Source organism: Roseicyclus sediminis (genome assembly GCF_025515305.1).
Lineage (GTDB): Bacteria > Pseudomonadota > Alphaproteobacteria > Rhodobacterales > Rhodobacteraceae > Roseibacterium > Roseibacterium sediminis.
In genome coordinates this window covers 1-431007 of the sequence record NZ_JAOPHT010000003.1, presented here as the reverse complement: position 1 = coordinate 431007, position 431007 = coordinate 1, and the positions used below count along the sequence as shown (strand labels likewise).

General features: G+C 67.6%; 426 protein-coding genes, 1 tRNA gene and 1 riboswitch. Of the genes, 176 read left to right on the top strand and 251 right to left on the bottom strand.

What is annotated here, in order from left to right:
* Positions 1 to 21: 21 nt before the first annotated feature.
* The 10 genes from rnc to folK all read right to left on the bottom strand — a co-directional run bounded on the left by rnc (position 22) and on the right by folK (position 7947).
* Positions 22 to 705, bottom strand: coding sequence for a ribonuclease III (gene rnc, locus N8I71_RS07025; RefSeq protein WP_262877230.1), 684 nt, complete (start codon positions 703 to 705; stop codon positions 22 to 24).
* A 5-nt stretch (positions 706 to 710) separates the two neighbouring features.
* Positions 711 to 1496 (bottom strand): signal peptidase I, encoded by a 786-nt coding sequence (gene lepB / locus N8I71_RS07020; RefSeq protein WP_262877229.1) that lies wholly within the window; start codon positions 1494 to 1496, stop codon positions 711 to 713.
* A 111-nt stretch (positions 1497 to 1607) separates the two neighbouring features.
* Positions 1608 to 2060 carry a holo-ACP synthase gene (gene acpS / locus N8I71_RS07015; RefSeq protein ID WP_262877228.1) on the bottom strand — a complete coding sequence of 151 codons (453 nt, stop codon included), beginning with the start codon at positions 2058 to 2060 and terminating at the stop codon, positions 1608 to 1610.
* Positions 2061 to 2076: 16 nt separating this feature from the next.
* The gene (locus N8I71_RS07010) at positions 2077 to 2523 is read right to left on the bottom strand and encodes a hypothetical protein (protein WP_262877227.1); all 447 of its coding nucleotides are present in this window, start codon (positions 2521 to 2523) and stop codon (positions 2077 to 2079) included.
* Positions 2524 to 2616: 93 nt separating this feature from the next.
* Positions 2617 to 3240 (bottom strand): LysE family translocator, encoded by a 624-nt coding sequence (locus N8I71_RS07005; protein WP_262877226.1) that lies wholly within the window; start codon positions 3238 to 3240, stop codon positions 2617 to 2619.
* Positions 3237 to 3980 carry a pyridoxine 5'-phosphate synthase gene (locus N8I71_RS07000; protein ID WP_262877225.1) on the bottom strand — a complete coding sequence of 248 codons (744 nt, stop codon included), beginning with the start codon at positions 3978 to 3980 and terminating at the stop codon, positions 3237 to 3239. Before N8I71_RS07000 ends, N8I71_RS07005 begins: the two co-directional genes overlap by 4 nt.
* Before the next feature lie 19 nt (positions 3981 to 3999).
* Positions 4000 to 4641: a DUF2062 domain-containing protein gene (locus tag N8I71_RS06995; RefSeq protein WP_262877224.1), complete on the bottom strand. Its 642-nt coding sequence runs from the start codon at positions 4639 to 4641 to the stop codon at positions 4000 to 4002.
* A gap of 74 nt (positions 4642 to 4715) precedes the next feature.
* Positions 4716 to 6839, bottom strand: coding sequence for a RelA/SpoT family protein (locus tag N8I71_RS06990; RefSeq protein ID WP_262877223.1), 2124 nt, complete (start codon positions 6837 to 6839; stop codon positions 4716 to 4718).
* A 44-nt stretch (positions 6840 to 6883) separates the two neighbouring features.
* On the bottom strand, positions 6884 to 7237 hold the full coding sequence (rpoZ, locus tag N8I71_RS06985; RefSeq protein WP_262877222.1) for a DNA-directed RNA polymerase subunit omega: 354 nt from the start codon (positions 7235 to 7237) through the stop codon (positions 6884 to 6886).
* A gap of 98 nt (positions 7238 to 7335) precedes the next feature.
* Positions 7336 to 7947 (bottom strand): 2-amino-4-hydroxy-6-hydroxymethyldihydropteridine diphosphokinase, encoded by a 612-nt coding sequence (folK, locus tag N8I71_RS06980; RefSeq protein WP_262877221.1) that lies wholly within the window; start codon positions 7945 to 7947, stop codon positions 7336 to 7338.
* Positions 7948 to 8037: 90 nt separating this feature from the next.
* Between folK and N8I71_RS06975 the strand changes: the two genes are divergently transcribed.
* Positions 8038 to 8613, top strand: coding sequence for a LabA-like NYN domain-containing protein (locus N8I71_RS06975; RefSeq protein WP_262877220.1), 576 nt, complete (start codon positions 8038 to 8040; stop codon positions 8611 to 8613).
* A 164-nt stretch (positions 8614 to 8777) separates the two neighbouring features.
* Here N8I71_RS06975 and N8I71_RS06970 read toward each other — a convergent pair whose 3' ends face one another.
* Positions 8778 to 9401, bottom strand: coding sequence for a class I SAM-dependent methyltransferase (locus N8I71_RS06970; protein ID WP_262877219.1), 624 nt, complete (start codon positions 9399 to 9401; stop codon positions 8778 to 8780).
* Positions 9398 to 9865, bottom strand: coding sequence for a c-type cytochrome (locus N8I71_RS06965; RefSeq protein ID WP_406676078.1), 468 nt, complete (start codon positions 9863 to 9865; stop codon positions 9398 to 9400). The genes N8I71_RS06970 and N8I71_RS06965 overlap by 4 nt, the downstream gene beginning before the upstream one ends.
* A gap of 141 nt (positions 9866 to 10006) precedes the next feature.
* Here N8I71_RS06965 and ispH point away from each other — a divergent pair, with 141 nt between their 5' ends.
* Genes ispH through N8I71_RS06930 form a run of 7 tightly spaced genes read left to right on the top strand, consistent with a single transcriptional unit; the run spans position 10007 to position 14193 of the window.
* Complete coding sequence (gene ispH / locus N8I71_RS06960) at positions 10007 to 10957, top strand: 4-hydroxy-3-methylbut-2-enyl diphosphate reductase (protein ID WP_262877248.1); 951 nt, start codon at positions 10007 to 10009, stop codon at positions 10955 to 10957.
* Between the two features lie 40 nt (positions 10958 to 10997).
* On the top strand, positions 10998 to 11423 hold the full coding sequence (locus N8I71_RS06955; RefSeq protein ID WP_262877218.1) for a YdeI/OmpD-associated family protein: 426 nt from the start codon (positions 10998 to 11000) through the stop codon (positions 11421 to 11423).
* Between the two features lie 4 nt (positions 11424 to 11427).
* Positions 11428 to 12042 (top strand): LysE family translocator, encoded by a 615-nt coding sequence (locus N8I71_RS06950; RefSeq protein WP_262877217.1) that lies wholly within the window; start codon positions 11428 to 11430, stop codon positions 12040 to 12042.
* A 40-nt stretch (positions 12043 to 12082) separates the two neighbouring features.
* Positions 12083 to 12541, top strand: a complete 459-nt coding sequence (locus N8I71_RS06945; RefSeq protein WP_262877216.1) for a DUF3429 domain-containing protein — start codon at positions 12083 to 12085, stop codon at positions 12539 to 12541.
* Complete coding sequence (locus N8I71_RS06940; protein WP_262877215.1) at positions 12538 to 13131, top strand: class I SAM-dependent DNA methyltransferase; 594 nt, start codon at positions 12538 to 12540, stop codon at positions 13129 to 13131. The genes N8I71_RS06945 and N8I71_RS06940 overlap by 4 nt, the downstream gene beginning before the upstream one ends.
* Positions 13124 to 13573 carry a ribonuclease HI gene (rnhA, locus tag N8I71_RS06935; protein WP_262877214.1) on the top strand — a complete coding sequence of 150 codons (450 nt, stop codon included), beginning with the start codon at positions 13124 to 13126 and terminating at the stop codon, positions 13571 to 13573. The genes N8I71_RS06940 and rnhA overlap by 8 nt, the downstream gene beginning before the upstream one ends.
* Positions 13570 to 14193, top strand: coding sequence for a trimeric intracellular cation channel family protein (locus N8I71_RS06930; protein ID WP_262877213.1), 624 nt, complete (start codon positions 13570 to 13572; stop codon positions 14191 to 14193). Before rnhA ends, N8I71_RS06930 begins: the two co-directional genes overlap by 4 nt.
* 10 nt (positions 14194 to 14203) lie before the next feature.
* Here N8I71_RS06930 and N8I71_RS06925 read toward each other — a convergent pair whose 3' ends face one another.
* The 4 genes from N8I71_RS06925 to argH all read right to left on the bottom strand — a co-directional run bounded on the left by N8I71_RS06925 (position 14204) and on the right by argH (position 17421).
* The gene (locus N8I71_RS06925; protein ID WP_262877212.1) at positions 14204 to 15214 is read right to left on the bottom strand and encodes a hypothetical protein; all 1011 of its coding nucleotides are present in this window, start codon (positions 15212 to 15214) and stop codon (positions 14204 to 14206) included.
* Between the two features lie 54 nt (positions 15215 to 15268).
* Complete coding sequence (greA, locus tag N8I71_RS06920; protein WP_262877211.1) at positions 15269 to 15736, bottom strand: transcription elongation factor GreA; 468 nt, start codon at positions 15734 to 15736, stop codon at positions 15269 to 15271.
* Positions 15737 to 15862: 126 nt separating this feature from the next.
* Entirely contained in the window at positions 15863 to 16030 is a 168-nt protein-coding gene (locus N8I71_RS06915; protein WP_262877210.1) for a hypothetical protein, read from the bottom strand.
* Complete coding sequence (gene argH / locus N8I71_RS06910) at positions 16027 to 17421, bottom strand: argininosuccinate lyase (RefSeq protein WP_262877209.1); 1395 nt, start codon at positions 17419 to 17421, stop codon at positions 16027 to 16029. Before argH ends, N8I71_RS06915 begins: the two co-directional genes overlap by 4 nt.
* Before the next feature lie 24 nt (positions 17422 to 17445).
* On the opposite strand from argH, the gene N8I71_RS06905 reads away from it, so the two are divergent.
* Positions 17446 to 17994 carry a TlpA family protein disulfide reductase gene (locus N8I71_RS06905; RefSeq protein ID WP_262877208.1) on the top strand — a complete coding sequence of 183 codons (549 nt, stop codon included), beginning with the start codon at positions 17446 to 17448 and terminating at the stop codon, positions 17992 to 17994.
* Positions 17995 to 18023: 29 nt separating this feature from the next.
* Here N8I71_RS06905 and N8I71_RS06900 read toward each other — a convergent pair whose 3' ends face one another.
* A complete protein-coding gene (locus tag N8I71_RS06900; protein WP_262877207.1) occupies positions 18024 to 18599 on the bottom strand; it encodes a DNA-3-methyladenine glycosylase I in 576 nt (191 codons plus the stop codon).
* 110 nt (positions 18600 to 18709) lie between these two features.
* On the opposite strand from N8I71_RS06900, the gene N8I71_RS06895 reads away from it, so the two are divergent.
* From N8I71_RS06895 to phbB, 3 genes are all read left to right on the top strand, one after another.
* Positions 18710 to 19573, top strand: coding sequence for an EAL domain-containing protein (locus N8I71_RS06895; protein WP_262877206.1), 864 nt, complete (start codon positions 18710 to 18712; stop codon positions 19571 to 19573).
* A gap of 179 nt (positions 19574 to 19752) precedes the next feature.
* Positions 19753 to 20928 (top strand): acetyl-CoA C-acetyltransferase, encoded by a 1176-nt coding sequence (locus tag N8I71_RS06890; RefSeq protein WP_262877205.1) that lies wholly within the window; start codon positions 19753 to 19755, stop codon positions 20926 to 20928.
* A 139-nt stretch (positions 20929 to 21067) separates the two neighbouring features.
* Positions 21068 to 21790: an acetoacetyl-CoA reductase gene (phbB, locus tag N8I71_RS06885; protein WP_262877204.1), complete on the top strand. Its 723-nt coding sequence runs from the start codon at positions 21068 to 21070 to the stop codon at positions 21788 to 21790.
* A gap of 74 nt (positions 21791 to 21864) precedes the next feature.
* On the opposite strand, the gene N8I71_RS06880 is transcribed toward phbB, so the two are convergent.
* The gene (locus N8I71_RS06880; RefSeq protein ID WP_262877203.1) at positions 21865 to 21990 is read right to left on the bottom strand and encodes a hypothetical protein; all 126 of its coding nucleotides are present in this window, start codon (positions 21988 to 21990) and stop codon (positions 21865 to 21867) included.
* Between the two features lie 323 nt (positions 21991 to 22313).
* On the opposite strand from N8I71_RS06880, the gene gcvA reads away from it, so the two are divergent.
* Positions 22314 to 23261: a transcriptional regulator GcvA gene (gene gcvA, locus N8I71_RS06875; protein WP_262877202.1), complete on the top strand. Its 948-nt coding sequence runs from the start codon at positions 22314 to 22316 to the stop codon at positions 23259 to 23261.
* 21 nt (positions 23262 to 23282) lie between these two features.
* Here gcvA and N8I71_RS06870 read toward each other — a convergent pair whose 3' ends face one another.
* The 3 genes from N8I71_RS06870 to N8I71_RS06860 all read right to left on the bottom strand — a co-directional run bounded on the left by N8I71_RS06870 (position 23283) and on the right by N8I71_RS06860 (position 24518).
* A complete protein-coding gene (locus N8I71_RS06870; protein WP_262877201.1) occupies positions 23283 to 23447 on the bottom strand; it encodes a YdcH family protein in 165 nt (54 codons plus the stop codon).
* 109 nt (positions 23448 to 23556) lie between these two features.
* The gene (locus N8I71_RS06865) at positions 23557 to 24306 is read right to left on the bottom strand and encodes a tRNA1(Val) (adenine(37)-N6)-methyltransferase (protein WP_262877200.1); all 750 of its coding nucleotides are present in this window, start codon (positions 24304 to 24306) and stop codon (positions 23557 to 23559) included.
* The gene (locus N8I71_RS06860; protein ID WP_262877199.1) at positions 24303 to 24518 is read right to left on the bottom strand and encodes a putative signal transducing protein; all 216 of its coding nucleotides are present in this window, start codon (positions 24516 to 24518) and stop codon (positions 24303 to 24305) included. The genes N8I71_RS06865 and N8I71_RS06860 overlap by 4 nt, the downstream gene beginning before the upstream one ends.
* A gap of 55 nt (positions 24519 to 24573) precedes the next feature.
* On the opposite strand from N8I71_RS06860, the gene N8I71_RS06855 reads away from it, so the two are divergent.
* Complete coding sequence (locus N8I71_RS06855) at positions 24574 to 25575, top strand: polyprenyl synthetase family protein (RefSeq protein ID WP_262877198.1); 1002 nt, start codon at positions 24574 to 24576, stop codon at positions 25573 to 25575.
* Between the two features lie 53 nt (positions 25576 to 25628).
* Here the strand turns inward: N8I71_RS06855 and N8I71_RS06850 are convergent, their stop codons facing one another.
* From N8I71_RS06850 to N8I71_RS06840, 3 genes are all read right to left on the bottom strand, one after another.
* On the bottom strand, positions 25629 to 26465 hold the full coding sequence (locus tag N8I71_RS06850; protein ID WP_262877197.1) for a 4-(cytidine 5'-diphospho)-2-C-methyl-D-erythritol kinase: 837 nt from the start codon (positions 26463 to 26465) through the stop codon (positions 25629 to 25631).
* A complete protein-coding gene (locus tag N8I71_RS06845; RefSeq protein WP_262877196.1) occupies positions 26462 to 28162 on the bottom strand; it encodes a tetratricopeptide repeat protein in 1701 nt (566 codons plus the stop codon). Before N8I71_RS06845 ends, N8I71_RS06850 begins: the two co-directional genes overlap by 4 nt.
* A gap of 107 nt (positions 28163 to 28269) precedes the next feature.
* Positions 28270 to 29925, bottom strand: coding sequence for an electron transfer flavoprotein-ubiquinone oxidoreductase (locus N8I71_RS06840; protein ID WP_262877195.1), 1656 nt, complete (start codon positions 29923 to 29925; stop codon positions 28270 to 28272).
* 211 nt (positions 29926 to 30136) lie between these two features.
* Between N8I71_RS06840 and N8I71_RS06835 the strand changes: the two genes are divergently transcribed.
* Entirely contained in the window at positions 30137 to 30445 is a 309-nt protein-coding gene (locus N8I71_RS06835; protein ID WP_262877194.1) for a DUF2834 domain-containing protein, read from the top strand.
* 50 nt (positions 30446 to 30495) lie between these two features.
* Here the strand turns inward: N8I71_RS06835 and N8I71_RS06830 are convergent, their stop codons facing one another.
* A complete protein-coding gene (locus N8I71_RS06830) occupies positions 30496 to 31470 on the bottom strand; it encodes a quinone oxidoreductase family protein (protein WP_262877193.1) in 975 nt (324 codons plus the stop codon).
* Positions 31471 to 31587: 117 nt separating this feature from the next.
* Between N8I71_RS06830 and lysA the strand changes: the two genes are divergently transcribed.
* Positions 31588 to 32853: a diaminopimelate decarboxylase gene (gene lysA / locus N8I71_RS06825; RefSeq protein WP_262877192.1), complete on the top strand. Its 1266-nt coding sequence runs from the start codon at positions 31588 to 31590 to the stop codon at positions 32851 to 32853.
* A 49-nt stretch (positions 32854 to 32902) separates the two neighbouring features.
* Positions 32903 to 35506, top strand: coding sequence for a DUF4175 domain-containing protein (locus N8I71_RS06820; protein WP_262877191.1), 2604 nt, complete (start codon positions 32903 to 32905; stop codon positions 35504 to 35506).
* Between the two features lie 12 nt (positions 35507 to 35518).
* On the opposite strand, the gene N8I71_RS06815 is transcribed toward N8I71_RS06820, so the two are convergent.
* Positions 35519 to 36463 (bottom strand): zinc-ribbon domain-containing protein, encoded by a 945-nt coding sequence (locus tag N8I71_RS06815; RefSeq protein WP_262877190.1) that lies wholly within the window; start codon positions 36461 to 36463, stop codon positions 35519 to 35521.
* Between the two features lie 198 nt (positions 36464 to 36661).
* On the opposite strand from N8I71_RS06815, the gene N8I71_RS06810 reads away from it, so the two are divergent.
* The 4 genes from N8I71_RS06810 to N8I71_RS06795 are packed head-to-tail and all read left to right on the top strand — an operon-like array spanning position 36662 to position 39546.
* A complete protein-coding gene (locus N8I71_RS06810) occupies positions 36662 to 37339 on the top strand; it encodes a cell division ATP-binding protein FtsE (RefSeq protein WP_262877189.1) in 678 nt (225 codons plus the stop codon).
* Positions 37336 to 38238, top strand: coding sequence for a cell division protein FtsX (locus N8I71_RS06805; RefSeq protein WP_262877188.1), 903 nt, complete (start codon positions 37336 to 37338; stop codon positions 38236 to 38238). Before N8I71_RS06810 ends, N8I71_RS06805 begins: the two co-directional genes overlap by 4 nt.
* Positions 38235 to 38960, top strand: a complete 726-nt coding sequence (locus N8I71_RS06800) for a lysophospholipid acyltransferase family protein (RefSeq protein ID WP_262877187.1) — start codon at positions 38235 to 38237, stop codon at positions 38958 to 38960. The genes N8I71_RS06805 and N8I71_RS06800 overlap by 4 nt, the downstream gene beginning before the upstream one ends.
* Positions 38947 to 39546: a pyridoxamine 5'-phosphate oxidase family protein gene (locus tag N8I71_RS06795; protein ID WP_262877186.1), complete on the top strand. Its 600-nt coding sequence runs from the start codon at positions 38947 to 38949 to the stop codon at positions 39544 to 39546. Before N8I71_RS06800 ends, N8I71_RS06795 begins: the two co-directional genes overlap by 14 nt.
* Before the next feature lie 28 nt (positions 39547 to 39574).
* On the opposite strand, the gene N8I71_RS06790 is transcribed toward N8I71_RS06795, so the two are convergent.
* The 8 genes from N8I71_RS06790 to def (N8I71_RS06755) form a co-directional block, all read right to left on the bottom strand.
* Entirely contained in the window at positions 39575 to 40021 is a 447-nt protein-coding gene (locus tag N8I71_RS06790; protein ID WP_262877185.1) for a hypothetical protein, read from the bottom strand.
* A 239-nt stretch (positions 40022 to 40260) separates the two neighbouring features.
* On the bottom strand, positions 40261 to 40713 hold the full coding sequence (locus N8I71_RS06785) for a CIA30 family protein (protein ID WP_262877184.1): 453 nt from the start codon (positions 40711 to 40713) through the stop codon (positions 40261 to 40263).
* 80 nt (positions 40714 to 40793) lie between these two features.
* A complete protein-coding gene (locus N8I71_RS06780) occupies positions 40794 to 41756 on the bottom strand; it encodes an acetyl-CoA carboxylase carboxyltransferase subunit alpha (RefSeq protein WP_262877247.1) in 963 nt (320 codons plus the stop codon).
* Positions 41757 to 41837: 81 nt separating this feature from the next.
* The gene (locus N8I71_RS06775) at positions 41838 to 42797 is read right to left on the bottom strand and encodes an L-malyl-CoA/beta-methylmalyl-CoA lyase (RefSeq protein ID WP_262877183.1); all 960 of its coding nucleotides are present in this window, start codon (positions 42795 to 42797) and stop codon (positions 41838 to 41840) included.
* 107 nt (positions 42798 to 42904) lie between these two features.
* Positions 42905 to 43171 (bottom strand): hypothetical protein, encoded by a 267-nt coding sequence (locus tag N8I71_RS06770; RefSeq protein ID WP_262877182.1) that lies wholly within the window; start codon positions 43169 to 43171, stop codon positions 42905 to 42907.
* On the bottom strand, positions 43168 to 44082 hold the full coding sequence (fmt, locus tag N8I71_RS06765) for a methionyl-tRNA formyltransferase (RefSeq protein WP_262877181.1): 915 nt from the start codon (positions 44080 to 44082) through the stop codon (positions 43168 to 43170). The genes N8I71_RS06770 and fmt overlap by 4 nt, the downstream gene beginning before the upstream one ends.
* A complete protein-coding gene (gene def / locus N8I71_RS06760) occupies positions 44082 to 44576 on the bottom strand; it encodes a peptide deformylase (RefSeq protein WP_262877180.1) in 495 nt (164 codons plus the stop codon). Before def (N8I71_RS06760) ends, fmt begins: the two co-directional genes overlap by 1 nt.
* A 24-nt stretch (positions 44577 to 44600) precedes the next feature.
* Complete coding sequence (gene def / locus N8I71_RS06755; protein ID WP_262877179.1) at positions 44601 to 45131, bottom strand: peptide deformylase; 531 nt, start codon at positions 45129 to 45131, stop codon at positions 44601 to 44603.
* Between the two features lie 114 nt (positions 45132 to 45245).
* On the opposite strand from def (N8I71_RS06755), the gene N8I71_RS06750 reads away from it, so the two are divergent.
* Positions 45246 to 46418 (top strand): MalY/PatB family protein, encoded by a 1173-nt coding sequence (locus tag N8I71_RS06750; RefSeq protein WP_262877178.1) that lies wholly within the window; start codon positions 45246 to 45248, stop codon positions 46416 to 46418.
* On the opposite strand, the gene N8I71_RS06745 is transcribed toward N8I71_RS06750, so the two are convergent.
* Both N8I71_RS06745 and mobA read right to left on the bottom strand, forming a co-directional pair.
* The gene (locus N8I71_RS06745; protein ID WP_262877177.1) at positions 46419 to 47273 is read right to left on the bottom strand and encodes a molybdopterin guanine dinucleotide synthesis; all 855 of its coding nucleotides are present in this window, start codon (positions 47271 to 47273) and stop codon (positions 46419 to 46421) included.
* A complete protein-coding gene (gene mobA / locus N8I71_RS06740; protein WP_262877176.1) occupies positions 47260 to 47850 on the bottom strand; it encodes a molybdenum cofactor guanylyltransferase MobA in 591 nt (196 codons plus the stop codon). The genes N8I71_RS06745 and mobA overlap by 14 nt, the downstream gene beginning before the upstream one ends.
* Before the next feature lie 132 nt (positions 47851 to 47982).
* On the opposite strand from mobA, the gene N8I71_RS06735 reads away from it, so the two are divergent.
* Together N8I71_RS06735 and N8I71_RS06730 are read left to right on the top strand one after the other, a co-directional pair.
* Positions 47983 to 48708, top strand: coding sequence for an AzlC family ABC transporter permease (locus tag N8I71_RS06735; protein WP_262877175.1), 726 nt, complete (start codon positions 47983 to 47985; stop codon positions 48706 to 48708).
* On the top strand, positions 48705 to 49031 hold the full coding sequence (locus N8I71_RS06730; protein WP_262877174.1) for an AzlD domain-containing protein: 327 nt from the start codon (positions 48705 to 48707) through the stop codon (positions 49029 to 49031). The genes N8I71_RS06735 and N8I71_RS06730 overlap by 4 nt, the downstream gene beginning before the upstream one ends.
* 3 nt (positions 49032 to 49034) lie before the next feature.
* On the opposite strand, the gene N8I71_RS06725 is transcribed toward N8I71_RS06730, so the two are convergent.
* Positions 49035 to 49514 carry an Lrp/AsnC family transcriptional regulator gene (locus tag N8I71_RS06725; RefSeq protein WP_262877173.1) on the bottom strand — a complete coding sequence of 160 codons (480 nt, stop codon included), beginning with the start codon at positions 49512 to 49514 and terminating at the stop codon, positions 49035 to 49037.
* A gap of 122 nt (positions 49515 to 49636) precedes the next feature.
* On the opposite strand from N8I71_RS06725, the gene ald reads away from it, so the two are divergent.
* Together ald and N8I71_RS06715 are read left to right on the top strand one after the other, a co-directional pair.
* The gene (gene ald, locus N8I71_RS06720; protein ID WP_262877172.1) at positions 49637 to 50755 is read left to right on the top strand and encodes an alanine dehydrogenase; all 1119 of its coding nucleotides are present in this window, start codon (positions 49637 to 49639) and stop codon (positions 50753 to 50755) included.
* 64 nt (positions 50756 to 50819) lie between these two features.
* Entirely contained in the window at positions 50820 to 51434 is a 615-nt protein-coding gene (locus N8I71_RS06715) for a protein-methionine-sulfoxide reductase heme-binding subunit MsrQ (protein WP_262877171.1), read from the top strand.
* Between the two features lie 232 nt (positions 51435 to 51666).
* Here N8I71_RS06715 and mscL read toward each other — a convergent pair whose 3' ends face one another.
* From mscL to pyk, 10 genes are all read right to left on the bottom strand, one after another.
* Positions 51667 to 52092 carry a large conductance mechanosensitive channel protein MscL gene (gene mscL / locus N8I71_RS06710; RefSeq protein ID WP_262877170.1) on the bottom strand — a complete coding sequence of 142 codons (426 nt, stop codon included), beginning with the start codon at positions 52090 to 52092 and terminating at the stop codon, positions 51667 to 51669.
* Positions 52089 to 52499, bottom strand: a complete 411-nt coding sequence (locus tag N8I71_RS06705) for a GMC oxidoreductase (protein ID WP_262877169.1) — start codon at positions 52497 to 52499, stop codon at positions 52089 to 52091. Before N8I71_RS06705 ends, mscL begins: the two co-directional genes overlap by 4 nt.
* Before the next feature lie 102 nt (positions 52500 to 52601).
* Entirely contained in the window at positions 52602 to 53051 is a 450-nt protein-coding gene (locus tag N8I71_RS06700; RefSeq protein ID WP_262877168.1) for a YtoQ family protein, read from the bottom strand.
* Between the two features lie 65 nt (positions 53052 to 53116).
* Positions 53117 to 53746 carry a phosphoribosyltransferase gene (locus N8I71_RS06695; protein WP_262877167.1) on the bottom strand — a complete coding sequence of 210 codons (630 nt, stop codon included), beginning with the start codon at positions 53744 to 53746 and terminating at the stop codon, positions 53117 to 53119.
* 75 nt (positions 53747 to 53821) lie between these two features.
* Entirely contained in the window at positions 53822 to 56230 is a 2409-nt protein-coding gene (gene pheT, locus N8I71_RS06690; RefSeq protein ID WP_262877166.1) for a phenylalanine--tRNA ligase subunit beta, read from the bottom strand.
* A gap of 493 nt (positions 56231 to 56723) precedes the next feature.
* Positions 56724 to 57797 carry a phenylalanine--tRNA ligase subunit alpha gene (pheS, locus tag N8I71_RS06685; protein ID WP_406676077.1) on the bottom strand — a complete coding sequence of 358 codons (1074 nt, stop codon included), beginning with the start codon at positions 57795 to 57797 and terminating at the stop codon, positions 56724 to 56726.
* 128 nt (positions 57798 to 57925) lie between these two features.
* A complete protein-coding gene (rplT, locus tag N8I71_RS06680) occupies positions 57926 to 58285 on the bottom strand; it encodes a 50S ribosomal protein L20 (RefSeq protein ID WP_262877165.1) in 360 nt (119 codons plus the stop codon).
* Between the two features lie 12 nt (positions 58286 to 58297).
* Positions 58298 to 58498, bottom strand: a complete 201-nt coding sequence (gene rpmI, locus N8I71_RS06675) for a 50S ribosomal protein L35 (protein ID WP_262877164.1) — start codon at positions 58496 to 58498, stop codon at positions 58298 to 58300.
* A gap of 124 nt (positions 58499 to 58622) precedes the next feature.
* A complete protein-coding gene (locus N8I71_RS06670) occupies positions 58623 to 58853 on the bottom strand; it encodes a hypothetical protein (RefSeq protein WP_262877163.1) in 231 nt (76 codons plus the stop codon).
* A gap of 7 nt (positions 58854 to 58860) precedes the next feature.
* Positions 58861 to 60309: a pyruvate kinase gene (gene pyk, locus N8I71_RS06665; RefSeq protein WP_262877162.1), complete on the bottom strand. Its 1449-nt coding sequence runs from the start codon at positions 60307 to 60309 to the stop codon at positions 58861 to 58863.
* A 237-nt stretch (positions 60310 to 60546) separates the two neighbouring features.
* Here pyk and N8I71_RS06660 point away from each other — a divergent pair, with 237 nt between their 5' ends.
* Together N8I71_RS06660 and N8I71_RS06655 are read left to right on the top strand one after the other, a co-directional pair.
* Positions 60547 to 61284 carry an N-formylglutamate amidohydrolase gene (locus tag N8I71_RS06660; protein ID WP_262877161.1) on the top strand — a complete coding sequence of 246 codons (738 nt, stop codon included), beginning with the start codon at positions 60547 to 60549 and terminating at the stop codon, positions 61282 to 61284.
* 25 nt (positions 61285 to 61309) lie between these two features.
* Positions 61310 to 61606: a DUF1244 domain-containing protein gene (locus N8I71_RS06655; RefSeq protein ID WP_262877160.1), complete on the top strand. Its 297-nt coding sequence runs from the start codon at positions 61310 to 61312 to the stop codon at positions 61604 to 61606.
* Positions 61607 to 61708: 102 nt separating this feature from the next.
* Here N8I71_RS06655 and yaaA read toward each other — a convergent pair whose 3' ends face one another.
* From yaaA to N8I71_RS06630, 5 genes are all read right to left on the bottom strand, one after another.
* Positions 61709 to 62482 (bottom strand): peroxide stress protein YaaA, encoded by a 774-nt coding sequence (yaaA, locus tag N8I71_RS06650; protein ID WP_262877245.1) that lies wholly within the window; start codon positions 62480 to 62482, stop codon positions 61709 to 61711.
* 52 nt (positions 62483 to 62534) lie between these two features.
* A complete protein-coding gene (gene recQ, locus N8I71_RS06645) occupies positions 62535 to 64589 on the bottom strand; it encodes a DNA helicase RecQ (RefSeq protein WP_262877159.1) in 2055 nt (684 codons plus the stop codon).
* 206 nt (positions 64590 to 64795) lie between these two features.
* Positions 64796 to 65101 carry a hypothetical protein gene (locus N8I71_RS06640; RefSeq protein WP_262877158.1) on the bottom strand — a complete coding sequence of 102 codons (306 nt, stop codon included), beginning with the start codon at positions 65099 to 65101 and terminating at the stop codon, positions 64796 to 64798.
* 123 nt (positions 65102 to 65224) lie between these two features.
* Positions 65225 to 65785: a 16S rRNA (guanine(966)-N(2))-methyltransferase RsmD gene (gene rsmD, locus N8I71_RS06635; protein ID WP_262877157.1), complete on the bottom strand. Its 561-nt coding sequence runs from the start codon at positions 65783 to 65785 to the stop codon at positions 65225 to 65227.
* A gap of 7 nt (positions 65786 to 65792) precedes the next feature.
* A complete protein-coding gene (locus tag N8I71_RS06630) occupies positions 65793 to 67001 on the bottom strand; it encodes an NAD(P)/FAD-dependent oxidoreductase (protein ID WP_262877156.1) in 1209 nt (402 codons plus the stop codon).
* A gap of 82 nt (positions 67002 to 67083) precedes the next feature.
* Between N8I71_RS06630 and N8I71_RS06625 the strand changes: the two genes are divergently transcribed.
* Both N8I71_RS06625 and N8I71_RS06620 read left to right on the top strand, forming a co-directional pair.
* Positions 67084 to 67569 (top strand): peroxiredoxin, encoded by a 486-nt coding sequence (locus tag N8I71_RS06625; RefSeq protein WP_262877155.1) that lies wholly within the window; start codon positions 67084 to 67086, stop codon positions 67567 to 67569.
* Positions 67570 to 67581: 12 nt separating this feature from the next.
* A complete protein-coding gene (locus N8I71_RS06620) occupies positions 67582 to 68067 on the top strand; it encodes a peroxiredoxin (protein WP_262877244.1) in 486 nt (161 codons plus the stop codon).
* A 60-nt stretch (positions 68068 to 68127) separates the two neighbouring features.
* Here the strand turns inward: N8I71_RS06620 and N8I71_RS06615 are convergent, their stop codons facing one another.
* The 6 genes from N8I71_RS06615 to N8I71_RS06590 form a co-directional block, all read right to left on the bottom strand.
* Entirely contained in the window at positions 68128 to 68430 is a 303-nt protein-coding gene (locus tag N8I71_RS06615; protein WP_262877154.1) for a 4a-hydroxytetrahydrobiopterin dehydratase, read from the bottom strand.
* On the bottom strand, positions 68427 to 69617 hold the full coding sequence (locus tag N8I71_RS06610) for a GNAT family N-acetyltransferase (RefSeq protein ID WP_262877153.1): 1191 nt from the start codon (positions 69615 to 69617) through the stop codon (positions 68427 to 68429). Before N8I71_RS06610 ends, N8I71_RS06615 begins: the two co-directional genes overlap by 4 nt.
* A 65-nt stretch (positions 69618 to 69682) precedes the next feature.
* Positions 69683 to 70465 (bottom strand): glycerophosphodiester phosphodiesterase family protein, encoded by a 783-nt coding sequence (locus tag N8I71_RS06605; RefSeq protein ID WP_262877152.1) that lies wholly within the window; start codon positions 70463 to 70465, stop codon positions 69683 to 69685.
* Positions 70466 to 70486: 21 nt separating this feature from the next.
* Positions 70487 to 70954, bottom strand: a complete 468-nt coding sequence (locus tag N8I71_RS06600) for a RidA family protein (RefSeq protein WP_262877151.1) — start codon at positions 70952 to 70954, stop codon at positions 70487 to 70489.
* 135 nt (positions 70955 to 71089) lie between these two features.
* The gene (locus N8I71_RS06595) at positions 71090 to 72358 is read right to left on the bottom strand and encodes an HlyD family type I secretion periplasmic adaptor subunit (protein ID WP_262877150.1); all 1269 of its coding nucleotides are present in this window, start codon (positions 72356 to 72358) and stop codon (positions 71090 to 71092) included.
* Between the two features lie 41 nt (positions 72359 to 72399).
* Positions 72400 to 74133, bottom strand: coding sequence for a type I secretion system permease/ATPase (locus N8I71_RS06590; protein WP_262877149.1), 1734 nt, complete (start codon positions 74131 to 74133; stop codon positions 72400 to 72402).
* Positions 74134 to 74333: 200 nt separating this feature from the next.
* Between N8I71_RS06590 and N8I71_RS06585 the strand changes: the two genes are divergently transcribed.
* On the top strand, positions 74334 to 75212 hold the full coding sequence (locus N8I71_RS06585; protein ID WP_262877148.1) for an MlaA family lipoprotein: 879 nt from the start codon (positions 74334 to 74336) through the stop codon (positions 75210 to 75212).
* Between the two features lie 60 nt (positions 75213 to 75272).
* Positions 75273 to 75917 (top strand): MlaC/ttg2D family ABC transporter substrate-binding protein, encoded by a 645-nt coding sequence (locus N8I71_RS06580; protein WP_262877147.1) that lies wholly within the window; start codon positions 75273 to 75275, stop codon positions 75915 to 75917.
* 12 nt (positions 75918 to 75929) lie between these two features.
* On the opposite strand, the gene N8I71_RS06575 is transcribed toward N8I71_RS06580, so the two are convergent.
* Positions 75930 to 78152 (bottom strand): transglycosylase domain-containing protein, encoded by a 2223-nt coding sequence (locus N8I71_RS06575; RefSeq protein ID WP_262877146.1) that lies wholly within the window; start codon positions 78150 to 78152, stop codon positions 75930 to 75932.
* Positions 78153 to 78467: 315 nt separating this feature from the next.
* Between N8I71_RS06575 and N8I71_RS06570 the strand changes: the two genes are divergently transcribed.
* The 4 genes from N8I71_RS06570 to N8I71_RS06555 all read left to right on the top strand — a co-directional run bounded on the left by N8I71_RS06570 (position 78468) and on the right by N8I71_RS06555 (position 80925).
* Positions 78468 to 78806 (top strand): P-II family nitrogen regulator, encoded by a 339-nt coding sequence (locus N8I71_RS06570; RefSeq protein WP_262877145.1) that lies wholly within the window; start codon positions 78468 to 78470, stop codon positions 78804 to 78806.
* 32 nt (positions 78807 to 78838) lie between these two features.
* Positions 78839 to 80197, top strand: a complete 1359-nt coding sequence (amt, locus tag N8I71_RS06565) for an ammonium transporter (RefSeq protein ID WP_262877144.1) — start codon at positions 78839 to 78841, stop codon at positions 80195 to 80197.
* 192 nt (positions 80198 to 80389) lie between these two features.
* On the top strand, positions 80390 to 80557 hold the full coding sequence (locus N8I71_RS06560) for a hypothetical protein (protein WP_262877143.1): 168 nt from the start codon (positions 80390 to 80392) through the stop codon (positions 80555 to 80557).
* A 14-nt stretch (positions 80558 to 80571) separates the two neighbouring features.
* Positions 80572 to 80925, top strand: coding sequence for a hypothetical protein (locus tag N8I71_RS06555; RefSeq protein WP_262877142.1), 354 nt, complete (start codon positions 80572 to 80574; stop codon positions 80923 to 80925).
* A 71-nt stretch (positions 80926 to 80996) separates the two neighbouring features.
* Here N8I71_RS06555 and trxA read toward each other — a convergent pair whose 3' ends face one another.
* The 8 genes from trxA to regB form a co-directional block, all read right to left on the bottom strand.
* Entirely contained in the window at positions 80997 to 81317 is a 321-nt protein-coding gene (gene trxA / locus N8I71_RS06550; RefSeq protein WP_262877141.1) for a thioredoxin, read from the bottom strand.
* A gap of 60 nt (positions 81318 to 81377) precedes the next feature.
* Positions 81378 to 84782, bottom strand: a complete 3405-nt coding sequence (addA, locus tag N8I71_RS06545; RefSeq protein WP_262877243.1) for a double-strand break repair helicase AddA — start codon at positions 84780 to 84782, stop codon at positions 81378 to 81380.
* A gap of 5 nt (positions 84783 to 84787) precedes the next feature.
* Complete coding sequence (addB, locus tag N8I71_RS06540) at positions 84788 to 87778, bottom strand: double-strand break repair protein AddB (RefSeq protein ID WP_262877140.1); 2991 nt, start codon at positions 87776 to 87778, stop codon at positions 84788 to 84790.
* A complete protein-coding gene (locus N8I71_RS06535; protein WP_262877139.1) occupies positions 87762 to 88463 on the bottom strand; it encodes an NTP transferase domain-containing protein in 702 nt (233 codons plus the stop codon). Before N8I71_RS06535 ends, addB begins: the two co-directional genes overlap by 17 nt.
* Positions 88460 to 89434 carry an aminoglycoside phosphotransferase family protein gene (locus N8I71_RS06530; RefSeq protein WP_262877138.1) on the bottom strand — a complete coding sequence of 325 codons (975 nt, stop codon included), beginning with the start codon at positions 89432 to 89434 and terminating at the stop codon, positions 88460 to 88462. The genes N8I71_RS06535 and N8I71_RS06530 overlap by 4 nt, the downstream gene beginning before the upstream one ends.
* Positions 89431 to 89991 (bottom strand): tRNA (adenosine(37)-N6)-threonylcarbamoyltransferase complex ATPase subunit type 1 TsaE, encoded by a 561-nt coding sequence (gene tsaE / locus N8I71_RS06525; protein ID WP_262877137.1) that lies wholly within the window; start codon positions 89989 to 89991, stop codon positions 89431 to 89433. Before tsaE ends, N8I71_RS06530 begins: the two co-directional genes overlap by 4 nt.
* Before the next feature lie 41 nt (positions 89992 to 90032).
* Positions 90033 to 91721 carry a PAS-domain containing protein gene (locus tag N8I71_RS06520; RefSeq protein WP_262877136.1) on the bottom strand — a complete coding sequence of 563 codons (1689 nt, stop codon included), beginning with the start codon at positions 91719 to 91721 and terminating at the stop codon, positions 90033 to 90035.
* 125 nt (positions 91722 to 91846) lie between these two features.
* Positions 91847 to 93250: a sensor histidine kinase RegB gene (regB, locus tag N8I71_RS06515; protein ID WP_262877135.1), complete on the bottom strand. Its 1404-nt coding sequence runs from the start codon at positions 93248 to 93250 to the stop codon at positions 91847 to 91849.
* Between the two features lie 95 nt (positions 93251 to 93345).
* On the opposite strand from regB, the gene N8I71_RS06510 reads away from it, so the two are divergent.
* From N8I71_RS06510 to N8I71_RS06500, 3 genes are all read left to right on the top strand, one after another.
* Positions 93346 to 93990 carry an SCO family protein gene (locus tag N8I71_RS06510; protein ID WP_262877134.1) on the top strand — a complete coding sequence of 215 codons (645 nt, stop codon included), beginning with the start codon at positions 93346 to 93348 and terminating at the stop codon, positions 93988 to 93990.
* 132 nt (positions 93991 to 94122) lie between these two features.
* On the top strand, positions 94123 to 94680 hold the full coding sequence (locus N8I71_RS06505; RefSeq protein ID WP_262877133.1) for an ActR/PrrA/RegA family redox response regulator transcription factor: 558 nt from the start codon (positions 94123 to 94125) through the stop codon (positions 94678 to 94680).
* A 62-nt stretch (positions 94681 to 94742) separates the two neighbouring features.
* The gene (locus N8I71_RS06500) at positions 94743 to 95240 is read left to right on the top strand and encodes a hypothetical protein (RefSeq protein WP_262877132.1); all 498 of its coding nucleotides are present in this window, start codon (positions 94743 to 94745) and stop codon (positions 95238 to 95240) included.
* 281 nt (positions 95241 to 95521) lie between these two features.
* Here the strand turns inward: N8I71_RS06500 and N8I71_RS06495 are convergent, their stop codons facing one another.
* Both N8I71_RS06495 and N8I71_RS06490 read right to left on the bottom strand, forming a co-directional pair.
* A complete protein-coding gene (locus N8I71_RS06495; RefSeq protein WP_262877131.1) occupies positions 95522 to 95962 on the bottom strand; it encodes a GNAT family N-acetyltransferase in 441 nt (146 codons plus the stop codon).
* Positions 95962 to 96558 carry an HD family hydrolase gene (locus tag N8I71_RS06490; RefSeq protein WP_262877130.1) on the bottom strand — a complete coding sequence of 199 codons (597 nt, stop codon included), beginning with the start codon at positions 96556 to 96558 and terminating at the stop codon, positions 95962 to 95964. Before N8I71_RS06490 ends, N8I71_RS06495 begins: the two co-directional genes overlap by 1 nt.
* 691 nt (positions 96559 to 97249) lie before the next feature.
* Between N8I71_RS06490 and ahcY the strand changes: the two genes are divergently transcribed.
* The 3 genes from ahcY to N8I71_RS06475 all read left to right on the top strand — a co-directional run bounded on the left by ahcY (position 97250) and on the right by N8I71_RS06475 (position 100345).
* Positions 97250 to 98641: an adenosylhomocysteinase gene (gene ahcY / locus N8I71_RS06485; RefSeq protein ID WP_262877129.1), complete on the top strand. Its 1392-nt coding sequence runs from the start codon at positions 97250 to 97252 to the stop codon at positions 98639 to 98641.
* On the top strand, positions 98641 to 99642 hold the full coding sequence (locus N8I71_RS06480; RefSeq protein WP_262877128.1) for a ketopantoate reductase family protein: 1002 nt from the start codon (positions 98641 to 98643) through the stop codon (positions 99640 to 99642). The genes ahcY and N8I71_RS06480 overlap by 1 nt, the downstream gene beginning before the upstream one ends.
* Before the next feature lie 103 nt (positions 99643 to 99745).
* The gene (locus N8I71_RS06475) at positions 99746 to 100345 is read left to right on the top strand and encodes an HD domain-containing protein (RefSeq protein WP_262877127.1); all 600 of its coding nucleotides are present in this window, start codon (positions 99746 to 99748) and stop codon (positions 100343 to 100345) included.
* A 6-nt stretch (positions 100346 to 100351) separates the two neighbouring features.
* Here N8I71_RS06475 and N8I71_RS06470 read toward each other — a convergent pair whose 3' ends face one another.
* Positions 100352 to 100804, bottom strand: coding sequence for a GAF domain-containing protein (locus tag N8I71_RS06470; protein ID WP_262877126.1), 453 nt, complete (start codon positions 100802 to 100804; stop codon positions 100352 to 100354).
* 84 nt (positions 100805 to 100888) lie between these two features.
* Entirely contained in the window at positions 100889 to 102067 is a 1179-nt protein-coding gene (locus N8I71_RS06465) for an acetyl-CoA C-acyltransferase (RefSeq protein WP_262877125.1), read from the bottom strand.
* A gap of 78 nt (positions 102068 to 102145) precedes the next feature.
* On the opposite strand from N8I71_RS06465, the gene N8I71_RS06460 reads away from it, so the two are divergent.
* The 3 genes from N8I71_RS06460 to N8I71_RS06450 all read left to right on the top strand — a co-directional run bounded on the left by N8I71_RS06460 (position 102146) and on the right by N8I71_RS06450 (position 105054).
* Positions 102146 to 102508 (top strand): STAS domain-containing protein, encoded by a 363-nt coding sequence (locus tag N8I71_RS06460; RefSeq protein WP_262877124.1) that lies wholly within the window; start codon positions 102146 to 102148, stop codon positions 102506 to 102508.
* 9 nt (positions 102509 to 102517) lie between these two features.
* Positions 102518 to 103009, top strand: a complete 492-nt coding sequence (locus N8I71_RS06455; protein ID WP_262877123.1) for an ATP-binding protein — start codon at positions 102518 to 102520, stop codon at positions 103007 to 103009.
* A 464-nt stretch (positions 103010 to 103473) separates the two neighbouring features.
* Positions 103474 to 105054 carry a gamma-glutamyltransferase family protein gene (locus N8I71_RS06450; RefSeq protein WP_262877122.1) on the top strand — a complete coding sequence of 527 codons (1581 nt, stop codon included), beginning with the start codon at positions 103474 to 103476 and terminating at the stop codon, positions 105052 to 105054.
* A 24-nt stretch (positions 105055 to 105078) separates the two neighbouring features.
* Here N8I71_RS06450 and hspQ read toward each other — a convergent pair whose 3' ends face one another.
* Positions 105079 to 105405, bottom strand: a complete 327-nt coding sequence (hspQ, locus tag N8I71_RS06445) for a heat shock protein HspQ (RefSeq protein WP_262877121.1) — start codon at positions 105403 to 105405, stop codon at positions 105079 to 105081.
* Positions 105406 to 105680: 275 nt separating this feature from the next.
* Between hspQ and N8I71_RS06440 the strand changes: the two genes are divergently transcribed.
* Positions 105681 to 106268 carry a transglycosylase SLT domain-containing protein gene (locus N8I71_RS06440; protein ID WP_262877120.1) on the top strand — a complete coding sequence of 196 codons (588 nt, stop codon included), beginning with the start codon at positions 105681 to 105683 and terminating at the stop codon, positions 106266 to 106268.
* 6 nt (positions 106269 to 106274) lie between these two features.
* Here N8I71_RS06440 and N8I71_RS06435 read toward each other — a convergent pair whose 3' ends face one another.
* The 4 genes from N8I71_RS06435 to N8I71_RS06420 all read right to left on the bottom strand — a co-directional run bounded on the left by N8I71_RS06435 (position 106275) and on the right by N8I71_RS06420 (position 112493).
* Positions 106275 to 106871, bottom strand: coding sequence for a LolA family protein (locus N8I71_RS06435; protein ID WP_262877119.1), 597 nt, complete (start codon positions 106869 to 106871; stop codon positions 106275 to 106277).
* Between the two features lie 88 nt (positions 106872 to 106959).
* Positions 106960 to 109836: a DNA translocase FtsK gene (locus N8I71_RS06430; RefSeq protein WP_262877118.1), complete on the bottom strand. Its 2877-nt coding sequence runs from the start codon at positions 109834 to 109836 to the stop codon at positions 106960 to 106962.
* 13 nt (positions 109837 to 109849) lie between these two features.
* Positions 109850 to 111031, bottom strand: a complete 1182-nt coding sequence (locus N8I71_RS06425) for an aminotransferase class I/II-fold pyridoxal phosphate-dependent enzyme (protein ID WP_262877117.1) — start codon at positions 111029 to 111031, stop codon at positions 109850 to 109852.
* Positions 111032 to 111149: 118 nt separating this feature from the next.
* Positions 111150 to 112493, bottom strand: coding sequence for an amidase (locus N8I71_RS06420; protein WP_262877116.1), 1344 nt, complete (start codon positions 112491 to 112493; stop codon positions 111150 to 111152).
* Between the two features lie 60 nt (positions 112494 to 112553).
* On the opposite strand from N8I71_RS06420, the gene N8I71_RS06415 reads away from it, so the two are divergent.
* A complete protein-coding gene (locus N8I71_RS06415) occupies positions 112554 to 113816 on the top strand; it encodes an FAD-dependent monooxygenase (RefSeq protein ID WP_262877115.1) in 1263 nt (420 codons plus the stop codon).
* A gap of 89 nt (positions 113817 to 113905) precedes the next feature.
* Here N8I71_RS06415 and N8I71_RS06410 read toward each other — a convergent pair whose 3' ends face one another.
* The 5 genes from N8I71_RS06410 to N8I71_RS06390 form a co-directional block, all read right to left on the bottom strand.
* Positions 113906 to 114058 (bottom strand): Trm112 family protein, encoded by a 153-nt coding sequence (locus tag N8I71_RS06410; protein ID WP_262877242.1) that lies wholly within the window; start codon positions 114056 to 114058, stop codon positions 113906 to 113908.
* A 68-nt stretch (positions 114059 to 114126) separates the two neighbouring features.
* Positions 114127 to 114771, bottom strand: coding sequence for an LON peptidase substrate-binding domain-containing protein (locus N8I71_RS06405; RefSeq protein ID WP_262877114.1), 645 nt, complete (start codon positions 114769 to 114771; stop codon positions 114127 to 114129).
* 27 nt (positions 114772 to 114798) lie between these two features.
* Entirely contained in the window at positions 114799 to 115725 is a 927-nt protein-coding gene (locus N8I71_RS06400; protein WP_262877113.1) for a tetratricopeptide repeat protein, read from the bottom strand.
* A 70-nt stretch (positions 115726 to 115795) separates the two neighbouring features.
* Positions 115796 to 116584, bottom strand: a complete 789-nt coding sequence (locus N8I71_RS06395) for an exodeoxyribonuclease III (protein ID WP_262877112.1) — start codon at positions 116582 to 116584, stop codon at positions 115796 to 115798.
* Between the two features lie 220 nt (positions 116585 to 116804).
* Positions 116805 to 117491 (bottom strand): response regulator transcription factor, encoded by a 687-nt coding sequence (locus N8I71_RS06390; RefSeq protein ID WP_262877111.1) that lies wholly within the window; start codon positions 117489 to 117491, stop codon positions 116805 to 116807.
* Positions 117492 to 117656: 165 nt separating this feature from the next.
* Between N8I71_RS06390 and ribA the strand changes: the two genes are divergently transcribed.
* The 3 genes from ribA (at position 117657) to N8I71_RS06375 (ending at position 119632) form a co-directional block, all read left to right on the top strand.
* The gene (gene ribA / locus N8I71_RS06385; RefSeq protein ID WP_262877110.1) at positions 117657 to 118748 is read left to right on the top strand and encodes a GTP cyclohydrolase II; all 1092 of its coding nucleotides are present in this window, start codon (positions 117657 to 117659) and stop codon (positions 118746 to 118748) included.
* A 67-nt stretch (positions 118749 to 118815) separates the two neighbouring features.
* Positions 118816 to 119103 carry a DUF1330 domain-containing protein gene (locus N8I71_RS06380; protein WP_262877109.1) on the top strand — a complete coding sequence of 96 codons (288 nt, stop codon included), beginning with the start codon at positions 118816 to 118818 and terminating at the stop codon, positions 119101 to 119103.
* Positions 119104 to 119119: 16 nt separating this feature from the next.
* Entirely contained in the window at positions 119120 to 119632 is a 513-nt protein-coding gene (locus tag N8I71_RS06375; RefSeq protein WP_262877108.1) for a L,D-transpeptidase family protein, read from the top strand.
* Here N8I71_RS06375 and N8I71_RS06370 read toward each other — a convergent pair.
* From N8I71_RS06370 to N8I71_RS06355, 4 genes are all read right to left on the bottom strand, one after another.
* Positions 119629 to 120285: a YggS family pyridoxal phosphate-dependent enzyme gene (locus N8I71_RS06370; protein ID WP_262877107.1), complete on the bottom strand. Its 657-nt coding sequence runs from the start codon at positions 120283 to 120285 to the stop codon at positions 119629 to 119631. The genes N8I71_RS06375 and N8I71_RS06370 overlap by 4 nt on opposite strands.
* A 40-nt stretch (positions 120286 to 120325) precedes the next feature.
* Positions 120326 to 120826: an acyloxyacyl hydrolase gene (locus N8I71_RS06365; RefSeq protein WP_262877106.1), complete on the bottom strand. Its 501-nt coding sequence runs from the start codon at positions 120824 to 120826 to the stop codon at positions 120326 to 120328.
* Positions 120827 to 120936: 110 nt separating this feature from the next.
* Positions 120937 to 121968, bottom strand: coding sequence for a porin (locus tag N8I71_RS06360; RefSeq protein ID WP_262877105.1), 1032 nt, complete (start codon positions 121966 to 121968; stop codon positions 120937 to 120939).
* Between the two features lie 191 nt (positions 121969 to 122159).
* Positions 122160 to 123206, bottom strand: coding sequence for a porin (locus N8I71_RS06355; protein ID WP_262877104.1), 1047 nt, complete (start codon positions 123204 to 123206; stop codon positions 122160 to 122162).
* Positions 123207 to 123913: 707 nt separating this feature from the next.
* On the opposite strand from N8I71_RS06355, the gene N8I71_RS06350 reads away from it, so the two are divergent.
* From N8I71_RS06350 to N8I71_RS06330, 5 genes are all read left to right on the top strand, one after another.
* On the top strand, positions 123914 to 124414 hold the full coding sequence (locus N8I71_RS06350) for a DUF3576 domain-containing protein (protein WP_262877103.1): 501 nt from the start codon (positions 123914 to 123916) through the stop codon (positions 124412 to 124414).
* Positions 124415 to 124492: 78 nt separating this feature from the next.
* The gene (gene leuS, locus N8I71_RS06345; RefSeq protein ID WP_262877102.1) at positions 124493 to 127060 is read left to right on the top strand and encodes a leucine--tRNA ligase; all 2568 of its coding nucleotides are present in this window, start codon (positions 124493 to 124495) and stop codon (positions 127058 to 127060) included.
* The gene (lptE, locus tag N8I71_RS06340; RefSeq protein WP_262877101.1) at positions 127047 to 127538 is read left to right on the top strand and encodes an LPS assembly lipoprotein LptE; all 492 of its coding nucleotides are present in this window, start codon (positions 127047 to 127049) and stop codon (positions 127536 to 127538) included. The genes leuS and lptE overlap by 14 nt, the downstream gene beginning before the upstream one ends.
* On the top strand, positions 127535 to 128566 hold the full coding sequence (gene holA / locus N8I71_RS06335) for a DNA polymerase III subunit delta (RefSeq protein WP_262877100.1): 1032 nt from the start codon (positions 127535 to 127537) through the stop codon (positions 128564 to 128566). Before lptE ends, holA begins: the two co-directional genes overlap by 4 nt.
* Before the next feature lie 70 nt (positions 128567 to 128636).
* Positions 128637 to 129224: a glutathione S-transferase family protein gene (locus N8I71_RS06330; RefSeq protein ID WP_262877099.1), complete on the top strand. Its 588-nt coding sequence runs from the start codon at positions 128637 to 128639 to the stop codon at positions 129222 to 129224.
* Between the two features lie 3 nt (positions 129225 to 129227).
* Here N8I71_RS06330 and N8I71_RS06325 read toward each other — a convergent pair whose 3' ends face one another.
* Entirely contained in the window at positions 129228 to 130436 is a 1209-nt protein-coding gene (locus tag N8I71_RS06325; RefSeq protein WP_262877098.1) for a TIGR03862 family flavoprotein, read from the bottom strand.
* Between N8I71_RS06325 and N8I71_RS06320 the strand changes: the two genes are divergently transcribed.
* Entirely contained in the window at positions 130435 to 130740 is a 306-nt protein-coding gene (locus N8I71_RS06320) for an HNH endonuclease (protein ID WP_262877097.1), read from the top strand. The genes N8I71_RS06325 and N8I71_RS06320 overlap by 2 nt on opposite strands.
* 8 nt (positions 130741 to 130748) lie before the next feature.
* On the opposite strand, the gene N8I71_RS06315 is transcribed toward N8I71_RS06320, so the two are convergent.
* Positions 130749 to 131372 carry an enoyl-CoA hydratase/isomerase family protein gene (locus N8I71_RS06315; RefSeq protein ID WP_262877096.1) on the bottom strand — a complete coding sequence of 208 codons (624 nt, stop codon included), beginning with the start codon at positions 131370 to 131372 and terminating at the stop codon, positions 130749 to 130751.
* Positions 131369 to 132130: an SDR family oxidoreductase gene (locus N8I71_RS06310; protein ID WP_262877095.1), complete on the bottom strand. Its 762-nt coding sequence runs from the start codon at positions 132128 to 132130 to the stop codon at positions 131369 to 131371. The genes N8I71_RS06315 and N8I71_RS06310 overlap by 4 nt, the downstream gene beginning before the upstream one ends.
* A gap of 187 nt (positions 132131 to 132317) precedes the next feature.
* On the opposite strand from N8I71_RS06310, the gene N8I71_RS06305 reads away from it, so the two are divergent.
* The 3 genes from N8I71_RS06305 (at position 132318) to N8I71_RS06295 (ending at position 136022) form a co-directional block, all read left to right on the top strand.
* Entirely contained in the window at positions 132318 to 133811 is a 1494-nt protein-coding gene (locus tag N8I71_RS06305; RefSeq protein ID WP_262877094.1) for a DUF2125 domain-containing protein, read from the top strand.
* Between the two features lie 86 nt (positions 133812 to 133897).
* Positions 133898 to 135253 (top strand): TldD/PmbA family protein, encoded by a 1356-nt coding sequence (locus N8I71_RS06300; RefSeq protein ID WP_262877093.1) that lies wholly within the window; start codon positions 133898 to 133900, stop codon positions 135251 to 135253.
* Positions 135240 to 136022 (top strand): inositol monophosphatase family protein, encoded by a 783-nt coding sequence (locus tag N8I71_RS06295; RefSeq protein ID WP_262877092.1) that lies wholly within the window; start codon positions 135240 to 135242, stop codon positions 136020 to 136022. The genes N8I71_RS06300 and N8I71_RS06295 overlap by 14 nt, the downstream gene beginning before the upstream one ends.
* On the opposite strand, the gene N8I71_RS06290 is transcribed toward N8I71_RS06295, so the two are convergent.
* Complete coding sequence (locus N8I71_RS06290; RefSeq protein WP_262877091.1) at positions 136019 to 136174, bottom strand: hypothetical protein; 156 nt, start codon at positions 136172 to 136174, stop codon at positions 136019 to 136021. The genes N8I71_RS06295 and N8I71_RS06290 overlap by 4 nt on opposite strands.
* Positions 136175 to 136372: 198 nt before the next feature.
* Here N8I71_RS06290 and N8I71_RS06285 point away from each other — a divergent pair, with 198 nt between their 5' ends.
* Positions 136373 to 137674: a 3-deoxy-D-manno-octulosonic acid transferase gene (locus N8I71_RS06285; RefSeq protein WP_262877090.1), complete on the top strand. Its 1302-nt coding sequence runs from the start codon at positions 136373 to 136375 to the stop codon at positions 137672 to 137674.
* A 1-nt stretch (position 137675) separates the two neighbouring features.
* Positions 137676 to 138656, top strand: a complete 981-nt coding sequence (lpxK, locus tag N8I71_RS06280) for a tetraacyldisaccharide 4'-kinase (protein ID WP_262877089.1) — start codon at positions 137676 to 137678, stop codon at positions 138654 to 138656.
* Positions 138657 to 138674: 18 nt separating this feature from the next.
* On the opposite strand, the gene N8I71_RS06275 is transcribed toward lpxK, so the two are convergent.
* Genes N8I71_RS06275 through N8I71_RS06265 form a run of 3 tightly spaced genes read right to left on the bottom strand, consistent with a single transcriptional unit; the run spans position 138675 to position 141044 of the window.
* Entirely contained in the window at positions 138675 to 139805 is a 1131-nt protein-coding gene (locus tag N8I71_RS06275) for a CaiB/BaiF CoA transferase family protein (protein ID WP_262877088.1), read from the bottom strand.
* Entirely contained in the window at positions 139802 to 140485 is a 684-nt protein-coding gene (locus N8I71_RS06270) for a DsbA family protein (protein WP_262877087.1), read from the bottom strand. Before N8I71_RS06270 ends, N8I71_RS06275 begins: the two co-directional genes overlap by 4 nt.
* A 40-nt stretch (positions 140486 to 140525) precedes the next feature.
* Positions 140526 to 141044, bottom strand: a complete 519-nt coding sequence (locus tag N8I71_RS06265; RefSeq protein WP_262877086.1) for a DUF721 domain-containing protein — start codon at positions 141042 to 141044, stop codon at positions 140526 to 140528.
* Between the two features lie 125 nt (positions 141045 to 141169).
* Between N8I71_RS06265 and mutY the strand changes: the two genes are divergently transcribed.
* Positions 141170 to 142225, top strand: a complete 1056-nt coding sequence (gene mutY / locus N8I71_RS06260) for an A/G-specific adenine glycosylase (protein WP_262877241.1) — start codon at positions 141170 to 141172, stop codon at positions 142223 to 142225.
* 61 nt (positions 142226 to 142286) lie between these two features.
* Positions 142287 to 143420: an alkane 1-monooxygenase gene (locus tag N8I71_RS06255; RefSeq protein WP_262877085.1), complete on the top strand. Its 1134-nt coding sequence runs from the start codon at positions 142287 to 142289 to the stop codon at positions 143418 to 143420.
* Between the two features lie 264 nt (positions 143421 to 143684).
* Here N8I71_RS06255 and N8I71_RS06250 read toward each other — a convergent pair whose 3' ends face one another.
* From N8I71_RS06250 to N8I71_RS06230, 5 genes are all read right to left on the bottom strand, one after another.
* Positions 143685 to 144320 (bottom strand): NAD(P)-dependent oxidoreductase, encoded by a 636-nt coding sequence (locus N8I71_RS06250; RefSeq protein ID WP_262877084.1) that lies wholly within the window; start codon positions 144318 to 144320, stop codon positions 143685 to 143687.
* 58 nt (positions 144321 to 144378) lie between these two features.
* Positions 144379 to 145053 carry a cupin domain-containing protein gene (locus N8I71_RS06245; protein ID WP_262877083.1) on the bottom strand — a complete coding sequence of 225 codons (675 nt, stop codon included), beginning with the start codon at positions 145051 to 145053 and terminating at the stop codon, positions 144379 to 144381.
* A 60-nt stretch (positions 145054 to 145113) separates the two neighbouring features.
* Entirely contained in the window at positions 145114 to 146214 is a 1101-nt protein-coding gene (locus N8I71_RS06240) for a site-specific DNA-methyltransferase (protein ID WP_262877082.1), read from the bottom strand.
* 105 nt (positions 146215 to 146319) lie between these two features.
* Positions 146320 to 146949, bottom strand: a complete 630-nt coding sequence (locus N8I71_RS06235) for a ribonuclease HII (protein ID WP_262877081.1) — start codon at positions 146947 to 146949, stop codon at positions 146320 to 146322.
* A gap of 104 nt (positions 146950 to 147053) precedes the next feature.
* Positions 147054 to 147521 carry a hypothetical protein gene (locus N8I71_RS06230; protein ID WP_262877080.1) on the bottom strand — a complete coding sequence of 156 codons (468 nt, stop codon included), beginning with the start codon at positions 147519 to 147521 and terminating at the stop codon, positions 147054 to 147056.
* Between the two features lie 208 nt (positions 147522 to 147729).
* On the opposite strand from N8I71_RS06230, the gene N8I71_RS06225 reads away from it, so the two are divergent.
* The gene (locus N8I71_RS06225) at positions 147730 to 148023 is read left to right on the top strand and encodes a hypothetical protein (RefSeq protein WP_262877079.1); all 294 of its coding nucleotides are present in this window, start codon (positions 147730 to 147732) and stop codon (positions 148021 to 148023) included.
* A complete protein-coding gene (locus N8I71_RS06220; protein ID WP_262877078.1) occupies positions 147995 to 148696 on the top strand; it encodes a winged helix-turn-helix domain-containing protein in 702 nt (233 codons plus the stop codon). The genes N8I71_RS06225 and N8I71_RS06220 overlap by 29 nt, the downstream gene beginning before the upstream one ends.
* Here N8I71_RS06220 and uxuA read toward each other — a convergent pair.
* Genes uxuA through N8I71_RS06200 form a run of 4 tightly spaced genes read right to left on the bottom strand, consistent with a single transcriptional unit; the run spans position 148691 to position 153016 of the window.
* Positions 148691 to 149887, bottom strand: coding sequence for a mannonate dehydratase (uxuA, locus tag N8I71_RS06215; protein WP_262877077.1), 1197 nt, complete (start codon positions 149885 to 149887; stop codon positions 148691 to 148693). The two genes, N8I71_RS06220 and uxuA, sit on opposite strands and share 6 nt — an antisense overlap.
* Entirely contained in the window at positions 149884 to 150948 is a 1065-nt protein-coding gene (locus N8I71_RS06210) for a Gfo/Idh/MocA family protein (RefSeq protein WP_262877076.1), read from the bottom strand. The genes uxuA and N8I71_RS06210 overlap by 4 nt, the downstream gene beginning before the upstream one ends.
* Complete coding sequence (locus N8I71_RS06205; protein WP_262877075.1) at positions 150945 to 151952, bottom strand: Gfo/Idh/MocA family protein; 1008 nt, start codon at positions 151950 to 151952, stop codon at positions 150945 to 150947. Before N8I71_RS06205 ends, N8I71_RS06210 begins: the two co-directional genes overlap by 4 nt.
* Positions 151949 to 153016: a Gfo/Idh/MocA family protein gene (locus N8I71_RS06200; protein ID WP_262877074.1), complete on the bottom strand. Its 1068-nt coding sequence runs from the start codon at positions 153014 to 153016 to the stop codon at positions 151949 to 151951. Before N8I71_RS06200 ends, N8I71_RS06205 begins: the two co-directional genes overlap by 4 nt.
* A 104-nt stretch (positions 153017 to 153120) precedes the next feature.
* On the opposite strand from N8I71_RS06200, the gene N8I71_RS06195 reads away from it, so the two are divergent.
* Positions 153121 to 153849, top strand: a complete 729-nt coding sequence (locus tag N8I71_RS06195; protein WP_262877073.1) for a GntR family transcriptional regulator — start codon at positions 153121 to 153123, stop codon at positions 153847 to 153849.
* Between the two features lie 79 nt (positions 153850 to 153928).
* The gene (locus N8I71_RS06190; protein ID WP_262877072.1) at positions 153929 to 155656 is read left to right on the top strand and encodes an ABC transporter permease; all 1728 of its coding nucleotides are present in this window, start codon (positions 153929 to 153931) and stop codon (positions 155654 to 155656) included.
* A 52-nt stretch (positions 155657 to 155708) separates the two neighbouring features.
* Here the strand turns inward: N8I71_RS06190 and N8I71_RS06185 are convergent, their stop codons facing one another.
* The gene (locus N8I71_RS06185; protein WP_262877071.1) at positions 155709 to 156728 is read right to left on the bottom strand and encodes an extracellular solute-binding protein; all 1020 of its coding nucleotides are present in this window, start codon (positions 156726 to 156728) and stop codon (positions 155709 to 155711) included.
* Positions 156729 to 156908: 180 nt separating this feature from the next.
* On the opposite strand from N8I71_RS06185, the gene N8I71_RS06180 reads away from it, so the two are divergent.
* The 3 genes from N8I71_RS06180 (at position 156909) to N8I71_RS06170 (ending at position 161057) form a co-directional block, all read left to right on the top strand.
* Positions 156909 to 158084: an MFS transporter gene (locus N8I71_RS06180; protein WP_262877070.1), complete on the top strand. Its 1176-nt coding sequence runs from the start codon at positions 156909 to 156911 to the stop codon at positions 158082 to 158084.
* 105 nt (positions 158085 to 158189) lie between these two features.
* On the top strand, positions 158190 to 159212 hold the full coding sequence (locus N8I71_RS06175; protein WP_262877069.1) for an aspartate-semialdehyde dehydrogenase: 1023 nt from the start codon (positions 158190 to 158192) through the stop codon (positions 159210 to 159212).
* 195 nt (positions 159213 to 159407) lie between these two features.
* Positions 159408 to 161057, top strand: a complete 1650-nt coding sequence (locus N8I71_RS06170; protein ID WP_262877068.1) for a DUF4139 domain-containing protein — start codon at positions 159408 to 159410, stop codon at positions 161055 to 161057.
* 78 nt (positions 161058 to 161135) lie between these two features.
* Here N8I71_RS06170 and N8I71_RS06165 read toward each other — a convergent pair whose 3' ends face one another.
* The 3 genes from N8I71_RS06165 to N8I71_RS06155 form a co-directional block, all read right to left on the bottom strand.
* Entirely contained in the window at positions 161136 to 161447 is a 312-nt protein-coding gene (locus N8I71_RS06165; RefSeq protein ID WP_262877067.1) for a P-II family nitrogen regulator, read from the bottom strand.
* Between the two features lie 5 nt (positions 161448 to 161452).
* Positions 161453 to 162433 carry a sodium-dependent bicarbonate transport family permease gene (locus N8I71_RS06160; RefSeq protein ID WP_262877066.1) on the bottom strand — a complete coding sequence of 327 codons (981 nt, stop codon included), beginning with the start codon at positions 162431 to 162433 and terminating at the stop codon, positions 161453 to 161455.
* Positions 162434 to 162499: 66 nt separating this feature from the next.
* Positions 162500 to 163150 (bottom strand): carbonic anhydrase, encoded by a 651-nt coding sequence (locus N8I71_RS06155; RefSeq protein ID WP_262877065.1) that lies wholly within the window; start codon positions 163148 to 163150, stop codon positions 162500 to 162502.
* Between the two features lie 143 nt (positions 163151 to 163293).
* Here N8I71_RS06155 and N8I71_RS06150 point away from each other — a divergent pair, with 143 nt between their 5' ends.
* From N8I71_RS06150 to N8I71_RS06140, 3 genes are all read left to right on the top strand, one after another.
* Positions 163294 to 163737 carry a hypothetical protein gene (locus N8I71_RS06150; RefSeq protein ID WP_262877064.1) on the top strand — a complete coding sequence of 148 codons (444 nt, stop codon included), beginning with the start codon at positions 163294 to 163296 and terminating at the stop codon, positions 163735 to 163737.
* 66 nt (positions 163738 to 163803) lie between these two features.
* Positions 163804 to 165189, top strand: coding sequence for a leucyl aminopeptidase family protein (locus tag N8I71_RS06145; protein WP_262877063.1), 1386 nt, complete (start codon positions 163804 to 163806; stop codon positions 165187 to 165189).
* Positions 165186 to 166025 carry a C40 family peptidase gene (locus tag N8I71_RS06140; protein ID WP_262877062.1) on the top strand — a complete coding sequence of 280 codons (840 nt, stop codon included), beginning with the start codon at positions 165186 to 165188 and terminating at the stop codon, positions 166023 to 166025. The genes N8I71_RS06145 and N8I71_RS06140 overlap by 4 nt, the downstream gene beginning before the upstream one ends.
* A 5-nt stretch (positions 166026 to 166030) precedes the next feature.
* Here N8I71_RS06140 and N8I71_RS06135 read toward each other — a convergent pair whose 3' ends face one another.
* Both N8I71_RS06135 and N8I71_RS06130 read right to left on the bottom strand, forming a co-directional pair.
* Positions 166031 to 166360: a DUF2794 domain-containing protein gene (locus tag N8I71_RS06135; RefSeq protein ID WP_262877061.1), complete on the bottom strand. Its 330-nt coding sequence runs from the start codon at positions 166358 to 166360 to the stop codon at positions 166031 to 166033.
* A gap of 66 nt (positions 166361 to 166426) precedes the next feature.
* Positions 166427 to 167296 carry a branched-chain amino acid aminotransferase gene (locus N8I71_RS06130; protein WP_262877060.1) on the bottom strand — a complete coding sequence of 290 codons (870 nt, stop codon included), beginning with the start codon at positions 167294 to 167296 and terminating at the stop codon, positions 166427 to 166429.
* Positions 167297 to 167486: 190 nt separating this feature from the next.
* Here N8I71_RS06130 and N8I71_RS06125 point away from each other — a divergent pair, with 190 nt between their 5' ends.
* Genes N8I71_RS06125 through dxs (N8I71_RS06100) form a run of 6 tightly spaced genes read left to right on the top strand, consistent with a single transcriptional unit; the run spans position 167487 to position 172744 of the window.
* Entirely contained in the window at positions 167487 to 168011 is a 525-nt protein-coding gene (locus N8I71_RS06125) for a MarR family winged helix-turn-helix transcriptional regulator (protein WP_262877059.1), read from the top strand.
* A complete protein-coding gene (locus tag N8I71_RS06120) occupies positions 168008 to 168721 on the top strand; it encodes a response regulator (protein ID WP_262877058.1) in 714 nt (237 codons plus the stop codon). Before N8I71_RS06125 ends, N8I71_RS06120 begins: the two co-directional genes overlap by 4 nt.
* Positions 168722 to 168733: 12 nt before the next feature.
* Entirely contained in the window at positions 168734 to 169669 is a 936-nt protein-coding gene (locus N8I71_RS06115; RefSeq protein ID WP_262877057.1) for a histone deacetylase family protein, read from the top strand.
* Positions 169666 to 169911: an exodeoxyribonuclease VII small subunit gene (locus N8I71_RS06110; RefSeq protein ID WP_262877056.1), complete on the top strand. Its 246-nt coding sequence runs from the start codon at positions 169666 to 169668 to the stop codon at positions 169909 to 169911. Before N8I71_RS06115 ends, N8I71_RS06110 begins: the two co-directional genes overlap by 4 nt.
* Positions 169912 to 169915: 4 nt before the next feature.
* Positions 169916 to 170782 (top strand): polyprenyl synthetase family protein, encoded by an 867-nt coding sequence (locus N8I71_RS06105; RefSeq protein WP_262877055.1) that lies wholly within the window; start codon positions 169916 to 169918, stop codon positions 170780 to 170782.
* A 42-nt stretch (positions 170783 to 170824) separates the two neighbouring features.
* On the top strand, positions 170825 to 172744 hold the full coding sequence (dxs, locus tag N8I71_RS06100) for a 1-deoxy-D-xylulose-5-phosphate synthase (protein WP_262877054.1): 1920 nt from the start codon (positions 170825 to 170827) through the stop codon (positions 172742 to 172744).
* On the opposite strand, the gene arsB is transcribed toward dxs (N8I71_RS06100), so the two are convergent.
* The 10 genes from arsB to hslO all read right to left on the bottom strand — a co-directional run bounded on the left by arsB (position 172741) and on the right by hslO (position 183655).
* Positions 172741 to 173760 carry an ACR3 family arsenite efflux transporter gene (arsB, locus tag N8I71_RS06095; protein WP_262877053.1) on the bottom strand — a complete coding sequence of 340 codons (1020 nt, stop codon included), beginning with the start codon at positions 173758 to 173760 and terminating at the stop codon, positions 172741 to 172743. The genes dxs (N8I71_RS06100) and arsB overlap by 4 nt on opposite strands.
* Before the next feature lie 73 nt (positions 173761 to 173833).
* Complete coding sequence (locus N8I71_RS06090) at positions 173834 to 174631, bottom strand: ion transporter (protein ID WP_262877052.1); 798 nt, start codon at positions 174629 to 174631, stop codon at positions 173834 to 173836.
* Positions 174632 to 174646: 15 nt separating this feature from the next.
* Complete coding sequence (locus tag N8I71_RS06085; RefSeq protein ID WP_262877051.1) at positions 174647 to 175870, bottom strand: class I SAM-dependent RNA methyltransferase; 1224 nt, start codon at positions 175868 to 175870, stop codon at positions 174647 to 174649.
* A 6-nt stretch (positions 175871 to 175876) separates the two neighbouring features.
* Positions 175877 to 176296, bottom strand: coding sequence for a VOC family protein (locus N8I71_RS06080; protein WP_262877050.1), 420 nt, complete (start codon positions 176294 to 176296; stop codon positions 175877 to 175879).
* Between the two features lie 57 nt (positions 176297 to 176353).
* Positions 176354 to 178207 carry an ABC transporter ATP-binding protein gene (locus tag N8I71_RS06075; RefSeq protein ID WP_262877049.1) on the bottom strand — a complete coding sequence of 618 codons (1854 nt, stop codon included), beginning with the start codon at positions 178205 to 178207 and terminating at the stop codon, positions 176354 to 176356.
* Positions 178204 to 180051: an ABC transporter ATP-binding protein gene (locus tag N8I71_RS06070; protein ID WP_262877240.1), complete on the bottom strand. Its 1848-nt coding sequence runs from the start codon at positions 180049 to 180051 to the stop codon at positions 178204 to 178206. Before N8I71_RS06070 ends, N8I71_RS06075 begins: the two co-directional genes overlap by 4 nt.
* A gap of 47 nt (positions 180052 to 180098) precedes the next feature.
* The gene (locus tag N8I71_RS06065) at positions 180099 to 180680 is read right to left on the bottom strand and encodes a LysE family translocator (RefSeq protein WP_262877048.1); all 582 of its coding nucleotides are present in this window, start codon (positions 180678 to 180680) and stop codon (positions 180099 to 180101) included.
* A gap of 233 nt (positions 180681 to 180913) precedes the next feature.
* Positions 180914 to 182059: a CCA tRNA nucleotidyltransferase gene (locus N8I71_RS06060; protein ID WP_262877047.1), complete on the bottom strand. Its 1146-nt coding sequence runs from the start codon at positions 182057 to 182059 to the stop codon at positions 180914 to 180916.
* A complete protein-coding gene (locus tag N8I71_RS06055; RefSeq protein ID WP_262877046.1) occupies positions 182056 to 182649 on the bottom strand; it encodes a CoA pyrophosphatase in 594 nt (197 codons plus the stop codon). Before N8I71_RS06055 ends, N8I71_RS06060 begins: the two co-directional genes overlap by 4 nt.
* Positions 182633 to 183655 (bottom strand): Hsp33 family molecular chaperone HslO, encoded by a 1023-nt coding sequence (gene hslO / locus N8I71_RS06050; RefSeq protein WP_262877045.1) that lies wholly within the window; start codon positions 183653 to 183655, stop codon positions 182633 to 182635. Before hslO ends, N8I71_RS06055 begins: the two co-directional genes overlap by 17 nt.
* A gap of 171 nt (positions 183656 to 183826) precedes the next feature.
* On the opposite strand from hslO, the gene N8I71_RS06045 reads away from it, so the two are divergent.
* From N8I71_RS06045 to N8I71_RS06030, 4 genes are all read left to right on the top strand, one after another.
* Positions 183827 to 185074, top strand: coding sequence for a glycosyltransferase family 4 protein (locus N8I71_RS06045; protein ID WP_262877044.1), 1248 nt, complete (start codon positions 183827 to 183829; stop codon positions 185072 to 185074).
* A 139-nt stretch (positions 185075 to 185213) separates the two neighbouring features.
* On the top strand, positions 185214 to 186236 hold the full coding sequence (galE, locus tag N8I71_RS06040; RefSeq protein WP_262877043.1) for a UDP-glucose 4-epimerase GalE: 1023 nt from the start codon (positions 185214 to 185216) through the stop codon (positions 186234 to 186236).
* Positions 186233 to 187249: an NAD-dependent epimerase/dehydratase family protein gene (locus N8I71_RS06035; protein WP_262877042.1), complete on the top strand. Its 1017-nt coding sequence runs from the start codon at positions 186233 to 186235 to the stop codon at positions 187247 to 187249. Before galE ends, N8I71_RS06035 begins: the two co-directional genes overlap by 4 nt.
* 278 nt (positions 187250 to 187527) lie before the next feature.
* Entirely contained in the window at positions 187528 to 187860 is a 333-nt protein-coding gene (locus N8I71_RS06030; RefSeq protein WP_262877041.1) for a hypothetical protein, read from the top strand.
* 66 nt (positions 187861 to 187926) lie between these two features.
* On the opposite strand, the gene N8I71_RS06025 is transcribed toward N8I71_RS06030, so the two are convergent.
* Positions 187927 to 188904 carry a KpsF/GutQ family sugar-phosphate isomerase gene (locus N8I71_RS06025; RefSeq protein ID WP_262877040.1) on the bottom strand — a complete coding sequence of 326 codons (978 nt, stop codon included), beginning with the start codon at positions 188902 to 188904 and terminating at the stop codon, positions 187927 to 187929.
* Between the two features lie 82 nt (positions 188905 to 188986).
* Here N8I71_RS06025 and N8I71_RS06020 point away from each other — a divergent pair, with 82 nt between their 5' ends.
* Positions 188987 to 189451, top strand: coding sequence for an NUDIX hydrolase (locus N8I71_RS06020; RefSeq protein WP_262877039.1), 465 nt, complete (start codon positions 188987 to 188989; stop codon positions 189449 to 189451).
* Here N8I71_RS06020 and N8I71_RS06015 read toward each other — a convergent pair.
* On the bottom strand, positions 189436 to 190719 hold the full coding sequence (locus N8I71_RS06015) for a PP2C family protein-serine/threonine phosphatase (protein WP_262877038.1): 1284 nt from the start codon (positions 190717 to 190719) through the stop codon (positions 189436 to 189438). The two genes, N8I71_RS06020 and N8I71_RS06015, sit on opposite strands and share 16 nt — an antisense overlap.
* Positions 190720 to 190871: 152 nt before the next feature.
* Here N8I71_RS06015 and N8I71_RS06010 point away from each other — a divergent pair, with 152 nt between their 5' ends.
* Positions 190872 to 191201, top strand: coding sequence for an Hpt domain-containing protein (locus N8I71_RS06010; RefSeq protein ID WP_262877037.1), 330 nt, complete (start codon positions 190872 to 190874; stop codon positions 191199 to 191201).
* Positions 191202 to 191212: 11 nt separating this feature from the next.
* Here the strand turns inward: N8I71_RS06010 and ilvA are convergent, their stop codons facing one another.
* Positions 191213 to 192460 (bottom strand): threonine ammonia-lyase IlvA, encoded by a 1248-nt coding sequence (gene ilvA, locus N8I71_RS06005; protein ID WP_262877036.1) that lies wholly within the window; start codon positions 192458 to 192460, stop codon positions 191213 to 191215.
* A 39-nt stretch (positions 192461 to 192499) separates the two neighbouring features.
* Positions 192500 to 193297 carry a hypothetical protein gene (locus N8I71_RS06000; protein WP_262877035.1) on the bottom strand — a complete coding sequence of 266 codons (798 nt, stop codon included), beginning with the start codon at positions 193295 to 193297 and terminating at the stop codon, positions 192500 to 192502.
* A 78-nt stretch (positions 193298 to 193375) separates the two neighbouring features.
* Between N8I71_RS06000 and N8I71_RS05995 the strand changes: the two genes are divergently transcribed.
* Positions 193376 to 194593 carry an argininosuccinate synthase gene (locus tag N8I71_RS05995; protein ID WP_262877034.1) on the top strand — a complete coding sequence of 406 codons (1218 nt, stop codon included), beginning with the start codon at positions 193376 to 193378 and terminating at the stop codon, positions 194591 to 194593.
* Between the two features lie 52 nt (positions 194594 to 194645).
* On the opposite strand, the gene N8I71_RS05990 is transcribed toward N8I71_RS05995, so the two are convergent.
* The 4 genes from N8I71_RS05990 to ilvD all read right to left on the bottom strand — a co-directional run bounded on the left by N8I71_RS05990 (position 194646) and on the right by ilvD (position 198320).
* Complete coding sequence (locus tag N8I71_RS05990; protein ID WP_262877033.1) at positions 194646 to 195017, bottom strand: hypothetical protein; 372 nt, start codon at positions 195015 to 195017, stop codon at positions 194646 to 194648.
* A gap of 16 nt (positions 195018 to 195033) precedes the next feature.
* Entirely contained in the window at positions 195034 to 195807 is a 774-nt protein-coding gene (locus tag N8I71_RS05985; protein WP_262877032.1) for a DUF6478 family protein, read from the bottom strand.
* A gap of 64 nt (positions 195808 to 195871) precedes the next feature.
* Complete coding sequence (locus N8I71_RS05980; protein ID WP_262877031.1) at positions 195872 to 196606, bottom strand: hypothetical protein; 735 nt, start codon at positions 196604 to 196606, stop codon at positions 195872 to 195874.
* Positions 196587 to 198320: a dihydroxy-acid dehydratase gene (ilvD, locus tag N8I71_RS05975; RefSeq protein ID WP_262877030.1), complete on the bottom strand. Its 1734-nt coding sequence runs from the start codon at positions 198318 to 198320 to the stop codon at positions 196587 to 196589. The genes N8I71_RS05980 and ilvD overlap by 20 nt, the downstream gene beginning before the upstream one ends.
* 191 nt (positions 198321 to 198511) lie before the next feature.
* Between ilvD and N8I71_RS05970 the strand changes: the two genes are divergently transcribed.
* The 4 genes from N8I71_RS05970 to N8I71_RS05955 all read left to right on the top strand — a co-directional run bounded on the left by N8I71_RS05970 (position 198512) and on the right by N8I71_RS05955 (position 202291).
* Positions 198512 to 199402 carry a CPBP family intramembrane glutamic endopeptidase gene (locus N8I71_RS05970; RefSeq protein WP_262877029.1) on the top strand — a complete coding sequence of 297 codons (891 nt, stop codon included), beginning with the start codon at positions 198512 to 198514 and terminating at the stop codon, positions 199400 to 199402.
* A gap of 81 nt (positions 199403 to 199483) precedes the next feature.
* The gene (accD, locus tag N8I71_RS05965; protein WP_262877028.1) at positions 199484 to 200398 is read left to right on the top strand and encodes an acetyl-CoA carboxylase, carboxyltransferase subunit beta; all 915 of its coding nucleotides are present in this window, start codon (positions 199484 to 199486) and stop codon (positions 200396 to 200398) included.
* Positions 200399 to 200434: 36 nt separating this feature from the next.
* A complete protein-coding gene (locus N8I71_RS05960) occupies positions 200435 to 201709 on the top strand; it encodes a bifunctional folylpolyglutamate synthase/dihydrofolate synthase (protein ID WP_262877027.1) in 1275 nt (424 codons plus the stop codon).
* 60 nt (positions 201710 to 201769) lie between these two features.
* Positions 201770 to 202291: a hypothetical protein gene (locus N8I71_RS05955; protein ID WP_262877026.1), complete on the top strand. Its 522-nt coding sequence runs from the start codon at positions 201770 to 201772 to the stop codon at positions 202289 to 202291.
* Here N8I71_RS05955 and N8I71_RS05950 read toward each other — a convergent pair.
* Together N8I71_RS05950 and N8I71_RS05945 are read right to left on the bottom strand one after the other, a co-directional pair.
* Positions 202284 to 202892: a hypothetical protein gene (locus tag N8I71_RS05950; protein ID WP_262877025.1), complete on the bottom strand. Its 609-nt coding sequence runs from the start codon at positions 202890 to 202892 to the stop codon at positions 202284 to 202286. The genes N8I71_RS05955 and N8I71_RS05950 overlap by 8 nt on opposite strands.
* Positions 202893 to 202894: 2 nt before the next feature.
* A complete protein-coding gene (locus N8I71_RS05945; RefSeq protein WP_262877024.1) occupies positions 202895 to 203494 on the bottom strand; it encodes a HupE/UreJ family protein in 600 nt (199 codons plus the stop codon).
* Positions 203495 to 203672: 178 nt separating this feature from the next.
* Between N8I71_RS05945 and N8I71_RS05940 the strand changes: the two genes are divergently transcribed.
* Positions 203673 to 204530, top strand: a complete 858-nt coding sequence (locus N8I71_RS05940) for a DUF4394 domain-containing protein (protein WP_262877023.1) — start codon at positions 203673 to 203675, stop codon at positions 204528 to 204530.
* 48 nt (positions 204531 to 204578) lie between these two features.
* Here the strand turns inward: N8I71_RS05940 and zapE are convergent, their stop codons facing one another.
* Positions 204579 to 205670: a cell division protein ZapE gene (zapE, locus tag N8I71_RS05935; protein WP_262877022.1), complete on the bottom strand. Its 1092-nt coding sequence runs from the start codon at positions 205668 to 205670 to the stop codon at positions 204579 to 204581.
* Positions 205671 to 205816: 146 nt separating this feature from the next.
* Between zapE and N8I71_RS05930 the strand changes: the two genes are divergently transcribed.
* Entirely contained in the window at positions 205817 to 207067 is a 1251-nt protein-coding gene (locus N8I71_RS05930; protein WP_262877021.1) for an MFS transporter, read from the top strand.
* A 22-nt stretch (positions 207068 to 207089) separates the two neighbouring features.
* Here the strand turns inward: N8I71_RS05930 and N8I71_RS05925 are convergent, their stop codons facing one another.
* The 4 genes from N8I71_RS05925 to N8I71_RS05910 are packed head-to-tail and all read right to left on the bottom strand — an operon-like array spanning position 207090 to position 210504.
* A complete protein-coding gene (locus N8I71_RS05925) occupies positions 207090 to 208007 on the bottom strand; it encodes an ornithine cyclodeaminase family protein (protein ID WP_262877020.1) in 918 nt (305 codons plus the stop codon).
* Positions 208004 to 208657 (bottom strand): HAD family hydrolase, encoded by a 654-nt coding sequence (locus N8I71_RS05920; RefSeq protein ID WP_262877019.1) that lies wholly within the window; start codon positions 208655 to 208657, stop codon positions 208004 to 208006. The genes N8I71_RS05925 and N8I71_RS05920 overlap by 4 nt, the downstream gene beginning before the upstream one ends.
* On the bottom strand, positions 208654 to 209493 hold the full coding sequence (fghA, locus tag N8I71_RS05915; protein WP_262877018.1) for an S-formylglutathione hydrolase: 840 nt from the start codon (positions 209491 to 209493) through the stop codon (positions 208654 to 208656). Before fghA ends, N8I71_RS05920 begins: the two co-directional genes overlap by 4 nt.
* A 60-nt stretch (positions 209494 to 209553) precedes the next feature.
* The gene (locus tag N8I71_RS05910; protein ID WP_262877017.1) at positions 209554 to 210504 is read right to left on the bottom strand and encodes an AEC family transporter; all 951 of its coding nucleotides are present in this window, start codon (positions 210502 to 210504) and stop codon (positions 209554 to 209556) included.
* A 137-nt stretch (positions 210505 to 210641) separates the two neighbouring features.
* Here N8I71_RS05910 and N8I71_RS05905 point away from each other — a divergent pair, with 137 nt between their 5' ends.
* Positions 210642 to 211259, top strand: a complete 618-nt coding sequence (locus N8I71_RS05905) for a TetR/AcrR family transcriptional regulator (RefSeq protein WP_262877016.1) — start codon at positions 210642 to 210644, stop codon at positions 211257 to 211259.
* A 580-nt stretch (positions 211260 to 211839) separates the two neighbouring features.
* Here N8I71_RS05905 and N8I71_RS05900 read toward each other — a convergent pair.
* The 5 genes from N8I71_RS05900 to N8I71_RS05880 form a co-directional block, all read right to left on the bottom strand.
* The gene (locus tag N8I71_RS05900) at positions 211840 to 212559 is read right to left on the bottom strand and encodes an NYN domain-containing protein (protein WP_262877015.1); all 720 of its coding nucleotides are present in this window, start codon (positions 212557 to 212559) and stop codon (positions 211840 to 211842) included.
* Entirely contained in the window at positions 212549 to 212884 is a 336-nt protein-coding gene (locus N8I71_RS05895) for a hypothetical protein (protein ID WP_262877014.1), read from the bottom strand. Before N8I71_RS05895 ends, N8I71_RS05900 begins: the two co-directional genes overlap by 11 nt.
* Positions 212885 to 213030: 146 nt before the next feature.
* Positions 213031 to 213549, bottom strand: coding sequence for a GNAT family N-acetyltransferase (locus tag N8I71_RS05890; protein WP_262877013.1), 519 nt, complete (start codon positions 213547 to 213549; stop codon positions 213031 to 213033).
* Positions 213546 to 213959 carry a hypothetical protein gene (locus tag N8I71_RS05885; protein WP_262877012.1) on the bottom strand — a complete coding sequence of 138 codons (414 nt, stop codon included), beginning with the start codon at positions 213957 to 213959 and terminating at the stop codon, positions 213546 to 213548. The genes N8I71_RS05890 and N8I71_RS05885 overlap by 4 nt, the downstream gene beginning before the upstream one ends.
* Positions 213960 to 214022: 63 nt before the next feature.
* The gene (locus N8I71_RS05880; protein ID WP_262877011.1) at positions 214023 to 215135 is read right to left on the bottom strand and encodes an S-(hydroxymethyl)glutathione dehydrogenase/class III alcohol dehydrogenase; all 1113 of its coding nucleotides are present in this window, start codon (positions 215133 to 215135) and stop codon (positions 214023 to 214025) included.
* A 73-nt stretch (positions 215136 to 215208) separates the two neighbouring features.
* On the opposite strand from N8I71_RS05880, the gene N8I71_RS05875 reads away from it, so the two are divergent.
* From N8I71_RS05875 to infB, 5 genes are all read left to right on the top strand, one after another.
* A complete protein-coding gene (locus N8I71_RS05875) occupies positions 215209 to 215475 on the top strand; it encodes an I78 family peptidase inhibitor (protein WP_262877010.1) in 267 nt (88 codons plus the stop codon).
* A 162-nt stretch (positions 215476 to 215637) separates the two neighbouring features.
* Positions 215638 to 216210 (top strand): ribosome maturation factor RimP, encoded by a 573-nt coding sequence (gene rimP / locus N8I71_RS05870; RefSeq protein WP_262877009.1) that lies wholly within the window; start codon positions 215638 to 215640, stop codon positions 216208 to 216210.
* Between the two features lie 3 nt (positions 216211 to 216213).
* Positions 216214 to 217839 (top strand): transcription termination factor NusA, encoded by a 1626-nt coding sequence (nusA, locus tag N8I71_RS05865; protein ID WP_262877008.1) that lies wholly within the window; start codon positions 216214 to 216216, stop codon positions 217837 to 217839.
* Between the two features lie 24 nt (positions 217840 to 217863).
* Positions 217864 to 218496, top strand: coding sequence for an RNA-binding protein (locus tag N8I71_RS05860; protein WP_262877007.1), 633 nt, complete (start codon positions 217864 to 217866; stop codon positions 218494 to 218496).
* Complete coding sequence (gene infB / locus N8I71_RS05855) at positions 218493 to 220985, top strand: translation initiation factor IF-2 (protein WP_262877006.1); 2493 nt, start codon at positions 218493 to 218495, stop codon at positions 220983 to 220985. Before N8I71_RS05860 ends, infB begins: the two co-directional genes overlap by 4 nt.
* Positions 220986 to 221049: 64 nt before the next feature.
* On the opposite strand, the gene tspO is transcribed toward infB, so the two are convergent.
* From tspO to N8I71_RS05840, 3 genes are read right to left on the bottom strand one after another with little or no spacing between them, the layout of a single operon-like run.
* Positions 221050 to 221523, bottom strand: coding sequence for a tryptophan-rich sensory protein TspO (gene tspO, locus N8I71_RS05850; protein ID WP_262877005.1), 474 nt, complete (start codon positions 221521 to 221523; stop codon positions 221050 to 221052).
* A 17-nt stretch (positions 221524 to 221540) separates the two neighbouring features.
* Complete coding sequence (gene crtB, locus N8I71_RS05845; RefSeq protein WP_262877004.1) at positions 221541 to 222566, bottom strand: 15-cis-phytoene synthase; 1026 nt, start codon at positions 222564 to 222566, stop codon at positions 221541 to 221543.
* Positions 222563 to 224113: a phytoene desaturase gene (locus N8I71_RS05840; protein WP_262877003.1), complete on the bottom strand. Its 1551-nt coding sequence runs from the start codon at positions 224111 to 224113 to the stop codon at positions 222563 to 222565. Before N8I71_RS05840 ends, crtB begins: the two co-directional genes overlap by 4 nt.
* A gap of 134 nt (positions 224114 to 224247) precedes the next feature.
* On the opposite strand from N8I71_RS05840, the gene crtA reads away from it, so the two are divergent.
* From crtA to bchO, 4 genes are read left to right on the top strand one after another with little or no spacing between them, the layout of a single operon-like run.
* The gene (gene crtA / locus N8I71_RS05835) at positions 224248 to 224988 is read left to right on the top strand and encodes a spheroidene monooxygenase (protein ID WP_406676076.1); all 741 of its coding nucleotides are present in this window, start codon (positions 224248 to 224250) and stop codon (positions 224986 to 224988) included.
* The gene (gene bchI, locus N8I71_RS05830) at positions 224985 to 226004 is read left to right on the top strand and encodes a magnesium chelatase ATPase subunit I (protein ID WP_262877001.1); all 1020 of its coding nucleotides are present in this window, start codon (positions 224985 to 224987) and stop codon (positions 226002 to 226004) included. The genes crtA and bchI overlap by 4 nt, the downstream gene beginning before the upstream one ends.
* A complete protein-coding gene (locus N8I71_RS05825; protein ID WP_262877000.1) occupies positions 226001 to 227701 on the top strand; it encodes a magnesium chelatase subunit D in 1701 nt (566 codons plus the stop codon). The genes bchI and N8I71_RS05825 overlap by 4 nt, the downstream gene beginning before the upstream one ends.
* Positions 227698 to 228573 (top strand): alpha/beta fold hydrolase BchO, encoded by an 876-nt coding sequence (gene bchO, locus N8I71_RS05820; protein WP_262876999.1) that lies wholly within the window; start codon positions 227698 to 227700, stop codon positions 228571 to 228573. The genes N8I71_RS05825 and bchO overlap by 4 nt, the downstream gene beginning before the upstream one ends.
* A 64-nt stretch (positions 228574 to 228637) precedes the next feature.
* On the opposite strand, the gene N8I71_RS05815 is transcribed toward bchO, so the two are convergent.
* From N8I71_RS05815 to bchF, 15 genes are all read right to left on the bottom strand, one after another.
* On the bottom strand, positions 228638 to 229087 hold the full coding sequence (locus tag N8I71_RS05815) for a c-type cytochrome (RefSeq protein ID WP_262876998.1): 450 nt from the start codon (positions 229085 to 229087) through the stop codon (positions 228638 to 228640).
* 99 nt (positions 229088 to 229186) lie between these two features.
* Entirely contained in the window at positions 229187 to 230398 is a 1212-nt protein-coding gene (hemA, locus tag N8I71_RS05810; RefSeq protein ID WP_262876997.1) for a 5-aminolevulinate synthase, read from the bottom strand.
* Positions 230395 to 231207 carry a putative photosynthetic complex assembly protein PuhE gene (gene puhE / locus N8I71_RS05805; protein WP_262876996.1) on the bottom strand — a complete coding sequence of 271 codons (813 nt, stop codon included), beginning with the start codon at positions 231205 to 231207 and terminating at the stop codon, positions 230395 to 230397. Before puhE ends, hemA begins: the two co-directional genes overlap by 4 nt.
* Positions 231207 to 232325, bottom strand: coding sequence for a magnesium-protoporphyrin IX monomethyl ester (oxidative) cyclase (gene acsF / locus N8I71_RS05800; RefSeq protein WP_262876995.1), 1119 nt, complete (start codon positions 232323 to 232325; stop codon positions 231207 to 231209). Before acsF ends, puhE begins: the two co-directional genes overlap by 1 nt.
* The gene (locus N8I71_RS05795; RefSeq protein ID WP_262876994.1) at positions 232322 to 232618 is read right to left on the bottom strand and encodes a hypothetical protein; all 297 of its coding nucleotides are present in this window, start codon (positions 232616 to 232618) and stop codon (positions 232322 to 232324) included. Before N8I71_RS05795 ends, acsF begins: the two co-directional genes overlap by 4 nt.
* A gap of 3 nt (positions 232619 to 232621) precedes the next feature.
* Positions 232622 to 233098 (bottom strand): photosynthetic complex assembly protein PuhC, encoded by a 477-nt coding sequence (gene puhC / locus N8I71_RS05790; protein WP_262876993.1) that lies wholly within the window; start codon positions 233096 to 233098, stop codon positions 232622 to 232624.
* A 13-nt stretch (positions 233099 to 233111) separates the two neighbouring features.
* Positions 233112 to 233759 (bottom strand): photosynthetic complex putative assembly protein PuhB, encoded by a 648-nt coding sequence (gene puhB / locus N8I71_RS05785; RefSeq protein ID WP_262876992.1) that lies wholly within the window; start codon positions 233757 to 233759, stop codon positions 233112 to 233114.
* 44 nt (positions 233760 to 233803) lie between these two features.
* Positions 233804 to 234589 (bottom strand): photosynthetic reaction center subunit H, encoded by a 786-nt coding sequence (gene puhA, locus N8I71_RS05780; protein WP_262876991.1) that lies wholly within the window; start codon positions 234587 to 234589, stop codon positions 233804 to 233806.
* A gap of 24 nt (positions 234590 to 234613) precedes the next feature.
* On the bottom strand, positions 234614 to 236047 hold the full coding sequence (locus N8I71_RS05775; RefSeq protein WP_262876990.1) for a PucC family protein: 1434 nt from the start codon (positions 236045 to 236047) through the stop codon (positions 234614 to 234616).
* A complete protein-coding gene (gene bchM, locus N8I71_RS05770) occupies positions 236044 to 236736 on the bottom strand; it encodes a magnesium protoporphyrin IX methyltransferase (protein WP_262876989.1) in 693 nt (230 codons plus the stop codon). Before bchM ends, N8I71_RS05775 begins: the two co-directional genes overlap by 4 nt.
* Positions 236736 to 237659 carry a ferredoxin:protochlorophyllide reductase (ATP-dependent) iron-sulfur ATP-binding protein gene (bchL, locus tag N8I71_RS05765; protein ID WP_262877239.1) on the bottom strand — a complete coding sequence of 308 codons (924 nt, stop codon included), beginning with the start codon at positions 237657 to 237659 and terminating at the stop codon, positions 236736 to 236738. Before bchL ends, bchM begins: the two co-directional genes overlap by 1 nt.
* A gap of 52 nt (positions 237660 to 237711) precedes the next feature.
* The gene (locus N8I71_RS05760) at positions 237712 to 241293 is read right to left on the bottom strand and encodes a magnesium chelatase subunit H (RefSeq protein ID WP_262876988.1); all 3582 of its coding nucleotides are present in this window, start codon (positions 241291 to 241293) and stop codon (positions 237712 to 237714) included.
* Entirely contained in the window at positions 241283 to 242878 is a 1596-nt protein-coding gene (bchB, locus tag N8I71_RS05755) for a ferredoxin:protochlorophyllide reductase (ATP-dependent) subunit B (protein ID WP_262876987.1), read from the bottom strand. Before bchB ends, N8I71_RS05760 begins: the two co-directional genes overlap by 11 nt.
* A 64-nt stretch (positions 242879 to 242942) precedes the next feature.
* Positions 242943 to 244226 (bottom strand): ferredoxin:protochlorophyllide reductase (ATP-dependent) subunit N, encoded by a 1284-nt coding sequence (locus N8I71_RS05750; protein ID WP_262876986.1) that lies wholly within the window; start codon positions 244224 to 244226, stop codon positions 242943 to 242945.
* Positions 244223 to 244708: a 2-vinyl bacteriochlorophyllide hydratase gene (bchF, locus tag N8I71_RS05745; RefSeq protein ID WP_262876985.1), complete on the bottom strand. Its 486-nt coding sequence runs from the start codon at positions 244706 to 244708 to the stop codon at positions 244223 to 244225. Before bchF ends, N8I71_RS05750 begins: the two co-directional genes overlap by 4 nt.
* A gap of 316 nt (positions 244709 to 245024) precedes the next feature.
* Between bchF and N8I71_RS05740 the strand changes: the two genes are divergently transcribed.
* The 7 genes from N8I71_RS05740 to N8I71_RS05710 all read left to right on the top strand — a co-directional run bounded on the left by N8I71_RS05740 (position 245025) and on the right by N8I71_RS05710 (position 251844).
* Entirely contained in the window at positions 245025 to 245843 is an 819-nt protein-coding gene (locus N8I71_RS05740; RefSeq protein ID WP_262876984.1) for a cobalamin B12-binding domain-containing protein, read from the top strand.
* Positions 245844 to 245888: 45 nt separating this feature from the next.
* Complete coding sequence (gene ppsR / locus N8I71_RS05735; RefSeq protein WP_262876983.1) at positions 245889 to 247328, top strand: transcriptional regulator PpsR; 1440 nt, start codon at positions 245889 to 245891, stop codon at positions 247326 to 247328.
* Positions 247329 to 247439: 111 nt separating this feature from the next.
* Entirely contained in the window at positions 247440 to 248360 is a 921-nt protein-coding gene (gene chlG / locus N8I71_RS05730; protein ID WP_262876982.1) for a chlorophyll synthase ChlG, read from the top strand.
* Positions 248357 to 249670, top strand: a complete 1314-nt coding sequence (locus N8I71_RS05725) for a BCD family MFS transporter (RefSeq protein WP_262876981.1) — start codon at positions 248357 to 248359, stop codon at positions 249668 to 249670. Before chlG ends, N8I71_RS05725 begins: the two co-directional genes overlap by 4 nt.
* A gap of 2 nt (positions 249671 to 249672) precedes the next feature.
* On the top strand, positions 249673 to 250854 hold the full coding sequence (locus N8I71_RS05720; RefSeq protein ID WP_262876980.1) for a geranylgeranyl diphosphate reductase: 1182 nt from the start codon (positions 249673 to 249675) through the stop codon (positions 250852 to 250854).
* Positions 250851 to 251378, top strand: a complete 528-nt coding sequence (gene idi, locus N8I71_RS05715; RefSeq protein WP_262876979.1) for an isopentenyl-diphosphate Delta-isomerase — start codon at positions 250851 to 250853, stop codon at positions 251376 to 251378. Before N8I71_RS05720 ends, idi begins: the two co-directional genes overlap by 4 nt.
* Before the next feature lie 73 nt (positions 251379 to 251451).
* Positions 251452 to 251844, top strand: a complete 393-nt coding sequence (locus N8I71_RS05710) for a hypothetical protein (protein WP_262876978.1) — start codon at positions 251452 to 251454, stop codon at positions 251842 to 251844.
* On the opposite strand, the gene dxs (N8I71_RS05705) is transcribed toward N8I71_RS05710, so the two are convergent.
* The 13 genes from dxs (N8I71_RS05705) to N8I71_RS05645 all read right to left on the bottom strand — a co-directional run bounded on the left by dxs (N8I71_RS05705) (position 251841) and on the right by N8I71_RS05645 (position 265007).
* Positions 251841 to 253760, bottom strand: coding sequence for a 1-deoxy-D-xylulose-5-phosphate synthase (dxs, locus tag N8I71_RS05705; RefSeq protein ID WP_262876977.1), 1920 nt, complete (start codon positions 253758 to 253760; stop codon positions 251841 to 251843). The genes N8I71_RS05710 and dxs (N8I71_RS05705) overlap by 4 nt on opposite strands.
* Positions 253761 to 253928: 168 nt before the next feature.
* Positions 253929 to 255053, bottom strand: coding sequence for a photosynthetic reaction center cytochrome PufC (pufC, locus tag N8I71_RS05700; RefSeq protein WP_262876976.1), 1125 nt, complete (start codon positions 255051 to 255053; stop codon positions 253929 to 253931).
* 3 nt (positions 255054 to 255056) lie between these two features.
* The gene (gene pufM / locus N8I71_RS05695; RefSeq protein ID WP_262876975.1) at positions 255057 to 256064 is read right to left on the bottom strand and encodes a photosynthetic reaction center subunit M; all 1008 of its coding nucleotides are present in this window, start codon (positions 256062 to 256064) and stop codon (positions 255057 to 255059) included.
* A 3-nt stretch (positions 256065 to 256067) separates the two neighbouring features.
* Entirely contained in the window at positions 256068 to 256967 is a 900-nt protein-coding gene (gene pufL, locus N8I71_RS05690) for a photosynthetic reaction center subunit L (protein ID WP_262876974.1), read from the bottom strand.
* Positions 256968 to 257104: 137 nt separating this feature from the next.
* Entirely contained in the window at positions 257105 to 257269 is a 165-nt protein-coding gene (gene pufA, locus N8I71_RS05685) for a light-harvesting antenna LH1, alpha subunit (protein ID WP_109666569.1), read from the bottom strand.
* Positions 257270 to 257283: 14 nt separating this feature from the next.
* Positions 257284 to 257433, bottom strand: coding sequence for a light-harvesting antenna LH1, beta subunit (gene pufB, locus N8I71_RS05680; RefSeq protein WP_109666570.1), 150 nt, complete (start codon positions 257431 to 257433; stop codon positions 257284 to 257286).
* A gap of 215 nt (positions 257434 to 257648) precedes the next feature.
* On the bottom strand, positions 257649 to 257867 hold the full coding sequence (gene pufQ, locus N8I71_RS05675) for a cytochrome PufQ (RefSeq protein WP_262876973.1): 219 nt from the start codon (positions 257865 to 257867) through the stop codon (positions 257649 to 257651).
* Between the two features lies 1 nt (position 257868).
* Positions 257869 to 259341 (bottom strand): chlorophyllide a reductase subunit Z, encoded by a 1473-nt coding sequence (gene bchZ, locus N8I71_RS05670; RefSeq protein WP_262876972.1) that lies wholly within the window; start codon positions 259339 to 259341, stop codon positions 257869 to 257871.
* On the bottom strand, positions 259335 to 260924 hold the full coding sequence (gene bchY, locus N8I71_RS05665; RefSeq protein ID WP_262876971.1) for a chlorophyllide a reductase subunit Y: 1590 nt from the start codon (positions 260922 to 260924) through the stop codon (positions 259335 to 259337). Before bchY ends, bchZ begins: the two co-directional genes overlap by 7 nt.
* Positions 260925 to 260928: 4 nt before the next feature.
* Positions 260929 to 261933: a chlorophyllide a reductase iron protein subunit X gene (locus tag N8I71_RS05660; RefSeq protein ID WP_262876970.1), complete on the bottom strand. Its 1005-nt coding sequence runs from the start codon at positions 261931 to 261933 to the stop codon at positions 260929 to 260931.
* Positions 261930 to 262871, bottom strand: coding sequence for a chlorophyll synthesis pathway protein BchC (gene bchC, locus N8I71_RS05655; RefSeq protein WP_262876969.1), 942 nt, complete (start codon positions 262869 to 262871; stop codon positions 261930 to 261932). The genes N8I71_RS05660 and bchC overlap by 4 nt, the downstream gene beginning before the upstream one ends.
* A 123-nt stretch (positions 262872 to 262994) precedes the next feature.
* Positions 262995 to 264107 carry a methyltransferase gene (locus N8I71_RS05650; RefSeq protein ID WP_406676079.1) on the bottom strand — a complete coding sequence of 371 codons (1113 nt, stop codon included), beginning with the start codon at positions 264105 to 264107 and terminating at the stop codon, positions 262995 to 262997.
* 30 nt (positions 264108 to 264137) lie between these two features.
* Entirely contained in the window at positions 264138 to 265007 is an 870-nt protein-coding gene (locus tag N8I71_RS05645; RefSeq protein ID WP_262876967.1) for a polyprenyl synthetase family protein, read from the bottom strand.
* 113 nt (positions 265008 to 265120) lie between these two features.
* On the opposite strand from N8I71_RS05645, the gene crtD reads away from it, so the two are divergent.
* Both crtD and crtC read left to right on the top strand, forming a co-directional pair.
* The gene (crtD, locus tag N8I71_RS05640) at positions 265121 to 266731 is read left to right on the top strand and encodes a 1-hydroxycarotenoid 3,4-desaturase CrtD (protein ID WP_262876966.1); all 1611 of its coding nucleotides are present in this window, start codon (positions 265121 to 265123) and stop codon (positions 266729 to 266731) included.
* Positions 266686 to 267558, top strand: coding sequence for a carotenoid 1,2-hydratase (gene crtC / locus N8I71_RS05635; RefSeq protein WP_316249169.1), 873 nt, complete (start codon positions 266686 to 266688; stop codon positions 267556 to 267558). The genes crtD and crtC overlap by 46 nt, the downstream gene beginning before the upstream one ends.
* 1 nt (position 267559) lies before the next feature.
* Here crtC and N8I71_RS05630 read toward each other — a convergent pair whose 3' ends face one another.
* Genes N8I71_RS05630 through nthA form a run of 3 tightly spaced genes read right to left on the bottom strand, consistent with a single transcriptional unit; the run spans position 267560 to position 269110 of the window.
* Positions 267560 to 267859 (bottom strand): nitrile hydratase accessory protein, encoded by a 300-nt coding sequence (locus N8I71_RS05630; RefSeq protein ID WP_262876965.1) that lies wholly within the window; start codon positions 267857 to 267859, stop codon positions 267560 to 267562.
* The gene (gene nthB / locus N8I71_RS05625; RefSeq protein ID WP_262876964.1) at positions 267846 to 268502 is read right to left on the bottom strand and encodes a nitrile hydratase subunit beta; all 657 of its coding nucleotides are present in this window, start codon (positions 268500 to 268502) and stop codon (positions 267846 to 267848) included. Before nthB ends, N8I71_RS05630 begins: the two co-directional genes overlap by 14 nt.
* Positions 268499 to 269110, bottom strand: coding sequence for a nitrile hydratase subunit alpha (gene nthA / locus N8I71_RS05620; protein WP_262876963.1), 612 nt, complete (start codon positions 269108 to 269110; stop codon positions 268499 to 268501). The genes nthB and nthA overlap by 4 nt, the downstream gene beginning before the upstream one ends.
* A 117-nt stretch (positions 269111 to 269227) precedes the next feature.
* Here nthA and hslV point away from each other — a divergent pair, with 117 nt between their 5' ends.
* The 3 genes from hslV to hslU are packed head-to-tail and all read left to right on the top strand — an operon-like array spanning position 269228 to position 272168.
* Complete coding sequence (hslV, locus tag N8I71_RS05615; protein ID WP_262876962.1) at positions 269228 to 269785, top strand: ATP-dependent protease subunit HslV; 558 nt, start codon at positions 269228 to 269230, stop codon at positions 269783 to 269785.
* Positions 269782 to 270861, top strand: coding sequence for a hypothetical protein (locus tag N8I71_RS05610; protein WP_262876961.1), 1080 nt, complete (start codon positions 269782 to 269784; stop codon positions 270859 to 270861). The genes hslV and N8I71_RS05610 overlap by 4 nt, the downstream gene beginning before the upstream one ends.
* Entirely contained in the window at positions 270858 to 272168 is a 1311-nt protein-coding gene (gene hslU, locus N8I71_RS05605) for an ATP-dependent protease ATPase subunit HslU (protein WP_262876960.1), read from the top strand. Before N8I71_RS05610 ends, hslU begins: the two co-directional genes overlap by 4 nt.
* Here the strand turns inward: hslU and N8I71_RS05600 are convergent.
* The 3 genes from N8I71_RS05600 to N8I71_RS05590 are packed head-to-tail and all read right to left on the bottom strand — an operon-like array spanning position 272165 to position 274475.
* A complete protein-coding gene (locus N8I71_RS05600; protein WP_262876959.1) occupies positions 272165 to 272755 on the bottom strand; it encodes a Smr/MutS family protein in 591 nt (196 codons plus the stop codon). The genes hslU and N8I71_RS05600 overlap by 4 nt on opposite strands.
* Before the next feature lie 4 nt (positions 272756 to 272759).
* Positions 272760 to 273812: a murein transglycosylase A gene (mltA, locus tag N8I71_RS05595; protein WP_406676075.1), complete on the bottom strand. Its 1053-nt coding sequence runs from the start codon at positions 273810 to 273812 to the stop codon at positions 272760 to 272762.
* Positions 273813 to 273815: 3 nt separating this feature from the next.
* Complete coding sequence (locus tag N8I71_RS05590; RefSeq protein WP_262876958.1) at positions 273816 to 274475, bottom strand: Tim44/TimA family putative adaptor protein; 660 nt, start codon at positions 274473 to 274475, stop codon at positions 273816 to 273818.
* Positions 274476 to 274626: 151 nt separating this feature from the next.
* Between N8I71_RS05590 and N8I71_RS05585 the strand changes: the two genes are divergently transcribed.
* A complete protein-coding gene (locus N8I71_RS05585; RefSeq protein WP_262876957.1) occupies positions 274627 to 275115 on the top strand; it encodes an FxsA family protein in 489 nt (162 codons plus the stop codon).
* A 54-nt stretch (positions 275116 to 275169) separates the two neighbouring features.
* Entirely contained in the window at positions 275170 to 275688 is a 519-nt protein-coding gene (gene secB / locus N8I71_RS05580; RefSeq protein WP_262876956.1) for a protein-export chaperone SecB, read from the top strand.
* On the opposite strand, the gene dnaQ is transcribed toward secB, so the two are convergent.
* The 4 genes from dnaQ to N8I71_RS05560 are packed head-to-tail and all read right to left on the bottom strand — an operon-like array spanning position 275685 to position 278422.
* Positions 275685 to 276377, bottom strand: coding sequence for a DNA polymerase III subunit epsilon (gene dnaQ / locus N8I71_RS05575; RefSeq protein WP_262876955.1), 693 nt, complete (start codon positions 276375 to 276377; stop codon positions 275685 to 275687). The two genes, secB and dnaQ, sit on opposite strands and share 4 nt — an antisense overlap.
* Complete coding sequence (coaE, locus tag N8I71_RS05570; RefSeq protein ID WP_262876954.1) at positions 276370 to 276975, bottom strand: dephospho-CoA kinase; 606 nt, start codon at positions 276973 to 276975, stop codon at positions 276370 to 276372. The genes dnaQ and coaE overlap by 8 nt, the downstream gene beginning before the upstream one ends.
* Positions 276972 to 277805 (bottom strand): shikimate dehydrogenase, encoded by an 834-nt coding sequence (locus N8I71_RS05565; RefSeq protein ID WP_262876953.1) that lies wholly within the window; start codon positions 277803 to 277805, stop codon positions 276972 to 276974. Before N8I71_RS05565 ends, coaE begins: the two co-directional genes overlap by 4 nt.
* The gene (locus tag N8I71_RS05560; protein WP_262876952.1) at positions 277805 to 278422 is read right to left on the bottom strand and encodes a Maf family protein; all 618 of its coding nucleotides are present in this window, start codon (positions 278420 to 278422) and stop codon (positions 277805 to 277807) included. The genes N8I71_RS05565 and N8I71_RS05560 overlap by 1 nt, the downstream gene beginning before the upstream one ends.
* Before the next feature lie 525 nt (positions 278423 to 278947).
* Here N8I71_RS05560 and rho point away from each other — a divergent pair.
* Genes rho through N8I71_RS05530 form a run of 6 tightly spaced genes read left to right on the top strand, consistent with a single transcriptional unit; the run spans position 278948 to position 285690 of the window.
* Positions 278948 to 280219, top strand: coding sequence for a transcription termination factor Rho (gene rho / locus N8I71_RS05555; RefSeq protein ID WP_262876951.1), 1272 nt, complete (start codon positions 278948 to 278950; stop codon positions 280217 to 280219).
* Positions 280220 to 280238: 19 nt separating this feature from the next.
* On the top strand, positions 280239 to 281519 hold the full coding sequence (gene mnmE / locus N8I71_RS05550; protein ID WP_262876950.1) for a tRNA uridine-5-carboxymethylaminomethyl(34) synthesis GTPase MnmE: 1281 nt from the start codon (positions 280239 to 280241) through the stop codon (positions 281517 to 281519).
* A gap of 2 nt (positions 281520 to 281521) precedes the next feature.
* Complete coding sequence (mnmG, locus tag N8I71_RS05545) at positions 281522 to 283396, top strand: tRNA uridine-5-carboxymethylaminomethyl(34) synthesis enzyme MnmG (RefSeq protein ID WP_262876949.1); 1875 nt, start codon at positions 281522 to 281524, stop codon at positions 283394 to 283396.
* Positions 283393 to 284022, top strand: coding sequence for a 16S rRNA (guanine(527)-N(7))-methyltransferase RsmG (rsmG, locus tag N8I71_RS05540; RefSeq protein WP_262876948.1), 630 nt, complete (start codon positions 283393 to 283395; stop codon positions 284020 to 284022). The genes mnmG and rsmG overlap by 4 nt, the downstream gene beginning before the upstream one ends.
* Entirely contained in the window at positions 284012 to 284806 is a 795-nt protein-coding gene (locus N8I71_RS05535) for a ParA family protein (protein ID WP_262876947.1), read from the top strand. The genes rsmG and N8I71_RS05535 overlap by 11 nt, the downstream gene beginning before the upstream one ends.
* A 44-nt stretch (positions 284807 to 284850) precedes the next feature.
* Positions 284851 to 285690 (top strand): ParB/RepB/Spo0J family partition protein, encoded by an 840-nt coding sequence (locus tag N8I71_RS05530; protein WP_406676074.1) that lies wholly within the window; start codon positions 284851 to 284853, stop codon positions 285688 to 285690.
* Here N8I71_RS05530 and hemW read toward each other — a convergent pair whose 3' ends face one another.
* From hemW to rph, 3 genes are read right to left on the bottom strand one after another with little or no spacing between them, the layout of a single operon-like run.
* Positions 285691 to 286842 carry a radical SAM family heme chaperone HemW gene (gene hemW, locus N8I71_RS05525; protein WP_262876945.1) on the bottom strand — a complete coding sequence of 384 codons (1152 nt, stop codon included), beginning with the start codon at positions 286840 to 286842 and terminating at the stop codon, positions 285691 to 285693.
* The gene (gene rdgB / locus N8I71_RS05520; RefSeq protein WP_262876944.1) at positions 286835 to 287446 is read right to left on the bottom strand and encodes an RdgB/HAM1 family non-canonical purine NTP pyrophosphatase; all 612 of its coding nucleotides are present in this window, start codon (positions 287444 to 287446) and stop codon (positions 286835 to 286837) included. The genes hemW and rdgB overlap by 8 nt, the downstream gene beginning before the upstream one ends.
* Before the next feature lies 1 nt (position 287447).
* Entirely contained in the window at positions 287448 to 288161 is a 714-nt protein-coding gene (rph, locus tag N8I71_RS05515) for a ribonuclease PH (RefSeq protein ID WP_262876943.1), read from the bottom strand.
* Positions 288162 to 288278: 117 nt separating this feature from the next.
* Between rph and hrcA the strand changes: the two genes are divergently transcribed.
* Positions 288279 to 289343: a heat-inducible transcriptional repressor HrcA gene (gene hrcA / locus N8I71_RS05510; RefSeq protein ID WP_262876942.1), complete on the top strand. Its 1065-nt coding sequence runs from the start codon at positions 288279 to 288281 to the stop codon at positions 289341 to 289343.
* Positions 289344 to 289352: 9 nt separating this feature from the next.
* The gene (locus N8I71_RS05505; protein ID WP_262876941.1) at positions 289353 to 289901 is read left to right on the top strand and encodes a nucleotide exchange factor GrpE; all 549 of its coding nucleotides are present in this window, start codon (positions 289353 to 289355) and stop codon (positions 289899 to 289901) included.
* Here the strand turns inward: N8I71_RS05505 and mutS are convergent, their stop codons facing one another.
* From mutS to dnaK, 3 genes are all read right to left on the bottom strand, one after another.
* Entirely contained in the window at positions 289902 to 292541 is a 2640-nt protein-coding gene (mutS, locus tag N8I71_RS05500; RefSeq protein ID WP_262876940.1) for a DNA mismatch repair protein MutS, read from the bottom strand.
* A gap of 101 nt (positions 292542 to 292642) precedes the next feature.
* A complete protein-coding gene (gene dnaJ / locus N8I71_RS05495) occupies positions 292643 to 293803 on the bottom strand; it encodes a molecular chaperone DnaJ (RefSeq protein ID WP_262876939.1) in 1161 nt (386 codons plus the stop codon).
* A gap of 73 nt (positions 293804 to 293876) precedes the next feature.
* Positions 293877 to 295790: a molecular chaperone DnaK gene (dnaK, locus tag N8I71_RS05490; RefSeq protein ID WP_262876938.1), complete on the bottom strand. Its 1914-nt coding sequence runs from the start codon at positions 295788 to 295790 to the stop codon at positions 293877 to 293879.
* A gap of 183 nt (positions 295791 to 295973) precedes the next feature.
* On the opposite strand from dnaK, the gene N8I71_RS05485 reads away from it, so the two are divergent.
* Positions 295974 to 296576 carry an alpha-ketoglutarate-dependent dioxygenase AlkB family protein gene (locus N8I71_RS05485; RefSeq protein WP_262876937.1) on the top strand — a complete coding sequence of 201 codons (603 nt, stop codon included), beginning with the start codon at positions 295974 to 295976 and terminating at the stop codon, positions 296574 to 296576.
* Positions 296577 to 296582: 6 nt separating this feature from the next.
* Here N8I71_RS05485 and N8I71_RS05480 read toward each other — a convergent pair whose 3' ends face one another.
* Positions 296583 to 297404 (bottom strand): ABC transporter permease, encoded by an 822-nt coding sequence (locus N8I71_RS05480; protein WP_262876936.1) that lies wholly within the window; start codon positions 297402 to 297404, stop codon positions 296583 to 296585.
* Positions 297405 to 297557: 153 nt separating this feature from the next.
* On the opposite strand from N8I71_RS05480, the gene cysQ reads away from it, so the two are divergent.
* From cysQ to N8I71_RS05440, 8 genes are all read left to right on the top strand, one after another.
* Positions 297558 to 298355 carry a 3'(2'),5'-bisphosphate nucleotidase CysQ gene (gene cysQ / locus N8I71_RS05475; protein ID WP_262876935.1) on the top strand — a complete coding sequence of 266 codons (798 nt, stop codon included), beginning with the start codon at positions 297558 to 297560 and terminating at the stop codon, positions 298353 to 298355.
* A gap of 7 nt (positions 298356 to 298362) precedes the next feature.
* Positions 298363 to 299163, top strand: a complete 801-nt coding sequence (locus tag N8I71_RS05470) for a 3-deoxy-manno-octulosonate cytidylyltransferase (protein ID WP_262876934.1) — start codon at positions 298363 to 298365, stop codon at positions 299161 to 299163.
* Complete coding sequence (locus N8I71_RS05465; protein ID WP_262876933.1) at positions 299160 to 300404, top strand: glycosyltransferase family 2 protein; 1245 nt, start codon at positions 299160 to 299162, stop codon at positions 300402 to 300404. The genes N8I71_RS05470 and N8I71_RS05465 overlap by 4 nt, the downstream gene beginning before the upstream one ends.
* A 77-nt stretch (positions 300405 to 300481) precedes the next feature.
* The gene (gene galU / locus N8I71_RS05460; RefSeq protein WP_262876932.1) at positions 300482 to 301375 is read left to right on the top strand and encodes a UTP--glucose-1-phosphate uridylyltransferase GalU; all 894 of its coding nucleotides are present in this window, start codon (positions 300482 to 300484) and stop codon (positions 301373 to 301375) included.
* A 10-nt stretch (positions 301376 to 301385) separates the two neighbouring features.
* Positions 301386 to 302636, top strand: a complete 1251-nt coding sequence (locus N8I71_RS05455; RefSeq protein WP_262876931.1) for a glycosyltransferase — start codon at positions 301386 to 301388, stop codon at positions 302634 to 302636.
* Positions 302637 to 303647 (top strand): glycosyltransferase family 2 protein, encoded by a 1011-nt coding sequence (locus tag N8I71_RS05450; protein WP_262876930.1) that lies wholly within the window; start codon positions 302637 to 302639, stop codon positions 303645 to 303647. It abuts the gene before it with no gap.
* A complete protein-coding gene (locus N8I71_RS05445; RefSeq protein WP_262876929.1) occupies positions 303644 to 305347 on the top strand; it encodes a beta-1,6-N-acetylglucosaminyltransferase in 1704 nt (567 codons plus the stop codon). Before N8I71_RS05450 ends, N8I71_RS05445 begins: the two co-directional genes overlap by 4 nt.
* Before the next feature lie 3 nt (positions 305348 to 305350).
* On the top strand, positions 305351 to 306751 hold the full coding sequence (locus N8I71_RS05440; RefSeq protein ID WP_262876928.1) for a sulfotransferase domain-containing protein: 1401 nt from the start codon (positions 305351 to 305353) through the stop codon (positions 306749 to 306751).
* On the opposite strand, the gene N8I71_RS05435 is transcribed toward N8I71_RS05440, so the two are convergent.
* The 6 genes from N8I71_RS05435 to N8I71_RS05410 all read right to left on the bottom strand — a co-directional run bounded on the left by N8I71_RS05435 (position 306748) and on the right by N8I71_RS05410 (position 310583).
* On the bottom strand, positions 306748 to 307212 hold the full coding sequence (locus tag N8I71_RS05435; protein WP_262876927.1) for a PTS sugar transporter subunit IIA: 465 nt from the start codon (positions 307210 to 307212) through the stop codon (positions 306748 to 306750). The genes N8I71_RS05440 and N8I71_RS05435 overlap by 4 nt on opposite strands.
* Before the next feature lie 88 nt (positions 307213 to 307300).
* Entirely contained in the window at positions 307301 to 307876 is a 576-nt protein-coding gene (hpf, locus tag N8I71_RS05430) for a ribosome hibernation-promoting factor, HPF/YfiA family (protein WP_262876926.1), read from the bottom strand.
* Positions 307877 to 308094: 218 nt separating this feature from the next.
* Positions 308095 to 308856 (bottom strand): LPS export ABC transporter ATP-binding protein, encoded by a 762-nt coding sequence (gene lptB, locus N8I71_RS05425; RefSeq protein ID WP_262876925.1) that lies wholly within the window; start codon positions 308854 to 308856, stop codon positions 308095 to 308097.
* Positions 308853 to 309356: an LptA/OstA family protein gene (locus N8I71_RS05420; protein ID WP_262876924.1), complete on the bottom strand. Its 504-nt coding sequence runs from the start codon at positions 309354 to 309356 to the stop codon at positions 308853 to 308855. Before N8I71_RS05420 ends, lptB begins: the two co-directional genes overlap by 4 nt.
* A 9-nt stretch (positions 309357 to 309365) precedes the next feature.
* The gene (locus N8I71_RS05415; RefSeq protein ID WP_262876923.1) at positions 309366 to 309962 is read right to left on the bottom strand and encodes a hypothetical protein; all 597 of its coding nucleotides are present in this window, start codon (positions 309960 to 309962) and stop codon (positions 309366 to 309368) included.
* Between the two features lie 9 nt (positions 309963 to 309971).
* Positions 309972 to 310583: a ribonuclease D gene (locus N8I71_RS05410; protein ID WP_262876922.1), complete on the bottom strand. Its 612-nt coding sequence runs from the start codon at positions 310581 to 310583 to the stop codon at positions 309972 to 309974.
* 243 nt (positions 310584 to 310826) lie between these two features.
* Here N8I71_RS05410 and N8I71_RS05405 point away from each other — a divergent pair, with 243 nt between their 5' ends.
* The 4 genes from N8I71_RS05405 to N8I71_RS05390 are packed head-to-tail and all read left to right on the top strand — an operon-like array spanning position 310827 to position 316082.
* Positions 310827 to 312968 carry a DEAD/DEAH box helicase family protein gene (locus N8I71_RS05405; RefSeq protein ID WP_262876921.1) on the top strand — a complete coding sequence of 714 codons (2142 nt, stop codon included), beginning with the start codon at positions 310827 to 310829 and terminating at the stop codon, positions 312966 to 312968.
* 18 nt (positions 312969 to 312986) lie between these two features.
* Positions 312987 to 314618 carry an HsdM family class I SAM-dependent methyltransferase gene (locus N8I71_RS05400; protein WP_262876920.1) on the top strand — a complete coding sequence of 544 codons (1632 nt, stop codon included), beginning with the start codon at positions 312987 to 312989 and terminating at the stop codon, positions 314616 to 314618.
* The gene (locus N8I71_RS05395) at positions 314615 to 315832 is read left to right on the top strand and encodes a restriction endonuclease subunit S (protein WP_262876919.1); all 1218 of its coding nucleotides are present in this window, start codon (positions 314615 to 314617) and stop codon (positions 315830 to 315832) included. Before N8I71_RS05400 ends, N8I71_RS05395 begins: the two co-directional genes overlap by 4 nt.
* Positions 315833 to 315848: 16 nt before the next feature.
* Positions 315849 to 316082, top strand: a complete 234-nt coding sequence (locus tag N8I71_RS05390) for a hypothetical protein (protein WP_262876918.1) — start codon at positions 315849 to 315851, stop codon at positions 316080 to 316082.
* 366 nt (positions 316083 to 316448) lie between these two features.
* Here N8I71_RS05390 and N8I71_RS05385 read toward each other — a convergent pair whose 3' ends face one another.
* Positions 316449 to 317042, bottom strand: a complete 594-nt coding sequence (locus N8I71_RS05385) for an HNH endonuclease (RefSeq protein ID WP_262876917.1) — start codon at positions 317040 to 317042, stop codon at positions 316449 to 316451.
* A gap of 71 nt (positions 317043 to 317113) precedes the next feature.
* The gene (locus N8I71_RS05380) at positions 317114 to 317599 is read right to left on the bottom strand and encodes a BRO-N domain-containing protein (RefSeq protein WP_262876916.1); all 486 of its coding nucleotides are present in this window, start codon (positions 317597 to 317599) and stop codon (positions 317114 to 317116) included.
* Positions 317600 to 317913: 314 nt separating this feature from the next.
* On the opposite strand from N8I71_RS05380, the gene N8I71_RS05375 reads away from it, so the two are divergent.
* On the top strand, positions 317914 to 318471 hold the full coding sequence (locus N8I71_RS05375) for a recombinase family protein (RefSeq protein WP_262876915.1): 558 nt from the start codon (positions 317914 to 317916) through the stop codon (positions 318469 to 318471).
* Positions 318472 to 318934: 463 nt separating this feature from the next.
* On the opposite strand, the gene N8I71_RS05370 is transcribed toward N8I71_RS05375, so the two are convergent.
* From N8I71_RS05370 to N8I71_RS05350, 5 genes are all read right to left on the bottom strand, one after another.
* Complete coding sequence (locus N8I71_RS05370) at positions 318935 to 320197, bottom strand: hypothetical protein (RefSeq protein ID WP_262876914.1); 1263 nt, start codon at positions 320195 to 320197, stop codon at positions 318935 to 318937.
* Between the two features lie 160 nt (positions 320198 to 320357).
* On the bottom strand, positions 320358 to 321716 hold the full coding sequence (locus tag N8I71_RS05365; RefSeq protein ID WP_262876913.1) for a DUF6538 domain-containing protein: 1359 nt from the start codon (positions 321714 to 321716) through the stop codon (positions 320358 to 320360).
* Positions 321717 to 321800: 84 nt separating this feature from the next.
* Positions 321801 to 321887: transfer RNA gene (locus tag N8I71_RS05360), tRNA-Leu, on the bottom strand.
* Between the two features lie 83 nt (positions 321888 to 321970).
* Positions 321971 to 325216: a translocation/assembly module TamB domain-containing protein gene (locus tag N8I71_RS05355; protein WP_262876912.1), complete on the bottom strand. Its 3246-nt coding sequence runs from the start codon at positions 325214 to 325216 to the stop codon at positions 321971 to 321973.
* Positions 325213 to 327027, bottom strand: a complete 1815-nt coding sequence (locus tag N8I71_RS05350) for an autotransporter assembly complex protein TamA (RefSeq protein ID WP_262876911.1) — start codon at positions 327025 to 327027, stop codon at positions 325213 to 325215. The genes N8I71_RS05355 and N8I71_RS05350 overlap by 4 nt, the downstream gene beginning before the upstream one ends.
* Before the next feature lie 138 nt (positions 327028 to 327165).
* Between N8I71_RS05350 and N8I71_RS05345 the strand changes: the two genes are divergently transcribed.
* Positions 327166 to 328152, top strand: a complete 987-nt coding sequence (locus N8I71_RS05345) for a complex I NDUFA9 subunit family protein (RefSeq protein ID WP_262876910.1) — start codon at positions 327166 to 327168, stop codon at positions 328150 to 328152.
* Here the strand turns inward: N8I71_RS05345 and N8I71_RS05340 are convergent.
* On the bottom strand, positions 328139 to 328960 hold the full coding sequence (locus N8I71_RS05340; RefSeq protein ID WP_262876909.1) for an undecaprenyl-diphosphate phosphatase: 822 nt from the start codon (positions 328958 to 328960) through the stop codon (positions 328139 to 328141). The genes N8I71_RS05345 and N8I71_RS05340 overlap by 14 nt on opposite strands.
* Positions 328961 to 329163: 203 nt before the next feature.
* Here N8I71_RS05340 and N8I71_RS05335 point away from each other — a divergent pair, with 203 nt between their 5' ends.
* From N8I71_RS05335 to N8I71_RS05305, 7 genes are all read left to right on the top strand, one after another.
* Positions 329164 to 330600 (top strand): NAD(P)-dependent oxidoreductase, encoded by a 1437-nt coding sequence (locus tag N8I71_RS05335; RefSeq protein WP_262876908.1) that lies wholly within the window; start codon positions 329164 to 329166, stop codon positions 330598 to 330600.
* 2 nt (positions 330601 to 330602) lie between these two features.
* Positions 330603 to 331328 carry a hypothetical protein gene (locus N8I71_RS05330; RefSeq protein ID WP_262876907.1) on the top strand — a complete coding sequence of 242 codons (726 nt, stop codon included), beginning with the start codon at positions 330603 to 330605 and terminating at the stop codon, positions 331326 to 331328.
* Positions 331325 to 331780, top strand: coding sequence for a GFA family protein (locus N8I71_RS05325; RefSeq protein WP_262876906.1), 456 nt, complete (start codon positions 331325 to 331327; stop codon positions 331778 to 331780). Before N8I71_RS05330 ends, N8I71_RS05325 begins: the two co-directional genes overlap by 4 nt.
* Positions 331777 to 336315, top strand: coding sequence for a glutamate synthase large subunit (gene gltB, locus N8I71_RS05320; protein ID WP_262876905.1), 4539 nt, complete (start codon positions 331777 to 331779; stop codon positions 336313 to 336315). Before N8I71_RS05325 ends, gltB begins: the two co-directional genes overlap by 4 nt.
* Before the next feature lie 115 nt (positions 336316 to 336430).
* Positions 336431 to 336937 (top strand): hydrolase, encoded by a 507-nt coding sequence (locus tag N8I71_RS05315; RefSeq protein WP_262876904.1) that lies wholly within the window; start codon positions 336431 to 336433, stop codon positions 336935 to 336937.
* Between the two features lie 12 nt (positions 336938 to 336949).
* Positions 336950 to 337411: a pyridoxamine 5'-phosphate oxidase family protein gene (locus tag N8I71_RS05310; RefSeq protein ID WP_262876903.1), complete on the top strand. Its 462-nt coding sequence runs from the start codon at positions 336950 to 336952 to the stop codon at positions 337409 to 337411.
* Between the two features lie 120 nt (positions 337412 to 337531).
* A complete protein-coding gene (locus N8I71_RS05305) occupies positions 337532 to 338440 on the top strand; it encodes a Hint domain-containing protein (RefSeq protein WP_262876902.1) in 909 nt (302 codons plus the stop codon).
* Here the strand turns inward: N8I71_RS05305 and serB are convergent.
* Positions 338437 to 339312 carry a phosphoserine phosphatase SerB gene (serB, locus tag N8I71_RS05300; protein WP_262876901.1) on the bottom strand — a complete coding sequence of 292 codons (876 nt, stop codon included), beginning with the start codon at positions 339310 to 339312 and terminating at the stop codon, positions 338437 to 338439. The genes N8I71_RS05305 and serB overlap by 4 nt on opposite strands.
* A 127-nt stretch (positions 339313 to 339439) precedes the next feature.
* On the opposite strand from serB, the gene N8I71_RS05295 reads away from it, so the two are divergent.
* Positions 339440 to 340918: an alpha/beta hydrolase gene (locus tag N8I71_RS05295; protein ID WP_262876900.1), complete on the top strand. Its 1479-nt coding sequence runs from the start codon at positions 339440 to 339442 to the stop codon at positions 340916 to 340918.
* Between the two features lie 4 nt (positions 340919 to 340922).
* Here the strand turns inward: N8I71_RS05295 and N8I71_RS05290 are convergent, their stop codons facing one another.
* The 10 genes from N8I71_RS05290 to N8I71_RS05245 form a co-directional block, all read right to left on the bottom strand.
* Positions 340923 to 341978, bottom strand: a complete 1056-nt coding sequence (locus tag N8I71_RS05290; RefSeq protein WP_262876899.1) for a lipocalin-like domain-containing protein — start codon at positions 341976 to 341978, stop codon at positions 340923 to 340925.
* Positions 341978 to 344380 carry an FtsX-like permease family protein gene (locus N8I71_RS05285; RefSeq protein WP_262876898.1) on the bottom strand — a complete coding sequence of 801 codons (2403 nt, stop codon included), beginning with the start codon at positions 344378 to 344380 and terminating at the stop codon, positions 341978 to 341980. The genes N8I71_RS05290 and N8I71_RS05285 overlap by 1 nt, the downstream gene beginning before the upstream one ends.
* A gap of 2 nt (positions 344381 to 344382) precedes the next feature.
* A complete protein-coding gene (locus N8I71_RS05280; protein ID WP_262877236.1) occupies positions 344383 to 345054 on the bottom strand; it encodes an ABC transporter ATP-binding protein in 672 nt (223 codons plus the stop codon).
* Positions 345055 to 345099: 45 nt separating this feature from the next.
* Positions 345100 to 345744, bottom strand: a complete 645-nt coding sequence (locus tag N8I71_RS05275) for an adenosylcobinamide amidohydrolase (RefSeq protein ID WP_262876897.1) — start codon at positions 345742 to 345744, stop codon at positions 345100 to 345102.
* Positions 345741 to 346499, bottom strand: a complete 759-nt coding sequence (locus N8I71_RS05270) for an ABC transporter ATP-binding protein (RefSeq protein WP_262876896.1) — start codon at positions 346497 to 346499, stop codon at positions 345741 to 345743. Before N8I71_RS05270 ends, N8I71_RS05275 begins: the two co-directional genes overlap by 4 nt.
* Positions 346496 to 347485, bottom strand: a complete 990-nt coding sequence (locus tag N8I71_RS05265) for a FecCD family ABC transporter permease (protein ID WP_262876895.1) — start codon at positions 347483 to 347485, stop codon at positions 346496 to 346498. The genes N8I71_RS05270 and N8I71_RS05265 overlap by 4 nt, the downstream gene beginning before the upstream one ends.
* Entirely contained in the window at positions 347482 to 348309 is an 828-nt protein-coding gene (locus tag N8I71_RS05260) for an ABC transporter substrate-binding protein (RefSeq protein WP_262876894.1), read from the bottom strand. The genes N8I71_RS05265 and N8I71_RS05260 overlap by 4 nt, the downstream gene beginning before the upstream one ends.
* Complete coding sequence (locus tag N8I71_RS05255; protein ID WP_262876893.1) at positions 348296 to 350224, bottom strand: TonB-dependent receptor plug domain-containing protein; 1929 nt, start codon at positions 350222 to 350224, stop codon at positions 348296 to 348298. Before N8I71_RS05255 ends, N8I71_RS05260 begins: the two co-directional genes overlap by 14 nt.
* A 129-nt stretch (positions 350225 to 350353) precedes the next feature.
* A riboswitch (cobalamin riboswitch) is annotated at positions 350354 to 350546 on the bottom strand.
* Between the two features lie 74 nt (positions 350547 to 350620).
* Positions 350621 to 354190 (bottom strand): hydantoinase B/oxoprolinase family protein, encoded by a 3570-nt coding sequence (locus N8I71_RS05250; RefSeq protein ID WP_262876892.1) that lies wholly within the window; start codon positions 354188 to 354190, stop codon positions 350621 to 350623.
* A 69-nt stretch (positions 354191 to 354259) separates the two neighbouring features.
* The gene (locus N8I71_RS05245; RefSeq protein WP_262876891.1) at positions 354260 to 354694 is read right to left on the bottom strand and encodes a MarR family winged helix-turn-helix transcriptional regulator; all 435 of its coding nucleotides are present in this window, start codon (positions 354692 to 354694) and stop codon (positions 354260 to 354262) included.
* 373 nt (positions 354695 to 355067) lie between these two features.
* On the opposite strand from N8I71_RS05245, the gene N8I71_RS05240 reads away from it, so the two are divergent.
* From N8I71_RS05240 to N8I71_RS05225, 4 genes are all read left to right on the top strand, one after another.
* A complete protein-coding gene (locus N8I71_RS05240; RefSeq protein ID WP_262876890.1) occupies positions 355068 to 356222 on the top strand; it encodes a phosphoserine transaminase in 1155 nt (384 codons plus the stop codon).
* 135 nt (positions 356223 to 356357) lie between these two features.
* Complete coding sequence (gene serA, locus N8I71_RS05235; RefSeq protein ID WP_262876889.1) at positions 356358 to 357953, top strand: phosphoglycerate dehydrogenase; 1596 nt, start codon at positions 356358 to 356360, stop codon at positions 357951 to 357953.
* An 86-nt stretch (positions 357954 to 358039) separates the two neighbouring features.
* The gene (locus N8I71_RS05230) at positions 358040 to 359221 is read left to right on the top strand and encodes an acetyl-CoA C-acyltransferase family protein (RefSeq protein WP_262876888.1); all 1182 of its coding nucleotides are present in this window, start codon (positions 358040 to 358042) and stop codon (positions 359219 to 359221) included.
* A gap of 71 nt (positions 359222 to 359292) precedes the next feature.
* A complete protein-coding gene (locus N8I71_RS05225) occupies positions 359293 to 361434 on the top strand; it encodes an ATP-binding protein (protein ID WP_262876887.1) in 2142 nt (713 codons plus the stop codon).
* A gap of 7 nt (positions 361435 to 361441) precedes the next feature.
* On the opposite strand, the gene N8I71_RS05220 is transcribed toward N8I71_RS05225, so the two are convergent.
* Positions 361442 to 362458 carry an asparaginase gene (locus N8I71_RS05220; protein WP_262876886.1) on the bottom strand — a complete coding sequence of 339 codons (1017 nt, stop codon included), beginning with the start codon at positions 362456 to 362458 and terminating at the stop codon, positions 361442 to 361444.
* A 180-nt stretch (positions 362459 to 362638) separates the two neighbouring features.
* Here N8I71_RS05220 and N8I71_RS05215 point away from each other — a divergent pair, with 180 nt between their 5' ends.
* Both N8I71_RS05215 and rlmN read left to right on the top strand, forming a co-directional pair.
* On the top strand, positions 362639 to 363199 hold the full coding sequence (locus tag N8I71_RS05215) for an invasion associated locus B family protein (RefSeq protein ID WP_262876885.1): 561 nt from the start codon (positions 362639 to 362641) through the stop codon (positions 363197 to 363199).
* 61 nt (positions 363200 to 363260) lie between these two features.
* Positions 363261 to 364463: a 23S rRNA (adenine(2503)-C(2))-methyltransferase RlmN gene (rlmN, locus tag N8I71_RS05210; RefSeq protein ID WP_262876884.1), complete on the top strand. Its 1203-nt coding sequence runs from the start codon at positions 363261 to 363263 to the stop codon at positions 364461 to 364463.
* Positions 364464 to 364571: 108 nt separating this feature from the next.
* Here the strand turns inward: rlmN and N8I71_RS05205 are convergent, their stop codons facing one another.
* The 6 genes from N8I71_RS05205 to mtgA form a co-directional block, all read right to left on the bottom strand.
* Positions 364572 to 364754: a hypothetical protein gene (locus N8I71_RS05205; RefSeq protein WP_262876883.1), complete on the bottom strand. Its 183-nt coding sequence runs from the start codon at positions 364752 to 364754 to the stop codon at positions 364572 to 364574.
* Positions 364755 to 365123: 369 nt separating this feature from the next.
* Positions 365124 to 365615 (bottom strand): L,D-transpeptidase family protein, encoded by a 492-nt coding sequence (locus tag N8I71_RS05200; RefSeq protein WP_262876882.1) that lies wholly within the window; start codon positions 365613 to 365615, stop codon positions 365124 to 365126.
* Positions 365616 to 365685: 70 nt separating this feature from the next.
* Entirely contained in the window at positions 365686 to 366552 is an 867-nt protein-coding gene (locus N8I71_RS05195) for an SDR family oxidoreductase (RefSeq protein WP_262876881.1), read from the bottom strand.
* Positions 366549 to 367598: a tRNA epoxyqueuosine(34) reductase QueG gene (queG, locus tag N8I71_RS05190; RefSeq protein ID WP_262876880.1), complete on the bottom strand. Its 1050-nt coding sequence runs from the start codon at positions 367596 to 367598 to the stop codon at positions 366549 to 366551. Before queG ends, N8I71_RS05195 begins: the two co-directional genes overlap by 4 nt.
* Positions 367595 to 368260, bottom strand: coding sequence for an FtsZ-binding protein FzlA (gene fzlA, locus N8I71_RS05185; protein ID WP_262876879.1), 666 nt, complete (start codon positions 368258 to 368260; stop codon positions 367595 to 367597). Before fzlA ends, queG begins: the two co-directional genes overlap by 4 nt.
* A gap of 58 nt (positions 368261 to 368318) precedes the next feature.
* Positions 368319 to 369044, bottom strand: a complete 726-nt coding sequence (gene mtgA / locus N8I71_RS05180; RefSeq protein ID WP_262876878.1) for a monofunctional biosynthetic peptidoglycan transglycosylase — start codon at positions 369042 to 369044, stop codon at positions 368319 to 368321.
* 131 nt (positions 369045 to 369175) lie between these two features.
* On the opposite strand from mtgA, the gene N8I71_RS05175 reads away from it, so the two are divergent.
* The gene (locus tag N8I71_RS05175) at positions 369176 to 369649 is read left to right on the top strand and encodes a GNAT family N-acetyltransferase (RefSeq protein WP_262876877.1); all 474 of its coding nucleotides are present in this window, start codon (positions 369176 to 369178) and stop codon (positions 369647 to 369649) included.
* A gap of 15 nt (positions 369650 to 369664) precedes the next feature.
* Here N8I71_RS05175 and N8I71_RS05170 read toward each other — a convergent pair whose 3' ends face one another.
* Genes N8I71_RS05170 through paaI form a run of 3 tightly spaced genes read right to left on the bottom strand, consistent with a single transcriptional unit; the run spans position 369665 to position 372002 of the window.
* Positions 369665 to 370249, bottom strand: coding sequence for a TetR/AcrR family transcriptional regulator (locus N8I71_RS05170; RefSeq protein WP_262876876.1), 585 nt, complete (start codon positions 370247 to 370249; stop codon positions 369665 to 369667).
* 5 nt (positions 370250 to 370254) lie between these two features.
* The gene (gene paaK, locus N8I71_RS05165) at positions 370255 to 371565 is read right to left on the bottom strand and encodes a phenylacetate--CoA ligase PaaK (RefSeq protein WP_262876875.1); all 1311 of its coding nucleotides are present in this window, start codon (positions 371563 to 371565) and stop codon (positions 370255 to 370257) included.
* Entirely contained in the window at positions 371565 to 372002 is a 438-nt protein-coding gene (gene paaI, locus N8I71_RS05160; protein ID WP_262876874.1) for a hydroxyphenylacetyl-CoA thioesterase PaaI, read from the bottom strand. The genes paaK and paaI overlap by 1 nt, the downstream gene beginning before the upstream one ends.
* A 123-nt stretch (positions 372003 to 372125) precedes the next feature.
* Here paaI and N8I71_RS05155 point away from each other — a divergent pair, with 123 nt between their 5' ends.
* The gene (locus N8I71_RS05155; RefSeq protein ID WP_262876873.1) at positions 372126 to 372950 is read left to right on the top strand and encodes a class I SAM-dependent methyltransferase; all 825 of its coding nucleotides are present in this window, start codon (positions 372126 to 372128) and stop codon (positions 372948 to 372950) included.
* Positions 372951 to 373063: 113 nt separating this feature from the next.
* On the opposite strand, the gene N8I71_RS05150 is transcribed toward N8I71_RS05155, so the two are convergent.
* Positions 373064 to 373789: a class II aldolase/adducin family protein gene (locus N8I71_RS05150; RefSeq protein WP_262876872.1), complete on the bottom strand. Its 726-nt coding sequence runs from the start codon at positions 373787 to 373789 to the stop codon at positions 373064 to 373066.
* Between the two features lie 204 nt (positions 373790 to 373993).
* Between N8I71_RS05150 and N8I71_RS05145 the strand changes: the two genes are divergently transcribed.
* Positions 373994 to 374899, top strand: coding sequence for a LysR family transcriptional regulator (locus N8I71_RS05145; RefSeq protein WP_262876871.1), 906 nt, complete (start codon positions 373994 to 373996; stop codon positions 374897 to 374899).
* A gap of 62 nt (positions 374900 to 374961) precedes the next feature.
* Here N8I71_RS05145 and N8I71_RS05140 read toward each other — a convergent pair whose 3' ends face one another.
* Genes N8I71_RS05140 through N8I71_RS05130 form a run of 3 tightly spaced genes read right to left on the bottom strand, consistent with a single transcriptional unit; the run spans position 374962 to position 377442 of the window.
* Entirely contained in the window at positions 374962 to 375966 is a 1005-nt protein-coding gene (locus N8I71_RS05140; RefSeq protein ID WP_262876870.1) for an OmpA family protein, read from the bottom strand.
* A gap of 16 nt (positions 375967 to 375982) precedes the next feature.
* Complete coding sequence (locus N8I71_RS05135; RefSeq protein WP_262876869.1) at positions 375983 to 376714, bottom strand: GNAT family N-acetyltransferase; 732 nt, start codon at positions 376712 to 376714, stop codon at positions 375983 to 375985.
* Entirely contained in the window at positions 376711 to 377442 is a 732-nt protein-coding gene (locus N8I71_RS05130; protein WP_262876868.1) for a competence/damage-inducible protein A, read from the bottom strand. The genes N8I71_RS05135 and N8I71_RS05130 overlap by 4 nt, the downstream gene beginning before the upstream one ends.
* A gap of 53 nt (positions 377443 to 377495) precedes the next feature.
* Between N8I71_RS05130 and sfsA the strand changes: the two genes are divergently transcribed.
* From sfsA to radC, 3 genes are read left to right on the top strand one after another with little or no spacing between them, the layout of a single operon-like run.
* On the top strand, positions 377496 to 378236 hold the full coding sequence (sfsA, locus tag N8I71_RS05125) for a DNA/RNA nuclease SfsA (protein WP_262876867.1): 741 nt from the start codon (positions 377496 to 377498) through the stop codon (positions 378234 to 378236).
* A 30-nt stretch (positions 378237 to 378266) separates the two neighbouring features.
* Complete coding sequence (map, locus tag N8I71_RS05120; protein ID WP_406676072.1) at positions 378267 to 379130, top strand: type I methionyl aminopeptidase; 864 nt, start codon at positions 378267 to 378269, stop codon at positions 379128 to 379130.
* Positions 379131 to 379164: 34 nt separating this feature from the next.
* Positions 379165 to 379938 carry a RadC family protein gene (radC, locus tag N8I71_RS05115; RefSeq protein ID WP_406676071.1) on the top strand — a complete coding sequence of 258 codons (774 nt, stop codon included), beginning with the start codon at positions 379165 to 379167 and terminating at the stop codon, positions 379936 to 379938.
* 11 nt (positions 379939 to 379949) lie between these two features.
* Here radC and N8I71_RS05110 read toward each other — a convergent pair whose 3' ends face one another.
* From N8I71_RS05110 to secA, 3 genes are all read right to left on the bottom strand, one after another.
* Positions 379950 to 381512, bottom strand: a complete 1563-nt coding sequence (locus N8I71_RS05110; RefSeq protein ID WP_262876865.1) for a phosphate ABC transporter substrate-binding/OmpA family protein — start codon at positions 381510 to 381512, stop codon at positions 379950 to 379952.
* Positions 381513 to 381533: 21 nt separating this feature from the next.
* Positions 381534 to 382652, bottom strand: a complete 1119-nt coding sequence (locus N8I71_RS05105) for a hypothetical protein (RefSeq protein WP_262876864.1) — start codon at positions 382650 to 382652, stop codon at positions 381534 to 381536.
* Positions 382653 to 382768: 116 nt separating this feature from the next.
* Entirely contained in the window at positions 382769 to 385486 is a 2718-nt protein-coding gene (gene secA / locus N8I71_RS05100; RefSeq protein ID WP_262876863.1) for a preprotein translocase subunit SecA, read from the bottom strand.
* 231 nt (positions 385487 to 385717) lie between these two features.
* Between secA and N8I71_RS05095 the strand changes: the two genes are divergently transcribed.
* From N8I71_RS05095 to N8I71_RS05080, 4 genes are all read left to right on the top strand, one after another.
* Positions 385718 to 386557 (top strand): peptidylprolyl isomerase, encoded by an 840-nt coding sequence (locus tag N8I71_RS05095; protein WP_262876862.1) that lies wholly within the window; start codon positions 385718 to 385720, stop codon positions 386555 to 386557.
* 17 nt (positions 386558 to 386574) lie between these two features.
* Positions 386575 to 387915 (top strand): bifunctional glutamate N-acetyltransferase/amino-acid acetyltransferase ArgJ, encoded by a 1341-nt coding sequence (argJ, locus tag N8I71_RS05090; protein ID WP_262876861.1) that lies wholly within the window; start codon positions 386575 to 386577, stop codon positions 387913 to 387915.
* A 22-nt stretch (positions 387916 to 387937) separates the two neighbouring features.
* Complete coding sequence (mutT, locus tag N8I71_RS05085; RefSeq protein ID WP_262876860.1) at positions 387938 to 388336, top strand: 8-oxo-dGTP diphosphatase MutT; 399 nt, start codon at positions 387938 to 387940, stop codon at positions 388334 to 388336.
* Positions 388337 to 388510: 174 nt separating this feature from the next.
* Positions 388511 to 388651, top strand: a complete 141-nt coding sequence (locus tag N8I71_RS05080) for a hypothetical protein (RefSeq protein ID WP_262876859.1) — start codon at positions 388511 to 388513, stop codon at positions 388649 to 388651.
* Between the two features lie 7 nt (positions 388652 to 388658).
* Here N8I71_RS05080 and hemH read toward each other — a convergent pair whose 3' ends face one another.
* Positions 388659 to 389741: a ferrochelatase gene (hemH, locus tag N8I71_RS05075; RefSeq protein ID WP_262877234.1), complete on the bottom strand. Its 1083-nt coding sequence runs from the start codon at positions 389739 to 389741 to the stop codon at positions 388659 to 388661.
* A gap of 18 nt (positions 389742 to 389759) precedes the next feature.
* A complete protein-coding gene (locus N8I71_RS05070; RefSeq protein WP_262877233.1) occupies positions 389760 to 390635 on the bottom strand; it encodes a methyltransferase domain-containing protein in 876 nt (291 codons plus the stop codon).
* 56 nt (positions 390636 to 390691) lie between these two features.
* Here N8I71_RS05070 and N8I71_RS05065 point away from each other — a divergent pair, with 56 nt between their 5' ends.
* The 3 genes from N8I71_RS05065 to N8I71_RS05055 all read left to right on the top strand — a co-directional run bounded on the left by N8I71_RS05065 (position 390692) and on the right by N8I71_RS05055 (position 392255).
* Positions 390692 to 391417: a ComF family protein gene (locus N8I71_RS05065; RefSeq protein ID WP_262876858.1), complete on the top strand. Its 726-nt coding sequence runs from the start codon at positions 390692 to 390694 to the stop codon at positions 391415 to 391417.
* 34 nt (positions 391418 to 391451) lie between these two features.
* Positions 391452 to 391712, top strand: a complete 261-nt coding sequence (gene grxC, locus N8I71_RS05060; RefSeq protein ID WP_262876857.1) for a glutaredoxin 3 — start codon at positions 391452 to 391454, stop codon at positions 391710 to 391712.
* 150 nt (positions 391713 to 391862) lie between these two features.
* Positions 391863 to 392255, top strand: coding sequence for a MarR family winged helix-turn-helix transcriptional regulator (locus N8I71_RS05055; RefSeq protein WP_262876856.1), 393 nt, complete (start codon positions 391863 to 391865; stop codon positions 392253 to 392255).
* Here N8I71_RS05055 and ubiG read toward each other — a convergent pair.
* Positions 392252 to 393007, bottom strand: a complete 756-nt coding sequence (gene ubiG, locus N8I71_RS05050) for a bifunctional 2-polyprenyl-6-hydroxyphenol methylase/3-demethylubiquinol 3-O-methyltransferase UbiG (RefSeq protein WP_262877232.1) — start codon at positions 393005 to 393007, stop codon at positions 392252 to 392254. The genes N8I71_RS05055 and ubiG overlap by 4 nt on opposite strands.
* A 69-nt stretch (positions 393008 to 393076) precedes the next feature.
* On the opposite strand from ubiG, the gene pip reads away from it, so the two are divergent.
* Positions 393077 to 394066, top strand: a complete 990-nt coding sequence (gene pip, locus N8I71_RS05045) for a prolyl aminopeptidase (protein ID WP_262876855.1) — start codon at positions 393077 to 393079, stop codon at positions 394064 to 394066.
* Between the two features lie 4 nt (positions 394067 to 394070).
* Here pip and N8I71_RS05040 read toward each other — a convergent pair whose 3' ends face one another.
* Complete coding sequence (locus N8I71_RS05040) at positions 394071 to 396995, bottom strand: error-prone DNA polymerase (RefSeq protein ID WP_262876854.1); 2925 nt, start codon at positions 396993 to 396995, stop codon at positions 394071 to 394073.
* A gap of 212 nt (positions 396996 to 397207) precedes the next feature.
* On the opposite strand from N8I71_RS05040, the gene N8I71_RS05035 reads away from it, so the two are divergent.
* A complete protein-coding gene (locus tag N8I71_RS05035; RefSeq protein ID WP_262876853.1) occupies positions 397208 to 398200 on the top strand; it encodes a sterol desaturase family protein in 993 nt (330 codons plus the stop codon).
* A gap of 63 nt (positions 398201 to 398263) precedes the next feature.
* On the opposite strand, the gene N8I71_RS05030 is transcribed toward N8I71_RS05035, so the two are convergent.
* The 10 genes from N8I71_RS05030 to N8I71_RS04985 form a co-directional block, all read right to left on the bottom strand.
* On the bottom strand, positions 398264 to 398737 hold the full coding sequence (locus N8I71_RS05030) for an RNA pyrophosphohydrolase (RefSeq protein WP_262876852.1): 474 nt from the start codon (positions 398735 to 398737) through the stop codon (positions 398264 to 398266).
* Positions 398738 to 398749: 12 nt separating this feature from the next.
* Positions 398750 to 400084 carry a S41 family peptidase gene (locus N8I71_RS05025; protein ID WP_262876851.1) on the bottom strand — a complete coding sequence of 445 codons (1335 nt, stop codon included), beginning with the start codon at positions 400082 to 400084 and terminating at the stop codon, positions 398750 to 398752.
* 73 nt (positions 400085 to 400157) lie between these two features.
* Positions 400158 to 401288, bottom strand: coding sequence for a murein hydrolase activator EnvC family protein (locus N8I71_RS05020; protein WP_262876850.1), 1131 nt, complete (start codon positions 401286 to 401288; stop codon positions 400158 to 400160).
* Entirely contained in the window at positions 401285 to 402826 is a 1542-nt protein-coding gene (gpmI, locus tag N8I71_RS05015) for a 2,3-bisphosphoglycerate-independent phosphoglycerate mutase (RefSeq protein WP_262876849.1), read from the bottom strand. The genes N8I71_RS05020 and gpmI overlap by 4 nt, the downstream gene beginning before the upstream one ends.
* Before the next feature lie 96 nt (positions 402827 to 402922).
* Positions 402923 to 403648, bottom strand: a complete 726-nt coding sequence (locus N8I71_RS05010; protein WP_262876848.1) for a sulfotransferase family protein — start codon at positions 403646 to 403648, stop codon at positions 402923 to 402925.
* Between the two features lie 197 nt (positions 403649 to 403845).
* Positions 403846 to 406323 (bottom strand): glycosyltransferase, encoded by a 2478-nt coding sequence (locus N8I71_RS05005; RefSeq protein ID WP_262876847.1) that lies wholly within the window; start codon positions 406321 to 406323, stop codon positions 403846 to 403848.
* Entirely contained in the window at positions 406320 to 407231 is a 912-nt protein-coding gene (locus N8I71_RS05000) for a hypothetical protein (protein WP_262876846.1), read from the bottom strand. The genes N8I71_RS05005 and N8I71_RS05000 overlap by 4 nt, the downstream gene beginning before the upstream one ends.
* Positions 407232 to 407335: 104 nt before the next feature.
* Entirely contained in the window at positions 407336 to 410623 is a 3288-nt protein-coding gene (locus N8I71_RS04995) for a calcium-binding protein (protein ID WP_262876845.1), read from the bottom strand.
* A gap of 138 nt (positions 410624 to 410761) precedes the next feature.
* Positions 410762 to 411421, bottom strand: a complete 660-nt coding sequence (locus N8I71_RS04990) for an ABC transporter ATP-binding protein (protein WP_262876844.1) — start codon at positions 411419 to 411421, stop codon at positions 410762 to 410764.
* Between the two features lie 13 nt (positions 411422 to 411434).
* On the bottom strand, positions 411435 to 412817 hold the full coding sequence (locus N8I71_RS04985; protein WP_262876843.1) for a sugar transporter: 1383 nt from the start codon (positions 412815 to 412817) through the stop codon (positions 411435 to 411437).
* 181 nt (positions 412818 to 412998) lie between these two features.
* Here N8I71_RS04985 and N8I71_RS04980 point away from each other — a divergent pair, with 181 nt between their 5' ends.
* Positions 412999 to 413730, top strand: a complete 732-nt coding sequence (locus tag N8I71_RS04980; protein ID WP_262876842.1) for an ABC transporter permease — start codon at positions 412999 to 413001, stop codon at positions 413728 to 413730.
* A 3-nt stretch (positions 413731 to 413733) separates the two neighbouring features.
* Here the strand turns inward: N8I71_RS04980 and rlmH are convergent, their stop codons facing one another.
* The 3 genes from rlmH to N8I71_RS04965 all read right to left on the bottom strand — a co-directional run bounded on the left by rlmH (position 413734) and on the right by N8I71_RS04965 (position 416009).
* Positions 413734 to 414204 carry a 23S rRNA (pseudouridine(1915)-N(3))-methyltransferase RlmH gene (rlmH, locus tag N8I71_RS04975; RefSeq protein ID WP_262876841.1) on the bottom strand — a complete coding sequence of 157 codons (471 nt, stop codon included), beginning with the start codon at positions 414202 to 414204 and terminating at the stop codon, positions 413734 to 413736.
* A gap of 9 nt (positions 414205 to 414213) precedes the next feature.
* Entirely contained in the window at positions 414214 to 414582 is a 369-nt protein-coding gene (gene rsfS / locus N8I71_RS04970; protein ID WP_262877231.1) for a ribosome silencing factor, read from the bottom strand.
* A gap of 230 nt (positions 414583 to 414812) precedes the next feature.
* Positions 414813 to 416009 carry a TsoY family (seleno)protein gene (locus tag N8I71_RS04965; protein ID WP_262876840.1) on the bottom strand — a complete coding sequence of 399 codons (1197 nt, stop codon included), beginning with the start codon at positions 416007 to 416009 and terminating at the stop codon, positions 414813 to 414815.
* 257 nt (positions 416010 to 416266) lie between these two features.
* Here N8I71_RS04965 and smc point away from each other — a divergent pair, with 257 nt between their 5' ends.
* Together smc and N8I71_RS04955 are read left to right on the top strand one after the other, a co-directional pair.
* Positions 416267 to 419722, top strand: coding sequence for a chromosome segregation protein SMC (gene smc / locus N8I71_RS04960; protein WP_262876839.1), 3456 nt, complete (start codon positions 416267 to 416269; stop codon positions 419720 to 419722).
* 67 nt (positions 419723 to 419789) lie between these two features.
* A complete protein-coding gene (locus tag N8I71_RS04955; protein WP_262876838.1) occupies positions 419790 to 420182 on the top strand; it encodes a hypothetical protein in 393 nt (130 codons plus the stop codon).
* A 12-nt stretch (positions 420183 to 420194) separates the two neighbouring features.
* Here the strand turns inward: N8I71_RS04955 and N8I71_RS04950 are convergent, their stop codons facing one another.
* The 5 genes from N8I71_RS04950 to N8I71_RS04930 form a co-directional block, all read right to left on the bottom strand.
* Positions 420195 to 421376 (bottom strand): lytic murein transglycosylase, encoded by a 1182-nt coding sequence (locus N8I71_RS04950; protein ID WP_262876837.1) that lies wholly within the window; start codon positions 421374 to 421376, stop codon positions 420195 to 420197.
* Positions 421377 to 421440: 64 nt separating this feature from the next.
* Positions 421441 to 422358, bottom strand: a complete 918-nt coding sequence (gene cbiB / locus N8I71_RS04945) for an adenosylcobinamide-phosphate synthase CbiB (protein ID WP_262876836.1) — start codon at positions 422356 to 422358, stop codon at positions 421441 to 421443.
* Positions 422355 to 423311 (bottom strand): threonine-phosphate decarboxylase, encoded by a 957-nt coding sequence (locus N8I71_RS04940; RefSeq protein ID WP_262876835.1) that lies wholly within the window; start codon positions 423309 to 423311, stop codon positions 422355 to 422357. Before N8I71_RS04940 ends, cbiB begins: the two co-directional genes overlap by 4 nt.
* 44 nt (positions 423312 to 423355) lie before the next feature.
* Positions 423356 to 424345 (bottom strand): glutathione S-transferase family protein, encoded by a 990-nt coding sequence (locus N8I71_RS04935; protein WP_262876834.1) that lies wholly within the window; start codon positions 424343 to 424345, stop codon positions 423356 to 423358.
* An 88-nt stretch (positions 424346 to 424433) separates the two neighbouring features.
* Positions 424434 to 425039: a CGNR zinc finger domain-containing protein gene (locus tag N8I71_RS04930; protein WP_262876833.1), complete on the bottom strand. Its 606-nt coding sequence runs from the start codon at positions 425037 to 425039 to the stop codon at positions 424434 to 424436.
* A 234-nt stretch (positions 425040 to 425273) separates the two neighbouring features.
* On the opposite strand from N8I71_RS04930, the gene N8I71_RS04925 reads away from it, so the two are divergent.
* The 5 genes from N8I71_RS04925 to N8I71_RS04905 all read left to right on the top strand — a co-directional run bounded on the left by N8I71_RS04925 (position 425274) and on the right by N8I71_RS04905 (position 429262).
* The gene (locus N8I71_RS04925) at positions 425274 to 425624 is read left to right on the top strand and encodes a hypothetical protein (protein WP_262876832.1); all 351 of its coding nucleotides are present in this window, start codon (positions 425274 to 425276) and stop codon (positions 425622 to 425624) included.
* Positions 425625 to 425768: 144 nt separating this feature from the next.
* On the top strand, positions 425769 to 426770 hold the full coding sequence (gene dgcN, locus N8I71_RS04920; RefSeq protein WP_262876831.1) for an N-acetyltransferase DgcN: 1002 nt from the start codon (positions 425769 to 425771) through the stop codon (positions 426768 to 426770).
* Positions 426767 to 427729: an N-acetyl-D-Glu racemase DgcA gene (dgcA, locus tag N8I71_RS04915; protein ID WP_262876830.1), complete on the top strand. Its 963-nt coding sequence runs from the start codon at positions 426767 to 426769 to the stop codon at positions 427727 to 427729. The genes dgcN and dgcA overlap by 4 nt, the downstream gene beginning before the upstream one ends.
* A 3-nt stretch (positions 427730 to 427732) precedes the next feature.
* A complete protein-coding gene (locus N8I71_RS04910; protein WP_262876829.1) occupies positions 427733 to 428350 on the top strand; it encodes a 3'-5' exonuclease family protein in 618 nt (205 codons plus the stop codon).
* Between the two features lie 51 nt (positions 428351 to 428401).
* On the top strand, positions 428402 to 429262 hold the full coding sequence (locus N8I71_RS04905) for a D-amino-acid transaminase (RefSeq protein WP_262876828.1): 861 nt from the start codon (positions 428402 to 428404) through the stop codon (positions 429260 to 429262).
* A gap of 223 nt (positions 429263 to 429485) precedes the next feature.
* Here the strand turns inward: N8I71_RS04905 and N8I71_RS04900 are convergent, their stop codons facing one another.
* Positions 429486 to 429926, bottom strand: coding sequence for a VOC family protein (locus N8I71_RS04900; protein WP_262876827.1), 441 nt, complete (start codon positions 429924 to 429926; stop codon positions 429486 to 429488).
* Positions 429927 to 429933: 7 nt separating this feature from the next.
* Positions 429934 to 431007: Y-family DNA polymerase (locus N8I71_RS04895; RefSeq protein WP_262876826.1), on the bottom strand; the 1074-nt coding region annotated here is incomplete at its 5' end.

Here is a 431007-nt window from a genome sequence, read left to right as displayed (position 1 = left end):
GGCGGCGAAACCCCGGTTCGATCACCCCGCGCCCAGCCGGTCCAGCAGCATCCGCGCCGCCGCCTGCTCGGCCTGCCTCTTGACGCGTGCCTCGGCGCGCGCGCTCTCGCCGGTCGCGAGTTTCGCCTCGACCGTGAAGACCGGGGCGTGATCCGGCCCGGTCCGCGCCACCTCCGTGTAGCTCGGCGGGACCTGGCCGCGGGCCTGCGCCCATTCCTGCAGCGCGGTCTTCGCGTCGCGCGCATCCTCTTCCACCCGCGCCACGCGCCGGCCCCAGAGCCGCAACACCACCTCGCGCGCCGCCTCGAAGCCGGCATCGAGATAGACCGCCGCGATCACCGCCTCCATCGCGTCGCCCAGAAGCGCCTGCTTGCGCCGGCCGCCCGTCGCCATCTCGGATTTGCCCAGCCGCAGCACAGCGCCTATGTCGATCTCCCGGGCCACCTCGGCGCAGGTTTCCTTGCGCACCAGCGCGTTGAACCGGGGGGCGAGCTGACCCTCGCGCGCGGTTTCGTCCTGTGCGAGCAGCGCCTCGGACATGACAAGGCCAAGCACCCGGTCGCCGAGGAATTCGAGACGCTGGTTGTCGGGTCGTGTCGGCGAGGACAGCGAGGAATGCGTCAACGCGCGCCGCAGGAGATCGGGATCGGCGAAGGCGTGGCCCAGCCGGCCGCAGAACTCCTCCAGATCCCGCGCGAGCGCCAAGGCGCCTACTCGATCGCTTCGAAGAACCGGTCGGCGCGCCACGTCCAGAAATAGACCATCCGCCGTCCGGCCGAGGAGAAGATCACCCGGTCCGCACGTCCGAGCAGGTTTTCCATCGGCACGAAGCCCACGCCCCCGATCGACTGCGGGAACCGCGAATCGACCGAGTTGTCACGGTTGTCGCCCATGACGAAGACCGAGCCCTCGGGCACCACGTATTCCGGCGTGTTGTCGCCGCGGCTGCCGTCCTCGATGTTAAGGATCGAGTGGGTCACACCGCCCGGAAGCTCCTCGGTGAAGCGTTCCTTCTCGCAGGTGCCGCCCTCGCCGACCGGCGCGTTGGAACAGCGCGGCAGGTGTCCGGCGGGTCCCTGGCGGCCGTATTCCTCCTCGAAGGGCGCCTCCGGGGTCACGAGCGCGGGCTCGCCGTTGATGTAGAGAAGCCCCTCGCGGACCTGCACCGTATCGCCCGGCAGGCCGATCACCCGCTTGATGAAGTCCTGCCCGTTGACCGGGTGGCGGAACACCACCACATCGCCGCGCTCGGGGTCCGAGCCGAAGATGCGGCCCGAGAAGGGGCACATCGAGAAGGGGCAGGAATGGCGCGAATAGCCGTAGGCCATCTTGTTGACGAACAGGAAGTCACCGATCAGCAGCGTGTCCTTCATCGAGCCCGACGGAATCCAGAAGGGCTGAAAGAACAGGGTCCGGAAGATACCCGCGATCAGAAGCGCGTAGACGACGGTCTTTACCGTCTCCCAGATGCCGTCTTTCTTGGCTTGTGCTGCCATGGGGATTTCTCGCCTTCGCTGCCTGCCTCGTCCGACCCTGCGCGGGGATTGCGCGCCTCGGACCCGATGGGGCGGTTCATGGGCCGGGGCGGTCGGGGTGTCAAGCGACGCTCAGGTCAGCTTGCGCCGCGACACCGGACCGATCTGCGGCCGCGCGCCAGCTTCGGCCTCGGGAACCGCGTCGATCACGACGAAGGCCTGCGCCCAGGGATGGTCGTCCGTGAGGCTGACATGGATCGTGGCGACGAAGCCCTCGGGGGTCATCTGGTCGAGCCGTTCACGCGCCCAGCCCGTGACCTCCATCACCGGTTGACCTGACGGAAGGTTGGTCACGGCCATGTCCTTCCAGGCGATCCCCATCCGCAGCCCGGTCCCCAGTGCCTTTGAGCAGGCTTCCTTCGCGGCCCATCGCTTGGCGTAGGTGGAGGCGGGGTCCTTCATCCGCTCGGCGCGGCCCTGCTCGGTCGGTGTGAAGACCCTGTCGCGGAACCGGTCGCCGAAGCGATCCAGCGCACGCTGGATTCGCTCGATATTCGCGAGGTCGGTACCGATGCCGAGGATCATCTCCCGCCCCGTCGCGTCACTCGTGCCGCGCCGTCACGGTGGCCGTGGCCCGGTTGATCACCACGACGAGGGGCGACATCACGCTGCCTGTGCCGTCGTAGCGCCCGGCCAGCAAGCTCACGACAAGGCCGACCGCCGGATCGTAGGACGCCGTCAGGTCCTCCATGCGCAGGCCGGAAAACCCCATGCCATCCGACGCCGATACCAGCGCACAAATCGGGAAGGGTTCGGACTCGACGAAGAAATCCACCATCAGGTGCGCCGAGCAGCAGGCCGGTTCGGCCGTGTCGAGTCCGATGACGCGGACATCGCCATTGGCGAAACTCCGCACCGAAACCTCGGGCGGCATCATCAGGTTGCGGGCGTTCGCCTCCCAGGTCTCACAATCGCGCACGGTTTGCGCTGCGGCCGGGAACGCCACGGACAGGGCCGCGACTATGGCGGCGAGGACAGATCGCTTCATGGTTCTCCGGGTCTGGTCGGAGCTTCGACTGCCACGACCCTCTCCTATTCCCGTGCGGATCGCAATGGCCGCACTTGCCGCGGCGCTGCGGGGTCAGGCGATGCGGGTGGTGAGGATCTTGAGCGCGGCCGCCCCGAACAAGGCGGCAAAGGCCAGTTCGAACCAGCGGCCGAGACGGCGATACCCCGCCGCCACTCCCGGAGCCGAAAACAGGACGCCGTAACCCAGGAAGATCGCCAGGGAGACCGCGACGAGCGACAGGTAGACCGTCAGGAGATCGTCCATGGCCGCGCCGGGCGGCACAAGCACGGCGAAGACCGCGCCCCAGCCGAAGATCGGCTTGGGGTTCGTCAGATGGATCAGGAGGCCGCGCCAGAAGGGCGGCAGGCCCCGGTTGCGCGCAGCCGCCTCTGTGCGGGCCACCGCCGGACGCAGCGCCGCGCGCAGCGACTTCAGCGCCAGGTACATCAGGTAGGCCGCGCCGAGATAGCGGAGCACTTCCACGATCCAGGCCTGAGAGAGCATCAGCGCGCTCATGCCCAGCATGGCCGCCATCCCCCAGAAGGCAGAGCCGGCCAGAACCCCGGCGCCGGTCAGCACCCCGTTGCGGCGGCCCCCGCCCATCGCGGCGGCGGCGATCGTCACCGTGGCCGGCCCCGGACTTGCCGCTCCGACGGCCCAGGCGAGCAGGACCAGTGCGAACTCCAAGCCTGTCATGCGCGGGCGGCGTCCATCGCGCGCCGCATGCCGGCGATGGCCTCGGGCAGGCCGACGAAGACGGCCTCGCCGATCAGGAAATGTCCGATGTTGAGCTCGGCCACCTCGGGCAGGGCGGCAATGGGGCCGACCGTGTCGTAGGTCAGCCCGTGGCCCATGTGGACCTCGAGCCCAAGGTCGGCGGCCCGCTTCACGCCGTCGACCAGGCGCGCAAGCTCGGCGTCGCGGGCGGCGAAGTCGCCCTCGGCATGCAGGTCGCAATAGGCACCGGTGTGAAGCTCCACCACCGGCGCGCCGATCCGGTGCGAGGCCTCGATCTGCGCGGGATCGGCGGCGATGAACATGGAGACGCGGATCCCGGCCTCGCGCAGGGGGACGATGAAATCGGCGAGGCGGTTCTGGTCGCCGGCGACCTCCAGTCCTCCCTCGGTCGTCCGCTCCTCGCGCCGTTCGGGTACGATGCAGGCGGCGTGGGGCAGGTGATGCAGGGCGATGCCCCGCATCTCTTCGGTGGCGGCCATCTCGAAGTTCAGCGGGATCGTGATCGCCCCCATGATCGCGGCGATATCGGCATCGCGGATATGACGCCGGTCCTCGCGCAAGTGCGCCGTGATGCCGTCGGCGCCCGCCGCCTCGGCCACCTGGGCCGCGCGCACCGGATCGGGGAGCGCGCCACCGCGCGCATTCCTGAGCGTGGCGACATGGTCGATGTTCACGCCGAGCCTCAGCCTGTCCGTCATTGCCGTCTCCATGCGGGCCCTAGCCCCCGTCCGTCGCGCCGGCCTGGCGGCGCAGCTTGTCCATCTTCTTTCGCAGTCTCAACGCGCGCCGCTTCTGGTAGGCGCGGATCACCGGCACGCTGAGGTAGTAGCAGATCAACCCACAGATAACGCCCGGGATGATCCCGCCCACGAGCCACGGAAAGAAAACATCGTGGTAGAAGACGCCGAGCTCATGCCAGTGCGCGCGCTCGGGCGTGAAGATGGCGAGGAAGTTGTGCCACAGGTCGCCGGCGGCTCCGCCGAACTTGGCGAAGACCGATTCGTCCACCTCGCCCCGCGGGCTGGTGCCGAGCAGGAAATGCCCGGTCTGAAGAGAGATCACCGCGATCGGCACATAGGTGAGCGGGTTGCCGATGAACGTCGCCAGAAGCGCGGCCAGGATCGATCCGCGCATGACCTTCGCAAGAAGCGCCGCCACGAGGAAGTGCAGCCCGAAGAGCGGTGTGAAGACGGTGACCGCGCCCGCGAAGATGCCGCGTGCAATCTGTTCGGGGGTGCCGGGCAGACGGCGGAGGCGGTGCTGCACGTACTGGAAGGCACGGCCCCAGCCGCCGCGCGGCCACAAGAACCGCGCGAGCACCTCGATCCACGGTCGTTGGTCTCTTCGCTTGAAGACCACCGCCTGCCCTTCCCTTCGCCCTGTGCCCGGCTTCGTGCCCCCACGACGCCTGCCGTATCAACCACGCCGCCCGATCAGGGGCGCCGGTCCAGGTCGCGGAACCGCTGCACCGCTGCCACGTCGCTGTCTGCCTCGACGGCCATCATGACGGCGTGAAGGTGTTCCGCGTCACGCACATCCACATCAATGAGAATCCGGTAGAAATCCGGTTTCCTGTCCATGAAGTGCAAGTCGGAGATATTGGCGTTCTGCTCACCGATCAATGTGCAGATGCGTCCCAGCACACCCTTTTCGTTCGACATGGTGACATCGACGGTCACGTTGTGAACGGGCGCGTGGCGGCCATCGGTCCAGTGCAGGTCGATCCAGCGCTCGGGCATCGCGTCGAAGGCGGCAAGCGCCTCGCAGTCGATGGCGTGCACCACCGGGCCCTTGCCGGGATAGGTGATGCCGACGATCCGCTCGCCCGGAACGGCCTGACAGCATTGGGCGCGGCGTGTCACGGCACCCGGCGGCAGCCCGATCACGGCGCGCCGGGCCTCGACCTCGCCCTCGTCCTCGACCTGCGCCAGCTCGGGGTAGAGCGCACCGACAACCGCGCGCGCCGACAGTTCGGCCGAGCCGATGCGCGCCAGGACTTCGTCCCCGCCTTCGAGGTTCAGCGTGCGCGCGGCCGTGGCCAGGGCCTTGTCCGTCGACTTCTTGCCGACATGCTCGAAGGCCACGCGCGCAAGCTCGCGACCGAGCTTGATGTAGCGTTCGCGGTCGACCTCGCGCAGGTTGCGGCGGATCGCGGCCTTGGCCCGACCCGTCACCGCGATGTCGAGCCACGTCGCCTGCGGCGTCTGGCCCTCGGCGGTCAGGATCTCGACGGACTGTCCGTTCTTCAGCCGCGTCCAGAGCGGCACGCGCAACCCGTCCAGCCGCGCACCGACGCAGGAATGCCCGATCCGCGTGTGGATCGAATAGGCGAAGTCGATGGGCGTCGCGCCCTTCGGCAGCTTCACCACGTCGCCCTTGGGCGTGAAACAGAAGACCTGGTCGGAATACATCTCGAGCTTGACGTGCTCGAGGAACTCGTCGTGGTCCTCGGCGTTCTCGAAGCGCTCGGTCAGGCTTTCGAGCCATTTCGCCGGATCGACGGCAAAAGGGTTCTGCGTGCGCACGCCGTCGCGGTAGGCCCAGTGCGCCGCGACGCCCGCTTCGGCGACCTCGTGCATCTGGCGGGTGCGGATCTGCACCTCCACCTGTTTGCCGTCGCGGCCCGAGACCGTGGTGTGGATAGAGCGGTAACCGTTCGATTTCGGCTGGCTGATGTAGTCCTTGAACCGCCCCGGAACCGCGCGCCAGCGCTGGTGGATCGCGCCCAGCACGCGGTAGCAGTCATCCTCGCTCGAGGTGATGACGCGGAAACCGTAGATGTCCGAAAGGCGCGAGAAGGCGAGTTGCTTCTCCTGCATCTTGCGCCAGATCGAGAAGGGTTTCTTGGCGCGGCCGAAAACGTCGGCCTTCACGCCGTGCTTCTCCAGCACCGTCTCGATGTCGTCGGTGATCTTCGGGATGACGTCGCCGGTTTCCTTCTGCAGCGTGATGAAGCGGCGGATGATCGAGGCGCGGGCATCGGGGTTCAGGACCCGGAAGGACAGGTCCTCCAATTCCTCGCGCATCCACTGCATGCCCATCCGTCCGGCAAGCGGCGCGAAGATATCCATGGTCTCATGCGCCTTCTTCGCCTGCTTCTCGGGCGGCATGTGGCGGATCGTGCGCATGTTGTGGAGGCGGTCGGCCAGCTTCACCAGGATCACGCGCAGGTCCTTGGACATCGCCATGAACAGCTTGCGGAAGTTCTCGGCCTGCTTGGTCTCGCGGCTGGACAGCTCGAGGTTGGTGAGTTTCGTCACCCCGTCGACCAGTTCGGCGACATCGGTGCCGAATTCCGCCGCGATCTCGGAATAGGTGCCCTTGGTGTCCTCGATCGTGTCGTGCAGAAGCGCGGTCATGATCGTGGCGTCGTCCAGCCGCTGCTCGGTCAGGATGGCGGCAACGGCGACGGGATGCGTGAAATAGGGCTCGCCCGAATGGCGCTTCTGGCCCTCGTGCATGCGGCGGGCATAGTCATAGGCGCCGCGGATCAGCGCCTCGTTCGTTTTCGGATTGTAGTTCCTGACCAGGCTCAGCAGGTCGTCGGCATCGATCATCTACTGGGCCGTCATCCCATGATCGGCCGGACACCCCGGCCGGGTTACTTTTGCGACTGCGCTTCCATCATGGCGCGCAGAAGCTGCTCGTCATCCATGGTGTCATCCACGGGACGGTCGCGCTCCACGCCCTGGAGGAGGGCCATCGCATCCTCTTCGGGCTCGTCCACCTCGATCTGGGTCTGGTGGCTTTCGATCAGGCGCTCGCGCAGGTCCGCGGCGCCCTGGGTCTCCTCGGCGATCTCACGAAGCGCGACGACGGGGTTCTTGTCGTTGTCGCGGTCGATCGTGAGTGGCGACCCCTCGGCGATCTCGCGCGCACGGTGCGCCGCAAGCATTACCAGCTCGAAGCGATTGGGAACCTTGTCGACGCAGTCTTCAACGGTGACGCGGGCCATGGAGATCCTCCGGATCGGGTCGGGTGCACGAAGAAAGCTCCATCTAAGGGGACACGCCCCCGATGACAAGGCGATTCTGCCCAGCGCCCACAGCCGTCTCAGTCCCCGTCAGGTAGCGGGACCACCCCTTCCAGCGCGTCCGGCGCCAGGGCCGCAAGCAACTCCGACGCATCCTTGCCCAGCACCGGGTGCCTCCAGTCGCCAGCCACTTCCGCAAGCGGAGCCAGGACGAAGCCGCGCTCGGCGAGGCGCGGATGCGGCAGGATCAGGCGATCGGGCGTCACGCTCGCCGCCTCCTGCGGTGAAAGGCCGGCCCAGCGGTCGAATTCGGCACGGTCCGGCAGGACCATGTCACCGAGCGCGAGGAGGTCGAGATCCATGATGCGCGCCTCCCATCGGGCCGACCGCGACCGGCCGAAGGCCAACTCGATCCCGTGCAGCAGCGACAGGAGCGCCTCGGCGTCCCCCGACCAGTCGAATGCGACGGCCGAATTGACGAACGCCGGGCCCGCCCCGGGCGGATAGGCGGGAGTTTGCCAAAGGCGACTGCGCGCCAGCGTGACGCCGCTGCGCGCTTCAAGCATGTCCATAGCCGCGGAAACTGCTGTTTTCGGAGGCATTCCGCCGGATGGAAGGTTGGCTCCGAAGGCAACAAGTGCTCGTTTCGCCAATCGGTTGGATTTGTTTCCTTGCACCTTTTTGACAATCATTTATTTTCTGCGCAATTGCGTGGTCGGTCACTAGGCTCACTCCCTAGGTAGTTTTCACCGGCGACGCCAGATTGGTCATGGGAATTATGAATGTTCTACCGGGATGAACGGTTGGCGCTCTTCATCGATGGGTCCAACCTATACGCGGCAGCCAAGGCGCTCGCGTTTGACATCGATTACAAGCTTCTGCGGCAGGAATTCATGCAGCGCGGCAAGCTTCTGCGTGCCTTCTACTACACGGCGCTTCTGGAAAACGACGATTACTCGCCGATCCGGCCGCTGGTGGACTGGCTGCATTACAACGGCTTCACCATGGTTACGAAGCCCGCCAAGGAGTTCACGGACTCAAGCGGGCGCCGCAAGGTGAAGGGCAACATGGACATCGAGCTTACGGTCGATGCCATGGAGATGGCCGAACACGTCGATCATATCGTGCTGTTCTCGGGCGATGGCGACTTCAAGCCGCTGGTCGAGGCGCTTCAGCGTCGCGGCGTGCGCGTCTCGGTCGTGTCCACGATCCGGTCCCAGCCGCCGATGATCGCCGACGACCTCCGCCGTCAGGCCGACAACTTCATCGAGCTCGATGAATTGAAGGACGTCATCGGCCGTCCCCCGCGGGAGCCGCGCTATGACCGGGCTCGCGACGAGGCCACCGTCGAGGAATGATGCGCCATCCGGAGCGGGCTTTTGCCCGCCTCCGGGGCAGTCGCATCGCGCCTTGCCTCAATCATGACTGACCCTGCGGCCACGCGGCCTTCGGGAGCGTGGGTCGTTTCTGTGGGCATCGTGAACACACCGCCTTCCGTGTCGGATCCATCGCCGGCGCGCATTCAGACCCTGCGGAATACCGACACCTGGAAACGCTGGGCGGCCCCCGAGGGCGTGCGATGCACGTGGCGTTCCGAAGCGACTGGCAGGAAGGCGCCCGGCACTTCCGCCGCGACCTCCGCCGCGAGGTCTTCGGATGACCGCCGCTGCACGGGCAGGCCCGAGCAGATTTCAGGGCCATCCTCGGCGAAGGTCGCGACGATGGCATGGCCTCCCGGGATCAGGGCATCCGCCATCGTCCTGAAATAGGCTTGTCGCGCCGTGGCGTCGGTCAGGAAGTGAAACGCCGCCCGGTCGTGCCACACGGCCACCTGGTGATCCGGCGTCCAGTCCGTCACATCGACCTCGATCCAGTGCACCCCCGCGGCGCGGGCGCCCAGCCGTGCCTGACTGGCGGCAAGCGCCGATCCGGCGATGTCCAGCACGCCCAGCGACCTGTACCCGCGCGCCAGAAGGGCATCGACAAGGCGCGATGCGCCGCCGCCCACGTCGAGGATCGCATCCTCGGGCCCGGCGAGCGCCTCGATCAGCCGGAGCGAAAGCGCGGGCTCCGCCTCGAACCAGGAAAGGTCTATCTCGGAGCGCTCGGCGTAGACCCGCTCCCAATGATCCTTGCGCGTGCTCACCGGTCCCGATCCATGGCGTCGCGGGCATTCACTTCGTTGTGGATCTCGACGATCTCGTCGGGCCAGGTGGACTTGATGTAGCTCAGCACCGCGACGAGTTCGTCCGCGCTCAGCCGCTCGCCGAAGCCGCCCATGTCGCTCCGGTAGCCGCCACCCACGATCGCCTCGGTGCCGAGCGCGGTGATGGCCAGCAACAGGCGGTCGGGATGATGCCACGTGTGGCCGGTCTCGTCATGCGGCGGCGCGGGCAGGCGGCCGTTGCTCAGTCGCACCTGCCAGTCGGGTTGCCCCTCAAGCTCCGCGCCGTGGCAGGCGGCGCATTCGGCCTCGTAGACGCCGGCGCCAAGCGCCACCATGTCGGCATCCTGCCAGCGCAGGATCTGCCCCGGCAGCATGTCCTGCGCGGCGGCGGGATGCGCGAGGGCGACCCAGCCCATGCCGACCACGGCAAATATTTTCCGCATCGGATTGTTCCCTCCGTCAGCCTTCTGGATCTTCCTGTCACCTTCCCCCTGCTGGAAGGCAAGACCCGGGGTGGACGCAAAGCTGGGAAAGTCCTACCTCTGGTTGCAATCCACGGACACGCCAGCGCCGAGCGAATGACCATGACCAAGCCGCCTCTCACCGTCTATCTCGCTGCGCCGCGCGGCTTCTGCGCCGGTGTCGACCGGGCCATCAAGATCGTGGAGATGGCGTTGGAGAAGTGGGGGGCGCCCGTTTTCGTCCGCCACGAGATCGTCCACAACAAGTTCGTGGTCGACGATCTCAAGGCCAAGGGAGCGGTCTTCGTCGAGGAACTCGACGACTGCCCGAACGACCGCCCGGTGATCTTCTCGGCCCATGGCGTCCCGAAGGCGGTGCCGGCCGAGGCTGCACGGCGCGAGATGATCTACGTCGACGCGACCTGCCCATTGGTGTCGAAGGTCCATATCGAGGCTGCGCGCCACCACGAGAACGGTCTTCAGATGATCATGATCGGCCATGCGGGCCACCCCGAGACGATCGGGACGATGGGCCAGCTGCCCGAGGGAGAGGTCCTGCTGGTCGAGACCGTGGACGACGTCGCGATCGTCGAGGTCCGCGACCCCGCACGGCTCGCCTTCGTCACCCAGACGACGCTTAGCGTCGACGACACCGCCGACATCGTGGCGGCGTTGCAGGCGCGATTCCCGGCCATCGTCGGCCCGCACAAGGAAGACATCTGTTACGCCACCACCAACCGTCAGGAGGCGGTGAAGGCGATGGCGCCCATGGCCGACGCGATGCTGGTCGTGGGGGCACCGAACTCCTCCAACTCCAGGCGGCTCGTCGAGGTCGGCGCGAAGGCCGGCTGCGCCTATGCGCAACTCGTGCAACGCGCCGCCGATATCGACTGGCGCGCGCTGGAGGGGATCGCGACGCTCGGCATCACCGCCGGCGCCTCGGCGCCGGAAGTCCTGGTGAACGAGGTGATCGACGCCTTCCGCGATCGATACGACGTGACGGTCGAACTGGTCGAAACCGCCAAGGAAGATGTGGAGTTCAAGGTCCCGCGCGTCCTGCGCGTCCCGGCCTGAGTCACCGGCGCTGGACGGCTTCATCACGTTCGACGCGGTCGTGGACCCCCTGGAGTGGGGCCGAACCTACACGATCGTCCGTCTTCCGCCGGAGGTCGCCGACGCGCTTGGCGATGCCCGCCGCGTGGAGGGCGAGTTCGCGGAACATCCCGTCAATCTCGCGATCACCCGCGCGCCCGTAGTGGATGGACCCTTCCTCTGGGCGGGCAAATCGCTGCTCGACCGCGCGGGGCTGATCCCCGGGCAGGTCTTCGAGGCGCGGCTCCGGCCCGCGCCCGACGACGCGGTGGAGACGCCGAAGGACCTCTTCAATGCGCTCCGCTCGGGCGGCGTCCTCGACGTGTGGGAGGCGTTGACACCCGGCAAGCGGCGGGGCCTCATCTACCGCATCGAGACCGCCAAGAAGCCCGAGACACGGGCGAAGCGGATCACCGAGCTCGTTTCCGGGCTCGCCACCGGAGAGTGACCCGATGCTGAGCCTGCAGTTCCTCGTCACCGCCTTCGTGGTGGTCATCGCGCCGGGAACGGGCGTCGTCTACACGCTCGCCATCGGGCTCGGGCGCGGGCGCGCCGCCTCCATCTGGGCCGCGTTCGGCTGCACTGTCGGGATCGTTCCGCACCTTCTGGCCGCGACGCTGGGCCTGGCCGCCGTCCTCCATACCTCGGCCGTGCTTTTCAACGTCGTGAAGATCGCCGGCGTCGCCTACCTCCTCTGGCTCGCCTGGAGCGCGCTCATGTCCGGGGGCGCGATGCGGGTCGAGCCGCGCAACCAGGCGGAGGCGGGATGGGTCACGGCGCGGCGCGGCGCGCTCATCAACATCCTGAATCCGAAGCTCTCGATCTTCTTCCTCTCGCTCCTGACGCCCTTCCTGTCGGGGAACCCCGAAACCGCGACGGCGGAGATCCTGCTTCTGGGCGGCGTCTTCATGGCGATGACCTTCGCGGTCTTCGTCCTCTACGGCCTTTTCGCCGCGACCGCGCGCGATTGGCTGCTGGCCAGCGAGCGCGCGATGCGCTGGCTGAACCGTGGCTTCGCGCTGGCCTTCGCGGCGCTGGCGGGCCGCCTCGCGCTGGAACGGGCCTGAGGGCCTTGCCGCCCCGGTCGCTCCGGGGCAGATAGGGCGCATGACGCGCATACCCGCATCGCCGCTCCTGCTTGGGCTTGCCGGCCTTCTGCCCTTCGCATGGGGGGCGGCGACGACACTCTGGCCGGGCCTCGCCACGCCGCTGGCGGGCGTCCTTCCGGGGCGTTTCTTCGGCCCGGCGGTGATGCAGATCTACGGCATCGTCATCCTGTCCTTCATGGCCGGCGTGATCTGGGGCGTCGGCACACGGGCGGAGGGCAGCCGGGCGGGCCTTTTCTATGCCCTGTCCGTGCTTCCTCCGATCTGGGCCTTCTTCACTGCGACCGGGGCGACAGGCCCGGCGCTGATCGCGCTGATCGGCGGGTTCGTGGCACTCCTGCCGATCGACTGGACGGCTGCGCGTGCGGGTCTGGCACCCGGCTGGTGGATGTCGCTGCGTCTTCTGCTGACCACCATCGTGGTCCTTTGCCTCGCCGTCGGGCTCGGGACGGCGCCGTGAGTACCGACGCCGAAACGCTGAAGGTCTACGCCGCCAACGCCGACCGCTACGGTGCGCTGGCGGCCTCGGAGTCCGAGGCACGGAGCCTTGCGGCCTTCCTCGACCGCCTTGCAGACGGGGCGCATATCCTCGATCTCGGCTGCGGCCCCGGACATCATGCGGCCGCCATGATGGCGCGGGGGTTCCGGGTCAGCGCGTGGGACGCCTGCCCCGAATTCGTGGCCGATGCCCGCGCCCGTGGTGTCGAGGCCGAACTCAGGAGCTTCGACGACCTTACCGGTCAGGCTGTCTACGACGCGGTCTGGGCAAGCTTCAGCCTCCTGCACGCGCGGCGCGCGGACCTGCCCCGCCATCTTTCCGCCATCGGCCTTTCCCTGCGGCCCGGTGGTCACCTTTTCCTCGGGATGAAAACCGGGACCGGCGAGGGGCGCGACCGGCTTGGCCGGTTCTACACCTACGTCACCCGCCCCGAACTGGAGGGGCTCGTGGCCGATGCCGGTTTCCGTGTTCTCGACGTGTCCGAGGATGCCGCGCCGGGGCTTGCGGGAACGACCGATCCCTACATCCTCATGACGGCCCGCAATGCCTGAGCTTTTCGCCTATACCGACGGAGCGTGCTCCGGAAACCCCGGCCCCGGAGGCTGGGGCGCGCTCTTGCAGGCGAAGGACGGGGAGACCGTGCTGAAGGAACGCGAACTGAACGGCGGCGAGGCGGACACCACGAACAACCGGATGGAGCTTCTGGCCGCCATCGCCGCGCTCGAGGCGCTGGAGCGGCCCTCGAAGATCACCGTCGTCACCGACAGCGCCTATGTGAAGGGCGGGATCACGGCCTGGCTGCATTCGTGGAAGCGGAACGGCTGGAAGACGATGTCGAGAAAGCCGGTGAAAAACGAGGACCTCTGGCGCCGCCTGGAAGAGGCCGCCGCGCGCCACGACGTGACCTGGGAATGGGTGAAGGGCCATGCCGGCCATCCCGAGAACGAGCGCGCGGACGAACTGGCGCGCGCAGGCATGAAACCGTTCAAGTGAGCACGCTGGTCGCCCTCGACTACGCCGCCGCGCTGATCTTCGCGCTGTCGGGCGCGCTTGCGGCCAGCCGGGCGCAGCTCGACCTCGTGGGCTTCGCCTTTCTCGCAAGCCTCACCGCGCTCGGCGGCGGGACGGTGCGCGACCTCCTCCTCGACCGCAACCCGGTCTTCTGGATCGCGGATCCGACGCCGCTCGCCATCGCCTGCGGCGCGGCTGTCGTCGTGTTCTTCACCGCACACCTTCTCGAAAGCCGTCAGACGGTGCTGACATGGCTCGACGCGCTTGCGCTGCCGATTGCCGTGGCTGCCGGCGTGCGTGCCGCGACCGAGATGGAGCAGAGCGTGCCGATCGTCCTTCTCATGGGGATCGCCACGGGATGTTTCGGCGGGCTCCTGCGCGACATCGTGGCCAACGAGGTCCCGCTCCTGATCCGGCCGGGCAAGCTCTATGTGACTGCTGCACTGGCGGGCGGTGGCGCGGCGTTGATCGCGGGGGCATTGACGGACCACACCGGGGTCGCGCTTGCCGCCTGCATCTGCGTGACCTTCGCCCTGCGCGCCGGTTCGCTTGCCTTCGGCTGGCGCCTGCCAGTCTACAAGCCGCGCGCGCCCAGATCCTGAAGCCGCGCGGCTAGTCGAAGGTTCCCGTCACGCGGCCGAGCAGCATGAAGGCCCGCGCGGTGCGGGTGTCGGACAGCCGCGCCAGCTCCTCGTCGGAGGCGTGTTTCTCGAACTCCATCAGTGTCCGGTCGAAATGGCGCAGGAAGTGGTGGGCGGCGTCCCGAAAGACAGGGTCCTTCTTCATCCGCCCCGCCGCCAGAACCAGCGAGGAGCGATCGTAGATCCCGCCCAGCGCCGCCACAGCGCGCCCGCGCTCGCCCTGCGCGAAGCGGCGCCAGATCTCCGGGCGGGCGCGGTCGGGGCGCAGGTCGTCCATGTAGATGCCGTCCTGGCTGAGCAGCGTCAGCACATCCTGGCTGGCGCGCACGAGACGCTCGGTCGAGGGATCCTCGAGCGCGCGGCGCAGCGTACGGAACCCTTCCTTGTCGTGCTCGTTCTCGGGGAAGTTCATCGCCTTGATGAAATCCGCGACCGAGATCGGTTCGCGCAGATCCGGCTGGGCGAAGGCCAGCGCCGGCTGTGGCACCTCCGGGTCGGGGGCGGCGACCGCCGCGCGCGTCTCTGGCGGAGCCAGCGCGCGCAGTGACGTGAAGGTGGCGGGCTGTCCCTCGTCGCGTGCAAGCTGCGCGGCGACAAGATCCTCCAGCCGCCGCATGAGGTCGGGCTTCAGGTCGAGTGCGGCGCCCTGCTGCTGCTCGACATAGGCCACGCGCATCGCGTCGATCGAGGCCTGGAGGCGCGCCGCCTCCTGCCTCAGGGCGCGGGCGGTGCGCGCCGCAACGGCCGCGACCCAGATCAGGGCCACCGGCAGAAGCACGGCAAGCACGGCGAGAACCGACCGCGCAAGGCCGCCCGCGCCACCGCCGTCCTCTCCACCGCCGAAGCCGAAGAACAGCACCGACAGAAGCCAGATCAGCGTCAGCGCACCGGCGACGATCTCGATGACCGTGATCCGCGGCTCCCGCTCCGCCCGGGCGTAGAGGCCGAGCTCGAGCGGGGAGGGCTTGCGGTCGTCTGGCATGGGGCAGCGTGGCCTTCGGTCGGGTCGCTTGGCGAGGCTGGGCGGAGGCCGCCCTCAGACGTAGGAGACGCTGACGATCTCGTAGTCCTTGGCACCGCCCGGCGTGCGCACCTCGACGCTATCGCCCTCCTCCTTGCCGATCAAGGCACGGGCGAGCGGCGAATTGATGTTGAGCAGGCCCTTCTCGATGTTGGCCTCCGCCTCGCCGACGATCTGGTAGGTCCGCTCGGCGTCGTCCTCGTCCACCAGAACGACGGTCGCACCGAACTTGATCGGCCCCGAGAGCGTCTTGGGGTCGATGACCTGCGCCAGCGCGATCATCGCCTCGAGCTCCTTGATGCGGCCCTCGATGAAGGACTGCTTTTCCTTGGCCGAGTGATACTCGGCGTTCTCCGAGAGGTCGCCATGCGCCCGCGCTTCCGCAATCGCCTGGATGATGGCCGGGCGCTCGACGGACTTAAGCTGCTTTAGCTCGCCGTTAAGGGCCCTGTGGCCCGCGGGGGTCATCGGAATCTTGTCCATGGGATCCTGTCGCAGAAGACCTGTTCCGACCGCTTGAGATGCGGCCCTGAGACGCAGACGGTAAGCACGAAAGACCGCCGGTTCAACCGGCTTTGCGGGGCGTGGCGGAAATCCCGCCCCGCCGGTTCAGCGCGCCTGGCCGTCCGCGGACACAAGCAACGCCGACGCGGGCGCGCCCACGTCGCGTGTCGGCTGCTCCGGCTCGCCATCGACGCCGCAGGCGGCGAGGAATGCGGCCAGCCCGAGAATGGGAAGAAGGCGGAACAACCCGCGCGGAACCTGGAGTGCCGTCATTGCTTCAGCCTTTCCGTCCAACGTGCGATTTGCGCACGAACCTGCACCGGCGCCGTGCCCCCGTAAGAGGTCCGGGAGGCGACCGAGTTGCGCACACCCAGTACATCGAAGACACCTTCGGTGACGCGCGGCTCGACGCCCTTCATGTCCTCCAGCGTCAGGTCCGGCAGGTCGCAGCCTTTGCCCTCGGCCATCGCGACCAGTGCGCCGGTAACATGATGCGCGTCCCGGAACGGCATGTCCAGTTCGCGCACCAGCCAGTCCGCGAGGTCCGTCGCGGTGGAGAAGCCCGAGGCGGCGGCGGCCTCGAGCGCGTCCACGTTCGCCGTCATGTCCCGCACCATCCCCTCCATCGCGGCCAGCGCCAGCATCAGCGTGTCGGCGGCGTCGAAGACCTGTTCCTTGTCTTCCTGCATGTCCTTCGAATAGGTCAGCGGCAGGCCCTTCATCACCGTGAGAAGCGCGACGTTCGCACCGAGGATCCGCCCGATCTTGGCGCGGATCAGCTCGGCCGCGTCGGGGTTCTTCTTCTGCGGCATGATGCTGGAACCGGTCGAGAAGCGGTCGGACAGGGTCACGAAGCGGAACTGGGCCGAGGTCCAGATCACCAGCTCCTCCGCCATGCGGGAAAGATGCATTGCGCAGATCGAGGCGGCGGCGAGGAATTCCAGCGCGAAGTCCCGGTCGGACACGGCGTCGAGCGAGTTGGCGCAGGGCGCGTCGAAACCCAGCGCCTTCGCCGTCATCTCCCTGTCGATGGGGAACGACGTTCCGGCCAGCGCCGCCGCGCCGAGGGGGCATTCGTTCATGCGGTTGCGCGCGTCGCGGAAGCGGGAGGCGTCGCGGCCGAACATCTCGACATAGGCCATCATGTGATGACCCCAGGTCACAGGCTGAGCGGTCTGCAGATGCGTGAAGCCCGGCATGATCCAGTCGGCGCCGGCCTCCGCCTGTCCCAGAAGCGCGCGCTGCAGCGCCTCCAGCCCGGTGATCGCGGCGTCCGTCTGCTCCCGCACCCAGAGACGGAAGTCGGTCGCCACCTGGTCGTTGCGGGACCGCGCGGTATGGAGGCGCCCGGCGGGTTCGCCCACGATCTCCTTCAGGCGGGCCTCCACGTTCATGTGGATGTCCTCAAGCGCGGTCGAAAAGGTGAATTCACCGCCCTCGATCTCTGACAAGACCGTGAGAAGCCCTTCCCGGATGGCCTCGGCGTCGCTATCCCTCAATATGCCCGTCTTCGCGAGCATCGCGGCATGGGCACGGGAGCCTTCGATGTCCTGGCGCGCCAGACGGCGGTCGAACCCGATCGAGGCGTTGATCGCCTCCATGATCGCGTCCGGCCCGGCGGCAAAGCGCCCGCCCCACATCGCGTTGGAACCCGTCTTGGTCATGTCTGAGCGCCTTTCGGAGGGAAGATGACAATCCGCATGCTGCTGGCGCCCGTCCTCTACATCGCGCTTGCCCTTGGTGCAAACGCCGAAGGGCGCGAGGCGCTTTTGACCGGCGAGATGCGGGGATTGGTGTTCCACGACGCGCCCGCCGAGGCCTCTGCCCTGCCCTTCCTGCGTGTGGACGGGACGGAAGGGACGCTTGGCGACTATGCCGGGCAGGTCGTCGTCCTGAATTTCTGGGCGACGTGGTGTGCGCCCTGCCGCGAGGAGATGCCGTCGCTGCAGAACCTTCAGGACAGCCACGGCGGCGCGGATTTCGCGGTCGTGACGCTCGCCACCGGGTTCAACCAGCCGCAGGCGATCCGGCGCTTCTTCGAGGAGACGGGCGTGACCGACCTGCCGCAATACCGCGACATCAACCAGCAGATCGCCCGCGAGATGGGGGTCTTCGGCCTGCCGATCACGGTGATCCTCGACCGCGAGGGGCGGGAGATCGCGCGGCTTCGCGGCGATGCGCACTGGGACAGCCCCGAGGCAGTGGCGGTGATCGAGGCGGTTCTGTCGGGCTCCTGAAGGCGGGTATTTTCCGAACGGAAAACGGCTCAGCTCAGCGCCGCGACCTGCGCGTGACGCGGACAGCCCAGAAGGTGGTCGTTCACCACGCCCGTCGCTTGCATCCAGGCATAGACGATGGTCGGCCCGCAGAAGCGGAAACCGGCCGCGCGCAGCTCCTTCGACAGGGCCTCGGACATGGGCGTGGCGGCGGGAACGTCGCCCTGTACGGCCCAGGCATTCTGCAAAGGCTCGCCGTCGACGTGGCGCCAGACGAAATCCGCGAAGCCGCCCTTTTCCTCGATGCCGAGGTAGGCGCGCGCATTGCCGATGGCCGCCTCGATCTTTCCGCGGTGGCGCACGATGCCCGGATCGGCAAGGCACCGCGCGACCTCGGCCTCGCCCCAGCGCGCCACGATCTCGGGATCGAACCCCTCGAAGGCCGCGCGGAACGCCTCGCGCTTCCTCAGGATGGTGATCCACGACAGTCCGGCCTGGAACCCGTCGAGCACGAGTTTCTCCCACAGGGCGCGGCCATCGCGTTCCGGCACGCCCCATTCGGTGTCGTGGTAGGCGACGTAGAGCGGGTCTGTCCCGCACCAGAGGCATCGGCCATCGCCGGTCATGGCCCGGTTCCCGAAAAATGGCGCAAAAAGCGCGGTTTCACCCATCCTTAAAGGGTCGCGGGCCATGACGTCCAGCGGAGCAGACGCGGCACGCCGCGACGGAGGGTGACATGGCACAGAACCGCCGGAACCGGCGACCGCTTGTCGAGCCCGGGCTGGCGAGCCCGCTCGACGCCGCCATCGCGGAGCGCGACAGGGGAACCGTCGCCATGGCCGAGCAGGCGCTGGCGCGCGGCGACGCGATCCTCGCCTATCAGCCGGTGCTGCGCAGCGACGGGGGCGGCGTGGCCTTTTACGAGGGGCTCATCCGGCTGCTTGACGAAACGGGCCGCATCATTCCGGCGCGCGACTTCATGGGCGCCGTGGACGACCGCGAGGCCGGGCGCGAGATCGACTGCGCCGCGCTTCTGGCCGGATTGCGCACGCTGCGCGCCAACCCCGGCCTGCGACTGTCCGTCAACATGTCGGCCCGCTCGATCGGGTATCCCAAGTGGATGGGCATCCTGCGCCGCTTCCTGCGCAAGGATCCACAGGCGGTGGAACGCCTGATCCTAGAGCTTACGGAACACTCCGTCATGCAGATGCCCGAGATCGTCGCGATCTTCATGGAAGAGTTGCAGGACAAGGGCATCACCTTCGCGCTCGACGATTTCGGCGCTGGCTTCACGGCATTCCGGCACCTCAAGACCTTCTGCTTCGACATCCTCAAGATCGACGGCCAGTTCACCCGGTCGGTGGACAGCGACCCGGACAACCAGGTCCTGACCGAGGCCCTGATCTCGCTCGGACGTCACTTCGACATGCTGGTTGTGTCCGAGGCCGTGGAGACCAGGGCCGAAGCCGACTGGCTTGTCGCGGCCGGGGTCGACTGCCTGCAGGGCTACTACTACGCGGCCCCGTCGATCACGCCCCCCTGGGCCACGGAAAAAGCCACCGAACGGGCCGCGAGGCGGCAGTCGGCACAAGGCGGCTGACCGGGGCATGGCCCCTTCCGCATGGCGGGTTTCTTGCAGGGCTGAGACACCGTGTCAGTTGTGCCCCAACGGCGTGGCCCTTATGACCTGCGCGAGTCTCCGCATGTCCTTTCGCCCTTGAGGGGTGGCCCGCGCGGCCCGGACTGCGGCCAGAGATCGACACAAGGGAAAGGGACCCCATGACCAACGTCGTCATCGCGAGCGCCGCGCGCACGCCCGTCGGAAGCTTCCTCGGCTCGTTCGCCAACACGCCCGCCCATGAACTGGGCCGGGTGGTGATCGAGGCCGTGGTCGAGCGCGCGGGCATCGACAAGGCCGATGTCTCCGAGACCATCCTGGGCCAGGTCCTGACCGCCGCCCAGGGCCAGAACCCCGCACGCCAGGCACACATCAACGCCGGCCTGCCCAAGGAGAGCGCCGCCTGGAGCATCAACCAGGTCTGCGGCTCGGGCCTGCGCGCGGTCGCGCTCGGCGCGCAGCACATCATGCTGGGCGATGCCGCCATGGTGGTCGCCGGCGGGCAGGAGAACATGTCGATGAGCCCCCATGCAGCCGCGCTGCGCCAGGGCCAGAAGATGGGCGATCTCAAGTACATCGACACGATGATCCGCGACGGTCTGTGGGATGCCTTCAACGGCTACCACATGGGCCAGACCGCCGAGAACGTGGCCGAGCAGTGGCAGATCTCCCGCGAGATGCAGGACGAATTCGCCGTCGCCAGCCAGAACAAGGCCGAGGCGGCGCAGAAGGCGGGCCGGTTCGCCGACGAGATCACGGCGGTGACCATTCCGTCGCGCAAGGGCGACATCGTCGTGGACAGCGACGAGTACATCCGCCACGGCGCGACCATCGAGGCGATGCAGAAACTGCGCCCCGCCTTCACCAAGGACGGGTCGGTGACGGCCGCGAACGCAAGCGGCCTGAACGACGGCGCCGCCGCGACGCTGCTGATGTCGGCCGACGAGGCCGAGCGCCGCGGGATCGAGCCGCTGGCGCGGATCGCCTCCTACGCGACCGCCGGCCTCGACCCGTCGATCATGGGCGTCGGCCCGATCTACGCGTCGCGCAAGGCGCTGGAAAAGGCGGGCTGGAAAGTCGGCGACCTCGACCTCGTCGAGGCGAACGAGGCCTTCGCGGCTCAGGCCTGCGCCGTGAACAAGGACATGGGCTGGGACCCCGCGATAGTGAACGTGAACGGCGGCGCCATCGCCATCGGCCACCCGATCGGCGCTTCGGGCGCGCGGGTGCTGAACACGCTTCTGTTCGAGATGCAGCGCCGAGGCGCCAAGAAGGGTCTCGCCACGCTGTGCATCGGCGGCGGCATGGGCGTCGCGCTCTGCGTCGAACGCCCCTAAGCGGAACCACATGACGGGGCGCCTTCGGGCGCCCTCGTTCATGCGGGGCGCGTCAAGATGACGTGCGCAATATTGTTGCGATCCTGCGCCGCTCCGCGTAACACAATTACCAACGATTTACGCCAGACTGGAGGGATTCATGGCTAGAGTAGCGCTCGTCACCGGCGGCACCCGCGGCATCGGCGAGGCCATTTCCAAGGCGCTCAAGGCCGAGGGCTACGATGTGGCCGCGACCTATGCGGGCAACGACGAGAAGGCCGCGAAGTTCACCGAGGAAACCGGGATCCGGACCTACAAGTGGAACGTGGCGGATTACGAATCCTCCAAGGCGGGCATCGCGAAGGTCGAGGCGGACATGGGCCCCATCGACATCGTCGTGGCCAACGCGGGCATCACGCGCGATGCGCCGTTCCACAAGATGACGCCCGAGCAGTGGCAGGAGGTCATCGACACCAACCTCACCGGTGTCTTCAACACCGTCCACCCCGTCTGGCCCGGCATGCGCGAGCGCAAGTTCGGCCGCGTGATCGTGATTTCCTCGATCAACGGACAGAAGGGACAGTTCGGCCAGGTCAACTACGCCGCGACCAAGGCGGGCGACCTCGGCATCGTGAAGAGCCTCGCGCAGGAGGGTGCGCGGGCCGGGATCACAGCGAACGCGATCTGCCCGGGCTACATCGCGACCGAAATGGTCATGGCCGTGCCGGAAAAAGTGCGCGAGGCGATCATCGGAATGATCCCGGCGGGCCGCCTGGGCGAGCCCGAGGAAATCGCGCGCTGCGTGGTGTTCCTCGCATCTGACGACGCCGGCTTCATCAATGGCTCGACGATCTCGGCCAACGGCGCGCAGTTCTTCGTCTGAACCGATACGCTGACCTGAACGACAAAGGCCGGGGTTTTCCCCGGCCTTTTCGTTTGCCTCATGGGCGCGTCGCGTCAGGCGCGGCGGAACAGGCCCGCCAGCGAACGCCAGAAATGGCGTGCGACTTCGGCGCGGGCCGCGGCGACGCGGGCGCGCATCTCGGGCGTATGGGCGAAGGTTTCCATGCTCGTGGTCCTCATGCTGGTGTCTGATCTCCCTTGCCGCTCTATATGGGTCAGGGTTGCTGACCTTACCATGGCGTTTCCGGCAAAGCCGCCTTTCGCCTCCTGCAAGGCTCAGCCCCTGCGCCCGGTGAGGTAGCTCCACACCTCGCCAAGGATGAGACCCCGTTTGGCATGGGCGCGGACGATGGCGCCACGCGTACGGCGGTCGGTCGTGTTGTCGAAGAACATCGGAACGGTCCTTTCTCAAGCGATCCTGAACTGTGCGAAAGATGGATCCCGCATCTCCAGTCTGCAAACGAGACTTTCCAACCGTTCAGTGAAGGTTTACTTGACTATCCATGACTGACCGCCTTCCCCCGCTCACGGCCTTGCGTGCCTTCGACGCCGCGGCACGGCACATGAGCTTTGCCCGCGCCGCCGCCGAATTGAACGTGACGCCGGCGGCCCTGTCCTTCCAGATCAAGAACCTCGAAGAACACCTGGGGGCGCCTTTGTTCCGACGGTTGAACCGTGCCGTCGAACTGACCGAGGCAGGCCGCGCCCTTGCGCCAGGCGCCGCCGACGGGTTCGAAACGTTGGCCGCGGCATGGCGCGCGGCACGACGCGCCGGAGACGGAACGACCCTGACGGTAACAGCGGGCCCCGCCTTCACGGCGAAGTGGCTCGCCCCGCGGCTTTTCGCCTTCGCGAACGCGCATCCGGAGATCGAACTCAGGTTTTCCGCAAGTCTCCGCCTGATGGATTTCATCCGGGACGAGGTGGATGTTGCCATCCGCTTCGGTCTGCCACGGGATGAGCCGGGCCTCGAGAGCATGACGCTCATCCGGGAATGGGTCACGCCGATGATGTCGCCCGAGCTGGCGCGGGACTTTCCCGATCCGGCGGATCTTTCGCGGGCCCAGCTCCTGCATCAGGACGACGTCGCCTTCCTGAAACCGGCGATCGACTGGGCCGCATGGTTCCGGGCGGCGGGCCTGCCGCCACGCTTCTCCGCGGGTGCGCGTTTCAGCCAGACGGACCACGCCATCGACGCGGCCACGGCCGGAGGCGGTGTCTTGCTGGGGCGGATATCGCTTGCAGAACGCGACCTGCGCGAGGGGCGGCTGGTGATGCCGTACCCCCTCGCCCTGACGACCGAGGCCGTCTATCGCGTGGTCTACCCGTCCGGCTCTGCAAGCCGGCCGCAGGTTCGCGCGTTCCTCGATTGGATGCAGCAGGAGGTCCAGGGCCTCTCGGCGCTTGCCGAGGGGATGAAATTCGTCCCTGCTGCCGAGGTCACGTCCTGACGCGGTATCGCGCCGACGTTCTCAGTGCTCGAGACGCGAGATCTCTTCCTTGAGGCGGAGCTTTTCCTTCTTCAGTTCACGCACGGCAAGGTCGTCGATGCCAGGGCTGCGTTGCGCTTCTTCAACCCGTTGGGAGAGAACCGCATGCTTTTTCTTCAGTTCCTGAAGATGGGCGCCTAGCGACATCGGTGGTCCTCCTGTCGATTGTAACATCTATGGGTCAAGGCAACCACGGATTGCGAGTCGTGTCACGCTTTTCGCGTGATAGGATGTTTCCAATTCTAGGGATCTGCGTTCACGGCCAGTCGATCGGAAAGGCATCGCGCAGAATGGCGGACATTTCCGGCGCATAGCTGTCGCCATCCGACAGGTGGCGTTCGCCTTCATGCAGGAGAAATGGCGGCAAGAGCCGGAAGGGCGCGCGCCCGCCCTTGCGAGCCCGCAGCAGGATGCGCCCCGCCGGCCGCCCGGCACGCCCCTGAAGCGGCAGGACCGAGACCGAACCCATGCCGACGAGCGCGCCGAGAAGGTCCGGCAAACGATCTGCCGACTGGATCATGGTCAGCCATCCTCTTGGCTTCAGGCGCGCCGCCGCAACGGCGGTCCATTGCAGCAGGGGCGTTTCCTCGCGCAGGGCGGCCTCCCGTCCCGGGTCTCCTGCGGCTGTCCCGCCGCCGGGCCGGTAGTAGGGCGGATTGGCGATGACGTGGTCGAAGGATCGCCCCCGCAGACCGGCGGGAAGCGCGGCAAGATCGGCGGCCACGATCTCCAGGTCCACACCCGCCTCGGCCGCGTTTCTTTCGGCAAGACGCGCATAAGCCTCTTGCCGCTCAACGCCCGTCAGATGCAGCCCGGGCACCCGCGCGGCGAGGCAAAGACTGGCTACCCCGACGCCGCAGCCAAGCTCGAGCACGGTGTCGCCGGACCGGGCGGGACAGGCGGCGGCAAGCAGGACGGGGTCGTTTCCGGCACGGTAGCCCTGCCGCGGCTGCCAGGCATGGACACGCCCGCCGAGGAAGGCGTCGCGGGTAAGCTCGCCGCTCACTCGGAAACGGGAAGGTCGTTGTCGCGCAGCACGGCGCGGGCGCGGAAGGCGTCCGAGCGCCTGACCATCAGGCGGCGCGGCAAAATGCCGATGGAGCCCTCAAGCGCACTCATATGGACGTCCATGGTGAAGACCTCTATATCCTCGCCGGACAGAAGCGCCGAGGCGAAAGCGATCACTGTGGGGTCGTTACTGCGCAAAACCTCGAGCATGGGCGCCATGTAGGCGTGCGCGCCCGACTTGTCGAGACAATGGGGGACCGGCACGATGAGCCTCGACGACGCCGCGACGAAGCCGCACGAGAGGTTGCAGCAGGCCCTCGCCGGAGACCTGTCAGAGGTGGGCGACCTGATCCGGGCGCGGATGGCCTCGGAACACGCGCCGCGCATCCCCGAAGTCACCGCGCACCTTGTCGACGCCGGAGGCAAGCGCATCCGTCCGATGCTGACGCTGGCTGCCGCGCGGCTATGCGGTTACGAGGGCCTCGACCACTGCAAGCTTGCCGCGACGGTGGAGTTCATCCACACCGCGACGCTCCTGCATGACGACGTGGTCGATGAGAGCCAGCGGCGCCGCGGGCGGCCGACGGCCAACCTGCTGTGGGACAACAAGTCGAGCGTCCTCGTGGGCGACTACCTGTTCGCCCGAGCCTTCCAGTTGATGGTCGAAACGCAGAACCTGCGGGTTCTGGACATCCTGTCGAACGCAGCGGCGACCATCGCCGAGGGCGAGGTGCTGCAACTGACCGCGGCGATGAACCTCGCCACGACCGAAGGCATCTACCTGCAGGTCATCCGCGGCAAGACCGCCGCGCTGTTCGAGGCGGCCTGCGAGGTCGGCGGCGTGATCGCGGGACAGCCGGAGCCGGTGGTCGATGCGCTGGCCCGATATGGCGACGGCCTCGGCGTCGCCTTCCAGATGGCCGACGACCTGCTCGACTGGGGCGGCGCATCGGGCGTGATCGGCAAGAACACCGGCGACGACTTCCGCGAACGCAAGCTGACATTGCCCGTGATCCGGGCGGTCGCACGCGCCGACGCGGCCGAGCGCGCCTTCTGGGTGCGGACGATCGAAAAGGGCGACCAGCGCGACGGCGACCTCGACCAGGCAATGGAAATCCTGCGCCGTCACGGCACGCTGGAGGAAACGCGCGAGGTTGCGGACGGTCATGCCGCATCGGCCCGGGCCGCCCTTGGCGAAGTGCCGGAGCATCCGTTGACCGACATGCTGTCCGACCTTGCCGGATACGTGGTGGCAAGGCTCTCCTGAGGCGGCACCCCATATCTTATACAAGATTTTATCTTGTATAAGATATTGCCGGATCAGCTCAGCAACTTCGCGTCCCGGACCCACCATTCGGGATGGGTCTTCCGCAGGTCCGCCGCGGCCAGGGCCGCGCCCTTGGCTTCGGCGAACAATCCGAAACAGGTGCCTCCCGATCCGGACATGCGCGCGAAAAGGCAGCCGTTGATCGCGCCGAGTTCGGACAATACCGCTCCGATCGCCGGGACGATGACCCGGGCCGGCGCCTCGAGGTCGTTCCGGGTCGCGCCGAGCCATCCAGCCAGGGAGATCGCGTCGGCCCAGCCTTCGGCGGGCATGTCCGGAAGCCCCGTGTTGTCGGTGCTGTCCAGCGCCTTGAAGACGGGTCCGGTCGGCACCTCGACACCGGCATTGACCAGAACGACCCACAGCGGCGGCAGCGGCGGCAGCGGGTCCAGCACTTCACCGATCCCGCGCATCCGCATGGGACGGCCCGCCGCACAGACGGGCACATCCGCACCGATCGCGAGGAGTTCATCCATGCCGGGCAGCGGCAGGTCCCAAAGCGCCGCAAGGCCCCGCAGGGCCGCCGCGGCATCGGCCGAGCCGCCGCCGATCCCGCCAGCGTGGGGCAGGTGCTTTTCCAGGAGAATGGCGGCGCCCCGTTCGGTTCCAAATGCCTCGGCGGCACGCCAGACGAGGTTGCGCCTGTCCGCCGGGACACCGGCAGCACGCGGGCCGCTCAGCGACAGGCGAAGCTCTCGCGCGGGGGACAGTTCGAGCCAGTCGCCGACACCCGCGAAGACCACGAGCGAGTCGAGAAGGTGATAGCCGTCTCCGCGCCGCCCGGTGACGTGGAGGGCGAGGTTCACCTTGGCCGGGGCAAAGACCCTCACTGCGTCCCGCCCACGCCGCCTTCCTGCTCGAGCACCTGGTCGAGGCCGATTTCCAGCTTCAGGCGGATGCGCGTCGCATCCTCGTCGGCGGGCTCGAGGCTCAGGGCGCGTTCCCACTGGAACCGCGCTTCGCGGTGACGGCCGACCATCCAGTAGACGTCGCCGAGGTGGTCGTTGACGATGGGATCGGTCGGCAGAAGCTCGACGGCACGCTCCATCGGCTCCACCGCCTCGTCGAAACGGCCAAGGCGGTAATAGACCCAGGCGAGGCTGTCGACGATGTAGCCCGACTCGGGCTCCGCCGCGACCGCCTGCTCGATCATGCCCAGCGCCTCGTCCAGATTGCGCCGCTGCTCGACCAGCGAGTAGCCGAGGTAGTTCAGGACCTGCGGCTGGCCCGGGTTCAGCTCCAGCGCATAGCGGAAATCCGCCTCGGCGGGGGGCCAGTCATCGACATCGTGGTAGCAGATGGCGCGGGCGTAGAACATGAACCAGTAGCGGTCCTGCGTCGTGTCCACGAGGTCGAGTGCGGCCGTGTAGCTGTCGATCGCCTCGGCGCAGCGGTCGGCGCGGCGCAGCATGTCTGCAAGCGCGGCGTGGACCGAGGCAAGGTCGGGTCGGTCGGCGGACAGGCTCTGCAGAACGTCCAGCGCCGCCCCGGCCTCTCCCTGGCGCTCCAGCGCCTCGGCCTGTCCCATCCGCGCCTCGACCGCCTGATCGTCGCCTTCGGGGACGGTGGCATAGGTCTCGGCGGCCAGCGCGTACTGGTCATCCTCCATCAGCATCTGCGCGGCCAGGATCGCGGCGTCGGTATGCCCCGGGGCGATGCCCCGCGCGGCGCGGGCGTAGATCAGCGGCAGGCGGCTCGAATTGTCGAGACCGAAGGCCTGCGCCACGGTGAAGAAGACCTCGGCGATCCCCTCCTGCGCGGTGGTGACGAAGCTGTAGGGCCCTTCGGCGCCGGCGCCGATCCGGGCCTGCAGGGCAAGCAGGGCGGGGTCGGGCACCCGCTGCGTATACCCGTCGAGCAGGTCCAGCGCGTCTCCCCGGCGGTCGAGCTGCACGAGGATCTCGGCGCGGGCGCGTACGATGCGTTCGGTCTGGCTGATCCGGCCCGCGCGTTCGCCCGAGAGGATCTCCTCGGCGGTCTCGAAATCACCGACGGCGGCGCGCGCGAGCCCGAGGTGAAGCCAGGCAAGCTCGCTCAGCGCGGGGTCTTCCGTCAGGGCGAGGAACACCTCCTCCGCGCGGTCCATCGTCCCTTCGCCCAGGGCGATCCAGCCGAGCGCCAGTTCGTCGACGAAAGGCCCCGCGCCGCGACCGGCCTCGATCGCCGCGCGCGCGCCCGCGAGATCGCCCTGCCGGACGATGTCCACGAAGGTAACGAGCCCTGCCAGTTCCTGCCCGCTGGCGCCCGGGGCAAGTTCGGCCGCGATGGCGGCGGCGGCGTCCCAGTTGCCCAGAGCCGCATTGGCGAAGATGGCGTTGGAAATCAGAAGGGCGTTGCCCGGGTCGGCGCCGAGCGCGCGCTCGAAATAGGCCGCCGCCTCCCTGTGGTCGCCTTCGATCACCGCCAGGCGCGCGGCGAGATAGGGACCGGCAAGGCCCGAGGTCGTCTGCGCCGGGGCCGGAGCCGCGGCGACGAACGCGATGGCGAAGGCTGCGGCGGCAGAGGTCAGCGGTCTGGCAAGGGGCATTCCGGTCTCCCGTTCGATCGTCACAGACACTAGGCCGCGAGGCCGTCCGGGGCAACGCGGCGCGTGACGAAGCGGCCCCTTCCGCGGTCACGTCTTCGCGGGTGGCCTCACATGTTGGGGTAGTTCGGCCCGTCGCCGCCCTGCGGCACCTTCCAGACGATGTTCTGCGACGGATCCTTGATGTCACAGGTCTTGCAGTGGACGCAGTTCTGGAAGTTGATGACGAAGCGCGCGTCCTTCCCCTCCTCCTGCACCACTTCGTAGACCCCGGCCGGGCAATAGCGCTGCGCCGGCTCGTCGTAGACGGGCAGGTTCACCGCGATCGGCACCGAGGCATCCTTGAGCGTCAGGTGCGCGGGCTGGCTCTCCTCGTGGTTGGTCATCGAGAAAGAGACGTTCGTCAGCCGGTCGAAGCTGAGCTTGCCATCGGGCCTGGGATAGTCGATCGGCGCGAAATCCTTCGCCTTGCCCGTCGCCTCCGCGTCGGACTTGCCGTGGCGCATGGTGCCGAAGGGGTTCCAGCCCGTGATCGAGCCGAGCCACATGTCGACACCGCCGAGCACGACACCGCCAAGGAGGCCGTATTTCGACCAGAGCGGCTTGACGTTGCGCACCGGCTTGAGGTCGCGGGCGATCGGCCCGTCCTTGTGGATGTAGTCGTCATAGGCGGTCAGCTCATCGCCCGAGCGGCCCGCGGCGATGGCGGTCGCGGCGGCCTCGGCGGCCTGAATGCCCGACAGCATCGCGTTGTGGTTGCCCTTGATGCGCGGCACGTTCACGAGGCCGACGCCGCAGCCGAGGATCGCGACGCCCGGCGCCACGGCCTTCGGCATCGACTGCCAGCCACCCTCGGAAATGGCGCGCGCGCCATAGGCGATCCGCTTGCCGCCCTCCAGAAGCTCCGCGATCATCGGGTGATGCTTGAAGCGCTGGAACTCCATGTAGGGGTAGAGGTGCGGGTTGGCGTAGTTCAGGTGCACGACGAAGCCGACGTAGACCTGATTGTTGTCCAGGTGGTAGACGAAGGACCCGCCGCCCGCGTTCGAGCCAAGCGGCCAGCCCATCGTGTGCATGACGCGGCCGGGCTTGTGCTTGGCCGGGTCGATCTCCCAGATCTCCTTCATGCCGAGGCCGAACTTCTGCGGGTCCTTGCCGGACTGCATGTCGTATTTCGCCAGCACTTCCTTCGTCAGCGAACCGCGCACGCCCTCCGACAGGAAGACGTACTTGCCGTGAAGTTCCATCCCCGGCTCGTACCCGTCGCCCGGCGTGCCGTCGGGGTTCTTGCCGAATTCGCCCGCGACGACGCCCTTCACCTCGCCGTTCTCGCCGTAGACGAGCTCGGAACAGGACATGCCGGGGAAGATTTCCACACCCAGCGCCTCGGCCTGTTCCGCCATCCAGCGGCAGACATTGGCCATCGAGACGATGTAGTTACCGTGGTTGTTCATCAGCGGCGGCATCACCCAGTTCGGGATGCGCAAGGCGCCGCCCTCGCCGAGGATGTAGAACTTGTCCTCGCGGACCGGCACGCTGATCGGGGCGCCCTTCGCCTTCCAGTCGGGCATGAGCTGGTTCAGGCCCGAGGGGTCGAGGACCGCGCCCGACAGGATATGCGCGCCGACCTCCGAGCCTTTCTCGAGCACGACGACATTGAGATCGGGATCGATCTGTTTCAGCCGGATGGCGGCGGACAGGCCCGAGGGGCCTGCGCCGACGATCACGACGTCGTATTCCATGCTCTCGCGTTCGATCTCGGACATGGGCGTTTCCCTGGCTTTTTCTGGGGCCGCTCGGGGACGGCGCGTCACGCAACAATGTTTCGTGCGTGCGTATTGAAGCATAGGGCGCGGGTCAATCGTGACGCGGCATCACGGTGTCGCAGGTCTGGCAAAAAGGACTGTCCCCGGCACTGGCCCTCCGGGGAACGACAGCCTAGGTCTGGAGGTCAGGTCACGCAGAGGAGACCCGCCCATGACACCCCTTCGCCTCGTCTATCTCGCGCTTGTCATCGTCGGCGCGATCCTGCCCTGGAGCTATTTCTACGCCTGGTTCGCCGAGAACGGCTGGAACCTCGGCGCGATGATCGACGCCTGGTACGTCAACGACGCCACGAGCGGGCTGGTCTACGACCTGACGATCGCGGCGGCCGCGCTGACCGTCTGGGCGATCGTCGAGATCTTCCGGGGCAACCGCTGGTTCCTGCTCGTCATCCCCGCGACCTTCGGCATCGGCGTCAGTTGCGGCCTGCCGCTGGCGCTGTACCTGAAGGCGAAGGCGTAGGGTGGGCGATCCGCCCACCACTCCCACCGCGTGGGCAATCCGCCCGAGCCTTACGGAATGAGCACCGTCTGCCCCGTGGTCTTCCGCGCCTCGAGCGCGCGGTGCGCCTCGGCGACATCGGCCAGAGGGAAGCGCTGATCGATCCGGATCTTGACCGCACCGGACGTGACCTTCTCGAAAAGCTCGCGCGCCATCTGCTGGCAGGTCGCGTGGTCCGCGATATGGGTGAACAGCGTCGGGCGCGTGATCTTCAGCGATCCCTTCTGCCCGAGAATGCCGATGTTGAGCGGCGGCACCGGTCCTGACGCATTGCCGAAGGAAATCATCATTCCCAGCGGCTTGAGCGAGTCGAGCGAGCCCTCGAACGTGTCCGCGCCAACCGCGTCCATCACGACATCGACGCCCTTGCCGCCGGTCAGCTCCTTCACGCGGGCGGCCCAATCCTCCGTGCGGTAGTTGATGCAGGCGTCCGCTCCATGGTCGAGCGCGAGCTGGCATTTCTCGTCCGTGCCCGCCGTGCCGATCAGGCGGATGCCCTCGGAGGCCGCCCACTGGCAGGCGAAAAGGCCGACACCCCCCGCCGCCGCGTGGAACAGGACCGTGTCGCCCTTGGCAATCGGCGTGGTCCGGCGGAACAGGTACTGCGTCGTCAGCCCCTTCAGCATCATCGCCGCGCCCTCCTCGAAGGAGATCGCGTCGGGCAGCGGGCAGACCTGCGCGGCGTTCATCACGCGGGCCTCGGTGTAGGCGCCGGGAGGGGCGGAGGCATAAGCGGCGCGGTCGCCGACCTTCAGGTGCGTCACGCCTTCGCCCACGGCCTCGACCACGCCGGCCGCCTCCATCCCGAGCGCCTGGGGCATCTGCATGGGATAAAGGCCCGTCCGCTGGTACACGTCGATGAAATTCAAACCGCAGGCATGGTGACGGATGCGGATCTGGCCCGGCCCGGGCTCTCCCACCTCCATCTCCACGATGCGGAACTGTTCCGGCCCGCCCGGGGCCTCGATGATCGCGGTCTTTGCCATGACGGCCTCCCTCTTGTCCCGAGGCCGGAGCCTAGCGGTCCCGGCGGCCGCGTCCAGCCTCTTTGAAAGCCCCCGCGAAGGTGCTACCTCGCGCGGGATCACGCGACGGGACGTTCCATGGACCATTTCCTCTACCGCGACGGCATCCTCCATGCCGAGGACGTGCCCCTGCCCGACATCGCGGCGGAGGTGGGTACGCCCTTCTACGTCTATTCCTGCGCGACGCTGACCCGGCACTACCACCTGTTCGAGGAGGCGCTCGCGGGCCTCGACCACCTCGTCTGCTTCGCGATGAAGTCGAACTCCAACCAGGCGGTGATCGCGCATCTCGCGGGGCTGGGCGCGGGCATGGACGTGGTGTCGGGCGGCGAATACCTGCGGGCGAAGGCGGCCGGCGTGCCGGGCGAGCGGATCGTCTTTTCCGGCGTCGGCAAGTCCGCCGCCGAGATGCGCATGGCGCTGGAGGGCGGCATCCGTCAGTTCAACGTGGAAAGCGAGCCCGAGCTCGAGCGCCTGTCCGCCATCGCGTCGGAGATGGGCGTGACGGCGCCCATCACGATCCGCGTCAATCCCGACGTGGACGCCCGCACGCACGAGAAGATCGCGACCGGCAAGTCCGAGAACAAGTTCGGCATCCCGATCGCCCGCGCACGCGACGTCTACGCGCAGGCCGCCGCCCTTCCCGGGATCGAGGTCGTTGGCATCGACGTCCATATCGGAAGCCAGCTGACCGACCTCGAACCGTTCGAGATCGCCTACGAGAAGGTCGCGGAACTGACCCGGACGTTGCGAGCGGACGGCCACGACATAAGGCGTCTCGACCTCGGCGGGGGGCTGGGCATTCCCTACGAACGCTCCAACACCGCGCCGCCGCTTCCAACGGAATATGGTGACGTGATCCGCCGCACGGTCGGCGATCTCGGCGTCGAGGTCGAGATCGAGCCCGGACGCCTCATTTCCGGCAACGCGGGGATTCTCGTGACCTCCGTGATCTACGTGAAGGAAGGCGATGGCCGCGATTTCCTGATTCTCGACGCCGCGATGAATGACCTCGTCCGTCCCGCCATGTATGGCGCATGGCACGACATCGTGCCGGTCGTCGAGCCCGCGCCGGGCGTCGACCAGGCGCCGTTCGACATCGTCGGGCCGGTCTGCGAGACCGGCGACACCTTCGCCAAGCAGCGCCCCATGCCCCCGCTTTCCGAGGGCGATCTCGTCGCCTTCCGCTCCGCCGGGGCCTATGGCGCGGTCATGTCGAGCGAGTACAACACGCGGCCGCTGATCCCCGAGGTTCTGGTGAAGGACGATCACTTCGCCGTCATCCGTGCGCGGCCGTCGTTTGACGAGATCATAAACCGCGATACTGTTCCTTCATGGGTATGACCCCATGCAACCCGGGCCGGGCGCCCGGGCATCACGCCCGAAAGGGAGCATGACAGAGCACCGCTCTCCCACCCAAGAGGCGCTTGAACGTCTCGTCTGGCCCCTGCGCCTGACCCGCCTCGGCATGATGGCCGAGCGCGGCGCACGGGCGTTCTGGCCTGTGTGGTCGGTCGTTTTCGTGACCATCGCGGCGCTTGCCTTCGGGGCCGCCAGCGCGCTGCCTCAGCCCTGGGTCTGGGGGATCGGCGCGGGACTGCTGGCGCTCTTCGGCTGGAGCCTTCTGCGCGGCATCGCCCGGTTCCGCATGCCCGGCCGGGACGAAGCGCTTCAGCGCCTCGACCGGACGATGAAGGGCCGGCCGATCACCGCGCTCATGGATACCGTCGCGGTCGGAAGCGCCGACCCGGCGACGCGATCCGTCTGGGAGGTGCATGTCGCGCGCATGGCCGAGCGCGCCGCCTCGGCCCGCGCGCCGGAACCCGACCTGCGCCTGTCGTCCCGCGACCCTTACGCACTTCGCTATGTTGCGGCCACGGCGCTCGCCATGGCGCTTCTTTTCGGCACGCTTGGCCGCGTCACGGAGGTAGGCGACGCCGTCACGCTCGGGCCGGGCGCGGCCTCCGCCTCGGGACCCTCCTGGGAGGGTTGGGTCGAGCCGCCGATCTACACGGGCCTTCCGTCCCTCTATCTCAACGACATCGCAGCGACGGCCTTCGAGGCACCGCAGGGCAGCCGCATCAGCCTGCGCTTCTACGGCGATCCGGGCGAGATCACCGTCGAGTCCGGCATCGGCGCGCCACCCGTGGGCGAGCCGGGGGATACCACGCACACACTCGTCCTTGAGCGTTCGGGCGATCTGACGGTCTATGCCCCTTCCGGCACGCGGAGCTGGACGATTTCCGTCCTGCCCGACCAGGCGCCGGCGGTCATGCTCGATGGCGAACTGGAGGGCGAGCCGCCGGGGCAGATGCAGCTGACCTTCACGGCGACCGACGACTACGGCGTTGCATCCGGCACGGCGACGTTCCGGCTCGACGCGGAGGCAGCGGACCGCCGCTATGGCCTCGCGGTCGAGCCCGAACCGCGCGAGGCGCTGACCCTCGACCTGCCGATGCCGTTCCGCGGCGACCGCGCGGACTTCACCGAGGTGATGGTCGAGGACGTGGCCGCACATCCGCTGGCGAACCTCCCCGTTTCCCTGACGCTCACCGTCACCGACGAGGCCGGCCAGATCGGCACGGTCAGCTACGACATCCCCCGCCTGCCCGGCCGCCGCTTCTTCGACCCGCTCGCCAATGCGATCGTCGAGCTGCGCCGCGACATCCTGTGGAGCCGGGAGAACGCGGATCGGTCCGCCGATCTCCTGCGCGCACTGACGGCGCGGCCCGAGGACGGGCTCGACGAAGGCGTTTTCCTGCAACTGCGCACCGCGATCCGCCGGCTTGAATCCGGTATCGACGGGATCTCGGTCGAGACCCGCGACCAGGTGGCCGAGATCCTCTGGAACGCCGCGCTCGAGCTGGAGGACGGCGACCTCGACGACGCGCTGGAACGCCTTCGCCGCGCGCAGGAACGTCTCAGCGAGGCCATGCGCCAGGGTGCCAGCGACGAGGAAATCGCCGAGCTGATGCAGGAACTGCGCGAGGCGATGAACGACTACATGCGCGAGCTTGCCCAGAACGCCGAGCCGGGCAACGAGACCGATCAGCCCGACCAGGGCGAGCGGATGGAAATGTCCATGGCCGATCTCGACGAGATGCTGCGCCGGATCGAAGAACTGATGCAGCAGGGCCGCATGGAAGAGGCCCAGGAAATGCTGAACGCGCTCCAGCAGATGCTGGAGAACATGGAAATCACCCAAGGTGAGGGCGGCGACGGCCCGCAGACCCCCGGCCAGGAGGCGATGGAGGGGCTGCAGGACACGCTTCGCGAGCAGCAGGACCTGTCCGACGACAGTTTCCAGCAGCTGCAGGAACAGTTCGGCGGCCAGCAGAGCCGTTCGCAGGAAGGGCAGCAGGGCAACCCCGGTGGACGCCAGGGCGAGACCGGCGACACACCGCAAGGTCCGGGCCAGGGCGACCAGCAGGGCCAGCAGCCGGGCGAGATGCCCGGCCCGCCTGGAACCCAGTTCGGTGAAGGCGAAGGCGGCGAGAACGGCCTGTCGCTGGCCGAACGGCAGGAGGCGCTGCGCCGCCAGCTGGAAGAACAGGCCCGCCGCCTGCCCGGCACCGGCACGGAGGAAGGCGACGAGGCGCTGCGGCAGCTGGACGACGCCGGTCGCGCCATGGACGAGGCCGCCGAGGCACTTGAGAACGGCGACATCGCCGGCGCGCTCGACCGGCAGTCGGACGCCATGGAATCGATGCGCGAGGGGATGACGGCGCTGGGGCGCGCCCTCGCCCGCGAGGAAGGCCGCGAACCCGGACAGGGCCAGGCGGAAGGCGCGATGCCGTCCGACAGGCCGCTCCAGGATCCGCTGGGCCGGCAGGCGGGCAACTCCGGCTCCTTCGGCTCGGACGAAAGCATCGAGTCGCGGGAAGATGCATTCCGCCGGTCCCGCGAACTGCTCGACGAGTTGCGCCGGCGGTCGGCCGAGCAGGACCGCCCGGACGTCGAGCTGGAATACCTGCGCAGGCTTCTCGACCAGTTCTGAGACGGGTCGCGCCTACTGGGCCGGGGTGTCTTCGCCCTCGGCCAGCCCGCGCGCGACCTCGTCCAGCCAGAACCGCGCGCCGTCCACTTGCGAGGCGAAGCTTTCGACCGCAGGCGCAAGGGCCGGCACGCTTTCCACCAGCATATCCGAATTGACATAGGCCCAGGACAGGCCGCCCATGACCGCGAGCGTCAGGATGAAGCCGAGGCGCACGCCCCGGCGTCGTCCTGCGGCGGCCGCCTGGATCGCATCGTCGGCCCGCTCATCGGCAGATGTCGCATCGGCCGAGGCGCGCAGCGTGGAGTTGATTTCCTCGATATCCGGCAGGAGATCGCGGCGCGGTCCGCCCGCAAGCGCCGAGCCGGCGGCGCCGACGGCGAAGGCGTCCTCCGCATCCTCCAGTTCGGACCGGCGTCGGGCACGGTTGACGTCCTGCGGCTCTTCCTCGAGCGGCATCTCGGCCTGCGTTTCGACGGGATCGGCCTCGGCGCGGCGCAGGCGGGCCTCGCGCTCGGCCTCTTCGCGCAGGATGTCGCGAACGGCGGGGTCGATCGGACGCCGCCCGGGTTCACCCACGTCCTGCACGGAGGGTTCATCCTCGTCGGCGTCGTTTTCACCCACGACGCGCGTGGCGGTCTCCACCTCTTCCGAAAGCGTGGCCGCAACGGGGGCGACCGGCTCGGGCTCGGGCTCAGGCTCGGGCTCGGGTTCACGCTCAGGCTCTGGTTCAAGCTCAGGCTCAGGCTCAGGCTCAGGCTCCGGAACGGCTTCCTCCGCCAGCGTCTCCGCTTCCGGCGTCTCCTCGGCGGGCGGGGTCGGCTCGGGCTGCATGGCCGGCCGGCCCGGCTGGAACCACGTCGTGGAGCAGTCGGAGCACTGCACATCCCGCCCCTCTGGCGGGATCATGGCGTCGTCGACCTCGTAGCGCGCGCCGCAGTTGGGACAGGTCAGCCGCATCGCAATCCGTATCTCCCGGCGCGTAAGAGCCGGGTCAATCGAAGGGTTCCTTGTTGGCTTTCTTGTACCAACGCCGTGATTCCATTCCAAGAGTCCTGATTCGTTCCGTGGATTTCCGTGTCGGACCGGGGCGCGATTGCAACCGTCGCCTTTCCGGTGCAAGACAGGGCGCGAGGCAACCGGCGAGGAACCGCAGACGTGATCGCGATGCAGGACGCCGCATATGGCTATGGGTCCGAGCCCCTCCTGTCTGGCCTGACGCTGGAGCTTGCACCGGGCTCGTTCTACTTCCTCACGGGGCCCTCGGGCGCTGGAAAGACGACGTTTCTCAAGCTGTGCTACGCCGAGCTTCTGCCGACATCGGGCCGCGTGTCCCTGCTTGGACAGGACGCCGGGAGCATCGGCCGCGACGAGGTTGCGGATCTGCGCGCCCGCATCGGCGTCGTGCACCAGGACTGCCAGTTCCTCGACCACCTGCCCACCGAGGAAAACATATCGCTTCCGCTGACCGTGACGGGCCGCGCCACCCCTGCGCACCAGAACGATCTGGCCGAACTGGTCGCATGGGTCGGGCTTTCGGCAAGGGCACGGGCCTTGCCCCCCGAACTCTCCGGCGGCGAACGGCAGCGCGCGGCGCTTGCCCGCGCCGTCATCATGGATCCCGAGATCATTCTCGCCGACGAGCCCACCGGAAACGTCGACTGGGAAATGTCGCTCAGGCTTCTGCAGCTTCTGGTGGAGCTGAACCGCATGGGCAAGACCGTGCTCATCGCCACCCATGATCTGGCGCTCATCCGTGCCGCAAAGAGCCAGGTCCAGGCGCGCGTGCTGCGGATCAAGGACGGCAACGTGGCCATCGCCGGGGCCGACCTGTGAGCGTGGCGGGCGATGCCTTCGCGCTTCTGCGCGGCGATGTGCAGGCCGATCGCGTTGTGCCACGCACGGGACAGGCGGCGCGGCTTTCGGTGCTGACCTCGGCGGCGATGGCCTTCCTCGCCGTCTTCGCGATGGCGCTGTCCATGGCCTCGGGGCGTCTGGCTGACCGCTGGTCCTCGGCGCTGGCGCAATCCTCGACGATCCGCATCTCCGCGCCGGCCGCCGAACTCGAGGCGCAGACCTGGGCGGTCCTGACCGTTCTGGAACAGACCCCCGGCATCGACAGCGCCCGCGCCATCACCGAGGAAGAACAACGCGCGCTCCTGACGCCATGGTTCGGCCCGGAACTGCCGGTCGAGGACCTGCCGGTGCCGCGCCTCATCGAGATCGTGGAAACCCCCGAGGGCTACGATGCCGACGGGCTCAGGCAACGCCTCGCCGCCGAGGCGCCCGGAGCCGTTCTGGACGATCACACGCGCTGGCGGAGGCCTTTGGTCGAGGCGGCGGGGCGTCTGAGGCTTCTGGGCTGGATCTCGCTGGGCCTGATCGCGGTGGCGACGGGCGCGATGGTGACGCTGGCCGCGCAGGCCGCGCTCTCGGCCAACGAACAGGTGATCCGCGTGCTGCGGCTCGTCGGTGCGCGCGACGCCTACATCGCCCGCGCCTTCGTGCGGCGCTTCACGCTGCGCACCCTGACCGGCGCCGCGGCGGGCACGGCCGCGGGCATGGTGGGTATCGCCCTCCTGCCGCGGGCGGATGCCGCGGCGTCCTTCCTCACCGGACTGGGGTACTCGGGCCTCGCCTGGCTCTGGCCTCTCATGATCCCGCCGCTTGCCGCCCTCGTGGCCTTCGCCGCGACACGCATCGCGGCCTTCCGAACGCTGAGGGCGTTGCAATGATCCAGTGGCTCCGCTCGCTCATTTTCATTGGGCAGATGTACCTGATGATGGCGCTCATGGCCGTGTTCTTCACGCCCTGGGCCCTGGTCGACAGGCGCGGCGCATTCGCGGGCGTCCGAACCTACACGAAATGGGTCCGCTGGACCGCGGCCTGGATGGTGGGCCTGAAGACCGAGATCCGGGGCACGCCACCCACGGGCGAGGTCCTGATCGCGGCCAAGCACCAGAGCTTCCTCGACATCATCATGATCGTCTCGGTCGTCCCGCGCCCGAAGTTCATCATGAAGCAGCAGCTGAAATGGGCGCCGATCCTGGGGTGGTACGCCCTGCGCATCGGCTGCGTGCCGGTCGACCGCGGCAAGCGCGCCGAGGCGATCCGGCAGATGGTGGAGGGCGTGAAGAAGGGCACCCAGTTGCCGGGGCAGCTCATCATCTACCCGCAGGGCACCCGTGTCGCGCCGGGCGCGGCCAAGCCCTACAAGGTCGGAAGCGCGATCCTGTACCAGGAGACCGGCCAGACCTGCATTCCCGCCGCAACCAATGTCGGCGTCTTCTGGCCGCGGCATGGCATCTACCGCAAGCCCGGCCTCGCCGTGGTCGAGTTCCTGCCGCCGATCGAACCGGGCATGGAGCAGCGGGACTTCATGGTGCGGCTTGAAACCGAGGTCGAGGCTGCCTCGAACCGCCTGATGAAGGAGGCCGGTTTCCATGCGAAGGATTGAGGATATCGCCGCGCTCGAGGCACTCTACGAGGCGCCGGTCGCAGCATCGCTGACCAAGGTCACGTCGCGGATCACACCGCTCTACCGGCGCTGGATCGACGCCGCCCGGTTCTGCATCCTGTCGACCGTTGGCCCCGAGGGCACCGATGCCACGCCGCGGGGGGATGACGGCCCCGTGGTCCGGATCGTGAACGACACGACGATCTGGCTGCCCGACTGGCGGGGGAACAACCGGCTCGACAGCCTGCGCAACATCGTCCGGGACGGGCGCGCTTCGCTGCTGTTCATGGTGCCGGGGTCGAACAACGTCGTCCGCGTGAACGGGACCGCGGTTCTGACCGACGACCCCGAGGTGACGCAGACGTTCGAACAACGCGGCAAGCACCCGCGTACCGTCGTCGTGATCTCGGTCCGCGAGGTCTATTTCCAGTGTGCCAAGGCGTTGATGCGCGCAGGACTATGGACGCGCGACGATGCCGCCGGCGTTCCGACCGCCGGCGAGCTGGTACGCGAGCAGGATTCCACCTTCGACGCCGAGACCTACGACACCGGGTACGAGGACTACGCGCGCCCGCGAATGTGGTAGGATCCCGCGCTGCCGGCTGCCATCGGGCTCACTCGGCCGCGATGGAGCCTGCGTCGCCGCCGTCCGTTTCGGGACGCTTCACAGAGGTCACGGGAATGCGCCGGCCGCCCGCCGCCACTTCCGCCACAAGGTCCGGACGGCGGACCCGGCGCGGCGCGACCGGTTCGACGGCAGCGTTGCCCGGTGCATCCTTGCCCAGGTCGTGAAGTGGTGCCGGGCGCCGGAAGACCATGATTGTCCGCTCGACGTCATGGATCAGGAACAGAAACTTTCGCCGACGCTCCCTCAGCGCCTCGGCGCCGATGAAGTCCCATCCTTCCAGACCCATCTCTGTCATCAGATCAGCGATGGTGCTGGCGTATTTGTCCATGCCATCCAGACGTTTCTGGCGACGACGGCTTTGCAAAGGTGCCGGAAGCACCTTGTATTCGAAATAGCTCATAAAAATGCACCGAATATTGATGTCGGGCGCCAAAACCTGCTCCCCATAAGACTTATGGCAAAAACAAGGCAATCTGGGCAATCTCATGGCGACGGTTGCGTTGCGAACAGACTGTTTACCGCAGAGCTACGTGCCATTTTCTTTTTTTGTCAGATGCTTGTGGCGCTCTGCCCGGGAAGGAGCCTTTCGGCGACGAGGCGCCGCAACGGCATGCCGGTAAACAATCGACCGCAACGCCATTCATTGTGTCAGAGTTGTGCTCGGCCGTCGTCTCAGGACCAGCCGAAAGCGGCGATGGACACATCCGCGACGTGGTCCCGCCCATAGGCCACAAGGCCGATCGACCGGATATCGCCCGGCCTGAGCGTGCCGGGCAGCAAACCGCCCGAGGGGTGGAACTCGGTGAAGGGCAATGTCACGTCGCGCCAGTCGGACGAGGTGTCGAACTGCGCCTGGTAATATTGCCAGGGCAGCCGCGTGCGGGTGGTCCGGAGGTGGATGAAATAGGGTTCCCCGTTGCCGCGCACCCGCACGACGAGGGCACGCGCATCGTCCGGCAGACCATTCACAGACGTGCGAACCTGGATGAAGCCGCCGCGGTTCTCGGTGGAGACGGTCCCCCGGAGCCGTACCGCGCCTCCCTCGGCCTCGGCCACCCCCTCCGACACGCCGCCCATGACGGTGTCGGCGAGGTAGCTCCAGCTGGCATCCGCGGCGGGTATCATCGTGGCGGTTTCTCCACGCGTTGCGGTGGGACGTGACAAGAGGACCGCGGCGGCGCCAAGCATCGCCGCGCGGCGGCCGATCACGCGGCCAGTCCCTTCGAGCCCATGTCGAGATACTTCTTGCGACGCGACGCGATCAGCTTGCCGCGCTCGGCGCCCTTCATCTGCGCCAGCATCGAGCGGATGGCCTTGCCGACCTCGGCGATCGTCGCCTCCCGGTCGCGCTGCGCACCGCCGAGCGGCTCCTTGATGACGAGGTCGCAAACGCCGAGCTTGTGGAGGTCCTGCGCGGTCAGGCGAAGCGCCTCGGCGGCCTCGCGCATCTTCTCGGCATCCTTCCACAGGATCGAGGCGCAGCCCTCGGGCGAGATCACCGAATAGACGGCGTGTTCCAGCATGGCGAGACGGTCGGCGGTGGCGAAGGCGACAGCACCGCCCGACCCGCCCTCACCGATGATGATCGAGATCAGCGGTACGCCGATCTGGAGGCATTTCTCGGTCGAGCGCGCGATGGCTTCGGATTGCCCGCGTTCCTCGGCGCCCTTGCCGGGGTAGGCGCCGGGCGTGTCCACCAGCGTCACCACCGGCAGGCCGAAGCGGTCGGCCATGTCCATCAGGCGCACCGCCTTACGGTACCCTTCGGGCCGCGCCATGCCGAAGTTCCGTTCGATCCGCGTCTTGGTGTCGTTGCCCTTCTCGTGGCCGATCACCATCACCGGGATATCGTCGAAACGGGCCAGTCCGCCCATCACGGCATGATCGTCGGCGAAGTTCCGGTCGCCGGCCAGCGGCGTGTACTCGGTGAAGAGCGCCGCGATATAGTCAGAGCAATGCGGCCTGTCGGGGTGCCGTGCGACCTGGCATTTCCGCCAGGGCGTGAGGCCCTTGTAGAGATCGCGGAGCATGTCCGCGGCCTTCTTGTCGAGGGCGGCGGCCTCCTGCTCGACGTCCATCTCCTGATTGCGGCGAGCGAGCGCGCGGAGTTCCTCCGCCTTGCCCTCGATCTCGGCCAGCGGTTTCTCGAAGTCGAGATAGTTCGTCATCGGCATGCCCGGTCCTCGCCTCTGCGCAAGCCGGTATATGACGGCGCGGAGGCGCGGATGCAACAGAGGCGGCGAAGCGCCTCAGCCCGCCGCGATCATCTCGGCCTGCTTCACGATCACCTCCGCCTGCTTGATCGAGGCGATGTCGACGAGGCGACCCTTGTAGACCGTCGCGCCCTGCCCTTCGGCCTTGGCCTTCTCCATCGCGGCGAGGATCTCGCGCGCCTCGGTCACGGCGGCTTCGGACGGCGTGAAGACCTCGTTCGCCAGCGCCACCTGCCTGGGGTGGATCGCCCATTTGCCGACCATGCCGAGCGTGGCCGAACGGCGGGCCTGGGCGAGGAACCCCTCTTCGTCCGAGAAATCGCCGAAGGGGCCGTCCACCGGCAGAACACCATGCGTGCGGCACGCCGCGACGATGGCCGCCTGCGCCCAATGCCACGGATCGGACCAGTATTTCTGACCCTCGCGGTGCATGTAGTAGTTTTCCTGGGTGCCGCCGATGCCGGTCGTCTGCATCCCCATGGAGGCCGCGAAATCCGCCGCGCCAAGGCTCATGGCCTGCAGGCGGGGGGAGGCCGCGGCGATCTCCTCGACATGGGCGATGCCCGCGGCGCTTTCGATGATGACCTCGAAGGCGATGCGCTTTGTCCGTCCCATCGCCGCCTCGATCGAGGTCACCAGCGCATCGACCGCGTAGATGTCGCCCGCGTTGCCCACCTTCGGAATCATGATCTGGTCCAGCCGGTCCGAAGCCTGCTCCAGCAGGTCGACCACGTCGCGGTACCAGTAGGGGCTGTCGAGCCCGTTGATCCTGACGCTCAAGGTCTTCTTGCCCCAGTCCACGTCGCCGATGGCCTGGATCACGTTCCTGCGTGCCTCGGGCTTGTCGTCGGGCGCGACGGAATCCTCCAGATCGAGGTTGATCACATCGGCGGCGGACCCCGCCATCTTCTCGAAGATCGCAGGCCGCGAGCCCGGACCGAACAGCTGGCAGCGGTTGGGGCGGGCGACGGGTTGCGGCTGGATGCGGAAGCTCATGGGTGTCCCTCAGGCGAAAGGATGTTTCGTCTTGTTCGGGTCACGGGATAGATTGCTGCGTCGCCACACGCAAGCGCTGCATTGCAGCATGACACGAAACGCCGCAATCAGCGGCGGTCGCGCTTCTGCTTTCGGCGATAGGCGACCTCGGTCGGGATCAGGATCAGCGCGGCGGCCGATCCGATGATCGCATCCACGCCGGGCGAGCCGAAAGACAGCCCGAAAAGCGACCGCAGGAAATAGAGGACGAGCACTGCGCCGAAGGTGATCAGTACGGACGGGACGATCCCGTTGTGCGACCAGCCCCAGCGCTCGAACAGGACGGCGACGATACCGGCCAGCATCAGCGAGCCGAAGAACGAGAACAGGATCATGCCGCCACTCCTACGCGCGTGCCGGGCGGCAATCTCGCGCCGCGCAGCCATTCCTCGGCAGACATAGGGCCTTTGCCTTCCGGTTGCACCTCCCGGAGCGCGATGGCGCCGGACCCGCAGGCGATTTTCGCACCGTCGAGGACGGTGCCGGGCACGCCGGAGCCTTCTGCCAGCCCGGACCGCAAAAGCTTAACCCGCTTGCCCCCGGCCATGGTCCATGCGCCGGGAAAGGGCGACAGGCCCCGGATCTGCCGGTCGATCTCCACCGCGTCGCGCGTCCAGTCGATGGCGGCCTCGGCCTTGTCGATCTTCGCGGCGTAGGTGACGCCCTCCCCGGGCTGCACCTCCGGCACCAGCGTGTCTATCCGGCGCAGCGCCTCGACGATGGCCTCCGCACCCAGCATCGAAAGCCTGTCATGCAGCTCGCCCGCGGTCTCCTCCGCGCCGATCTCCAGCGCGCGGCGCAGCAACACCGGCCCGGTATCGAGCCCCGCCTCCATGTGCATGATGCAGACGCCCGTCTCGGCATCGCCCGCCATGATCGCCCGCTGGATCGGGGCGGCGCCGCGCCAGCGCGGCAGAAGGCTTGCGTGGATGTTGAGGCACCCCATCCGCGGCGCGTCGAGCACCGCTTGCGGCAGGATCAGGCCGTAGGCAACGACCACGGCGATGTCGGCGTCGAGCGCCGCGAAGTCCGCCTGCGCCTCGGCGCCTTTCAGACTGACCGGGTGGCGCACCGGAAGGCCCAGCGCCTCGGCCCGTGCCTGCACCGGGCTTGGCCGGTCCTTCTTGCCGCGTCCGGCGGGGCGTGGCGGCTGGCAGTAGACGCAAAGGACCTCGTGTCCGGCGGAGGCCAGCGCATCCAGAACCGGCACCGAGAAATCCGGCGTTCCCATGAACACGACCCGCATCAGGCGTGTTTCCTTGCGCGGCGCAGAAGCATGTCGCGTTTCGTCTTCGACAGCCGGTCGAAATACATCCGCCCCGCAAGGTGGTCGATCTGATGCTGGACCGAGGTGCCCCAGAGGTCCTCGAAGGTCTGGCGCACGCGGAAGCCGTGGTGATCGGTGAAGGCGACGATCACGGGCGAAGGGCGGGTGATCTTCGCGCTGACGCCGGGAAGGTTCGGGCTCCCCTCCTCCCAGTCGAAGGTGCCGGGGCCGGCGGCGATGATCTCGGGGTCGGCAATCCGAACCGCCTTGCCGCGCTCGGGGCTGCAATCGACGACGGCAAGGCGCAGCATCACGCCGATCTGCGGGGCGGCGAGGCCGACGCCGGGCATCGCCTCCATCGTGTCGATCATGTCGTCCCAGATCGCGCGGATCTCGTCGGTGATCTTGCCGACGGGCGCAGCGGCGGTGCGCAGGCGCTTGTCGGGCCACGGAACGAAGGGCCTAACCGCCATGGTGCGCCTCCCGGCGGCAGATGCTCACGCGCGCTCCTGCTCCCGCGCGCGCTCCTTCTTCAGCTTGACCATCTTGCGGGTGATGAGCTGGCGCTTCAGCGGCGAGAGGTAGTCGATGAAGAGCTTGCCGTTCAGGTGGTCGATCTCGTGCTGCACGCAGGTCGCCCAGAGGCCGGCGAAGGTCTCCTCGGCCGGGTTGCCGTTCCGGTCCATCCAACGGACGGTGACCTCGGCGGGGCGGGTCACGTCGGCGAAGGTCTCGGGGATCGAAAGGCAGCCTTCCTCGTAGACGCTTTTCTCGTCCGAAGACGCCACGATCTCGGGGTTGAACATGGCCATTGGACGGGGGGCGGCGCCCTCCTCCTTCACGCAGTCCATCACGATCAGGCGGTGCGACAGCCCGATCTGCGGCGCCGCCAGGCCGATGCCGGGCGCGTCGTACATGGTCTCGAGCATGTCATCGGCCAGCCGTCGAAATTCGTCGGACAGGTCCGGGACGGCATCGGCCACTTTCTTGAGGCGCGGGTCGGGATGGATCAGGATCGGCAGTTTCATGATCCGGGAAATAGGCGATCGAGGCACGCGCCGCAACGGGCGAGCGTCAGTCGGCCCCTCTTGCACCCGCCGACCCCGCGACTAGGGTATCGGCGGAAAACAGCGAGGCCATTCATGTCATTCGACGAGATCATCGACCGCAGGGGAACCATCAGCAGCAAGTGGGACAGGATCGAGGCCCTTTATGGCATTCCCCCGGCCGAGGGCATCGCCATGTGGACCGCCGACAGCGACTACCCCACCGCGCCCTGCGTGATCGAGGCCGTGCACAAGGCCGCCGATTTCGGGATCTTCGGCTACACGTTCTACGAGGAAAGCTATCTTGGCGCGATCCAGTGGTGGATGCAGGCCCGCCACGGCTGGCGCATCGAGCAGGACTGGATCCTGACCTGCCAGGGCCTCGGCAACGCGATCCAGCTGTGCCTGCAGGCCTTCAGCGCGCCGGGCGAGCGCGTGGCCTACTTCACGCCGGTCTATCACGAGTTCCGCGTGAAGACCGAGAAGGCCGGCCGCGTGCCGCTGGAACTGCCGATGGTCCGCGATGGCGACAGCTACGTGCTGGACCTCGACGACGCGGCGGCGCGGATCACGCCCGACACCCGCATCCTCATCTTCTGCGCGCCGCAGAACCCCTCGGGCCGAATCTGGACGCGCGAGGAGATGGCCGCCGTGGCCGCCTTCGCCGAACGGCATGACCTGATCCTCGTCTCCGACGAGGTGCATTGCGACCTGCTGTTCCCGGGGCAGCGCCACGTGCCGATGGACATCGCCGCACCCGAGATGCGCCACCGCACCGTTACGCTCAATTCGACCTCCAAGACATTCAACCTCGCCGGCATGAAGACGGGGAACATGATCGTGCCCGACCCGGACCTGCGCGGCGCCCTGGCCGATCTGCTGCGCAAGCTCGACTACATGGCAGCCTGCCTCGCGCTGCCGATGGTGAAGGCCGCCTATTCCCCCGAAGGCGCGGCCTGGGTCGATGCGCAGATGGAGTATCTCGAAGGCAACCGCCGCATCTTCGACGAAGCGATCAACCGGATCCCGGGCGTATGGTCGATGCCGCTGCAGGCGACCTACCTGCCATGGGTCGATTTCTCGGGCACCGGCATGACGCCGGAGGAAGTGGCACAGCGCATCCACGGCAAGGCGCGGATCGCGGTTCCGATGGGCGCGCAGTTCGGCACCGGCGGCGAAACCTTCGTTCGCTTCAACATCGCGACGCCGCGCGCCGTGGTCGCCGAAGCGGTCGCGCGGATGCAGGACGCCTTCTCGGATCTTCAGTAGTCAGGGCAGCGCGGCGGCGATCTCGTCCGTCGCGCCATGGCCGAGGATCCAGCCCTCGACCGGGTCCCCCTCGCGAAGGAGTGCATCCAGCCTGTGCCCCGGAAGCCGCCCGAGCGCCCAGGCCAGCACGCGGACCTGAGCGCGGTCGGGGATCTCGCCCGCCCGGGCGCGGGCCTCGATCATGCGCGCGAACAGCCCCGGATAGCATTCGGCCAGAACGACTTGCGTGTCCGGCGCCTCGAACGGCGCAACCGAAAGAACCTCGCCGTAGTGATCGCGCAGGTCCTGCAGGCGCGCGATCCCGAGCAGCGCCTGCGACCCGACAGAGCCCGCGCCCATCAGCTGAAAACAGGGTTTGGACCTTGGGATCAGGCGCTCGATCGTGCGCCGCTCGGGGAAGGAAAAGGGCGCATAGGCGGGCTTGCGGAACGGAACGCCGGGGACTTCGGCACCCTGCGGATGACCCCAGAACGGCCCATCCGCACCGAACCGCGCGTTCAGACCGGATGCCACGGCGAAGCGGTTGTTGCCGTTGCGCTCGTCATCCTCCACCGCCCGCGAGAGATACGCCCAGAGAGACAGGGGATCGTCCTCCCCCGTCACGGCGCGCGCAAAGCCGTTCGGGTAGGCGAAGGGGAAGTCGAAGGCGAGCAGCACCCGGCGGCCTGCGCGCAGCTCTCCGTCGAGGAGGCCGCGCAGGCTTCGCATCGTCTGGGCGCGGGTGCGCTGGTAAAGCGTCGCCACAGCGCCATCGCGGCAAAGTCCGACGAAGATCGCGTCCTTCGAGGGCCGAGCCGGGGAGGGAACCGACCGCGCGGACCAGTCCACGACGGCGACGGTGTCAAAGCCCCTCATCGCGCAACCTTTCCGTCGCGGCCCGAAGGTCTTCGGGAGTGTTCACGTTGAGGAATGCATCCGCATGGTCGAACCGGACGGGAACGGCGCCGATCCCGGCAGTCCAGACGCGCACCTTCCGCGTCCCCCCGTCGAGCGCCTCGCGCAGGCCCGGCGCAAGCCCTACCGACCAGAGACCGGTCGTCGCCTGGGGGCCCTGCGCCGTCTCGGCATAGGCGGCGACCGCCCCCGCTGAGACCAGCCGCGAAGCCAGGTCGGCGGGCAGGAAAGGCGTGTCCACCGCAGCCGTCAGCACGGTCTCCGCCCCCATCGCCCGCGCCCAGTCCATCGCCGCAAGAATGCCGCCGAGAGGCCCCCGGTCCGGGATGGCATCCGGCAGAAGCGGCAGGCCGAAGACACTCAGCCCCGCATCGCCCGTGTTGAGCGCGAGCCGCGACACCTGCGGCGCAAGCCGATCGATCACATGCGCGGCAAGAGGGCGGCCGCCAAGCTCGGCAAAGGCCTTGCGCCCGCCGATCCGCGTACCCGCCCCGCCCGCGAGGATAACCCCCGGCGGCAAGTCCGAACCTGTCGTCACGGCATCCAACCCATACCGCCCCCACCAAAGCGCACCGCCATCAGGAATGCTGATCCCGGCCATTGGCGGAGGGCGATTGCATCCCGATGCACCCCGGTCTAACCGAGGCGTCGGCAAGCGGAAAGGACCCCGATGCAGCCCGAGATCCGACCATCGCAGGCGTTCTGGCAGGGCGTGACTGGCGCTCTGCCCTTCACGATCGTCGTGATGCCATTCGGTCTTCTGTTCGGCGTCGTCGGCACCGAGGCGGGATTGGACCTCGCCCAGGTGATGGGTTTCTCCTTCCTCGTGATCGCGGGCGCCTCGCAATTCGCGGCGCTGCAACTGATGACCGAGAACGCACCGACGCTGATTGTCGTGGCCTCGGCGCTCGCCGTGAACCTGCGCATGGCGATGTATTCGGCCTCGCTCGCCCCGTATCTGGGCCCGGCGCCGCTCTGGCAGCGGGCGCTCATCGCCTACATGATGGTCGACCAGACCTATGCGCTGTCGCAGCAGCGCTACGAAGCCGCACCGCCCCTGTCGCTTTCGGCCAAGGTCGCGTTCTTCTTTGGCGCCGCCGCGCCCGTCGTGCCGATCTGGTATGCCGCGACACTGGCGGGCGTCCTTGTCGGGACGGCCATCCCACCGGAATGGGGCCTCGACTTCGCCGTGCCGATCACCTTCCTCGCCCTGACAGCGCCCGCGCTGCGGACGGTCGCCCATATCGGGGCCGCCTTCACCTCGGTCACGGTGGTCCTTCTGTGCGCCGGGCTGCCCTGGAACCTCGGGCTTCTGGTGGCCGGACTTGCCGGCATGGTCGTGGGCGCCGAGATCGAGCGGCGCATGACCGCCCGAACGGAGGACGCCGCCGAATGAACTACACCGACACGCAGATCTGGCTCATCGTGGCGCTCATGGGGATCGGGACGTTCCTCATCCGCTTTTCCTTCCTCGGCCTCGTGGGGAACAGGCCGCTGCCCGACTGGCTGTTGCGGCACCTGCGCTATACCGCCGTGGCGATCCTGCCCGCTCTTGTCGCGCCACTCGTCCTTTGGCCACCGGCCACCGGCGGCACGCCCGAGGCTTCGAGGCTGGCTGCCGCCGCCGCGACCGTCGCCGTCGGCTACGCAACGAAAAGCCCGATCTGGGGCATTCTCGCGGGCTTCTTCACCTTCGTCGGCGTCGGCGCGCTGACCTGATCCTCAGACCGGCAGCGCGGTGGTCTTGAACACGGTCTTCAGCGCGAAGCTCGACTGCATCTGCGCGACATGCGGCAGCCGCGCGAGGTGGCGGCGGTGGATCTGCGCGAAATCCTCGGAATCGCGGGCCACCACCTTCAGGAGGTAGTCGGCGCTTCCCGCCATCAGGTGGCATTCCAGCACGTCGGGCACCCGCGCGACGGCCTTCTCGAAAGCGTCGAGGATCTCGTCGGACTGCCCCGACAGGCGGATCTCGACGAAGACGGTGGTGATCCGCCCCACCGCGCGCGGGTTCAGAAGCGCGACGTAGTCCCGGATCACGCCCGAGGCCTCCAGCCGCTGGACGCGCCGGTGGCAGGCCGAGGGCGACAGGTGGACCTTCTCGCTCAACTCCGCATGGGTCATGCGCCCGTGCCTTTGCAGGGCACGCAGGATGGCGCGGTCCATGTCGTCGAGCACGCCTTCGCCGGGAGAATCTTTCATGTTTATGCCAGAAGTTCGGAAATCCTCCCGCACTTGTGCCGCATCGCGCCACGAAGATCAAAGCAATCGACATCGCGCAGGCGCATGATGGCTCAGGAGAGACGCGAAAGGGAGGCTGCACCATGAAGATCGGTTGCCCGAAGGAGATCAAGGCCCAGGAATTCCGCGTGGGGCTGACGCCCGCCGCGGCGCGCGAGGCTGTGGCCCATGGTCATGAGGTCATGATCGAGACCGGCGCCGGCGCGGGCGCGGGGTTCACGGACGACGATTACCTCGGCGTCGGTGCGCATATCGTGGACACGGCGGAAGAGGTCTTCGCTAAGGCCGGGATGATCGTGAAGGTGAAGGAACCGCAGGCGGTCGAGCGCAAGCGCCTGCGCGAGGGGCAGGTCCTGTTCACCTACCTCCACCTCGCCCCCGATCCGGAGCAGACGCGCGACCTGCTGGACAGCGGCGTGACCGCCATCGCCTACGAGACGGTGACCGATGCCGCGGGGGGCCTGCCGCTTCTCGCGCCGATGTCGGAGGTGGCGGGCCGCCTCGCGCCGCAGGTCGGCGCATGGGCCCTTCAGAAAGCCAATGGCGGGCGTGGTGTCCTGATGGGCGGCGTCCCCGGCGTCGGCCCGGCCGACGTGGTGGTGATCGGCGGCGGTGTCGTCGGCACCCAGGCCGCGCGCGTCGCGGCGGGCATGGGCGCGGACGTGACCGTGCTCGACCGCTCGCTGCCGCGCCTGCGCTATCTCGACGACGTCTATCGCGGCGTCTTCAAGACCCGCTACGCCAGCGCCGATGCAACCGCACATCTCATCACCACCGCCGATCTCGTGATCGGCGCCGTCCTGATCCCGGGCGCCGCCGCGCCCAAGCTGGTGACGAAGGCGCAGCTGTCGACGATGAAGCGCGGGGCGGTGATCGTCGACGTGGCCATCGACCAGGGCGGATGCTTCGAGACCTCGCACGCCACGACCCATGAGAACCCGATCTACGAGGTGGATGGCGTGGTCCACTACTGCGTCGCCAACATGCCCGGCGCCGTGGCGCGCACCTCGACCATCGCGCTTGGCAATGCGACGATGCCCTACATGCTGGCGCTGGCCGACAAGGGATGGCAGGCGGCGTGCCGGGACGACGCGCACCTGCTCGCCGGGCTCAACACCCACGCGGGCAAGCTCACGAACTACGCCGTGGGCCGCGCGCTCGGGATCGACGTGGTGTCGCCCTCGGTCATCGTGAAGGCGTAAGCGACGGAAAAGGCGCGCCGGTCCGTGATAGCCTGAACCGACTCAAGGAACCGGAGCCGTTTCGATGCCGACATCGCGCCTTTCCCTGTCGCCCTACTGGCTCTGGGCGATCCTCGTCCTGCCGCCGCTCTACTGGTCCTGGCAGGCGCTGACCTCGACCAACCCGCAGATCCTCGGCATCCTTCTCCATCCGACCGGGGAATGGGCCGCGCGGCTTATGATCGTGGCTCTGCTCGCCTCGCCCCTGAGGCTTCTGCTCAAGGGATGGCGCGGGCCGGCGTGGTTGTGCCAGAACCGGCGCTATTTTGGTGTCGCGAGCTTCGGCTACGCGCTGTTGCACACGGTTATCTATCTGGCCGACAAGGGAAGTCTCGACCGCATCCTGCTGGAGCTTGACTGGACCTACATATGGACCGGCTGGGTGGCCTTCCTCGTCATGGTGCCGCTGGCCATGACGTCGATGGATGCCGCACAGCGTGTCATGGGCCGTCACTGGAAGACCCTGCAGCGCGCAACCTATGTCGCAGCAGTGTTTACCCTGCTCCATTGGGCGGCGCTGCACAGGTGGGAGCATCCGGAGGCCGCACTCGTCCACTTCGCGCCGCTCGCGATCCTGGAGGCCTACCGGATCTGGTACTGGACTTTGCGTCGTCGCCCGCCGCCCGCGTCGGCGACCTGAGCCATCGGGCCGCCTCCCACTTGGCCGAGCGGCCCGATGGACGGACCTGATCCACCGGTCCGCGCCATGTTACGGCCCACTGCACCATCGCTTCGTATTGGTCACGGCGCAGGTCGTCCGGCCCATCATATCGAAAAGCCCCTTGGCCTGTACGTGCGTCGGGGACAGCTGGAAGGCCGGAGCCCTCCAGCGAAAGTCGCACGCCGGAGGGCTCGCCCCCATCGCTTGCTCCTCAGGACTGCTTCAGCGCGTCCCGGATCTCCAGCAGGACCTCAAGCTCGGTCGGGCCCGCGGGTTCTTCGGCCTCGGGCTCTTTCTGCTTCTCGGTCGCCGCCTTGATCCGGTTGACCATCTTCACCAGCATGAAGACCACGAAGGCCACGATCAGGAAATTGATGAGTGCCATGATGAAGTTACCGATGGCGAAGACCGGTGCGCCCGCATCCGTCGCGGCGGTCAGCGAAGGATAGCTCTCGCCGTTCAGCGCATAGAACCAGCCAGAGAAGTCGATGCCGCCGGTGAAGATCGCGATGACCGGGTTGATGAGGTCGCCCACCAGCGACGTCACGATGGCCGTGAAGGCCGCCCCGATGATGATGCCCACGGCCATGTCCATGACATTGCCGCGCGCGATGAAGTCCCTGAACTCTTTGATCATTTTTGTCGTTCCACTTGTAAGCACTTGCACCGTCTCACGGCTTGCCCCAAGGGCGTCGCCGCACCCGCGCATCCCCAATCACAAACCCAGCCGATCCGTGGGATCAAGCGGCTTCTGCCCTGCGGCGGAGGTTTGCCGAGACGGCGGTGCGCTCGGGTGTCCGCGTGCCGGATCAGATCGGCCACCATCGCTCCAATTTTCAGGGTGGGGGTGTTGGTATTCCGGCCTGCGATGCGCCTGACCCGAAAATCGGGGTCCACCACTGCGCCGGGGAAGGTGCCGATCCGACAGGTGCCGACCAGATGATGGATGGTCTTGGGCCGTGCCCGGGTCTCGGCCTCCGTCGCCGCGTCGCTCCCGTCAGGGGGATGGAGGCGATCTGCCGGGCAGGGTGCCAGCGGCGGCACGAACGCACGCGGCCCGCGCTGCCGCCACCGACGACGATGAAATCCGCGTACATGCCGGCCGGCCGGCGCGCGTCGCACCGCCCCGCCAGACGGACCGCGGCGTCACGCGGGCAGCTTGCCCGTCAGCGTGTAGCGCAGGATGTCGACCACCTGTTCCGGCTCTTCCGCGACGGCCAGCGCCGCGGCGTGGACCTCTTTCAGGGCATGCTGGTGATCGGGCATCGACAGGACGATGATCGGCTTGCCCAGCGCCGCGGCATAACCCGCGTCGAAGGCCGCGTTCCACTGCCTGTACTTCTCGCCGAAACGCACGACGACGATGTCCGCGGTCTCGATGCCGTGGCGGGTACGGATGGCGTTGACCATCGCGCCCTTGTGGTCGTGCCAGTATTTCTTGTCTTCGGCGCCCAGGATCGCCACGCCGCAATCGTCGCTGGCCTCGTGGTCGGTGACCGGCCCGGAAAAGGCCACGTCGAGCCCTTGCGCGCCGTCCGTGATCCGCTCGCGCCAGTCCGTGTGGATCTCACCGGATAGATAGACCTTCAGCGTCATGTTCCCTTGTCCCTCTGTTGCCTTGGGGGGGACGGTAACCCGTGAGACCGTGAGGGCAACCCGCCTCAGCCCGACAGAAGCCGCACCACCTCCTCGTCCGTCACCTCGCCGAAGTCGCGGTAGTGGGCGCCGACGGCGATGAAGGGATCGGGCGTTTCAAGGCAGATCACGCGGTCGGCCTCGGCCTTCAGCGTCGGGATCGTGTCGCGCGGTGCGACCGGTACGGCGATCCAGACAGACCCGGCGCCGGCCTTGCGAAGCGCGGCGATCGCCACACGGATCGTCGCGCCCGTCGCCACGCCGTCATCGACAAGGATCGCGGTGCGGCCCTTCACCGGTTCGGGGTCGCGGCCGGACAGATAGCGCCGCCGCCGGTCCGCGATGACGTCGAGCAACCGGGCGATCTCGGCTTCGAAATCGGCTTCCGACAGGCGCGCGTGCGACAGGATCTGCGTGTTCCAGAGGATCTGCGGATCGGCCCCGTCCACAAGCGCGCCGGCGGCAAGTTCCCTGTGGCCCGGCATCCCGATCTTGCGCACGAACACAAGGTCGAGCGGCGCGGCCAGGCGTTCGGCGACGATCTTGCCCAGGGGCACCCCGCCGCGAGGCAGGGCGAGGATCAGGGGATCGTCGGGCGCGGCATCGGCCAGAGCCTCGGCCAATGCGCGGGCCGCGGTTTCTCGCGTCTCGAACATACCGCCATCATGCCCCGGCGAATCGGATTTTCGTACGAAAATCCGCAACCGCGACTGTTCGCACGTGCAATCGCCTCAGCCGCGCAGGACCCCGCCCGTCGCCTTGCCGACCTTCTCGACGATCGCCGCGGCGACCGCGTCGATCTCCTCCTCGGTCAGCGTCCGGTCCGTGGGCTGCAGCCGAACGGTCAGCGCGACCGACTTCTTGCCTTCACCCAGGCTGCCGCCAATGAACTCGTCGAAGACCTGCACGCCCGCGATCAGGGCCTTGTCCGCGCCCTGCGCCGCGTTGACCAGCGCGCCGGCCTCCACGTCCGCGGCCACGACGAAGGCGAAGTCCCGGTCGACCGCCTGGAATTCCGGCAGCGTCACGGCCCCACGGCTCGCGCCCATGTCCTTGGGCACCGGCACTTCGGCGGGGAAGAGCGTGAAGGCCATCGCCGGGCCCTTGACGTCCATCGCCTTCAGGATGCGCGGATGCAACTCGCCGAACACGCCCAGGACCTTCTTCGGCCCGAGGCAGACGACACCGTGCCGACCGGGATGCCACCAGTCCGGCCCGCCGCGCAGAATCTGCGCCTTCGCGGGCGCGCCCATCGCCGACAGCACCGCCTCCGCGTCCGCCTTCACGTCGAACACGTCCACCGGCCGACGCGCGCCGAACGGGTCGCGCGGACCGGTCTGGCCGACCAGCAGGCCCACGGCCTGCAGGTGCTGCTCGGTCGGTTCGCCACCGTGGAAGGCATGGCCCACCTCGAACAGCGCGAGATCCATCATCCCGCGCGCCTGGTTCCGCGCCGCGGCCTGCAGAAGGCCCGGCAGGAGCGCGGGGCGCATGTGGCTCATCTCGGACGAGATCGGGTTCTCCAGCCGCGTCGCCTCGTCCCCGCCACCGAACAGGGCGGCCGCCGCCTGGTCGATGAAGCTGTAGGTAACGCATTCGTTGTAGCCGAGCGCCGCCATGGTGCGCCGCGCCGCGCGCTCGCGCTTCTGACCCAGCGTCAGCACCGGCGCCGGAACGCCGGGCTTCGGCCGCCGCATGGGCTTCGGCTCCAGCTTCGTCAGCGAGGCGATGCGCGCAACTTCTTCTACAATATCTGGCTCCCCCTGCACGTCGCGCCGCCAGGATGGCACCCAGACCTCCAGTATGTCGCCCGTGCCGGTGGCGGAGAAGCCGAGGCTCGTCAGGATGCGCACCTGCTCCGCCTTGGGGATCTCCATGCCGACGAGGCTGATGACCCGCTTGGTGTCGAGCGGGTAGCTCCGCGCCGTCTTCAGGGGCGCGCCCGCCTCGACCACGTCGGACGCCTCGCCGCCGCACAGCTCCAGCACCATGCGCGTCGCGTCCTCCAGCCCCGGCAGGGTGTAGTCCGGGTCCACGCCCCGCTCGAAGCGATAGCGCGCGTCGGAATTGATCTTCAGGTCACGGCCCGTATAGGCGGTGTGGATCGGGTCCCAGTACGCGCTTTCGAGAAACACGTTCACGGTGTCTTCCGTGCAGCCCGAGACCTCGCCGCCCATGACGCCCGCGATGCTCTCGACGCCGTTGTCGTCGGAGATCAGCGTCTGGCCCGGCGCGAAGGTATAGGTCCGGTCGTCGAGCGCCAGAAGCGTCTCGCCGCCCTTCGCACGATGGACGCGCACCGTCCCGTGCACCTTGTCCGCGTCGAAGACGTGCAGCGGGCGGTTCATGTCGTAGGTGAAGAAGTTGGTGATATCGACCAGCGCCGAGATCGGCCTGAGGCCGATGGCGCGGAGCCTGTCCTGCAGCCATTCCGGGCTTGGCCCGTTCTTCACGCCGCGGATCAGGCGGCCCGCGAAATGCGGCGCCACGTCCAGCGTGTCGGCGTCGATCTCCACCTTCACAGGGCAGGGGAAGGTGCCTTTCACCGGCGCGGCGTCCCGGGTCTTGAGCCGCCCGAGGCCACGCGCGGCAAGGTCGCGCGCGATGCCGTGGACGCCCAGCGCGTCCTGCCGGTTGGGCGTGATGGCGATCTCGATGACCGGGTCGACCTTGGCGGGGTCGTTCTTCGCCAGCCAGTCGGTGAAACTCTGACCGACCTCGCCCGAGGGCAACTCGATGATGCCCGTGTGCTCGTCGGACAGTTCCAGCTCCCGCTCGGAGGCCATCATGCCGTAGCTCTCGATGCCGCGGATCTTGCCGACGCCGATGGTCGTGTCGATGCCGGGCACGTAGACGCCGGGCTTGGCCACGACGACGGTGATCCCCTCCCGGGCGTTCGGCGCGCCGCAGATGATCTGCTTCACGCCCTCGTCCGTCTCCACCTGGCAGACGCGCAGGCGGTCGGCATCGGGGTGCTGCTCGGCGCTCACGACGCGGCCGATGGTGAAGTCGCGCAGCCGCGCGCCGCGATCCTCGACCTCCTCGACCTCAAGGCCGAGGTCGGTCAGCGTCTCGACGATCTCCTCGACCGAAGCCTCGGTCTCCAGGTGATCCTTCAGCCAGGACAGGGTGAATTTCATCTCGCGGCGCTCCTTCGTGACCGTGAGGCGATTAGCGCAAGGTCCCCGGGAAGGGAAGCCCGGCGGAGGGTGGGTGCCGGTCTTCCTTGAGGCGGGAAGTGTCCCGCGGTGCGGGAGGTGCGGCGGGACACATCTCGCGCGTCGCCAATCATCGCCATTACTCCCGTGCAAGAGGAGCCTAGAGCGTCATCGACATGCAGACCCAAGAAGCCGAACGGCTTTATTTTCTATATTTTTGATATGCTTAGTAGAGAAAAAGGCGTATAATTGATGCGATGACTAAACCTCGAACCAAATCGTAAAGGAACACTCGGATGAAGCGCTTTATGTCTGCCGCGGCAGCCCGCCTAACGAATTTTTGCAAGCGTTTCAATGATTTACGCATAGCGTCTAAGCTGAGGGGGCTTCGCCCCCTCAGCTTAGACGCTGTTTCTACCACATCTTGAGGTAAATGTCAATCGACCGCTAAATGTAGCCAGGCCAGCGGGTTATCTCACATCCCCGCGTGAACCGTCGGCACCTCCAGCGCGCTGAACCCATAGTGCCGCAGCCAGCGAAGGTCGCTGTCGAAGAACGCCCTGAGATCCGGGATCCCGTATTTCAGCATCGCGATCCGGTCGATGCCCATGCCAAACGCGAAGCCCTGCCATTCCGCCGGGTCGATCTTGCCCGCCTCAAGCACCTTCGGGTGCACCATGCCCGAGCCCAGCACCTCAAGCCAGTCGTCGCCTTCGCCCACCTTCACCGTGCCGCCTTCCCACGAACACTGGATGTCGACCTCGGCGGACGGCTCGGTGAACGGGAAGTGCGAGGCGCGGAAGCGGGTGCGGACCTTCGTGCCGAAATAGGCCGAGAAGAACTCCTCCAGCGTCCACTTGAGGTTCGCCATGGAGATGTCGCGGTCGATGGCCAGACCCTCGACCTGGTGGAACATGGGCGTGTGCGTCTGGTCGTAGTCGGCGCGGTAGACGCGGCCCGGCGCGATCACGCGGCACGGCGCCCCGTAGGCCTCCATGTGGCGGATCTGCACGGGGCTGGTGTGCGTGCGCAACACGTGCGGCGGGCGGTTATCGCCCTCGACCCGCGCCATGTAGAACGTGTCCATCTCGGCCCGCGCGGGGTGGTGGCCGGGGATGTTCAGCGCGTCGAAGTTGTACCAGTCGGTCTCGACCTGCGGGCCCTCTGCCACGGCGAAGCCCATGTCGGCGAAGATCGCGGTGACCTCCTCCGTCACCTGGGAGACGGGATGGATGGTGCCGACCCGCCGGTGCCGCGCGGGCAGCGTCACGTCGAGCCATTCGGCCCGCAGCCGTTCGTCCAGCGCGGCATCGGCCAGCGCCGCCTTCTTGGCGGTCAGGGCGGCGTTCACCTCGTCCTTGAGCGCGTTGAGCGCGGGGCCCGCGACCTGCCGCTCCTCCGGGCTCATCTTGCCCAGTTCGCGCATCCGCAGGCTGATGTCGCCCTTCTTTCCCAGCGCGGCGACGCGCAGCTCTTCCAGCGCGGCCTCGTCCGAGGCCTGCCCGATCCGGCCCAGCCAGTCCGATTTCAGCTGATCCAACCCGTCCATCTTCGCCGTCTCCGTGCCTCTCGAATGCGCCGTTTCACCTACCACGCACCCCCCGGATTGCAAGCGTCCGCCCCGAACGCGAAGGGCCGCCCGAAGGCGGCCCTGTCAGCATCCGTTTCCGGACGATCTCAGAGAGCGGCCTTCGCCTGTGCCACGATGGCGCCGAATGCGTCGGGCTCGTGGATGGCGAGATCGGCCAGAACCTTGCGGTCCACCTCGATCCCGGCCTTCAGCAGGCCGTTGATGAAGCGCGAGTAGGTCAGCGATTCATCGTGCGCGCGGACAGCGGCATTGATCCGCTGGATCCACAATGCGCGGAACTGGCGCTTGCGGGCCTTGCGGTCGCGCGTCGCGTACTGGTTGGCCTTGTCGACGGCCTGGGTCGCGGTGCGGAAGCTCCGCGACCGTGCGCCGTAGTAGCCTTTGGCCGCGTCAAGAACCTTCTTGTGGCGGCGATGGGTGACGGTTCCACCTTTGGTGCGGGACATGGTGCGGCCTCCTCAGCGGTCGTAGGGCATGTAGGACTTGACGATCTTCGCATCGGCGTCCGACAGCGTGGTCGTGCCCCGTGCGTTGCGGATGAACTTGTTCGTCCGCTTGATCATCCCGTGCCGCTTGCCGGCCTGCGCCGCCACCACCTTGCCGGTGCCGGTCACCTTGAAGCGCTTCTTGGCGCTCGACTTGGTCTTCATCTTCGGCATTTCCGTCTCCTGTCTCGTAGGGTCGGTTCGGGCGCGACTCGGCATGCCGTTCTGGCCGGCCGCGCCGTTGGAGCGGGTCGCATACAGCCAAAGGCGTGGGCTGGCAAGGCTTCAGCTCGGGCAATCAGTTCAGGATACGCGCGGCGACGAGGATGAAGGCGTCGGGCACATCGCGCAGGGCGAGCCCGCCATCGACCGAGACATGCACGAACGCGAACAGCCCCAGCCCGATCGCCAGCGAGACAAGCGCCATCACCGGCCAGACCCTGACCGCCCATCCCGCCACGACCGAGGCGATGGAAAAGACGCAGACCGTCGTCGCGATGACGATCAGGATGTCCGAGCCGATGGCCATGGATATGTCACTCGGGATCGGTGGCGTAGATCAGCCGCTCTGCGCAGGGGGCGACGCGCAGGATGTTGGTGGAACCCTGCACGTTGAAGGGAACGCCCGCAACAACGATGATCTGGTCTTCCTCGGTGGCATAGCCACCCGACCGTGCGGCGCGCGCGGCGTTCACCACGGCCCCCTTGAAGCGGTGCTGCTCCTCGGTGACGTAGTTCACGATCCCCCAGGTCAGGCACATCCGCCGCGCCACGTCGATCAGCGGCGTCAGCGCCAGGATCGGGACGCGCGGACGCTCCCGCGCAACAAGCGCGGCGGTCTTGCCGGACTGGGTGAAGCAGCAGATCGCCTTGATGTCGACCGTCTCGGCGATCTCGCGCGCGGCGGCGACGATGGCATCGGCGGTCGAGTTCCGCTGCACCACGCGGGAGGCCTGCATGATGTCGGGAAAATTCGTGTCGCTCTCGACCTCGACTGCGACGTTGTGCATCGTCGTCACGGCCTCGATCGGGTAGCTTCCCGCGGCCGATTCCGCGCTCAGCATCACCGCGTCCGCACCTTCATAGAGCGCGGTCGCAACATCCGAGACCTCGGCACGGGTGGGCATCGGGCTCTCGATCATGCTCTCCAGCATCTGGGTGGCGACGATCACGGGCTTCGCGGCGGCGCGGCACTTGCGAACCAGGCGCTTCTGGATCGGCGGCACGGCATGAACCGGAAGCTCCACCCCGAGATCGCCGCGGGCCACCATGATGCCGTCCGAAGCCGCGAGGATCTCGTCGAAGGCCTGAACCGCCGCCGGCTTCTCGATCTTCGACAGGATCGCGGCCCGGCCCCTGGCGAGCGCCCGGGCCTCCTGCACGTCGGCGGCGCGCTGCACGAAGCTGAGCGCGAGCCAGTCGACGCCGAGCTGGCACACGAACTCGAGGTCGTTGCGGTCCTTTTCGGACAGGGCGGCCAGCGGCAGGACCACGTCGGGCACGTTCACGCCCTTGCGGTTCGAGATCGGCCCGCCCGCAACCACCGTGCAATCGGCGAAGTCGGGACCGCAGGCATCGACCCGCAGACGCACCTTGCCGTCGTTCACGAGAAGGCGTGAACCGGGTTCGAGCGCCTCGAAGATCTCCTTGTGCGGAAGCTGCACCCGCATGGCATCGCCAGGGGTCGGGTCCAGATCGAAGCGGAATGTCGCGCCGTCCTCGAGGTCGTATCCCTCGCCGTTGGCAAAGCTGCCGCAGCGCAGTTTCGGGCCCTGAAGGTCGGCGAGAATGGCGATCGGACGGCCCGTGTCCTTCTCGACCTGCCGGATCGCGGCGTGGCGCGCGCGGATCTCGTCATGACCGCCGTGGCTCATGTTCAGGCGGAACACGTCGGCACCCGCCTCGAAAAGCTGGCGGATCATGTCGTATCCCTCGGATGCGGGGCCCAGAGTGGCTACGATCTTTACGTTTCTTGCGCGTTTCATGGCTCTGCCCGTGTCCAGTATGCCGTCCCTGTCTTCCCCTCGGCGGTTCCATCGGGCCGGTTCCGGCCGGCTCATGTTACCGCTCACATCGGGTGTGCGCCCCTCTTGGCGCATTCCCGGCGGCAGGACAACTGCGCATTGGCGCGCATTGCCGCGCCGGTGCCTGCCGTGCCGCCTTTCCATCCCTCGCCGCCTCGCCTATGTCCCCGCCTCGGAACACGTCGAGGCAACGGGCGCATGACGGACCCCTTCCATATCGAGGGCGCAACGCGACGGTCGCGCTGGGTCGTCACCTGCGACCATGCCTCGAACCGTGTGCCGCCGGAGGTGGCCGGCGGCGACCTCGGCCTCCCGCGCGAGGACATGGAGCGGCACATCGCCTACGACGTGGGCGCGGCCGGTGTCGCCCGCGCGCTGGCCGAGGCGCTCGACGCGCCGGCGATCCTGTCGGATTTCTCGCGCCTGGTGATCGACCCCAACCGGGGCGAGGACGACCCGACGCTTCTCATGAAGATCTACGACGGCGCGATCATCGCCGCGAACCGCCACGCAGACGCCGCCGAGGTCGAGCGCCGCCTCGCCCTCTATCACCGCCCCTATCATCGCGGAATCGAGACGCTTCTCGCCGCACGCGAGGCTCCGGTGATCGTCGCCGTGCATTCCTTCACACCGCAATTCGTTGGCCGCCCGCCGCGCCCCTGGCATGTCGGCGTGCTCTATGCCGGCGACACGCGGCTCGCGCTGCCCTTGCTCGCGCGGCTCAACGCCGAGCCAGACCTTTGCGTCGGCGACAACCAGCCCTATTCGGGGCACCTGCCCGGCGATGCCCTTGACCGGCACGGCGTGCAGAACGGCTTGCCCCATGTCCTGGTCGAGGTCCGCAACGACCTGATCTCGACGCCGGAGCAACAGCGTGCCTGGGGCCTCCGCCTCGCGCCCATGCTTGACGCGGCGCTGCGGATTTCCGAGGTCTGAGCATAGCCGAACCGGAGGATCCGACATGGACGAACAGACGAGGCTCGAACTGGAGGCCGCCGCCTTCCGCCGCCTGCTGCAGCACCTCGACGAGCGCAAGGATGTCCAGAACATCGACCTGATGAACCTGGCCGGGTTCTGCCGCAACTGCCTCAGCCGCTGGTACGAGGAAGCCGCCGCCGGGATGGGCATCGAGATGGACCGGGACACCGCGCGCGAAGCGGTCTACGGCATGCCCTATTCCGAGTGGAAGGCGAAATACCAGACCGAGGCTTCGGACGCGCAGAAGGCGGCCTTCGAGAAGTCGAACCCACACGGCTGACCCCCGGGCCCTGGTCGCCGACGCGCCCTTCATCTTTCTCCAAATACGCAACGCGACTACGGCCACGGGCGGCCCCGTGGACGCATCGCTCCGGAACCGGCCTCAGGCCGCCGCCGCCTCGGATGCCGCGCGACGCAGGAAGGCGGGCTTGCCCGGTTCGCTCAGTTCCGGCGCATGGACATAGCCGCCGGTCTCGAAATCGAGGATCTCCGAGGGCTCCGTCAGGCGGTTCTCGACGATGAACCGCGCCATCGCGCCGCGCGCCTTCTTGGCGAAGAAGCTGACGATGCGCGGCCCCTCCGCTTTCTCCTCGAGGAAAACGGGCGTCACCACGTCGAGGTTCAGGGCCTGCGGGTCCACAGCCGAGAAATACTCGACCGAGGCGCAGTTCACGAGCGTGCCCGCGCCAACCGTCGCGGCCTCTTCGTTGAGGGCGCGTGCGATCCGGTCGCCCCACCACTCATAGAGCGTCGCCCCCTTCTTCGTCTTGAGCCGACTGCCCATTTCCAGCCGGTAGGCCTCGATCCCGTCGAGCGGCCGCAGGAGGCCATAGAGCCCGGACAGGATGCGCAGATGGCCCTGAGCATAGCGCAGCGCGTCCTCGCCAAGCGTTCCGGCCTCGAGCCCCGCATATGTGTCCCCCGCGAAGCAGAGGGCGGCAGGCCGCAGGTCGGCCTCTCCGAAACGGGCGAACCGTTCGGCGTTCAGACCCGCGAGGTCCCGCGAGATCCCCATGAGCTTCATCAGCTCCTCGACCGAGAGCTTGCGCGCGGTGCCGGCCAGGGCCTCGGCCTCGGACTGGAAGCGCGGAGCGGTCATCTCCACGTCGCGATGCGTCCAGTCGAGGCGCTTGGCGGGGGAAATCACGGTCAGCATCGGGCGATCCTCCTCGTCGGTCTTGGGCAATCGGGTCTCGTCAGCTGCGCACCTAGCCCGTGGCGCGCAGGACGTCCAGAAAGGCATCGGCGAAACGTTCGGCGCGCCGGTCGCCGAGCAGCCTTTCGACCGTTTCGCGGTCGGTCGGGCGCAGGTCCGCCAGTTTCGCAAGCTGCGCCGAAGAACAGGACAGGGGCTTGTCCAGCCCCGTCTCGCCGCGCGCGAGGTCTGCCTGCACCGAAAGAAGCCGGTCGTAGACCGCCCCCGCCTCGCGGCCGGCAAGCTTGCGTCGCGCGGGATGGGCGGGCGCCTCGGCCTCGCCGGTGATGACCTCCAGGAAGGCCGCGCCGTATCGCTCCAGCTTCGTCGCCCCGACGCCCGAGATGCGCGCCATCTCGTCGAGGCTCTGCGGTCGCGTCTCGGCCATCTCGATCAGCGTGCGGTCGGTGAATATGACGTAGGCGGGGACACGCGCAGCCTCGGCCAGCGCCCGGCGCTTGGCCTTCAGCGCCGAGAGAAGCGGCGCGTCCTCCTCGGACACCAGCGCCTTGGCGGCGGGCCGCCTCGTGCCGGTGGTCAGGGTGTCCTTTCTGAGCGCGATCTCCGCCTCGCCGCGCAGGATCGGCCGCGCGGCCTCCGTCAGGCGCAGCGCGCCGTGGCGGGCGGGGTCGGGCCGGACGAGATCATGGCCCATCATCTGCCGGAACACCGCCTGCCAGCCTTTGCGGTCGAACTCCGTCCCGACCCCGAAGGTCGGCAGCCGGTCATGGCCGCGCGCGCGCACCTTTTCCGTCTCCGTCCCGGTCAGGATGTCGACAAGATGCCCGGCGCCGAACCATTCGCCCGTGCGCAGGATGGCCGATAGCGCCTTCTGCACGGCGGTCGTGGCATCGAACACCTCCGGCGCATTGGCGCAGAGATCGCAGTTGCCGCAGGGCTCCGAGCTTTCCCCGAAATAACCCAGAAGCTTCTGACGCCGGCAGGATGTCGCCTCGGCCAGACCGAGAAGCGCGTTCAGCCGGGCGTGGTCGGCGGCCTTGCGTTCCGGCGGGGCGAGCCCCTCGTCGATCTGCGTGCGGCGGAAGCGGATGTCGTCCGGACCATAGAGCGTAAGCGTGTCCGCCGGCGCCCCGTCACGGCCCGCGCGCCCGATCTCCTGGTAATAGGCCTCGATCGACTTCGGCAGGTCGGCCTGCGCGACCCAGCGGATGTCGGGCTTGTCCACGCCCATCCCGAAGGCGACCGTGGCCACCACGATCAGCCCGTCCTCGGTGGCGAAGCGATGTTCGACCTGGCGACGGTCGTCGGCCTCCATGCCGCCATGATAGTAGCAGGCCGAATGCCCGGCCTCCCGCAGCGCCTGGGCCAGCGTCTCGGTCTTGGCCCGCGTCCCGCAATAGACGATGCCCGACTGCCCCTTGCGGGCGGCGGCGTAGCTCAGGATCTGTTGCCGGGGCTGGTTCTTGACCTCGAAGGCGAGGGTCAGGTTCGGCCGATCGAAACCGCGCAGGAAGGTCTCGGGCGGCTTGCCGTCGAACAGGCGGGCGACGATCTCTTCCTGCGTCTCGGCGTCGGCGGTCGCGGTGAAGGCGGCGAGCGGCACGCCGAGCGTGCGCCGCAACTCCCCGATCCGCAGGTAGTCGGGGCGGAAGTCATGGCCCCACTGGCTGACGCAATGCGCCTCGTCCACCGCGATGAGCGCGACGCCCGCCTGCTTCAGCATCCGTTCCGTGCCGGACGACGCGAGGCGTTCCGGCGCGATATAGAGAAGCTTCAGACGCCGCTCCTCCAGCGCAAGCCAGACCGCGTCCGTCTCCTCGGGCGTATTGCCGGAGGTCAGCGCGCCCGCATCCACCCCGGCTTCCTTGAGCCCACGGACCTGGTCGCGCATCAAGGCAATGAGCGGCGAGATCACGACCGTGACGCCATCCCGCATCAGCGCGGGCAACTGGAAGCACAGCGACTTGCCCCCGCCCGTCGGCATGATGGCGAGCACGTTCTTGCCCGCCGCGACGGCGCCGACGATCTCCTCCTGGCCCGGCCGGAACCCGTCGAAGCCGAAAACGGAGGCGAGAAGCGCCGAGGCGTCCGGGCGGGTCTCCTGCATGGGGATGGGCCTGTCGGGTTTTCTTGAAATTGTGCTCGTTTGACTGTCAGGGTCCCATAATGAGGTTTCGTTAACAAGACCCGCGACATGTGGTTTCCCGGCTTTTGCCTTCGCGGGGAAGATCTTCGGCCTTTCCCCCTCGTTGCAGCCTGCGCGCTCGCGCTATGTTGGGAACGGGCCCAGTGCCCCCGTAACGAGTGCCCCCGTCACGAGTGAGGCGGCCGTCCCCTGGGGCGGTCGTCTTCCCCTTCGGCAAGGATCGGGCCGACAACGGCGCTGGGTGACGCCATCGGCTCGGCGACGATGCCGCCGAACCGCGCCTCGCTGACGCGGACGGGCCGGCCATCGAGAAGCCCCAGATACCCCCGCGCTTCGTGAAAGGTCTCATCGCCCGCGCGGCGCCACGCGAAGCCGCCTGAAATCGAGGTATTCGCGAATTCGAGCGGGACGCCCTCGGCGTCGGTGATCCGTTCGCGGCAGAGCGCGCAGATATACCACGGATAACGCGTCATCGCGGGAAGGGGCGTGCCGCAGGCCGGGCAGTGGTGCGCGCCGCTACCCACGGGCGTCAGGACGGAAGCGCCCGACACTGGACCGCAAGGGGCCTTGGCGTGCGCGAAGATGGATAGGGCGGTTCATGGCGCCCGCAGGAGCGTTATTCGCGTTGCCCCATAACTCCGCGCGTCGAGAACCTCGAAACCCGGCGGCGGCACGGGATCAACGGCCTCCTCCCATGCCACAAGGGCACCGGGCGCGATCCAGCCGCCCGCGATCGCAGAGGCCAGCGCATCCTCGCCGAGGCCCATCCCGTAGGGCGGGTCCAGGAAGACCAGCGTGAAAGGCGCGCCGCGGATTTCGCCAAGGTCGGTGGCGTCCCGGCGAAACACCTTGGTGACGCCCTGGGCGCCACACCGCGCGATGTTCTCGCGCAAAAGCGCGCGCGCCGCCGATCCGTCGTCGATGAAGGTCGCCTGCACCGCGCCGCGCGACAGGGCCTCGAGGCCGAGCGCGCCGGTCCCGGCGAACAGGTCCAGCACCCGTGCCCCGGTGACCGCGTCGCCCTGTTTGCCATTTGTCAGAAGATTGAACAGGCTCTCGCGCACCCGGTCAGTGGTCGGGCGCAGATGCGCCCCGGCATCGCCCTGGCCCACTTCGGCGAGCGTCTTGCCCCGCCAGCGTCCGGCGACGATCCTCACGCGCGCCTCATGCCCGAAGGAGCGCCTTGAGGTCGGTCTCCGCGTCGGCGACGGCCACCGGATCGGGCGACTTGCCCCCTTCGATCAGGCGCTTGCCCACCATGTAGGCGCGCGGGTCGTTCATCGCGTCCACGGAAAGAAGGGTGTCGCCGGCGTAATACCAGTGCGACCGCGCCTCGCCCATGTCACGGACCACGATCCGGTCGTAGCCGGTGTTCAGCCCCGCGATCTGCAGCTTCACGTCATACTGGTCGGACCAGAACCATGGATGCGGCACGTAGTCCTCGCCCGCGCCGAGAATGTTGCGGGCGACCGCCTCGGCCTGGTCGATGGCGTTCTGCACGCTCTCGAGCCGGATGCGCCCGTCCCTCCACGGAAGGCTCGCGCAATCGCCAGCGGCCCAGATCGAGGGATCCGACGTGCGGCCATGGGCATCGACGCGGATGCCGTTCTCGATGACCAGTCCCGCAGCCTCGGCAAGCGAGGTGGCGGGCGTGATGCCGATGCCGGCGATCACGACGTCGAAGGGATGCTCGGTCATGTCCGAGAAGATCGCGCCGGCGACGCGCCCATCGACACCCTCGAGACAGGTCAGCCCCACCCCCTCGCGCAGGTCGACGCCGTGCCGCTTGTGCAGGTCGCGAAACCAGGCCGAGGTCTCGGGGCAGGCGACGCGCGCGAGGATGCGCTCCGCCGCCTCGATCAATGTCACGTCGAGCCCCTTCTTGCGGCAGACGGCCGCCGCCTCCAGGCCGATATAGCCGCCGCCTACGATCAGCGCGCGGGCGCCCGGCACGATCTCGGGTGCCATCTCGTCGACGTCCTTCAGCGTGCGCACGACATGGACACCCTCAAGCTCGCCCCCGATGCTGCCCGGCAGGCGGCGCGGAACGGAGCCGGTGGCCAGCACCAGCGCGTCGTAGGGAATCGAACGACCCGAGGCGATGACCTTGCGGTCAGCCCGGTCGATGGCCTGGACCGTCGTATCGAGCAGAAGCTCGATCCCGTTCTCGGCATAGTAGCTCTCGGGCCGGAGATAGAGCCGCTCCAGCGCCATCTCGCCCAGCAGATAGGCCTTGGACAGCGGCGGGCGCTGGTAGGGCGGCACATGTTCCTCGCCGATCAGCGTGATGGCCCCCGTGAATCCCTCGGCCCGCAGCCTTGCCACGCAAGATGCGCCGGCCTGGCCCGCACCGACGACCACGATCCTGTCCATGCGTCTCTCCCCCTACTGGCGCGGCGATCGCATTCACCTATATCGGCGGGGAGATGAAACGCAATTGCATGAAGGCGAAGACATGTCCCTAGAAATCGGCAGCAGGTTTCCCGGAGCGAAACTCGTGACCCTTGGCGAAGACGGGCCCAAAACCGTCGATCTTGCGGAGTACGTCGCGGGCCGCCGCGTCGTGGTCTTCGGCCTGCCCGGCGCCTTTACCGGCCCCTGCAGCACCTCGCACCTGCCGAGCTTCATTCGCACCGCAGAGGACTTCCGCGCCAAGGGAATCGACGAGATCATCTGTATCGCGGTCAACGATCCCTTCGTGCTGAAGGCGTGGGGCGAGGCGACGGGCGCGAAGGATGCCGGGATCACCATGCTCGGCGACGCGGACGGGTCGCTGACGAAGACGCTCGGCATGGACTTCACCGCACCGCCCATCGGGCTCTACGGACGGTCGAACCGCTATGCCGTGGTCCTAGACGACGGTGTCGTGACCCACGCCAACGTCGACGAGCCGAATGTCTGCGACATCTCCCGTGGCGAGCAACTGCTCGAAACGCTCTGAGGCATCGGGAAAATCATGATCCAGATCGGCGATCCCCTCCCGGCGGCGACATTCCCCCGCATAGGCCCGCAGGGGCCCGAAACCGTGTCCCTGTCGGACCTGACCTCCGGCCGGCGCGTCGTCATCATCGGCGTGCCGGGCGCGTTCACGCCCACCTGCGACGGCAAGCATCTGCCGAGCTTCGTGCGCACCAAGCCGCACTTTGACGAGAAGGGCATCGACGAGATCATCTGCGTCTCCGTCAACGATGCCCACATCATGCGGCTCTGGGGGCAGACGAGCGGCGCGACGGAGGCGGGCATCACCCTCCTCGCCGATGCCGACGCGGGCTTCACCAGGGCGCTGGGTTTGAACTACGACAAGCCCGAGGTCGGCTTCTACGACCGGTCCATGCGCTATGCGCTGGTGGCACAGGACGGGGTCGTGACGCACCTGCAGCTCGAAAAGCCTGGCGAATGCGCGATTTCCACGGGCGAGGCGTTGCTCGAGGTGATCTGAGGCGTCCGGGGCAATGGAATTGCCGGCATTTCCAACTGGAAATGCCGGTTTTTCCAACTCCTAGCCCGCCAGCCGGTCCATCTTGGACGCCATCGCCACGTCGAGGTTGGACAACCCGCCGACATCGTGGGTGGCCAGCGTGACCTTCACGGTCTTGTAGACGTTGAACCACTCCGGATGGTGGTTCATGTGTTCGGCCACCATCGCGACCCGTGTCATCCAGCCGAACGCCGCGTTGAAGTCGTCGAAGACGAAGGTCTTGACGATCGCGTCCCGCCCCTCGGCCGGCGACCAGCCATGCTCCTCCAGCGCGGCCAGAGCCTTTTCACGGTCGATGCCTTCCAGCTTGTGCGGCGTCGTCATTCGCGTTCCTCCACGTTGGCCTTCCTGAACGGTCCCCATGACGTGAGAACCTCGATCTCCTGGTCGACCGCGGCGCGCTCGGCCTGGAGGTATTGCGCGATGGCGTCGGCGAAACCCTCGTCGCGCACCCAATGCAGCGAATGGGTCGCCACCGGAAGGTAGCCGCGCGCCAGCTTGTGTTCGCCCTGCGCGCCGGCTTCGACGCGCGACAGGCCCCGTTCGATGGCGAAGTCGATGGCCCGATAATAGCACAGCTCGAAATGCAGGCAGGGGTGATCCTCGCGGCAGCCCCAGTAGCGGCCGAAAAGCGCGTCGCGCCCGATGAAGTTCAGCGCGCCCGCCACGGGCCGTCCGTCGCGGATGGCGAGCACCAGAAGTGCGTCGTCGCGCAGGCTTTCCTGCACCCGGTCGAAGAAGGCGCGCGTCAGGTAGGGCATCCCCCATTTCCGCGCGCCGGTGTCCTGGTAGAAGACCCAGAACGCGTCCCAGTGCTCGGGCCGCAGCGCGTCGCCCGTCAGCGCCACGATCTCGCCGCCGAAAGCCTGCGCGCGTTCGCGCTCCTTTCGGATGTTCTTGCGCTTGCGCGAGCTCAGCGCGGCGAGGAAATCCTCGAAGTCGGAATAGTCGCCGTTGACCCAGTGGAACTGCTGGCTGTGGCGGTGCATGAGGCCCATGGCCTCGCCCTCACGCGCCTCGGTCGCGGTGCAGAAGGTCACGTGCACGGAGGACAGGCCGTTGTCCTCGGCAAGCCGGACGGCACCCTGCACGAGGGCCGCGCGCCCCATCTCTTCCCAGCCGGGCCTGGTCAGGAACCGCCGCCCCGTGGCGGGCGTGAAGGGCACCGCCATCTGCAGCTTGGGGTAGTAGCGCCCGCCCGCGCGCTCGTAGGCGTGGGCCCAGTTGTGGTCGAAGATGTATTCGCCCTGGCTGTGTCCCTTGGCATAGAGCGGCGCGACCGCGATCACGTCGCCGCCCGACCGCGCCACGAGGTGCCGCGGCTGCCAGCCGGTGCCGGTTCCGACCGAGCGCGAAGTCTCCAGCGCCGAAAGAAAGCGGTACGTGGTGAAGAGGTCGTTCGGGGGACCGCCATCGGCCGCTTCGGGGCAGGCGCAGGCATCCCACTCCGCCGGCTCGATCTGTGCCAGGCTGGTCAGGACCTCGATCTCGATCTGGGCGCTACCGTCCACGTCGTGCCTCCCGGTGGGCTGCGATGTCGGGAACAAGATCTCAGATGGGGCGCGCGCGGCGCGGGTCAATCCCGTCCGTCGGCGCCCCTGTCAATCCGAGCCATGTAGCCTTCGAAAGTGATGTTGTCCGCGACGCGGCGCGCCTCGGCCTCGATCTGGGGCGATGTCACGGTCCAGCACAGGATCGGGATGCCCTGCGCCTTCAACTCGGCCACGCGCGGGCTGCCGAGGTCGGTCCAGTCATGGCTGATGAACCGCGCACCGACGCGACCGAACGAGGCGATGGACCGCAGCGAAGCACAGGTCTCGGGCGTAAGCCGGGGCCACTTCGAAGGGATGAAACCGCATGTCACGAGGCCGCGCGCCACTTGCGGCGCGATGCGGCGCATGGCGTCGACGACATAGGGATTGAAGCTCATCACCGCGACGGGACCGGTGTAGCCGGACAGATCGGCCGAAACGGCGCGTTCCAGCGCATCATCCGCCTCGCAGAGGCCGCCCGACTGGTCCTTGATCTCGATGAGAAGCGGCACCTGCCCCGCCACCAGCGCGAGAATATCCTGCAGCGTGGGGATGTGTTCCTCGCTGCGACGCAGCACCAGGTCGGAAAGCTCGCGCACCGTGCGCGCCCGCACCTCGCCCGTCGAATGGGTCAGTCGGTCGAGCGTTTCATCGTGAAACACGATCGCGCGGCCATCCGCGGACAGCTGGACATCGATCTCGATACCGAAGCCCGCCCGCACCGCCCGTTGCACGGCGGCGCGGCTGTTCTCGGGAATACCGCTTGCGGCATCGTGGAGCGCGCGGTGCGCGATCGGAGCGGCAAGGAACTCGGGGGGCAGGTTCATTTTCGCGACGCCGGGAAGGGCTCAGCTCCGTATCTGGAAGATGCCCTCGATCTCGACGGCGACGCCGAACGGCAGCGAGGCCGCGCTGACCGCCGAGCGCGCGTGCCGCCCGGCATCGCCCAGCGCCTCGACGAGGAAATCGGAGGCCCCGTTGACGACCTTGGGCTGGTCCCCGAAATCGGCGGTCGAGTTGACGAAGCCGGTCAGCTTCACGACCCGCACGAGACGGTCGAGATCGCCGCCGCAGGCCGCCCGGACCTGTGCAAGCAGACTGATCGCGCACAGCCGCGCGGCGGCGGCGCCGTCTTCCACGCTCATGTCGGCGCCAAGCTTGCCGGTCACGAAGGCGCCGTCGCGCATGGCCACCTGGCCCGAGACATAGACGATGTCGCCGACCACGACCTGGGGCACGTAGTTGGCGGCAGGCGGAGGCGCGTCAGGCAGGGTGACACCCATCTCGGCCAGCCGTGCTTCGATTCGTCCCGTCATTTTGCAATCCTCCCCTGCTCGGGCCCATCTTGTCCCGCGCCGGAGGCTAGCGGCAGGTCGCCGAAAGGGAAAGCCATTCCCGGGTCGGCTCGTGCGCTTTCCGGGGCGTTTGCGGAAGGCGATGGCCGTCGGTGTCTAACTCTCGCGCAGGGCGCGACGAAAATAGGCCGCGATCGGTTCGACGAGGTAGTCCACCGGGCGCCGGGCGCCGGTTTGCAGGTAGGCCTCGACCGGCAGACCAGGCACCAGGGCCTCTTCAACCGCAGCGGGCAGCATGGCCTGGTCGAACGCGATCTCCACCCGGAAATGGGCACCGGAGGCGCCGCTCTGGTCAGTGAAGGCATCCGCCGAGATCAGGGTGACGCGGCCGGACAGGACGGGCGGTGTCCGGGGATCGATCACGGGCAAACGCAGGCTCACCGGCTGGCCGCGGGTGATCTCCGCGATGCGATGCGCCGGGACTTGCACGCCCACGATCATCGGGACATCCCGCGGCACGAGACGGGCGATGGTATCGGCGGGGCGCAGCACCGCACCGGAGGCAAGGGGGCCAAGGCCGAGGATCGTTCCATCGCCGGGCGCGCGGATCGTCAGGCCCTCCAGCGCGCGTTCCAGGGCGACGCGTCTCGCCTCGGCCTCCTGCTCGGCCTGGCGGGTCTCGCGCAGCTCGGCGATGGCGGCCTCTCGCCGGGCCGCCCGACGTTGCAGCGCGGCGAGTTCCAGCTCGTGGCGCCGTTCGGCGGTCTCGGCGCGCCGGGCCGCAATCTCGGTGAGGTGACCGCGGAGTTCGACGGCCTCGCGTTCGAGGACGAGCACGGGGTCGCGGCGCCCCAGGCCTCGGTCCAGCGCCTCGGCCCGGAGCGCGAGGTTGGCCTCGACCAGGGCGAGCTGATCGGCCGTCGCGCGCGCCATCGCGACCAGGGCGTCGATCTGCGCTGCGACCTGCGCGATCCGGCCGGCCAGCTGCTCCAACTCGCCCTGAAGCGTGACGGCACGGGCGGAGAAAAGCTGATGCTGGCCCTCGAGAAAATCGCCGATGGCCGGGTCGGTGGCGGCGATCCTGAGCAGGTCGGCCGGAAACTCCACGACCTCCGCGCCGTCGCGTTCGGCCTCGAGCCGGGCACGGCGCGCCCGCCATTCCGCCCACTGGCCCCGCGCCAGGGCCAGCGCCGCTTCGGTGTCCGCCGGATCGAGACGGAGGAGCGCATCCCCGGCCGCCACTTCGTCACCCTCCCGCACAAGGAGGGCTTCGACGCGGCCGCCCTGAGGGTGCTGAACGAGGATGTGACGCTGCTCCGGCAGGACCACGCCCGGAAGGACGACGGCGGCGGACAGGCGCACCGTCGAGGCCCAGCCGCCGAAGCCGAAAAGCACCGCGGCCAGCGCAAGGCATCCGATGATCACGGGGCGGGTGGCAGACCAGTTCCGATCGGGCAAGGCGCCGCTCATCGCACGGCCGACCGCAGGGGCACGTCCTCGGGCTGGACGGAAAGGGCGCCGATATCGCGCAAGACCTCGCGCGTCGGACCCAGGGCCACCGGCCGCCCGTCGCGCAGCACGAGCAGATCGTCGCAAAGCCAGATCGCGCCCGGACGATGGGCGGAGAGCAGAACGGCGCGCCTCGCGGTCCGCGCGGCCCGGACCATCCGCGCGAGTGCTTCGGCACCTTCGGCGTCAAGCGCTGCATCGGGTTCGTCCAGCGCCAGGAAGACGGGCTGCCCGTAAACCGCGCGGGCGAGCGCGATCAGCTGGACCTGCCCGCCAGAAAGCGGCGCCGACGCGGTGAGCGGCGTGTCATAGCCACGGGGCAGCGACAGGATCATCTCGTGGGCGCCGGCCTCGCGCGCGGCGGCCATCACGAGGCCGGGATCCGGCGAAGGATCGAGCCGGGCGATGTTCTCGGCCACGGTTCCGGAAAAGAGCCGCGCCGCCTGGGGAAGGTATCCGACATGGCGGCCCAACGCGTCGGGATCATGAAGCCCGAGCGGCGCGCCACCCAGCCGGATCCGTCCGGCACAAGGGGCCCAGATGCCGACAGCGGCGCGCAGCAGCGTCGACTTGCCCGACCCCGAAGGGCCCGCAACGCCCAGCACCCGACCGGGCGTGAGGCGAAAACTGACACCGGCGAGGGCCGGACGCGCGGCGCCGGGCGGCGTCACCGCGAGGCCCGCAATCTCCAGGCAAGCGTCGGGACGCGAGAGGCCAAGGCGGGGCGCGGCCTGCGGCACCTCCCGGAGAAGGCGATCGAGCCGGCGCCAGGCCATCGCCGCCTCGACGCCGAGCGCCCAATGGCCGATGACCTGTTCAACGGGGGAGAGTGCGCGTCCGACAAGGATCGTCGCGGCCAGGACCGCGCCTGCCGTTATCTCGCCCCGCAGCACCAGCAGCGCGCCGAACCCGAGAAGCGCCGCCTGAAGCATCAACCGCAACATCCGGCTGAGCGCGGCGGCATTACCCTGCCGGTCGCTTGCCCTGATCGCGGCTTCGAGCGCGGCGCGCCGCCCGGTCGACCAGCGCGCCCTCGCCGCGGCCGCCATACCGAGACCCCTCAATAGACCGGCCTCGGCCTGGAGGGTGGCGGCGATCTGCCGTTCCCTGCGCGTCAGGCGCTCCTCCTCCCCAAGCGGTGCGGAGGCAAGCCTTTGACCCAGGCAGGCGAGCCCGACGAGGAGGACCGCGCCCGACGCCGCCAGCAAGCCGAGCGCGGGGTGGAACACGAAGACAAGGGCGGCGAACAGGGGCGCCCAGGGGAGGTCCAGAGCCGCGACCGAGAGCGGCGAGCCCAGCGCCCGGCGCAACGTCGCGAGATCCCGTGGCGCCTGCGCGGCATCGCCCACCGCCGTCCGGCTTCCTCGATCGAGCGCCGCACCGAAAACGCGGTCGTCGAAGGCCTCCTGCAGACGTGCGCCCAACCGCGCGAGGATCCGGCCGCGCGCATGATCGAGGACGCCCAGCGCAACGAAAAGAAATGCCGCGATCAGCGACAGGGCGGCCAGCGTTTCCTCCGAGCGGGAAGACAGCACGCGGTCATAGACCTGCAGCATGTAGAGCGGTCCGGTCAGCATCAGGATATTGGCGGCCGCGCCGAAGACGACAGCCGGAAGCCAGACCCTGGCCTGCGCCCGAAGGAAACCGGACAGCTCGCCCACGCCGGAGCGGGCCCGCCCGTTGACGCGCATCCTTCCGGTTTCCCTGTCCTCGTCCTGCATCCGCCCACGCCCCGTTTCCGGGCCCAGACCTGACACAAGCCCCTTACCGGACCGCTAACGAGCGGGGGCATCGCAGGGCGAGACGACGCATCACGACGGGCAGGTCTTTCCCCGCGCGGCAGAGCGGACTAGGTTTGGCGCGACCGCCTGCTCATCCGGGAAAGCTGCCCTTGCCCCGCAAACAGACCGAGCCGCGCCCCGGAGCGCCCAGCCTTCTGCGTCGCAGGGTCCCCGCCGCGCGTGGCGGGCTTGCGGCACTCTTCGGCCTCGCCCTGGCCGCGCTGGCGGCCTGTAGCCCTGCCCCGCTGCCGCCGGGCGACCGGATCGCCGACGCCAGCGAGGACCAGAACCGCGCGGTGCACCGCTTCAACGTCGCGCTCGACCGCGCGCTCGTCGGTCCGGCCGCGAATGCCTACGGCGACGTGATCCCGCGCCCCGTGCGGCGGGGCGTCGGCAACTTCGCCTCCAACCTCAGTCAACCGAGCTATGTTCTGAACAACCTGCTGCAGCTGCGCATCGACGACGCGGCGAAGAACACGCTGCGCTTCGCGATCAATTCCACGGTCGGGATCGGCGGTCTCTTCGATCCCGCGACCGCCCTTGGCCTGCCCGCCGAAGTGACCGATTTCGGCGAGACGTTGCACATCTACGGCGTCGGCGAGGGCGACTACCACGTCCTGCCGGTCCTCGGCCCCTCCACGACGCGGGACTCCGTCGGACGCGTCGTGGATTTCGCCATGAACCCGCTGCGCCATGTCGTCGACCCGCCTCAGAGCACGTATCTCCTGGGCGCGCGTGCGCTCGGTGCCATCGGGACGCGGAGCGAGCTTGGCGGCGCGATCGACGACATCTTGTACGGGTCCGAGGACAGCTATGCCGCGCTGCGCTCGCTCTACCTCCAGAACCGCCGCTTCGAGCTTGGTGGAGGCGGGGCCGACCCCTACGCCGATCCCTATGTGGCGGGCGGGGAAACCGGTGTTCCGGAGGCCGGCGCCGACCCCTATCTTGACCCCTACGCGGATCCGTATTTCGACCCATACGCCCCCTAGTGCGAGAGGACCGGTTGACCGGTCCGGAACCGGGGCACGCGACGGCAGGACATCGAAGACATGACAGAAGCGAACGACACGACCAGTTCCGACATGGCGCGCGCAGGACGGCGCCAGTTCCTCGGCGGACTTGCCGCGGCGGTCACGCTTGGCGCGGGCCTGGCTCGCCCCGGCAAGGCCATGGCGCAGAGCCCCGATGAGGCGGCCGCGCTGGTGAACAGGGTCGTCGCGGACGTGCTGTCGATCATCAATTCCGGCCGCAGCGAGGCCGCCATGATCCGCGAATTCGAGGGGATCTTCCGAGAGTACGGCGATGTTCCGACCATCGCCGCTTCGGTCCTCGGCCCGCCGGCGCGCACGGCGACGAGCGGACAGATGAGCGCCTTCTCTTCCGCTTTCCAAAGCTACATGGCGCGCAAGTATGGCCGGCGGTTCCGCGAATTCATCGGCGGCCAGATCACGGTCACCGGCGCGCGGCCCACCTCGCGCTATGTCGAGGTCGCCTCGCGGGTCAGCATCCCGGGCAGGGCGCCCTTCGCCATCGACTGGCGCGTCTGGGACCGCAGCGGACAGAGCCGCTTCATCGATATCCTGATCGAGGGCGTGAGCCTCGTGATCTCGGAGCGCAGCGAAATCGGCTCGATGCTCGATGCCCGCGGCGGCAGCATCGACCGGCTCACGGCGGACCTGCGCAACTTCGGCTAGACGTTCGCCGCCTCAGTTCCGCCCGAGTAGGCCGCCCAGCACTTCCATGAGGATCCGCTCGGCCAGGTCCGGCTGACGCTGGCCGCCGCCCTGAACTTGCGTGCCGCCGGGGAGGTACTCGATCACTTCGGGCTGCCGCGCTTCGAGGGCGGGATCGATCATCGGCAGGGGCCGGGGCGGGAGGTCGGCGTGGATACGCTCCATCGTCATGCGCCAGATGTCGGCCGGCAGGCCACCGCCGGTGACACCCGACAGCGGCGTGTTGTCGTCGTAGCCCATCCAGACGCCCGCAACGTAGTCGGCCGTGAAACCAAGGAACCATGCATCGCGCGCGGCCTGCGTCGTTCCGGTCTTGCCCGCCACCTGCCGGTCGGGAAGCGCCGCGCGCCGCCCCGTGCCGGAAGCCACCGCGACGCTCATCATGTAGGTCAGTTGCCGCGCCGCACCTTCCGAGATGACCCGGTCGCGGAGACCCGACTGCTGCTCGAACATCGGGCGGTCATCGCCGACGATTCGCAGTTCCTGCACGCCGTAGGGCAACACCGCCGAGCCGCCGTTCAGGATACCCGCATACGCCCCCGTCATCTCCAGCAGGGTCGATTCGGAAGCGCCCAGCGCCAGCGCCGGGCCAGCGGCGAGATCGCTCTCGATCCCGAACTCGGCGGCGACGGTGCGCACCAGGTCGCGCCCGACCTCCTCGCTGAGCCGGACCGCCGGAGTGTTGAGCGAGGTCCGGAGCGCGTCGGTCAGCGTGACCTCGCCGTAATACTCGTTGGTATAGTTCGTCGGCGAATAGGGCCCCGAGCCAGGCACTTCGATCGTCAACGGCGCATCGAGGATCATGTCGTCGAAGCGCCAGCCGAGATCGAGCGCCGTGGCATAGACGAAGGGCTTGAAGGCCGAGCCCGTCTGCCGCATCGCCTGGGTGGCGCGGTTGAAAAGGCCCGCGCCCTGCGTGTCGCGTCCGCCGACCATGGCGCGCACCGCGCCGTCCGCGCTCATCACGACGATGGCGGCCTGCGCTTCGGAGCCTTCGCGCACCTGGTTGGCGAAGATCTCGGCCAGCGCGGCCTCGGCGGCTTCCTGCATCTCCGGGTCGAAGGTGGTGCGGATCACGACGTCCTCGGTCGTGTCGCGGGTCAGGAAATCGGGGCCTTCCGACATGATCCAGTCGGCGAAGAAACCGCCGATGTTCTGCTCGGCCGCTTCGGACAAGGTGGCGGGATTGGCCTGCGCGGCCGCGGTTTCCTCGGCGGTCAGGTATCCTTCCTGCTCCATCAGCGCGAGCACCGTCGCCGCGCGCCGCTGCGCACGTTCGAGGTTTCGCGTCGGAGCGTAGTAGGACGGGGCCACGAGAAGACCGGCCAGCATCGCGGCCTGCTGCGGGTTCACCTCGGCGGCGGAGACCCCGAAATAGCGTTGGGCAGCGGCCTCGAAACCGCGCGTACCGGCCCCGAGATAGGCCCGGTTCAGGTAGATCGACAGGATCTCGTCCTTGGAGTAGCGCAGCTCCATCGCGAAGGCGAAGGGCACTTCCTGCAGCTTCCGCCAGATCGTCGTCTCGCGGCAGTCCTGCTCGTAGGTGGTCTCGTTCTCCCACAGCTCCGGGTCGTAGGCGACGCCGAGGCACATGAGCTTGGCCACCTGCTGCGTGATGGTGGAGCCGCCGTGCCCTTCGAGCGGGCCGCGCCCCTCGCTCAGGTTGATGCGGATGGCGCCGGCGATGCCGCGCGGGCTGACCCCGAGATGGCGGTAGAAGCGGCGATCCTCCGTCGCCACGACGGCGTGCACGAGGTGCTCGCTCGCCGTTGCGGGGTCGATCACGCCGCCGAACTGGTCGCCACGCCAGGCAAAGACGTTGCCGTCGCGGTCGAGCATCGTGACCGACCCGCGGGAACGGGCGTCCACCACCTGCGACACGTCCGGAAGCTGGGCGTAGTAGTAGCCCGTCGCAAGCGCGAGGATCAGGGCACCGACCGCCGCGCCGCGCCAGGCAAGCCCCCAGAAGACGCGGAAGACAAGGCGGAAGGCCGCTGCGATCCAGCCGAGCGGACCGCGGGGACGGCGGCGGGCGGCCGCGCGGCGGCGCGGTCTGCGGCCGCCCGAACCGCTGGAGGCGCCCTTGGCGGAGGTGGAACGCTTGGGTGACGCCGCCGCCGCCGCAGTGCGGCGGTCGGCAACGAGGGTGCGTTTGCCCCGTGGGGGCGGCCGGCGTCCCGAACCTGAGCTACTCATGACATCTGCCTTTTTGCCTCGGTCCGGTGCGGTCCCGGCCCTGCCTCTTTTGCGGCAAACATAGGCGCAATCGAGTCGGATGTGGAGGGCCGAAGCCAAAAGGGTCGGTATAGCACTTGCCCAAAAAAACGGCAGATGCCCAGATTTGCGCAAAATTTTTGCAATCTTCCGTTCGAGGCCGTTTCAAACGCTGCCGCCAAGTTGCCCTCACACGGTCCAAGCCCTGACTTGAGCGTCGTGACGTTCCCCCCCGGCCTTCTTCGCCTTCCTGCCGGGAGTGGGGTGGGGACACCATCAACCGGAAGGGTGAAAAACGTGAAACTCATCATCGCAGCAATCAAGCCGTTCAAGCTTGAGGAGGTGCGCGAGGCGCTCACCTCCATCGGCGTGCGCGGCATGATGGTGACCGAGATCAAGGGCTTCGGCTCGCAGTCCGGTCACACCGAGATCTATCGCGGCGCCGAATACGCCGTGAATTTCGTGCCGAAAGTGAAGCTCGAGATCGTGGTGGCCGACGGAATGGCCGACCAGGTGGTCGAGACCATCCAGTCGACGGCCAAGACCGACAAGATCGGTGACGGCAAGATCTTCGTTCTCGACGTGGGCAGCGCAGTGCGCGTGCGCACCGGCGAAACCAACGACGACGCGCTCTGAGCGCGCCTTTCCACGAAAAGGATCACTTCGATATGAACAAGAAATATCTCCTTCCGCTGGCAGCCGTGGCAACTGCCGCGCTCCTGCCGACGATGGGCTTCGCCCAGGATGCGGAAGCCCCTCCGGCCGTGTCCGAAGAGGTCGTCTGGATCTTCAACACGCTGCTGTTCCTCATCGGCGGCTTCCTCGTGTTCTTCATGGCGGCCGGCTTCGCCATGCTCGAGGGCGGCCTCGTCCGCTCCAAGAACGTCACCATGCAGATGACCAAGAACGTCGCGCTCTTCGGTCTTGCGACGATCATGTACTGGCTGATCGGCTACAACCTGATGTACCCGCTCGGCGACTGGGCGATCGAAGGCTACTTCTCGGGCCTCTTCCCGGCCTGGGGCGTGCTCGAACCCGTCTACCTCGCCGATCAGGGCCTCGCCGCTGCTGATGACGCCTCCTACGCGTCGACCGGTTCGGACTTCTTCTTCCAGCTGATGTTCTGTGCGGCGACCGCCTCGATCGTGTCGGGTGCGCTGGCCGAACGGATCAAGCTGTGGCCGTTCCTGATCTTCGTCATGGTACTGACCGGCTTCATCTACCCGCTCACGGCCTCCTGGCAGTGGGGCGGCGGCTGGCTCTCCGAGGCAGGCTTCTCCGACTTCGCAGGCTCCACCGTTGTGCACGCCTGTGGTGCGGCAGCAGCGCTGGCCGGTGCCATCGTCCTCGGCCCGCGTCTGGGCAAGTACAAGGATGGCAAGGTCAACCCGATGCCGGGTTCCAACCTGGCACTCGCCACCCTCGGCATGTTCATCCTGTGGCTCGGCTGGTTCGGCTTCAACGGCGGCTCGCAGCTGGCCATGGGTTCGGCAGCAGACATCGCGGATGTGTCGCGGATCTTCTCGAACACCAACATGGCCGCCGCTTCGGGTGCCGTCGCCGCGCTGATCCTCACGCAGATCATGTACGGCAAGGCCGACCTCACCATGGTGCTGAACGGCGCCCTGGCCGGTCTCGTCTCGATCACCGCCGAGCCTCTGGCCCCGTCGCTGGGTCTCGCGCTCATCATCGGCGCTGTCGGTGGCGTGATCGTGGTGCTGACCGTCCCGATGCTGGACAAGCTGAAGATCGACGACGTCGTGGGCGCCATCCCGGTGCACGGTTTCGCGGGGATCTGGGGCACGCTCGCCGTGGTCCTGACCGGCGGCTACCACGGCGAAGCCGCGCTCGGCACGCAGGTCCTGGGCATCGTCGCCATCGTCGGCACCACCTTCGTCCTGTCGCTGATCGTGTGGTTCATCCTCAAGGCAGTCATGGGCATCCGGGTCTCCGAAGAGGCCGAGATGGCCGGGCTCGACGTCTCGGAGCTGGGCATGGAAGCCTACCCCGAGTTCTCGAAGGGCTGATCGAAACGCTTGCACCCGGGCCGGTCCTCCCTTCGGCCCGGGACAGACTGGAAGGGGCGCTCCGTTCGGAGCGCCCCTTTTTTTGATCGAAGCGCCCGATAGCTTTTTCCGATTGATTTTTAAAATCCCATAGGGTGAACACTCTGCCCTGTCGGACCATATCTGACCTGACAGCAACCCGGAGGTCATCGCATGTCCGACAATGCCGAACGGTCCGAAGCCGGGACCGACACCCAGACGGTCATTCCCGTTTCCGCCAGCGCCTGGCTGCGCGCCCCGGTCGCGCTGACGGTCGAGCGCTGGGTCCTGCTGACCGCGGCGCTCGGCGCGGTGATCCTGATTCTCGTGGCCCTCGACTGAAGGAAACCCAGACAATGACCAGATCAACCATGCCCATGCTGGCCGGAATCGCACTTTCCGCGTGGCTCGCCGCACCGCTTTTCGCCGCGACGAGCGGCAAGACGGATGCCACCGTTTCGACGCTGGCGCCGGGCCAGACGGTCACGCTGGCCGGAACGGTCGAGCGCATCACCGACGAGGACGAATTCCTCCTGCGCGACGCAACCGGGACTGTCCTCGTCTACGTCGGCCCCAACCTGGTGCCCGCGCACACCGGGGAAAGCATCACGGTGTCGGGCTTCGTCGATGACGACGGTCCGCTGGAGATCTACGCCACCGCGATCACGCGCGCCGACGGAACCCGGGTCGAGCTTTCGCACCGCTACTGAGGGGCGGATACGGCAAAGGAAAAGGGCGCCCCGGAAGGCGCCCTTTCGCATATCGTCAGGATGGACCCGCCTCAGACGGCTTCGTCGATCCACTTCTGCAGCGCGGCCTTCGGCGCCGCGCCGATCTTGTTCGAAACGACCTCGCCGCCCTTGAACATGAAGAGCGCGGGAATGCCGCGCACGCCGAGTTGCATCGGCGAGGACGGGTTCTCGTCCACGTTGACCTTCACGATCTTAACGCGGCCGTCGTATTCATCCGACAGCTCTTCGAGGGCCGGGCCGATCTGCTTGCAGGGGCCACACCACTCGGCCCAGAAATCGACGACGACGGGAATGTCCGACTGGCGCACTTCGGCATCGAAGGTCGCGTCGGTGACGGAAACGGTGGCCATTGGCAGCCCTCCTCGGGGGTGTTCATCGGGGGCCGAAAGTAGGTAGCGGCCCTTGCGCAGTCAAGAAGCCCTTGCGCGCGACAATGCTTCGGACACCAGATCGTGCGGCAAGGGCATCAGTGTCGCGTTGCGCGACCACAGGACGGCTGTGGCGATTTCGCGCCCCGGATAGATCGCGCCGAGCATTTCGGCATAGGCCCCCATCTGCCGCAAGATACCCTCGGGAACGCCCTCGGCACTGGCGGGAACCTCGGCGTTGGTCTTGAAATCCACGGCAAGCACTTGCGCCTCGCCCACGATCAGCCGGTCGATCGCACCGAGGAGCGGGACGCCCAGCGCCGCGCTGTCGGCACAAAGCTCCACCTCGGCCAGCGTGCCGGGCGCGAAGACATGGGCCAGATGCGGCGCGGTGAGGACGGCCTCCGCCTCCGCGTAGGCCTCGGCGAGCTCCGCCTCGCCGATATCCGGGGCCTCGAGCCCGGCGATGCGCGGCGCGGCGGCGCGCCATCCGGGCGCGGGAAAGCGCGGCAGGTGTTCGAGCAACAGGTGCACCAGCCGGCCCCGCCGCAGCGCCGCGTCACGTCCGGCGGACCCGGCGCCTTCCGTGAGAATCGCCTTTTCACCGCCCAGATCGGACGGGGAACGCGCCACCGCGTCCCTCGGAACAGGGGCGGCGGCGACCTCGACCCAGCCCGGAATCCCCGGGCGGCCCGGAATTTCCCCGGTCGAGGACGCCCTCGGGCCTGCATGTGGCAGATCCCCGACCTGAAGCCTCAGGCCACCCTCGCCGATGCCCTCCACCGTCAGAGGCGCGGCGCCCAGCGCCTGCAGTCCATCCTCAACGGCGGCATACCAGGTCTTGGTCGTCCCGCTTCGTGCCTTGCCCGCCGCCGCCACGATCAGCCAGCTTTCCGCGCGCGTCAGCGCCACGTAGAGCAGGCGGTTACGCTCTTCCTTCAGGCGCGCGTCGGTCTCGCCCAGCGCCTCGCGGATCGCATCGGTCGCATCGGCCTTCGAGGGCGACCAGCAGACCGTCCCCCCCTGCCCGGCCACCAGCCGGATCGCCTCACGCCGTGGCTGCCACTGACCGCTGTCGGGCAGGATCACCACGGGCGCCTCCAGCCCCTTCGCGCCATGCACCGTCATCACGCGGATCTGCCCCTTGGCCTGCGCGAGGTCGCGCTTGACCGTGACCTCCCCCGTCTCCAGCCAGCCGATGAAGCCGGTCAGGCTCGGCACCTCCATCCTCTCGTAGGCCAGCGCCTGCGCCAGCATCGCGTCGATCCCGTCCTCGGCTTCCGGACCCAGCCGCGCGGCGAGGCGCCGGCGCGCGTCGTGCCGGATGAGCGCGCGCTCCAGCAGGTCGTAGGGCCGCTTGAAATCGGCCTCCTTCCGCAAATCCGACAGCATCGCGTGGGTTTCCGCCCAGGCCCCGCGCTCGCCCGCGCGGGCCCGGAGCGCTTCCCACAGGTAGCCCCTGCGCCCGTGCGCGAGGCGGAAGAGGTCATCCTCGCTCCATCCGCCGATGGGGGACCGAAGGACGGCGGCAAGCGACAGGTCGTCCTCCGGCGTCGCGAGGAAGCGCAGCAGCGCCAGAAGGTCCTGCACGGCGAGCGGTGCGGTCAGCTCGCTCCGGTCGACGCCCGCGACCGGCAGGCCCTTGCGTTTCAGCGCACCGATGATCTGCCGGAACAGCGGCGAGCGGCTCCGCACGAGGATCAGGACATCGCCCGCCTCGACGGCGCGCCGTCCGTCCCGGGTTTCGATTTCGGGGCGCTCGATCTCCAGCATGTCGTGCAGCCGGTCGGCGATGACGGAGGCCAGAACGCTGTACTGGTGATCCTCGTCCACGAGATCGCGCGGATCGTCCCAATCGGGATCCTCGATCTTCTCCGGGGGCGGCACAGGCGGCCAGAGGTCGACGCGGCCGGGTTTGGCCGCGAAGAAGGCCTTGTGTTCCATCCCGTCGCCCGCGCTGAGGTCGGCCCCGGGGCCGCAGACCCTGTCGACAATCCGGAGGATCGCCGGAGAGGAGCGGAAGGAATGCTCGAGCTCTCGGACGGCGAAGGGCAGCCCGATACCGCGGAGGCGTTCCTGGAAATGTTCGCGCATCCGGTTGAACCCCTCGGGGTCCGCGCCCTGGAACGAATAGATCGACTGTTTCCTGTCACCGACGACGAAGATCGTGCGTTGCACATCGGCCCGCGCGCCCTCGCCGGCGGCGAAATCCTCGGCGAGACGCTTGACGATGTCCCATTGCTCGGGGCTGGTGTCCTGCGCCTCGTCCACAAGGATGTGGTCGATCCCGCCGTCGAGCCGGAACAGGACCCATTGCGCGATCCCCGGCGCGCTGAGCAGGCCGCGCGTACGCGAGATCAGGTCGTCGAAATCCAGCCAGCCGCGCGCCGTCTTGGCCTCGGCATAGGCAGGCAGGAAGGCGGCCGCGAAGCGATGCAACGCATGGGTCCGCCGCGCGGTGAGAAGGCCCGCGCGGAGGGGGCGGGCCGCCTCCACGCGAAGGCAGAGATCGACGAAGGCCGCCATCGCGTCCGGGCCGATGGCGTCGCGAACATCGGCATTGCCGATCTTGTCGCCCTTGGCGGCGAAAGGAACCTTCGCGCCCTCGCCGGTCAAGGCAACCTCCTCGAGGTCTTTCAGCGCATCGAGGGTCATCGCCTCCCACGGCATGTCCCGCAGGACACGGTAGGGCTTGGCCTGTTGCTTTCCTTCCGGGTCGAGGCGCGGCCAGACCGCATCGCAGATGTCGCGTTCCTCGCCAGTCAGGACGGCGGCGAGAACACCCTCCTCCGTCAGCCCCGCGTCGATCCCCAGGGCGGCGCAGATCCCGTCCCAGCCCAGCGGCTCGGCCAGCCCCTCCGCCTCGCGGGCGGCGGCGCGGGCGAGGTCGAGAATACCGTCCTCGTCGCCGAGATATGGCACGACCGCGTCGATGGCGTCGCGCCGCGCCGGATCGTCGGCCATCTCGTCCAGGATGTCGGCGATCAGGCGGGCCTGCACGCGCTCGTCGATCTCGGTGAAGCCGGGGCTCACACCGGCCTCCAGCGGAAAGCGGCGCAGGACCGAGGCGCAGAAGGAATGGATCGTCTGGATCTTCAGGCCGCCCGGCGTCTCGATGGCCCGCGCAAACAACGTCCGCGCCCGCGACAGCAGGTCCGGCGTCAGGCTCGCCGTCGGCACGCCGACCAGTGCCAGCGCGTCGCGCAGGTTCTCCGGCGGCATCATCGCCCATTCGCCAAGACGCTTGAACAGGCGGTTCTGCATCTCCATCGCCGCCGCCTTGGTATAGGTCAGGCATAGGATGCGCTCGGGCGGCACTTCCTGCAGGAGAAGCCGCGCCACGCGGTCGGTCAGCACCCGCGTCTTGCCCGAGCCCGCATTGGCCGAAAGCCATGTCGAGACATCCGGCGCGGCGGCCTCGACCTGGGCGCGGGTGGCGTCGTCCATCGGGCTCACGATCCACCTCCCTCGGCGTCGCCCACGGGCAGGAGCACGGCGTCCTCGGTCTCGTCCCATTCGCCGTAGCGCGCGAGCTGGTCGTAATCGCCGCTCCAGCGGACGTTCTTCAACGCTCGGCGCGATGGGTAGCCCTTTGATGGCGAGAGGAAATGCCCGATCAGGCGGCGGAACCCGCCAGTGATCTCCGCAAGGTCCGATGGTGCGGGGTCATGGGCGATGATCTCGGGCTGCGCGCCGAGGCCGATGTAGGCGATGCGCGCAGTCTGGAGCGGCCCTTCCTCTCCGAAGGCGCCCTCCGCCGCCATCGCGGCCTCCAGCCAGAGCTGCTTGGAGAAGGCGCGCTCCTCCTTCTCGGTCGGCGGTTTGCCGGACTTGTAGTCGTAGATCGCGACGCGGCCATCGGGCAGCCTGTCGATCCGGTCGGCCTTGCCCACCAGCGTGACGCCAAGACCCGGAAGGGCCCAGGCGCCCCGCGCCTCGCGCAGCCAGGACGCCGCGAAGTCGCGGCGCTCGGCCTCGGTCGAGAGAAACCAGGGCGCCACGCGGGCCAGCCGCGCATGCCAGAGCCGCCGCGCGGCAGGCCACGGGGCGGCATCCTCCAGCACGGCGTCGGCGATGCGCAGAAGCTCGGCCTCGGCGTCCTTGGGGAGCGTGTCGGGGAAGGCCGCGCAGAAGCGGTCGAGAATATCGTGGAGCGTCGAGCCGCGCCCGGCGGCGTCGGGCTGCGGCCGAAGCGGGTCGAGCGGCCTCAGGCCGAGGACCCTGCGCGCGTAGACGGCGTAGGGGTCGCGGATCAGTGTCTCGACCTCCGTCACGCTGATCTGCCGGGGTCGGGCCGCGACCGGCGGGGCCGGCGCCGGTCGCGGTGCGGCGGGCACGTGCGCCGCGGGCCGCAGCACGGCCTCGGCTAGGGCGATCCAGCATTCCCCGCGATTTCGCATCTGCTCGAGCGCCGCCTTGGAGGTCTCGCTCGCCCCTTCGAGCAGGTTGGTGATCCGGTTCAGCCAGCGGGACGCGACCGTGTCCGTCTCGGCATCGCGCCGGGCGCGGCAAATCCAGACCTCGGGCGCGGCGATGGCCTGCTGGAAATCATGGGCCGACAGACCGATCACCCGGTCGGGCAGCCTCAGCCCGGCGGTGTCGCGCAGTGGACGGTTCAGCCAGGGGTCGGCCTTGGGCGCGGCGGGCCAGGCCCCTTCGTTCAGACCGGCGAGGATGAGGAGATCGGCCCCCTGAACCCGCGCCTCCAGCGTGCCCCAGACCTGGATCAGCGCGTGAGGACGCAGCACGGAACGCGCCTCGCGGTCGGCCGCGAGCGCCGTGAAGAAATCGGCGTAGTCACGGGCGTTCATCAACCCGCCCGATCCGGCCTCGACCGTCAGATCGGAAACGAGTTTCGCCGCCGCCTCGCCCGCGTCCTTGTCGTAGAGCCCCCCCGAGCCGTCCTGCCCAGGCCCTGCCGCAAGCGCCTCGGCCATGGCGACATGCGCCGCGACGCGATCCGCGAAGGGAAGCGGCGCGGTATGGCGCGGCCCGAGGAGCACGGAGGCCACCCACCCGGCCCAGGCCAGCGCCTCGTCCCGGTCCGCCCCGGTCCGCGCGGCTGCCCAGTCCGCAAGCGTCGCCGGCACCGCGAAGGCGACGCGACCGCGCAACGCATCCAGCTCGAACTCGCGGGAGAACCGCAGATGCGGCCCCCGCTCCACCCCGCTGTGGCACAGCGGATGGGAAAGGAGTGCCACGAGCATTTCCGCATCCATCGGCCCGCACTGCGCCTCCGCCACCATGCGCAGGAAGCGTCCGGGCGTCGTGAGGCCGAGGGGTTCGCCACCGCTGTCGTCCGGCAGGATGCCCCAGCGGTCGAGCGCTGCGGCGACCTGCCTGGTCAGAACGCGGTCGGGACTGACGAGCGCGGCGCGAATGCCCCGTTCGGCCGCCTCGCGCAGGCCGAGCGCGATGGCCGTGGCCTCGGTCTGCGGGCTCGGCGCCTCGAGAAGGGTCACACGGGCCAGTGCATCCGGCAGATCGGCGAGCTTCGGACCCTCCTCGCGCCACTGGTCGGTGACGGGCGCGGGGCGGAGGGCGAGCGACACCATCGCGTTGCGCGCCGCGCTGGCGGGTTCCATGGCGGGCGCCCATTCGGGAATCTCGGCCGGCGCGAGGCCCGCGGCCTCCGCCACGCGGGCCAGGCGGTATTGCGGATGGTCCTCGCCGCCAAGCCCGGCCCGCCGCCGTTCATCGAGCAACCGGGCCCAGATCTCTTGCGGCATGTCGCGATCGAGCCCCGGCAGCACGACCGCGCCCTGCGGCAGCCGCGCGACCGCCTGCATCAGCCGCGCCGTCGCCCCACGAGACCCGGTCGACCCCGCCACGATCACCGGATGTTCCGGCGGCGCCTCGGCCCATTGCCGCGAGAGGCGGTCGACCAGTTGCGCCTGCCGCGCCTCGCCCGTCAGCGCGGCATCGGCGCCGAAGAATTCCTCCACCACGGCGAGCACCGCCTGCGAGCGCGCCCAGTGGCGCGACTGCGTCCCCATGTCGAGCGCTGCGATCATCTCGGGTGTCACCCGCTCCTCGAACATCTCGCCCATGAGATCGGCAAGGCTGTCGGCCAGCGGATAGATGGCGGCGCGCGGCGCAAGCTCGGGGTCGGAATCGATCAGGCGCCGCACGAGGTCGGCCAGTTTCAGCCGGAGGCGCAGGGGCGGCATCGCGGGCGGCAACCCGGCCAGGTCCCCCGCCTCGGACAGCGCCGCGACGGTACGGATGCGCGGCAGGAACCCCGCCCCGCGCGCGAGGTAGAGCGCCTGCAAGCGCCGTTGCATCCGGGCATTGGCGACATGAACCTCGACCCGTGCGATGGCCTCGGGAGGCTGGCCCTCCAGACGCGCGTCGAGACCCGCGATCAGCGCGGCGCAGAAATCGACGCCGAGGGCCGTGGCGAAGATGCGCGGCGTGACCGCCGGCTCAAAGATCCGCGTCATGGCCCAGCATCTCCTCGGCCGCGGTGATGCCGCCCGGATGGCCCACATCGGCCCAGCGCCCCGCGTGCATCATCCCGAACAGCCGCCCTTCGCCGCGCATCTCCTCCCAGGTGTCCCGGAGCGGGAAGATCCGCGCCGGATTGGCCGCGATCCGCGCCGGGTCGATGACCTGCGCCCCCACGTAGACCGCGCCATCGGGGCCCTTGTCCCACACGAGGCGCCCGTCTCCGCCGCGCGCGAAATCGCCGCCACCCTGCCGCCCGACAGCCGCGCCGCGTGGCACGAGCGCCAGCAACGCCTCCATCCTTTCGGGGTCCCACACCCGGACAAGCGCTGCGAGCGGCGCCTCCCCTTCCCATACCGCGTCGGCATTGAGCGTGAAGAGCGGCCCCTCCCCGAGGACGGCAAGGGCGTTCTTGATGGCTCCGCCACTGTCGAGGATGTCGGGGCTTTCGTGCAGGACATGGACGTCGGGTGCGTGCACGCGCAGCCAACCGGTCAATGCCTCCGCCCGGTAATGCGCGTTGACCGCAATGGGACCGGCACCGCCGGCCCGTGCCGCGGCGAGCGCGTGGGCGATGAGCGGCATGCCCGCCACCTCGATCAGCGCCTTGGGCCGGTCGCGCGAAAGCTCTCCCATCCGGGTGCCGAACCCGGCGGCAAGGATCAGGCAAGGCAGGCTCATGCCGCCGCCTCCGGCCACTGCGCCGTGTGCGCCAGCAAATCGAGGACGAGCGGGCCGAGCGCCGCGAGCCGCGGATGCCCCGCCGCGCGGGCGAGGAGCGTCCGGGTCCGCGGGATGAACCGCGCATAGGACGGTCGCCCCCGTTCCACTGCAAGGCGGCGGAATATGCCCAGAACCCGCAGATTGCGCTGCAACGACAGGAGGTCGGTTCGGAACGCCATCTCCTCCACGTTGACCCCGCGGGCCGCGGCATAGGCGGCAACGAGGTCCCGGCGCCATGTCTCGGGCACCTCGCGCCGCGGGTCGTCGAGCAGCGACGCGAGGTCGTAACCATCGGGCAGGAGCAGCGCGTCCTGGAAATCGAGAAGGCCGATCCGTGCGAGACCGGCCTCTCCCGGTCTCCACATCAGGTTGTCGCCATGCACGTCGCGGAGCGAGAGGACACTTGTCCCGGAAATCGCCGAAAGCTGCGCGATCAGCGCCGCGCGAAGCTCGGGCCACAGCGTGTCGGCGCCCCGCAGCGCCTCGAAGGTCAGCCGCGTCATCTCGGCCATTCCGACGGGATCCGGCCGCTCGAGACCCTCGGGCGGCGTGGCTTGCGCGACATGGGCCAGGACCCCGACGGCCGCGCCGTAGGCGTCCCTCGCCGCCGGATCGGCGATATCGAGCAACCGCGAGAGAGGGAGCTGGCCCAAGTCCTGCAGAAGCATCAGTCCCGCCTCCGGATCGACCGCCATCTCGGCCGGCGCGGCCAGGCCCTGCGCCCGGAGCCACGCACCGATGTCTCGGAACGCATCGAACTGTCGGCGCGCCACGTCCGAGGTGGCGACCGGCGCCGCCATCAGGATCGCCGTGGCCCCGTCGCCCCGGCGGAGCCGCAGGTAGGACCGGTCCGAGGCATCGGCATCGATCGGCAGACCCTCCGCCCCCGACCAGCCCGCAGCGGCGAGAAACGCGTCCCGCGCCGTCATGCATCCGCCCCCTTCAGGAGCGGTGAAAGCCGTTCGGCCAGCGGGTTGCCGGGGCGCGCCCACAGCGTCAGCGACCTTGCGTCCTCCTCGCCGCGCGGATCGGGAGAAAACCGCAGGAGCACCGCCGCCTCGGGCCAGTCGGGCGCCAGTCGCTCGGGCCATTCGACGAGGCACCGCGCCTCGTCCATGGCGAGATCGAGGCCCAGCTCCCGGATCTCGCCGGGTCCCGACAGGCGGTAGAGATCGGCGTGCCAGATCTCGCCGGTCTCCGTCTCGTAGGCCTGAACCAGCGTGAAGGAGGGGGACGGGATGTCCTCGGCCGCGCCGGCGGCACCCAGCGCATGACGGATGAAGGCGCGCGCGAAATGCGTCTTGCCGGCGCCGAGATCGCCCGAAAGCAGGAGCGTGTCGCCCGGCCTCGTCGCCTCGGCCATGCCGGCGGCGAGGGCGTCGGTGTCCTCCGTCGAGCCAAGCCCGCAACGGACCCAAACAGCCCAGCCGGGTGGCGCCGGCCAGCCGTCCGAAGCGGCATCATGCGGGAGGGTCGGGGACATCATGATGCCGAGTCTAGCCTAGGGATCGGCCGCCGCAACCGTCCTCAGGCGGCGCCTTCCCCACGGCCGGACGCAACCGGGCCCGCCGGCTCCAGATCGGTGCGGGCCGGCCCCCTGTCCGGGAGCCAGGCGGACAGGGGGTCGTCGTGGCCTGCATCGCTGCTCAGGAACCAGACGATCGTGTGCCCGCCCTTCAGCGGGGCGACCCGGCACAGCGCCTCGCCACCGGACCGCGCAATCACGGACTCCGACCAGGCGGCGCGATCGGTCTCGTGCTGGGCGAACTGGCGGATGTCACCCCAAAGACCGGTTGGCTCGAACGCGGCCTCCCAGCGCCGGGTCGCCTCGATCAGCGAGGTCGCCGGACCGCTGCCATTGCCCCGCCACATCGCGTTGTAGGCGGCGTTGGTGCGAAGAACCCGCCCCTCGCGGTCGAAAACGGCAAAGGCCGCGGCCATGTCGTCCAGCACCGAGCGGTCGAGGTCGAGGTCGGCACGGAACCGGCGCGTGACGGACATTTCGTGGCTGATGTCCTCGAACATGAACGCCACCGCCCCGTCGGGATGGGGCCGGCCGGTGACACGCAGGCTCTCGCCCCCCGGCAGCGTCCAGAGCTCGTGATAGGTGCCCTTCTCGGCGCCTTCCTCCAGCCGCGCGATATCCTCGCGCCAGCTGTGGTAGTCGCGTGGCTCCGGCATCCGGCGCCGCTCGCGGAGCTGGTCGAGGAAGGCGCGCAGCGTCGGGCGCTGGCTGAGGTAGCCCGGCTCGAGCATCGAAAGGGCGACGAGGGCGGGGTTGAACATGACAAGCTCGCGCCTGCGGTCGAAGACGGCCAGTCCGATCGGCAGGGACGCGAAGGTCTTGGACAGCGTCTGGACGAACTCGCGCAAGGCCGCCTCGGCATCGACAAGCCGGTCCACGGGCCGCGCGCTGTAGTATACGGTGCCGTCCCCCAGAGGCATCGCGGCGACCTCGAACCAGAGCGGCCTGGTGCGATCGGGCAGGGCCACGCTGCAGCGCCGGAGGCTCCCCTCGGCGGGGTTGGGGACAAGCTGATCCCCGAACAGGGCCGGCAAAGGCCAGCCGACCTCGTCGCCCGAGCGTCCCGTGACCTGCGCCGCGAGATCGAGATAGGGCGGATTGGCCCAGATCACGCGATGGTCGTCCGTTTCCTTCCACTGCACGGCCGCCGAAAGCTTCAGCGCGCGGCGCAGCGCCTCGGCTTCCTCCTGCAGGGCATCGAGCGCACGGACATCGACCATGCGCCGGCCCCCGGTCTCGTCGGCCGGGGTAACCGTGACGCTCAGGCGATCCTGCAGGACACGGCCCGCCACGGCCAGGGCGTCGGGCCCGAGGTAACCGACAAGGAAGAAGGCCTGACCGCGCCGGAACAGCGCCGTCATTCGCGCGGGCAGATCGGGATGCAGCACCGAGAGCGCCTCGGTCAGGGTGGCGAAGGCGTTGGCGGGGTCCGTGCCGGAGCCGAGGAAGGCATCGTCGCGCTCGGTGCCGGACAAAAGGTGGCCGTCGCGGAATTCGTAGACGCGCGGCAGATCGAAGGCGGTGTCACAGCCGAACGGGTCGGTATCGGCGGTCAGCGGAACGGGCATTGTCCCGGGTCGCGCGCGCGCCGCAGCGCGTTGCAGATACCCCGTCAGCACAACCGCAGCCGCTGCGGAGAGCAGACTGATCGCCGCGAACAGAACATATGCAACGCCTTCGGTCAGGTTCATCCCCGCCCTCCGAGCCGCCCCAAACTCCGCGCCGTCACCCCAGCAATGCAGTCAATGCGTTAACGGGTCGTTAACGGGCCGTTAAGAATGGTGAAGACGGGACGCGGCCCGCCGTCGCAGGTGGCTCAGACCGCGATGGGCTGGTTTTCACCAAGCGGGGCGTTCGCCTCATCCTCGAGAAGACCGATGGCCTCGTGCGGCCAGATCACCTCGACCCGCGCGCCCCCCTTCTCCTCCATGTCTTCCTGGGCGAGGAACGGGTCCGACGCATTGAAGAAGGCGACCGTCGCGCCCGACCGCTCCAGAAGCGTCTTGGCGATGAACAGTCCAAGGCCCATCCCCTCGTAGCCCGGTCGCGCCATGTCCGGCGCTCGCGACCGGCGGCGCAGGAACGGATCGCCGAGCCGCCCGAGCATGTCCTGCGGGAACCCCGGGCCATCGTCGGTAATGACAAGCCGGATCGTTCCCGCGCTCCAGGTGCCGTCGATCCAGACGGTGCCCTCGGCGAAGTCGACGGCGTTCTGCACGAGATTGCGGAGCCCGTGGATGATCTCCGGTTTGCGCCAGACGATGGGTTGTCCCTCGGGCGCGCCCTCGCCGGCGGCGAAGTCCATCTCGATCAGCACGCCCCGGTCCGCGTGGGGTTCGGCCGCCTCGCGCACAACCGCGCCGAACGGGGCCGAGCGCATGTGGAGGTCATCCTTCCCGGCCCGTCCCATGGAGCGCAGGATATCCCGGCACCGGTCCGCCTGCTGGCTGATGAGCATGGCGTCTTCCGCCAGTTGCGGCTGCCCCTCGAGTTCCTCGGCCAGCTCGGTCGAGACCAGCTTGATCGTGGCAAGCGGCGTGCCCAGTTCGTGCGCCGCCGCCGCCACCACACCGCCGAGGTCGGTCAGCTTCTGCTCGCGGGCCAGCGCCATCTGCGTCGCCAGCAGCGCCTGGCTCATCGAATGGCTTTCCTGGGTGATGCGCCGGGCATAGGCCGACAGGAAGATGATCCCGATGGCGATCGAGATCCAGAATCCCAGGATGAACAGGTCCGGCAGTTGCAGAACCTCGCCGGTCGTCAGCGTCAGCGGAACGTGGAAATAGGCGAGAAGCGAGATCAGAACGATCGCCAGCGCACCGAGGATTGTCGTCGAACGCATCGTCAGCGCCGTGGCCGAAATGGTCACCGGCGCGAGAATCAGAAGCGCGAAGGGGTTGTTGAGTCCCCCGGTCAGAAACAGCAGGAACGACAGCTGCGCGAGGTCGAACAGCAGCGTCAGCATCGCGTCCCGGTCGCTCAACCGCTGGTTCTCGGGGAAGATCGACATGGCGATCAGGTTCGAGATCACGCTCGCCCCGATGGCGAGAAAGCACAGGCCAAGCTCGACCCGCAGCCCCAGATAGAAACTGGCGATGACGACGGTCGCGGTCTGGCCGAGGATCGCCAGCCAGCGCAGCACGAGAAGCGTGCGCAGCCGAACCCAGTCGCTGCGCGTGTCCTGGCGCACAAGCTCGAGGGCGGGATCTATGAGGCCGGCCATCAGGGGCGTTCCGTCGCAGTTGGTGGATCGTGAATTGATAGGTCCGCACGCCTAGGTATTCAACGTTGCAGTCGCCGCGAACGGAGCCCGACACCGTGACACGCCTTTACGCCCTCGCATCGGTCGCCCTCATCGGTATCCTTCTGGCTGGCGTCGGCCTGGCGCTGTGGCTTGGCCGTTCCGACCCGTCCGAGGACATTTTCGCCCAGTGCCGGACAAGCGTCGTCGCCGGCGGAAGCGCCGAGATCGGCGGGCCGTTCACGCTGGTATCCGAGACCGGCGAAACCGTGACCGACGCGGATGTCATCACGCAGCCGACGTTGCTCTACTTCGGCTACACCTTCTGCCCGGATGTCTGCCCTCTGGACACAGTGCGCAACGCCGAGGCGGTGGCGATCCTGGAAGAGCGGGGCATGATGGTGCAGCCGGTGATGATCACCGTCGACCCGGAACGTGACACGCCGGAGGTGATGGACGACTTCACCGCCAACATCCATCCGCGGATGCTGGGCCTCACCGGCACGCCCGAGCAGACCGACGCCGCCGCGCGCGCCTACCGGGTCTACTACCGGATCAATCGCGACGGCGACGACCCCTATTACCTCGTGGATCATTCCGCCTTCGCTTATCTCGTTCTCCCGGACTATGGCTTCGTCGAGTTCTTCAACCGCGACGTCACTCCGGCCGAGATGGCCGACATAACGGCATGCTACGTCGAGGCCGCGGCCGCCGCGAACTGACGGCTGCGCGCCCTTCGGTCGAAAAAGGCCCCGAAGACCGGGCGTTTGGCCGACACAACCTACACGCGACAAATTGACCCCCGTCTCCCTTGCTCTATAGAGTTGTGGAGGAAACGACCGGAGGAGACGCCCGTGAGCCAGGAACGCACCTTGAGGGATATCGGACCCGACAAGTCCCTCCTGCTTGTCGACGACGACGAGCCCTTTCTGCGTCGCCTCGAACGCGCGATGGAGAAGCGCGGTTTCGAGGTGGAGGCGGCAAGCTCGGTCACCGCGGGCAAGGCCATCGCAACGGCGCGTCCCCCGGCTTATGCCGTCGTCGACCTGCGGTTGGAGGACGGCAACGGGCTCGACGTGGTGGAAACCCTGCGGGAGAAGCGTCCCGACAGCCGGATCGTCGTGCTGACGGGCTATGGCGCCATCGCAACCGCGGTCGCCGCGGTGAAGATCGGCGCGACCGACTACCTGTCCAAGCCCGCCGATGCCAACGACATCACCGCCGCCCTTCTCGCCGACGAGGAAGAGATGCCGCCGCCGCCGGAAAACCCGATGTCGGCCGATCGCGTGCGTTGGGAGCATATCCAGCGCGTCTACGAGTTGTGCGACCGCAACGTGTCCGAAACGGCGCGGCGGCTCAACATGCATCGCCGGACGCTGCAGCGCATCCTCGCCAAGCGCAGCCCGCGCTGACACGCCGGCCCCGGAGGTCCGGCCAGGTGTTTGGGCGGGACCCCAAGTAAGGAGCGTGCACCATGCGCCTTGTAGCTCTGCTGTTGATCGCCGTGACCGCGGTCTCGGCCTGTGTCGGCACGCCGGAAGAGCCTGAATTGCCGCCCTTCACGCTCGATGGAAACGGGATAGAGCCGACCATCTCGCGTCTCAGGATCGACTTCGGCCGGGCACAGGTCGGCGTGATCGACACGGTCTCGCGTCTCTTGCGGGAACAGCCCGCCGAGATCACCACGATCGCCGAATGCGGCGCGGGCCCCATGACGGTCGCGCGCTGGCAGAACGGCCTCGCGCTCAATTTCGTGGACCAGGATTTCCGGGGCTGGGTCTCCTCCGACCCGGCGCTTCCGGTTGCGGGCGGCTTCACGCCCGGAACGGCACGGGTGGCGATGCCGCAGGTGAGCTTCCAGGTCACCTCGCTCGGCAATGAGTTCAACGTCGGACCGGTCAGCGGGCTTCTCGATCCGACCGAGACGGAAATCCAGATCATGTGGTCAGGCGCGACCTGCTTCTTCCGCTAGGAGGACGGCCGGCGGAACCCGCCCGATGAAGGTGCGGACCCGCAGCGTAGTGAATGCTGGCGAGTAACCCGCGGCCCCGTGACGAACCGCCCGGCGTCGCACAGGTCTTGTTTCAGTCTGGCGGCCCGCATCCCGGCGTAGACTTCGGCATCCCGTGCATCAGTGGAAGCAGTCCGCCACCCCGGACCGAAATCTCGCCACGCAAACGCAACACGATCGCGCCCGCCCCCGGCGTCATCCCAGGGACACCGGGAGGCCGCGCCCGCTTGTTGCACGCCGCCTTAGCGAAGGTCGTAGCCGAGACGCATCCGGCCAGAGCCGCGCGGCCCGGCGAGACGTCCCGTCACGGGCTCGAACCCGCGCGAGCGGTAGTAGACGATCGCACCGGAATTGGCCGCCGCCAGATCGGCGATCAACCAGCGGTAACCCAGCCTCCGGGCTTCGGCCCGCGTCACCTCGAACAGCGCCGAACCGACGGCGATGCGCTCTGCCCCCTCTGCCGTGAAGGTCGCGATTTCGGCAAGCGCCCGCTCGGGACCCGCCTCGATCCACTGGACGCCGAGAACCGCGCCCTGCCCGGTCTCGACGACCGTCCAGACGCTTCGCGGCTGGGTCATCGCGCGGCGGATGTCCACCGCGGCGCGCTCCGTTCCAAGCCCCTTCATCAACAGGGAGATGTCGCGGGCATGGGCGGGCATGGCGGCCCGTGCGATACCCGGCATCACAATGCCGCCAGAAGGGCCGCGTGGCGTGCGGTGAACTCCGCTCTCACCTCCGCCGGGGGACGCAACCGCAGCGTGAGCCCCGCCACCAGCGCGGCGTCGGGACGACCGAAGAAACGGTCGGCCTCCGCTTCCGCGAACCCCGCGAGTTGAACCGCCTCGAGCCAGGCCGAAACCCGGTCGGCCCGCTTGATCGCCTGCTTGACCGTCTTTGGCAGGACCGCCGGCAGGCCGAAGCGCAGGTGGATCGCCGCGGAAAGGCGTGCGTCGAGTTCGCCGTAGCCGGGGCCGACGGCCGCCTTCACCGGCGAGATCATGTCGCCGATCACGTATTCAGGTGCGTCGTGAAGAAGTGCCGCAAGCCGCCATTTCACCGGCGCGCCCGGCTGCATCCTGACGTGGATCTCCTCGACCAGCAGCGAGTGCTCGGCCACGGAATAGGGGAAGTCGCCTCGCGTCTGCCCGTTCCAGCGCGCGACGAAAGCGAGACCGTGGGCGATGTCCTCGATCTCGATGTCGACGGGTGTCGGATCGAGCAGATCGAGTCGTCGGCCGGACAGCATCCGCTGCCAGGCGCGGGGCGGGGCTTTGGGCATGGCCGTGCTCCGGGGATTGGCACCGGTTCGCCTTGTATCACCTGTTCGGGAACGGGCCAGCCCCGCCATGGGCGGCAAAGGCGGGAAAACCCGACCCGGCAGGGCCGGGAAATCGCTGGCCCCAAGTGACGGGGGCGGGCTAGCCTCTGTCCATCGTGCCAAGACCGGAGAGGAGGACGAGATGACCGACAAGACCGCAGGCGGAAAGAAGCCGCCAGTCGAGGGTGGCAACACCGCAGCCCCCACCAAGGGCGGCGGCAAGCCGATGCCCGGCAAGGGCAAATAAGCCGGCCACCACCACGGACAGGACCGGACCACCCGCTTGGTGGCCCGGTCCTTTCTCGATGGGTCCGTCGCTTGGGATTGCCCCCACGGTCGCGCCGGCCTTGATCGGCTCGACGATCGCATTCAGGGTTTCCGGCCCGTCCCATGCGAAATGCGCGGCGACCTTTCCCTCACCCGCCGGGACAGGCCCCGCGCGCGGGTCGCTCCGGGTACCGGCGACGGCACCGCGCAGCTTTGTGGGCCCCGACATGTCGAGCCACCTTGGGTTGTGATCGGCCGTCGCCTGGCGCGACCGGGCCGTCATTTCCACGACAGGGATCAACGCTTCACCCCGCGTGGCATTGCCGCATCGCGGCGCCGGTGCTAAGTGCCCGGCAACCGATTGCCTATTCCGAGGACAGATCCCGTGACCGACTACATCGTGAAGGACATCGCGCTCGCCGATTTCGGCCGCAAGGAACTGGACATCGCCGAGACGGAGATGCCGGGGCTTATGGCGCTCCGCGAGGAATACGGTGCATCGAAGCCGCTCAAGGGCGCGCGCATCGCCGGGTCGCTCCACATGACGATCCAGACCGCCGTCCTGATCGAGACGCTGGCGGAGCTTGGGGCCGACGTGCGCTGGGCATCGTGCAACATCTTCTCGACCCAGGACCACGCCGCCGCCGCCATCGCGGCCGCCGGCATCCCCGTCTTCGCCACGAAGGGCGAGACGCTGGAGGAATACTGGGACTACGCAGACCGCATCTTCCACTTCGAGGAAGGCGGCGCGAACATGATCCTCGACGATGGCGGTGACGCGACGCTCTACGTCCTGCTCGGCGCGCGGGTGGAAGAAGGCGAGACCGACCTGATCGAGGTTCCCACCTCGGAAGAGGAAGTCGCACTCTTCAACCAGATCAAGAAGCGGATGAAGGAAAGCCCCGGCTGGTTCGTGAAGCAGCGCCACATGATCAAGGGCGTGACCGAGGAAACCACCACGGGCGTTCATCGCCTCTACCAGATGATGGAGAAGGGCCACCTGCCCTTCCCGGCCATCAACGTGAACGACAGCGTCACGAAGTCGAAGTTCGACAACAAGTACGGCTGCAAGGAATCGCTCGTGGATGGCATCCGCCGCGCCACCGACACGATGATGGCCGGCAAGGTCGCCGTGGTCTGCGGCTATGGCGACGTCGGCAAGGGTTCGGCGGCGTCGCTCCGCGGTGCCGGTGCCCGCGTGAAGGTGACCGAGGCCGACCCGATCTGCGCCCTGCAGGCGGCGATGGACGGCTACGAGGTGGTGCTCCTGGAGGACGTGGTCGGCTCGGCCGACATCTTCATCACCACCACCGGCAACAAGGACGTGATCCGCATCGAGCACATGCGCGAGATGAAGGACATGGCCATCGTCGGCAACATCGGCCACTTCGACAACGAGATCCAGGTCGCCGCGCTGAAGAACCACAAGTGGACCAACATCAAGGACCAGGTGGACATGATCGAGATGCCCTCGGGCAGCCGGATCATCCTCCTGTCCGAGGGGCGCCTCCTGAACCTCGGCAACGCCACGGGGCACCCGTCTTTCGTGATGTCGGCCTCCTTCACCAACCAGGTCCTCGCGCAGATCGAGCTGTGGACGAAGGGTGAGAACTACGAGAACAAGGTCTACGTCCTTCCCAAGGTGCTCGACGAGAAGGTGGCGCGCCTTCACCTCGGGCGGATCGGCGTGAAGCTGACGCAGCTTTCGAAGGAGCAGGCCGACTATATCGGCGTGCCGGCGGACGGGCCCTTCAAGCCCGAACACTACCGCTACTGATGCGCGTCGTTCTCTACGGCCTCGGCGCGGTGGGCGGCACGATCGCCGCCGCGCTTGCCAATGCGGGCGTTGAGGTTGCGGGCATCGCCCGTGGCGCGATGCTGGAGGCGCTGCACGACCGCCCCCTGCGCCTGCGCCATCCGGGTGGAGAGATCGTCGTCACGGTGCCCTGCTTCGGGACACCGGCCGAGGTCGACTTCCGCCCCGACGATCTCATCTGCCTGACGATGAAGTCGCAGGATACCGAGGCCGCGCTACTGGAACTGCGGGCCGCGGGCGTTCGGAATCAGGCCATATTCTGCCTGCAGAACGGGATCGCGAACGAACCCCGCGCGCTTCGGTTCTTCCCGAATGTCCATGGCGTCACGGTGATGACCCCTGCCGGCTACGCCGAACCGGGAGAGGTCCTGTGCCACGGGACGCCGAAGCTCGGCATGTTCGACATCGGGCGTTTCCCCTCCGGCTCGGATGATGCGGACCGAGCGCTGGCGGACGCATTCGACCGGGCGGGGATGGCGGGCTTCGTCCATGAGGACGTCATGTCGAGCAAGCGCGGCAAGCTTCTGCTCAACCTCGGCAACGCGCTCGAGGCATCGCTCGGACGCGGGACGGAGCGCGGCGACTGGCCCGCTCGTGTGCGGACCGAGGCAGAGGCGGTGTTCCGCGCGGCGGGCCTTGCATGGGACGACGTGGGCATGGACGCGCCACGCCGGAAGGAACTCATGCAGATGGGCGACATCCCGGGCGAGGCGCGTTTCGGCGGCTCGACATCGCAGAGCCTTCTGCGGGGGACGGGGCGGGTCGAGACGGATTATCTCAACGGCGAGATCGCCTGGCTCGCCCGGATGCACGGGATGGAGGCGCCGGCCAACGCGTTCCTTGCGGACCTCATGGACCGGATCGCCGCCAGCGGGGCCGGTCCGGGTTCGCTGAGCCTCGCCGATCTGGATGCAAGGTTCGCCGCATGGGAGCGCGGAGAGGCGCCGGCAACCCCTTCCTGAGCCGGCGGCGACGGTCGCACGCGGAACGGTTCATGTCGGCGGCGAAGGCGACGGGCAATATCCGGCGACCGATGATCCGACGGCATCGCACGGGAGGCCGGACATGGAACGCACCGTCACGTTTACCCAGATGAAGGACGGCACGAAGGAGGAGTACGAGTTGCTCCACGAGCTCGAGAAGCCGTTCCTCGCGCTGACCGCCGACCGGGTTCTGGACGAATTGCGGCGGCAGGAGCACGTCACGCTCGAAGGCTATCGGATCACGCGGCTGGAGCATGGTCTGCAATCGGCGACGCGGGCCGAACGCGACGGGGCGGACGTGGACTGGATCGTCGGCGCGCTGCTGCACGACATCGGCGACGGGCTGGCGCCCCAGAACCATGACCGGATGTCGGCCGAGGTGATCCGGCCCTTCGTCCGCTGGGACGTGGCCTGGGTGGTCGAGCATCACGGGATCTTCCAGATGCTCTACTACGCGCATCACTACGGCTGGGACCGGAACGCGCGGGACCGTTTCCGCGACCATCCCTGTTTCGACAGTTGTGCGGCCTTCTGCGAACGCTGGGACCAATCGAGCTTCGATCCCGATTACGACAGCCTGCCGCTGTCTCATTTCGAGCCGATGGTGCGCGAGGTCTTCGGGCGAAAAGCCTACGACCCGGACGTGATCCGCGAGGGCCATGTCTCGGCCCTCACGGCGTGAGCGGCCTCAGCGGCCGAAGGTGTCGCGCAGGATCGCGTCGAGTTCGGCCGCGTCGGTCTGCGTGAAGGCGTCCGGCCGGTCGCTGTCGATGTCGAACACCCCGATCAAGGCGCCCGTAGCGTCGCGAACGGGGATGACGAGCTCGGACCTCGTCGAGGACGAGCAGGCGATGTGGCCCGGGAAGGCCTCCACGTCCGGGACGAGCTGCGTCTCGCCGGTGCGCGCGGCCGCCCCGCAGACGCCACGGTCGAACGGGATCACGAGGCAGCCGTGGCCGCCCTGGTAGGGCCCGATCTTGAGAAGCCCCGGCTCGGTGACACGGTAGAAGCCGGTCCAGTCGAAACGGTCATCGGCATGGTGGATCTCGCAGGCGAGCGTGGCCATGAGCGCGACGATGTCGGTCTCGCCCTCGGTCAGCGCGGCGGCTGTCTTTCTCAGGTCGGCGTAATCGGCCCTCATGTCGGCACCTTTGGCTGGAGGCAGGAGCGAGGGGTTTTCCACCCCTCGCGCTCCCCGGAGCGTATTTCGGGAAAGATGAAGGGGTCAGGTCCGTTCGATGGCGATGGCCGTGCCTTCACCGCCGCCGATGCAGATGGCGGCGACACCGCGCCGGAGGCCGCGGGCCTCGAGCGCATGGAGAAGCGTCACCATGATGCGCGCGCCTGAGGCGCCGATCGGATGCCCCAGCGCGCAGGCGCCGCCATTCACGTTCATCTTCTCGCGCGGAACGCCAAGCTCCCGCATGAAGGCCATGGGAACCACGGCGAAGGCCTCGTTCACCTCCCAGAGGTCGACGTCGTCGACGCTCCAGCCGATGCGATCGAGCAGCTTACGGGCGGCGGGGACCGGAGCCGTGGGGAAGAGCGACGGCGCCTGCGCGTGGGAGGCATGGCCGAGGATCCGGGCGCGGACCTTCAGCCCCTTCGCCTCCGCGGCCGCGGCGCGCGCGAGGACCAGCGCCGCGGCGCCGTCCGAGATGGAGGAGGAATTGGCGGCCGTGACCGTGCCGCCCTCGCGGAAGGCGGGCTTCAGCTGCGGGATCTTCTCGGGGCGGGCCTTGCCCGGCTGTTCGTCGACGGCGATCCGCGTCTCTCCCTTGCGGGACTTCACCGTCACCGGCGCGACCTCGGCGTCGAAGGCGCCGGTCTCGATGGCGGCGAGCGCGTTCGAGAGCGACCCGAGCGCGTAGTCGTCCTGCTGGGCGCGCGTGAACTGGAAGGCCTCGGCGCAATCTTCGGCGAAGGTGCCCATGAGACGGCCCTTGTCGTAGGCGTCCTCCAGCCCGTCGAGGAACATGTGATCCTGCGCCGTCTGGTGGCCGATGCGCGCACCGCCCCGCATCGCGGGCAGGAGATAGGGCGCGTTCGTCATGCTCTCCATGCCGCCCGCGACGATGACGTCGGCCTGTCCGAGCGCGAGCCGGTCCCACGCGAACATCGCCGCCCTCATGCCGGACCCGCACATCTTGTTGAGCGTCGTCGCCGGCACCCCCTCGCCGAGACCGGCGAGAAAGCCCGCCTGCCGCGCCGGGGCCTGGCCCTGGCCCGCCGGCAGGACGCATCCCATCAGGACCTCGTCCACGTCGCCTCGGCCGACCCCGCCGCCATCGAGCGCCGCGGCGATCGCGGCCCCGCCGAGCTCGGGCGCGGTCATCGGCGCGAGGTCCCCCTGGAAACCGCCCATCGGCGTGCGGGCAGCCCCCGCGATCACGACCTCGTCCATGGCATCCCTCCCTCTCGCTACGAATTGGCAAGACTTTGCGGGTAGCCTCATAGCAGAGCCATGCACAGGAGGGCAGACGTGAACTTGTCATACCGCGTGGAGGAAGGGATCGGCGTCGTGCGTGTCCATGCCCCGCGCATCGATGCCGCGGTCGCGATCCAGTTCAAGGACCGCTTCAGCGCGGTGACCGGGGAGCCGGGGGCCGCCATCGCGGACACGGTCCTGCTCGACCTCGAAGAGGTTGAGTTCCTGGACAGCAGCGGGCTCGGCGCCGTCGTCGCCGCGCGCAAGCTGCTCGGGACCGGACGGACGCTCGCGCTCGCCGCGTTGCAGCCCGCCGTGGCGAAGGTCATGCGGCTGACGCACATGGATCGGATCTTCCCGATCTACCCCGATGCGGCCGCGGCCCTTGCCGGGGCCGGTGGCCGGGGCGGCGGTTAGGGCACCGCGATGCGCGCGGTTCCCCGATACCGGATCGACCTGACGGACCCGGCGCGCTGTCGTCTTGGGTTCCGCACCGGCGACGGCGCCATCGGTCCCATGCTGTCCGAGCTTTCCCGACATCTGCACGGTCTGGGAGTGGGGCGGGAGCTGGTGGAGGACGGGATGATCGCGCTGGCCGAGATTCTCAACAATGTCGAGGAGCACGCCTATGCCGGACAGGCCGGGGGCTGCGTGCATGTGGAACTCGCGGCGGACGACGGCGCGCTCCGCTGCGCCGTGGAGGATCTGGGCGCGCCGATGCCCGGCGGCAGCCTTCCCTCCGGCACGATGCCGGCCTCGGACCCCGCCGCGCCCGAAAGCTGGCCTGAGGGCGGGTTCGGCTGGGCCATGGTTCGCCGCCTCGTCCACGACATTCGCTACGTGCGGACAGAGGATCGCAACCGGCTGTGCTTCACGATCTCGCCCGCCTCTGCGCCGCGGAGGGGAACGCCTGGCTAGATCCCAGAGATCCGGCGCGACAGGGGGACGAGGCGCTGGCCGATGGAATGCGCTGCGGTCGCGAGCCGACCAAGGGAACGAGACACCCTGCGACGGTGGCGGGACGCGTCCGACGAAGGGTTCTTGGAAGGAAAACAAGGGCACTGGCGCAATCCCGCGGGTGGAAACCGGTGCCGGTGGAACGCACATCTTCGGGGCAATTGGGCAAGTCCGCCAAGGAAAGGACACAATCCGTTCCAATCCGCGCCGCGAATCGTTGCGATACCTCCTCCCGTAGCTGCAGAGGCTTCCCTCGGCGTCGCGCGTATCAAGCCCCCACCCAGTGCGCGGCGTCGAGGTCTCTGCGCTCGACCTCCCCAACCGATTTCAGGCCCCAAGCGACCGATGGACTGCTTGCGGTCTCTTGCCGTCGCCGACGGGTGGCTTAGGGTGCGCAGCGCCCATCGCAGGGGAGGGACAACAAGATGCGCGATTTCCATCATCCTGGCCGCTCGGCGGTCTATTCCGACAACGGCATGTGCGCGACGTCGCACCCGCTGGCCGCGAAGGTGGCCATCGACATCCTTCAGGCGGGCGGCAATGCCGCGGATGCCGCCATCGCGGGTGCGGTCCTGCTCGGCCTGTGCGAACCGGCCATGACAGGGATCGGTGGCGATTGCTTCGCGCTGATCAAACCGGCGGGCAGCGAGGACATCGTGGCGCTCAACGGCTCGGGGCGGGCACCGGCCGCGCTGTCGGGCGCAGCGCTGAGAGCGGCGGGGCTCACGCACATTCCGCTGTTCGGACGGCCCGAGCCGATCACGCTTCCGGGGGCCATCGACGCGTTCTGCAAACTGTCGGAGGATCACGGGCGGCTCGGCCTCGAGGCGGTGCTGGCGCCGACCATCCATTACGCGGAGGCCGGGGTTCCCGTGGCCCCGCGCGCCGCCTTCGACTGGGCGGATTACCAGGGCAACCTGTCCGGACGCGCCCGCGACTTCTACCTTCTCGACGGAGAGCCGCCGCGCGCCGGACAGCGGTTCCGCCACTCCGGTCAGGCGGAGGTCCTGCGCCGGGTGGCAAGGGAAGGCCGCGCAGGCTTCTACGAGGGCGAGGTCGCCGAGGACATGGTCGCCTCGCTCCGGGCGATCGGCGGCGTGCACACGATGGAGGATTTCGCGAACGTCCGCGCCGACTACTCCACGCCCGTCAGCGGCACCTACAAGGGCGTCGAACTGGTCGAGCATCCGCCGAACGGACAGGGCGCGACGGCGATTCTCCTGAACAATATCCTCGCCGAGTTCGACATCGCGTCGATGGACCCCTGGGGCACCCTGCGCGCGCATATCGAGGCCGAGGCGACCAAACTCGCCTATTCCACGCGCGACAGGATCATCGCCGACGCCGATCACGTGACCGGCCTGAAGGAGATGCTGGACCCGGCCACGGGCAAGGCGCTTGCCGCGCAGATCGATCCGACGCGCGCCATGCCCTGCCCGCCGCACCCGACCGAAAGCCCGCACAAGGAGACGGTGTACCTGACCGTGGTCGACCGCGACCGGATGGCGGTTTCTCTGATCTACTCGATCTTCAAGGATTTCGGATCGGGCGTCGCTTCGGACAAGTTCGGCATCCTGTTCCACAACCGCGGCGCGGGCTTCCGGCTGGACGCGGGGCACCCGAACGAAGCGGATGGCGGCAAGCGTCCCCTGCACACGATCATTCCCGCGATGCTGCGGGTGAACGGCAAGGTGACGATGCCGTTCGGCGTCATGGGCGGTCAGTACCAGGCCACGGGCCACGCGCGTATCATCAGCAACATGGTGGACTTCGGCCTCGATCCGCAGGCGGCGATCGACGGGCCGCGCTGTTTCACGGAATACGGACCGATGAAGGTCGAGAAGGGCTACTCGGAACAGGTGCGCCAGGAGCTTCGGGACCTTGGGCACAACGTGGTCATTCCCTCGATCGGCATCGGTGGCGCGCAGGCGATCCGCATTCTTGACAACGGCGTGCTGGAGGGCGGGTCCGACCCGAGAAAGGACGGCTGTGCGCTCGGGTATTGAGCGCGCATTCGGCCCTCGGTCGGGTCAGTTCAGCTGGTATTCCAGCGGATAGCGCCCGTCGCTGAATTCACCGAAGAGATCGGGGAGGTCGGGGTGATCGACCGGCTCCCCCGTCTCGTCGGGCACGAGGTTCTGCTCGGAGACATAGGCCACGTAGTAGGTGTGGTCGTTCTCGGCGAGCAGGTGATAGAACGGCTGTCCCTTGGGAGGGCGGGCCTCCTCGGGGATGGCGTCGTACCATTCCTCGGTGTTGGCGAATTCGGCATCGATATCGAACACCACGCCCCGGAAGGGGTGCTTTCGATGGCGCACGACCTGGCCAAGATTGTATTTGGCGTGTGTCTTCAACATTTGCATCAAGCCCCTATCGTCCACCTACCGCCGCGGCGGGGGTCTTGTCCATGGATGGGGCCCCGAATCGCGGGAAACAGTCTGTGGAAACTCGCCTGACAGTCACATCGCGGCGCCCTTCGCGCACCCGGTCATGCGGCATCACGCGCCTTCCCGATCACGGTTTCGCGCAAATCCGGGGACTGGGGCAAGGCCGGTATTTTCCTGCAGGGCCGTCTCGCGTATACTGTGGATAACAAGTGCCGAAAAAACGGCTGTCGAGCAGGCAACGTACAATGAAACCGATTCTCATCCTCGTGCTCGCCGCGGGTCTTCTGGCGGCGTGTGGCGGCGGCGGCAATTTCAGCGCGCCGCGCAATCTCGACAACGCGTGTCTGCTGGCGCAGGAACGGCCTCAGTACTTCCGTGCCATGGAACAGGCCGAGCGACGTTGGGGCGTTCCGGTTCACGTGCAGATGGCGACGTTCTACCAGGAAAGCCGTTTCGTCGGCGATGCGCGGCCGCCGCATGTCTACACGCTCGGGATCATCCCGATGGGGCGGATGAGCTCTGCCTACGGCTACAGCCAGGCGCTCGACGGCACCTGGGCGGAGTATCAGCAGGAGACCGGGAACCGCCGCGCGCGGCGCACCGACATCGCGGACGCCTCGGACTTCATGGGCTGGTACATGACCCTGAGCGCCGAGCGGAACGGCATCCCGTTGAACGATGCGCGCAACCAGTACCTCGCCTATCACGAGGGGCACGCCGGCTACCGCCGCGGCAGCCACAACGCCAAGCCCTGGCTTCTGCGGGTGGCCGATGCCGTTGCCGAGCGCGCCCAGACCTACGAGATGCAGCTGATCACCTGTGGGCGGCGCTGAACCGTGTCATTCGCCTGAACGGCGGTTGATCTCCTGGGGAATGCTGAACAGCCCCTGAGACAGGCGCTCATCCTGCCTCAGCGCGCCGAGAACGATCGTCGTCTCCGTCCCGCCCTGGTCGGTCACGACCCACTGGCGCAGTTCCACCGGCTCGTCGGTGAAGACCATCGTCAGCGACCCGATCTCGGGCCGCTCGGGGTCCTGCGCGACGACACGCGTCGCCGTGCCGTCGAAGTCGTGGCCGATGACCATGCCGCTGGCCAGGAGGTCCACGTTCCGGTCGAGGATGATCGACAGCGGCGTCTCCCGAAGCGGGTATTGTTCGGCCATGGTGTTGCCGCGCCCGTCGAAGATCGCGAGCTGGCCGCCACCGGCCATCACCAGAAGATCGTCGCCGTCGTACTCGAACCGGGCCCGGCCGGGGCGCTGGATGTAGAACTGCCCGGTCGATACCGTGCCGTCGCCGTTGATCTGGGTGAACGTGCTTTCGGCGGCCTCGATCCCGTTCAGGTAATCGTTGATTTCCGACAGCGGGATGGCGTCGGCCAGGGCCGGCAACGGCGCCGACAGCGCGGCAGCGAGTGCAAGGGTCATCGTCTTCATGGCGCCGATGTAGGCACGCGGCGCCCGTCGGTAAATGCCCGCTCGCGGCCCACACGCGAAATTGTCATCGGCACCGGCCGAACCCCGCCTATTCCTGTTCGGGCACGAGGATCTCGCGCTTGCCGACGTGGTTGGCCTGGCTCACGAGGCCCTGTTCCTCCATCTGCTCGACGAGGCGCGCGGCCTTGTTGTAGCCGATGCCGAGCTTGCGCTGGATGTAGGAGGTGGAGCACTTCCGGTCCTTGATGACGATCGCCACCGCCTGGTCGTAGAGCGCGTCCTCGCCGGTCGTGTTGCCGCCGGTGTTGAGGCCGAGGACCGCGTCGATATCGCTTTCCTTGTCCTCGTCGGGCCCGTCCAGAACGCTCGCGGCGTAATCCGGGGGACCGAAGCTTTTCAGGTGGCTCACGATCTCCTCTACCTCTTCGTCGGACACGAAAGGCCCGTGAACGCGGGTGATCTTCGCCCCGCCCGCCATGTAGAGCATGTCGCCCATGCCGAGAAGCTGCTCGGCCCCCATCTCGCCAAGGATCGTGCGGCTGTCGACCTTGGACGTGACATGGAAGCTGATCCGCGTGGGGAAGTTCGCCTTGATCGTGCCGGTGATGACGTCCACCGAGGGGCGCTGCGTGGCCATGATGATATGGATGCCGGAGGCGCGCGCCATCTGGGCGAGACGCTGGATGCAGGCCTCGATCTCCTTGCCGGCGACCATCATCAGGTCGGCCATCTCGTCGACGATGACGACGATGAACGGCATCTTCTCGGGCGCGAATTCCTCGGTCTCGAAGACGGGTTCGCCCGTGTCGTCGTCGAAGCCGGTCTGCACGGTGCGCTTGAACATCTCGCCCTTGCGCTGCGCCTCGGCGACACGGCCGTTGTAGCCGTCGATGTTCCGCACGCCCATCTTCGACATCTTGCGATAGCGTTCCTCCATCTCGCCCACGACCCATTTCAGCGCGACGACCGCCTTCTTGGGGTCGGTGACCACGGGGCTGAGGAGATGGGGAATGCCGTCATAGACGCTGAGTTCCAGCATCTTGGGGTCGATCATGATCATCCGGCACTCCTCGGGCGTGAGCTTGTAGAGGAGGCTGAGGATCATCGTGTTGATGGCCACGGACTTGCCCGAGCCGGTTGTGCCCGCGATCAGGAGGTGGGGCATCTTGGCGAGGTTCGCCACGATCGGGTCGCCCCCGATATCCTTGCCCAGCGCAAGCGGCAGGCGGTGCGTGCCGTCGCCGAACTCGCGGCTCGACAGGATCTCGCGCAGGACGACCTTCTCGCGGTGCTGGTTGGGAAGCTCGATGCCGATGACCGAGCGGCCCGGCACGGTCGAGACGCGGGCCGAGAGCGCGGACATCGACCGCGCGATGTCGTCGGCGAGGCCGATGACACGGCTGGCCTTCAGGCCGGGCGCAGGCTCCAGCTCGTACATGGTGACGACGGGGCCGGGACGGACGCTGACGATCTCACCCTTCACGCCGTAATCGTCGAGCACGCTTTCCAGCATGCGCGCGTTCTCCTCCAGCGCCTCGTCGCTGAGGTGATGGCGCGTGATCGTGTCGGGGTTCGTCAGAAGCGTCAGCGGCGGATACTCGTAGGGCTCCGGCTCGTTCAGGGGCAGCGAAGGCTGCGCATCGGCCAGGGCACGGCGCGAGGGCGCGGGTTTGCGCGTCGCGGGTTGAACGACGCGGCGCTGCAGCTCGGCGCGCGGCACGGACTGCGCCTGAACCCGCGCATAGGCCCCCTCGCCCACGCCGTCCTCGGCGAAGATGTTGTCGTCGACGTCGTCTTCCCAATCCTCGACATCGGTCTCGGGCTGCTGCGCGAGGGCGTGGCCGGCCGTCAGCGGCGGCTCGGCGCGCAGTGCGGGCGACAAGGGCATCGGCCCGGGTGCGCCTGCACCGGCCATCAGGCGTCGCTGTGCGGCGGCGGCGATGGTGTCGGGGCGGCGGACGCGGCTGCGGATCGCGTCGGAGATGCGGGCACGGATCTGCGCGTCGTCGGGCGCCTCGATATCGTCGGTCAGGTGACGCCGTCCGCGTTCGGGCAGTTCGGGCTCGAGGTCGGCGACCGCCATCTCCGGGTCGGCCTGGCGACCGCGCAGACGCGCGAAGAAGCCGGACGCGCGGCGGACAGGGCCGGCCTCGTCCATGTCGTCTTCGAAAAGCTCGTCCTCGTCCACATGCGCAGGCGTACGACGAAGGACCGGACCGCGCGCCATCGCGGCAGAGGCCGCCGCGGCCTCGGCCCGCACGGCGCGTCGCTCGGCCCTGGCGTCCTGCAGGCGCTGGGCGGCATGTCCGGCGCCGGTGCCGGCACCGCGAAGCATGGTCATCAGCATGGTTCCGGTGGCGACCAGTCCGTAAACGAGAAACCGCATCGCGGCGCGGAACTCGCGGCTGGTGACGCCGACCACGTGGAACAGCATCGCCGCCCCGCCGAGGAAGGCCGCCGCAGCGATGATCTTCAGCGCCGCCTGCGCCGAGACGGGAAGCGCGTGCAGGACGGCGCCCAGTACCGTGTCGCCGAAAAGACCGCCAAGCCCGAAGGAATGCGTCCAGCCCGGCGGCGGCACGTGGCTTGCCGCATAGATCGAGGCGAGCGCCAGAACGATCGGCAGGAAGAAGACCCGCGGCACAGCGCGCTCGGCCCCGGCATGAAGCAGGAAACGCAGGCCCCATATGACGCAGGCGACAGGCAGCACGAGCGCGCCGTAACCCACGATCATCATGAGGATCGCGGCCACGGAGGCCCCGGTGCGTCCCAGGAGATTCTGGGCCGGCGCATCCGTCGCGGCCATGAAATTCGGGTCTTCCGGCGCGTAGCTCAGCATCAGCGCGGCAAAGGCGACCCCGAGAGCCAGTAGCGCAAGCCCAAGGAGTTCCTGCCCGCGACGGACGAGGATGGCATGTGTCTCCTCGTCGAGGAACGGGTCACGCTGTCGGGTCTGGTAGGCCATTGGGCGTTCTCCCTCACTCGTATATCGTCTGCCGCAGACGCATCAGGCCGCGGCGCATTTCTTCTTTTTCGGCGACCATCGCCACGCGGATCCGGTCGGACCCGGGCGTGCCCGCCTCCGTCTCGCGAGCGAGGTAGTGGCCGGGCAGCACGCGCACCCCGGCCTCCCGCCAGAGCTTGAGCGCGGCCGCCTCGGCGTCGTCCACCGGCAACCACAGGAAGAAGCCCGCCGCAGGACCGCGATAGCCGGGCACGCCCGACAGGATCTCGTCGGCGATCCGGTACTTCTCCTGGTAGAGCGCGCGGTTTTCCTCGACATGCATCTCGTCGCTCCAGGCGCGCTCGGCCACCGCCTGCAGCGGCAGGGGAAGCGGCGCACCGGCATAGTTCCGAAGCTGCTGCATCCGCGCGACGCTTGCGGGGCCACCCGCGGCGAAGCCCGAGCGCAGCCCCGGCAGGTTCGATCGCTTCGACAGCGAGTTGAACAGCACCACGCGCTCGGGGTCCGCACCGCGGGCCTGCGCCACGGACAGCGCGCCGGGCGGCGGCTTATCGCGATAGATCTCGGAATAGCACTCGTCGGCGAAGATCTGGAAATCGTGCTTTTCGGCGAGTGCGATCAGATCGGCCCAATAGCCCTCGTCGGCCACGGCGCCCTGCGGGTTCGCGGGCGAGCAGATATAGGCGATGGCCGTGCGCGACAGAACCTCGTCGGGCAGCGCGCCGTAGTCCGGCAGATCGCCCGTCGCCTCGGTCGCGGGGACGTAGACCGGCTCGGCCCCAACGGCGAGTGCGGCTACGGCATAGACCTGGTAGAACGGGTTCGGCATCAGGACGACGGGCCGCTTGCCGCGCTTCGTTTCGGGGCAGAGGGCGAGGCAGGCGTTGAACAGCCCTTCGCGCGTGCCGTTCAGAGGCAGGACCTGGCCTGCCGCCGGAACGTTGACGCCATAGCGTCTTGCGATCCAGCGGGCGATGGCGGTCTGAAGGCCCGGCGTGCCCTCGTTCGGGGGATAGCGGCCGAAGCCTTCAAGGCTCTGGGCGATCACGTCGCCGACCCAGGCGGGGAAGGCGTGCCGCGGCTCGCCGATGGTCATGGCGATGGGTTCGCCGCCCGGTTCATGGACGTCGAGCAGCTTCCGCAGACGCGGAAACGCGTAATCTGGCAGGTTCGAGAACCGCTCGGGAAAAACCATATATGCCTGCAACTGCCTCAAGGGCCCGGGATCGTTTCGTCCCGGTTTTGAGGCAATCTACCTTGGGCTTGCGGCGCCTGTCCAGAAAAAGGGTTTCGGAACCGGACGGTTGTGGCCTTCAGGCCAGAGCCGCCTCGGCCGCCGCCCCCAGGCGCAGAAGCCGCTCCTCCGCCATGGGCGCGGCCAGCATCATCAGCCCGGCAGCCGGAACACCCGTCGGCAGGCTGAGACCGCAAAGGCCCATGAGGTTGCCGACCCGCGTGTTGCGCAGGCACAGGAGGTTCTCGGCCACGTAGTAATCCGGGTCCGCCATGAGCCGCGCGATGTCCGGCGGCGCGTTGGCCGTCGTGGGCAGAAGGACGGCGTCGTATTCCGCCGTTTCCCGCAGCCAGTCCCTGCGCAGGTCGCGAAGCCTGCGCCAGGCCGCGACGAAGTCGGGCGCGCTGAACTGCGCCCCGCCCCTGAACCGCTCGCACACGCGGTCGAACATCTTTTCGGGCGCGGCCTCGATCGCCTCGGACCACGTGCCATAGGCCTCCGCCGCGAAGAGGATCGGGGAAAGGCTCATCGCCGGCGCGATCGAGGCGACGCTGCCCGTCTCGATCCGCGCGCCCGCTGCCTCAAGGCGCTCGATCGCGCTGGCGAACCCCTTCGCCTGTGCGGGCGCCGCATCGTTCGTGTAGGCCTCCAGGACGAGGAACCGCGTCCCCTCCAGCGTTGCACCGGTGAGGTCGGCCGCCTTGCCCCCCTCCATGACCGCCAGAAGCTCCGCGCAATCCTCGACGCTGCGGCAGAGCGGCCCGACCGTGTCGAAGCTTTCGGCAAGCGGCACGACCCCCTCGAGCGACAACCGCCCCGAGGTGGTCTTGAGCCCCACGAGATCGTTCCACGCGGACGGCACCCGCACCGACCCCCCCGTGTCCGAGCCGATCCCGGCCGCCGCCAGCCCGAAGGCGACCGAGGCCGCCGCGCCCGAGGAAGAGCCCCCGGGCACACAGGCCGGGTCGTGCACGTTCGGCGGCGTCGCGCCCTCCGCAGTACCGCGATAGGCGGGGTTCAGGCCCAGCCCCGCGAAGGCCAGCTCGCTCATGTGCGTCTTGCCGAGGCAGACCAGACCCGCCCGCGTCGCCCGCGCCAGCACTTCGGCATCGGCCCCGGGCACCCGGCCTTCCAGAAGGCGCGATCCGGCCTCCGTCGCGGTGCCGGCGCTGTCGAACAGGTCCTTCCAGCTGATCGGCACGCCGTCGAGCAGGCCGCGCCGGACGCCATGCCGCGCCCGGTGGGCGGCGGCCTCGGCCTCGGCCAGCGCACGATCCCGCGTCAGGACCGTGTAGATGCGGTCGCGGTACCCGTGACCCTCCGCCGCCGCGAGGTAGGCCTCGGCCAGGGCTACGGGGTCTATCTCGCCCGCGCCGATCCCCCGTCCGAGATCGCTCGCGCTCATCCAAAGCCAGTCGTCCATTCCCGCCCTCCTCGCGCCCCGGCACGTTGTCGCGGTCGGACGCTAGCGACCCCGCGCGGCATGGACAATCCCCGGCGGCGGGCCATAGTCCGGCGCATGACACACGACGCGGATATCCTGATCGTCGGCGGCGGGCTGAACGGCCCCTGTCTCGCGCTGGCGCTGGCGCAGGCGGGGCTCACGTCCGTGGTGATCGACGCCCTGCCCGAGGAAACGCGCAGCGGCGACGGGTTCGACGGACGCTCCTACGCGCTGGCGCTGGCCTCGGTACGGATGCTGTCGGCCATCGGCCTCTGGGACGTGCTGGAGGGCGACGCGCAGCCGATCCTCGAGGTCAAGGCCTCCGACGGGCGCGCCGGGGAAGGCGCGGGGCCCTTCTTCCTGCACCTCGACCATGCCGAGATCGAGGAAGGCCCGATGGGCCACATGCTGGAGGACCGGTTCCTTCGCCGCGCGCTCCTGGATGCGATGGCGGCCGAGCCCCGCGTGACCCACCTGCCCGGCGCGACGGTCGTGGCGCAGGAGACCGGCGATGCCGCCGCGCGCGTCACGCTGGAGGGCGGCCGGGTCCTGACCGGCGCGCTCCTCGTGGGCGCGGACGGACGGCGCAGCGGCACGGCCGAGCGCGCAGGCATCCGGCGCACCGGCTGGGACTACGGGCAGACCGCCCTGGTCTGCGCCATCGCGCACGAAAGGCCGCACCACGGCATCGCGCAGCAGTTCTTCATGCCTGCCGGGCCGCTGGCCATCCTGCCCCTGCCCGGCAACCGCTCCTCGATCGTCTGGTCGGAACGCACCGCGCGCGCCGCCGAGATCGCGGCGATGGACGATGCTGACTATCTCGACGCGCTGCGCCCCGCCTTCGGGGATTTCCTGGGCGAGATCACGCTCGCCGGGCACCGCTACAGCTATCCGCTCAGCCTCAGCATCGCCGAGCGCTTCGTGGACACGCGCCTCGCCCTCGTCGGCGACGCGGCCCATGGCGTGCACCCCATCGCCGGACAGGGACTGAACCTCGGCCTGCGCGACGTGGCGGCGCTGGCGGAAGTGCTGGCCGATGCGCGGCGGCGGGGCGAGGATATCGCGCGCGCCGACGTGCTGGCGCGTTACCAATCCTGGCGGCGCTTCGACACCGCGGCCATGGCCGTGGCGACGGACGCCTTCAACCGCCTTTTCTCGAACGACAACCCCGCCCTGCGTGTGCTGCGCGATGCGGGCATGGGCGTGGTTCAGGCTGTCCCCGGCCTCCGGCGCATGTTCATCCGTGAGGCTGCCGGCCTCACCGGTGACGTGCCGAAGCTTCTCCGGGGCCGTCCGCTCTAGCCCGGTCCTTCATCTTTCCGAAAAATACGCATGCACGGGCCTCTGACGCCCTCGCGGGGCTTCGGCGAGAGTGCGCCGGGCGCGCGTTGTCAGTCGAGCTGCCGCGCCTCTTCCTCGAGCATGATCGGGATACCGTTCCGGATCGGGTAGGCGAGGTGCGCGGCTTTCGAGATCAGCTCCTGCCGCTCGGGGTCGTAGGTGAGCGTTCCATGCGTCATCGGGCAGACCAGCGCTTCGAGCATCCTGCGGTCGATCGGCGCGCGCGAAGCGGCTGCCGCTGGGTTGTCCGGAGGGTCCAGGCCATCCGCGTTCATTGCATCGTCTCTTCCTGCGATCCGCCCCGCAGCGCGAACTCGATCAGCGTCACGAGCGTCTCGCGCCGCGTGGACAGCGACGGCGCCTCCAGCAGCGCCTGCTTCTCCTCGGGGTCGAACGGGCAAAGCATCGAAAGCGAGTTGATGAGCAGCTCGTCCTCCGCTTCCTTCAGGCTGTTCCAGTCGGTCGACAGCGATAGCGCCTCGAAGTAACGGCCGAGCAGGTCGAGGAATTCCTTGCGGCGGAAACCCTCGTCGTGCTCCACCGGTCCGAGGTCGGCCGAGAACCCCTCCCAGCTGACGTCGCAGCGACGGTACGGCGTGAAGCCCGAGACTTCCTCGCGGATACGGAACCGCGAGATGCCCGACAGCGTGATCATGTAGCGCCCGTCCTCCGTCTCGGAGAACTGCGTGAGCCGTCCGGCGCACCCGATGGCATGGAGACGCTTTTCCTGCGAGCCCGGCACCTCGCGGGGCTGCACCATGCCGATAAGCCGGTGCGACGTCTTCATCGTGTCATCGAGCATTGCCAGATAACGCGGCTCGAAGATGTGCAGCGGCAGGCGCGCCCGGGGCAGCAATAGCGCGCCCGGAAGCGGGAACACCGGAATGGTGTCGGGAAGATCGGCGGCGGTCATCATGACACGCGACCTAGGCTGCAACTTGGCTCAGGCAAATATCATCGAGCTCAGGCGGCGCCGGCCCTTCTGCGCGATCGGGTCGGTCGGTTTCAATGCGTCGAAGATCGTGAAGAGCTGCGTCTTCGCCGCGCCCTCGTTCCACTCGCGATCGCGACGGAACAGTTCGAGCAACTCTTCGACCGCTTCTTCCACCTTACCCGCGGCATGGAGCGCCTGTGCATAGTCGAAGCGCACCTGAAGGTTGGCCGGATCGGCCTCGACGGCGGCCGCAAGCTCGGTCAGCGGCCCGGCATTCTCGGCCTGGCGGGCGAGCGCGATCTGCGCGCGGGCAGCCTCGATCTCGGGGGCGGAGGCGATCTTGGCGGGCGCATTGTTCAAAAGCGCCTCGGCCTGGTCGAGCTGACCCATGGCGACATGGGCGCGGGCAAGCCCGGACATGGCGCCGGCATGCTCCGGTTCCTCGCCCAGGATCGCCGCGAAGGTCTGCGCGGCGTCGGTGACCGCGCCCTCCGCCAGCATCTGCTCGGCGGCTTCCACGGCCTCGGACAGTCCGCCGTCGCCTGCGAGAGAAACGAGCTTGTTGATGAACTCGGTGATCTGGCCTTGCGGGATCGCGCCCTGGAACATGTCCACGGGCCGTCCCTCGAAAAAGGCCACAACGGTCGGGATCGACTGCAGCGGCAGGCCCTGCTGCGCCAGCGCGCCGGCGAGGCGCTGCTCCTTGTCGACGTCGATCTTGACCATGCGGACCTTGCCCCTGGCGGCGGTCACTGCGGCCTCCAGCATCGGTCCGAGCGTCTTGCACGGTCCGCACCATGTCGCCCAGAAATCGACGATCACGGGAACCTCGCGGCTGCCCTCGATCACGTCGGCCATGAAGGTCGCCTCGGTCCCGTCCTTGATAAGGTCGCCCGCGGCGGCGCCGTTCGGTTGGGACTGCCCCAGCTCAAGCATCGCTTGTCTCCGTCAATTTCGCTTTGGTCTTATATGCGCGCGCAGGACGCTTGCGCCAAGGGGGGCACGCTCAGAGATCGAAGGTCGCGAAGACCGGAGCGTGGTCTGACGGCTGCGTCCAGCCGCGCGCCGCACGCAGGATACGGCTTCCGTGGGCGGCATTCGCGATGTCGGGCGTGGCCCAGACGTGATCGAGCCTGCGGCCCTTGTCCGCGGCGTCCCAGTCGGGCGCGCGGTAGGACCACCACGAATAAAGGAGGCCCTCGGGAATATCGCGGCGGGTGATATCGACCCAGCCGCCCGAGTCCTGCACCTTGCCCAGGTGCTCCACCTCGATGGGCGTGTGGCTGACGACCTTGAGGAGCTGCTTGTGGCTCCAGACATCGTCCTCGCGCGGGGCGATGTTCAGATCCCCCACGAGGATCGACTTCTCCGGGCGGTCGCCATGGAACCAGTCGCGCATCTCGGTCAGGAAATCGAGCTTGTGGCCGAATTTCACGTTCTTTTCCCGGTCGGGTTCGTCCCCGCCCGCAGGCACGTAGAAATTGTGGATGACCGTCCCGTTCTCCAGCCGCGCGGCGACGTGGCGGGCGTCGCCCTTCTCGCAGAAATCGCGGTGACCGACATCCTCGAGCGGAAGCTTGGACAGGATCGCGACGCCGTTGTAGCCCTTCTGCCCCCTTGCGACCATGTGGCCATAGCCCGCCGCGGCAAAGACCTCGGCCGGGATCTTTTCCACCGGCGACTTGCATTCCTGCAGGCAAAGAACGTCCGGCGCTTCCTCGGTCAGAAGCTTCACGACGAGGTCGGCGCGCAGGCGCACGGAGTTGATGTTCCAGGTGGCGAGGGTGAAGGGCATGGCGGCTCCGGTCTGTCAGGCCGCGCGACCCTAGTCCCCCGGCCGGCGTGCCTCAACCCGGGAACGGGCGATGATCGCGGCCTGGAAAAAGAAAGGCCCGAACCGAGGTTCGGGCCAAGTCCAACAGGGAGGTAATGGAGCAATTCTAAATCAGCAACCTCTGGTTGCGATTTGATCTGCGTCAACCCGCAAGGGTAAGGAAACCCAGCGGTTTGCACCGTCATGCCACGAGGCGGTAACCCCCGCTCTCGGTCACCAGAAGCCGGGCGTTCGAGGGGTCGGGCTCGATCTTCTGGCGGAGGCGGTAGATGTGGGTCTCAAGCGTGTGCGTGGTGACACCCGCGTTATAGCCCCAGACCTCGTGCAGCAGGACGTCCCGCGCCACCACGCCCGCCTGGGCGCGATAGAGGAATTTCAGGATGTTGGTTTCCTTCTCGGTCAGGCGGATCTTCTTCAGGTCCTCCGTCTCGAGCAGCTTCATCGCGGGCTTGAAGGTATAGGGCCCAAGCTGGAACACCGCGTCCTCGGACTGTTCGTGCTGGCGCAACTGGGCGCGGATGCGGGCCAGCAGGACGGGGAAGCGGAACGGCTTCGTCACATAGTCGTTGGCGCCCGCGTCGAGGCCGAGGATCGTGTCGGCGTCGCTGTCGTGGCCCGTGAGCATCAGGATCGGGCATTTCACGCCCTGCTTGCGCATCAGCCGGCAGAGTTCGCGGCCATCGGTGTCGGGCAGGCCGACGTCGAGGATCACCAGATCGTAGAGACCTTCCTTGGCGCGTTCCATCGCCTGCGAGCCGGACCCGGCCTCGAACACGTCGAAATCCTCGGTCATGACGAGTTGCTCGGACAGTGCCTCGCGCAGGTCGTCGTCGTCGTCGACTAGCAGAATCTTCTTCAGAGTGGCCATGGACCTTGTCCTCCCGGCTGCGGAATGCTTCCCAGATGCGCGGCACGCGGGCTTGTGGCAAGCGACTGAAAGGAAATTTCACGCAGCCGTGTCGATGCGCGAGGGATTGTTTCAAATTCCTGCAGCGCGCGCTAAGGGAAAGCACCGATGGAACGCGATCCGCGCATGCCCCTTCTTCCCAGTACCGCCGAGCGTGTCGCCCGAGCGCGGGCCGACCTGCGCATGGGCCTGCCCGTCGTCCTCGAAGGGGCGCAGGGCGCCCTGGTGCTGCTGGCCGCGGAAACCGCGCGCGCCGAACGGATCGATGGCATGCGCGCGCTCGGCGGACCCGTGGTGGTGGCGATCACCGCGCGGCGGGCGGAAACCCTCAAGGCGCGGGCCTATGACGGGGACCTCGCCCGCGTGGTGATGCCGCAGGACGTCGGCGCGGACTGGCTGCGCGACCTGGCCGATCCCGCGCGCGACCTCATGGCGCCGATGAAGGGCCCCTTGCGCACCCTGCGGGAGGGAGACGCGTCGCTGCATCGTCTTGGCCTGCTTCTCGCGAAATCCGCGCAACTTCTTCCCGCCGTGCTGACGGTTCCGGCGCAGGACGCCGCCGCTCTGGCCGTGGCGCATGATCTGACACGGCTGGACGCGGTCGCTGCCGCCGAGGACCTCGCGCTCCATCACGAGTTGCTGCCTGTCGCCGCCGCGCGCCTGCCGATGGAGGCGTCGGAGGCGGGGCGCCTGCACATCTTCCGGCCGGACAACGGCGGGGTGGAACATTTCGCCATCGAGATCGGCAAACCGGACCGCGCCGCGCCGGTCCTGGCCCGCCTTCATTCGGCCTGCTTCACGGGCGACGTGCTGGGCAGCCTCAAGTGCGACTGCGGCCCGCAACTCCGGACCGCGCTGGCCGAAATGGGGCGCGAAGGGGCGGGCGTCCTGCTCTACCTCAACCAGGAGGGGCGCGGCATCGGCATCGCCAACAAGATGCGGGCCTATTCCCTTCAGGATCAGGGCTTCGACACGGTGCAGGCGAATCACCGGCTTGGCTTCGAGGACGACGAACGCGACTTCCGCATCGGGGCGGACATCCTCAGGCGGATGGGATTTGGCTCGGTCCGGCTGATGACCAACAACCCGCGCAAGGTCGAGATGATGGAAGCCGAGGGAATCGCCGTCGCCGAACGCGTTCCGCTGGTAACCGGGACCAACCGCCACAATGCCCATTACCTCGCGGTGAAACGGGACAAGTCCGGGCACATGTTCTAACCTTCGGCGGCAGATGACGTGCGGGTTACGCCCGCACCCCGGACCGGAAGAATGGGAGGATCACATCGTGCCGAAGGGCTACATCGTCGCCAACATCCGCGCCCGAGACCGCGCCGGGATGCAGCGCTTTGCCGAGGCCTCGGCGCCGGTGATCGCGGAGTATGGCGGTCGCGTTCTTGCCCGCGACCCGGCACCGGAGCTTCGCGAGGGCGAGCTCGAGGGGATCTCCGTCATCGTCGAGTTCGACGACGTCGAAACCGCGCGCCGTTTCTACGAATCGGCCGGATACACCGCCGCCCGGACGATCCGCGAGGCCATCGCCGACACCGACCTGCGCATCGTGCAGGGCGTCTGAGAGGCGGCAAGGACGCATGACCCCAAGCGACATGGTGCTGACGCCGATGGGCCTGAGGTTCCGGGGCGTGACCTATCCCTGCACGGTCGGGCGTTCCGGCGTGACGCTGAACAAGCGTGAGGGCGACGGAGCGACGCCCGCGGGCGTCCACCGGATCGTCGGCTGCCTCTATCGGCCGGACCGGATGTCGCGGCCGTGCGATTGGGCGCTGCCGATCCGTCCGGGCGACCTGTGGTCCGACGACCCGCGGCACGAGGACTACAACCTCATGGTGCGCGTGCCATACTCATGGTCGGCGGAACGCCTGTTTCGGGGTGACCGGCTCTATGACCTCGTCCTGCTCACGGACTGGAACTGGCCCTATGCCGAAAGGGGGCGGGGATCGGCGATCTTCCTCCACCGCTGGCGCGCGCCGGGGCGACCGACGGAAGGCTGCATCGCACTTTCGCCGGGGCACCTGAGACGGATCGTGACGAAGATCGGCTACGACACGCGCCTTGTCGTGCCGGAGCCGATGGCCCGGCGCTAGAGTTCGTAGGCCCGTTCCCCGAAGATCGCGGAACCGACGCGGACATGGGTCGCGCCGAACGCGATGGCCTTCTCGAAATCGGCGCTCATGCCCATCGAAAGGCCCCGAAGCCCGTTGCGCTCCGCCATCTTGGCCAGAAGCGCGAAGTGCAGGCTCGGCTCTTCCTCGACGGGCGGGATGCACATGAGCCCGGCAAGCGGCAGGTCCATGCCCCGCACCTCGGCCACGAAGGCATCGACTTCGGCGGGCATGCACCCGGCCTTCTGCGGCTCTTCCCCGGTGTTCACCTGGATGAAGAGGTCGGGGCAGGCCCCCCGCTCCTGGGCCAGACGGGCCAGCGTCGCGGCGAGTTTCGGCCGGTCCACGGTGTGGATCGCGTCGAACATCTCGACCGCGGCGCGGGCCTTGTTGGTCTGCAAGGGCCCGATCAGGTGAAGCTCGATTCCGTCGTACCGCGCCTGGAAGTCGGGCCAGCGGCCCTGCGCTTCCTGGACCCGGTTTTCGCCGAAGACACGGTGGCCTTCGCGCAAGACGGGCTCGACGCGCTCCGGCGGCTGCACCTTGGAGACCGCGATCAGGGTCGCGTCGTCCTCCGGCCGGCCTGCGGCGGCCAGCGCAGCGTGCAGGCGCTCGGTTATGTCGGCAAGGGGCATGGCGTCTTGTCCGTCCCGGTCTGTCGGCTGGCTCGCGGGATCAGAACTCCATCCGGTAGCGGAGTGCAACCGTCTCGGTGCCCGGATTAAAGTCCTCGAGCCCGGCGTTCGACATGTGGTCGAGGCTGAGAATCACAGCCCCCGCAGGCGACACACGCCAGCCGACCCCCACGAGCGAGCGGAACTGCAGGTTGCCGCCCAGTTCGGTGTCGCCGGGGTGGTAGAAGCCGGGCATGAAGCTCGCCTCGACGAAGGCGGCGTCCGACAGCGGAACGTCGAGGACGAAGCCGCCGCCGACCCAGACGTCGCCATCGGTTTCGGCCCGCGCCGCGACACCCCAGCCACCGGAGATCCCGCTGGGCTGCGTGAACACCGGAAGCCCGTGGAGTTCGAGCGTCCCGCCAAGGTCACCGCGCTTGAGGTCGCCGGTGAGACCGACATCGAGGCTTTGGGACCGGGCCTGTCCGGCCGCGACCGCGATCGCCACGACGAATGCTGCCGTCCCCAGGGTAAAAAGGTTGAAACGCGTGTTCCTTGCCATGTTCTTGTTGCCTCATTGCTGCTCGCGGGCACGTTTGCCGTGCTCCTGCTTTATGCGAAAAGAGCGGGCGCAAGGCCCGCTCTTCCATCCTTAACACACTGTACTTGTGTTTAGAATGCCATGTTGAGGCCGAAGGACCACGTGCTGCTCGAGCCGAGAGCCGCGCCGGCCGCCGTGTTGACGGCGGTGTTCTCGCCCCAGCCGTAGCCGAGATGCGCCGACAGGCCGCCACCGAAATCATAGGCCGCCGACAGGCCGTAGCCGTTCGAGTCCGGCGCACCAGCGGTCGGATCGAAGTCGTAGGCGCCGTAGTTGGCGTGCACGGTGATGGCGTCGAAGGTGTAGCTTGCGCCGATGGCCCAGTGGGTGCCGTCGCCGAGGAAGGTGTCGACGATCGAGTAGTTCGCCGCGGCGGACAGGCCCGAGTCGAGCGCGAGCGCGAAGGACAGGCCGGTGATCGTCACACCCTGGTTGCCGGCTGCGACCGGATCGGCGTCGTCGACCGACTGCCAGCCGAGGCCGACGGTGTAGCTGCCGCCGGAGATGCTGTTGCCATAGCGCAGGCCGAGGCCCCAGATCGGGTCGCCGGTCAGGTTATCCGCGTTGACGTGCGCCGGGACGCCGTAGGGCGGTGCGGCGTTGCCGTTGGCGTCGTCGTCCTGCTCGACCGAGATCGCGACGGCGAAACCGTTGCCGAAGGCATAGTCGTAGCGCAGGACCTGGCCGTCATAGAGACCGTCCAGGCCGGCGTTGCCGTTGAAGCCACCATGGGTGGTGTGGTTGTCGTTGATCGACGCCGCGCCGTTGAAGTCGACTTCCTGCATCGCCCAGTCGAGCGCGCCGTCGGTGTCGCCCATCGTCAGGGTGCCGAAGTCGCCCGAGATGAAGATCGCGACGCCGGCGTCGTTCGTGCCGACACCCGCTGCGTTCTCGTCGAGGTCGATCGCGGCGCCGAAGGTCAGGCCGTTATCGGCCGTGCCCGACATGGTGAAGGTGACGTCGATGTCCTGCACGAACTGGGTCGTTACGTTCCCGGAACCACCCTGAAGACCCATCTGGGCCATACCGCTGAGTGCGATATCGGCAGAGGCGATGCCCGCGGACGCGACAAGTGCGGAAGAAGCAAGCAACAGTCTTTTCATGGTTCAGTCTCCAGTCGGGTACCGGTGCGATGGCCGGAATGTTTCGTGTGGTCCTGCTCATGTCCCGGTCGGGCGGCTGGACCTGCGGTCGTGTGAGTGTGGTTCGACGAGGCCTGGGTCAGGGTCGTCTGAAGTGAAAAGAGCGGGCGCAGTGGCCCGCTCTTTCCGTGGTGCCGTTTGATCCGGTTGGATCAGAAGGACATGCTCAGGCCGAGCGACCAGGTGCTGGCCGAGCCGAGAACCGCGGCTGCCTGACCGGCTGCCGAGTTGTTCACAGCAGTCGTCTCGCTCCAGCCGTAGCCGAGGTGAGCCGTCAGGCCGCCACCGAAGTCGTAGACTGCGGCAAGGCCGTAGCCGTTGTTGTCGCCGTCGAACGCACCCGTATCCCAGTCGAACGAACCGTAGTTCGCGCCAACCGTGATCGCGTCGAAGGTGTAGCCCACACCGATGCCGAAGTGGGTGCCGTCGTTGTTGGCGCCGTCGATTTCGACCATCGAGTAGTTCACAGCTGCCGAGAAGCCCGAGTCGAGAGCAACGTTGGCCGACAGACCGGTGACGGAAACGCCGTTGGTTGCGCCGCCGTCGTTGTCGAGGCCGTCATTGGTGAACTGGTAACCAATGCCGACGCCGAACGAACCGCCTGCGAACATGCCGCGGTAGCGGGCGCCGAGGCCCCAGACCGGGTCAGCGTCGACAGCGTTGTTCGAGCCGAGTGCGTTCGGGATGTTGAACGCGATGCCCTGAACGGTCGTGTTGTCGTCCTGCTCGACCGAGATCGCGACGGCGAAGTCGCCGAAGGAGTAGTCGTAGCGGAGGATCTGACCGTCGTAGTGGCCGTCGAGCCATGCGTTGCCGCTGAAGCCGCGGTGCGTGGTTTCGTCGTCGTTGATCGAGCCGCCTGCGACGTTGACTTCCGTCATCGCCCAGTCAAGCGCGCCATCGGTGTCGCCCATCGTCAGGGTGCCGAAGTCGCCCGAGATGAAGATCGCAACACCAGCGTCGTCGGTGCCGACGCCTGCTGCGTTCTCGTCAAGGTCGATTGCGGCGCCGAAGGTCAGGCCGTTGTCGGCGGTGCCCGACATGGTGAAGGTGACGTCGATATCCTGGACGAACTGGGTGGTGGCGTTGCCGGAGCCACCCTGGATGCCCATCTGCGCCACACCGCTCAGGGCGATGTCGGCGGATGCTACGCCAGCGGTCGCCACAAGGGCAGTCGTAGCGAAGAGAACCTTTTTCATGGTTTTTCCCTCGTGTTCACTTTGAAGGTGCACCTCAAGACGGAGATCCGAATTGAGTATGCCCTTCTGTCGCTCGTGGGGGACTTGATTGCAAGGAAGCGGCGGAGGGGCCGGGCATGTTGTGGGAGTCGTGGTGCAGACATGTCACACACCTGTCAGGCCGCTTATCCTGTTGGGCCAAACGGGAAAGAACGGGCACCGGAGCTCTGCCGGCCAAGCATGTGCAGGCCCGCGCATGGGCGGCTTCGCGGAGTGACAGGACGCACCGCATTCAGCGATTCCATCCCGCGCGGCACAAGGCGGCACGCCCGGCCGCGATGCGTGGCCCGGTGCCTCCGCCGACGCCATGGCGGACGACCGGGTTCGATTCGACGCCTCGCCTGACCCCATGCTTCTGGGGCGTTCGGCCCGGCGCGCCGCTCCATCTCCCCGGGAAGGCGCCTGGCGGACGGCGGGCCGCCCGGGCCGGGAGCGTTCGCGCACGACTCCATATAGTACGCTCATTCATCGCGATCCGGGTGGGCCGGGAGGGCGTCAATGTCCCCGTCCGAGGGGCCCCTACGACCGGTCTCCGTATCCTTTCCGCGCCCCGCGCGCGGGGACAAGGACGGTCGGCTGCCATGTGCAGACGGCACTGGCCCCTTGCCGCCAAACGGCCGCTTCTGTAGCTAGGGCCGCGAATGACGGGACATCCGGGGCCGGAAACCATGACGAAACATGCAATCGGACGCATCAGGATCGTGACCGCGGGCCTCCTTTCGCTCGGGCTTCTCGCAGGCTGCGGCACCGGGTTCGGCCAGAACGAGATGGATCCCGAGACGCGGCGCCAGCTGGAAGACGCCGGCGCGCTCGCCCCCCGCGACCGCGACACGATCTGGGACCTGTTCTCGAACCGCGACGACCCGAACGTCACGGTTGAGGTGAACCGCTACCTCTGGCAGGCCTCGCTGGAAATTCTCGACTTCATGCCGATCGAGGCCGCGGATCCGTTTTCGGGCGTGATCTCTTATGGCTACGGAACGCCGCCGGGTGGCGGGCAGGCCTATCGCGCGACGGTCTTCGTGACCGATCCCGCGCTCGAGGCCCGCTCGCTCCGCGTGGCACTGCAATCGCGCAACGGCGCCGTCAGCCGCGAGACCGCGCGCCAGATCGAGGATGCCATCCTCACCCGCGCACGCCAGCTTCGCATCCGCGACGGCGGGCTCTAGACCCGTCATCCGTGGGCCCTTAAACACGCGCCGGGCCTTCTCGCCCGGCGTTTTGCTTTCTCCCGAGGAACCGAAAAGATGTCCCGCTACGACCCCGCGACGCTGGAACCGAAGTGGCAACAGGCCTGGGACGAGGCCGGGACGTTCCTTGCCACGCGCACCGCGGACAAGCCCAAGTACTACGTGCTGGAGATGTTCCCCTACCCGTCGGGACGCATCCATATCGGGCATGTGCGCAACTACACGATGGGCGACGTCATCGCGCGCTACAAGAAGTCGACGGGGCACAACGTGCTGCACCCCATGGGCTTCGACGCCTTCGGGATGCCCGCCGAGAACGCCGCGATGGAGAACGGCGGCCACCCGGCCGACTGGACCTACCAGAACATCGACACGATGGTCGCGCAGATGAAGCCGCTGGGCTTCGGCCTCGACTGGTCGCGCATGTTCGCCACCTGCGACCCGGAATATTACGGCCAGCAGCAGGCGCTTTTTCTCGATTTCCTCGAAAAGGGCCTCGTCTATCGCCGCAACGCGGTGGTGAACTGGGACCCCGTGGACATGACCGTGCTCGCCAACGAGCAGGTGATCGACGGTCGCGGCTGGCGCTCGGGCGCCGAGGTCGAGCGGCGGGAACTGACGCAGTGGTTCTTCAAGATCTCCGACTATTCCGAAGAGCTTCTGGACGCGCTGGACCGGCTGGACGACTGGCCCGCCAAGGTGAAGCTGATGCAGGCCAACTGGATCGGCAAATCCCGCGGCCTGCAATTCGCCTTCGGGCTGGTGGAGCCGACGCGCGGCCACGACCGGATCGAGGTCTACACGACGCGGCCCGATACCCTGCTCGGCGCGTCCTTCATCGGCATCTCTCCCGATCACCCCATCGCCAAGGAACTGGAGGCGCACGACCCCAAGGTCGCCGCCTTCTGTGCCGAGGCCCGGCGCGGCGGGACGACCGAAGAAGCCATCGAGAAGGCCGAGAAGCTGGGCTACGACACGGGTCTGACGTGCCGCCATCCCTTCGACACCTCCTGGGAACTGCCGGTCTACATCGCCAACTTCATCCTGATGGACTACGGCACCGGCGCGATCTTCGGGTGCCCCGCGCACGACCAGCGCGACCTCGATTTCGCGCGGAAGTACGGGCTCGACATCGTTTCGACCTTCGTGCCGCTGAAGGGCGACCACGTGAAGCCCGAGGATGGCGGCGAGGCCTACGTGCCGCCGAAGTCCGAGAAGGTGCACTGGAAGCTCGCCTTCGACTGGAACGACGAGGCCACCGGCGAGGAGGCCATCGACGCCGCGATTCGCTTCTGCGAGGGCAAGGGCGTCGGCCACGGCGTGACCAAGTTCCGCCTGCGCGACTGGGGTCTTTCGCGTCAGCGCTACTGGGGCTGCCCGATTCCCGTGGTGCATTGCGAGGAGTGCGGCGTCGTTCCCGAGAAGAAGGAGAACCTGCCCGTCGAACTGCCCAAGGACGTGAGCTTCGACGTCCCCGGCAACCCGCTCGACCGGCACCCGACCTGGCGCGACGTGCCTTGCCCGCGCTGCGGCAAACCCGCGAAGCGCGAAACCGACACGATGGACACCTTCGTCGATTCGTCGTGGTACTTCGCCCGTTTCACCGCGCCCCGCGCGGACACGCCGACCGATGTCGCCGAGGCCGAATACTGGATGAACGTCGACCAGTATATCGGCGGGATCGAGCACGCGATCCTGCACCTTCTCTACTCCCGGTTCTTCGCCCGCGCGATGCACCTGACGGGCCACCTGCCCGAGAAGTGCAAGGAACCGTTCGATGCGCTTTTCACGCAAGGCATGGTCACACACGCGATCTACGTCACGCGGGACGAGAACGACCGGCCGGTCTACCACTTCCCCGAGGATGTGGAGATCCACGAATCGGGCGCGCGGCTCGGTGCGACCGGCGAGGAGGTGGAGGTCATCCCCTCCGCCAAGATGTCGAAATCCAAGAAGAACGTCGTCGATCCGGTGAACATCATCCAGACCTACGGCGCCGACACAGCGCGCTGGTTCGTCCTGAGCGACAGCCCGCCCGAGCGCGACGTCGAATGGACGGCGTCCGGCGCCGAGGCCGCGAACCGGCACCTTGCCCGCGTGCACCGCATCGCTACCGAGATCGCCGCGTCCGAAGCGGGCCCGCATGAAGCCGACGAGCCCCTCCTGCGCGAGATGCACAGGACGATCTTCGACGTCACCGCCGGGATCGAGAGCTTCGGCTTCAACGCCGCCATCGCGAAGCTTTACGCCTTTACCAACACCCTGGCGAAGTCGCAGGCCGGCGCGGAGGCGAAGCGCGCCGCGATGCGGACGCTGGCGCAGCTGATGTCGCCGATGACCCCGCACCTGTCCGAGGAAATCTGGCACCTGCTGGGCGGCGAGGGCCTGATCGCCGATGCACCCTGGCCCGTCGCGGACGAGGCGATGCTGGTCTCCGATACCGTCACGCTTCCGATCCAGGTCAACGGCAAGCGCCGGTCCGAGATCACGGTGGCGAAGGACGCGTCGAAGGAAGAGGTTGAAAAGACCGCGCTGGCGGACGACGCTGTGGTCAAGGCCCTCGATGGCGGGGTGCCGAAGAAGGTGATCGTCGTGCCGGGACGGATCGTGAATGTCGTCGTCTGACCGCCGCAGTTTCCTTGCGCTTCTCTGCGCGCTTCCGCTCGCGGCCTGCGGGTTCACGCCGGTCTACGCGCCCGGCGGCACCGGCGGCACCGTGCGCGGACGTATCGCCTTCGCGGAGCCTGACGATGCGCTGGCCTTCAGCCTCGTGGCGCGGCTCGAGGACAGGATCGGGCGTGCCGATGGCGCGGCCTACCTCCTGGACTACTCCATCGCGACGACCGACTCGGCGCTGGCGCTCAGCGATACCGACGACATCAACCGCATCACCATCACCGGCAGCATCGCCTATACCGTGACCGAGATCGCGACCGGCGTTCAGGTACAGGCGGGCGAGGTCTCGACCTTCACGGCCTTCGCAAGCTCGGGCTCCCCGGTCGCCACGACCGCCGCGCGGCGCGACGCCGAGCAACGCCTGATGATCGCGCTGGCCGACCAGATCGTGTCGCGGCTTCTGACCGGGGCCGGCAACTGGTCATGAAGCTGTCGTCCCGAGACGCCGGCGCCTATTTCCGAAATCCAGACCCCAAGGCTGCGGGCTGCCTGATCTACGGCGAGGACGCGGTGCGGGTCACGCAGCTGCGCACCGGGGTTCTCGGCGCGCTGCTGGGCCCCGAGGCGGAGGCCGAGATGCGGCTTGCGCGGATGCAGGCGGCGGATCTGAGGTCCGACGCGGCCGCGCTTCTCGACGCGGTCAAGGCGGTGGGTTTCTTCCCCGGACCCCGCGCCGTGCTGGTCGAGCAGGCCACTGACGGCCTCGCGCCGGTCTTCGCGGCGGCGCTGGCGGACTGGAAACCGGGCGACGCCCAGATCGTCGTGACCGCGGGGATCCTGCCGAAACGCTCGGCACTGAGGAAAGTCTTCGAGGAGTCGAAAACGGCCTATGCCGCGGGCGTCTACGACGACCCGCCCGGCCGCGCCGAGATCGAAGAGCTTCTGCGCGCGGCGGGCGTGGAAGAGGTCGATCGGACCGCGATGACCGACCTCGAGACGCTTGCGCGCACGCTTTCGGCCGGCGACTTCCGGCAGACGATCGAGAAGCTCGGCCTCTACAAACGCGGCGATGCGACCCCGGTCGCCCCCGCGGACCTCGAAGCCGTGGCGCCCCTGTCGCGCGAGGCGGAGCTCGACGATATCCTGCACGCCACCGCCGAGGCCGCGTCCGAAACCATCGGCCCGGTCCTGTCGCGGCTGAAGGCGCAGGGGGTCGCGCCGGTGACGTTGTGCATCGCCGCGCTCCGCCACTTCCGCGCGCTCCACGCCGCCGCGTGCCATCCCGGCGGCGCCGAGGCGGGGCTTTCGGCCCAACGGCCGCCTGTCTTCGGGCCGCGCCGCGACCGGCTGAAACGCCAGCTTTCGCGCTGGCGTCGGGCTCAGCTGGAGACCGCGATCTCCATGCTGGTCGAGACCGACCTCGCGCTCCGCTCCTCGACCGAGGCGCCTCAGATGGCGATGATGGAACGCACTCTCATCCGCCTCGCCATGCTGTCCGCGCAGGGCCGGCGCTAGCGGCGGTCCTTGACGGCGGCCGGGCTTGGCCGTCCATATGCGCGCAGGTTCGGCAAGGGGAGAACGAGGCATGTACCAGCTCATCGGCAACGTGAAGAGCCGCGCGCTCCGGGTCCTGTGGATGCTGGAGGAGATCGGCGTGCCCTACGAGCATGTCCCCGCCGCGCCCCGCTCGGAGGAGGTGCTGCGCTTCAGCCCGGCGGGCAAGGTTCCGGTCCTTGTCGTCGACGGTGTTCCGATCTCCGATTCGGTGGCGATCATGACCTTCCTCGGCGACCGGCATCAGGCGCTGACACACACGCCCGGCACGATCGATCGCGCCCGGCAGGACAGCCTGACACAGGCCATCGTGGACGAGTTCGACGCCACCCTCTGGACCGCCGCGCGGCACAGCTTCGTCCTGCCGGAAGAGCATCGGGTGCCCGAGATCAAGGAAAGCCTGCGCTGGGAATTCGAACGCTCTCAGGAGAAATTCGTGCCCCGCATGGCCGAGGACGGGCCGTTCCTGATGGGCGAGGAGGTGACGATCCCCGACATCCTGCTTGCCCATTGCATGGGCTGGGCCGTGAACGCCAATTTCCCCGTGACGGAACCCTTCCGCGACCATGCGCGGCGGATGCGCGACCGCGCCGCCTTCCAGCGTGCGCTTCAGGCCTGAGGCTCAGGCGTTCCACATCGCTGCGTGGCGTCCGGCCCATAGCCCCGTGGCGAGGCACCCGGTGATGAGGTAGCCGCCCGTCGGCGCCTCCCAGTCCAGCATTTCGCCCGCGGCGAAGACGCCGGGCAGTGCGTTGAGCATGAGAGACGGGTCGAGTGCCTCCCGCGTGATCCCGCCGGCGGTGGAAATCGCCTCGTCCATCGGCCGGGGGCCCTCGTGGCGCACGGGCAGCGCCTTGAGCAGCGCGGCCAACGCGGGACCCTCGGGCAAGGGACGGCCGAATTCCTGAAGGAGCGCGCGCTTGAGCGGATCGAGGCCCAGCGCCTGCGCGAGGTGCTTCGACAGGGTGCGTTTCGCCGGACGCTCCGCAAGCCGCGCGGCGACCCAGCCCTCCTCCCGGTCGGCCAGGAGGTCGAGCGCCAGGGGCGCGCCGTCGCGGATATCGGCCGAGACGGCGTAGACCCCGCCGCCTTCGATCCCGCGTGCCGAGATCACCGCCTCGCCCCGGACTTTCCGGTCTCCCGCGATCAGGCGCACGGCCTTCAGCGGCTGGCCGAAATGGGGCGCCATGTGGGACGACCAGTGCACGGCAAAACCCATGTTGGCCGGCCGGAAGGGCGCGAGCGCCACGCTCTTTTCCGCAAGCAAAGGTGCCCAGGCGCCATCCGATCCAAGCCGCCGCCAACTTGCGCCGCCCAGCGCCAGGACGGTGACGCGCGGGCTCAGCAGACGCCGGCCCGCGCCGGTGTCGAAGGCGAAGGCCGCCTCTTCCCAGCCGGTCCAGCGCCAGCCGAGGCGCATCTCCGCGCCGATCCTCCGCAGCCATGCCCGCAGAAGCGGCGAGGCCTTCATCACCTTGGGAAAGACCCGCCCGGTCGACCCGGTGAACACCTCCTGCCCCAAGCCTTCGGCCCAGGCGATGGCGTCCTCCGGGCCGAATGCCTCGAGCATCGGGCGAAGCCAGGGGGCGGCAGAGCCATAGGCGGCGACGAACGCTTCCAGCGGTTCGGCCCTGGTGAGGTTCAGCCCCGATTTCCCCGCCATCAGGAACTTGCGCCCCGCGCTGGGTTTGCCCTCCACGATCACGACGCGCCGCCCGGCGCGCGCCAGCGTTTCGGCCGCCATCAGCCCCGCGGGCCCCGCGCCGATCACCAGGGCATCGACGGCCTCGGCCTTGCCGGCGTCCTGATCCGGCCCATGCTCCTCAACCATGGAGAACGATCCCGTCTGCCCGCTCTGCGAACGCCCGATCCCGGCCCATGCCAAACAGAGCCTGCATCATCTCGTCCCCCGCCTGCGCGGCGGCAAGGGCGGGCCGACCGTTCTTCTGCACCAGATCTGCCACAACGAGATCCACGCGACGCTGTCCGAGGCGGACCTTGCGCGCAATTTCAACACGGTCGAGGCGCTGCGCGACCATCCCCGCATCGCCCGTTTCGTCGAATGGGTGGGCAAGCGACCGCCCGACTTCCACTCGAAGACACCCGGTGCGCGGCGCGGGTGGAAGCGGCGCTGACACGTGCGTCAACCGTCGCTCATCGCCTTGATCCGGCGCAGCACGTCCGGTTTGCCGGCACAGGCATCCGCGGCGATCTCGTGGACATTGGCCATCAGGTGCTCGGGCGCCACGATGCGGTCCACCAGCCCGAAATCATAGGCTTCGTCCGCCGAAAGCTTCTGCCCCCCGAGAAGGAGGAGTTTCGTGCGCGCAGGCCCGATCAGCGCGCGCAGGCGGCCGGGGTCGGAAGGCTGCGGCAGGAAGCCGAGCTTCGCCACGGGGTAGAAGAACCGGGCGTTCGGCACCGCGATCCGCAGGTCGCAGGCCAGCGCCATGCCAAAGGCGCCGCCCGCAAGCGTCCCGTTCAGCGCGGCAACGGTCAGGCAGGGAAGTGCCGCGATCGCGCCCGAGACCTCCTCCCAGAGGGGAGAGGTGGCGAGGCCCGCGCGCGCTTCGTCGAGGTCTGCTCCCGCGGAAAACACCTTGTCGCCCGCCCCCGTCAGGACGAAGGCCCGCAGGCCGTCATCCGCCGCCGCGTCCCGCGCGATCGCGGCGACACGCTCCAGCATGGCCGCGGTCAGCGAATTGGCCTTGTCCGGACGGTCGAGCGTTACCGTCCAGAGGCCGCCCTCCTTTACCAACCCGATCATGCCGAAAGCCCCAGTCGCGCCCGGATCTCGGGCAGACGAAGCGAGACTTCCTCGCCGAGGAATTCGTCCGCGTCTCCCGTGCACATCCACGACAGCGCGACGGCGGGCCATTCGGGCGGGATGTGATCGGTCCATTCCAGCTGGCTGATCGGGTTGACGCCCGAGGCCTTGATCTCCTTCTGCATCTGCGTGGCGACGGTGCCGGGCGACAGGCCCATGGCGCGGATGCCCGCCGCCCCGTGCTCGAGGTGGAGCGAACGCGTCAGCATCGCTGCCCCGGCCTTCGACGCGCAGTAGGCGCTCCAGTGCTCCTGGGGATTGTGCGCGGCGCCGGAACTGATGGTGAGGATCGTGCCGCTGCCTTGCGCGAGCATCGCGGGAAGGGCGGCGCGCATCCCGTGGAAGACACCCTTCAGGTTGATGTCGATGACCTGCCCCCAGCCGGCCGGGTCGACCTCCTCCATCCCGGCGATGGGTTCGATGGCACCCGCGTTGTTGACGAGGATGTCGACGCGCCCGAAGGCGTCGATGGCGGCACCTATCGCCGCCTCCACCTCCCAGTAGCGGGTCACGTCCACGGGAACGGCGAGCGCCTGCGCTCCGATCTCGCCGGCAAGGGCCGCGATCTCGTCGCGGCCGCGCGCCATAAGGACGACATTCGCCCCCTGCGTGGCGAAGGCACGCGCCGCGGAGGCACCGATGCCGCGGCTCGCGCCCGTGATCAACGCGGTCTTTCCCGACAGGTCATAGGTGTTCATCCGCTCGTCTCCGTTTCCGACGCCCCGCCCGGGCTTTGCGGGAATCTGCGGGCCCAGTGCTACCGCTCCGCAGCGTCAGGGGCCACCCCCGGTGCATGGGAGGGTAGGGGTTTCCGGGCTTGACCTCGATACCGGCCCGGTCCGAACATCCCGACCGAGCCCACCCCGGAATGGAGTCCGTGCCCCCATGCCCCGCCGACTGACATGCATATCGATCCTGGCCATAGCGGCCGCCAGCCCCGCCTTCGCCCAGGTCACCGCCGCCGATCTCTGGGCCGAGTGGCAGGAAACCTCCACCGCCATGGGTCAGAGCATGACCGCGGACGTGACCCAGACGGGTGACGGCCTCGTGCTGGAGAACTTCGTCACCTTCTCCGAACAGGAGGGCACGACGACCACCGGCAGACTCGAGCGCGTGACGATGACCGAGGGCGCGGACGGTACGGTCTCCATCGACCTGTCCGATCCCTACGTGCTGACCCTGACCTTCCCCGAAGACGAGGACGGGCCGATCATCACGCTCGAGATCGTGTTGAACCACGAGAACCTCGATATCTCCGTGGCGGGCGCGGCGGGCGCGCGGAACTACAGCTACACCGCCGATGCCGTGACGATTTCGGAGGGGAACATCACCAACGACAGGGGCGAACCCGTGCCCGACATCGACATGGAGATCGTCGCGCGCGACCTGGCCACCACCTACAACATGGCCGGCACCATCGCCGATGGTCAGCGTTTCGACAGCGTCGGCACGGTCGGAAGCGTCGCCGGCCGGTTCGACGTGCGCCCGCCCGAGGCCGAGGAAGGGCACGTCAAGCTCAGCTTCGCCCTCGGCGAGATCGCCTCGGAAGCCACCGGCACGATGGTGGCGCTCGCCACGCTGCAGCAGACCACGCAGGGCCTTCCGCCGGGCTTCGACATCGCGGGATCGACGACCTATGCCTGGTCGCGGCTCGAGATGGCCTTCGACAGCCCCTCGGACACGTTCGACGCCTTCTATTCCAACGAGGGCGGGTCGTTCGGGATCGGGCTGTCCGCCGACGCGCTGAGCTACGACATCTCGGCGCAAGCCATGGAGACCCGCGTCTCCGGAAGCGAGATACCGGTTCCCGTTCAGGTCACCGCGGCCTCCGGCGCCCTGTCGCTCCAGATCCCCCTCTCGGCGCAGCCCGAGCCCTCTTCCGCCGCCGTGCGCCTCGCCTATCGCGACCTCGCCGTGAGCGACGGCCTCTGGTCGATGATCGACCCGTCGGGGCAGGTTCCGCGCAATCCCGCCACGCTGATTCTCGACGCCACGGCTCAGGTGCAGATCCTGCGTGACCTCATGGATCCCGAGACGATGGAAATGTCCGAACCCCCGGGCGAATTGCGCGCCCTCACGGTGTCCGAGCTGGAAATCAGCTTCGGCGACACCTCTCTGACCGGCACCGCCGACATGACCTTCGCGCCGGGACAGATGCCGCCGCAGCCCGTGGGCCGCGCCGATCTCTCGCTTGTCGGTGGCAATGCGCTGCTCGAACAGCTGCAGGCCGCGGGTGTCATCGGCATGGAGCAGGCGGCCATGGCCCGTGGCGTGGCGGGCATGTTCACCCGGCCCGGCGCCATGCCGGACACGCTGGAAACCGCGCTGGAATTCGGTGCGGACGGAACGGTCACGGCAAACGGCATGCCGCTGCAATAGGGGGTGCGGGGTCCGTCGCGCTTGCGTCCGGCGGACCCCCGCCCTAGGTGCTTGGTGCACGGCCATCCCGGCCGGAGGATGTCCCCATGACCGAGCGCCAGACCGACCTCGCCACGCTTGCCGCCGCCATGCTCGACGCCGCGCGCGCCGCTGGGGCCGACGCGGCGGATGCGCTGGTCGTGGACGGAACCTCGCTGACGGTCGACGTCCTGAACGGCAAGCTGGAGCAGGCCGAGCGCGCCGAGGGCGTGGAAATCGGCCTGCGCGTCATGGTCGGTACGCGACAGGCCAGCGTTTCGGCGTCCGACACGCGGGCTGAAACCCTGCGCGAAATGGCGGATCGCGCGGTCAGCATGGCGCGGCTCGCGCCCGAGGACCCGACAGTGGGCCTTGCCGATCCCGAACAGTTGAGCACGCTCCGCGATGCCGACGCGCTGGACCTGTCCGATCCGGCCGAGGACCCGGACCCCGCGGCGCTGGAACAGGCCGCGCTGCGCGCCGAGGCCGCGGCTTTGGCCGTTGCCGGGATCTCGCAGGTTCAATCGGCCAGCGCGGGCTTCTCGCGGCGCAGGATCCATCTGGCTGCGACGAACGGGTTTTCCGGCGGCTACGGCCGCACCAGCCACGGCCTGTCCTGTGTTGCCATCACCGGCGAAGGACTGGGCATGGAGCGCGATTATTTCGGCGAAAGCCGCACCTACGCCGCCGACCTTCCCGACCCCGAGGAGATCGGCCGCATCGCCGCCGAGCGGACCGTGGCGCGCAAGGGGGCGAAGAAGCCGCCGACCGGCGCCTATCCCGTCATCTACCAAGAACGCATCGCCTCGGGCCTGATCGGTCACCTCCTGTCGGCCACCAACGGAAGCGCCATCGTGCGCGGCGCGTCCTGGGCGCGCGACCTGCTGGGGGAAGAGGTTCTGCCAAAGGGCCTCAGCCTGACCGAGGACCCGCTGCGGCCCCGGATCGGCGGATCGCGCCCCTTCGATGCCGAGGGCCTGCCGACGCAGGCGCGCGATATCGTGGCGGACGGCGTTCTGACGGGCTGGACCCTCGACCTCGCCACGGCGCGGAAGCTGGGACTGTCCTCCACCGGCAACGCGGCGCGCGGCACCGGCGGACCGCCCTCTCCCTCGGTCAGCAACGTGGCGCTGACGCAAGGCGCGCAAAGCCTCGAGGAGATGATGGCCGAGATCGGCACGGGGCTTCTCATCACGTCGATGATCGGCTCTTCGGTAAACGCGACGACGGGCGACTATTCGCGCGGCGCCTCGGGTTACTGGATCGAGCAGGGCGAGATCGCCTACCCGGTCAACGAATGCACGGTGGCGGGGAACCTGCGCGAGATGCTGCGCACGATCCGTCCCGCCAACGATGCGCGCACCCACCTGAGCCGCGTCGTTCCCTCGCTCCTCGTGGAAGGCCTGACGATTGCGGGCGCCTGAGGCGGACCTCGCCCTGCTGATGGAAGCGGCGCAGACGGCGGGCGAGATCGCGCGCCGCCACTTTCGCCGCGACCCCGAGATCTGGACCAAGTCCGACGAAAGCCCGGTGACCGAGGCCGACATCGCCATCGACCGCGTGCTGCGCGCGGACCTTCTGGGCGCGCGGCCCGATTACGGCTGGCTGTCCGAGGAAACCGAGGACGACGCGGCGCGCCTGAACGCAGATCGTGTCTTCATCGTCGATCCCATCGACGGGACGCGCGCCTTCATCGACGGGCAGACCAGCTTCGCCCACGCGCTCGCCATCGCCGAGGCGGGAGAGGTCGTCGCGGGCGTCGTCTACCTGCCGATGAAGGACCGCCTCTACGCGGCGGGGCGCGGCATGGGCGCGACACTGAACGGCGCGCCGATCCGGGCCTCCGCCACGCGGGAGGAGCGCGGCGCGCAGGTCCTCGCCACGAAGCCGAACATGCACCCGAACCACTGGCCGGGCGGCGCTCCCGAGTTCGAGCGCGTCTACCGTCCCTCGCTGGCCTATCGCATGGCGCTGGTGGCGGAGGGGCGTTTCGACGGGATGGTGACCTTCCGCGACACGTGGGAATGGGACATCGCCGCCGGTGCCGTGCTGATCGCCGAAGCCGGGGGGGCTGTGACGGACGGCACTGGCGACACGATCTGGTTCAACGCGTCCACGCCCCGGGCGAAGGGCGTCATGGCCGCGCCTGGGCCGCTGCATGCGGCGCTTCTGAAACGGCGCCTCGGGACCTAGCCGCGAAACGGTCGATCCGTCGCGGAGGACAGGCCAGCGGGTTGCGACAGGACTTCGCCAGCGTCCTCGCCCGGAACGGCGGCCGAAAGACTCGCCATCACGGTGACGAGCAGCAGCGCGGCAAGCGCGATGAGACTGGTGCGAAAGGCCATTGCGGCGCTCTCCGTACGAAGGCCGATCGTCGGCCCGGATCATGACGAAGACTACCGCGCGCGGGCTTGCGGCGTGAGTACGGTTCCCCTTACCCGTCGCCCGACCGCTTGACCCAAGGCGGCAAGACCGTAGGGTGCGCGGCGCGAAAGGACGGTGGGCGCCCTTCGGCAGCACCCGACATCGGAGGAAACGGGATCTTGGGACAGTCGATCGCACTCGGTCTCTACCTGGCCTGGTCGGGCCGGGGCGGGCTGTCCTATGCCAACCGGAAGCTCAAGCAACGGCTGGAGGAGGGCAAGGAGGATCCCGCGCGCATCGCCGAACGCCGGGGCGAGCCCAGCCTGCCGCGCCCCGAGGGCAAGCTCATCTGGTTCCATGCCGCCAGCGTCGGAGAAAGCCTTGCGCTGCTGGAACTGATCCGCCGCATCCTCGAGGAACGCGAGGATGTCTCGGTCCTCGTGACGACGGGCACCGTCACATCCGCCGGTGTCATGGCCGAGCGGCTGCCAGAGCGTGCGTTCCACCAGTATATACCGCTGGACGCGCGACGCTTCGTGATGACCTTTCTCGACCACTGGAAGCCCGACCTCGCCGTCTGGTGCGAAAGCGAGATCTGGCCCGCGTTGATCTGCGAAACCCATGCGCGCCGCATCCCGATGATGATCGTGAACGCCCGCATGTCGAAGGCGAGCCATGACCGCTGGCGGTTTCTCAAGGGCATGGCGAAAAGCCTTCTCTCGCGCTTCGACCACGCGATGGTTCAGGACGACATCACGGCGATGTATCTCCGGCGCCTCGGGCTGCCCGCCGACCGGATGGAAGTGGCCGGAACCCTGAAGGAAGGCGCCGCCGCGCTTCCCGTGAACGAGGGCGAGCGCCGAGAGATGACCGAGCATCTCGCCGGGCGCCCGGTCTGGCTTGCCGCTTCGACCCATGACGGGGAGGAGCGGATCGTCCTGGATGCCCACGACATCGCGCTGAAGGTGAACCCCCGGCTTCTGCTGATCCTCGTGCCGCGCCATCCGCAGCGCGGCGACGGGATCGCGGAGTTGCTCCAGTCCGACGGGTGGCGCTTCAACCGGCGCACCGCCGAGGAGATGCCGGACGCCGAGGCGCATGTCTATCTGGCCGACACGATGGGTGAACTGGGCCTTTGGTACCGTGTCGCCCCGATCAGCTTCGTCGGCGGCTCGCTCCAGCCCATCGGGGGGCACAACCCGTTCGAGCCCGCCGCGCTCGGCTCGGCGATCCTGCACGGGCCCTACGTCACGAATTTCGTCGACATCTACCAACGGCTGACCGAGGCGCGGGCCGCCCGCCTCGTCACGGGTCCCGACACGCTGGCCGAGGCGGTGCACGAGCTTCTCAATCCCGACCGCGCCGCGACGATGGCACACGCGGCGTGGGAGGTCGTTTCGGCAGGTGCGGAGGTTACCGACCGGACCCTGGACCGCATCCTGCATCGTCTCGATACCGGGCCCACGGCCGGCGGCGCCTGAGATGCGGGCGCCGGCCTTCTGGTACCGCCCGCCGGGATTGCTCTCGGCGCTCCTGTCGCCGTTCGGCGCGCTTTATGCGGCCGGAACGGCACGGCGGCTCGCCGGCGGCGCGCGCGAACGGGTCGGCGTGCCGGTCATCTGCATCGGCAACATCAACGCGGGCGGCACCGGCAAGACGCCATCGGCGATCGCGCTGGCGATGCGGTTGTCGTCGCGGGGCATCGCAGCCCACGTCGTCACGCGCGGGCATGGCGGGTCGCTGGAAGGTCCCGTGCGCGTGGACGAACGCCGCCACCGCGCGGCCGAGACCGGCGACGAGGCGCTGCTTCTGGCCGCCTTCGCGCCGACCTGGGTGGCGAAGGACCGGCTGGCCGGCGCGCGCGCGGCGGTCGGGGCCGGGGCGCAGGTGATCCTGCTCGACGACGGGTTCCAGAACCCCTCGCTCACCCACGACCTCTCCATCGTCGTCGTCGATGCCGCGCGCGGTTTCGGCAACCGCCGCGTGCTGCCCTCGGGTCCCTTGCGCGAACCGGTGGAGACCGGCCTTGCACGCGCCGATTTCGTCCTCGCCATCGGGCCGGACGAGGCGCAGGTGCGCTTTGCCGGGACGGAGGGCAGACACATCCCCTGCCCTGTCGTGCAAGGCCGCCTTGAACCATTGCCGACCGGCTTGCCGATGGACGGGCTGCCGGTGCTCGCCTTCGCGGGGATCGGGCATCCGGAGAAATTCTTCGCCACGCTGCGCGAGCTGGGCGCCGACCTCAAGGCCGCCCACGCGCTGTCGGATCATCAGCCGCTGTCGGACGCGCTCATGTCGCGCATGCTGCGCGAGGCCAAGACGCTGGGCGCGCAGGTGGTGACCACCGAGAAAGACGCCGTCCGACTTCCGCCCGCGCTGAGGCCGCAGGTGATGACGGTGCCCGTTCGCCTTCAGGTCGCGGATTGGGGACCGCTCGACGAGGCGCTCGCGCGCCTGCTCTAGCGCGGGCCGGCTCTGGTGCTAGGACCAGCCGGGGACATCGTCGTCCTGTCCCAGTTTCGGAGCGGGCCGCGCCTCGGCGATCCCGGCGTCCGAAAAGCGGAAGGGCGGGCGCACGCCGGGAATACCCTCGGCCTCGGTCCGCACGCCCCGCGCGATGACCTGTGGATCGGCGAAGACCTCGGCGAGATCGTTGATCGGACCGGCTGGCACGCCCTCCGCCTCGCAGGCGGCAAGTAGCTCGGCCTTGGACCGCAGCAGCGTCGCCCCGGTCAGCCGCCTCGTCATCTCGCCGCGGTGGGCGATGCGGTCGGCATTCGTCAGGTAGTCTGGATCCTCGGCCATGTCCTTGAGCCCGAGGATACCGCAGAGCCGCCGGTACTGCGCATCGTTGCCGGTGGCGATGATGATCCAGCCATCGGCGCAGTCGAAGACCTGGTAGGGCGTCAGGTTCTGGTGCGCGTTCCCGATCCGCTGCGGCGCGACGCCGGTCGTCAGGTAGTTCATCGCCTGGTTGGCCATGAAGGCGGTCGCCACGTCGAGAAGCCCCATGTCGATGTGCTGACCCCGCCCCGTGGTCTGCCGAAGGTGCAGAGCGGCGAGGATCGCGTTCACGGAATAGAGCCCGGTCAGGATGTCCGTCACCGCGACGCCCACTTTCTGCGGCTGCCCCTCGGGCGCGCCGGTGACCGACATGATCCCGCTCATTCCCTGGATGATGTAGTCGTAGCCCGCCCGGTGCGCGTAGGGCCCGGTCTGACCGAAGCCGGTGATGGAACAGTAGATGAGGCCGGGGTTGATCGCACTGAGACTGGGGTAGTCGAGGCCATATTTCGCAAGACCGCCGAGCTTGAAATTCTCGATCAGGACGTCGGCGCCTCGCGCCAGCTCCAGCACCCGCGCGCGGCCTTCCTCGGTCCGGAAATCCGCCGTGACCGACTTCTTGCCCCGGTTGCAGGAATGGAAATAGGCGGCCGAGACGTCACCCTCGCGCTCGATGAAGGGCGGACCCCAGCGGCGGGTATCGTCGCCCTCGGGCGCCTCGACCTTGATGACCTCCGCGCCGAGATCGGCCAGCGTCTGGCCGGCCCAAGGGCCGGCCAGGATCCGCGCGAGCTCCAGAACGCGGAGACCGCTGAGCGGTGCCGTCATTCCGCGGCGGCCAGAGCTTCGTCCAGCAGCGCGGAAAGATCCGCGTAGCTCATGTTGCCGTGCATCTCGTCGTTGATGATCAGGGTCGGCGTGCCGGGGATTTCATGGATCGCCGTGTTCGCCTCGTAGGTGGCCAGCAACGCCTCGGCCATGGCCTGGTCGGTCAGGCAGGTGTCGAGTTCCTCGTTGCTGAGGCCGGCGGTCCGCCCGATCCGGCGCAGGTTGTCGGCCACGTCGCGGGGCGCGCCTTGCGTCCATTCGGTCTGCTGCTCGTAGAGCAGGTTGGCGATGCCGAAATACCGCATGGGGCCGCCGCAGCGCGCGACCATCCCGGCCCAGAGGCCGAAGCGGTCGAAATACACTTCGCGGTAGATGTAGTTGATGCGGCCGGTGTCGATGTAGTTCGCCTTCAGATCGGGCAGCACGCGCTGGTGGAAGGTCCGGCAATGCGGGCATGTGAACGAGGCATATTCGATCAGCGTGACCGGCGAATCGGGGTTGCCCATCATCATCTCGACGACCTCGGGGGCATCGCCCTCGCTCGCCTCGGCGGTCTGGGCATTGGCGGCTCCCACGGGGAGAAGCGGCAGCGCCTCCTGCCCCGGACGCAGGAGCGCGGTCCCGCCCAGCGCCAGCACGCCGGTGCCTGCCACCCCGATCAGCATCTTTCTACGGTCCATCGATCAGCCTCCGGATTGTCCTTGTTGTGTTTCGCGGTTCCTAGCGGGCGACGACCTTCTGCGCCAGTGCGCTCAGCGCGGCACGAAGGCCCTCGTCCTCGATCTCGTCCAGCCCCTCGGTCGCGGCCGCCAGTCGCTCGGGGTCGGGTGTCCTTTCCGCTGCCTTCGCAGGTCCTGCAAAGGCGACGCGGCCCTCGGCGAAGCCGGTGGGCGCGGTCTGTGTCACCTGGACACGCGAGACGGCGCGATAACCGTAGCAGGCGTTCACGCGCTCCACGATCTCGGTGCCGCGCATCTCCAGGATGGGGGCGTTCGCACCGGTCGTCAGAAGGACCAGCGTTCCACCGAACCCGCGCCCGTAGCCGATGCGCAGCGGCACGGCGATCTCGGCGATATCCGCGCCCACGATGTCGGCCCAGTGGGTGAGTAGCCGTGCCTCGGCGAAGCCGCGTTTCTCCGCCGGAGCGCGCAGATGCGCCGAGACCAGCGTCGCCGCACGTTCGAAGCCGCGCTTGCGGCGCGGGTCTGGTGCTGTGCCGTCGTGGCGCGGCGGGGCCATCGTCTTGCCTTTCCCAACGGGGCGGAGGGGGTTGTCTTTCCCGGTCCGCCCGCAATCTATGCCGTCACGCACTGTTAACCAATAACGAGCAACAAGAGGACGGATAACGCTTGCGTGACGCCGAGATGCAGGACGCCCTGATGCGCTGGTACGACACCCATGCAAGGGTGCTGCCCTGGCGCGTGCCGCCCGACGCGCTGGCGGAAGGCGCGCGTCCCGACCCCTACTTCGTCTGGTTGTCGGAGGTGATGCTGCAGCAGACGACGGTCGCCGCGGTCCGCGACTATTTCCGCCGTTTCACCGAACGGTGGCCATCGGTCACGGCCCTCGCCGAGGCGGAGGATGCCGAGGTCATGGCCGAGTGGGCCGGGCTTGGCTACTACGCGCGGGCGCGCAACCTCCTGAAATGCGCACGGGCCGTGGCGACGGAGCATGACGGCGTCTTTCCGGACAGCGAGGAGGGGCTGCGCGCGCTTCCGGGCATCGGCCCCTACACGGCGGCGGCCATCGCGGCCATCGCCTTCGACCGGCCCGCAGCCGTCCTCGACGGGAATATCGAGCGGGTCATGTCCCGCCTTTTCGCCGTGACCGATCCGCTGCCGGGGTCCAAGCCCGAGCTCAGGGCCCTTGCAGCGCGACTGACACCCGAGGTGCGGCCCGGCTGCCATGCGCAGGCGCTGATGGACCTCGGGGCGACCATCTGCACGCCGAAATCGCCCGCCTGCGGGATCTGCCCGCTGATGCCGGGATGTGCCGGGCGGAAGGAGGGGATCGCCGCGGACCTCCCTGCGAAGGCGCCGAAGAAGGCCAAGCCGACGCGGCACGGCATCGCCTACCTCGTGAGGCGGAAGGATGGTGCCGTCCTGCTCGAGACACGGCCGCCCAGCGGACTTCTGGGCGGGATGCTGGCCTGGCCCGGGACAGACTGGACGGAAGACGCGCCGCTCGAGGCACCGCCCCTTGCCACCGACTGGCACGATCCGGGGCTGGAGGTGCGGCACACCTTCACGCATTTCCATCTGCGCCTCGCGCTGCGAATGGCTGTCGTTGGCGCGGATGCAATCCCCGAGCGCGGCACCTTCATGCCGCGCGCCGAGTTCCGCCCCGCCGCCCTTCCAACGGTCATGCGAAAGGCCCATGACCTTGCGGCAGGGGCCTGGGAGGATGCCACGGGGGATTGACCGATCCCGCGACTGGCCCGATTCTGCACGCCACCCGCAACCCGAACCCCAGAGACCGGACATGGTTCCCGCGGCAGAGCTTCGATCCCTATCGCGCGCGCTGCCGTTCTGGCTGTCGCTGCTGCTTGTGCCGCTGGTCGTGTGGGTATCGCAGATGGGCGGCTGGTGGCTGATCCTCGTGCCTCTTGGCACCTGGTGGCTGTTCGGCGTGCTCGACGCGGTGATCGGGCCCTACCGCGAGAACGCGGATCCCGCGACACCGGAGGCCGACCTCTTCTGGTATCGCCTCGTGACGCTGATCTGGGTGCCGGTGCAGGTTGTCCTGCTGTTCGCCATGATCCGCTACGTGCAGACCTCCGGCACGCTGTCGATGCCGGAGAAGCTTGGCCTCTTTTTCGGCGTCGGTGTCCTGACGGGCACCATCGGCATCAACTATTCCCACGAGCTGATGCACCAGAGGAACCGCCTGGAGCGAACGCTGAGCGACGTCCTGCTCGCCTCGGTTCTCTATTCGCATTTCCGTTCCGAGCATCTTCTGGTGCATCACCGCTATGTCGGCACGCGGCGCGACCCGGTGACAGCGCGCTACAACGAAGGGTTCCACCGCTTCTTCCCGCGTGTCCTGCGCCAGAGCCTCGGCTCCGCCTTCGGGGCCGAGCGGGACCTGCTGGCCCGGAAGGGCCTGCCCTGGTGGCACCGCAGGAACCCGTTCTGGCGCTATGCCGCGCTGCAGGGCGGGTTTCTCGCGCTGGCCTTCGCGCTGGGCGGATGGGGCGGCGTGGGCCTGTTCCTGTTCCAGGCCTTCATTGCGATCTGGCAACTGGAACTGACCAACTACATCGAACACTACGGGCTGACGCGGAAGCATCTGGGCGACGGGAAATACGAGCATGTCCTGCCCCGTCATTCGTGGAACGCGGCGCACCGAGCGTCGAACTGGCTGCTTATCAACCTGCAGCGGCATTCGGACCACCATTACAAGCCCGACCGCCGTTTCCCGCTCCTGCAAAACTACGAGGAGGACGAGGCGCCGCAGCTGCCTTACGGCTACCCGGTGATGACCGCCGCCGCGATGATCCCGCCGCTATGGAAGCGGGTGATGAACCCCCGGGTGAAGGCGTGGCGGCGGTTCTACTACCCCGAGATCGAGGACTGGCACCCTTACAACAAGGGGCTGCTGCCGGCGCCGCGCTAGGCGCCCGGCGCCAGACGCGGTCCCGCAGCCGGTCGCGCATGCCCTCGTCCGGCGATAGCTGGAGGGCCTGTGCACGCGCCGCCTCGGCCCCTAAGCTCGGCCATGGCGTCACGAGGCAATCGCAAAGCGCTGCGTGGGTTGTCGAGGGCGACAGGAAGAGTCGCGCGAACGAGGTGTTCGGCTCCCGTGTCCGAACGCGCCGGCACCGCGCCGTCACACCGGTAAGCCGCGCGCGATGCCCATCCCGACAAGACCGGAAGAGCCTTATCTCTGGAGCGCAGGGGTCTGGTGCACGTGGCTTCCCTCTTCCGCCGCATGGACGAGGAAATGCGCCACGTCGGCCCGCGAAATGATCCCCTGCCGCCAGGTCGATGGGTCGACCAGCACCTGGTATTTGCCGGTCATCTTCGTGTCCGTGAGGATACCCGGCCGCGCGATGGTCCAGTCGAGGCCGGAGCCCCGGATCAGGTCCTCCTGCAGGTCCTTGTCGGCGTAGGCGCGGCCCAGAAAGGTCTTGAGGGTCAGCTTTTCGGGCGCCGAAAGCTTGCCGTAGCTGTCCCCGGCGCCGAAGCCCGTCACCGTCAGCAATCGCTTCACGCCCGCGACCTCCATCGCCGGGATCAGCGCCTGTGTTGCGGTGGAGAACAACGTCGTGGGTTTCAGCGCACGCACGTCGCGCGGCACGCCGAGCGTCAGGATCACGGCGTCGGCCCCGGCCACCGCATGGGCGAGAAGTTCGGGGTCCGTCGCGTCCCCCTGCACCTTTTCCAGCGCGGCGCTTTCGGTCTCGATGGCCTCGGCACTGCGGGCCACTGCGCGAACGGTATGACCCCGCTCCAGCGCGTATTCCACCACCTTTCGGCCGATGCCGCGGCTCGCTCCGATCACGGTGATCTTCATGGTCTGGCCTCCGGTCCTACGGTGAACAGACTAGCCCGCCGGCCGCGACCGGCGAGTGTCAGGCCGCCGCCGCCTCGCGCGGCAGGTGCCCGGACTTGACCCAGAGCAGGCAGCCTTCGTCCGTCCGGGGCGCGTGGGCGAAAAGATGCGGCAGGCGCAGCCAGGTTCCCGCAGGATAGGTCCCGTGCTCGTCCGCGAAGCTGCCTTCAAGCACGAAGATCTCCGCACCCCCGGCATGGCCATGGGGCGGCAGCGCCGTGCCCGGTTGCCAGCGGTGCAACCCGACCTCCTCGGTCGGGACCGAATGGAGAGGCAGGACCTCCACACCCTCGGTCGCGCCCGGCGTGAAGGCCGCGTTCCGCGTATCGACCACCTTCTGCTTGGTGTCGGTGTCCTCGAACTGGTGCAGCTTCACGAGGATCGTCGCGCCTTCCGGCCCGATATGGGGACGGTGCGAGGTGCCGATCGGATTCCGCACATAGGTTCCGGCCGGATAGTCCCCGGCCTCGTCGGAGAAGACACCTTCGAGGACAAGGTATTCCTCGCCCCCGCCATGGGTATGCGCGTCGAAGGCGCTGTTCGGGGCGAAGCGGACGATGGTCGTCGCGCGCGCCACCTCGCCGCCGATCCGGTCGAGCATCATGCGTTCGACCCCTGCGGCAGGCGAGGCGGCCCAGGCGTAGTCCGCGGGCCGGATCACGACACGGGCGCTGAAATCGGCGTTGAGCTTCATCGGTCTTCCCTTCCCTTGCGGGTCAGAGATGGGGCCGAAGAGCGCCCGGGCAACCCCGGCTCAGGCCTCCATCTCGGCGCGGATCTGCTGGCGCAGGACGTCGATCGGCACCGTCTGGCCGTCACGGCGGAAGTGCCAGTAGGTCCAGCCGTTGCAGGAGGGCGCGCCCTCCAGCTCGGCGCCGACCTGGTGGATCGAGCCCTTGACCCGGTCGGCGATCAGCGTGCCGTCGGCACGGACCTTGGCCATCTGGCCGCGGGAATTCACCAGCATCTCGCCGGGGCGAAGCATCCCGCGTTCCACGAGCTGGCCGAAGGGTACGCGCGGCTCGGACCGCTTGGAGGTGCTGACCTCCAGCGCGGAACGATCATAGGGCCGGACGCGCTCCAGACGCTTCTCGGCGATCTCGCGGTAGGCGGCCTCGCGCTCGATCCCGATAAAGTCGCGGCCGAGCATCCGGGCCACGGCGCCGGTGGTGCCGGTTCCGAAGAACGGGTCGAGCACGACATCGCCCGGGTTCGTCGCGGCGACGAGGACGCGGTGCAGCAGCGCCTCGGGCTTCTGGGTCGGATGCGCCTTCTCGCCGTTCGCGTCCTTCAGCCGCTCGCCCCCGTTGCAGATCGGCAGGACCCAGTCCGACCGCATCTGCACACCCTCGTTCAGCGCCTTCAGCGCCTCGTAGTTGAAGGTGTACTTCGCACCCTCGGTCTTCGAGGCCCAGATCATCGTCTCGTGCGCGTTGGTCAGCCGCTTGCCACGGAAGTTCGGCATCGGGTTCGACTTGCGCCACACGACGTCGTTGAGGATCCAGTAGCCCTGGTTCTGCAACTCGGAGCCGACACGGAAGATGTTGTGATAGCTGCCAATGACCCAGATCGCGCCATCGGGCTTCAGGAGTCTGCGGGCGGCGGCGAGCCAGTCGCGGGTGAACCGGTCATAGGCGGCGAAACTGTCGAACTGGTCCCAATGGTCGTCGCAGGCATCGACCTGCGTGTTGTTGGGACGGTGCAGCGTGCCCTTGAGCTGCAGGTTGTAGGGCGGGTCGGCGAAAATAAGGTCGACGGACGCCTCTGGCAGACCGTTCATCGCCTCGATGCAGTCGCCATCCAGAATCGTGTTGAGCGGCAGGGGCGCTGCCGCGGCTTTCTTCGTTTTCGTCATCACTGCCTCTGATCCGGCGCCTCTTTGGGCGCGTGTTGTTGCCCACAGAATCGCCCAAAGCCGATTCGGCGTCAAATTCTTTTTTGGAATCAGTGCGTTGCGAGCTCAGCCCCACAACATCTGGTGGACCGGCGCGAAGGAACGTCTATGGTGCGGGGTGACCCCCAGATGTTGCAGAGCGGCCCGGTGCGCCGCCGTGGGATAGCCTGCATTGGTCGCCCAGCCGTAGCCGGGAAAGGCCTCGTCGAGCTCGGCCATCACCGCGTCGCGGGCGACCTTGGCGACGATCGAGGCGGCCGCGATCGACAGGCTGCGCGCGTCGCCCTTCACCAGCGGTGTGGCCGGACAGGGCATGTCGCGCGGGCAGGCGTTGCCGTCGACCAGGACATGGCCCGGTACTCGCGGAAGGCCCGCCACGGCGCGGCACATCGCGAGAAAGGCGGCGTTGCGGATGTTGAGCGTGTCGATCTCCTCGACGCTGGCCCAGCCGACCGCGACCTCGGCCGTGTCGCTCAGCGCCTCGACCAGTGCCGCGCGGCGTTTCGCGCTGAGGCTCTTGGAGTCGTTCAGGCCCTCGGGAATGCGTGCGGGATCGAGGATCACGGCCGCGGCAGTCACCGGCCCGGCCAGCGGCCCGCGTCCGACCTCGTCGACACCGGCGACAGGAGCCGCGCCTGCGGCGACAAGCGCCGCTTCATGGGTGAAATCAGGGAAGATCAACGCGCGCTTCGGCATTCGGTTTCTTCCCACGGGCCGCGCCGCAAGACAAGAAAAGGGGCGGCGGCCAGGGGAAGCCGCCGCCCCGCCGTGCCCGGGGGGTCTTGGTTGGGGGCGCCCCCTCAGGGCCGGAAACCTGCCTCGCGGACCCACCCGTTCTGCGCGAGGCAGCGTCCGCCGTAGATCATGCGGGGCCCACGGTCCGTCTCGACCCGGCGAAGGCACTGGTCGGGCAGGAGCGCGGGACGCGTGACGTTGTTTTCCATGCAGCGCCGGACATAGCCACGGAAGTAGCCGTTGCGGTCCGACCCCTCGATGAAGCAGCGCGCGGGCGCCACGAGTTGCCGGGGCCGTTGCGGCGCATGGGCCTGCGGCGCCGGGCGATGGACCTGGTTGCGGCTGGCCGTGTCGTTGCGGTTGCCGTTCTGGATGGCCTGCCCGATGGCATAGAGCGCGATCAGTCCGCCGATGATGGCGACGACCTCGTCGTTGTTGTTGGCCCGAGCGGGCGTGGCCGAGGCCGTGACGGCGCCGAGCGCGAGGCTCAGCGCAAGGCCGGCGGCGGTCAGGGTGCGTGCGAGGCGGTTCATGTGCGTGGCTCCTCATCTCGTGTGGTCCCGCGACGTTGCGGGCGATGAGGTGACGATCCGCGCTTGCGGTCCGGCCAAGCAATAACGGCCCGGGGTTATCCGATAACGGCCGTCCCGCAGGCCTCGGTCATTGCCTGTCAGCCCCGCCCGGAGTGAGGATCGCCACGATTGTGGACGCCTGTCCCCGCTTGGAGTACGAGACGGAGCCATGAAGATACCCTTTCGCATGACGCTCATCGCCGCCGCGCTCGCCACCGCCGCCGGTCCGGTTTCGGCCGCGTGCTACGCCGATTACCGCGCCCGGACAGACGACCCCCTGCGCCTCCATTACGGGGTGATCGCAATTCCCGACGCCGCGTGTTCCGTCGCCGACGCCGCGCCGGTCATCGCCCAGCGCATCGCCGCCGAGGGCTGGCAGCTTCTGCAGGTGATCTCGGTCTTTGACGACAGCGGCCTCAACGCAAGGAGGGCCGATGCCGGAGCCTTCTTCCTTCGTTTCTGAAACCCGGATCGCATCGACCCGGGTCATTCAGCTCGGCATGGCCGCGATCGTCGCCATCCTGGTGATGACGGCGATCCTGCTGTTCGTGAACCTGCCCGACGCCGACGCCTTCAACGCCGCCATCGCCGATATCTTCGTCAGCGCGGACGTGCGCGACCCGGATGCCACGCGGATGCTGGAGATCATGGCCGAGACCGGCACGACCTTCTCGGGCGTTCTCGAAAGCTACCGCGCGGTGATGTTCGTCCTGATGGTCTTCGCCGCCGCGCTGCTGATCGCCTGCCTCGTCTTTCTTGGCACCATCGTCACGCTCAACCGCCGCATCGGGCAGATCGAGCGGCAGGGCATCCAGGTGTCCTCCCTCATCCTCAGCCGGGAGGAGCGCGTGGTTCTCATCAACAACCTCGAGTTCAAGCTGACGGATGCCGCGATGGAGACGCTCTCGGTACTCGCCGAGGCGCGGCTCGACGACGAGGTGCTGACCGGCGCGCAGATCGAGGCGATGGTCTCGGGCCGGGCGGAGACGGATGTGGACGAGGCCGCCGGCGCGACCCGGATCAAGCGGCTGCGCGACACGCTCGGCAACCAGATCGTGAGCGAGCTTCTGATCAAGAACATCGCGCGGCGCGGCTATGTCCTGGCTATCGAGAAGGACGTGATCCGGATGCTATGAGGCGGCGTGGCCCACCGCGGCCATGACGCCCCTCAGTTCCGCCAGACCGCGCAGTCGCCCGATGAGCGGATAGCCGGGCTGCCCCTTCCGCGCGAGGTCGTCGAGCATGTCGTGGCCATGGTCGGGGCGCATCGGGATCTCGGCGTCCGCGCGCCCTTCCGCACGCCTGCGGACCTCTTCGGCCATCAGCGCCCGGATCGTGACGACCATGTCGGTATCGCCGTCGAGATGCGCGCTCTCCTGGAAACCGACGCGAAGGCCGGTGGCGCCGGGATCCCGCACCGTGTTGCGCAGGTGGACGAAGTGAATGCGTTCGCCCAGGGCTTGCACGAAGGCGGCGGGGTCGAAATCCGCCCGCACGCCGAGCGACCCGGTGCAGAGGGTCGCCCCGTTCGCAGGGCTCGGCACGGCGTCGAGGACCGCGAGGTAATCCTCCAGCGTCGACATGACCCTCGGCAGACCGAGAAGCGGGAATGGCGGGTCGTCGGGATGACAGCAGAGCCTGAGGCCAAGGTCTTCCGCGACCGGAACAACCTCGGCCAGGAACGCGACGAGGCGGTCGCGCAGCGCCGCGGCATCGCACCCGGCGTAATCCGCAAGCTTCGCGCGCACGTCCTCCAGCGTCCAGCTTTCCATCGCGCCGGGCAGCCCGGCCGTGATGTTGGCGGCCAGCGCCTCGCGGGCATTGGCATCCATGGTATCGAGGCGCCGTTTCGCATCTTGCCGCACGGCGTCGGGATAGTCGGCTTCGGCCCCCGCACGATGCAGGAGGTCGAGGTCGAAGACCGCGAAGTCGACGAGGTCGAAGCGCATCGCCGTCGCCCCGTCCGGCAGCACATGGCGCAGGTCCGTCCGGGTCCAGTCCAGGACCGGCATGAAATTGTAGCAGATGACGCGGGGGCCATCCGCCTCGGCCACGGCGCGCAGGCTGTCGATCCACGCCGCGACATGCGCCCGCCAGGGGCCTGTCCGTGTCTTGATGGTTTCGGCCACCGGGATGCTCTCGATCACGTCCCAGGTCAGGCCGGCGGCCTCTATCTCCGCCTTTCGGGCGGCCACATCCTCCCGCGTCCAGGCGACGCCGGAAGGCACGTGATGCAGCGCGCTGACGATGCCGCGCGCCCCGGTCTGCCGCACTTCGGCAAGCCGGATCGGATCGGCGGGCCCGAACCAGCGCCATGTCTCTCTCATGCGACGCCCTCCGGTTGCCAGCCATGGCGCAGCGGATGCGCCTCCCCAAGCGGGAGCGAGACCGCCTCCCCGCTGCGTGCGGCGGCGTAGATCGCGGTGACCAGTTCGATCGAGATGCGTCCGTCCGGCAGCCGCACCGCTGCCGAAGGGCGCCCGGCCAGATGGTCGGCGACGGCCTCGAGATACCCGGCGAAGCGCGGCAGCGCCCCCGAATGGGCGGCGACGATGGCATCCACCTCCGCCTGCCGCGCGGGATCGCGCGCGGCGAAGCGCCATGGCCCGAGTGCAGGCGCATAGGGTTCCATCCCGCTCGTCGCCGTGAGGTCGCGGAAGACAAGGCGCAGTCGCGTCTCGTCGCTCGCCGCACCCAGTGTCACCGAGGAAGTGGCGAGCGCGCCGTTCACGAACCGGAAGGCGATGGCGCCGCAATCCTCCGTCTCGATAGGGTTCACCCGCGTGGTGAGCTGCGCCTGCACAGCGGCGACGGGGCCGAAGTAACGGCAAAGAAGGTCGTGGGCGTGGATCGCGTGGCCGAGAACGGCCCCCCCGGCCTCCCCCGCCCATGTGCCGCGCCAGGGCACGGCGTAGTATTCGGCATTCCGGTTCCAGTGCGTCTCGAGGCTCGCCACGACCGGAGGGCCGGCGAGACCCCGCGCGATCAGCGCGTCGAGCGCGGCGAAGGCGGGACCGAAACGATACTGGAAAACCGGAAAAACCTCGCGCCCGGCGCGCTGCGCGGCCGCGGCGATGGCGTCGACCTCGGCGAGGCTGCGCGCGAGAGGCTTTTCGCAGATCACGTGCTTGCCCGCGCCGAGCGCGGCCACCGCGACCTCGGCATGGAGGTGAGGTGGCAGGCAGATGTCGACAAGATCGATGTCTTCTTGTGCAAGAATGCTTCCGACATCCGGGACGAGGTCCAGCGGCTCGCCGCCCGCGACCCGCTCTGCCCGTTCGAGGTCGCGGTCGCACAGGGCGTTGACCGTGAACAGGTCACGCAGCGCGCGGTAGCCTTCCAGATGCTCCGCCCCGATCCCGGCACCGAGGATTGCGACGCGGATCATGCGCGCCCCTCCGCCATCGCCTGCGCCCTCAGCGCAAGCTCCATGACCGTGAAGGCGTGCGCCTGCGTCATCGCGGTTTCCGTCCGCTCCTGCACGTCCGCGATAATGCGGGGGAAGTAGGGCAGCCCAGCGTCGCGCGCGTCGATCGCCTCGGAGCGATCTCCATTCACGAGGATCAGCGTATCGGTCCCCTCGCGGCCGCCGACATCCACGTATTTCCTGAGTTCGATGTAGCCATCGGTCCCGAGGATCGTCAGCCGGCCGTCACCCCAGGTCGGCAGCGCGTCGGGCGTGAACCAGTCGACCCTGATGTAACCGCGTCCGTTGGCCGAGCTGAGTGCGATCTCGCCGAAATCCTGCAGGCCGGGATCGTCCGGATGCGCCACGTTCTCGGCCACGGCATGGACCACCTTTGCGCTTTGGGATCCGGTGAAGTGCAGGAACTGGTCGATCTGATGGCTCGCGATATCCGTCAGGATGCCGCCATAGGCCTCGCGGTCGAAGAACCACCCGGGCCGCGTCTCGCGGTTCAGGCGGTGCGGACCGAGACCGACGGTCTGCACGACGCGACCGATCGCGCCGTCCTGCACCAGTTGGGTGGCGAGTGTGACCGAGGGCACCTCGAAGCGTTCCGAGAAGTCGACCGACCAGATGCGCCCCGTCTCGGCCTGCACGCGCCGGATCTCGGCAAGCTGTTCGAGGGTCGTGCAGCCGGGTTTGTCCACCATCACGTCCTTGCCCGCGCGCATCGCCTCGATGGCCAGGCCCGCCCGGTCGCGCGGGATCGCGGCGATGACGACGAGATCGACCTCGGGATCTGCGAGAACCGCCGCGCGGTCCCGCAACCTCGGCAGGTCCGGGAACCGCTTGCGGAAGCCTTCCTCGGTGTTGGGCGCGCCTTCGGTCCACCACCCGGCGCAGGTGGCGCCCGCCGCGGTCAGATGCTCCGTCATGCCGAAAGCGTGGCGGTGGTCGATGCCGAGAACGGCGAAGCGGATGCTCATGTCTGTTTATCTTCTATAAGATTTACCCTGCGTCCGGCTTGCGCCGAACGTGTCATCGCGTCGATCAGACGATGCGCATCGAGCGCGGCGCGCCCGGTGATCGCCGGTGGACGCCCTTCGTGAAGCGCCCGCGCGAAATCTTCGAGGACAGACCTGTGCCAGTCATGGGTAAAGGCCATAGGATCGGCACCGCCGCCTGTCGTCGCGGTGGCGCCGTGACGCTCGACCCGCCCGTCACGCCAGCTGACCTCCAGCACCCCTTCTGCCAGCCGCAGGCTCGCCTTCTCGTAATGCAGGACGATGGACTCGGACCTGCCGGGGAAGCTCGCGGTCGAAGCGGTCAGCCATCCGGCCGCTCCGCCGACGAACCGCAATCCGGCGACCGCCACGTCCTCGGCCTCCATGCGATGGAACCGCGTCGTGGCGGTCATGGCGGTGACACTCTCGACGGGTCCGGTAAGGCTGAGGGCGAGGTCGATGGTGTGGATCGCCTGGCTCATGAGTACGCCGCCTCCGTCGCGGGCATAGGTGCCGCGCCCGGGTTCGTCGTAATAGGCCTGCGCCCGCCACCACGGCACGGCGATCTCCGCAAGGCCGAGGGCGCCAAGCGCTCCGTCCGACACGAGGTCGGCGGCCGCGCGCGAGGCCTCGCGCACGCGGTGCTGGAACACGATCCCGAGCGGCACTCCGGCGGCCTCGCAGAAGGCGACGACCTCTTCGGCCTCGGCCAGCGTGCGGCCAACGGGTTTTTCCAGCAGGATCGCCTTGCCCGCATCCGCCAGGGGACGGATGAGCGAAAGTCGCGCGTCGGGCGGCGTCAGGATCAGCGCGCAATCGACTCGGGGATCGGCGGCGATCGCGTTGACGTCGGAAAACGTGTCGACCCCCGCCCCGAGCACCTCCGTGGCCTCGGCCGCGAAGGCCCGTGCGCGCCCGGTCGAGCGGGACAGGACACCCACAAGCCTCGGTCGTGGCCGCGCATCCCGGATGGCGAGCAGATGGGTCCGCGCCACCATGCCGGTGCCGATCATGGCCAGGCCGAGCGGTGTCTCAGGTTCAGGCAATCTGCGCGTCCTCCCGCGGCGGACCATTCGCGGAGCCGAGAGAATTGTCAACGGACCCGTACACCAGTATACCGGATGAAGGCAGAGCAGATAAGGACAAGAGAATGACCCTCGACGAAGGCGAAGCCGCCCCGGACGATCTTCTTCCGCATGTCCCGCTTCCGGTGCTGGACCTCGACCTGCCGACATCGCAGCAGATCCACGGCGCGCTGCGGGCGGCGATCCTGTCGCTGGCGCTTCCCCCGGGCACGCGCATTTCCGAGACCGAGGCCGGCGCCCGCTTCGGCGCGAGCCGCACGCCGGTGCGCGAGGCGATGACTTGGCTGCGCGACGAGGGGCTGATCGTCACCCGGCCCTCGCGCGGCAACTTCGTGACGCCGCTTTCCGAAGACGGCATCCGAAGCGCTCAGTTCATCCGCGAGGCGCTGGAAATGGCGGCGATGGTGCGGATCTGCGCCAACGGCCTCTCGCCCGAAGACGACGAGCGCATGGCCGCCGCCCTCACCGCGCAAGGCAACGCGATTTCCCTCGGCGACACCGCGGCCTTCCACGCAGCGGACGACGAGTTCCATGCCGCGCTCGCCGGCGCAACCGGGCTGCCCCGCGTCCGGACGCTGGTTGTGCGCGAGAAGACGGCGCTCGACCGGTTGCGCGCGCTGAGGCTCAACGACGTCGCACACCTGCGCATGCTGGAGGACGAGCACCGGCGCATCCTCAACGCGCTCCGCAAGGGGCGGGAGGATCGTGCGCGGCGGGTCATGACACGCCACCTGACCAGCGTTCTCGACGTTCTGGAGGACCTGAAGGCGAGCCACGCCCACTATTTCGAGTGACCGACGGATCCCGGCCGGCAATTGACCGGCCGCAATCGCCGCATTGCATTCCGGCGCAAACCCGACAAAAACGCTCCGGATGACAAAGGACACCGCAGGGCAGGCGACGGCATCGCGGAAAGGCCGGAGGCGCGGACGCCCCGGGCCGCTGGCCGTGCTTGCCTGGATCGCGGCCGCGATCTGCCTTCTGCCGATGATCGCCGTGGCGCTTGCCGCGCTGACCGGCGGATGGGAGGTGACCGGCCGTCTCGTCGATACGGTCCTGCCGCGTTACGTGGGCACCACCGCCTGGCTGATCCTCCTGGTCGGAACCGGCACGGCGGTGATCGGAACCGCCTCCGCCTGGCTTGTGACCGCGACGCGGTTCCCGGGACGCAGGGTTCTGGAAGTGGCGCTGGCCCTGCCGCTGGCGTTTCCGGCCTATGTCCTCGCCTACGCCTACACAGATTTCCTCGACCATCCGGGCCTTGTGCAGACGACGTTGCGCGACCTCACCGGCTGGGGACCGCGCGACTACTGGTTCCCCGAGATCCGGTCCCTGGGCGGGGCGGCGGCGATGCTGACCTTCGTCCTCTACCCTTATGTCTATCTCCTCGCGCGTGCGGCCTTCCTGCAGCAATCCGCCACCGCCTACATCGCCGCGCGCACGCTCGGGCAACGCCCCTGGGGTGCCTTCCGCCGTGTGAGCCTGCCGATCGCGCGGCCCGCCATCGCCGGCGGTGTGCTGCTCGCGCTGATGGAGACGCTGGCCGACTTCGGCACCGTCTCCTATTTCGGGGTGCAGACCTTCGCCACCGGCATCTACCAGAGCTGGTTCTCGTTCTTCGACCGGGGTGCGGCCGCGCAGCTGGCGCTTTGCCTGCTGACGGTCGCGCTGGTCCTCGCCACGCTGGAGCGACGGCAGAGGCGCCACCAGAGGCACCACGCGGCCGGGCGGCGGTTCGAGGCGATGCAGCCCGCCCCGCTGTCGGGCGCCAGGGCGGGCCTGGCCTTCACCGCCTGCCTCCTGCCGGTATTCTTCGGCTTCATCCTGCCCACGGTCCTGCTGCTGTCGATGGCCTGGGACTCGGGGCAGATCCTGTTCACCGATCGCTACCTCGGGTTCCTCAGGAACTCGCTCGTGATGGCCGGTATCGCCGCCGTTCTGACGGTCGCGGGCGCCATCGCGCTCGGCTTCAACGCGCGGCTGCATCCGACGCGGCCCGCGCGCGCCGCCCTGCGCATCGCGGGGCTGGGCTATGCCGTGCCGGGCGGCGTGATCGCCGTGGGTCTCCTCGTGCCCTTCGCCGCCTTCGACAACGCGGTCGACGCCTTCATGGAGGCGCGCTTCGGCATCGACACGGGGCTTCTCATCACCGGATCGATCTGGCTGCTGGTCGCCGCCTACATGGTGCGGTTCATGGCCGCCGCGCTATCGGCCTACGACGCGGGGCTTGCCACGGTGAACCCCAACATCGACGCGGTGGCACGGACGCTGGGCAAGACGCCGACGGGCATGCTCCGGGGCGTGCATCTGCCGATCCTGCGCCCCTCGATCCTGACGGCGGCCCTCATCGTGTTCGTCGACGTGATGAAGGAACTGCCCGCCACGCTCATCATGCGGCCCTTCAACTTCGACACGCTGGCGGTGCAGGCCCATCGCCTCGCCGCGGACGAGCGGCTGGCGGAGGCGGCGGTGCCGTCGCTCGTCATCATGGCCGTCGGCCTGATCCCCGTGGCGATCCTCTGCTGGGGGCTCGGGCGCGAGACGACGACCGAACGCCGCTTCGTCCCCGATCCGGACGCCGACGCACAGGCGGCGGAATAAAGAAGGGCCGGACCCCGCGAAGGATCCGGCCCCTGTTCGGATGGCTTGGGACTTACTCCCAGCCGACCTCGTTGAAGATCTGTTGCGCCGAGGGAAGGTTCGCGGCGACGGCGGCGAGCGAGACGTCGTCTGCCTCGAATTCGCCGAGCTCCTGCACCGAGGCGGCGATCTCGACGCCGGGCACCACCGGGTATTCGTCATTGCCCGCGGCGAAGTAGGATTGCGCCTGGTCGCTGGCGAGATACTCGAGGAAGGCAACGGCCGCGTCATGGTTCGGCGCATGGGCCGCCATGCCGCCGCCCGACAGGTTCACATGCGCGCCGTTGCCGCCCTGGTCGGGGAAGACCCAGCCGATGTTCGCGCGCTGCTCGGCAGAGAGACCGTCAACATCGGTCCGAAGTGCGCGGGCGAAATAGTAGGTGTTCGAGATCGAGATGTCGCACTCGCCGGAGACGAGCCCGCGGAGCTGGTCGGTGTCGCCGCCCTGCGGATCGCGGGCGAAGTTCGCGACGAGACCGGCCGCCCAATCACGCGCCGCGTCCTGGCCGAGATGCTCGATCATCGCCGCCATCAGCGTCTGGGAATAGACGTTCGTCGAAGACCGGGAACACACCATGCCCTCGTAGGCCGGATCGGCAAGGTCGGCATAGGTCTGCGGCGGGTTCGGCACATCGTTCATGTCGTAGAAGATGATCCGCGCACGCTGGCTGAAGCCGAACCAGAGGTTGTCGTCGTCGCGCAGGTTTGCGGGGATGCGCTCGGCCAGGATGTCCGACTCCACCGGCTGCAGAAGGCCCATGTCCGCCGCACGCTGGAGGCGCGAGGTATCGACGGTCAGGAAGATGTCGGCGGGCGAATTCGCGCCCTCGGCGGCGAGACGCGCGATGAGTTCGTCAGCGTCGCCCTCGATCCGGTTGATCGTGATGCCGGTCAGGTCGGTGAAGTCGGAATAGAGCCGTTCGTCGGTGTCGTAGTGACGCGAGGAATAGAGGTTCAGCTCCTGCGCCTGCGCAGCGGTCAGCGTCGATGCGGCGATGGTCGTGCCCAGGAGGGCGGCAAGGGTGCGGGTCATGGAAAGGTCTCCCTGGTTTTCCCGATCAAATACCTGACTGAAACACTCAGCTGGGTTGATGCCGTTGAACTCCGTTTCTCCCGGCCTGTCAATATTCCCGACAAAAAGGATCGGAAACCGCGCGCGCTTGCCGCAGGCGGGTCTCCGGTGCAGGGTCGCGCCACACCGGAAGGGGAAGCCATGCGCGCCGGGATCGCGTTTCTTGTCATCGGCTACATGCTGAGCCAGTTCTACCGCGCCTTTCTCGCGGTTCTCGCGCCCGCGCTCTCCGCCGATCTCGGCGCCACGACCGGAGATCTCGCCCGCGCCTCGGGACTGTGGTTCGCGGCCTTCGCGCTGATGCAGCTTCCGGTGGGCTGGTCGCTCGATACGCTGGGTCCGAGGCGCACGGCATCGGCCCTGTTCCTGCTGGGCGCGGGCGGGGGTGCCGCGCTGTTTGCAAGCGCGCAGACGCCGGGAATGATAACGGTCGCCATGATCCTGATCGGCATCGGCTGTTCGCCGGTGCTGATGTCGACCTACTACATCTTCGCGCGGACCTTTTCGGCGGCCGTCTTCGGCACGCTGGCGGGTGTCACGGTCGGGGTCTCGTCGCTCGGCAATATCCTGTCCGCCGCTCCGATGGCCTGGGCGGTCGAGGTCTTCGGCTGGCGCGAGACGGTCGCAGGCTTCGCCGTGTTCACCGCGATTGTCGCGATCGGAATCGCGATCCTGGTCCGCGACCCGGCAAAACCGGAAGGTGAGCCAAAAGGCTCACTATTGGATCTGCTCGCCATGCCGGCGCTCTGGCCGATCCTCATTGCCATGTTCGTCTGCTACGCGCCCGCCGCCGGGGTGCGCGGCCTCTGGATCAGCCCCTACGTGGCCGACGTCCATGGCGCCGTCCTCGCGCAGATCGGAACGGCGACACTCGTCATGAGCCTTGCCATGGTCGCGGGAAACTTCGCCTACGGCCCGATCGACCGCTGGGTGGGCAGCCGCAAGATACCCATCCTCATCGGCAATCTCGGCGTCGCGGCCCTGCTCCTGTCGCTGTGGCTGGCGCCACCGACGAGCCTTGCCGGGGCAATCGCCATCTTCGGACTGATCGGCCTTCTGGGCGCGTCCTACCCCATCGTGATTTCCCATGGCCGCAGCTTCCTGCCGCCGCACCTGACGGGACGCGGCGTGACGCTGCTGAACCTCTTCGGCATGGGCGGGGCGGGGGTGATGCAGTTCAGCTCGGGCCCGGTCTTCGCCGCGCTTGCCGAGGGGCGTGGGACGACGCAGGCCTACGGGCCGCTCTTCGCGCTCTTCGCGCTGGTCATCGTGCTGGGCATGGCCGTCTACCTCTTCGCGCGGGATCGGGTCGACTGACCCGGCTTTTGCGTCACAGGTGCCAGTGCCGCGACCCCATGCCCCTTCCCTGTTCCCCGGCCCTCCTGTAAGCGCCGCGCATCCTGACATGTGAGGAAAGGGATCATGGGTTACCGCATCGTCGTCGCAGGAGCCACGGGCAACGTGGGCCGCGAAATGCTGAACATCCTCGCCGAGCGCGAGTTCCCGGTGGACGAGATCGCGGCGCTTGCCAGCCGCAAGTCTCTCGGCACCCAGTGCAGCTTTGGCGAAAAGACCGTGACCACGAAGGACCTCGATACCTTCGACTTCACCGGCTGGGACATCGCGCTGTTCGCCATCGGGTCCGAGGCGACGGCGAAGTACGCGCCGAAGGCCGCGAAGGCCGGGTGCATCGTGATCGACAACTCGTCGCTCTACCGCTACGACCCCGACGTTCCGCTCGTGGTGCCGGAGGTGAATGCCGAGGCCGTCGACGGATACGCCAAGAAGAACATCATCGCGAACCCCAACTGCTCCACCGCGCAGATGGTCGTGGCGCTGAAGCCGCTGCACGACCGGGCGCGGATCAAGCGTGTCGTCGTCTCCACGTACCAGTCCGTCTCGGGCGCGGGTAAGGACGCGATGGACGAGCTTTGGGACCAGACCAAGGGCATGTACGTCCCCGGTCAGGAGCGTTCGCCCGCGAAGTTCACCAAGCAGATCGCCTTCAACGTCATTCCCCATATCGACAAGTTCATGGACGACGGGTCGACCAAGGAGGAATGGAAGATGGTCGCCGAGACCAAGAAGATCCTCGACAAGTCGATCAAGGTCACGGCGACCTGCGTCCGCGTGCCCGTCTTCGTCGGGCATTCCGAGGCGATCAACATCGAGTTCGAGGAGTTCCTCGACGAGGACGAAGCGCGCGAGATCCTCCGCATCGCCCCGGGCATCCTCGTCGTCGACAAGCGCGAGGACGGCGGCTACGTCACGCCGGTAGAATGCGTCGGCGACTACGCCACCTTCATCAGCCGCATCCGCCAGGACTCGACCGTCGAGAACGGGCTGAACCTCTGGTGCGTCTCCGACAACCTGCGCAAGGGCGCCGCCCTGAACGCCGTGCAGATCGCCGAGACGCTCGGCAACCGCGTGCTCAAGAAGGGCTGACGCCGACCTGAAGCGACGGGCCATGCGGCCGGTTCGGGACGTCCCGGACCGGCCGTTTTTCTTTTGTGCGCGACGCGACGCAGGGGAAACGAGCGAATGGCCGCCGAGCGCCCGTATAGGGGTTTCACCCCATTGCCCTGTCGGTGCGCAGGGGCCAACTGATTGGTCAGGACCGCCAGAACCGAGGAAAAGACCATGCGTTTCGCCCTTTCGCTTTCCGCCCTGCTCCTGTCCAGCGTCACGGCGCTGGCTGACGACCTGCTGATCCGCGCCGACATCGCCGAGGCGCTCGTCTTCGCGGAAGGGGCCGAGGTCTCGCGCCGGGTCGCCGTGGATCTGCCCGCCGGGCAGCATCGGCTGCTGATCCCGATCCGCGATCTTTCGGATCCCGACATGATCCAGCTGACCGGTCCCGAGGGTGTGCGCCTTGGCGTGCCGCAGCCGCTCGGGGCGCTGACCATTCCCGAAGGCGGGCTCGACACGCCGGAGGAAGCGGAAGCGCGCGCCGGGGTGGACGCGGCGGAGGATGCCCTGACCGAGGCGCGCGACGCGCTCGCCCGGCGCGATGCCGGCATCCAGGGCCTCGAGACGCAACTGGCCTGGCTCACGGCGCTGGCGCGGGGCGGACAGGACGGGGCGGCGATGCCCGACGATCCCGCACAACTCGGCGCGCTGCTCGCAACCCTCGGGACCGAGACCGCGAGGGTCGGAACCGAGCTCCAGGCCGCGCGCGAGGCTCGCCGCGCCGACGAGGAGATCGTGGAGGACAGGATGCGCGCGCTGGCCGAAGCGCAACGCGCCCTCGCCGACCTGCGCCCCTTTGGCGAAACCAGCCCCGGCATCCTCGTCGAGATCGACGCGGCCGAGGCGATCTCGGGCGAGCTCGTGCTGACCTACCTCAGCGACGACGCACTCTGGTCGCCGAGCTATACGATTTCGCTCAATACCGAAGCCGAGGCGCTCGCTGTCGAACGCTCGATCCGGTTCACGTATTTCGGCGAAGCGTCGTGGCGCAACGTCGCGATGCGGTTCTCCACCGCCATGCCGAACCGCGACCGGTCGCCCGCCGGCACCTACCCCGATCCCGCGCGCATCGCGCCGCCCGTCCCGGCACCCCTCCCTCAGCCAGCCGTCCGGACCCAGGCTGGCATCGGATTGGCGAACGCGCCGATCATGATGGAGCCCGCGATCATGGAGGATGAGGTCGCGCGCCTCGTCGTCGACGGGCTGTCGGTCGTCTACGACTACACGGCACCGGTCACGGTCGGGCCCACGGGGCAGGTGACGCTGCCGCTCGACGCGCTGTCGTTCGAGGTCGACCTCGAGAACCGGGCCGTACCGCGCTACGACGCGACCGCCTTCCTCGTCGCGATGGGCGAGAACGACAGCGGCGAGACGATCCTTCCCGGCCCCGCGCGCTTCTTCCGCGACGGGGATCTCATGGGCTCGGACCAGGTACCCCTGATCGCCGCGGGCGCGGACATGGAAATCGCCTTCGGGCCGCTCGACCACCTCCGCCTGACATGGACCGACCTGTCGCTTGACGAGGGCGACCGCGGTTTCTTCGTCTCCGAGAACGAACAGGTGCGCCGGATCGCCTTCGCCGTCGAGAACACGTCGGGCGAGGCCGAGACCGTGCGCCTGCTCTACGCGACGCCCTTCGCCGAGCAGGAGGACCTGGAGCTGGACCTAACCTTCACGCGGGCGCCCGACGAGCAGAACATCGACGACCTGCGCGGCGTCCATGCGTGGAACATCGCCCTCGCGCCCGGCACGGAAGAGCGCATCGAGATGCGCGTCGACCTCGCCTGGCCGGAGGACATGGTACTCGACTGGCGGCCGTGAGGGTCGGGGAAGGTTTCACGGATCGCCGTCGCCGATGCAGCGGCAGACGGCGATCCCACGCCCGACCGGCCGCGCCGGTCAGAACCTCTCGGCGCGCAGCACCTCGCAGTCGGTGACCGTGACCACGCCGATGTGGCGCTCGACCACACCGAACGCCGCGTCCAGAAGTTCGTCGAGCCGTTCAGGGCGGATGATGCAGACGACGCTCACCATGCCGCCGGCGCGGCTGACCTGCCCCTCGCGGCTCCACTGACCGGACCGGCCGGAACCGCCGAGCACAGGCAGGACCGTGAAGCCGGTCACACCGGCCTTGATCAGCGCGGCGGTCAGACGGCCTTCCATCACCGATTCGATGGTGATCTCGACGCGCTTGGCCTTGTGGGTCTGCATGGGGCTCAGCCTCCGGTGAGCGCGCGCGACACCGCGAGATAGATGGGGATGCCGAGCGTCAGGTTGAACGGAAAGGTCACGCCGAGAGACAGCGTGAGGTAGACCGACGGGTTTGCCTCGGGCAGGGCCACCCTCATCGCCGCGGGCACCGCGATATAGGACGCGGAGGCCGACAGCGTCATGAACAGCATCACGCCGCCCGGACTGAGGCCGAGAAGCAGCCCGGCCACCAGCCCGAAGGCCGAGCCGACCAGCGGCATCGCGACACCGAAGGCGAACAGCCCGGCGGTCAGGACCGATCGCGCCTCGCGCAGGCCGCGCCCGGCCACAAGGCCCATGTCGAGCAGGAACAGGCACAGAACCCCCTGGAACGGCGCCACGATGAAAGGCGCGATCAGCGCCATTCCTTCATCCCCCGTGATCCAGCCGATCAGGAAGGATCCAACCAGCAGCACGATGGACCCGTTCAGCAGGATCTCGCGCATCAGGCCGTCCTCCATCTCGGCCGAGCTCTTGCCGAAACGGGCGACGATCCACAGCGCCGAAAGGATCGCGGGCGCCTCCATGACGGCCGCGACGGCGACCATGTAGCCCTCGGGCGACAGGCCGACGGACGTGGCGACCGACGTCGCGGCCACGAAGGTCACGATGGAGATCGAGCCATAATGCCCCGCGACCGCCGCGGCATCCGTCACCGACAGCCGGGTGATCGCACGCAGGAGCGCGAAGGCGATGAGCGGCAATGCGAAGGACAGGATCAGCCCGGCGACGAGCGACAGGACCAGCGTCGCATCGATCCCGTGCGCGGCGACGCTCGCGCCACCCTTGAAGCCGATCGCGAAGAGCAGGTAGATCGACAGCCCCTTGGCCACCGCCTCGGGGATCGACAGGTCCGAGCGCGCGAAGGCCGCCGCGAGGCCGAGGGCGAAGAAAAGGATGATCGGCGACAGGAGGTTGTCCGCAGCCAGCGCCAGAATACCGTCCATGCCGTTTCCGTCCCGTCCCTTGGCGTCGTTCCCGGCCAATACCCCCCAGGGGCGCGGCGGTAAACCTCAGCCCTTCACGAAGTGGCGCACCGTGCCGTCGTAGGTTTCGAGGTCCATCTCGGCGATATCGGTCCAGAGCCCGTGGAGCGTGAGCCGCCCCGCCTCCACGGCCTCGGCCACGAAGGGATAGCCTAGCAGGTTTTCGAGGCTCAGGTGGATTCCCTCTTTTTCCAGCGCGGTCTGCCGGTCCTCCTCGCGCGTGGCGTCGACCACGATATCGTAGGCGGGCCGCAGCACGTCGAGCCATCGCCCCACGAGGCTGCCAGGATCGTCGAGGTGCGGCGCATGGCCCGAACACATCTCCAGGCACCCGCGCACGCCGCCGCAGTTCGAATGGCCCATCACGAGGATATGCGACACCTTCAGGGTGGTGACCGCGAATTCGACGGCCGCGCCGGTGCCGTGGTGCTTGCCGTCGGGCGTGTAGGGCGGAACGAGGTTCGCGATGTTGCGATGCACGAACAATTCGCCGATGCGCTGGCCGAAAACCGAGGTGATGGCGACGCGGCTGTCGCAGCACGCGATGACCATGGCGCGCGGGTTCTGCCCCTCCTGCGCGAGCTTTCGGAACCAGTCCTTGTGCTCGGGGAAGCTCGCCTGCTTCCAGTGCTCGTAGCGCTCCCTGAGATAGTCAGGAAGGGATTTGACGCGGTGCATGGGCCGTCTCCTCGCAATCCGGATTCGTTAGCGCGCATTGCAGAAGAATTGGATGCGCTTTTCGTCGCGTTCTCAATCGTTTCTTCAGGCTGCGGCCCCCACGGTCGGCATCGCCGCGGTGGGGGCGGTAGGTGGAGTGAGACATGAGCCGACAAATCGGCCGGGACAGGGGCCCGGCGCCGGGCGACGACGTACGCTTGAATGCGGGGCGGCGGGTCGCCGAACTGCGCCCGGAAGAACCCGCGCGCTTCAATCCCGACAAACTGGAGGAGTTGTGCAGCCGCATCGGCGAGGCGCGGGCCGAGAGGGAGGTCGCGCTGGCGCTCGACCGCATCGCGGCGACACTCCAGGTTCTTCCGCGGATCGCGGATGACGGGAACCCGGCGGTTCTTCGCGCAGGGATCGTGTCACTGGTGCGCGACGCCGATCTCATCGGCATGGCCACCCTGTCGCGGGTCGCGCGCAGCGTCGTGATCTGCCTCGACACCGGCGACAGGCAGGCTTTTGCCGCCACGATCGCGCGGCTTGGCCGTGTGGGAGACCGCTCGATCCACGCGGTTTGGGAACTGGAGGACCTGTCGGGCTGATCCGGGCTTGCGGCGGCGCGGCGGGCCGCTAGGCTGGCGACCGTTCCGAACATGGGGTCCCGTGTCATGACGTTGAGTTTCGCCGCAACCTCGGAAGGGGCCATCCCGATCCGGTTGGTCCGGCCCGGGACCTGCGAGGACATCCTCGCCGCCTTGCCCGGCGCCGCCGCGGCCTGGGCAAGGCACCACGGCTTCACGGGCGCGCTCGGGCAGACCTGCGCGTTGCCGGGCGCGGAGGGTCGCCCGGACCTTGTGCTGCTTGGCCTCGGCACCGACGCGGAGCGTGCGCAGACGCGCTTTGCCGCAGGCGCCGCAATCGCGAAACTGCCGGCGTCGGATTACGCGATCGAGGAGTGGCCGGACGGCGCCGAGGGTTCGGAACTCGCGCTCGGCTATCTCTTTTCGCTCTACCGTTTCTCCCGCTACCGTGCTCAGAATGGCGCGAAGGCAAGGCTGGCGGCACCGGCCGGGCTCGACGCCGCGCGGCTCGAGCGGATCGCGGCAGGCGAGGCGCTGACACGCGATCTGGTGAACACGCCCGCCGAGGACATGGGGCCGAACGCGCTCGAACATGCGGCCCGCGACCTCGCGGCAGAGTACGGCGCGGACGTGACGGCGACCCATGGCGAAAGCCTGCTGGACGCGAACCTGCCGCTCATCCACACCGTTGGCCGCGCCTCGGACGAAGACCCGCGCCTGATCGACATGGTCTGGGGCAGCGAGGGCCCGCGTCTGACACTCGTCGGCAAGGGGGTGTGCTTCGACACCGGCGGGCTGAACCTCAAGCCCGGCGCATCCATGGGCCTCATGAAGAAGGACATGGGCGGAGCGGCGACGGTGCTTGGCCTTGCCCGCATGATCATGGACGAGGGGTTGCCCCTGCGATTGCGCGTCCTGATCCCGGCGGTCGAGAATGCCGTGGCCGGCAACGCCTTCCGTCCCGGCGACATCCTGACCGCCCGCAACGGCAAGACGGTCGAGATCAACAACACCGATGCGGAAGGGCGCCTCGTCCTCGCCGACGCGCTGAGCCTGGCGGCCGAGGAGGACCCCGACCTTCTCGTGTCGATGGCGACCCTGACCGGCGCGGCCCGCGTCGCGCTGGGTGCCGATATCGCGCCGTTCTACACCGATGACGAAGGTCTCGCCGCGTCCCTGTCTCGCGCGGCCGCGGAGGTCGCCGACCCGGTCTGGCGGATGCCGTTCCACGCGCCCTACGAGAAACTGATCGAACCCGGCATCGCCGATCTCGACAACGCGCCCAAGGGCGGTTTCGCCGGCTCGATCACCGCCGCGCTGTTCCTGCGCCGCTTTGCCGCCGATGCCCGCAGCTACGCGCATTTCGACATCTTCGCCTGGTCCCAGTCCGATGCGCCGGGTCGTCCCAAGGGCGGCTTCGGCCAGGGCGCGCGGGCACTGTTCCAGGCCATTCCGGAGGTCCTCGTCCGATGACCCGCGATCCCCGCATGACGCCGTCGAACGGCCGCGTCGCCCATGTCTCGCTGCAAGGCGAGGTCGAGGCCGAAAGCTTCGTCGACGGCCAGTGGATGACGGTGCAGCAACCGATTGCCAACCTCGCCTCGGAACCCGGCGCCGGCCGGGCGAGCCAGCTTCTGTTCGGCGAGCGGTTCCTCGTGCTCGACCGGCAGGACGGGCTTGCCTTCGGCCAGGCGGAGCGGGACGGCTACGTGGGCTGGATAAGCTCGGGCGCATTGACCGAGGCGCCAGAGGCGACCCATTGGGTCGTGTCGCCCGCGACGCACCTTTATCCGAAGACGGACTTCAAGGCCCAGGCCGAGGTCGCCCTGTTCTTCGGCAGCACCGTCCATGTCACCGCCGAGCGCGGAAATTTCCACCGCATCCAGACCGGGCACTACGTCCCGAAGCAGCACCTGATGCCGCTGACCTCGCGCTTCGCGGATGCGGTCGGGGTCGCGGACCTGTTCCTCGGCACGCCCTATCTCTGGGGCGGGACCAGCCGCTGGGGCATCGATTGCTCGGGACTGGTGCAGCTCGCGCTGCTGGCCTGCGGCATGTCCTGCCCCCGCGACAGCGACCAGCAGGCCGAGGCGCTGGGCGAAGACCTGCCCGAGGGCGAGACGCTTCAGCGTGGCGACCTCGTGTTCTGGCAGGGGCATGTCGGCATGATGGCGGACGCAAGGATGCTCCTGCACGCGAACGCCCATCACATGTCGGTCGCCTACGAGCCGCTGAAGGACGCGGCCGCACGGATCGCGGAGGCGGGCGAAGGCCAGATCACCCGCCGCAAGCGCATCGCTTCGGCCTGAAGGTCTCAGTCGACCGCGCGGATCAGCTTGCGTTCCAGGACCCTGAGGACGGTCTTCAGGTCGTGTCCCCGTTTCAGGATGCGTCCATCCATGCCGATGACGGCGTATTGCCCCTGGAGCCGGGCAAGCCTCGGACGTTTCTCTATCCGGTAGAGCGGCTGCTCGGCGCTGCGCCGGAAGACGGAGAACACGGCCATGTCCGAAAGATGCGAGATCCCGTAGTCCCGCCACTCTCCCGCGGCGACCATCCGCCCATACAGCCCGAGTATCACCCCAAGCTCGCGGCGGTCGAAGGCCACGGTTTCGGCGCGGTAGGGCTGCGTCTGGATGTTCATGGGGGGATGGTGGGGGCGATGTGACGGGAAATCAAGTAATCCCGTCACATCGCATATCGGGTCGGATCAGGCCCGGACCAGCGCCTCGTAGGCGGACGAGATGTCCCGCACCATCGCGCCGACCTCGAAGTTGTAGTCGCCGATCTGGCCAACCGGCGTGACCTCCGCCGCGGTGCCGGTCAGCCAGCACTGCTCGAAGCTTTCCAGCTCGCCCGGCATGATGTGCCGCTCATGCACCTTCACCTGGCGGTCACGCAGCATGCCGATTACCGTCTGCCGCGTGATGCCGTTCAGGAACACGTCGGGCGTGGGCGTGTGAACCTCGCCGTCCTTGACGAAGAAGATGTTGGCGCCCGTCGCCTCGGCCACGTAGCCGCGGTAATCCATGAAAAGCGCATCGGCGCAGCCCTTCGCCTCGGCGGCGTGCTTGGACATGGTGCAGATCATGTAGAGACCCGCGGCCTTGGCGTGGACGGGGATCGTCTCGGGGCTCGGACGCTTCCACTTGGAGATGTCGAGCTTGGCACCCTTCATCTTCGCATCGCCGTAATAGGCGCCCCAGGCCCAGGCCGCGACGGCCATACGCACCGGGTTCCGGGCCGAGCTGACGCCCATGTCCTCGCCCGAGCCGCGCCATGCGACCGCGCGCACATAGGCGTCCGAAAGGTCGTTGGCCTTCATGACCTGGTATTTCGCCGCCTCGATCTCGTCGACCGTCCACGGGATCTCGACATCGAGCATCCGGCCCGACGCGAGAAGGCGCTCGGAATGCTTGCGGCTTTCGAAGATACGGCCGCCATAGGCGCGCTCGCCCTCGAAGACCGACGAGGCATAGTGCATCGCGTGCGTCAGGATGTGGACGTTTGCCTCGCGCCACGGCACCAGCTTGCCGTCCATCCAGATCCAGCCGTCGCGGTCGTCATAGGCTCCTGCCATGGTCCCTTCCTTCGCAGAAGTGCCGGTTTCCCGGGGTTTCTTTTCGAATATTGCGCGCGTTATGGCCGGTTCGGACATAATGTTTCGCAAAACCCGCACTTCGCTAACAATTGATTCTTGGAAAGTCAACAAGGCTGACATAAACTGTGACCGAGCTCCGGAGGGAGACGGCAAGGAAGGGACAGGGCCGATGGGCGAGCGCACATCCGGCGCCGTGATGGGCAGGAGCGAAAGCCTCCTGTTTCTCACCGACGACCAGCTTCGGCGCGGGATCGAAGCCATGTTCTTCGCCTATCGCGGGTTCACCGCCGATCCCGACCGCATCTTGCAGGAATACGGTTACGGCCGGGCGCATCACCGGGCGATCCACTTCATCAACCGTTCGCCGGGGACCACGGTCAACAACCTGCTTTCCATCCTCGGCGTCACCAAGCAATCGCTGAACCGCGTCCTGAGGACACTGGTGGAGGATGGTCTCGTGGAAAGCCGCGTCGGCGTCCGGGACAAGCGCGAGCGGCATCTTCACCTGACGCCCAAGGGCGCGGCGCTCGAGCGCGAATTGTCCGAGGCACAGCGCAACCGGATGCGCGCGGCCTTCCGCAACGCCGGTCCCGAGGCGGTCGCCGGCTTTCGTGCGGTGCTGGAACAGATGATGGATGCCGACATGCGGCGACACTATCTCGACAACGGAGAAGGGGGGGACACAGGCACGTGACGGATATCGGCGCCCACCTTCTGATCGTCGACGACGACGAACGCATCCGTGGACTTCTCCAGAAATTCCTCGTCCGCAACGGCTTCATGGCGACGGCGGCACGGGACGCGGCCCATGCGCGGCGGCTTCTGGCCGGGCTCGACTTCGACCTTATCGTGCTGGACGTGATGATGCCGGGCGAAGACGGGCTGAGCCTGACGCGCGATCTTCGGCAAAGGCTGCAGACACCGATCCTGCTGCTGACCGCGAAGGGAGAGGCCGACGACCGGATCACCGGGCTCGAGGCGGGGGCCGACGACTACCTCACCAAACCCTTCGAGCCCAAGGAACTCCTGCTGCGCGTGAACGCAATCCTGCGGCGGATGCCGAAACCCGCCGAAGATCCGCAGGTGGTGCAGGTGCTCCATCTCGGGCCGATCCGCTACGACATCGAGCGCGGAGAGCTTTGGCGCGGGTCCGAGGCCGTCCGGCTGACCGCGACCGAAGCGGCGTTGATGCGCATCTTCTCGGGTCAACCGAACCAGCCCTTCAGCCGACCGGATCTCGTCTCGCTTCTCAACAGGGACAAGGGCGTGGCGGGCGACCAGGTGCAGGAACGCGCCGTGGACGTTCAGATCACGCGCCTTCGCAAGAAGATCGAACTCAACCCCAAGCAGCCGCGCTACCTCCAGACGGTGCGCGGTGCCGGATACATGCTCGCCCCCGATTGACCGGACATCGCCATGACGACCCTCCTGATCGAGAACCCCCACGGCCTCGGGCATGTCACGCCGCCGGGCCACCCCGAGCAGGTGGCGAGGCTGGAGGCGGTCACGGCCGCCCTCGCCATGCCATCCTTCGGGGGGCTGCTGCGCGAGGGCGCGGAGCCAGCGACCCGCGATGACCTCGTTCTGGCCCATCCCGACACCTACGTGGACGCGATCGAGGCCGCCATTCCCGAGCGGGGCTGGCATGCGTTCGACCCGGACACCCACGCAAGCCCCGGCACGTGGCAGGCCGCGGTGCGAGGCGTCGGCGGCTGCATCGCGGCGGTCGACGCGGTCCTCGACGGGCGCGCGGGCAATGCCTTCGTCGCCACGCGCCCCCCCGGCCACCATGCCGAGAAGCGACGCCCGATGGGGTTTTGCCTTTTCGGCAACGTCGCCATCGCGGCGCGGCATGCGCTGGAGCGGCGCGGCCTTTCGCGCGTGGCGGTCGTGGATTTCGACGTCCACCACGGCAACGGGACGCAGGACATCCTCTGGGACGAGCCGCGCGCGCTGTTTGTCTCCAGCCACCAGATGCCGCTTTATCCCGGCACCGGCGCAGCTTCCGAACGCGGCGCGTCGGACAACGTCCTGAACGTGCCGCTCGCGCCCGGAACGGGCGGGGCCGAGATGCGCGCGGCCTATACGTCCCGCGTCTTTCCGGCACTCCGCGACTTCGCGCCGGAACTCATCCTCGTCTCGGCGGGGTTCGACGCGCACCGGGCCGATCCGCTGGCAAACCTCGACTGGACCGAGGCCGATTTCGCCTGGCTCACCCGCGAGATCTGCGGGCTTGCCGACGAACTTTGCGCGGGCCGCGTGGTCTCGACACTCGAAGGCGGCTATGATCTTCCTGCGCTCGCGGCTTCGGTCGCGGCGCATGTGACGGAACTGATGGAGGCGGCCGGATGAGCGAGGAAAAACCCATCGAGGGGATGAGCTTCGAGGACGCGATCCGCGAGTTCGAGTCCGTGGTCTCGGCGCTCGACCGCGGCGACGTGGCGCTGGAGCAGTCGATCGCGCTCTACAAGCGTGGCGCGGCGCTCAAGGCCCATTGCGAGACCAAGCTGAAGGAAGCCGAGGAGCAGGTCGAACAGATCACCCTCGACGGAAACGGCAAGCCTACCGGCACGAAGCCCGCGGAAGGCATGTAGCCCGATGTTCGAGGACGCGCTCGGCGCGGCGCAGGACGCCATCGGCGGCTTCCTGTCGGAACGGCTCGGCACTCTCGGCGACGACCGCGTTGCCGAGGGGATGCGCTACGCCAGCGACGGGGGCAAACGGCTGCGGGGGTTTCTCGTGCTGGAAACGGCGGGCCTCTTCGGCGTGCCGCGGGACCAGGCGCTCTGGTCCGCGGCGGCGGTCGAATGCGTCCACGCCTACAGTCTCGTGCACGACGATCTGCCATCTATGGACGACGACGACCTTCGCCGGGGGCGGCCGACGGTTCACCGCAAGTGGGACGAGGCCACGGCGGTTCTCGTGGGCGACGCGCTCCAGACCTTTGCCTTCGAACTTCTGTCCGATCCCGCCGCGGGCGACGCGGAGCAGCGCGTGGCCCTTGTCGCGTCGCTGGCCAGGGCCAGCGGGGCTCAGGGCATGGTGCTGGGACAGGCGCAGGACATCGCGGCGGAAACCGCGGGCCGCGCGCTGACGCTCGACGAGATCACGGAATTGCAGGGCAACAAGACCGGCCGCCTGATCGAATGGCCGGCCGAGGCCGGGGCGATCCTCGGCCGTGCCGATCCCACGCCGCTCCGGACCTACGCAAGGGCCATCGGCCTTGCGTTCCAGATCGCCGACGACATCCTCGATGTGACAGGCGACAGCGCCAAGGCGGGCAAGGCGCTCAGGAAGGATGCCGAGGCCGGCAAGGCGACCTTCGTCTCGCTGCTCGGCCTCGACGGCGCACGCGCCCGCGCCGGGGCACTGGTCGGGGAGGCCTGCGCCGCGCTCGCGCCCTATGGCGAGAGGTCGCAGAACTTGCAGGCCCTTGCGCGCTACATTATCGCCCGCGAGATGTGAAACGGACGGCAACGTCGACAACAAGGTTCTGCGAGGCCAGCGATGAGCGAGCGACCCGCGACACCCCTTCTTGACCGGGTGCACTCCCCGGCGGACCTCAAGCAGTTCCGCGACGCGGAGCTGCGCCGGCTCGCCGATGAACTGCGGTCGGAAACCATCTGGTCCGTCAGCCAGACGGGCGGGCATTTCGGCGCAGGCCTGGGCGTGGTGGAACTGACCGTGGCGATCCACGCCGTCTTCGACACGCCGCGCGACAAGCTGATCTGGGATGTCAGCCATCAGTGCTACCCCCACAAGATCCTGACCGGGCGCCGTGACCAGATGCTGACGATCCGGCAGAAGGACGGCCTGTCGGGTTTCACCAAGCGCTCGGAAAGCCCCTATGACCCCTTCGGCGCCGCTCATTCTTCTACAAGTATTTCGGCGGCCCTCGGGTTCGTCATGGCGCGGGAATTGGGCGGCGATTGCCCCACGGGTCATGGTGACGCCATCGCGGTGATCGGCGACGGCGCGCTGTCGGGCGGCATGGCCTACGAGGCGATGAACAACGCGGGCCACCTGGGCAAGCGTCTGATCGTCATCCTGAACGACAACGAGATGTCGATCGCTCCGCCCACCGGCGCCATGTCGAGCTATCTCTCGCGGCTCTACGCTGGTGCGCCGTTCCAGGAGTTGAAGGCCGCCGCCAAGGGCGCCGTCTCGCTCCTGCCCGAACCGTTCCAGGAGGGCGCACGGCGGGCGAAGGAATTGCTGAAGGCCGCGACGGTCGGCGGGACGCTCTTCGAGGAGCTCGGCTTCTCCTATATCGGTCCGATCGACGGCCACGACATGGAGCAGCTTCTTGCCGTCCTGCGTACCGTGAAGGCGCGGGCCGACGGGCCGGTCCTGATCCACGCGATCACCAGGAAGGGCAAGGGCTATGCCGAGCATCGGCCCGACAGGGGCCACGCCACCGCGCGCTTCGATGTGCGCACCGGCGAGCAGGCCAAGGCCAAATCCAACGCGCCGAGCTACACCAAGGTCTTCGCCCGGTCGCTGATCCGCGAGGCGGAGGAGGACGAGAAGATCGTCGCCGTCACCGCCGCGATGCCCGATGGGACCGGCCTCGACCTCTTCGGCGAACGTTTCCCCGCGCGCACCTTCGACGTGGGCATCGCCGAGCAGCACGCCGTCACCTTCTGCGCGGGCATGGCCGCCGGCGGTCTGAAACCCTTCGCGGCGATCTACTCCACCTTCCTGCAGCGCGGTTACGACCAGGTCGTCCACGACGTGGCGATTCAGCGCCTTCCCGTCCGCTTCGCCATAGACCGCGCCGGGCTGGTGGGCGCCGACGGCGCGACCCATGCGGGAAGCTACGACACGGCCTTCCTGTCGAACCTGCCCGGGTTCGTCGTCATGGCCGCCGCCGACGAGGCGGAGCTTGTGCACATGATCCGCACGGCCGTCGAGATCGACGATGGCCCCTCGGCCTTCCGCTATCCGCGGGGCGAGGGCGTGGGGGTGGAGATGCCGGAACGCGGCGTCGCGCTGGAGATCGGCCGCGGCCGGATGATCGCCGAGGGAAACCGCGTCGCGCTCCTGAACTTCGGCGCGCGGCTCAAGGAGGTGCGGGAGGCCGCCGAGACGCTGGCCGCGCGCGGCCTGACGCCCACCGTGGCCGATGCGCGCTTCTCCAAGCCGCTCGACGAGGAAATGATCCTGCAGCTCGCCCGCCACCACGAGGCGCTGATCACCGTCGAGGAAGGCGCGGTGGGTGGGTTCGGCAGCCACGTCGCGCACCTGCTGGCCGAGCGGGGGGTCTTCGACACGGGGCTGAAGTATCGCTCGATGGTGCTGCCCGATGTGTTCATCGATCAGGCCAGCCCGCACGACATGTACGCCGTGGCGAAGATGAACGCCGAGGATATCGTGCAGAAGGTGCTGACGACGCTGGGCGTGGCCACGCTGGAGAAGCGGGCCTAGGCGGGAAAACGCGCGCGTGTCCGGTTGGCGAAGGCGACGAGGCTCAGCATCACGGGCACCTCGACGAGGACGCCGACAACCGTGACCAGCGCCGCGCCCGAGTTCAGGCCAAAGAGGCCGATGGCCACCGCGACGGCCAGCTCGAAGAAATTCGACGTTCCGATCAGGGCGCAGGGCGCGGCCACGCGGTGCGGCACGCCCCACGCCCAGGCCCAGCCGTAAGCCAGCGCGAAGATCCCGTAGGACTGGATCAGGATCGGCGTCGCAAGCATCAGGATCAGCACCGGTTGCGCCAGAATCACCGATCCCTGAAAGCCGAAGAGAAGGACGACCGTCAGAAGCAGGCCGAGCACCGAAGCAGGCTTGATCCGCCTCCGAAAGGTATCGACGGCATCCTGCCCACCGCGTGAAATCAGCCACGACCGCGTTGCCAGGCCGGCCGCGAGCGGGATCGCGACATAGAGCACGACGGACAGAACCAGCGTTTCCCAGGGCACGGCGATCTCGGTGACGCCCAGCAGGAGCGCCACGATCGGCGCGAAGGCGAAGACCATGATCACGTCGTTCAGGGATACCTGCACCAGCGTGTAGTTCGGATCGCCCTTCGTCAGCTGCGACCAGACGAAGACCATCGCCGTGCAAGGGGCCGCACCCAGCAGGATCAGCCCCGCGATGTATTGCGCGGCATCGGCCGGATCGATCATGTCGGCAAAGACATGGCGGAAGAACAGAACGCCCAGCGCCGCCATGGTGAACGGCTTGATGAGCCAATTCACGATGACCGTGATGACAAGGCCCTTGGGCTTGCGGCCGATGCCCGCGAGGCTGCCGATGTCCACCGCGATCATCATCGGGTAGACCATCGCCCAGATCAGCACCGCGACGACAAGGTTGACCGAGGCGTACTCGATCTGCGCAAGCAGGCCGAAGACGGCGGGAAGCACCTGCCCCAGCGCGAGCCCCGCAAGGATCGCCGCGAGGACCCAGAGGGAAAGGTAGCGTTCGAAACTGGTCAACGGACCGCCCCCCCTGGTTCAATCGCGGCGTGCTGGACCAATACCCGGTCGCCGGGAAAAGGCGCAAGGCGCCTCAGTTTCCGCGTTCCTCCAGCCGCTCCTCGATCTTCCGGAGCCGCTCCAGCACCTCGTCTCGATACTTGTCCGTCGCGGCGTTGCTCTCCTCGGAATGGGCGTCCTGCATCGAGTTCACCACGAGACCGACGATCAGGTTCACCACCGCGAAGGTCGTGACCATGATGAACGGCACGAAGAACGCCCAGGCATAGGGGTAGACCTCCAGCACCGGACGCACGATGCCCATCGACCAGCTTTCCAGCGTCATGACCTGGAACAGCGTGTAGAGCGAGGCACCGAGCGTGCCGAACCAGTCGGGGAAACTCGCGCCGAACAGCTTCGTCGCCATCACCGCGCCGATGTAGAAGATGATCGACATCAGAAGGAACACCGAGCCCATCCCCGGCAGCGCCGTGAACAGCCCCTCGACCACCCGGCGGAGCGACGGGACCGCCGAGACGATGCGCAGAACCCGCAGGATGCGCAGTGCGCGGAGCACCGAAAGCCCCTGCGCTGCGGGCACAAGCGCGATCCCGACGATGATGAAATCGAAGACGTTCCAGCCCGAACGGAAGAACCGCGGCCCGAGCGCGACCAGCTTCAACGCGATCTCGACGACGAAGACCGCGAGGCAGGCCCGATCGAGCGCGTAGATGAGCGACCCCCACCGCGCCATCAGCGTGTCGGACGTCTCCATCCCCAGCACGACGGCGTTGAACACGATCACCCCGATGATCGTGTAGCGGACCTGTGGACGCTCCAGCCATTCGGCCAGACGGGTGCGGAAGCCGCTCGGAACGGTCGTGTCTGTCATGGGATCCCTCGCGCGTTAGCGCGTCATATGGGGAAGGCTGAACGAGGCGGCAAGCTCCACATGCGGGGACCAGCGGAACTGGTCCACGGGCTGCACCCAATTCAGGCGGTAGCCGGCCGCGGCGAGTATCGCGGCGTCACGCGCGAAGGTCACCGGGTTGCAGGAGACGGCGGCGATCCGGGGCACCTGCGCCTCGGCAAGCGCGCGGGTCTGCGCCTCGGCGCCCGCGCGGGGCGGGTCGATGACCACGGCGTCGAAACGGCCAAGCTCATCGGCTGACAATGGACGGCGGAAGAGGTCGCGCCTTTCCGTGGTCACGGGGCGCAATCCGGGCGTGTGCCGGGCGGCCGTGTCCAGCGCGGCCAGAAGATCGCCCTCCCCTTCCACCGCATGGACCGGCGCGCCCTCCGCCAGCGGAAGGGCGAAGGTGCCGCATCCGGCGAAGAGATCGGCGATGCGCGTGGCGCCCTGCGTCGCCTCCCGAACGGCGTCGAGCAGCGTCGCCTCGCCATCCGGCGTGGCCTGCAGGAAGGCGCCGGGCGGCGGTGTGACGGCCGCCGCGCCGAAGTGCTGGACGGGCGCGGCATCCAGGAAAACCGGCTCGTCCTCCCAGGTCAGGCGGATGAAATGCGCCGCGAACCGGGGCAGCGCGGCGCGGAGCGGGCCGTCGAGCGGCTTGCCCCCGGTCACGCGAAGGTCGACCCCCGCAGGCGAAAGCGTCACGGCGAGGCCGAGAACGGCGCTGCGCGATGCGCCGAGGCGTGACAGCTCCTCCAGCGCGGGCAGGGTCGCCAAAAGATCCGGCGCAAGCACCTGGCAATCCGGCACAGGCACGATCGTGTCGGACCGACGCGCGTGGAAACCGACCAGCACGCCTTTCTTCGTGCGCCGCCCGGCCAGCGTGGCGCGGCGGCGCGACGCCGGCGGCGAGGTGTGAATGGGCCGCATCGCCGCCCCAAGGCCGTGGGCGGCAAGGGCCGTCTCGATCACCTGCGTCTTCCAGGCCGCCACGAAGCCGTCCGAGGCATGCATCAGCGCGCAGCCGCCGCAACTCCGGTAGTGACGGCAGGGTGCGGCGACCCTGTCGGGCGAGGGCGTCACGATTCTCGGCGCTTCGATCCGGTCGTCCGCGATCACGCCCTCCACCACCTCGCCGGGCAGGGCGAGCGGAACGTAGACCGGCCCATCGGCGATTCCGTCACCGTGGTGGCCAAGCCGGTGGATGGTGACCTCGACCATGGCGGTTCAGGCGGGAACGGCCGGGCTGAAGGCATAGCCTTCCGGGCTGAGGATGGTGCATTCCCGCAAGCCGTGCGGCTTGTCCGCGACAGGCTCCAGCACCATGTGCGCCGCTGCCTCCGCCCGCTTTGCGGCCTCGTCCGGGTCGATCCCGAAGAGGTAAAGCTGCGCGCCGGCCCCGCGCGGCGGCATTTCGGGGACAATCCCGAGCAGCGGGTGCGCGCCATAGGTCCGGTCGGAGTGGATCTGGAACACCGAAGGCCCGTGCAGCACGATCGCGAAATCGTCGCTCAGGCGATGTATGGTCAGGCCGAACACGTCCGAGAAGAATGCCGCGAGGCCGCGTACATTCGCGGTCAGAAGGTTCACGCCGAGCCCCCTCAGGCTGCGCCCGAATTCATCGGCGGACACGGTGTCGTACTCCATGGCTCTCCCTCCCCAATATGTCAGTGATGCTGACATGATTTCGGGATCAAGGCCAGCCTATTCCGCCGCGTCCGCGTGAATGAAGCCGCCCGACTGCCGGTTCCAGTAGCGCGCATAAAGCCCGTCCCGCGCCAGCAACGTGTCGTGCGTGCCGTCCTCGACGATCCGCCCGGCATCGAGCACGATGATCCGGTCCATCGCCGCGAGCGTCGACAACCGATGGGCGATGGCGATCACGGTCTTGCCTTCCATGATGTCGGTCAGGGTCGACTGGATCGCGGCCTCCACCTCGCTGTCGAGCGCGCTGGTGGCCTCGTCCAGGACCAGGACCGGCGCATCCTTGAGGAAGGCGCGGGCAAGCGCGATGCGCTGCCGCTGCCCGCCGGAAAGCTTCACGCCCCGCTCGCCCAGATGCGCGTCGTACCCCTCGCGCCCGCGATGGTCCCTGAGTGACAGGATGAAGTCATGCGCCTCGGCACGACGCGCGGCGGCGAAAACCTCCTCGTCGCTGGCGTCGGGGCGCCCGTAGCGGATGTTCTCCATCGCGCTCCGGTTGAACATGGCGGTTTCCTGCGTGACCATGGCGATCTGCCGCCGCAGGCTGTCCTGCGTGACCGTCCGGATATCCGTCCCGTCCAGCGTGATCCGCCCTGCCTCGGTGTCGTAGAGCCGCATCAGGAGCGCGACGAGCGTCGACTTGCCCGCCCCCGACGCGCCCACGATGCCGATCTTCTGCCCCGGCTCCACCACGAGGTCGATCCCCTCGACGCCGCCGACCTGCCGCCCATAGGCGAAGCTGACGTCCTCGTAGGCGATCCGACCGGAAATGCGCGGCAACGGCGTGGCGTCCGGCGCGTCGGTCAGGGCATGCGGTGGCGTCAGGGTGCGCATTCCGTCCTCGACCTCGCCCACATTGGCGTAGACCGTCATCAGCGTGAAACTGACCCAGCCCGTCATCTGGGCGATCCGCATGGCGATCGCGCCGGTGGCCGCGATTTCGCCCGGTGTGGCCTGGCCACCCTGCCAGAGCAGGACCGCGCCCAGCACGAGAATGACCGGCAGAAGGCCCGCCGTGCCCATCAGCGCGAACCGGAACCCGGTCGAGAGATAGCCGAAGGCCAGCGCCGTCTGGCGATAGCCCTGCAGCGCGTCGATGGCCGCCTCGTCCTCATGCTCGGTATGACCGAACAGCTTCACGGTCTTGATGTTGGTGATCGTGTCGACGATCTGCCCCGTCACGTTGGCACGCGCCGCAGCCCGGTTCTTCGACCGCACCCGGATGCGCGGCAGGAACCAGCGGATCATGTAGAAGTAGCCGACCAGCCAAACCAGAAGCGCGAGCCCGATCCGCCAGTCGATCGCCGTCAGCATCGCCAGCGCCCCGACCAGCGTCGCGACCGCGAAGGCGCCCGCGTTGATGACCTCCGTCACCACGTTCACCAGCGCGGTCGCAGTCTGCATCTGCTTTTGCGCGATCCGGCCAGCGAAATCGTTGTCGAAGAACGTCACCGAATGCCCCAGCGACCATCGATGCAGGCGGCTCTGGATCAGCGGCGCCAGGTTCGGCGGCAGGACAATGCCGTTGAACGCGGCGGAGGCACCGAAGAACAGCGGGCGCAGCAGCAGGTAGAAGACGACATAAAGGACGATGAGGCCCAGGTTTTCTCCGAAGTACCCGTCGCTTCCGGCGGAGGTGCTGTCGACCAGCACTCCCAGAAGCCAGGCCGCGCCGACCTCCATCCCGCCGGCAAGCCCGGAGAGGACGGCCGCAAGCACGATCACCGGCCATGAACCCGCGAGGCACCAGCGGATGAACGGCCAGAGCGTGCCGGGCGGCGGACCTTCGGCGGGCGCGAAGCCATCGATCATCTCGCCCAGCCCGGCGAGGAGGTTGCGGACTTTCCCCGTCATTCCGCCGCCTCTGCCTCGGTTCCGATGAAGCCGCCGGACTGCCGCGCCCAGAACCCGCCATAGAGCCCGCCGCGCGCCAGGAGGTCCGCGTGGCTCCCTTCCTCGGCGACGCGGCCCTCGTCCAGAACCACGATGCGGTCCATGTGCGCGATGGTCGACAGCCGGTGCGCGATGGCGATGACGGTCTTGCCCTCCATAACGCCGTAAAGCGTTTCCTGAATCGCCGCCTCGACCTCGCTGTCGAGCGCGCTGGTCGCCTCGTCGAGCACCAGGATCGGCGCATCCTTGAGGATCACGCGGGCGAGCGTCACGCGCTGCCTTTGTCCGCCCGAAAGCTTCACGCCGCGTTCGCCCACATGGGCGTCATAGCCGGCGCGCCCCTGCGGATCGGTCAGCTCGAGGATGAAGTCATGCGCCTCGGCGCGTTTCGCGGCGGCGATCATCTCGGCCTCCGTCGCATCGGGGCGGCCATAAAGGATGTTGTCCCGAACCGAGCGGTGCAGAAGCGCGCTGTCCTGGGCCACCATGCCGATGCGGTGGCGGAGGCTGTCCTGGGTGACGCCACGAATGTCCTGCCCGTCGATACGGATCGACCCGCCTTCCACGTCGTAGAACCGCAGGAGAAGCTTCACGAGTGTCGACTTGCCGGCGCCGGACCGACCCACGAGGCCCACCTTCTCGCCCGGACGGATCGTCAGGCTCACCCGGTCGAGCCCGCCCGCCCCGCGGCCATAGTGGTGCGAGACACCGTCGAAGACGATCTCTCCCCGGTCGAAGTCGAGCGGCCGCGCATCCGGTGCGTCGGTCAGCGTGAGGGGATCGGTGATCGTCTCCATCCCTTCCGCAACGACGCCGAGCGAGCGGAAGAAGGAGGATACCGCCCACATGATCCAGCCCGTCATGGCATTGAGCCGCAGCGTCAGCGCCGTGGCCGCGGCGACCGTGCCCACGCTTGCCGAGCCCGCGGCCCAGAGCCAGACAGCCCAGCCCACGACCGCAACGATCAGAAGGCCGTTCAGGATCGTCAGGACCACGTCCATCACGGAAAAAAGGCGCATCTCGCGGGCGAAGGTGCGCCGCGTCTGCTCGATCGATTCGCGGGCGTATTCGATCTCGCGATCATGATGCGCGAAAAGCTTCACCGAATGGATGTTGGTGTAGCTGTCCACGACGCGCCCCGTCGTCGCGGACCGCGCGTCCGCGCTGGCCTGCGAGGCGGGGCCGATCCGCACGATCGTCCACCGCAGGAGCACGCCATAGAGCGCGAACCACACGATCAAGGGCAGCAGAAGCCGGGGGTCCGCCCCCGCCAGAAGCACGGCGGCGCCGATCAGGTAGGCCAGCGCGAAGGCGATCGCGTCGAAGACCTGGAACACCGCGTCGCCGCCGCTGGTGGGCGTCTGCATGATGCGGTTGGCGATCCGGCCGGCGAAGTCGTTCTCGAACCAGCCGACCGACTGTTTCAGCACCTGCCTGTGCGCCCGCCAGCGGATCAGCGTGCCGAAGTTCGGCAGGATCGCGTTGTTCAGGAGAATGGCGCTCAGCCCCTGCAGGACAGGGCGGATCAGGAGGACGAAAAGCGCAGCGAGAATCAGCTCGGTCCCGTGGGCGTCGAGCACGTCCTGGGCGGTGCCGCCCGACAGGAGATCGACGACCCGACCCATGTACCAGATGAGGCCGATCTCGATCGTGGCGACGATGACGGCCATGACGGCGGCCATCGCGTAGACCTTCTTGAAGGGCTGAGAGTAGTCCCACAGGAACGCGAAAAGACGCCGGGGCGGAGCGTCCGTCTCGGGGTAGGCCGTGTAGGGATCGACCAGGGTCTCGAAGAAATGGAATATCCGGGAAAACATGCACGCCGTCCTGACCTCACCATATAGGCCGAAGGTTACAGGAAGACCATGACAGCCGACGCCCCGAGGCCCGCCGCCATGATCCGGGCGAAGATGGACCATGCCTTCGCGTCCCTGAGCAACAGCGACAGGAGCGATCCCGCGAAGCTCCAGAACAGGCAAACAAAAAGGTTGATGCCCGCGAAGGCGAGCGCCAGCCGCTGCGCCTCCTCGATCGGCGACAGTCCGAGGCTGTAGCCCGATGCCGCGGCGACCGCGATGGCCCAGACCTTCGGATTGACCCATTGAAACAGCGCCGCGCGGGTCACGCCCCAGGGCCGATCCTCCGAGCGGCGCTCGGTCGAACCGGGCTCGGAATGCCACAGCCGCCAGGCCATCACGCCGATCCAGGCGGCGGCCACGGCGCTCAGGCCGGTTTTCAGAACGGGCCACCCCTCGAGCAGGGCGCCGATCCCGAGCCCCGTCAGCCCGGCGGTCACGCCCACGCCGAGGGCCACGCCCGCCACATGGGGCAGCGTCGGGCGGAAACCGAAACGCGCGCCCGAGGCGGTCAGCAGTATGACATTCGGCCCCGGCGAGAAAAGTCCGAGGAATACGAAGAGGTAGAGCGGATCCATGGACTTCGTTCGTTGACGGCGCGCCAGCAAGACCGCGCCGCCCCGCCCCTGTCAAGCGCCGTGGCGGGGGGCGCTGCCCCCCGGGCCTGCGGCCTCCCCCCGGAGTTTTTCGCCAGGATGAAGGAGAACGCGGTCGCCTCTTCATCCTGGCCTCAAACTCCCGCCGGAGGCATCGGCGCCGGCGAGGGGCCTTCAGGTCCCGAGGTGGCGCCTGCCCGACGCCGCGGCCGGGCTCAGGACAGGAGTTCCGCGGCAGTCAGCGTGAATCCCGAGGCGATCCAGGCGCGTTCCAGACGGTCCAGCTCCGCGCCCAGCGCCGGCCCCTGGAAATCCGGCAGGAGATCGGCGGCGCGCAGCGGAAAGACCGCATCGGCGCCGGCGCGCGCCTCGGCAAGCGCATCGGCGTCCGGGGCCTGGCCGAAGGCCGCCGCGCGCAACAGCACGATGTCGCGCGCCATGTCCGCGCCGTGCCGATAGCCGAGTTCGCCCGCCCCGGTGCCCATCCCCATACCCTCGCGCAGCAACTCCAGCCGTCTTCCCTGTGCCCGCGACAGGCGCAGGCGGTCCGCGAGGTTCTCGCCGCCAAGCGCGGCGAGACGCCGGATCGGATCGGGGGCGAGGTCCTCCTCCAGCGCGACCAGCACCGGCAGGAGCCGCGCATCCGCCCCGGGCAGAAGGCGCGCGAGAACGCCGCTTGCCTCCATGGCCGCGACGGCAGGGGCGGGGTCGGGGGCGGCGAGGAGCTTGAGCATCTCGGCGCCGACCCGTTCGCGCGACAGGCGCGAAAGGCCCTCCGCCATTTCCGCCGACGCGGCGAGGCCCGCGGCATCGAGACCGCCATCGGGATCGGCGTACCAGGCGTGGAACCGGAAGAAGCGGAGAATCCTGAGGTAATCCTCGCGGATGCGGTCATGCGGATCGCCGATGAAGCGGACCCGTCGCGCCGCAAGGTCGTCCCGACCTTCGCCCGTCGGGTCGAGCACCGTCCCGTCCCGCGAGGCGTAGAGCGCGTTGATCGTGAAGTCGCGGCGGTGCGCGTCCTCCTCGAGACGGTCGGTATAGGCGACGGTGGCGCGGCGGCCGTCGGTCGAGACATCCCGCCGCAGCGTCGTCACCTCGAAGGGTCGGTGGTCGGCGACCAGAGTGACAGTCCCATGGTCCTCGCCGGTGGGGACCGACCGGAGGCCGGCGCCCTCGGCGATTTCGGCGACCCGGCCGGGCACGACGTCGGTCGCGATGTCGATATCGCCCGCCTCGCGGCCCAGGAGGCCGTCGCGCACGCAGCCGCCGACGAACCACGCCCGCGCGCCGCCCCGTTCAAGCGCCTCCATCACGGCCACGGTGGCCGGGTCGTCGAGCCAGTGGGCGCGGAGCTTCATCGCGACACCCGGTCGGCCAGCGACTTGAGGATCCGCGCGGTCGCGCCCCAGATGTAGTAGGGGCCGTAGGGCGCCACGTAGTAATGCCGCAGCGTGCCCCTCCAGCGACGGGCTTCGACCCGGTAGCGGGTCGGATCCATCAGGAAGGCGAGCGGAACGCGGAAGACCTCGGCCACTTCACCCTGCTCGGGCACGGCGGTGAAGTCGGCACGGACCTGGGCGAGGACCGGGGTCACGGTGTAGCCGGTCACCGTCTCATGCGCGGGAAGCTCGGCGATCAGCGCGACGTTCGCGGGGTCGAGGCCGACCTCCTCGCGCGCTTCCCGCAGGGCGGCGTCGGCGGGTCCCGCGTCGGTTGCGTCGATCTTGCCGCCGGGCAGCGCGATCTGCCCGGGATGATGCTTCAGGTGCGAGGCGCGCTTGGTCAGGATGACCCTGTCGCCGAGCACCGGGATCAGCACGGCGGCCGGACGCAGGCTCCGCCCTTCCGGCAGCACGATACCTGGGTTCAAGTCATAGTCCGACGAGGGTCGCGCGGAGTTCCTCTCCACCGCGGCCCGGATCGCCTCGAGGTCAATCGGCCGGCCCATCGTCTTCTCCGGCTTCGCCGGGCGGACGCTCGGCCTCGAAACCCAGGGTCCTGGGGTCGAACTCGTAATGGGCGCCGCAGAACTGGCAGTCGGCAGTGACGATGCCCTCGTCGGTGGTCATGTAACGGATGTCCTTGGCCGAGTAGATCGACAGGCTCTGCCGCACGCGATCGGCGGAACAGGTGCAGCCGAAGGCGACCGGCAGAGCGTCGAAGACGCGCGGCGCCTCCTCGTGGAACAATCGCACGAGCAGATCCGTGGGCGAGACCCGTGGACCGACGAGTTCGATCTCCTCGACGGTGTCGAGAAGCAGGTTGGCGCGGCGCCAGTTCTCGCGCGCATCATCGTCCACGAGGTCGCTCGCGGCCAGCAGACCGCCCTCGCCCGAGCCGCCCTCGCCGCCCACGCGCGGCGGCGCCTTCGGCATATGCTGCAGCATCACGCCGCCCGCACGCCAATGGGCCGGGCCGCCGGGTTCGCGGCTTTCGCCGTAGCTCAGCGCGAAGCGGGTCGGCAACTGCTCGGATTGGGCGAAATAGGTCTCGGCGCAGGCGGCGAGCGTGCCGCCGGAAAGCGGCGTGATCCCCTGGTAGGGGGCGGTGCCCTTGCCCTGGTCGATGAGGATGGCGAAATAGCCGTTTCCGATCTGACCGAAGGGCGCGGCGGAGCGTTGCAGCCGCTCGGCGTCATAGCTGGCAAAGGCGCGGATGGAGGCCGGGGCCCCCTCCTCCTTCGGCGCGAAGAAGTCGGTCGCGATCAGGCGGATCGGTCCGTCGCCACGCACCTGCAGCGACAGTTTCCAGCGCAGCTTGATGGTCTGCCCGATCAGCGCGGTCAGAAGCGCCATCTCGGCCACCAGCGCCTCAACCTCGGGCGGATAGGCGTGCTGATCGAGGATGCGCTCGAGCGTGCCGTCGAGGCGTGCCACCCGCCCGCGGATGTCGGACAGGTCGAGCTGGAAGGGAAGGACGGTATCGTCCCAGGCGATGCGGGCGGTAAGTGTCATGTCAGGTCCATTCGCGGCGCGCGCGCAGCCGGGCACGGGATTGCGCGCTTGGCTCCCATATAGGCGGGCGGGCCGCAATCCCAAAGCGTGGGCCGCCCGGCGATGGTTGCCTGCGGCATGGAGAATGGAAAGGATGCAGCGACGGAGCCCCCGGGAAGGCACGAGCGGGAAATGAACATTCTTTTCGTCCACCAGAATTTCCCCGGCCAGTACCGGGAGCTGTTCCAATGGTTCGTGGCCCGGGGCGAGCACCGGGTCGTCTTCCTGACCCAGAGGCGGGACGTGCCCGCGATGGCTGGCGCCGAGATCGTGACCTACGCTCCGCATCACCGCGCGGGGGCGGATGCCTACGCGCTGTCGTCCTACTGGGAGGATTGCTGCGGCAACGGTTATGGCGCGGCCGAGGCCTGCGAGGCGCTCAAGCGCAAGGGGTTCAGGCCGGATATCGTTCTCGGACACGTCGGTTGGGGCGAATTGACCTTCATGAAGCAGGTCTGGCCCGATGTGCCGATCCTGGGCTTCTTCGAATACTACTTCCTTTCGGAAGGCGGGTCCGTCGGCTTCGACCCCGAGTTTCCGTCCGGCACGCAGGCCCGTTTCACCCTGCATGCGCGCAATGCCGTGAACTTCGCCAATATCCAGACGGTGGACCTCGGCCATTGCCCGACCCACTGGCAGCGCGACACCTTCCCGGAGAGCTTCCACGACAAGCTTTATGTCTGCCACGACGGCATCCGCACCGACAGGCTGCGGCCGGACCCCGAGGCGCACGTGGCGCTTGGCCGTCTCGACCGGCCCCTGACCGCCCGGGACGAGGTCTTCACCTATATGGCCCGAAACATGGAGCCGGTGCGCGGCTTCCACGTCTTCATGCGGGCGCTGCCGCACATCCTCGACGCGCGGCCGAACGCGCGCGCGCTGATCATCGGCGGCAATGAGACGTCTTATGGACGCAAGAGCACCGAGCCCGGTGGCTACCGTGCCGAGATGGAGCGCGAGGTGGGGGATCGCGTCGACTGGAGCCGGGTGCATTTCCTCGGCCGCGTGCCCTATGCCGCGTACCGGCAGGTCATCCAGATCAGCCGCTGCCACATCTATCTGACGGTGCCCTTCGTGCTGTCGTGGTCACTGCTCGAGTCGATGTCGATGGGCGCGACCGTGGTCGCCTCGGATGTCGCCCCGGTGCGCGAGGCGGTCGAGCATGGGCGAACCGGCCTGCTCGTGGATTTCTTCCGACCCGAGGCGCTGGCCCGGCAGGTGGTCGAGGTGCTGGAGCGTCCCGGCGACTTCGCCAGCCTGGGCAGGGCGGCGCGGGACTTCATCGTGGAAACGCACGATTTCCACACGCGCGCCCTTCCCGTGCACCTCGACCGGATCAACTCGCTCCTACCCGCCGCACGCCGCGTCGCCCTTTCCTGAAGGTGCCGAGTACGCCCCGTCCGCGTGATCCCGCCGAGAAACCCCGTCTCGACAGGGGTTTGGGGTTTCCGCGACATGGCGCGATGTCGTATGCCGTCCCGGGGGGCGACAACGCGGCAGGCAGTCGAGGCGATAGACCATGGCGGGACGGCGCATCCTTCTGACCGGCGGGGCGGGTTACATCGGCTCCCACACGTTCCTCGCACTTGCCGAAGCGGGGCACGACGTCGTCATCCTCGACAATTTCGTGAACGCCCGGCGCAGCGTGGTCGACCGCCTCGCGCAGATCGTGGGCCGCCCGGTGGAGGCCATCGATGCGGACGTGCGGGATGCCGAAGCCCTCGAAGCAGCCTTCCGCAAAGGCGGGTTCGAGGCGGTGGTCCACTTCGCCGCGCTCAAGGCCGTGTCCGAGAGCGTCGAGAAACCGCTCGACTATTTCGACGTGAATATCGGTGGGCTCATGACTCTCCTGCGCGTCATGGAAGCGCATGATTGCCGCAGGCTGGTCTTCTCGTCCTCGGCCACGGTCTACGGTGTGCCCGACGAGACGCCGACGCCCGAGACCGCCGATTTCCGCGCGATGAACCCCTATGGCCATACCAAGATCATGGGCGAGCAGATCCTGAACTGGCTGTCGGCTTCGGACCCGCGATGGGCCATCGGCGCGCTGCGCTACTTCAATCCGGCGGGCGCGCACGGGTCCGCGATGATCGGCGAGGACCCGCGCGACATCCCCAACAACCTGTTCCCCTTCATCGCGAAGGTCGCCACCGGAGAGCTTTCGCGTATCAGGGTCTTCGGCAACGACTATGACACCCCCGACGGCACGGGCGTGCGCGACTACATTCATGTGGAGGACCTCGCGCGCGGCCATGCCCTGTCGCTCGACAAGCTGTTCGAGAGCGGGGAGGGGCACCTCGTGAACCTCGGCACAGGGCGCGGATATTCGGTGCTGGAGGTGATCGCCGCCTACAAGCGCGCCAGCAACCGCGACCTGCCCTTCGACATCGTGGACCGCCGTCCGGGCGATGTGCCGATCTACGTGGCAAGTGCCGGAAAGGCCGCCGAGGTGCTGGGTTTCCGGACCGAGCGGACGCTGGACGAGATGTGCGCAAGCTCCTGGGCCTGGATCTCGGGGCCGCACTCGGAGGGAACGGAATGACGCGCACGGCACTTGTCACCGGCGCGGCCGGCTTCATCGGTTACCACCTTTCCGCGCGCCTACTGTCCGAGGGATGGACGGTCATCGGCCTCGACGCGCTGACCGACTACTACGACGTCGCGCTCAAGGAGCGGCGGCAATCCATGCTGCTGCAAACCCCGGGCTACACCGCCGTGACCGAACGGATCGAGACACCCGGTGTACTCCACGGCCTGATGGAGACCCACCGCCCCGAGGCCGTCATCCACCTCGCCGCGCAGGCAGGTGTCCGCTATTCGATCGAGGCGCCCGAAAGCTATGTGGAGGCGAACCTGATCGGCACCTTCCGCCTTCTTGAGGCGATGCGCGCCTTTCCCCCGGCGCACAGCCTGCTCGCCTCCACATCGTCGGTCTACGGCGCGAATACCGAAATGCCCTATGGCGAGACGGCCAAGGCCGACACGCAGATGTCTTTCTACGCCGCGACCAAGAAGGCCAACGAGGCGATGGCGCATTCCTATGCGCATCTCTACGGCCTGCCGACCACGATGTTCCGCTTCTTCACGGTCTACGGACCCTGGGGACGGCCCGACATGGCATTGTTCAAGTTCACCCGCGCGATTCTGTCGGGCGCCCCGATCGAGGTCTACAACCACGGCGACATGAGCCGCGACTTCACCTATGTCGACGATCTGGTGGACGGGATCGTCCGGCTGATCGACGTCGCGCCCGAACGGCCCGAACGGCCCGAGGACATCGCGGAGGGCGACAGCCTCTCACCCGTCGCACCGTTCCGCATCGTGAACATCGGCAATTCCGAACCGGTTCGCCTTCTCGATTTCATCGAGGCGGTCGAGGCCGCGACGGGTCGCGACGCGGAAAAGATCCTCATGGACATGCAGCCCGGCGACGTGCCCGCCACCTGGGCCGACGCCACGCTGCTGCAGCGGTTGACGGGCGAGCGGCCGAAGACACCCGTTACCGAGGGCGTGGCCCGTTTCGTCGCCTGGTATCGCGATTATCACGGCATCTGAGCCCGCGATCACGCGGGGGTGATAATACTGTAATCATTACAGAAAATGTCCCTACAGGTCACGCCGGCGCGACCTGTTCTGACGCGGGCGTGAAGGCGGTGCGCCCGTGTGGACCCTTTGTGCACATGCGCACCGATCTCGCGTGTTTTTCCGAGTTTCGTGAATTGAAAGAGAGGGTCCGTGGGGGCATCTCTAGCTCATCGAAAGGCACACAGCCTGAAGTCGAAACACCTCACCGGGCATCGAAGCCCACCACGGAAAACCGAAAGGGAACTTACATGAAACGATTCATCATCACCGCCGCGATCGTCGCCGCAACCGCAGCTCCGGCCCTCGCCGCCGACAATGCCCGCTTCGTCATCGACCAGCTCAACATGAGCGCCGACAGCGGCTCGGACCTGATCTCGGTCGGCCCGAACGGCCCGGTCCTCGGCACGACCGTCTCCTCGCGCGGCGACAGCGCGATCGCAGCCTCGGTGCGCCAGTACAACGCCTCGATCGACAGCGCGGGTCAGCGCATCAACGGCGACACCGTCACGGTGTTCTCGGGCACCCCGGCCTACGCAGCCGACATCTTCGAGCAGCTGCGCCTGGCCGACGACAGCAACTGAGCCGGAGACCCCTCCCTCTCCGACCGAGCCGACGGCCTCGCCCCATCAGGGCGGGGCCGTTTGCCGTCAGACGAGGCCCGCGCGAAGGCAATCGTGCAGATGCAGGATGCCAAGCGGCGTGCCTTCCCCGTCGGTCACGAAAAGCGCCGTGATCTTGTTTTCCGACATCACCGCCAGCGCCTCGGCCGCGAGGAGGTCCGGCGCGATCACCCGGGGCGAGCGTGTCGCCACCTCGCCCGCGCGCCGCTCCATCAGGTGACCCATGTTGCGGCGAAGATCGCCGTCGGAGATCACCCCGACAAGCCGCCCGCCTTCCGTCACCCCGGCAATGCCGAAGCCCTTCTCGCTCATGACCACAAGCGTCTCGGGCATGGGCCGCGCGACGTCCACGAGGGGCAGCGCCTCGACCCCGTGCATCAGCTGCGCGACCTTCGACAGGCGCGCGCCCAGCTTGCCACCGGGATGGAAGGTGCGGAACTGCTCGGGCAGGAAGCCGCGGCGCTCCATCACCGCAACGGCGAGCGCGTCCCCAAGGGCGAGCGTCAGCGTCGTCGACGTGGTCGGCGCCATGCCCAGCGCGCAGGCCTCGGGCGCGGGCGGCAGCGTCAGGCGATAGTCGGCGGCCGACATGAGGGTCGATCCGGCATTTCCCGAAATCGCCACGATCGGGATCGAGAAGCGCGCGGCGTGGGCCACGATGTCCCGAAGTTCCGCGGTTTCGCCGGAATTCGAGATCAGGATGGCAAGGTCGCCCGGCATCACCATGCCGAGGTCGCCATGGCTCGCCTCGGCGGCGTGGACGAAGGCGGACGGCGTGCCGGTGGAGGCGAAGGTCGAGCTGATCTTGCGCGCGATGTGGCCGGACTTGCCGATACCGCTCAGGATCACCCGGCCGCGTGTGGCGAGGATCGCCTCGACCGCGGCGTCGAAATCCTCGGGGAGTGCGTCGGCCAGCGACAGCACCGCCTCGCCCTCGATGCGCAGGACACGCGCGGCAGTCTCGCTTGCAGGACTCTGCCTGTTTTCAGGGGCGGTATCGCTCATGGCCGTCCCATAGCCGATGGCTCCGCCCTTGGCGAGAGGGCGACCGAATGGCAGAACGGCCGCGCAGCCACGGGAGAAATCCATGAACCGTCGATTCGGTCGCCAGCCGACGCCAGGACAGCGCTACGTGCCCCGGCCGGGCGTCTACGCGATCATCGACGCCGGCGACGGTCTGCTCGCCACATTCCAGGAAGAGCCGCGGCCCGAGTTGCAGCTTCCGGGCGGCGGGATCGACCCGGGCGAAAGCCCGCAGGTCGCGCTGGTCCGGGAGGTCATGGAGGAAACCGGATACGGCATCCACGGCATCCGCCGGCTGGGGATGTTCCATCGCTTCACCTACATGCCGGACTACGACCTCTTCGCGCAGAAGCTTTGCCACGTCTATGCCGCCCGCCTCGGGCCCCGGCGGTCCGAGCCCACCGAAGCGGGGCACACTGCGGTTTTCCTTCCGTGGGAAACGGCACTCGAACGTCTCGCCGTATCCGGCGACCGCCATTTCGTGGCCTACTGGCTGCGCATATCGGCGCGAGGTCAGCGGCCGAAATAACTGAGCAGCAGGGCCGAGACATCATCGGAAAAATCGTTGCCGCCCGCATGTTCCGCGAGATCCGCGGCGATGGCGGAGAGCATGTCCGCGCCGGCAAGGCCGGCATGGCGGCGACAGGACGCGACGAGGCCCGCCTCCTCGAGGAGCGCGCCGTCGCCACCGGCGCATTCGGTGAACCCGTCCGAATGCAGAAGCAGGCGGTCCCCAGGCGACAGGCGGAAGGAAAACCCCACATGGCTCGCCTCCGGGAGGAGCCCGAGCGGAAGCCCCCCCGAGCCCACGACCTCGACCTCGCCACCCGCCCGCAGGATGATCGGGTTGGGATGGCCCGCCTGGACCATGCGAACGATCCCGCTGCTGCGGTCGAGATGTCCGAAGCAGATCGTCAGGTAGCGCTCGCCCCGCAACTCCCGCAGCAGCTGCGCATTGAGCCGTGCGGCCACGAGATCCGGCGGAAGCGGCGCGTAGAGGCCGTCGCCGTAGGGCGACAGCGCGATGTTGCGCTCGGGCACCGCGTCGCTCAGCATCCCGGCGGCACGGGCGACGACCATCGCTGCCGCGACCCCGTGGCCCGACACGTCGAGCGCGTAGAAACCCAGCATGTCCGGATAGGCCTCGAAGAAACCGACCATGTCGCCGCCGACATGGCCGCTGGCCTGCAGCCAGAGGGACACCTCCGCCTCGGGATAGGTCCGCTGCGTGTTCTTCAGGAGCGACTGCTGCAGGCGCCGTGCCTCGTCGAGGTCGGCATCTATCGCACCGTAGAGCGCCCTGATCTCGTCGAGCGCATCGCCCAGCGATCGCGTCTTTTCGACCAGTTCCCCCTGCATCGCCACGATCCGCGCGCCGGCATTCAGGCGGGCGCGCAATTCCGGCGGGCGGACGGGTTTCGTGAGGAAGTCGTCGGCCCCGGCATCCAGACCCTCGGAAAGATCGCTCATGTCGGATCGCGAGGTCAGGAGGATGACGTATTGATAACCCTCCCGGCCGGAAGCGCGCAGGCGGCGGCAGAAATCCGGCCCCGTCATGCCCGGCATCATCCAGTCCGACACGATCAGACCGATCCGCGGATCCTGCGCGAGGTGAAGCGCTTCCGCGGCGTCGCCGCTGGAGGTGGCATCGAAGCCCCACCGCCGGAGCAGCGCCACCAGCATCTTGCGCTGCGCCGCGCTGTCGTCGAGCACGAGAACGGCCGGTGGCCGCGGCGCCTGCGCCACGAACCCGATCGCCCGGCCCGAGCCGCTGGGCGCCTTACGCTCTCGGTACATGCGATGCCTCGTCCTGTGCGTACGGCGGGTCATAGACACGCCACCTTAACGGCCGGTGAAGCCGCGAATCCGGTCTATTCGGCGAGGCTGGCGCAGGACTTCATTTACCCCTGCGGGTCATCTTCGCCTCGGGGGCGCGAAGGAGGTGGCAGGTGTCGTTGATCGACTGGGACGTGCTGATATCGCTGCGCGCGGATATCGGGGAGGAGGATTTCGCGGACGTTGTCTTCGTTTTCGTCGCCGAAATGGGGGAGAAGCTTGCCGCGCTTTCCCGAACGCCCGGATCCGCGCGGGCGGACGATTTCCATTTCCTGCGCGGAAGCGCGGCCAATCTCGGCTTCACGGCCATGGTTTCCGCCTGCAACGCGGCGGAGGCGGCCTGCCGGTCCGGCGAGGAGCCCGACCTCGACGCCGTGGAACAGGCCTTCGAGGCCGCCCTGGCCGAAGCGAGGCCCCACCTGCCGGAACTCGACGCGGCCTGAGGTTCGGGGGCCTAGATCAGGAACTCGGCCAGCAACTCGTCCTCGGTGATATCGCGAAAGGCGAAGCCACGCTCGGCGATGCGCTCGAACAGGCGGGGGAAGGTGGCCGCGTCCTTGGTCTCGATCCCGATCAGGACCGAGCCGAAGTTGCGCGCCGATTTCTTCAGGTATTCGAACCGCGCGATGTCGTCGTCGGGACCAAGAAGCTCGAGGAACTCGCGCAGGGCGCCGGGGCGCTGTGGCAGGCGGAGGATGAAGTATTTCTTCAAACCCTGGTAGCGCATGGCGCGTTCCTTGACCTCGGGAAGCCGCTCGAAATCGAAGTTCCCTCCGGATGTCACGCAGACGACCCGCTTGCCGCGGATGCGGTCCGCGATCTCGGGCAGCACGTCGAGCGACAGGGCGCCCGCCGGTTCCAGCACTATTCCCTCGTGGTTCAGCATCTCCTGGATGGTGACGCAGATGCGGTTCTCGGGCGCGAGAAAGACCTGGCCCGGGTCCGTGCCCTTCAGCGCGGCAAAGGTCAGGTCCCCGATCCGCGCGACGGCGGCGCCATCGACGAAGGTGTCCGTGATCGGCACCTCCACGGGCGCCCCTGCCTTCAGCGCGGCGGTCAGGCTGGGGCCGCCGACGGGTTCGACCAGCACGACCTCGCAATGCGCGCGGACCGCCGAGAGGTAGCGCGTCATCCCGGCCGAAAGGCCGCCGCCGCCCACTGGCAGCACGAGGATGTCGGGCGGCCCGCCCAGTTGCTGCAGCATCTCGACCGCGACCGAGGCCTGCCCCTCGATCACGTGGAGGTCGTCGAACGGTGGCAGGAACTGCGCGCCCGCCTCGGTGCAATAGGCCCTGGCGGCGGCGAGCGTCTGATCGAAGAAGTCACCGACGAGGCGGATCTCGACGTTGTCGCCCCCGAAGACGCGCGTCTTGTCGATCTTCTGCGCGGGCGTCGTGACCGGCATGAAGACCGTGCCCTTGACCCCGAAATGCGCGCAGGCAAAGGCCATGCCCTGCGCATGGTTCCCGGCGCTGGCACAGACGAAGCGTACTTCGCCCGCCTCCGACGACAAGCGCTTGCGCATTGCGTTGAAGGCGCCGCGGATCTTGTAGGAGCGGACCGGCGACAGGTCCTCGCGCTTCAGCCAGATCTCGGCGCCGTAGCGCTCGGACAGGAAGGCGTTCCGCTGCAGCGGCGTGGGCGGGAACAACTCGCGCAGGGCCTGGGCGGCGGCGCGGGCGGCGTCAGCAAACTCGGTCATCGCACCGCCCTGCCCCATGCCCGCGCGCCTGTCCAGACGTCAGTTGAGTTGCCGGCCCTGGATCAGGTTGCCGTAGAGCGTGGTCATGAGCGCGAGGTTCACGAGGATCTGCAGCCACGAGACGATACCGTTCAGGATCTGGCCAGGAATGGACAGCACCACCTGTTCCTGCGGAACACCGAAGCCTTCGACCGTCACGGTCTGACCGAAGATCAGGACCAGGATCTGGCCGATGATCGCGACGGCCAGCGCGATCACCACGAGCGGCAGAAGGATCTGGCTGGAGACGGGCCGGGTCGCCGCCCAGCTTTCCGATAGCGTCATGCGCTCGCCCAGCGCGGCCGCCGGCAGCACGAGGCCGATCCGGGTCGCCACCCAGGACGCGCCTAGGACGAGGCCGATCCCGAGCAGGATCGCGATTCCGGCGGATCCGGTGATCATCACGGCGAGCGCGATCACGAGACCGCCACCCATGGCGGCGAGAAACACGACGATGCCGACGACGAAGGCCCGCCCGAGATAGGAGATCACGCGATCCCGGCGCCATGCCGGCACGATCCCGTTCGCGGTTTCCTCCAGAAGGACGTAGCGGTGCCAGCCCACGGCCGCCCAGCAATAGGCGATAATTGCAAAGACCAGCAGCACGAGCGCACCGAGGACGGCGCCCCCGGCTGCACCGGCATCCGGCATGGCCCCGCCGGTCATCGCCCCGAAGCCAAGAAGAACGAACCCGATGAAGGGCGCCAGGAAGAGGAACAGCGTCAACTGCGCTGCCTCCCTCAGATTGCCGAAAACCTGCTGCAGGACATGACGCAGCAACTGATATCCGTAGTCCATCGCACCCTCCGCGTGCCTTGCCCCGCACCTGAAAACCCGGTATCGCCCCGGCGGTCAACGCAATTCCGGGGAATACGCATGTCCGCGCCCAAGAAAGTCGTCCTCGCCTATTCCGGGGGCCTCGACACCTCGATCATCCTGAAATGGCTGCAGACGGAGTACGGCTGCGAAGTGGTGACCTTCACCGCCGACCTCGGTCAGGGCGAGGAGCTTGAGCCCGCGCGCCAGAAGGCCGAGCTTCTGGGCGTCAAGGAGATCTACATCGAGGACCTGCGCGAGGAATTCGTGCGCGACTTCGTCTTCCCGATGTTCCGTGCCAACGCGCTCTACGAAGGGCTCTACCTGCTCGGCACGTCCATCGCGCGGCCGCTGATTTCCAAGCGTCTGGTGGAGATCGCCGCCCAGACCGGCGCCGATGCCGTCAGCCACGGCGCGACCGGCAAGGGCAACGACCAGGTGCGTTTCGAGCTGTCGGCCTATGCGCTGAACCCCGATATCAAGGTTATCGCGCCCTGGCGGCTTTGGGACCTGACGAGCCGCACGAAGCTTCTGGATTTCGCCGAGAAGAACCAGATCCCGATCGCCAAGGACAAGCGTGGCGAGGCGCCGTTCAGCGTGGACGCGAACCTTCTGCACACCTCGTCCGAGGGCAAGGTCCTGGAGGACCCGGGTCAGGAGGCGCCGGACTACGTCTATCAGCGCACGGTCCACCCCGAGGATGCGCCAGACACCCCCGAGATGGTCGAGATCACCTTCGAGAAGGGTGACGCGGTGGCGATCGACGGCGTGGCGATGAGCCCCGCGACGATCCTCACGAAGCTGAACGAACTGGGCGGCAAGCATGGCGTCGGCCGTCTCGACCTGGTGGAGAACCGTTTCGTCGGAATGAAGTCCCGCGGCATCTACGAGACGCCCGGCGGCACCATCCTTCTGGAGGCGCATCGCGGCATCGAGCAGATCACGCTCGACAGCGGCGCGGGGCACCTGAAGGACTCGATCATGCCGCGCTACGCCGAGCTGATCTACAACGGCTTCTGGTTCTCCCCCGAGCGCGAGATGCTGCAGGCCCTTATCGACAAGAGCCAGGAGCATGTGACGGGCACCGTGCGGGTGAAACTCTACAAGGGTTCCGCCCGCACCGTCGCGCGCTGGTCGGATCACAGCCTCTATTCCGAGGCACACGTGACCTTCGAAGAGGATGCGGGCGCCTACGACCAGAAGGACGCGCAGGGGTTCATCCAGCTGAACGCGCTCCGGCTGAAGCTGCTCGCGGCGAGAAAGCGGCGCCTGTCCTAAGCGCGAACCGGTGATCGCGGGTTACCTCGAACTCGCGATTGCTCTGCCTCGCTCAGCGCTCCTGCGCGCTGACATGACGCCGGAACGCGGTCTTCAGCATCTCCAGCTCGTCGCGCAACAGCGCGATCTCGGCGCGCAGATCCTCCTCCAGCGCGTCGCCGGCGAGGAAGGTCACGCGGTCCAGGACCGATCCCGTCACCGTGGAGCGCAGGGCAACCACCTGCACGCCGTCCGACAGGACCTCGGCCGGCAAATCGAGGCTGACGCGCACGGGCGCGTCCTCGCCCCTTTCCCGGACCAGCCGCGCAGCCGCGACCACGCGGCCTTCGTGCACCGCCTCGATGCCGGTATCGTGCGCGGCGGTCAGTTCCCCCTCGTAGCGCCCTTCCCTGAGCGTCAGCCTGACCAGCGTTTCCTCCGACATCCGTCCCCCAATCCGCTCAGATATCCGCGCGCGGCGCACGCATGACCACGACATCCCAGAGCGCGATGCGCGTCATCTCGGGGCCCTCGATGATGATGTCGAGCCACGCCTTCTCGATCCGGCGTTCGTTGATCTTGGTGTAGGCGAGGTCGAACTCCGCCCTGCCGCGGTCGGCCTGGAAATCCACCTGGCGGACCATCTGCTCAACGTTCGGCCCGTGCTGCACGTTGAGGCGCACGTAGACCTCCACGGGATGCTCTCTCTCGGCTGCGATGTCGACCGCGATGTAGTGGTTCAGGGTCAGTCCCGCGATCGCCGCATCGGGCAGGTCGTGGACAAGCGACACGAAGCTCCCGTCGAAGCGGTAGACCTCCAGCACGAGACCGAAGCGCGCGTTCCCCATCGCCACGGGCGCCTTGTCCTGCCTCAAGCTCAGATCGGAGCGCGTGGCGTCGTGGTATAGCGTTATGCCGCCCGGAAGGGGTGTGGGTGACTCCAGGTTCACGAAGCCGCGCGGATGCATCGCACAATCCCATGGCGCGGGCCGCTCGATCCAGTCGCAATCGGCGTCGCCGTTGGGAGGATGCGGCACGCCGGCCCTGCGCAACAGCGCCTTCCTGGCCTCGGCGCCGAGCGTGTCGAGCCGCGCCCGCATCGCACGCATTTCGCGCTCCATTTCGCGCAGTTCGGTGGCAGGCAACGCGTCCGCCCCCTGCAGCGCGCGTTTCCAGCGCCTAAGACTCTGTCCGATGCCGAGCCGTTCGATCAGCCCCGGCATGTGCTGTCCCATCGTCCCGACCTCCCCGGGCGGCTGCGCTGTCCTTCAATCGCCCACCCATGATAACGGGCGAGCGTTAATCGAATATCCGACGAAAGAGTCCGACGTTAAAGAGTCCGCCTTGCGGGGGCGGCGCCTCGGCGGTCTGGGCGGGCATGCCTGCAACAGCCTCGGGCGTGGCGGCATTGGCCGCCATGACCGTGCGCGCGAACTGGCGCAGTGCCGAGAGGCTGTCCTCGCGCGACACGCCGCGATCCTCCAGCGCCAGCACCGACAGGGTCGCGATCCGGCGATCGATGTCGAAATACGCGCGCCAGTAATCGTCGCCGACCCCCTCGACCGCGCCACCGCTCGTATCGCTTGCGTGCAGCAGGAAGACGTCGCCCTCGGTTGCCGTTTCAAGGACCGTGACCGTGCCCGCGTCCTGCGTCCGGCTCAGCAGGGCAAGCCCCTCCTCCGAGCGGAAGTAGGCGTCGAGGTCCGAGAGGCTTTCCGAGATCGAGCCCTCGTCCGAGGCATCCGAGATGGCAGCGGTCAGAACCACCGGAACCGCCGGTTGCGCGGCGCGCCGCGAATTGGAGATCGCGGCGCAATTGCCCAGAAGGACGAAGGCCGTGTCCCCGTCCGCGCGCGTGGCGCTCTCGTCGACGCAGAAGCCGGGCGGACCGGCGATGACGACGAGGTCCGAGGTCACGACGGCCTCGGCCGGCGCGCCGCCCGTGCCCCCGCCTCCGCCGATGCAACCCGGCAGAAGCGAAAGCAGGGCGAGCGCCGCGCCGATGCGAAGACCGTCAGATATCCGCGTAGACATGCTTCTCGGCACTCCCGCCCGGATGGGTCACCGCGCCGTAACGCGCATCCCCCACGAGCTGGGCATATTTCCAGAGCGCACCAGTGGCGTAGATCGTGTCGCGCGGACCTTTCCAGTCGGCCTTGCGGGCTTCGAGCTCAGCATCGGACAGCGCGACGGACAGTTCGCCCTTGATGGCGTCGATGGTGATCATGTCGCCATCCTTCAGAAGGCCGATGGGACCGCCGACCGCCGCCTCGGGGCCGACATGGCCCACGCAGAAGCCGCGCGTCGCACCCGAGAAACGGCCGTCGGTGATGAGCGCGACCTTCTTGCCCATGCCCTGACCCGACAGCGCCGAGGTCGTCGCCAGCATCTCGCGCATTCCCGGGCCGCCCTTCGGCCCCTCGTTGCGGATGACGATGACTTCGCCTTCCTCGTAGGCCCGGTTCTTGACCGCCTCGAAGGCGTCCTCCTCGCATTCGAAGACACGCGCCGGACCGGTGAAGACCTGGTTCTCGGGCGCGATGCCCGCGACCTTCACGATGGCCCCGTCGGGTGCGAGGTTGCCTTTCAGGCCGACGACGCCGCCGGTTTCGGTGATGGGCTTCGCGGCCGGGTAGATCACGCGGCCATCGGCCTCGCGCTCGATCAGGTCCAGCTCCTCGCCCATGGTGCGGCCCGTCGCGGTCATGCAGTCCTCGTGGACGAGACCGATCTTGCGCAGCTCCTTCATCACCACGGGCACGCCGCCTGCCTCGTAGAGGTCCTTGGCGACGAACTGGCCGCCCGGCTTCATGTCGACGAAGTAGGGCGTGTCGTGGAAGATGTCGCAGACGTCGAAGAGGTCGAACTCGATCCCCGCCTCGTGCGCGATGGCCGGCAGGTGCAGACCCGCATTCGTCGACCCGCCGGTGCAGGCCACGACGCGCGCGGCGTTTTCAAGCGACTTGCGCGTGACCACGTCGCGGGCGCGGATGCCTTTTTCCAGAAGGGCCATCACCGCCTCGCCCGAGGCGACGCCGTACTGGTCGCGGCTCTCGTAGGGCGCGGGCGCACCCGAGGAGTTCGGCAGCGCAAGGCCGATCGCCTCGCTGACGCAGGCCATCGTGTTGGCGGTGAACTGCCCGCCGCAGGCGCCCGCGGAGGGGCAGGCCACGCGCTCGATCACGGCGAGAGCCTCGTCCGACAGGTTGCCGGCCTGGTGCTGGCCGACCGCTTCGAACACGTCCTGCACGGTGATGTCGCGCCCCTCGAGCCGGCCGGGGAGGATCGAACCGCCGTAGATGAAGACCGACGGGACGTTCAGCCGGACCATGGCCATCATCATCCCCGGCAGGGACTTGTCACAGCCTGCAAGGCCGACGATCGCGTCGTAGCAATGGCCGCGCATGGTCAACTCGACCGTATCGGCGATGGCGTCGCGCGAGGCGAGCGAGGACCGCATCCCCTCGTGGCCCATGGCGATCCCGTCGGTCACGGTGATGGTGGTGAACTCGCGCGGCGTGCCGTTGGCGTGCTTGACGCCCATCTTCACCGATTGCGCCTGACGGCTGAGCGCGATGTTGCAGGGCGCCGCCTCGTTCCAGCAGGTGGCCACGCCCACGAAGGGCTGATGGATTTCCTCGTCGGAGAGACCCATGGCGTAGAAATACGACCGGTGCGGCGCGCGTGCGGGCCCCTCGGTCACGTGTCGGCTGGGCAGCTTCGACTTGTCCACCTTGCCCTTCAGCATCTCGTCTCTCCCTTCCTGTCGGGTCAATTCCGGTCCCGGCGCGCACGCCAGCGTGGCGCGCCGTCTCGTCGCCATCCGGAATAGACGGCGGTCGGGTCCGAGACAAGCGGCGAGACCCCCGCGTCACGATGGACGCATGGGGCAAACCCCGCTACACTCCCGCAAAACAAAAAATCGAGCAGGCAGGCACGATGCAGTATTCCGAACACGCGCCCTTCGTGGCGCCAGCGCGCTTGTGTCCCCAGCTGTGGCGGCTCATGGCGGGTCTGCTGCTGTGCGCCGTTGTCTACGCGGCCGGTGTCGCCGCCGTCTTCCTGCTGGTCCTCGCCTGGAGCGGGGCCGACGGCGCCCAGCGCTGGATGGAGGAAATGGCGGGCGGCGCGGGGCCGACCGGGACGCTGCTTCTCCTGGCCACCTTCGTCGGAATGGCGCTTGGCCCGATGGCCGCGGTCAAGCTGTTCCATCGCCGCCCGGTCGGCAGTCTCTTCGGACCGTTTCCGCAGATGGCGCGCCATTTCGGGATCACCTTCGCGGTCAGCGTCGCAGTCTACGCAGTCTTCGCCATCGTGCCGTTGCCGGGCGCCACGCCGCTTGCGAACCTGGAGATCGGCCTCTGGGCAAGCTTCCTGCCGCTCGCGCTCGTGGGTGTCCTGATCCAGACCGGCGCCGAGGAGGTCCTGTTCCGCGGCTACCTGCAACAGCAACTGGCCGCGCGCTTCGCCTCGCCCGTGATATGGATGGTCCTGCCCTCGCTGGTCTTCGCCTCCCTGCACTACCAGCCCGAGATCATGGGACAGAACACCTGGCTGATGATGGGCGCGGTCTTTGTCTTCGCGATCCTCGCCGCCGATCTTACCGCCGTCACCGGCAATATCGGCGCGGCCTGGGCGTTGCACTTCGTGAACAATGCCCTGGCGATCCTGCTGGTCGCGACGAACGGGCCGCTCTCGGGACTTGCGCTCTATGTCACACCGGTTTCGCCCGCCTCGCTGGACATCAGGCCGCTGTTCTACCTCGACATCGCGATGACCGTGGCGCTCTGGGCGCTGATCCGGCTGATCCTCCGCCGCAAGGCCATCTGAGCCCGCGATTGCATTTCACCCCCACGCGGCCTATCTCGGGCCGGACATCGCCTTGCCGGATCGAGCGCCCGAAAGCACCGCATGAACTGGATCACCAACTACGTCCGTCCCCGCATCAACTCGATCTTCTCGCGCCGCGAGATGCCCGAGAACCTCTGGACGAAATGCGACGCCTGCGGGACGATGCTGTTCCACCGCGAGCTGACCGAAGCCCTGAACGTCTGCACGAGCTGCGGCCACCACATGGCCATCAGCCCGCGCCAGCGCTTCGAGGCGCTGTTCGACGGCGGCATCTTCAACGAGGTCGACGTTCCCGCGCCGGTGGACGATCCGCTGCGCTTCCGCGACCAGAAGAAGTACCCCGACCGGCTGCGCGCGGCGCAGAAGGCGACCGGCGAGGCCGAGGCGATGCTGGTCGCCGAGGGCGAGATGGGTCGCACTCCGATCGTGGCCGCCGCGCAGGATTTCTCGTTCATGGGCGGGTCCATGGGGATGTATGTCGGCAACGCCATCATCGCCGCCGCCCAGCGTGCCGTCGCGCTCAAGCGCCCGCTGATCCTGTTTTCGGCGGCCGGCGGCGCACGGATGCAGGAAGGCATCCTGTCGCTTATGCAGATGCCGCGCACCACTGTCGCGGTGCAGATGCTGCGCGAGGCGGGGCTGCCCTATATCGTGGTGCTGACGCATCCGACGACGGGCGGCGTCACGGCCTCCTATGCGATGCTGGGCGATGTCCAGATCGCGGAACCGAACGCGCTCATCTGCTTTGCGGGCCCCCGCGTGATCGAGCAGACGATCCGCGAGAAGCTGCCCGAAGGGTTCCAGCGCGCCGAGTACCTGCTGGACCACGGGATGCTCGACCGCGTGACGCCGCGCGCCGAGTTGCGGGACGAGTTGATCCGCATCACGCGAATGCTTCTCGGCCTGACACCCGCGGTCGCGGGCGATCTGCCGGCACCCGCCGCAGGGGGCGACGCCCCTGCGACGACGCCCTGATCCGACCGTCCAGCCCCCCAAAAGCATGAGAGCATCTTGAGCGGTCCGTCCTCCGACCTCCTCCTCGAGAGGATGATGTCGCTTCATCCCAAGATCATCGACCTGACGCTGGATCGCATGTGGCGCATCCTCGGCGCGCTCGATCATCCCGAGAGACGCCTGCCACCGGTCGTCCATATCGCCGGCACGAACGGCAAGGGGTCCACGCTCGCGATGATCCGCGCGGGGCTGGAGGGTTCGGGCCACAGGGTCCACGCCTATACCTCGCCCCATCTCGTGCGGTTCCACGAACGCATAAGGCTCGCCGGGGAGCTTATCGGGGAAGATGCGCTTTCGGACATTCTCGACCGTTGTCTCGTGGCCAACGGCCCCGATCCGATCACGTATTTCGAGATCACGACCGCGGCGGCCTTCGTGGCCTTCGCGGAAACGCCGGCGGACTATACGCTGCTGGAGGTGGGCCTCGGCGGACGCCTCGATGCGACGAACGTGATCGAGGCGCCCCGCCTGACCGTCATCACGCCGGTCGACATGGACCATCAGCAATACCTCGGCGACACCCTGCAGCAGATCGCGGCCGAAAAGGCCGGGATCATCAAGCGAGGCGTTCCCGTCGTCGTCGGGCGGCAGGCCGAGGCAGCGCTCGAGGTGATCGAGGACCGCGCCGCGCGCCTGGGCGCACCCATCCTCGCCCATGGTCAGCAATGGCACGTCCGCGAGGAACGCGGGCGACTGGTGTTCGAGGACGAAACCGGACTTCTGGACCTGCCGATGCCTGCCCTGCCCGGCGCGCACCAGGTGGAGAACGCGGGCATCGCGCTCGCCGCGCTCCGTGCCCTTGGACAGGGCGAGGAGGCCTGCGAAGCCGCGCTGACACAAGCCACCTGGCCCGCTCGGATGCAGAGACTGCGCAAGGGCCCCCTGATCGAAGCCGCGCCAGAGGCCGAGTTCTGGCTCGACGGCGGGCACAACCCCCATGCGGGTCGCGCCATTGCCGCGCTGCTCGGCACGCTGCCGCGGCGCCCGACGCACCTTGTCTGCGGGATGCTGAACACCAAGGACGTGGCGGGCTTCATGGCGCCTTTCGCACCGGTCGCCGAAAGGCTCTGGGCGGTGTCGATCCCGGGTCAGACCGCCACGCTGCCCGCGACCGCCACCGCCGAAGCCGCGCGCGCCGCCGGGCTGGTCGCCACGGAAGCGGACAGCGTTGCGGCCGCAGTGCGGGATATCGTCCGGCAGACCCCGAGCGCGCGCATCCTGATCTGCGGGTCGCTTTACCTCGCCGGGACCGTGCTGGCCGAGAACGGCTGATCGCCGGGGCGCGGCCTTCCCGACCTTGACCCGCCCGGCCCAACCCCCGAGACTGCGCCCATGCGTTCAGCACCCCTCGCCGCCATCCTGATTGCCATGAGCGCCACGGCCGCGGCGCCGTCCGATACCGCGCGGTTCCAGTTCTGCTGGATCGGTGCCGGCGGGTTCACGATGGAGGGGATCATCGGCTTTCCGGGCGATCTCCTGGGAACCGGCATCATCACCCAGGACGACATCAGCGAGTTCGCCATCTGGGGCTATCACAACGGCCTTCCGGTCGGGTCCTGGAACATGCGCGACCGCACCACCGAGACAAGCTGGACGCTGTTCTTCGATACCCGCGCCATGGCCTTCCCGATGGGCGGCTTCTTCCTCGAGCAGTCCTACCAGGAGTGGAACGCCAACGGGCAGGTCGACGATTGCGGCAATCCCGGCTTCGGCTTCAACGGCGGCAACTGGGCGCAGGATGTCTGCATCGACAATACCTGGATCCGCGAAAGCTCCATCGACCCCGACACGCCGCTGCCCACCCAGTCCATGGACCAGCCGCTGAGCTGCGAGTCCGTGCTGCCCCTCAGTTGACGCCGCCCGTGACCTCGAAGGCGAAGTAGAGGACGAGGATCGCACCGATCCAGGACGCGACCACCCGCCAGCCGATCCGCACCCAGTCCGCCTGCACCCGGTCGAGCGCGTATTGCGACAGCCCGGCCGCAAGCGCGGCGGCGAGGTTCGTGCCGAAGATCAGTCCGACATGGGTCAGCAGTGGAAGCTCGAAGAGGCCATGCCCCTCGAGCGCGACGCCGAGCGCGCCGAGGCCCGTGATCCCTGCCAGGACCAGTGCCAGCGCGCCGGGGATGGACGGCGCCAGCGCCGCGATCGCGGCCGTCGCGACCCCGAGGCCGATGAACGCCGTCGCCACCCCGGGCCCGGCGGCAGATGCGGCGAAGATGCCGACAGCCTGACCGCCAAGGAACACGGGCCAGGCCCGTGGCAGGCCGCCATTGCGCCAGAGGCTGAGGAGAAGGCCCAGCGCCAGCACCGGAAGCAGGATGCCGGGATAGGTCACGATGACCGCGACACCCTCGACGAACTGGCCGTAGGCGTCGGCCCCCGCCTCGAAGGCATGCCCCCAGGCCGGCCCGGCGGCGAGCGCCGCGCCCGTAGCGACCGCGATCCGCCGCAAGATCAGGCGAGACCGAAGAGGAACGCCGCGCCCACCAGCGCGATGACCCCGCCCGCGCCGCGCACCGCCAGCTTGCCGGTTTCCGACCGCGTGAGCAGGCCGAAGGCGATGCCCGCCATGTGCAGAAGCCCGGTGCCGACCACGAAGCCGACCGCATAGCCGTAGGGGCTGAAGGCTTCGGGCAGCTCGGTGCCATGCGCATGGCCATGGAAGATCGCGAACAGCCCGACGATGACGGCGGCAACCCAAATCGGCGCCTTGACCGCGAAGGCGATCAGAAGGCCGAGGATCACGCCCGACAATGCGATGCCCGTCTCCACCGCCGGCAGCGGCACGCCCATCACGCCCAGCGCCCCGCCGAAGGCCATGACCAGCGGAAAGACCACCGGCAGGATCCAGATCGCCGGCGCGCCGAGGAAGGCGCCCCAGAGTCCCACGGCGACCATCGCCACCACGTGGTCCCAACCGAGGATCGGATGCCAGAAGCCCGAGGCGAAGCCTGTGTTGATCCCCTCACCCGTGTGGGCGCCCGCCTGGGCCGCGAGAAGAAGAAGGGGAACGGCAAGCGCCAGGGCGCGGGTCGGCAGGGTCGTTCGGGGCATCGCGGCTCTCCTTCTTCCGGGGCGCTTCACGGTAGCTGGCCGGGGCCGGAGGTCAACGAAACATCCGGCCGAATTTTTTTCCCGCGCGCTGAAACTTCCGGTGTCGATCCGCCGTGGCTATGGGCGTCGGAACGCTGGAACGCGCCGACATCGATCACCGCACTCAGAAAGGAACACCATGTCGTTGCGCCAGATCACCGCCACCACCCTCGCCGTGCTCGCGGCTGGACCGAGCCTTGCCGACGGACATGCCGCGACGGCGGGCTATGTCCTTGCCCAGGGCGGTTCCTCGCTCGCCGTCATGCCGGACATCTCCGCACCCGACAGCGCGATGGTCCACATGCTGGAAACGCCACTCAGGGCTATCGCGTGGCGTCCCGTGACCGGCGAACTTCTGGGGATCGGAGACGGAGCGGTCTTCACCATCGATCCCGCGACCGGGGCGATGACCGACCTCGGCGCGAGCTTCGTCGGGGATGCCGCCCTTGCGAACGGCGCGATGGGCGGCCTCGACTTCAACAACGCGATCGATGCGGTCAGGGCCGTGTCCACCGCCGGCGACAACCTCGTCTATTTCCCGGAAGGCTTTGGGGACAACGATGAGCGCGCGGGGACCGTGCGCCGCTTCACCGGCCTCGCCTATGCGGCGGGCGACGCGAATGAAGCGGCGACGCCGATGGTCTTCGCCAATGCCTACACCAATGCCATTTCCGGGATGACCGCCTCGGGGACCGCGCAGTTCGCGCTCGACGCGGCGACGGATGCGCTCGTGACGCTGGCCAACAACGAGGGCACCCTCGCCACGGTCGGACCGATCACGGTGGACGGGATGGCGATGGACGTCTCCGCGATGGGCGGCTTCGACATCGTCTCGCCCGAAGAGGGCACGGACCGCGCCTATGCAATTCTGCAGGCCGAGGGCGCCACGACGGCGGGTCTCTATGCCATCGACCTTTCGACGGGCGAGGCAACCATGCTGGCCGATCTCGGGATGGACGGCATCTCCGGCTTCGCCGCATCGCTCGGCGGCATGTGAGACTGCAAGGACGGCCCGGTCCCCGGGTCGTCCGCTGCCACCGCGCGGTCAGGCCGTGCCATCCCGCCCCTTGCCCCAGTCGGCGCCCTGCATTTCCCGCAGCCGGCTCGCGGTGCGTTCGAATTCGAAGCTGCCCTCGCCCTCGGTATAGAGCTTCTCCGGCTCCGCCTCGGCCGAGCAGATCAGCCGCACATGCCCCTCGTAGAGCGAGTCGATCAGCGTCACGAACCGTTTCGCCTCGTTGAACCGTGTCGAATCGAGCCGGGGAATGCCCTCGACCACGAGAAGTTTCACCGCCCCGACCAGCGCGAGGTAATCGGCCGGACCGAGCGGCTGGCCACACAGCTCCCAGAAGGTGCAGCGCGCCATGCCGGCCCAGTAGCGCGGCAGGTGCACCGCCCGGCCCTTCACCTCGAGCACCAGTTCCTCCTCGCGCCCATGGGTGAGGTCGCGCCAGATCTCGTTCAGCGCGCGGCCGGCCGCCTTGTCGAGAGGTGCGAAATACACCGGGTTGCCCGCCAGCCGGTCCTGCCGGTAGTCGGTCATAGCCTCCAGTTCGTCGACCTCCAGCCGCTCCTCCAGAAGCCGGATGAAGGGCAGGAAGATGTCCCGGTTCAGACCGTCCTTGTAGAGGTCGCGCGGCGGGCGGTTCGAGGTGGTGACAACGACGACCCCGGCCTCGAACAGCTTCTCGAAAAGCCGCCCGACGATCATCGCGTCGGCGATGTCGGTGATCTGCATCTCGTCGAAGCACAACAGGCGCAGCCTGGCCGAGATCGCCTCGGCCACCGGGCGGATCGCGTCGTCCACGCCGGTCTTGCGGGCCTCGTGCAGCGCGGCCTGCACCTCCTGCATGAAGGCGTGAAAATGGACGCGCCGCTTGGCCTCGATCCCGACATGGGCGAAGAACAGGTCCATCAGCATCGACTTGCCGCGCCCGACCCCGCCCCAGAGATAGAGCCCCTGCTTGCCGGCGGGCTCGACGCGACGGAAGCGCGCAAGCAGACCCTTGCGCTCGGGCGCTTCGAGCTTCTCGCGCAATTCCTCCAGACGCAGGAGCGCGGCACGTTGCGCCGGATCCGGACGCAGCATGCCCTCGGCCACTCGGGTGTCGTAGATCGCTTGAAGATGCTGACCCATGCGCCGTTCCTAGCGCCTTTCGCGCCAGGATCGCCACCGGGAATTCCGCCCCGGGCGCCAGACAAGATTATCTTATGTATGGCATCAGAAAAGCTGCATTGCCCAAGGGCCGCGCCGGGGCTAGCGAAGTGCTGGAAGGGACGGACATGGCCAGGCAATCGCTTCTCACCCCGGTGCTCGTCGGGGGCTCGATCATCATTCTCCTCAGCTTCGCCGTCCGGGCGAGCTTCGGCGTGTTCCAGATCCCGATCGCCGAGGAATTCGGCTGGCTCCGGGCCGAGTTCAGCCTCGCCATCGCGATCCAGAACCTCGCATGGGGCATCGGTCAGCCGATTTTCGGGGCCATCGCCGAGCGCTTCGGCGACAGACGGGCCATCGTGCTGGGCGCGCTGCTGTACGCAACCGGCCTCGTCCTGTCCGCCTTCGCCGTCACGCCGGAACAGCATCAGCTTTTGGAAATCATGGTCGGCTTCGGCATCGCCGGGACGGGCTTTGGCGTGATCCTCGCCGTCGTTGGGCGCGCGGCCTCGGACGAGCACCGCTCGCTCGCGCTCGGGATCGCCACGGCGGCAGGATCCGCAGGACAGGTGATCGGCGCGCCGCTGGCCGAGGGGCTCCTCTCGTTCCTGCCATGGCAGAGCGTCTTTCTCGTCTTCGCCGGGGTCATCCTCGCGTCGCTCTTCGCGCTGCCGCTGCTGCGCAGCCCGGCGCCCGCCAGCCGGGCGGAACTTCAGGAAAGCATGGGCGAGGTTCTGGGCCGCGCGTTCCGCGACCCGTCCTTCACGCTGATCTTCGTGGGTTTCTTCTCCTGCGGCTACCAGCTCGGCTTCATCACCGCGCACTTCCCGGCCTTCGTGACCGAGCTTTGCGGCCCGATCGAACCCGGCAGCATGCTGCATGGCATCGGGATCACCACGACCTCGGCGCTGGGGGCGATCGCCATATCGCTCATCGGGCTGGCCAACATCGCGGGCACCATCACGGCGGGATGGCTCGGAAACCGGTTCCCCCGGAAATTCCTGCTCGCGTCGATCTACACCGGACGGACGGTGGCGGCGGGGATCTTCATCCTCCTGCCGATCACGCCCTTGACTGTGATCGTGTTCTCGCTGGTCATGGGGTCGCTCTGGCTGGCGACGGTGCCGCTGACCTCGGGCCTCGTGGGCTACATCTACGGCCTACGCTACATGGGGACGCTCTATGGCATCGTCTTCTTCAGCCACCAGCTCGGCAGTTTCCTCGGCGTCTGGCTGGGCGGCTGGATGTACGACATCTACGGCGACTACACCGCCGTCTGGTGGGTCGGTGTCGGGGTCGGCGCGCTGAGCGCGCTGGTCCACCTTCCGGTCCGCGAGATGCCGCTGAAGGACCGCGCGCCCACCCCGATGGCCGCGTGACCCCGGAACCGGCGATGGCCCATCAACCGCTTTGGACGGCGCCGAGGATGTAACGCGCGCACATCAGGTCGAGATGCGCGCCGCCTCCGTTCTTGAAGACGGTGATCTCGTCGTCCGAGGTCCGTGCGAAGACCTCGCCGGACAGGTCGTAGTAATCCCCAAGCACGTCCGGCTCGGCGATCACGCCGGCCTCCAGCGGGATCTTCACCTCGCCGATATGGCCGAGCGTCGTGTCGCGCGCATCGACGAAAAGCCGCCCGCGCCGCAGGACATCGTCATCGGCCTCGCGCATGTCGGGACGGTAGGCGCCGATCAGGTCCACATGGGTCCCGGGACGCAGCCACGCCCCCTGGATCACGGGCGTCGTGGACATCGTCGCGCAGGTCACGATATCGGCCGCGCCCACGGCGCCCTCCAGGTCCTGCACCGCCTCGGTGTCGGGGAACTGCGCCGCGAGCCGCATCGCCGGGTCCGGCGACCGGTTCCAGATGCGGAACCGCGCCTGGGGGAAAGCCGCGCCATAGGCCTCGCGGAGCGACCGCGCCACGGTGCCTGCGCCCACGATCAGGATGGTCCCGCTGTCGGGTCGCGCCAGCTTGCGGGCGGCCAGAAGGCTGTCGCCCGCCGTCTTCCACTTCGTCACGAGATGGAAATCGAGGATCGCCTCGAGCGTCCCGTCCGCGTCGGAATAGAGCGTCACGCCGCCATTGATCGCGGCCGCGCCCCGCGTGGCATTGCCGGGGAAGATCGTGGCCGTCTTCACCAGCATCCCCATCCCGTCGATCCAGGCCGCCCGGCTGAGAAGCGTATCGCCCCCGCGATAAAGGAAGGTGTCGCCGATCTCCGCCTTCGGAAGATGGTGCCCCGCCTCCAATGCATCGGTGAGGGCCAGCCAGTCGAGCCGCGCCTCGGCCTCGGCGGCGACGATGACCACGCTCACGGCGCGGCCTCCTCGGGTGTCAGAAGCCCCGCCGCCACCAGCGCCGCGGCCCAGCCCTCGGGCGCCTCGAAGAGATGCGCCTGCCAGCCCCGCGCGCGGGCGGCATCCACGTTCTTCTCCCGGTCGTCCGCAAACAAAAGCCGGCCGGGCGGAACGCCGCATTCCTCCTCCACCATTTCGTAGATGCGCGGATCGGGCTTGATCACGCCCATGTGCCCCGAGACGAATTCGCGGTCGAACTCGTTGAGGAAATCGAATTGGGTCCGGGCGTAGGCGAAGCTCTCGATCCCGAAATTCGTCAGCGCGAAGACCGGCACACCCTTCGCGCGCAGCGTCCGCAAAAGTTTCACCGAATGCGGGATCACCGGTTGCGCCAGCTGGATCCAGTTGTCGTGCCAGTCGCGGATCTCGGCGCGCCAGTGCGGATAGGTCTCGGCGGTTTCGTAGATCACGTCACGGAACCCATGCCCGAGGTCCACGCGGTCGTTCATGCCGTGCAGGTCCACCTCGGCGAACATGGCGCGGCGGCGGTCCTCGCCGATCGTTCGGTCGTAATAGCGCTCGGGCTGCCACTCGATCAGAACGTTGCCGATGTCGAAGATGACGGCGTCGACGGATGTCCCGGCGCGGTTCGCGGCAGGGGCGGTCATGCGTCCACCCCATAGAGCGCCTCGGCGTGAAAACTCACGTGATCCTCCATGAAGGTCGAGACGAAGAAATAGGAATGGTCGTAGCCGGGCTGCATCCGGATCGTCCCGTTCTGCCGCCGCGCGACCATGGCCTCGGCCAGCGCCTCGGTGCCGAGCAGGTCGCCGAACTGGTCCACCGTGCCGGTATCGATCAGGACCGGCCCCGGGAACCCCTTCTCGCGCATCAGGACCGTCGCGTCATGCGGCTCCCAGAGCGCTGTGTTCTCGCCGAGATAGGCGGTGAACTGCTTGCGGCCCCAGTCGCTCTCCATCGGGTTGCAGATCGGTGCGAAGGCCGAGACCGAGGCGAAACGGTCGGGAAAACTCATGGCGATCGTCAGCGCCCCGTGCCCACCCATGGAATGCCCCGTGATGCCCTGCCGCTCCTCGTCGAGCGCGAACCGGTCGAACAGTTTCCGGGGCAGTTCGTCGGTCACGTAGTCCCACATCTGGAAATGCTCGGCCCATGGGTCCTGCGTGGCGTTGACGTAGAAACCGGCCCCCTGTCCGAGGTCGTAGGCCGCATCGTCCGGAACGCCGGGGCCCCTTGGCGAGGTGTCCGGAAAGACCAGCGCGATGCCCTGCTCCGCCGCCCAGTTCTGCGCCCCGGCCTTCACCATGGCGTTCTCGTGCGTGCAGGTCAGCCCCGAGAGGAACCACAGGACCGGCACGGGACCCGAGGCGCCCTCCGCCGGCACGAAGAGGCCGAACGTCATTTCCGTGCCCGTCGCGTCCGAGACGTGCCGGTAGACGCCCTGCGTCCCGCCGAAACAACGGTTCTCCGAGATCGTGTCCATGGCTAACTCCCCTCGCCGGCACCCTATCGGTAACGCGCCGGACCCGCGGGCCGCAAGCGCTCAACCGCCCACCACGATCCCCGCATACCCCGCCACCCAGGCGATCACCGCCGAGACGGTCAGGATCGACACGGCGGTCGATATCAGGATCGAGGCCGACACCCGCTGCGGCGCGACCCCGTAATGCTGCGCCAGGATGTACACGTTGCCCGCCACCGGAAGCGACGCCGCCGCGATCATCACCGCCGCGTCGAAGGTCGGCACCGGGAACAGCCACAGCGCCGCCAGCGCCACCGCCGCCGGGTGCAGCACCAGCTTGCAGAAGCTGAGCCACCCCGCCACCGACAGCCGTTCGGCGGACTTCCCCGCGAGCGACGCCCCGATCGCGAAAAGCGCGCCGGGCGTCGCGGCCGCGCCGAGGATCGCGAGAAACTCGTTCACCGGCCCCGGCACGTCCCAGCCCGTCCCCGACCATGCCAGGCCAAGCGTCATCGACACGATCATCGGGTTCTTCAGCAGGCCGAGCCCGACATTGCGGAGCGTGGCGAGGCTCACCCGGCCCTCGCGGCTGCCGGTGACGAGGACGACGATGAGCGTCGAGAACACGATGAGGTCGAGCGCCAGAACCATCAGGACAGGCCCCGCCGCCGCCTCGCCCAGCAGAACCACCAGCATCGGCACACCGAGAAAGCCCGTGTTCCCGATCACCGCGCATTGCGCCTCGACCGCGGCCTCGGCCATCGGCCTGCGGCGCAGGATCGCGACCCCCGTGGCGATCAGGTAGACGACGAAACATCCCCAGAGATACGCAGCCACGAACCACCAGTCGAAGATCTCCCCGAGGCTCAGGTTCGCCGCGAACCGGAACAGCATCGCCGAAAGCGCGAAGTAGAAGACGAACTTGGTGAGATAGGCCGCGGCCTCGGCCGTGAAGAACCCCGACCGGCAGGCCTGGAAGCCCAGCGCGATCAGCGCGAAGAATGGCAGGGTCTTCAGGAAGATCTCGATCATGTCGACCCTTCGCTACGCCGCGGCGAAGCCGCTGTCCAGACGCGTCCACTCGATTGACTTTTGCAATCGTTGTGAGCGAAACGCTTGCCGAAACTGAACCGATTGGTTTACGTTGTCTCCAGTGGAAGGGGACGTCCATGAACGCCGAAGCTCAGATCAAGAAGGGGCGCAAGTACGACCAGGTGATCGACGGGGCCAAGGCGGTGTTTCTCCGCGAGGGCTTCGAAGGCGCCAGCGTCGACGAGATCGCCCGTGACGCCGGGGTCTCGAAGGCAACGCTCTACAGCTACTTTCCCGACAAGCAGCACCTCTTCCTCGCGGTTCTGGAAACCGAGTGCGCCCAGCAGGCCGAGGTGGAGATCCTGCTCGACGCCACGCATCTCAGCGTCGAGGACACGCTGCGCATGATCTGCAAGACGCTGATCACCTTCTTCCTGTCGCGTTTCGGCCAGGACATGTTTCGCGTCTGCGTCGCCGAGGCCCAGCGGTTTCCCGAGCTTGGCCGGACCTTCTACGACAGCGGCCCGAAGAAATGGAGCCGCAAGATCGCCCAGTATCTCGACAGCCCCAGGGCCCGCGCCGCGCTGGAGGTGGAGGACAGCCTTCTCGCCGCCGACCAGCTGGCGCAGCTCTGCCGCGCGGACCTGATGCTCAAGGTCCTCTTCGGGATCGAGAAGGACCCCCCCGAGGCCGAGATCGACCGCATCGCGGACGAGGCGGTGAAGACCTTCCTCGCGCGCTATCGGCGGGCCTGAACCCCCCCGACCATGGCGGCCCAATCCGGCCTCCCGGGATCTGGCCCGCGATGCCGGCGGATGTCTGCAATTTCCGCGGAGCCCGGAAACCGGACGGCTGCCTGACCGACGGCGGCAAGGAAGACCGCGCCCTCCCCGTCGCCGCGTTTCCACCGCCCAAGGAGTCGCCCGGCTGGGCTGGCGTGACCGGCACGATGCCTGATCCCGAAGGACGAAGCACGACGGGATCGGCCGCGTCTGCGCCCCCGAAAGCGCGCGCAACCTGCAGCATGCGCCGCTGTCAGGCGACCCCTGCCGATTTTCCCGGCTCCACACTTCGGGGCATGGGAAGAGGCCATCACCGCCCAAAGCCCCGGTTCGACGCCGTCCCCCCGATGTTGCGCGATGCCGGCTCCCGTCGGCCCATGTCGACGAAACCCGCGGTCCACCCATCCTTCATCCTGGCAAAAAACTCCGGGGGAGCGCCGCGTGCCGCGGCGCCGGGGGCAGCGCCCCCGAAGGCGCGGGGGAGCGGCTCCCGGGAACCGGGGGCCCGAGACCGCGCCTGCCCGGGTCGCCGCCAGGTGGCGGCGAACCCCCGTCAGTCGATGCGCCGCACGAGAAGCTGGTTGCCCGGACCCCGCTTCACCTCCAGCGTCTTCAGGCTCTGCACGAGGTCCGACAGCTTTCGCTTGCCATAGGTCCGGGTGTCGAAATCGGGGTTCGCGGTCGTCAGGTACTGCCCGATCTGGCCCAGCGAATACCAGTCGTCCTCCTGCTCGATCCCGTCCATCGCCCGGTGGATGAGGTCGCGCGCCTCCGTGATGGCGCGCTTGTCGCCCTGCGCCTCGACCGGTTTCGTGCCGCCCTTGTCTTCCTCGGTCCCCAGGATGTTCTCGATGAAGATGAACCGCTTGCAGGCCTTGCGGAAGGCCTCGGGCGTCTTCTGCTGGCCGATGCCGAAGACATCGAGCCCCTGTTCGCGGATGCGGCTGGCGAGCCGGGTGAAGTCACTGTCCGAGGACACGAGCACGAACCCGTCGAAACGGCCCGAATGCATCAGGTCCATCGCGTCGATCACCAGCGCGATGTCCGAGGCGTTCTTGCCCACGGTGTTCGCCGGCTGGTGGTGCGGCACGATGCCGAACTCGGCCTGCACCGCGGACCAGCCCTTCATGTGGTTCGACGAAAAATCCCCGTAGATGCGGCGGACGCTCGCCTCGCCGTAGCTGGCGATCTCGTCGAAGATCGCCTTGGCGTGCTTGTGGGACGTGTTGTCCGCGTCGATCAGAACCGCAAGAAGCGGGGTGTCATTGGCCATGCTCGAATACCTCCGGCCCCAACGTGTCACAGCGGGCGCGCCCTTGCCAGACCGCGCGGAGCGCCTCGGCGCGGGCAAGCGAAGTTTCGGCGATGTAGACATGGCCCGTCAGCGGCGGGCGAACCGGCGGCGTCGCCATCGCGATGCCGCAGAAGCCCACGGCAAGCCGTGTACCCTCGGCGAAAGGCGCCTGCGCCAGCAGGACACCGGCGCGCGGCATCAGGGTCACGAACACATCGGTGAAGCCGCCAAGCTCGGAGATGTCGATTTCCGCCACATCGACTGCGGAAACCTCGATGGCCACCGATCCGTCGGTCAGGGTCAAGAATGCCTCCTCAGCCCAGGCCTGCGCGGCCAGCGCGACCGCGAGAAGGCAGCACAGCGATGCCCGGCCCCTATTTCCCATCACCAGCCCCGATCGCGGCACGGGCCCCCTGCCCGGCGAGGGTTCCCTCGCGCGGGATCGCCCCATCAGTCTCCATCGGCGAGGTCCTTCCACATGACGTAGGCGTCGACATGGCCCTCGACGGGGTGGCGGAAGGCACCGGGCAACTCGCCCACCACGCGGAACCCGGCCCGCAGCCAGGTCTCGATCGCGCGGCGATTCGTGGCGACCACGAAGTTGTATTGCATCGCCCGGAACCCGCGCGCCCGCGCCTCGTCCAGCGAGTGCCGCAGAAGCGCCTGCGCCACACCCCGGCCCGCGACATCGGGCCGGGTGCAATACCCGGCATTGGCGACATGGCTGCCGCCGCCGGCCTGGTTCGCCCTGAGGTAAGAGGTGCCGACGATGTCTCCGTCGAGCTCGGCGAGGAAGTTCGTCGCTCCGGGCGGCCGCCAGTAGGCGAGCGCACCGGCCATGCCACCGTCCCGCGGCGCGCAGAAGACGTCGCCCGCCTCGACCGCGGGGCGCAGGATGTCCCAGATCGCGGCGTCATCCTCGCCCGGGCGCGCCGGGCGGATGACGACCCGCGCGTTCGCGTCGCTCACTTCGTGCCGCCGACCACGCCACCGCTCGAGACCGCGCCGCCGCCGGCCACGACCTCGTCCCAGATGTCGCCGAGCCGGTCGGCGATGGTCTCGCGCGCTGGGCTGTCGTCATCGGTGTTGTAGACGACGAGGAAGGGCGCCACGAGGCCGCTCTCGTCGGCGCAGATGAAGAGCGCGTCGACCACGTCACCGCGAAGATCATAGGCGCCCAGCGTCCAGTCCGACCGTCCGGTGAAGCCCGGAGAGTTGAACCGCTGCCGGAACACGTTCACGGTGGTCTCCGCGTAGGACATGCAGGTTGCCCGGTCCGAAACCGAGTTGAAGTCCGTGACGGTCCAGCCCTCGGCGCCCGCCTGCCCCGCTGCCGCAAGGACAAGTGCCGCGCCGGTTCCGAAAATTGCCTTTCTCATGCCGGTAATCCCTTTCCTTCTGCAATCATGCGGGCGGGCGCAGGGCCGGCCCGATTCCTCGTCTCAATAGACCACGACCGAGCGGATCGACTCACCCGAATGCATCAGCTCGAAGCCCTTGTTGATGTCGTCGAGCGGCATCGTGTGGGTGATCATCGGATCGATCTCGATCTTGCCCTCCATGTACCAGTCCACGATCTTCGGGACGTCGGTCCGGCCCCGCGCACCGCCGAAGGCCGTGCCGCGCCAGGACCGGCCAGTCACAAGCTGGAACGGCCGGGTGGAGATCTCGGCGCCGGCGGGCGCCACGCCGATGATGATCGACTCGCCCCAGCCCTTGTGCGCGCTTTCGAGCGCGGCGCGCATCACCTGCACGTTTCCGGTCGCGTCGAAGGTATAGTCCGCGCCGCCCTTCGTGAGGTTCACGAGGTAGGGCACGAGGTCGCCCTCGACCTCGGTCGGGTTCACGAAATCGGTCATGCCGAAACGCTGGGCCATCGGCACCTTGTCGGGATTGATGTCGACGCCGACGATCTGGTCGGCCCCCGCGAGCCGCAGGCCCTGGATCACGTTCAGCCCGATGCCGCCGAGGCCGAACACGATCGCGCGGCTGCCGATCTCGACCTTGGCGGTGTTGATGACGGCACCGATCCCGGTGGTGACGCCGCAGCCGATGTAGCAGACCTTGTCGAAGGGCGCGTCGGGCCGGATCCTGGCCACCGCGATCTCCGGCAGGACAGTGAAGTTCGAGAAGGTCGAGCAGCCCATGTAATGCAGGATCGGGTCGCCATCGAGCGTCGAGAAACGCGACGTCCCGTCCGGCATGACCCCCTGCCCCTGGGTCGAGCGGATCGCTTGGCAGAGGTTCGTCTTGGGGTGCAGGCAGTATTCGCACTCCCGGCATTCGGGCGTGTAGAGCGGGATGACATGATCCCCCGGCTTCACGCTGGTCACGCCCTCGCCCACCTCAACGACGACGCCTGCGCCCTCGTGGCCCAGGATGGCGGGAAAAAGGCCCTCTGGGTCCGCGCCCGAAAGCGTGAAGTCGTCGGTGTGGCAGATGCCGGTGGCCTTGATCTCGACAAGGACCTCGCCGGCGCGCGGACCGTCGAGGTTGACGTCCATGATCTCGAGCGGCTTGCCGGCTTGCGTTGCCACGGCGGCACGGGTGCGCATGGGTCTGTCCCTCCCTCTGGGCTGTTTTGGCCAAGCGTGGTTCAATCCGTCCTCCGATGCAATGGAGATGACCATGCGGATTACCTTACTGCCCGCCCTCGCCCCCCTGATACTGGCCGGATGCCAGATGACGGCACCCGAGCCGGAGGCCGATGCCTGCAACGCCTCGGGCTGGATGTGGCTGATCGGCGAGCCCGTCGACGTGGTGGCCGCGAGCACCTTCCCCGCGCCGATGCGCGTGATCGGACCCGGCGACCCGGTGACGATGGATTTCCTGCCGAACCGACTGAACGTCACCTACAACGAGGCCGGCTTCGTCACCGATGTGTATTGCGGGTAAGAGGCTGAACGGGGGTCGTCGCGCTCGTCCCTTGCGCGTCCCCCCGATTCCCCCTATATGCGCCTCAACAGCGGCGCCTCGGGGTCCAAACCCGAGGCTCCACCGGAGAGTATCGCGGGCCGCTCGGCCCGCTTTTTCGTTTCTGGGGACCTCGAACCGTACATGAACGAGCTGATTGCCAAGACGTCCATCGACCGGCGCATGGCCGAGATACTGACCCCCGTCATCGAGGGCATGGGTTTCGAGGTCGTGCGCATCCGGTTGATGGGGGGCAGGAACAAGACGCTCCAGGTCATGGCCGAGCGTCCGGACGGCGGCATCGAGGTGGACGAATGCGCCGCGATCTCGGGCGCGATCTCGGCCGTGCTCGACGTCGAGGACCCGCTGGAGGATGCCTACACGCTCGAAGTGTCGAGCCCCGGCATCGACCGTCCGCTGACCCGGTTGAAGGACTTCGAGACCTTCGAGGGCCACGAGGCCAAGATCGAGACGACCGAGATGATCGACGGCCGCCGCCGCTTCAAGGGCGTGCTGGCCGGCGTCGAGGGCGACGAGATCCTGCTCAACGTCGAGGAGGGGACCATCGGGCTCCATTTCGACTGGCTCTCGGACGCGAAACTCGTCCTGACCGACGACCTGATCCGTGAGATGCTGCGCGCCCGGAAGGCGGCGGGTCTCATCGACGAAACCCAGTTTGACGACATCGAGGAAGAGACCTCGGAGGCGGAGGAATAAGTCATGGCCATCACGTCAGCCAACCAGCTGGAACTGCTGCAGACCGCCGAGGCCGTCGCGCGCGAGAAGATGATCGACCCGGCGCTGGTGATAGAGGCGATGGAAGAGAGCCTCGCCCGCGCCGCGAAGTCGCGCTACGGGTCGGACCTCGACATCCGCGTTTCGATCGACCGCAAGACGGGCCGCGCGACCTTCACCCGCGTCCGCACCGTGGTCGAGGACGACATGGTCGAGAACGACAAGGCCGAGCTGACCGTCGAACAGGCGAAGCAGTATCTCGAGGATCCCAAGGTCGGCGACACCATCGTGGACGAGGTTCCGCCCGTCGACATGGGCCGGATCGCCGCGCAGTCGGCCAAGCAGGTGATCCTGCAGAAGGTCCGCGAAGCCGAGCGCGACCGCCAGTTCGAGGAATTCAAGGACCGCGTCGGCACCATCATCAATGGCGTCGTCAAGCGTGAGGAATACGGCAACGTCATCGTCGACATCGGCCGGGGCGAGGGCGTCCTGCGCCGTAACGACAAGATCGGCCGCGAGAGCTATCGCAACGGCGACCGGATCCGCTGCTACATCAAGGACGTGCGCCGCGAGACGCGGGGCCCGCAGGTGTTCCTGTCGCGCACCGCGCCCGAGTTCATGGCCGAGCTCTTCAAGATGGAAGTGCCGGAAATCTACGACGGCATCATCGAGATCAAGGCGGTTGCCCGCGATCCGGGCTCCCGCGCGAAGATCGCGGTCATCTCCTACGACAACGCCATCGACCCCGTCGGCGCCTGCGTCGGCATGCGCGGCTCCCGCGTCCAGGCGGTGGTCAACGAGCTTCAGGGCGAAAAGATCGACATCATTCCGTGGAACGAGGATGCCGCGACCTTCCTTGTCAACGCGCTCCAGCCCGCCGAGGTGACGAAGGTCGTCATCGACGAGGATGCCGAGCGCATCGAGGTCGTCGTTCCCGACGAGCAGCTGTCGCTCGCCATCGGCCGGCGCGGCCAGAACGTGCGCCTCGCCAGCCAGCTGACGGGCCTCGACATCGACATCCTCACCGAGGAAGAGGAATCCAAGCGCCGCCAGGCCGAGTTCGAGGAGCGCACGCGCCTCTTCATGGATACGCTCGACCTCGACGAATTCTTCGCGCAGCTCCTGGTTGCCGAAGGCTTCACCTCGCTGGAAGAGGTCGCATATGTCGACATCGACGAACTTCTGGTGATCGACGGCGTCGACGAGAGCACGGCGGAGGAGTTGCAGGCCCGCGCCCGCGACTATCTCGACGAGCAGAACAAGAAGGCGCTCGAGAAGGCCAAGGAACTGGGCGTCGAGGAAAGCCTGATTGAATTCGAGGGCCTGACGCCCCAAATGCTGGTGGCGCTCGGCGAGGACGGAGTGAAGACACTCGAGGACTTCGCCACCTGTGCCGACTGGGAACTTGCCGGCGGCTGGACCACGGTCAACGGCGAGCGCATCAAGGACGACGGCCTGCTCGAGCCCTTCGACGTCTCGCTGGAAGAGGCGCAGAACATGGTGATGACCGCGCGGGTCAAACTCGGCTGGGTCACTATCGAGGAACTCGAGGCCCAGGCCGCCGCGGAAGCGGAAGCCGCAGCAGCCGAAGCGGAGGAGGCGGAGGGCTGAGGCCCTCTGCCCGAAGGCGCCCGGATGACGCGGGGCGGCCGGACCAAAGATCGTGACGACGGTGCCGAACGGCGCTGCATCGTCACGGGCGAGACCCAGCCAAAGGGCGGGTTGATCCGCTTCGTGGTCGGACCCGGTGGCGAGATCGCGCCGGACATCCTGGAGAAGCTTCCGGGACGAGGCATCTGGGTCAGCGCCGACCGTGCGGCGATCGAGAAGGCCGTGGCGAAGAACCTCTTCGCACGTGCGGCAAGGGCGCCCGTCACGGTGCCCGCCGACCTCGCCGACAGGGTCGAGGCGGGGCTTGTCCGGCGGCTGACCGACCTCATCGCGCTCAAGCGCAAGGCGGGCGAAGCGGTGGCCGGGTTCGAGAAGGTGAAGGACTGGCTGGCGGCCGGAAACGTCGCCGTCCTCCTGCAGGCGACCGACGGGTCGGAGCGGGGGAAATCGAAGCTCTGGACGCCGACGGGCGCCCGCTATTTCAGCGTCCTGACGGCCCGGGAATTGGGTTTGGCATTCGGACGCCAAAGTGTGATACATGGCGCGCTTGCCGCTGGCGGTCTGGCCCCTCGTGTTGTAGAGGGGGCCGCAAAACTGCAGGGCCTGCGCAAGGCAGACGGCGGAGTGTCCGCCGGGAAAGACGATGGAGTCGCATGAGCGATCAGGACGGAAAAAAACCCCTTGGCCTCTCTGGTGGCGCGCGGTCTGGCCGCGTGAACCAGAGCTTCTCGCGCGGGCGCACGAAGAGCGTCGTCGTCGAGACCAAGCGCAAGCGCGTGGTTGTCCCCAAGCCGGGACAGCAGAGCGCCGCGGCGCAGAATGCCGAGGGTGGAAAACGCGACAAGGCATTGCCCGACGCCGAACTCGAGCGTCGCCTGAGGGCACTGCAGGCCGCGAAGGCCCGCGAAGCGGAAGACGAGGAACGCCGCGCCACCGAAGAGCGTGAGCGCGAGGAAGAACGTGCGCGCCGCCGCGCCGAGGCCGAGGCCAAGGAACGCGAGGAGCGCGAGCGCGAAGAGGCCCTCAAGGCCAAGGAAGAGGAAGACCGCCGCCGCCGCGAGGAAGACGACGCACGTCGCAACGCGCCTGCCGTCGCCGACACCGCAGCCGCCGCCGCCGTTGCTGGCGCCCCCGCGGCCGACAAGCCCGTGCGCGGACCGGGCAAGCCCGCGCCCGCTCCGGCCCGGCGCAAGGAAGAAGACGACCGCGCGGGCCGTGGCCGTGGCGCGGACCGTGGTGGCGAGCGCCGTTCCGGCAAGCTGACCGTGAACCAGGCACTCACCGGGGGCGAGGGCGGTCGTCAGCGCAGCCTCGCCGCGATGAAGCGCAAGCAGGAGCGTCAGCGCCAGAAGGCCATGGGCGGCGCCCATGACCGCGAGAAGGTGGTGCGCGACGTGCAGCTGCCCGAGACGATCGTCGTCTCCGAACTGGCCAACCGCATGGCCGAGCGCGTGGCGGACGTGGTCAAGGCGCTCATGAACAACGGCATGATGGTCACGCAGAACCAGTCCATCGACGCCGATACCGCCGAACTCATCATCGAGGAATTCGGCCACCGCGTGCAGCGGGTGTCGGATTCCGACGTCGAGGACGTGATCGTCAGCACCGAGGACAAGGATGAGGACCTCCTGCCGCGTCCTCCGGTCATCACGATCATGGGCCATGTCGACCACGGCAAGACGTCGCTGCTCGACAGGATCCGCCAGGCCAACGTCGTCTCCGGCGAAGCGGGCGGCATCACGCAGCATATCGGCGCCTACCAGGTGACGACCGACAGCGGTGCGGTGCTGACCTTCCTCGACACGCCCGGTCACGCGGCCTTCACGTCGATGCGGGCGCGCGGCGCACAGGTGACGGATATCGTCGTTCTCGTTGTCGCGGCGGACGACGCCGTGATGCCGCAGACCATCGAGGCGATCAATCACGCCAAGGCCGCCAAGGTCCCGATGATCGTGGCGATCAACAAAGTCGACAAGCCGTCGGCCAACCCCGACAAGGTGCGCACGGATCTTCTCCAGCACGAGGTCGTGGTCGAGAAGATGTCGGGCGAAGTCCAGGACGTCGAGGTTTCGGCCGTCACGGGCCAGGGTCTCCCCGAACTGCTGGAGGCCATCGCGCTTCAGGCCGAGATCCTCGAGCTCAAGGCCAACCCCGACCGTCCCGCCGAGGGCGCCGTGATCGAGGCACAGCTCGACGTGGGCCGTGGACCGGTGGCGACCGTTCTCGTGCAGAAAGGCACGCTGAAGCAGGGCGACATCTTCGTCGTCGGCGAACAGTGGGGCAAGGTCCGCGCGCTGATGAACGACAAGGGCGACCGCGTGAAGGAAGCCGGACCGTCGGTGCCCGTCGAAGTTCTGGGCCTCAACGGCACGCCCGAGGCGGGCGACGTTCTCAACGTCGTCGAGACCGAGGCGCAGGCCCGCGAGATCGCGGAGTACCGCGAGCAGGCGGCCAAGGACAAGCGCGCGGCGGCCGGTGCCGCGACGACGCTAGACCAGCTTCTTGCCAAGGCGAAGGCCGACCAGAGCGTCAAGGAGCTGCCCATCGTTGTGAAGGCCGACGTCCAGGGTTCGGCCGAGGCGATCATCCAGGCGATGGAAAAGATCGGCAACGACGAGGTGCGCGTTCGCGTGCTCCATTACGGTGTCGGCGCCATCACCGAGAGCGACATCGGCCTTGCCGAAGCCTCGGGCGCCCCGGTCATCGGCTTCAACGTCCGTGCGAACGCACCGGCGCGCAGTGCCGCAAACCAGAAGGGCGTGGAAATCCGCTACTACTCGGTGATCTACGACCTCGTCGACGACGTGAAGGCGGCGGCCTCGGGCCTTCTGGGTGCCGAGATCCGCGAGAACTTCATCGGCTATGCCGAGATCAAGGAAACCTTCCGCGTCTCGGGTGTCGGCACCGTCGCCGGCTGCCTCGTCACCGAGGGTGTGGCGCGCCGCTCCGCCGGTGTCCGCCTGCTGCGCGACGACGTCGTGGTGCACGAAGGCACGCTGAAGACGCTCAAGCGCTTCAAGGACGAGGTCAAGGAAGTGCAGTCCGGCCAGGAATGCGGCATGGCCTTCGAGAACTACGACGACATCCGCAAGGGCGACGTCATCGAGATCTTCGAACGCGAAGAGGTCGAGCGCTCGCTGGCGTGATCCGCCGGACCAGGGAAAACGGAAAAGGGCGCCCCGGTGGCGCCCTTTCGCATTTGCGGCCGGATCAACCCGTGGGCTGCGCGGCCTCGTTCGGGTTGCGCATCCAGACGCTGGCATTCAGCGCACCGGCGACCGTGACCCAGACGAGATAGGGCACGAAAAGCGCGCCCGCGATCAGGTCCAGCGACCAGAAGGTCACCATCGTTCCGGCCACCGCAACCCAGAGGCCGATCATGATGAAGAACGCCGCCTTGATCCGGTGCAATCCGAAGAAAACCGGGGTCCAGAGCGTGTTGAACGCGATCTGCATCGCCCAGAACGCCATGGCATAGGCGCTCCCCTCCAGGGGTGCGACGCGGGATGCCGCATAGGCGGAAGAAAGGTAGAGGATGCTCCACGCCAGCGGGAAAACCCAGTCGCGCGGCGTCCACGGCGGTTTCGACAGGCCGCGATACCATACCCCCGGCATGAACATCGAGCCGGTGGTGGCCGCCGCGGCGCAGGCGAGCAGGAAAATCGTGAAAAGTCCCCAATCCATGGAGAGTAGATAGGGCGTCAGGCGACTTCGGCCAAGCCGCTGCGTGTACGATCTCGTGCTTCCAGTTGCGTGAGCACCGAAAGGACGTTCTCGCCCCACCCGGTTTTCGACGCGTCGGGTTGCGACGCGGCCTCGACCAGAAACGCGACTTCGTCGAGCGGGCGGGCGTAGATCACGGCGCTTTGCGGCAGCGCCGTCACCGCGGCCGCCCGCACGAGCGACCAGCCCAGCAGCCCCAGCTTGTGCCCCTTGGTGGTGTGAACCCGCGTCGTCACGCTGTCGTAGCCCGCGCGCTTCAGCTTGCGGCCGATCGCGTCATAGCAGTGCCGCGCGGCGAAGATGCCGGGGCGCACGGCCACAGGAAGGCGCGCGATCCCGGGCTCGGACCGGTAGTAGAGACGGTCAGCCTCCGCCAGCAGACGCTTGACCATCCGGCGGATGGCCGGCGTCGGTTCGGGATTTTCGAGGAAGGCGTCGATGTCGATCCCCTCCTCCGCCATCCAGTCGGTCGGCAGATAGAGCCGCCCCGCGCGCGCGTCTTCGCCTACGTCGCGCGCGATGTTCGTCAGCTGCATGGCGACGCCGAGGTCGCAGGCCCGCGCAAGCGTCTGCCGCTCGCGCACGCCCATCAGCACGCACATCATCGCGCCCACTGCGGAAGCCACGCGCGCGGAATAGCTGCGCAGGTCCGAAAGGCTGGCATAGCGCCGCTCCATTCCGTCCCAGGCGAGGCCTTCCAGAAGCGCCTCGGGCAGTTCCCGCGGCATGCCGTAGTCCTGGATCAGCGCGGCCATGGCGCGGTCGGCGGGCGCATTGCGCGGCCGTCCGGCATAGGCGAGGTCGAGACGGTCCCGCAGCGCAAGGACGGCGGCGGGCTTGTTGTCGCCGAAATCCACTTCGTCGTCGGCGACCCGGCAGAAGGCATAGAGCGCGAGCGCGGGATCGCGGACACGCGCAGGCAGGAGTTTCGACGCCGCGTGGAAGGAGTAGGAGCCTTCGCGGATCGCCTCGCGGCAATGCTCGAGATCGTGATCGTCCATCATTCTGCGGCAAGCCTCAGGTCTCGCGCCAGGGGGCGCGGCGCGTCGGGAACGAGCTTGGTCAGGACCTCCGACGAGGTGACGACCGAGGGGATGCCGGCGCCCGGATGCGTGCCCGCGCCGACGAGATAGAGGTTCTCGACCTCCTCCGAGATGTTGTGCGGGCGGAACCACGCACTCTGGAAGATGCGGGGCTCAAGGCTGAAGCCCGCGCCGTGAGGACTGAGGTAGCGGGACTGGAACGTGTCCGGCGTGAAGAATTCGCTGGCCGAGAGGTGATCCTCGAAACCGGGGATCAGGTGCTTCTCCAGCACGCGGGCGAGGTTCTGGCGGTAGGTCTCGCCCATGGCCTGCCAATCGACGGCGTCCTTGCCGTGAAGGTTCGGTACCGGCGACAGGGCGTAGAACGTGTCGTCGCCCTCGGGCGCGACGGTCGGGTCGGTGACGGAGGGGCGGTGCAAATAGACCGACATGTCCTCCGCGAGGTGCTTGCGCATGAAGATGTCATGCAGAAGCCCGGTGTAGCGTGGTCCATTCAGGATCGTGTGATGGCCGACGTCGCGCCACATGCCCCTGGTACCGCGCGTGCCGAAATACCAGACGAAAAGCCCCATGGACCACCGCGAGCGATCGAGCCGCCGGTTCGTCCACCGCTTCCGCTCGGTGCGGCGCAGGAGATGCGAATAGGTATGCCCCGGATCGGCGTTCGATACCACGACATCGGCCTCCATCACCTGGCCCTCGGCCGTGCGGATACCGGTTGCGCGGCCCTGCTTCGTCAGGATCTCGTCGACCTCGACGCCTTGCTCCACGGAGCCGCCCTGGTCCTCGATCACGCGGACCATCGCGTCGGCCATCGCCTGCACGCCGCCCATGGCGTAATGGACGCCGAATTCCTTCTCGAGGTGGCTGACGAGAATATACATCGACGTCACGTGCGTCGGGTCGCCACCGATGAAGAGCGGATGAAAGCTGAGCGCCATGCGCAGCCGTTCGTCCCGGACGCGCGACTTGGCGTGGCCGAAAACGGAGCGGTCGGCACGCAGTCGGACGAAACCGGGGATCTCGCGGATGAGGTCCCGGAGCTTGTTCATCGGGCGGCGGCCCAGTCCCTCGAACCCGAACTGGTAGCGCTCCTCGCTGTCCTTGAGGAACCGTTTGTAGCCCTCGACGTCGCCGGGCGAGAGGCGGCGCACCTCCTCGATCATCGCGTCGTCGTCCTGCCGGACCCGGAAGGTGGAACCGTCGCGCCAGCGGATCTCGTAGTAGGGATCGACCGGCCTGAGATCGACCTCGGCATCGAAGTCGCGGCCGCATTCGGCCCAGAGCTGGCGGAACACCTGAGGCACCGTCACGATGGTCGGCCCGAGATCGAAGCGATGGCCGTTCCGGCTAAGCGACGAGCCGCGTCCCCCCGCCCGGTCGAGCCGGTCGAGAAGCGTCACCTCGTAGCCCTTTGCCCCAAGCCGCATCGCCGCCGACAGGCCGCCAAGGCCCGCCCCGATGACGATTGCCCGTGACGGCGCGGACGGAGAAGAATGGTCGTTCATGGCGTGTCCAACACTGTCTAGTCTTGTTGACAATATGGTATACCGCGGCGCTTTGCCAAGAAAAACGGACAACGTGTCTCTTCCCCTGAGCCCGGAACTGTGTAAATATAAGTTGACACATGGAGAGACCGGCCATGCAATCCGTCACATTGAGCCTTTACCGGTTCGGTTCCCTTGGTGCGCGCCTCTGGGCGTTTTCGCAAATGGCGACCGCCCGATTCGCCCTGAAGGGCATCCGCGACCTGCAGACCTACAAGCTCTGCGGTTCGGGCACCGGGGAGGGGTTCACGCCCGTTCCCAACACCTCCGTCTACGCGATTCTGGCGACGTGGCCCGACCATTACGCCGCGCGGCGCGCGATGTTCGGGACAGACGTCTTCCGCCGTTATCGCGATCATGCCGACGAGGCGTTGACGATCTTTCTCACGCCGGCCAGCGCGCGCGGCCTGTGGTCGGGGGTGGAGCCGTTCCAGCCCGAGGACATCGCGCTCGACGGTCCCATCGCGGCCTTGACGCGCGCCACCGTGAAACCCTCCGTCGCGCTGAAGTTCTGGGGACAGGAGCCGGACGTCTCCCGCGCCATCGGGCAGGACCGGAACGTGATGTTCAAGATCGGCATCGGCGAGATCCCCTGGGTTCAGCAAGTGACCTTCTCGATCTGGCCCGATGCCCGGGCCATGGCCGAGTTCGCCCGCGCCGACGGGCCGCACGCCCGCGCGATCCGCGCCGTCCGGGACGGTGGCTGGTTCCGCGAGGAGCTTTACGCACGCTTCCGCGTCGATGCCGTGGAAGGAAAATGGGAGGGCGTCACACCGGACCTGACGCATCGTCCCGAAATACCGATGCAAGACCCGATCGAGGTAGCCGCCGAATGACCGATCTATCGACCAGCGGGGCCTTCCCGTTTTCCGCCATCGTCGGCCAGGACGACATGAAACTGGCCATGATCCTGACCGCGATCGACCCCGGGATCGGGGGCGTTCTGGTGTTCGGGGATCGCGGAACGGGCAAGTCCACCGCCGTCCGGGGCCTCGCCGCCCTGTTGCCGCCGATCCGCGCCGTCGCGGGGTGCCCCGTCAACTCCGCCCGCGAGGCCGATGTGCCGGACTGGGCACAGGTGCATGACCATTCCATCGTGGAGAAACCGACGCCGGTGGTCGACCTGCCTCTGGGGGCCACCGAGGACCGCGTCGTGGGTGCCCTCGACATCGAGAAGGCGCTGGCCCACGGCGAGAAGGCGTTCGAGCCGGGGCTGCTGGCGCGCGCCAATCGCGGCTATCTCTACATCGACGAGGTCAACCTGCTGGAAGACCACCTGGTCGACCTCCTGCTGGACGTGGCCCAGTCCGGGCAGAACGTGGTCGAGCGCGAGGGGCTGTCGATCCGACATCCGGCCCGCTTCGTCCTCGTCGGATCCGGCAACCCCGAGGAGGGGGAACTCCGGCCCCAACTTCTCGACCGCTTCGGCCTGTCGGTCGAGGTCGAAAGCCCCAAGGACATCGACGTGCGGATCGAGGTGATCCGCCGCCGCGACGCCTTCGACCGTAACCGCGACGGCTTTCTCGCCGACTGGCACCAGCGGGACATGGACCTGCGCGCGCGCATCGTGTCGGCACGGGCCGCGCTGGCCCATGTCGATGCGGACGACGCGATCCTGCGCGATTGCGCCAGGCTCTGCGTGGCGCTCGGGTCCGACGGGCTCAGGGGCGAGCTGACGCTCCTGCGCGCCGCCCGGGCGCTTGCAGCCTTCGAGGATGCCGCCGCCGTCACGCGGGAGCATCTGCGCCGCGTCGCGCCCCCGGCGCTTCGCCACCGCCTGCGCCGTGATCCGCTGGACGAGGCCGGCTCCACCACCCGCGTCACCCGCACCGTCGAGGAGGTGCTGGCGTGATCGACGGGGAAGAGCGCTGGCAACGGGCGAACCTCGCGCTCGCCTGTTTCGCGCTCGACCCCGCGGCGGCTGGCGGAATCTGGCTGCGCGCACGTGTCGGCCCCGTGCGCGATCGCTTCCTCGCCGGTCTGGACCTCGCCGTGCGGGGTCAGAAGGTTTCCCGGCTTCACCCGAACATCGGCGACGATGCGCTTTTCGGGGGTATCGACCTCGCCACGACGCTCGGACAGGGCATACTGACGCGCACGAAGGGACTTCTCGACGCGCCCGGCGTGCTGATCCTGCCCATGGCCGAGCGTGCCAAGGCCGGGCTGGCCGCGCGGCTTGCACGTGCGCTCGACGATCATCGGGGCCTCTCGCTCATCGCGCTCGATGAAGGTGCCGGACCGGAGGAACGCATCCCGGAATGCCTCGCCGACCGGCTTGCCATCCATATCGACCTCTCCGATCTCGCGCTGTCTGACGCGCCCGGGCTCCAGATCGACACCGATGCCATCGTGGAGGCCCGTCGCCTCCTTCCGAAGGTGACGGTAAGCGAGGGCACGATTTCCGACCTCGCGCAGGTGGCTGTCCGGCTGGGCATCCTCTCGCTGCGCGCACCGCTTCAGGCGCTGGCCATCGCGCGCGCCTCCGCCGCTCTTTCGGGCGAGACCGAGGTGGACGAGCCCGACCTTCTGACGGCCGTCGAACTGGTTCTCGCCCCCCGCGCCACGCAGCTTCCCGAGAGCCCGGCCGAGGAACCGTCCGAGCCCGAACCCCCGCAGGACGAAACCCCGCCGACCGAGGCGGAGGATACCTCGGATAGTGAGGATACCCCGCACATTCCCGCCGAAATGATGCTGGAGGCTGCGCGCGCCCTTCTTCCGCCCGACCTGCTCGCGCGGATGGAGGCGGGTCGCGCCGCCCGCAATGCCGCCGCTGCCGCTGGCTCGGGCGCCGCCAAGAAGGGGAACCGTCGCGGGCGTCCCCTGCCCTCCCGCGCCGGCCGCATGGGTGGCGATGCCCGTGTCGATCTCGTCGCCACGCTGCGCGCCGCGGCCCCGTGGCAGACGATCCGTCGCAAGATGACAGGCCGCGACGACCGGCTGCACATCCGCATGTCCGATATCCGCCTGCGCCAGTTCGAGGAACGCTCGGACCGCGCGATCATCTTCGTCGTCGACGCCTCCGGGTCCTCCGCGCTGGCGCGGCTGGCCGAGGCGAAAGGCGCGATCGAGCTTCTGCTGGCCGAGGCCTATTCCCGCCGCGACCATGTCGCGCTGGTGGCGTTCCGGGGCGATGGGGCCGACGTGATCCTGCCGCCGACACGGTCGCTGGTGCAGACCAAGCGGCGCCTCGGGCAGCTTCCGGGCGGGGGCGGCACGCCGCTCGCCGCCGGTCTAAAGGCCGCGCTGGAGCTTGCCGCGCTGGCTCAGGGCAAGGGGATGACGCCCTCCATCGCGCTTCTGACGGACGGCCGGGCCAACGTGGACCTTTCCGGCATCGCCGACCGGGCGCAGGCCGCCGAGGATGCGACGCGCATGGCGCGCGCGATCCGGGCGCGGGGTCTTTCGGGCCTCGTCATCGACACCGGGCTGCGCCCCACGCGCGGACTCGACGGCCTCGCCAAGGAAATGCGCGTGCCATATCTTCCCCTGCCGCGCGCCGATGCGCGCGCCGTGTCCGCGGCGGTCGAAACCGCGCTGGAGACGGCATGACCCCCGGCCTTCCGCCCGAGGACTGGCCGCTTCGGGCGGCCAGCCGCATCGTCGCGTCCGCGCCGCATCGCTGGCATGTCCAGATCGAGGGGACGGGGCCCGACATGCTGCTGCTGCATGGCGCCGGTGCGTCGGCCCATAGCTGGCACCGCCTGATGCCGCGCCTCGATGAACGCTTCCGCCTGATCGCGCCCGACCTTCCGGGGCATGGCTGGACGCGAAGCCCGAGGGGCCGTTCCGGCCTGCCGCAGGTCGCCCGCGACATCGCCGCGCTCATGACCGAGATCGGAGCCTCCCCGCGCGTGATCGTCGGGCATTCGGCGGGCGGTGCCATAGCGCTGGAGATCGCTCGGCAGGGGCTCATGGAGCTTGACCGGATCGTGGTGATCAACGGCGCGCTCGAGGATTTCAAGGGTCCTGCGGGGGTTCTGTTCCCGATCATGGCGCGGGTGCTCGCCGTGAACCCCTTCACCGGCCTGTTCCTCAGCCGCGGCGGCTCTACCGCCCAGGTGCGGAGCCTGATCGGCGCCACAGGCACCGACCTCGACGAGGCCGCGCTATCGCACTACGCGCGCCTGATCGCCCGGCGGGAGCACGTGGACGGCACGCTCGCCATGATGGCGCAATGGTCGCTGCGGGAGTTGAACGCTTCCCTGCCCGGCATCTCCGTGCCGACACTGTTCCTGCATGGTGACCGCGACCAGGCCGTCCGCATCGACGTGGCCGAACGCGCCGCGGCGGCGATGCCCGATGCGCGGCTGGTCACGTTGAAGGGGATCGGGCACCTCGCACAGGAGGAGGCTCCGGACCTCGTCGCAGACGAGATCCTCCGCTTCACGGCCCCGGCCGCATCGGCGGCGGCAGCCGAGTGACCCCAACGAAAAAGGGCGGACGCCGTGGCGCCCGCCCTTTCGATTTCCTGCCGTCAGTCGCCGATCACTCGGCGGCGAGCGACACGATGTAGGCGTAGAGGTTCACCGCGTCCTCTTCCGAGCGCATGCGCTGCGCGGCCATCGCGCCACGAAGCGAGTTATCGCCCGTCGCCTCGCGGATGAAACCGGTCGGATCCTGGATGTAGGCGACGAACGTCTCTTCGGTGATGATGACGCCTGCCTCGTTCAGGGCCTGCAGGCCGGGCGACCAGCGGAAGTCCTCGATGTCGCCGTAGGGTTTGCCTGCGACGCCGTAGAGGTTGGGGCCGGTGCGCATGTTCGGGCGGCCGGCAAGCACGTCGCCAGCCTCGTTCACCACGTTGTGGCAGGCGGCGCACTGGCGGAACACGGCCTCGCCAGCAGCGGCGTCGCCCGATGCTGCGTGGGCGTCGGCGTAGGCCATCGACCCGGACAGGAGCGTTGCCGCGGCGGCGAGAACAAACTTGCTCTTCATGGGTAGTCTCCCTTCGAAATTAGCTCACGGACTACCTTAAATAGCTCCAATTCCGCAGGGTCTACCCCTTTTTGAGTGTTATCCGATAACCGCGCGGCGTCACGCCACAGCATGGGCGATGGCGCACTGCTTCCACAACGTCTTGAGCGCAAGAACCAGGTACTCGATGTCCTCGTCGGTGTGGAGCGGGCCCGGCGTGAAGCGCAGGCGCTCCGTTCCCTTGGGCACGGTCGGGTAGTTGATGGGCTGCACGTAGATGCCGAACTGCTCCATCAGGATGTCCGCCAGCATGCGGCATTTCTTGGGGTCCTTCACCATCACCGGGATGATGTGGGAGGGGTTCCGCTCGTGCGGGATGCCCTCGGCATCGAGGCGGGCGCGCAGGCGGGCGACCTGCCGCTTCTGCATGTCGCGCTCGTAGGACGATTCCTTCAGGTGCCGGATCGACGCCGTCGCGGCCGCGGCCACGGCAGGCGGCAGCGCGGTCGTGAAGATGAAGCCGCTGGCAAAGCTGCGGATGAAGTCCACGAGCGCGTGCGACCCGGTGATGTAGCCGCCGACGCAGCCATAGGCCTTGCCCAGCGTCCCCTCGATGAGCGTGATGCGGTCCATCAGACCCTCGCGCTCGGCCACGCCACCGCCGCGCGGGCCGTACATGCCGACCGCGTGCACCTCGTCGATGTAGGACATCGCGCCGTGCTTCTCGCAGACGTCTAGGATTTCCTTGATGGGGGCGATGTCGCCATCCATCGAATAGACCGATTCGAACGCGACGATCTTCGTCGCGTTGGCCGGGAGCGCGGCGAGCTTGCGGTCGAGATCTTCGGGGTCATTGTGCTTCCAGATGACCTTCTGGCAGCGGGCGTGGCGGATGCCCTCGATCATGGAGGCGTGGTTCAGTTCGTCCGAGAGGATCACCGCGTTGGGCAGCCGGGAGCCAAGCGTCGACAGCGCCGCCCAATTCGATACGTAGCCGCTCGTGAAGAGAAGCGCCTCTTCCTTGCCGTGAAGGTCCGCAAGCTCGGCCTCCAGCTGCTTGTGGTGCCACGCGTTGCCCGAGATGTTGCGCGTACCGCCCGCGCCGGTGCCGCATTCGCGCACCGTGTCGATCATGGCCTCGATCACCTTGGGGTGCTGGCCCATCCCGAGATAGTCGTTCGAGCACCAGACGGTGACCTCGTCCTGGCCATCGGAATGGTTGCGGACGCGCGGGAAATCCCCGCACTTGCGCTGAAGCTCGGCGAAGATGCGGTAATTGCCCTCTTCTTTCAGTTGATCGAGCTGGGCTTGGAACAGCTTGTCGAAGTTCATCTTGCATCCTCGCTTGGCAGTATGGCTTGGGTTGGCGTTGGACGTTCGGGCAGCATCCAGCGCCACAGTCTTTCGTCCGGAAGTGGGAGCACCATGAACCAGTGCTCCAGGAGGGCGAGCGCGGTGAGCGCGCCCAGAAGGGCGTAGCCGACGGCATCGGCCGGCCCCTCGGCGGCCCAGACGTGACCGAGCCAGAAGGCGGCGGCGACACTGAGACCGGTGATCGAGATCGGAAAGAGCCAGTTCATCCGCGCAATGCGGAAATGGCTCGGCAGGTGGTTGAGGTGTTCGGGGATGAACTCCACGTTGATCTTCCGCACGCCGAGATAGAGGTTCAGCTTGGCGCTGACCCGGGCGCAGAAGAGGACGGCGAAGGTCCACATTCCGAACTGGTTCTCGGCCCCGTAGCTCAGCAGCACCATGGCGATGAGCGTGAAGGCCAGAAGCATCTCGTGATAGGCGATGGTGCCCCAGGCGCGGATGAACCGCTCCCATTCGGGGACACCGTTCTTCAGCGGCTGGCGCACGGGACCGGTGATGACGCCCGTGAGGAACGCCAGCTCGATCCAGCCCCAGAGCGCCAGCGCCGAGAGGAAGGCGACGTAGATCCCCGCCACGCTGTCATTGGCCAGCGTATCGACGAAGCCCACGCCGCCGATGACGAGGAAGGGCAGGTTCCAAAGCACGGCCCAGAGCCGCGCCTTGGCCCCTTCCTTGTCCGCCCTGCGCACCGTCATGAGGATCGCCCCGGTGGAGAACCACCAGAGGAAAAGCGCCAGAAGCGCCGCGATCCAGGGCGAGTGGAGCATCAGTATGCGGGCTCCAGCCGGGTATTGACGGGCACCCGGTTCCGCTTTGCCGGGATCGTGTAGAGCCCCAGGAAGGCGACCGCTGCCCGAGCGCTTGCACCGACACGCTTGAACACGTTGCCGGTCTTCTTGGCGTCCGCGAGGTCCACGTTGGCGCGCTGCAGCGCCTCAAGGCCCTTCTGCCAACGCGGATGGTCGATATCGAGCGTCAGCGGGAAGACCTGCCTGGAGATCTCGGAAGTCTTGGTAAAGACCTCGTGGGCATACCAGTCCGGATCGACTCCAAGCGCGGCGTGGAAGGCCGGGCGCTGGTGGTCGCGCACGTACATCGTGGAATAGACCGCCGTCAGGAAGAACTTGATCCAGAGCTTGTTGACGAAGCTCTGCGTCAGCTTCGGATCGGTCTTCATCAGGAGCGCAAAGGCTTCGCCGTGGCTGAACTCGTCGTTGCACCACTCCTTGAACCACTTGAAGATCGGGTGGAACCGATGCTCGGGGTGTGCCTCGAGATGGCGGAAGATGGTGATATAGCGGGCGTAGCCGATCTTCTCCGACAGGTAGGTGGCGTAGTATATGAACTTCGGCCGGAAGTAGGTGTACTTCTTCTTCTGCGTCAGGAAGCCGAGGTTCACCGCGATGCCCGCCTCGCGCAGCGCGTCGTTGATGAAGCCCGCATGCCGAGCCTCGTCGCGTGCCATCAGCTGGAACAGCGTCACGATGTCTTCGTTGTTCCCGCGCCGCTTCATCTCCTTGTAGAGGACGCAGCCCGAGAACTCGGCGGTGCAGGACGACACCAGGAAATCGATGAACTCGGCCTTGAGTTTCGGCTCCATCCCGTCCCAGTCGATATGATCCCAGTCCTCGTTCTTCTTGAAGTGGCCCTTGTTCGGGTCGGCCTTCATCTGCGCGATCAGCTTGTCCCAGTCCTCGCGCACGGATTCGACGTTGATGGCGTCCATCTCGTCGAAATCGGTGGTGTAGAAACGCGGCGTCAGCAGCGTGTTCTGCATGGCGAGCGCGGTCGCGCCCTCGCTGTCGACGATGGCCTGTTCGTAGTTCTGCGCGGCCATCGCCTCTTCGACGGTGGATGCGTCGGCGGAATGCTGAAGATCCTTCATACCGAAACCTCCTCGGAGAAGCTGAATTCGCAAAGCTCCATGAACTCGAAGTCGCCGGTGGCGCGGGTCCAGAACTGCTCCAGTTTCGAGGCGCGGGTGATCGTGGCGGTACGCTCCTCGCGGACGACCTCGCCGTAGGGGGCCATCACCGGCGCGCCGTGCACCAGCACCTCGTCACCGGGGTTGATGGTGGCGCCGTTCAGGAACTTCACATGCGCATGCAGGCTGTCGAAGCAGTGGCTGACCTCGACCTCGCAAGGCGCGGTCTCCGTCTCTCGGGTGATCCATCCCATCGGTCATTCCTCCAGGAGGCGGGCAAAGACCGCCTCGTTGTCCGCCCCGAAGCCGAAAAGCTCGGCCCGGAAATCGGTGTGGTCATCACGAAGCCCGATGCGCCCGTCTGAAAAGCGCACCAGCCGGATCGGCTCGGATGCATCGAGGCCAACGGCCCCACGTTCGCGTTCCAGCACGCGATAGATGCCGGCGACGAACCCGCCCTCCTCGGGCGAGAAGTCGGCGACGAGATTGCCGTCGGCGTCGAGAACCCGCGCCGACCCGTCCATCTGCCCGAAGATGCGGATGGTCCGTTCCATCACCACCGGGGCCTCGGCCTCCGACGGAGGCATCGCCGACAGCGGACGGTCCGTCAGCCGCGCGTAGGCGACGATGATCAGAACGCAGAGGCACAGGACGAACATCGCCCTGACAAGGATGGCCGGAACCATCTCCTTGTCGCGCTTGACGAGTTTTCTTTCGGCGTGACTGAGTGCCATCTTCCCGTCCTCCCTATTCCGCGGCCAGCGGCTGGGGCGCCGCCATGCGTTCGATCACGGGCTGGGCCACAGCCGTCTCGGCCGCGTCGGCGAAGATCTTCGCCACCGCCTCGGCGTCGCGGATGCACCGGAGCGCGGGCTCGGTGTGCTTCATCCGCCATGGCCGGACATGGGGCCAGGTCATGATGTAGGACAGGCGGACGCTTCCTGCGTCGTCCTCCATCTCCAGGGCGATCGTGCCGGTGCCGCCCCGCCGCACTTCCAGGTTGGCGTTGCGAATCTTCCGGAACGGAAGATTGAGCGTCATGGTCAGCGCCGCGCCGATGCGCATTGCCACCCTGCGGTTGGTGATCGTGTAGACGGTCGTTCTTGCCTGCACGACACCCACCACCAGCAGGATGATGCAGACGATGGCGCCAAGGACGAGGAAGAAGGACGCCGCCGTGGCGCTCTCGGTCCAGGTCTCGGTCGCGGCGCCACCGATCGTCCGCCAGGCGAACAGGAAGGCGAAGTAGCCGGCCACCCACCAGAAGCTCAGGGCTTCCCTGGTCAGGGCCCACCAATCCGGCTGACCCTGCCAGAGGATGTGCTCACCCTCCGGCAGGTTCTCGGGCAGTCCACGGACGGGCTCGGTCTGAAAGTCGTCGTGGTCGTGTGGCATCGGTCGTGTCTCCTTCCGGTCGGTCGTCTCTGGTGATCCGCCGCTCAGAGCAGCGGGTCCATCCGGTCCTGGGAGGCGTAGAGGATACCGCCGCCGTAGTAGGCCGAGATCTTCTCTTCCTCGAGCTTGGTCACCTGGTTCGGCGACTTGGTGGCCGGAACTCCGGCGAAGTGCTTGCCGAAGATGGCATTCACCTTCACCCGCGAGAAACCGATCTTGCAGAACTGGATTGGCACCAGGCGGGTGCCGCCGCCATGATCGGCGTCAAGCTCCAGCTCGAGATACCGGACCAGCTGCTCGGGTGCGTCGATCCACATGTCGGTGACGGTGCCCACCACGGTGTTGTCGCCCGCCACGACCTGCAGGCCGCGGGGGTCGCGCCCGGCGCTGACGCGATAGGCTTCGGTCTGGCCCATCGGCACGATCTTGGGATGGCCGTGGCCGTCAAGCTCGGGGACATCGGCACGGGGCGTCCAGGCGCCCGGACCGATCCCGTCGGCCAGCGGATCGCCCGTCGGCTCGTAGGGATAGCCGTTGCCGGCGGACCAGGCGACCTTTTCCATGGCCAGGTTCTCGCGCCGGTGCGCCGCCTCGTTCTCGGCGGAGGGCACGACGACTTCGCCGCGGCCGTGCGGCAGGACGAAGGTCTTGGCGTTCGGCACCGGGAAGGGGCCCTGGTTGGGGGCGGCCGAACCGTCCTCGTTCTCAAGCGGGTAACCTTCCCGCATGTTCTCGGTCTGCAGGTAGTAGATCAGCAGGGCAAAGAAGATCCAGAACAGCCAGATAGACAGGCTGGCCAGATCGAAGTTGCCGAAGAATGCGTTTTCCATGTGCGTATCCTTTCGGGTTCGGCTTCAGGTGGGCAGGTCGGCGAGCCCGATCTTGCCCGTCGCCCTTTCGCTGTTGGTCGTTGCAGTTCTGACAAGGGGTCCGAGGGCCACGAGTGTCATGAAGAGAAGAAGGATCTCGATGTGGTAGACCACCGAGTATCCGGTCGCGGGGTTGGCGAGGGCCTCGCCAAGCTGACCGTTGTTGGCCATGCCGTTGACGATGTCGCGCAGACCGCCGCCGATGGCGGTGGATATCCCCGCCGCGGTCGCCTGCGCCGCGCCCCAGGCGCCGAGCGCGAGGCCCCGCCCGGCCTTGCCGGCCGAGGGCATCGTCATCGCGGCGGTGAGCGTCGCCACCGAGAAGAGCCCGCCGCCGAAGCCGATCAGGGCCGCGCCCGCGAAGAACAGCTCGGGTGAGTTCCAGGGGTTCGAGAAGATCACCGCCGAGAAGGCGGCAAGTCCCGCGAGGATGCCGCGCGCGCCCATGCGGTAGGGGTTGATCCCCGCACTCAGCCAGCGGGCGGCAAGCGCGAAGCCGGTCAGCGCACCAACGGCCCAGGTCGCGGTCAGGAGCGTCGTGGACGACACCGAAAGGCCGAGGATCTCGCCGCCATAGGGTTCCAGCAGCACGTCCTGCATGTTGAAGGCCATGGTGCCGAGGAAGACGACCGCCAGCAGCCGCCCCGCGGTCCCGCCGCTGGCATAGTCGGCCCAGGCGTCCGAGAAACTCGGCGTTTCCTCCTCGCGCTCGGCGCGGGTCATCGGGCGCACGCGCTCCTGCTTCCACAGGGCCACGACGTTCAGGACCACGGTCAGGACAGCGGTGCCCTGGATCACCTGGATAAGCTCGATCGGCGTGAACTGCCGCAGCAGATAGCCGATCACCAAAGCCGATGCGCCCATGCCGACAAGCAGCATGACATAGAGAAGCGCCACGACCCGTGGCCGGGTCTCGTCGGTCGCGCGGTCGGCGGCGAGCGCCAGGCCGGCGGTCTGGGTCATGTGCATTCCGAGGCCGGTCATCAGGAACGCGATCCCGGCCAGAAGCTCCCCGGCATAGGGGATGTCGTAGCGCACCTGCGTGACCTCGCCCCCCAGCACGAGAAGCGCGGCAGGCATGATCGCGAGGCCACCGAACTGCCAGAGCGTGCCGAACCAGAGATAGGGGATGCGCTTCCACCCGATGGCGGACTTGTAGGTGTCGGACTTGAACCCGAGAAGCGCGCGGAAGGGTGCGATCAGGACCGGAAGCGCGACCATCGCCGCGACCAGGAAGGCGGGCACCTGAAGCTCCACGATCATCACGCGGTTGAGCGTGCCGAGAAGCATCACGGCCGCCATGCCGACCGAGACCTGGAACAGGCTGAGCCGCAGGAGCTGGCCCAGCGGAAGCTCGTCCGAGGCGGCGTCCGCGAAGGGCAGGTAGGAGATGGAGATGCGTTTGAGGAGTTTTTTCATGCCCGGTACTCCAGGCAGGTGGAGATGTAGAAGCCGCGGCTGACGCGCTCGACCTCCGAAACAGAGCCTGTGCCGCCGTGCAGAGCCGCTTTCGCGGCGATCTGGCGGGGCGCGTGCGGGATCATCGTCGGCGACCGGTCGGAACGCGGGAACAGTTTTCCGACTGTGAAGAACGCCATCAGGAAGGGCGTGCGCGGCGCGACGGTGAAGACGATCGACTGCGATACGCGGCGCGACAGGCCGGCAAGGGCCTGTCCGAGATCGTCGGCGGTGTAGTAGATCATCGAGTCCATGGCCATGACGTGGTCGAAGTCACCGAGGTCGGCCGACAGCATGTCGCCGGAAGTGAAGGTGATCTGGCCGAGCAGATGTTCGGGCATCCGGTTGCGCGCGATCTCGACAAGCTGAGGCGAGATGTCGATCGCCGTGACGTGCGCCCCGCGGCGCGCCAGTTCCTCGGTCATCGCCCCTGTGCCGCAGCCGGCGTCCAGCACGCGGCGCCCGGCAAGGTCCGCGGGTAGGCGGGACAGCATGATCTCGCGCATCCGGTCGCGGCCCTCGCGCACGGTCTGGCGGATGCCGGACACGGGCGCGTCGGAGGTCAGCCGTTCCCAGGTGCGGGTGGCGGTGCGGTCGAAGTATTCCTCGACCCTGTCGCGCGTGGCGCCGTATGTGGGGGTGCCCACCATCAATCGAACCCCAGCAGTTCGAAGATATCGCGGTCTTCCAGCGGTTGCGGCGCAAGCGGGTCGGTGCCCTGCCACATCATCTCGGCCAGCCGGATGTATTCCGCGCGGCACTGGACGATGTCCTCGTCGTCGGGCATCTCGAACAGCGTCTTCTTCTTGAGGCGCGAGCGGCGGATGGCATCGACGTCCGGCATGTGGCCAATCCGCTTGAAGTTCGTCCGCTCGCAGAAGCGGTCGACCTCGTCCGTGTCCTTCGAGCGGTTGGCGATACAGCCGGCCAGCCGAACGTTGTAGTTCTTCGATTTGGCCTGAACGGCGGCGATGATGCGGTTCATTGCGTAGATCGAGTCGAAGTCGTTGGCCGTCACGATCACCGCACGGTCGGCATGCTGGAGCGGCGCGGCGAACCCGCCGCAGACCACGTCACCGAGAACGTCGAAGAGGACGACGTCGGTGTCTTCCAGCAGGTGATGCTGCTTCAGCAGTTTCACCGTCTGGCCCACGACATAGCCGCCGCAGCCGGTGCCTGCCGGCGGACCGCCGGCCTCGATGCACATGACGCCGTTGTAACCCTCGGCCATGAAATCCTCGGGCCGCAGTTCCTCGGCATGGAAATCGACCTCCTTGAGGATGTCGATCACCGTTGGCTGCAGGTGGCCGGTCAGGGTGAAGGTGCTGTCGTGCTTGGGGTCGCAGCCGATCTGCAGGACCTTCTTGCCCAGCTTGGAGAATGCCGCCGACAGGTTCGACGAGGTCGTCGACTTGCCGATCCCGCCCTTGCCGTAGACGGCGAAGACCTTGGCCCCCTCGATCTTCATCGAGGCGTCCTGGTGGACCTGGAGCGATCCTTCGCCATCCTCGCCCTTCCGGAGGACCGGCGGCGCCCCGAGGCCCCGCTTTTCGAGGCCGGCGGCCTCGCGCATCGCGGCGCGGGCGGCGGGGGGATTTCTCTCGTCCAGCATCGTCGTTCCTCTCCTATTCGGCGGCCACACCGGCGGCCATGCCGGGGGTAAGGCCCTCCAGCGTGTCCTCGAGTTCATCCGCGCCAGCCTGAAGCGCGGCGAGTGTTGCCTCGTCGGGTTGCCAGTAGTTGCGTTCGAAGGCCTCCAGCAGCCGGTTGGCCATGCGCGCGGAGGCCTGCGGGTTCAGTTCGGCCATGCGGCGGCGCATGTCCTCGTCCAGCACGAAGGTCTCCGACAGGCGCTGATAGACCCAGGGTTCGACCTGGCCCGTGGTGGCCGACCATCCCAGCGTGTTGGTGACCTGCGCCTCGATCTGGCGGACGCCCTCGTGGCCGTGCTTGAGCAGGCCCTCGAACCACTTGGGGTTCAGGCTGCGGGACCGGGTTTCCAGCGCGACCTGCTCCTGCAGGGTGCGAACCTTGCCCTCGCCGCGGGTCTGATCGCCGATGAAGACCGGCGCTTCCTTACCGCCCTTCGCGCGCTTCACCGCGCGCGAGATGCCGCCGAGCGTGTCGAAGTAGTGGTCGACGGTGGTCACGCCAAGTTCCACGCTTTCGAGGTTCTGGTAGGCGAGGTCCACGTCCTTCAGAGCCGATTGCAGCAGGCCCGCGTTTTTCCGGGCCTTGCCGTCCATGCCGTAGGCGAAGGACTTCCGCGCCTGGTAGGCATCGGCCAGTTCGTCCTCCTCGCCCCAGGCCCCTGAATCGACCAGCGCGTTGACGTTGGAGCCATAGGCGCCTTCCGCGTTCGAAAAGACGCGCAGCGCCGCCACTTCCATGGGCACGCCCATGTCCTCGGCATAGGCCAGCGCGTGGGCGCGAACGAAGTTCATCGCGACAGGTTCATCCGCGGTTGCGGCCTTCCATGCGGCCTCGGCCAACATGCGCGTCTGCAACGGCAGGAGGTCGCGGAAGATACCCGAAAGCGTCATCACCACGTCGATCCGGGGACGGCCGAGTTCGGACAACGGGATAAGGTCGGCGCCGCAAAGCCGGCCGTAGCCGTCGAAGCGCGGCCGCGCGCCCATCAGCGCCAGCGCCTGCGAGATCGGGCCGCCGTCCGACTTGATGTTGTCGGACCCCCAGAGGACGAGGGCCACCGAGCGCGGCATCTCGCCCGCGGCCTCGATCAGCCGCTGCGCCTGCTTGGCGCCGTCCTGCAGGGCGAAGGCCGTCGGCATGCGGAACGGGTCGAAGGCGTGGATGTTGCGGCCTGTCGGCAGAACGTCGGGCGAGCGGATCAGGTCGCCGCCCGGTACCGGCTCGATGTACCGCGCCGACAGCGCCCGCATCAGGCCGTCGAACTCGCAATTCTCGCGCAGAAGCCGCTCGATCCGCGCCCGCGTCTCGGGGTCGGTCTCGGCCATGACGCGCAGGTGCTCCTGCAGCTCGGCCTCGGCCATCGGGCGGCCGACCACATGCAGTCCATCGGTGATCAGCGCGTCTTCCGTCTCGAGCAGCGTCAGCCACAGTTTGTCGGGGTCGCGCTCGGCCAGGTCCACGGCCTCGGCCTGCGTCCCGATCAGGACGGCCAGGTCCCCGCGTTCCGGCGCATCCGGGGCAAGCCCGCGCCAGCGTGTCAGGCTGTCCTTCAGCTCGGACAGACCCTTGTAGAGACCCGCGGAGGCCAGCGGCGGCGTCAGGTGCGTGATCGTCACGGCGTTCGAGCGCCGCTTGGCCAACGTCGCCTCGGACGGATTGTTGGAGGCGTAGAGATAGACGTTCGGCATCTCGCCGATCAGCCGGTCGGGCCAGTCGCGCGCGCCGAGGCCCGCCTGCTTGCCCGGCATGAACTCCAGCGCGCCGTGCATTCCGAAATGCAGGAGAACGTCGGCCTGGTAGGTGTTGCGGAGCCACAGGTAGAACTGCGTGAAGGCGTGCGTCGGCGCGAAACCCTTCTCGAACAGAAGGCGCATCGGGTCGCCCTCGTAGCCGAAGGTCGGCTGCACGCCCACGAAGACATTGCCGAAATGCTGGCCCAGCACGAAGACGCCGCGGCCGTCGGACTGGATCTTGCCCGGCGCGGGGCCCCAGACGCTCTCGATGACCTTCAGAGGCGGCGTGCAGCGCACGATGGTGTCGGCATCCACATGGGCGGCGACGTTCGCCTCCTGCCCGTATTGCCGGGCATTTCCGTGCAGGATCGCCTGACGCAGCGCGTCCACCGAGGCCGGAACCTCGACATCGTAGCCCTCGGCCTTCATGCAGGTCAGCGTGTTGAAAAGGCTTTCGAAAACGCTGAGATACGCCGCCGTTCCGATGGCGCCCGCATTGGGCGGGAACCCGAAGAGGACGATCCCGACCTTCTTCTCCGCATTGGCCTTGCGCCGAAGCGTGGCGAGGCGGCGCGTCTTCTCCACAAGGCTGTCGATCCGCTCGAGACAGGGCGCCATGGCCTTGCTGTCGGAGGCGCGCGGGCAGTTGTAGGAACAGCCCTGGCATCCTTCCGGCCCGTGCCGCCCGCCGAAGACCGTGGGGTTGGTCGCGCCGTCGATCTCGGGCAGGGCCACCAGCATCGTCGTTTCGACCGGCCCGAGGCCTCCTTCGGAAGATGCCCACTGACCAAGTGTCTGGAACTCGATCGGATGCGCCGCGATGTAGGGCACGTCGAGGCCCTTCAGCACTTCCACCGCCGCGGCGCTGTCGTTGTAGGCGGGGCCGCCGATCAGGCTGAAACCGGTCAGCGACACCATGGCGTCGATGCGGCCGTTGGTGAAGTATTCGGCGATCGCCGGACGCCCGTCGAGCCCGCCTGCGAAGGCGGGGATCACGGCGAGGCCCGCGGCCTGCATCCTGCGGATCACGCCATCGTAGTGCCCGGTGTCGGAGGCGAGAACGTAGCTCCGCATCATCAGAAGACCGACCGTCGCCACCGGGTTCTCGGGGTTCGGCAGATCGGCGACATCCGTGACGATGCGGTGGCCGGGCAGGTCGGGGTGATAGAGACCGACCTCCGGGTAATCGATGGGGGCTGCGGCCTTGGCGCCCTTGAAGGCGCGGTCGCTGGCATAGGTTCCGACCAGGAAGCGGACCATCTGCTCCACGTTGTCGTCGGAGCCGCCCAGCCAGTACTGCATCGTCAGGAACCAGGCACGCAGGTCCTGCGCCTTGCCCGGAATGAACTTCAGGATCTTCGGGAGGCGGCGCAGAAGCTTCATCTGCTTCTCGCCGGAATTGGCCGAAGGCTCCTTCGACCCGCGCAGCTTCTTCAGAAGCTTCATCGGCCCGGTGGCGGGCTTCATCATGTCGAGCTCGCCCATCTTGGTGAGCTGCACGACCTCCCGCGCCGAGATCACGCCGATCATCGCGTCGCAGTCGTCGCGGCGGGCCTGAAGTTCGGGCAGGATCGCGGTGATGTGCTCCTCGATGAACAGGAGGTTGGCGACGACGATGTTGCCATGTCGCACCGCTAATCGGGCTTCTTCCAGCGCTTCGGGGTTTTCGGCCCATTCCGCCGAGGCGTGGACAGACACCGTCAGCCCCGGGAACTCTCCCGCGAGACGCTCCGAGACCCGCGCCGCCGGACCCGCCGCGTGGCTGTCCAGCGTGACGATCACGACCCGGTAGCCGGGGATATGGTCTCCGTCACCGCGCAAAATGGGCCTTCGCTTCGTAGAGCGTGTCGACGCTGATCTCGGTCACGCCGCGCTCGGCGGCGAATTTCTCGGTGTTGCGCTTGGCCTTGCCGCGCACGAAGAACGGGATCTTCTTCAATTCGCGCTCGGCATCGGCCAGCCAGACCATGACGTCCGAACCCGTGCCGGTGGGAACCTCTTCCTCTGCGTCCTTCATCTTTCCCGAAATACGCACTTCGGCGCCGGCCTCGGCATCCGCGGCAAGGCCTGCCTGCTCCGCGCCGACCGGTTTCGGCGCATGGCCGCCGTGGTGGCTCGGGCCGGCCTCGTCGTGGAACTCGAAATCCTCGCGGAACATGGCGAGGAGATGCTCCTCCAGCCCCATGACCAGCGGGTGGATCCAGGTGTCGAAGATCACGTTCGCGCCTTCCCAGCCCATCTGGGGCGAGTAGCGCGCGGGGAAGTCCTGCACGTGAACGGGCGCGGAGATGACGGCACAGGGGATGCCGAGGCGCTTGCCGATATGACGCTCCATCTGGGTGCCGAGGATCATCTCGGGCGCGGCATCCTCGATGGCCTTCTCGACCTCGAGGTAGTCGTCGGTGATCAGCGCCTCGACGCCGAATTCCTTGCCCAGCGCCCGGACGGACCGCGCGAACTCGCGGTTGTAGCATCCAAGGCCCACGACCTCGAAGCCCATCTCGTCCCGCGCGATGCGGGCCGCTGTCGTCACATGCGTCGCGTCGCCGAAGAGGAACACGCGCTTGCCGGTGAGGTAGGTCGAGTCGACCGACTTCGACCACCAGGGCTGGCGCAGGCGGGAGAGGTCCTTTTTCGGTTGCACACCGCAGATCCGGGCCACTTCCGCGACGAAGTCATGCGTCGCGCCGACGCCGATCGGCACCGTCTTCGTGTAGGGAATGCCGAGCGTGCGCTCCATGTGGCGCGCGGCGGTTTCCGCGTGTTCGGGATACATCAGGATGTTGACGTGCGCCGCGCCCAGCCGGGTCATGTCCTGGGGCGTCGCATCGAAGGGGGCGACCACGTTGATGCCGATCCCCATCTCGTAGAGCAGGCCCTTCACCTCCTCGATGTCGTCGCGGTGGCGGAAGCCCAGCGCGAGAGGGCCGATCAGGTTGGCGGTGACTTCGGGCGTCTTCTCGACCGGACCGGCCAGGGCCTTGACGAGCTGGTAGAAGGTCTCGTCGGTCCCGAAGTTCTCCTTGCGCTGGTAGGACGGAAGCTCCAGCGCGACGACAGGAACGGGGATGTCCATCGTTTCGGCCAGCCCGCCGGGGTCGTCCTGGATCAGCTCCGCCGTGCAGGAGGCACCGACGATCAGGGCCTGGGGGCGAAAGCGGTCGTAGGCCTCCTGGCAGGTCTTCTTGAAGATGCCGGCGGTATCCTCGCCGAGGTCGCGGCCCTCGAAGGTCGTGTAGGTGACGGGCGGGCGGTGGTTGCGCCGCTCGATCATCGTGAAGAGGAGGTCGGCGTAAGTGTCGCCCTGAGGCGCGTGCAGCACGTAGTGCAGGCCCTTCATGGCGGTCGCGACGCGCATCGCGCCAACGTGCGGCGGGCCCTCGTATGTCCAGACGGTGAGTTTCATGGCGAAACCCGGGGGCGCTGCCCCCGGACCCCCGGCGTATTTTGGGAAAGATGAAGGCGTGGGGTCATTCCGCCACCTCCAGCCTGAGAATCTCTCGGCGGCGGATCGGGCGCGAGAAGAGCCCCGCGAGATCGCCTGCCTGGTCGTAGAAATGCACCGGGGTGAAGACGAGTTCGATCGCCCACTTGGTGGTCAGCCCCTCGGCCTCCAGGGGGTTGGCGAGGCCGAGGCCACAGACCGTGAGGTCGGGGCGCGCGGCGCGGACGCGGTCGAGCTGCAGGTCGACGTCCTGGCCCTCCGAGATGGTCGGACCTTCCGGGATTAGGTCCAGATCGGGACCGACAAGGCCCTTGTGGATGTAGGGCTGGCCGATCTCGACCGCCTCCATGCCGCATTCGCGGACGAGGAAGCGGGCGAGCGGGATTTCCAGCTGGCTGTCGGGCATGAAGAAGATCGTCTTGCCGCGCAGATGTTCGGATGCGTTGGCGATGGCAGTGCGCGCGCGGGCGCGCGGGGCGGCCGTGACGGCCTCGAACGTGGCGTCGTCCACGCCGAACTCGTCCGCGATGGCGCGGAGCCAGAGGGTCGTGCCCTCCTCGCCGAAGGGGAAGGGCGCCTGGATCATCCGCGCGCCGCGCCGTTCGAGCGCGGCCGCGGTGTCGCCGAGAAAGGGCTGGAGGCAGGCGAAGACGGTGTTCTCGCCGACGCCGGGCGCCTCGGCGCTGCGATGTGCGGGCAGGACGCGGATCGGGCCGATGCCCATCTTCGACAGGAGCCCCACGGCCTGGTCTTCGACGACATCCGGCAGGGCACCGACAAGGAGAAGCTCACGCGCCTCGGTTCCGGGGAGGACCGGGACCATGGAGGCGAGGCAAGCGTCCTCCCCCTGGGTGAACGTGGTCTCGATGCCACTGCCGGAATAGTTGAGGACCCGCACATGCGGCGCGTGCACCTGCGTCAGGCGTTCGGCCGCGCGCGCGAGGTCGAGCTTGATCACCTCGGAGGGGCAGGAGCCCACGAGGAACAGCTGACGGATGTCCGGGCGGCGCGACAGGAGCTTGCCGACCTCGCGGTCGAGCTCGTCATGGGCATCCGCCATTCCGGCGAGATCGCCCTCCTCGAGGATCGCGGTGCCGAAGCGGGGCTCGGCGAAGATCATGACACCGGCGGCCGACTGCAGGAGATGCGCGCAGGTCCGGCTTCCCACGACGAGGAAGAAGGCATCCTGCATCTTGCGGTGGAGCCAGATGATGCCGGTGAGGCCACAGAAGACCTCGCGCTGGCCACGCTCCTTCAGGACGGGGGCATCGCGGCAGGTGGCGGCCTTGACCTGGGCGGGCTGGTTCATGGCCGACCCTCCGCTTCGAGGCGGGCCATCCGCAGTTTCCAGAGGAACTGACCGGCGTTGACGACGTAGGCGGCATAGGCCGCCAGCGCGATCCACATCTGCGTGTCATGGGGCCAGCCCGAGAGCAGCGCCCAGACATATGTCAGGTGCAGCGCGATGACCGCGAAGCTGAACACGTCCTCCCAGAAGAAGGCGGGCGCGAAGAGGTACTGGCCGAAGACGACCTTTTCCCAGATGGCGCCGGTGACCATGATCGTCAGCAGGATGAAGGTCTTGAAGATGATCGAGACCGTGGCCGCGTCATACCCGTAGCCGGTCCACATGAAACGCAGCACGAGCGCGACGGAAACTACGAACACGAGGAACTGAAGCGGCGCGAGCACGCCCTGGACGGTGGTCCAGATCGTGGCATCCCGGCGCGCGCGTTCTTCGGGAGTGTAAAGTTGCCGTGACGGCGCTTCTGTCAGGGTGTCGCTCGCCATGAACGTTCGATTCCTTTGGTCTGTAGAAGAAATCTGGTCCCTTAAGGAGAGAGTGTCAATCAAAACTTACACTCCTCACATGGCGGGTGTTCGGGTCAAATGACAGTGGCCCGAGGCGCGCCGGCCTTGAAAAACATGGGGGTTCGGCCTAGTTAAGCCTCCAGGAAACGCGACCGCACGAGGACGAATGTGCCGTAGTGTCAATTTAATTTGACAGACACAAGCAATTGGCAGAGTATGAGGCAAACGCACTGCACACGAACGCGCGCTTGACGGCATAACGACGCGCAACGTGGGCAAACCGCGGAAACCAATCATGAACCGTGAGGCCACAGGAACAACCGGCGCCGCGCTCCACGCGGTCGATCACGAGGTCGCGCGGCTTGCGGCCCGCGCGATTGCGGTTGTCCTGTCCGGGCGCATCGCACGTGATGCGGCGCTCGAGGCACGTCTCCGGCTGATGTGCGACGCATTCCTCTCCGAGCGGGACGAGACGCGGCATGCCGTTCTGTCCCGGCTGCGCCAGGATGGCATTCCGGTTTCGGACATAGTGGATGCGGTGATCCCCGAAGTCGCGCGCTCGATGGGGCGCCGCTGGGCCGAGGACGACATCAGCTTCGCCGACGTGACGATCGGGACCGCGCGCCTGCAGGAATCCGTCCGCGCGCTTTCTGGCGTCCAGGACGGCAGCCACGATGTGACGAAGGTCCGCGAAGGGGCCGTTCCGGGGTCGGATGGCAACCGCGTTCTGCTGATCATCCCGCGGCCGGAGCATCACACACTTGGGATCTTCGTGGCGGCCGATCAGTTCCACCGCTTCGGCTACGATGTGGATTTCGCGATCGACAAGCATCCTAGGCAGATTGCCGAGATGGTGCGCAAACGTCGCTATTGCCTGGTCGGGATCACCGCCGCAGGCCGCAGAACGCTTGCAATATCAAGAGAATTGGTGGACACAATCCGGGCTTCCGCGACGCGCGTCACACCGATTGTGTTGAGCGGCAGCATCGTCGCGGGTGGATCGAACCTGAAGACCCTGACGGGCGTGGATCACGTCGTGCCAGACGTAAGCTCCGCGCTTCGGGTATGTGGGTTGGGCATCCTGAACAAGGAACGGGCGCATGTGGCGCCGTAGCGGATGCCGGAGGGGCGCGAGCACGCCCTTGGGGAACACGACGGTATGAATACGCGTGGATCAGATTTCTGGGATCAGCCTTCGGCGCCGCCGATCGGGCCGGAGCAGTTCAACGAGATCGTGACGACGGCCGCTGACCTGGCCATCGTGCTCGATACCGAAGGCACGGTGAAATCCGTGATCACCAACCCCCTCAATCCCACGTTGGGGCGGCTGGATCACTGGAAGGACCGCGACATCCGCGAGTTCATGGCCGAGGACAGCCTCGCCAAGCTGGAAACCCAGCTCGAGGCCTACCGCGAAGGCCACAAGGCCAAGGTCGACGCGATCGAGGTCAATCACTACGACAACGCGAATTGGGAATTCCCGATCCGCTACACGCTGCACAAGACCGGCAATCCGGACATCATCCTGATGCTTGGTCGTGACCTGCGGCCGATCGCGGAGCTTCAGCACCGCCTCGTCAAGGCGCAGCTGGCGCTGGAGAAGGACTACGAGACCCACCGCGATTACGAGACGCGGTATCGCGTCATCATGGAGGCCTCTCGCGATGCCTTCGTGCTGGTCGATGTGGCCTCGGGGCGCGTGCTCGACCTGAACACGTCCGCCGCGCAGCTTCTGGGTGGAGAGACGGACGCACTTGCCGGTTCCGCCTTCACGCAGGAATTCGAGGGCCGCCGCCGTGGCGAGTTCATCGAAGGCCTGGTCATCGCCGCCGGCGACGAAGCGCTCGGCCACGTTTCGGTCCGCAGCCGCCGGACGAAGAAGGATGTGGTCATCCACCCTGTCGTGTTCCGCGCCGCCGGCGACAAGATCCTGCTGTGCCGGATCGAGGCCTCCGAAACCGCCGAGGCGATGGCGGCCGATCTGTCCCGCACGCTGTCGGCGCTTTACCGTGAAGGGCCGGACGCGATCGTCTTTACCGACAGTCATGGCATCATACGGTCGGCAAACGACGCGTTCCTGAGCCTGACCGATGCCGGGCAGCTGTCGGACGTGAAGGGCAAGTCGCTGGGCGATTTCCTTGCGCGCGGCAGCGTCGATCTCAAGGTGCTGATCGACAATGCCGGGCGGAACGGCAAGATGCGGCTCTATTCCACGCGGCTCGAAGGGGCGTTCGGCTCGCAACTGACGGTCGAGCTTTCGGCGACGCTGATGGGGTCTTCGGGCTTCGCGTTCGTCCTGCGCGACACGTCCCGCCTCGAGGTGATCCGCGAGCCCGGAACGGCACCACCCGCTGCCGGGCCGGCGCCGATGTCCGACGATGCGATGCGCAACGTGATGGATCTTGTCGGTTCCGCGCCGCTGAAGGACATCGTGTCGGCCACGACCGACGTGGTCGAGAAGATGTGCATCGAAACGGCGGTGGAGCTGACCAACAACAACCGCGTCGCCGCCGCCGAGATGCTGGGGCTGTCGCGTCAGTCGCTTTACGTGAAGCTTCGGAAATACGGCCTTCTGAACAAGAACGATCCGGGCGAATAATCCCGTCGCCCCGGTGGCTTCCGAGGCCCGGCCGCGTGCCGGGCCTTTTCATGTGCGTCAGGCTGATTTTACACTTGCCGAGTCGGGTAGTGTCAACTTATCCTGACAGTCATGAGTGTAACGACCGACCTCACCCCCGCTTCCCCGCGGCTCCTTCCCGAACCGCGCGCCGTCCTGACCCTGCTGAAACCCATCACGTGGTTTCCGCCGATGTGGGCCTATCTCTGCGGCGCGGTCTCGGCGGGGGTCGCGCCTTCGGGCCACTGGCTCACGCTGATCCTGGGGGTCATCCTCGCCGGCCCGATCGTCTGCGGGATGAGCCAGGCGGCCAACGACTGGTGCGACCGGCACGTCGACGCGATCAACGAACCCGACCGCCCGATCCCCTCGGGGCGTATTCCCGGGCGCTGGGGCCTCTGGATCGCCATCGCCATGTCGGTGCTGGCCGCCTTCATCGGTCTCGCCCTCGGCCCCTGGGGTTTTGGCGCGACGCTCGTGGCCATCGCCGCCGCCTGGGCCTATTCCGCGGAACCGGTGCGGCTGAAGCGGTCGGGCCTCTGGGGTCCGGGCCTCGTCGGCCTCAGCTACGAAAGCCTGCCGTGGTTCACCGGCGCGGCCGTTCTGGCCGCCGGGGCGCCGTCCTGGCCCGTCATCATCGTCGCGCTTCTCTACGGGATCGGCGCGCACGGGATAATGACGCTCAACGACTTCAAGGCGCTGGAAGGCGATCGCCAGATGGGCGTGAACTCCCTGCCTGTCACCCTCGGCCCCGAAAAGGCGGCCAAGCTCGCCTGCGTGGTCATGGCGATCCCGCAGCTTGTCGTCTTCCTCCTGCTCTATGGTGTCTGGGACCGCCCGTGGCACGGGCTCGCCATCGCCGTCTCGCTCATCGCGCAGCTTTACGCGATGCAGGTCCTGCTGCGTGACCCCAAGGCCAAGGCGCCCTGGTACAACGGCGTGGGCGTGACGCTTTATGTCTCGGGAATGATGGTCACGGCCTTCGCCGTCCGCACGCTGGAGGCCTGGCCATGAACGGGGCCATGAACGGGGCGGCGACGCTTTCGTGGTTGCAGATCGTCCGGCTCGGCCTCGTGCAGATGGCGCTCGGGGCCGTGGTCGTTCTGACGACGTCCACGCTCAATCGTCTGATGGTGGTGGAGCTTGCGCTTCCCGCGGTGCTGCCCGGGTTCCTCGTGGCACTGCATTACGGGATTCAGCTGTCGCGGCCGCAATGGGGCTACATGTCCGACACGCTCGGCCGTCGCACCCGCTGGATCATCGCCGGGATGGCGGTGCTCGCGCTCGGCGGGCTTTCGGCGGCCTACGGGGTGATCCTGATGGAGACGAGCTTCGCGCTCGGCCTGACCGTCTCGATCCTCGCCTATGCCGGCATCGGCATCGGCGTGGGCGCCTCGGGCACCTCGCTTCTGGCACTTCTGGCGACTGCCACGGCCCCGCGTCGCCGTCCTGCCGCCGCGACGATCACGTGGCTCATGATGATCGTCGGCATCGCGGTGACCGCCGGCGTCTCGGGGATGTTCCTCGACCCCTACACGCCCCCGCGGCTGATGGAGGTCGTGGGCGTGGTCACGGCGCTTGCCTTCGCGGTCACATGTCTTGCCGTGTGGGGCATCGAAAAGCGCGTCGTCTCGCGGCCCGAAACCGAAAGTGCGCCGTTCCTCGAAGGCCTGCGCGAGGTCTGGGCAGAACCCAAGGCGCGCCTCTTCACCCTCTTCGTGTTCCTCAGCATGACGGCCTATTTCATGCAGGAACTGATCCTCGAGCCCTATTCCGGCCTCGTCTTCGGCTTCACGCCGGGGCAGTCGACCTCGCTTTCGGGCGCGCAGAACGGTGGCGTCTTCCTCGGCATGGTCCTCGTGGGCGTCGCCGGCACCGCGCTAAGGATCGGGTCGCTCCGGCACTGGGTCATCGCGGGATGCGTCGGCTCGGCGCTGGCGCTGGGGCTGATCGCGGGCCTGGGCCAGATCGGCCCATCTGCGCCGCTGGTCCCCGCCGTCGTTCTCATGGGCTTCTTCAACGGCATGTTCGCCGTCGCCGCCATCGGCTCGATGATGGCGCTGGCGGGCGAGGGCCGCTCGGCCCGCGAAGGCACGCGCATGGGCCTCTGGGGCGCGGCGCAGGCCATCGCGGCTGGCTTCGGCGGCCTCGTGGGCGCCGGCCTCGCGGATGCGATGCGCACGGTCCTCAGCGACCCGAGCGCCTTCGGCACCGTCTTCATCCTCGAGGCGTTCCTCTACATCGCCTCGGCCGTCATGGCGGTCCGCGTGATGGACCGCAATCCACCCATGTCGCCGATGGGCGCCGCTGTTCCGGGAGAATGACCATGCGTTACGATGTTGTCGTTGTGGGCGGAGGGCCCTCGGGTGCCACCGCCGCCGAGGATCTCGCCCGGTCCGGTCACAAGGTCGCCCTTCTGGACCGCGCGGGCCGGATCAAGCCCTGCGGCGGCGCGATCCCGCCGCGCCTGATCCGGGATTTCGACATCCCCGACGAGCAGATCGTGGCGAAGATCACGACCGCGCGCATGATCTCCCCCACCGGGCGGCGCGTCGACATCCCCATCGAGAACGGCTTCGTCGGCATGGTCGACCGGGAGCATTTCGACGAGTTCCTGCGCACCCGCGCGGCCGAGGCCGGAGCCGAGCGGTTCACCGGCACCTACACGCGGATCACCCGCGACAAGGACGGCACCCATGTCCACTACCGCGACAAGGAAAGCGGGGAGGAAAGGGCCCTTGCCACCAGGATCGTGATCGGGGCCGATGGCGCGCGGTCGAACGTCGCGCGGACCGAGGTGAAGGGCGGCGACAAGATCCCCTACGTGATCGCCTACCACGAGATCATCGAAAGCCCCGGACCCCGGGGCGAGTATCACCCCGAGCGCTGCGACGTGATCTACGATGGCCGCATCAGCCCCGATTTCTACGGCTGGGTCTTTCCGCACGGAAAATCCGCCAGTGTCGGCATGGGCAGCTTCGTGCGCGAGGTGGACCTGAAGAAGGCCACCGCCGATTTGCGCGAGGCGTCCGGCCTTGCCGATTGCCCCACCATCCGCCGCGAGGGTGCGCCGATCCCACTGAAGCCGCTCGACGAGTGGGACAACGGCCGCGACGTGGTGCTTGCCGGCGACGCCGCGGGCGTCGTGGCGCCCTCTTCCGGCGAAGGCATCTTCTACGCGATGATCGGCGGCCGCTACGCCGCGACCGCCGCCGCCGCCAAGCTGCAGACCGGCATGATCAAGGACCTGAAGCTCGCGCGGAAGCTGTTCATGCGGGAGCACAAGAACGTCTTCAAGATCCTCGGCGCCATGCAGGATGCCTACTACAAGTCCGACGAGCGCCGGGAGCGCTTCGTCTCGCTCTGCCATGACGTCGACGTGCAGCGGCTGACCTTCGAGGCCTACATGAACAAGGAACTTGTGAAGGCCCGCCCGCTTGCGCATCTGAAGATCGGCATGAAGAATCTCGCCCACCTGACAGGACTGGTTTCGGCCACGCGGACATGAGCATCGACATTCCCACCTGGGTCGAGGGGCGACTGCAGCCCGTCGAAAAGCTGGAGGCGCATCAACGCGGCCTGCGGCACAAGGCGATCTCGGTCTTCCTTCTGCGCGACGGGCAGGTCCTGCTGCAGCGGCGGGCGATGGGCAAGTACCACACGCCCGGTCTCTGGGCGAACACCTGCTGCACGCATCCGTTCTGGGGCGAGGCCTCGCTCGACTGTGCGACGCGGCGTCTCGCGGAGGAGCTGGGGCTGACAGACGTGCCGCTCGACTACCGCGACACGGTGGAATACCGCGCCGATGTCGGCGGCGGGCTGATCGAACACGAGGTCGTGGACATCTTCGTGGGCGAACTCGCGCCGGGGCTCGAGCCTTCGCCCGATCCCGAGGAAGTCATGGACACGATCTGGCATCCGCTGGAGACGCTGGCCGAGGAGGTCGCCCGGAAACCCGCGGGCTTCACGCCCTGGCTGCAGATCTACCTCCGCGAGCACGCGCGGACGATCTTCGGCGGAATCGCCGCCTGAGGTCTGCGCGATCGGAGGGAATCGGTGCATGATCGATGGTGTTCCGAAACGCGATCCATGGAGGACTGGACCAATGCGCGGAGTGTTCCTGATCGCGGCCTTTTTACTGTTGGTCGCGGTGCCGCCCGCCCGGGCGCAGCAACTGATCGGCGAGTATTTCGCACTCCTCAGCCCGGTCGATTTCTACAACAGCAACGGCGTGAGACTCCGGGACTTCGGCGCGATCCTTCAGCAGGACCGCGCGAATTTCCACCGCTTCGGGCGCCGTGACGACCTCGATCAGTGGGATCCGGTCTTCGGCGACGCGGGTCAGCGGGCGCGCATCCCCGGCATCTGGAGCGTCGTGCAGGGGTCGGAGTACATTCCCGGCGCAGTCCTGTCGGGCCAGACGCGCTACGTCTGGGTCCGCATCTACGGTTTCGGGACGGTTCCCAGCTACATCCTGGTCAGCGAAGGGGCGGGCTAGGCCCGCGCCTTCTCCCTCAGCGAGGCGACGCCCAGCGCTTGGAGCGCCTGGCTTGCGATGTCGGCGGCGGTCAGGCCGGCGTCGGCATACATGTCCCCGGGGCTTGCCTGGTCGATGAACCGATCGGGCAGGTGCATCGTCCTGACCGCGCAGCGCCCGTCGAGCTGACCGGTGGCCGCGAGATGGTGCAGCACGATCCCGCCAAAGCCCAGCATCGCCCCCTGCTCCACCGTCACCAGCGCGCGGTGTCCGTTCATCAGCCTGTCGACGAGGTCGGTGTCGAGCGGCTTGGCAAAGCGCGCGTCGGCGATGGTGACGCTCAGGCCCTTGGCCTCAAGCTCGCGCGCCGCTTCCCGTGCCTCGGCCAGATGCGCGCCGAAGGACAGAAGCGCGACATCGGTGCCTTCCTGCACGACGCGGCCCCTGCCGATCTCCAGCACGTCGCCCGTCTCGGGCATCGGCACGCCCACGCCCTCGCCGCGCGGATAGCGAAGCGCGATGGGCCCGCTGTCATGGGCGGCGCAGGTCGCCATCATGTGAACAAGCTCCGCCTCGTCGGCGCAGGCCATAACGGTCATGTTCGGCAGCGCGGCGAGATAGCCGATGTCGAAGGCGCCCGCATGGGTCGGGCCGTCGGCGCCGACAAGGCCCGCGCGATCGATCATGAAACGGACCGGCAGGTTCTGCAGCGCCACGTCATGCACGATCTGGTCATAGCCCCGCTGCAGGAAGCTCGAGTAGATCGCGCAGAAGGGCTTCAGCCCGCCGGCGGCGAGACCGCCGCAGAAGGTGACGGCGTGCTGCTCGGCGATGCCGACGTCGAAGACGCGGCCCGGCATCGCCTTTTGCAGGATGTTGAGGCCGGTTCCCCCGGGCATCGCGGCGGTGACGCCGACGATACGGGAATCGGTCTCTGCAAGGCGTGTCAGGGTCTGACCGAAGACGTTGGTGTAGCTGGGCGCGTTGGGCTTGGACTTCGCCTGCACGCCGGTCTTCACGTCGAACTTGGCGACGCCGTGGTAGCAGTCGTCCGCCCCTTCGGCGGGCGCGTAACCCTTGCCCTTCACGGTGACGGCGTGGATCAGGACGGGCCCCGTCGCCTGCGCCTTGGCGGCGCGCAGGACATGGAGAAGCTGCCGCATGTCGTGCCCGTCGACCGGGCCGATATAGGTGAAGCCCAGATGCTCGAAGAGCGTCGCGGATTTCGGATGGCCGGTCACCAGTTCCCGGGCGCGCTCGGCGCCCTGGCGGAGCGGTTGGGGCAGATGGGCGGCGACCCCGTCGGCGATGTCCTTCAGCGTATGCAGCGGCGAGCCGGAATAAAGCCCCGAGAGATAGCGGGACATGGCTCCGACGGGCGGCGCGATGGACATCTCGTTGTCGTTCAGGATCACGAAGAGCCGGCGTCCGAGGTCGCCCGCGTTGTTCATCGCCTCGTAGGCCATGCCCGCGCTGATCGATCCGTCGCCGATGACGGCGATCGCGTCCCCCGTCGCCTCGCCGAGTTCCCGCGCCATGGTGAAGCCCAGCGCCGCGGAGATCGAGGTCGAGGAATGCGCGGCGCCGAAGGGGTCGTAATCGCTTTCGGATCGCTTGGTGAAACCGCTCAGGCCGTCCTTCTGGCGCAGCGTGCGGATCCGGTCGCGGCGGCCGGTGACGATCTTGTGGGGATAGCACTGGTGCCCGACGTCCCAGACAAGCTTGTCGTAGGGCGTGTTGAAGACCGCATGGATCGCGACCGTCAGCTCGACCACGCCGAGCGAGGATCCGAGATGCCCGCCGGTGACGGAGACCGCGCTGATCGTTTCGGCGCGCAGCTCGTCGGCGCATTGCGCAAGCTCGGCATCGGACAGGCGGCGCAGGTCCGAAGGGTAGCGCACGCGGTCGAGAACGGGGGTGTGGGGTTGGTCGGTCATGTCTCGCGGTCCTCCCGAACCGGGGTCTTGAAAGAAGACCGCGGACAGGGTCTGACACCTGTCCGCGGGTCCAGTTGACCTACGAAGGGACGTAAGGTTTCCGGACAGCCGGGGGCAGGTGGACCCGCCCCCGGCAGAAGTCGATATGAGCGCGCTGCGCCATGGCCCTCACTCGAAGTCCGAGTAGTCCGGCATGCCGTCGAGGACGGCCAGTTCGGGCCAGTTGGTGATCACGTTCAGGCCATTGAGCGGCTGCTGCTCGCCCTGGTGGCAGGTGCGGCAGGCCAGCTTCGGCACGTCCGCATAGAGCGGGCCGAGGCGTTCGGCGGGCAGCACGTCCTGCAACGGCAGGATGTACTGTTCCAGCTGCTCCTGGACCATGATGATGCCCAGGCTCGCCGTGGCCCATTGCGGGGTCACCTGCGCGGGATCGTAGAACGCGCGGCTGTTGTGACAGAACACGCAGTTCACGCCGAGCGAGTTGGCGATGTAGTTCATGAACGCGTAGGTCCGTTCCGCCTGCTGGATCAGGGGATCGCCCGGCAGGTTCTCCACCCGGCTGGCCAGGTCGTGGACGGCGATCGGGTTGTAGAAACCCTCGTCGTTCAGCAGGAGATAGTGCTGCAGGTAGTCGGACGGCAGCGAGGTGAAGTTCGAGACCATCGTCACTCGGTTCTGGATCGCGGGCCAGCCGCGGGCATTGGCGTTGACGCCGATCCAGCCGTCCTCGTCCATGCCGCGGGTATTGAACCAGACGTTGTTGGGCACCGGCTGCCCGCGGTGGCAGGTGTAGCAAGTGACACCGACCGTCGCGTTGGCCTGAACGTGAGCGCCCCAGTTCTGGTTTATGTTCTGGGTCATCTCGATCATCGTGTAGGCGACCTGGGTCTGGTAACTGTCGTTACCCGGCTCCAGGAGATCGGGAATGCCAGTCCAGGACCGCATCGCCGTGAGCAGACGCTCGTAGTTCTCGACCGTGACGTTGGCGAGCGTTGGCGGAACGCCTTCGATCGCCTCGCCCGCCAGTGTCTCGCCACCGGTCGGAACCACCGGCTCGGAGGTGACGAACCCGTCGACGTCGGGATAGACCGCCAGGTCCGACACGAACTCCGAGACGTGCATGCCCGTGCCGCGTGGGCCGGTCTGCATCTGATCGGTGGCGAAGGGCTGGCCCCAGGCCACGATCATGGCCGCGACAAAGACCGCCGATCCCGCGATCCCCACCGCGATGGCGGGGCCGAAGATGTTGGTCGGGTTGTCCCGGTTCCAGTTGTCAAACCACTTCGGAAACATGGTTCACTGTCCTCCCATCGGCGCGATGCCACCGAAGTCCTGGTAGGTGCCGTAGGCTTCGTAGCCGTATGCGCCGAGGTATTCGGGGGCGAAGTTGTGTTCGATGGCCCAGATGAACCAGTTGTCCACCACAGTGCCGGTAAGGAGGATGCCGATGCCGCCGGTGATGGGCGTCAGGACGGCGAACCACCAGGCCCAGCGGTGAATCCCCTCCATCGTGGCGTTGAAGCCCATGGTCCAGCGCCAGAACAGGCCCGCACGTTCCGAGGCGGTGCCCCGGTCGGCGATCTGCTCCAGCTCCCGGTCGCCGCCGTAGCGGGAGACCGCGAGGATCGTGGCGCCGTGCATCGCGAACAGAAGCACCGAGCCGTAGAGGAACACGATCGAAAGCGCGTGGAAGGGGTTGTAGTAGAGGTTTCCGTAGCGGATCGAGAAGGCCGTGGTCCAGTCGAGGTGCGGGAAGATGCCGTAGGGCACCGCCTCGCTCCAGGATCCCATGAGGATGGGACGGAACAGGCCCAGGACGAGGAACAGCCAGATGGCGGCCAGGAAGGCCCAGGCGATGTGCTTGCCCATCTTGTGCTGCGCCGCGAGCAGGTAGGTGCGGACCCACCACATCATCACCGAGATCAGGAGGAAGAAGCTCGAGATGATGTACCAGCCGCCGTCATTGAGCGGAGGCATGCTCAGTCCGTATTCCGGCCCCGGAGGCTCGAGCGCCAGCCAGAACAGCTGACGGATGAATTCCGGGATCGACCAGTCGACCTGGCTCAGCATGTTGAAGCCGACGATGTTGAACCAGAGCGTGCCGGTGGCGAGGCTGATGAGGCCCGCCCAGCCGAGGTAGATCGGCCCCAGCTGTGCGTTGCCGATCCAGCCGAGGATGTTCCAGAACGTCGCGCGTTTGGTCCGCTCGCCGCCGAGGATGTTCTCTCTCAGCTCCATCCCCATTTCCGGTTCGCCTTGAACCTGAACCTGGGTGAAGATGTTCTGATACTCGAAGTAGGCCATGGCTCAGTTACCTCCCACGATGGCGGGCGCCGCGGAGCCGTAGGTTTCCAGGCCCGTGCTGTCATAGACCAGCGCGGGATCGGGCCAAATCGGCAGTTGCAGCCACCAGTTCCACCACTCGGGCCAGCCGGAGGTCCAGACCGGGCCGGAGATGATGATGCAGACCGCGCTCCAGAAGCCGGCGTTCAGCGCCAGGAGAAGCCCCAGGCGGTGGATGCCGAGCGTCCCGATCGAGTAGCCGATGAAGTCCCGGAAGAACGTATCCTCGTGATCCGGGGTCAGCATCTCCTCGCCCTTCTCGGGGTTGGCGGCCGACAGGATCAGGCCGCCGTGGAGCGCCAGCGCGAAGGTCGTGGTGAAGAAGAACGTCACCGCGATCATGTGCGCCGGGTTGTAGTGGAAGTGCAGGTAGGCGTAGCCAACGTTCGACACCCAGTCGAGGTGACTGAAGATGCCGTACGGGAAGCCGTGGCCCCATGCGCCCATCAGAAGCGGGCGGAACACCACCAGCGTCACGTAGGCGAAGATGGCGAAACCGAAGGCGAAGGGCACGTGATAGCCCATCCCCAGCTTGCGGCAGATCTCCACTTCGCGCAGCGCCCAGGACACGAAGGCCCCGACCGCGCAGAAGGTGATGATCTGCCAGAGGCCGCCCTCGAGGAGCGGCGCGAAGCCCAGACCGTAGCTCAGGTCGGGCGGCGCGATGTTGATCGTCCAGGGGTTGAACGTGCCCTGCATGGCCGCGCCCCAGAAGATCAGGATTGTTCCCAGCAGCGCAAAGAAGGCTGTCGTGACCCCGAAGAAGCCCACGTAGAAAGGGCCAACCCAGAAGTCGAACAGATCGCCGCCGATCAGCGTCCCTCCGCGGACGCGGTACTTTTTCTCGAAGCTTAGCAAAGCCATGCGTCTGTCTCCGCGTATGGCGGCGTTTTCCTGAGATCGGTCAGCCGTCAGTTATTCGTCGGTTTGCCGCGGGCGGAACGGGCGCCCCGCCCGCAGCGATTGTCGTTGCCGTCACGAAAGGTGCGGCTTCGGGCGGCTCAGCCGCCGAAGCCGGCCGTCGCAGCGGCGGACTCGAACCAGTTCAGACCGGACGACAGAACCACCAGGTGGATCATCGCCGCGAGAAGGAACAGGAAGACACCCTGGGCCACGAACACGCGGCGGGGGTCGAAGATGAGCCAGATCTTGTAGAACTTAGCCATGTCTTACTCCCTCCTCAGAACCAGGGCGCCCAGATGTACGTGGCGAGATGAGCGACCAGGGCGACGGCCGAAAACAGCCAGAGCCCGCTCATATACACCGCGTGCAGCTCTTGCGCCTGCTCGTCGGTCAGACCCGTGAAGGACAGGTCAGAATTGTCAGCCATTAACTTTCCTCCGGAACGTTAGACTGATGCCGCGTTCCCCGCGGCCGGGCCCCGACAAGGCCTCATTGCCCTGCCGGCATTCCACCCGGCACGGATCACTCCGTTCCGGATGAATTCAGTCTCGGCTCCGGTCGTCACGCCGAGGTGTGCGTGGTCCCCCTCACCTGCCAGCCGGGTCTGAATCGGCTCTGTGCGGCGGGTCAGGGTCGAATTTGTCAGGCCGAGAAGATCATCGGCGTGATGATCCGCGCCTGGCTCCAGGCGCGCTTGATCGGTCCCTTGTCGGTCATGCTTCCCGTGCGGATCGCCGCGAGAGCCCAGGTCAGGGTCGCAAGCGGCAGCGTCGCGGCGAAGATGATCGCGAAGTAGATCATGAATTCCGTCTTCGGCGGCTTGTGCCGCGTGACGGGTGCATTCGAGGTGTAGTCCGTCATCTCACTCTCCCTCGTTGATGTCGAAACCCGTTGGCGCGAGGCGCCGAACGGTGTCCTTGGCCACGCGCTCGGCACCCTCTTCGAGCGCAGCCTTCTCGGCGGCGTCGCGCAGGGTCTTCGCGGCGGAAATGCGTGTCAGGATCGGGTGCTCGGCCACGATGCGGTCGAGAAGCGCCTGGGCGTCCGGATCCCATGGGAAGTCGCGGCGCAGCGTCGTGGGCGTCGCCTCGACACTGTCCATTTCGGAGCCCAGCGGCAGGATGTGGAACAGCGCGTCGAACAGGCCGTTGCACACCTCCTGAAGCATGTAGGTGGCGCCGGCGTAGCCCATGAAGGGCGTGCCGGTTGCGCGACGGATGGCGGCGCCGGGAAAGCTTGCCGGGATGAAGGTGGGCTTCGGCCCGTGTCCGGCCGACATCTCGGCGAGGTACATCTTCTCGTTGATCGACCCCATCAGCACCAGCGGGCGCTTCTGGCTGACCATGGCCCGGACCTGTTCGTTGTCGGTCTTCTTGCCGGCGACGCGGGCCACCGCGAAGGCGCAGGGAAGGCCGAGGTCGGTCTCGAGGAAATTGCGCACGCCACGTGCGTAGGTCTCATTGGCCACGATCCCGAAGGAGGCGGTCGCAAAGAAGTCCTGCGTGACCGAGCGCCAGAGGTCCCAGACCGGCTTGATCGTCGAGTGCTTTTCCTTCTCGATGAACGGCTCGGGATCGAGGCCCGTCAGCTCGCCCAGCATGCGAAGGAACTTCGTCGTGCTCTCCACGCCGATCGGCGCCTGCAGGTAGGGCTTGCCCAGAACCTCGCAGAGGCCACGGCCGAACTCGCGGTACATGCAGATGTTCACGTCCGCGTTCACGAGGTTCCGCATCTCGGCCAGGTGGGAGCCGAGCGGCATCACCATGTTGACCTCGCAGCCGATGCCTTCGACGAGGCGGCGGATCTCGTGCAGGTCCGAGGGCATGTTGAAGGTGCCGTACATCGGCCCGAGGATGTTGACGCGGGGGGCGGCCCCCTCCTCGCGCTTCTTCTCGGGCGGCATACGGCCCTTGGTCATGCCGAACTCGGTGAAGATCCAGGTCATGGCGCGGTCCGCGCTCTCCCACTGGTCCTCGTCGATGGTGCGCGGCAGGAAGCGCTGGATGTTCGTGCCCATGGGCGTGACACCGCCGCCGATCATCTCCGCGATGGAGCCGGTGACGACGACGGAGGGCAGCGCGGGGTCGAGCACGTCCCAGGCGCGCTTCATCGCGCCTTCGGTGCCGTCACGACCAAGCTCTTCCTCGGCGAGGCCCGTCACGACGATGGGCAACTCGTGCGGCGGAAGGCCGTCGGTGTAGTGCAGGACGGAGGTGACGGGCAGGTTCTCGCAGCCCACGGGTCCGTCGATGATGACCTGAAGGCCTTTCACCGCGGTGAAGGCATAGACCGAGCCCCAGTAGCCTCCGGCGCGATCGTGATCCTGGATCAGCATGTCACGCCCCCATTCGCTGCGACGCGGGCTTTTTCGGCCTTGTCGAGCTTCTTCTGGTGCGCGGCGCGGAAGTCCGGGCGCACGTTGGGCGACCCTTCCCAGATACCGGCGGTGTCGCCCTCGCCCACACCCTCGAAGAAGGCCTTCATGTGGGCCATGCGGTCCTTGTTGCCCATCGCGGCGTTGACCACCTGCTGCAGGCTGCCTGCACCCATCGGGCCCATCAGCGGACGGGCGGAAATGAGGTTGGTGAAGTAGAGGCTGGGGATGCCCAGCTCCTTGCCCTTCTGCACCACGGGCGTGGTGCCGATGGCGAGGTCCGGCTTGATCGCCTCCATCGCCGCGCAGTCGTCTTCCAGCGATGCCCGGAACTTGACCTTCACGCCGCGCGCCTCGAGCCACTCGACGTCCGGTGCGGACCATTTCGTCTTCGGGCAGGCCGTGCCGACATAGGGGATGTCGGCCCCGCTCTCGATCAACAGGCGTGCGACCAGAAGCTCCGAACCCTCGTAGCCCGAAAGCGTGATCGTGCCCTTGATCGGTGTCGCGGAAAGCGCGCCCTTGATGGCGGGAAGGAATGCGTTCTGGGCGGCCGCGACCTTGTCGGCGGCGACGCCATAGGCATCTCCGATGGCGGCGAGCCATGCGGCGGTTCCGTCGTGTCCGACGGGCGCTGAACCCACAATCGTGCGGCCGGCGGCCTCGAACTCACGAATTGCGGCGGTGTAGAAGGGGTGGATCGCGGCCACCACCTCGCTATCCAGCGCGGCATAGAGCTCGCGCCACTCACGGCAGGGAACGACCGGACCTGCCGCCAGACCGAGTGGCGCGAGCATCCCTCCGATTCCAAGAGGATCCGCAGGGAACATTTCGCCCAACAGCGTGACTGTCGGACGGTCTGATTTACCCGAGACAGGGGCCTGAACGGGACCGGCCTCCACCTCCTGTCGGGCATAGTTGAGCATCGCCCCGGCGAGGACATCCTTGGCCTCGGCATGGGTCGGCACTCCGAAGCCCGGGACGTCGATGCCGACGATCCGGACTCCATTGATCTCATCCGGCAGAAGCCGGAGAGGCACACCCGACGCCGTGGGAACGCAGAGATTGGTGACCACGATCGCGTCGTAACGCTGGGGGTCCGCCATCTCGTGAACGGCGTCGCGGATGTCTTCGAAGAGTTTCCCTGTCACCAGGGTCTCTGAATTGAACGGCACGTAGCCCACCGACCGGCGGGCGCCGTAGAAGTGGCTGACGAAGGTCAGGCCGTAGACGCAGCAGGCCGACCCGGACAGAACCGTGGCGACCCGGCGCATCCGGAGACCCACGCGGAGCGAACCGAACGCGGGACACATCGACTGCGGCTTGTCGTGGGGGCCTTGCGGGTAATCCTTCGCGTACTGGTCGAGGATCTCGGACTTGCCCGCGAGGCGCGCGGCCTTCTCCATCTCGGCGGCACCGGCATGGCATCCCATGCCGTCCCCGCCCGAAAGACCGGGCACGGCGGCGTCCGAACCCTCGGCCCGGGCTTCGCCCTGGATCACCTCGGCTTCTGCGGCTTCGTCGTATCTGATCTCTTCGGTCATTGTCTCAGGCCTCGTCGTAGATCACTTCGAGGGATTTCTTCGGCTTTGCGTCCTTGCCCCGCATGTCGGCGTCGGTGGCGGGTTCGAGCGTGATGCCGGCCCCTGTCTCCGAACCGTCGAACAGCTCGAGCAGCTGGTCCTGTGTCAGGGCCGTGGGACGCATCGGCGGCGCCACGGCGACGTTCTCGCCGAGCGCGGCGAACAGGGCGCCCCACTGGCTCTGGGCCGTGCCGACGATCTGGTAGTTCGCGGATTTCTTGCGCAGGTCGTCGTCCTGGGGGATCGACGCCAGCACCGGGATGTCGACCGCTTTGGCGAAGGCCTGCGCCTCGCCCGAGCCATCGTCCTTGTTGATGACGAGGCCGGCGACGCCGACGTTGCCGCCGAGCTTGCGGAAGTATTCGACCGCAGAGCAGACGTTGTTGGCGACGTAGAGCGATTGCAGGTCGTTCGACCCGACAAGGATCACCTTCTGCGCCATGTCGCGCGCGATCGGCAGGCCGAAGCCGCCACAGACCACGTCGCCGAGGAAGTCGAGCAGCACGTAGTCGAAGTCCCAGTCGTGGAAGCCCAGCTTCTCCAGCAGCTCGAAGCCGTGGATGATGCCGCGCCCGCCACAGCCGCGCCCGACCTCGGGGCCGCCAAGCTCCATCGCGAAGACGCCGCCGCGCTTGAAGCAGACGTCGCCGATCTTCACTTCCTCGCCCGCGAGTTTCTTCTGCGTCGAGGTTTCGATGATCGTCGGGCAGGCCTTGCCGCCGAACAGGAGGCTCGTCGTGTCCGACTTGGGATCGCAGCCGATCAGCAGCACGCGCTTGCCCTGCTCGGCCATCATGTGGCTGAGGTTGGCGAGCGTGAAGGATTTGCCGATGCCGCCCTTGCCGTAGATCGCGATGATCTGCGTCTTCTTGGTCGGCTCACCCTGCGGAACCTCGAGCGTCGGCTCATTGGCTTCTTCGCGGAGCTTGGCGTCGTAATCGCGCAGGTTCGGTACTTCGTCGAGGCTCATGCGGCGTTCTCCCAGTTCAGGATCATCTTCAGGCACGCCGGATCTTCGAACGCCGTCTGGTAGGCATTCGCGGCATCGGTCGCGGCGACCGTGTGCGAGACGAGATTGTCGAGGCTGAGCGCCCCGTGGTCGATGAGGTCGCGGGTGGCGACCAGGTCATCGCGGGTCCATTCGGCCGCGATTCGAAAACGGGCTTCGCGCATGAAGGCGGGCGGGAAGGCGAAGGACAGGGGCTCGGGATAGAACCCGGCCAGCACGACCTCACCACCCTTGGCGAGACGGCCGATCAGCGTGTCGAGAAGGCCCGCCACGCCGGACGCGTCGTAGATCGAACGGTAGTCGCGGCGTTCATCGGCGTCGGGGTGGATCACCTCGTAACCTTCCGCACCGGCCATCCGGTCGGGATTGATCTCCCACACGGTCGGGGCCTTGCCGCCGGCGGCGATGGTCAGCCGCGCAAGAAGCCGCCCGAAGACGCCATGGCCGACGATCAGGTCAGGAAGACTGGTGTTGATGCCGGCGATCGCATGGCGGCCAGTGGCGGCCAGCGCGAGAAGCGCGCCTTCTGCACCCATGGCCTTGTCGATCTTCACGACGCGTTCCGCCGGCGTGACCAGGCGGCTCGTCGCGCCGCCGAACAGGCCCTTGATCTCGCCGTAGCAGTTGGCGCCGGGCACGAAGACCATGTCGCCGGCACGGAAGGGCGTGCCGCTTCCGGCCTCCACCACTTCGCCGGCGGCCTCGTAGCCGGGGACCAGGGGATACCCCATGCCGGGGAAGGGCGGCATCTGGCCGGACCAGAACAGTTTCTCGGTACCGGTGGAAATGCCCGAATACCGGATGTCCACCACCAGATCTCCGGGCCCAGGATCGGGCAGATCGATCTGACCCAGACCCACTTTCCTTGGTGCTTCGAGAATGACGGATGTGCAGTTCACGGTTCAGGTCCAGTCGGTCGTCGGGACGGTCGTCAGAGAATCTGTACACTGCCCTTGCTTGAGTGTCAGTTTAACCTGACACTTTGATATGTCAATGTGAATGGACACGTCCGCTCATTTTCTTCACGGCTTCCGCGCGGTGACGAGACTGGTGATGAAGGGGCGCGCGGTCTTGACGGGCGTCGCGTCGGAAAATCCGGCTTCCTTCAGCATGGAAGCGATTTCTTCCGCGCTCCGGACGCGGCCTGTCCGCATGGCCATGCAATAGACCGCGAAATAGGCGTCGCCCGCGCGGTTGGGCGCATCGCCGCCCGACATCGGTTCAGCGACGATCACGCGTCCGCCATCCTTCAGCGACGCGTGCACCTTGGCCAGAAGCATCCGCACCGTTTCGTCGGAATGATCGTAGAGGACGCGCACGAGGCTGACCGCGTCGGCGCCCGTCGGCAGGGCATCGGTGCGGAAGCTTCCACCCGAGATCGTTGCGCGGTCGGACAGGCCATGCGCGTCGAAGCGCGACGCAGCCCCCTCGGCCACCACGGGCAGGTCGAAGAGATGCAGCTGAAGGTGCGGGAAAGCGAGGCCGGCGGCCGTCAGGAAGGCCCCCGTCCCGCCGCCGACGTCGAGAAGGCGCGACGTCCCGCGAAGATCGAGCGCGCGCAGCGCCTCTTCCGCGACGAGGGTCTGGCTCTGGGCCATGAGGTCCGAATAGGTCTGCGCGGTCTCGGCCGAAACCTCTCCGGTCGCACCGAAGACATAGGGCCAGAAGCCAGCAAGCTCGGTATCCGATCCGTCACCGAAGAACCCCTCGGCATCGGAAAGGTCCCGATACAGCACGTCATGATGGGCGATCATCTGCGGCAGACCCGGAATGCCCGGAAGCGCGGCGCCCAGACGGCCCAGCGCGTAGCGGCCATCGCGTTTGCGCTTCAGCAGGTCCAGCGCGGCGGCGGCCTGGCACAGGACGCGCATCCGCGCGGGCGGCAGGCCGGTCTCGAGCGACAATTCCTCGGGCCGTTTCGGACGGTTCGCCAGACGCGCGGGCAGGTCGAGCGCCACGAAGGTGCGCAGCACCTGGGAATGCACGAAACCGGCGACGAGATCGAACAGCGCCTCGCCATCCTTGCGCGCGATGCGGGCCGCGAAGGGCGTGCGCGCAGCGGCTTTCTGGAACGCGCGTGAACCGATCAGGGCTGTGCGCCAGGCATAAAGACGGTCGGCCAGCGAGGGCCGCATCCCGCCGCTTTCCTCGCTCACCGCCATGGCTCAGGCCGTCTGGTGCGCGGGAACGACAGGGGTCAGGCGCTCGGCGGTCTTTCGGACCATCTCGCAGAGCGCGGCTTCGCCGGGGCAGGACGGAATCGAGGCGATGGCACCGGAAAGAATATCCTCGAGCCGACGGATCGCGCCTTTCACGCCAAGTTGTGCCACGGCGTTGGGACGTCCGTTGATGGCGTCCTGTTGCGCCGGCTTACCGAGCGCGGCTTCGTCGTAAAGCGCGTCGCGCAGGTCGTCGGCGACCTGGAAGGCCTCGCCGATGCGGGCGCCGAGCTCGGTCCAGGCGTCAGGCTCTTCCCCCGCGGCGGCGGCGCCCATGCGTGTCGCGGCGGTGAAAAGCGCGCCCGTCTTGGCCCGGTGATAGGCGGAAAGGTCGATCTCCGCCTCGCTTTCCCAGCCCTGGCCGGCGCAGATGCCGCCGGGCATTCCGGTGGACTGGCCGAGGATGCGGATGAGCGCGATGGCGCGCTCCGGGTCATGGACCGCGGCGCGGGCAAGCACCTCGAAGGCCGCGACGATCAGCGTGTCGCCCGTCAGCAGCGCCAGCGGCTCGCCATAGGCGCGGTGCACCGTGGGTTTTCCGCGCCGGATGTCGGCGTTGTCGAAACAGGGCATGTCGTCGTGAACGAGGCTCGCGCAATGGATCAGCTCGATCGCGGTGGCCGCCGCATCCGAAAGTGCCGGGCGGTCGTCGCCGCAGGCCATGGCGACCGAAAGACAGATCGTGGGGCGAATCCGTGCGCCGCCGGGCGTCACCGCATACCCGAGCGCGGAGGCGAGTTTCGGCGGGGCCGCTCCGCCCTGCGCCGTCGCGATGGCGGAGGTCAGTGCGGAATCTATTCTGGATTTCAACGGCATGGTTCCCCCGGTCGAAAAAGGAATCTGTCCACCGCAACAGTGGCGTTGTAAATTAGACTGGACATGTCGGGGCGATCTGTCAACTATAACTGACACCTTGAAGGGCGCTTGCCGTGCCAGACCGGACAAAACCCGACACCTCGGGCGCACTGCGCCCCGCGCCTGCGCCTTCGCGGGCCGTCGTGATCGGCGCCGGGATCGGCGGATTGTCGGCCGCGCTGCGCCTCGCCCATGCGGGCCTTGCCGTCGAGGTCGTCGACATGGCCCCCGGCCCGGGCGGCAAGATGCGGACGCGGAACACCGTCGCCGGCCCCGCCGATATCGGCCCCACGGTGATGACGATGGCCCATGTCTTCGAAGATCTGTTCCGCGACGTGGGCGAGCGGCTTTGCGATCACGTGACCCTGCACGAGGACAGGGTTCTTGCCCGGCATTTCTGGCGCGACGGCTCCACCCTCGATCTGCATGCCGACCCCGAGGCCAGCGCGCAGGCCGTGCGCGACTTCGCCGGACCGAAGGGAGAGGCCGAGTTCCGCGCCTTCACCGCGAAGGCCCGCCGACTTTTCGAGGCGTTCGACGCCCCCGTTATGCGGGAGGCGCAGCCGAACCTCGGTGCCCTGACCGCACGGGTGCTGCGGCAGCCCTCCTTGATCCCCGCCATGGCGCCGGGCCTCAGCCTTGCGCGCAGCCTCTCGCTCCAGTTCACCGACCGGCGGCTGAGGCAGCTTTTCGGGCGATACGCCACCTATGTCGGCGGGTCTCCATATCTCAGCCCCGCGATCCTCGGGCTGATCTGGCATTCGGAGGCATCGGGGGTCTGGGCCGTCGAGGGCGGAATGCACACCCTTGCCCGCGCCGTGCACCGTCTGGCCGAGACCCGTGGCGCGCGGTTCCGCTTCGGGGCCGAGGCACGGCGCATCGAGACGCAAGACGGGGTCTGCAGCGCTGTGCATCTGGCCGACGGCACGCGGATCGCCTGCGATATCGTCGTCTTCAACGGCGATCCCAAGGCGCTGCGCGAAGGGCGGCTCGGCCCCGCGCCACAAGCCGCCGTTCCAGCACGAGGGGTGGAGCCCCGCAGCCTCTCGGCTTTCGTCTGGGGTTTCGCCGCCGAACCCAGGGGCGTGACGCTCGCCCATCACAACGTGTTCTTCTGCGACGATCCCCGCATCGAGTTCGGGGATATCGCGAAGGGTTCCATGCCGCGCGACGCGACGCTGTATGTCTGCGCGCAGGATCGCGGCGGGCCGACCCCGCCGGACGGCCCCGAACGCTTCGAGATCATCATGAACGGCCCACCGGGCCATGCCGCCACGGACGAGGACAGACGGACATGCCGGACACGCACCTTCGAGACCTTGGAGAAGATGGGGCTGGGTTTTTCACCGGTGCCGGATCTCACGCATCTGGCGACACCCGCGGATTTCGGCAGGGACTTTCCGGCGTCGGACGGTTCCCTCTACGGGCGGAGCCCGCATGGAATGATGGCGACCTTCCATCGGCCGACGGCGCGCACGACACTGGGCGGCCTCTACCTCTGCGGGGGCGGGACCCATCCGGGGGCGGGCATTCCCATGGCCTGCCTCTCCGGCAAGCACGCGGCCGAGGCGATCGTGAGCGACCTTGCTTCGACATCGACGTCCCCCCGGACGGCTACGCCTGGTGGTATGTCGACGGCATCTCGGACGATGGCGAGCGCGCCATCTCGATCATCGGTTTCATAGGCTCGGTCTTCTCGCCCTGGTACCGCTGGAGCGGACGCAGGAACCCCGCGAACCATTGCTGCCTGAACGTCGTCACCTACGGGCGCGGCGGGCGCTGGACCATGACGGACCGGGGGCAGGAGGCGCTGGGGCTTTCACGGGACAGGCTGCAGATCGGCCCTTCGGCGATGGTCTGGGACGGCGACCGCCTGGTGATCGAGATCGAGGAGATTTCGACGCCCCACGCCCAGCGCCTGACAGGCACGGTGACGGTGATCCCGGCCGCGCTGACCGAGGTGGAACTGCCGCTGACCGATGACGGCGGCCATGTCTGGCGGCCCTTCGCGCCCAAGGCGGACATCGTGGTGGAACTGAACCGCCCCGGCTGGACCTGGCGCGGCCACGGTTATTTCGACGCGAATTTCGGCATCCGCGCCCTGGAGGCGGATTTCGACTACTGGACCTGGGGTCGCTTTCCGCTCCGGGACGGGGCCGCCTGTTTCTACGACGCGACGCGACGCGACGGCACCGAGCTTTCGGTCGCGGTCGGTTTCGCAGAGGATGGCAGCATCCGGCCCATCGAGCAGCCGCCCAAGGCCCGGCTGAAACGCCCCGGCTGGATGGTTCGTCGCGAGACGCGGGCCGACGCAGGATACAGCCCCCGTCAGGTCAAGGCGATGCTGGACGCGCCGTTCTACAACCGCTCCGCCGTGATGACGAAGATCAACGGGGAAGAGACGGTCGGCGTCCACGAGGCGCTGGACCTCAACCGTTTCCGCGGCCCGTGGCTGATGCCGATGCTCGCCGTCCGGGTGCCGCGACGCCGGGGCTGGCCGGGGTGGCTCTGAGCTAGTCCGCCGCCGACAGGATGATCGGTTTGCCGTGCGGGGTCGCGCGCGCGGCGTCCTGCCAGCGCGCCGTCAGGGCCAGGACCTCGACGGCATCGGCTATGCCCTTCGCCTCGAGCAAGGCCACCAGCGCCTCGGACCAGATTTCCCAGTAATGATCCGCGCCCGCGCCCTGCACACGCGGGCCGAAGACCTCGGCCCATTCGGGCCACGAGAACCGCCCGGCCTCGTTCAACGCGACGGTCAGCGCGAAGAGCTGGGCCTGCCAAGGCTCCTCGAAGGGGGCTTCAGGCTTGTTCAAGGTAGGGCTCCCATGCGTCGATGCTGACGGAAAGGGTCGGGTCCGCGTCCTCGCCGAACAGCTCCACCGCATCGAACCGGACGGTATAGAGAGGGCATGGCCGCTCGCCTTCGAAATGCGCGTTCGTGTCGGGGTAGACATGGCTTCCGTGCAGCAGCGTGACCACGCCGACATGGCCGCGGGCGTAGCCGGGCAGGCGCGTGTGACCCTTCGGCTGGTGGTTGCGGGTGCGGACGCGGTCGCCCACGCGGAACCGGGGCGCGGGGCCGGGGCGCGCGGTCGGGCCGCCCTTCGCCAGAACGGCCGCAACTGCGTCCGGCTTCAGGCACCTGTCGACCCGCTGGCCCGGCGCCTGTGCCTGCCCCGCACGCAGCTCGTCCGCCGAGACCTCCCCTGCCCGCTCGAGCAGGATTTCCAGCGCGCGCAGCCAGATCTCGTAGTAGCTGGCGTTGTAGTAGATCGCAGGCGACAGGCTTTCGCGGGCGTGGCGCGAGGCGTCGATGTTCCAGTAGCCCAGCGCGCCCGCGGCCAGCGTGACGCCAAGCACCCTCTTTTCCCACTCGGCGTGGAATCGGACGCTCTCATCCTCGGGGATCACCGCACCGAAGCCGTGGCGGCCACCGATATCCTGCGGGCCGTTCACGCAGGCGCCCGCAGAAGATCGCAGCCGATCATGCTGTCCCGCGTCACCAGGTCCGCAAGCGCACCCGCGTCGAGGGCGTCGGTGCCCGGCGGCCGTTCGGGGATGACCAGATAGCGGATCTCGGCCGTGGAATCCCAGACATGGATGCGCGTCGTCTCGGGCAGCGTCACGCCGAATTCGGACAGGACGGCGCGGGGTTCGCGGACGGCCCGCGCGCGGTAATCGGGCGACTTGTACCAGGCCGGCGGCAGGCCCAGCACCGGCCACGGGTAGCAGGAGCAGAGCGTGCAGACGACGAGGTTGTGTTCGCCGGCCGAGTTGAACACGGCGACCATGTGCTCGCCCTGCCGCCCGACGAACCCCATCGAGGAAATGGCGGCCGTGGCGTCCTTCCTCAGCCAGTCCGCGAAGTCGGGATCGGTCCATGCGCGCGCCACGACGGCGGCGCCGTTCCGGGGGCCGACATCGTGCTCGTAGGTGTCGATGATCGCGTCGACGGCGGCGGGGTCCACCAGGCCCTTTCCGACGAGGATCGTTTCCAGCGCACGGACGCGCGCTGTCATCTCGTCCAACTCGTTGTCATGGTCGTGGTCGTGGTGGTCGTGCATCGTCAGGTCCCGCTTTTCCCCACTATCGGCCCAATGCCGCGTCTTTCCAAGCCGCGTCCCGCCAAACTTGCGGGAAAGGCCGGAGGCATCCATATAGGCCCGAACGACGGAGGCCCCATGGCAGACAACGATTTCCCCGGCTGGCACGGAACCACGATCATCGGCGTCAGGAAAGGCGGCGAGGTCGTCGTCGCGGGCGACGGGCAGGTGAGCCTCGGCCAGACCGTGATCAAGGGCACCGCCCGAAAGGTGCGCCGCCTTTCCCCGGGCGGGCATGACATCGTGGCGGGCTTCGCCGGATCCACCGCCGACGCCTTCGCCCTGCTTGAGCGGCTGGAGAAGAAGCTGGAGGCGACGCCGGGCCAGCTTCAGCGCGGCTGCGTCGAGCTTGCGAAGGACTGGCGGACCGACAAGTACCTGCAGAAGCTCGAAGCCATGCTGATCGTGACCGACGGGCAGGAGCTGTATGTCATCACCGGCGCCGGCGACGTTCTGGAACCCGAACACGGGATCGCCGCCATCGGCTCGGGCGGCAACTACGCGCTGGCCGCGGCGCGGGCGATGATCGACGGGCCTGAGGATGCCGAGACCATCGCGCGCAAGGCCATGGGCATCGCGGCGGACATCTGCGTCTACACCAACGGCAACCTGACGGTGGAGCGGATCGGCGGATGACGGGGATCACCCGCGACGACGTGCGCGCGGCGGTCGCCTCGGGCACCTTGAGCGAGGCACAGGCGGCCTCGCTCATCGTGTTGTCGGAGAAGCGCGCGGGGGTCCGTGCGCACCTGTCCGGACTCGATGAACCCTTCGAATTGTTCAAGGGGTTCAACGAGATCTTCATCGTCGTCGGCCTGACGATCCTCTATCTCGGCTATGCCGGGATCACCGGGATCACGGTGTTCGGCACGACCAGCGGCTATATCCTTGGAATGCTCTACGCGGTGATCGGCATGGGCGCCGTCGTCGCGCTGGCCCGTTACTTCACCCTGACGCGCCGCATGGTCGCGCCGTCCATCGCGCTGTCGATGGGGTTTGGCCTCCTGGCGTTTCAGTTCGGCCTTTCGGTTTCCGCCGCCCTCGACCTGAACACGCCCCAGTCGATGACGGCCGGCGCGGGCATGTCCGCCGCGCTCCTGTGCGTGTTCTATGCCATGTTCCGCGTTCCGTTCACCGTTGCGCTCATTGCCGTCTCGGTTTTCCTCACGGCTTTTGGCCTCGCCACGCTGGGCGGCACGTTTCCCGACGACATTCGCGACGTCTTCCTCCTCAGTGCGGGGGGACCCTTCGCCATCGTGACCATCGTGCTGGGATCCGTCTGCCTTGTCGTCGCGATGGCCTTCGACATGTCGGACCCGCATCGCGTGACCCGCCGGGCCGCTTCGGGCTTCTGGCTGCACGTCATCGCGGCGCCGGCGATCGTGAACACGATCGCGCTGACGCTTTTCGAGGCGAACACGATACCGGCGCTGACCCTTCTGGCGGCCTTCATCGCGTTGATGGCGGTCGTCGCGGTGGTGATCGACCGCAGGTCCTTCCTCGTCTCGGGCGTCGGTTACGTGGTGGCGCTGGCCGTCACCGTCGCGGAGGGGCAGGCCTTCTTCATCATCCTGATGCTCGGTGCGGGCCTTGTCCTGCTCGGCGCCCAGTGGGAGGCGCTGCGCCGCGTCGTCATGCGCCGCCTGCCCGCTTTTCCGGGCAAGGACCGTCTGCCGCCCTATGACCTTCTGACAAGGGAAACTTCAGCTTGACCGACCTCACCCCCCGCGAAATCGTCTCGGAGCTCGACCGCTTCATCATCGGGCAGAAGGACGCCAAGCGCGCCGTGGCCGTGGCGCTCAGGAACCGTTGGCGGCGCAAGCAGCTGGGCGACGACCTGCGCGAGGAGGTCTATCCGAAGAACATCCTGATGATCGGGCCGACCGGCGTGGGCAAGACCGAGATCAGCCGCCGCCTGGCGAAGCTTGCCAAGGCCCCTTTCATCAAGGTGGAGGCGACGAAATACACCGAGGTCGGCTATGTCGGCCGCGACGTCGAGCAGATCATCCGTGACCTCGTGGACGCGGCGCAGGTCATGGTCCGCGAGAACCTGCGTGAGGAGGTGAAGGCCAAGGCCCATTCCGCAGCCGAGGAGCGGGTGATCGAGGCGCTGGCGGGCGAAGGCGCGCGCGAACAGACGCGCGAGATGTTCCGCAAGAAGCTGCGCTCGGGCGAGCTCGACGACACGATCATCGAGCTGGAGGTGGCGGACAACTCCAACCCGATGCAGGGGTTCGAGATCCCCGGACAGCCCCCGGGGATGGGCGGCGGCATGATGAATCTCGGCGACATCTTCGGGAAGGCCTTCGGCCAGCGGAAGGTGAAGCGCCGGATGAGCGTCGCGGCCAGCTATGAGGTTCTGCTGCAGGAAGAAGCCGACAACCTTCTCGACCCCGAGATGGTCACGAAGGAGGCCGTGCGCGCGGTCGAGCAGAACGGCATCGTCTTCATCGACGAGATCGACAAGGTCGCGACCCGGCAGGACGTGCGCGGCGGCGACGTGAGCCGCGAGGGCGTGCAGCGCGATCTTCTTCCGCTGATCGAGGGAACGACGGTTTCGACGAAGCACGGGCCGGTCAAGACCGACCATATCCTGTTCATCGCGTCGGGCGCCTTCCATATCGCCAAGCCCTCGGACCTGCTGCCCGAACTTCAGGGTCGCCTGCCGATCCGCGTGAACCTCCGCGCGCTGACGGAAGAGGACTTCGTGCGCATCCTGACCGAGACGGACAACGCGCTGACCCTGCAATACACCGCGCTCATGGCGACCGAGGAGGTGACCGTCAGCTTCACGCAGGACGGGATCGCCGCGCTGGCCAAGATCGCGGCGGACGTGAACCAGTCGGTGGAGAATATCGGCGCGCGGCGGCTCTATACCGTGATGGAGCGCGTGTTCGAGGAACTCAGCTTCACCGCGCCCGACCGCACGGGCGAAACGGTCACGGTGGATGCGGATTTCGTGGAAAAGAACCTCGGTGAACTAACGAGGAGCGCGGACCTCAGCCGCTATGTACTTTAGCGCCGCCGCCTGAGGTAGACGTAGAACGCCCCCTCGCCGCCATGGCGCTGATGCGCCTCGGTGATGTCGAGCACCATCGCGCCGAGGGGAGGTGCCGTCAGCCAGTGGGGCACCTGCCGCCGCAACACGCCGCGCCGGACGGGAACGGGGCCATCGTCTTCGAAGCCGCCCCGCCCCTTCCCGGTGATGACGAGGACTAGCCGCAGACCCCTGTCCCAGGCACCCGAGACGAAACCGATCAGCGCCGGATGCGCATCCGAAAGTGTCATGCCGTGCAGGTCGATCCGCGCCTCGGGCTTCAGTTTGCCACGGACCATCTTGCGGTGCGTGTTGGCCTGCATCCGGGGCGGAGCGTGGTGGGGGCGCTCCGGCTGATTGCGCTGAACCGGCATCGCCGTCTCGCCGAGACGGAAGGGCTTCATCGGCGGAAGATCTTGTGACTCGGGTGTTTTCTCGGGCGGTGCCTTCGTGACCGAAGGCTTCGCCGGCTTGACCGCGCGATGCGGCTCGAGCGGGCGGGCGGTGCGTTTCACCCGGTCCCAGAGGTCGCGGTCCTCGGGGCTGAGACCTTTCTTGCGGCGTCCCATCCGCTCAGGCGTCCGGAACGGCCTGGTGCGCGCGCTCGATCGGCAGAAGAACGACCATTCGGCCCGGATCGCGGACCGTCCCCGCGGCCTCGCCCGCCGCATCGCCGAAGCCGAAGAAGATGTCGGCGCGCTGTGCCCCACGGATCGCGCCGCCGGTATCCTGCGCGATCATCAGGCGGTGCATCGGTGCGTCGCCGGCCTTCTCGATCCAGACCGGCGCGCCCAGCGGCGTGTAGGTCGGGTCGACGGCTATGGTCCGCAGCGGCGTGATGGACCGGTTCATCGCCCCAAGCGGTCCTGTTTCGGGGTCCGCGATATCGACTTCGCGAAAGAAGATGTACGAAGGATTGTGGTGCAGCAACTGCCGCCCCGCCATGGGGTTCCGGCGCACCCAGCTTGCGATGACCTGTGCCGAGACCTGGTGCGGGGCGTAGATGCCCCGGCGCACCATCTCCTGCCCGACAGACCGGTACGCGTGCCCGTTCCGTCCGCCATAGCCCACGCGGATCACGCTTCCGTCGGTCAGGCGTATGCGACCCGATCCCTGGATCTGGAGGAAGAACAACTCCACTGCGTCATCGACCCAGGCGATTTCGAGGCCTCGACCCTCCAGAACGCCTGTCGTCTCGATCTCGGCGCGACTGAGCCATTGCTGCCCTTCGCCAAGTTCGGGAGGGACACGGTAGACGGGATATCGGAACCGCGACGTCCTGGTGCGGGATCCGTCGAGTTCGGGCTCGAAATAACCCGTGAACAGCGCGGTCTGGTCGCCGCCGATCAGGACCGGACGAAAGAACAGCTCGAAGAAGGTGCGTGCGTCGGGCGCGGTCGCCGCGATCGCGCAGAGCCCCTGCCAGTCCGTCTCGTCAAGGTCGCCGCAGGTGTTGCGGAAAACGGACAGGGCCGCGGCGTGGTCGTCCGCGTCCCATCCGTCCAGATCGGCGAAATCGAGGAGTTGTGCGGAGGTCTCGGCCACGGCCTCAGTCAGGACAGGAGGCATGAAGGTCAGCGACAGCGACGCGAGCGCCGCGATGGCGAAGCTGCGCGCGCCCCGCATCGGTCATCCGTCGGTCGCCACCAGCACCCAGTTGGGATCGTCGCTACCCATGGTGCGGGCGAAGGTCCAGACGTCCCGCTGGCGCTTGATCTCGCTGGCGTCGCCCTCGACGATCTGTCCCTCCGCATTGCGGACGACGGACGTCAGTTCAGCGACGAATCGCACGGTGACCTCGGCCTCGTTCGTGGCGCGGTCGAAGGTCGCGTTCTGCAGGGCAAGTTCACGGATACCGACGAATTCCGCGTCGATGGACAGACCCTGCGCCTCGCGGTCGCGGATCACGCCTTCGAAGGTCTCCATGACATCATCGGCTAGGAACGTGCGCAGCGTGTCGACGTCACCACGCTCGAACGCCATCAGGATCATCTCGTATGCGCCGCGCGCACCTTGCAGGAACTCACGCACGTTGAAGCCGCGCTCGGCCATCTTCATGGCGGCAAGCGCCTTGGCAGCCTCGCTGTCGTTCTCGACATGGTCGGTGATGTCGTCATCCGGCCCGCCTTCGATCACCTCGAAGTCGCGGCGCGCGTCGGCGCGCGAGGGAACCGGCCGCACGGTCGGTTTCTCGAAGCCTTCGCGCGTGCCCAGCACGCTGCGCAGGCGAAGGATCAGGAAGATCGCAATGCCTGCGAGGACAAGGAGCGACAGAAGGGATGAATTCATGCGCGGAACCTCGGGCGGGGAGGGAAGGACTTACATCGTCGGTTGTACGGGACATATGTAGGCGAGGGGACCCATCAAGTCCATGACCCCACGAACGCGACAAGAGGCGGCAGGGGCGCCCATCGTCGCGCAACACCGGAGCATCCGACCCATGTGGCTATTCCTAGCGTTCCTTCTCGTTCCGCTGATCGAGATCGCCCTCTTCATCCAGGTCGGCGGATTGATCGGTCTCTGGCCGACCCTGGCAATCGTCGTGGCAACGGCGGTGGCCGGCACGTTCCTTGTCCGCTCGCAGGGAAGCCAGACGCTGATGCGGCTCAGGCGGAGTTTCGAGGAACTGAACGACCCGACCGACCCCCTCGCACACGGCGCGATGATCCTGTTTTCGGGCGCCCTGCTTCTGACGCCCGGCTTTTTCACCGACGCCGTGGGCTTTGCGCTTCTGGTGCCGCCGGTGCGGGCCTTCCTGCTGCGGCGGCTGAAGGAACGGATCAACGTTCAGACGGTGACGAGCGGCAGCCCGCACTGGCGCGGGCCCGGGCCACAGACCGCGCGGGGCGACATCATCGAAGGCGAATACGAGGCCGAGACAGAGGAAACGCCGCCCCGGGACGGGCCTTCGGGCTGGACACGCCATTGAGGCCTTGAGCCGGGGCTGCTAGAGGAACCGCCGATGCACAACACGGAGAGAGAGATGTCCGATACCAACGGTGGCACCCAACCCGAAGCGGCGGGCGCTCAGCAGGGCACGCAGCCCGAGTTGCCGCGGATGCAGGTCCTGGGCCAGTTCATCCGCGACATGTCCTTCGAGAACGTGGCCGCGCAGAAGGCGATGCAGGCCAACGTTCAGCCCGACATCCAGGTCCAGGTCGCCCTCGACGCCCGCAAGCGCGAGGCCGAGGGGCAGTACGACATCATCATGAAGCTGAAGATCGAGAGCAAGACGAAGGGCGATGCGCCCGAGACGGTCTTCCTGCTCGAGCTGGAATACGGCGGTGTCTTCCGGGTGGAAAACGTTCCGGAACAGCAGCTTCACCCCTATCTTCTGATCGAGTGCCCTCGGATGCTGTTCCCCTGGGTGCGCCGGATCGTGGCCGACGTGACGCGGGACGGGGGCTTCCCGCCGCTCAATCTCGACCAGATCGATTTCCTCGCGCTCTACCGGCAGCAACTGGCCCAGCGCGTTGCGGCCAAGCCTGTCGCCGACGCCTAGTCGTAGCGCGTCCAGACGGCTTCGGCCCCAAGCTCTTCGACGAAGGCGGCGTGTGCCGCCTTCTCCGCTTCGGTAATGCGTGTCGGAAGGCGCTCGGGCCGGGGACGTGGGCGCCAGGCAGGTTCCGTGGACCCCGAAACGTTCCGGTGGTCGGCCACGCCCAACTGGAAATCGGGCTGCTTGCCGCCGATCAACTCCAGATAAACGTCAGCCAGGATCTCGGAGTCGAGCAGGGCGCCGTGCTTCTGGCGCATCGTATTGTCGATGCCGAAGCGCCGGCACAGCGCATCGAGGGACGCGGGCGATCCAGGGAAGCGACGCCGCGCGATGGCCAGCGTGTCGATGGCCCGGTCGGAGGGCAAGGTGGGCCGACCGGCCCATTCAAGCTCCGCGTTCAGGAAACGCATGTCGAAGCTTGCGTTGTGAATCACAAGCTTGGAATCCTCCAGGAATTCGATGAACTCGCCCACGATGGCAGAGAACAGCGGCTTGTCGGCGAGGAACGCATCGCTCAACCCGTGAACGTCGAAAGCCTCCTGCGGCATCGGGCGCTCGGGGTTCAGATACTGGTGATAGGTGCGCCCCGTCGGCACCTGATGCCAGAGTTCGACGGCCCCGATCTCGACGATCCGGTGGCCATCGAACGGGTCGAGGCCGGTGGTCTCGGTGTCCAGTACGATCTCACGCATCGCGCATCCTCTCTGCCCGGAGCCTTTCGACCAGTTCTTTCACGGCCGCGCGGGCGGTATCAAGGTCATCGGTAGGAATCACGAAATCGGCGCGCGCGCGTTTCTCCGCATCAGGCACCTGGCGCGACAGGAGACGCTCGAACGTCGCCTCGTCCATTCCCGGTCTTTCGAGAACACGGCGGCGCTGCGTGTCTGCATCCGTCGAGACGACCGCGACGCGATCCATGGCGGCCGCGCCCCCGGTTTCGAACAGGAGCGGGATGTCGAGCACGACGATCTCCGCGTCCCCGTTGGCCTCGAGAAAGGCGGCCCGGTCGGCGGCGACCAGCGGATGAACGATGGTCTCGATCCGCTTGAGAAGGCCTGGATCCTCGGCGATCGCCACGCGCAGGGCGGCCCGGTCCACTGCGCCGTCTTTCGTCACTACACCGCCGGTCAGGGTCGAAATCGGGCCGCCGGCAGGACCGCCGGCACCATAGATCCGATGCACCGCCTCGTCGGCGTCCCAAACGGGAATACCCAGATCCGCGAACATCGAAGCGGTGGTCGACTTTCCCATTCCGATGGAGCCGGTAAGGCCGAGAACCAGCGGTTTCACGACAGGACCGCCGCGCGCAATTCGTCATCGACCATGGGCGTATAGCTGAACCACCGCTCGAAACCGGGCACCGCCTGGTGGAGCAGCATCCCCAGCCCGTCCACCGTCTGGCATCCCTGCGCCTCCGCCTGTTCGAGGATCGTGGTGCGCAGAGGCGTATAGACGATGTCGGTCACGATGGTCGCCGGCGTCGCGCCCGAGAGATCCACGGAGAGCGGTGGCTGGCCCCGCATGCCGAGGGAGGTGGTGTTCACGATCAGGTTCGCCTCGCGCACGAGATCGGGGATCATCGTCCAGTCCTGCGGCGAGACCCGGGCGCCGAACTGCTCTTTCAGGCCATCGGCGCGGGAACGGGTGCGGTTGGCGACGTAGACGACCGGCGCGCCGTCGTTCAGCAGGGCCCAGACGATGGCCTTGGCGGCGCCGCCCGAGCCCAGGATGAGGGCAGGGCCCATCTTTGCCGTCCATCCGGGGATCGCCTGCCGGATATTGGCGAGAAACCCGCTGCCATCTGTATTGTCGGCCTGCATGCGACCTTGTGCCGTGAAGGTCAGCGTATTCGCCGCCCCGATAAGGGCGGCACGGTCCGTGACCGTATCGGCCAGCGACAGCACGTGTTCCTTGTGCGGGATGGTGACGTTCACACCGACAAAACCCATCATCGGCAGGACGCGCAGAACCTCGGCCAGGTCCGATTGCGCCACACGCATGGGGATGTAGTGCCCGCGCAATCCGTAGCGACGAAGCCAATGTCCGTGAAGCTTCGGGGACAGGCTGTGAGATACGGGATCGCCGATCACGCCGGCCAGCGGAATTTCCTTGGTCGCCATCAGTCGAGCCAGCCTCGCAATCTCAGGAAGGAACAGACCTCCAATAATGGAAGGCCGAGAACGGAAAACCAGTCCCCTTCGATGCGGGAGAACAGGCGCGCGCCGTATCCCTCGGCATGATAGGCGCCGACGGACCCCGATACATCCGGCCAGACCCTGTCGAGATAGGCCTCGATCTGCGCTTCGGACAAGGGATGCATCGTCAGCCGGACCTGACCGATCGCCCGCCAGATCGGCGCACCCTCATGGTAGATGACGGCCGAAGACAGAAGCATGTGGGTCTGGCCCTGAAGCAGGAGGAGCTGCGCCGCCGCGTCCTCACGGCTGGCGGGCTTGCCATGGACGCGGCCCTTGAGCGCAAGGACCTGGTCGGAGCCCAGCACCAGCGCATCGGGCCGCTTCTCCTGGCCCTTGCGCGCCTTGAACTCACCCAGCGCATCCGCGACGTCGCGCGGCGTCGCGCCCTCGGCCTCCATCGAGGCGCGGATCGCCTCCTCGTCGATTCGCACGGGCAGCGTTTCAAACGGAATCCCGGCGTTTTCGAGCATCTGCCGCCGCGTGACGGAGGCCGAGGCGAGGACAAGTGCGGGCACAAGATCACCTTTGTTCTGGGTCATCCTGTTGATAGGCGGCGGGCGCGGCTGTGAAAAGGCGTGTGGCATTCGTGCGGCTGGATTGGTGGCCACCGACTTTCGCGGGTTGTCCCGATTCAGCGATGAACTTGTCCCCGGGGAGTGTCAGGTCGCCTTGTACCTGGGGGAAAGCGGGTTTCACTCCTTTCCCCAATGTTCCTCCACAGGTTAACCCCACGATATTCTCGGTTAAAACTTTGTTTCAATTACATAAAAAAGGGATGTCGGGTTTATTCGCCGATGAGCCTGGAACCCACCCAACACTTGGGCAATCCTGTGAAAAAGGCGACCTGAACCCGGATTTCCCGGTTCTCAACGGTCCTACAAGACTCAAAAACCTTAAAGAAAACTCTTCCTTAAGGATGAACCGCCTGTGCACTGGGCCGGTTTCTTGACTTTTTGCAGAGAGGGCCTTAGCTGACCCCATGCCTGCCGTCCGGTGGAGCAGCCCAGCGAACATTACTGATGCACGTGACCCGAACAGGGGTCCGCCTGCCAATGGTGAATTCCATGACCGAAGAAACCCTGCGCCTCGCCGATCTCAAGGCCCAGTCGCCGAAAGACCTGCTGGCAATGGCCGAGGATCTCGAGATCGAGAACGCCTCGACCATGCGCAAGGGCGAGATGATGTTCGAGATCCTGCGCGAACGCGCGGACGAAGGCTGGGAAATCTCGGGCGATGGCGTGCTCGAGGTGCTCCAGGACGGTTTTGGGTTCCTGCGCAGCCCCGAGGCCAACTATCTGCCGGGTCCGGATGACATCTATGTCTCCCCGGAGATGATCCGCCAGCACTCGCTGCGGACAGGGGATACGGTTGAAGGGGTCATCGTCGCCCCGCGCGAAACGGAGCGCTACTTCGCGCTGACGAAGGTCTCGAAGATCAACTTCGAGGATCCCAACCGCGCAAAGCACAAGGTCGCCTTCGACAACCTCACCCCGCTCTATCCCGATGAGCGGCTGAAGATGGAAATCGAGGATCCGACGATCAAGGATCGTTCCGCGCGGATCATCGACCTCGTCGCGCCCATCGGCAAAGGGCAGCGTGCCTTGATCGTGGCGCCGCCCAGGACCGGCAAGACGGTTCTTCTTCAGAACATCGCCCATTCGATCGAGACCAATCACCCCGAGTGCTACCTGATCGTTCTCCTGATCGACGAACGGCCCGAGGAAGTCACGGACATGCAGCGTTCGGTGAAGGGAGAGGTCATTTCCTCCACCTTCGACGAACCTGCGACGCGGCACGTCGCCGTCTCGGAAATGGTGATCGAAAAGGCCAAGCGCCTTGTGGAACACAAGCGCGACGTCGTGATCCTGCTCGACTCGATCACGCGTCTTGGCCGTGCCTTCAACACCGTGGTGCCCAGCTCGGGCAAGGTTCTGACGGGCGGTGTGGACGCCAACGCGCTGCAGCGGCCGAAGCGCTTCTTCGGGGCTGCCCGAAACATCGAAGAAGGCGGATCGCTGACCATCATCGCCACGGCGCTGATCGACACCGGCAGCCGGATGGACGAGGTCATCTTCGAGGAATTCAAGGGCACGGGTAACTCCGAGCTCGTGCTGGACCGCAAGGTTGCGGACAAGCGCGTCTTCCCGGCGATGGACATCCTCAAGTCCGGCACCCGGAAGGAGGAGCTGCTTGTCGACAAGGGCGATCTGCAGAAGACCTTCGTTCTGCGCCGCATCCTGAACCCGATGGGCACGACGGATGCGATCGAGTTCCTGATCTCCAAGCTCAAGCAGACAAAGACGAATTCCGAGTTCTTCGACTCGATGAACACCTGACAGCCGGACGGGGCGGGGGATGGACACGATCTTTGCCCTGGCGACGGTCAGGGGTCGGTCCGGCGTCGCCATCGTCAGGATTTCCGGCCCGGAGGCCTTTGCCGTGGCCGAAGCCCTTTCCGGTTCCTTGCCGGATGTGGGCCGTCCCGGCCTGCGCACGATCCGGGACCGGGATGCCGGGATCATTGACGAAGCGCTCGTCCTGACGTTCCGGGCCCCGCGCAGCTTCACCGGCGAGGATATCGTCGAGCTCCACTTGCATGGCAGCCCCGCTGTGATTTCCGCGGTTGAGCGTTTGCTCGGCGAAACCGGCAAGGCACGGCCGGCCGAAGCCGGGGAATTCACCCGGCGCGCCCTGATGAACGACAAGCTCGACCTCGCTCAGGTGGAGGGGCTTGGCGATCTCCTGTCGGCAGAGACGGAAGCGCAGCGAAAGCAGGCCATGCGCCTGCTGCAGGGTCAGCTCGGCGCGAGGGCAACGGAATGGCGCGGACGTCTCCTGCGCGCCGCGGCCCTGATCGAGGCAACGATCGACTTCGCGGATGAGGAAGTGCCCGTCGATGTGTCGCCCGAAGTGGCGTCACTCCTGGTGGAAGTGGCGGATAGCCTGTCCCGAGAGATCGAAGGCAGCCGCGTGGCGGAGCGTGTCCGTGACGGGTTCGAGGTTGCGCTGCTTGGCGCACCGAACGCCGGAAAATCCACTCTTCTCAACTACATAGCGGGTCGGGATGTGGCGATCACGTCGGAGATTGCCGGTACGACGCGGGACATCCTCGAGGTGCGGCTCGACCTGCATGGAATCCCCGTCACGATGCTTGATACTGCGGGTCTCAGGGTGTCGCAGGACGCGATCGAGCGGATCGGTGTTGAACGGACGCGGACGCGTGCCGCCGATGCCGACCTCCGCATTTTCCTTCTCTCCGCTGGTGAGAGCCCGCCGGAGGAACTGCTCCAGGAAGGTGACATCGTCATTTCGGGCAAATCGGATCTTACGGGCGACGGGGTGTCGGGCAAGACGGGGGCGGGTGTCGACACGCTTCTGCACCGGGTCCATGATGTACTTTCAGATCGCATGCAGGGTATCGTGACTGCCACGCATCAACGGCACCGCGCTGCGATGATCGAGGCGACGCGGTCCCTGTCGGTCGCCACGGACTTGCTGGAGCAGATGTCCGAGACGCCGGAACTTGCCGCGGAACATGTGCGCGATGCGATGCGCGCGCTTGACTCGTTGACGGGTCGCATCGATGTAGAGGCCATCCTCGGAGAGATCTTCGCGTCCTTCTGCATCGGGAAGTAGGAGTGTTTCACGTGAAACATGACCAGTTCGACGTCGTCGTCATCGGTGGCGGCCATGCCGGCGTGGAGGCCGCTGCTGCCGCTGCCCGCGCGGGCGCTGTTACCGCGCTCGTGTCATTGTCCTGGGACGGGATTGGCGTCATGTCCTGCAACCCGGCTATCGGAGGCCTCGGGAAGGGCCACCTTGTCCGAGAGATCGATGCGCTGGGCGGGGTGATGGGTTTTGCGGCCGACCGTTCCGGGATCCAGTTCCGCCTTTTGAACCGGCGAAAGGGGCCGGCAGTGCGCGGTCCCCGCACGCAGTCGGACCGCAAGCTCTACAAGGCCGCGATCCACGAGGCCGTCCGCGGGCAGCAAGGTCTCACCGTCATCGAGGGTGAAGTCGCCGATCTGTTGACCGACGGAGGGCAGATCACGGGTGTGGCGTTAGCCGATGGGTCCACCATTCCGGCGCGGGCCGTCGTGTTGACGACGGGGACCTTTCTGCGCGGTGTCATTCATATCGGCGATGTGTCCCGTCCCGGCGGGCGCATGGGAGACAAGCCTTCGATACGTCTGGCAGAGCGGCTGGAGGATCTGGGCCTGCCGATGGGGCGCCTGAAAACAGGCACGCCTCCGCGCCTTGATCGTGGAAGCATCGATTGGGACGGTCTCGAGATGCAGCCGGCCGATGACGAGCCGGCGATGTTCTCGTTTCTCTCGAGCGGCCCCCATGTGCGCCAGATCGCCTGCGGGATCGTTCACACCAACGAGGAAACGCACGACATCATCGCCCGCAACCTGTCACGGTCCGCGATGTATGGCGGCCATATCCAGGGGGTCGGGCCCAGGTATTGCCCGTCGATCGAGGACAAGGTCGTCCGGTTTGCCGACAAATCTTCGCACCAGGTCTTTCTCGAACCCGAAGGCCTCGATAGCGAGGTCGTCTATCCCAACGGGATTTCGACGTCGCTGCCCGCCGAGGTGCAGGAGGCTTATGTCCGTTCCATCAAGGGGCTGGAACGGGCGGAGATCCTGCAACCGGGCTATGCCATCGAATACGACTACGTCGACCCGCGGAGCCTCGACGACACCCTGCAACTCAAGGCGTTGCCGGGCCTTTTCCTCGCCGGCCAGATCAACGGCACGACCGGCTACGAGGAGGCGGCCGCCCAGGGTCTGGTTGCGGGCCTGAACGCGGCGCGTCAGGTCATGGGGCTGGACCAGGCGCGTTTTGCGCGGGACGAAGCCTATATCGGCGTGCTCGTGGACGACCTTGTGACCAGGGGCGTGTCGGAACCCTACAGAATGTTCACCTCGCGCGCGGAGTATCGACTGTCGCTGCGCTCTGACAACGCCGACCAACGGCTGATGCCGAAGGCTCGCGCCTGGGGTATCCTCGATGATGCCCGCGCCTCCGGCTTTGATCGCAGGATGGAATTGCTGGAACAGGGGCGTGTCGCACTGGCCGGGCTTTCCCTCACGCCGACGGAGGCGCGAAAGCATGGGTTGCCGGTAAACCACGACGGTCAGCGGCGCGATGGCATGATGCTCCTGGCATTTCCGGATATCGGCATTGCAGATCTTGCGCCGCTCGCACCCGGACTGGGAGATCTGCCTGAGCCCATCCTTGAGCAGCTGGAGATCGAGGCGCTCTATGCGACCTATGTGGAACGTCAGTCCCGCGATGCCGAGGCCATGCGCCGCGATGAGGGGCAGGAGATCCCGAGCGGCCTGGACTATGACACGTTAACGGGTCTTTCGACGGAGCTGCGCGGGAAGCTGTCGCGAATCCGTCCTCGAACTCTGGGGCAGGCCGGTCGCATCGACGGGATGACGCCGGCAGCGCTGGCGTTGATCCTGACGCGGATCAAGCAGGACAGGCGGCGTTCCGCGTGACGGAGGCGGAAGCGCGAGCGCGTATCGGCGCCGATGTTTCACGTGAAACACTGGAGCGGCTGGACCTCTACCATGCGCTCCTTCTGAAGTGGCAGAAAACGGTGAACCTGGTCGCGCGCACCACGGTCTCGGAGGCCTGGAGCCGCCACTTTCTCGATTCCGTTCAGGTGTTCGCCGCAGCACCCGTGCACAGCGGTCCCTGGCTGGACATCGGAAGCGGCGGAGGTTTCCCCGGCCTTGTCTGCGCCATCGTCGCGCATGAGAAGGCGCCCGATCTGACCTTCTCGCTGGTCGATAGCGACGTCAGAAAATGCAGCTTCCTCAGGGAGGTGGCGCGCCAGACCGGTGTTTCCGTCACTGTTACGACGGCCCGTGTGGAGGTCTTGCCGCCCCAGAATGCCGCCATCATCTCCGCCCGTGCGCTTGCCCCTTTGCCGCAGCTGCTGGACTGGGCCGCGCCGCATCTGGGTCCAGGGGGCACCTGCCTGTTCCAAAAGGGCGCGAACCACGGCGAGGAGCTTGAATCCGCCGCCGCCCACTGGCAGATGGAGGTGGAGATCCTGCCGTCCGTGACGGCCCGCGACTCCGTCATTCTCCGCATCCGGAACCTCGCCCATGCCGCATAGCAGCCCCCGAATCCTCGCCGTGACGAACCAGAAGGGGGGCGTTGGCAAGACGACGACCGCCATCAACCTCGGCGCGGCGCTGGCTCGGATGAAGAAGCGCGTCCTGATCGTGGATCTCGATCCGCAGGGTAACGCGTCCACGGGCCTCGGGATCGTTCCGTCGGATCGGATGTTCACGACCTACGACCTGCTCGTGGACGAAGTTCCGCTGCGCAAGGTGGTGCTTCCGACGCAGGTCGACGGCCTGTTCATCGCCCCCGCCACCACGGACCTGAGCTCCACCGACGTCGATCTCGTCAACCATGGCAATCGCACCGGACTGCTGCGCGCCGCGCTTCGCGGAACGGGCGAAAGCCCTTACGACATCATCCTGATCGACTGTCCGCCGTCGCTCAGCCTGCTGACGGTCAACGCGCTTGTCGCGGCCGACTCGGCGCTTGTGCCCTTGCAGACCGAGTTCTTCGCGCTGGAAGGCCTGTCGCAACTCCTGCTGACGGTGCGGGAGGTCCGCGATTCCGCGAACCCCGACCTGCGGATCGAGGGCGTCGTCCTGACCATGTACGATCAGCGCAACAACCTGTGCCGCCAGGTGGAGGAGGATGCGCGCGAGACCCTGGGTGATCTCGTCTACCAGACGCGCATTCCGCGAAACGTCCGCGTGAGCGAGGCGCCGTCCTATGCGCTTCCGGTGATCGACTACGACCCCGGTTCCAAGGGGAGCGAGGCCTACCTCGACCTCGCGCAGGAATTCCTTGAACGCAACAAGGTGAAGGAGCGGGTGTAATGGCGCAGAATCGCAAGGGACTGGGCCGGGGTCTCTCGGCGCTGATGGCCGACATGCAGCCTGCGGAGGCGCCTGTACGCGAGGCCGCTCCCCAGCGCGGTGAACGCATGGTTCCGGTGGAGCGCATCGTCCCCAATCCGAACCAGCCGCGCCGCACCTTCGCCGAAGACGCCCTGGATGAGCTCGCGGCGTCGATTCGCGAAAAGGGCGTGATCCAGCCCCTCATCGTGCGGCCCGATCCAGGCGGGTCCGAGACATTGCAGATCGTCGCCGGGGAACGCCGCTGGCGCGCGGCACAGCGGGCGCAGGTGCACGAGGTGCCCGTGATCGTGCGGAACTTCGACGATACAGAGGTTCTCGAAGTCGCGATCATCGAGAACATTCAGCGCGCCGACCTGAACCCGGTGGAAGAAGCGCAGGGTTATCGCCAGCTCATGGACCGCTTCGGCCATACGCAGGAGCAGCTGGCAACCGCCATGGGCAAGAGCCGGAGCCACATCGCCAACCTCATGCGGCTTCTCGGCCTGCCCGAGGATGTGCTGGAAATGCTGCGCGATGGCCGCCTGTCCGCCGGACATGCGCGGGCTCTGATCACGACGGATGATCCCTCGGGTCTGGCGCGTCAGGCAGTGGCACGCGGTCTCTCGGTGCGGGAGGTCGAGAAGCTCGCAAAATCGGGCGGCGGCGGCCGGAAGGGCGGCGGCACGAAGACGGGTGGCGAGAAGGATGCGGACACCCGTGCCCTTGAGGGCGATCTGTCGGCGGCGCTGGGGATGTCGGTTTCAATCGAACATGACCAGTCGCACGGAAACGGCAAATTGATAATAAAATACAAGGACTTGGGTGCTCTTGACGACCTGATCCGGCTGCTGAACCGCGCCTGATCAGGCCAGAAGCTCCCGCAGGATCGCGTTGAGGACGGGCCGTCCCGCGCGCGTGGTTCTGAGATACGTCCCGTCCCGCTCGACAAGGCCGAGGTCCTCGAGGCCCTTAATCCCGGCAAGCGGAAACTCGTCGCCGAGCAGCGTGGCGAGAGGCGAAAGATCGACGCCTTCCGCGAGGCGCAGACCCATCATCAGGTATTCCTCGCCACGTTCTCTCGGGCTCATCGCCGTCCGTTCGGTCTCGCCCGTTCCGTCCGTTTCCACCCGTGTCAGCCAACCCGCCGGCGACAGGGCCGTCGCCGTGGCCCAGCGCGTGCCGTCCAGCGTCAGCCGCCCATGCGCGCCCGGGCCGATGCCGCCCCAGTCGCCGCTCTGCCAGTAGATCAGGTTGTGCCGCGATTGCGCCCCGTCGTGGGCGTGGTTCGAGACTTCGTAGGCAGGCAGCCCGGCGGCACCGCACAGGTCCTGCGTGATCTCGTACATGTCGGCGCCGGCGTCCTCGTCCGGCAGGCCGCGCAACAGGCCCCGGTCGAAACGGTCGCCAAAGGCCGTGCCGGGTTCGATCGTCAGCTGGTACAGCGACAGGTGATCTGCGGCCATGGACAGCGCTTGGGCCAGTTCGCGGCGCCAGTCCTCGGGCGTCTGGTCCTGGCGGGCGTAGATCAGGTCGAAACTGACACGCGGAAACGTCTCGCGCGCCAGGTCGAAGGCGGCTCGGGCCTCCGTCGCCGAATGAAGGCGGCCAAGGCGTTTCAGGTCGGTGTCGTTCAACGCCTGAACCCCCACCGACACGCGGTTCACCCCGGCTTCGCGAAAGCCGCGGAAGCGTCCCGCCTCGGTGGAGGTCGGGTTCGCCTCGAGCGTGATCTCCACGTCGTTGGCCCAGGGCCACGCCGCGCGCGCAGCGTCCAGCACCGCGGCGACTGTATCGGGCGACATCAGCGAGGGCGTGCCTCCACCGAAGAAGATGCTGCGCAGCGTCCGAGGACCTGTTTCGGAAGAAAGTCTATCTATTTCAGACAGATAGGCACGAAGCCAGCGATCATGGTCGATGCTGGCCGCGACGTGGCTGTTGAAGTCGCAGTAGGGACATTTCGCCTGGCAGAAGGGCCAGTGGATGTAGAGACCGAAGTCCCCCGGCGTCTCAGCCATCGCCAAAGATCTTCACCAGCTTGGCGAAGGCGTCGGCGCGATGACTGATGCGGTTCTTCTCCCAGCGATCCATCTCGCCGAAGGTCAGACCCGAGCCGTCGGGCTGGAAGATCGGGTCGTAGCCATGCCCCTGGTCGCCGCGCATCGGCCAGACGATGCGGCCGTCCATCATGCCGGGGAAGACCTCGTCATGCCCGTCCGGCCAGGCGAGGACCAGCGTGCAGCAGAACCGCGCGGTCCGCGGCTCGGGCGCGTTCAAGGCTTCGAGTTCATCATGCGCGCGCTGCATCGCCATCACGAAGTCCCGGCCGGTCGGCGTCTCGGCCCAGTCGGCGGTGTAGACGCCTGGCGCGCCACCAAGCGCATCGATCTCAAGCCCGGAATCGTCGGCGAGCGCGGGCAGGCCCGTGGCCTTTGCGGCGGCATGTGCCTTGATCCGCGCGTTTTCGACGAAGGTGGTGCCGGTTTCCTCCGGCTCGGGCAGGCCATGCTCCTTCGCGGAGGTCACGGAGATGCCGAAAGGCTCCAGCAGGTGCGCGATTTCCTCCAGCTTGCCCTGGTTGTGCGTCGCGACCAGAAGGGTATCGCCGGTGAAACGCCGCATGTCAGGCGACGGCCTTCGCCTGCGCGGCGACCAGGGCGTCTACCCCCTGAAGGGCGAGCGCATACATCTCGTCGAACTGCTCCCGGCTGAAGGCGGCGCCCTCGGCGCTGGCCTGAACCTCGATCAGCGCGCCCTTGCCCGTCATGACGAAATTGCTGTCCGTGCCCGCCTCGCTGTCTTCGGCATAGTCGAGGTCGAGGACGGGTTGACCGGCATAGATCCCGCAGGACACGGCCGCGACATGGTCGAGGATCGGGTCCGAGGAAATATCGCCTGCCTTCAGAAGCTTGTTGACCGCCAGCCGAAGTGCGACCCAACCTCCGGTGATCGCGGCACAGCGCGTGCCGCCATCGGCCTGGATCACGTCGCAGTCGACGGTGATCTGCCGCTCGCCCAGTGCCGAGCGATCTATGCCCGCGCGCAGCGACCGGCCGATCAGGCGCTGGATCTCCTGCGTCCGGCCCGATTGCTTGCCCGACGCCGCCTCGCGCCGCATCCGCGTGTGGGTCGCGCGGGGCAGCATCCCGTATTCCGCCGTCACCCAGCCGAGCCCGGTGTTCTTCAGAAACGGCGGCACCCTTTCCTCCAGGCTCGCCGTGCACAGCACCCGCGTGTCGCCGCAGCTTATGATGCAGGAACCCTCGGCGTGTTTCGTGGCGCCGGTCTCGATGGAAATCTCGCGGATTTCGTCTAGGTTTCGGCCGGAAGGACGCATAAAACTCTCCTGGTTGTCCGGGGGAGGCCCCGGGGCACGCATAGTCCGCATGGGCTTGGACCCGCAAGCCCGAAAGGCCTTGCAAGCCCGCGCGCAGCGCACACATGTTCATCGGAGATGACAGAACAGGGCCGCATACTGGATGAGCTGAACGACCGGTCCCGGGAAGTGTTCCGGCGGGTGGTCGAAGGCTATCTCGAGACCGGGTCTCCCGTGGGGTCGCGGACCCTGACTCGCACCCTGTCGGAAAGCGTCTCGGCGGCGACGGTCCGCAACGTGATGCAGGACCTCGAATTCCTCGGTCTCCTCGGAAGTCCTCATGTCTCGGCGGGACGGGTGCCGACGCAACTCGGTCTGCGCCTGTTCGTCGACGGTTTCCTCGAGATGGGCGACCTCGCCGAGGAAGACCGGCACGCCCTCGACGACACCCTCGATTCGAACTCCGCCGATATCCAGGGCGTGCTCGATCGCGTCGGCGCCGCGCTGTCGGCGGCGACGCGGGGCGCAAGCCTGGTCCTTGCCCCCAAGCACGAGGCTCCGATCCAGCACATCGACTTCGTCTCGCTTTCGCCGCAACAGGCGCTTGTCGTGCTGGTCTTCGCCGATGGCCACGTTGAGAACCGCCTGTTCGTCCCGCCCGAAGGCACGACGCCCAGCGCGATGCGGGAGGCCGCGAATTTCCTCAACGCCCGGCTTGCGGGGCAGACGGTGTCCTCGCTTCGCGGGGTCATGGCGAAAGAGATCGAGACCCGCCGCCGCGAGATCGACCAACTGGCCAGCTCGCTCATCGATAGCGGGCTTGCCGTCTGGGACAATGCCGGTCAGCCGACGGAGCGGCTCATCGTGCGCGGACGCTCGAACCTTCTGGGAACGGGCGCGGACGAGGGAGAGATCGACCGCATCAGGCAGCTCTTTGACGACCTCGAGCGCAAGCGCGACATCGCCGAATTCCTCGAACTGACCGAGGCCGGCGACGGCGTGCGCATTTTCATAGGCTCGGAGAACAAGTTGTTCTCACTTTCGGGTTCCAGTCTCGTGGTCTCTCCATATATGAACGCTGACCGGAAGATCGTGGGCGCAGTGGGCGTGATCGGACCCACGCGGCTGAACTACGGTCGCATCGTTCCGATCGTGGACTACACGGCACAGTTGGTCGGGCGCATGATCTCCGACCGATCGTAAGAGGGTAAGATGGCAGAGCCGAAGAAAGACGAGATCGCAGAAGAGCAGGAGATGATGGACGCAGCGGATGACGGCGCGCCCGATCCGCTGATCGAGCTCGATCTCCTGCGGGCCGAGCGGGACGAACTGCGCGACCGGATGCTGCGCGCGCTCGCCGATGCCGAGAACAGCCGCAAGCGCGCCGAACGTGACCGCCGCGAGGCCGAGCATTACGGCGGCTCGCGGCTCGCCCGTGATCTTCTGCCGGTCTACGACAACCTGCGCCGCGCGCTCGACGCCGCCGGCGAGGAAAGCCGTGCCGCCGCCGGCCCCGTGATCGAGGGCGTGGAGCTGACCCTTCGGGAGCTTCTGTCGGTCTTCGGAAAGCACGGGATGACGCCCGTCGCGCCCGAGGTCGGCGAGGCGTTCGACCCGCAGCTGCACCAGGCGATGTTCGAGGCCCCCGTGCCCGGCACCAAGGCCGGCGATATCATCCAGGTGATGGCCGAGGGCTTCCTTCTGCACGACAGGCTCTTGCGGCCGGCGCAGGTGGGCGTGTCCTCCACGCCCGGCAGCTGATCACTCGCCCAGAAGGCCCTTCAGGGTATAGACGAGGTCCAACGCCTCGCGCGGGCTGAGCGCGTCGGGGTGGATGTCTTTCAGGCGCTCTTCAACCGGCGAAGGGCCCTTCGGGGCGCCGGGCGCGGCCTGTGGTTTCACGGAAAACAGGGGCAGGTCGTCGATCAGCATCGTTCGCTCGGGGCCTTCGCGCTCTCCCTTTTCCAGCGCTTCGAGAACGGTCTGCGCGCGTTCGACCACCGAGGCAGGCAAACCGGCGAGTTTCGCCACCTGAACGCCATAGGACCTGTCGGCGGCACCGGGCCGGACCTCGTGGAGGAAGATCACCTCTCCCTCCCATTCCTTGACGGCCATCGTCGCGTTCGTCAGCCCCGGAAGCTTCTCCGACAGGGCCGTCAGCTCGTGGTAATGCGTGGCGAAAAGCGCGCGGCAGCGGTTGACCTCGTGCAGGTGCTCGACCGTTGCCCAGGCAATGGACAGTCCGTCATATGTGGCGGTGCCGCGTCCGATCTCGTCGAGGATCACAAGCGCGCGTTCGTCCGCCTGGTTCAGGATCGCGGCGGTCTCGACCATCTCGACCATGAAGGTCGACCGTCCGCGCGCAAGATCGTCCGAGGCACCCACGCGTGAAAAGACCTGCGAAACGAGGCCGATCTCCGCCCGCTCGGCGGGAACGAAGCTTCCCATCTGTGCGAGAATGGCGATCAGCGCGTTCTGCCGGAGCCATGTGGACTTGCCCGCCATGTTCGGTCCGGTCAGGAGCGTGATGGCGGCGGCGGGGTCTTCCGGCGACAGGGCGCAGTCGTTGGCGACGAAAGGCGCGCCGGACTTCCGAAGCGCCGCCTCCACGACGGGGTGGCGCCCGGCCTCGATGGTAAAACGCCGGTCGTCATGCATCTCGGGGCGGCACCAGTCGCCTTCGCGCGCCCGTGCCGCGAGCGACGCATGGAGGTCGAGTTCCGCCAGCGCGGCGGCGGCGCGCCCGATGCGATCGTGCTCGGCCAGAACGGCATCGCGCAGGGACCGGAACAGCGCCGTCTCGATCTCGAGCGCGCGGTTGCCTGCGTTCAGGATGCGGGTTTCCAGCTCCGACAGGTCCAGCGTGGTGAAACGCACGGCGTTCGCGGTGGTCTGACGATGGATGAAGCGCTCCGACAGCGGCGGCGACAGCATCTTCTGCGCATGGGTCGCCGTGGTCTCGATGAAGTAGCCGAGCACGTTGTTGTGCTTGATCTTGAGCGACTGGACACCGGTTTCGGCGATGTAATCCGCCTGCATCCCGGCGATCACGCCGCGGCCCTCGTCGCGCAGCTTGCGCGCCGCATCCAGGTCGGCGTCATGTCCGGGCGCGATGAAACCGCCGTCGCGCACCTGCAAGGGCGGTTCGGCGACCAGCGCGGCGTCCAGCATGTCGGCAAGGTCGTCATGCCCTTCGAGACCCTCCCGCGCCTCTGCCAGCGTCGGCGGCAGATCCAGTTGCGAGAGCCGTTCGCCGATCCCGCCGGCCTGGGCCAGCCCATCGCGCAGCGCCGCGAGGTCGCGCGGCCCACCCCGGTCGAGCGCGAGACGCGACAGGGCGCGTTCGATGTCCGGACATTGGCGAAGGCGCTGTCTCAGATCGTCCCTGACCGGCGTGTCAGAGACGAAAAAGCCCACCGCGTCGTGGCGGCCGCGGATCTCGGAGAGGTCCGTGGCCGGGCCCGACAGCCGCCGTTCAAGCAGCCGCGCGCCACCGGCCGTCACGGTCCGGTCCAGCACCGCCAGAAGGCTGCCATTCCGTGTGCCGGTCAGGCTCCGCGTCAGTTCGAGGTTCCGCCGTGTCGCCACGTCGATCTGCAGAAGACGCGACGCGGCCTGCTGCCTCGGAGGACGAAGAAGCGGCAGAGTGCCCTTCTGGGTGAGCTCGAGGTAATCTACCAACGCGCCCAGCGCCGAAACCTCCGCCCGCGAGAAGGCGCCGAACGCGTCGAGCGAGGCGACCTCGAAGACCCGCGCCAGCCGCTTGTCGGCGGAGGTTGAATCGAAGCTTCCCGGTCCGAGCGGAGTGACGGCGGCGCCGGTTTCGGCGACGGCGTCCTGCCTTCCGATCTCCATATCGGCCTGTACCAGGACCTCGCGCACCGAAAGCCGCACGAGTTCAGGCCCCAGACGGACAGGCGGACAGGGCATGACGTGGAGATCGCCGGTCGAGATATCGGTCCAGGCCAGCGCACCCTCGCCGCGCACCTCGGCGAATGCGGCGAGGTAGTTGTGGGTGCGCGCGTCCAGCAGCGTGTCCTCGGTCAGCGTGCCGGGGGTGACGAGCCGCACAACGTCGCGCCGGACGACTGACTTCGACCCGCGCTTCTTCGCCTCGGCGGGGTCCTCCATCTGCTCGCAGACGGCCACGCGAAACCCCTTGCGGATCAGAGTCAGAAGGTAGTTCTCGGCGGCGTGGACAGGCACGCCGCACATCGGGATGTCCTCGTCCAGATGCTTGCCGCGCTTGGTCAGCGCGATGTCGAGCGCCTCCGCCGCCGCCACGGCGTCGTCGAAGAACATCTCGTAGAAATCGCCCATGCGGTAGAACAGGAGAGCGTCGGCATACTGCGCCTTGATCTCCAGGTACTGCGCCATCATCGGCGTCACATGCGCGTTCATGGCATTCCCCCCGCGCGGGCCCCTCATCGCGCGTCCAAGGCTACAAGGGGCACCCGGCGGATTGAAGGGTCAATCCACCGGGGTCCGGGATCGGGTCGGGATCAGTTGGCGAGGTCGTCCCAGAATTTCCGCACCTTGTCGAAGAAGCCGCTGGCGTCGGGATTGTTCGACTTGGCGCAGCTTTCCTCGAACTGGCGGAGAAGGGCCTTCTGCTCGGCGTTGAGGCTGACGGGGGTCTCGACGGCAAGTTCGATGTACATGTCACCCATGCCGGTGCCGCGAAGCGCCGGCATCCCCTTGCCCCGAAGCCGCATCTGCCGCCCCGATTGAGAGCCCTCGGGCACCTTCACGCGGGACCGGCCGCCATCGATCGTGGGCACCTCGACCTCGCCGCCGAGGGCGGCGCGCGTCATCGGCACCGGAACCCGGCAATAGAGGTCCATGCCGTCACGCTGGAACAGCGCATGGTCGGCCACCTCGATGAAGATATAGAGATCCCCCGAAGGCCCGCCGCGCAGACCCGCTTCGCCCTCACCCGAAAGACGGATTCGCGTGCCGGTCTCGACACCTGCCGGAATGTTGACGTTCAGCGCGCGGTCCTTCTGCACGCGGCCTGCGCCGCCGCAGGACCGGCACGGGTTCTTCACGATCTGGCCTGCGCCCGAACAGGTCGGGCAGGTCCGTTCGACGGTGAAGAAGCCCTGTTGCGCGCGCACCTTTCCCATGCCCGAGCAGGTGGGGCAGGTCACGGGTTCCGATCCGCCTTCCGAGCCGGTGCCGCTGCAGGACCCGCAGGCCACGGCGGTGGGCACGGTGATCTGCTTTTGCAGACCCGAATAGGCGTCTTCGAGACCGATTTTCAGATTGTATCGGAGGTCCGAGCCGCGGGTTGCCCGGCTGCGACGCGTGCCGCCCCGCTGGCCGCCCATGAAGTCGCCGAACAGGTCCTCGAACACGTCCGAGAAGGCGGAGGCGAAATCGCCCTGTCCCGGGCCGCCACCGAAGCCGCCCGCGCGCGGGCCGCCGGCCATGCCGCCATCGAAGGCCGCGTGGCCGAAACGGTCGTAGGCCGCCTTCTTGTCGGGGTCCTTCAGGACGTCATAGGCCTCGTTGGCTTCCTTGAACTGGGCTTCGGCGTCGGGATTGTCGGAATTGCGATCCGGGTGAAGCTCCTTCGCCTTCGTGCGATAGGCCTTCTTGATCTCTTCGGCAGAGGCGCCCTTCGAGATCCCGAGCACCTCGTAGTAATCGCGCTTTGCCATGTCGTTCCTTCCTTGAACGCACGGACCGGCCTGGGTCGCCCCGGGCCGGTCACATGTGGGTCATGTCACGCGATCAGCCGCGCTTGCGGTCGTCGTCGAGGTCTTCGAAGTCGGCGTCGACGATGTCGTCATCGACCGGGCGTGCGGCGTCGCCGTCATCGTCCGGGCCGTCGGCATCGTCCTGCTGCGCCTTGTAGATCGCCTCGCCAAGTCGCATCGACGCCTCGGTGACGTTCTGGATGCCGGACTTGATCTTGCCGGTATCCTCGGTCTCCACCTGCTCCTTGAGGGCCTTGAGCGCCAGTTCGATCGCCTCGACGGTCGAGGGATCGACCTTGTCGCCATGCTCCTGGATCGACTTCTCGGTGGCGTGGATGAGGCTTTCGGCCTGGTTCTTCGTCTCGACCAGTTCCTTGCGCTGCTTGTCGGCGTCGGCATTCTCCTCCGCCTCGCGCACCATGCGCTCGATATCCTCGTCCGAGAGGCCGCCGGAGGCCTGGATCGTGATCTTCTGCTCCTTGCCGGTGCCCTTGTCCTTCGCGGAGACGGACACGATGCCGTTGGCGTCGATGTCGAAGGTCACCTCGATCTGGGGCACGCCACGCGGCGCGGGCGGGATCTGCTCGAGGTTGAACTGGCCGAGCATCTTGTTGTCGGCTGCCATCTCGCGCTCACCCTGGAAGACACGGATCGTCACGGCGTTCTGGTTGTCCTCGGCCGTAGAGAAGATCTGCGACTTCTTGGTCGGGATCGTCGTGTTCCGGTCGATCAGGCGCGTGAAGACACCGCCCAGCGTCTCGATGCCGAGCGACAGGGGCGTCACGTCGAGAAGGACCACGTCCTTCACGTCGCCCTGAAGGACGCCGGCCTGGATCGCGGCGCCCATGGCCACGACTTCGTCCGGGTTGACGCCCTTGTGGGGCTCCTTGCCGAAGAACTTCGTCACTTCCTCGATGACCTTGGGCATCCGGGTCATGCCGCCGACGAGGACGACCTCGTCGATCTCGCCCTTGCTGAGGCCCGCGTCCTTGAGGGCCGCGGCGCAGGGCTTCATCGACTTGGAGATCAGGTCGCCCACGAGGCTTTCGAGCTTGGCGCGCGTCAGCTTCATCACGAGGTGGAGCGGCTGGCCATTCGAACCCATCGAGATGAAGGGCTGGTTGATCTCGGTCTGGCTCGAGCTCGACAGCTCGATCTTCGCCTTTTCGGCCGCTTCCTTGAGACGCTGAAGCGCCATCTTGTCGTTCGTCAGGTCGACGCCGTTCTCCTTCTTGAACTCGTCGGCCAGGTAATTGACGATCCGCATGTCGAAGTCCTCGCCGCCGAGGAACGTGTCCCCGTTGGTGGACTTCACCTCGAAGAGGCCGTCGTCGATTTCGAGAATGGTGATATCGAACGTGCCGCCGCCGAGGTCATAGACCGCGATCGTCTTCGATTCCTTCTTGTCGAGACCATAGGCCAGCGCGGCGGCCGTCGGCTCGTTGATGATGCGCAGCACTTCGAGGCCCGCGATCTTGCCGGCGTCCTTGGTCGCCTGGCGCTGGGCGTCGTTGAAGTAGGCGGGCACGGTGATGACGGCCTGCGTCACCTCTTCGCCGAGGTAGCTTTCGGCGGTCTCCTTCATCTTGCCGAGAATCTGGGCGGAGATCTGCGAGGGGCTGAACTTCTCGCCCTTCACCTCGACCCAGGCGTCGCCGTTGCCGCCGTCCACGATCTTGTAGGGAACGAGTTTCTTGTCCTTCTCGACCTCGGCATCGCCGAGGCGGCGCCCGATCAGGCGCTTCACCGCGAAGACGGTGTTTTCCGGGTTAGTGACAGCCTGCCGTTTCGCGGGCTGACCCACGAGGCGCTCGTCATCCGTGTAGGCGACGATCGACGGCGTGGTGCGCGCGCCTTCGGAGTTTTCGATTACCCGCGGTTGGCTGCCATCCATGATAGCCACGCAGGAGTTGGTGGTTCCAAGGTCGATACCGATCACTTTGGCCATTGCGTCAGGTCCCTTTCTTCAAGCGAACAGGCGGGGCGGGTCCGGTTGCGGCCCCCGTGCCGCCCTGTCTTGCCTATGGTGATGACCGGCCGGAATGCACGCCCGACCGCTTCCGGGCGTATATAAGAAGGGCGATATGGGCCTGCAAGCGCCCGAAGCCGACACGATGACGGGGAATGCACAATGACGGCGATCGAGGTCAACGGAGTGCAGGTGTATTCGGGTCTCCTCGACCTCGAGGCGCAGCGCGCGCTTCTGGACGAAGTTCGCGCCGTCGTCCGCGCCGCCCCGCTGTTCCGGCCGGTCACCGCGCGGGGCAAGGAGATGTCGGTCAGGATGACATCGGCCGGGCAAAGGGGCTGGGTCTCGGACCGGCGCGGATATCGTTACGAGGCGCGGCATCCGGGCGGCATGGACTGGCCGCCGATCCCGTCGCGCGCGCTGGATGTGTGGCGCGGGGTCTCGGGCGTGGACCGCGACCCGCAGTGCTGTCTCGTGAACTTCTACGACGAAGCCGCTCGGATGGGGCTGCACCAGGACAGGGACGAGGCGGATTTCGCCATGCCGGTCGTTTCCATCTCGCTGGGGGACGATGCGCTGTTCCGGGTCGGCGGCGCCGAACGCGGCGGTCCGACGAAATCGGTCTGGCTGAGGTCGGGCGATGTCGCGGTCCTCGCCGGGCCCGCGCGTCTGGCCTATCACGGCATCGACAGGGTCCGTCCCGGAAGTTCGGCCCTTCTGACGAAGGGCGGACGTATCAACCTGACGCTGCGTGTCGTGGACTAGTCGCGGTCAGCGACGGGCATCCCAGCTCGCCGAGGCGCGCTTGCGTGTGTAGAACTCCCCCATCATCCCCAGCAGCAGAAGAACCAGCGTTGCATAAAGCGGGTACTGCCAGTTGGTGTGGTGCGGGAAATAGTTCACGAAGGTGAAGCCGCGCGCCTGGTCGATGATGTGGAACAGGGGGTTCCAGTCGAACATGTTGATCATGAAGCCCGGCATCATGTTCGCCACGAACATCTTTCCCGAAGCGATCATGTTGGCCCGGACGTAGACCATCTGGATGATCTTCACGACATCCGGCGCCCAGGGCTTGGCCGCCATCAGGATGAGGCCCAGCGCGCATCCCGAGCCCCAGGCCAGCAGGTACATCATCATCGCGCCCGACCAGTCGTGGAACTCCACCGGCTCGATCAGCGTGTGGAGCACGAAGAGGATCACGAGAATGCTGATGGTCTTCACGTAAAGCACCGACAGCGCCGACGACAGGATCGCGACGAGCGTGTTCATCGGCGCGTGCTGCATCATCACCGAGGTCGACGTCTCCGAACCCATGACCCCCTGAAGTGCCTGGATATGCACGAGGTAGAGGAAGATCCCCGACAACAGGTAGAGCATGAAGTCGCCGCGGATCGCCGCGCTTCGTGTCCCCAGCACATTGAACATCAGGTAGAAGGCGGCCACGAACAGAACGCTCTGCATCAGGCTCATGCCGATGGCGAGAACGGCGTTGCCGTGGGTCTTGCGGACCTTCCGCACCGTGGCGTGATAGGTCACTTCCGCGAGGCCGAACAGGAGCGCGCCCGTCGATGTCGGTCTTGCCGCCTGGAACATGTGTCGCCTGCCCGCCTTTCCGGCCGTTTCGCGCGATGACTGCCCCTTTACCGGGACTGCCGGGGTTCGTTGCCCTTGCCGCCGCGACGTCATGAAACGATAACCCAGAGGGATCGCCGCTTCAATCGCAGCAAAGCGAAGGATGGTTAAGATATGGATTACACCGCCCTGATGGTGGAATTGAGGCGCGCGGCGATCCTGGCCGGCGAGAAGATCATGGAAATCTACGCCGTAGAGGATTTCGAGGTTCGCGCGAAATCGGACAGCAGTCCCGTGACCGAGGCCGACGAGGCGGCGGATGCGCTGATTTCCGCTCGACTGAGGTCCGCCTTTCCGGATCTCGCGCTCGTGACCGAGGAACAGGCCGACAGTCACGACCAGACGGCATCGACCTTCCTGATCGTCGATCCTCTCGACGGGACAAAGGAATTCGTGAAGCGCCGGGGCGATTTCACCGTCAACATCGCGCTTGTCGAGAACGGCGTTCCCGTGCGCGGCGTCGTCTACGCGCCTGCGAAGGGGCGCCTGTTCTACACCGACGCCGACGGACAGAGCCTCGAGGAGATGGGGCCCTTCGACCCCGAGACCCAGGGCGAGGTGACGCCCATTTCGGTGCGCAGCCCCGACAACGCCGCGCTCTACGTCGTGGCGTCGAAGTCCCACCGCGACGCGGCGACGGACGACTACATCGCGAAATACGCCGTGGCGGATCTCAAGAGCGCGGGCAGTTCGCTCAAGTTCTGCCTCGTGGCGACCGGCGAGGCGGATCTCTATCCACGCCTGGGCCGCACGATGGAATGGGACACCGCCGCCGGCGACGCGGTCCTGCGCGGGGCCGGCGGACAGGTCGTCCGTTTCGAGGATCACGCCCCGTTCGACTACGGCAAACCGGGTTTCGCGAACGGCTTCTTCATCGCCCATGCGCCCGGCGTCGAATTGAAGGCGCCGTGAGCGGCCGATGAAGACAGTCTGCATCATCCCCGCGCGCTATCCCTCGGTCCGGTTTCCCGGCAAGCCGCTGGCCTTGTTGCGTGGCGCCACCGGAGAGGCCCGAAGCCTGATCGAGCGCAGTTGGCGCGCGGCCCGCGAGGTCGATCGCTTCGACGCCATCTTCGTCGCGACCGACGACACCCGCATCGCCGAGGCGGCGCAGGGGTTCGGGGCGGAGGTCCTGATGACGTCCGATCTATGCCGGAACGGGACCGAGCGCTGTGCCGAGGCGCTGGCCTTGCTCGGCCCCGGAGTGGAGATGGTCGTGAACCTTCAGGGCGACGCGCCGCTGACCCCGCCTTGGTTCCTGACCGCGCTGGTCGACGGGCTGGAGGCCGACAGCCAGGCGGCGCTCGCCACGCCGATCCTGCGTTGCGACGGCGAGACACTGGCCGCGCTCAAGGCCGACCGGGCGGCGGGCCGCGTCGGCGGCACCACGGCGGTCTGCGACAGCGAGATGCGTGCCCTCTACTTCTCAAAGGAAGTCATCCCCTACACGTCCGAGACCTATGCCGCCGAGGCCCCGACGCCCGTCTTCCACCATGTCGGCGTCTACGCCTACAGGCCCTGGGCGCTCCATGCCTATCCCGACTGGCCCGTGGGCCCGCTGGAGCAGCTGGAGGGACTTGAGCAGTTGCGGTTCCTCGAGGCGGGGCACCGGGTTCTCTGCGTCGAGGTCGAGGCGCGCGGGCGCAAGTTCTGGGAGTTGAACAACCCCGAGGACATCCCGAGGATCGAAGCGATGCTGACCGGGATGGGGATGCCTTGAGCGGCCGACCGCGCCTGAGCGTCGTCGTCGCCAGCCATGGCCGGCCGATCGCACTCAGGCGCTGTCTTCTGGCACTGTCGCAATCGACGCTCGCGGACCTCGAAGTCATCGTCGTTGCCGATGCCGCCGGTCTCGACGTGGCGGCGGGGCTTCCCTTCGCCGGTCGTCTCAAGACAGCGCTTCAGGGCGAGGCGAACCTTGCACAGGCCCGAAACGACGGGATCGCCCGGGCCGCGGGCGACGTGGTGGCCTTTCTCGACGACGATGCCGCGCCCGAGCCGACATGGGCCGCCGAGGTCCTTGCCGCCTTTGCCGGCGATCCCGGCCTCGGCGCGGCGACGGGCCCCGTGATCGGGCGGAACGGGATTTCGCTGCAATGGGGGCCGATGGCCGTGGACCGGCAGGGACGGGACGCGCGCCTAGGCTCCGGGGATACACCCTTGCCGACGGGAGCGGTCCGGAAGCTGCACGGCACGAACATGGCGATCCGGCGCGATGTTCTCGACCATCTCGGCGGCTTCGACACCGCCTTCCGCTACTATCTTGATGACACGGACCTGTCCCTTCGCCTGGCCTTTGCCGGGCACTCGGCGGCCTGGCTCCCGCGGGCGCAGGTTCACCATGCCTTTGCCGCGAGCCCGCGCCGCGCCGCGGACCGCGTTCCGCTCAGCCTGCACGATATCGGCGCCTCCACCGCCGCCTTCCTGCGCAAGCATTCACCAAACGAGCTGGATGAGGCGCTTTCGGCGCTTGCCGGGGATCAGCGCCTTCGCCTCTTCAGGTTGGCGCGACGCCGCAAGATCGGCGCCCGCGACATCGAACGGCTGCTCGATTCGCTGCGCGCGGGCATCGAGGAGGGGCGCAGACGCCCGGTTGGCGAACATGCGCCGATCCCGCAGGGCGCGGAGTTCATGGCCGTTCGGGACGTGCCCGGCGGTCCGGACGAGGTTCTGGCGGGTTGGCGGTTCCGGGCCGCAACCCTCCGCGCGGAGGCCGAGCGACGTGTCCGCGACGGTGCCCGGGTGAGCCTGTTTCTTCTCGAACCCACGCCGCGGGCGCATCGGGTGGCCTTCACCGACGGGGGATGGTGGGAACAGACCGGCGGTCTCTATGGCCGCTCCGACAGGGATATGCCGAGATTTCAGGCATGGCGCCCGCGCTCGCGGCTTTACGCGGAAGTCGAGCGCGTGGCCCCGCAAAGGTTCGCCACACCCCCAATTGTGCGGTTTCACGGCGCTTGACGATTCGTTAGTATGGCTTCTGCAGTGCTGGGTGGGCGCCATGACTGCCACCGGTTACGTGCAAGCGCGAGGAACTTATGAAGAAACGGGTCACGAAGGCGATCTTTCCTGTAGCGGGTCTTGGGACGCGGTTCCTGCCGGCGACCAAGTCCATCCCGAAGGAGATCATGACGCTGGTCGACCGCCCGCTCATCCAGTACGCCATCGACGAGGCGCGCGCCGCGGGGATCAAGGAATTCATTTTCGTCACCAGCCGCGGAAAGTCCGCGCTGGAAGACTACTTCGACCATTCGCCCGAGCTGGAGAGCCAGCTGCGCAAGAAGGGCAAGAAGGACCTTCTTGAAACGCTGAAATCCACCAACATGGATTCTGGCGCCATCGCCTACATCCGGCAGCACAAGGCGCTGGGCCTCGGCCATGCCGTGTGGTGCGCCCGCCGGCTTCTGTCGAACGAGCCCTTCGCCGTCATCCTGCCCGACGATGTGATCGCCGCCGAGACGCCCTGCCTGCAGCAGATGGTCGAGGCGTATTCCGAGATCGGTGGCAACATGGTCGCCGCGATGGAGGTGCCCGACAACAAGACCCATGCCTACGGTATCCTCGACGTGAAAGAGGACATGGGCTCCGTGGTGTCGGTAAAGGGCATGGTGGAGAAGCCCGCCGCCGGCACCGCGCCGTCGAACCTCGCCGTGATCGGCCGCTACATCCTCAGCCCGCAGGTCATGGTGAACCTCAACCGGATCAAGACCGGCGCCGGCGGTGAACTGCAGCTGACCGACGCCATCGCGCAGGAGATCGCGGCGCACGACAATGTCTACGGCTTCCGCTTCCGCGGGCAGCGGTTCGACTGCGGGTCCAAGGCCGGTTTCCTTCAGGCCACGGTGGCCTTCGGCATGGCACGCGACGACCTCCGCGAGGAGTTCACCGATTTCCTGGCCGACCTGATGTCGGTGCCCAACGCGGCCCAGTGACGGCATCGGGGTGACGGGCCTGCCGGACGACGCGCTGGCGCAGGGTCCCGTCTGGCTCGATCTGACCCGCACGCTGTCGCGGGCGGGTCGGGGCGTTCCCACGGGTATCGACCGGGTCGAACTGGCCTGGCTGGATCGGCTCGCGTCCACGGGCGGCGGGCTGCAATGCCTCTGCCGGACCACGCGCGGTTTTCTCCTTCTGCCACCGGAGGGAGGGAAGGCTCTCTCGGAGGTTCTTCTCGGCATTTCGGAGCCGGGGGAGGCCGACCTTTGGTCGCGGATCACGGGGCGGGGAGGGCGCGCCCGCCATCGTGCCGAGGCCCTGATCCGCAGGCACGCGATCGACCGCTGTTCGCCCTGGGGCCTTTCGGCCATGGTCCGGCGCCATGCCCCGCGGACCTACTGCAACGTGGGCCACGCCAATCTTGCCGCGCGGGTGTACTCGGCGCTCGATACGGATGGCTGCCGGATCGTCACCGTTCTGCATGACCTGATCCCGCTGACCCATCCCGACCTCGTGCCGACGGACCAACCCGAGGCTTTCGCCCGCAAACTCGGCACGGTCGCCGCGCATGCCGCGCTTGTCGTGGCGGTGTCCGAGGACACGCGCCGTCGCCTTTCGGACCACTGGGGGCCGCTTTCGCGGAAGCCCGTCGTCATTGCCGCGCCGATCGGCGTGCCGGAGTTGCCCGACCTGCCCAGTCCACCCCCGCGCGAGACGGGGCGTTTCGTCATGGTCGGCACGCTCGAGCCGAGGAAGAACCACGGCACGATCCTCCGGGCCTGGTCGCTGCTCGCCGAAGACGCGGGCGAGGTTCCGCAGCTCCACATCGTCGGCAACCCGGGCTGGAAGGGCGACGCGATCCGCCGTGAGATCGAGGGCCATCCCCTGTTCGGCAGGTCCATCTTCCTGCACACGGGGACCCCGGATGCCGCGCTTGCCGATCAGTTGGCGCGGGCGGGGGCGTTGCTCTACCCGACGCTTGCAGAGGGGTTCGGCCTTCCCCCGTGGGAGGCGCTGGCCCTCGGAGCACGCCCTATATGCGCAGATTTGCCCGTACTAAGGGCATATCTGGGGCCACATGCCGTTTACGTGGACCCGACCGACGTCTATTCTTGGGCGGCAACGATAAGACAATACATGTCGGGCAGTATCGCGGGGCCGTCCGGAACCCCGCCCGAGGCGCCCGGCTGGCAGGAGCATTTTGAACGGGTTTCCGCGGCGCTGTCGGCGTTGCGGGATCGGGCGGAAAGGCCGTGAATGAAGGCGGTGCAGCGCTACGCCCTGCGCCTGGAGCGCAAGAAGTATCTCGTCCGCGCCTGGCGGAAGAGCCGCTCCTTGCTGTCTGTCGCCGACCGGACCGATGCCATTCGCACCGGCGATGTTCTGTGCTTCTGCACGCTGCGCAACGAGCGCCCGCGCCTGAAGTATTTCCTGTCCTACTACCGCGACCGGGGCGTCTCGCATTTCCTGTTCGTCGACAACGACAGCGATGACGGCTCGCGCGAGTATCTCGCGGAGCAACGAGACTGTTCCGTCTGGACCACGCCCGACAGCTACAAGCGCGCGCGGTTCGGGGCCGACTGGATGAACCGTCTCCTGCGGCTCTACGGGACCGGCCACTGGTGCCTGACGGTCGATCCCGACGAGTTCCTCGTCTATCCCTTCTCGGATACGCGGCCGATCCCCGCGCTCTGCGACTGGCTGGAATCGTCTTCCATCAAGAGTTTCGGGGCCATGGTCCTCGACATGTACCCCAAGGGGCCGATCACGGCGCAGCCTTGTTCCGACGGCCAGAACCCCTTCGAGATCGCCTGCTGGTTCGACGCCGGAAACTACATGATCCAGCGCAACTGGACTTACGGAAACCTCTGGATCCAGGGCGGCCCGAGGGCGCGCACCTTCTTCGCCGAGAAGCCCGAGCGCGCGCCGGCGCTGAACAAGATCCCGCTGGTGCGGTGGCAGAAGGGTTTCGCCTACGCAAGTTCCACCCACATGCTGCTGCCGCGGGGTCTGAACCTCGTGTTCGACGAATGGGGCGGCGAGAAGACTTCGGGCGTCCTGCTTCACGCGAAATTCCTGTCCACCTTCGTCGAGAAGGCCGCCGAGGAGATGGTGCGCCGGCAGCACTACGCCGCCAGCGCCGAGTACAAGGCCTACCATGACGGCCTGACGAAGGACCCCGATCTCTGGACCCGCTGGTCCGAGCGGTACATCAACTGGCGCCAGCTGGAGATCCTGGGCCTCATGTCCAAGGGGAACTGGGCATGAGTACGCTGGGCTTCGTGATGCTGTGCCACACCGCGCTCCACCGGGCGGCGCAGGTGGCGAGGCATTGGGCCGAGCGGGACTGTCCCATGGTGATCCACGTGGACCGCTCCGTCCCGCGCGAGCGGTTCAACGACTTCCGCAAGTCCCTGTCCGACCTCGACAACGTGCGCTTCTGCAAGCGTCATCGCTGCGACTGGGGAACATGGTCGCTGGTAAAGGCCAGCCAGACGGCGAGCGAGATGATGCTGGCCGAGTTTCCGGCCGTCCGGCACGTCTACCTCGCCTCGGGGTCCTGCCTTCCGCTCCGCCCGGTCGATGACCTTCGAGCCTATCTCGCGGCCCGGCCGATGACCGACTTCATCGAAAGCGTCACGATCCGCGATGTCGACTGGACCGTCGGCGGCCTCAACGAGGAGCGTTTCGAGTACCGCTTTCCCTGGCCGTGGAAGACGCGGCGGTTCCTGTTCGACCGTTACGTTGAGTTGCAGCGCGCCGTCGGCTATCGCCGAAAGCTGCCCGAGGGGATCACCCCGCACCTCGGCAGCCAGTGGTGGTGCCTGACCCGGCAGACCCTTTCGGCGATCCTCGAGGACCCGCGCCGCAAGGAGCTGGAGGATTTCTTCCGCCTCGTCTGGATCCCAGACGAAAGCTACTACCAGACGCTCGTGCGAAACTACGGCCGCCGCATCGAAAGCCGGTCGCTCACGCTGTCGAAGTTCGATTTCCAGGGCAAGCCGCACGTCTTCTACGACGATCACCTGCACCTCCTGCGCCGCTCGGACTGTTTCGTGGCGCGCAAGATCTGGCCGCGGGCCAACCGGCTCTACCGCACGTTCCTGTCGGCCGAGCATACCGGCGACCGCATGGCCGAACCCGCGCCGGGCAAGATCGACCGCGTCTTCTCGAAGGCGCTGGAGCGGCGGACGCGCGGGCGCTCGGGCCTTTACATGCATAGCCGGTATCCGAACCCCGGCTGGGAGAACGGCATCACCGCCGCGCCCTATTCGGTGTTCCACGGCTTCAACGACCTGTTCGAGAATTTCGAGGCCTGGCTGTCGCGTCGGCTTGGCAGCACCGTGCACGGCAACCTTTTCGCGCCGCGCCGGGTTCGGTTCTCGGGCGGCGCGGACGTTCATGCCGGGGCGCTCAGCGCGTCGGCGAGCCTGCGCGACTACAACCCCGAGGCGTTCCTGACGAACCTCATCTGGAACACCCGCGGCGAACGGCAGGTCTTCATGTTCGGGCCACAGGACAATCAGCGTCCGGGCGCCTTCATGGCGAATGACGACAATGCGCAGATCTCGGTGATAACCGGGGCCTGGGCCGTGCGGCTCTTCACGTCGAACCGGAATTTCTCGGACATCCGGACGGAGGCCGCGGCCCTGCAGAGGCGCGAGGCCGATTTCGTCGAGACGCTGCGCGACCGCAGCCGCCGCGCGGATATCCGCATCTGGACGCTGGCGGATTTCGTGGAAGAGCCGATGGAGAACCTGCAGGGCATCCTCGACGCCATGGAGGGCGCGCCGGTGCAACGCCTGACGGAGGCGCCGCGCATGGTCGACCTGCAAGGCTTCCCGCAGTTCCTGCAGAGCCTGAAGAACCAGGGCATGAATCCCTTCATGGTCGGGGACTTCCCGCAGGAGGGCTACAGCGGCGAACCCCGTTCGGGCGACGCCAGCCGTCCCTACCTGGTGCGCTGAGCGATGGCGCGGCGCTTCGATGCCTTCGTCATGTTCGCGGAGATGCGGACCGGCTCGAACCACCTTGAAGAGAGCCTGAACGCGCTGCCGGACGTGACCTGCCACGGCGAGGTCTTCAACCCGACCTTCGTCGGCCACCACAACCGGCACGAACTGTTCGGCTTCGACATGGCCCGGCGCGAGCGGGACCCCCTCGGCCTCCTGCGTGCCCTGATCGACGGGACGGAGGGGTTGCCGGGGTTCCGCTTCTTCCACGATCACGACCCCCGCGTCGTGGATGCCGTCCTGTCGGACCCGCGCATTGCCAAGGTGATCCTCACGCGCAGCCCGCTCGATGCCTATGTCAGCCGCAAGATCGCCACCGCGACAGGCCAGTGGCGCCTGACCGACATGAAGCACGCGCGCACCAGCAAGGTGGAGTTCGACCCCGCCGAGTTCGACGCCATGCTGCAGGACTGGGCCGATTTCCGCGACCTCGTGCGGCGGGGCCTGCAGGTGACGGGCCAGTCGGCGTTCCACATACGCTATGTCGACATCAACGACGTGGAGGTTCTGAACGGCCTTGCCGCCTTCCTCGGCTCGGATCACCGCCTTCCGGCGGCGTCGAAGCGGCTGAAGCGGCAGAACCCGGGCAGCCTGCGCGACAAGGTGGCGAACTATCCCGAGATGGAGGTCGCGCTTGCGGGGATGGATCGCTTCGGGGCCGACCGTCTGGTCGATGGCGAGACGCCGCGCGCGCCCGGCGTGCCCGGTTTCGTGGCCCACCCAGAGGTCGGGCTTCTGTTCCTGCCTGTTGCAGGCGCGCCGGAGGACAGCGTGCTCGACTGGATGGGTGCGATCGGCGGTGTCGGACGCAGCGCCCTCCTGACCGGCATGAGCCAGAAGGACCTGCGCATCTGGATGCGGTCGCATCCGGGCTTTGCCACCTTCAGCGTGCTGCGCCACCCCTTGCCCCGCGCCTTTCGGGCCTACGAGCTTTTGCGCCTGTCTCGGGATTCGTCGTCCGGCGAGACGCGGGCCATCCTGAAGGACCGCTACAACGTGCCGTTTTCCGATGGTCCCTCGGCGTCACGAGATGACTTCGCGGCCTTCGTCTCGTTTCTCAAGGGCAACCTCTCCGGCCAGACCAGCCTCCGGATCGCGCCCGAGTGGGCCACGCAGATGGCGATCCTGCAGGGCGCTGCCCATGTCGTGCTGCCGCAGCGTATTGTCCTGGAGGACGAGGCCGCCGATGTCCTTGGCCACCTTGCGCTATCCCGTGGCATCGACGCGCCCGACCTCGCCCCGGAACCGGTTCCCGGCGAAGCGGTCCTGCGTGCGATGCTGGACAAGCCGCTGGCCCGCGCGGTCTTCGACGCCTACCGGCGCGACTACGTGCATTTCGGCTTCGGAGACTGGGCCTAGGCGGCCTGCGTCTCGGCGCCCGCAGTGAGAATCGTGTAGAGTGTCGCGGGATCGGTGTTCGCCCTGAGCTTGGCGCAAAGGGCCTGATCGCGCAGCGTGCGCGACACCAGCGCCAGCGCCTTGAGGTGATCGACCCCGGTATCGGCCGGCGCGAACAACGCGAACACAAGGTCGACAGGCTGCCGGTCCGCCGAATCGAAATCGATGGGTTTCTCCAGCCGCAGGAAGGCGCCCTGCACCTGCGTCAGCGCCGGAAGCCGCGCATGCGGAAGCGCCACGCCGTGGCCCACGCCGGTCGGCCCGAGGCTCTCGCGTTCCTGGAGTGCGTCGAAAATCTGCGAAGACGGAAGACCGATGAGGTCTTCCGCCATGTCCGCTATGGACTGCAGCAGCCTTTTCTTGCTGCTGATGTCCGTGACGACGCGAACCGCGCGCGGTTTGAGCAGCGACGACAGATCCATGTCTGTTCCCCTGTTTCAGTCCCGTTTACGCGGGTGCACGGGCCCGCGCGGCTTGTCCCCGTACCGTCAGTTCCGTCCGTCGCGGCCGTCACTCCAGCCGCGGATCTATCCAGCCGACGTTGCCGTCCTCGCGCCGGTAGACCACGTTCACCCCGTCATGCCCCTCGTTGCGGAATACGAGCAGCGGCGCCCCGGCGATCTCCATCTGCATCACGGCTTCCCCTACGGAGAGCGAAGGTATCTTCGTCTCCATCTCGGCCACGATGATGGGTTGGAGGGATTCCGGTTCCGCGTCTTCGCTTTCCGCTTCGGACGAGGCGAGGATATACGTGGCGGCGCCGAAGACATCAACAGGCTGCTGCCTGTCCCGGTGATGGTCCTTGAGCCGCCGCTTGTAGCGGCGAAGCTGCTTTTCCATCTTGTCGGCGGTCTTTTCGAAGGCCGCGTAGATCTCGTGGGCCCCGGCCTTGGCCGAGGCGGTCAGGCCCGTCGACAGGTGCACGGTGGCCTCGCAAACGAACTCGGCCCCGGACTTGGAGAAGATCACCGTCGCGTCGGTCGGGCGCTGGGCGTATTTCTCGACCATCGTGCCGAGGCTGTCCTTGACGTGGGTCTGCAAAGCCTCGCCGATATCGATCTGCTTTCCACTGATCTGGTAGCGCATGTGTCCTCCCGACATGTATGCGTGCCGCGCGCGCCGGTCAGGCGCGGGCGGCGCTGGGCAAGTCCGTGTTGTCTTGATGGAACCCGGTCCGCGCCCCGGAGCACGTCCGGGTGCGGGTCTGTCGGCATCGGGTCGCAGATGAAGCAAACGCGAACATCACATCCATTTGGCGACAAGTTATCCCCCGCTGTCAACGCAAAGGCGCAGGCCGGATCGCCTCAGGTGATACGGAAGCTCTGACCGAGATAGACGCGGCGCACCGTCTCATCGCGCACCACTTCGTCCGCCGATCCCGACATGATGATGGTGCCGTCGTGCAGGATGTAGGCCCTGTCCACGATTTCCAGCGTTTCCCGCACGTTGTGGTCGGTGATGAGGACCCCGATTCCCCGGGTCTTGAGGTCCGACACGAGGTGCCGGATGTCGCCCACCGCGATGGGATCGACGCCGGCGAAGGGCTCGTCCAGCAGCACGTAACGCGGGTTCGAGGCCAGGCAGCGCGCGATTTCGGCGCGCCGCCGTTCCCCCCCGGACAGCGACAAGGCGGGCGCGCGGCGCAGATGTTCGATCGAGAATTCGGCCAGCAGTTCCTCCAGCCGTTCCTTGCGGCGCTGGCGACTGCGCTCGACGACCTCGAGGATCGCCATGATGTTGTCCTCGACCGACAGGCCCCGGAAAATCGACATCTCCTGCGGCAGATAGCCGATACCGGACCGCGCGCGGCGATACATCGGGTAGAGCGTGACGTCCTCGCCATCGATGGTGACGGTTCCGCCATCCGGCGTGATGAGACCCGCGATGCAGTAGAACGACGTCGTCTTGCCCGAGCCGTTGGGCCCCAGAAGCGCGACGACCTCGCCCCGGTTCAGTTCCATCGTCACGTCACGGATCACCGGACGACGGCGATAACTCTTGCGGAGCTTTCTCACCCGCAGGCCGCTCGAACCTTCGGTGACGGAGAAGGGCTCGGGCGCGTTCATTGATCTCCGCCCGTATCGAGGACCGTCCTGACGCGTCCCTCGACCGAGCCGCTGCCCGTGCGCATGTTCACCACCATGCGGTCGCCCGCCACGGCGGTCGGGCCCTGCGTGACAAGGACGGAGCCCGCCATCGTCAGAAGCGCCGAGGCCACGTCGAAGCGCGCCTCGCTGCCTTCCGCCGCGTCCGCGCCGCGCGTGACCAGAACGCCGCCGGTCGCCACGACCTCGTCGACGGCGCGGCGGCCGTCGCGTTCGCTGTAGATCACGCGCACCTGCCCGGCGGCCATGCGCAGATCGCCCTGATGGACGATGACGTTACCGGAAAACACCGCCTGTCCGGTGCTCTGGTCGATCGTCAGGTTGTCGGCGGTGACCTCGACGGGCTGGCGCGCATCGTAGGCGACACCGCCGAAACCGATATCGACCTGGGCCGATGCCGCGACCGCGACACTCATGCCGAGCAACAACCCGGCCAGACCGGATGACAGACGTGCGCGCATCGAGGCTCCTTACCCTTCGGGCTCATATAGCAGCCGGACGCCGCCGGTGAAACTCAGAACCGCCTCGCCCGATGGGCCGCCGAGTTCCATGGCCCCGGCCGTAAGCGTCAGGCCGGGCCCCTCGATCCGGACGGCGGCGGGCGCGCTCAGCCCGATCTCGGCCAGCCGCACCTGAACCGTCTCGGACAGCAGGCGATATCCCTGGCTCGTCTCGGCCTCCACCCCACCGGAGAGGTCGGCGATCCTCGCCTCGATGTCGATTCGGCCCGCACCCGCGTCGAGAAAAAGGAAATCCTGCCCGGTGAGCGCGATGCGGCCTTCTACGGCGTCGGTGATGATCACGTTCGTCGCGTCGAAATCGGGCGCCGCGGTCTCGGCCACCAAGGTGATCTCGCGACCGTCCGGCATGACGCCCGCAAAGCGCGGCTGGGTCAGGCGCAATTCCCGCGCGAGCTGTGCCACGTCGACCTCGGCATAGGGCAGCGCCCGGTCGGGATCGGGCGGATCAGACAAGAGGAACAGGGTCGACAGAAGGCCGAGCGCCACCAGCGGCAGCGCGACCTTCAATGCGCTGACCAGCGTGGAATATGGATTGTGCCCGGCCATGGCGCCTCGTCAGTGGGCGAAGATGTCGATCTCGGGCCAGCCGGCGATGTCGAGACGCGCGCGCGTCGGCAGGAAGTCGAAGCAGGCCTGCGCCAGCTCGGTCCGTCCCTCGCGGGCCAGCATCACGTCGAGCGCGTCGCGCAACCGGTGGAGGTAGAGCACGTCCGAGGCGGCATAGTTCATCTGCGCTTCGGTCAGCCGGGCCGCGCCCCAGTCGGAGGTCTGCTGCTGCTTGGAGATGTCGACATCGACAAGCTCCTGCAGGAGATACTTCAGCCCGTGGCGGTCGGTGAAGGTGCGCACCAGCTTCGACGCGATCTTGGTGCAGTAGACCGGCGCGGCGAGCGCGCCGAAGGTGTGGTCCAGCGCGGCAATGTCGAACCGCCCGAAGTGGAACAGCTTCAGCACATCGGGATCGGTCAGCATCCGCGCCAGGTTCGGTGCCTCGGTCTGGCCCTTCTCGACCTGGACGAGATGCGCGTTCCCGTCGCCCGAGGACAGCTGCACGAGGCAGAGCCGGTCGCGATGGGGGTTGAGGCCCATCGTCTCGCAGTCGATGGCGACCACCGGCCCGAGGTCCAGATCGTCGGGAAGATCCCGTGAATGGAGATGGATGCTCAAGATATGCCCCTTTCCCGTGTCCGCGAGACCCTGCGGTCGGGAGGGATGGTGCCCAGGAGAGGCATTCCTCCACTACACAACCTGAGCTTTATCAATGACTTACAAGTAAGTCAACGGACGGACCGTGTAGTGAACGTGTAGCATTCCACTCGCACGACAATCTCAAATCGCACATTGATGGCGGCAGAGCAATATAGTGTGATGCAGAGAACTCAAGAGATCTGAACAGGTAGCTGGTACGCTGTGTCGAAGAGCGAGGCATTCTCACGCGTCAAGATCGACGCCCTGCTTCGAGATGCCGGATGGACGCTCGATGACGGGACGAGCGTTCTCTACGAGTATACGCTGCCCGATGGCACCCGCGCCGACTACGTCCTTTGTGATCGCGCTGGGCGTCCTATGGCCGTGCTGGAAGCCAAGCGAACCTCCGTCGATCCCATCGCGGCGCAGGACCAAGGCAGACACTACGCCGAGCTTTTGGACGTGCCGTTCGTCTTCCTAGCCAACGGTGAAGAGGTCTGGCACCTCGACCGTCATGTTGATGCCCACGCTCGCAAGGTGGCGACGGTTTTCTCCCAGAGCGACCTCGAACGCCGCATTGCTGTCAGATCGGTTCGGCGCAAGCTCAGCGAGGTGGACACTGACAAGGCCATCGCAGGACGTACCTATCAGCTAGAATGCATCGAGACCCTTTGCACCGAGATCGACCGAGGACGCCGAAAGCTCCTCGTCGAGATGGCGACCGGAACCGGCAAAACACGGACCGCCGCCGCCTTCATCAAGCGGCTCTTCGAGGCAAGTCAGATCACGCGGGTTCTCTTCCTCGTCGACCGGATCGAGTTGGCGCGACAGGCCGAGGAGGCTCTTGTTGATCACCTGTCGTCCTACCCCTCCTACATCCTCAAGGGGGCGCGGGGGATCGATCACGCCAAGCGGATCACGGTCGCAACCCTGCAGACCATGGTCAACGAGTACGATCAGCTGTCCTCAGGGTACTTCGACCTGATCATCGTCGATGAGTGCCATCGGTCGATCTACGGAAAGTATAGCGGGGTCCTGCGCCACTTCGACGGGATCAAGGTCGGCCTGACGGCCACGCCCTGCACCGTGAACCCCGACGACATGCCCGATGAGGAAGACGCCCAGTTCGTCCGCGACACGCTGCGCTTCTTCGAGGTCACCGAGCCGACCTTCCGCTACACGCTCCCTGAGGCCATCGAGGACGGCCACCTCGTCCCATACCGAATCTACAAGGCAATGACCGTGAAGACGGCGGCTGACGGCGGGTTCCCGGTGAAGAGGGACGAGCTGGACTGGACGGCCATGGACGCGGACGCCAAGGCCGAGTTCGAGGAACTCTTCGACGGATCGGAGACGATCACGGTGGATCCCCGCGCGCTCGAACGCAAGTTCACGATCCCCGAACGAAACCGCGCCATCGTGCGGGAGTTCCGCGAGGTCCTGGAGAACGGTTTCAAGGGGTCGGACGGCATCACGCGGACGCCGCGCTACGGCAAGACCATCGTCTTCGCAGTCACGAAGAAACACGCCGAGACGCTGGCGACGATGTTCGACACCCATTTCGCCGACCTCAAGCCGCATTCGACGACGCGCTATGCCGACTTCGTGGTCAGCGACGTCGGGTCCGGCCCGACCGAAGGTGCCAGCGACAAGATCAAGCGGTTCAAGAAGGAAGAGTTCCCCAAGATCCTCGTCAGTGTGAATATGCTCGACACCGGGTTCGACTGTCCCGAGGTGGTCAACCTCGTCATGGCCCGCTTCACTCAGAGCGCGATTCTCTACCAGCAAATGCGTGGACGGGGGACGCGGCAAGCGCCGCACATCCACAAGTCCGCGTTCACCATGTTCGACTTCGTGGGTGTGACCGACTTTCACGGGGACGACGAGGAGAACATCCCTGGCGGCATTGTCATCCAAGGCAAGCCCCGCACCAGTCCCGGTGAGCCGCGCCGCTTGCTGGAACTCGACGTTCACGACCACATCGACCCTGCGTCTCGCGATTGGGTCACGCTTGACGAGAACGGGCGGATCGTTCGCACCGACGAGCATGAAGCCGCCGCCAACGCCCTCGGGATGCGCTTTCAGGCTTGGATGTCCAAGCGGCCTTGGGATGTCCGGCAAGAGCGGTGGCTGGGCCTGATCGAAAGCTCCTTGAAGACCGAAGCGATGAACGCCGAAGGCTTCTGGGAATACGACCTCGACGAGCATCCCTTCGACAAGTGGGGCGGCTACGATGAAGCCGTCCGCGTCTTCGGGGGAGAGGCCGCGCTGGAGGAGATGCTGGCCTCTCTCAACGTCGATGTCTTCCCCGTCCCGCCCCGTGCCGGTACCAGCGGTGACGACTCCGTGCGGCCTTCGGCCTGACAGAAGAAAAGAGCAGCCATGACCCTCACGCCCGACCTCAGACGCGGTATCGACCAAATACGGGACTACCTGTTCGGCGGCGGGTATCCCAATCCCGCGCAAAATGCGGAACAACTCAGCTTCCTGATGTTCTTCTTCATGTTCGAGGCCACTGATGCCGCCCGCGTTCGTGCCGCGAAACGTCCGGGATCAGATCCCTACACCAGCGCCTTCGAAGGGACATGGAAACTGCGCAACCCGCTGAACGCGCCCGAGCGGGGTGTTGAGGAGGTGCCGAAAGACCGCCTTCGCTGGTCGAGCTGGGCCAAGGCGCTGAACGGGGAGCGGCTGGTTTCATGGGTCCGGGACGAGGTGTTCGCCTTCTACGGCGATATCGCCAAGGACGGCGTTACCAACTTCATGGACGGCGCGCGCCTCGTCATCGACGAGCCGACCGTCCTCGCCCAGGTCCTCACGCGGATCGAGGATCTTCAGCTCGACCGCATGGATAGCGACACCAAGGGTGACCTATTCGAGCATGTCCTTCGCCAGATCAAACAGGCCGGTGAGTTGGGCCAGTTCCGCACACCACGCCACGTCATCCGCACCATCGTCGAGATGCTCGATCCCCGTCTCGGCGAAACGATCTACGACCCCGCCGCCGGGACCGCCGGGTTTCTTGTGGCGGCGTACGAACACATCCGCCTCGCCAACTCGACCGACGCCGCCATCGAGAGCGCCGAGGTGGACGGCAAGAAGATCAGGCGCGGCCTTGGCGACCGGCTCAGCCGCGATGCCCAGCGCCAACTGACCGAGGCGACATTTTTCGGAAACGACGTCGATCCGCAAATGGTGCGCCTCGCCACCATGAACCTCTTCCTGCGCGGCCTCGACAAGGTCCGCATCCTGCGCCGCGATGCCCTGACCCGAACGCTGGAGATCGCCCAGAAGCAGGAGCTTGGCATCCCCATCGAGGGCTTCGATGTCGTCCTCGCCAACCCGCCGTTCTCGGGCCGTCTCGACAAGGACCGCATCGTCGATGACGTCCGCGTCGGCACCACGACGCAGACCGAACTCCTGTTCCTCAAGTACATGCTGAACCTCCTGAAGGACGGCGGTCGCTGCGGCGTTGTCATCCCCGAGGGCGTCCTCTTCGGTTCGACCGGCGCACACAAGGAGCTGCGGCGGCAACTGGTCGAGAACAACCGGGTCGAGGCCGTGCTGTCCCTGCCCGGTGGCGTCTTCAACCCCTATTCCGGGGTCAAGACATCTGTCCTGATATTCCGCAAGGGCGGCACGACTGGGAACGTGATGTTTCTTCATGCCGACGCGGATGGCTTCAAGCTCGACGCCAACCACGACACGCCCATCGAGGCCGACGACCTGCCCGATCTGGTCGCGGCGTTCGGGCAGCGGGAGGATCGGCTGCGGGAGTGGCAGGGGCGCGATCCGGGGGCTGAATGGACCGCCAAGTGGTGGTTCGCCGATACCGACGCCATCCGTGCGGCGGACTTCAACCTCAGCGCGGGGCGGTATCGCCCGCAGAGCCGCGCCCAGGTCGAGCATCGCGATCCGCTGGAAATCCTCGACGAACTGATGGCCGTCGAGCGGGAGATCATGGAGGAGCTGGAGGAGCTGCGGTTGGCGGTTGTTGATGGTGTGGCAGAATGACCGTCCGACGCGTTGCTCTTGGCGACCTTGGTCGTTTTGTCGGAGGCGGAACACCTTCCCGCAAGGTGCCAGAATACTTCTCGGGGCAGATCCCTTGGGCGACCGTCAAGGACTTCAAGTCGGATAGGATTTCTTCAACTCTCGAACACCTCAGCGAAGCCGGATTGAAGAACTCCAGTTCGAGGTTGGTGCCAAAAGGATCGCTCCTGATCGTATCACGGATGGGGCTTGGGAAAGCGGCAATCGCCGAGGTTGATGTTGCAATCAACCAAGATATCAAAGCCTTCATCCCGAACGGCGACCACGACATCGAGTTTTTACTTTGGTGTCTCAAGGCCCTCGCGCCGGAGATCGAGCGACGCGGTGCGGGTGCGACCGTCAAGGGGGTCACTCTGCAAGATATTTCCAGTTTGCCGATTCCCCTCCCGCCCATCGAGGAGCAGCGGCGGATCGTGGACATCCTGAACCGGGCGGCGAGCATCGAGCGGCTGAAGGCCCGCGCCTCCGCCCACCTCCGCGACTTCATCCCCGCCCTCTTCCTCAAGATGTTCGGCGACCCCATCGAGAACCCGATGGGCTGGCCGACGAGCGCGCTGGGCGACCTCCTGCAGATGGCGCAGTACGGAAGCAGCAAGAAGGCCGACGCAACCGACGATGCGATCCCGGTGCTGCGCATGGGGAATGTGAGCTACGACGGATACCTGGACTGCAGCGACTTGAAATACGTCGAGCTTCCGGATGCCGAACTGGACAAGTACCTGCTGGCCAAGGGTGACCTCCTGTTCAACCGGACGAACAGCAAGGAGCTGGTTGGCAAGACCGGCATGTGGGACGGGCGGTTCACCGCGATTGCGGCATCGTACTTCATCCGGCTTCGCGTCGATGCCGCGCTGGCTGATCCGACATACATCTGGGCTTTCATGAATACCGCATCGATGAAGGGGCAGCTCTTCGACATGGCGCGCGGTGCCATCGGACAGGCGAACATCAACGCCAAGGAGCTTCAGGCGATCATCGTCCCTGTCCCTCCGTTGGAGACGCAACGGGCATTCGCCAAGCTCGTCGAAGCTGCGGCAGCTCGGTCGCGGTTGTCGGAGACGGCAAGCAGACTCGCCGCCGACCTGTCCCGGTCTCTGCTCGACAAGCTTCTTGGAGTTCATGGCCGCCAACCCACCGATCAAGGTGAGCATATGGCCGATGCGATACCACGCTGACACACGGACAAAATCGATGACCGAGACCAAGTTCAACCTTCGACGCGCCTCCGTCCCTCAGCTTCGCGCTAGGTATTCCCTCCCGGAGACGACAAATGAGGAAAAGCGCCGCATCCGCGAGGAGTTGGTGAAACGGCAAAAGGCTGCGTTGAAGGCGAAGCGGAGCGGAAAAACCCCCAAGGCGGAGATCAGCCGGATCTACACAGCCAAGTCGCTTGGCCGAAAGGTGGGGGGCGGTCGGTGTGGCTGAGGCGAGGACAGCAAGCTCGACGGGGATAACTCTGGACGTGCGAAAGTCGTGACCCTGAGGAGACAGGAGGGGAACAGACAGCCCTCTTTCTGTTCGACTTCCTGAAGACTTACAGAAAGGGGAATATTTCATATTCCTCGTTGTTTCAGTGGTACTTGAAGGGGAACCTGAGGTCAGACGATGGGTCTGACCCAAGGTCCTCCTCCTGTCTACCTGCCGTCATACCTCATGTTAACTTATAGGTATGTCTGATCGGGGGCGGAGGGGGGCCCCCGGGAGATCCGCACAAAAAATCCAAGTCGTTGATTTTATTGAAGACCAACCCCGGAGCGCGAATGCGCCCCGGAGCGGCTCTGTTGGTCTGTCCTACACAGGCGGTGTGTGATGGTCAGGGCATCCTGCCCGCAGATGACGCGGCGTGTAGTCCAGAGCGACACCTGCTCCGACATACGCGGCATAGGCTTCCTCGGCGGTCCTGTAGCGGCCCAGGTAGTAGAACTGGCCGTCCTTGTGCGATCCGATCCGCGCCTCGTACCAGCCATCCGGGCGTTCGCGGACGCCAACGAACCCGGAGCGGCCAGGGCGGTGGACGGCGTTCCGATTGTTCAGCGCAATGGGGACGGCGCGGAGGTTGTCGGGATGGTTGTTCGAGACGTCACCGTCCTCGTGGTCGATGACGAGATCACTGGTGAGCTGGATGTCGTTGGCGAGGGAGTAGACGACGCGGGAGACGTAGGGCCGGAAGGCCTTGAGCTTGCCCTGGTAGGAGACCGGGACTGACAAGTGTCCCTTGGGACCGTGGGACATCCCGACAGGCTTTCCAGCGCATCGCGCATTGAAGCGGTTCATTCCGGCGTCGTTTACGAAGTGATGGCGGGGTCTGGTCGCCCAGACGAGGGTTGCGTCCTCAAGAAGCGCGAAGGTCTCCTTGAGGAACTGCAGGTCGTATTGATGTGGCATGATGGTCGACGCGGAACACGGTGATGTGTGTTCTCGATTGCGCACATCAAACCGAGAAACAGGGGCGTGGGTTACAGCCGTCGCTCCATGATCGCGACCTGTTGGCGCTCTTTCTGGATGACAGCGCGTTCCTTACGGAGACGTTCGATCTTTGCATCGAGGATCGACATGGCCTTGCGGACCAGCTCGTCATCGGACATCTCGCCTGTGGTGACCTTCTCCTCACCGGAGACATAGGCCCCGTCCTTGCGGATCGCGGGGAGGACCACACGGGTCACCCAGTCCTGGAAGGGCTTGGCCGTAGGCCTATCGGACCTCATGATCAGTTTGTAGAGGCCCGACTCAGAAATGACAGTTCGGCGCGGGTTGCCACGCCTACCTTCATTTACGGTGATAGTATTCACCTCATCGTCATCGAGGTGACGTGTGTACCAGCCAGCTCCTGCCGTGGTCTTGAACCCAAGGAGGTCAGCGCAGTCTCGGGCGAAGAACCAAGGCTGTCCATCGATCTCAATGACGCGGATGCTGTTCTGGTTGAAGTCGTAGGTAGTCAGCATGTTGTATCTCCGTTCATAGGTTTGCGGAGATACGGGAAACTATTCGGCTGAAGCACCAACCCACTGATAATAAACAAATCCATGCTGGGTGTCGTCTGTCGGCCGAAGTGCCCGCTGTCTTCCATTTTTCAGGTGCTGAGCGCCCTGTTGTGCAAGCCGGGCGCGTCAGATCGGGCAGGTAGTGTCTCACAGACCTTGCCGCACCGGGGCGTCTCACGGGGTGAGTCAGAGTGACTCATATGAATGGTTTCCGACTTCTGAGACACACGGGTTACCGACATCTAAGACCCGTGTGAGACAAAAGGGGGAAGCCAATGCTGGTTGGATATGCGAGAACATCGACGCTCGATCAGACCGCCGGACTGGAGGCGCAGCTCCGCCTGTTGAAGGCCGAGGGCTGCGAGCGGATCTTCGAGGAGCAGGTCTCCTCGGTGGACGTCAGAGCGCGTGAGAAGCTCGAAGAGGCCCTTTCCTATGTCCGAGAGGGCGACACGCTCGTCGTGACCAAGCTCGACCGTCTGGCGCGCTCTATGGCCCACCTGATGGAGATCAGGCAACGCTTGGACGAACGCGGGACGCACCTCAGGATCATCGATCTGAACCTCGACACGACAACGCCGACCGGCAAGCTGATGCTGAACCTCCTCGGCAGCGTCGCGGAGTTCGAGCGTGAGATCATGCTGGAGAGGCAGCGTGAGGGGATCGCGAAGGCGAAGGCGGCGGGGAAGTATAAGGGGCGTATGCCAACTGCGCGCGCGAAAGCTGACGTAGTTCATGCTTTGGCAGCAGATGGCGTCGGTGCGTCCGAGATCGCACGGCGAGTGGGTATCGGTCGTGCCTCGGTCTACCGCATCTTGTCAGGCAGTCGGTAGTCAGGCCGTTGATCGCAAGGGAAAATGTCCAGCTCTAGCTTAGTCGACGGGTAGTGCTGGCTTCGGCCAGCACACGTTCTTGTATTCAAGCACATTTGGCTCGAGCGCTGAGATGATAGGGGGGGTACGGGGGGCGCCTCACACAGGTCGAAGTCAGGAATGTGCACGAAGATCGCGATCAGATTTTTCAGTTCATGGATCTAGACGTCTGACGCGGGTAAGCGGTTGCACGTTCAACAGACTGTCATCTGTTGGAAGGAGAGCCGTAAGTGGCCTTCCTTGATCACGCTTCTAGCTTGCGGCCGCTTGCTCGCTCAGCGCTTGTCTGGCTGCTTTGAACATCTGATCGATGGCGTCTTTGCTCCACGCATCAACAGAAAGAGCGTCCCTAGAAGAGTGCTCGTTGATCTTCGGCGCTGCCCGGGTGCCGTCAGTCTCGGAGACGGACAGAGTCACGTGCTTTCTACTGCTCATCACTTCCCTCCCCTTCGTATCTAGCTTGCCGCCTCTGCACGAAGTCACGGTTCAACTCAATATCAAAATAGTGTTTCCGTTTGATCCAAACAAAGCCATCTGACTTTGATATTATTGCAACGTCGACAGGTCCACCGACCGTCTCGAGCGGGGAATCCATTTTCCGACGAAGCGAAGTAGTCTCCACGAGTGCCTCCGCAACCGCTGCCATCTCCTCCTTGGGTAGAGAGTTGATGACCGTCATCATGGGCTGCACGAAAGCCTCGTTCCGGAACTTCCTGAAATGGTCGAGGAAGCTCTTCGTCATGGCCTCAGCTGCTATTCGCTGTTTCGCTATCTCCACGGTTTGGTCAACGCTTGGCACATAGGCGTTGATGAGTTCCTCACTCATCCGGTCGAGCGCCCCATGTAAGGTCCTCGACATGTACTCGATGAACTCTGGAAGCAGGCCTTCGATGAAGAGGTGAGCGATGTCCGATTGGGCGAAAGGCATCACAGCTCCGCCCGAGGTTTCGGCATTGTTGGCGTTGCGCACTCTTCTTGTCCAAGCGCGGACCTTGCCATCCAGGGTCCCGTCTACACAGAGTTCCTGGACGACCGGTAGTAGTTCATCGTCACCAAAGCCAGCCAACACCACACCGGTTTCAGCGCCCGAAGGTATCGCCCGTCGGGATACCTCATAACACGCGGTGATCATGGAGGTTAGCACGGGCTTCGTTATCAGAATGTCCAGTTGTTCCTCTAGAAAGCCCCTGATTTCAGTACTGTGTTGATGGCTAAACCGCTCTCTTGAGAAATCGTCGAACAGGATCGGTTGATCTTCGACAGACTTCACCACCTCGCCCATCACTTGGATGAACTTCTTCCGCTTTGTCGTCTTTCCCTTCGTCGCTGCCAGCACGGGGACGACATCATCGATGATATCGAGCATCATCTTGTAAGTGTTCAGCTCGCTCTGGATCGGGTGCGGCACCCTCAGGCTGTCTAGGAACTGAAGGAAGTCCGAGGAGTAGTCCTCCAACCTACCGAAAGTGCGCTGCCCGAGGTGCCTTCGATACTGCTTGATCACGACTTCCCATGGAAGCCCACAGTGGTTTCCGTTGCCGTAAACCATGATACCGACGTCCGCGTTGGGCGCCAGGTGGAATAGCTTGTTTGAGTTCTTCCAAACACGATCATGGCCAATGGTCACAGCACTATCGGCAGCCAGAGCAATCCCTGTATTGTTGATAATCGCGATCTCTGCAGTCATGAGCGCACCCCAAAACGCTGGGAAGACATGGCGGAACTACAGAAACGCCCGCGCAACAGCTGTACCACATGTCGAGGTTCGATCAAGTTGTGCGCCAACATGTCGTCCCCATTTCCAAGTGGGCGACTTTTCGAGCGTGGCATGAACGCGGATCAAGTCGCTAGTTCAGGTCCCAAACACCTGCGGTTCGACAAGCCTGTTCGAGGTACCTTGAGAGCTGATCAAGCATGTCATCACCACCGTAGTTGGCGGCGATCCCGCCTTGTGCATGTCCGTGGATCAGATTCACCCAGTACTCGGGCGCAACCCTTCGCATCCAATCCTTGTGCGAGTGCCGCAGGGAATAGGGCACCTTCGTGATCCGTTCCCACACGCCTGCTTGCTTCATCGCCTTCGTCATGAGGTTAGAGGCAGTGTTGTATCCGCTGGCGGACGCATACCGGGGAAAGACTGGCACCGCTCCATGAGCCTGTTTCGCGGCTTGCTTGGCGCGTGAGCGCGAGACTTCAAGCGCCCTTCCGACCAAGGGGACCTTGCGAACAGAGGTGTCCGTCTTGACCCCCCTGATCCCGTTCGGACGGATGATGACATGTGGAACATCGTGGTCGAGATCGACGTCCTGCCATTCCAGACCGAGAAGCTCCCGAGGTCTCGCCCCGGTGAACATCATCATGGTCCAGAGGTCGGCGATGTCTGCATTCTTCGCCATCACGAACGGATTGCACCGTTTGATCTCTTCCACCGTCAGGGGCAGACGACTGTCCTTCGCGCGGCGATCAGATGCGGTCTTGGGAACGTCGAGGCCGCTGAACGGGTTCACATAGGCCGTTAGCTGAAACCGCTGCTTGGCGAAGTTCAGGAGCGCACGGATGGTGTTGATCCGGCGCTTGATGGTGCCGCGAGCTGATCCCTTCGCCCGCATGGCGTCGCGGAAAGCATAGGCCACATCGATGTCGATGGCTTCGACGAGCGGGTCCGACTCCTTGGTCACTTCCCTGACAAGATCGACAACGAGCTTCGTCTGTTTGCGCAGGTCGTTCTCGTTGTCCCCATCGCGGTGTTCGTCGAGATAGGCTTGTGTGGCCTTGGAGAGGCGCAGAGGCGGCTCCTGAACTCCGAAGAACTTGGCTTCGACGATCCGGTCGAACTCGTGATCGGGTGCGCGAAGGGCTGCATCGGTGAACTTCGTGAACGTCTCGGGATCAGCCTGGAATGTAACTGGCGCGAGCGACTTCAATGTCGGTGCGACCAGATTGTGCTTTCTGAGCGTCTGCAGGGTTGCCCTGTGATCGGCATCCGCTGGATCCATGGCACGAGCTGCCTCGATCTCCAACTCGACTTCGCGATGCACACGGTCGTACCGCTCCAAGGCCAGCCGCTGGTCCGTGGTCTTCAGCGAGATCGAGAACTCCCGCTTTCCGATCAGCTTGATGAGTTCGCCGGGCACACGTCGCCTGTAGCGGTAGCGTCCCGATTTCGAGTCTTGCGCCAGATATTCCATGTTGACGACGAGTTGCACGATCACTGCACTCCGCTCTTGTGTGGCGTTTGTGTAGTGATTTCAAGCACAACCCCCGGAAATCATTGATTTCTATCGGAGTTTTGGTGCCCAGGAGAGGACTCGAACCTCCACGGCCGTTAAGCCACTGGTACCTGAAACCAGCGCGTCTACCAATTCCGCCACCTGGGCAGGTGTCGTGACGACGGCTGATATCGCGGGGTCAGGGGCGTGTCAACAAGCTGCGAGAGCGATTGTGGAGCTTGCCGCAAAGCTCAGTAATCGCGTTCGAAATACACGCCCAGCGCGCTGCCCCCGTCCGATGAGAAACTGCCCCGCGCGGTGATGTCCGGCGTCAGGTCGATGTTGAGGGAGATCTCGCTTTCGCCCTGCGCGCCGACGGTGACATCGGTGTAGATGTTCTCCGAAAGGTAGCGACCTGCCCGCACCGCCGCGTTGCCTTCGGCATCGGTCTGAAGGTCCAGGTCGTCGAGGCCGAGGCCTTCGCGCAGGTTCGCCAGAAGGCCGCCATCCGTGCTGCCGCCCACCAGTGAACTCGCCGCGTCGGCAAGCTGGATCAGCTGCACCGGCGAAAGCGCCGAGACCGAACGCCCGAAGAGGAGCTGCGCGAGGATCTCGTCCTCCGGCAGGAACGGATCGGAACTGAGCGAGATATCGGGCGACGAGGCCGGGCCGTCGACGTTGATGGTGATGCGATACCCATTGGCCCTGCTTTCGGCGCGCAATTGCAGGAACGGGTCGAAATCGCCCTGCAGGGTCGCCGCGCCTTCCGTGATGTCGAGCCGCGTGCCAAGGATCGAGATACGCCCCCGGACCAGCTCGAAACGGCCGGCGGGGATGACGTTGGCCGACGTGCCGCCGATCCGGATGGAGCCGCCGAACTCGGCATCGATCCCGCGACCGCGCAGGAAGATACGCCCCGGCGCGTTGATCGTCAGGTCGAGCCCGACCGCCGAGGAGCCGCCATTGCCACCCTGTCCGGCCAGAAGACCCGCGGCCGCGCGTGTCTGGCGCTCGGCCGCGGTCTCGCCAATATGCCGGATATCCGGGATCGGTGCCGCGGCACCGAGGCCCGTTTCCGGCACGCGCAGCTCCGACTCGCCCAGCGTGATCAGGCCGGCGACGAAGGGCGCCGAGGCGAGCGGTCCGGAAACGGCGAGGTCGCCGCGGGCCACGTTGACCTGGTAGAGCGTCGGATCGATCAGGCGCGCGCCGTCGAGCGTCACGGCGATATTGCCGGGAAGACCCCTCTGGCCGAGGTCGAGCGAGCCGTTCAGGCCAAGCCGTCCGCCCGTCGAGATGTTTCCACCGCCATCGAGCGTTACGCGGCCACCGTTCAGGCGGGCATTCAGCCCGATGTCCTCGACCGCCAGCAGGAACGTCGGCGCCGAAAGGCGCGCGCCGGCCGTGGAGAGGGTGCCGGATACGGCGCCGAGCGATGGCGCCCCGCGAACCGCGAGATCGAAACGAAGCGCGCCGGTAATCGACCGCGGCGCGATGAACTGGTTGGCAAGCGCGAGCGGGACGGTGCCCGTGGTCTGCAGATCCAGGTTGCCATTGTCGGGGTCGGCACTGCCGGTCACGTTCGCGCCAAGGCCCGCCGGACCCTGCAGCCGCGCGTCGATCTGCCAGTTGTCCTCCGCCCCGGCCCGCGCGAGATCTGCCGAAACGGTGGCTGGGCCGCGGACCGCCGACGTGAAGAGACCGAGGTCCGAAAGCCGCGCATCCGCCGAGAATGTCCCGCCGCCCGACGAGATCTCGCCCGTGGCGTCGAGCGCGATCTGGGTTCCGTCGACGGTCAGTTCATCGATCCGCGTGCCCGTGATGTCGCGCACGGCCACGAGGCGCAAACGGGTTTGGCCGGACAGCAGGGCAGGTGGCAGGGCCGGGCTTGCCCCGATCGATGTGCCGGTGCCGGCCAGGACGATGTCGAAGGCGCCGGATAGCGCCTCGGCGGTTCCCTCGAGGTTCGCGTTCAGGCCGCCGGACAGGTCCTGCCCGGCGAGGGCCGAGAACCGGCCAAGCTCGTCGATGCCTGCCGCGAGCCGGAAAACGACGGGAAGGGTTCCGTCGACGAAGGAGGCGGTGAGGGTGCCGTCAATCTCCATGCCCCCGGCGCGCACGTCGAGGTCTTCCAACGACAGGCTTTCCCCCTCGGCCCAGGCCGCGTTCGCGCCGAACGTGGCGTCACGGCCCATCGCTTCGGCCAGCGCCGCGTCGGTGTGATCGAGACCGCTGAGGGCGGCCGTCAGGTCCGCGGTCACCGCGCCGATGCCGGTGGCGGATGGCGTGATCCGCCCGGTTGCCGCGATCTCGGCGTCTGCGACGGAGAAATCCCCGACATCGAGATCATCAAGCCGCGCGGTCATGCGATAGCCGTCGCCTTGCGCTGCATCGAAGACAAAGGCGAGGTCGGCCGAGGACAGAAAGGCCGGAACGCCGGGTGCCGGCAGGCGAACCGGCCCCGATCCGTCGGGATCCTCGACACGACCCGCGATGTCGATCGACACCGGCCTGCTCTCGGCATCCAGCGCGATGTCGCCCTGCAGCAGGACCGCCGCCGTCGCCAGCCGCATGTCCCGAAGGAGGGTCGAACCGTCGGCCAGCCTGTCGATCTGGGCACTGATCTCGGAACTGGTTCCGAAAAACGGACGATACTCCGTCGCCATCAGCGGCGTGAGGTCGCCCGCGATGTCGATGTCGATCCTCTGGCCGCCATCCTCGCCCGTGCGGGCGCTGCGAATCGTACCGTCGACACGTTCCACCCCGCTCGTGGCGAGGCCGAGGTCGACCACGATATCGTCCAGCGGCCCCTCGCCGGCCACGTGAAGGCGCAGAGGCGGCTCGTCGGGGAGGCTCAGAAGCTCGGCGGCAAGGCCACCCGCCTCTTCCTCCAGAAGCAGATCGAGGCCGAGGATGCGCGTGGCATTGTCGAAGCCTGCATCGAGGTTGAAGCGGCCCTCGGGCCCGTCGAGCCGCGCCATCTCAAGGCGCACCGTGCCGGACCCGTCCTCGAGCTGGCCTTCGCCGGTCACCGACAGTTCGGCCGCCACGCCCATGATCGGCTCGCCCAGCGCGACGGTGCCGATCGAAAACTCGCCAATCCGGACCCTCAGGGGCAGCTCGGGCAGCGCGAAGGGCGTCGCCTCGGCGGCGGGAAGGTCCGGTCCTTCCGGCGGCAGCGGAGGGCGCAGCAGCGTCAGGCGCTCGGCCGTCAGGGCTTCGACCACGAGCGCGCCCGACAGGAGCGCGGCGCGACGCCAGTTCAGCTGCGCATTCTCCAGGACCAGCCACTCGCCGTCGGCATCCGAGATCGCCAGCCGTTCGAGCGTCGCCTCGGAGGACAGCGCACCGCGAAACCCGTCGATCCGGACCTGCCGGTTCTCGCCATCCGATAGCTGGCTCTCGATGAACCGGATGAGACGCCCGCGGTCGTCGTCCTGCGCGGCGGCTGGAAGGGCCGCGAGGACGACCGAGATGATGATGAGAAAACGGGTCAAAACGCCTGTCCGATGCCGATGTAGAGAAACAGGTCGTCACCCACGCCGCCGCCCCGCACCGGCGTCGCGATGTCGACCCGGATCGGGCCGAACGGCGTATCGTAGCGCAGACCGATGCCCGCGCCCGCGTGCCAGTCGCCATCGGAGAAATCCGCGTTCCGGCCGACATAGCCGGCATCCGCGAAAGCCACGAGGCCGAAGTTGCTGTCGCCGATCATCTGGCGCACCTCGCCCGAAAGCGTCGCAAAGCTGCGACCGCCGGACGGGGCGCCTTGCTGGATCGCGCCGAGCGACTGGTAGGATTGACCGCGCACCGTGTCCGAGCCGCCGGAGAAGAACAGGTAGTCCGGCGGGATCGACTGGATTTCTCCACCGGGGAGCGTGCCGAACTGGGCCCTCGCCGCGAGGACGGTGCTGTCCGCCTCGCCGAGACCGAGGTAGCCGCGCGCGTCGGCGGTCAGCCTCGCGCCGATCCCGTCGCCCGCGACGGCGAAGGGCGCGGCGGTGCCGATCATGTAGACGCCGGACGTCGGCTGGAGAGGATCGTCGCGATTGTCCCAGGTCAGCTCGCCGGGAAGATAGAGAAGCGTGGTGTTGCGCGTGCCGAGTGCGTTCTCGAACCGGTTGGCTCTCAGGCCGATGCCGAGGGACCCTTCGAGGCGCGGCGAGAACCAGTGATCGACGCCTGCCTCGAAACCGATGCCGACCAGCCGGAACGACGGCTCGTCGAGGCCGACGACGGCTGCCTCGAAATAGGCGGTGGTGTCGGGCGTGAACGTGGCCGGCCGCGAGAAGCGGAGGTGCAGCCCGGCGTCGATCCCGTCGATCTCGTCGGTCGAGATCTCGCCCTGGCCGATGCCGCCGATCTCGCCCTCGATTCGCAGCCGTTCCGCCCCGCCGAAAAGGTTGCGATGAAGCCAGAAGGCGCTGACCTGTGCGCCGGAATCGCTCGAAATCTCGGCACCGAAGCCGAAACGCCGTGGCGCGGATTCGGACAGCGTGGCGACGATGTTCATGCTGTCATCCGGGCCGAGCGGCTGTTCCTGGAGCGCGACGGCCGAGAAGACGCCGGTATCGCGCAGCCGCTCGGTGACACGGTCCATGATGGCGGGCGAATAGACCACGCCCTGGGGCAGGCCCGCGATTTCCAGGATGCGCTCGGTCCGCATCCGCTCCTGACCCTGGGGGACGAGTTGGCCGAAGGTGACGACCGGACCGGGCGCCACCTGTATCGACGCATCGAGCGTGGCGCCGGGATGACGCGCGGTGATGCTCTGGTCCGCGATCTCCGCCGTGGCATGCCCACGCTCGCGCCAGCCTTCGATGGCGGCGCGGGCCGTGTCGCGAAGCACGGGGGTCGATGCATCGCCGCCCGGTCGGAATTCCTCGGGGAGTTCGGTCCCGCTGGCCAATGGCCCGATCTCCGCGGCGCCGAAGCTGTAGCGCGGCCCGGTCTGCACCAGGATCGCCACCCGGCCGATCCGGGACGGCACGTCGAACGGCGATAGCCGGGCGGCCTCGCGCCCGTCGATCGTGATGCGGACGACCGGCGAGAAATACCCTGCGTCGTAAAGCGCGGCGACAAGCCTGGCGTAGTCGGCGCGGGCGGCGGCCACGACGTCCTGCGGTGTGCTGGGCTCCTCCTCGGGATCGGCGCCGCCGAGTTCCTGCACGACGAGCGAATTCGACCGAAGGCGATCGGTCAGATCCTCGTCGGCGCCCGGCACCTCGAACGACACCTCCTGCGCCGCGGCCGGAAGCGAAACCGCGCACAGAAGCGTCAGAAGGCTCAGGATTCGTCTCAATTCCATACCCAATGGATAAGGTCCCATGGACGCGAGGGCCAGCGGCCTTTCCGCGCGTCCTCAACCCTAGGACGATTTGTACCTTGTGACAGGTGTCCATGCCGCCTATCACCCGGCCAAGGCATCCTCCGGAGGTTATCGGGCATGGCGAAACTCGTCACGATCTTTGGCGGCTCCGGCTTTGTCGGACGCTACATCGCGCGCCGCATGGCCAAGGCGGGCTGGCGTGTCCGCGTCGCGGTGCGGCGCCCGAACGAGGCGCTGTTCGTGCGGCCCTACGGCGTCGTGGGCCAGGTCGAGCCGGTCTTTTCAAACGTCCGTGACGACGCCTCGGTGCGCGCCGCGATCCATGGCGCGGATGCCGTCGTGAACTGCGTCGGCATCCTGTCGGAGCGCGGCAAGAACCGCTTCGAGACCGTCCAGACGGAAGGTGCGGCACGCATCGCGCGCATCTCCGCCGAGGAAGGGGTGGGCCGGCTGGTCCACATCTCGGCAATCGATGCCGACGAGACCAGCGACAGCGACTATTCCCGGACCAAGGGCCTTGGCGAGGCCGCCGTGCTGGAGGCCTTCCCGCGCGCCACCATCCTGCGCCCCTCTGTCGTGTTCGGCCCCGAGGACGAGTTCTTCAACCGTTTCGCGCAGATGACGCGGATGAGTCCGTTTCTTCCCGTCGTTGGCGCGAACACGCGGTTTCAGCCGGTCTATGTCGACGATGTCGCGCGCGCGGCCGTGAAGGGCGTGCTGGGCGAGGCAGGACCGGGTGTCTACGAGCTTGGCGGCCCGGAGATACGGACGTTCCGTCACCTGATGGAGACGATGTTGCGGGTCATCCGCCGCCGCCGCCTGATCCTCAACGTCCCGTTCTGGATCGCGGGGATCATGGGCGCCGTCTTCGACGCGGTGCAGGCGGTGACGCTGGGCCTGTTCCACAACGGTCTTCTCACGCGCGACCAGGTGCGCAACCTGCGCCGCGACAATGTCGTGGGCGAGGGATGCCGCACGTTCGCGGATATCGGGATCGAGCCCGTCGCGATGGAAGCAGTGCTGGAGGACTACCTCTGGCCATACCGGCCCTCGGGCCAGTATTCCGAGATCAAGCAAAGCGCCGAGCAACTCAGGAAATCGTGAGCGCGCCGCTGTAGCCCAGCCACAACAGGATCACGCCGAGGATCACCCGGTAGATCACGTAGGGCGTGAAACTCACGCTCCTGAGCAGCCGCATCATGAGCGCGAGCGCCGCCAGCGCCGCCACGAAGGCCATGGCGGCTGCGATCGCCCCGTCGCGGGCGGCCTGGGTATCGGCGGTCGCAACGACCTCCGCGCCGAGAAGCACGCCGGACGCCAGGATCGTCGGGATCGACATGAGCATCGCAAGCCGCGCGGCGGCTTCACGGTCGTAGCCCAGGATACGACCCGCCGTGATCGTGATGCCCGAGCGCGAGGTGCCGGGGATCAGCGCCACCGCCTGCCAGAGACCCATCACGATGGCGTCCCGCAGGGTCCAGTCGCCGTCGCGCTTGGTCTGCGGCCCGCGCTGGTCCGCCCAGTAAAGGACGAGGCCGAAGATCAGCATGGTCCAGCCGATCACCGTGACGCTCCGCATCGCGTCGTCGAGGCCGGTCATGTTGAGGATCAGCCCCACGGCCATCACCGGCACCGTCGCGATGGCAAGCAGGAAGGCGAGCTTCGACCCCGGCGTGTCGATGCGGCCGGTCAGCATCCGGGGAATGCCCGAGAGGCCCAGTTTCACGTCGCGCCAGAAATACAGGATCACGGCGCCCAGAGTGCCGACATGGACCGCCACGTCGATGACCTGCCCTTGGTCCTCCATGCCGGTGAGATTCGGCAGGAGAATCAGGTGGCCGGAGGACGAGACCGGCAGAAATTCGGTGATGCCCTGGATCAGGGCGACGAGAAGCAGGTGGAACAGCGTCATGGTTGGGTAACTCGTCTAGCTTGCAAGCCCAAGCTTTCAAATGGTTTTGTTGGAAATAGGTACCATATGTTACCCAATTATGCACCCAAGTTGGGGTGAGGGTCGGGCGCAAGGGTGAGGATTCGATATATAGGTCAGCATTACTGTCTTTTTATCTTTCTGCCGCCTATGTATACGGGCCGCCACAGAATGGGAGAAGATCCGTGGCCAAGCAACCCATGTTGAAATTCGTGACGATCGGCAAGGAGATGCCCCAGAAGCGCTCGGCCGAGGACCGGACGGACGATTTCGACGAGATCTATGGCGAATACGCGCGCGAGAAGGCGGCCGAGCAGGCCGCTCGCTGCAGCCAGTGCGGCGTTCCCTACTGCCAGAGTCACTGCCCGCTCCATAACAACATCCCCGACTGGCTGAAGCTGACCGCGGAGGGCCGCCTGCAGGAGGCCTATGAACTCAGCCAGGCGACCAACACCTTCCCCGAGATCTGCGGCCGGATCTGTCCGCAGGATCGCCTTTGCGAGGGCAACTGCGTGATTGAGCAGTCGGGGCACGGCACGGTCACCATCGGCTCGGTCGAGAAGTACATCACCGACACCGCGTGGGAGGAGGGCTGGGTCCAGCCGATCCGCCCCGCCGCGGAACGCACCGAGTCCGTGGGCATCATCGGCGCCGGTCCCGGTGGACTGGCCGCCGCAGACATGCTGCGCCGCGCCGGTCTGCAGGTGACCGTCTACGACCGTTATGACCGCTCGGGCGGGCTGATGGTCTACGGCATTCCCGGCTTCAAGCTGGAGAAGGACGTGGTCATGCGCCGCAACGCGCAGCTGGAAGAGGGCGGCGTCACCTTCGTGATGAACTGCAACGTCGGTGAGGACATCACCTTCGACGAGATCCGCAAGAAGCACGATTTCGTCGTGATCGCCACCGGCGTCTACAAGTCGCGCGACCTGCAGGCCCCGGGCGTGGGCGCGGGCGGGATCGTCCGGGCGATCGACTACCTCACGGCTTCGAACCGCGTCGGCTTCGGCGATGCGGTGCCGGAATACGCGTCGGGCGAGCTGAACGCCGAGGGCAAGCGCGTCGTCGTCATCGGCGGCGGCGACACGGCGATGGACTGCGTCCGCACCGCCGTCCGTCAGGGTGCCGTCAGCGTGAAGTGCCTCTATCGCCGCGACCGCGCGAACATGCCCGGCTCGCAGCGCGAGGTCGCCAATGCCGAGGAAGAGGGCGTCGAGTTCGTCTGGCTATCGGCGCCCAAGGGCTTCACCGGCGATACCGTCGACGGAGTGATGGTGCAGAAGATGCGGCTTGGCGCGCCGGACGCGACCGGGCGGCAGAGCCCGGAGATCATCGAGGGCGCCGATTATGTCGAAGAGGCCGACCTCGTCATCAAGGCGCTGGGCTTCGAGCCCGAGGATCTGCCGGCGCTCTGGAACTGCCCCGAGCTGGAGGTGACCCGCTGGGGCACGATCAAGGCCGATTTCCGCACCCACGAGACGCAGCTTCCGGGCGTCTACGCGGTGGGCGATATCGTGCGCGGCGCAAGCCTGGTGGTCTGGGCGATCCGCGATGGCCGCGAGGCGGCCGAGGCGATCCTCGAGAAGGTCATGGCGCAGGGCACGAGCGTGGCGGCGGAATGACCATGTGCCGTATCATCGCTCTCGGCTTCGCGGCGACATGCCTCGCCCTGCCCGCATCGGCGCAGGACGGTCCCCGCCTGTTCCAGGTGCCCGAGGGGTGCGAGGCCTTTCTCACGGTGCAGTCGCGCTCTTGCATGGTGTCGCATCACTGGACCTGCTCGGTCGATCCCGAGGGGACGCACTGGCGTGCCTCGGTGGACCAGGACGGCGCCTTCTATCTCAGCTTCACCGACGCCGAATTCCGCTGGCTCAGGTCCTGGAACCTGCGCAGCGGCGGGACCGATACGCTGATCGAACCCGAAGAGGACCCCGCCAGCCTGTCCGAGCTTCTGTCCACGGGCAGCGATTCGATGGTCTTCTCGATCCAGGAGGAGAGCGGTCTCGGCACGTTCCGGCGCGACTACACTGGGTTCGACCGCCTCACCGGCGAGACGGTCGCGGTCGATGGCCGGGAACTCCAGGTCACCGAATTCTCCTATCAGTACGACACCGCCGACGGCGTTCGCCGCACGCAGGGCAACCAGTTCGTCCACGAAGGCTGGCGGCTGTTCTTCGGCGGGCTGGAGACCGTGACGCTTCCCGACGGTGGGACCTTCGAGGGCAACTACAGCCCGATGGAGTTCGCCGAACCGGGTGAGCAGGGCTTTCTCACGATGCAGCCTCTCTACGATTGCGGCGACACGATGAGTGCGGTCGAAACCGCGCCCGTCTGGAGGGTCAGCCAGTGATCGAGGCCTATCGCCGGACCGGGCGCCTCGACGGTGCCTGCCTTTGCGGTGTCGTGCGCATCCGCGTCGATGGCGGCTATGTCGCGGCGGTGGGTGTCTGCCATTGCAGCATGTGCCAGCGCTGGAACGGCATGATCTACGGGACCTTCGACGCCGAGGCGGATGCCGTGACCGTCGAGGGCGAGGTCGCCCGCTATCCCGCGACCCCGTTCTCCGAGCGCGCGTTCTGCGCCGGCTGCGGCAGCCACCTGTGGATGCGCAACACCGACGGGGACGCCGCGAATTACGAGTTTCCGCCGGGTCTGTTCCCGGCCGCGCGGGACTTCCCGCTGATCTCGGAAATCTACGTCGACCGCGCACCGGCCTATGCCGCGCTGGCGGGCGGACACCGCCGGGCCACCCGCGCGGAATACGAAGCGAAAAACCCCCATCTCGAGGGAGACATGCCATGACCAAGTATGATGCAGCCTGGGCCGCCGCCGAAGAAGCCAAGCGCAAGTGGCTGGCCGAAAACGGCATGTATTCCGAAGCGGAGGAGCATTCCTCCTGCGGGGTGGGCCTTGTCGTGTCGATCGACGGCCAGCCGTCGCGCAAGGTCGTGGAGAAGGGTATCAACGCGCTCAAGGCCGTGTGGCACCGGGGCGCGGTCGATGCCGACGGCAAGACGGGCGACGGTGCGGGCATCCACGTGCAGATCCCGCCGGCCTTCTTCTACGACCAGGTCGTCCGCACCGGCCACGAGCCGCGCAGGGACGAGCGGATGGCGGTGGGCCAGGTCTTTCTGCCCCGCACCGACTTCGGCGCGCAGGAGACCTGCAGGACCATCGTCGAGAGCGAAGTCCTGCGGATGGGCTACTACATCTACGGCTGGCGCCACGTTCCGGTGAACATCGTCGTCCTGGGCGAGAAGGCCAATGCGACCCGGCCCGAGATCGAGCAGATCATCATCTCGAATTCCAAGGGCGTCGACGAGGAGACTTTCGAGCGCGAACTTTACGTCATCCGTCGCCGGATCGAGAAGGCGGCGCAGGCCGCCGGTATCAAGGAGCTTTACCTCTGCTCGCTGTCCTGCCGGTCGATCATCTACAAGGGCATGATGCTGGCCGAGCAGGTGGCGGAGTTCTATCCCGACCTGAAGGACGAGCGTTTCGAGAGCGCCTTCGCGATCTATCATCAGCGCTATTCGACCAACACCTTCCCGCAGTGGTGGCTGGCGCAGCCCTTCCGCATGCTCGCCCATAACGGCGAGATCAACACGCTGAAGGGCAATGTGAACTGGATGAAGAGCCACGAGATCCGGCTGTCGTCCAACTACTTCGGCGACATGGCCGAGGACATCAAGCCGATCATCGCACAGGGCGCGTCGGACTCGGCCGCGCTCGATGCCGTGTTCGAGGTTCTCGTGCGCGCCGGACGCAACGCGCCGATGGCCAAGACGATGCTTGTCCCCGAGGCCTGGAGCCAGACGGCGACCGAGCTGCCGCAGGCGTGGCAGGACATGTATTCCTACTGCAACTCGGTGATGGAGCCCTGGGACGGTCCCGCAGCGCTTGCCATGACGGACGGCCGCTGGGTCTGTGCCGGGCTCGACCGCAACGGTTTGCGTCCCATGCGCTACGTCGTCACCGGCGACGGCCTGATGATCGCGGGGTCGGAAACCGGCATGGTGCCGGTGGACGAGGCGAACGTCGTCGAGAAGGGCGCGCTGGGCCCCGGCCAGATGATCGCCGTCGACATGGCCGAGCAGCAGCTGTTCCACGACACCGAGATCAAGGACGCGCTGGCCGCCTCGCGCCCGTTCGGCGACTGGGTCGGCAAGATCACCGATCTCGCCGTCGAGACCGAGACGGTGCCCGAGAAGGCGCTCTACGAAGGGTCCGAACTGCGCCGCCGCCAGGTTGCAGCGGGCTATTCCATCGAGGAGTTGGAGCAGATCCTGGCGCCGATGGCCGAGGACGGGAAGGAAGTCGTGGTCAGCATGGGCGACGACACGCCCGCCGCGGTCCTGTCCTCGCAGTATCGCCCGCTCAGCCACTATTTCCGGCAGAACTTCAGCCAGGTCACGAACCCGCCCATCGACAGCCTGCGCGAATACCGCGTGATGAGCCTCAAGACCCGCTTCGGCAACCTCAAGAACGTGCTGGACGAGGATTCGAGCCAGACCGAGATCCTCGTGCTCGACAGTCCCTTCGTCGGCAACGCGCAGTTCGAAGAGATGGTGAAGCACTTCAACGCCGAGCATGTGATCATCGACTGCACCTTCCCCGCCGGCGGGTCCGCGGGCGCGCTGCGTGCCGGGCTGGAACGTATCCGCCGTGAGGCCGAGGATGCCGTGCGTTCGGGCGCGGGTCACCTCATCCTGACCGACCAGGGGCAGAATGCAGATCGCGTGCCGATGCCCATGATCCTCGCCACCAGCGCGGTCCACTCCTGGCTGACGCGCCAGGGTCTGCGGACCTTCTGCTCGCTCAACGTGCGCTCGGCCGAGTGCATCGACCCGCATTACTTCGCGGTACTCGTGGGCTGCGGTGCGACGACCGTCAACGCCTACCTCGCGCAGGACAGCATCGCCGACCGCATCGGACGCGGCCTGATCGAGGGCAGCCTGACCGAGGTCATGTCCCGTTATCGCGCGGCCATCGACGCGGGCCTGCTGAAGATCATGTCCAAGATGGGGATTTCCGTGATCTCCTCGTACCGTGGCGGCCTCAACTTCGAGGCGGTGGGCCTGTCCCGCGCCATGGTGGCGGAGTTCTTCCCCGGCATGATCTCCCGCATCTCCGGGATCGGTGTGTCGGGCCTGCAGAAGAAGGTCGAGGAGGTCCACGCCAAGGGCTGGATCCGCGGCCAGGACGTGCTGCCGATCGGCGGTTTCTACAAGGCGCGCCGCTCGGGCGAGAAGCACGCCTGGGAAGCGCAGACCATGCACATGCTGCAGATGGCCTGCAACAAGGCCTCCTACGAGCTGTGGAAGCAGTATTCGGCCAAGATGCGGTCGAACCCACCGATCCACTTGCGCGACCTTCTGGACATCAAGCCGCTGGGCAAGCCGGTGCCGATCGAAGAGGTCGAAAGCATCACGTCGATCCGCAAGCGTTTCGTGACGCCCGGCATGTCGCTTGGCGCGCTGTCGCCCGAGGCGCACAAGACGCTGAACGTCGCCATGAACCGGATCGGCGCGAAGTCCGACTCGGGCGAAGGCGGCGAGGATCCGGCGCATTTCGTGCCCGAGCCCAACGGCGACAACCCCTCGGCCAAGATCAAGCAGGTCGCGAGCGGTCGTTTCGGCGTGACGGCGGAATACCTCAACCACTGCGAGGAACTGGAGATCAAGGTTGCGCAGGGTGCCAAGCCCGGCGAGGGCGGCCAGTTGCCCGGCATGAAGGTGACGGACCTGATCGCGCGGCTGCGCCACTCCACCAAGGGCGTGACCCTCATCAGCCCGCCGCCGCACCACGACATCTACTCGATCGAGGACCTCGCGCAGCTGATCTACGACCTCAAGCAGATCAACCCGCGTGCCAAGGTGACGGTCAAGCTGGTGGCCTCGTCCGGTGTCGGCACGATCGCGGCGGGCGTGGCCAAGGCCAAGGCCGACGTCATCCTGATCTCGGGCCACAACGGCGGCACCGGGGCCAGCCCCGCGACGTCGATCAAGTATGCGGGTCTGCCGTGGGAGATGGGCCTGACCGAGGCGCACCAGGTTCTCGCCATGAACAACCTGCGTGACCGCGTGACGCTGCGCACCGATGGCGGGCTGCGCACGGGCCGCGACATCGTCATGGCGGCGATGATGGGCGCCGAGGAATACGGCATCGGCACCGCCGCCCTGATCGCGATGGGCTGCATCATGGTGCGCCAGTGCCAGTCCAACACCTGCCCCGTCGGCGTCTGCACTCAGGACGAGAGCCTGCGCCAGAAGTTCACGGGCACGGCCGACAAGGTGGTGAACCTCATCACCTTCTACGCGCAGGAAGTGCGGGAGCTTCTGGCCTCCATCGGGGCGCGGTCGCTCGACGAGGTGATCGGCCGCGCCGATCTTCTGACCCAGGTCAGCCGGGGTGCGGCGCATCTCGACGATCTCGACCTCAACCCGATGCTCATCACCGTCGATGGCGCGGACCGGATCGTCTACGACCGCTACAAGCCGCGGAACGTCGTGCCCGATACGCTCGACGCCCAGATCGTCAAGGACGCGCACCGCTTCCTCGAGGACGGCGAGAAGATGCAGCTGTCGTACGCGGTGCAGAACACGCTCAGGACCATCGGGACGCGCACCTCCAGCCACATCGTGCAGGCCTTTGGCATGCGCAACCAGCTGCAGCCCGATCACCTGACGGTGAAGCTGGAAGGCTCCGCCGGCCAGTCGCTCGGCGCCTTCGCCGCGCCGGGGCTGAAGCTGGAGGTCTCGGGCGACGCCAACGACTATGTCGGCAAGGGTCTGTCGGGCGGCATCATCGTGGTGAAGCCGCCGCAGGTCAGCCCGCTGAAGGCGGACGAGAACGTCATCATCGGCAACACCGTGCTTTACGGTGCGACCGACGGCTATCTCTTCGCCGCGGGACGGGCGGGCGAGCGCTTTGCCGTGCGAAACTCGGGCGCGAAGGTCGTGGTCGAGGGCTGCGGCTCGAACGGGTGCGAGTACATGACGGGCGGGGTCGCGGTGATCCTCGGCCGGATCGGCGCGAACTTCGGCGCGGGCATGACGGGCGGCATGGCCTATCTGCATGACCCGGACGGCACGGCCCGGATCAACATGAACCTCGAGACCCTGGTGACGGTTCCGGTGACCGTGGCCCATTGGGAAGGCCAGCTTCGCGGCCTGATCGAGGCCCATGTGCGGGAAACGGGCAGCCGGAAGGCCGCCGAGATCCTGCAGCACTGGGACCTGGAACTCGGCAACTTCGTCCAGGTCTGTCCGAAGGAGATGCTCGACAAGCTCGCGCATCCGATTTCGGACGACCGGAAGGCCATCCCGGCGGAGTGACGCCACTTGCGGGGCGGTGGTTCGTCCGCCGCCCCGCATTGACCTTGCTCAAGGCGCGCCGCTCCGATGCGTGGCAGACTCACTCTGTTCCGCACAGGCGACGGGGAGGGCGCCCATGCAGATCAACGTATTGCCGCATCAGGATCTTTCCGACCGGCCGACGGGCTGCTGTGCGCGGTTCGATCCAGAAGGCTGGAACGGGCTGGTGCTCAGGTTCCGGGAAAAACCGTTCCTGCGCGCCGAGACGCGCTCGGCGATGTACATGCCGCTCGACATGGCGCGGGTTTTCGCCCGTGTGCTGGGGCGCATCGAGGCTAGTTGCGGCTTCGATCCTGACGATACGCTGGTCCTCAGCCATGACCTCTCGCCCTGGAGAGCCGAGCATTTCTTTGCCGTGAAGGGGGACGTCGAGGGTGAGGAGATGACGACGATGACAGGCGACTTCATCACCAAGGTTTTCGAAGGCCCCTACCGTCAGGTCGGGTCGTGGCGCACCGAGATGGAGGCCCTCGTCCGCGACCGGGGCAAGGTGCCGGGGCGCATCTACTTCTACTACACGACCTGCCCGGCCTGCGCGAAAGCCATGGGCAGGAACTATGTCGTCGGCCTGGCCGAGGTCTGAGGGAGTCGGAACATGGACGCGGATACACACGCACAGATCGTCGCGATCCTCGACGAAGTGCAGGACATGACCATTGCCACGCTGCGGCCGGACGGTTTTCCGCAGGCCAATGTCGTCAGCTTCGTTCATGACGACCTGAGGCTTTACTTCATGACGGTCGCGGGCTCGCAGAAGGCCCTGAACCTCCTGCACGACGAAAGGGTCTCCGGCACCGTGACGCGCACCTACGACAGCTGGGACGAGATCGAGGGCCTGTCCTTCGCAGGCCACGCGCGCGTCGTGACCGACGCCGCCGAGATCGCGCGGGTCGGGGAACTGATGCTCGACCGCTTCCCCCAGATCCGCGAGATCGAGCCGCCGGAACCGGTGGAGACGATCCTCGTGCGCGTGGATCCCGTCGTCTTTTCGGTCCTCGACTACACCCAGGTCTTCGGCCACACCGACCTGGTCGAGGTTCAGCCGCGCCTCGCCTGAGGCGGCCGGTCGAAAGGCAAGATCTTAGACGTTCTTCACAGGAATTCCGCAATTGCTCCCGCATGAGGACCAATTCTGCGCGCAGGAGGGGCGCGCAATTGCGTGAGTTCGGGGCGTTTCATGCCGACGACCTACAATGATCAGTTCTGGGTAATCGATGCCTTCTCCCCGCCGCCGGTGGGCACGACGCTTGTGCACCAGCGCTTCGATCTCCGCGACAACAACGACGACGGCGACTTCGACCGCTTCAACACCGACCGGATCGACGGATCGGACATCACATCGTCCTATCCCGGCGACACGATCACCGTGACCCTGAAAAGCGGGACGGTCACCTATACCGGCATCACCTTCTACCTTGCAGACGGTCGCTCGGTGTTCACGCCGACCGACGGGCAGGTGCTTCAGACGGGGACCTTCGTGTCCTCGACCTTCGTCTCGACGCAGGGCCCGCTCCTTGTTGGCAACCTCGGCCCGCCCTGCCTTACGCCCGGCGTCCTGGTCGATGCGGCAAGGGGCCGGCTGCCCGTGGAATGTCTGCAGCCGGGCGACAGGCTGGAGACGCTGGATCGCGGCCCGCAGCCGGTGCTTTGGGTCGGACGGACCGAGTTGCGCGCCGATGCCTGCCACGCGCCGGTCCGTTTCGAGGTCGGCGCGCTGGGCAACAGCGAGGCCTTCTGCGTCTCGCCCCAGCATCGGATGTTCGTGGACGGGTGGCAGGCCGAACTTCACTTCGGTCAAACCGAGGTCCTCGTATCCGCCGTGCATCTGGTCGGTCTTCCCGGCGTGACGCGCATGATGGCCGGCCGCGTGACCTACCTGCACGTGCTGCTCGAAACGCATGAGCTGATCCGGACCGCCGGTCTGTGGTCCGAGAGCTATCACCCGGCTGCCAGCATCGAGCGCCACGAGGAGGAGATCCGCAAGGCGCTTCCCCGGCGCTTTGCACGGCTCGCGGAGGGTATGCGTTCGGCGCCGCTGGCGCGGCCGCAGGTGACGGGACGCGAGGCGCGGGTCCTCGCCGCCTAGGCGCTCACGAACTCGTCGCGGGCAAAGCCCTGCAGGAACAGAAGCGCGGTCAGGTCGCCGTGGTTGATCCGGTGCGGCGCAGCTTCCTGCACAACCGGCTTGGCATGGACGGCGACGCCCGTGCCCGCCCGTCCGATCATGCCCAGGTCGTTCGCCCCGTCGCCGATCGCCAGCACGTCGGCGGGCGTGATGCCCAGCCGCGCCGTGATCTCCTCCAGCGCCTCGACCTTTGCCTCACGCCCGAGGATCGGCCTTGCGACATCACCGGTGAGGATGCCGTTCTCGGCCAAGAGGACATTGGCGCGGAACTCGTCGAAGCCGAGGCGTTCGGCGACAGTTTCCGCGAAGGCCGTGAAGCCGCCAGAAACGAGGACGGTATGCGCCCCGGCCTTCTTCATCGTCGCCACCAGTGTCGCGCCCCCGGGCATCGCCGTGATGCGGCGGTCGAGGACCTCGCCAATCACGCCCTCGGGCAGGCCCTTCAAAAGGCCCACGCGCTCGGTCAGGGCACCCTCGAAGTCCAGTTCGCCATTCATCGCTCGCGCCGTGATCGCCGAGACGGCCTTGCCAACGCCGGCTTCGGCGGCCAGCTCGTCGATGCATTCCTGCCCGATCATGGTGCTGTCCATGTCGGCGAGCAGCATCCGGCGGCGCCGGTTGCCGGCCGGCTGGGCCACCATGTCGACGCCTTCGGCCTGCAGGCTTTCCCAGATCTGCGGCAGGTTGCGCGGCAGCTTCGAGACGTCGAACTCGGCGGCATGGCTGGGGTCGAGCCAGGCCGCGTCGCCGCCTCCCATCGCGTTCCTGAGGTTGCCGACCAGCGTGGGGTCGAGATACATCGCGGGATTGGTAATGAGCGTGATCGTGAACATCGGAGCGCCTCGGCCGGTTTGCGGCGCATAAAGCACGGGCGCTTGGCGAGGGCCAGCGCCGTCGAACTTGGCAGGCGCATGGGGCAGGCTAGCTGATGTCGCGGAAGCAAGGGCAGGGACGGCAAAGGTGAAAAGACCGGTCATCGTGGCAATCGCGGCGCTCGTGGCCATCCTTGCGGGGCTCTTCCTGCTGGAACGCCCGCGTGCGGGGCTGGAGATCTCCACGATCCGTGCCGGCGAGACGCCAGTGACGCTGATGCAGCGGCCGGATGCGGACGGCCCGCTCGTCGTCATCGCCCATGGTTTCGCAGGTTCGCGCCAACTGATGGCGGCCTGGCAGCTGACGCTCGCGCAGGCGGGCTATGTCACGGCCAGCTTCGATTTCGAGGGGCATGGGCGCAATCCGGTGCCGATGTCGGGCGACGTGACCTCGATCGACGGGACCACCCGGCTTCTTATGGAGGAAACAGGGCGCGTGACCGATGCCGCGCTGGCCGCCACCGGGGTCGCGCCGCGCGTTGCGCTGCTGGGTCATTCGATGGCGTCAGACATCATCGTGCGGCAGGCCCTCCGCGACAGCCGTGTCGAAGCGATTGTCGCGATTTCCGTTTTCTCCCAGGCCATTGTCGAAGATCAGCCCCAGAATCTCCTGATCGTGAACGGCGCACTCGAAGGCATGCTCCGGCAAGAGGCGCGCCGCGTGATGGAGCCTTTCGGCGTGGCTGAGGGCGAGACGGTCGGCACGCCCGGCGAAGGTTTTGCCCGCCGTGCCGTCGCCGCGCCCTTCGTGGAGCATGTCGGCGTCCTCTACTCACCGACCGGCCTGCGGGAGGCGCGCGCATGGCTCGACGCGAGTTTCGGGCGGCCGGCATCCGGGGGGCCCGTCGCCGCAATCGGTCCGGCGATCCTGCTCACGCTATTCGGGGTTGTCCTGCTGGCGCGCGCGCTTGCCGCACGCCTGCCCGAGGGGCCATCGCCCGCGTCGGCGTCGGCTAGACGCTTCTGGCTCATGGCGGCGGTGCCCGCGCTTGCGACGCCGCTCGTGCTCGCGCCCTTCGATACACGGTTCCTTCCGGTCCTCGTCGCCGATTACCTGGCGCTTCACCTCGCGGTCTATGGCGCGCTGGTCCTGGCCGTCGCGGCATGGGCCGGTGTGTTGCCGAAGGCTCGGGGCTGGGCCTGGGGGCTGGGCCTCGCGGCATACGGGCTCATCGCCTTCGGGGGCGTGATGGACCGCTACGTTGCCAGTTTCGTGCCGGTCGCGGGCCGCGTTCCGCTCATGGCCGCGATCCTGCCCGGCGCGATCCTCGCCATGCTGGCAGACGCGACGCTGCTGGAGGCGGGGCAGGCGCGGCTCTGGCGGCGCTGGGCGGCACGGATCCTGTTCCTCGCCTCGCTCGGCATTGCCGTCGCGCTCGATTTCGAGCGGCTGTTCTTTCTACTGATCATTCTGCCGGTGATCCTGCTGTTCTACCTCAGCTTCGGGCTGATGGGCGGCTGGACCGGGCGGCGGACGGGGTCCGTCGCCGCCATGGGGATCGGCCTCGGCATCATCCTGGGCTGGGCGCTGGGCGTGACGTTCCCGCTGTTCGATCCGGGTCTCTGACGGGTTACTCGTAGCCCGTCATCTCCAGGTAGCCACGTCCGGCGTGGCTCCCCTCGAACCGGATCGGCCCCTCCCAGTAGGCGAAGGAGGTGTTCATCCAGCTTCGGGGGTTCAGGGGGCGCGTCACGATATCGACGCCTCGTGCGGGGAGTTCGACCTGCCACTCCGTCGGCACGTCCCGCCCCGCGACCTCGGTCAAGGCAAGCGGTGTCAGCCGCAAGGCGCCATCGCCATAGGCCGTCTCGGTTCCATCGGGTGCGATCCACGTCGCCGAAGTGAAGACCCCGCCGGCGCGGTCCCTCAGGCCGAACCCCATCATTCGCGCGCCGTCGGCGAATTGCAGCGAGAACCAGTCCCAGCCGTCCTGCGACTCGGACAGGGGTTGCGATGACCATTCGCGGTCGAGCCAGGCATTTCCGGTGACGGCCACCTCGCCCCCGGGCAGCGAAAGGGTGCCGGTCACCTCGTAGAAGGGCTGCGAGTAGTAGTAGCTTGCCTGCCCCTCCGCCGACTTGACGGAATAGCCCTCGTCGCCATGAAACACGAGCGGCCCCGTCGCGTTCAGGTCGAGCGCATAGGAAAACTCGCCGCCCCGCGCGGTCAGGCTCAGCGCCGAAAGCGCGTCCTCGCCCGTTCGCGCGGTCGACCGCATGGACCAGTCGTCGATCCAGGCTTCGAAAGGCATGGCCGTGACGCCGGCCTGCCCGATGCCGCCACGGCCCAGCCGCTCGGCGCTGAAATGCTGGGTCGCGGTGGTCAGACCGGCGTGACCCATCCAGAGCTGCGGCGCCTCCCATCCCGGTGCGGTGCGGGGGGCGAGGGCGCTGCGGAACAACGTCCACTGCACGCCGTAATCCTGCCCGTCCTCGCCCGTCAGCGTCGCGGTGAGATACCACCACTCGATCCGGTAGGCGGGATGCGCGCCGTGATCGGCCGGAAAGTCGAAGACCGGATCGCGGGCGGGCACCGCAAAGCCCTCCGCCTGCGTGCCGAGCCCGGCGAAACCCTGCGACAGCGCGGGTCCGGCGAGAAAGGCGAGGAGAAGGGCGAGTATCCGCATCAGCGTTCCTGGGAAAAGACCTGCAGAAGCCGTGCAGGAGCCATGTGCGACAGTCTCAGGGCCGGCAGCGCGGCGGCCAGCCCGGCGGCCAGGAGTGCAAGGAGCAGGAGGCGAAGCCAGTCCGCCGGAAAGACCTGCATCGGCAGCCGCCAGCCGAACGCCTCGACGTTGACGACGGCCAGAAGGACCCAGGCCAGGACAAGACCCACCGGCAGCGCAAGCAGGAAGGTCAGCGCGGATAGCAGAAGCAGCCGCCACACTTCCGCGCGGGCGAGCCGTCCGCGTGCCACGCCAAGCGCCCAGACCGGGGCCACCTGTGGCAGACGCAGCGACGAAAGCGTCAGGAGGCTGGTCAGAAGCGCCAGCGCCGCGACGCCCAGCGTCAGGACGTTCAGGGCGCCGGTCACGCGGAACGTGTTCTCGAAGACCTCCAGCGAGAAGCGCTTGATCTGCGCCTGGTTGCGGACGGCGGTGTCGGGCAGGCCGAACTCCTCCCGCAGCGCCGTGGCGAGCGCGGGCGCGTCCTCGGGTGCGACGCGGATCGCGAAGTCGTCAGCGCGCGCTTCGGGGAAGGTCGTCCGGAACAGGTCCATCCCCACGATCGCCTGCCCCGAGGGATTGCCGTAGTCGGAATAGACCCCGGCGACAGGCAGGTTCAGACCGGGGGCGAGCGGCACGGTATCGCCGGCCGACAGGCCCTGACGCCGCGCCAGTTGTTCGTTCACGAGCACTGCCTCGCCCGCGAAGACGGCATCCCAGGCGCCCGGTGCGGATGTCAGTAGCGGCCAGGCCTCGCGGTAGGTCGCGTGATCGACGATGCCGAAGATCTCTGCCGGCAGATCGAAAAGCCGGGTCTCCGCCGAGATGATGGGCAGGACCGCATCGGCCCGGTCGTCGAGGAAACGCTGCAGGCGCAATCCCTCGGCTTCATCGGCAGTGGAAACGTAGAGCTCGGCGGCGAGGCGCTGATCCAGCCAGCCGGTGAAGGTCGTCCGGAAGGACCCCACCATCGTCGAGACACCGACATTCGCGGCAAGCGCGAGCAGCAGCGCCATCAGCGCAAGCGAAAGCGCGGGCAACTGTTGGCGCGAATCGGCGAAGAGCCATTCGGCGAAGGGCCCGCGCGCGCCCCGTGCGAAGATGCCGAGCGCGAAGGCCAGAACGACCGGAAGCGCCAGCGCGGCCCCGAGCAGAAGCGCGCCCAGAAGCGCGAAGCCCGCCAGAAGCCCGCCGCCGAGACCGCCGATCACCACCGCCACCCCGAAGAACGCAAGCGCCGCCAACCCCTGCCGCCGCATCGCCCTGTCCGACGCCTGCGCCCAGGCGCGGGGCTGTGCTGGTGCGAGAAGCGGCATGCGCCCGGTCCGGATCATCGCCTGCGCGGCGGCCGCGCCGGCACCGAGCAGCGTGATGCCCATGGCCGACAGGGCCCATTGCGGGTCGAAGGACAGACCCCCCGCCACCTCTGCGCCGTAGAGGCCGCGCAGCGTGGCCGCGACGCCGGGCATGAGGGCCGCAGCGACGAGATAGCCGAGGACGATGCCGATCCCGCCCGCGATCAGCGCCATCAGGGTCATCTCCAGCGCCAACGCGATCATCAGGCTGCGAAGCGGCAGGCCGAGGGCGCGCAGCGTCCGGAACGTCGCGCGGCGCTGCTCGAACGCGAGACCGATGGCGGCGTGAACGATGAAGAGACCGACGCCGAAGGACAGCAGGCCGAACGCCGTGAGGTTCAGGTGGAAACTGTCGGTCAGTCGCGCGACGTCGCCGGAGGTTTCCGGCGCGACGAGGAGAAGGGACGTGGCCTCGGCCAGCGGCGGCAGGCCCGCGGGCTGCGCCGGCGCCACGATCAGGTAGCTCGGCTCCTCCTGACCGAGAAGCCGGGAGGCGGTGCCGATGTCGGTCAGCGCGGCGGCGGGCGGCACGCCTTCGGCAATGACGATTCGCGGGAGAACGGCAGGCAAGGCGCCTTCCGCCGTCGCCTCCGTCATGAGGAGAAGGCCGGGCGCGGTGAAGAACGCAGCGAGGTCGGTATTGCCGCCAAGCCCCGGGGCCCCAGCCTCCTGGGGCGCGGTAAGAGGGTCGATCCCGATGATCCTGAGCCGCCCCGCCTCGTCCCTGATTTCCCCCGTGATGACCGGCGAGACGAGATAGCCCGCGCGCCGGAGCGCCAAGTAGTCCCTGATCGGAACGGCCCCGCCATCCTGCGCCACGAGACGCGACAGGCTGTCCTGCCCGAGGGCGGCGGCGGCCTCGGCATAGCTTGTCCGTGCCTCCGCGTTGATCGCCTGCACGCCGGACCAGAGCGCGGTCGCCAGCGCAAGGCCGAGCCACAGCATGGCAAGCTGGAGCGGATTGCGGCGCCAATGCGAAAACAGGCTCGAAACGGCGGTTCCGACCATGTTCAGCTTGCCTCCAATCGCCCGCGTGACAGCGAAAGGCGCCGGGACAGGCGCGCCGCAAGCCGTTCGGAATGGGTGACCATCAGGAGGCCGGCGCCGGTTTCCGTCACGAGATCGAGCAGGAGGTCGAGCACCGCGTCCCCCGTCGCCTCGTCGAGGTTGCCGGTCGGCTCGTCTGCGAGGATCACATCGGGTCGCGCGGCCAGCGCCCGGGCGATCGCAACGCGCTGCTGCTGTCCCCCGGACAGCTGCTCGGGGTATCGCGCGGTCAGGTCCGACAGGCCGAGACGGTCGATCAGGCGTGAGTCCAGCGCGGGATCGTGCCGCCCCGCAAGCCGCGCCTGTATCGCGACATTCGCGGCCACGGTCAGCGACGGGACGAGGTTGAACTGCTGGAAGATCAGCCCGGCGTGACGCCCGCGCACCTTCGCCCGCCCGGCATCGTTCAGCGCGGCAAGATCGTGCCCCATCAGCGTCACGCGGCCCTCGTCTGGCGCGTCGAGGCCACCGGCCAGGTGGAGGAGCGTGCTTTTGCCCGAGCCGCTCTCGCCGGTCAGGGCCAGCGTCTCGCCGGCTGCAAGACACAGCGACACGGACGAAAGGACCGGCAGCGGCCCCTCCGCGCCGGGATAGCGTTTAGTCACGCCGGAAAGGTCGAGCACCGGGGCGGTCATGCTGGGCATGTAGCAGCCGGGGAGGCATTGCACAGCCCCTGCGACCTAAGGGGTCTGCTCGGCCATCCAGTCCTCGACGCCGTTGGCGACGGCGCGGTAAACGGCGGCCCCCAGGGCCTCGCCCACGTCGGTATGAAGCCCGGTGAAGCGCTTGTCGCCGGGCGGGGCGCCGACCACGATGCAGTCGGTCCCGGTCCCCGTCGCCCGCCCGGCGGGCAGGATGGGCCCATGCTCCATGACCGCGGCCGTCCGCGCCTCGGCCGCGATCGACAGAAGCTCGATCAACGCGGTGTTGGAAAGGGCGGTGTCGGTTACCGCCAGAAGGTTGATCGTTCCGAACCCCGCGCCGGCCTGCATCTGCCTGTGGCCGATCCTCTCGGCGTTGGTGAGGCCGACGGTGGCGAGGCACGTGGCCCGCGACAGACCCGATTCAGCGGATTCGAGACGGTATTTGCCCAGATCCCGTGAAGTGATCAGGCCAATGGCCTCCTCCTCGCCGCGTGCCGTCATCTGCGCGGCGAACCATTCGAGGGCGTCGAGGTCCTCGGTCAGGTCGGCGTCGCGGACCTCGCGCCACACGACGCGCTTGGCGGTCACGAAGCCCGGGTTCCACAGCGCGAAGCTGAGAAGGCGGAAAGGAACCGGAAGATCGGCAGCCATCCAGGGCGTGTCGAGCGTGACCCTGATCATCCGATCACCTCCAGCGGCTGGAAGACCACGCCGTCCGGCCCCTCCGACAGGTGCGCCCTGATGCCGAAGACATCCCGCAGAAGGTCGGGCGACAGAACCTCCCGGGGTCGTCCATCGGCCTCTATGCGCCCGCGATGCATCAGGATCAGGCGGGTGCAGTGCCGCGCGGCCAGCCCGAGGTCGTGAAGCGAGACCAGCACCGATTGCCCCCTGCGCGCGAGATCGGTGAAGCGTTCCAGGGCCGCGATCTGGTGACCGGGGTCGAGGCCCGCGGTCGGTTCGTCCGCGAGGATCAGCGGCGTCTCCTGCGCCAGCGCCCGCGCGATCAGGACCCGCGCCTGTTCGCCGCCCGAAAGCTCGGTCGCCGGACGGTCGGCGAAGGCGCTGAGGTCCATCGCGGCCAGCGCCTCGTCGACCGCCGCCTCGTCCGCGGCGCCCGGTCGTTGCCCGCCCGCAAGGTGTGGCACCCGCCCCAGCAGGACCAGCGTGCGCACCGCGACGGGCCAGGCGATCTCCCGCGACTGCGGCAGCCATGCGGCATGGCGCGCCCGTTCCGCTGGTCCCATCGCGAGGAGGGAGCTTTGGCCCGTCGAGGGCAGGAGGCCCAGCGCCGCACGCATCAGGGTCGTCTTTCCGGCGCCGTTCGGGCCGATGAGGCCCACGACCTCGCCGCCTTCGATGCGGAACGTCGCGTGATCCACCACGGGGCATTCGCCCCGGCGCACGGTCAGGTCGTTCAGCGCGAGAAGCGTCACGTTAGCTGCCTCCGCGTCTTGTAGATGAGGTGAAGGAACAGCGGCGCGCCGACCAGCGCCATCAGGACACCGAGCTTCAGGTCACGGTCCGGCAGGATGAAGCGCACCGCGACATCCGCGGCCAGCACCATCGCCGCGCCCCCGAGCGCCGAAGCCGGAAGGAGGCGCCCGGGCTGCCCGCCGACCAGCGGGCGCAGGAGGTGCGGCACGACAAGGCCGACGAAACCGATGGCGCCTGCCACCGCCGTCGAGGCGCCGACCGCCGCCGCCGTGCCGATCACCAGCATCAGCCTGAGCCGTGTCAGCCCGATACCCAGCGATGCCGCCGCATCCTCGCCCAGCGTGAGCGCGTCGAGCCCCCGCGCCGTGCGCGACAGGAGGAACCAGCCCAGCGCCACGAAGGGCAGCGCGATCCAGACATGCCGGAACGACCGGTCGGCGAGCGAGCCGAGCATCCAGAACACCGTTTCCGACACCGCGAAGGGGTTGGGCGAGAGGTTCAGCACCAGAGAGGTGAGCGCGCCGGCGAGCGCCGATATGGCGATGCCCGCGAGAATCAGCGTGAGCGACTCGCCGCGCGGTCCGGCAAGCGCGAGGATCAGGAGGACTGCAACGAGCGATCCCGTGAGAGCGGCAAGCGGCAGGGCGAGCGCGAAGGACGCCGCGACACCGGTCTGAAGCGCGATGACGGCGCCCAGCGCGGCGGAGCCGGACACGCCGATCAGTCCCGGTTCGGCCAGCGGGTTGCGCAGGTAGCCCTGCAGCGCCGCGCCGGAAAGGCCGAGGGAGGCGCCGACCATCACGGCGAGGATGGCACGGGGCAGGCGTATTTCGCGCATCACCAGCGCGACCGCCTCGCCCTGTCCGGTCAGGAGTGCATGAAGACTTTCGCCGGGGCCGAAACCCGCGGGCCCCGTCAGGAGCGACAGCAGGAACAGTGCCGCCACGAGGGCGCCGAGCGTCGAAAGGAGGACGCCCTGCCTCATTGCCCGGCCTGGATCGCCGCGCGGTCCTGCGCAAGGCCGGCCAATGCGCGGACGACATGGGGCGTGCCGCAGACCCAGTCCGGGCCGCTGACCGTTCCGTGGGCTGTCTCGACCAGCGCCCGGAGCGCGGGGTGGCGGAGGATCTCTTCCGACCGGGAGGCACCTGGATAGGGCTCGGTCCCGATGATCATGTCCGGTGCCGCCACGGCGAGCAGTTCCAATGCGACGCGCCCCGAAGCATCGCGGCCGAGTTCCTCCACCACATGGGTAAAGCCCGCGTGTGTCAGGAGGTCATGGCCCAATGTCCCGCGACCGAGCGTATAGCCGTTGGGGTAGTAGAAGGCCGCGCGGGGCCCTTCGTGCGGACCCGCGAGTGCCTCCAGATCCGTCTCGAACCGGCGGATCAGGGTCTGTGCCTGTGCCTCCCGCCCAAGGATGCGCCCCATCTCGGCGACCCTTTCGGACACCTCTGCGAGGCTGTCGGCGGTGTCGAGCTGCGCCACCTCGATCCCGAGACGCCGCAGCATCGAGACGGTGGCCGGGTCGGACCAGACACCCGCCAGCACGAGATCGGGTTGCAGGAGATAGATCTCCTCCGCCCCGCCGCGGTTCTGGGGATAGGCCGCCGCCTCCGCGTGCATCGGCGAGGACAGGGGATCGGCGGCGATGGCGCTGACCGACACGAGCTGGCCCTCGGCGGCCAGCATCATCGCCAGCTGATCGGTGCAGAGGTTCATCGACACGACCCGTTCGGGCGCATCGGCCTGCGCGGCCGCCGTCACAAGGAGGGCCGCCGCGAGCGATATGATCCTAGAAAGCCGCACGGAGCCCCAGGTAGAAGGCCCGGTCGCTCGTCCCGAAGCCCGAGACCGTCTGGTATTCCTCGTCGAAGAGGTTCTCGATGCGCAGGAACACTTCGACTTCGTTGCCGAGGTCATAGGTGAAGGTCGTGTCGACCACGGTGTAGTCCGTGTAGGGTTGCGGATCGAAGGAGCCGTTCGCCCGGTCCGCCACGTATTGTGCCGAGGCGGCAAGGTTCAGACGGTCGCTCAGGTCGGCGTCGAGACCGAAGGCGAGGTCGTGCCGGGGAACGTTGTTCAGCCGCGCGCCCGCGGCGTTGCGCGCCTCGGTGTAGGTGTAGGCCCCCGTCAGCGTCATCGCGTCCGAAACGGGCAGCATTCCGGTCAATTCCACGCCGCTGCGTTCCGACGTGCCGGGGGCATTGGCGAGCGTGCCGAAGGTCAGGGGGTCGCAGCCGAACAGGGGCGGGCTACGCGGGCAATCCACGTACGTGATGAGGTCGCTCACGTTGAGGTGGAAGGCGGTCACGCCGATCTCGGCCCCACCCGCGAAGGTGTAATCGAAGCCGATCTCGAAGCTTTCGCTTTCCTCGGGCGTCAGGTCCGGGTTCCCGAAGAAGGGAAAGGCCGGGTAGGCGCCGTAAAGCTCGTCGAGGGACGGCGCGCGGTAACCGGTGGCGGCAGCGCCCCGGATGCGAAGCGCCTCGGTCGGGCGCCAGACGAAGGCCAGCCGCCCGGTCGGGTAGGAGCCGAAGCTCGAATGCTCGTCGAACCGCAGGGTTCCCGTGATGTCGAGGTCGGCCGTCGGCGACCACGTCGCCTCCACGAAGCCGCCTATCGTCTCGGTGTCCTGCGTGCCGCTGGCGAGGTTGGAATAGGTCGCGCTTTCCAGCCGCGCGTCCGCCCCGAAGGACAGGCGCCAGGTCTCGCCGAACTCCCGCGTTGCGGAGGCGTCGAAGGTCGTGCGCTCGGCCGAGTAGGACGCGACCGGGCTCGCCGAATTGCCCGGCGCGACTGTGACCGACCCGGTCTTCCGGTCGATGGTGTAGTAGGCCACCGAACCGGACCAGGACCACGCGCCGGCCTCGCCCTCGGCCCATGCCCGAAGGCCGCGCGCCGCGCGTTCGGCGAAGTCGTCGCCGGGGGTGCCGTCGTTCGGGACGCCCACGAAGGGGAATTCGTCGATCTCGTTGCGCCCTTCCTCCAGGAACCCGTTGAGGCCGATCGTAAGGCTCTCCGAGGCCGCGTATTCCGCCCCGAAGCTCAGGCGCGTGTGGCGGAAGGGATCGGCCTCGGTGTTGCCGTTGTTCTCGTCGCCGGCGGAGAAGCCTTCGCCTTCCACATGGGAGGCGCCCAGCGACAGCAGAAGGTCGCCCGTGCGCTGCGTCAGCGTGTAGTCGAGCGCGGCGGTGCCATAGCTGCCGCCCTGCACCGTGACGGATTGCGCCGTCCCCTCGGGCGCCTCGTCGCCTGCGATCGTCGTGATGCTGATGACGCCGGCGACGGCCGTGCCGCCATAAAGCGCCGATTGCGACCCGCGCAGAAGCTCGATCCGCCGGATCGACCCGGTGGTAAGCCCGCCGAAATTGTCGAAGCTCATCTCGGTGGCGCTGGGGTCGGTGACGAGGATGCCGTCGACATAGACGCTCACGTATTCCGGACCGCCGCCGCGCAGCGTCACCTGCGACCGCGCGCCGGGCGGGCCGCCCTGGGCGAAGCTGACGCCGGCGAGACTGCGCAGGGCCTCGGACAGCTGCGTGTCGCCGAGCGCTTCCAGTTCCTCGCCCTCGATCACCTCGACGGAGGGACCGACCCGCGCACTTTCGGTGCCGTCGGCATAGGCGGAGAAGATGATGTCATCGAGGACGAAGACGGACTGCGCCACCACCGGCGCAGCGGACAGCGCTGTGATGGCGGTTGCCGCGAGAAGGCGTTTCATGTGGTTCCCCCAGGAGTGCGGGCGAGGCCCGCGACGTCGAATAGTCCTTGAAGGGGAATCCCCCCCGCAGACGGTGATTTTCGCCACCACTACGGAAGTCTCCGTTGCCCGCTGCGCCCTCCGCGCCCGGACAGGGTGATCACCTCGGCAGGTCTCCTGACTTCGCGGGTCGTCGCGCGGACCGGGCCTTCCCGGGGATATCCCCAGTGGCATGTGCCGGATGCGCTCGCCGCTTACAGTTGCGGGGGCAGTCGCGGATTCTCACCGCGTTCCCTTTTCACCGGACGCATGAGGCGCCCGGACCGAAGCAGGATCTTGGTACGCCCTGCCCCCGAGTCGGACAAGGGCCGGGGGCGACGCATCGTGGTCGGGTTGCGAAATGCCGCAGTCGCTCGCCTATCGCGGGTGGCCCCATCCGCCGCCGCCGGGGGTCAGCATCTCGATGGCATCGCCGGGCGAAAGGTCGGACCGGTCGTTGCCCATGAGGTCCTCGACCGTGCCGTCCGCCCGCAGGACCCGGTTGACGCCGATCGCGCCGTCGCCGCCGCCGTTCCGCCCCGGCACCGGCACGGACCGGTGCGAACACAGCGTGGTGACGGTCACCGGTTCGAGGAAGCGGAGGATGCGGTGCATCCCCTCTCCGCCGGTCCAGCGCCCGACGCCACCCGAGCCCTTGCGATGCGCCATACGTTCCACCCTGACGGGGAACCGGGTTTCCAGCACCTCGGGATCCGTCGCGCGGGTGTTGGTCATGTGAACCTGCACGCATGGCGCCCCGTCGAAGCCGGGCCCGGCGCCGGAACCGCCCGCGATGGTCTCGTAATTCTGGAAGCTCTCATTGCCCCAGATGAAGTTGTTCATCGTGCCCTGGCTTCCGGCGATCACGCCGAGCGCGCCGTACAGGGCCTCGGTGATCGCCTGGCTGACCTCGGTGTTCCCGGCGATGACGGCGGCGGGGTACTCCGGCGAGATCATCGAGCGGTCCGGCAGGACGATGCGCAGCGGCTTCAGGCAGCCTTCGTTCAGCGGGATGTCGCGGCCGACCAGCGTCCGGAAAACGTAGAGGACGGCCGCCGTCGCGATCGCACGGGGGGCGTTGTAGTTGCGCGGATGTTGCGGACTGGTGCCTGTGAAGTCGATGACCGCCTCGCCGCGCTTGCGGTCCACGGCGATGGCCACGCGAATGACGCTTCCGTCGTCGAGCGGATAGGTGCAGGACCCGTCGGTGAGCGACCCGATCACGCGGCGCACGCTGGCCTCGGCGTTGTCCTGCACGTGGCGCATGTAGGCGAGGACGGTCTCGAGTCCGAAATTTCCGATCATCGCCCGGACCTCGCGGATGCCGGTGGCGTTGGCGGCGATCTGCGCCTCGAGGTCGGCCATGTTCTGATCCGGATTGCGGCAGGGATAGCGCCCCGAGGTCAGGAGAGCGCGCGTCTCGGCCGCCCGGAAGGTGCCGCGCTCGACGATCCGGAAATTGTCGATCAGGACACCTTCCTCGTCGATATGTGTCGAATCGGGTGGGGCGGAGCCGGGGGTTCGCCCACCGATATCGGCATGATGCCCGCGCGAGCCGACCCAGAAGAGGATATGCTGACCGGCGTCGTCGAAGACCGGGGCTATGACGGTGACATCCGGCAGATGCGTGCCGCCGTTGAACGGCGCGTTCAGCATGAAGGCGTCGCCGGGCTCGATCCGTCCCGCATTCAGCCGTGCCACGGTGCGTACCGCGTCCGACATGGAGCCGAGGTGCACCGGAACATGGGGCGCGTTGGCGACGAGATTGCCCTCGGCATCGAACAGCGCGCAGGAAAAATCGAGCCGTTCCTTGATGTTCACGGAATAGGCCGTGTTCTGCAGGGTCGCGCCCATCTGCTCGGCGATGTTCATGAAGAGGTTGTTGAAGATCTCCAGCATCACGGGGTCGGCCTCGGTTCCGAGGGCCGTTTCCCGCGCCTTCGCCGCCTCCCGTTCGAGGATGAGGTTGCCGAGGTCGTCGATCCGCCCCGACCAGCCGGGTTCGATCATCGTCGTCGCCGTGGCCTCGGCGACGATGGACGGACCTTCGAGACGCGCGCCCACGGGCAGGTCGTCGCGCCGATAGACAGGGGTCTCCCGCGTCTCGCCACCCGCGCGCACCGGGATCTTGTCGATGGGTCCGGGCATCGGCCCATGCCCCGGCGCGGGCGTGGCGCCCGCCCCGGTCTCGCCGATGGCCTCGACTTCCAGCATGTCGAAGACCAGGTCGCGCCCGCGTGCCACGAACCCGAAGCGCGACCGGTGCTCCGCCTCGAAGCGCGCGCGCAGGTCCCCGGCGCTTCCGAAGTCCACCGCAAGCGTCTGGTGGGAGCCGGCATAGCGCAGATGCGCGCGCCGCTCGACCCGGATGCGCGCAGGGTCGATCCCTTGCCCGGTGACCTCGGCGACTGCCTCGGCCTCGAGCTGAAACAGTCTCTGCTCTGCATGTTCGAGACTGTTCAGATCCCCCGCGAACTGCCCCTCGCGGATGGCGCGGATGTCGGCGAGGCCCATCCCGTAGGCCGAGAGAACCCCGGCGAACGGGTGCAGGACGACCGTCTCGATCCCCAGCGCATCGGCGACGAGGCAGGCATGTTGCCCGCCCGCGCCGCCGAAACTCGCCAAGGCGTAGCGCGTCACGTCATGGCCGCGCTGCACGCTGATCTTCTTGATCGCGTTGGCCATGTTCTCGACTGCGATGCGCAGGAAACCCTCGGCCACCTCCTCCGGACTGCGGCCATCGCCGATCTCGCGGGCGAGCGCGTCGAACTTCGATCGGACGACCCCGGTATCGAGCGGCTGATCGGCGCGGGGCCCGAAGACGGAGGGGAAGTGCGCGGGATGGAGCTTGCCCAGCATGACGTTACAGTCGGTGACGGTCAGGGGCCCGCCCTTGCGGTAGCAGGCGGGCCCCGGATCGGCGCCCGCGCTTTCGGGACCGGCCTGGAAACGCCCCTCGCGGAAGGACAGGATCGAGCCGCCGCCGGCCGCGACCGTGTGAATATGCATCATCGGCGCGCGCATCCTTACGCCCGCCACCTCGGTCTCGAAGCTGCGCTCGTAGGTGCCCGCGAAATGGCAGACATCTGTCGAGGTGCCGCCCATGTCGAAGCCGATGAGCCTGTCGAACCCCGCCGCCTGGCCGGTGCGCACCATGCCGACGACCCCGCCCGCCGGTCCAGAGAGGATCGCGTCGCGGCCCTGGAACAGGCGCGCATCGGTCAGGCCGCCGTTCGACTGCATGAACCACAGGCTTTCGCAGCCGCCCTTGCCCAGGGCCAGCGCATCCGCCACCTGGCCGACATAGCGGCGCAGGATCGGGGAAAGGTAGGCGTCCACCACCGCCGTGTCGCCGCGGCCCACCAGCTTGATCAGCGGGCTCGCCTCGTGGCTGGGGGACACCTGCGCAAAGCCCATGTCGCGGGCGATCTCCGCCGCGCGCACCTCGTGCGCTGGGTTGAGGTAGGCATGCATGAAGGCGATCGCGACCGAGCCGATGCCCGCCTCGCGCGCGTCGCCGAGGGCTGCGCGCAATGCGCCTTCGTCGAGTGGCGTCAGCTCCCTCCCGGCCGCGTCGAGCCGTCCGGGGATCTCGGCCACGCGTTCATACAGGAGTTCCGGCAAGCGGATGTGCAGGTCGAACAGGCGTGGCCGTGCCTGCGTGCCGATCCGCAGGAGATCGCCGAAGCCCTCGGTCATGAGCAGAAGGACCCGCGCGCCCTTGCGTTCCAGCAGCGCGTTCGTGGCCACTGTCGTGCCCATCTTGACGCTTTCGATCGTACCGCAGGCCGGGCCGAGAAGCCGGCGGATACCCTCCACCGCGGCGTCGGGGTACTGCGCGGGGTCTTCCGACAGCAGCTTTGCCGTCACCAGTCGGCCATCGGGCTTCCGGCCGACCACATCGGTGAAGGTGCCGCCGCGATCGACCCAGAACTGCCACTTGTCCATGCCCGCCTCCGGCTGTGCCGCGCCCTTGCTAGCAAGCCGGGACAGGACCGCAAAGCGGGATGGCCGAGATCAGACCTGGGCGTAGATCGCGCCGATGGCGGTCCGAAGTTGCGCGCGATCCTCGGGCCCGAGGGCGCCGAGAAGGTCGCTCTCGGCGTCCCGCGCCGCGCTCTTGAGGCGCAGGACCTCCTGGATACCCTTGGCCGATAGCCGGACCACGAGGCGGCGGCGATCGGTCTTGTCGCGGATCACGGAGATCAGTTCGAGATCCTCAAGCCGCCGCTGTGCCCGGCTGACGCGGGCGGCGTCCATCGCCGTCAGGATGCAAAGGTCATGTGACGAGCAGGGCTGGTGGGACGGCAGGGCCATCATGATGCGCCATTCGGGCACCTGCAGACCGGCGTCCTCCATCACCCGATGGAACACCCGGTTGGCGATGACCGACATCTGGAAGGGGAGGAATTCGGAGAGGTCGAATTCGAGGGATTGGGCCTGGTCTTTCACGCGCCACAATCCTTTCAAGAGAGGCAATTCGCCTTTGAGTTTAGCGCCACGCCTCCGGCTCGCGCAAGTGTATTGTAGATGAGGGCGCTTCCTGTGCGGCACCGGGGGGATTCAAGGAAACCACAAGTCAATAGAAACAATGAATTAGAGGTAAGCTCCCACTTTCGCAGGGTAACTCAGGGGCTTTTTCCTTCTGCCGGGCGTGCCGCAGACGCCCGCCTGTTTCCGATGATGAACGAAGGTTCGGCGCACCGGACCGATTGCGACGCTTTGTGCGTCTTTTGCGGCTTGCCGGGGTCATCGGGCGGCTGTATCTGCGGCGGTGGGACACCCCTCCCCAACGAGGGGCGCATATCTGAGAGGGTATCCAGAGATGGCACTCAACCAACCGGCAACGCGGCCGGAAAACCCGCGTTTTTCTTCCGGCCCCTGCGCCAAACCCCCCATTTTCTCGCTCGACAAGCTGTCCGGTGCAGCGCTCGGCCGGTCGCACAGGGCTGCGGTCGGCAAGGCCAAGCTCAAGGCTGCGATCGAGACGACGCGCGAGATCCTCGGCGTTCCCGCCGACTACCGGATCGGCATCGTTCCCGCCTCCGACACGGGCGCGGTCGAGATGGCGATGTGGTCGATGCTGGGCGCGCGGCCCGTCACGATGCTCGCCTGGGAAAGCTTCGGGGCGGGCTGGGTCACGGACGCGGTCAAGCAGCTGAAGCTCGACGCGACGGTGACGACGGCCGAGTACGGTGAGATCGTCGATCTCTCCACTGTCGATTTCGACACCGACGTCGTCTTTACCTGGAACGGCACGACGAGCGGCGTGCGGGTGCCCAACGGCGACGCCATCCCCTCCGATCGCGCGGGCCTGACGATCTGTGACGCGACCTCGGCCGCCTTCGCGCAGGACCTGCCTTGGGACAAGCTCGATGTCACCACCTTCTCCTGGCAGAAGGTGATGGGCGGCGAGGCCGCGCATGGCATGCTGATCCTGTCCCCGCGCGCCGTGGAACGGCTGGAAAGCTACACGCCACCCTGGCCGATGCCGAAGATCTTCCGCATGACCAAGGGCGGCAAGCTGATCGAGGGCATCTTCGTCGGCGAGACGATCAACACCCCCTCCATGCTGGCGGTCGAGGATTACCTCCTGGCGCTCGATTGGGGGCAGGCGATCGGCGGGTTGCCCGCGCTGATGGAGCGGGCGAACCGCAACGCGCAGGCGATCTTCGATTTCTGCGATGCGCGGGACTGGATCGACAACCTCGCGGTGGACCCTGCGACGCGGTCGAACACCTCCGTCTGCCTGAAGTTCACCGATCCCCGGATCGCGGACGGCGTGGCCTTCGCCAAGGCGGTGGCCAAGCGGCTGGAGGCCGAGGGCGTCGCGCTCGACATCGGGGCCTACCGCGATGCGCCTCCGGGCCTCCGGATCTGGTGCGGCGCAACGGTCGAGACCTCGGACATCGAGGCGATGTTGCCGTGGCTCGACTGGGCGTTCCAGACCGAGATCGAGGCTCAGGCCGAGGCCGCGTGAACGACGGGTGGGCAGCATTGCCCACCCCACGCACGCGACCCGGCAAGATGGGCGATGTCGCCCGCCCCCCGACACCCAACAAGTGGCCCGCGCATATCCCGCGCAGGCCCCCGCCACCCGCAAAGGACAAGCCCCATGGCCCCCAAGGTTCTGATTTCTGACAAGCTCAGCGACGCCGCCGTGCAGATCTTCAAGGATCGCGGTATCGACGTGACCTTCGACCCCTCCATCGGCAAGGACAAGGACAAGCTCCTGTCGGTGATCGGCGAATATGACGGCCTCGCCATCCGTTCCGCGACCAAGGTGACCGAGAAGGTCATCGCCGCGGCCACCAATCTCAAGGTGATCGGCCGCGCCGGCATCGGGGTCGACAATGTCGATATCCCGCAGGCGTCGAAGAAGGGCATCATCGTGATGAACACGCCCTTCGGGAACTCCATCACGACGGCCGAGCATGCCATTGCCATGATGTTCGCCGTCGCCCGCCAGATCCCCGAGGCCAATGCCTCGACCCATGCCGGCAAGTGGGAGAAGTCCCGCTTCATGGGCGTGGAACTGACCGGCAAGACGCTGGGCGTGATCGGCGCGGGCAACATCGGCTCCATCGTCGTGTCCCGCGCGCTGGGCCTGCGGATGAAGGTGCTCGCCTATGACCCGTTCCTGAGCGAGGAGCGCGCGCGCGAGATCGGCGCGACGAAGGTGGAGCTCGATGAGTTGCTGGCGAAGGCCGACTTCATCACGCTGCACGTGCCCTTCACCGAGAAGACCGCGAACATCCTCTCGGCCGAGAACCTTGCGAAGACCAAGAAGGGTGTGCGGATCATCAACTGCGCGCGTGGCGGTCTGGTGGACGAGGCGGCGCTGGCCGAGCTGATCAAATCGGGTCATGTGGCGGGGGCGGCCTTCGACGTGTTCCAGGAGGAGCCGGCCACGGAAAACCCGCTGTTCAATCTGCCCAACGTCGTGGTGACCCCGCATCTCGGCGCCTCCACCACCGAGGCGCAGGAGAACGTCGCCCTGCAGGTGGCCGAGCAGATGGCCGACTACCTTCTGACCGGTGCGGTCTCGAACGCGCTCAACATGCCTTCCGTGACGGCCGAAGAGGCGCGGATCATGGGCCCCTGGCTGAAGCTTGCGGGGCACCTCGGCGCCTTCGTTGGCCAGCTGACCGAGGAGGCGATCGAGGAGATCGAGGTCGTCTACAACGGCGTCGTGGCGGGAATGAACCTGAACGCGCTGAACTGCGCCGCCATCGCGGGCGTGATGAAGGCATCGAACCCCGACGTGAACATGGTCTCGGCCCCGGTCATCGCGCGGGAGCGAGGGATCGAATTGTCGACCACGACGCAGGACAAGACCGGCGTCTTCGACGGCTACATCCGGCTTGTGGTGAAGACGGAGGCGCGGACGCGCTCGATCGCGGGGACGGTGTTCTCGGACGGCAAGCCGCGCTTCATCCAGATCAAGGGCATCAACATCGATGCCGAGATCGGGGAGCACATGCTTTATACCACCAACAAGGACGTGCCGGGCATCATCGGGACGCTGGGCCAGACGATGGGCGAGAATGGCGTGAACATCGCCAACTTCACCCTCGGCCGGTCGGCGCGGGACGGGGAGGCCATCGCGCTTCTCTATCTCGACGAACCGCCGCCGGTGCATGTGCTGGACAAGCTGAAGGCCACGGGCCTCTTCCAGCAGGTGCGCACGCTGCAGTTCGAGGCGGCCTGACACAGGCGCGGCTACGCTAGGTCGCACTGGACGCGTCGCTGCCGACAAGGCTCTACTGACCCCACAGACTCGGGAAGGGAGAGCCCATGGAAGACATCGTTATCCTGTCCGGCGCACGCACGGCCATCGGAACCTTCGGCGGGTCGCTTGCGGGCGTCCCGCCGACCACGCTCGGCGCAACGGCTGCGAAGGCGGCCCTGGAAAGGGCGGGTGTCGAGGGCGGGCAGATCGGCCACGTCGCCTATGGCCATGTCATCAACACCGAGCCGCGCGACATGTACCTGTCGCGCATTTCGGCGATGGAGGCAGGCATCCCCGACACGACGCCCGCGATGAACGTGAACCGCCTTTGCGGGTCCGGCGCGCAGGCCATCGTATCGATGATCCAGTCGCTCGCCATGGGGGACGCGGACTTCGCCCTCGCCGGCGGCGCCGAGAGCATGAGCCGCGGGCCCCATATCCTGACCGAGGCCCGCTGGGGCCAGAAGATGGGCGATGTGCGTGCGCTCGACATGATGATCGGTGCGCTGCACTGTCCCTTCGGCACGGGCCACATGGGCGTCACGGCCGAGAACGTCGCGGACGAGCATCAGGTCTCGCGCGCCGACCAGGACGCTTTCGCGCTGGAAAGCCAGGAGCGCGCGGCGCGGGCGATCGCGGAAGGGCGCTTCAAGGAACAGATCGTGCCGGTCGAAGTGAAGGTGAAGCGCGACATGGTCGCCTTCGACACCGACGAACATCCCAAGGCCACGAGCGCCGAGGCTCTGGGCGCGTTGAAGACGGTGTTCAAGAAGGACGGCACCGTGACCGCCGGGAACGCGAGCGGCATCAACGACGGCGCGGCGGCTCTGGTCCTTGCGAGGGCGGACGCGGCGGAGAAGGCGGGCCTGACGCCGCGCGCGCGGGTCATCGGCTATGCCCATGCGGGCGTGCGGCCCGAGGTCATGGGAATCGGCCCGGTTCCGGCGGTGCAGAACCTTCTGGCGCGCACCGGACTCCAGATCGGCGATTTCGACGTGATCGAATCGAACGAGGCCTTCGCGGCGCAGGCGCTGGCGGTGAACAAGGGCCTCGGCCTCGATCCGGCAAAGGTGAACCCCAACGGCGGCGCGATCGCACTGGGCCATCCGGTGGGCGCGACGGGTGCGCTCATCACGGTCAAGGCGCTCTACGAACTGGAACGGATCGGCGGCAAGCGCGCGCTCATCACCATGTGCATCGGCGGCGGCCAGGGTATCGCCCTCGCCATCGAACGCGTGGCCTCTTAACCGGGCCTTCATCCCGCGCGGCGTAGTTTCCCGGCGACTGAGGTCGGAAGCACGCGGCGCGGGTTATGACATTGAGCGGTTTGGACGAGCGGCTGGCGCGGGAACGCCGCGCCCGCCTGCAGGCCGAGCGTTTGCTCGCGCTGCGCTCGGAGGAGCTGTATTCCGCCAACCGCAAGCTGGCCGAACATGCGCATGCGCTGTCGTACCAGGTGATCGAACAGCGCGAGGAAAACGCCGCGCTCAAGGGGCGGACGACACAGGTCGCCGCGGAGCTGGAGGTTGCGACGGGCCGCGCCGATCTCGCCGAACGGCGGCTGTGGGACGCGCTGACCGCCGTGGAGGACGGCTTTGCCATCTTCGACCGCGACTGTCGCCTCGTTGCCGCGAATCCCGCCTTCCTTGGACCTTTCGACGGCATCGCCGACGTCGCGCCGGGTGCCAGCTACGATGCGATCCTGCGCATCTCGGTCGACGAGGGGATCATCGACCTCGAAGGCGCCCATCCCGACGACTGGATCGAACGGATGTTGACGAGGTGGGAGCGCGCCAACATCCCGCGCGTGGACATCCGCCTCTGGAACGGGGCTTTCGTGCGCCTGATCGACAAACGCACACCGCAGGGCGATACGGTCTGCCTCGGGCTCGACATCACCACCACGATCCGGAGGGAGCGCGACCTGAAGACCGCGCGTGATGCCGCGCTGGCCGCCAGCCGCGCGAAATCTGCCTTCCTTGCCAACATGAGCCACGAAATCCGCACGCCGATGAACGGTGTCGTGTCCATGGCCGAGATGCTGGGCGAGACGGAGCTCGACGCCGACCAGAAGCTCTACGCCGAAACGATCCGCCATTCGGGCGAGGCGCTGCTGGTCATCATCAACGACATTCTCGACTACTCGAAGATCGAGGCGGGGAAGCTCGCGCTTCACATGGGGGAATTCGACCTTCTGGAGGTCATCCTGGAGGTTTTCGGCCTTCTTCGCCCCGGGGTCGAGGGGCGCGATATCGCGCTGCTTCTGGATCTCGACCTGCAAGGCCCCGACCGGCTGATCGGGGATTGCGGGCGGGTGCGGCAGGTTCTCTTCAACCTGGTCGGAAATGCCGTGAAGTTCACCGAGACGGGCCACGTGCGCGTCATCGTTCGCGGCACCTCGCCGCCGGATGGCGGGCCGGAGTTGCAGCTGACCATCGCGGTCGAGGATACCGGCATCGGCATCGCTCCCGAGATGCAGGCCCACATCTTCGGCGAATTCAACCAGGTCGAGGACCAGGCAAACCGAAGCCACGACGGAACCGGCCTCGGCCTCGCGATCACGCGGAGGCTCGTCGCGATGATGGCCGGCGAGATCGACCTCGTCTCTGAGCCCGGGAAGGGGTCGACCTTCACCTGCCGTCTCGCCCTGCGCCGGGCCACGGTGCCTGTCGGGGCTGACGATCCGATCCGTCTTGCCGGCGATGCCCGCCGCGTGCGGCTGATCGGGCCGACCTTCTCGGACCGGGCCAGCGGGCTGATGCGGATGCTGGCCGTCCTCGGGGCCTCTGTGCGGGCGGAACCGGCACCGGGAACGATCGGGGCCGGTGAGACCGTGATCCTCATCGCGGAGGCCGCGCAGGCCGCCGCCTGGGCCAGCGCGCTGCGTGACGCGGGTTTCGCGGGTCCCGTCCTGCATCTCTGCGAGAGACCCGAGGAAGGCGTCCCGGGCCTCGAGCCGCTGATCCTGCCCTCCGGCGCGCCAGAGCTTGCCTTGCGGCTGGCCGACGCGGTGAAGGCCGCGGGGCCCGCCGGGTCAACGGAGGGGCCGTGGTGCCGCGAGGGTGGACGCCTGTCGGTGCTCGCGGCCGAGGACAACCGCACCAATCGCCTCGTCTTTCGCACGATGCTCAAGACGCTCGATCTCGACCTGACCCTCGTCGAGAACGGCGCCGAACTGGTCGAGGCCTACAGGAGCCTGCGTCCCGACATGGTCTTCACCGACATTTCCATGCCCGTCATGGACGGGATGGAGGCCGTTGCCCTGATCCGCGCCCACGAGGCGGAAGAGGGTCTCGCGCGCGTGCCCATCGTCGCCATGACCGCCCACGCCCTTGAGGGCGACCGGGAGCGGATCCTGGCCGCCGGCATGGACGACTACATGACCAAACCCCTGAAGAAGCCCGCCCTCCTGGCGCGGATCGCGGATCTTGCGCCGGAGGGACGGAACCCGGTCTCCTGACCGAAGCTCAGAGGCGCAGCGCGGCGAGGGGCGTGGCGATGTCGTAGTGTCCCGTAACCGTCTCGCGGCAATTGCGGATCGGGCCGAACATGACGGCGCGAGCCTCGGGATGGTCCGGGTCCAGCACGCCGGCCGCAACGAGCAGTTGCGCGACCGCCGCCTCCGACCCGCGCGAGGCGCCGTCGTCCACCTTGAGCGCGATGCCGAGCCGCTTTTCCGGGACGATCGCGGCATAGACGCCCTCGGCGCCGCCCTTGATCGCGGCGCGCCCGCCCGCCGCCCGCATCAGGCGGGTGCAGGGCCGGCGTTCGCCCGACACGTATTCGGGATGCGCAACCATGGCTTCGACGAGCCGGGCCATGGACCGCCCGCGAACCCCGCCCATCTCGCCCGCCACGGCGTATTGGGACAAGGCGCGAGCCAGGCCCTGAAGCGACATGGCGAAGTTCGGCGCCGAACATCCGTCGATCGCGTAGTCGGAGATCTCCTCTCCGGTCAGATCGGCAAGCGCGGCCTTGACCGCGCGCTGCACGGGATGGTCGAGCTCGAGATATTCCGGCCCGCCGCCGAGGTGGCGCGACAAGGTGAGAAAGCCCGAATGCTTTCCCGAGCAGTTGTTGTGGCGCTGGTCGGGCTTTCGTCCCTCGCGCACGAGGTCATGGGTCGCCTCCTGGTCATTTGGCCAATGCGCGCCACAACGCAGGTCGGCCTCGGACAGACCGAGATCGGATAGCCACGACGTCACCATGTCGGTGTGGAGCGCCTGGCCCGCGTGCGAGGCGCAGGACAGCGCAAGCTGCGCCGGGGTCAGGCCGGCGGCATCCGCGGCGCCGCTTTCCACCAGCGGCAGCGCCTGGATCATCTTGCACGCGCTGCGCGGCAGGATGCGTTTCGCCGGGTCACCCAGTTGCGCCACGAGGCCCTCTTCGTGGTGCCAGACCGCGACATGGCCGCGGTGAACGCATTCGACCAAAGGCCCCCGGATCACGTGCAACAGCTCTACCGCGTCGTGCTGCATCGGCATGGAAATCTCCTTCTGCGCGTCCTATCAGACCCGCAGATCCCGATCCGGCGATTTTCCGCCATCGGGACTTTCGCTGCGAGTCATGATCCCCTATTCTCCCGGCGATAAACGCCAGCGCGCTCATACTCCTGACCCATCTGCGCGCCGGGCACCAGAGGCAGAGAAGGGCTGGAGGCTCACGTGTTCTACAAGACTTCCATCATCGGCATTCTTGCCGCTGCCTGCCTGACCGCGTCCGCAGGCGCGGTCCTGGCGCAGGACGAAAGCACCAACCGCGTGGCCGCGGACACCGATTGGAGCGTGTTTGTCGAGGACGACCCGACGCAATGCTGGGTCGTGTCGCAGCCGACCGGTTCGGTCAACACGCGCGACGGCAACGAGGTCCAGGTGAACCGCGGGGATATCCTGATGTTCGTCAGCTTCTGGCCGGGCCAGAGCCGGATGGGCGAGGTATCGTTCACTGGCGGCTATCCCTATCCCGACGGTCACGTGGTCACGGTCGAGATCGGCAGCGACACGTTCGAGTTCTACACCGAGAACCGCGACGTCGACGGCGAGCGCGTGGGCTTCGCCTGGTCGGCATCCGCCGAAGAGGACGCGCGGCTGATCGAGGCGATGAAGCGCGGCACCGATGCGGTCGTGACGGGTGTCTCGGCGCGTGGCACCACCACGCGGGACACGATCTCGCTTCTGGGGTTCACGGCTGCGGTCGAGGACGCGCAGGCCCGCTGCGGCGGCTGACGGCGTTTGCCTTGGGGCGCGGGACGCCTTATGTGACGCCGGTCTATCCAGGATCGCCGACATGACCGCTGCACCGACGCCCATTGCCGCCCCGATCACGCAGGACGTGCTTACAATCCCGCGCAAGGCCCCTGTGGGGGACCGGGTCAATCTTGTCGGGCTGACGCGGGACGGCCTGCGCGAGGCCCTGATCGCGGCGGGCACGCCCGAGAAGCAGGCCAAGATGCGCGCCGGCCAGATCTGGCAGTGGATCTACCAGAAGGGCGAGCGCGACTTTGGCGCGATGACGAATCTTGCCAAGTCCTATCGCGCCCAGCTGGACGAAGCCTTCGAGATCGCCGTGCCCGAGGTCGTGTCGAAGCAGGTAAGCCTCGACGGCACCCGCAAGTACCTGATGCGGATCGCGGGCGGCCACGAGGTGGAGGTCGTCTATATCCCCGAAGAGGATCGCGGCACGCTGTGCATTTCCAGCCAGGTGGGATGCACGCTGACCTGTTCGTTCTGCCATACCGGCACGCAGAAGCTGGTGCGGAACCTGACGGCGGGCGAGATCATCGGGCAGGTCATGGTGGCGCGTGACGACCTCGACGAATGGCCGCGCCCCGGCGAGGGGTCGGGCGAGCGTCCGAGGCTTATCTCCAACATCGTGCTGATGGGGATGGGCGAGCCGCTCTACAATTTCGAGAACGTGCGCGACGCGATGAAGATCGCCATGGACGGTGAGGGAATCGCCATTTCGCGCCGGCGCATCACGCTGTCGACGTCCGGTGTCGTGCCGGAGATCGCGCGCTGCGCGACCGAGATCGGCTGCATGCTCGCGGTTTCGTTCCACGGCACGACCGATGAGGTGCGCGACCGCCTGGTGCCGATCAACAAGAAATGGAACATCGCGACGCTGCTCGATGCGCTGCGGGTCTATCCCAAGGCGTCGAACTCCGAGCGCATCACCTTCGAATACGTGATGCTGAAGGGTGTGAACGACAGCGACGAGGATGCCCGGAGACTGGTGAAGCTGATTGCGGGGATCCCTGCGAAGATCAACCTCATCCCGTTCAACGAATGGCCCGGCGCCCCCTATGAACGGTCCGATTGGGCGCGGATCGAACGCTTTGCCGACATCATCTACAAGGCCGGATATGCGTCGCCCATCCGCACGCCGCGGGGCGAGGACATCATGGCCGCCTGCGGTCAGCTGAAGTCCGCCACGGAACGCGAGCGGAAATCGCGCGCCGAGATCACTGCGGAGGCCGGGCTGCGCGGATGAAGTCCGGAAGTTAGCCGGATGCCAGCGCGCCTCGATTTCAGGAATTCAAAAAAGGAAAAGGCGGTCCCCTAAAGGACCGCCTTCCCTTTACCGACTGATCCGTTGGGATCAGTTGTGGTGGATCGCTGCTGCGATCAGGATCAGTGCCAGAACGGGCACGAGGATCCCACCGGCCGAGCTGGACGTGTCTTCGACGATCACGACAGGCTCGATAACCGGTTCCACCATGCCGCCAGCGAAAGCGCCGGTGGCAACGACCGACAGAGCGGCGGCGAGTGCGAGTTTCTTCATAATATCCTCCAAGATACGCCCCGTTTTGTGCATCATGCACAGGTTAGGGCACCCAAGACTGTACCTCGTGAGAATCTTTAAGCAGCAATGCCGATTGATTGCAATGGCGTGGCCCGGTCCCTCGCTGCGGCGGAAGGTGCATGTCGTCAAATTGGCAACACTTGACGACGTTCCCCTTCCCTGCCCCCGGTTTTCGCCTGCTTTCCAAAGGCCTTGCCTCCCGAAAACACCGGCCCAGGCGGATGGAAAACGCCGGAATTCTCCGTATCTCGGCGGACGCGTCCGCAGGGATTCGGGCCCTTTCCGCGGCTGCGGGTCGCCCGCAGTGCAACAACCTGTGCGGGTTCGGGCAACAGTTTCCGCCCCGCCTCAGGGGTGGATCGTGATCGGGGTCCCGTCGCGTACCATCGCGTAGATCTGCCGCATCTCGCGATTGGTGACGGCGATGCACCCGGCCGTCCAGTCATCCGTCCGCCGGAACTCCCGCGGGGTGCCGTGGATGAAGATGTCGCCGCCCGGATCGACCCCGGCCTCCGTCGCGGCCTCGATATGCGGGGCCTGCGGATAGTCGATGCCGAGCGAGAGATAGAACTCGCTGTTCGGGTTTCGCCGGTCGATGAAGAACTCGCCCTCGGGCGTGCGTCCGTCGCCTTCCTGGGTCTTCTGACCCTCGGGGGCGAAACCCAGCTCGATCTCGTAGCTCTCGAGCACTTCGTCGTCGTGCCAGAGAATCATCGTCCTGCTCGACTTGAAGACCTCGATGCGCGTGACCTCGGGGCCGTTGTACTCGATGAACTTCGGCGCGGCGCAGCCCGCCAGAAGCGTCAGCGCCGCAAGCGCCGCGAATGCCAGTGCTCTCATGACCTGCAGCCCCAAAAGGGTTCTTGTTTCTTGGCAGACCCATACACGGTTTTCGGCCGGACTGGCAGCGTCAATCCTCCGCCTCGGCGGAAAGAAGCTGTGCCAGACCCGCGCGGTAGTCGGGATAGCGCAGCTTCACGCCCAGCTCCCGCTTGATCCGGTCGTTCCGCACGCGCTTGCTCTCGGCATAGAAGCTCGCGGCCATCGGCCCGAGATCGGCGGCGTCGAAGGGGATCTCGGGCGGCGGCGGAAGGCCGAGAAGACGGGCGGCATGGGCGATCACGTCCTGCGGCGGCGCGGGGTCGTCATCGCAGATGTTGTAGACGGCGCCGGGGTTCGGCTGCCGGATCGAGGCGAGCAGGACCTGCGCGATATCCTCGACATGGCAGCGGCTGAAGACCTGGCCCGGCTTCACAATGCGCCGCGCGGTTCCGTTGCGGACCTTCTCGAAAGGTCCCCGGCCGGGGCCATAGATTCCCGCGAGGCGAAAGATGTGAACCGGCAGGCCGTGATCGTGGTGAAGCGCCAGCCATTCCGCCTCGGCGGTGACACGTGCGCGGCCTCGGGAGGTCGAGGGCGTCAGAGGCGTCGTCTCGTCGACCCAGCCGCCACCATGGTCTCCGTAGACCCCGGTGGTCGAGAGGTAGCCGACCCAGTCGAGATGTCCGGCCGCCCCCGCGAAGGCGGAACGCAGGCGCGCGAGGACCGGGTCGCGTCCGTCAGAGGGCCCCGCCGTCACGAGGACATGGCTTGCCGTGGCGACATCCTCCGAAAGATCTTCGCCCGGGAAGATCCGCGCGGTCAGACCCTCCTGTTCCAGCGCGGCGGCCTTCTCGGCGTTGCGCGTCGTCACGACGACCTCGCAGGGCATGTCGGCCGGCCATTCGTCCAGCAGGGTCCGGGCGGTATAGCCCATGCCGAAGACAAGAAGCTTCATGGCAGTCTCCCCAAGGCCCAGCGGGCGGCGTCCGATACCGTCGGGTCAGCGTCCCGTGCCAGTGCGTCGGCCACCGGACGCAGGCGCGCGGACCCGGAATTCCCTATGGCATATAGCACGTTACGCACGAATCGGTCGCGTCCTATGCGCTTGATCGGGCTACCGGAGAACCGGGCGCGGAATGCCGTGTCGTCGAGCGTTGCAAGCTCCGCGAGATCGGGCGCGACAAGGTCGTCGCGCGCGGCATAGCGCGCCTCCGAGGCCGCCACGGCGAACTTGTTCCACGGACAGACGGCGAGACAGTCGTCGCAACCGTAGATGCGGTTGCCGAGCATCGGGCGGAGCGCCGTGTCGACGGGCCCATCGTGTTCGATCGTCAGGTGGGAGATGCAGCGTCGCGCATCGAGTTGATAGGGCGCGGGGAAGGCATCGGTCGGACAGATATCGAGGCAGGCGCGGCAACTGCCGCAATGGTCTGCCCCGGGCGCGTCGGGCGGCAGTGCGACGGTCGTGAAGATCGCGCCGAGGAAAACCCAGTTTCCGAGGTCGCGTGACAGCAGGTTCGTGTGCTTGCCCTGCCATCCGAGCCCCGCGGCGGCGGCCAGCGGCTTTTCCATCACCGGAGCGGTGTCCACGAAAACCTTGATCGCGTGTGCGGCGGAGGGATCGTCCCGCCGCGCCTCCTCCAGAAACCAGCGCCCGACCCGCTTCAGCCGTTTCTTGACGAGGTCGTGGTAGTCCCTGTTGCGCGCATAGACCGAGATCGTCCCGACCTCGGGACGTTCCAGATTGGCCAGCGGGTCCTCGTCGGGCGTGTAGGGCTCGGCCAGCATGACGACCGACTTCGCCTCGGGCCAGAGGGCCGCGGGGTTGCCCCGCCAGTTCATGCGCTCGGCCATCCAGCGCATCTGACCGTGCCGCCCCTCGGCCACGAAGCCGGCCAGCCGCGCGGCAGCCTCGGGGATCGCATCGGGCCGGCAGACGCCCATCCCGGCGAAGCCCGACGCGAGGGCCTCGGCGCGCAGCCTCTCCTTCAGGTCGGTCAAAAGTCCAGGTTCGCGTAGTGCGGCGGCTGCGCAAAGCCAGGGATGTGGTCCGACAGGACCGAGCGGAAGGCCGGCCGCGACTTCATCGTGGCGTACCAGTCCTTGACCGCCGCGCTGGACGTCCAGTCGACATCCGAGATGTAGTCGAGACAGCTGATATGCGCGGCGGCAGCGAAATCGGCCATCGTCATCCGGTCGCCCGCCAGCCAGCGGCGATGATCCAGAAGCCATTCCATGTAGCGCAGGTGGAACTTGATCGCCGTGGCGCCGGTCTTGACCGCCTTGCCGTCGGGATAGCCCGCGCGCATGACCTTCTTGTTGACGCGCTCGTAGACGAGGTTGCGCGTCACCTCCTGGTGGAACTTGTCGTCGAACCACGCCACGAGACGACGCACCTCGGCCCGCGCCTTGGGGTCGGCGGGCATCAGGGGCGGTTCGGGTCGCGTTTCCTCGATGTATTCGCAGATGGCGTTCGAATCCGAGAGGGTCAGGCCGTCGATCTTGAGGATCGGCACCTTGCCGGCGGGGTTGCGGCGCAGGAACTCGGTCGAGGGCTCCCAATATTTCTCGTCGACCAGCTCCACGTCGATCTTCTTCTCCGCGAGGACCAGGCGGACCTTGCGGCAGAAGGGGGACAGCGCGAAATGGTAGAGACGGATCATGTCTGCTCGGTGAAATTACCGGTTTTGACAACCTTGATGCCCGCTGGCGGCGGAAAACTCAATTCGCAAAGCAATCGTCCCGTCCATCGGCGCGAATCGTGGCTGCACCGTCCGCGATCGCGGCGGCCCTGCGCGTGACGAAATCGGAGGGCCGGCTGGCCGAGCGATCCTGAGGTGCGGGCAGGACGGCGGCGAGGCGCGCGGCCTGTTCTGGCGTGAGATCGGCGGCGGAAACGCCGAAATGGTGCCGGGCAGCGGCCTCGGCCCCGAAGACGCCTTCATCGAACTCGGCCACGTTCAGGTAGACCTCGAGAATGCGCCGCTTGGACCAGATCCCTTCCATCAGGGGCGTGATCGCGGCCTCGAGCGCCTTTCTGAGCCACGAGCGCCCGTGCCAGAGAAAGGCGTTCTTCACCGTCTGCTGGCTGATCGTGGAGCCACCGCGCGCCGCGCCCGCGTCGATCGCGTCGCGGATCGCCTCCATGTCGAAACCCCAGTGCAGGCAGAAATTGGCATCCTCCGCCGCGACGGCCGCGCGCCGCAGGTGAACCGAGATGTCCTCCATCGGCACCCAGTCGCGCTCGATCCCGCCGAGACGGAACCGCTCGGAGATCATGTAGGCCGTGGTGGGTACGGGCACGACGGCATAGGCGGCGACCCATGCCGTGACGACGACGGCAGCGATCAGGACGGCACGCAAAACCTGACGCCGCAGCGTCCGGACGGCCCGTCCCAGACCGGGCGTCTGCCCGGCCCGCTTGGTCTTGCGCGGTTTTCTCGCCATTCTGCCTCTGGCTTCATGCGGGTCTTCGGCCCTTTCGGCCAGCATACCAAGATGCGGCGCGCAAACAATGCGGCCATGCCGGAGGGTCTTTCGGTCGCTGCCGCTGGCCCCGCGCACCAGGATCGGAACGGATGACGGCCTTTCTTCCCGAACCATACACGATGAGACCCGCGCGCCCCGATGACGCCGCCGCCTGCCTCGCGCTGCGCGGCCTGACGCGCGAGAACGCGATTTCACGGGCGGACCTGGCCGCCCGGGGGATTACGGAGGAAAGCTGGCGCGCCGATATCGGGTCGGGTCGGCTGCCGGGGTATGTCTGCTGCGATGCTGGCGGGATCGTTGGGTACTGCTTCGGCGACCGCGAGACAGGCGAGGTCGTGGTCCTTGCGCTCCTGCCCGGGCACGAGGGCAAAGGTCTTGGAAAGGCGCTCCTCTCACGAGTGGCCGAACACCTGCACGGCCTTGGATTCAGGCGCCTGTTTCTCGAGGCGTCCGCCGATCCCGTGTCAAGGTCGCACGGTTTCTACCGGCACCTGGGATGGCAGCCGACGGGTGAAGCGGCGGGGCATGGCGACGAGGTTCTCGCGCTTTTCTTGGCGCCCTAGGGGCCGGGCACAGGTTCAGAGCCGCTCCATGCCGCCCAGCACAAGGTCGGTCACGAGGTCTGCATAAGTCCCCCGGTCCATGCCGCGCCCCGGCCTGTTCCAGGTGTAGTACCAGTTCAGCATGCCGAAGACGCTCATCGTCACCGCGCGGCGGCGGTCCCCTAGGCCACTGGGTGCTGCTGCCTCCAGCCGCTCGCCCAACCGTTCGACCATTCCGCGCATGAGCTTCAGCAACGGATCACGTCGGTCGGAGGGCAGCGTGTCGAGCGTCTCGAGCTGCACCTTGTGGGCGTCGTCGGCGTCCTCGTATTCCAGCAGGATCGCGCGGATCGTGTCGCGGAGGCGCTCCCTGGCGGTTCCGGTCTGGCCGGCTTTCTCGATGGCGGTGGCGAGGCTTGAGAGATGTTCGTGCAGGAGGTCGAACAGCAGCGCCTCCTTGCTGTCGTAGTAGTGATAGATCAGCGCCTTCGACACGCCGCAGGCCGCCGCGACCGAGGCCATCGACGCGCGGTCGTAGCCATGGGCCGCGAAATGTGCCGCCGCACCCCGGCGGAGCGCGTCGCGCTTCTGTTCGTGATCCCGGGCCAGCCCGCGCGGCATTCGCCTCAGCCCTTCGGCCGGTTGTCGACGATGCGCACGGCCTTGCCCTGGCTGCGCGGCACCCCGCCCGAGCCATGGGCGGCAATTTCGACCGTGACGCCCACGCGTTCCTTGATCCGCCGTTTCAGCGCGTCGCCCGCGTCTTGCAGCGCATCGGAGCCCATCGGCCCCTCGGCGGCCTCGACGTGGACAATCATCGCGTCCATCCGCCCTTCCCGCGTCAGTTCGATCTGGAAATGCGGCCCGAGGCCGGGGGTCGCCATCAATTGCTCCTCGATCTGGGTCGGGAAGACGTTGACGCCGCGCAGGATGATCATGTCGTCGGAGCGGCCCGTCACCTTCTCCATCCGCCGCATGGACCGCGCCGTGCCGGGCAAGAGGCGGGTGAGGTCGCGGGTGCGGTAGCGAATGATCGGGAAGGCCTCCTTGGTGAGTGAGGTGAAGACGAGTTCGCCCATCTCGCCGTCGGGCAGGACCTCGCCGGTCGCGGGGTCGATGACCTCGGGGTAGAAATGATCCTCCCAGATGTGCAGGCCGTCCTTCGTCTCGACGCATTCGTTGGCGACGCCGGGGCCCATGACCTCGCTGAGGCCGTAGATGTCGACCGCGTGCATGTCGAAGGCCTGCTCGATCTCGGACCGCATGGCGTTGGTCCAGGGTTCGGCGCCGAAGATGCCGACGTTCAGCGGGCTTTCGCGGGGGTCGCGGCCCTGCTCCCTGTATTCGTCCAGGATCGACAGCGCGTAGGAGGGCGTGACCATGATCGTCGAGGCGCCGAAATCCTCGATCAGCTGGACCTGCCTCGGCGTCATGCCGCCAGAGACGGGAACCACGGTGCAGCCGAGCTTTTCCGCGCCGTAATGCGCGCCGAGGCCTCCGGTGAAGAGCCCGTAGCCATAGGCGACATGGACCACATCGCCGGGCCGCGTGCCCGCGGCACGCATGGAGCGGGCGACCACACTGGCCCATGTGTCGATGTCGCGCGCGGTGTAGCCGACGACGGTCGGCTTGCCTGTCGTGCCGGAGGACGCGTGCACGCGCGCCACCTTATCGCGCGGAACGGCGAACATGCCGAAAGGATAGTTGTCGCGCAGGTCCTGCTTCACGGTGAAGGGGAACTTCGCGAGGTCGGCGAGGTCGCGCAGGTCGTCGGGATGGACGCCATGGGCCTCGAAGGCGCGGCGGTAATGCGGGACATTGTCGTAGGCGTGCCGCAGCGACCAGCGCAGGCGGTCGAGTTGGAGGGCCGCGATCTCGTCGCGGCTGGCGATCTCGATGGGGTCGAGAGAGGAACGGGGGGGCGTGAGGTCGCGCATCAGGTCTCTTCCTCCTCGTCGAAGTGGGTTCCGCCAATCTGGCGCGAGGCGCCCCGGAACAGCGCCACGATCCGGCCGTCGCCGCCCGTCACGGTCACGTCGGTGATGCCGGAGCGTCCCGTCAGGGACACCTCGCGCGCGTCGGCGGTCAGCGTCTCGCCGCCCTTGCCGGGGCTGAGGTAGCTGATCGTGTTGTGCTGGGCGACGGCAACCCGGTTGTGCGAGTTGCACGCGAAGGCGAAGGCCGAATCGGCCAGAGTGAAGATCACCCCGCCATGGCATATACCGTGGCCGTTCAGGTGATCGTCGCGGACCACGAGCGACAGCCGCGCGTGGCCCGGTCCCACGGTCTCCAGCCGGAGCCCGGTCCATTTCGAGGCGCGGTCATCGGCCCACATCGCCTCGGCCGAGCGGCGCGCGCGTTCCTCAGGTGTCATGGGTCTCCCTTCCCGATCTCCCCGGAGGCAAGCTTGTTGTATAGCCGACCGCACGGTCAAGTCTGTTTGCGTGGCGCGCAGACGGGACTTGGCGCGGCGGCGCGGCTTGGCTAAGGGCGATGCATGAAACTGAAATCCGTCGAACTGGAACTGACCGCTCTGATGTCGGAGGTCATGTTCGGGCATGGCTATGCCCACTACGGCTATTTCCCCGACGGCGTGCCCTCGGTCCTGTCCGCACAGGCGCTGGGTGCCGCGCAGGAGGCCTATCTCGAAAAGCTCGTCGAGGCGATCGGCACCGTCCCTGGCGGCGTGTCCCGAATACTCGACGTGGGGTCGGGGACGGGCGCGAACGCGCGCGCCCTGATCGAACGCGGCTTCGAGGTCGCCTGCGTGTCGCCGTCGGTCCAGATGAACGAGATGGCGCGGGCGAAGCTGCCCGAAGGCACCAAGGTGACCGACGCCCTGTTCGAGGATTTCGAGAGCGAGGCCCGCTACGAGCTGTGCCTCTTCGCCGAAAGCTTCCACTACATCGACCTGGTCGCGGCGCTGGCCCAGGCGGCGCGCTACGCGGAAAAGGGTGTCGTCATCTTCGACTATTTCCGGAGGCCCGGTCACGCCCATCGCGACGGCACGCGCGGAACGCATGGCGATTTCCTGGCCGAGGTCGCGCGGCAGGGTCACTTCGAGGTGCAATCCGACGAAGACATGACCGACGCGATCACGCCGACCTTCGTGATCCACGAGTTTCTCAAGAACGAGAAGATCGCGCCCTTCGTGGCGCGGTTCCGCCAGGCGCTCGCCACGGACTACCCGTGGCGCGCCTGGGCACTGGAGAAGATGCTCGGCCGATCGCTGAACAAGCTCGGGCGGCGCACGGGACGCTCCGAAAAGTTCGCGAAGGAACACGAGTACCGCCTGATCGTCCTGCGGCGCGTGGCCGGTTAGCCGGCCCGATCGCGCGCGTTCCGCGCATTGCCCTGGTCTCGCTTCGCTCGGGCAGGGGGCTCTGCCCCCGTCCTTCGGACTCCCCCGGAGTTTTGGGCCAGGATGAAGCGGGCTCAGGTGGCGTAGTCGGGGTCCTCGGCATCGAGAACGTCGCGCAGGCCGCGCAGGAAATCGGCTTCGGCCGCGGCATCGCCTTCCTGCTGGGCGGCGGTTCGCTCGGCGATCTCGGGCGACAATTCCCGCAAGGCGCGCCCGGTCTGCAGGCCGAGGATGTAGGTCCGGGCCGCGCGCTCGAAATAGTAGAGGCGCATGAAGGTCTCGGCCACGGTCTCGCCGATGACGAGGACGCCGTGGTTGCCCATGATCATCGTGCGCACGGACGGGTCCTGGAACAGCCGCGCGCAGCGCGTGCCTTCTTCCTCCAGCGCGAGGCCGCCATACTCCTCGTCCACGACCTGGCGGTTGTAGAACATCGCCGAGGACTGATCGATCGGGGGCAGGCGCGAGTCGGCGAGGCAGGCGAGCACGGTGGCGTAGGTCGAATGCACGTGCATCGCGCAGCGCGCGTGGGGCACGTGCCGGTGCAGGCTGGCGTGAAGGCCCCAGGCGGTGGGATCCGGCGCGTCATCGCCGGTCGCGCTGTCGGGATCGTTGGCGTCGATCACCCAGAGGTCCGAGGCGCGGATGCGGCTGAAGTGCTTCTTCGGGTTGATGAGGAATTCCGTCCCGTCATCATTGACGGCCAGCGAGAAGTGGTTGGCGACACCTTCGTGCATGCCTTCGCGTGCCGTCCAGCGGAAGGCGGCGGCAAGCTCTGCCCGGGCCTCGGCATGTGTCATTTGTCGTTCCTTTCGTGGATCGCCTTGCCCGGGAGCCTAGTCATCTGCACCCTCCGGACAAGCGAAATGGGTTCGTCCGGGTCTGTTGCTGCGCCACGAACGATCCGCGCAATTTCCCGGCTTTGAACAAGGGCCGACCCCAATGGCGCCGCAATTGGCAGCGACCTTCGAGATCGAAATAATTTTGATGATGCAGGACCATCGATGGATCGTTTGACTGAAATGGAAGCCTTCGCGACGGTCGTCGACCAGGGCGGTTTCACCGATGCGGCGAAGAAACTCGGGATTTCCAAATCGGCCGTCTCCAAGCACGTGTCCAGTCTCGAGGCGCGGCTGGGCGCCCGCCTGCTGAATCGCACAACGCGCCGCGTCAGCCCGACCGAGATCGGGCTGGCCTACTACGACCGCGCCCGCCGTGTCCTGAATGACGCCGGCGAGGCCGATGCCCTGGTGACCGCCATGCAATCCGCCCCGTCCGGCACGCTGCGCGTGTCCATCGCCACCGATTTCGGCGTGAACCACGTCTCGCCGATCCTGGGAAAGTTCCTGCACGAATATCCCGACATCACGGTGAACATGGAGCTGAACAACCGCTACGTGGAGCTGATCTCGGAAGGCTTCGACATGGCGATCCGGGTCGGCGAACTGGAGGATTCCAGCCTTCGCGCCCGCAAGATCTGCGAGACGCAGAAGCGCATGATCGCCTCGCCCGCCTATTTCCAGACCTATGGCCGGCCCAAGCGGATCGACGATCTGAACGACCACAAGCTCCTGCATTATTCGAACAGCTCGTCCAGCAACGTCTGGAAGATCACCGCGCCTTCGGGCGAGCAGCGGCAGGTCCGGACCGGCGGCTGGCTGACCGTGAACGACGGCCAGTCCCTTCTCAACGCCGCGGTCGGCGGCCTCGGCATCGCCTACCTGCCAAGCTTCCTGTATGCGGAAGCCATGCGCGAAGGACTCCTGCAGGACGCGATCCCCGATCTTCCGGTCGAGGTTCTGGGCATCTATGCGGTCTATCCGCCGGGCCGATTCATCCAGCCCAAGGTGCGCGCCTTCATCGATTTCCTCGTGGACGTGTTCCGCGAAAAGGGGCCGGCCGACTGGTAGGCGCCGCCAGGGTATCCAATCAAGAAATTCTTGTCTGAGCGGCCGGGTTCGCCCCGCGCCGCTCAGCCTGCGTCAAGAAGGACGACCTCGACGCGCCGGTTGGCTTCGCGTCCCTCCGGCGTCACGTTCGTGGCCCTCGGAGCGAGAAAGCCGATCCCCGCGGCTTCGACCTGCTCCGGTGCGACGCCGAGCGTCTCGATCAGGTACCGGCGAACAGACCGGGCGCGCGCCTCGCTGAGTGCGATATTGGCCTCGCGGCCACCCTCGGAATCGGTATGTCCGACGAGGATCACGCGCCGGTCCGCATCGGCGGCGAGGAAACCGGCGAGCGCGGTGAGCGAGGCGTAGTCCTGTCCCGAAAGCTCGGAGGCGCCCGTGCGGAAACCGAGATCGTCGAGAGGGGCGGCGCCGCCGGCGAGCAGCGTGGCGACAAGGCCCGTCTCGACCTCCGGCGGCGAGGTCAGTGGTGTTTCGTCGGCAGTGGCGGTTCCGTCGGCGCCGGCCAGTTCCGGGGCGCGGTTCGACGGGATGACCCATGCGCCGCGCGCTGGACCTTCGCCCACATGCACCGCGTTGACGTAAAGCGTGTCGCCGCCGCGGGACACGGTGACCGCGGCCGCGCCGCTGCCATCGTCGCGGACCGCCGACACGTATCGGAAATCGCCGATATCGACGTGCATCTCGGGGCCTTGCCCCATGTCGAGACGGTGGCGGAAATCGAAGCCCCCGCAGGCGCGGTCGCGGCAGGAAAGCAGAATCTCGAAGCCTTGCGCGGCAAGCTCGGACTCGAACCTGGCGCTGACGAGATCGACCGTCGCGGTGTCCGTCGCCGGCATCTGCCAGGTCATGCGCTGCACGAGGCCCGACACCTCCCGCGTCGGGACCGAGCCGTCCTGCCAGGGGCCTTCGGCAATCTCGAATCGCCCATCGACCTGGGGGCCGGACTGCACGATCACGGCGCCGGGCGGCAGCTCGATGTCCAGGGACAGAGCCGCACCCGGAAGCGCCACGAGAAACGCGGCGGCCACGGCCGCGACCGATAGGGGAGAACGTCGGGGTCCCGTCATTTTTTGCCGGAGGCCCTCATGCCACGCGATAATGATACTGTCCCACAGCCTTCATGCCCAGGGAAGCGTAAAGCCCCTGCGCGCCGGCATTGGCCTGCGTCACGAGAACGGAAAAGCGCCGCGCGCCCTGTCCCTGCGCCCAATGGGCAGCCGCCTGCATCATGGTGCGGGCAAGACCCTGCCGCCGGGCGCGTGCCGCGATCTCCAGCGCGTGGAGCATCGCCGTCTCGCCATGCACGGCGACGAAGGCGGTGCCGGCCGGTCGGTCGGCTATGCGGCCGAAGATGGATGTCCTTGGGACCTGAACCCGATGCATGACCGCCAGACGGGCGGGTCCTATGCCGCCGTCGGCCCAGATCTCCTCCTGTACGGCGAGGGGCGGCCAGATGTCGAAACAGCTGAGCCGGGGCGGCGGCGCGGCGATGGTCTCCACGGGCGCGGCCAGCATGTCGGTGGCGTCACGCGTGCCGTAGCCGGCCTCGGCCAGGGTCCGGTCGAGCGGACCTTGCCAGCCCATGACCATGAAGAGCGCCTCCTGACCGGCGTCGCGCTGTCGTGCGGCGACTTTCGCGATGTCCCCGGGGGCTATGGCCGCTCCGTCCGAGGCCGGATCGGCAAGCCTTGCCGCCGAAACGCGGTTGCCGCCACCCGCGCCGAGGGCGAGGTCGAATGCGCCGTCCCGCAACACCGTCTCCGGCGGCCATGTCGCCGCGATTGCGTGCGCCACGGCGAGCGCTTCCTCCGTCACCGCCCTGCCTCCGGGAAGAGGCTGGAGAGTTCGCCGATCACCCGGTCGACCGCCGCGCCGTCCTGGCTGCGCACAACGACGTTGGACCCGTGCACGCCGTCGCGCTGGAACGGGTAGGAGCCGATCGACACCTCGGGATGCGCGGCGGCGAGCGCGCCGAGGGACGCGGCGATGTCGCCTTCCCCGCGTTCGATCCGCAGCGATTGCGACAGCACGGGTGCGCCGCCCGTCAGCGTCGGCAGGAGACCCGCGAGCATCGCCTCGAAGATCGTGGGCACGCCCGCCATGACGTGGACGTTGCGCAGGCTGAAGCCCGGAGCGGCGGAAACCGGATTGTCGATCAGGGATGCGCCCGCCGGGATCCGGGCCATGCGGAGGCGCGCCTCGTTCAGGACTTGCCCCTGGCGGTCGTAGTGGGCCTGAAGCAAGGCGCGGGCGTCGTCGCGGATGCCGATCTCCGCGCCCATTGCCTCCGCCACGGCCTCGGCGGTGATGTCGTCATGCGTCGGCCCGATGCCGCCCGAGGTGAAAAGGTGGTCGTACCCGTCCGAGAGCGCCCGCACCGCCTCGACGATGTGCGCGTGGACGTCCGCCACGATCCGCACCTCGCAAAGCCGGATGCCATGATCGGTCAGCGCGCGCGCAAGATGGTGCATGTTCGCGTCGCGGGTGCGGCCCGAGAGGATCTCGTCACCGATCACCAGCATGGCAGCCGTCGGATTTTCCATGTCGGGGTCCCGTCCCTTGGCATTGTCGTCCGTCCCGGTATAGGGGCGGTGCCATGCGCTTTCAAACGCCGCTTGTCCCCGCGAGACTGATCCGCCGCTACAAACGGTTCCTGGCCGATGCCGAGCTGATGGATGGCGCGGCGATCACGGCCCATTGCCCGAATCCGGGGAGCATGATGGGCCTGAGCGCGCCCGGTTCGCACATCTGGCTGGAGCCGAACGACGATCCGCGCAAGAAGCTTCGTTTCGGCTGGCGGTTGGTGGAACTGGATGGCGGGCACATGGCGGGCATCGACGCGACGTTGCCCAACCGGCTCGTGGCCGAGGCGCTGCAGGCAGGCCGTATTCCCGAGTTGGACGGATATGGCAGCATCCGGCCCGAGCAGCGCTATGGCACCAACAGCCGCATCGACTTTCTCCTGTCCGGGCCGGGGCGGGCCGAAGCCTATGTGGAGGTCAAGAACGTGCACCTGCGCCGTGCGGGCGACTGGGCGGAGTTCCCCGACTGCGTCACCGCCCGCGGTGCTAAGCATCTGCGAGAGCTTGCACGCGTCGCTTCGGAGGGTGCGCGCGCGGCGATGCTCTACCTCGTTCAGCGCAGCGATTGCACCCGCTTCCGCCTTGCCGGGGACATCGATCCGGCCTATGCCGCCGCCTTCGACATGGCGCGGGCCGCAGGGGTCGAGATGCTGTGCTACGGAACGGAGATCACGACAGCGGGCGTCACGATGGCTGCACCGCTTCCGATCGATCCGGGCCCACAGGCTTCACACCACCCTGTCACTCGGGGTTGACTGGAAATTGTAGCGGAAAGCCCTTAGCTTATGCGTCATCAGGTTTCCCGGAGGCACGTCTTGGACGACTTCAAGGGCCGTCTGACAAAGGACGGCATTCGCATCCACCAGGCCGAGGACTTCGCCGGCATGCACCGTGCGGGGCGGATCGCGGCCGACATTCTCGACCGTATCGCGCCGCGGGTGGTTCCGGGCGTGACGACGGGCGAGCTCGATGCCGCCGTGGAGGCGATGGTGGAAGAGGCCGGGGCGACCTCGGCCACGATCGGGTATCGCGGCTACGAGCACGCCAGTTGCATCTCGGTCAATCACGTCGTCTGCCACGGGATTCCGGGGACGAAGGTGCTCAAGGACGGCGATATCCTGAACATCGACGTGACCGTGATCGTCGATGGCTGGTTCGGCGACACGAGCCGGATGTATGTCGCCGGCACGATCGGCCGGAAGGCCGAGCGGCTGGTCCAGGTGACCCATGACGCCCTGATGATGGGGATCGAGGCGGTGCGCCCCGGCGCGACCTTCGGCGACATCGGGTACGCGATCCAGACCTATGTCGAGGCGCAGCGCATGTCGGTCGTGCGCGACTTCTGCGGCCATGGGCTGGGACAGGTGTTCCACGCCCCGCCGAACGTGCTGCATTACGGGCGCCCGGGCACCGGCCCGGTGCTGGAGGAAGGCATGTTCTTCACCATCGAGCCGATGGTGAACCTCGGCCGGCCCGAGACGAAGGTGCTGGCCGACGACTGGACCGCCGTGACCCGCGACAAGAGCCTCTCGGCGCAGTTCGAGCATTCCATCGGCGTGACTGCGACCGGCTGCGAGATCTTCACGCTGTCGCCCGCGGGCCGGTTCCACCCGACCTGGGGCTTAGCCGCGCCACGCGTCTCCGGCTAACACTCCGTTAACCAATTCGCTTCAGTCTGGCGCAATGCCGGATCAGCCATCCTTCACTTTCGACGACATGGGTGCCGCATTCACCGGGCGGCCGGTGGCGGTGCCGCGTGCGGCCTCCGGGCCCTCGAAGGGCGCGGAGATGCACCGCCACGCCCATCGGCAAAGGCTGCGCGCCCGCTTTACCGAGGGCGGGGCGGAGGCGGTTCCGGACTACGAGCTGCTGGAGATGATCCTCTACCGCGCGATCCGGCGCGGCGACACCAAGCCGCTGGCCAAGGCGCTGCTGAAACGGTTTGGCGACCTGAACCATGTCCTCGCCGCCCCGCCCGCGCGCCTGCGCGAGGTGGAGGGTGTCGGCGAGGCGGTGATCTTCGAGCTGAAGCTGATGGAGGCGGTCGGTCACCGCATGGCGCGTGCGCGGGTCCTGAAGAAACCGGTGCTGTCGTCGTGGGACGCGCTTCTCGACTATTGCCAGAGCGCGATGGCACACCGCGATATCGAGATGTTCCGCGTCCTCTACCTCGACCGTAAGAACATCCTCATCGCCGACGAGGCGCAGGCGGAAGGGACCGTGGACCATGTGCCGGTCTACCCGCGCGAGGTGGTGAAACGCGCGCTGGAACTGAACGCCTCGGCGATGATCCTGGTCCACAACCACCCCTCGGGCGATCCCACGCCCAGCCGGTCCGACATCGAGATGACTTACGCGATCCGTGACGCGGCCGAGGTGCTTGGGCTTGTGCTCCACGACCATCTCGTGATCGGCAAGGCGCGAGAGCTGAGTTTCCGCTCCGAGGGGTATCTCTGAGGTCTGGGGGGCTATTCGACCCAGACCTCGACGCGCCGGTTCACGGCGCGGCCCCAGTCGGTGTCCTCGCAGGCCATGGGCATCGCCTCGCCAAACGCGACCGAGCGAAGCGTGACGCGATCGGTCCCCGCCCCGTCGGCGGCGGCGCGCACGGCCTCCAGCACGGTCTCGGCCCGGCGCGCGGCCAGTCGGGTGTTGATCTGCGCCGTGCCCGCGCTGTCGGAAAACCCGACGAACAGAAGCGTGCGGCCATCGAAGAGTCCGGTTTCGATGGCGGTGGCGAGCCGCCCCACGGCGGCCCGCGACTGGGTGTCGAGTTCGGCCGCGCCGTCACCGAAACGGAAGGTGGGCGACAGCCGTTCGGCCGAGCCCAACCGGCGCAGCATCGCCTGCACGTCCTCGAGCGTCACCTCGTCGCCTGCGGCGAGCACGGCGTTGCGGATGCGCTCACCCTGGAGCGACAGGGGCGTCCGGGTCAGGTCCTGGTTCACGTAGCCCGCGTTCTGCAGGATGCGGCCCGCCTCCTCGGTTTCGGTGAAGGCGAGAAACTGCCGCACCAGTTGCGGCAGCCGATAGGGCGCGAGGTAGAGGTAGACGGGTGCGGTCAGCGGATAATCCTCGGATTTCACCGCGTCGGCCGTGGCCGTCTGGGAAAAGCCGCAGGCGCCCGTGAGCGGCAGGACCCGGGCCGCGCCCGCCGCCGAGCGCGAGGTGATGCCGACCGCGAAGGCGTCCCGGGCCACGGCGCGGGCGAGGTCCGCGGCGCTGTCATGCCGGACGATCGTGGCGGACAGGGGCCGATCGGTCGCCATCAGCACGCGATCGGCGAAGTCCTGGGCCGGCCCGAGGCCCGTCGACAGCAGATGCAGCGCGACCGGGGCATCCGGTCCGCCAAGGTCGGCCCAGTTCACCACCTCGCCCGAGAACAGGCGCGCGAGGTCGGCCATCGGCAGGGCCGAGGCGGGATTGCCCGCCGAGACCACGGGCACCAGCGCGTCCAGGGCGAGGACCCTCACGCGCCGCGTCAGCGGCGGATCGTCGGGGGCCTGGTCGCGGGCCGCGATGCGTTCGGCCTCGTCCGGCTCGCGCAGCGCCAGCGCAATGTCGACCTCGCCGTTCAAAAGCGCCAGGAACCCGTCATCGGTGGAACCGGGCGTCACGATGAACCGCGCGGCCGCCTGCCCGTCCTCGCGCAGGAGCGAATGGACAACGGTGCCCCTCGATGTGACATCCGCCGTCGCCGTCATCCCCTGTTGTGCGGCGAAGGCGGCCAGCAGGTCGGGCAGAAGTCCCTCCGCCACCGTGGCGGCGCCCGCGATGCGGGCCTCGGCGACGAAACTCGTGAGATCGGGACACCCGGGGCCGGCGCAGGACACGCCTTCGGCCGAAACGGTCAGCGTGCCGTAGACGGTATCGATCTGGTAATACGCGCCGTCATAGGCGATCAGGTTTCCCTCAAGCTCGACCGTCCCGTCGAAAGACCGCAGTTCCACGTCCTGCGCGGATGCGGTCTGGCCAAGGGCGGCAGGGAGGAGGGCGGCGGCAAGTGCGACCGCCCGGATGTGTCCGGACATGTGAGCGGGGTTATGCTTGCCTCAATTGGCCGCGAGTCTCAGGTCCCGCAGTGCATTTTGCAACACCAGAGTGTCGCCGACGGCCTCGCAGCCCGGATAGGTGAAGCCCAGCGGCGTCACCTCCACGCGGCCGCCGCCCTCCATGCGCAGCACGCGTGCTTCGGCACGGCTGGCGCAATTGGCACGGGTAATCGGGGCATCGACCGAGAATTCCGCCGACGTCTCGCCGTGGGGAAGCGTGTAGACCTGCGCCGCCATCCCGGTCGCGGCCTCGCCGAGGAGCACGAGGTATCCCCGGCCCTCCGCGGCCACCGCCGCGTCACGGGGGGCCGCGGGATGGACATGTCCGTCGGAAAACCAGTCGGCGCCGGCCTCGAGCGCGTGCAGCTCCATCCCCAGATCGCCGTCCCAGGCCAGGGCGACCCGGTCGTAGGCGGCAATGTCGGGCAGCGACACCAGCGCCGCGGCCTCGCTTGCGTCGTCGAGGCGCACGGTGACATGCGCCGGGCTTTCAAGCGCGGGCAGATCGAGGTTCAGGAGACCGACCGCATCGGTCGTGGCCGAAAAGGTCAGGCCGGAATGGGCGATGGTCACGCGCTCGCCCGGATGGCAGGGGGCGGCGATCCCGAGCGCGATGGTGGCGGCAGGTCCCGCCTCGGCGGTGATCTCGAGGCCGCAGGGCAGGCCGAAGGGGCTGAGCGCCTGTTCGGCAACCGTGGTCGCGGGCGCCTCGACCGTATCGGGATAGGCCGGCGCCATGGCCGGTGCGAAGGCGGCGGGGCGGATCTGCGGCATCAGGCCGTCCTCCCAGGCGCCCATTGCGACCTCGACGAGTGCGGGCGGCGCGGCGAAGCCGGAGCCATCGGGCAGGTCAAGGGCCTGCGCCCTGACATAGGTGTCATTCACGATCAGCGCGGGCGGGGGCGCTTCCTCGGTCGAAGGCGCACCGGCCATGAGAACGGCGAGTGCGGCCGGAGGCTGCGAGGAGGTCGGGACCGACAGTGCGGCAGTCGTGGCGCGATCCGGGCCCGAGCCGAAATCGACGCTCGGTATCACCCCTGCCTGTGCCGCAAACAACGCAATGCCGCCGCCGGCGATGGCCAGCGAGACCACGCGCATTCCCAGACGTCTGTTCGCCATGATGCCAGTTCCCCGCTACGCAATGAGCCGGCAGGCTGCGCCCGGATTGCGGCGGGATTGCGGAGGCAATCGTGTGAAACCGGGGAGATTGTCCCCGGTTCCGGTCTCTCAGGACCTCAGGAGAGGCGCCCGTGGCAATGCTTGAACTTCTTGCCCGAACCGCAGGGGCAGGCATCGTTCCGGCCCGGATTCCCCCAGGTGTCGGGGTTCGTCTCGTCGAAGCCCGTGACCAGCGGGACCTGTTCTTCGCCGCCGCCGCCGGCTTCCGGGCCCGCGGACACGGTTTCCAGTTCTTTCTGCGCGGCCGCCTGCTGCGCCTGAAGCTGGCGGATGATTTCCGCCTGCTGCTCGGGTGTCAGAGGCTGGATCCGCGCAAGCTTGGAACTCACGTCGGCACGCAGGCTGTCGAGCATCCCCTCGAACAGCTGGAAGGACTCGGTCTTGTACTCGTTCAGCGGGTCGCGCTGCGCATAGCCGCGGAAACCCACGACCGACCGAAGATGCTCCAGCGTCAGAAGGTGCTCGCGCCACTTCTGGTCGATGGTCTGAAGCAGGATCTGCTTTTCGATGTTGCGCATCTGCTCGGGGCCGAACTGCGCGGCCTTGGAGGCCATGTACTCGTCGGCCTTGGTCTCCAGCCGCTCGCGCACGATTTCCTGGTCCACGCCGTCCTCGTCGGCCCAGTCGGCGATCGGCAGGTCGAGGCCGAGTTTCTCGCGGACCGCGTCCCTCAGGCCCTCGGTGTCCCACTGGTCGGCGTAGGAGCGCGGCGGCATGTGCGTGTCGACGAGGTCCTCGATGACCTGGTGGCGCATGTCGCGCGCGACCTCGGCGATCTCCTCGGCGCCCATGATCTCGTGGCGCTGGGCGAAGATGACCTTCCGCTGATCGTTCATCACGTCGTCGAACTTCAGGAGCTGCTTTCGGATGTCGAAGTTGCGCCCCTCGACCTTTGCCTGCGCCCGTTCGAGCGACTTGTTCACCCAGGGGTGAACGATCGCCTCGCCTTCCTTCATGCCCAGCGTGGACAGCATCTTGTCCAGCCGGTCGGACCCGAAGATGCGCATCAGGTCGTCTTCGAGGCTGAGGAAGAAAGAGGACCGTCCCGGGTCGCCCTGCCGGCCGGACCGGCCGCGGAGCTGGTTGTCGATGCGGCGGCTTTCGTGGCGTTCGGTCGCCAGGACGTACAGGCCGCCCGCGTCCTTGACCTTCTGCTCGTCCGCGGCGTGTTCGGCCTCGATCCGTTCCCGGATGGCCTGATGGTCGCCTTCGGGGTTGGCGGCGATCGCCTCCATCACCTTGAACTCGACGTTGCCGCCCAGCTTGATGTCGGTGCCGCGCCCGGCCATGTTCGTGGCGATGGTGATCGCGCCGAGCTTGCCGGCATCGGCGACGATCTGCGCCTCCTGCTCGTGCTGGCGCGCGTTCAGGATGTTGTGAGGCAGCCCCGCCTTCTGAAGCATCTGGCCGAGCATCTCGGACTTCTCGATCGAGGTGGTGCCGACGAGAACCGGCTGGCCCTTCTCGTGCGCCTCGCGGATCGCCTCGACGATGGCGGCGTATTTCTCGGCTCCGGTGCGGTAGACCTGGTCGTCCTCGTCGACGCGCGCGATGGGACGGTTCGTCGGGATCTCCACGACGCCGAGGCCGTAGATCGACATGAATTCCTCGGCTTCGGTGGCTGCGGTGCCCGTCATCCCGGCAAGCTTGTCGTAGAGGCGGAAGTAGTTCTGGAAGGTGACGCTGGCCATCGTCACGTTCTCGGGCTGGATCTTGCAGCCTTCCTTGGCTTCGATCGCCTGGTGGAGGCCGTCGGACAGGCGGCGGCCCGGCATCATGCGGCCGGTGAACTCGTCGACGAGGACCACCTCGCCGCCGCGCACGATGTACTGCTGGTCGCGATGGAACAGCTTGTGCGCGCGGAGCGCGTTCGTGACGTGGTGGACGATGGTCGTCGACTCGGGGTCGTAGAGGCTCTGACCCTCGGGCAGGAGCCCGAGTTGGTGCAGCCGGTCCTCGAGGAAATCGTTGCCCTCCTCCGAAAAGGTCGCGCTGCGCTGCTTCTCGTCGAGGGTGTAATGCTCCTCGGTGATCTCGGGGATCACCTTGTCGATCGCGACATAGAGGTCCGAGCGGTCCTGGCTCGGACCCGAGATGATCAGCGGCGTCCGCGCCTCGTCGATGAGGATCGAGTCGACCTCGTCCACGATCGCGAAGTTGTGTCCGCGTTGTGCCATCTCGGCGAGGCTGGAGCGCATGTTGTCGCGCAGATAGTCGAAGCCGAGCTCGTTGTTCGTGGCGTACGTGATGTCGGCGGCGTAGGCCTCGCGCTTCTCGCCGTCGGGCTGGCGCGGATAGACGACGCCGGTCGTCAGACCGAGGGCGCCATAGACCTTGCCCATCCATTCCGCGTCCCGCTTGGCGAGATAGTCGTTGACGGTGACGATGTGCACGCCCTTGCCGGACAGGGCGTTGAGATAGGCGGGGAACGTGGCGACCAGGGTCTTGCCCTCGCCCGTCTTCATCTCGGCGATGTTGCCCCGGTGCAGGAAGATGCCGCCGATCAGCTGCACGTCGAAGGCCCGGAGGCCCAGGGCGCGCTTGGCCGCCTCGCGGCAATTAGCGAAGGCTTCGGGCAGGAGGTCATCAAGTCTTTCGCCTTCCATGGCGCGGCGGCGAAGCTCGTCGGTCTTCTCGATGATGCCCGCATCGCTCAGCTTCTCGAACTCGGGCTCGAGCGCGTTGATGCGCTCGACGATGGGTCGGACAGCCTTGACCTTGCGGTCGTTCGGCGAGCCGAACACCTTCTTCGCAATCGTTCCCAGTCCGAGCATGCGCAACGCCTTCCTGCAGGGCCCGCCGTGGCGATGGCCCAGACTACCTCAAGTCTTCGTGTGGGGCATCCGGGTTGTTCGGCCCATCGCGGCAGTCTATCAACGCGGCAAGACGGACCGGCCAGATGAAGCCCCGATGCGAAACCCGAATGGGACATAAGGGTGGGCCGGAAAAGTGTCAACGCGGCCCCTCGGACGCACCCGGGGGGCCAAGTCATGAAGGAAGACGCCATGAAGAGACTTCTCGCCAGCGCTGCAGTGATCGCGTTCGCCGCAATGCCGCTCGCCGCCCAGGATGAGGTCGGCGCCGATACCGTGGTCGCCACCGTGAACGGCAACGAGATCACCGTCGGCCACCTGATCGCCATGCGCCAGATGCTGCCCGAGCAATATCAGCAGCTTCCGGCCGAGGTTCTGTTCGACGGGATGCTGGAACAGCTGGTGCAGCAGCAGGCCATCGCCGACGTCGCCGCCGCCGATATCAGCCTGGCCACCGAGCTTGGCCTGGAGAACGAGCGGCGCGCCTTCCTCGCGGCAAGCTTCATCGACGCCGTCGCCATGGAAGAGATCAGCGACGAGGAGCTTCAGGCCGAGTATGACGCGCAGTTCGCCTCTGCCGACGCGGTCGAGGAGTTCAACGCGAGCCACATCCTGGTAGAAACCCAGGAGGAGGCGCAGGCCATCATCGACGAACTGGCCGCCGGCGCCGATTTCGCCGAGCTTGCCGCCGAGCGTTCGATCGGTCCGTCCGGTCCCAACGGCGGGCAGCTTGGCTGGTTCACCGCCGGCATGATGGTCCCCACCTTCGAAAGCGCCGTGTTCGAGCTGGAGCCCGGCGAGATCTCGGTCCCCGTCGAGACGCAGTTCGGCTGGCACGTCATCTTGCTGAACGAGACCCGCGCGCAGGAGCCGCCGGCGCTGGACGAAGTGCGCGCAGACCTGATCGAGGGCCTGCGCCGTGCCCGCGTCGAGGCCCGGATCGAGGAACTGGTGGCGAGCGCCGAGATCGATCGGCCCGAGCTTGACATCGACCCTGCCGTGATCGCGAATGATGCTCTGCTGACAGAGTAGGCACACGCGAGGGCGGGATGGCCAAATCCGACAAGTCCGGAAAGACGGACAAGAAGTCGAAGAAGAAGGGCGGCAAGAAGGCGTCCGGCAAGGACAAGGTCGCCGTCAAGGCGGCCAACCCCGTCTCGCCGCTGGCTCCCGCCGCCTTTCCCGCGATCCCGCCGGTCGACGGCGTCCTTTTCTCGGCCGGGGCGGCGGGCGTGCGTTACGCCGGCCGCACCGATGTCCTGCTGGTCGACATCGCGCCGGGCAGCACCGTGGCCGGCGTCTTCACGCGCTCGGCCACCCGGTCGGCCGCCGTGCTCGACTGTCAGGAAAAGCTCGGCAAACTGCCCGAGGCACCGCGCCACGGCTTTGCCATCGTGGTCAACTCGGGCAATGCCAACACCTTCACCGGCGCGCGCGGCGCGACCGATGTCGGCATCATCGCCCGTGCGGCGGGGCAGGCCGTCGGCGTCCCGCCCGAGCATGTCTTCACCTCGTCCACGGGCGTCATCGGTGAGCCTCTCCCGGCCGAGCGGATCACGGCGATCCTGCCCGATCTCGTGAATGGGCTGACGCCTGACGGGTTCGAGACCGCCGCCCGCGCCATCATGACGACCGACACCTTCCCCAAGGGCGCGTTCGAGCAGGTCGAGATCGGTGGCGCGACCGTCACCATCGCGGGCATCGCCAAGGGTTCGGGCATGATCGCGCCCGACATGGCGACGATGCTGGGCTATGTCTTCACCGATGCGAATGTGACGAAGGACGGGCTGCAGGCGATGCTGAGCGCGGCCACGAAGTCGAGCTTCAACGCCATCACGGTGGACAGCGATACCTCGACCTCGGATACGGTCCTTCTGGTCGCCACCGGCCGGGCGCATGCCACGCCGATCGCCTCGGGGCGCAGCGCGGAGGGCAAGGTCTTCGCCGAGGCGCTGGGCCGCGTGATGCGGGACCTCGCCCTTCAGATCGTTCGTGACGGCGAGGGGGCGACGAAGCTGGTCGAAGTGCGCGTCACGGGCGCCAAATCGGCCCGTGATGCCGACAAGGTGGCGCGCTCCATCGCCAATTCTCCGCTGGTGAAGACCGCGATCGCCGGCGAGGACCCCAACTGGGGCCGGATCGTGATGGCGGTGGGCAAGTCCGGCGCCGCCGCGGACCGCGATACGTTGACGATTCGGCTTGGCGACATCCTCGTGGCCGAAAAGGGCTGGGTCGCGGAGAGCTACCGCGAAGAGGATGGGGCGTCCTACATGAAGGGCGAGGAACTGGTGATCAGTGTCGACCTTGGCCTCGGTTCGGGCGCGGCCACCGTCTGGACCTGCGACCTGACCAATCGCTACATCGAGATCAACGCGGATTACCGCTCTTGATGCCTCGGTCGGAGATTCGCCCGTGAAGGTCGTTCTCGTTTCGGCCGTGGCCCTGATCGACCGCGACGGACGTGTCCTGCTGGCGCAGCGGCCGGAGGGCAAGTCCATGGCCGGGCTTTGGGAATTCCCCGGTGGCAAGGTCGAGCCCGGTGAAACGCCCGAGGTGGCGCTGGTGCGCGAGTTGCACGAGGAACTGGGGATCGAGACATGGGACAGCTGCCTTGCGCCGCTGACCTTCGCCAGCCACAGCTATGACGATTTCCACCTGCTGATGCCGGTGTTCGCCTGCCGGAAGTGGGAGGGGATCCCGCAATCGAAGGAGGGCCAGGCACTGGCCTGGGTCAGGGCCCGCGATCTCGCGGACTATCCCATGCCGCCGGCCGACGTGCCGCTTATCCCGATCCTCCGCGACTGGCTGTAGCGCGCCCTCGGGCTGCGCCGAACCGAGGTTGGCCGGTCCGTTTTCGATGGGCGGAAATTCGCGAACTGCACGAAAGATAGTCGTTTGTGCGACTAATGAGACTCTTTTGTAAGTGATTTGTGAAAAAATCGAAGTATTATCCTTGGTACGAGCAGTCGAACCGGGGGACAGACTGTGCTGACAACGATATTCCTAGGCACTTGCGTTGCCGTTCAGGGCAACTTCGTCGAGAGGCTCGCGAACGGGTTCGTGACCGTGCGTGTCGGCGACCGTCTCTACACGGGCCGACCGGCGGCACTCGTCCGCGCCGCCTGAGGGCTGCTTAGTCGAGCCAGCCGCCGAGGTTTTCCATCGCCACACGTGTCAGCGCGTCGATATGCGCGTCGTCATCGTTGAGGCATGGAATGTAGGTGAACTCCTCGCCCCCGGCCTCCTCGAAGCTTTCGCGGATTTCCTCGTTGATCTCTTCCAGCGTCTCGATGCAGTCGGCGCTGAAGGCGGGCGCGACCACGGCGATGCGCTTCTTGCCCTGCTCCGCGAGGCGGGCGACCTCTTCCACCGTGTAGGGCTTCAGCCATTCCTCGGGGCCGAACCGGCTCTGGAAGGTGGTCACGATCTCGGACTTGTCCCAGCCCAGCCGTTCACGCAGCAGGCGCGAGGTCTTCTGGCACTGGCAATGGTAGGGGTCGCCTTCCATCAGGTAGCGCTTCGGCACGCCGTGATAGCTGGCGACAAGGACATCGGGGCGGTTCTCGATCCCGGCATAGGCGCGCTCCACCGACTGCGCGAGCGCCTCGATATAGAGAGGATGCTCGTAGTAGGGCTCGACCGTGCGGGCGATGGGCTGCCACTTGATGTTCTGCAACGCGCGGAAGAACTCGTCGCAGGCCGTGGCCGAGGTGGCGCCGGCGTATTGCGGATAAAGCGGGAAGAACAGGATCTTGGTGCAACCCTGCGCCACCAGCGCATCCACCTTCGACTTGGTCGAGGGATTGCCGTAGCGCATGCAGAAATCCACCACGACGCGGTCGCCATAGGCCTCTTCCAGCCGCGCCTTGATCTTCGCGGTCTGGTCCTTGGTGATCGTCATGAGCGGGCTTTCGTTCCGCTCCTCGTTCCAGATCGATTTGTAGGCCTCGCCCGAGGAGAAGGGCCGCTTGGTCAGGATGATGAGCTGCAGGAGCGGCTGCCAGATCCAGGGCGAGTAGTCGATCACCCGCCGGTCGGACAGGAACTCGTTCAGGTACCGGCGCATCGGCCAGTAGCTGTAGTGATCCGGCGTGCCGAGATTGGCGAGGAGAATCCCCACCTTGCCGAAGGTCACCTTGGGGTGATCCGCCGGTGCATGGGCGAGGCTTGATCCGCTCTGGGCGGACTGGGAGGGTTCGGGCGTGTGTTTCAACATGTTCATGGGTGGCTGGCCTCAATCGTCGGCACGGTCAAGGGATTCCGTGTTCGCGTCGTGGACATGTGTGGCGTTGAGCGCATCCGCGAGCCGTGCAGAGGCACTCCCGGGACGGAGTGGCTTCTGCTGGCTGTCGTGGGGCGCCCAGCCGGTGAGGAAGACAAGCTCGAAGGTGGCGCGGATTCGGCCTTCGCTCTCGGGAAAGCTGTCGGCATAAAGCGTTGCTGCGCGGGTGAAAAGGCCACGCCGCGCGGGCCTGCGGTGGCGCTCGGCCAGTGCATTGGTTTCGCCCATGTCGCGCAGGTCGCGCATCAGGGCGAACAGGTCGGAATAACTGGCCACCTGTCGCAACACGTCGGCCACGGGCAGCGCAAGTCCCGCGCGCTGCAGGAGGGCGCCCATCTGCCGCACCTCCGCCATCGGGGCCACGCGGGGGCTGAGCCCGCCGGTCTCGGCGATCTCGGCCTCGGCCAGCACGCTGCGAAGCTCGGTCAGGGTCTCGCCTCCGAACGCCACGCCGAGGAACAGGCCGTCGGATTTCAGCGCGCGGCGGCATTGCACGATCTGCCCCACCGGGTCGTCGGCCCAGTGAAGGGCCATTGCGTGGATCACGAGGTCATGGGTTCCGGGCGCAAGGTCGAGCGTCTCGGAAGGCGCGACACAGCGGGCACCGGGCACCGCATCGGCCCAGATCGAGGGATGCGCGGTCACGATCGCCGGCGACGTAAACGTTCTGTTAACGTCCCTGAGCCTTTCCTTGATCTCGGTCAGGGCCGTGTCGTGGAGGAACCCGGCACCGGACGACCCCGCCATCGACCCCGCAGCGAGGCGCGCGCGGGCGCGGTGCCGGGACAGGGCCACGGCATCCACCAGGCGTGGCTGCGGCATCGTCAGGGTCATGGGTTTCGCGTCGTCCTGTGCGCTGGCCCACGGCAACTTAGGGGCGCGACATGAGATTGCAAACGCTGCTGCGCGCGGTCTTTCCGCCCGAATGCCTCAACTGCGGGGCGCAGGTCGAGGGCGAATTCGCGCTTTGCGGCACCTGCTGGGCCGACACGCCCTTCATCTTCGGGTCCGCCTGCGATCTTTGCGGCAAGGCCCTGCCGGGGCAGACGCCCGATGGCGAGCGGCTGGTCTGCGACGAATGCCACCACATCGCCCGCCCGTGGGAGAAGGGTCGCGCCGTCATGGGGTATTCCGGTGTCGGCCGTAGCCTCGTTCTCGGGCTCAAGCACGGCGACCGGGCCGAGGTGGCGCGCGCGGCGGGTCCCTGGCTTGCGCGGGCGGGGGCCGACCTTCTGTCGGATGACCCGGTTCTGGTCCCCGTGCCGCTGCACCGGTGGCGCCTTGCCAGACGTCGGTTCAACCAGTCGGCCCTGCTCGTCCAGGCGCTGGCGCGTGTCGCGGGCACCCAGACGGCGGTTCAGGCGCTTGTCCGCACGCGGGCGACGCCGAGCCAGGACGGCCGCGACCGGAACGCGCGGTTCGTGAACGTCGCCGAGGCCATCCGGCCCCATCCGCGCCACGGCCGCGTCCTGAGGGACCGCGTGGTTGTCCTCGTCGACGACGTGATGACCTCCGGCGCGACGCTGGCCGCCGCGTCCGAGGCATGCCGGATGGCCGGCGCGACACAAGTGCGTGTTCTCGCACTGGCGCGCGTGGGCGACGATGCCTAAGTTATGCCGCGTTGCAGTAACGGGACCCCGCACCATGCCGAACGTCGAAATCTATACCTCGCCCCTGTGTGGGTATTGCCATGCCGCCAAGCGGCTGCTTTCCGACAAGGGCGTGAGTTTCACCGAGTACGACGTGATGCGCACGCCGGACAAGCGGCAGGAGATGCTCGGCCGGGCGAATGGTCGCCATACCGTGCCGCAGATCTTCATCGGGACGACCCATGTGGGCGGATACGACGACATGGCCGCGCTCGAGCGCGAGGGGAAGCTCGACCGCCTTCTGAAGGAGGCATGAGGGCCGGAGGCACGGACCGCGACGCGCTGTCTCTTGTGGGCGGCGCTCCTGTGGCGCTGTAATCGGCCCATGGCGCATTCCGACGGACCACACTCCGGAGACCCCGGATCCGACGATCCCCTCTCCGTCGCCCTGTTCAGCGAAATGTTCATGGCGGACCAGCTGGCGCGCAACCGCCTGAGCCGCGCTTTGCCCAAGGGAATGGAGCTGAGCCATTTCTCCGTGCTCAACCACCTGGCCCGTACCAACGAGGAGAAGACGCCGGCACAACTGGCCCGCGCCTTCCACGTCACGCGCGGGGCGATGACCAATACGCTGAACCGTCTGGAATGGGCAGGACATATCCATGTCAGGCCCGATTGGGACGATGCCCGCCGCAAGCTCATCGCCATCAGCCCCTCGGGTCGGCGCGCCCGCGAAGCCGCGATCGCGGCCATCGCCCCGATCCTGTCCGAGACGGTGCGCGAGATCGGCACCGAGCGGGTGCGCCAGGCCCTGCCGGTGATCCGCGAGATGCGCCTGCGGCTGGAAGAAGACGGCTAGGCCGGCTTGGTCGAGGCCGTGACGTAGTTCACGCTGAGGTCCCGATCCGAGAGCGACCAGTTCCACGAGATCGGGTTGAAGACGAAGCCCTTGCGGTCCACCGGGGTCAGTCCCGCCTGCCGGATCAGCTCGAACAATTCGTCCGGCGTGATGAACTTCGACCATTCATGCGTGCCCTTGGGTAGCCACCGCATGACGTACTCGGCGCCCACGATCGCCATGGCGAAGCTCTTGGGATTGCGGTTGATGGTGGAGCAGATCATCAGCCCGCCCGGTTTCAGTAGCTCCTGGCAGGCCGCGAGATAAGCCAGCGGGTCGGCCACGTGCTCGACCACTTCCATGTTGAGGACCACGTCGAAACGCTCGCCTGCGGCAGCCAGCGCCTCGGCCGTGGTGTGCCGATAGTCGATCTCCAGCCCCGACTGCTCGGCATGGACCTGCGCCACGGGGATGTTCCGCTCCGCCGCATCCGCGCCAACCACGTCCGCGCCCAGCCGGGCCATCGGCTCCGACAGAAGTCCGCCGCCGCAGCCGATGTCGAGGATGCGCAGACCGGCGAAGGGTGCGTCGCGCTTCAGGTCCCGGCCGAACTCGGCGGCGATCTGCTGCGTGATGTAGTCCAGCCGGCAGGGGTTCAGCATGTGCAGCGGCTTGAACTTGCCGTTGGGGTCCCACCATTCCGCGGCCATCGCCTCGAACTTCGCGACCTCGGCGGCGTCGACGGTGTTGGCCCGGTTCTCGGCGGTGTTCATGGACATCTTCCCGGCTTCCTGCGAGTGTTGTTGCGGCATAATCGGTTCCCGGGTCTATATAGGAAGCGCATGGACAAGTTCTCCGGCCAAAAGCGCGCAGCCGTGCACCTGTTCCCGCCGATCGACCCGTTCGACCAGCGTATGCTGGACGTGGGCGACGGACATCACCTTTACGTGGAGCAGTGCGGCAACCCGGAGGGCGCGCCTGTCATCGTGCTTCACGGTGGCCCGGGCGGCGGGTGTTCCCCGGCGATGCGGCGCTATTTCGACCCGGCGGACTGGCGGATCATCCTGTTCGATCAGCGCGGCTGCGGACGGTCGCGGCCGCATGCGAGCGTGCGGGGCAACACGACGTGGCACCTGGTGGCCGACATCGAGCGCATCCGCAACACGCTCGGGATCGAGCGCTGGGCGGTTTTCGGCGGCTCCTGGGGCGCGACGCTGGGCCTGGTCTATTCCGAGACGCATCCCGACCGCGTGGCCTATCTCGCGCTGCGCGGCGTGTTCCTGTCCATGCAGCGGGAGCTCGACTGGTTCTACGGCGGCGGTGCGGGGCAGTTCTGGCCCGATCAATGGGCGCGTTTCGTCGCCATGATCCCCGAGGAGGAGCGCGGCGACCTGATCAAGGCCTACAACAAGCGCCTGTTCTGTGGCGACCTCATGGTCGAGACCCGCTATGCCCGCGCCTGGGCATCGTGGGAAAACGCGCTCGCCTCGATGGAGAGCGACGGCGGCGGCGGTGACAGCCCGGCGGATTACGCCCGCGCCTTCGCCCGGCTGGAGAATCACTATTTCCTGAACAAGGGCTTCCTCGAGGAGGACGGCCAGATCCTGCGCGACGTGCACCGCATCGCGCATATCCCCGGCACCATCGTGCAGGGCCGCTACGACATGATCTGCCCGCCGAAATCGGCCCATAGCCTGGCTTCGGGCTGGTCTTCGGGGCGGCTCCACATGATCCGCCAGGCGGGTCACGCCCTTTCGGAGGCGGGGATCAGCGAGGAGCTGGTTCGGGTGATGAAGATCGTGGGCCAGCGGCGCGAGAAGTTCGGGCTTTGACGCTTCAGCCCGCGCGGGCCTCGGGCCTCGGGGCCTCCAGCAGCCGTCGATCGATCCCCGGGCTCAGGCGGTGCCGGATCAGCGCCACGGGATGCGACCTGAGCGTGAGCCGCATCGAGACGTAATCCTCCACCACCTCCTCGCCCTCGGTCATGACCGGCAGCCCGACCTGCCCCTCCACGATCCCCTCGCCGTCGAGGTCGCCCGCGAACAGCGGCAACTCCCGCTTCGGCACCAGCGCGCGGGCGGCCCAGAGCGCCTCGCGCCGCGTCAGGCCCAGCCCCGCGAAGGCGTCCGCCTCGGCCAGGATCGTCAGCGTCCGGGCATCGAGGCCCGCGCGCCGCCACACGTCTTCCACCGTGACATAGCCGTTGCCGCGTGCGGCGGTCAGCCAGTCGGCGTCCTCCTCCCGGATCGACTTGATCTGCCGGAACCCCAGACGCAGGGCGAGCGCGCCGGTCTCGGTCCGCTCCATGATGTTGTTCCAGTGCGAGCGGTTCACGCAGATCGGCCGCACCTCCACCCCGTGTTCGCGGGCGTCCCGGACGATTTGCGCCGGCGCGTAGAAGCCCATGGGCTGCGAGTTCAGGAGCGCGCAGGCGAAGATGCCGGGATGGTGCCGCTTCAGCCAGGCGGAGGCGTAGACCAGCAGCGCGAAGGACGCCGCATGGCTTTCGGGGAACCCGTAGGAGCCGAAGCCTTCGATCTGGGAAAAGCACCGTTCGGCGAAATCCTCGTCATAGCCGTTGTCGCGCATCCCCTTCAGGAACCGGGTGCGGAACTCGGTTACGCTCCCGTGCTTCTTGAAGGTGGCGAGCGAACGGCGCAGGCGGTCGGCCTCCTCGGGGGTGAAGCCCGCGCCGGTGATCGCGATCTGCATCGCCTGTTCCTGGAACAGCGGCACGCCCAGCGTCTTGGCCAGAACCCGGCCGAGCGCGTCTGAGGGGAAGCTTACCGCCTCCTCCCCGTTCCGGCGGCGGATGAAGGGATGCACCATGTCGCCCTGGATGGGTCCGGGCCGGATGATCGCCACCTGGATCACGAGGTCGTAGAAACAGCGCGGGCGCATCCGTGGCAGGAAGTTCATCTGCGCCCGGCTTTCGACCTGGAAGACGCCGAGACTGTCGGACTTGCACAGCATGTCGTAGACCGCCGGGTCCTCGGGCGGGAGCGTGGCCAGCGTGTAATCCGCCTGGTGGTGCATCTGGAGAAGCGTGAAGGCCTTTCGGATGCAGGTCAGCATGCCCAGCGCCAGCACGTCGACCTTCAGGATGCCCAGCGCGTCGATATCGTCCTTGTCCCAGCAGATGACGGTTCGGTCCTCCATCGTCGCGTTCTCGATCGGGACAAGTTCGTCCAGCCGCCCCTCGGTGATGACGAAACCGCCGACATGCTGCGAGAGGTGGCGGGGAAAGCCGATGATCTCGCGAATGAGGGCGATGGTCTGTCTCAGGCGCCGGCTTTCTGGGTCGAGGCCCATCTCGCGCATCCGTTCCTCCTCCAGCCCTTTCGACGACCACGATCCCCAGATCTGCGACGACAGCGCGGACAGCACGTCCTCGCTGAGGCCCATGGCGCGGCCCACCTCGCGCACGGCGCGCTTGCCTCGATAATGGATGACCGTGGCGCACAGGCCCGCGCGGTGGCGGCCATAGCGTTCGTAGATGTGCTGGATCACTTCCTCCCGCCGCTCGTGCTCGAAATCCACGTCGATGTCGGGCGGTTCGTTGCGCGCCTCGGAGACGAAGCGCTCGAAGACCATGGTCCCGATCTCGGGGCTTACGCTGGTCACGCCCAGCGCATAGCAGGTGATCGAGTTCGCCGCCGAGCCGCGCCCCTGGCACAGGATCCCGCGGGAGCGCGCGAAGGCGACGATGTCGTGCACGGTAAGGAAGTAGGGTTCGTAGCCCAGCTTCGCGATCAGCCTGAGTTCGTGGTCGAGCTGTTTCCGGGCGCGTTCGGGGATGCCCTGCGGATAGCGCCATTCGAGGCCCGCGTGGGCCAGCCGGGTCAGCCGGTCCGACGCGCTTTCGCCGTCCGCGATCTCGGAGGGGTACTCGTAGCGCAGCGAGCGGATGTCGAACTGCAGCCGCGCGGCGATCTCCACGGTGCGGTCCACGGCCTCCTCGTGACCCGCAAAGATGCGCCGCATCTCCGCCTCGCCGCGAAGCCGTTGTTCGGCATTGGCCTGCGCCGCAGTGCCGAGGTTCTCGACGCGCAGCCCCTCGCGGATGCAGGTCAGGATATCCGTCAGCCGCCGCCGGGCGCCGTGATGCATCAGCGGCCTGGCCGAGGCGACGGTGGGCAGGCCGAGGTCCCGCGCCAGCCGGTCCGCGGCGGCGAAGCGCGCCTTGTCCTGGCCGTCGTAGGACGGCGCCATCAGGAGGCCGAGTTGCGGCCCGAGCGCCCGCGTCAGCCGCCCCGCGGCGCGGCGCCACTCGGCCGTGACCGCGTCGGGCGCGTGCAGCAGAAGCTCCAGCCCCTTCGCGTGCGCAAGCAGGTCATCGAGATGCAGGATGCACTCCCCCTTCTCGGCCCGGAGCCGCCCCACGGAGAGAACCCGGCAGAGGCTGGCCCAGCCGGTGCGGTCCCGCGGCAGGGCGGTGATCTGCAGTCCCTCCGTCAGATGCAGGCAGGCGGCGGGCAGGAGGCGGGGCACATGGTCGATCGGCGCGCGCGGCGGATCCGGCAGATGCGCGGGCTTCGGCGGGCCGATCGGGTCGCGCATCGCCTCGGCCATGTCCGCGATCTCCTCGGCGATCTTCTTCAGCTCCGACCAGGCGCGCACGACCCCCGTCACCGAGTTCACGTCGGCGATCGCGATGGCCCCGATCCCCAGAAGGGCCGCACGGCGGGCGTATTCCTCCGGGTGCGAGCCACCGGTGAGGAAGGTGAAGTTCGAGGTGATGGAGAGTTCCGCGAATCCCATGATCCGGCAGTATATTCACGTTTTGTTCTCAATGGGAGGGCCTGAACGGCGTGGACGTACGGTCAGGCACCTTCCCCTGGAACGTCGGAATGTCCTTGCGCAACAGGCGAAGCCGGGGACGAAAAAGAAACCAGTGAAGCCCGCCTTTCGCCTCATTCGATTCGTAATCGACGAAAAAAACGAGGCAACAAAATCGAAAAAGAAAGCGGACGATGTCGGAAATCCTGCACGAACTCCTCGAGCTCGCCCGGGCTCCATTCGGACACTTCACCAACACCCGCGACAGGTTGAGCTATGTCTACCTGGGCTCGGCGCTGCTTGTGGCGATCATCGTCTACGTCGTGACAAAGGCCCGCGAAGGCACGCTTGCCGCCGCTGGCCTCGTGAAATGGCTGTTGCCGAAAGAGGTGCTGCTTCACCCTTCCTGCCAGACCGACTTCGCCTACTTCTTCGTGGTTCGTCTGCTCCGCGCCGCGATCTACGGTTCCGTGGTGATCTCGTCCTCCGCCGTTTCCGCGCTGACCGTTGCGGGTTTGACCTCGCTCCTCGGTCCTTCGGCGCCCACGGTCGAGCCGAGCTTCTGGATCGCGGTCGGCGTCACGCTCGTGATCGTGGTGGTCATCGATTTCACGCTTTGGTTCATGCACTACGTCTACCACGTGATCCCGTTCCTCTGGGACTACCACAAGGTCCACCACTCGGCCGAAGTCATGACCCCGATCACCGCGGCGCGGATGCACCCGGTCGAGGAGATCATGGACATGTCCGTGGCCGGTGTCGTCATCGGCACGGTCTACGGGCTTTTCGCCTATTTCCTCGGGCCGGCGGCGGTGCAGCTGACGATCTTCGAGGTCAACGTCGTGCTTGCGGTCTTCTTCCTCGCCGCGTTCAACCTCCGGCACAGCCATGTCTGGGTCCGCTACCCGGTCTGGCTGCAGCACATCTTCGTCTGTCCGGCGCAGCACCAGATCCACCATTCGGTCGCGCGCGAGCACTGGGACAAGAACATGGGCTTCATCTTCGCTGTCTGGGATTGGGCGGCCGGCACGCTCTACACGCCGAAGGGCAAGGAGGAGATCACCTTTGGCCTTGGCACCGAGGAGGATGGCGGCGCGTGGCACAGCGTGAGCGCGCTGATGTTCCGCCCCTTCCAGCAGAGCGCCGAGCGGATCCGAACGCAATTCGCCCCGCGCCGCACGCGATAACCCGGTCGGGACCACACCCGAAGGCCGATGGCCCGGCTGACCGGCAGCCGGGATCGGCGACCTTCAGGCGAGGCCGAATTCGGACAGCACCGCCGCGTAGATCGGCCGCTTGAAGCCCACGATCTCCGACAGGAGTTCCGCGCCGGTCATCCAGCGCCAGTCCGAGAATTCCACGTCCTCGTGCGCGAGGTCGATCACCTCGTCCCCCGCGTCGAGCCGCACCAGAACCCATTTCTGCGTCTGGCCCCTGTACTTGCCGCGATAGGGCAGCACCTCGGCCGGCAGGTCGTAGGGCAGCCAGTCGGCCGTCTCGGCCAGCACCGTGACGTGGCGCTTCTTCACGCCGGTTTCCTCGCGCAGTTCCCGCAGCGCGGCCTCGACCGGGGTCTCGCCCTTGTCGATTCCGCCCTGCGGCATCTGCCAGGCCGGTGTCTCCATGTCCGCGCGCTGACCGGCAAAGATACGGCCCTGCCCGTCCGTCAGGACCACGCCCACACAGGGGCGATAGGGCAGGGCCGCGATCTCTTCCGGCGTCATGGCCGCCTGCCGTTACTGGGCGTTCGGGCCCAGCGCGTTCAGGCCGGTCAGGATGTCGATGGCGTAGGCCAGCTGATAATCCTCGTTCCTGAGCCGTGCAGTGGCCTCGGCGATGGCCTGCTCTTCCTCGAGCTGACGCATTTCGTCCTCGGTCAGGGTCGAGTTCTGCAGCGCGCCGCGCAGCGATGCCTCGTTCCGGCGGAAGACGCTGCCTTGCTCCTCCTCGGTCATCTCCACGGGATCGCGCTGCTCGACCAGGATGTCGGGCGCGACGCCCAGCGCCTGGATCGAGCGGCCCGACGGCGTGTAGTAGAGCGAGGTCGTCAGCCGCATCGCGCCGTTGCCGGGCAGGGGCATGACGGACTGGACCGAGCCCTTGCCGAAGGTATTGGTGCCGACAACGACGGCGCGGCGATGATCCTGAAGCGCGCCCGCGACGATCTCCGATGCCGATGCCGAACCGCCGTTCACGAGGACGACCATCGGCAGCCCCTCGATCATGTCGCCCGGCGTCGCGTTGTAGCGCTCGCCGTCCTGCGGCTCCCGGCCGCGGGTCGAGACGATCTCGCCTTGCTCGAGGAACGCATCGGAGACGCGGATCGCCTCGCTCAGCAGGCCGCCGGCGTTGTTGCGCAGATCGATGACAACGCCGTTGAGGTTCTCGAGGCCGCCGACTTCCGCGATCATCTCCTCCAGCCCGTCGCGCAGGTTCGGGAAGGTCTGGTCGTTGAAGGTCGAGATCCGGAGGATCGCGGTGTTCCCTTCAAGCCGCGAGCGCACGGCGGTCAGGCGGATGCGGTCGCGCACGATCGTCAGGTCGAAAGGCTCTTCCTCGCCCTCGCGGACGATGGTGATGATGATTTCCGAGCCGACCGGCCCGCGCATCAGGTCCACCGCCTGCTCCAGCGTCAGCCCGAGAAGTGCCTCGCCATCCACATGGGTGATGAAGTCGCCCGCCTCGACGCCGGCCTCCATGGCCGGGGTGTCGTCCATCGGCGTGATGACGCGGACGAAGCCGTCTTCCTGCGTCACTTCAATGCCAAGGCCGCCGAACTCGCCGCGGGTCTGAACCTGCATCGAGTCGAAGTCGCGCGGGGGCAGGTAACTCGAATGCGGGTCGAGCGAGGTCAGCATCCCGTTGATCGCCGCCTCGATCAGTGCGGCTTCATCGACCTCCTCGACGTAGTTGGCGCGGATCCGCTCGAACACGTCCCCGAAAAGGTCGAGTTGCTGGTAGACCGAGGCATTGCGCGCCTCTTCCTGGGCAAGGAGCGGTCCGGCCACCTGCGTGCTGAGCAGGACACCGCCCGCGATGCCCCCAATTGCCGCCACGATCAGCTTGTTCATCTGCATGTGTCCTTCGTGCGTCTTGCGTTGTCCCGCCGCGTCGGTCCGGCACCCACGGTGTGCCGGCGACACGCTACTCTAATGCGAACCACTCTGCCGGGTCCACCGGGCGCCCGCCTTCCCGAAGCTCGAGGTAGAGCGTTTCGGAGAGGTTGGCACCCCCGCCTCCGGTCGCAGGCAGGATCAGGTCCTCGCCCACCCCTTCCGGCCCCGGCATGAGTCCCAGTGGCGCGTCGTCCGTCACCAGTTGTCCGGCCTCGACGAACACTTCGCCCAGACCGGCCACGATCAACAGATAATCAGCCTCGGGCTCCAGGATAATGACATTTCCGTAATCGAGGAGCGGGCCGGCATATCGGACCGACGCGGGCCATGGCGCCGTGACCAGCGCGCGGGGGCGGCTGGCAAGCACGAGGCCCGGCCGAGAAACGCCCGCGGCATCGGTTTCGCCGAAGCGGCGCAGGACCGTGCCGATGACCGGATTGTCCAGACTTCCACGCGCCGCGGCGAAATCGGGGATGTCGTCGGGCGCGGACGACGGTAACGCGCGCAGCAGCTCGGCAAAACTGTCGAGCGAATTGGCATTGGCGAGAATCGCCGCCATCGCCTCGGTATCGAGGGCGAAGGGCGCGGGCAGGACGCGGCGGTCGGCGATCGCCTGAGACAGCGCGGCGCGCGCCTCCTGCGCGCCGGACAGTCCCGTGGTGAGTTGCGCCAGCGCGTCGTCCTGCAACGCACGCAGAAGCGCCAGTTCCTCAAGCTGCGCCCGGAGCGCCTGCGCCTCGCGCGCCACGGCGGGGGTCACGTCGGCCACGATCATGCCCGCGCGCGCGGTGCCCACGGGTCCTTCGGGATGGAGCAACAGAAGCGGGCCGGGCGCCGACTGGATCGATTGCAACACGCCGAGAAGCCGGGACAGCCGTTCCCGCTCGGCCTCGAAGACGAAAAGGATCGCGCGTTCCCGGAGAGCGGCCTGCCGCACGCCCTCGCGCAGCGCCAGCAGCCCCTCCTCGTAGGCGCGGACGGTCTCGGTCAGCGCTTCGACCCGGTCGCGGGCGCCGTCGGCTTCGGACAGGGCGAGCGCGGCCTCTTCCAGCATCTCGGCGGCGCGGAGCGCGGTCGCGGCGGCATCGGTCTCGGCCCTCGTGGACTGTGCGGCGAAGGCCAGACAGGCCGACAGGGCGAAACCCGCGAGACGGTTCATGCGATCAGGCTTTCCCCGGTCATCTCGGGCGGCTTCTCCAGCGCCATGAGCTGCAGGAGCGTCGGCGCGAGGTCGGCGAGGCGCCCGTCGCGCAGCCGCGCGCCCGGAGGGCCCCCGACCAGGATCACCGGCACGGGGTTCAGCGTGTGCGCGGTGTGCGGCCCGCCGGTGACCGGGTCGATCATCGTCTCGCAGTTGCCGTGGTCGGCAGTGACGATCATCGCGCCGCCCACCTCGGTCAGCGCGCCCAGAACCCGGCCGAGTCCCTCGTCCACCGCCTCGCAGGCGCGGATCGCGGCCTGCAGGTCCCCGGTATGGCCCACCATGTCCGGGTTGGCGTAGTTCACCACGATCAGGTCATAGCCGTCCCGGATCGCCCCGACGAGGTGATCCGTCACTTCCGCGGCGCTCATCTCGGGTTGCAGGTCGTAGGTTGCGACCTTGGGCGACGCCGCCATGTAGCGGTCCTCGCCCTCGACGGGCGGTTCCTTGCCGCCGTTCAGAAAGAACGTGACGTGCGGGTATTTCTCGGTCTCGGCGATGTGGAACTGCCGCAGACCGTGCTTCGCGACCCATTCCGCCAGCGTGTTCACAATCTCCTGCTTGGGGAACATCGTGGTCATGTAGCGGTTGTGTGCGGTGGAATAGTCCACCATGCCCAGCATCGCCGCGGGGCGCGGCGCGTCGCCACGGTCGAAACCGGTGAACTCCGGATCGCCGATGGCCGCGAGGATCTCGCGGGCGCGATCGGCGCGGAAATTGATGAAGAAGAGGCCATCGTCGGCCCGCATCCCGGCATAGCCGGCGCCTGACACGATTGCGGGCGGGATGAACTCGTCGCTGGCGCCCGCATCATAGGCCGCCTGCACGGTGGCTTCGGCGGTCGCGGCCCCGGTCTCGCCCTCGGCCAGCACGATCGCGCGCCAGGCCCGTTCCACCCGGTCCCAGCGGTTGTCGCGATCCATGGCGAAGTAGCGCCCCGAGACGGTGACGATCCGCGCGCCCTCCGGCAGGGCGGCGTCGAGGTCGGCGATCTGGCCGGCGGCGGAGGTCGGCGCCACGTCGCGCCCGTCGGTGATCGCGTGAACCAGCACCTCGAGCCCCGCGCCGGTCAGCGCCTTCGCGGCCGCCACGATGTGGGACTGGTGGGAATGCACACCCCCGGGCGAGGCGAGACCCGCGACATGGGCGCGGCCGCCGGTGGACTTCACCGCCGCGACGAAGTCGGCAAGCGCGGGCTTTTCGAAGAAGGACCCGTCCTCGATGGCGAGGTCGATCATCCCGAGGTCCATCGCCACCACCCGGCCCGCGCCGATATTCGTATGTCCGACCTCGGAGTTGCCCATCTGCCCGTCCGGCAGGCCGACATCGTGGCCATGGGTCACCAGCGTGGCGTGCGGTCCCTCGGACCAGATCCTGTCAAAATTCGGGGTGCGGGCAAGAAGAGGCGCGTTGTCCGCCTCGGTCGGGCCGATACCCCATCCGTCGAGAATGCACAGGACAACGGGCTTGGGCGGCGCGGACGACTTTGCGGGCATTGGACGCGCTCCTCGGGGGCCAGGATCTGGGCCCGTTCTAGACACCCCACCGCCCCGCCGCAAGCAAGCGCCGGTCGGCAATGGCGCCACCCTGCCTCAGACCAGCGCCGGGTCCCAGCCGTAGCCGAAGGTGCGGAAATCCGCGTCGTAGATCTGGCGGATCAGCGCGCCCTCCAGCGCGCCGACACGCGATGCGACCTTCCCGGCGGCGCGGGTGGCGTGCCATGTGTCCGACAGCTCGCCCGCATGCTCCCCGATCCCGAGGTGGCCGCAGACCCGCAGGAAATCCGTGCGGAAAGTCTCGAACCGACCCAGAAACCCATAGCGGATGCGGTCGGGCCTCAGGAGATAGCTCTGCGTCGCCCAATGGGGGTCGCGCCCGGCCTCCGGCTGGGCGGCGACGGCGCGCAGGAAATCGGCGAAGTCGGGAACCTCGCCGGATGCGAAACCGAGAAGCGGGGCGAGCCGCGCGTTCTCGAACTCGTTGCCGACGAACTTGTCGAGCCAACAGGACAAGGCGCGCGCATAGGGGTTGCGCACGAAGGCGAAGCGGAAACAGGACGGATCGTGCAGAGCGGTGAGGAAAGCGCCGGGATCGTCATGCGGCGACAAAAGGGGGGACGCGCCGCGGTCATGCACGTCGGCCGGCATGAGGGGATGGTCGGCTCGGCCAAGCTCGGCGGCCTGAAGCACGCGTTTGACGGTCGTGCAGGCCACCTTGGGCGTCTCGACGTAGACATAGTTCCGCGTCCGCGACCAATGGCAGATGTAGTTGGTCAACCCGTCGGGCTGCCCGAAGTGGCGAGCTGCGACGCTGATCACGGGCCACGCCCCGCATGGGTGCGCCGGAACCGGCCGTTGCATGTGTCGGCAAGGCCCGCGCCCTTGCCCGGAGTGTCCGGCCGCGCAGGTCCACTTGCGCCGGGGCCGCGGGTGAAAGGCGTGCCCGCCGCCCGACAGCCCGGGGTCGCGACGGTATCGGCGCCTCCCGGGCCGGGAATAAGGTCGGGCGCCATCGCTCAGCCCGTGGCGCGCCGCGGCCGGCCCTCGCCCCGGCCATGCAGGACGTAGTGCAGGTATCCAGACGCCATCGCCCCCGACCGCACCGCATCGGCGACGTCCGGGTTGACGCGAAGATACCCGGCCTCGTCGAAATCCGGCGGCGGGCGCAGCGCCCGGCCCGCCTTGCGCAGCAGCGGGGCAAGCTCGGTCCAGCCGCAATCGGCGGCGACCGGGGCGAAGGCCAGCGGCCGACGCCACCACGGAATTCCGGCAAGCGCGCCGTTCAGTTCCGCCGCGCACCACAGGCGGTCATCCGTTGCGCGCTTTGCGGCCGCGGGTGGCGCGGCCTGGGGTGCGGACGTCCTGTCGATGCGCCCGCGCAGATCGCTCACCGCGTAGCCGAGCGCGAAACTGGCTGCCACGCCCGCGCGCTCTCCGTGCCGCCGCAGGAAGGCATTGCGCGCCACGGCGGCGAATTCCTCGTGTTTGGAGACCCCTCCGATGACCGAGTTCGCGTAGACCCCGGCCATGTCGTCGCCGCGGTCCCTGTGGTGGTAGCGGGCCAGCGGTTCCGGCAGGACGGCGATGTCGTCCTCCAGCAGCACTTCCATGTTGAAGAACCAGTCGCCGAGAACCGGCAACGCCTCGTTGAAGCCGCCGACACGGTCCCAGACGGCGCGCCGGAAGACGAAGGCGATCGGGGGAAAGAAGTTGCCGCAGGCCATCTCGGCAAGCTGCACGTTGCGGACCCAGTCGTTGTAGGGACGGGTCCCATGCTCGATCACGGCGTCGCCTCGGATCTCCTCGGAGATATAGAGGGAGTGGGTCGCCACGCCGCCGTAACGGGTGCCCGCCGCGCTGTCGAGAAAGGAGACGGTGCGGGTCAGGAAACCGGGAAGCCAGCTGTCGTCGTCGTCGTGGATCACGACGAGGTCGCTGTCGCAGGCGCCGATCCCGGCATTCGAGGCGGCTTCCATCCCCTGGCTTTCGTCGAGGGAGACGAGGCGCATCCGCCTCGGATCCATCCCTGTTCCGGCCATGATGCGCGCGACCTCGTCGGCATCGCCGCCATCGTTCACGACGGTCCAGACCAGATCGCCGAAGTCCTGCCCGGCCACGCTCCGCGCGGCGCGCGCCAGAAGGAGAGGCCGGTTTTTCGTGCGCGTGACGACGGCGACGCGGGGACGGGCGGTGTCCGCGAGCGGCCTTGCGGCGAGGGGCGCGGTCCGGGACGCGGCGGGGTCGAAATAATCGGCCGTCGCGGATGCGCCGCGGACCCTGTCCTGCATCTCCCGTGCAGCGGCCGGGGGTAGTTCGAGGGCGATCTGCCCCTCGGTCCAGAGGGCGCGCACGATCCGTGCCTCGCGGGTGTCTGCGCGTGTTCCTGTCCTGTCCGGGCTTGGCGGTGTGACGACCGGCACGTCGAGCGCCTTTCCGAAATCGGCCGAGCGCGGCTTGGCCGCGAGGTGTGGCACCTCGTCGGGCCGCGGCCGGAGGATCATGCGCGCAAGCTCGGGCATGGCCCGGGCGTGCGCGGCGAGAATCTCCGCGATCGGCTGCCCGGCATGGTCGGCGACGTAGCGGCGCACCTGCAGATACAGCGCGTCGGCCACGGGATCGGGACGCGCGGCCTGGCAGGTGGCGATCATCCTTTCGGCCGCCTGCCCGGCGGGGCCGCCGCGCACGTCCTCGACGGAAGGGGCGGCGGGTTCGAGGAGGGATTCGACCAGGTGGCGGTGCCGGACGAAGGCCGTCTCCGGCCTCAAGGGGTCCCAGGTCTCGGCCTCGAACATCAGGCCGATGCAATCGCCCACGATCGCCGGATCATGTGCGGGCGTCAGGATGCGTCCGAAATAGAGGCCGCGCCAGTCGGTGCCGGGATAGGCGGATGCCAGGAGGCTTTGCGCCGTGCCCTGCCAGCCGCTGTCGATCAGAAGCGCGCGGTCCCGACCCGCGAGAAGCGACGCGAGCTCGGCGTCGAAGGCCGCGGAACTTTCCTCGAGGAAGGCGATCAGCCGCCGTTGCACGGGGCCGTCCACCGTCAGCCAGCCGGGCAGGTTGTGGCCATGTGCGTCCAGGCTTCGGTCCGCGAGGTCGATGCGCTTCAGAAGGTCCGGCCGGTTGCGCATCAGCCCGGTGACGAGGTCGCGCAGCGGCTGGCTGCTGTACTCGCGTGTCAGCAGCCCGATGCTGGGTTCGCGTCCGCCGGGCCGCGCGAAGACACCCTTGGCGACGGCCACGCGCGAGATCCAGAACATGCGCGCCTCGGGGCCTTTTCGACCGCGGCCGCGCGCGAACGTCCCGTGCAGTTCCGCAATCCGAAGGCCGGCGCGTGCGCATTGGAGCGCCAGGGTTCTGCCGTCATCGTGGTAAAGGAGGTACTGGTGCAGTGCGAGGAGCCAGCGCTGCACCACCGGGCCGAGCACATCGTAGCCGATGCGGGCGGCGGGATCGCCGCGCGTCTCGTTCCGCCCTTCCGGCGACCAGAGCTTCATGCCGCGGCCTCTGCCTCGAAGTGGAGGTCGTGGTCGCGCCGCAACTCTTCCAGGCAGCGGACGCGGTCACGCCTCCGTTCGGCCAGGAGCGTCTCGGGCACGGGAAGAAGCATGGCGTCCCAACCGGCCTCCCGCGGGCGGCGGCAATCGCCCAAGGGGCTGTCGCCGAGATGGACCACGAAGGGCGCCTCCCGCGCCTCGGCGATGCGGGCGAAGATGCCGCCGGATGCCTTCGAGACCTTCGTGTCGGCCGAGGAATAGAGCGCGTCGTAGCTCGACGCAGGGACGCCGCACCGGGCGAGGAGTGCGGCGATCTGGCCGGCATGCATGTACATGTCGCTGACCAGCACGACCTTGCCGCCGCGGGCGCGGTGCCGGTCGATGTAGGACAACAGGAGCCGGTTGACCGAGACCCTGGCCGCCTCGTTCACCAGCTCGATCCCGACGAAGTCGTCGGCCATGGCGTCCGGCATGCCGAGAAGCCGCGCCGCGGTCAGGTGGATCTCCGTCAGGGAGCCCTCGCCGCAGCCGTCGACCCGAGGCCCTGCGCGGTAGCTCGCCTTCGTGCCGAGGTGGCGCGCGAGAAAGGCGTCGATGGCGGTGATCGCGCGACCGGCATGGGTCGCCATGGCTTCGCCCACCTCGACGAAGCGCCTGAGTTCGCTCGACCCGTCGCGGAGCAGGAGTGTATCGAACACATCGAGGCTCAGAAGGCCCGCCGGCCCGCCATCGCGCCGTGTCAACCGGGCGTCGAGGGCGGTAAAGAGCCGGCGGCGGAAGGCACGGTCGCGCAAGAGGGCCTCGCGGTCGGGCGCGTCCGTGAGCGTTGCCGCGATCCCGTCGAACCGGATCAGTCGGCGCCCGGGCGCAAGCAGCGTCTCGTCAACGGCGAGGGGCGGTGTCGGCATCGGGCGTCGCTCCTTCTGGACGGGCGGGACGGGGGCGCCGCCGCTTCGCCGAACGAGCGAAGGCCCGGCCGCATCACCCCCGGACCCGGCATTCTCGGGGGCGATCAGAACAGGAAATCGCTTAATCCCAGGTTAGCGAGGCTCAGGTTTTCGATGAAAACGGCGCCCGAGCCTGTGTCGATCCGGACCCCTTCGGCCTCGTCCGTGGCCGCGCCCCGCACGTCCGCGAAGGAGCCCAACGAGCTGACGCCGCCAAGGTCGATCACGTCGCCGGCCGTGAAATCGGTAATCGTGTCAAGGCCCTCGCCGTCGGAAAAGGCGAAGATGTCGTTGCCGTCCCCGCCGGTCAGAAGGTCGTTTCCGGCCTGGCCGCGCAGCAGGTCCGCGCCCGCCCCGCCCATCAGCGTGTCGTCGCCGCCGCCGGCCCAGATCGCGTCGTTCCCGTCGAGCCCGGAGAGGAGATTCGACCCGCCGCTGCCCGAGAGGACATCGCCGTGGGCCGATCCCTCGGCATGCTCGATATCGAAGAGCGTGTCGCCCTGTGCATCCCCGCCCCATCCGTCCCCGGCCCAGAGACGGACCGTGATCCCCGTGGCGGAGGTCGCATAGCTGACCATGTCCTGGCCCGCCTGTCCGCGCAGGATGTCGGCGCCTGCGCCGCCGTCGAGCGTGTCATCGCCCGCATCGGCCCAGATCTCGTCGTTGCCCGCCCCGCCGTGCAAGCGGTTCGCGCCCGCGTCCCCGACAAGCCTGTCGGCGTGGATCGACCCCATGAGGTGCTCGATCCCGGCGAGCGTGTCGCCCTCCGCGTCGCCGCCCGCGCCGTCGCCCGCCCAGAGGCGCACGGTCACGCCCGAGGGCGAAGTCGCGTAGCTTGCCCAGTCCTGCCCGGCCTGCCCCTGCAGGAGGTCGGCGCCCGCGCCTCCCTCCAGCGTATCGTCACCCGCATTGCCCCAAAGCGCGTCTGCACCGGTTCCGCCCATCAGGCGGTTGCCGGTCGCATCGCCCACGAGCGTGTCGGCCTGCGGCGACCCGAGCAGATGCTCGATCCCCGAGAGCGTGTCGCCCTGGGCGTCACCGCCCGCGCCGTCGCCTGCCCAGAGGCGCACGGTCACGCCCGAGGGTGAAGTCTCGTAGCTGGCGAGATCCTGCCCGGCCTGTCCGTTGAGCAGGTCCGCGCCCGGACCGCCCGACAGCGTATCGTCGCCCGCGTTGCCCCAGAGGGCGTCCGCGCCGTCGCCACCGGACAGGAGGTTGGCACCGGCGTCGCCCACCAGCGTGTCGGCGTGCGGCGACCCGAGCAGATGCTCGATCCCCGAGAGCGTGTCGTCCTCCGCGTCGCCGCCCGCGCCGTCGCCTGCCCAGAGGCGCACGGTCACGCCCGAGGGTGAGGTCTCGTAACTGGCGAGATCCTGCCCGGCCTGTCCGTTGAGCAGGTCCGCGCCCGCGCCGCCCGACAGCGTATCGTCGCCCGCGTTGCCCCAGAGCGCGTCCGCGCCATCCCCCCCGGACAGGAGGTTGGCACCGGCGTCGCCCACCAGCGTGTCGGCATGGAGCGTCCCGAAGATATCCTCGATCCCGGTGAGCGTGTCGCCCTGGGCATCGCCGCCCGCGCCGTCGCCGGCCCAGAGGCGCACGGTGACGCCGGCGGGGGAGCCCGCGTAGTCCGCGCGGTCGCGTCCGGGGCCACCTTCGAGGATGTCGGCGGCATCGCCTCCGGCAAGCGTGTCGTCGCCCGGCCCGCCAGACAGGATATCGACGCCGCCGCCTCCGATGAGAAGATCGTCGCCTGCCATTCCGGAGATCGTGTCCGATCCTGCCCCGCCCTGGAACGTGTCGGCGCCCGCGCCGCCGACGAGCACCTGACCGGCGGTCAGGAGGTCCAGGAACGGCTGCCGGTGCGGCGCTTCGATCAGGGCGGCGGCGATCTCCTCGGCGCCGATGCTGCCGCCGCCGGCGCGGTCGAGGATCAGCGTTTCGGGTCCGAAGGACACCGACGCGCCGCTGGCCGTCGGCGTGATCGTCAGCTGCGCGGCGTCGTAGAGCATGGGCCATCCCGAAAGGTCGAGCCGGTCGATGCCGGGCTCGAAATCGGAGATCCGGTCGGTTGTCCCGTCTCCGCGCAGGATGAAACGGTCGGCGCCCGCCCCCCCTTCGAGGGTGTCGGCCCCGTCCCCATCCTCGAGGATGTCGTCGCCGCCAAGCCCGCGCAGGAGGTCGGCCGCCAGCGAACCCATCAGGATGTCGTCCGCACCGGTGCCCGCGAGGGCGCCGCCTGTCGGCCCGGCGGCGAGCGTTAGGCCCTGACCGTCGAGCGAAAGCGTGAAGTGGCTCAGGCCGCCCTCCAGCTCCGAGGCGGCGAAGACGTGGAGGACCGCGCCGTCCGACCATGCCGCCAGTGCCGTGACATTCGCGAGACCTGTCGCGCCCTCGTTCCCGACCACCTGGGTCAGGTGCAGCCGGCCGTTGGGCAGGAGCGTGAAGACGCTCAACCCGTCATCGCCGCCTCCGGCAAGCACGATGACACGGCCGAGCGCCTCGATCACCTCGATGTCCTGGACCCTGCCGAAGCGGGTGGCGAGTGTGTCGACCACGTGGTCCGTCGTCAGAAGCGCGCCGGACCCCGTCAGTTCCATGACGCTGAGGGCGCCCGAGGCCCCTTGCGCCGGCGCCGAGGCGAGAAGGACGAAGTGCCTTCCCCCGAGGCTCGCCACCTCCATGGCGGTCGGGATCATGACGCCCAGCCCCTCCGAGACGCCGAGGCTGCCGGTTGCAAGCACGCCGCCGCCCGTTTCGCGGAAGGCGCTGACACCGGCTTCGGCTTGGCTGGCGGTCAGCACGAAGTTGGACGTTCCGATCTGGAGCGTCTCGATCCGGAAGATGTCGGCGGCGTAGGTGGCCCCGGTATCCGCCACGGTGAAGCCGGGCGTGTAGCCCGCCCCTGTCCACGAATGTGCCGTGAAGCCGTCCCGGCCGATGCCCGCCGCGTAGGTCCATCCGTCAGCGCCTTCGGCGATGTCGCGCAGGCGGCCGAGGCCGGAGGCGAGACCGCCAAGCGGCGTCAAGGCGCCGATGCCGCCTGAAGCGTCGAACGTGTAGGACGCCAGGCCGTCCTCGCCCGAGCCTGCGACGGCCAGACGCTCGACCCCTCCGGTCCCGAGCAGGCGCGGCTCCGCCATGGCCAGGCCGGACCAGGACGCCTCGAACCATGCGGTGTCCGACAGGGTCACCGGCCCGGCGGCGATGGCGTAGGCAGCGATCCCGCCGAACGGGCCGCTGACCGAATAGAGCGTCGCCCCCGTAGCCGTCGGCAGCACGAACAGGCCGGCGATCCCATTGTCGAGGGACGCATGGCCCGACTGAAAGCGCCCTGAAAGGCTCAAACTCTGCATCCGGTCTGTCTTCTCGGTGTTTGTGCGGTGGTTCGGAGATATCGAGAAACACGTCCGCCCGGTCTGGACGGGATTGTGAAATCGGCGCGGCGAATCGCGAGATTTCGCGCGACCCCGGCTGACGGGCGCGTGGTGTGCTCAGGTCATGTCGATGTTGACGAGGTGCATGGCGATCGCCTCCTCAAGGTCGTCGAAGAAATGCGCGCGCCCATTCTCCAGTACGAGGCCGGCGTCGCAGACCTCGCGCAACTCGGCCATGTTGTGGCTGACCATGATGGCGCTTGCGCCCTCGATCCGGTCGCGGAAGATCCTGTAGCTCCTGGCGCGAAAGGCGGCGTCGCCTGCGGCGGTGATCTCGTCGACAAGGTAGATGTCGAAGGCGATCCCCATGGACAGGCCGAAGGTCAGCCGCGCCTTCATGCCCTGCGAGTAGGTCCGCACCGGCATCCGGAAATGATCGCCAAGCTGCGCGAAGTCCTGCACGAAGGCCGACAGCGCGTCGGCGTCGATCCCGTGGATTCGGGCTACGAAACGGGCGTTCTGCGCGCCCGTCAGTTCGGGGTGGAAGGCCCCGCCCAGCCCGACCAGCCAGGAGACGGTGCCGCCGCAGGTGACGCGGCCTCTATCGGGCGCAAGGGTCCCCGCCACGAGTTGCAGGAGCGTGGATTTCCCCGCGCCGTTCCGGCCCAGAAGCGCGACGGCCCGTCCCCGCGGCAGGTCGAGCGTCAGGTCGCGCACCACGGCCTTTCGTCCGGATGCGGTCGGGAAGCTTTTGGTCACGCCGTCGAAGCGGATCATGCGCAGCCGGACCTCAGCGCCGGTCGCGCATCGCCGCGATCCCGAGCGTCAGGATCGACCAGACCAGCACGAGAAACAGCGCGCCGAGCGCGAGGATGGCGCCCGTTCGAGGATGGTCCGCCCGTTGCGGCAGGGTCGGCTGCTCGTAGACGGCGAGATACCGGCTCTGGCGGGCGGCGGCGGCCCCGGTAAGGTCCCTTGCCGCAAGCGCGGCGCGGTATGCCGCCTCGGCGAAGTCGCGATCCGCCGTCAACCGCTCATGCCGGGCGAGGAGCGCGGGGTAATCAGTTGCCTCCCCCGGTGCACCGGGGCGCATCAGAATGGCGCGCTCGGCCTCGATGGTGGCGCGGAGCGAGGCGATCCGGCGGGTGTCTTCGGGGGTCGATCCGCCTTCCGCGAGGTCTTCGGCCACGAGGGCGCGCGCAAGTTCCGCCTGTAGGTGACGCACGACGCCCAGCCTGCCTTCCGCTTCGCCGGCGGGATCGGTGATCCGGCTTTCGCCACGGAACCGGGTCAGCGCCGCGCGCGCCTCGGCCAGGCGGGTTTCCGCGACCCGCAACTCGGCCTCCGCAAGCCGCATGGCATCGGCCATCGCCTCGTCGTTGAGCCCGTTCACCATCGACCGGCCCTCCACCAGGAGTTCCCGCGAGAGAAGCTGCGCCATCTCGGGGGAAAAGGCCTGCACACGAACCTCGATGAGCCCGGTCGCGCCATCGTGCGAGACGCGCGCGACGCGACGCCAATGGTCGCGCAGATCCTCCACCGTCGCCTCGGGCCGGAGTGCGAAGAGCGGGTCCTGTTCATGCGGTTCGGCGTAGTGACGCCTGAGATCGAGGCGCATGTCGAGCCGTTCGACGAGTGTCTGGCTCAGGAGAAACTCCGCGAGGATCGCGGTATCGGCGCTTCGCGCGCCCCCGGCGAACTGCGCGATGCCGGTGAGCGCGTCGCTCATGCCGCCGCTGTCGCCGGTGCGGACCGTGAAGGCGACGGTGGAGGCGAATTGCGGCTTGGCGAACTCGCCGAGATAGACGGCGGCAAGACCCAGCGGCACTGCGACTATCAACAGGAAGGACAAGGCGAGGGCGGCGCCCCGCCGCCGCGCCCTGAGGCGGCGGGTACGCGGTTTCGGCCCGACCGGCCTGGCCCCTGGGCGCGGACCCTGAGGGCCTGGCCCGGTTTTTCGGCTGCCGTCCTTATCCTCGGGTTCGGCATGCGATCCTTCACGCTTGCCACGGACCAGCCGGGCAAAGGCGCCGGGGCGCGCCGGTGCGGCATCCGGCGGATCGGGGCGGGCCGGCGCCGGGCGGAGGTAGCCCGACAGGTCATCGCCCCCCTGCGCCGGTCCCTTCGCCGCGCGATGCGTGGCCGTGGCGATGGGGCGGGCATCTGTGCGCATCGGGGCCTCCGTTCACGATTCCTCCACCACATGCCCCGATAAGGTTGCTGGCCGATTAACCCTGCTTCCCCTGGAGGTCCGGAAACTGACCGTCACACCCGCGCCCGACCGACTTGCACCGCCACTCCACCCCGCCCGGGCCGCGCCCGGCCTTTCGTGCCTGCGCTCGGTCGGTGCCCTGATGCTGCGCGAGATGGCGACGCGCTATGTCCGCACGCCCGGAGGTTTTCTCTGGGCCGTGCTGGAACCCGTCGCCGCCGTCCTCGTCCTGACCTTCGCGCTGTCGCTGGTGATGCACGCGCCGCCGCTGGGGTCGAGCTTCGTTGTGTTCTACGCGGCGGGGTACCTGCCCTTCCTGCTCTATGCGACGTTGCAGGGGCATGTGCAGCAGGCGCTTCGCTTTTCCCGACCGCTTCTCCTGTTTCCCGTCGTCTCGTGGATCGACGCGATCCTCGCGCGGTTCCTGCTGAACCTCGTGGTGGGTCTCACCGTCACGGGCATCGTTCTGGGCGGTCTCGCGGCGGTCACGGGCGAGGTTGCGGTCTTGCGGCCCGGCGCGATGGTCCTCGCGCTGGGATTCGCCGCACTCCTCGGCCTGGGGATCGGCGTGCTGAACTGCCTCGCCACCGGGCTTTTCCCGGTCTGGGGGCAGGTCTGGGCCATTCTCTCGCGGCCGCTGTTCCTTGTCGCCGGGGTGATCTTCGTGATGGAGGACCTGCCGCCACGGTTGCAGGACATCCTGTGGCTCACGCCGTGGATTCACATCACGGGCCTGTTCAGGACCGGGCTCTATCCCGGGTACGACGCCGTCTACGTGTCGGTTCCGCTTCTGCTGGCCTGGGGACTGGTGCCGCTGGCGCTCGGCCTCGCCGGGCTTGCCCGCTACAACCACGACATCCTTCAGGTGTCGTGAGGATCAGGCCCGGTGATACGGGCTGCCTGCCAGGATCGTCGCGGCGCGGTAGAGCTGTTCGCTCAGCATCACCCGCACCAGCATATGAGGCCAGACCATCGCGCCGAGGGAGATGGCCATGTCGGCCTCGGCCCTGAGCGACGGGTCGAGACCGTCCGCGCCACCGATCATCAGGACGAGGTCCTTGCGCCCGGCGTCGCGAAGGCCCGCGATGGCGCCGGCGAAATCGGGGCTTGTCATCACGCGTCCGCGCTCGTCCAGCACCCACAGCGCCGCGCCCTCCGGCACGGCGGCGCGCAGCAGCCGCGCCTCGGCCTCGGGCCCGCCGCCCTTGCGATCCTCGATCTCGGTGATTCTTTCGACGGTCAGGCCAATGCCCCGCCCCGTCTTTTCCAGTCTTGCGAGGTAGTCGTCGACCAGACTCCGCTCTGGCCCGGCCCTGAGCCGGCCCACGGCGGCAATGTGAAGGCGCATCGCGCGGCCTTACTGCGCCGCTGCGCCTGCCGAGCCTGCCGGCATCCACATCTTCTCGAGCTGGTAGAAGTCGCGCACCTCGGGGCGGAACACGTGGACGATCACGTCGCCCGCGTCGATCAGCACCCAGTCGCCCGCATCCTTGCCCTCGACCTTGCAGCCGATCCCATGCTCCTGCTTCAGCCGCTCGACGAGCTTTTCGGAGATCGCCGCGACCTGGCGGGAAGAGCGGCCGGAGGCCACTACCATCCAGTCGGCGATCGAGGATTTGCCGCGCAGGTCGATCCGCACGATGTCCTCTGCCTTGTCGTCTTCGAGGGAAGCGATCACACGCTCGATCAACTGATCGCTGTTGAGTGTGTCGGGGTGCGGCGCCATCCGCGCCTTGGTGGCCACGCTGGCCACCGCCTGGGTCGGTCCGGTCAGGACTCTGTCCTCCTTGGTTGCGCGCCGCATCGGACCCCGGCGCCAGGTCATGCCCAATGTAGCATCGCACCCGTCCATTCTCAATATTCGGGGTCAAATCCTTGTCCGGGGCAAGGAAACGGCCGCCCCCGGGTGCGGGGACGGCCGGAAGACGCCCTTTCCGATGTGCCGAAGGTCGTGGTTCAGGCGGTCGCGAGGGCCTGCGGCGGCTGGGCACGGAAGTGCTTGTGCGCCAGCATCCAGACCAGGACGATCATGCCGAGCTGGAAGGCGATGGCGATGCCCGAGATGGCCCAGTAGGCGACGCCGAACTTGGCGACGAGGCCGGCGGCCACCAGACCCTTGTTCAGCCAGAAGTGAGTCATCACCGAGAGCGCGACACCGGGGCAGACCAGCGCGTAGGAGCCGGCAGAGGTTTCCGACCCGGTCACGAAGCGGGCGACATAGCCCACGCGGGACAGGACGGCGAGGCCGAAGAGGCCGAAGGCGACCTGCACCGACAGAAGCTTCGTCAGCAGCATCAGCGTTTCGCCGGCACCGCCATGGACGTCGAAATGGACGTGCAGCCCGTGGTTCTGCCGCAGCAGCGCGATTCCCACGACGGTCATGATCGGGATGACGACCATGAGCGTCGGCGCGGCCTCGACGTTCACGCCGTTCTCCAGCATCGGGCGCACCGACATGACGAGGACGATCAGCGCGAGGACGATGGCCACGACGATGAAGAAGGTCGAGAGGACAAGGCTTGCGCCCGCCGTCACGGCACTTCCCGACATGGCCGCCGGGGCTGCGAGGCCCACGCCGATCATCGACAGCGCGAAGGCAGGCAGCATCTGGGCGAAGCTGTTGTTGGCCGAGCAGTTGAAACCGCCCGACTGGAGGCGCGCGCCGATGAAATGGCCAAGCTCGCGGAAGGCGATGTAGCCGATGGCGAGAAAGGCGGCGATGGCGGCAGGGAACATGTACTCGACGATGTTCCACAGCCCGGGCACGAAGGTCAGCCCGAGGATGAAGCCGACGTTCACACTCATGGCCAGGGCCAGCGGCATGGCAAGAACCTGCGAACCGGCATTGGAACCGGCGAAGGCCTCGTAGCCTTCTGAGCGGCGGAAGGCCGCGAACTTGCGGAGGTTGAAGACCAGGAGCTTGATGTTGAGGAACGAGAACACGGCGATCCCGGCCATCGCGGCCAGCACCATCGCCTGCTGCAGAAGGTTGCCGCCGGTAAGCAGGGCCCAGTTGTTCTCGAAGATCGGCACCGGCTGATCGGGGTGGGGGACCCAGAACATCAGGTACATGAAAAAGGTCACGGCGAGGCCGCCTGCCCCCAGCGAGGCCAGGAAGTACAGCGGCGAATAATTGCGAGCGGCGTGGGGCATGTGACACCTCATATATTTAACATCGCAAACTAAATGCCATGGGTCATTCCGAAAGGCAATGCACAGTTCGTCGCACCTTCGGCGGAAATTGTGCGGAGATATGGGATAACTTACCCCCCAGATTTCGCGGTTTTGCCGATATCTTGGGGATAATGGCGGCTGACCGCCTATATGCGGGATGCGTGCGATTGACTCCAAGCCTGACCTGCGGGGACACTCCGGGGTCAACGGAATCGAAAAACACCAAGGGCAGGCGCGTGCGTTTCAACAGGCTCAGGCTCAACGGCTTCAAGTCATTCGTCGATCCGACGGACCTCGTGATCGCCGAGGGGCTGACCGGTGTCGTGGGGCCGAACGGCTGCGGCAAGTCCAACCTTCTCGAGGCGCTGCGCTGGGTGATGGGCGAGAATCGCCCGACCGCCATGCGCGGCGACGGGATGGAGGACGTGATCTTCGCCGGCGCCGCCACCCGGCCCGCGCGCAACTTCGCCGAGGTGCACGTCCAGATCGACAACACCGATCGGCTGGCGCCCGCCGGTTTCAACGATACCGACCAGATCGACATCGTGCGCCGCATCACGCGGGATGCGGGATCGGCCTACAAGCTGAACGGCAAGGACGTGCGCGCCCGCGACGTGCAGATGCTGTTCGCGGATGCCGCGACCGGCGCGCATTCCCCGGCGCTGGTGCGGCAGGGCCAGATCTCGGAGCTGATCAACGCCAAGCCGAAGAACCGCCGCCGCGTGCTGGAGGATGCCGCGGGAATCGCCGGCCTCTATCAGCGCCGCCACGAGGCGGAGCTGAAGCTGCGCGCGGCCGAGCAGAACCTCGCCCGCGTCGATGACGTTCTCGAAAGCCTGGCGGGGCAGCTTGCCACCCTTGCCCGCCAGGCCAAGCAGGCCCAGCGTTATCGCGCCATCGGCGAGGAACTGCGCCAGGCCGAGGGGCTGCTTCTGTGGTTGCGCTGGCGCGATGCCGATGCCGGGCGACTGACTGCCGAAGAGGTGCTGCGCGGCGCCCTGTCGAATGCCGCCCGCGCCGAGGCCGCCGCCCGCGAGGCGACCGCCGCCCGCGAAAGCGCCGAGGCCGCGCTGCCGCCCCTGCGCGAGGAGGAGGCCATCGCCGCCGCCCTGTTGCAGCGCCTGCTGGTGGAACGCGACACGCTGGATGCCGAAGCGGCCCGCGCGGCGGAGGCTGTCGCCGGCCTCGAGGCGCGGATCGCGCAGCTCTCCCGCGACATCGAGCGCGAGACGGCGCTGAACGCGGATGCGGGCGACACGATCGCCGCGCTTGCGGCGGAGGAAGCGGAGCTGACCGAGGCCGGACAAGGCCATGACGATGCCGTGGCGGAAGCCGAGGCGCAGGCGACGGCGGCCAATGACGTCCTGGGCGAACGGGAGGGGGCTCTGGCCGCCGAGACCGAGGCGCAGGCCGACCTTTCCGCGCGCCATCAGGCCGCCGACCGCCGCATCGCCGAAGCGACCAGGACCCGCGCAAGGCACGACGAGGAAGCCGCGAAGGCCGCTGCCGCCGCGCGCGAGGGGGTGGACCGGCTGTCCGCGCTGACCCGGGACGTGGACGCGGCCTCCGACCGGCTTGCTGCCGCGACCGACCTCGCCGCGCGCGCCGAGGAGACGCTGGCCGAAACCGAGGCTGCCCGTGCCGAGGCGGAGGCCCGCGAAGCGGCGACCCGTGCGACCCGCGCTGAGGCCGAGGGCCGCGCCGGTACGCTGGCCTCCGAGGTCACGGCGCTCGCACGCCTGCTGGAGCGCGAAAAGGGGGCCAAGGATGCGATCCTCGACGCGCTGAAGGTCGATCGCGGCTTCGAGGCCGCGCTGGGCGCGGCGCTGTCGGATGACCTGAACGCACCTATGGCGGGAGCCGCAGGCGGCACCGGCTGGTCGGCGCTTCCGCCTTATGACGACACCGCGCCGTTGCCGGCCGGGGTATCGGCGCTCGGGGATCACGTGACGGCCCCCGCTGCCCTGGCGCGCCGCCTGTCCCAGATCGGTCTTGTGGAACCTGCAGACGGCCCGCGCCTGCAGCCCCTTCTGCGGCCGGGGCAGCGCCTCGTCAGCCGGGCGGGTGATCTCTGGCGCTGGGACGGGTATGCCGTGGCGGCCGCTGATGCCGTGTCCGGTGCCGCCCGACGTCTCGAACAGCAGAACCGCCTCGCCGAGCTGTCGGCGGAGGCGGCCGCCGTGGAGGCCGAGGCTGCCGAAGCCCGCGACGCACATCAGACATGGGTCAAGCGGCTTGCCGACCTGACCGAGGCCGACCGCGCCGCCCGCAAGGCCCGCCGCGACGCCGAGACGAACCTGGCCGAGACGAGCCGAGCCCGCACCCGGGCCGAGACGGAACGCGCCAGCCTCGATTCGCGGCTCGACGCGCTGCGCGAGGCCGCACGCCGCCACGAGGAACAGGCCGAGGCCGCCCGGGCGGAAGTGACCGAAGCCGAGGCCGCGAAGGCGATGCTCGAGGATCTCGACGCGGTGCGGGCGCGTCTCGCCGACACCCGCACCACGGTCGAGGCCGCGCGGATGACGATGCTCGCCCGCCGCGCTGCCCATGACGAGCTGAAGCGCGAGGGCGAGATGCGGTCGCGCCGCCTGTCGCGCATCGTCGAGGAGATCGCGACATGGCGTGCGCGGCTGGCCTCGGCCGAGACGCAGCTTGGCGATCTTTCGCGCCGCAAGGCTGAAGCGGAGGCTGAGCTGGGCGAGGCCCGCGCGAAACCCGGAGAGATCGCGACGCGCCGCGAGACGCTGGGCGAGAAGGTCGCCGATGCCGAGAAGCGCCGCGCCGCCGCCGCCGATGCGCTGGCCGGTGGAGAGCGCACGAATTCCGAGGCCGTCGCCGCGGAACGCGCCGCGGAGCGCGCCGCCTCCGAGGCGCGCGAGGCCCGCGCCGCCGCCGAAGCCCGCCGCGACGCCGCCGGCGAGGCCGTGGAGGCCGCGGCCGCCCGTATCGTCGAGGAACTGGAACAGGAGCCGGAAACGCTCCGCGAGAGCCTCGGGGACCTGGCCGACCCGCTGCCCCGGGCCGAGGCGGTCGAGGCCGAGGTCCATCGTCTCCGCAGGCAGCGCGACGCGCTGGGCGCGGTGAACCTGCGCGCCGAGGAGGACGCGAAGGAAGTCGAGGCCGAGCATTCCAACCTTGCCCGTGAGAAGGAGGACCTCGAGGCCGCTATCGCCAAGCTCCGCTCGGGGATCGCGTCGCTGAACCGCGAGGGTCGCGCGCGCCTTCTGACGGCGTTCGAGCAGGTGAACACCAATTTCGCCAAGCTCTTCACGCATCTTTTCGGCGGGGGCGAGGCGCGCCTCGTGCTGGTCGAGTCCGACGATCCGCTCGAGGCCGGGCTGGAGATCCTGTGCCAGCCGCCGGGCAAGAAACTGTCGACGCTGTCGCTTCTGTCCGGAGGCGAGCAGACGCTTACCGCGCTTGCCCTGATCTTCGCGGTCTTCCTTGCCAACCCGGCGCCGATCTGCGTGCTGGACGAGGTCGACGCGCCTCTCGACGATGCGAATGTCGGCCGTTTCTGCGATCTCCTCGACGAGATGACCCGGCAGACGGACACGCGGTTCCTCATCATCACGCACCACGCGGTGACGATGGCTCGGATGGACCGCCTGTTCGGGGTGACCATGGCCGAACAGGGCGTGTCGCAGCTTGTCTCCGTGGACCTCAAGAAGGCCGAGCAGATGGTTGCCTGAGCCTGGGCTCACGCGGCATGACCGGAACGTGACCGGGTCCCGTCCCTGACCATGATAGGCTTCGAGGATGCGCATCCTCGCCGCCATCCTTCCCGCCCTTGTCGCTCTGCCGGTGCAGTCCCAGGGCTTCGACACCAGGCCGGGGGACGCCACGATCGCCGCAAGGGATCTGGATGACCGGCTGAGGGGACGGGAAATCGTCTTCTTCGACGACGGCGTGTCCCATTTCTACAACGATGGCCGCTACACCTTCGCCTATGACCTCGGGCGCGGCGGCTATGCCTACGGATACTTCGAGGTGACGGACGACAGCACCGTATGTGTTGCCTATCTCAACGGTTTCTCCCGCTGCGACGGCTATGTGGAGAATGCCGGGCGCCTCGTGATGGTCACCGGCGACGGCCTGCGCTTTCCCATCCGCGAGGAACGGGATGCGGGGCCCGATCCCGCGATGGAATAGGCCCCGCCGCCGTCAGAGTGCGTTCAGAAGCTGCGCCGTCGGCCAGGCATCCGCCGGCAGACCGAGACGTCGCTGTTCCTCGCGCACGGCCATGCGGGTGCCCGCGCCGAGGATGCCGTCGATCGCGCCAACGTCGTAGCCCCGCGCGGCCAGCCGGCGCTGCAACTCCCGCATCGCGTTGCCGTCGAGGCCGGGATCGGGGTTGCCCGCGTCGAAGACAGGCGCGCCTTCCAGACGGGTGGCGAAATAGGCCGCGGTCAGGACGTAGGTAAAGCTCTGGTTCCACTCGAAGAGCACGTTGAAGTTCGGGTAGGCCAAGAAGGCCGGGCCGTTGCGTCCCTGTGGCAGGATCAACGATGCCTGTGCCGAGGACATCGGCAGGCTGCCGCCGGCCCTTGCCCGCACGCCCGCACCTTCCCAGTCCGAGACGCGGCGCGAGGTGTGGATGCCGGTATGGTACCAGTCGAGATTGTCGGGGACGGTCACCTCGACAAGCCACGGCTCCCGCGGGCGCCAGCCCAGCGACGACAGGATGTTCGCCCCGCTCATCAGCGCGTCGGGGGCGGACGTCTGGAGGTAGACATGCCCATCGCCGTCCCCGTCGATCCCATGCTCGACGATGTCCTCGGGTAGCATCTGGACCATCCCGATCTCGCCGGCCCAGGCGCCTTGCGTGTTCACCGGATCGAAGTCGCCATGCTCGAACAGGGTCAGGGCCGCGAAGATCTGCGGCCGGAAGATATGCGGGCGGCGGCAGTCATGGGCCAGCGTCACCAGCGCGTCGAGCGTGTTGTAGTCGCCCTGGAAGGCGCCGAAATCGGTCTCGAAGGCCCAGAACGACAGTAGGATGCCGCGCGAAACGCCAAAGCGCCGCTCGATCTCGTCGAAGACGGGTCGATAGCGCTCGGCGTTGGCGCGTCCGTTGTCGAACCGGTTCTGGGAAATTAGGCGTCGGGCGAATTCCGTGAACGGCACGGTGAAGATGCCCTGCCGGCGGTCGGCGTCGATGGCGCGCTGGTCGTAATTGGCGTGCCGGAAGAAGGCGTCGATCGCGTCCTGGGGATGCCCCCGCGTCTGCGCCTCGGCCCTCAGGCCTTGCACGAACTGGCCGAAATCGCCGCCGCATTGCTGGGCGGAAGCTGGCCCCGCGACGATCCCCAGCGCGAGAAGGCCGGCGAAAAACTGTCGTTTCATAGCAAGATGCCCTTTGTCTGGCCGTCGGAGCGCACACTAGCAAGGCTGCGCCACCTCGCAAGCCTCAGGACAGTGCAAAGATGACCGTGGTCAGGAATACCCCACCCCACACCCGCCACAGGGCCGAGACCGCGGCGTCTATGTCGCCCGGCGTGGCCTCGCGCCGGCCCTCCGGGTTGAGGACAGGGTCCGACGTCACCGCACCGCCATAGCTGCGAGGTCCCGAAAGCGCGAGACCGAGGACGCTGGCCATCGCCGCCTCGGGCCAGCCCGCGTTGACGGATCGATGCAGCGGCCCTTCGGCAGCCGCACGGCGCAGGGCGGACAGGCTGCCATGGGTCAGGGCGATCAGGAGCGCCGTGATCCGCGCCGGGATCCAGTTCAGCACGTCGTCGAGCCGCGCGGCGGCCCAGCCGAATGCCTCGTGCCTTTCGGTGCGATGGCCGATCATGCTGTCGGCGGTGTTGACGATCTTGTACAAGATAATGCCCGGCAGGCCACCGACGAGAAACCAGAATGCCGGGGCCACGACACCGTCCGAAAGGTTCTCGGCCGCGCTTTCCACCGCCGCGCGGGCAACTGCGCCCTCGTCCAGCGCCGCGGTATCCCGCCCCACGATCATGGACACGGCGCGGCGCCCTTCGTCCAGCGACGCGCGCAGGCCATCGGCGACCGCGCCGACATGCTCTGCGAGGCTTTTCTGCGCCAGAAGGATCGCGGCGCCGATCACCTCGATCGCCGCGCCACCGGGCAGCGCCGCCAGGCCCGCCCCAAGCGCGACGGCACCGAGACAGAGGCCGAGCATCACCGCGACGCCCTTCGCGCGGCGCCCGCCGTCCCGGTTGAACTGCGTGTCGCACCAGCCGACGGCCCGGCCCATCAGGACCGCGGGATGCGGCAACCGGTTCCAAAGGAACTCGGGTTCGCCGAAAACCGCGTCGAGCAGGAGCGCGACAAGCAGGAGGACGGCGTGATCGCTCACCCCAGCGCATCCCAGAGGCGGCGCCATTCATCCTCGCCCCCCGGAAGGCCGAGGCGGACCCATGTCGCCGAGAAGGGAAAGATCCGCACCCAGATTTGCGCCTGCGCCAGCCTTTTCCGAAGCGCCGCCGCATCGGGAACGGCGTAGGTCCGGAACAGCGTCGTGCCGCCCACCAGTTCCGCGCCCCGGGCCGCCAGCATCGCATCGAGCCGTGCGGCATCGCGGGCGAGCCGTTGCCGCGTCGTCTCGGCCCAGGCGCGATCCTCCAGAGCGCGCGCGCCGATCTCCAGCGCGGGGCCCGAGACGGCCCATGGGCCAAGCGCCTCGGCCATGCGGTCGCACAGGTCTCCCGGCCCGATCATCAGCCCGAGCCGCAGCCCGGCAAGCCCCCAGAACTTGCCGAAGCTTTTCAGGACGACGACGCCGGGCCGGCCCGCATGGGCGACATGGGAGGCCTCGGGGCAGGTGTCGCAGAAGCTTTCGTCGATCACGGTCAGGGCATGGTCGCCGATGTCGCGCTCCGGCATGCGGCGCCCGTCGGGGTTGTTGGGATGAACGGCGACGCGCACCTCCGCCTCGCCATCCTCCACCACCGTCCAGCCGGCGGCCCGAAAGGCGGCGGCGTGCTCGTTGTAGGTGGGGCCGGTGATGTGGGCACGTGTCCCCTGTGCCATCCACGGCATCCGGGCGATCAGCGCGCTGGCACCGGGAGCCGCGACGATGCCGGCACCCTCCGGCACGCCCCAGAACGACCGGGCCGCGAACAGAAGGCGGGCCTCCGCCGCGCGGTCCGGCAGGTCCGTCCATGCGGCGGCGGGCAGATGCCCCACGGGATAGGGGATCGGATTGATGCCGGTCGAAAGATCCAGCCAATCCTCCCGCGCGCCGCCATGGCGGGCGGCGGCGGCGTCGATGCCGCCACCGTGGTCGCGCGGGGGAAGGGGGTCGGTCATCGGGCCTCGGAACGCATTTCCCTGGCCCGATGTCTCACCGTTTCTCAGGCCGCCTTCAAGGCCTCCCGGCCATGGGGCGCCCACCAGTCGATCTCGGGATTGATCGGCACGATCCTGTTCGGATTGATGCTTTCGTGGCTGTAGTGGTAGTGCCGCACGATGTGATCGAAGTGCACGGTCCCGGCGACGCCCGGCCACTGATAGAGCTCGCGGGTGAACGCCCAGATGTTGGGATAGTCGATCAGCCGCCTCCGGTTGCACTTGAAATGCAGATGGTAGACGAGATCGAAGCGCACCAGCGTCGTGAAGAGGCGCCAGTCGGCCTCGGTGATCCGGTTCCCTGTGAGATAGCGGTTGCGCGACAGGATCTCCTCGGCGCGGTCGAGACCGTCGAACAGCTCCGTCACCGCCTTGTCGTAAGCCGCTTGCGTGGTGGCGAAACCGGACTTGTAGACGCCGTTGTTGATCGACGAATAGACCCATTCGTTGACCGCATCGATGCGCTCGCGCAGGCCCTCGGGGTAGAAATCCTGCGTGTTGCCGGTGAGGCCGTCGAAGGCCGAGTTGAACATGCGGATGATCTCGGAGCTTTCGTTCGACACGATCTGGCCGGTCGCCTTGTCCCAGAGGACCGGCACCGTGACCCGCGTCGTGATCTTCGGATCGGCACGGAGGTAGATGTCGCGCACGTAGTCCGATCCGAAGAGCGTGTCTCCCGTCGCTCCGGGAAAGTCGGTGGCGAAACTCCATCCCTCGCCCAGCATGTCGGGATGGACGACCGAGACATCGATATGATTCTCAAGGCCCTTGAGCGTGCGGAAGATCATCGTGCGGTTCGCCCAGGGGCAGGCATGGCTGACAAAGAGGTGATAGCGGCCGCTATCGGCGGCGAAGCCCCCCTCACCCGATGGGCCAGGCGCGCCATCGGGCGTCACCCAGTTGCGGAAAGACGCCGCCTGACGCTGGAAGGCGCCGCCGCTCGATTTCGTGTCGTACCACTGATCGCGCCACGCACCGTCGACCAAAAGGCCCATGGAGTCCTCCTTTCGTTTCGTGTCGGTCAACGATCTAGGCCGTTGGAGCGCACCGAAAAACCGGCAGGGGCGCAGGGCGCCCCCCGCATCAGCGCACAGGCTGCGGGCGCTTTCGGTCCCGGAAACCCCGCGCCTTCGCCCTGTTGCCGCAGCGCGTCATCGAGCACCACCGACGCCCCGTGCCGCGGCCATGATCGAGGAACAGGTGGGTGCAACCGCGGCACTCCCGCAGGCGCGAAAGGTCCTGCGTGCGGAGCAGATCGTCGAGCGCGAGTGCGAGATGATCGTTCAGACCGCCCATGGGACCGGCTGTCCAGCAAGGCCTTGCATTGTTGATCCGAAGCGCTGCGTCCGACAGCGCCGCCTTGATGGCGTTCTCGATGTAAAGCTGGTCCTCATGGGCCGGACGACGCCCGCCGGCGATGGCGGAAAGCACCGAATAGGCCGCCTCCCTGAGAACCAGCAGCCCACGCAACTGTGCGGCGCCCGACACCTCGACCGAAACGTCGAGGCCGGCGCGACGCAGCTGCGCCAGCAGGTCTTCACCCGACGCGAAGCTGTTGGTGTCCCGCGTCCTGCCGCGATCCGAGACGGTGTTCACGAAGTGGAGAAAAGGGTGTCCCGCGTCGGTCGACGGTGCCGTTTCCGGCTCCGAGGACATCAATATTCCCTTGCCCGATCCCGATTCGGTCATGTTCGCCGCAAATTTCCGTGGTTCCTTGCCGGGGCAATTTCCCGGGAGAAACCGGAAAATGACCCTTAACGGTGACAAGTGCAAGGCGAAGCTGTCGACGGCGCTGTTGCAGGCGGGCATCTGCCGCGCGAGGGAACGGCGCGAGATCCGGCGTCCCGGACGCTTTGTGTTGACGAAAGCCCATGGCATCGCATCTCCTTTAATTGCACAGGACAACGCCGGGGGGCGCGCGCCATGACGGAATTCCTTCCCAGGGATCTGCAGGAGCAGTTGGCCGCGGCACGCCGCCAGAACCGGCGCAAGCGCGCGACCCGCGTCGTGCATGTCGGGGACGAGGCGTTTCCGATCCTCGACTATTCCGACAGCGGCTTTGCCGTCGATGCCGAGGACGTGCCGCGCCTTCGCGGGCTGATCGACATCTTCGACGGATCGCGCCACCTGACGCGGGCACTGATCGTCGCCTCCGCCCGGGACGGCGACCTGATGCGCTACGAGTACAAGCGCAACACTCCCGCCGTCACCACCGCGCCTGTCGATTTCGAACGTTCGCCGGAGCAGCCGGCCGGTCTGCTGACACGCGACTGAGCTTTCTGCCGCGCACGGATCCTGTGCAGAACGGGCGCCGCGCGCGGAAATCTTCGACGGCGCATCCCTCCGGCACGCATCTTTTCCAGAAATCCGCCCTCGCCTCGCGGTAATCTCTCCCGGACCCACACCGCGGAGGACGCGATGATCGAGACCCCCTATCTTCTGTTTCTCGGCGATGCGCCGGACCAGCTTGCCGCCAAGGTGGCGCAAGGCATCCGGGACTGGCGGCCCGACAACGCCGTGGGCCAGTTTCGTATGGACGGTTGCAAGGCCGATGTGCGCCTGCCCGACATGGACCTCGCCGCGGCGAAGGCGGCCGGTGCGAAGACCCTTGTCATTGGGGTGGCCAACCGCGGCGGCGTGATCTCGCAGGCTTGGAAGAAGGTGCTTGTGCAGGCGCTTGAGGAAGGGTTCGACCTGGCCTCCGGGCTGCACAACCTGTTGCGCGACGAGGAGGACCTTGCCGCCGTCGCCCGCGCCACGGGGCGGAAACTCCATGACGTCCGGGTGCCCAGCGTGAAGTACCCGATCGCCAATGGCGTGCCACGCACCGGCAAGCGCTGCCTCGCGGTCGGCACCGATTGCTCGGTCGGCAAGATGTATACCTCGCTGGCGATGGACCTCGAGATGAAGAAGCGCGGGCAGAAGTCGTCGTTCCGCGCCACGGGGCAGACCGGTATCCTCATCACGGGCGAGGGTGTGCCGCTGGATGCCGTTGTCGCCGATTTCATGGCGGGGTCGATCGAGTGGCTGACGCCCGACAACGACGCCGACCACTGGGACCACATCGAGGGGCAGGGAAGCCTGTTTCACGTGTCCTATTCCGGTGTCACCATGGCCCTGATCCACGGCGGCGCGCCCGATGCCCTGATCCTCAGCCATGAGCCGACACGGCCCCACATGCGGGGCCTGCCCGGCTATGCCATGCCCTCGCTCGAGGCGCTGCGCGACCTCGCCCTGCCGGTTGCGCGCATCGCCAACCCGAAGGCGCAGGTCGTGGGCATCTCGGTCAACACCGCCGCCTGGGGCGAGGACGAGGCGCTGTCCTACCTGGAAGCCGTCGAGAAGCGCATGGGCCTGCCCACGGTCGATCCGTTCCGGCAGGGTGCCGGGCGTCTCTGCGACGCGCTGGATGGCCTATGATCTCGGTCACCAGGGATACCTTCCGGCTGGCGCAGGCCTTCACCATCTCGCGCGGGTCGCGGACCGAGGCGCAGGTGCTGACGGTTCGCGTGATGCGCGACGGGGTGACCGGATGGGGCGAGTGCGTGCCCTATGCGCGCTATGGCGAGACGCTGGACAGCGTAATGGCCGAGATCGAGGGCCTGCCCGAGGACATCTCGCGGCAGGACCTGCAGGACGCCTTGCCGCCCGGTGCCGCGCGGAACGCCGTCGACTGCGCGCTGTGGGACTGGAAGGCGAAGCGGGACGGTGTTCCGGTCCATCTTCTCGCGGGCCTGCCCGCGCCGAAGCCGGTCATGACGGCCTACACGCTGTCGCTGGATACTCCCGAAAACATGCGCGCCTCGGCGGCGCGGAACGCCGACCGTCCGCTTCTGAAGATCAAGCTCGGCACACCCGACGACATGGCCAGGCTGGAAGCGGTGCGCGAAGGTGCGCCGAAGGCCCGCATCATCGTGGATGCCAACGAGGGCTGGACGGCCGAGGTCTACGGCGACCTCGCCCCGCATCTCCTGCGCCTCGGTGTCGAGATGGTCGAGCAGCCCCTGCCGGCCGGTGCCGATGATCTTCTATCGGAAATCGAGCGCCCCCTTCCGGTTTGCGCCGATGAGTCGTGCCATGACCGCGCTTCGCTTCCGGGGTTGGCGGGCAAGTACGACGTGGTCAACGTGAAGCTCGACAAGACGGGCGGCCTGACCGAAGCACTGGCGCTGAAGGCCGATGCGGAGGCGCTGGGCTACGGCATCATGGTCGGCTGCATGGTCGGGTCTTCGCTCGCCATGGCGCCCGCGGTGCTGGTGGCGCAGGGCGCGGGGATCGTGGACCTCGACGGCCCGCTCCTTCTGGCCGAGGATCGGGAGGTTCCGCTTCGCTTCGAGGGATCGGTCCTGCACCCGCCGGCGCCGGAGCTTTGGGGGTAGGGCATGGCCGAAGCCGTCATCTTCGATTGCGAGCATCTGGTACAGGCGGGCTCGCCCCAGCGGTTCTGGTGCGGCCCGGACGATCCCGACCCGCTGCTGGTGCAGATCGGCGCGGTGCGCCTGTCGCTGGAGCCGCCTTACGGTATCGGTGCGACCTTCGACTGCATCGTTCGTCCGGTCGGGCGGCACGGACCGGTCGCGATCCCCGAGTTCTTCACGAAGCTCACCGGCATATCGGAGGCCCGAGTTGCGGCAGAGGGCGTGGACCTTGCCGAGGCGCTCGACCGTTTCGCCGCCTTCGCCGGCGACGCGCCTGTCCTTAGCTGGGGCAAGGACGAGATCACCTCGCTCGCGCCGAGTTGCTTCGCGGCCGGCATCCTCTGCCCGATCCCGCCGGCGCGGTTCGCGAATGCCGCGGCCCTGGTCCACGCGGCGGGGGAGCCGATGGAGGTGGTCCACACCCTCCGCAGCCACACGATCGCGGCCCATTTCGGCCTTCCGCCCGAGGCGCGGGCGCATGACGGCCTTGACGACGCACGGTCGGTCGCGCGGGTCCTGTCGCACCTGATGCGCGAGGGGCGGCTGCCGCGTGCGGCCTTCGGCGGCGCGGAGACCGCTTGACCTCGGCGTCTTGCGGACGCACGAGAAGGAAATCGCGAAGGAGAGGTCCCCATGTCCCGCACCGTCTATGTCAACGGCGAGTATCTTCCCGAGAGTGAAGCCAAGGTCTCGATTTTCGACCGCGGGTTCCTGTTCGCCGACGGCGTCTACGAGGTGACGAGCGTGCTGGACGGCAAGCTGATCGACTTCGAGGGACACGCCGCGCGGCTCCAGCGTTCGCTGGGGGAACTCGACATGGCAACGCCGGTGACGATGGACGAACTCCTGGAGATCCACCGGGAACTGGTGGCGCGGAACGGGATCGAGGAGGGCCTGATCTACCTGCAGATCACCCGCGGCGCGGCGGCCGACCGCGACTTTGCCTATCCGCCGGAGGACACGCCGCCGACCATCGTCCTCTTCACCCAGTCGAAGCCCGGACTTGCCGAGAGCCCGGCGGCGAAGACAGGGATCAAGGTGATCTCGATCGAGGACCAGCGCTGGGGCCGGCGGGACATCAAGACGGTGCAGCTCCTCTACCCGTCGATGGGCAAGATGATCGCCAAGGCCGCGGGCTGCGACGATGCGTGGATGGTCGAGGACGGCCACGTGACCGAGGGCACCTCGAACAACGCCTATATCGTGAAGGACGGAACGATCGTGACGCGGCACCTCGGCACCGAGATCCTGCACGGAATCACGCGTGCCGCCGTCCTGCGTGTCGCCCGCGAGGCGCAGATGAAGGTGGAGGAGCGGCCCTTCACCATCGAGGAGGCGAAAGCGGCTGACGAGGCCTTCATCACCTCCGCCTCCAGTTTCGTGATGCCCGTGGTCGAGATCGACGGGGAGGCCGTGGGCAGCGGGACCCCCGGGCCGGTCGCGGCGCGGCTGCGCGAGGTCTATCTCGACGAGATGCGCAAGGCCGCGATTTGAGGAGTATCGCCGCCTTTTGCGGCGACCGGCTTCCGGTTTCCGACGCCTTGGGCATCGAGCCGCTTCTGGTCTTTCGATGCCTTCGGCATCGACCTGCCTCTGGTTTTTCGATGCCTTCGGCATCGACCTGCCTCTGGTTTTTCGATGCCTTCGGCATCGACCGGGGCGAGGGGGTTTCACCCCCTCGCGCTCCCCCTTGCGTATTTTTGGAAAGATGAAGGGATCAGGGCGTCTCCAGGTCCGGGTGATGGGCCACGAGTTCGACCGTGTTGCCCTCCGGGTCCTGCGTGAAGACCCCGCGCCAGCCGATCCAGCCGAAATGCTCGACGCGGTAGGGAATGCCGTTGGCCTCGTACCAGCGCATCGCCGCCTCCTGTTCGGCGAAGGGAAGGCTGAGCGCGATATGGTGCAGGGAGGAGCGGGCGCCGGTTTCGGGCGTTGGGGCGTCCGGGCCGGTACCGAGCGTCCTGTCGAAGAGGGCGAGAACGGCCGTGTGACCGCCGAAGCCCTCGGCGATGCGGAAGAAGACGATGTCGTCGCTGGCGTTTCCGGGCAGGCGCCCGAGGCCGATGATGTCCTCGTAGAAGGCGGTCATCGCCGCGAGATCGTTGCAGCGGATCGCCACCTCGCCCAGGCCGCGGACCTTGAATCCCCTGTCGGTCATGTCGTCCTCATCCGAAATCCCCGTGGGCGAACCAGCCGCCGCCCGTGCCGCCCGCGCCTGTCCCGCCATGGGCATAGTAGAGCCAGAGCGCCGCGCCGTCTTCCGTGACTACGGACCAATAGTCGCGCACGCCCGAGCGCCAGTCGGGATCGTCGAGCCACCATTCCGGCGCGATGCGTTCGGGTCCGGTGGCCGAGAGCGTTCTGAGGTGGCGGCCGCGCCAGGTGAAGTCCCCCGGCATGTCGGGGGCGTCGGGCGCGCGCAGGGGCTCGGGCCGGAAAAGCGCGAGTGGGCGGGGGCGCGGCGGTCTCGGCCAGTCCTGCGCCGGTTCGGACCAGGCCGCGGCGAGAATGGCGGCGGTCTTCTCGGGGATGTGGCTGTCGGCGGGGCGGGCGCGGGTGATGGCCTCGAGGCCGACGCGCGCGCCGATCCGGGCGATGAGATCGGCCAGGTCCTGCGTCTCGCCGCGGGGGGCGCCGGCCTCGTCGCTGACGGCCCATCCGCCCTTGTGCGTGGTGGCGTGAAGCGGTTCCGTCAGGGGCGCGGAGAGGCGCAGGCGGTCGATGCCGAAGCCCGCGTCGATATCCCCGGTCCTGAGCGCGAAGAGCGGCCGGATGCCGTCGGGCCGGTCGGCGGGACGGGCGAGGCCGACCTCCAGCATTTCCGTCTCGCCATCCACGCGGGAGAGTTCCAGCCGCACGCGACGGGCACCCCGGCCCTGGGCGCGCAGCTTGTCGCAGAGGACGGGCAGGAGACGGTCGAGGCCCGCGAGGATATCGGCCTCGAGCCCGACGGGCTCGGGCAGGCTGAGGCGGACGGCGAAGTGCAGGGGGGCTGCGGCCGGGGTGATCGGCTCGGGCTCCACCCCCAGCGCCTGGTCGAGGCGGCGGACGAGGCCGGTGCCGAAGCGCCGCGCGAGACCCGCCCTCGGCATGCCGAGGAGGTCGCCGATCCGACGCAGGCCGAGGCGGGCGAGGCCCTGCGCCACGTCCGGATCGACCCGGAGCGCGGCGATGGGCAGGGGGCCGATCGCCTGCCGCGTGGCGCCGGGGGGTGCGATGCGGGTCCCCGGCCCCGGGGC

Coding starts and splice junctions, on each gene's coding strand:
- lepB (WP_262877229.1), bottom strand. CDS start 1,496: ATGGCAGCACAAGCCAAGAAAGACGGCATCTGGGAGACGGTAAAGACC.
- acpS (WP_262877228.1), bottom strand. CDS start 2,060: ATGATCCTCGGCATCGGTACCGACCTCGCGAATATCGAGCGAATCCAG.
- N8I71_RS07010 (WP_262877227.1), bottom strand. CDS start 2,523: ATGAAGCGATCTGTCCTCGCCGCCATAGTCGCGGCCCTGTCCGTGGCG.
- N8I71_RS07005 (WP_262877226.1), bottom strand. CDS start 3,240: ATGACAGGCTTGGAGTTCGCACTGGTCCTGCTCGCCTGGGCCGTCGGA.
- N8I71_RS07000 (WP_262877225.1), bottom strand. CDS start 3,980: ATGACGGACAGGCTGAGGCTCGGCGTGAACATCGACCATGTCGCCACG.
- N8I71_RS06990 (WP_262877223.1), bottom strand. CDS start 6,839: ATGATCGATGCCGACGACCTGCTGAGCCTGGTCAGGAACTACAATCCG.
- rpoZ (WP_262877222.1), bottom strand. CDS start 7,237: ATGGCCCGCGTCACCGTTGAAGACTGCGTCGACAAGGTTCCCAATCGC.
- folK (WP_262877221.1), bottom strand. CDS start 7,947: ATGATTGTCAAAAAGGTGCAAGGAAACAAATCCAACCGATTGGCGAAA.
- N8I71_RS06975 (WP_262877220.1), top strand. CDS start 8,038: ATGTTCTACCGGGATGAACGGTTGGCGCTCTTCATCGATGGGTCCAAC.
- N8I71_RS06965 (WP_406676078.1), bottom strand. CDS start 9,865: ATGCGGAAAATATTTGCCGTGGTCGGCATGGGCTGGGTCGCCCTCGCG.
- ispH (WP_262877248.1), top strand. CDS start 10,007: ATGACCAAGCCGCCTCTCACCGTCTATCTCGCTGCGCCGCGCGGCTTC.
- N8I71_RS06950 (WP_262877217.1), top strand. CDS start 11,428: ATGCTGAGCCTGCAGTTCCTCGTCACCGCCTTCGTGGTGGTCATCGCG.
- N8I71_RS06945 (WP_262877216.1), top strand. CDS start 12,083: ATGACGCGCATACCCGCATCGCCGCTCCTGCTTGGGCTTGCCGGCCTT.
- rnhA (WP_262877214.1), top strand. CDS start 13,124: ATGCCTGAGCTTTTCGCCTATACCGACGGAGCGTGCTCCGGAAACCCC.
- N8I71_RS06925 (WP_262877212.1), bottom strand. CDS start 15,214: ATGCCAGACGACCGCAAGCCCTCCCCGCTCGAGCTCGGCCTCTACGCC.
- greA (WP_262877211.1), bottom strand. CDS start 15,736: ATGGACAAGATTCCGATGACCCCCGCGGGCCACAGGGCCCTTAACGGC.
- N8I71_RS06915 (WP_262877210.1), bottom strand. CDS start 16,030: ATGACGGCACTCCAGGTTCCGCGCGGGTTGTTCCGCCTTCTTCCCATT.
- argH (WP_262877209.1), bottom strand. CDS start 17,421: ATGACCAAGACGGGTTCCAACGCGATGTGGGGCGGGCGCTTTGCCGCC.
- N8I71_RS06905 (WP_262877208.1), top strand. CDS start 17,446: ATGACAATCCGCATGCTGCTGGCGCCCGTCCTCTACATCGCGCTTGCC.
- N8I71_RS06900 (WP_262877207.1), bottom strand. CDS start 18,599: ATGACCGGCGATGGCCGATGCCTCTGGTGCGGGACAGACCCGCTCTAC.
- N8I71_RS06895 (WP_262877206.1), top strand. CDS start 18,710: ATGGCACAGAACCGCCGGAACCGGCGACCGCTTGTCGAGCCCGGGCTG.
- N8I71_RS06890 (WP_262877205.1), top strand. CDS start 19,753: ATGACCAACGTCGTCATCGCGAGCGCCGCGCGCACGCCCGTCGGAAGC.
- phbB (WP_262877204.1), top strand. CDS start 21,068: ATGGCTAGAGTAGCGCTCGTCACCGGCGGCACCCGCGGCATCGGCGAG.
- N8I71_RS06880 (WP_262877203.1), bottom strand. CDS start 21,990: ATGAGGACCACGAGCATGGAAACCTTCGCCCATACGCCCGAGATGCGC.
- gcvA (WP_262877202.1), top strand. CDS start 22,314: ATGACTGACCGCCTTCCCCCGCTCACGGCCTTGCGTGCCTTCGACGCC.
- N8I71_RS06870 (WP_262877201.1), bottom strand. CDS start 23,447: ATGTCGCTAGGCGCCCATCTTCAGGAACTGAAGAAAAAGCATGCGGTT.
- N8I71_RS06860 (WP_262877199.1), bottom strand. CDS start 24,518: ATGCTCGAGGTTTTGCGCAGTAACGACCCCACAGTGATCGCTTTCGCC.
- N8I71_RS06855 (WP_262877198.1), top strand. CDS start 24,574: ATGAGCCTCGACGACGCCGCGACGAAGCCGCACGAGAGGTTGCAGCAG.
- N8I71_RS06845 (WP_262877196.1), bottom strand. CDS start 28,162: ATGCCCCTTGCCAGACCGCTGACCTCTGCCGCCGCAGCCTTCGCCATC.
- N8I71_RS06840 (WP_262877195.1), bottom strand. CDS start 29,925: ATGTCCGAGATCGAACGCGAGAGCATGGAATACGACGTCGTGATCGTC.
- N8I71_RS06835 (WP_262877194.1), top strand. CDS start 30,137: ATGACACCCCTTCGCCTCGTCTATCTCGCGCTTGTCATCGTCGGCGCG.
- N8I71_RS06830 (WP_262877193.1), bottom strand. CDS start 31,470: ATGGCAAAGACCGCGATCATCGAGGCCCCGGGCGGGCCGGAACAGTTC.
- lysA (WP_262877192.1), top strand. CDS start 31,588: ATGGACCATTTCCTCTACCGCGACGGCATCCTCCATGCCGAGGACGTG.
- N8I71_RS06820 (WP_262877191.1), top strand. CDS start 32,903: ATGACAGAGCACCGCTCTCCCACCCAAGAGGCGCTTGAACGTCTCGTC.
- N8I71_RS06815 (WP_262877190.1), bottom strand. CDS start 36,463: ATGCGGCTGACCTGTCCCAACTGCGGCGCGCGCTACGAGGTCGACGAC.
- N8I71_RS06800 (WP_262877187.1), top strand. CDS start 38,235: ATGATCCAGTGGCTCCGCTCGCTCATTTTCATTGGGCAGATGTACCTG.
- N8I71_RS06795 (WP_262877186.1), top strand. CDS start 38,947: ATGCGAAGGATTGAGGATATCGCCGCGCTCGAGGCACTCTACGAGGCG.
- N8I71_RS06785 (WP_262877184.1), bottom strand. CDS start 40,713: ATGATACCCGCCGCGGATGCCAGCTGGAGCTACCTCGCCGACACCGTC.
- N8I71_RS06780 (WP_262877247.1), bottom strand. CDS start 41,756: ATGACGAACTATCTCGACTTCGAGAAACCGCTGGCCGAGATCGAGGGC.
- N8I71_RS06775 (WP_262877183.1), bottom strand. CDS start 42,797: ATGAGCTTCCGCATCCAGCCGCAACCCGTCGCCCGCCCCAACCGCTGC.
- N8I71_RS06770 (WP_262877182.1), bottom strand. CDS start 43,171: ATGATCCTGTTCTCGTTCTTCGGCTCGCTGATGCTGGCCGGTATCGTC.
- fmt (WP_262877181.1), bottom strand. CDS start 44,082: ATGCGGGTCGTGTTCATGGGAACGCCGGATTTCTCGGTGCCGGTTCTG.
- def (WP_262877180.1), bottom strand. CDS start 44,576: ATGGCGGTTAGGCCCTTCGTTCCGTGGCCCGACAAGCGCCTGCGCACC.
- def (WP_262877179.1), bottom strand. CDS start 45,131: ATGAAACTGCCGATCCTGATCCATCCCGACCCGCGCCTCAAGAAAGTG.
- N8I71_RS06750 (WP_262877178.1), top strand. CDS start 45,246: ATGTCATTCGACGAGATCATCGACCGCAGGGGAACCATCAGCAGCAAG.
- N8I71_RS06745 (WP_262877177.1), bottom strand. CDS start 47,273: ATGAGGGGCTTTGACACCGTCGCCGTCGTGGACTGGTCCGCGCGGTCG.
- N8I71_RS06735 (WP_262877175.1), top strand. CDS start 47,983: ATGCAGCCCGAGATCCGACCATCGCAGGCGTTCTGGCAGGGCGTGACT.
- N8I71_RS06730 (WP_262877174.1), top strand. CDS start 48,705: ATGAACTACACCGACACGCAGATCTGGCTCATCGTGGCGCTCATGGGG.
- N8I71_RS06725 (WP_262877173.1), bottom strand. CDS start 49,514: ATGAAAGATTCTCCCGGCGAAGGCGTGCTCGACGACATGGACCGCGCC.
- ald (WP_262877172.1), top strand. CDS start 49,637: ATGAAGATCGGTTGCCCGAAGGAGATCAAGGCCCAGGAATTCCGCGTG.
- N8I71_RS06715 (WP_262877171.1), top strand. CDS start 50,820: ATGCCGACATCGCGCCTTTCCCTGTCGCCCTACTGGCTCTGGGCGATC.
- mscL (WP_262877170.1), bottom strand. CDS start 52,092: ATGATCAAAGAGTTCAGGGACTTCATCGCGCGCGGCAATGTCATGGAC.
- N8I71_RS06700 (WP_262877168.1), bottom strand. CDS start 53,051: ATGACGCTGAAGGTCTATCTATCCGGTGAGATCCACACGGACTGGCGC.
- N8I71_RS06695 (WP_262877167.1), bottom strand. CDS start 53,746: ATGTTCGAGACGCGAGAAACCGCGGCCCGCGCATTGGCCGAGGCTCTG.
- pheT (WP_262877166.1), bottom strand. CDS start 56,230: ATGAAATTCACCCTGTCCTGGCTGAAGGATCACCTGGAGACCGAGGCT.
- pheS (WP_406676077.1), bottom strand. CDS start 57,797: ATGGACGGGTTGGATCAGCTGAAATCGGACTGGCTGGGCCGGATCGGG.
- rplT (WP_262877165.1), bottom strand. CDS start 58,285: ATGTCCCGCACCAAAGGTGGAACCGTCACCCATCGCCGCCACAAGAAG.
- rpmI (WP_262877164.1), bottom strand. CDS start 58,498: ATGCCGAAGATGAAGACCAAGTCGAGCGCCAAGAAGCGCTTCAAGGTG.
- N8I71_RS06670 (WP_262877163.1), bottom strand. CDS start 58,853: ATGGCCATCGGCTCGGACATCCTGATCGTCATCGCGACGACGGTCTGC.
- pyk (WP_262877162.1), bottom strand. CDS start 60,309: ATGAAACGCGCAAGAAACGTAAAGATCGTAGCCACTCTGGGCCCCGCA.
- N8I71_RS06660 (WP_262877161.1), top strand. CDS start 60,547: ATGACGGACCCCTTCCATATCGAGGGCGCAACGCGACGGTCGCGCTGG.
- N8I71_RS06655 (WP_262877160.1), top strand. CDS start 61,310: ATGGACGAACAGACGAGGCTCGAACTGGAGGCCGCCGCCTTCCGCCGC.
- yaaA (WP_262877245.1), bottom strand. CDS start 62,482: ATGCTGACCGTGATTTCCCCCGCCAAGCGCCTCGACTGGACGCATCGC.
- recQ (WP_262877159.1), bottom strand. CDS start 64,589: ATGCAGGAGACCCGCCCGGACGCCTCGGCGCTTCTCGCCTCCGTTTTC.
- N8I71_RS06640 (WP_262877158.1), bottom strand. CDS start 65,101: ATGACGCGTTATCCGTGGTATATCTGCGCGCTCTGCCGCGAACGGATC.
- N8I71_RS06630 (WP_262877156.1), bottom strand. CDS start 67,001: ATGGACAGGATCGTGGTCGTCGGTGCGGGCCAGGCCGGCGCATCTTGC.
- N8I71_RS06625 (WP_262877155.1), top strand. CDS start 67,084: ATGTCCCTAGAAATCGGCAGCAGGTTTCCCGGAGCGAAACTCGTGACC.
- N8I71_RS06615 (WP_262877154.1), bottom strand. CDS start 68,430: ATGACGACGCCGCACAAGCTGGAAGGCATCGACCGTGAAAAGGCTCTG.
- N8I71_RS06605 (WP_262877152.1), bottom strand. CDS start 70,465: ATGAACCTGCCCCCCGAGTTCCTTGCCGCTCCGATCGCGCACCGCGCG.
- N8I71_RS06600 (WP_262877151.1), bottom strand. CDS start 70,954: ATGACGGGACGAATCGAAGCACGGCTGGCCGAGATGGGTGTCACCCTG.
- N8I71_RS06590 (WP_262877149.1), bottom strand. CDS start 74,133: ATGCGCGTCAACGGGCGGGCCCGCTCCGGCGTGGGCGAGCTGTCCGGT.
- N8I71_RS06580 (WP_262877147.1), top strand. CDS start 75,273: ATGACAGAAGCGAACGACACGACCAGTTCCGACATGGCGCGCGCAGGA.
- N8I71_RS06575 (WP_262877146.1), bottom strand. CDS start 78,152: ATGAGTAGCTCAGGTTCGGGACGCCGGCCGCCCCCACGGGGCAAACGC.
- amt (WP_262877144.1), top strand. CDS start 78,839: ATGAACAAGAAATATCTCCTTCCGCTGGCAGCCGTGGCAACTGCCGCG.
- N8I71_RS06560 (WP_262877143.1), top strand. CDS start 80,390: ATGTCCGACAATGCCGAACGGTCCGAAGCCGGGACCGACACCCAGACG.
- N8I71_RS06555 (WP_262877142.1), top strand. CDS start 80,572: ATGACCAGATCAACCATGCCCATGCTGGCCGGAATCGCACTTTCCGCG.
- trxA (WP_262877141.1), bottom strand. CDS start 81,317: ATGGCCACCGTTTCCGTCACCGACGCGACCTTCGATGCCGAAGTGCGC.
- addA (WP_262877243.1), bottom strand. CDS start 84,782: ATGGACGACGCCACCCGCGCCCAGGTCGAGGCCGCCGCGCCGGATGTC.
- addB (WP_262877140.1), bottom strand. CDS start 87,778: ATGACGCGGATCTTTGAGCCGGCGGTCACGCCGCGCATCTTCGCCACG.
- N8I71_RS06535 (WP_262877139.1), bottom strand. CDS start 88,463: ATGAGCCTGCCTTGCCTGATCCTTGCCGCCGGGTTCGGCACCCGGATG.
- N8I71_RS06530 (WP_262877138.1), bottom strand. CDS start 89,434: ATGACGGCGCGGGACGCGTTTCTCGCCGCTGCGGGCTGGTCGGGGGCG.
- tsaE (WP_262877137.1), bottom strand. CDS start 89,991: ATGATGTCCCCGACCCTCCCGCATGATGCCGCTTCGGACGGCTGGCCG.
- N8I71_RS06520 (WP_262877136.1), bottom strand. CDS start 91,721: ATGAACCTGACCGAAGGCGTTGCATATGTTCTGTTCGCGGCGATCAGT.
- regB (WP_262877135.1), bottom strand. CDS start 93,250: ATGGCCGGCCTCATAGATCCCGCCCTCGAGCTTGTGCGCCAGGACACG.
- N8I71_RS06500 (WP_262877132.1), top strand. CDS start 94,743: ATGCGCCTTGTAGCTCTGCTGTTGATCGCCGTGACCGCGGTCTCGGCC.
- N8I71_RS06495 (WP_262877131.1), bottom strand. CDS start 95,962: ATGCCGGGTATCGCACGGGCCGCCATGCCCGCCCATGCCCGCGACATC.
- N8I71_RS06490 (WP_262877130.1), bottom strand. CDS start 96,558: ATGCCCAAAGCCCCGCCCCGCGCCTGGCAGCGGATGCTGTCCGGCCGA.
- N8I71_RS06480 (WP_262877128.1), top strand. CDS start 98,641: ATGCGCGTCGTTCTCTACGGCCTCGGCGCGGTGGGCGGCACGATCGCC.
- N8I71_RS06475 (WP_262877127.1), top strand. CDS start 99,746: ATGGAACGCACCGTCACGTTTACCCAGATGAAGGACGGCACGAAGGAG.
- N8I71_RS06470 (WP_262877126.1), bottom strand. CDS start 100,804: ATGAGGGCCGATTACGCCGACCTGAGAAAGACAGCCGCCGCGCTGACC.
- N8I71_RS06465 (WP_262877125.1), bottom strand. CDS start 102,067: ATGGACGAGGTCGTGATCGCGGGGGCTGCCCGCACGCCGATGGGCGGT.
- N8I71_RS06455 (WP_262877123.1), top strand. CDS start 102,518: ATGCGCGCGGTTCCCCGATACCGGATCGACCTGACGGACCCGGCGCGC.
- N8I71_RS06450 (WP_262877122.1), top strand. CDS start 103,474: ATGCGCGATTTCCATCATCCTGGCCGCTCGGCGGTCTATTCCGACAAC.
- hspQ (WP_262877121.1), bottom strand. CDS start 105,405: ATGTTGAAGACACACGCCAAATACAATCTTGGCCAGGTCGTGCGCCAT.
- N8I71_RS06440 (WP_262877120.1), top strand. CDS start 105,681: ATGAAACCGATTCTCATCCTCGTGCTCGCCGCGGGTCTTCTGGCGGCG.
- N8I71_RS06435 (WP_262877119.1), bottom strand. CDS start 106,871: ATGAAGACGATGACCCTTGCACTCGCTGCCGCGCTGTCGGCGCCGTTG.
- N8I71_RS06430 (WP_262877118.1), bottom strand. CDS start 109,836: ATGGCCTACCAGACCCGACAGCGTGACCCGTTCCTCGACGAGGAGACA.
- N8I71_RS06425 (WP_262877117.1), bottom strand. CDS start 111,031: ATGGTTTTTCCCGAGCGGTTCTCGAACCTGCCAGATTACGCGTTTCCG.
- N8I71_RS06420 (WP_262877116.1), bottom strand. CDS start 112,493: ATGGACGACTGGCTTTGGATGAGCGCGAGCGATCTCGGACGGGGGATC.
- N8I71_RS06415 (WP_262877115.1), top strand. CDS start 112,554: ATGGACAATCCCCGGCGGCGGGCCATAGTCCGGCGCATGACACACGAC.
- N8I71_RS06410 (WP_262877242.1), bottom strand. CDS start 114,058: ATGCTCGAAGCGCTGGTCTGCCCGATGACGCATGGAACGCTCACCTAC.
- N8I71_RS06405 (WP_262877114.1), bottom strand. CDS start 114,771: ATGATGACCGCCGCCGATCTTCCCGACACCATTCCGGTGTTCCCGCTT.
- N8I71_RS06400 (WP_262877113.1), bottom strand. CDS start 115,725: ATGCTTGAGCTGGGGCAGTCCCAACCGAACGGCGCCGCCGCGGGCGAC.
- N8I71_RS06395 (WP_262877112.1), bottom strand. CDS start 116,584: ATGCCCTTCACCCTCGCCACCTGGAACATCAACTCCGTGCGCCTGCGC.
- N8I71_RS06390 (WP_262877111.1), bottom strand. CDS start 117,491: ATGGCCACTCTGAAGAAGATTCTGCTAGTCGACGACGACGACGACCTG.
- ribA (WP_262877110.1), top strand. CDS start 117,657: ATGCCCCTTCTTCCCAGTACCGCCGAGCGTGTCGCCCGAGCGCGGGCC.
- N8I71_RS06375 (WP_262877108.1), top strand. CDS start 119,120: ATGACCCCAAGCGACATGGTGCTGACGCCGATGGGCCTGAGGTTCCGG.
- N8I71_RS06370 (WP_262877107.1), bottom strand. CDS start 120,285: ATGCCCCTTGCCGACATAACCGAGCGCCTGCACGCTGCGCTGGCCGCC.
- N8I71_RS06365 (WP_262877106.1), bottom strand. CDS start 120,826: ATGGCAAGGAACACGCGTTTCAACCTTTTTACCCTGGGGACGGCAGCA.
- N8I71_RS06360 (WP_262877105.1), bottom strand. CDS start 121,968: ATGAAAAGACTGTTGCTTGCTTCTTCCGCACTTGTCGCGTCCGCGGGC.
- N8I71_RS06355 (WP_262877104.1), bottom strand. CDS start 123,206: ATGAAAAAGGTTCTCTTCGCTACGACTGCCCTTGTGGCGACCGCTGGC.
- N8I71_RS06350 (WP_262877103.1), top strand. CDS start 123,914: ATGACGAAACATGCAATCGGACGCATCAGGATCGTGACCGCGGGCCTC.
- leuS (WP_262877102.1), top strand. CDS start 124,493: ATGTCCCGCTACGACCCCGCGACGCTGGAACCGAAGTGGCAACAGGCC.
- lptE (WP_262877101.1), top strand. CDS start 127,047: ATGTCGTCGTCTGACCGCCGCAGTTTCCTTGCGCTTCTCTGCGCGCTT.
- holA (WP_262877100.1), top strand. CDS start 127,535: ATGAAGCTGTCGTCCCGAGACGCCGGCGCCTATTTCCGAAATCCAGAC.
- N8I71_RS06330 (WP_262877099.1), top strand. CDS start 128,637: ATGTACCAGCTCATCGGCAACGTGAAGAGCCGCGCGCTCCGGGTCCTG.
- N8I71_RS06320 (WP_262877097.1), top strand. CDS start 130,435: ATGGAGAACGATCCCGTCTGCCCGCTCTGCGAACGCCCGATCCCGGCC.
- N8I71_RS06325 (WP_262877098.1), bottom strand. CDS start 130,436: ATGGTTGAGGAGCATGGGCCGGATCAGGACGCCGGCAAGGCCGAGGCC.
- N8I71_RS06315 (WP_262877096.1), bottom strand. CDS start 131,372: ATGATCGGGTTGGTAAAGGAGGGCGGCCTCTGGACGGTAACGCTCGAC.
- N8I71_RS06310 (WP_262877095.1), bottom strand. CDS start 132,130: ATGAACACCTATGACCTGTCGGGAAAGACCGCGTTGATCACGGGCGCG.
- N8I71_RS06305 (WP_262877094.1), top strand. CDS start 132,318: ATGCCCCGCCGACTGACATGCATATCGATCCTGGCCATAGCGGCCGCC.
- N8I71_RS06300 (WP_262877093.1), top strand. CDS start 133,898: ATGACCGAGCGCCAGACCGACCTCGCCACGCTTGCCGCCGCCATGCTC.
- N8I71_RS06290 (WP_262877091.1), bottom strand. CDS start 136,174: ATGGCCTTTCGCACCAGTCTCATCGCGCTTGCCGCGCTGCTGCTCGTC.
- lpxK (WP_262877089.1), top strand. CDS start 137,676: ATGCGGGCGCCGGCCTTCTGGTACCGCCCGCCGGGATTGCTCTCGGCG.
- N8I71_RS06275 (WP_262877088.1), bottom strand. CDS start 139,805: ATGACGGCACCGCTCAGCGGTCTCCGCGTTCTGGAGCTCGCGCGGATC.
- N8I71_RS06270 (WP_262877087.1), bottom strand. CDS start 140,485: ATGGACCGTAGAAAGATGCTGATCGGGGTGGCAGGCACCGGCGTGCTG.
- N8I71_RS06265 (WP_262877086.1), bottom strand. CDS start 141,044: ATGGCCCCGCCGCGCCACGACGGCACAGCACCAGACCCGCGCCGCAAG.
- mutY (WP_262877241.1), top strand. CDS start 141,170: ATGCAGGACGCCCTGATGCGCTGGTACGACACCCATGCAAGGGTGCTG.
- N8I71_RS06255 (WP_262877085.1), top strand. CDS start 142,287: ATGGTTCCCGCGGCAGAGCTTCGATCCCTATCGCGCGCGCTGCCGTTC.
- N8I71_RS06250 (WP_262877084.1), bottom strand. CDS start 144,320: ATGAAGATCACCGTGATCGGAGCGAGCCGCGGCATCGGCCGAAAGGTG.
- N8I71_RS06245 (WP_262877083.1), bottom strand. CDS start 145,053: ATGAAGCTCAACGCCGATTTCAGCGCCCGTGTCGTGATCCGGCCCGCG.
- N8I71_RS06240 (WP_262877082.1), bottom strand. CDS start 146,214: ATGACGAAAACGAAGAAAGCCGCGGCAGCGCCCCTGCCGCTCAACACG.
- N8I71_RS06235 (WP_262877081.1), bottom strand. CDS start 146,949: ATGCCGAAGCGCGCGTTGATCTTCCCTGATTTCACCCATGAAGCGGCG.
- N8I71_RS06230 (WP_262877080.1), bottom strand. CDS start 147,521: ATGAACCGCCTCGCACGCACCCTGACCGCCGCCGGCCTTGCGCTGAGC.
- N8I71_RS06225 (WP_262877079.1), top strand. CDS start 147,730: ATGAAGATACCCTTTCGCATGACGCTCATCGCCGCCGCGCTCGCCACC.
- N8I71_RS06220 (WP_262877078.1), top strand. CDS start 147,995: ATGCCGGAGCCTTCTTCCTTCGTTTCTGAAACCCGGATCGCATCGACC.
- uxuA (WP_262877077.1), bottom strand. CDS start 149,887: ATGAGAGAGACATGGCGCTGGTTCGGGCCCGCCGATCCGATCCGGCTT.
- N8I71_RS06210 (WP_262877076.1), bottom strand. CDS start 150,948: ATGATCCGCGTCGCAATCCTCGGTGCCGGGATCGGGGCGGAGCATCTG.
- N8I71_RS06205 (WP_262877075.1), bottom strand. CDS start 151,952: ATGAGCATCCGCTTCGCCGTTCTCGGCATCGACCACCGCCACGCTTTC.
- N8I71_RS06195 (WP_262877073.1), top strand. CDS start 153,121: ATGACCCTCGACGAAGGCGAAGCCGCCCCGGACGATCTTCTTCCGCAT.
- N8I71_RS06190 (WP_262877072.1), top strand. CDS start 153,929: ATGACAAAGGACACCGCAGGGCAGGCGACGGCATCGCGGAAAGGCCGG.
- N8I71_RS06185 (WP_262877071.1), bottom strand. CDS start 156,728: ATGACCCGCACCCTTGCCGCCCTCCTGGGCACGACCATCGCCGCATCG.
- N8I71_RS06180 (WP_262877070.1), top strand. CDS start 156,909: ATGCGCGCCGGGATCGCGTTTCTTGTCATCGGCTACATGCTGAGCCAG.
- N8I71_RS06175 (WP_262877069.1), top strand. CDS start 158,190: ATGGGTTACCGCATCGTCGTCGCAGGAGCCACGGGCAACGTGGGCCGC.
- N8I71_RS06170 (WP_262877068.1), top strand. CDS start 159,408: ATGCGTTTCGCCCTTTCGCTTTCCGCCCTGCTCCTGTCCAGCGTCACG.
- N8I71_RS06165 (WP_262877067.1), bottom strand. CDS start 161,447: ATGCAGACCCACAAGGCCAAGCGCGTCGAGATCACCATCGAATCGGTG.
- N8I71_RS06160 (WP_262877066.1), bottom strand. CDS start 162,433: ATGGACGGTATTCTGGCGCTGGCTGCGGACAACCTCCTGTCGCCGATC.
- N8I71_RS06155 (WP_262877065.1), bottom strand. CDS start 163,150: ATGCACCGCGTCAAATCCCTTCCTGACTATCTCAGGGAGCGCTACGAG.
- N8I71_RS06150 (WP_262877064.1), top strand. CDS start 163,294: ATGAGCCGACAAATCGGCCGGGACAGGGGCCCGGCGCCGGGCGACGAC.
- N8I71_RS06145 (WP_262877063.1), top strand. CDS start 163,804: ATGACGTTGAGTTTCGCCGCAACCTCGGAAGGGGCCATCCCGATCCGG.
- N8I71_RS06140 (WP_262877062.1), top strand. CDS start 165,186: ATGACCCGCGATCCCCGCATGACGCCGTCGAACGGCCGCGTCGCCCAT.
- N8I71_RS06135 (WP_262877061.1), bottom strand. CDS start 166,360: ATGAACATCCAGACGCAGCCCTACCGCGCCGAAACCGTGGCCTTCGAC.
- N8I71_RS06130 (WP_262877060.1), bottom strand. CDS start 167,296: ATGGCAGGAGCCTATGACGACCGCGACGGCTGGATCTGGATGGACGGC.
- N8I71_RS06125 (WP_262877059.1), top strand. CDS start 167,487: ATGGGCGAGCGCACATCCGGCGCCGTGATGGGCAGGAGCGAAAGCCTC.
- N8I71_RS06115 (WP_262877057.1), top strand. CDS start 168,734: ATGACGACCCTCCTGATCGAGAACCCCCACGGCCTCGGGCATGTCACG.
- N8I71_RS06110 (WP_262877056.1), top strand. CDS start 169,666: ATGAGCGAGGAAAAACCCATCGAGGGGATGAGCTTCGAGGACGCGATC.
- N8I71_RS06105 (WP_262877055.1), top strand. CDS start 169,916: ATGTTCGAGGACGCGCTCGGCGCGGCGCAGGACGCCATCGGCGGCTTC.
- dxs (WP_262877054.1), top strand. CDS start 170,825: ATGAGCGAGCGACCCGCGACACCCCTTCTTGACCGGGTGCACTCCCCG.
- N8I71_RS06090 (WP_262877052.1), bottom strand. CDS start 174,631: ATGACAGACACGACCGTTCCGAGCGGCTTCCGCACCCGTCTGGCCGAA.
- N8I71_RS06085 (WP_262877051.1), bottom strand. CDS start 175,870: ATGGTCGAGGTCACCATCCACCGGCTTGGCCACCACGGTGACGGAATC.
- N8I71_RS06080 (WP_262877050.1), bottom strand. CDS start 176,296: ATGGAGTACGACACCGTGTCCGCCGATGAATTCGGGCGCAGCCTGAGG.
- N8I71_RS06075 (WP_262877049.1), bottom strand. CDS start 178,207: ATGACGGGGAAAGTCCGCAACCTCCTCGCCGGGCTGGGCGAGATGATC.
- N8I71_RS06065 (WP_262877048.1), bottom strand. CDS start 180,680: ATGGATCCGCTCTACCTCTTCGTATTCCTCGGACTTTTCTCGCCGGGG.
- N8I71_RS06060 (WP_262877047.1), bottom strand. CDS start 182,059: ATGAAGCTCCGCGCCCACTGGCTCGACGACCCGGCCACCGTGGCCGTG.
- N8I71_RS06055 (WP_262877046.1), bottom strand. CDS start 182,649: ATGGGCCGGCCGATTGACCTCGAGGCGATCCGGGCCGCGGTGGAGAGG.
- hslO (WP_262877045.1), bottom strand. CDS start 183,655: ATGACACTTACCGCCCGCATCGCCTGGGACGATACCGTCCTTCCCTTC.
- N8I71_RS06045 (WP_262877044.1), top strand. CDS start 183,827: ATGAACATTCTTTTCGTCCACCAGAATTTCCCCGGCCAGTACCGGGAG.
- galE (WP_262877043.1), top strand. CDS start 185,214: ATGGCGGGACGGCGCATCCTTCTGACCGGCGGGGCGGGTTACATCGGC.
- N8I71_RS06035 (WP_262877042.1), top strand. CDS start 186,233: ATGACGCGCACGGCACTTGTCACCGGCGCGGCCGGCTTCATCGGTTAC.
- N8I71_RS06030 (WP_262877041.1), top strand. CDS start 187,528: ATGAAACGATTCATCATCACCGCCGCGATCGTCGCCGCAACCGCAGCT.
- N8I71_RS06025 (WP_262877040.1), bottom strand. CDS start 188,904: ATGAGCGATACCGCCCCTGAAAACAGGCAGAGTCCTGCAAGCGAGACT.
- N8I71_RS06020 (WP_262877039.1), top strand. CDS start 188,987: ATGAACCGTCGATTCGGTCGCCAGCCGACGCCAGGACAGCGCTACGTG.
- N8I71_RS06015 (WP_262877038.1), bottom strand. CDS start 190,719: ATGTACCGAGAGCGTAAGGCGCCCAGCGGCTCGGGCCGGGCGATCGGG.
- ilvA (WP_262877036.1), bottom strand. CDS start 192,460: ATGACCGAGTTTGCTGACGCCGCCCGCGCCGCCGCCCAGGCCCTGCGC.
- N8I71_RS06000 (WP_262877035.1), bottom strand. CDS start 193,297: ATGGACTACGGATATCAGTTGCTGCGTCATGTCCTGCAGCAGGTTTTC.
- N8I71_RS05995 (WP_262877034.1), top strand. CDS start 193,376: ATGTCCGCGCCCAAGAAAGTCGTCCTCGCCTATTCCGGGGGCCTCGAC.
- N8I71_RS05990 (WP_262877033.1), bottom strand. CDS start 195,017: ATGTCGGAGGAAACGCTGGTCAGGCTGACGCTCAGGGAAGGGCGCTAC.
- N8I71_RS05985 (WP_262877032.1), bottom strand. CDS start 195,807: ATGGGACAGCACATGCCGGGGCTGATCGAACGGCTCGGCATCGGACAG.
- N8I71_RS05980 (WP_262877031.1), bottom strand. CDS start 196,606: ATGTCTACGCGGATATCTGACGGTCTTCGCATCGGCGCGGCGCTCGCC.
- ilvD (WP_262877030.1), bottom strand. CDS start 198,320: ATGCTGAAGGGCAAGGTGGACAAGTCGAAGCTGCCCAGCCGACACGTG.
- N8I71_RS05970 (WP_262877029.1), top strand. CDS start 198,512: ATGCAGTATTCCGAACACGCGCCCTTCGTGGCGCCAGCGCGCTTGTGT.
- accD (WP_262877028.1), top strand. CDS start 199,484: ATGAACTGGATCACCAACTACGTCCGTCCCCGCATCAACTCGATCTTC.
- N8I71_RS05955 (WP_262877026.1), top strand. CDS start 201,770: ATGCGTTCAGCACCCCTCGCCGCCATCCTGATTGCCATGAGCGCCACG.
- N8I71_RS05945 (WP_262877024.1), bottom strand. CDS start 203,494: ATGCCCCGAACGACCCTGCCGACCCGCGCCCTGGCGCTTGCCGTTCCC.
- N8I71_RS05940 (WP_262877023.1), top strand. CDS start 203,673: ATGTCGTTGCGCCAGATCACCGCCACCACCCTCGCCGTGCTCGCGGCT.
- zapE (WP_262877022.1), bottom strand. CDS start 205,670: ATGGGTCAGCATCTTCAAGCGATCTACGACACCCGAGTGGCCGAGGGC.
- N8I71_RS05930 (WP_262877021.1), top strand. CDS start 205,817: ATGGCCAGGCAATCGCTTCTCACCCCGGTGCTCGTCGGGGGCTCGATC.
- N8I71_RS05920 (WP_262877019.1), bottom strand. CDS start 208,657: ATGACCGCCCCTGCCGCGAACCGCGCCGGGACATCCGTCGACGCCGTC.
- fghA (WP_262877018.1), bottom strand. CDS start 209,493: ATGGACACGATCTCGGAGAACCGTTGTTTCGGCGGGACGCAGGGCGTC.
- N8I71_RS05910 (WP_262877017.1), bottom strand. CDS start 210,504: ATGATCGAGATCTTCCTGAAGACCCTGCCATTCTTCGCGCTGATCGCG.
- N8I71_RS05905 (WP_262877016.1), top strand. CDS start 210,642: ATGAACGCCGAAGCTCAGATCAAGAAGGGGCGCAAGTACGACCAGGTG.
- N8I71_RS05900 (WP_262877015.1), bottom strand. CDS start 212,559: ATGGCCAATGACACCCCGCTTCTTGCGGTTCTGATCGACGCGGACAAC.
- N8I71_RS05885 (WP_262877012.1), bottom strand. CDS start 213,959: ATGAGAAAGGCAATTTTCGGAACCGGCGCGGCACTTGTCCTTGCGGCA.
- N8I71_RS05880 (WP_262877011.1), bottom strand. CDS start 215,135: ATGCGCACCCGTGCCGCCGTGGCAACGCAAGCCGGCAAGCCGCTCGAG.
- N8I71_RS05875 (WP_262877010.1), top strand. CDS start 215,209: ATGCGGATTACCTTACTGCCCGCCCTCGCCCCCCTGATACTGGCCGGA.
- rimP (WP_262877009.1), top strand. CDS start 215,638: ATGAACGAGCTGATTGCCAAGACGTCCATCGACCGGCGCATGGCCGAG.
- nusA (WP_262877008.1), top strand. CDS start 216,214: ATGGCCATCACGTCAGCCAACCAGCTGGAACTGCTGCAGACCGCCGAG.
- N8I71_RS05860 (WP_262877007.1), top strand. CDS start 217,864: ATGACGCGGGGCGGCCGGACCAAAGATCGTGACGACGGTGCCGAACGG.
- infB (WP_262877006.1), top strand. CDS start 218,493: ATGAGCGATCAGGACGGAAAAAAACCCCTTGGCCTCTCTGGTGGCGCG.
- tspO (WP_262877005.1), bottom strand. CDS start 221,523: ATGGATTGGGGACTTTTCACGATTTTCCTGCTCGCCTGCGCCGCGGCG.
- crtB (WP_262877004.1), bottom strand. CDS start 222,566: ATGATGGACGATCACGATCTCGAGCATTGCCGCGAGGCGATCCGCGAA.
- N8I71_RS05840 (WP_262877003.1), bottom strand. CDS start 224,113: ATGAACGACCATTCTTCTCCGTCCGCGCCGTCACGGGCAATCGTCATC.
- crtA (WP_406676076.1), top strand. CDS start 224,248: ATGCAATCCGTCACATTGAGCCTTTACCGGTTCGGTTCCCTTGGTGCG.
- bchI (WP_262877001.1), top strand. CDS start 224,985: ATGACCGATCTATCGACCAGCGGGGCCTTCCCGTTTTCCGCCATCGTC.
- bchO (WP_262876999.1), top strand. CDS start 227,698: ATGACCCCCGGCCTTCCGCCCGAGGACTGGCCGCTTCGGGCGGCCAGC.
- N8I71_RS05815 (WP_262876998.1), bottom strand. CDS start 229,087: ATGAAGAGCAAGTTTGTTCTCGCCGCCGCGGCAACGCTCCTGTCCGGG.
- hemA (WP_262876997.1), bottom strand. CDS start 230,398: ATGAACTTCGACAAGCTGTTCCAAGCCCAGCTCGATCAACTGAAAGAA.
- puhE (WP_262876996.1), bottom strand. CDS start 231,207: ATGCTCCACTCGCCCTGGATCGCGGCGCTTCTGGCGCTTTTCCTCTGG.
- acsF (WP_262876995.1), bottom strand. CDS start 232,325: ATGAAGGATCTTCAGCATTCCGCCGACGCATCCACCGTCGAAGAGGCG.
- N8I71_RS05795 (WP_262876994.1), bottom strand. CDS start 232,618: ATGGGATGGATCACCCGAGAGACGGAGACCGCGCCTTGCGAGGTCGAG.
- puhC (WP_262876993.1), bottom strand. CDS start 233,098: ATGGCACTCAGTCACGCCGAAAGAAAACTCGTCAAGCGCGACAAGGAG.
- puhB (WP_262876992.1), bottom strand. CDS start 233,759: ATGCCACACGACCACGACGACTTTCAGACCGAGCCCGTCCGTGGACTG.
- puhA (WP_262876991.1), bottom strand. CDS start 234,589: ATGGAAAACGCATTCTTCGGCAACTTCGATCTGGCCAGCCTGTCTATC.
- N8I71_RS05775 (WP_262876990.1), bottom strand. CDS start 236,047: ATGAAAAAACTCCTCAAACGCATCTCCATCTCCTACCTGCCCTTCGCG.
- bchM (WP_262876989.1), bottom strand. CDS start 236,736: ATGGTGGGCACCCCCACATACGGCGCCACGCGCGACAGGGTCGAGGAA.
- bchL (WP_262877239.1), bottom strand. CDS start 237,659: ATGCGCGAGGCCGCCGGCCTCGAAAAGCGGGGCCTCGGGGCGCCGCCG.
- bchB (WP_262876987.1), bottom strand. CDS start 242,878: ATGAAACTCACCGTCTGGACATACGAGGGCCCGCCGCACGTTGGCGCG.
- N8I71_RS05750 (WP_262876986.1), bottom strand. CDS start 244,226: ATGAACCAGCCCGCCCAGGTCAAGGCCGCCACCTGCCGCGATGCCCCC.
- bchF (WP_262876985.1), bottom strand. CDS start 244,708: ATGGCGAGCGACACCCTGACAGAAGCGCCGTCACGGCAACTTTACACT.
- N8I71_RS05740 (WP_262876984.1), top strand. CDS start 245,025: ATGAACCGTGAGGCCACAGGAACAACCGGCGCCGCGCTCCACGCGGTC.
- ppsR (WP_262876983.1), top strand. CDS start 245,889: ATGAATACGCGTGGATCAGATTTCTGGGATCAGCCTTCGGCGCCGCCG.
- chlG (WP_262876982.1), top strand. CDS start 247,440: ATGAGTGTAACGACCGACCTCACCCCCGCTTCCCCGCGGCTCCTTCCC.
- N8I71_RS05725 (WP_262876981.1), top strand. CDS start 248,357: ATGAACGGGGCCATGAACGGGGCGGCGACGCTTTCGTGGTTGCAGATC.
- N8I71_RS05720 (WP_262876980.1), top strand. CDS start 249,673: ATGCGTTACGATGTTGTCGTTGTGGGCGGAGGGCCCTCGGGTGCCACC.
- idi (WP_262876979.1), top strand. CDS start 250,851: ATGAGCATCGACATTCCCACCTGGGTCGAGGGGCGACTGCAGCCCGTC.
- N8I71_RS05710 (WP_262876978.1), top strand. CDS start 251,452: ATGCGCGGAGTGTTCCTGATCGCGGCCTTTTTACTGTTGGTCGCGGTG.
- dxs (WP_262876977.1), bottom strand. CDS start 253,760: ATGACCGACCAACCCCACACCCCCGTTCTCGACCGCGTGCGCTACCCT.
- pufC (WP_262876976.1), bottom strand. CDS start 255,053: ATGTTTCCGAAGTGGTTTGACAACTGGAACCGGGACAACCCGACCAAC.
- pufM (WP_262876975.1), bottom strand. CDS start 256,064: ATGGCCTACTTCGAGTATCAGAACATCTTCACCCAGGTTCAGGTTCAA.
- pufL (WP_262876974.1), bottom strand. CDS start 256,967: ATGGCTTTGCTAAGCTTCGAGAAAAAGTACCGCGTCCGCGGAGGGACG.
- pufA (WP_109666569.1), bottom strand. CDS start 257,269: ATGGCTAAGTTCTACAAGATCTGGCTCATCTTCGACCCCCGCCGCGTG.
- pufB (WP_109666570.1), bottom strand. CDS start 257,433: ATGGCTGACAATTCTGACCTGTCCTTCACGGGTCTGACCGACGAGCAG.
- pufQ (WP_262876973.1), bottom strand. CDS start 257,867: ATGACGGACTACACCTCGAATGCACCCGTCACGCGGCACAAGCCGCCG.
- bchZ (WP_262876972.1), bottom strand. CDS start 259,341: ATGCTGATCCAGGATCACGATCGCGCCGGAGGCTACTGGGGCTCGGTC.
- bchY (WP_262876971.1), bottom strand. CDS start 260,924: ATGACCGAAGAGATCAGATACGACGAAGCCGCAGAAGCCGAGGTGATC.
- N8I71_RS05660 (WP_262876970.1), bottom strand. CDS start 261,933: ATGAGCCTCGACGAAGTACCGAACCTGCGCGATTACGACGCCAAGCTC.
- N8I71_RS05650 (WP_406676079.1), bottom strand. CDS start 264,107: ATGCGGCCCTCGCTGGCCGACCGTCTTTATGCCTGGCGCACAGCCCTG.
- N8I71_RS05645 (WP_262876967.1), bottom strand. CDS start 265,007: ATGCCGTTGAAATCCAGAATAGATTCCGCACTGACCTCCGCCATCGCG.
- nthA (WP_262876963.1), bottom strand. CDS start 269,110: ATGCACGACCACCACGACCACGACCATGACAACGAGTTGGACGAGATG.
- hslV (WP_262876962.1), top strand. CDS start 269,228: ATGGCAGACAACGATTTCCCCGGCTGGCACGGAACCACGATCATCGGC.
- N8I71_RS05610 (WP_262876961.1), top strand. CDS start 269,782: ATGACGGGGATCACCCGCGACGACGTGCGCGCGGCGGTCGCCTCGGGC.
- N8I71_RS05600 (WP_262876959.1), bottom strand. CDS start 272,755: ATGGGACGCCGCAAGAAAGGTCTCAGCCCCGAGGACCGCGACCTCTGG.
- mltA (WP_406676075.1), bottom strand. CDS start 273,812: ATGCGGGGCGCGCGCAGCTTCGCCATCGCGGCGCTCGCGTCGCTGTCG.
- N8I71_RS05590 (WP_262876958.1), bottom strand. CDS start 274,475: ATGAATTCATCCCTTCTGTCGCTCCTTGTCCTCGCAGGCATTGCGATC.
- N8I71_RS05585 (WP_262876957.1), top strand. CDS start 274,627: ATGTGGCTATTCCTAGCGTTCCTTCTCGTTCCGCTGATCGAGATCGCC.
- secB (WP_262876956.1), top strand. CDS start 275,170: ATGTCCGATACCAACGGTGGCACCCAACCCGAAGCGGCGGGCGCTCAG.
- dnaQ (WP_262876955.1), bottom strand. CDS start 276,377: ATGCGTGAGATCGTACTGGACACCGAGACCACCGGCCTCGACCCGTTC.
- N8I71_RS05565 (WP_262876953.1), bottom strand. CDS start 277,805: ATGGCGACCAAGGAAATTCCGCTGGCCGGCGTGATCGGCGATCCCGTA.
- N8I71_RS05560 (WP_262876952.1), bottom strand. CDS start 278,422: ATGACCCAGAACAAAGGTGATCTTGTGCCCGCACTTGTCCTCGCCTCG.
- rho (WP_262876951.1), top strand. CDS start 278,948: ATGACCGAAGAAACCCTGCGCCTCGCCGATCTCAAGGCCCAGTCGCCG.
- mnmE (WP_262876950.1), top strand. CDS start 280,239: ATGGACACGATCTTTGCCCTGGCGACGGTCAGGGGTCGGTCCGGCGTC.
- N8I71_RS05535 (WP_262876947.1), top strand. CDS start 284,012: ATGCCGCATAGCAGCCCCCGAATCCTCGCCGTGACGAACCAGAAGGGG.
- N8I71_RS05530 (WP_406676074.1), top strand. CDS start 284,851: ATGGCCGACATGCAGCCTGCGGAGGCGCCTGTACGCGAGGCCGCTCCC.
- hemW (WP_262876945.1), bottom strand. CDS start 286,842: ATGGCTGAGACGCCGGGGGACTTCGGTCTCTACATCCACTGGCCCTTC.
- rdgB (WP_262876944.1), bottom strand. CDS start 287,446: ATGCGGCGTTTCACCGGCGATACCCTTCTGGTCGCGACGCACAACCAG.
- rph (WP_262876943.1), bottom strand. CDS start 288,161: ATGCGTCCTTCCGGCCGAAACCTAGACGAAATCCGCGAGATTTCCATC.
- hrcA (WP_262876942.1), top strand. CDS start 288,279: ATGACAGAACAGGGCCGCATACTGGATGAGCTGAACGACCGGTCCCGG.
- N8I71_RS05505 (WP_262876941.1), top strand. CDS start 289,353: ATGGCAGAGCCGAAGAAAGACGAGATCGCAGAAGAGCAGGAGATGATG.
- mutS (WP_262876940.1), bottom strand. CDS start 292,541: ATGAACGCGCATGTGACGCCGATGATGGCGCAGTACCTGGAGATCAAG.
- dnaJ (WP_262876939.1), bottom strand. CDS start 293,803: ATGGCAAAGCGCGATTACTACGAGGTGCTCGGGATCTCGAAGGGCGCC.
- dnaK (WP_262876938.1), bottom strand. CDS start 295,790: ATGGCCAAAGTGATCGGTATCGACCTTGGAACCACCAACTCCTGCGTG.
- N8I71_RS05485 (WP_262876937.1), top strand. CDS start 295,974: ATGACGGCGATCGAGGTCAACGGAGTGCAGGTGTATTCGGGTCTCCTC.
- N8I71_RS05480 (WP_262876936.1), bottom strand. CDS start 297,404: ATGTTCCAGGCGGCAAGACCGACATCGACGGGCGCGCTCCTGTTCGGC.
- cysQ (WP_262876935.1), top strand. CDS start 297,558: ATGGATTACACCGCCCTGATGGTGGAATTGAGGCGCGCGGCGATCCTG.
- N8I71_RS05470 (WP_262876934.1), top strand. CDS start 298,363: ATGAAGACAGTCTGCATCATCCCCGCGCGCTATCCCTCGGTCCGGTTT.
- galU (WP_262876932.1), top strand. CDS start 300,482: ATGAAGAAACGGGTCACGAAGGCGATCTTTCCTGTAGCGGGTCTTGGG.
- N8I71_RS05450 (WP_262876930.1), top strand. CDS start 302,637: ATGAAGGCGGTGCAGCGCTACGCCCTGCGCCTGGAGCGCAAGAAGTAT.
- N8I71_RS05445 (WP_262876929.1), top strand. CDS start 303,644: ATGAGTACGCTGGGCTTCGTGATGCTGTGCCACACCGCGCTCCACCGG.
- N8I71_RS05440 (WP_262876928.1), top strand. CDS start 305,351: ATGGCGCGGCGCTTCGATGCCTTCGTCATGTTCGCGGAGATGCGGACC.
- N8I71_RS05435 (WP_262876927.1), bottom strand. CDS start 307,212: ATGGATCTGTCGTCGCTGCTCAAACCGCGCGCGGTTCGCGTCGTCACG.
- hpf (WP_262876926.1), bottom strand. CDS start 307,876: ATGCGCTACCAGATCAGTGGAAAGCAGATCGATATCGGCGAGGCTTTG.
- lptB (WP_262876925.1), bottom strand. CDS start 308,856: ATGAACGCGCCCGAGCCCTTCTCCGTCACCGAAGGTTCGAGCGGCCTG.
- N8I71_RS05420 (WP_262876924.1), bottom strand. CDS start 309,356: ATGCGCGCACGTCTGTCATCCGGTCTGGCCGGGTTGTTGCTCGGCATG.
- N8I71_RS05415 (WP_262876923.1), bottom strand. CDS start 309,962: ATGGCCGGGCACAATCCATATTCCACGCTGGTCAGCGCATTGAAGGTC.
- N8I71_RS05400 (WP_262876920.1), top strand. CDS start 312,987: ATGACCCTCACGCCCGACCTCAGACGCGGTATCGACCAAATACGGGAC.
- N8I71_RS05395 (WP_262876919.1), top strand. CDS start 314,615: ATGACCGTCCGACGCGTTGCTCTTGGCGACCTTGGTCGTTTTGTCGGA.
- N8I71_RS05390 (WP_262876918.1), top strand. CDS start 315,849: ATGACCGAGACCAAGTTCAACCTTCGACGCGCCTCCGTCCCTCAGCTT.
- N8I71_RS05385 (WP_262876917.1), bottom strand. CDS start 317,042: ATGCCACATCAATACGACCTGCAGTTCCTCAAGGAGACCTTCGCGCTT.
- N8I71_RS05380 (WP_262876916.1), bottom strand. CDS start 317,599: ATGCTGACTACCTACGACTTCAACCAGAACAGCATCCGCGTCATTGAG.
- N8I71_RS05375 (WP_262876915.1), top strand. CDS start 317,914: ATGCTGGTTGGATATGCGAGAACATCGACGCTCGATCAGACCGCCGGA.
- N8I71_RS05370 (WP_262876914.1), bottom strand. CDS start 320,197: ATGACTGCAGAGATCGCGATTATCAACAATACAGGGATTGCTCTGGCT.
- N8I71_RS05350 (WP_262876911.1), bottom strand. CDS start 327,027: ATGGAATTGAGACGAATCCTGAGCCTTCTGACGCTTCTGTGCGCGGTT.
- N8I71_RS05345 (WP_262876910.1), top strand. CDS start 327,166: ATGGCGAAACTCGTCACGATCTTTGGCGGCTCCGGCTTTGTCGGACGC.
- N8I71_RS05340 (WP_262876909.1), bottom strand. CDS start 328,960: ATGACGCTGTTCCACCTGCTTCTCGTCGCCCTGATCCAGGGCATCACC.
- N8I71_RS05330 (WP_262876907.1), top strand. CDS start 330,603: ATGTGCCGTATCATCGCTCTCGGCTTCGCGGCGACATGCCTCGCCCTG.
- gltB (WP_262876905.1), top strand. CDS start 331,777: ATGACCAAGTATGATGCAGCCTGGGCCGCCGCCGAAGAAGCCAAGCGC.
- N8I71_RS05315 (WP_262876904.1), top strand. CDS start 336,431: ATGCAGATCAACGTATTGCCGCATCAGGATCTTTCCGACCGGCCGACG.
- N8I71_RS05310 (WP_262876903.1), top strand. CDS start 336,950: ATGGACGCGGATACACACGCACAGATCGTCGCGATCCTCGACGAAGTG.
- N8I71_RS05305 (WP_262876902.1), top strand. CDS start 337,532: ATGCCGACGACCTACAATGATCAGTTCTGGGTAATCGATGCCTTCTCC.
- serB (WP_262876901.1), bottom strand. CDS start 339,312: ATGTTCACGATCACGCTCATTACCAATCCCGCGATGTATCTCGACCCC.
- N8I71_RS05290 (WP_262876899.1), bottom strand. CDS start 341,978: ATGCGGATACTCGCCCTTCTCCTCGCCTTTCTCGCCGGACCCGCGCTG.
- N8I71_RS05285 (WP_262876898.1), bottom strand. CDS start 344,380: ATGGTCGGAACCGCCGTTTCGAGCCTGTTTTCGCATTGGCGCCGCAAT.
- N8I71_RS05280 (WP_262877236.1), bottom strand. CDS start 345,054: ATGACCGCCCCGGTGCTCGACCTTTCCGGCGTGACTAAACGCTATCCC.
- N8I71_RS05275 (WP_262876897.1), bottom strand. CDS start 345,744: ATGATCAGGGTCACGCTCGACACGCCCTGGATGGCTGCCGATCTTCCG.
- N8I71_RS05265 (WP_262876895.1), bottom strand. CDS start 347,485: ATGAGGCAGGGCGTCCTCCTTTCGACGCTCGGCGCCCTCGTGGCGGCA.
- N8I71_RS05255 (WP_262876893.1), bottom strand. CDS start 350,224: ATGAAACGCCTTCTCGCGGCAACCGCCATCACAGCGCTGTCCGCTGCG.
- N8I71_RS05250 (WP_262876892.1), bottom strand. CDS start 354,190: ATGGACAAGTGGCAGTTCTGGGTCGATCGCGGCGGCACCTTCACCGAT.
- N8I71_RS05240 (WP_262876890.1), top strand. CDS start 355,068: ATGGCACTCAACCAACCGGCAACGCGGCCGGAAAACCCGCGTTTTTCT.
- serA (WP_262876889.1), top strand. CDS start 356,358: ATGGCCCCCAAGGTTCTGATTTCTGACAAGCTCAGCGACGCCGCCGTG.
- N8I71_RS05230 (WP_262876888.1), top strand. CDS start 358,040: ATGGAAGACATCGTTATCCTGTCCGGCGCACGCACGGCCATCGGAACC.
- N8I71_RS05220 (WP_262876886.1), bottom strand. CDS start 362,458: ATGCCGATGCAGCACGACGCGGTAGAGCTGTTGCACGTGATCCGGGGG.
- rlmN (WP_262876884.1), top strand. CDS start 363,261: ATGACCGCTGCACCGACGCCCATTGCCGCCCCGATCACGCAGGACGTG.
- N8I71_RS05205 (WP_262876883.1), bottom strand. CDS start 364,754: ATGAAGAAACTCGCACTCGCCGCCGCTCTGTCGGTCGTTGCCACCGGC.
- N8I71_RS05200 (WP_262876882.1), bottom strand. CDS start 365,615: ATGAGAGCACTGGCATTCGCGGCGCTTGCGGCGCTGACGCTTCTGGCG.
- N8I71_RS05195 (WP_262876881.1), bottom strand. CDS start 366,552: ATGAAGCTTCTTGTCTTCGGCATGGGCTATACCGCCCGGACCCTGCTG.
- fzlA (WP_262876879.1), bottom strand. CDS start 368,260: ATGATCCGTCTCTACCATTTCGCGCTGTCCCCCTTCTGCCGCAAGGTC.
- mtgA (WP_262876878.1), bottom strand. CDS start 369,044: ATGGCGAGAAAACCGCGCAAGACCAAGCGGGCCGGGCAGACGCCCGGT.
- N8I71_RS05175 (WP_262876877.1), top strand. CDS start 369,176: ATGACGGCCTTTCTTCCCGAACCATACACGATGAGACCCGCGCGCCCC.
- N8I71_RS05170 (WP_262876876.1), bottom strand. CDS start 370,249: ATGCCGCGCGGGCTGGCCCGGGATCACGAACAGAAGCGCGACGCGCTC.
- paaK (WP_262876875.1), bottom strand. CDS start 371,565: ATGCGCGACCTCACGCCCCCCCGTTCCTCTCTCGACCCCATCGAGATC.
- paaI (WP_262876874.1), bottom strand. CDS start 372,002: ATGACACCTGAGGAACGCGCGCGCCGCTCGGCCGAGGCGATGTGGGCC.
- N8I71_RS05155 (WP_262876873.1), top strand. CDS start 372,126: ATGAAACTGAAATCCGTCGAACTGGAACTGACCGCTCTGATGTCGGAG.
- N8I71_RS05150 (WP_262876872.1), bottom strand. CDS start 373,789: ATGACACATGCCGAGGCCCGGGCAGAGCTTGCCGCCGCCTTCCGCTGG.
- N8I71_RS05145 (WP_262876871.1), top strand. CDS start 373,994: ATGGATCGTTTGACTGAAATGGAAGCCTTCGCGACGGTCGTCGACCAG.
- N8I71_RS05140 (WP_262876870.1), bottom strand. CDS start 375,966: ATGACGGGACCCCGACGTTCTCCCCTATCGGTCGCGGCCGTGGCCGCC.
- N8I71_RS05130 (WP_262876868.1), bottom strand. CDS start 377,442: ATGGAAAATCCGACGGCTGCCATGCTGGTGATCGGTGACGAGATCCTC.
- sfsA (WP_262876867.1), top strand. CDS start 377,496: ATGCGCTTTCAAACGCCGCTTGTCCCCGCGAGACTGATCCGCCGCTAC.
- map (WP_406676072.1), top strand. CDS start 378,267: ATGCGTCATCAGGTTTCCCGGAGGCACGTCTTGGACGACTTCAAGGGC.
- radC (WP_406676071.1), top strand. CDS start 379,165: ATGCCGGATCAGCCATCCTTCACTTTCGACGACATGGGTGCCGCATTC.
- N8I71_RS05110 (WP_262876865.1), bottom strand. CDS start 381,512: ATGTCCGGACACATCCGGGCGGTCGCACTTGCCGCCGCCCTCCTCCCT.
- N8I71_RS05105 (WP_262876864.1), bottom strand. CDS start 382,652: ATGGCGAACAGACGTCTGGGAATGCGCGTGGTCTCGCTGGCCATCGCC.
- secA (WP_262876863.1), bottom strand. CDS start 385,486: ATGCTCGGACTGGGAACGATTGCGAAGAAGGTGTTCGGCTCGCCGAAC.
- N8I71_RS05095 (WP_262876862.1), top strand. CDS start 385,718: ATGAAGAGACTTCTCGCCAGCGCTGCAGTGATCGCGTTCGCCGCAATG.
- argJ (WP_262876861.1), top strand. CDS start 386,575: ATGGCCAAATCCGACAAGTCCGGAAAGACGGACAAGAAGTCGAAGAAG.
- hemH (WP_262877234.1), bottom strand. CDS start 389,741: ATGTTGAAACACACGCCCGAACCCTCCCAGTCCGCCCAGAGCGGATCA.
- N8I71_RS05065 (WP_262876858.1), top strand. CDS start 390,692: ATGAGATTGCAAACGCTGCTGCGCGCGGTCTTTCCGCCCGAATGCCTC.
- grxC (WP_262876857.1), top strand. CDS start 391,452: ATGCCGAACGTCGAAATCTATACCTCGCCCCTGTGTGGGTATTGCCAT.
- N8I71_RS05055 (WP_262876856.1), top strand. CDS start 391,863: ATGGCGGACCAGCTGGCGCGCAACCGCCTGAGCCGCGCTTTGCCCAAG.
- ubiG (WP_262877232.1), bottom strand. CDS start 393,007: ATGAACACCGCCGAGAACCGGGCCAACACCGTCGACGCCGCCGAGGTC.
- pip (WP_262876855.1), top strand. CDS start 393,077: ATGGACAAGTTCTCCGGCCAAAAGCGCGCAGCCGTGCACCTGTTCCCG.
- N8I71_RS05040 (WP_262876854.1), bottom strand. CDS start 396,995: ATGGGATTCGCGGAACTCTCCATCACCTCGAACTTCACCTTCCTCACC.
- N8I71_RS05035 (WP_262876853.1), top strand. CDS start 397,208: ATGTCGGAAATCCTGCACGAACTCCTCGAGCTCGCCCGGGCTCCATTC.
- N8I71_RS05030 (WP_262876852.1), bottom strand. CDS start 398,737: ATGACGCCGGAAGAGATCGCGGCCCTGCCCTATCGCCCCTGTGTGGGC.
- N8I71_RS05025 (WP_262876851.1), bottom strand. CDS start 400,084: ATGAACAAGCTGATCGTGGCGGCAATTGGGGGCATCGCGGGCGGTGTC.
- N8I71_RS05020 (WP_262876850.1), bottom strand. CDS start 401,288: ATGAACCGTCTCGCGGGTTTCGCCCTGTCGGCCTGTCTGGCCTTCGCC.
- gpmI (WP_262876849.1), bottom strand. CDS start 402,826: ATGCCCGCAAAGTCGTCCGCGCCGCCCAAGCCCGTTGTCCTGTGCATT.
- N8I71_RS05005 (WP_262876847.1), bottom strand. CDS start 406,323: ATGAAGCTCTGGTCGCCGGAAGGGCGGAACGAGACGCGCGGCGATCCC.
- N8I71_RS05000 (WP_262876846.1), bottom strand. CDS start 407,231: ATGCCGACACCGCCCCTCGCCGTTGACGAGACGCTGCTTGCGCCCGGG.
- N8I71_RS04995 (WP_262876845.1), bottom strand. CDS start 410,623: ATGCAGAGTTTGAGCCTTTCAGGGCGCTTTCAGTCGGGCCATGCGTCC.
- N8I71_RS04990 (WP_262876844.1), bottom strand. CDS start 411,421: ATGATCCGCTTCGACGGCGTGACCAAAAGCTTCCCGACCGCATCCGGA.
- N8I71_RS04985 (WP_262876843.1), bottom strand. CDS start 412,817: ATGCGCACAGATGCCCGCCCCATCGCCACGGCCACGCATCGCGCGGCG.
- N8I71_RS04980 (WP_262876842.1), top strand. CDS start 412,999: ATGCTGCGCGAGATGGCGACGCGCTATGTCCGCACGCCCGGAGGTTTT.
- rlmH (WP_262876841.1), bottom strand. CDS start 414,204: ATGCGCCTTCACATTGCCGCCGTGGGCCGGCTCAGGGCCGGGCCAGAG.
- rsfS (WP_262877231.1), bottom strand. CDS start 414,582: ATGGCGCCGCACCCCGACACACTCAACAGCGATCAGTTGATCGAGCGT.
- N8I71_RS04965 (WP_262876840.1), bottom strand. CDS start 416,009: ATGCCCCACGCCGCTCGCAATTATTCGCCGCTGTACTTCCTGGCCTCG.
- N8I71_RS04955 (WP_262876838.1), top strand. CDS start 419,790: ATGCGCATCCTCGCCGCCATCCTTCCCGCCCTTGTCGCTCTGCCGGTG.
- N8I71_RS04950 (WP_262876837.1), bottom strand. CDS start 421,376: ATGAAACGACAGTTTTTCGCCGGCCTTCTCGCGCTGGGGATCGTCGCG.
- N8I71_RS04940 (WP_262876835.1), bottom strand. CDS start 423,311: ATGACCGACCCCCTTCCCCCGCGCGACCACGGTGGCGGCATCGACGCC.
- N8I71_RS04935 (WP_262876834.1), bottom strand. CDS start 424,345: ATGGGCCTTTTGGTCGACGGTGCGTGGCGCGATCAGTGGTACGACACG.
- N8I71_RS04930 (WP_262876833.1), bottom strand. CDS start 425,039: ATGACCGAATCGGGATCGGGCAAGGGAATATTGATGTCCTCGGAGCCG.
- N8I71_RS04925 (WP_262876832.1), top strand. CDS start 425,274: ATGACGGAATTCCTTCCCAGGGATCTGCAGGAGCAGTTGGCCGCGGCA.
- dgcN (WP_262876831.1), top strand. CDS start 425,769: ATGATCGAGACCCCCTATCTTCTGTTTCTCGGCGATGCGCCGGACCAG.
- dgcA (WP_262876830.1), top strand. CDS start 426,767: ATGATCTCGGTCACCAGGGATACCTTCCGGCTGGCGCAGGCCTTCACC.
- N8I71_RS04910 (WP_262876829.1), top strand. CDS start 427,733: ATGGCCGAAGCCGTCATCTTCGATTGCGAGCATCTGGTACAGGCGGGC.
- N8I71_RS04905 (WP_262876828.1), top strand. CDS start 428,402: ATGTCCCGCACCGTCTATGTCAACGGCGAGTATCTTCCCGAGAGTGAA.
- N8I71_RS04900 (WP_262876827.1), bottom strand. CDS start 429,926: ATGACCGACAGGGGATTCAAGGTCCGCGGCCTGGGCGAGGTGGCGATC.